Raw genomic sequence first — 461,373 nt, forward strand, 5'->3', positions numbered from 1 at the left:
AAAAGTCTGGAATGTGGAAGAATGGGCTGAAAAGGCGAAATAGAAACATTAGGAACCTGACGGAGTTGGCCCGTCAGGTTTTCTTTTTACTAGAGTGCTAAATGGCTCTGTTAAAAATTTACTTGATATTAACCAATGCTTGGGCACCGAATAATCCTCCCCTCCCATAATATTCATATTAAATTTCTTCAAAATGTATTGAGTTATTCACTTGTTATTGATAAATTTTATAGAGTACATAAAATTTATTTATATGGGTGATAACAAATGAAAAAATGGCGACCATTATTAAGCTTATTGATGATTTTTACCCTTGCGGCTTGTTCTGACAATGGTACAGACGATGGACAAAAGGACACAAAAAAAGAAACGATAAAAATTGGGGCGATTCCTGACCAGAATGCAGCAGACTTGAACAGAAGCATGGAGGATTTTGCGAAGGACTTAGAAGAGAAGACAGGATTAGATGTGGAGTATGTCCCTTCTGTCGATTATTCGGCGCTTGTCACCGCCTTTGAACGCGGCGAAATCCAGCTTGCCTGGTTTGGCGGTCTTACTGGTGTGCAGGCCAGAAACTTAGTACCGGAAGCTGAGGCATTTGCACAAAGACCAATCGATGAAAAGTTTAAATCCGTATTTATTGCCCAAAGTGATGTTAAGATTGATAATCTGAAAGATTTAAAAGGAAAGTCATTTACTTTTGGCAGTGAAAGCTCGACTTCCGGACATTTAATGCCGCGCTACTTTTTGATGGAAGCTGGCATAGACCCAGAACAGGATCTTGATGGAAAGCCTAACTACTCCGGTTCACACGATAAAACATATAAGCTTGTGGAATCAGGTGCGTACCAGACAGGCGCATTAAATATTTCTGTATGGGAAGCAGCGGTGAAAGAAGGCAAAGTAGATGAATCAAAGGTAAACGTATTTTATACAACTCCTGAGTACTATGACTACAACTGGACATTAAATAAGATGGATGCAGATACCAAAGCTAAGCTCAAAGAGGCTATACTTTCAATGACTTCAGAAGATAATGAAATCATGGAATTACTGCAGACTGATAAATTCATAGAAACGAAGAATGAAAATTACGAAGCGATAGAAAAGGTTGCAAAGCAGCTCAAGATCATCAAGTAGGTGGATTTTATGCAAGAAGTCATAAGCCTTAATCAAATATCGAAAATCTATGAACGGAAGACCGCCCTATCTTCCCTCTCGCTTACTGTTAATAAAGGAGAACTAGTTGCCCTTATTGGCCCAAGCGGAGCAGGCAAGACCACATTGCTGAATATGCTGGCAGCAATCCTTTCGCCTAATCAGGGTGAAATCCTGATAGACGGCCGCCCTCTCTCTGATCTATTGGACCAGAAGATGAGAGCACAAAAAATCGGGATCATTCGCCAACAGTTTGACCTTGTTGGAGAGCTTCCGGTCATTCATAATGTGCTTGCTGGAAGGCTGTCTGAATGGGGCATTTTTAAATCGATTCTTTCCATGCTGATCCCCCAGGATAAGGAATATGCTCTCCAGGCTTTGAGCCGGGTAGGATTAACAGATAAATTATATGAAAAAACTTCTTCCCTCTCAGGCGGAGAACAACAACGGGTAGCGCTTGCCAGGCTCCTTGTCCAGAGTCCTGAGATTGTCTTGGCCGATGAGCCGGTTGCTTCACTGGATCCAGCTCGTGCAGAAGACGTGCTGGAGCTATTGGTTAAAATCGCTTTAGAAGAGAACCAAACACTTATCGCCAGCCTCCATTCCGTTGATTACGCAAGGAAATACTTCGATCGATTGGTAGCACTTAAAGATGGTGAACTCTTCTTCGACCTTCCCGCTTCCTCTGTGACTGATGAACATATCAAGAGCCTTTACAGACTAAAGGAGCTGTCTTGATATGGATAAAAGATGGTTGAGTTTTGAGCTCCATAAAAGAAAGATTCTAACACTGATCCTAACTTTAGCATTCATATTGAGCTTATTCTCTGTTGAATGGAATAGCAGCTTGATTCATAGCGGAGGATTCATAACAGCCAAGCAGATTGCGGCAGCTTTTTTCACACCTGATTTATCGGGTGACATCCTTTTATTAGCGCTGGAATCAAGCTGGACTACACTTTCTTATGCAGCTGCAGGTATGAGTCTGGCGATTATCATTGCATTTTTCTTTGGCATTCTCGCCTCGGGGGTTGTCCTATCGGAAGGGAAAGCAAAAAGGTATATCCGGCCTTTTTTTAGAGGGCAGCTCGGTTTCATGAGGGCGATTCATGAACTTGTTTGGGCCTGGTTATTCGTCGCCTCGATCGGACTCTCACCCTTTGCCGCGATTTTTGCACTGGCTATTCCCTACGGCGGCATTCTTGGCAGAATTTTTGCAGACATGCTTGAGGATATATCACAGGAACCGATTAAAGCTTTGGAAGTGGCAGGCGCTTCTAAACTGCAGACTTTATGGTATGGTTACTTGCCCATGGTGAGAGCGAGCATTACGAGTTATGCAATGTACCGATTTGAGTGCGCAGTCCGTTCTTCTGCCATTATGAGCTTCGTCGGTATCGGCGGGCTTGGGTATCAAATTCAGTTGAGCCTCGACGACCTTCATTATGATGAGGTCTGGACCTTCGTGTTCTTTTTAATCATCCTTGTCATCATGATCGATATCTGGAGCAATCAATTGAGAAAGAGGCTGGTCCAATGAAGAAACGGAGAATAAGCTTTGTAACTGTCTCTGTTTATGCTCTGCTGCTCCTGGCGGCGGGATCCTGGATATCCATATTCACTGTTGAAAAGGCAAGCTTGTCTTTACTGTTTTCAGAACAGAATCTTTTTTTATGCGGGCAAGTTCTTTAAAGGCCTATTGGGTATCGGAGAAGAAAGTCCTGCTTTTCTACATGCTGAAAATTGGAAAAACGCACTGAACCTGACGATCGAAACTTTGGTCATGAGTGTGATGGCAACTGGCTTCGCAACAATTACCGCACTCCTGACGGTTGTTCCCGCAGCACGGAATGTTGCCGACGGTTCTCTTACTCTGGCAAAGAAATGGCATGGATGGATTTCATTTGGTACGGTCCGCGCCGGTTATATATTTTCTCGGGCCGTTCCGGAGCTTGTTTGGGCGATGATCATTATTTTTATCTTTAAACCCGGAATATTGCCTGGAGCAATCGCACTCGCTCTTCATAATTACGGAATTCTTGGAAAGCTTTTTGCAGAGGTTATCGAAGATTTAGACTCAAGACCGATTCGAAATCTTTCTTCATCCGGAGCAGGCCGTTTTCAGCTCTTGCTGTATGGTGTGCTGCCAGCTGCTCTTCCTCGATTCTTGACATACATCCTTTACCGCTGGGAGGTCATCATGCGGACGACGATTGTTGTAGGGTTTGTTGGCGCAGGCGGGCTTGGACAGCAATTCAAGCTGAGCATGAGTTTTTTCCATTACACAGACATAACTCTCTTGCTATTTTTCTATCTTGCCCTGGTTTTTGCCGCTGACTACATTTCAGAAAAAGCGAGATTCTTTATAAAATAAATCCGGCCTGGACGAGGCCGGATTTTACATTACAATATATCAATCTTGTCCAGTCCATTTTCCAGGAAGTACTTTTCATAACGAGCTTTCAGCTGGAAAAGCCGATTGATTTTTTGTTCTATAGAAGCATTGATGCTGGTTTCGCGCTTTAAATCAATCGTTGCGAGCTTATGGGTTAGCTGGTCCCAAAATACGTCTTCCTCGTATTCATCTATAATCGCTTCAACTGTATTTTTAAGGTCCTCGGAAAGGTAATAATACTCTTCTTCCTTGTCATAATAAATCCCGTCACCAGCTTCAAAATCCCTTGCGAGCGAAAAAATGTATTGTTCAAGATCCTCCGCTTTACTCACCAGTTCCTTATTTGCTTCCGTCAACCCAAGCGGCCAATTTCCAAGCTGCATTAATTTCACGAGTGTTAAATATTGTTCTTTCGAAAGGTCAATTTTCATAAATAACCCCTCCCCTTTCATATGCTTGTTTCATATATATGAAAGAAAGATGGCTGGCTTTCCTAAATATAATTTCAATTAAGACCTTTTTGTTAACCAACCACTTCTACTATCCAGAACTTATGCTCCCAAAAATAAAAACGGCAAGCCGCTGTTCAAGGGCTTGCCGGAATCTATTTGAACCTAGTTGCTGATATTGATTGCTTCACCTAAAAGCTGAATATCTTTATAAATCTCATTTTTAAGTTCCTTATCCTCGCATTGTGCGTACTCATCAAATAAACGGCCAAGTTCCTTTATAAATAACAGATGTTCTTCGACTGCAACCATACAGAGACCCCTTTACACAGAAGATGACCAGTGGCTAATGCTGCGATTCTATTTCTGTTGACCAGAATATTTACCCTTTAAAACTTATATCAAACTACCAATTTCAATAATTATATGAAGGTACTGTCCACTATATGACAACCAGTTTGTTTAGTGGCCAATCCATTAAGGTATGTATTAAAAAGAGACATAAATATTTAGGGGGTAACCATATGTGGATTCAACGACCTTTTTTTAAATACGCAACAGGAACGATCCTGCTGCTTTTTATCATTTTCCTCTTTGGGAAAATTGACTACTTCGTTTGGCCGCTGCAAAATTTTATTATCGCCATTTTCTTTCCTGTTCTGATTTCAGGCCTTATCTATTATATATTGCGAAAACCAGTTCAATGGTTTAGTAGATACATGCCAAAAATAATCAGCATTCTGATTGTTTTTGCTCTGGTGGCAGTTTTATTTTCTGGTTTTCTTTATTTTGGAGGTTCCCAATTAGGAGAACAAGTCGGTAAAATAAATGAAAATTTCCCTCAAAAAGTAGATGAGATCACGGAAGAGTCGAAAAAAGTCATCAATGACAACCAGCTTGGATTTATTAACGCAGATGAAATCAAGCAAAGGGCATTAAATTATATGAGCAACATCCTACAAGATTTAGGAGAAAATCTTATGACGGTATTTTCGGTGATTACGAGTATCGCGACTGTTCTAGTTGTAGTTCCGTTTCTTGCGTTCTTCTTCTTAAAGGATGATGAAAAATTAAGGCCATATATACTAAAATTGATTCCTGAAGAACATGTGCAGGAAGGCAATAAAATCTTAAAAGATATAGATAAAACACTATTCACCTATGTAACAGGGCAATTCATCATCGCTCTTGTTGACGGGACGCTGATGTATATTGGATATAAAATCATCGGACTTGAATACGCCCTTATCCTTGCGATTTTCACGATGTTTTTAACAGTGGTTCCCTTTCTGGGGCCGATTATTGGTGTCATTCCAGCATTATTCGTTGCCCTCACAAACAGTCCGATGATGATGTTAAAGGTACTAATAGTCCTGGTTATCGTACAGCAGCTTGAAGGGAATCTCGTCACTCCACAGGTAATGGGGAAAAAGCTCAGCATCCACCCTATTACCGTCATCCTTTTGTTAATCGCGGCCGGCTCCTTATATGGTTTCGTAGGGATCCTGATCGCCATCCCCCTTTATTCTGTTGTAAAGATTATTATCAAGGATGTATGGAAATTTTATAAGCTTAGGGGAAAGAGGAACCTGATTACCCCTGATTCATAAACGAATCACAAAAGGCCAGCATCGAAGCTGGCCTTTTTTCTGCTTAATTAGTATTCTGTCCCCCATCCTCCAAGCCTTCCAGGATCAGGGGCCTTACTGTTGAATCAGTCAACAAGCCGCTATGGCTTACACCACTAATTTCAATATTTTCTGCACCCTCTATGATTGAACTTGTATAAGGATTAATGACTGTATCAGCACTGCTGTATATTGATGTGTATTGAATGGCCGCTGACGCGTCACTGCCATTCGGTGTTTCATCAACACTGTTTAATTCGTTCAGGAAAGTACTTCCGGGAACCATTTCTCTTGCACCTTCTGTCCACAACCCAAAATATGAAGAATTCGTTCCATGGTGAGGCGAACCTAATGTGACTACATCATCGACCTTTTGAGCACCCTCCAGGTATTTTACATAGTATCGGGTACTTAGCCCTCCCATACTGTGTGCTACTATATCCACTTTAGAAGCTTTCGTCTTGCGTAAGATGTTTTTTACGAACGATTGCAATTCATACGCATTGTCTACACTGCTTCCTGTAGTATTTGAATATTGAATAGCATAGAGGTAATCAGATGGCCATCCCTGGCTGATAAGCCATTGTTTCATGTTATCAAAACTGGAGGACGAGCCCGTAAAACCGTGGACAAAAACGACTGGATCCTTCTCAGAAGCAACAGGCACTCTTTTAGCCGCTTCAACAGTGGAAAAGAACGAAAGAAGAAAGACAAATGTAACAGCGATACTTATCCAACCCCTGAACTTGTTCATTAAAAACCTCCTAAAATTTTTATCTATTAATCTTATGGGAGCGCTTCCATAAAATTCCTACATCTTTTCAAATATTCACATTGCCACATAATCCAGTACCCACTTACCCAGTACAAATAATAGTTTTTACTCACTTTATTAAGTTGGGAAATTCTGAATAAAACTCCTTCTGTTTGGACATTCTATTTGCGATTCAAAAATGAGGAGGATTTGCCAATGAAACGAATTAGCGTACAGATGCTTATCCTGATTATGACCGTCCTTTTGTTCACTGGGTGCAATACATATACGGATGAGGGAACTTATCAGATAAATAATGATGGTGCACAAATCCAGAAGATCAACCAGGAGTACACCTCCAATTCATATAATCAAACATACAGGATGCATGTGGATGAAAATGCGGAGGAGCAGGTAGAAATGCTCAATGGAGTTCAAAGCGCAACCGTCATCACCGTACAGCGAAAAGCTTATGTGGCTATAGTTCTTGAAAACGGGGATACAAAGGGTATTCCGGGTGATTTAGAGAATAAAATTTCTCAACAAGTTAAAATAACCGATGAGTCAATTGCTGATGTTTATGTATCATCCAATGCGGATTTTGTTGTTGATATGACAGACTATAGGGAGCAGCTTCAGACAGGAAGACCGATCGTAGGGCTTACTGAAGATTTTAATGCTACAATAGAAAGAATTTTCCCTGGCACTCGCTAAACCTAGCTGGGTCCTGAGATTGAATAAGAGCATCGGGATATCCCGATGCTCTTATTGTGTTTAAGAAGGCATTTGTGTTCCTCCCCCGCTCTCACCATTCATAAGCACTTCATCAATCATTTTATCGAGCCTGATAATGCTTTGTTTTGCACGTTCATGTTCTATTTTCTTGTAATGGTGGTTTCCACCTTCTTCTTCGTCTTTTTCATCTGCCCATTTCACTACCTGCTGAAGCGGAGTACGGACAATATCATTTGAAGGCAAAAAGGAGTCTGTATGAAAAAGGATTGCAAGTGAAGTGGCTTTCGCCTGCACGGGGTTTTCACCCAATCGGATCAAGAGTTTATGCGCTCTCTCTGCTCCCTTAATTGGATGGATATCATTTTTACGATAGAGCTCATAGTCCCATTTGCCGTTCCTGTACCAGGTGAAATGGCCGATATCATGCAGGAAACCTGCTTTTGCGGCAATATCAACGTCTACATTATGCTCTCTGGCCAGATGGAATGCGTGGTAAGCAACAGCAATAGCATGGGCCATACCAGATCGCTTCAGATATTTCTGGGCAATCTGGTGTTCAAATACGTTCAAAAGAGTTACATCCCTCATTTCATAACCTCCTTAGCTGAGGTGATACCCTCATTTTTATGAATGTTAACAGAAATCATACAGAAATGCACTTTTTTGCTTTCTAACTTGCTTGAACCATACTTTATTACACAAATCCGTTTAGAAGCAGCAAAAATGATACAAAAGACAAAGCTGGCAAAAGATCAATCCTTTGCCAGCTTTTATCAATTCCAGTTTTTCAATTTCAAGAGCAGGTTATCTTTCAACTTTATAAGGAAGGTTTGCTCCCCCTTGCTTCCTTTTTGTTTATTCCATTCAATGAAGCTGGCAACACTGATCAGGATTGATCCGGCAATCAATAGGTAACCCCACCATGGCAGATTTCCCCAGAATGGTCTCGTTTGCATGACCACATTAAGGAGCAAAACGCCTGCTCCAACGAAGAAATAGGCTTTTACTCTAAGCCACATTCCTGCCAGCATGGAAATAAGCGACAGCGATCCAAGAATCAAGGCATCATAAACCGTATTGCTGTCCAGGCCATCCTGAATGAGCAAGAGCGAGACCATAACCAATACTGCCCATTGGATATAACTGGTGATTTGATTGCTTCTCTCTTTGAAAATAGACCTTGAAAATATTGCAAGAGCCACGAACGGAAGTACATATACCTCCCTTTCCAATAAGGCAGGGATTGTAAGCTGCTTTATGGCTGCATAATAAGGAACCAGCAGGTACGCACCTGCGATAAAGAGAATGACACTCACTCCCCTACCATGAACCCTGTTCCTTTGTATCCATAAACCTGAAGATATAAGGAGTCCATGGACAATTAGAGCCCAGAAGGTTTCGCCATTCATTAGTGCCACGGAAACAATGAACAAGAAGCCAGCTAATGAATAAGCATCCAGGCTTTGCAGTCCAAAAACTCCTCCCTTTTCCCAGAGATTCTTATAAATCCTTCTCCCTGAAAAAATAAGCAAAATACCAGATCCTGAAAGAATAGCCATATCCCAATAAACGTGAAGCTGTGCCAGGAGGATGATTTGGATTGTGCCGTAAAAGATCATCAATAACGGGATCATTGCAGCTAAATCCCATTTCACTCTATGAAGCAAAACCAATATCGCTGCTGCATAACCAATTGTTATTCCGAACAGCAACCAGCTATATGGATATGCTGAAAGGAAGCTTGCTACTCCTAACAGCGAAATCGGAACTAGGTAAAATAAAGTTCTTTGTTTGTAATTTGTGGATGACAATACCCAGAATACAGTCAACAAAATACTTGTCACCAGGAAGGCATAGTGGCCAGAATCCGTTTCTGTAAAATAACTGATACCTGTCTTGATCGCTAAGAATAACGTTGTGAATGCTGCGTATAATAGCGTTTTCACTTTCCATTCCCTTTTTACAAAGAAAATGCTTGCTGCATAGACTCCAGTGGCAATCACATAACTTAAAATCGCTTCCTCGCCATAAAGGATGAATTCAATAGCCATTATCGGAGCGAGGAATACATGGGCTATCCATGAATAAGCGACTGCGAGCCCTCTCTGGTTTTGAAAAAGTAAAGCAGCTGCTCCCAGCAATAACCAACCGCCTCCAGGGATAAGTAAAGACTCTATTGTCGCACTAAAATCCAATATCTCTTCATTAATTGAGTCTATTGAAATCAGGTACCAGACAAGGCTGACTACGCCGGATAGAAATGCGACCATTGAATCTCTTGTCACTTTATAAAGCAAAAGAGACATCAGGATTCCGCCAAACCAAATGAGCGATTCTCCGTAAATATTTGATATCGGAAATACGAATGTATAAAAGAGGCTTGCTGCATAGAAACCATTGCCAATTAAAAAAGCATTCCTCGCAAGAGTGGTTTCCTTAGTTTTGCGAAGGCCAATACTGACAACCAGTAAAAGAATTCCCGCAAGCGCTAAATTTCCTGGGATTCCAAGCAAATCGTTATAAAAGCTGGAATGAATCCGTATCTCCTCACCGGTCGAAGCGGCTGACAAGCCCAGTGCGATAGGCACTGCCCATTGAGCAATCAATGGCAAAAACGGCCTGTTATCGATTTTCATCATGACATACAAAGCATAGCCAGTCAGGGAGAACATCATCGCCAGTTCCCACCAGTCGAACATGGAAAAAGTAACAAGAATCATGAATAGCATGATCAACATTCCGACATCCCGCGAGCTGGTTTTAATAGTTTGCAGATAATTCATCTTGACCAGCCAGCCTGCAAGAATGAAGAGAATGAAACCAATGAAGTAAATAGGCAAAACAAGGTTTTCGAAACCGATATATTTTCCAATCTGCAAGACTGCTTCAAACATGGCGGCTGCAAGAAAAACCGGACTTAAATATTTAAAAATGATATTTTCATTGGTATTCGCAAGATAAATGAAGTTAGCTGAAATGATCAGGTAAGCTGCCATAAGAATAAAGGATGGATTTTCTGTATGAATCATCATCCCTTCGGCTGTGATGAATAGAAAAGCAAGTCCTGATATAACTGCACTAGTAACTTGGAAAGCCCTTTTTAAAGCGTAATTATTATCCAGGATCCTTGGAATAATCAGAAACACAAAACCAAGAAGTGCATAACCTATTGCACTTACCTCTGTAAATCTCCAATTTTCAAGAATTTGATATGCACCATAAATGAACATGGCACTGAAAACAAAATGATACTCTTTATGCCCATTCACGAAAATCATCGACAGATAGACAACAGCAGTCAATATCAAATTGAAGCCATTAAAAACATGATTTTCATAAAAGAAAAGCATTAATAAGGTAGACAGGACTAAGTTTGCCTGTGAATAAAGAGCAAGTTCCTTTGTGAATAACGGCAGCTGACCTTTCTTTTTAAACTGATGATAGGCCGCAATCAGAAGTGTATTGAATATAATCAAACCAAGGTAAAATCCGTCGGTTTCCAAGCCAATCGCCCTCAGCAGGTATGCTGCTGAAATGGATGTAGTAATTAAGGTAAACCACACAAATAACCTTGATGATAGCTTTTGCAAAAACGCATAAATCGGAATCAAAATACAACTGCTAATTGTTCCTAGTATGAACCGCCCTCCACCATAGAACGATAAGTAAGATCCTAGCAATTCAAACCAGCCTAGTGATAGGGTGAAAATCGGCAGGAAAAGACTGCCAAGGACAACGAACGCAAAGGCCGTCTTCTCGATTTTTATTATTTTGTAGCTTATATAGGCAATTCCGTAAAATAAAGCCGAAACAAGTGCTATTAAACCAGCCTTCATCCACGGAGCCATGCTTTCCCAGTTGCTTGTTGCTACGTACAACCCGCCAATCAATAGCATGATAACCCCAATATTCAGCGACCAGGAAATATTCCGTTCACGAATCTCTTCCGCTGTTTTCTTTGGCCTGATCTTTGCTGGGCGTGCTTTGGGTTGTTCCTTCATCGCAATCATTGCTGAAGGCTGGACTTCAAAGGCTGTTGAATCTTCCTTTCTGTTTCTGGTCGCCAACTCTTTTTCCTGCCGTTCTTGTGACAGCAAGTCAAGGAAATATTCATTATGGGCTTCTGACACACTTTTATATTCCTCTGCTGAAACATAGCCTAATTCTTTTAAATTATAGAGCTCATTACGGAAAATCCTGCGTCTTTCTTCTTTAGGAGCATGTTCCATTTTTATCCCCCAATCCCTCATTGATCCAATTTGGTTCGTTTAGTGTAATTTTACACCTTTTATAAATTAATTCAACATTCAAATCAAAAAAACCAAAAGTGATTTTTCGACAATTTCTATTCCAACATTGCGCATGCACCTATATAATAGGATAAGTGTGTTTACAGGCTGTTTGTCTTGGACAACCTGTCTTTCTTTCGCCATTCTGTTTCGTTTTATAAGTTTCAGAATTGAACGATTAAACCACTCTGGTAAAAACTAATTAATAGATTACGAGGTAAGAAGATGTCTGATTTATTATGGTTAATGTATTTAGGGTTTATGGGTACAACGGCAATTTGGTTTTTGATCAAGGGGAATTATAAAAACAATGTCACCAGGCTGGATTTTGTTATATCAATTATCACTTGGCTTGGTTTGTTCGGATATGTGACGGAAACAGAAATGCTAACCCCTTTAGTATGGAAAATCGTCTTCGTTTTTGGTCTCCTTTGGGATGTAATATTCACCATATTCTTTGCAGAGCGGTTTGCAGGGGATTTCGGCCTGGAAGAAGAGGAAGAACCCATGCGGCTTGCAGCTAAGCTGAGTGGATTGGTATTTGTATTGCCTCTATATTATGGGATATTCCAATATGCTTTTTAAAACGGCTTAGGCCGTTTTTTTGTTGCTATTTCAAAGTTATTTTAAAATAATTACCTTGTTTTTTAATATAATAATCGGCAATCCAGAGGGTGGAACAGCATAAAACAGCGGTGTTTCTCTAATTAATTAGTACCAGGTACTATTAGTATTGTTGGTGTATTCCTCAGGAGGACACTTCGTTTTTTAGCTAAAAATAAAAAAGAGGATAAAACCTTTACTGGTTCTATCCTCGGAATAATTATGGATTTGTTGACCACATACCAGCTGTCTTGATGAAGACGCGGCGGTTCAATTTTAATTGTGCTACCATTAACTCAGCCAGATCTTCGGGCTGCATGACTTTATCCGGATTGCCATCTGTTAAATTCGTCTCAATGGCCAGATCAGTCGCTACGGTACTTGGAGTAAGCGCGCTGACACGGATATTATGCTTTCGAACTTCAAGCATTAGCGATTCAGTCAACCCTAGTACTCCGAATTTTGATGCGCTATAGGCACTTGTTACCGGTGCTCCCTTTTGGCCTGCAGTTGACGCAACATTGATTATGTCACCTGTATTCCGCTCAATCATTCCTGGCAGGACTGCACGAGTCACATAGTATGTTCCCATCAAGTTGACCTGGATGATTTTTTCCCACTCCTGTGGCTCCAGATCAAGAAAGCCGCCGAATTTTGCGATTCCAGCATTGTTAATCAGGATATCTACAGGCCCCAGTTCCTCTGTAATATGCTCGACAGCGTGCTGTACAGATTCCATATCAGATACATCCGCTACAGCTCCTGATACATTTACCCCATATTCCTCTATTTCAGAAGTAACCTTCTCCAGATTGGCAAGTGTCAGCCCGATCATGCCAATATTAACACCTTCTTTTGCTAGTGCAATTGCTGCAGCACGGCCGATGCCTCTGCCAGCACCAGTAATTAACGCCGTTTTTCCTTTTAATGATTCCATATGATGACTCCTTTCAATTATGTAGTCAAGGGTTAATTATAGAAAATCTTTTGGGTGAAAACAAATCATGTGACTCTTATTAGCAGGGAAAGCGATTTGGTCAGCCTTGGCGATTAAAATAACTACACAAAAAAACCAACAGTAAAGATTACTGCTGGTCTGCACATTATAATGGCAGCAATGCCACCGTCTCTTTATTTTTAAGCTGTTCTACCATCTTAATCCACTTCTCCGGCTTGTTTTCGAGCACAGAATAATAAGTGGTAAGAAAATCTGTGATCAAGGCTGCAGGAAGCTCATGAGTATTCTCATCTGTTGGCATGAAGCATAAATCAAGTCCCTCTACCGCTTCTCCGTCATTCTCCCAGGAAGGGTGAACGTATTCCATATCAAGTCGCTTATAACCGAGATGAGATAATACTTCGCGTCTCACAAACGGATCCATTGTTTTTACTCCGCCAAAATCATGGTCCATCTTTCGATATGGGTCATAGATTTCGGCAAACATCCCAAATAACTCTACGCCTTTTTCGCCAGCAAGGCTTTGCAGGTCTTCCATTCTTTTATTTGCAAGGAAATGCCCAAGGCTGAGGCCTGGCTTCCCAACAATGGTGAAATCCGTCATTGCGATATTCCAGTCTGGATAGTATCGGTATTCAGTTACACCAACTACCTCATCCTCATGGACAGCAACAAAAACTCTGATGCCAGGATCCTCTAGCGGCTCTTTCCATAAATCGAACTCCAGTACCTCTTCAGGCGGAAAGACTTCCTTCATTAAGTTATGGAGTTTAGTAAAAAGCGGATCCCCGATACTGTTAACGCGAATATAATCCATGAAGATTCTCCTTATCACTTTATATTTTTTCTGTCTGTTCCCAGTCTGGATAAAGATCAGTTCGGCGGTCGCGCCATGTAGTGACTGAACCTCGCTCACGCACTTCGTATAATAGTTCCAAATCAAGGTCGGCGGTTACAATCATGTCATCATTAAGTTCACCTTCGGCCTGAAGGCCTCTCGGAGGGAACGGGATATCATTAGGCGTAATCACAGCTGCCTGGCCAAAGTTAGCGCGCATAAAGTCGACGGTTGGCAATGCGCCTACTGTCCCAGTCAAAACGACATAGACCTGGTTTTCAATCGCTCGTGCATGACTGGTATAGCGGACACGATGGAAACCATGGCGATCATCTGTACAGGATGGAACAAAAATGACGTCGGCACCTTTCGCCTTAGCCATCCTGACGATTTCAGGAAACTCAATATCATAGCAAGTCAGAATTGCGATTCTCCCCTTTTCTGTATCAAATACCCTGAAATCCTCACCTGCACTCATATTCCATTCATTCACCTCAGTTGGTGTGATATGAAGCTTCGCCTGCTCAACGATTCTGCCATCCGGGTAAAACATGTGCGCGACATTATAGAGCTTTCCTTCACGTGCAATGACATGTGTTCCGCCGATAATGTGCATGCCTGTTTCCAGGGCAAAGTTCTGGAACAGGTTTAAGTACTGTTCGGTAAAACCGGGAAGTTCATTGATGGTCAGCCTCGTACCCTGCTCACTGCCTATTGATAATAATTGAGTAGTAAAGAACTCAGGAAACAAAACAAATTCTGATCCATACTCCTGTGCTGTTTTTACATAATGCTCACATTGCAAAGCAAACTCTTCGAACGACCTGATTGTGTGAAGATGATACTGGACTGCTGAAACTCTCATTTTCATCCATCATTCCCCCTGAATCTATAAAAATTACATTTTGACTTCAAAATTTCAGAAATACGAAAATCATTATATAGCATTTTACTTTTTATGAATACATTTTTCATTAAAATTGGGCAAGAAATTTACCATCTGTTAGAAGCTTTCCCAGCCAGCGAAAAAAATAGTTCCTTTCATCATTCGATTAGATTATAATCTAATTAGATTGATATATAATCATTTGATGGAGGACACTATGTTTAAAACATTCAGCCTGGAGAAATCTTACCGGAAACTATTCTTCGCTGGCATCATTAATGGCATTGGTGACCGGTTCAGCCAGGTTGCGCTGCTGGCACTCATTTTGCAAATGACTGGTTCTGGCCTCTCTGTCGGAATCACAATGGCTCTCAGGATGATTCCATTTTTATTCTTCAGCCCTTTGAGCAGCAGCCTTGGAAAAAAATTCGGAAGAAAAACAATCATGATAATTACCGACTTAGCCAGAGCGGTCATAGCATTATCTTTTCTAGCGGTCGATCATCCTGACGATATGTGGATTGTCTATGCGGCCTCTTTCCTGTTGGCCTCTGGAGAAGCCATCTACTCACCCATTAGAAAATCAAGCATCCCTGCCATGGTTTCCTCGAAATCACTAAAAGATATAAATGGCTGGGAACAAGTATTAATTGGATTTGTATTAGTAATTGGAGCATTAAGTGGGGGGATCGTCTCATATTTTCTAGGCCCGAAAGCAGCATTTCTGCTAAATATTATATCCTTCCTTGCCGCTGGCTGGATTTTATCGACACTGCCTTCCCTTGAGGCTACGAAAGAAAACGACTTGATCACTAAACCAAATCTTGAAAAGTATCCTGAATTGCTGCCCGTTATTGCGGCTTCCTCTTTCCTGATGTTGTTAATGATGTTCGAACTTATTATCCCTCTTATTAATGGGATTGAGAACGTGTTAATAAGCGTGTATGCTGTTGAGACGTTTGAAAAAGCTGACTTGGGAGTGGGCATCTTTTACAGTGTTCTGGGACTGGGGTTGATTATCAGCCCATTATTAACAAGGATGATCCACAATAGATTTCTATTATTTTCTTTTATATGTATTATTGGCGAAGGATTGTTCTTGACGACGATAAGTCAGACAAAATCCTTTTGGCTCGCCGCTGCATTATTTGGCTTGACCGCAGTGTTCAGCGGAGTCGGCAACACACTTCTCGACACGGTGACAATGGATACTATCCCTTCAAAATGGCACGGAATGTACTTCGGGATCACCACTATGCTGTCCAATACTTTCATCGGTTTCTCAATGTTCTTTACAGGCTTAGCGCTGGAATGGTTCAACCCAAGATTGGTAGGGATGTTCGGCGGGATCATGTATATTGCTTTCGGAATCTTGTTCTTAATGTGCTCTCTAAAATATAACGTTGATCAGGAGAAAGTAAAATTAGCGCAAAAGTCTCTGTAAAAAAAAGCTCCATCGTTCTGCAGACGATGGAGCCTGTTAATTAGCTTAGAACTGTTTATTCATTGAACTTTCACATACTTCAATTCGATTTCGACCGTTTTGCTTAGCTTTGTAAAGCGCCCGGTCCGCAAATTCGAGTATCTGCTTCATTTCTTCTGGAACCAAAGGCTTGACACATGATACACCAATACTGATTGTCACGATTTCACTTACCTTGGAGTTTGCATGTTCAATCTTCATCTCCCGGATGGTTGACTGGAAACCTTCAGCTAATTGAGATGCTTTCTGTGCATCCGTGTTAGGCAAGACAACCGCGAATTCTTCTCCGCCATATCTTGCTGCAAAATACCCTTTTTCATGAAAGAATTCTTCGAGCTCACGGGCAACTGATTTTAAACATTCATCGCCCTGGATATGTCCATACGTGTCATTATATTTTTTAAAATAGTCGATATCCAGGAGAAGTAAGGATATAGGAGTTCCGCGTTTGCAAGCGAAAGCCCATTCAGTCTTTATGAACTCATCGAATGCCCGGCGGTTATAGATTTCGGTCAATCCATCAAGAGAAGAAAGCTTCCTGAGGAGTGAATTGCTCTCCCTTAATTGATTTTCAATGGTTCTTCTTGCCGTCACGTCCCTTGTGGCAAACATCATACCTGAAGACTTACCTGATTTGTCCTTGACCGGTCTTACTGTAGTCTCAGCCCAAATATAACTTCCATTTTTATGAAGCATTCTGTAGCTTGATGTTATGATGCCATTTAATTCATTAGGGTTCCCATATTGCTCGAGCAGGTTCTGGCGATCTTCAGGGTGGATTTTCCCGTAAAGATTCGTTCCAATCAACTCATCATTTCTATATCCCAAGATTCTCTTGCTCGAAGGAGATATATAAACAATGCTTCCGTCACTCGAAAGTCTTCCGATCATATCTGAAGAATTTTCAGCGATAAAGCGATACTGCTCTTCACTTTCACGCAGAGCTCTTTCCATGCTCTTGCGCTTTGTTATTTCCTTTATAACAGTCAGAACAGCTTTTTCTCCTTGATAGGTAATCAAAGAAGAAGAGACTTCAATATCAATATATGAATCTCCCATTTTCAACTGTTCTTCAAAGCTGATGATTGTCTTTTCATTAAAATTCAATTTAGAAATGATGTTCGGATGTCCATAAAAAAAGGAATGAACAGGCTTGCCGATTATATCTTTTAGGTTTGTGCCAAATAAGGTCTCAGTGTGCGGGTTAGCATAGGCAACCTTATCAAATTGCGCTAAAATGATGGCATTTGGCGAAAGTTCTACAAGCGTCCGGAATTGTTCCTCCCGTTCCTTTAGCTGTTGGGAGAGCTTTTCCACTTCGGAAAGATCCGTATAGACAGCCAGATAATTTACCAGTTCTCTTTTTTTATTCAAAATCGAGAAGATATTCACCTTCATTAAATAGTGGCTGCCATCTTTCCGCTTGTTCCATAACTCGCCTTCCCAGCATCCCTTTGTCAAAATAGAGTCCCACATTCTCTTATAAAAAATCGGCGTGTAGCTGTGTGACTTCCATATCCGTGGATTTTTACCAATGACATTTTCCTTAAGATATCCCGTCAATCGAGTAAAAGATTCACTTACAACCTGAATTTTGCCGTCTGGATTGGTGATGACGATTCCTTTATTTGCGCTAAGGACCAGTGAACCTGCCTCTTCCAGGTTATCGTTATCAGCGATCACTGGTGTGATGAATCGAAGGCAAGTTCTTATTGCGGCTTCCCCGTTAAAAATGGTGTTTTCAGAATGAACCTCAACATCCATCGGTATGCCGTTAATCGAAAAACTCATTATAATACCATCCAGAATTGTTCCTTGTTCTATGGCTGCGACTCTGGCAGTGATTGTTTCTTGGGTAGTATCAGCTAAAAAAGAAAATATCGATTTACCTACTAATTCACGCGGATACTTGTATCCGAGCAACTGAGTGCCACCTTCATCTATGGAAAGAATCAAGGAATTCTTATGTATACAAACAAAATAGGGTGATAGATTATTGGCAGCACCTGCATCAACGATATTCGCCCCAGTTCTGCTTTCTTTTACCGTCATTTCATTTCTCCTTGCAAAAGCAAAATTGATACATAAACATTCTAAATCTCTTAATTTTGATATTCAATAAGGCAATTGGAATAATTACTATCCAAATACCCTGTAAATCAATCAACCAATTCGCTATCTAATTGCTAGCAGTTGATAACTTATTACTATCTAAATCTATCAAATATAGTTGAATGCTGTCGAAATGCCTTTTATAAAGCTGTTTATGTGCTTCCCGACTTGTCGGATTGTCACTTTTCCTGATTCAATATCTGCAAGACGATCAATCAAAACAACAATAACTGCCTGTTTCTCTCCATAGGTTATTATACCGCAATCGTGTTCGACTCTGGGAAGTTCTCCTGTCTTATTTCCGATTTTCAATAGAGAATCATCCATATAAACTGGCAGTTTCTCTTTAAATTGTTGCTGTAGAAGAAGCGAATGGAACATGTTACGGGATTGTATTTTTAGTGAACCTCCAGTAACGGCTTCTTTCAGGCATAATGCGATATCAGCGGCAGATGTAAAATTATCTTTGCCGATCCGAATGGCATTGAAATCCAGCATTTTGCGCTGCAATATAGTATTCTTCATTCCCATCCTGGATATAGACGCGTTAATTGAGTCTTTTCCGAGCAAATCAATCATCAAGTTAGTAGCCGAGTTATCCGACACAATGATCATGAGGGACAATAAATCCAGCACTGGCAGTTGTTCGACCTTCATAGCCTGAAGAACACCGGTGTCACCAATTTTGTCTCCTTCTTCAACCTTCACTTGACTCTCTTTTATCAGCGCGCCTTCATCAATCTGTCTCAAAGCCTCGAATAAAATCGGCAGTTTGATCAGGCTTGCGGACTGGTATACATCATTGCTGTTAATTTCTATTACTTCTTCTTCTATTTCCAAAAACAAACTCGCCCGGCCTATGCACCCAGCGAGTTCCTCTAATAGTTTATCTCTTAATTCATCTATGTTCATGTCATTTCTGTTCCTTATCTGATATTGACCAGCATTTCTTTTTTGGATTTTCCATCTAAATGTTCATCATATAAATGACAGGCGACGTAATGGTCTTTGTCAATCTCCTGCCAGACTGGTTTCTTTTGGGCACAGATATCCATTGCGTGCTGACATCTGGTCCTGAAGACACAACCGCTCGGCGGATCCATCGGGCTTGGCAGTTCTCCTTGCAGGATGATTCGCTCCCGCTGGTCTTCCACATCCGGATCTGGTATCGGTATGGCGGACAGCAAAGCTTGAGTATAAGGATGGAGCGGTTTTTTGTACAACTGGTTACTGGCTGTGAGCTCGACGATATGCCCAAGATACATAACACCAATTCGGTTGCTGATTTGTTTTACCATAGAAAGGTCGTGAGCAATGAAAAGATAAGTCAACCCCTTTTCTTCTTGGAGTCGCTTCAGCAGGTTGACGACCTGCGCTTGGACTGACACATCAAGTGCGGAAATTGGCTCATCTGCTATGATGAAATCAGGATCAAGCGCAAGTGCTCTTGCGATTCCGATTCTCTGCCGCTGCCCGCCGCTGAATTCATGGGGATAACGGTTCGCATGGTCGCGATTTAAACCTACATCCTCCAGGAGCTGATAAATTCTCTCCAAACGTTCTTTTTTGTTTGGAAACAATCCATGGACCTCCATCGGTTCAGATATAATTTCCTTTACCGTAGAACGCGGGTTGAGTGAGGCATAAGGATCTTGGAAGATCATTTGCATCTGCTTATGGAACTGGAACTTCTCTTTCTCTGAAAGCGAATGGACTTCTTTGCCATTGAAAACAACTTCTCCATCTGTACGTTCATAAAGTCCGATCATCGTTCTTCCTGCAGTGGATTTGCCGCAGCCAGATTCACCAACAAGGCCAAAGGTCTCGCCTCTGTATATATCGAATGAAATGCCATCCACTGCTTTAAGGATTTCATTTTTCCCCATATAAAAATGCTTCTTCAAATCTTTAACACTTAATAAAACTTCATTTTCCATGATTATTCCTCCGTATCAATCCAGTAGCGTCTCGCTGCACAGAGTTCTTTTTCGTAAATTGTTCCTTCAAGAGAAATGATTTCAATATTCTTTCCTGTATTCGGTGAATGGAGAAGCTTGCCGTCTCCATAATAAATCCCGACATGATGGATTCTGCCTTTTCCTTCTTCATAGGCGAAGAAAAGCAAGTCTCCTGACCGGATGTCAGTCAGGGGAACGTGTTCGCCCGCAGCCGCTTGTTCATGAGCATCCCGCGGAATGATGTAACCATTAGCCAGGCACATATTATAGCTAAATCCAGAACAGTCGTAGCCATAGCTGCTCATTCCGCCCCAAAGATATGGCAGTCCCAGGAACTGCTCGCCAGCATCCACAATGGCGGCCCCATTTTTCTTAGGAATACCCTTTTCGGCAGGTATTACAGTTACATCCTCTGTTCGCAAAATCCCGATACCTGTTGGTGTCTTAACGCGGATTCGATCGACTATATCCTCCACAATTGGCAAAACCGTCTGGTAGCTTAATTCCATCAGCGTTTCGTTCTTCTCGGAATAAAGCAGGGCTTTTTTAGCTGTTATCACTGCTATTGGTCCTTGCTTGATATACCAATCTGATTGTTGAATCAACTGATCCTTTGGTATCCACCCTGGGTATCCTCGACCATCTTTTCCTGATGGCTGGTCTGGGAGAACAACATTTGCCCAATCGTCAACTTCATCAATGATCAAGACTTCCTGACCGAACAAAACCTGTGATTGAACCAGATTATCATCGCACAATTGGAGCCGCGGCTCATATGTAAGCTTTTCAAGCCATTTCTCTATTTTCGGAGTACCTGAAATAGCATCCGTGTCGATTTCCCTCGCTGAATCATGTGATGTCCACAAAGTCGCAACCGGCACATTGACTAGCCAAATGTTATTGCTTTCCATTGGAATTTCCTCCCTCTAAAAGAACCTTTTCTATTCCAAGACCCGGCTGGTCCGGAAGCGTGATTTTCCTGCCATTATACTGTATTCCGCCCGAGATCGGCTCATTTGCCAGCATTAATGGTGCGTCGAAATCAAAACGAGTGATGTTTTTCTTGCTTGCTGCGAAGTGGGCAGCGGCGGTAATTCCCAGCTTTGTTTCAATCATGCTGCCAACCATGCATTCAATCCCGGCGGTTTCAGCCATTTGGTTAATCATTTGTGCCTGATAAATACCGCCTGACTTCATCAATTTAATGTTAATGAGGTCTGCGCCTCTCCTTCTGATCACTTCAAATGCCTGTTTAGGTGAAAATACACTTTCGTCAGCCATGATTAAGGTATCTACTGAATCAGTTACCTGCTTTAAACCATCCAGGTCTTCTGCTTTAACTGGCTGTTCAACCAGTTCAATATCAAGTCCAAGGTCCTCCATTTTTCGGATTGCCCTGACCGCATCCTTCGGTTTCCATCCCTGGTTCGCATCAAGCCGAATTTTAATTTCATTGCCAACCCTTTGCCTGATTTCCTGGATTCTCGCAATGTCCGTTTCGATTTCACCGATTCCTACCTTTACCTTAAGTACGTTGAATCCATTGCTTACATAATGAATAGCATCTTCGCCCATCTCTTCAGGGCTGTTGACACTTACGGTAAAATCAGTTTCAATTTCGTTTCTGTAGCCTCCAAGGAATTGATAAAGCGGGAGACCGCAGTTTTGAGAGATACAGTCATATAATGCCATATCAACTGCTGCCTTTGCGCTCGTATTGTTAATAAGGATGGTTTTTAGGCCCTGGAAAACAGCTTCATAGTTCAATAGGTTCTTTTTTAATAAAAATGGCTTGATCACTTCATTGATTGCACCCTCGACACTTACGAGGCTGTCCCCGGTAATAACCAAAGTAGGCGGCGCCTCTCCCCAGCCCGTAATACCGTTATCACATGTGATTTTCACAAAAATGGCTTCTGCAACAGTAACTGTGCGGAGTGCGGTTTTAAACGGCTTTTTCAAAGGGACAGCATTGCGGAAGGTCTCGATTTGTTCAATAATCATAACTCTATCTCCTTCGTCCTATTTGATCCCACTCTCGACAAATAGCGTTTTTTCTTGGGTATTCATAGAGGCAGCAGCACCAAGCGGCACACCAATGTGAGGACTGCAATGCCCCATATTCAACCCTTTAAGTGCCGGCCTTCCGGCAAGTTTAATGTAGTGGTCAATTACTTCATCCAGAGATAAAGACAGCTCCCTTTCAGGTACACAGTTATTAAAATCACCAATAAGAATCCCGGCTGCTCCCTGAAGCTTCCCTGCCATATAAAGCTGATTCAACATTCGGTCAACAGCCCGTGGCTCTTCATTTATATCTTCTAACAGAAGAATCTTTCCCTCTGTATCAATTTCAAACGGTGTGCCCATGGAACTTGAAAGAAGTGAGAGGTTACCTCCAACCAATGAGCCTTCGGCGGTTCCAGGCACCAGTTCTTCAATGTGCGAAATCGCATTACTATAATTCAGGTCTGTTGGTGCAAACAATTGCTGGAAGGTATCCTTGGAAATTTGATTGGCCTCTTCTTTGCCTATGTCCGAAGCGAGCATTGGACCGTGAAAGGTTACCATACCTGTCTGCTGCCTGATTGCAGTGTGCAAGAAAGTAATATCGCTGTAACCCCAGAAAATTTTAGGATTATTTTTAATAGTATCATAGTCTATCGCTGAGGCAATTCGCGCTGTGCCATAACCGCCGCCGGCACAGATGATCCCTTTGATTTCATTATCGAGGAACATTTCCTGTAAGTCAGCTAATCTCTCTTCATCATTCCCGGCCAGATAGCCATATTCTGAATACAGCGATTTTCCCAATTTATAATTGAGCCCTAAATCCTCGACGAATTTCAATCCGCGCTTCAAATTTTCTTTATTAGGCGGACTAGCTGGCGCTATCACAGCCACAGTGTCGCCTTTCTTCAATCGCTCAGGTTTGATTGGCACATTAATCAACTCCCTTTCTTGTGGATTATTACCCTATTACTGAATAAATTGGTTCTGCTTTGCCCTAAATTAAGCTCATGGACTCATTTCAGTAAAAGAAACTGCTTTGCTATTACCCAAAATCTGCCCTCAGCCACTTTTTCGGTCAATGAAACCACTTTGCTTTTACCCAAATTCTGTCCTGAGGCTCTTTTGGGTCAATGAAACCACTTTGCTTTTACCCAAATTCTGTCCTGAGCCACTTTTCGGTCAATGAAACCGCTTTGCTTTTACCCAAACTCTGTCCTGAGGCTCTTTTGGTAAATGAAACCACTTTGCTTTTACCCAAATTCTGTCCTGAGGCTCTTTTCGGTCAATGAAACCACTTTGCTTTTACCCAAATTCTGTCCTGAGGCTCTTTTCGGTCAATGAAACCGCTTTGCTTTTACCCAAATTCTGTCCTGAGGCTCTTTTCGGTCAATGAAACTGCTTTGCTATTACCCAAAATCTGCCCTCAGCCACTTTTTCGGTCAATGAAACCACTTTTCTTTTACCCTAAATCTGTCCTCAGCCACTTTTTCGGTCAATGAAACCGCTTTGCTTTTACTCAAATTCTATCCTCAGCCACTAATCGGTCAATGAAATAGCTCGGTTTTGGCCGCAAAATAAAAATCATATGATATAAATAAGATATTATTAAAGAGTATGTATTAGTAAAAAAGAGGTGTTCCAAGATGAACACCTCTTTCTTAGAAAAATTACTGCTTATCTGCCCACTTTAACTCAAGGTATCCAACTGGATGGCGGACAACATCTGTTACTGCTTCATTTTGCAGATATACCTGGTTGTAGAAGTGAACTGTGAAGATTGGTGCTTCTTCAAATAAGATCTTCTCTGCCTGATACATTAACTCAAAACGTTTTGCTTCGTCAGATTCGTTCTTTGCTTGCTGAATCAGCTCATCATACTTAGGGTTACCCCAGCCAGTACGGTTCATGGAGTGACCAGTCTGGAAGTTTTCCAGGAAGTTGATTGGATCAGCATAGTCAGCCAGGAATGAGCTGCGGGAAAGCTGGTGCTTCAGTGCTTTTTGTTCTTCCGCGAATACATTCCATTCCATGTTCGCTAGCTTGACCTCTACACCAAGGTTCTCCTTGAACATTTGCTGCAATGCTTCAGCGATCTTTTTGTGTACATCGCTTGTGCTATATGTCAGAGTAACTTCAGGAAGTTCAGTATAACCTTCTTCTTCCATTCCCTTTTCTAACAATGCTTTTGCTTCTTCTACATCAGTTTTATTGAAATCTCCATTCACTTCACGGAAATCCTTGCCTGATGGATCCTGGAATCCTGGAGATACAAAGCCATAAGCAGCTTTTTCTTTGTTCTTAGTAACAAAGTCAACGATCTTCTGCTGGTCTACTGCAAGTGCGAACGCTTTACGGATATTCACGTTCTGGAATGGTTCCTTCGTAACGTTGAAGCGGTAGAAATAATCTCCAGCCTGATCTTCAACCTGAACCTTTCCTTCTTCGAAAAGCTTATCGCTCAGTTCTGCCGGAACATCTGAAACGTCGAGGTCCCCAGCCTGATACATTTGATACTCAGTGTTTGTGTCATCAACGATTGCCCACTCAACACGGTCAAGATTTACGCTTTCCGCGTCCCAGTACTGGTCGTTCTTTTCCATTACGAATTTTGTGTCATGCTCCCAGCTTGCAAGATTGAAAGGACCGTTCCCTACGAATGAGTCTGCTTCAGAGAACCACTCTGGATTTTCTGTTGCTACTTTTTCATTGATCGGGAAAAATGCCGGATTGGCAATGACACTTAAGAAATATGCCTGCGGGCTTGTTAACGTAACTTCAAAAGTCTTGTCGTCAACTGCTTTTACTTTTACATTGTCAGCAGAACCCTCTCCGCTGTTGAATTCTTCTCCGCCTTCAATGAAATAGCCAAGGAAAGCTGCAGCTGAACCAGTTGCTGGGTCCAAAAGACGCTTCCAGGCAAATTCGAAATCCTTTGCTGTTACATCATCACCATTGGACCATTTTGCATCTTCACGGATGTGGAATGTATATGTCTTTCCATCTTCAGAAACATCCCAATTTTCTGCAGTTGCTGCTTCTGGCTGGTGGTCTTTACCCAGACGTGTAAGACCTTCCATCAGGTTGTTCAAAGCGTTCCATGAAGCTGAGTCGAAACCGATTGGCGGGTCAAAGGAAGTTGGTTCCTGGCCGTTGTTGAGGTAAAGGACCTTTTCTTCCCCTTTTTCACCATTGTCTTTTCCGTCTGTTTCTTTACCCGTGTTTTCATTTGCGGTACATGCAGCCATCGTGAATACAAGCATTGCTGCCATGAGCATGGTTAAAAACTTCTTCACTCTGTTTCCCCCTTATGTTGATCTAAATTTATATCAAAAAGGCATTTGCCTGATTGAACCTTATCTGCTTGCTATCAATTTTTGCGCTCGCTCATCCTGCAGCCAGCAGTCCACACCGTGGCTGTCGGAAAGCTTGGTTGCTACAGGGTAGACTTTGTCACAAACCTGCATTGCATATGGGCAGCGGGCAGTAAAAGGACAGCCCACTGGCGGAGAAAATAAATCTGGCGGTGTCCCGCCAATCGGTACCAGGTCAGCACCGTCAACATCCAAACGAGGAACAGAGTTCAATAACCCTTTCGTATACGGATGCTGTGGGTTATAAAATATTTCCCTCCTGGTCCCTGTTTCAACAATTTTGCCCGCATACATGACGGCGATCCGGTCAGCGACCTGTGCGACAACTCCTAGATCATGAGTAATCAGGATAATCGAGACACCTGTTTTTTTCTGGATATCACGGAACAATTCTAAAATCTGTGCCTGAATTGTCACATCAAGTGCTGTGGTCGGTTCATCCGCAATCAACACCTCCGGCTGGCAAACCAGTGCCATGGCAATGACAATCCTTTGCCTCATGCCGCCGCTGAATTGATGCGGGTATTGTTTCAGTCGAACTTGAGGGCTCGGGATTCCAACCAGGTCCAGCATCTGTATCGCTACTTCTTTTGCCTGCTCCTTTGACAGCTTCATATGCTGGAGAATCCCCTCTGTCAGCTGATCACCGATTGTCAATGTTGGATTCAATGCTGTCATCGGATCCTGGAAAATCATTGATATATCTGATCCGCGAATTTTCCGCATTTCAGGATCTCTCAGTTTCGTCAGATCCTTCCCTTTAAAAAGGATGGATCCGCCATCAAATTTGCCCGGCGGTTCCGGAATCAATCTCATGATACTTTGAGAAGTCACGCTTTTCCCGCAGCCGGACTCACCTACAATTGCTAATGTTTCCCCTTTATGTAAATCAAAAGTGACCCCACGGACAGCTTTTACCTCACCGCCGTATGTTTTGAATGAAACATGAAGGTCTTTTACTTCTAGTACCTTTTCCATGGTGCTTACCTCCTTAGCTTCGGGTCAAGTGCGTCCTGAAGCCCATCACCTAAAACGTTAAACGAAAACATAGTCAAAGAAATGAAGAATGCCGGGAAAAACAGCCTCCACCAGTCACCGGATAAAATAACCGGCAAAGCATCGCTTGCCATCGATCCCCAACTCGCTAACGGTGCCTGGATGCCTAGACCCAGGAAGCTGAGGAATGCCTCTGCAAAGATAGCGGATGGAACGGAAAGTGTTATTTGTACAATGATCGGTCCCATCGTATTAGGCAGCAAATTTTTACGAATGATTCTCGCTGTTTTCGTTCCGAATGTTTTCGATGCTAAAACGTATTCGTAATTCTTGATCTGCAGGACTTGGCCGCGGACAATCCGAGCCATGCCTATCCATCCAGTAATCGTCAGTGCAAATATGATGGTGGCCAGGCTAGGCCCCATAACAACGCTGATTAAAATGACAACTAGCAAATATGGAAGACCGTATAGGACCTCGATGATCCTCATCATGAAATGGTCTGTCCTGCCGCCTTTATATCCTGCAATCCCGCCATAAATGACACCGATAAGAAAGTCAATCAGTGCTGCAGCAATACCAACAAATAGTGATATTCGAGCGCCATACCAAGTCCGGGTGAATACATCGCGCCCAAGCTCGTCAGTTCCAAACCAATGCTCACTTGACGGGGGAAGATTCTGGTTGACCAAATCCTGATGGTCAACTGTGTGAGGCGAGATGATCGGACCAAAAATAGCCATGAATGTCAGAACCGATAAGAAGAATAATCCCAACATGGCCAGTTTATTTTTCAGAAGGCGCCTCCATGCATCCTGCCAGTAAGACAGGCTGGGCCTGACAACAGCTTCTGCTTCTGAGTCACTTTTTTCAATAGGAACAAACCAGTCGTCAGGAATGGACGAGACTGCCGGCGGTTCCTGATGCTTACGCAGAGCCATCATTTCCCCTCCTTTTTATGAAGCTTGATCCTTGGGTCGAGGATGCCATAAGCAAGGTCTACCAGGAAAAGCATGACGATCAATACTGTACTGTAAAAAATCGTTGTTCCCATTATGACTGGATAGTCACGTTGGTTGATGCTTTCGACAAAGTACTTTCCCATCCCCGGAATCGCAAAAATCTTTTCAATTACGAAAGTTCCTGTAAGGATGCTCGCTGCTAATGACCCAAGAATTGTTACAACCGGGAGCAATGCATTTTTCAGAGCATGTTTGAACACGATTTTTACAGGTGAAAGCCCTTTTGCCTTAGCTGTTCGTATGTAGTCTTGCGTCAAAACCTCAAGCATGCTGGATCTCGTCAAGCGGGCGATAATTGCCATTGGCCCGGTTGCAAGAGCCAAAGTTGGCAGAATCATATGCTTTGGACTGGTCCAGGTGGCAACCGGAAGGATCTCCCAGGTTACGGCCAGCTGCTGGATTAACAGAGTCGCCATTACAAAGTTTGGCACTGAAATACCGACTACTGCAACAGTCATAGCAAGGTAATCGATCAAGCCATTGTGTCGGAGTGCTGCAATGATTCCCAGCAGGATGCCAGAAAATATAGCAACAATCAGAGTGATCATTCCAAGCTCGAATGAAACAGGGAATCCTCTTCCAAGCATTTCGTTCACTGTCTGTGAAGACTTTTTAATAGAAGGCCCGAAATCGAATGTCGCGACCGATTTTAAGTAAATGAAGTATTGAACGTATAAAGGCTCATCCAAATGGTAAAAGCTTTCGAGATTTTTTTGGACCGCTTCGCTTGTCGCCCGCTCCTCGTTAAAAGGTGACCCTGGAATGGAATGCATCAAGAAGAAGGTCAGCGTGATAATGACCAGCAGGGTGACTGCCATAGAGCCCAGTCGTTTGAATATGTAATGGAGCATTAACCCACATCCTTATCATGTCTTTATGTCAGTTCTTGGGGTGGAAGGAATCATCCTAAGAAAATGTTGTCCTCATTGCAAGTTCAGTCATCACAAGCATAGCTTGATAGGCTTCGAGAATATCCTTAGCCTGGTACCTTACAATCGTGGTCCCCTCTTCTATTTCTGTACCCGGCATCAAATTCGCCCATTCTGCTTGCCCATAGTTGGCGAATTCAATTCTTAATACAGGGTTCTCAGGGGGAGTAAGCGGTTTCACTTTATCCAAGTTTTTAATAGCCGCTTCTGTTTTTTCAGCAAGAAGTTCACCAGCTTTTGCTGGAGTCAGAGACTTTGCAGCAGACCGCGATATAGACTGTTTAACTACGGCAGTTGTAATGTTAGGAATCAATGCCTCAGCTTCACGTGCAGCACCATCATCCCCGGCTACCATGATGACAGGTACTCCAAAGTGACCTGCTACATAGGCATTGAATCCAAGCTCACCTATTTGGACATCATTTATCCACATATGCCGGACACCGAAAATCATCGAATGTGACATTACGCCACTCATAGAAGCTCTTGCATGATAGCCGACAAAAACGGCTCCTTTAAAGCTCTCATCAAGCCCTTGGACCATTGAGTAAGGTTTTACATCGCCCGTAATCAATTGTGTTTCCGGATGAAGATCCTCTATCAAAAGGTTATTCATTTTCGAGTGACTATCATTGACGATGACTTCCTGGCAGCCAGTTTCAAATGCTTTCTCAATCACAAAGTTTGCTTCCTGGGTCATGATTTTTCGGCCTCGTTCGTAATTGTGTTTCGAAGAGTCCACATGGGTATGGTCAACCAGACCAGTAATCCCTTCCATGTCCACTGATATGTACAATTTCATTTTTTTACCCAACTTTCTATGAATAATTATCTTAATATTATAAAAAATAAAACTACCAACCGCAACCTTTTTTCCTATTAATTTCTGTTATTACAAGGAAATAGGAGATTTGTCACTAGTTACTTAACGCCAATAATACTATTCTCTGAATAATATTTTTAGACTAATTTTTTATAAATTTGCGAAGGAAATGAATTTCCATATCCTTTCCGTACCTGGGGTAGTTTTAACAACAGTTTTTTCAAGATAATGGTTTTTGGGCAAAAAAAAAGCGCACATCTGCGCTCCTATTCACTGAGTTTATGTTGCTCCATCAATTCAATAAAATGGGTCAGCACTCTGGCTGTAAGTCCCCAAATCACCTTGCCTTTTGATCGATAGAAATATTCATCCATTGTTCGTGTTTGCCAATTGTAATTCTCGCCGCCGATGATCAGATCGAAAGGAAAGCCGTCTTCTGGTTCCACTTGAAAATTGATTTTATAACTATCTGGCTGGTTCTTTTTAAAGAATGACAGAGGAACTGTAAATACCTCGCCCACTTCTGCTTCATTTGGAACGATCGAATTTAGATTACTAATTCTTCCAACAAAAGGGTAAATGATGGTGCCGAATGCCGATACCATGTAGTCCAAAGGAAAAACATCGATGATCTCTGTTTCAGGTATGCCAAGTTCTTCCGAGGTTTCCCTGACCGCTGCTTTTTGAGGAGCTTCCCCCTTTTCGATCTTACCTCCCGGGAAGCAAACCTCGCCAGGCTGTCTCCTCATCTTAAGGGATCGCACTTCAAATAAAATATGGACTTCACCATCGACTTCCACTAATGGGAGCAATACTGCGAACTTGATAAATTGTTCATGTCCCAAAATTGAAGGTGTACGCCCCAATAAAGTTTTTGAAATCTGATTTATGTTCATTATTGGACATCCACTCTCCCTGTAAAAGTATGTATTGCCATTGTATTATGAAAGACCGATTAAAATAAAGGAAATGGCTCTTATTAAAAAAGATCACGGTTTGTGACTTAATTTCGTGCGGAATGGGAAAACAGAGCACCACCAATCTTTATTTGGGTTCAAAAGCTCCTTGATTTCGGACAACATGAAATCAAAAGCATGGTTGGTGACCTTATTAAGTCATCAATAAGCCGGATTGGTGACCTGAATTCCCACATTTCTTAAAAACAGGGCACCAATAAGACCGATTGGTGACCTTAAATCAAGGAGTTTTCAAAAACAGGGCACCAATAAGACTCGATTGATGCTCTAAAACCCCATAAATTCCCAAAATAAGAAACCAATAAGACTTATTGGCTTTCTAATATTCCATATATTTACATAACGCAACACCAATACGCCCTATAGGTTAACTATAATCCCTCATTTTTCCATAATAAGTACCAATAAGTCGGATTGGAGACTCAAAAAACCACGTATTACCAATTCCAAGCACCAATACGCCCGCTTGATGTGGCATGCAAATTAAAAAGCAGCGGCGATTTGCCGCTGCCCTTAGACTCCGTATCAACCAGAAGCTCTACCTTTGATCGCCTTGTATGCGATCAAGATTATCCCGATTACCAGGAGGATATGAATGATTCCGCCGGCTATTTCAAAAATCAGTCCGAGCAGCCAGAGCACCAGCAATATTCCTGCTATTGTCCATAACATTTGCACCATCTCCTTCCTTATTGTGTTCTTGATTAAAGTTTACCCTTTTGTTAATTCTATTAAACAAGACACCCTCACCCTTCCAACTGTTCAAATATTTGATAACTTCATGGTCATTGTGTAACACTTATACTATCCTTTTGAAGTCAGGAGAAATTGCCATGGGACATTACAAGATTTTATTTTTGGATATAGACGGAACGATTCTAAGACCTGATGGTACGATCGAGGACTCAACGAAGACAGCCATCAATGAAATGAAGAGACAAAATATTGAAGTGGTTTTGGCTACAGGACGACCGCTCCATGAGATATCAGATCTTGCAGAGGAGCTCCAGATTACTTCTTTTATCGGATATAACGGAGCACTCGGCATTTATGAGGGGGATACGATTTTTGCCGAACCAATGCAACCTGAGGATGTCAAATACATATTGAATGTGGCAGCAGCAAATGGCCATGAAGTGGTTTGTTATACGCATGAAAAAAATTACTTAACCAATCTGGAAACTCCACCGGTACAAGCTTTTCTCAAGCAATTCCATTTGCGGCAGAATGCCATTTTTACTGAGGATGCGATTGATAAAATTCTTGGCATGACAATCATCACTGCTGGAGAAAAAGGAGACTCACTATACGAATTCAAGAACGGAATCCATTTGTCTCAGGTGAATGTGGAGGGTATGCAGCACTGCTACGATGTTATTCGTGATTATGTCAATAAAGGAATTGGTGTCGAATTCCTTATAAATAAACTGGGAATTAAACGCGAAGAGTCGATTGCCTTTGGCGACGGAATGAATGATAGGGAAATGCTGAAAAGCGCAGGTGAAGGATTCGCGATGGGCAATGCCCATCCTGACCTGTTTCAATATGCAAAGCATAAGACAACTGCTGTCACCAATTCCGGGATTTACAATGGGTTGAAATCTCTTGGATTATTATAAAATTTGCACGTGACATAAAAAAATGGAACCTCTGCTTCAGAGGTTCCATTTTTATTTACTTGCTGCCCGTTTTTTTGCGCTCGCCTTTGAAAATTGATCCTCAGGCTGTGCAGCAGACTTTTTGAGGCTGTCTTTATAACTCATCCAATAAATCAAAGCTACGAATACGCCACCGCCAACTGCATTCCCTAAATAAACGGGTACAAAGTTGGCAAAGTATGCACCCCAGGTATAATATCCCGCAAAAATCGCTGCCGGTATAACGAACATATTTGCGACTACGTGCTGGAAACCGATTGCAACAAAGCCCATGATCGGGAACCAGATGGCCAAAACCTTCCCAGTCATGTCGGATGCCCCATATGAGAGCCATACCGCTAAACCAACGAGCCAGTTACAGCCAATACCTGAGAAAAAAGCCGCCCAAAAACCAGCATCAAGTTTTGCGCCTGCTACAGCGACTGTTTTATCAAGATAAGGACCTGTTTCGGTCAAGCCAACAATATGACCAAAAAAATAGGCTACAAATAGCGCACCTACAAAGTTACTAAGAGTAATCCAGAACCAATTTTTCAACAACATCTTTACTGTTACTTTCTTCGCAAGACTGGCCATTGAAATGGCAGTCATATTCCCCGTCAGCAGCTCTCCTCCAGCAAGAAGAATTAGAATCAGGCCAAGAGGAAATACCGCGGCACCGAGGAATGTTCCAAAAGTACCCCACTCGTGGGGCAAATTTGCGATTACCCTGATATCCAACAAATATCCAATTGCAATAAAAGCGCCACCCAGGAATCCCAGTGCCAGCATGTTCTTTACAGGCATAGCAGCCTTGTATGTCCCAGAATCAATGGTCACTTGAGCAATTTCCTGGGGTTTACGAAATGCCAATTCTAATTCCTCCTGTTCTTTAGATGCATTATTTCGTTTGGCTATTGAACATTTCTTTAATGCCTTATTTCCCCTTTGTCCAATAAAAAAACAGCGTTCTAATTCTTTTTGACATTTTTTTAAAAGAAACATATCATATTGATATATCAAAGTGATATATATATAACAAAAGGAGAAATGACCATGTCAATTGAACATTCGATCCTTGCAGTAATCAGCTTCCGTCCGAGCACTGGCTATGACATTAAAGCTGAATTCGAGCATAAAGCCGCAGGTCTTTACTGGGGTATGAGTTACGGCAGTCTCTATCCAAAACTTAAGAAGCTTGAAGAACAGGGCTATATCACCACCATGGAATCAGAAGCAGAAGGCCGCAAGAAAAAGCTTTATGAGCTGACCGGAAAAGGCTGGACAGAATTGGAAAGCTGGCTTGCCAGAAAGCCTGAACCTCCTACCATAAAGGATGAGTTATTCATTAAAATGGCTGCCTGGCATAATGAAATGGATTTGAAGGTTCTTGCAGGTCATTTGAATACAAGAGCGATCGAGTCAAAGGAAATGTTAAGTTACATTAGGGACTGGAAGCAAAATAATACATCATATATAAACAGTGTCGGGATGCTGGCAATTAGATACGCTGAGTTAAAACTCGAAGCGGAGCTTCAATGGATAAAAGAATCACTTACCTTCCTGGAGAATGATGGACTTCCTGAAGGCCAGGACCCGAATAAACTTGGAGAGAAACAAATGGAGCGGAGAAAAGCAGCACTCAAAGAAGACCATTAGGAGGGTACAGTATGGATACCGGCATTTTTAAACCGTTGAAAAACAAGGCTTTTCGTTCTCTTTTTGGAGCACAGGTATTTTCTGATTTGGGAAACTGGCTCGACTTTATTGCGATACAGGTTATAGTTGCCTACCATTGGGGCCTTGGCGAAGGAGCAATCGCTTCTGTCATAATTGTCATGGGAATACCGTGGGTGATCATCGGTCCGCTTGCCAGTGTGTATGTTGACAGACTTCCCCAAAAGATGCTGATGATCTCATGCCTTTGGTTAAGAATTCTGTTTGTTGCTGGTTTATTTTTTGCGCCAAACCTTTATGTATTGCTGCTTTTTGTATTCCTTAAGGCGACTGTAGCCGCATTGTATGATCCCGCTAGGCAAAGCGCAATCAGGCATACTGTTGACGATGATGAACTTCCTGAGGCTGTAACTTTAAGTCAGCTATCAGTCAATACAATGAAAATTATTGGGCCCGCCTTAGGTGGCGGCATCATTGCCCTTTACGGAGTAAAAAGCCCATTTATTTTTGAGGCAGCAGGTTTTTTGATCGCAATTGCGATATTATTCACACTGCCGAAAATTGAAACAGAAGCGGCTGAGCATTCGCAAAATCGAAACTCATATATAGAAGATTTTACAGAAGGAATCCGGCATATTTTCTCTGCCAGGATTCTAAAAGCTGCAATCATCCTCTCCTCCATCGCCTTTTTTATTATTTTTTTATATGACGGTTTGTTTATCTTTGTTGCGCAGAACCTGGGATTCAGCGGGGAAGAGTTCGGCTTGCTTGTCAGTTCTGTTGGATTTGGCAGCGTTATTGGTGCACTTTTCCTCGGCCGGTATACTGCCTGGAAGAATAAGCCGATCCAGCTGATGGCCTCGGCTTCTGTGCTGAGTGGGATCTTGATCCTTATTATCGGCATTGGCGTGCAGGGGATATTTGAACTCCCTAAGCTTTTGTGGATGGCAGGAGCTTTTGTGCTTGGACTTCTAGCTTCTGCAGAAGGTGTTCCATACGGTTATGTTCTGCAATCGGAAACACCCAAGAACATTATGGGAAGAGTATCGTCAGCAGCTGCCTCCCTGCAGACATTCTCCATGCTTGTTGCCCCTGCTGCGGGCGCGTTGCTAGCGAAGTCGATCGGTGTTTCAGGCGTACTGATAGGTGCAGGGATTGCCACCTTTTTTCTCGGGACAATTGCTTTAGCTTTCCATTTACGAAAAAACGAAAAAGTAAAAAGCCTTGAAGCATAAAAAAAAACAGGGGCTGACCCCAGCAACAGAAATCTGCTTCACAGCAGGTATAAAATAAAAGGGGTGTCCCAAAGGTTAAACCTGCCTTTTGGAACACCCTTTTCGTTATTAGTCTTTATTCAGTAATTCTTCCCCTGCTATACCAGGGTTGGTCATTTCATATGGGTTCAGGATCAAATCAAGCTCTTCTTCTGTAAGCACATCATAAGCAAGGCAAAGTTCCCGTACAGATTTTCCTGTCAGGATTGCTTCCCTTGCAATTCTTGATACCGCTTCATAACCAAGGTGCGGATTGACAGCGGTGATTATGCCTACACTTCTTTCCACATCTTTTTCGAGCTTCTCTTTGTTCGCTTCAATCCCTACGAGACAATGGTCAGTAAATACCTTAAACCCATTGTTCATGATACTGATCGATTGGATTAAGTTGAAAATAAGCACTGGTTCCATGACATTCAACTCAAGCTGACCAGCTTCGGAAGCAAGACAAATCGTATGGTCGTTTCCTATAACCTGGAAAGCAACCTGGTTGATAACCTCAGGCATGACCGGGTTCACCTTTCCAGGCATTATGGATGAGCCTGGCTGCCTTGATGGAAGGAAAATCTCGTTAAAGCCCACTCGAGGGCCGGAAGCCATCAATCGTAAGTCATTGGCTATTTTCGACATATTCATCATACAAACCTTCAAAGCAGCAGACACAGTTGTATAAGCATCGGTGTTTTGCGTTGCATCCACTAAATGGTCAGCGTTCCTTAATGGATATCCGCTGATTTCTGAAAGGTGCCGGACAACATTTTTGATATATTTAGGATTGGCATTAAGCCCTGTCCCTACGGCCGTCGCTCCCATATTCACTTCAAACAGGTGGCCGCGGGTATGCTTAATTCTGTCAATATCACGCTCGATTACTCTTGTATATGCCTCAAATTCCTGGCCGAGACGGATTGGCACAGCGTCCTGCAAGTGAGTCCTTCCCATTTTAATGACAGCATCAAATTCCCTTGCTTTCTGGGAAAAAACATCGCGCATGATTTGCATCGTATCCAACAGCTTGTCTAGAAGCGACAAAACAGAGATGTGCATCGCAGTCGGAAAGGCATCATTCGTAGACTGAGCCATATTTACATGGGAATTGGGACTTAATGTGAAATAATCCCCTTTTTTCTCCCCAAGCAATTCCAGCGCTCGGTTGGCAATTACTTCATTCGCGTTCATGTTGATGGAAGTTCCTGCACCTCCCTGAATGGGATCCACGATAAACTGTTCATGCCACTGCCCCTGGATGATTTCATCAGCAGCTTTTACAATGACCTCCCCCAGGCCGCCGTAAAGCCTTCCTGTTTCCATATTGGCAAGTGCCGCTGCTTTTTTCACCATAGCCATTGCCTTTATAAGTTCACTGTGAATTCTGTATCCAGTGATCGGGAAGTTTTCAACCGCCCTTAAAGTTTGAATGCCATAATACGCATCCGCTAATACTTCCTTCGTTCCCAGAAAATCCTTTTCAATTCGGACTTTAACCTCAGACATTTATCTACCCCTCCAAAAACCGTTAAATGTTTGTATTGTTCTAAAGTATGTATTGAGGGCAAGCATTTTCCGACATTTTTTTTGTTACTTTTAATCCCCCTTAGCCCAGAAATTGGCCTACATGACTATTGTAAATCAAAATGAAGAAATCATCACCATAAATGATAATTTCCTGAAGGAATGTTTGCGAACACTGTATGTTTTCAGGTTGTTATGCTGAAACAACACTACTTTTGATAGCTTTTGTCACCATGCAGGAAAACAGGAATGTTCTTGCTGAATTGTAATAGAACATCTAATTTTCATAAACCAAAACAGAAAGGAATGTGCATGATGACTGACACTCAATTCATGAAGGCATATACAATCAAAGAGGTGTCCAAGAAAATTAATGTTCCGTCAGGCACCATTAGACAATGGGAAAAGGATCTTGACGGGCTGCTGGTTATTCCAAGAACGAAACAAGGCGCAAGATTCTATACGGATATCGAAATAGATCAATTGATGAAAATAAAACATATGCGCGACAAAAATCTGAGCAAAGATATGATTCGGGAGCTATTGCAGAGACATATGGGTACTAATTCGTTTTCAGAACAAGCTCAAAATGAAAACAGCCTTACTGTTAAGACAAACATGCCAACCCCTCCCCCTGAAGGCAGTCAAAATGATTATTCCGCATTTATGATGGCAATGGAACACTATAAGAAATCCCTCCTCGAAGAAGTCAAGGCAGAGATCAGGAATGGCATCCGAAAGGAAGTGTTGGAGGAAGTAAAAAAAGAAATTTCCAAAGGTACTCTTACAACAGTAAAAACACTTTCAGATTCTATCTATAAAACAGGTGAAAAAACCAATGAACATATTATGGTGCTATCCGAAACAGTTGTTAAGAATTCGGAAGAAAGTTCCGAACGTCTCGGAACCATTTCATCAGAGCTTACGAATGTTTCGAAGGGCACTTCCGAAATCAGTACAAGTCTAGCTAAGGTTTCAAAAGGCACAGCAGAGATGTTCGGCAAGCTTACAGATCGAGTAACGAAAGCTACGCAGGGCACGACTGAAAAAATAGCCCAACTATCTGAAAATATCCAGAAGAATTCTAAAGGAACGACTGATACAATCACCAAGTTGACCGAGAGTGTTGCAAAGGTTTCAAAAGGTACTTCCGAGAAAATCAATGCCCTGTCTGGAAGTATTTCGAATGTTTCAAAGGGCACTTCCGAACGCATCGCCTCTCTAACTACCAGTTTGACTAAAACATCAAAAGGCACAAATGAAAAAATCAATAAGCTAGAAAGTACCGTGGATAAGCTATCTTCCGGCACAAATAAGGAATTGTCACTCTTGGCAAAACGCTTGAACGAGACCACTGAGACGGTTTCCGAGGAATTTAAAATACTTGCAGATTATGTTTCAAATAGTCGTGAGGCAACAAACCAGGAGCTGTCGAATTTAAATCAGGTCATAAGTCAGGAGCGAGATTTTCTTGTCCGAACTCTCCAGTCTGAACGCGAAGAATTCCGCCGGGAAATCAGGGAGCGGGACGAAACATTTAAAAATATGGTCGATAGCTTCAGGGAAACGGCAGCTTCTAAGCAATCCAAACGCAATTGGTGGAAGGTTTGGAAGTAGTTTTCTTGTTCCTGACATATAACTTGTAAAGATGTAAATAATATTCACACTTAAGCATGCGCTTTTCTTCTCCGTAAAAAGCAATGGAAAACTCTTAGGAGGGACAATTGGAGATGGTCGGATATTTTCGCTGGGTGGCAATTGCATCATTGGTCATCTACTTATCAGGGGCGTCATCAGATTTTGTAACTGCGGAAATGTCATCAGATTACGGGCAAATAAAGGCATTCAATATTTCTCACCGTGGGGCATCAGGCCATGTTCCCGAACATACACTTCTCGCTTATGAACTTGGGAAAATCATGAATGGCGATTACATAGAAATCGACCTTCAAATGACAAAGGATGGAGAATTGATTGCGTTGCATGACGAAACCATTGACCGGACCACGGACAATAAGGGACTAGTCAAAAACCTTACTCTTAAGGAAATAAAAAAACTTGATGCAGGCTCTTGGTTTAATGAAGCGTATCCTGAAAAAAAGAATGCAGAGTATATGGGGCTTCAAATCCCTACACTACGCGAAGTGCTTGATAGGTTCGGTGCAAATTCGAAGTTTTTCATTGAAACCAAATCACCTGAAGTCTATCCAGGAATGGAAGAAAAGCTATTAGGTATTCTGAATGAATATAATCTTGTCGGTACTCAGCCATTTGGAAATGTTATTGTTCAATCATTCAGTGCCGACAGCTTGAGGAAAATACATCAAATGGACGAATCAATTCCGCTGGTCCAGCTGTTGTCCTACTATGCTCCAGCGGTCATTACTGATCGTGAAGTGAATAAAATCAAAGAATACGCGGTTGGAGTCGGATTGCATTATACAGCAGTCAGCCCGGGGTATATTCAAAAAGTCACAGGATCTGATTTAATGATCTTTCCTTATACAGTCAATGAAAAGGAAGATATGTATATGCTTCTGGATTGGGGAGTTACAGGTATGTTCACCAATTACCCTGACCGGTTGGACGAAGTTATACAAGACAGATCACTCAGGAATCCTTAAACGATTGGATAATTGAAAACAAGCTGCCTCTTGGCAGCTTTGTTTTTGACCGAGCTTGTATCGATGTATGTATCAAAAGTGTCGAAAACGGTACCCTTATGCGGGCTGGCTTCGCTCCATAAGGGTATCTTCCTACCATAATGGTACCATTATGGTAAGTAAAATCGACGCATTTGGGAATTGCTCTTTTTCCCTCTTCTGAGACGTTGCGAATTATCAGAACAATCCTATCCAGCTTACCTGGCCGCTCCTCAATAAAGCCTATTCTTATATCCTTCTTCCAATCTCAGCTTTATAGCAGCTTCTGATCCTTCAGGCATTTTAGAGTGTGCTGCCAGTATTTCAGCACCTTTTGGTAATGTGGATGGGTCAGCCCATCTGTCAGGATTCCATAAGCCTGACCGCTTCAATGCCTTTCCGCATTGTATATAGCATTCTTCAACTTCAACTACGATTCCAAGCAAGGGTTCTTTTCCGCCGGCTTTCATTCTGTCCAGAAGCTCTGGTTCTCTTGTCAAGCTGGCCTTTCCGTTTACTCTTAATGTCTCAAGCATCCCCGGAATTAAAAATAATAGTCCTACCCTCTCATTCGATAAGATATTTTTCAATGAATCCATTCTCTTATTGCCGGGTCTCTCAGGAATCACAATCCGGTTTTTGTCCAGAACAAGCACAAAACCAGGCGCATCCCCCCTTGGAGAAGCGTCTGTGCAGCCATTTTCGTCAGAGGTGGATAAAACGAGGAATGGTGATTGGGATATGTAATTGCGGCAATGTTCATCTACCAATGAAATAACCTTCCGTTTGGCCAACTCGCTTGGCTCTCCAAATAATGTTCTTAATTCTTCAAAGCTAGTAATTGCGTGACTCATCCAATCATCTCCCAGAGTAGTTTATAATCTTTATTTTAAAGTAAATAGACCAATCCTGCTTTCAACTGATAAATATTATGTGCTAGGATGGTATTACCACATTTTGGAGCAATCATAATTTAGAAGGTGCAGCATTGAAAAAGAGCTTACATTATAATTCATTTATAACATCATTTTTGATAGCTTTGGCTGGCGGCCTGGTGTTTTCATTCCTATCCATTCCAGTCCCCTGGCTCCTCGGGTCAATGTCGGCAATTTTGATCGCTAATCGCTTTAAGGGAATTTCATTACATTGGCCTCGAGCATTAAGAGATACAGCATTAATTCTGATCGGGTACTCTATCGGCCTTTCGTTTACACGCTCATCTGTTGAGAATATGGCCGAAAACCTTCCGTCAATGCTCTTCATGACAGTGGTTCTCGTGGTGTCTGCTGCTGTGATATCCAAAGTGATTTCACTGATATCTGGAGTAGACTATCCTACTGTATTGACCGGGAGCATTCCAGGTGGATTGTCACAAATGATTATTTTTGCAGAAGAAATGAAGGGAATCAATATTACAACGGTTACCTTCCTTCAGGTCTCCAGATTATTGATGATTGTTTTCGTCGTACCTTTTATCATATTCGGTCCAGTTTTCAAGATTAGTCATACGAACACAGGATTGGCTGGTTCAGCCCAATTCGATATTGAACCAATAATGGCTTTAGTATTTTTGATAGTGTGCATCCTTGGAGTATTGATCGGTAAAAAGCTCCGCCTGCCTACTCCATTTTTACTTGGCCCCATATTAGGCACAGGTTTCTTGACTTATGCTGGCTTTACCGGTCCAACACTGCCATCCTCCGTGATGGATGCATCACAGCTTATGATAGGCGGATATATTGGCATGCTTTTAAAACCGGAGAAATTAGAGAGGAAATCGTTAACGATTACCCTTGCATTGTTTAGCGGGTTCCTGCTTGTCATGGAATCTCTGGTGTTAAGTTTCTTTTTATCAGACGCTTTAAACATCAATATCGTTACAAGTTTTCTCAGTTTGGCTCCGGGTGGAATGGATCAGATGGGTATCATTGCACATGAGGTTAATGCTGATTTATCCATTGTTTCGGGATTTCAGCTTTTCAGGCTATTCTTTATCTATTTTGCAGTACCTCCGATATTAAGATGGTATTTCAAACGAAAAATAAACAGGAATGAGGATTCTCTTTGAGATTCCCGGGTATATTAACTAACATCTGAAAAAATGCTTAGTTGGAGGTATGAAGTTGAACCTATCTTTTAACAACTTGCTAAATAAAGCAAAAACAACTCTTAATCACGCATTTGGCCACGCCAAGGAAACCCTATATTCCATTACAGGTACTTCTTCCGCATCTGTCCAGCAAATAGCTGATTACGTCAGGAATCATCCGGATGCCAAGGTTGTCAGGAAAGAGTACATAGGGGTTACAATATCATTTTACGAACTCAGCCAGGGTGAGATGAGATACTATCTGGAATTAAAAAACGAAAAAGTTCTACAGCTTGATGTGCATTCACATAATCACACTGTTATTGCATACCGTTCCTATCGGGATAGTTCATCGGTAAATACGCCGGTCAAATTTCCTGATTTACAAAATGCAAAATAGTATCCGCCCCGGCCGATAAGTTTATCAAACCAGAAACAGATAGTTGAAACTTGAATATAACCGCTGAAAAAATAAGAGGAAGACCCTGGACCATTAAGGGACTTCCTCTTATTTTAATTCATTCCGGACAGCTGGTCCCGATCGTCAGCCATTGGCGGTTCCTCCAGCCAAGAGTTTTGGATCATGATATTTGCCCCATCCTCTGCATACAGGGCTATCTCAGGAATCAACGAAGCATATTTCATCCCTATATCTTTGCGAGGACTTGCAGCCATGGCTGCTCCATAGTTCCCAATTCCTGCAGCAATCATCGCTGAAATATGAAATATGATAAGTTTATCTGAAAAAACCTGAGTTGTACTATCTGTTACAGCAGCATCCCAAAACATTGGTGCAGGAATATCATTGTTCTTGAGAATGTCACTAAACATGTCGACATGTTTTTGAGCGATTTTCTTCCCTCTCTGCAAATATGCCTTGACCTCTTTGTCCTGCGCCACTTGTAAGAATCCCATGATTAACGCTTTCCCTATTTGGTTGGTTTGTATATTTATAAATAAATGAGTGATTTCAACTGAGGTGAGTGCACGTCTCCTGCTTTTGATTCCGGATAGGAATTTTTGTTTCTCTACAAAGTCAACCTTATCTGGCACTGAAATAAAAGGCGGCCTGATATAAGTCCCTTGTTCCAGCATTAACTCCCTCGTCATATCTTGCAGCCCGACCGCAGACTTCAGTACACTTTTATGTAGGGAAATCACGTCTTGGCGAGTCCCAAGGCCAATTGCTGCACTATTTGCCGCCATTCCGAGTATCGACATATGCCTCAAATACATCATTACAAATGTATCGGAGAAAAGCCGCGGTGCATGTACATTCACATCTTTCTTAGTAAAACCCAAAGGGTACGGAAAATCTTCTCGATCGAAGATTTCTTTCATCATAGAAATGTTTTTTTGTGATGAACCAATAGCAATCTCAACGATTTCTTTAACCTTTTTGTCGTCTACGTTGTTCATAAAATAGCTTAATACACAAACTGAGACTGTATCGTTTATATATTGCGTCCACATACTGGACATTTCTGCCGCAGTCAGTCGGATTTTTGTCTTATCCTCCATCTACACACCTCAATATACTGATGATACATTTATCTTTCCATAACCGGCCAAATTTTATTTAGTCTCTATGTAGACTTTTCCCCTTTTATATTCAATGGCATTAAGAATTTAGTTCCAGCCACAGATAAAAACAGCCTATCAATTTTGCAAAAAAATAGTAAAATGGATATAGGATTCAAATTAGGAGTGAGCAAGCTGGGTGCTATTTTTTTATTAATCATTGCAGCTGTCATCATATCACTGACAGCCAATTTAATCAGATTCCATGTAAGCGCTTTTCTGAATCAATTGATCTTCTCTGTCTCTTCATTGATCCTTATTGAGCTCTCTGTTTACCTTTATGGCAGTAATCATTTATATTGGAGTATCTTATTATTTATCATGACAGCCGGTTATTCCTTTAAATTAGTCGGTGGTATTTTAGCAGCCATTTTCAGCATGCTTCTCGTTTATTTACAAACAGAAGGAGCTGCTTTGGTTCTTCTGCCGGTATATTTGCTAATCGGTACGACCGCCGGTTATATCTCACAGTATTTACTGAATAAGAAAAGAGATCACCATCGCTGGCTAAATATGCTTATGGAGCAATCAAAGCATTTACAAGTCTTTCGTGAAGTGAGTACAACGATGCAGCGCACCCTGCAGCAGGATTTACTTTTAAAAGTAATCCTGACGTCTGTTACCGCCGGACACGGCCTTGGTTTTAACAGAGCGATGATTTTCCTTGCTTCCAATGAGGCCAAGTCGCTTAAAGGAATCGTGGGTGTTGGCCCTATGGATGTGAAGAAAGGCTATGAAGTTTGGGAAAAGATTTCAGAAGACAGGCTAAAACTCAGCGATTTAATTGAGCATAATTTTGACAGCAATTTTACCGATTCGGAATTGAATGCTCTTTTGCATTCTTTGGAAATCCCAATTAATGACCAAAATGTCTTCGGAATAGCGCTATCGAGCCAAAAACCAGTTATAGTAAAAAACATCCAGAAAGAGGACGCATCACAAGTTTTAATTTTTGACTTGTTTCAAACTGAAGAGTTTGCAGTGATTCCGCTGATCAACCAGGGGAAGAATATTGGCATCCTTCTTATTGATAATATTGTAAACAAAAGGCCTATTACATTGATGGATACTGAAAATATCCTTCCTCTTGCGAATCAGGCGGCTATTGCGCTTGATCATGCCAATCTTTATGAGCAGATCGAGGAAATGGCTTTGCGGGACGGGTTGACCGGTCTTCTTAACCAGCGGGCGTTCCAGACAATTCTTAATGAACACTTTCCATTTGAAGGAAAAGGGGTCGCTCCCCTCTCGCTAATCATATTGGATATCGACTTCTTTAAAGTCTTCAATGATAAAAACGGTCACTTGCTTGGAAATGAAGTTTTGATGAAGCTGGCGAGGGTGATTGTAGATTCTTTAAGACCAGGTGATTTTTCCTTCCGTTTTGGCGGAGAGGAATTTGTTGTCCTTCTATCTGGAACCAATTTGATACAAGCTGAAATAATTGCTGAAACAATTCGCATTAATGTTGAAAAGACAACCTTTCCTGGGGAAAAAACTCAGCCCAATGGCACTTTAACTGTGAGTGTTGGAACAGCTTGTACAGACCATCCTGACATTAAAAGTAAAAATGAGTTAATTGAAGCAGCAGATCAGGCCCTTTATAAAGCCAAAAATGCAGGCAAAAATACAGTAGTTTCTTTTAAGGAGTTCGTGAGCATTGAATGAACTGGCATTGATTTTGGCATCCTTATTCTTTTTCTTGGTTTCCGCTTTGACTAGCAGGCCATTGTACAATCTATCGCAGAAGTATTATTCCAAACGGGTAACCGCGCATTATGGATTCAAGGTTTCAGACCTGCATTATTCCTATGATCAGATGATTTACTTTATTTCACTGCCCACTACATTGCCTTATATCAAGGGTGCGCAGAAAGAAGATTTAGTTATTGAACAAGATTATTCATCATATTTTTTTCCTCTTTTAAAAGGAATCAAAATCTCATTAAAGCAACATGGAACGAAGTTGTACATTGCCTATTTGCCAATTGGCAACTTTCGTTTGCCACATCTTGATAAACTGCAGCAGGAAGGCACCATTGATGAACAAATATATTTAAGGATCAGCACCAGTAAGCTGCTCCATCATGACACTTTGCAGGAAGTGCGCGAAGAAGTCTACAAGCAGCTTCAGGTTGGCCGCTACTAGAATTCAAAGAGCCAGCATTTTGTATGAACTCCAAAGGTTAAAAACTAACTATTTGGGGTCCTGTACATTATATGCCGGCTCTTTTGATTTCCTCGATAGTTGCTTTCTCATTTTCCTTTGGAACATCATTATATATCCACCTCTTTAATAGAACAGCCCAAAAAATCATTGAAAAATGGATTGCATTATTGATAACAAAATGGCGGAAATTTTGTTTCGCGATCCCTGTTTTCAAAACCAGCATATCCATAATCTGTGTAAAGCCAAAAGATCTGAATATTCCTTTCCAGCCGCTGTTATCCTTAATGATCAAGGTTGTTGCCGCAGATAGAATAAATGAATAGATTGGTGCTATTTTAAAATGTTCTTCCCAGCTATGCCATTTCTCCAGACCAAATCTGAATTTCCTGAATATCGACAAAGAATACATTAGGTTCAGCCCATTGACCAGCACGCCAAGGAATAGCGAGCTGAAATGGAAAATAGGCGTCCCAAACCTAAGCTGTTGATACCAAAAGTCATTGATGTAAAAGAAAATCGGAATAAGGGTCACTGTATATCTCGTCTTCCACCAATTATTTTTATGGATCCCCATAAACAAGAAAAGCTTTTCGACCAGTCCGAAAAACATAGCGAATAAGAGTTTGCCCTTCCATCCAACTTTAAAAGTTGTAAGGAAAATGGCGGTAAAGGGAACAAATACAGCCTGGGACATAATCGCACCAAAAAAATTATCCAAATCCCTATTCTTAAACAACTTCGGCTTGTAACGATAAGCTTTAAAATGACTTAAAATAAAGTATTCAAAAATAAAACAAAGACCCATACCGGATAAAAGAGTAATGAACAGCAGCTTACGGTCTTTCCTCTTATAAAAAGTATAAATCAATAAAGAAGAGTGGATGAAAAGGAGAACGAAAAACGGCAAATAATGTTTTTTGTTCCTGTTCATATAGAATCTTCCACCTTCCGTAATTGAATATCTCTTTTAAGGTTGACTGATTCGGAATGTATTATGCAAATAAATGTAGTGATAAAAAGCCCAGTCACTTGACTGGGCTGACATGTCACTTTAGGTTTCCAATAAAATTGAGTGTATCTGCATTTGCTATACTCGAAGGATTATCAAGTATTCTTTTAACGTCATTCAAGGTATCCTGGAGCTTCACAACCTCTCCCTTTTTGCCAGTAAAAGCTTCGGCTACAAAGAAAGGCTGAGTAAGATAGGCTTCCAATTTCTCCCCCTGCTGATATATTTGCGACTCTGAGGCTGGCAGGCGTCCAATACCATGAACATTGACAATCGAACGCAATTCTCTATACCTTCGTAAAAGTTTTTGAGCTCTTTGTTGAATGCTGTGATGTACAGGATCTAAATAGGACCCTTCTAAGATGGAGGAAGTTGAGTAGATTGGGTTGACAGCAGGGTATTTATGGCGGGCTGCAAGATCCGCATCAAATTGCCACAAAGTATCAAGTGGTCCGTACGGAAGGTCTTCATCGACAGCCTCACCTTTAAGTCTATCAGGAAAGTTGTCACGCTGCTGACTCCTTTGTCATCAAAGATTTCCTGCAAAGTGAACATTTCGCCTGATATGACATAAGATCTGTCGACTGTAATTGAGTAATCTTTTTCTATACCTTCTCTAAGCATGATCCTATATGTCTCTTCTATATTGTTTGTAACATGATCAACGTCTTCAAGAACATCATCAAGTTCCGGATGATTCCCTGCTGGTTTAATGAGAATCGTCACATAGCCTTCTCTTTTCAATCGATATAACATCTCAGCCAGTACAACTAATTGCCCCATACCCGGCCTGGCAACTAGCCCAACAGTTCCCCCTTTTGAAATTGGAGCAAATAGATCCAAAGTTTTTATCCCTGTTTCAATCATTTCCACACTCTCCCCTCTTAAAATCAGTTCATCCAAACTACAGCCAGCAAGTTCTGCAAGAGCTACTATAGTCCGTACCTCAGCCCTCCCGACCGGTATTTTACCGGTAGATAAATTCGAAACGGTTGCTGGCCTAAGGCCAACTGTCTTAGCTGCTGACGTCAAATTTGGCACCTTTTTTCTAAGTAACGCTACGTTTAGTCTTATATTTTCCATTTATTCCACCTCCTTACTTTAAATAGTAATTTATTTTACTTTAAAAAGCAATATGAATTACTTTTAAAAGTAATTTATATTTCTGTTAAATGAGTGTTTATTGTTTAACGCAGGGTAAACTATTTAAATCAAATGCTGTTTACGCATGTTTGTTGCTTTTCGAAAAATACAGTTATCCGCATTCTTGGAGCTGTCAAACCCTTTTTGATGATATGATGTGCAACAATGTTTACGAAAAATGACAAAAACAAACAAAAGTTTAAAGGAGAGATTCTATGATTCCAATTGGTGTATCAAATCGGCATATTCATTTGAAAAGAGAGGATTTAGATCAGCTTTTTGGTGAGGGATATCAGCTTACAACAGCTAAAGAGCTTTCACAGCCGGGTGAATTTGCAGCCAATGAAACAGTCAAAGTCCTTGGTCCGAAAGGACAGTTTCCAGAGGTCAGGATACTTGGTCCACTAAGAAAGTTTACCCAACTTGAAATTTCCAGGACTGATTCCTATTCGCTTGGTGTAAAAGCACCATTAAGGGCTTCAGGGAATATCGAAGGAACTCCGGGAATAAAACTTGTCGGGCCAAAAGGAGAACTGGAAATACAGGAAGGCGTCATTATTGCGGAACGGCATATACATATGACAACTGGAGACGCTGCCAAGTTTAATGTGAAAGATGGAGAGTATGTAAGTGTTAAATGTAACGGAGAAAGAAGTTTAACCTTCAATCAAGTTCTCATAAGGGTAAAAGATTCCTACGCTCTCGATATGCACATTGATACAGATGAAGCGAATGCAGCAGGTTTGCGAACGGGAGACCATGTTGAAATAGTTAAATAATCGGGGCCCGCAACCCTGCTAAGTATGTCCGCATTTCGTCATGGAGGACCTGTTTTTCTCTCTCCCATCCATTTCTATCCGCCATTATCTTGAGGATAGATAGATTATAGAGTATTTAGATTTAAGCCTCTCCGCCCTGAAAGTTTGCTTTGATCAGTTCAGGGTATAAAAGAATATACTCAAATAAAGGAGGCCATAATCATGAATGACAAACAAACAAAAGGCGCATTTGACCAGGTTAAAGGTGAAGCTAAAAAGCAATTCGGAAAGCTTACCGACAATGAATCGATGGAAGCAGAAGGCCGCCTTGATAAAGGAAAAGGAAAACTAAAAGAAACAGCTGGAGATATGAAAGAAGATGTTTCCCGCGCTTTTAACGACTCGTCAAGAGATTAATAACACCGTATAAAAAAGCCTTTGCTATCCAGCAAAGGCTTTTTGTATGCTAATCAATATTATTTTTATTTTTCCCCTTCACGAAACGATAGGCCAAATACGCAACATATAATGGTGTTGCAATATAGATTAAGTAAGGGAATTGGCTGTAGGTCCCTTTCCAGATAACGAACAGCAAAGAACCAAGGAAAATTGTCACGATTGTTCCATATTTCGGGAGCGGTACTTCTTTAAAGCTTGGAATTCTTATTCTGCTCACCATCAGGAAGCTCAATGCCGTAAAGACGACAGTAGTGACGATATTGGGGATCAAGTCTCCAAATAAAGTAAGGATCGCCATGATTCCGCCCGCAGCAGTTATAGGAACACCAATAAAGTAATTAAGCGATGATTTATCGGTACTGATATTGAACCTCGCCAGGCGATAAGCACCGAATAAAGGGAAAAGCCCTGCTACCAATAAGCCCCACAGTCCAAATTGATAGAAGTATGTATAGTAAACCAGAAACGACGGTGCTACCCCGAATGTAACTATATCCGCAAGTGAGTCTAATTCTTTGCCGAGCTGGCTGTCCGCTTTAAGCATCCTCGCCAGTCTTCCGTCCATGCTGTCAAGCATCATTCCGATCAAAATTAAAATGGCTGCATTATTAAATTGGCCATTTGCCGCAAATCCGATTGATAGAAAACCACAATACAGATTCCCAAGTGTGAACATATTGGGGATCATTTTTGTAAACCGCATCAGTTGTCATCACTCTCCGAACCTTTTTCATATTTTGCTTATGCCTATTTTTACCCCAGCCACCTAATAATCATGTTTATTTTATTAGAGAATCGCCGAAAATATAGTTTAACTATATCATTTTTTCTCCTTCTGGATAGAGGTTAGCAAGAAAAATCCTCTCCAAGAATCGAATATCATACCGCTTTGGAATAAATATGTCAAAAAGGCTATTAAAATGATTCATCAAATTGTATACTAATTTGGGGCTGGTGAATTATGATCAATACAAACTTGCGCAGATTTAAATTCCTTCTTATAAAATTATTCAGAATCAAAGAGAACGCACATAATGTGTCTTTGGGGTTTACCCTGGGATTTTTAATCCACTTTATCCCATCATTCGGAATGGGCCCTATTCTCTCGACCGTTGGTGCCAAACTCTTTAAAGGAAATCCGGTAGCTGGTTTCATTAGCGGTGTCGCACTCATCTGGCTTTTCCCATTTTTATTTTATTTGAATGTCCTTGTTGGTGAGACCCTGTTTCCTTATGGGATCTTCCCCTCAGCCGCGGGTATGCCTACTCATGGTTTAGATGCCGGAATCCATTTAGGGGCCGTCTTTTTCATTGGCATGATCATAAATATCATTCTTTTCGGGATGTTCGTTTACTATATCATTTATACAATCATGAGAAAATATCGTTCAAACTTCCTTGCTTTAGTTAAGAAGTGGGAAATAAAAAAATAAGGAATGGTAGTACATTGTTTTTGTTCCATTCCTTAAGTAGACTTCGATGAGTTCAATCAATTGATCGTCGGGGAAATAGAACTAATTAAAAAGGCTGCAATTTGCAGCCTTTTTTCATTGTTTAATCCTCGATCAGATATACGATTGCTTCATAGGGCCTCAATGATACATCAGAACCGTACGCTTCGCCTGCGTCGTAATTTGAAATCAAGATTTCATTTTTCTTTCCTTGCAGCTCAACAGGAACTGCAAAGCCTTGCTCCTTATCAGTGAAATTCAATAGAACAAGTAATTTTTGAAACTCGAGCGTTCTTGTATAAACATAAATACTCTCATCCTCAGGAACCAGGATGTCGTATCTGCCATGGACAATTATCGGATGCTCTTTCCTTAGCTGGATCAGCTGCCGGTAGTAGTGATAGATGGAATTTTCATCATTAACTGCCTGCCTGGCATTGATCTCGGTATAGTTTGGATTAACCTGTATCCATGGGGTGCCTGCAGTAAATCCTCCATGCTCGCTATTATCCCACTGGAAAGGAGTACGTGCATTGTCTCTTCCTTTTACATAGATCGACTCCATTACTTTCGCTGGATCTTCCCCATTTTGGTTTACTTTTTCATTATACATATTAAGTGTTTCTATATCTTTATAATCATCGATAGAATCAAAACGGACGTTGGTCATCCCGATTTCTTCGCCCTGATAAATGTATGGAGTTCCTTTTAGCATATGGAGGAATGTAGCCAGCATCTTAGCCGATTCAATTCTGTATTGCTGGTCATTACCGAACCTCGAAACCATTCGCGGCTGGTCATGATTGTTCAGGTAAAGACTGTTCCAACCGATTTCCTCGAGACCTGTTTGCCATTTTGTAAAGTTATTCTTCAGGTCAGTAAGCTTAAGCGGCTTAAGGTCCCATTTCCCCCCAGGGCCAGAATCCAGGTCCACGTGCTCGAACTGGAATACCATATTCACTTCATTTCTGGATTCATCTGTGTAAAGCTTGGCTTGCTCAACATTGACACCAGGCATTTCACCAACAGTCATCACATTATAATCAGCAAGAGCTTCTCCGTGCATTTCCTGAAGGTAGTCATGTATTTTCGGTCCGTTCATAAAGTGTCTGCTTCCAGACACATATTTCTTCCCATGAGGATTTGGCGCATCAGGAAGGCCATCTACTTTAGAGATGAAATTGATGACATCCATCCTGAATCCATCAATCCCTTTGTCCAGCCAGAATTTCATCATATCATATACTTCCTGGCGAAGTTTTGGGTTTTCCCAGTTCAAATCAGGCTGCTTTTTACTAAAGATATGCAAGTAATACTCATCAGTATTTTCATCGTACTGCCATGCTGAACCGCTGAAGGTGGATTGCCAGTTATTCGGTTCCTTGCCATCTTTACCAGGTCTCCAAATATAATAATCCCGATAAGGGTTATCTTTCGATTTTCTCGATTCCACAAACCATTGATGTTCATCAGAGCTATGGTTAACGACCAGGTCCATGATCAGCTTCATTCCTCTGTCATGCATCTCTTTTAATAAAAGTTCCCAGTCTGCCATCGTTCCGAAGTCATCCATGATTTCCCGATAATCACTGATATCATATCCATTATCATCATTGGGAGACTTGTATACTGGAGAAAGCCAGATCACATCTACTCCCAGGTCTTTTAAATAGTTAAGTTTTGAAATAATCCCAGGGATATCTCCAATACCATCACCATTGGAATCCATGAAGCTTCGAGGGTATATTTGATAAATGACTGATTCCTTCCACCAATGCTTTTCATGAAAATCACTCCATATTAGTTTCTATTATATAGGCTCTTATCGTAAACTTAGCTGCTATGACGATAATGATTTATTCCCCTATTCTTGACACACTTCATTAGAGTCTCAATGAGAACTAGAAGTATGGAGAAGATAGGATGAGTTTCAAAAGCAACAATTAATGCAGAGTACTAGCTTGGTAAACGTTTACGTATCAGGTGAATTTAATTTCCTTAACACTTTCCCGCTCAACTACTGAGTGAGGCATAATACGGCTTTCAACCCTTTTTCCTTGCTCCATCATCGTAAAAAGCATTTCTGCCGCGACCATTCCCATTTCTTCCAAAGGCTGAGCTACGGTTGTAAGCGGTGGTATCGCCATTTCCGCTATCGGCAAGTTATCGTAGCCAATAATAGAAAGATCGTCTGGTATTTTAACTCCTAGTTTATATGCAGAAGATATAGCACCCAGGGCCAATGCGTCACTGGCGGCAAAAACAGCAGTCAAGTCAGGGGATTGCTCAAGGAGCCTTGGCAAACCAGTAAAACCATCATTAAAGGAAAACCCTTGTGAATGAATTATATTTTTATCCGTTATGTCGAGTCCTTTTAGCGCTAGCGCTTGCTTATAACCATCTATTCGCGGCTGGCCAGCTATGATATCCTCTTTATCCCCGCTGAGCATCCCGATTTTACTATGCCCCATTTTCACAAGATAATCAGTAGCAGTGAAGGCTGCGTGCTTATCATCTACCTTTACGAAAGGCAAAGGATACTGATAAGATTCGGTCGAGATCAGGACGACTGGTATTTGCATTGATTCAAGAGTATTATAATACTCCTCCGTAATGATTTCACTGACAAACAGGATACCGTCCACTCTTTTCTCGCTCAAAAGCTGTAAATATTTCATCGTTCTCTGTCCATGTGATGCCGTATTGCATACAATGACACTTGAACCAAGATGGTGGGCTGCTTCTTCTACACCGCGAAGGATTTTTGAAGAAAATTGGCTCGATACTTCAGGAAATAAAATTCCTACAGTATTGGATTTTTTACTGATTAAACTACGGGCAAATGCATTTGGCTGATATCCAAGCTCTTTAATTGCGTTAAGAACTTTTTCTTCAGTCGCTTTTGAAAATCCGCTCTGCCCATTGAGAACCCTTGATACGGTAGCAATCGAGACATTCGCATGCTTGGCTACGTCTTTTATTGTATAACTCATTAACGATCAAACCCTTTACGTAAACGTTTACGTTTCTTTTTTATAATATTACCCTTTCCGTTGAATATCAAGCCAATTGGGTAAAAAATTCATAGATTGACCTAATATAAAAAACTTGAAGGACAAAGCCTTCAAGCTCATTTTAGTTATTCTGTTGACTTTCTTCCTTTACTTTTGCCGGCATTGGTCTTACATCGGTAGTAATACCGGTTAATACATCTCGGTCAAACTTACCTCGATCTTCACCCATACCTGGCAAAGTGTTAGCCATTGGCAGCTGTTCAAGTTCTTTTCCTCTTGGCAATGTAGACACCTCCTGCTTTTAAAGTTCCTCATTTCGCTCGAACTAACACAGATAATTCAAGAAGGATTTTAGGAACATCTGGTGAAATTAGTAACAATACTATATTGATTAGGATGATAATGATGAAAATAGGGTTGTTACGCCATTTTAAAGTGAGTTTAGGGTATCCAAATAAGCTTGTCACCTCCCGGGAGCTGCTTGTTTGGCAGCAGGAGTATAATCTGTCGCGAATCGAGGAAGTTGAAATCGATCATCAAGAGCATAAATGGGTAAGATGCTATTCAAGTGATCTAGAAAGAGCGAAAATTACTGCAACCAGAGCGTTTAATGGAGAGATCATATTTTTGGAGGACCTGCGGGAGATGTCCCTTTACCCGGTCATCAAAACCGAATTTCGCCTGCCACTCTGGCTTCATGTAGCTTTGATCAGGCTTGCCTGGTATATGGGACACAAATCACAAAAGGAAAATAAAAAAGAAGTAATAACGAGGATTAACAAAGTTTTGGATGAAGCGATTGCTCAGAATGAAGATATTTTAATTGTTGGCCACGGGGGAATCATGATGTTCATGAGGAAGGAGTTATTGAAAAGAGGATTTTCAGGCCCGAAATTCAACAGGCCTGAAAATGCTAAAGTTTACATTTTCAACAAAAGCTAAGGATGCTCAAATTTGAGTGTCTTTCTTTATGATGGAGTACATCTTCACGTCATAATGGGCTCCTTTGACAAATATGAAATTCCTTAGAATGCCTTCGAATTTCATCCCGGCCTTTTCCATTACACGCTCAGAACCAATATTTGCTACAAGGCTTTTCGCCTGAACTCTGACCAGATCCATTTCTTTCACCCCAAATCTGATGAGTTCTTTAGCAGCCTCTGTAGCAATACCTCTTCCCCAGTAGTCAACGGAAAGTGCGTAACCGATCTCTGCAGTCTTATGCTGCGGCTGCCAGGAAACAAAATCCACTGTGCCAATCAGTTTGTTGTCCTCTTTAAAATGAATGCCCCAGGGAGCAATTTTCCCTTGTTCATATAGCCCAAGGACCATCTTTACATATTCCTCAATCGCCGCTCTAGTTTCATGTTCGCTCCAGAACACATACTTTGATACTTCTGGGTTTGAAGCATATGTATGTATATCCTCAATGTCATCATATCTGATCTTTCTTAAAATCAACCGCTCCGTTTCAAGTTGTGGAAGATTTCCATAAATATCTTTTATTTGCAAGACTTTCACTCCTGAACATGTTCATTTACACCTCTTATATTACCCTATCCGCTTACTATTTCATGAATGATTTGATTCGGTATAGGAAAAAGTAACGACGAGCCATTATAACAGGAGGTACAGCTATGGAAAATACCCACGAATTTGTACAGAAGCTCCACGATAAGCAAAAAAAAGACGAACAGAATAGAAAGCGGCAGGGAAAAGAAAATCCTAGTGACAAGCTGCCAAATAAACAACATTAACTTGCCAAACGCCTTGGCCGTGAGTTCTGGCCCACTAAAAAATAGACCGCAGATGCGGTCTATTTTTGATGTCTTCTACCTGCTCCTGCGGTTACTTGAACCGCCTCTCTTGGCTGTTCGCCCTCCAGGAGAGCTGGAATTCCGTCTATCTCTGCCTTGTATTTCCCGGTTTGGTCTTTCACTACTATTTCTTCTTGCTGTTTCTTTGCCTGCACGCGCTGGAGTTTTCTCCATTCTTCTTCCTTCTGAACGAGGAGGATTCGATGGAAGTCCTTCCGTAGAGTTTCTTCCTTCAAGCCTTGTTGATGGCTGATTCCTATCTCTAAAGCCCTTTTCGCCGTAACGAGCTTCACGCCTATCTTCTGTCCGTCTACGGGAAGCTGGGGCTTTATTTATTTTTTCACCACGGTGATCCCTTTCAGGTTTTTGATCGTCCCGTCTTCTCGACCGGGTATTCTTTCCCTTGTATTCACCAGAACTTTGTTTCCTTTTGCTGCCGGCACTGTAATCTTCATTATGAGATTCAGCTATTTTGGCGTTCCCCATGTTTTTCTTCTCAATTTTTATATTGAGTTCTGTTTCAATCTGGTCCAGCAAAGGCCTGTCTTTTGGTGAATAAAATGTTAGAGCCAGCCCTTCACTGCCTGCCCTGCCAGTACGGCCGATTCGATGGATGTAGCTTTCAGTATCCAGCGGGATGTCATAATTAAAAACATGTGTAACACCCTCTACATCAAGCCCTCTTGCGGCTACATCCGTAGCAATTAAATACTGGATCTTTGCCTCACGAAATTTTTTCATCACCTGCTCCCTTTTCGCCTGGGAGAGGTCTCCATGCAGCTCATCACAATTAAAATGGTTGGCTTTCAATGCGTCATTCAACTTGCTGACCCTTCTTTTAGTCCTGCAAAAAATGACTCCTAAAAATGGCTGATACAATCTAAGTGACTCAATTAAATCATTTTGTTTTGCCCTGTCTGTTGTACTAATGGCAATTTGTTTGATGTTTTCCAGCGGGGCCTGGGTTTTCTCGACCTGGATATATTCTGGCTTGTACATATGTTGTTTAGCGAGCCTTTTGATTTCATCTGGCATTGTCGCTGAAAAAAGTAAGGTTTGCCTTGTTTTGGGAGTTTGTTTGATAATTTCTTCAACTTCGTTCAGGAAACCGATGTGAAGCATTTGATCCGCTTCATCCAGTACAAGAAAAGCTGCATTTGAAAAATCAACCGTTTCCCTGCGGATATGGTCAAGCAATCTTCCGGGAGTCCCGATGACAATATGGATGTTTTTCTTTAGCTTTTTTAGCTGCGATTCAACATCCTGACCTCCATATACAGCAAGAACATTTATACCTTCATATCCTTCAATTAATTTTTTGATTTCATGTGTAATCTGCAATGCAAGTTCCCTAGTAGGGGTGACAATCAATGCTTGTATATTTGGTTTCTCGATATCGATTTTCTCCAGGATTGGCAGCACAAAGGCAAATGTTTTACCAGTACCTGTCTGGGATTGTGCAATGACATCCTTACCATCAAGCAATAAAGGTATTGCTTTCTCCTGAATTGTTGTGGGCTCCAAAATCCCCTGTTGGCTGAGCGTTTCTGCGAGTAGTTCTGATATGCCTAAAGATCTAAATTGATTCAAATTCAATCCCTGCTTTCTTTAATAGGCTGGGTTTGACCAACCATCCTTCTCATTATTGCTTTTTGCAAAGGAAAATATCAAGTATAGCTTATTCATATTTAACTTTATACATTTCCACCATACCGAAGTTCTGGCCACAATGTAAAAAAGATAACCATAACTATAACCGAGCCAGCCTTAAGCGGTTTTTCCTGCCGCTTAATGGGTCAGGCTCTTTCAGATTGGGTAAAATAATAATATGTGGATTTTCACTTTTGCCTGTGGTACGATTTACTAATTGAAGAATAGGAAGTGATTAAAAGTGATTAAGATTGAACTGCCAGCACCAGACGTAGTCATTACACGAAGCAAGCAATTAGGAGAAAAAGTTGAAGCGGTCATCAGCAGTGAATATGGTTTTACGGATTACCACCGGATCCCAAGGGATAAAGGCGGAATTATTATGTTCTTCGACGCCGACGATGAATTGATGTTTGTTGGGAAAGCGCGTAAGCTTAGACCTCGCGTAAAAAAACATTTCGAAGACAATGTATCCCCAATTAAGAACCATCGTCACGAAGTCAATAAGATTGCTGTCATTACCGTGGTAGATCCTATAGACAGAGAAATTTATGAAACCTATGCAATCAATGTACTTAAAGCCAAGTATAATATTGATAAGGTATTTTATAAATAAAAGAGCCTGATTTCAGGCTCTTTTATTTACTTAAACCACCCTTTTTCCTTTGATTGGGTGATTGCTTCAATCCTGTTGGTGACTTGAAGCTTATCAAGGATTGTTGAGATATAATTCCTCACTGTGCCGGTCGTTATACTGAGCTGTCCTGCTATTTCCTTTGTATTTTTCCCATCTGCAACAAGCTCAAGCACTTCCATTTCACGTTCAGTCAGTGGATTTTCTTCGCTGTATACATCATCCATAAGTTCTGGTGCATACACACGTCTCCCACCCATCACGCTGCGGATTGAGCTTGCAAGCTCCTCTGAAGGACTATCCTTCAGCAAATAGCCACTCACCCCTGCTTTTAAGGCGCGCTGGAAATATCCTGAACGGGCAAACGTCGTCAGGATGATTACCTTGCATCCCAGCCCTTTCAGTTCTTCCGCTGCTTCTAGTCCAGTTTTTCCAGGCATTTCAATATCCATGACGCATACATCCGGGCTAAGCTCTTTTGCCAGCGCGACAGCTTCCTCTCCATTGCTCGCCTTGCCCACCACTTCCATATCATCCTCAAGACTCAACAGGGAGCCTAATGCCCCCAGCAGCATGCGCTGATCCTCTGCAATGACAATCCGAATCATATCAGGTCCTCCCTGTCAGTTTGTTTTAATACTTTTGGTATCTTAATCAAAAGGGTAGTACCGTCCTTAGTAAATATATCGAGGGTGCCATTCACGAACTCAAGGCGTTCTCTCATGCCATGAAGTCCACTGCCTTTGTACAAGTCCTCATCCGATATATTCCCTACCCCATTATCACTTACTTCAGCAACCAGTTCCTTCTCTGTTTGCTTTATGGAAATGCTGCAGGTTGATGCTTTACTATGCTTGACTACGTTGGTAACTGCTTCCTTCAAACACATGCTCAGGATATTCTCTGACAGCAAGGATACATTGTTGAGATTGAATTCTTCTTCATCCCCGATAAATTTAATCTCAGCAGCCTTTAGCATTTGGCTGACATGTACTAATTCGTCGCGGACCCGGATGCCCCTCATTTCTGCAACCATTTTTCTTACTTCATTAAGCGCAGTTCTCGCCGTCTGCTGGACATCCTTCAATTCTTCTTTGGCCAGTTCGGGATCTTTACTGATTAATTTCCGTGCTAGATCACTTTTTAGCCCTATCAGCGAAAGTTTCTGACCCAGTGTATCATGTAAATCACGGGCGATCCTCTGTCTCTCTTCAATTTTAACCAAATCCGAAATTCGCTTGTTCGCATCCTCTAGCTTCTCTTCTAGTTCTCCTCGTTCATTTCTGTTATGGATACTGAATGGCAGGAGTATGACACCGATCCAAACAATCACGATAATCGGCAGCTGTCTAATGAAGAAGTCCTCCTTGAGGACAATTTCAAAGTTAATGACGATCGATGTCCCTATAAGATGGATGAAATATAGAACAAGGAATGGAATCCGGTCTTTGATATTCCCAATAAAATAAGCGATAAAAAACGCGAAATATATGTAACTGAATAGACTTGCCGATGCTATAGATATTCCGATTAATATACAAGTCCATAGATATACCGTCCAGCCTTTTGAGACAAAGGCCACCCAGTATACGAGAAAGAACAATAAGGTCAGGATGATGCCGACCACTTTACCAATCGTTGTTGGCAGCTGCCATATGAAGTAAAAAGGCAATATACCAAGGATCGTCCAAATATATGGTGATATCCCCGTGCTTCTAAGTGAATTGAAAAACTTTTTTATCATATCAAAACCCCAGCTTCATTCATAACTGCTTTTATTTTAACATAGGCTGTTTTCCGGAAAGAGTATTAATTTAAGAATAATAGTTCAGCTTACAAAAAATTACTCCCCTTATTCCAGGAAAGATAACGTCCTGATTAAGGGGAGTTTAGTTTATAGTTCAGGCTTAGTCTGAGGTGACAATTTGCTGCTTCGCTTATATGCTTTCATTTCCTTGAAGCTGATAAATTGCTTTTTACGCTCATCCCATAAGCGGAATTTCAGTGATGTCAAGCTTGTAGAAAGTGTTATTGTCGGCACATTCTGCAAAGGCTTGGTATTCTTGTGGACTTCTTCAAGTTTATAATTTGGAACCCTCGGGCTTAAGTGGTGAACATGGTGGTAGCCGATGTTCCCAGTAATCCACTGTAGAACTTTAGGCAGCTGATAATACGAGCTTCCTTCGACCGCAGCCCTTACATATTCCCAATCCTTATCAGCTTCGAAATATGAATCTTCAAATGTATGCTGTACATAGAAAAGCCAGATGCCGAACATTCCTGCAATGAAGAAAATCGGACCTTCTACCATGATGAATGCTTTCCAGCCAATTGTCCAGATCAGAAGACCAGCAATTCCAAAAATCAACACATTCGTTAAATATGTGTTCAGGCGCTCTTTCATTCTTGCACCTTTCCTGTTGAAACGGTTCGTGATTAAAACAATATAAATCGGGCCCAATACGAACATTACAAATGGATTGCGGTACAATCTGTATGCAATCTTCTTCAACATCGGGGCAGCCATGTATTCATCAACTGTCAGTACCCATATGTCGCCTGTCCCACGCTTGTCCAAGTTGCTGCTTGTTGCGTGGTGGACAGAATGCTCATGCCCCCACTGGCTATAAGGGAACAAGGTCAAGACTCCAGTCAGCGTACCTACCACTTTATTGGCTGTACGGTTTTTGAAGAATGAGTGGTGAGTACAGTCATGGAAGATGATAAATATCCTGATCATGAAACCAGCGGCGAGAACGGCGATCCCAAGTGTCAGTAAATACGAAATTTCAAGGCTTTGATAGGCCAGAAACCATAATAACAAAAATGGAACGACCGTATTGATTATTTGGATGATACTATCTTTAGTGTTAGAGCTCTCATAAGGGGCGACCTGTTTTCTAAGTTCTTTTGCATTGTGAGTTGCCATCTTGTTAAAAATTCCCCTTTCGGATTTGTTAGTTAACCAAATTATAAATAAGGGAAATGATTCTGTGCAGTAGCAGGTGTCATATATGACACATGATAAATGTCATGTGCCAGTTAAACTCTCCCTCAAAACCTTGATATACCAAGGTTTATTTTTACGACCAGGTAATAATATTTGTTAATATTTTTTTAGTGACGATTAATTAACTTCCTAAATATGAGAGACTTTTTTATAAATTGTTAAAACCTCCTTCAATCATGCAGCATTTTTTCACCTGAAAAATTACCCGCCAATTTCAATTTTAAAACCATTAATTCACTGTGTTTCGCGACAATCACATCATCTTTTAGCACTTTATGGCCTAAATGAATATTCGTCCAACCACTCCAAGTTTGCGCCTTCATTATTTGCATTCTCTAAGAGCTCATTCAATACAGGAGGGTAAGGTTGCTTCCTCATATGCAGAGCAAGGTTCTTTAATAACAGGCTGTAATCCATTGACTCACATTGGACCATCCACCTTAGAACCGTTTCACTTTTCATTGTCACAAGCGGATAAACATTTTCAATCAGATTCAGGATCTTGAGTGTGTCTTCCTTCGTCATATGCATGCTCCTTTTCATGGAAAATCCACAGTATTAGATTTTTTCCATGATCCCAGAAAGATACATTGATTTATGTTCAAAATAATCTTTTACCTGTAAAATGGTAAAAAAGATAAAGAAGTGAGTGATATAAGTGAAGACTGCCATTGTGACAGGCTGTTCGAGCGGTTTTGGAGAACTGATTGCCATCGAATTGGCTAAAAAAGGGTATAACGTGATCGCCACGATGCGGAACCTCAAAAAACAAGACACTTTACTGAAACTTGGCGCTGTTGAAAGCGTGACAGATAAGATTACTGTTTTTCCATTGGATGTAACACAGCAACACTCTATCGAAGAATTAAAAGCTTTTGTGGAATCCCTTGTTTCTGTAGATTTATTAGTAAATAATGCTGGTTATGCACAGGGCGGCTTTTGCGAGGAATTGTCAGTGGAAGAGTATCGTAATCAATTCGAAACAAACTTTTTTGGCGTGATTGCTGTCACCCAGGCTATCCTCCCTTCCATGCGCAAGCAGAGATCAGGAAAGATCATAAATATGAGCAGCATAAGCGGGAGATTTGGATTCCCTGGATTGTCTGCCTACGCTGCATCGAAACATGCTCTTGAAGGATACAGTGAAAGCTTAAGGCTCGAGCTCAAGCCTTTTGGGATTGATGTCGTCCTTATCGAGCCGGGTTCCTACAGGACAAATATTTGGAAAAGTATCGAAAATGTTTCTATACCCATTAATTCGCCATATGAGTTGCTGAAGAATTCTATAATGGATAACTTAACAGCAGGGAAAGATTCTTATGGAGATCCACACGATGTTGCCCGGCTTGCAGCGATGATTGCTTCAAATGAAAGCCAACCAAACCTTAGATACCCTATTGGAAAAGGTGTCAGGACCATGATTCATTTAAAAAATTATCTCCCTTGGAAAACAATCGAAAGAATCGTATTGAAAAAATTAAAGTTATAGTGCATCCAGCGACTTTATTCATATTTTTAATGCTTGAACTCTTCATAAGGCGTGCTTAGATTTTATAAGCATCCTTATGAGGACCAAAGACGCCGCATAAGGGTATGATTCGATCCTAATTGTACCCTTATAGCGTCTGGTTACCCTGCATAAGGGTTCGATTCGACCCTAATTGTACCCTTATAGCGTCTGGTTGCCCTGCATAAGAATACGATTCAAGCCTAATTGTACCCTTATAACGTCTGGTTACCCTGCATAAGGGTTCGATTCAAGCCTAATTGTACCCTTATAACGTCTGGTTACCCTGCATAAGGGTTCGATTCAAGCCTAATTGTACCCTTATAGCCACCGGTTACCCTGCATAAGGAAACGATTTGATCCTAAAATCCCCATACAAGAACCAGCTCCGCTATTCCCCCACTTTCTGACTGCGCTCTTTTCATTGGAAAAGAGTTTTTTTCTGTTTTAATCCCAATACTGATGATCTGCGCATGAGCACAGAAAAAAATAAGGAATAACTTTAAATTGTGTAAGTAAAAATATTTACCTTCTGGAAAAAGGATTTTTTTACCACCAAGGAGAAATTTATTAAGTCTGGAAGGAGAATCGATATGAACAATGGATTTTGGACAATTAAAAAAGTATTTACGAAAGCATTTTACACTCTGGCCTTGATAGGAACATTTTTGCTCGGAATAGCCTTTATGCTTTCCTTCACTTCTATATTTAATTTTAATAGAAAGCCCGGTGAACATTTAGCGATATCTTTTGAAGGATTTCAGCTACGGCTGCAAACAATCTTCACTCAATTAATGGATTTCAGTTTTAAAAGTGTTTTAGATTTTGTCAAAAATCCAAATGTTTTGGATGGTTTTATAAATTCGTATAAGGTTCTTGGCCTGTCATTAGTTGCGATCATCTTGCTGGGAAGCATTATCGGGTTCATCGTGATCTTATTACCTATTAAGTTAAGGAGAAGAATTCATCAATTTCTGGATTACTTTGAAGGACTCCCTGATCTTTTGTTCATTTTCATCATAAATATGCTGAACATCTATTTGTTGAAGGAATTTAACTTTAAGATTTTTCCAATGTATGGATTTGGATCTTTACAGCCTGTCGCTTTTCCTGTCATAGTTACATCTTTTCTGCCTGCAGTTCTTTTTGGTTTATATTTAATCAAATGTATGGAAGAGGAAGAAGTTGCCCATTACGTCCAGTTAGGATATTCCAAAGGCTTATCCAGATTTTATTTATATTCTGTTTACATGCTGCGGAATATCCTGCCTGTTTTATCACTTAAATTCCGGGTCATCCTTTATATGCTGCTCTCCAACCTTATCCTTGTTGAACATATGTACCATTACAAAACTACACTTACAAACCAGATTCTTGACCAGGTATTCAGGGGAGAACATGTATTACCGCTAATCTATGCAATTATAATATTAATTCTCCCGGTAATCATTCTCGAGTTCCTTATCAACTTAATTGTTAAAGAAACTGTGATCAGGAAAAGAGGAGAATTCCAGTTATGAAATTTCAAACATATCGGAAAACCAAATTCAGTCTGGCGGTTTTACTGGCCTTATTGATCGCAAGCATATTCTATGATTATATCGGTCCGGAGGATTATCGTTCGATACTTGACCAGCTATATGATGAAAACGGAAATGTCCTGGAAAATCCGCCGTATCCTCCTAGTAAAGACTATATCCTGGGTACTGACCGTGATGCCCGGGATAATTTGCTGTTAATTCTGGATGGATTAAAATATACCATTGCTGCTGTGTTTATAGTTTCTCTAGCAAGAGTAACAGTTGGTGCCACGATGGGATTAATCATTGAAACCTGGACACCTGCCATTAAAGCCTTTGTTAAGGCATTTTTCCTGCCTTTTCATTACGTCCCTTTACTGCTGGTCGCTATCATATTGATGGATGCTGTCATATTTCCTTTTAACGAAATACCGGTTATGGTGAAAATTGAATACCAGTTGATTGTTTTATTCCTGCTTGGGTTTCCGGCTGTATTTTTCTTCACAACGGATTTAGTCAAGGAGATCAGCGCGAAATCGTATGTGACTAGTTCAGCTTTGTTAGGAGGAAGTAAATTTCATATTCTAAGAGTACAGATCCTGCCACATCTTAAACCGCATTTAATCCTTTTGTTTGTCCAGCAGGTATTACAAACCCTGCAAATATTAATGGGTTTGGCCATATTCCGGCTTTTTCTAGGTGGACGCCATGAGGAAAAAATATATAATACGTCTTATCCAAAGTCCATTACCAATGAACTTGCAGGTCTCACAGGACAAAACTTCTGGACACTCAAAAATGCTCCATGGGTCGCCTTCAGTTCATTGGGATTGCTGCTAATCATTTTCATCCTTGTAATTGTGATTAAAAATGAAATAATCGCCAATATGGAAAGGCACACTGAACAATCAGGCATATCCTTTCCCAAAACTAAACACCAAGATATCAAAGCAGAGGATGATCATATTACTCCGGCAAATTTCATCCCAATCAAACAAAAGGTGCTCGATCGATAGATCAGGCACCTTTTAATCCTAGTTTGACATCGCTTTACTATTAAAAATGTTACTAATCGGGTTAAGCAGCATTGCGCCAATCCCCTGAATGATGGTTTTAACGATTACCTGGCCTAAAATCGCAGCGGGAACTGCTTCCCACGGAAGGAAGTCTGCTCCAATCGGGCTTAAACCAATGATGACGAAGATGACTGAATCAAGCAGTCCCCCAACCAAACCGCTGTAGAATACTCTCCAACTCATTGGGAGCTTAAGTCTTGTGTAAATTTCAGTATCAGTTGTCTCAGCAATAGCAAAGCTCAATGCTGAAGCAAAAACGATCGTAAGTGTATCTCCAAGAATATAAGAAACGATAGCTGACAATACGAGTGCCAATCCGATGAACATATAAGTTTTCGCTCGGCCGTACTTATTCTGCACAAGGTCACGGAAAATGAAGGTGGCCCCTATGAGCAATGTCCCCATCGGAACAATGAACATGCCGAATTGAAGCGGTGCAAGCGCCGCCGTAATCACATTGGCAGTAACAATTGAAATTAAATATAAAAAGATTCTCATGATTTTACCTCCTGGAAGTCTAAACCCCTCTTTTATTTCCCCAAACATAGACATGAAGCTGCGGAAGGACTCTTACACTGTTCATTTCCATGTCACACATGACCTTACTAATCAGCCATTCATACTTATCGACCAACGATGACATTAAGTTTACCTGATCTTCTGTTGTAATGTCGTCATTCCCTACCTGTAAAAAGAACGCTAAGTCCGGATAACGCTGATGTACTAGTTTGGCAAATTCATAGTCAACTGCATCAAAAACAACTATTTTAAGGCTGGCGTTTTTTATAGAGCCATTCTCCTTCAGAGAATCTACAATTTGATCCAGAACTTCAAAATCTGTTTCCATTCCTGAACTCGGCGGTTTTGGGGACAGGGTCAGTGCGTCAATTTTCAAAAACCAATCCTGCCATTTGCTGCCCTGTGTCTCCAAGCAAACGCTGACGTTGTTTTCCTTTAATAGTTCAACCAGTCCAGATAGATTCTTAATGAGAGCAGGATTTCCGCCTGAAATAGTGACATATGAAAAGCCATCTCCACCCAATGCTTTCAATTCACTCCAGACTTCATCAGCATCCATTTGCCTGACCAAGTCCTTTCCAGATCCATCCCATGTAAAGGATGAGTCACACCAGGCACAGGAATAGTCACACCCAGCTGTACGAACGAACATGGTCTTTTGTCCGATGACCATACCCTCTCCCTGAATTGTCGGCCCGAAAACTTCCATCACGGGTATCTTAGTCAAACTCCATCCACTCCCTTCTCGCTTCAGCATAGCTAGTAGGAGTTTCATAGAGTTTCACAAACTCGACCCTTGCATCTTGGTATAAATGCTGTCTATTTGCCAGGGCTTCTGTCATTTTTTCATAAATCCAAACCACCATGTTTTCAGCAGTTGTATTCATCGGCGGCAAAGTTTCATTCAAATATCTATGGTCTAGATATATTTCTATTTCTGATTTCCAAATCTCTTTTATGTCTCCAAAATCAATCATTAATCCGCGGTCATCGACAAAACCACTAAGGCCGAATATGACTTTATAAGTATGGCCGTGGAGATTTTTACATTTCCCCTCATATTCATGAAGATGATGCGCGGCATCAAAAGTGAATTCCTTACTGACGAGCACACGTTTAGAATGGTATTTTAATTGTTCTCTATGGATATCTTTATCTATTTTCTGAAGCTGGTCGACGATCCTGAATTCATACATCAAGAAACAACTCCTTCCAGGTAATCATCCAGCCCGTTTTTCCGCAACTTGCAGGCAGGGCAAATCCCACACCCATCTGCAATGATTCCGTTATAGCAAGTCAAAGTCCTTTTACGGATAAATTCAAAGGCGTCCAGTTCATCAGCAAGCTTCCATGTCTGTGCCTTGTTCAGCCACATTAATGGTGTATGGATGACAAAGTCCTGATTCATCGAAAGGTTAAGTGTTACATTCAATGACTTAATGAATACATCGCGGCAATCAGGATAGCCGCTGAAGTCGGTTTCGCATACACCGGTTACGACGTGCTTCGCGTTCACTTGACTGGCAAGCACACATGCAAAGGATAAGAACAATAAATTTCTCCCTGGCACAAAGGTTGTTGGCAGTTCTCCTTCTTCTCCATCCTTTACCTCGATATCACTCCTGGTAAGTGCATTAGGCGCCAGTTGGTTGAGCAGGCTCATATTGAGAACATGGTGTTTAATCCCAAGTTCATTTGTGATGTCTTTTGCGCATTGTATTTCTGTGCGGTGGCGCTGATTATAATCGAAAGTGACTGCTTCCACTTCTTTGAATTCCTTCATGGCCCAGAACAGGCAAGTCGTACTATCCTGTCCTCCGCTGAACACGACAACGGCTTTTTCATTTTTCATTAGAGAATACTCCTTTACAACAGAAAAAACAGTACCACTAAGACAGCAGTACTGTTTTCCCTTAGTTTTTTTGAGAGGGTAGCTAGAACCTCTTCCGCCAAAACGGAATATGTAATTTTAACTTACTCATTTTATCACATATTTTATAAAAAGAAAGCTTATATTATTCCATCACTTTTTTGATTTCACCAGATTTTGATGCCTGAACCTTAGTCCAGAACATATTTAGTCCCAAACCGACGTTAACTACAGCTTATTTTAAGATATTTTAAATGGTCAAGTTCCCCAACAGGGCATCTTGCTCATTCGAAAATATTTTCAATGAATAAAATGATTACAAGCACTTATTGTTTTCATACTAATAAAGGAGGATACAGATGGATATTGAAGCTTATTTTTCAAGAAGCCGTGATTTTTTCGAACGGCACACTCACGAATTCCAAGATTGCGATTATCCGGAATGCCAATGTCATGATTCAGCTTTTTCCTGTGGCTCATCTGCAGATTTCCCATCATTGGATGAGGAGCTGGAATCAAGCTCGCATCATGGATATTGCCATAGCTACAAAGATGATTGTATCCCGGTTATTTTTGACCGTCGTTATAATTTCGCCGATCGCGAGTTGTGCAGCAGGCATTTCAGCGTCCGCTTGGGCGGGTTGCGGAACAAAATGGCAGCTATACTGAGAAGGTATATCGGCTGCAAAGTGATCATTGGAGTTGATTGTGACAAGGGTAAAAAAATCCACGGCAGGATTTCCTTTGTTGGAACAGATTTCGTTGAGCTAGTCATCTATAAAACAGGCAATGGCAGTAAAAAACACTGTAAGAAGAAATATAGAATGATTCCATTTGACAATATCAATTGGTTTGAGATGGATGAAGGAAACAACGCCTGAGCAATGCTCAGGCGCTTCTATTTGTAAGTCAATTTCAGATAGCAGAAAGATGTTAAAGCTATTTCTTTAACCTGCCCATTTTCACTGACTAGATTAACGTTTCCGTTTTCTAGCCCTGCCAATAACCCAATTACCTTTTCAGAGTCTGTATAAATTGTTACTTTTTCATCTGAATATGTTTTAAGGTACATTGATAACTTAATCCTGAAAAAGATCTGGATCAGCTCTGGGTCATGAGCTACTGTTTCCCCAAAACTAAAGGTAAGATCTCTCCGGAAACATGGATCGATATCTAGTAAAGGCGTTTGGGGTCCAGGTGGGTGGTACGGCTTTTTAGATAAAACCAGACAAATTTTATTGAACGGGATAATGAATGTCTTTCTATTCTTCTGGAGTTGGACAAAATCACTGCCTACTAATTGTACAAATCCTTCCAGGAAATTTTTGCCCAACTTCTTTTTCTTTTTATACCTATGCTTGCGCTTCTTCTTGGAAAGCCGTTTCTTTTTGTAACGCTTTTTCCTCTCTGTTTTCTTGTTTATTACCTCCTCAATTGGGTCTGTTGGACTAGCTTCTGTATTGCTCTCATCATGATTCGAGCAGTTTAACTTAATCTTCACCATTTGCCCTGCCAGGCCATCAAATAATATCCTCCGGCCAAGTTCAGACTGCTCATTTGATAGACCGAGATCCAATAGCATGCGATTGGCTCCATCAATTTTTTCCTCTAGTTCATGCAACCGGCCTTCAGGCATACAAGATGTCGGAGAAGGGATTTTTGGAGTTTCGATGCGATCGGGACAACCGTCCGGGAAGCAAAAATCGTCTTCCGGATTTTTTGCTGAGGAGGAACTGCTTTCCGTCATCTCAAGGCTTGAAGACTCTTCAAGTGGAATTTCAATTTTATGCCTTTTCTTCATTGTCCCACTCCCCTTCAACTTCCTCAAGGCGCGGCAGGTTTTCCTGCGAACCCTTATGAACCCGGAAGATTCCCCACATCCCCAATTCTATGTCCCAGCGGATATTGCCGGATCGGTACAAGTAATCCCCTGGGTAGTTGAATACTCCTCCTGCTCCTCCAATCAAGCGCAAATCATCAGTATGACCCGTAACCATATGGCCTAAAAATGACTGAATCCGCGAATCAAGATCCTTGCTGTCAAATTTCCAATAATGTCCATGCAGGTGGAATGTATGAGCTCTTCGCCTTTCCGCAGGAGTCGTAATCCGAATCACCACAGGTTCACCAGGATAAGCCTCGAATAAAGGTGTAGCTGGGTCTCCAAAAATTTCTGATGAGAAAAGCTCGTGCAGTACCGGATGTTCCTTATAACGATTGATTAATCTTTCGCTCCGGTAGTTAAAACCCCTTGAACCATAATCGTACGTATCGACTTCTTCGAGCTCTTCAGTATCAGGTACGACCCCATCCATCGGGTCAATAATCACTTTTCCATCTTTGTCCTCCAGCCTTACACCATCATGTAAAATGAGGACAAATTCTCTTGTTGCAGGAAGCAAGGGGTGCCGAAGAATCACATTTTCCCTTGTAATGGCTTTTTCCAGGCTGTATGGATCCAGGTAAGTTGTAAACCTGGATTCGGCAACGAATGCACCGAAGGTACCAAATGACCGGTGATTTCTCAGATCGGCCATGTCCCACATCGAACACATGCCGAACTGGCCATCAACAAACCATCTATAAGTAATTGTTTCCCCCGGACCTACTGTCTGGTCAGGGTTATAACCAACTGTATCTCCACTTGATGTTTTAACGTCATAATTCAACAGACTGGTATGAAGAGATATCCTTAATGACGGTGGATAAAAAGATTGTTCTTTTACAGGCGGGTAAGGATGGATTCCATCTTGAAATGGAAAGAGCTCTTTCTTCAGTTCACTTGTCAGGGTGACTTCTACAAGATCCCCGACATTAGCCCTTAAGATTAGTGGCACCGGATTCTTATTGCCAGAGAGAATGTCTTCTACATCTTCCTTTAAAGCGAAAATAATACCATATGGGTCATGATCGCCATATGAGTTATATTGGATTGGTGTCTGGAAGGCGACTACCTCAAACTTCTTGACAGGTGAGCCATGGTAAGCCCCTGGCGGCAGACTGGCAAGAGGATTTGCTTTTTCAGGCGGTTTGCCCGTTGGCTTTGGAGTTTCAGCGGATCCTTCCGGCAGAGCTTCTCGGTCAGCCAAGACAATTAAGTCATCCATTTTTTCCTTATACGCTCGGATCAATCCCCATGTTCCAAGCCAAACATCTTCCTCATCCTCAAAGGCCCAAAGATAATCACCGAATGCATGGATCTCAGTCTCAAAGGTAAACGACTCAGAAATTCCGATATGCTGCTGAGCTTTCATGGATGATCCCAAATCCGGGCGCTCTTCTTTCCACCTAAGCCCATGGATATTGAAACTGTGGGATTCCTCATGCGCTCCCTGCAATAGCCTAATCCTTATTGGATCTCCTTCGTAGGCTTTGAGTATCGGTGTTACAGGGTCACCATGCACATAGGAACTGAAGGAATAGGCAGGATCACAATCCTCGCCAAGCCTGAACTTCAAAGGTTCACATTTATAATTGACTCCAAAAACACCTGGATCGTCCTCCGATCCTGGATACCTTGGCGGCTGGATTGGGCGGCCGTTTTTATCGAATAAAAGGGCAAAGTCATGGACGAAAAGTGTCTGGTCACGATAATCCGGGATTAATGGGTGTTCCACTGAAATCTGGGTACCATGGTCTACCTCGTTACCAGTTCTCGAATCAAGAAATTTTGAAAACCTCGGCTGTATCACGCCTGCACCGAAAACTCCATGCTGCTGGTGAGAGTTTGCAAATAGATGGTCATGGAAGAAAAACGCTTTTAATTCGGTTTCCGCATACCACTCATAGCGAATGGTCTGGCCAGGAAGAACCGCACTATCATAATTCCATCCAACATTTCCTCCATCACAGGCTAGGACATCAAATTTTACAAAGTGAATGTGAAAACCATTTTCATATGTCCTGGTCACCAGCTGGAATGCATCACCATCGAGAATATGGGGCATGCGATTTGTATAGTTCATCCTTATACATGTGCCAGCAGGAACGTGGAAGACTAGCGGCTCAGGCTCTTTTTTTCCAGAAAGGATATCATCCAGATCTTCGTCCATCACATAAAATCTTGCCTTCGGATCATGCCAGCCCTGTTTGTTATAAACGACAGGCATTTCAATAGCAGATACGTTGAATTCGACTACCACTGGGTCTTGGTCTAGGCACGGGTCAACGAAAACGGCTCCGGGCCGGGGATTTGGAATCGCTGCATTCCGTTCCAGCTCAGTCATCTCCCGCCCTCCGACAATGCCTAGTGGCGGCCTGGGTGCTTTATAGCCCACCTTTCCTGGTATGAAATTAGGGAATCCAGGTTTTACAGCAGTAGGCTTTGGTGGTGCCTTACGGTCTGGCAACGGCTTGAGAGCATCAATTCTAACACCATTTGGGTAACATTGGCTTCCATCCTGCAGAGTATCAAAAACTCTGTTGATTCCCCACATTCCTATGCCAAAGTGCGGATACAGATGGCAATGTATAATGGAATCTCCAATGGCACCATGCAGGCTTCCGAGTCCATAGAGCGGCTGAATCGAATAGTGGGTTTGAGGGCTAATAGATTGGGCATCGAGTATTTCAGCATTGATATTGCTGGAATCTCCCAGCCATTGATGGACATGGTAGTGGAAAACATGTGTTTCTTTTACGCCGCCATGAATCAGCCTGATGACCGCCGGGTCCCCCACATACCCCCTTAGTATCGGAGTGGCAGGATCACCAAACACCCATGAGTCATGGTGGACTTCTTCTGCATCACAATCCGGACATACTACTCCCGCCTCTATCAGTCTTTTACGGTTTGTCATAGGTTCATAGCGAAGATTCACTCCATGGAAAGATTCTGCTTCCTGGTTCGTCATGGGGTTGAAAGGCCGGTTCCCCGTTAGATCCTTAATTTCCATTTCATCATTGAAGAACCAGGCGTACTCCCTGAACGATGGCAGAAAAGGATGATGTATGTCAGCATACACACCGCTATTGATTGGCCCTCCCGTAACAGGATCAGTCCAGCTAGAGCCCCTTTTTTGGACAAGCAGCGCCCCGAATAACCCTTGGACACTTGATCCTTGTTCGGTGCTTGAAACATTGCCCAGATCGGTGAAGAAATGGATACCTTCCTGACTGACATTTAGCCTGTAAAGAATTTCTCCGCCAGGTTCTACCGTTGTATCCGGGTTATATCCGACATCCGCTCCATCGGAGGTCAGCACGCTGTAATCCGCTTCCTGGAAGTGCATTCCTGCTGAGAAAGGAAGCTGGTTTTCAAAAAGTATTTCAACTATATCCCCCTCGTTTGCGCGAATAGCCAGCGGTTGAACAAGATCAATTGGCTTATAAGGATTCTTTCGCACGAGGTCTTTAAGCTTTGACTCATTTTCCTTTAAAACATAGATTCTGCCATTAGGATTGTGGTCCCCGAATGTATTAACTACCATTCTCGTTGAAATTCCGACAACATGATATTTTCGTAACATGGATTTCCCCCTTTCATGGGAATCTAATAGTCTTCGAGCTTCGGTATTTTTGGTGCTCCAGGCCTTTCAATATAGAAAACTTCAATATTATGAATGTGAATATACCATTCACGGTTTTCTAATTGAGCAAAGTGTGTGGTTTCAACATCGATTTTAACCGTATCGCCGATCAATTCCTTGATAATGCCAACGAACATATATGGATAGGATGGAGAAATCACAAGCGTTTTGTGGCCAATTCCATTTCTGAAGTGTACCAAAATGGCTGAGTCATGGATTTCATTTACATCTGTCACCTTTGAGTAATCTGTAGACATAAGAAACAACACCTCCATTACTTGTATTTTTAAACTAATGGAATTCTCATCGAACAATCGAAGTCTGATGTGAAATGGGCAATTTTTTCAAAAGGAATGGATAACGGGACTGGGAACTTATGAAAAGGTGCATTCAAGATTTTGATAGTTACAGGAGAAAGTGTTAAATGTCCAGGTTCAACTTCAGCTACCTTTCCGCAAAAAATCGGCCTGAAGGTTTGCCCTAATAAATTTAGTTGTGATGATTCCGTAATAATCAGGATTTGTTTGCCCATTTGCTTGTTAAAAAAATCAAATAATGGGTCATTGACAGTACCGATACTAGAAGCAGCCGATAATGATTTTAATGGCGATTCATGCATGTTTTGTCACCCTTTCTCTTAAATAGAACTTCTGCAATTTATGTCTTACCGTAAAATGCTCTTAATCATGTTCTTCCCCATCAATAGGATCTGGGTAAAAAGGCGTGCAGAACGAATCAGAGTTACACCTGTGAGGGCAATTTCCCTTTCTGAGCCAAAAGATTGTAATACGAGACTATCCTCAGTAACCGAAATGATCTTTCCCATTACTATTTCATCAGGTAAAAGCACCTTAACCCATCCTCCTTTCCATCTATCAAGGTTTCCTTTTAGTGACTCTTCGAAAAATTGCTGAATCAAAACATCTCGATTGGCAACTGTCTCACCAAAATTCGTAGTCAGTTTGCGTTTTAAGTCATTATCATAGATGAAATTTTGATGGGCATTTTCATATGTCGGTACCCCAGATGGAGAATTTGCTGATAATATCGTTTTATACGGGATCCAAATCCGATCCTTTAAGTTCGTCAGTATGACAAAATCTCTTCCGATGGTATTCACCTTACCGGAAATTTCCTGTGTGTTATCTTGATGGTCAATATAGACTATTACTTCCTGATTCCGCTTCATTTTAAAAAACTTCTTTAATATCAATGGTTTTTTAAATTCAGGAACAGCATTCGCCAGTGTGTGAAGATTCTTTTGTTCCAGGTATTCGGCAATGATTTTATTCTCTTCAAGTGGTGTTGCACTTGGTGGAGAAGTGATTTGATTCCCGACTTCGTGAATAGGATCAACCTGCCTGACTTCATTCTTTCTCTCCTCTAACAAATTTTTCAAATAATCCGAATGACGCATACCTGTTCTCAACGAAATGCCCCCTTTCAATGAAAAGCGCAAGTGCCTAGGTCAGCCCCGTCAAGCGATGGAGGGCCTGACAGTGAAGTCGTTCTTTGACTTCATTGGCAGGACTGAAATCGAAATGTGTAGCCGATTGCCCAGAAACGCAGAAACTGGAGACTCCGACAAAGAAGCGCTTTTTGCTTCTGCCGCTGAGTTGAAGTTTCGGAGTTTCTAGGAGGCGAAACGTCTCGAGGAGTTAGGAGCTGGAGCTAGACACTAATTTAAGTGTAAAAAGTTTATACCTTCATATAAAATGACCGAATTTTCCCATTATCATATGAGGCAAATATCATAAACGTCATTGTAATTGACAAAAAATTCAAACACCACAATTTTAATTGTGAATACATTGAACATTAGAGGTGATATGTCATGCCGGAATGGATTGTGGTTTTTTACCCAATTAATTTCTTGTCCGCATACGTTCTATATATCTATCTATACAATCGAAGAAAACAAATCGGTTTTCACTTAGGAATGAATATAACCATGGTGGCTGCTGGAGGTTTGGCTCTCGGGACAGGGATTATTTTTATCAACATCTATCCTTTTTACTTTTTGGAAGCGACCTTGTTTTCAGTAATCATAGGCGGTATTTCAGGAATCTTGTTTGGCAACCTCTTTGACTACCAAACTTTATTGTCTGGTTATATAACTGGGCTAATGATGGGAATCATGGCGCCTATGGTTGGAGCTTCCGTGTATGAAGGTGTAATGTTCCTATTCATGATCGAGATTTTCATCCTCAGCTCTTTTTGCATAGCGGCCTCCTCGGCCTATAAAACCTGATTCCGTAATCTGGAGGGGGTGTCTTATGCAGATATTATTAATCTCCATAACTGTCATCAATTTTTTGATTGGAGCCTGGCTATATTTTGTACTTCGCAAATCGAGATTTCTTTTTAGTGACAGGTTTGGTTATACAGCCTCTTATGTTGCCAGCAGCACACTGGGACTGGTTGCTTCACTAAATTTCATACTGCTTTTCCCTAACCACTTCCAAATTGTTGGGGTGCTTAACATTTTACTTGGTATCACGATGGGTTTTTTATATGGCTCAATGTTGAATGCACAATCATTGATTGCAGGGATTTATAACGGCGGCATAAGCGCAATAATGGGAACGATGCTTGGTTTGGTGGTAAAAAAACCAGCCATTTGCGGTCTTCCTGGCACCATTGCTTCCGAACAAGAAATGATCATCTTCTTTGCCCTTTTCAGTCTGTGTATCCAGGGGATATCTGCAATATTGCTTTTTTTTTCTTTCAAAGCATAAATAGATAATTTAATGTTAACGAACTTAATCTCACCTTAACGGAAGCATTTCTCTATTTATTTGTACATTAATGCTCTCAAAGTGGCCCTTAGCTCAATGGAAACCGCAGTAAAGGACAAAAGCAGCCTCATTCAGGCTGCTTTTGTCTACTTTATTGAAAAGCCGTCAAATAACCTTCCACCGAAGGGTTCTAAGATCTGTTCGGCCAATTGTGCAACCATATTTTTATTACCTGTACTGTAATAATGGGAAAAAGCTTCTACAAATTGTTTAGTGAATACGGGATCATAGTTATTTAATTCTCTCACAACCCATTTTGATTTGCCGACCCACCGCTTGTTTACTCTTAACACAAATTCATGGAGCTGTTCAGCCAGCGTGCCTGCAATGAAGATTTCCTCTGCCTTGTTGTCAGACCCAATGAAATCATCAAGCGTATCTGTAATGAAGTATCGTTTTAACTCGATTTCTTGCTTAGTCCACTTCTCTGGTCCCAGCTCGATGATCCTTTTTGCTTCAACAATTATTTCAGGGAGAAAATCGCTTTCCCTAATGATCATTCCTTCTGAAACCATTCTCGGCAAGCTTGGTCTTGCCCTTTTTATATCACTTTCAAAGAAAAGCTTATAGGACTGTAAATTATGGACGAAAACTTCAATCGGCCACCCATAAGCTATTAATGACTCCCTGCGGGGTGATTCAATATCCCTATCAAATATTACAATATCCAAATCAGAGGTAACAGTTGCTTCTCCCCTGGTCACACTACCGGCCAGCAGTGCAGCGTCACAGTTCGGGAAGCGCTCCTTCACAAACTTTTGCGCTGTTTCAAGTGCTGATAATCTATTATGAATGTTCAAGTGCAAAATCCTCCATTAACTATTTATAAGATTATTATTAGTGACAACACAAAATTTGTCGACAATATTGCGAATGTTTTATAAGACAACTTCAGTGGTATCCTACAGTATAAAAGCAGTTGAATCAGGAGGAAATACTTATGTCATTGTCTTTAAATAAATTGTTTATACCTGCAGGATTGGCAGTTTTGCTCATTAGTGGCTGCAACAGCGATGAGGCTGAGCAAGGCGTGAAAGAGCTAGAAGAGGAAACAAAGAACGCTGCCCAGGAAACCGAGGAAAAATCAAAAGAGGTTGTGGATAAGGTAAAAGAAGAAGCTCCGGGAATTATCCAGAACATGAAGGACACATATAAAGAAAGCGAACAAGAAGTTAAAGACAATACACTTCAGGCTGGAGATAAGGCAACTGTACAAAAAGATGCCTACCTTGCACTTACACCGGAAGCATATGATGAACTCTATCAATTGATTGAAATTAATGATGTAGAAGGTGTTGATAAGATCGTACAGGATAATAAAGTGAAAGAAATCAAGAAAGGCAGTGAAGCTGAAATCTTGGAAAGAGAGATTAGACGAACTAAAGTAAAAATGACAGATTCTGGTGAAGAAGGCTACCTTCCCACTACCATGCTTGAACCGGTCCAATAACCAGCTTAAGACCCTGAATTATGTTCAGGGTCTTATTTTGGTGCTATTATTTTCCCGTAAAAGTATCAGGCATCACAACAGCGATTACTTCCCCTTTAGCACAAAGAGTTTCCCCAGCATACACTTCTGTTTCCACTCGATATTTCTTTGGATGAATTTCATGTACGGTTCCTATTGCTTTTAAGGATGTTCCTTGAGGAGTCGGCTTCATGAAATCGACATGCAAGGATGCTGTGACAAATCTTGGCGGTTCTGCTCCGTCACCTGGTTCATATCCATTTTTACGATGCAGGTAGAGTGCAGCTGAACCTGTACCATGACAATCCACAAAAGAGCCAATCACGCCTCCATAGACAAACCCAGGGAGTGCCATATGTTCTTTTTTGGGATTGTAGATGGATATTGTCTTGTCACCATCCCAGCCTGTCCGAAAATGATGTCCCTGCTCGTTCATCCTCCCGCACCCATAACACCATGCAAAATCCTCCGGGTATTCATCCTGGATGGCTTTCAACACTTTTTCTTCCATTGTGTTTCCCCCTTGTCAATCTGAATCTATAATACTTTCTCGATTGTTGTTTGAATTCCTTTAAAAAATTCGAATTCCTTTCTGGATGTATACAATGAAAGTATTTGTGCAACATAGTTTTGTTCAAAACATTGAAATGATAAGATTGATGTAAATTATTTTAGGGGTGATGGAATGAAGTATAGACGCTTAGGCAATACAAACCTTGATATATCAGTAATAGGAATCGGAACCTGGCAATACGGCGGTGAATGGGGAAAGGATTTCAGACAATATGAGGTTGATGCGATTCTGGATAAAGCAAACGAAAAAGGAATCAACTTCCTCGATACAGCCGAATGCTATGGGGACCATTTTTCCGAGTGCCTTATTGGAGATTACCTTAACCGGAACAAACGCGAGGACTGGATTGTGGCAACAAAATTCGGCCATCATTTCCATGGTAATTTTGAAAGGACACGTCACTGGAGTGCAAATGAGGTATTGAAACAGCTCGATGCCTCACTAAAAGCTCTAAATACAGATTACATAGATTTATATCAGGCCCATTCATGTACGGATGAAGAATTCAACAATGACGAATTGTGGACAATGCTAGATAAGCAAGTGGAAAAAGGAAAAGTCCGCAGCCTCGGAATCTCGCTGCGATCCAATGAAGAAAGTTATCAAACAGATCATGCAACTGACGTAAACGCAGGTGCCATACAGGTTGTATACAATCGCCTTGACAGGAAGCCAGAAGAACACATCTTCCCTTCCAGCCAAAATCAAAATCTCGGGGTACTAGCCAGGGTTCCGCTGGCTAGTGGATATTTAAGCGGTAAATACAAACCAGGTGCGAACTTCAGCGCTGACGATGTTCGCTCAAAACATGACAGTGAAGAAACTTCGCGACTACTCAAGCAGGTGGAAGAGATCCAACAAAACGAAGTACCGGATGGTGTTCCAATGGCAACGTGGGCATTATCCTGGGTCTTGAAACATCCTGCAGTAACTGCTGTCATTCCAGGTTGCAAGACACCAGAACAAGTGGAACTCAATGCAAAAGCAGCACAGCTGGCCGAGGATAACCATCCTCAGAGTATAAAATAATCCCATTTTTGCCCCGGTAATATTCCGGGGCATTTAAATTGAACGATTAAATATCAATTATACAATCTATAAACTAAAAACCTCTCATTAGGGTTATTTTCCGGCAGTTTCATTTCACTCACCAGTTCAAACGGTGTCTGATTCTCCAAATAAAATATATAATCTTCAGATGGATAATATAGAATCAGGTCAATTTCCCTTTGATGTCTTTCAAAAGAAATCATAATGTTCTTTATTACTCTCATTAAGATTTGAACCGTAAAAGGGTTAAAGAAATAGAACTTGTTTTCATTAGGTGAAATATCATATTCCTCTGCCAACACGCAATAAAAGTTGATCCTATCTTCTCTGTTTGAATAATTCTTCAAGTAACTTTGTTTATTTTCTAGAGCTTCCATGTAGAACGTTTCATTCATTTCAACTCCGACTACATTGGTGTTGAAATGGTGGTTAAGAAAAAAATTCATTCTCCCTTTTCCACATCCAAAGTCGACTATATGATCATGATTGCTTATATTGTATTTATTGAAAAATAACTCAAGCGCACTGTATGGAGTGGGCTCATAGCGATGGTAATGCAATGAAGTCATGAACCCTCTTTGTTCACCAGTTGTTTTGATATTCAGCCATTTATCAAATTGTTGTTCATTCATAATGATCGTACTCCATTCATTAACACTTCAAAAAAAATTAAAGCTAAGATGTTTTGGGACTCCTTGTATAACTCCTATTTACCAGCAAAGTCATGAGCCTGTTTTAAAGATCTTTGTTTTTCCGAAGTCTTACCTCTACCATTTTTTCATAAAAGCTATCTTCCAAATCTATGTCAAAATAATTATAGAATTTCAAGAGATATGCAAGGCAGTCAGCAAGTTCCTTGCCTATATCCTGTTTGATTCTCTCTTTAGCGATGGCGAACGCCTCTTCTTCATCCATCCCTTCTTGTACGTTGCTCTGTGTAAGATTAAAAGCCCTCCTCAATTCCTCTGCCACTTCAGCTACTTCTGTTGTCAAAAGTAAGTAATTGTTCAAAAGTGATTCCCTGCTCTTGGCATAGTTATCGGAATTGATTTCCCAGCCCATCTCTTTCTGATAATCCCGTGCATAGGATTGTAACTCTTTCATTTCCCCACCTCTTTAGGTAAAATTACCATGTTGTGCTATCTGCATACATAAGATTATTTTACCTTATAAAATTCAACATAACTATTATTCGAGGGGATCGCAGCTAAGAATGTTTTCTAAAAAAATGAACAGAAATAGAGCAGTGGTAACAGGCGGCAGCATTGCAGGCAAGCTGGCTGCAAGAGTACTTTCTGAGTTTTTCAAGGAAGTAATAGTAATAGAAAAAGACCATAAAAATGATTCTATTATTAATAGAAATGGAGTGCCTCAGGGTGAACAGGGACATGTCTTGCTGAAAAGCGGCGAAGAGATCATCGAGGAGCTGTTCCCAGGAATCCTTCAGGAATTATCTCTTCATGGGGCAAAAAAAACAGACTTCGCAGGAGACCTCCTCTGGTCGCATCACGGTACACAAAAGATCCGGTTTGCTTCCAACGTAATCATAAGCCAGCAAAGCAGACCTTTACTTGAGTGGCAGATTCAGCAGAGGCTGGAAAAAATTCCGAATGTCTATTTCCGATTTGGCTGCAGAGTGCAAAATCTTTTATTCGATAACGATGAGATTAACCGTATTATCTTCAAAGAGGCAGACGGATCTGTTACGGAACTCTTAGCAGATTTAGTAATCGATGCATCAGGCGCTGCCGCACTCCATAACCAATGGCTAAGGGAATCAGGACACGGTATACCACCCAAAACAGAAGTCAAAGTAAATTTATTTTATGCCAGCATGGTATATAAGGAACTCTCTCATTCATCAATGGATTGGCATAGTCTGCTCGCATATCCCAATCCACCAGAAATTGATCGTGGAGGCATGATTTCTCCCATTGAAGGTAATCGTATGTTAGTTACCCTGATTGGCTACGGTTCGAAGGAAGTTCCTAAAGATCTAGACAGTTTTAAGGAATATGCAGAGAAACTTGAACAACCTGAATTTTATAAAGCAATTGAGAATGCATTACCACTCTCCGAGGAAATACAAGTCTACCGGTTTCCTGCCCTGCGCCGGTATCACTTTGAAAAACTGAAAGACACCCCATCTGGATTGCTGGTAATTGGAGATGCTTTTTGCCGGATTGATCCTGTTTTTGCACAGGGGATGAGCCTTGCTGCAATGGAAGCTAAGGCATTAAGAGACCTATTAAGGAAGAGATTAAACAAGAAACAGTTAACAAATAGTTATTATAATAATGTCAGCAGGATTATTGATATTCCCTGGCTAATAGCCTTAACCGAGGACTTTCGTTTTCGCACCACGAGCGGAAGGAAACTAATAGTTCTTCCCATTTTGCAATGGTACGTAAAGAAAGTCGTGGCGGCTTGCTCACATGATGAAAGTGTTTACTCCCAGTTCATTCAGGTCCTTCATCTAAAAGCGCATCCATTGAGCCTAGCCCGTCCAGGTATTCTTGCTAAAGTACTTAAAACTTCCGTATTGACCAAAAGTCAAACCCAAAACAACTAATGTTCGGGGTCTTTTTATATGTCCCTAATACGTTTAATCACTCTCCCGGCAGATACTTGAAGAATTTCCCAAGCTAAAATTGCCCTTTTAAGTCATAATGTATGTTAGGCTCTAGATAGTGGAAACTTAATTTGGGCTATTCGACTTTTCTTAGTCACCCCCTTTTTGAAAGGAGTGCAAGAAATGGAGAAAATCAATGTTTTCCTGGATGATTATCGTAAACCGCCAGAAGGTTATGTTTTGGCAGAAACTATCGATGAATGTCTTTTCTTTCTATATAATTATGATATTGACCATCTTTCACTGGATCATGATCTCACCAGCCATGTAAGAAATGGCTTAATGCTTGTCGAAATAATGATTAATAAACAACTCTATGCCAACCGAATCACGATTCACTCTGCAAATTCTACTGGCGGCAAGGCTATGTATAATTCTTTAAAACAAGCGCAGTCTGACTACCTTATGCCTCAGTCTGTTAATATTTATTTACGTCCTCTGCCCTTACGTCCTTTTACTTCACGAATGTTATCAATTTATAATAAATAAATTGCCCATCTGGATAATTTGGCTTTAAATCACGGGAATCTGGAGTAGATGAGGAAGAGTTCATTTACCGCAATCCAGCGCCTTTTTTACAGCTCCATATGCATGTATTAAAGTGGTGTCAAACAGTGGAATTGCTGTATCCTCTTGCTTTATCAATAGACCGATTTCTGTACAGCCCAGAATGATTCCTTCTGCTCCTTCTGCAGAAAGGCCTTCAATCACCCTTTTAAAGTAGTCCTTTGAAGAAGGCAGAATTGTTCCGAGACATAATTCATGGAAAATTGTTTTATTAATTAGATCTCGATCATTTTCGTCCGGGATCAGCACCTCAATATTTTCTGATGTTATTCTTGATTTATAGAAATCTTGCTCCATCGTATACTTGGTCCCAAGCAAGCCGACTTTTTTAATTCCGAGCTTTTTGATTTGTGCTGCAGTCTCATCTGCTATATGAAGAATTGGCAGGCTTGTCTTCTGGGATATTTGGTCAATCACTTTATGCATCGTATTGGTGCAAATCACGATGAAGTCCGCTCCTGCCTTCTCCAGTGAATAAGCCGCTAGGCCTAATATCACCCCCGCGTCATCCCACCTGCCTTCTGACTGGCATCTTTCTACCTCATCAAAATCAACACTGAAGAGAATAATTTTGGCAGAATGCAATCCTCCAAGCTGCCGCTTTACTTCCTCATTGACCATCCGGTAATACTCAGCCGAGGATTCCCAGCTCATACCGCCAATCATTCCAATTGTCTTCATATTGACCTCTCCTTTTAATTTTATTTTCCCTTATGCTAATAGTTCCATGAACATATGAAAAAGCCTTTATAGATATAATGTTTTTTTAAAGAGACAGAAAAACAAAAGACTGTAAACAAACTCCAATCTGAAGAGTTTGTTTACAGTCTAAAGGGATTTTCGTTTTATGTCTAAAATTAAAATCTGCCTTTATACCAGTCTCTGGCAGCCTCAACCTCACTTAATGTCAATTGATGCCCGCTATTCTCCCAATGCATTTCTACACTGGCATTAGCGGCAGACAAGATTGTACTCAATTCCTCTGACTCCTGAGCGGGACAAATTGGATCATTTTTGCCTGCAGCTAAGAATACCTCAGTTCCAGACAATTCAGGCAGCTCAATCCCTCTCCTGGGCACCATAGGGTGATGGAGGATTGCTCCTTTAAGGGCATTCTTATAATGGAAAAGCAGACTGGCAGCAATATTGGCACCATTTGAGTATCCTACCGCTATTATGTGATCGCGGCTAAAACCGTATTTTTCCGATGCTTCATCCAAGAATTCATGCAATTCCTGCGTGCGGAAGATTAAGTCCTCTTCATCAAAGACACCCTCAGCAAGCCTCCTGAAAAAACGCGGCATCCCATTTTCCAGGATATTTCCTCGAACACTCAACACAGATGCTTCCGGGTCAATCATATTCGCCAAAGGGAGCAGATCATTTTCATTACCACCTGTTCCATGCAGCAATAATAAAGTTGGTTTGGATGTATTACTTCCTTTTTTATAAATATGTTTCATATCAACTCTCCTAACATTTTAAAAAGCTATATATCTAACTCTTTTACTTCAATTGGGTCCAAAGATTTTTCCAGCTCTGTACGATGTTTCTCATACTGTTGCGGGAGCATGAGCCTTTCACCCATCCTATCATGAGGTTCATCAATGGCAAAGCCCGGAGGGTCAGTGGCTATTTCGAAAAGGATTTCGCCGTGCTCCCTAAAATAGATCGCATTGAAATAATTCCTGTCCTGGACCGGTGTCACTCTATAACCATGGGTCTCTAGATGCTCTTTCCAAGCAAGCTGATCTTTATCGTCAGCAGCTCTCCAGGCAATATGGTGTACTGTCCCGATTCCCATCAATCCTCGGACACCCGTACTTGATCTTAAATCAATGATATTCCCAAGTTCTCCTGTAGATTTAAACCTGATGAATTCCCCTTCTTCAACCACCCGTTCAAAGCCCATTATACTCTCCAGCAAAACTGCTGTCGCCTGTGGTTTTGAAGAAAACAATACTGCACCGCCAAATCCCTTAATCGCTTTATTTCTTGATACTCCGTTAAACTCCCAGGAATTCACGTGTCCGGCATCGCGTTCTACAAGCTCCAGCTTAAGGCCGTGCGGATCCTCAAATCGCAAGTATTGTTCACCAAGACGGTCCATTTTTACCCAATCAATACCGAAGGCCGTCAACCTGTTTTCCCAGAAACTAAAGGATCCTTCTGGTATTACATAGGTCGTGATCCCAACCTGGCCATCACCGATTCTCCCTTTATATGAACCTGACCATGGGAAGAAAGTAATGATAGTGCCAGGTGTTCCGTCCTCATTTCCAAAATACAAATGATAGGTCTCAGGGTCATCAAAATTCACTGTTTTCTTCACTAACCGCAGGCCCAGAACACCTGCGTAAAAATCAACATTTTCTTGTGGATTCCCTACGATTGCCGAAATATGATGTATACCAGCTGTGTTTTTCTTCATCCTGTTGTGCACCTGCCTTCTGTATAATCCACTAATCCTTATAAAGATATATCTCGAATTCAAGATAATTGTATAAATTAAACCTGTCCATGTCAAGAATCGGATATTAAGCACGTTTGCCAAATGATACAAATTTCACTTTGCATATCTGTACAATTGAAGCAAATAAAATTAATTCCTCGAATTTCTTATGTAAAAGAGTGGTTTCTATATGCTTCAAATAGTATCAAAAGATAAAATATAGGCGCTTACCGTAACAGCAATTACTATTAGGACAGCAGCAAGCCAAAAATTGACCTCAAAAAATAATATCGTTCCCAATATTGAAATCCACATCATGCTAAGGCTTAACACCTTATTTTTTAAGGTAATTCCGTTTTTCTCACGAAAATCCTTTATATAACTTCCTAGCCATTTATTTCTGATTAGCTTTTGGTAAAGTTCCTCTGACGCCTTTACATAACAGGCTGCACCAAGCAGGATCAGCGGCGTGGTCGGCAAGAGAGGAACCACGCTCCCGATTACTCCCAGGGTTATTGAAAGTGTACCTATGAAGATTAATAAAGCCTTTACTGCGATGTTCACCGTGTGTCCCCCCTAGAGTTCTTTACAAGCATTTTCCAAGATGTTGACTACTCAAACTGGCTGAAAGGAATTCCAGCCTCTATATAACTTCTGATAAGTTTCCAGCCAAAGTCATACGTAAATGTCTGAAAAAAGAGATTACTAGTCTCCATGCTTTTCCCATCGAGGACCAGCCTCGCAAGGATAATTGCCATTACCTCATGCTCCCTTATCTTTATCCTGTCTATGACTGTTAATTCCCAACTTCCCTTATTTCCTTTGACAAAATTAAAACCCTGTTCCCACCCTCTGATCGATTCATCATACCCAAAATCAGATATTTTACCATTTATAATTTCCCTTGCCTGGTATTCACCTGAAATCATCATCTTTAATTCTGGCAAGGAAGAGTTTCTCCAAACAGTTAAATATTCATCAAGAAAACGATTGAATGTCTCTACCATTTCCACACCCCTTTAACAACAATGACAAAATTATCCTATAATATTTTGATGAAAGCAATACCTCTGATTGAACAGAACTAAAAAAGCTGCTCCCAAAGGAACAGCAGAATTATTTAAGAGTGATGGAATGTCTAGTATAGTAATGGCTATACCTATAGAAAAATTCTACAATCGTCTCTATTCCTTCGACGTTAAGGGTATAAATAGTTTTGGTAGACTCCGACTTTTTATCGAAATCTATTCCATGTCCAACGGCATATTCTTCTAAATACGACTCGATTTCTCTCTTCTTAATAGTATTAGGAGTTTCCGAGAGTAATTGTTGCTTATTTTGTATAAATGTATCAATATATGGACCTATTTCATGTTTGCTTATACTCATATTAATGAATGATCATCCCTTTCCAATCAAGTAATCCAATAATTGGCAATAAAAAAAGTCAGAAAAGGATTAAACCACATTAATCCTTTTCTGACTTATGATTTGGTTCTATGCCCATTCATTGCTATCAGATCAATATATTTAGTTATTGATTATAAAGTACGTTCTTGCTGCGTATTAGCAAGGTTAAGAGTTTTAACCTTTACCCTATTGAGTATGATAGCATTTTATCATCAATAAATCAATAGGCTCTTTATTCAGGTTTAAGTATAAACAAAGTGTAGCTTTTGTCTTTATCAAAATTCCAGTCAACAAAGTAATCAGTTATTTTTGCGTTTAGGTACCTTTCATATGAACTTTGATGCTGGGTAATTACTTTCTTTTCGAGCTTCCTTTTTGCAATCTTCAGAGTTTCTTGGAACCCTAATTGAATAAACTCTTTTTCCAGGCTTATTAGTATGCCGTGGCGTACGATAATCAGTGTCCGCTCATTAAGCAGCTTAGAGTGGGTTTCTTCAGGAGCTTTCTGAATTTCCATGCTTAATTCTATTGTTTCTTCCTCAACCAGGTTTTTATTGTCATACACATCAAAAATATATGGCTGGTCTTTTTCAAAAATGAATAATAACATTCCTGATTTTTCATCTAGATTCCAGTCATAGTAAAATTCTTTTATCTTATCCTTTGTATTCAATTCAATATAGGATTTGATTTCTTCTTCAAGGGTTTCCATCATCAAATCTCTTGTCTTTTGCACATATACGCTTTGGTGATTAGTTAGGAGAGTATTCTCCATCGGGGACAAAAAATTGGTAATATAGATGGATACGAAAGGCTTCGAGATGGTACAGAACACATTACTTGGCCCCCGTCCAAAATTCTCTCTTAACATCCTCCCAATATATCCGCTGATTTCTTTTTCAAGCATTGCTACTTCCATATTATACCTCGCTATGTAATTTACTCCTCTTTATTTCTTCCCTAATCCGGTACTGGCAAAACCATGAATTCGTCGTACTTAATTTAGAACTAAACTGCAGATTTATGTATAAATCAATAAAGGTTTCTTACGTTATATTTAAATCTGGCTTCGGGCATATTATTTTTATATAAAGGGGGACATGATCTTGGATAGCACTCATAATTCCATGAAGATGACAGCTGCAGAGATTTCATACCTTTGGACAACCTATCAATCAGATACGATGTCTATTTGCGTTTTAAAGTATTTCCTGCAGCATTTAGACGATTCTGATATAAAAGCCCTGGTAAACCATGCGCTTGATTTGTCGTACCAGCATGTGGAGATTATTAAAGAATTATTTGTTCATGAACGAATAGCGGTTCCTCAGGGATTTACTGATCAGGATGTAAATCTTAAAGCTGAGAGGTTGTTTTCTGATATTCTTTACTTAAAATACATAAAAAACATGGCTGGCGGCGGTCTATCTGGTTACAGCAGGATGCTGCCAAATATATATCGTAAAGACATTAAGAGCTTTTACTCGAAGGCATTGACCTCTTCACCTACATTGATCCTTCTTGAAAAGGGGCTGGCTACACGTCCTCCCTTCATTCCTTATCCGGATAAGGTGGAATTCATCCAAAAACAATCCTTTTTCCTTGAGGGTCTGGGCCGAAGAGGAGCATTAACTGGCACGGAAGTAACTCATCTACACTTTAATATTGAAACAAATCAGTTAGGGGCAGCTTTATCAACAGGTTTCAGTCAAACAGCCCAAAACAAACAAGCACGAAATTATTTTATTAGAGGAAAGGAAATTGCTTTAAAACACACAAAGGTTTTTAGGGATTATTTAGAAAAGCACTCCCTTCCGGCTCCTGCTGGAATTGAACCAGAAGTCACTGAATCAACAGAACCAGTTTTCTCTGATAAATTAATGATGTTTCATTTCAGCGTTATGATTTATGCTGGTATAGGCAATTATGGAATTGCCATTTCAGAGAGTCAAAGAAGCGACCTTGTGATTGATTATTCGCGATTGAATGCAGAGATTCTCAAATATTCCGAAGATGGGATCAATATCTTGGTTGCAAATGAATGGCTTGAACAACCGCCTTTATCAATTGACAGACAAAATCTTTCAAAAAAATAATGCAGAAAAAAAGCACCCAATGGGTGTTTTTTTAGGCTCTTCTTGGAAAGATTGTTGTTAAAACTCAGTTCATTCAAATCCTATTTTGCGGTCAATAGCAAGTGCTTTTTCTTCGTATGTATTGATTAACTTATCAGATTCTTTCCGTTAATAAAGCTCTGAATCAATATTCCATAAATAGCTTTTAAGTGGCAGTGATCTTTCAGTATTGAATTGGATTCCTTCAGATTCCAGCAACAGTTTCTGTGTAATGAACATCTCTTCATCCCGGAAGCCAACTTCTCCTTTTGAATTGATCACCCTATGCCACGGAAGACCATATTTTTTTGACATCGAATGGAGTATTCGGACAACTTGTCTTGCTGATCTTGGGCTTCCAGCAGCTTTTGCTATTTGTCCATATGTCATCACTTTCCCATTTGGTATGCTTTGGATGATTCTAATTACTTTATTTGTAAAATCCGTCATGATTCCACTTCCTTTGCTACAAAGGGTTTTCGTAATCCTAAAGCCCATTTTAACGTAATATATACTCATATTGCAGATCGGTATTATTAGCATGCTCTTTTTCTCATTGTCTTTAATAGCAACAAAGTTTGAGAAAGGAGCCACTAAATACAAATATATCATAAAAATCCCTGACCTTAGGCCAGGGATTTTTATCACTGATAAGAATAAGATTTGAATTTTTTAATGATTGCCCAGCATATTACTCCTATTAACCAGTAAATCGGAAATGAATATATATGTTTCCAGGTAATTTCTTTATAAATCCCCAGGTAGACCATGAACGGTTCTGCAACAAAAGCGAGGAAAAGGGATAATACACCTGTAGCAATAAAAAACTTTTTAAAAGACATACCGAATTTTTGATAGACCATCATAAAAGGGATGATCACGACTCCCACATCATATGGATACAGCTGCGGGTTTAAATATGGTGTGAGCCTGACTGGATATGTCCATACCATAGCGTTGCTGCCGATTGAATCCAGGAAGATGGCTGTTACGCCATAAAATAAACCAAATGCTGTATTTTCGATAAGTTTTGTTTTATCAACCTGAACCCACCAGACAATGGCCGGAACGACGGAGAGAACCACCAGAAACCACCATTTGTAGGTTAGAAAGTTATTTTCATACCAATATGCCCTTAATACTCTATGATATTTCGCTTCAGCATCTAATAGTTCCTGTAGCGAGATGGAGTTTAAAATCATCATATACTCATTCAATTGAGATCCAATTGCACCAAATGTTGAAAAAAGCATAAAATCACACCCTTTGTATATAGGGTGTGATTTTTGCTGCTAAATATGTAAATTCAGCTAATTTTGATGTTTGATTTCTTTATAAATCTCAATAAGCTTATCCGGCTTTGCATCCGTACAGAAGGAATATACTCCTCTTGTTGTATGCAGATAAAGGAAGCCTGTCCTTCCAGACATTTTCTTAAATGTAATATCTAATATGTCACGCAGATGAAAAATGTCAGAAGCTGTGGTTATCCTGTCATGGTACATTTTTATGAATTGCTCATTTTCTTCATAAACTTGTTCATTATCCTCAATCCTTCGATCCACTTTCCAGTAACTATGCGAACAAAGCATTCACAGCTTCCTCCCTTCTAATCAATTTCTTCCCTTTTTTATTTTACTCATGTTGTTTAACAATACCAAATATATTTAACAATAATAACAGGTTTTCAATTGAGGAGGAATTTTTTGAAATGCATCGGTGAACTTTTGGATCAGGAGAAGTACTGTGTCAATGGGAGAATTGCGATTATTGAAAATAAGGAGGCCGTATTAAAGGTATTTGGGTTTAGGAATGAAAAATGGCTTGATTTATGGGATATCGATTCCCGGATTCTGACCCTGTTTTATAAATCTTATGAAGCTGAATTCGATTGGTTCATCGTAGTATATGACTATCCAAACTTCTGCGCCGACAAAGATATTAAAGAAGCGATTATCTGGCATGAACTTGGTCATATTGAATACCCGGTACTTGAACAAGAAATGAGTATTGAAAGTGAAATTCAATGTGACGGGCTTGCTATCAAAAATGGGTACCAGGAAGGCATTCGTAAAATACTGGAACTTACTATGAAAATGGCTAAAACACTTAACCATGAAATTTTAACTCATGTTACTTTCGAGAGGCAAATGAAACTGCCTGGCTGAAAAGTAATCTGAAGACTTAATCAAAATTTATATTATATGCTTGTCCGCCTATAAATTTCTTCATTATTTCTAAGGACAGCCTGATTTTAGCATGACAGCTCTTTCCCTTGGCATTTCATAATTAGTCCAAACCAAGAAAGAAAAAGAAGTCCCAAAAAAATATTTTGGGACATCCTCTTTACATCAACCAGTATTCCTAAGCCCAGCAGCAACGCCGCTAATGGTTAATAAAACCTGAGTCAATAATTCATCATCCGGATCTTCATCCTTGCGAAGCTCTTTTATCAATTCCACTTGAATGAAGTTAAGCGGATCGACATATGGATTCCGTCTATGGACTGAGTCTTTGATATTTGGCGTATGGTCAAGAAGTTCTTCATCCTCCGTAATTTGCAAAAGAACATTCTTTGTCCGTTCATATTCCTCTAAAATGTTGGCAAATATACGGTCAGCAATTGCCTTATCTTCTACTAGTGAAGTGTATTCCTGTGCTGTTGTAATATCCGCTTTCATCAATGCCATTTGCAAATTATCAACAGTACTTCGGAAGAATGGCCATTCTTCATACATTTCCTGTAAGACCTTTAAATGATCAGCACTTTGCTGTGCGAAGCTCTGCAAGCCTGTTCCCGCCGCATACCATGCAGGGAAGAGCTGTCTGCTTTGTGTCCAGGCGAATACCCATGGGATCGCACGAAGGTTCTCGAATTTGGCACTGTTTTTACGGCTCATCGGACGAGAACCGATATTCAATTCAGCAAGTTCTTTCAAAGGTGTAGCCTGGTTGAAATAGGTGATAAAATCAGGATCCTCGAACACCAAAGACTGGTATTTCCTTAAGGAAACCGCAGAAATCTGCTCTATGGCTTCTACCCATCTTTGGTCACGCAAATGGCCTTGCTCAGACTCCTTCAGTACATTCGCCGCTGCCTTCATCATTGTCGATGTTGCCTGTTCGAGACTTCTGTAGGCAATATCCTTCAACAGATAGCGAGAAGATAAAACTTCACCCTGCTCGGTAATTTTCACTCCCTGTCCAAGTGTCTCGACTGGCTGAGAGAGCAGGCTCCTGTTCAAAGGACCGCCTCCACGTCCTAATGAACCCCCTCTGCCATGGAAGAACTTCAGGCCAATTTGATATTTCTTCGCCATTTCATTGATCTCCAACTGAGCTTTGTAAAGCTTCCAGTTAGCTGTCAATGTTCCCCCATCTTTGCTTCCATCTGAGTATCCTAGCATGATTTCCTGCTGATCACCCATTTCTTTCAGATGATTACGGTAAATTGGAAGCTTGAATAATGTTTCCATAATAGTAGGCCCAGCTGTTAAATCGTCGATTGTTTCAAGCAACGGAGCAACGTTAAGGTCTGTCTCGAAGGTCCCATCTGCATGAAGCCTGTAAATTCCAGCCTCCTTGGCAAGGACCAGCACTTCCAGCAAGTCGCTCGCTGACTGAGTCATGCTTACTAGATAAACAGAGATCGAACGCTTCCCGAATTCATTGTGCGCACGTTTGATCATTTCAAAAACTTGAAGCATTTCCTGCGTCTCTTCTGAATAATCCTCATGGAGAAGGAGCAATGAACGCGGGTCTTCAAGAATCTTGACAAGTAATTCCTGTTTTTCATCTTCAGATAGTGATGGGTAATCTTGAGTGATTCCGACCTTTTTCAGTATTTCAGAGATGGCTGCTTCATGCTCACCACTGTGGTTGCGGATATCCAGTGTAGCTAGATGGAATCCGAACAGCTGTACTTGGCGTATCAACTTTTGCAGTGTTTTAAGTTCATGGTGCACTGGATGATGCTGATAGATGCTTCGTTTTATAATTAGAAGGTCTTCAAGCATTTCCTCTGATGATTTATAGCCGATATCTGATTTTCCAGCTTCCTTAAGCCTTTGAATGATCACAGCAAATTTACGGCGATACACCTCGCCTTCAATATTCCACTTTTGATCATCTGTTAAATATTTATCCTCATCTTTAATGACCGATGCCATTAACTCTTCACTGACCGCTGCCCTTGTTGTTGAATGGCTGAAGCGCTTCATTAAATCAACCAAAACAGCTTTATATTTTTTCAACACCAGACGTCTCTGTCTTTGCAATGTCTCCCAAGTAATATCCGGAGTAACATTTGGATTTCCATCCCTATCGCCGCCAATCCATGATCCAAAACGAAGGAAGTGGGGTACTTTCCACTCATGTTCTGGATAATGATCCTTAAGGCTGGTTTCTACCTCTTGATGGATTTCAGGCAGGACATCGAATAGGGTCTGGTCAAAATAATAAAGTCCGTTCCTGACTTCATCAATGACAGTTGGCTTACGGTCTCTTAATTCATCAGTCTGCCACAGGACAGAAACTTCATTAAATAGGCTTTCCTCAATCCTTTCACGTTCTTTCCTGGATAAGATTGGATTGTCCAAACTTTTAAGGATATCTGCAATCCTTTTTTGGATCTCGAGGATTGAACGCTTCGTCGCTTCCGTAGGATGGGCGGTAATAATCAATTCTAAAGAAATGGTATTAAGTACATTTTGGATGATATCAGAGGTTATATAATTGTCTTTTAATGAAAGGATGGCTGCTTCAATAGAGTCTGGCTGTGCGCTGATTTCAGACTTGAGCAGATAGTCGCGGCGCCTGCGGATCCGATGATTTTGTTCTGCTGCGTTGATTAAATGAAAATATACTGAAAAAGCTCTGATGATATTTTTTCTCATTGGAACAGACAAACCTGCGATCTCCTCTTTTAAAGCGGGATATGTATCGCGGTCATGTTCATTTCTGAGCGTTTTGCACATTGCTCGGATTTTTTCTACTTTTTCAAATAACTCCACTCCGCCATGATAGACAAGAATATCTCCAAGGATGTTTCCAAGCATCTTCACATCCCGGCGCAATGGCATACTGCTGTCATTCACTTCGATTCCTGATGTCATTTTGTCACCTTCCTAAAACTTGTAAGAATATTTTAAATATTAATATATCATAAAAGTACCTAGAATGTGAAATAATAAGCATATTGACTGAAGGATTCAGTAATGTTTTCTATGTTAAATAACTTATAATAAACAAGTGTAAGTACTAGTCATTTAATTTTCCACCTAAATGCTCTTAAGCTTATCTTAGAATAAGCTTCCCCCAAAAAACACTCTTCATCAATTCCTGTCGTCATAAAAAAATACTTGGCTTTATATACCGTCATTCAATGCGAAACAGCTTAATTAAATGAACGGAATGACCTTTGCCTGACAGGTCTTTTCGTAAAATTCGATTGGTCCAGCATCATCGATAATGATTTCTTTATAACCCTTTACTTGCATGGCTTCAAGGCAAACATGCAACAGAGATTCTCCTATACCTTCAGCCCGTTTATTCTTTGCAACACCCATCGGCCCAAAAAAACGGGGTTCATGAATATCAAAGGCAGCAAAGCCAACGATATCCCCCTTTTGATCTTCCGCGATAAAAATAGACGGATGGGGCTTCCTAAACTCGTGTTGGATCGACTCAGTCCAGCGGGTACCAAACTCTTCGATTATGAACAGAATCAACCTTTCAGCATCTTCTTTACTTGCCATTCTGATTTCCCTGCTGAGTGTATGGGGCTTTTTGTAGTCTGTTACATCCAGACACATATTCCGGGATACTGTAGCTATATTGAGAAGGGTGTTATTCTGTTCTTGAGTCAACATTTTTTCAGTTTGGCCAGTCTTAATCAAAGCCTTTAGGACATGCCCTTCGTTTAGATAAATTTGATTATAGTTCCTCATATAGAGGATCGCTTGTTCAATCACCAGTTTCGTTGATCGACAAACCGGAAGTTTAAAATATTTCCGGAATTCATTAGAAAAGCCATCAGCACTATGCTCTAATGAATCTCTCAGAGCATCGATATCGATCCCAATTTTTTGTTTCGCCTCCTTGATGGGGAAGGATCCATCATCCAAGCAGCCGATCAAAAGATGTCCAGGCATCAAACATGGTGTTTGCGACACTTTGCATTCCTGTTCTGCAATTCCAAAAACTTTTGCCATCTGTTTCGTAAGTTTTATATTTTCTAACTCCATTGATCTTCTCCCTCCGAAAAACTCAAAAGATAATAATGTGTCAATATTGAGAGATTGTTTCTGCCTCTTCCTTGTCTGATAAGAAAGCTATCAGTTGTACAGAAGATTGTTGCCTTCAGATATGCTGTTAAGATTAAGAATTTCGGAATCCTGACTTATGCACTAATTTTCAATTCTTCTTTTTTGCTCCTGAATGTAGAGTAGCTATGAAGTGCCATGCCAAGCATGACGAGAATAATTCCAACCCAGGATAATAGTGAAGGCAGCGGCAATGACAGGATAAAAAATTCACCTGCCAAGGCAAAAAGCACCTCCATTGATTGTGTTGCTTCTACGGCAGCCAGTTTCTGCATATTACCACTCACTAAATCTGTAGCCTTAAAGAATAGTACAGTCGCAATCACTCCCGAAGTCATGGCCACTAAAAGGGACTGAAAGCTTTGGTTCCCTGTTGGAACTCCCTCTGTCAGAAAACCATATATAGCTAAGAGAATCCAGAATGGCAGACTGGCCAGTGTCATTCCTAGGACTCGTTGATATGCATCTAACTTCCCGCTTGTGACTTCCATCATTTTTCTATTTCCCAATGGATAGGCGAAAGATGCGATTAATACTGGGATGACTCCGAGCATGACCATTTCGATTGGTATATGCTTTGCGTGTTCAAATTGCATCAGCAATATTCCGGCTAAAATGATCACTGACATCCCGAGTCCCTTAAAAGGTATTTTTGCCCTGACAGATACTAGCCCTTGATTAGTCAAAGTTCTTTCATAAAACAAGGGACTGAGCAAAGCGCCAGATATGATTGTAACTTGCCATGTACCTGCAATCAGCCAGCCAGGAGAAAAGGCTGCTGCATATGTAAGTGGTGCGTAAAACAAGACAAAGCCAACGAAACTCCAAAGAAACCATGGTAATGGATTTTGTTTAATATTTATTAATAATGGCTTCAGGTTTCTCCTGGCTGCCACTATAGCTAAAAGGAAGGGAACCATGAATATGTATCTCAGTGACGCACTCCAAATCCAGCTTCCACCAGATAACTCCATTGATTGATTCAAAACAAAGGTGAAAGCAAAAAAGAAGGCCGCTAGTATGCCTAATAATATTGGTCCCATTAACTCACTCCCCCTTAAATGACAGGCCAACCTATATTTATTGCTGCTTCATAAACAATTAACAAAGTCAGTAGGCCGTCGTTTGCAAGTTATTATGCATAAATATAACATAACATTAGAGGAAGAATCACCATGTTTTTCCACAAGAAAAACTCTAGGGAATCATCTCTGACGGTCAGTGACCCTGAAAAGTTTGTTGTCTTAGAGCATAAAAGAAACACCTGGCATGCCAGGTGTCCGAATCTTATTGTTCATACTGTATTTCATTTGGTTTTTCATAAGTTACATACGTGCCTGCAATGAAATCATGGATCGCTCTTTTATCCTGACGGATGCCAACCATGAATGCGCTGACGATTACACCAATCCCTAATGTAAGTACATAAACAAGTCCAGCGACAATTGTCCGCATAAGCATTGTACCAAAGCCAAGTTTTTCTCCATTAACTTTCGCGATCCTCACACCCACAATTTTCTTGCCTACTGTATATCCTGACCAAACAACAGGAACAAGAAGAGTGTAAAGCAGGTTCAGCGAGGAAGTAAAAGCATTTTCTTCCGCACTTCCTGTTACTAAGTAGCTAATGATCGAGAGTGGCACCCCGATAATTAATCCGTCTAAAATTGCTGCACCAAGTCTTACCCAAAAACCAGCTGGTCTGTACATTGATTTTTCCTCCTAGTTGTTCAAATTTATTTTAATAAATCTGCGATTTCCTGCTCACCTGTTTGCAAAGCATGCATCCTCGCAGTCATACCCGAATAATCTTTAATTTCGATGTCTGCACCTAGCTCTATCAGCAATTTGACTTTGTCGATTTCACCACTAAATACTGCATGAGTCATTGCTGTATAACCTGCGCTCATTTCCTGATAATTAGGATCTCCGCCCGCATTATAAAGCATGTTGATCATTGAAGCATTCCCTCTTTCAGCAGCAGTCATGAAAGGGGTCATACCATAATCAGATTCGAAATTCGGGTCGGCATTTAGGTCCAGCAGCAACTGAACCATCTGGGCATTATCATCCATAACAGCCCAGTCCAACGCTGTGTAACCATTGTAGTCTAATTGTCGGATATCTTCTCCACTTTCTATTAAACTTTCAACCTTCTTCGTATTTCCATTGATGACAGCTTCAATTAGCGGAGAAACTTCTATAGCTTCATCATAATATTCCTCTTCTGAATAAAATGCCGTATTCACCTCATTATAGATCGTGAGACCGCCAACCATGGCCAGCCCAGTAAGCATAAATGAAGCAGTTACAAAAGCTATGAGCCCTCTTGTTTTTTTGGAAGGAATAATGACTGAAGTTGTTTCACCAAAAAAGACGCTAATTTCATTTATTCTTTTTGGAAGCGGTGGATGAGTTGATAAGATTTCTGCCAGCCAAACTACAAATCCTTTTTCCTTGTTGATTTGGTCTAGGTATTCTGTTTGGTTCACCCTTCTGAATAAGACTTTCCCAATAGCCAGCATGGTAAGTCCGTTTTTCGCTGCTGTTGGATTACCTGTATAGAAGGCTGCATAGCGGTCACAAGTATATTCGCAAGCGCGCAAGTACATTTCTGCGAGTCCTGGAATCCACATTGATGGAAGGATGAACATCATTTTGCCAAGGTGATTCCGTTTTATATGAGCGAGTTCATGGGCAAGGACAAACTGAACCTCTTCCTCAGCATTTTGTTCAATAAGGTCGAAAATCCCGGAGTAAACTACGACCATATTCCTGCCGAAAAAGCGCGTCGCAAAAGCGTTCATTATTCCGCCAGACTGGAGCACATATATATCCGGTGTCTGTTTTATTTCCATTTTGATGCATAAATCCTCGACGGTTGAATGAATAAGCGGAAATTGATCACCACCTATTTTCACGGCATTGAGCCTGATCTGTCCAATCATCAATGCATGGAGTACCAATGAAATTATCAGGAATGCTGCAATGATAATTACCCCTACAATGGATAAAGCAAAAAGGATGTAAGAAGCAATACTAATACTTAATACAATCCAGAAATATTTATTCTCATTTTTATGTATCAGGTTTTTCTCGTTGAAGTTTTCCTCTGTCATTCCCAATATCTCCTTAATCACAATTAAATAGATTATAGGAGATATTTATTAATTGGAATAGATGTTTTTTATAGGAATAGGAGCCTTATTTTAACTTTAAACTCCGAGATCAAGCTCCATAGCCTTGGAAAGGTTTCATCTACCCAAAACGGCATTAATCCTTTTTAAAAAAGATTGTACTTTTTAAAACTCCTTTTTTGCTGTCTTTTTCAGTATCTGCCTTTCTGTTTTGATATTGATCAATCAATTCATTGAGTCGCTCAAGCTGAAATGCATAATCATAAATCGCAGATCCAATGATTGTGAGACGAAGTCTATCATTCCGTGCAATGGACTTATCCTCGATGACCTTTTCCAGGAATAACCCGCTTTGCTGAAGAATATGTTCCATATCAATTTCCCGGATTTTCCCCGAATATTTCAGGAGAATCATCTCATGGTATTGAATCAGTTCTTCGAATTGATCATCAAATTCATTTGTCTCCTCCGGTTCAGGCCGGCTTTGAAAGAAGTGGTCCTCGACGGTATCCAAAAGTCTCAAGCCTTGATGGAGGCAGGCAAGCATTTGTTTAAATACCACCAGTTCCCTCACATCAAGAGGTTTCACCTTTGATATTTTTTCTCTTTCCTCATCGAGAATTTTATAGAGTTCTTCTAGCTTGGCTACGTCCTTTTTCAGCTGACTCCATTGCCCCTGAAAAGTTTTCTCTGCGAGTTCATTGGATATGGCTGTCCTGATCAGCAATGACATGGTTCTAAAGCTGTTGTCCATTTTTTCGGTAAAATTCTTGTTGAAATTTGGAGGTGAGACTAATAGGTTAACAATGAAAGCAGAACCCATCCCAACTAGGACAATGACAAATTTGTTTGCTGCTGTTAAAATCCCGTTGAATTCATGCGAACTCATCATGATTAAAACAGTAATCAGTGTTAAGGATATTGAACTTTCCATTTTGAGCTTCAAGCTAATGATAATAACAATAACAGTAACTAACCCAATGACAATCGGGTTGTTTCCAAATAGATATATTGCTGCTATTGCGATGATCGCACCAAGAGTATTGGCCTGGAACTGCTCTAATACCTGTTTCCATGATCGATAAATCGATGGCTGCACCGTAAAAGTTGCTGCGATTGCTGCAAAGACTGGAGGCTCCAATCCTAGCCATTTTGTTATGTATAAAGCGAGTGCAACGGCCACTCCTGTCTTTAAAACTCTTGGACCTAAAGTTATCATTTAAATCAATCACTCCCTAATGAGAACGCTTATAATCTAACATAACCTTCTTGATTGGAATAAAACATATTTCAATTATACGTTGATGGATCAGAGATTGGTATTTTTAGAAAACGAAAAGATTATCATTCCCTATAGCGGGAAATAATATTCAAGCAGCTTTTTAAAAAGGTGGGAACAGAATGGTAATGCTGGATAAAAATCATGACCCTAGATTAAATGCCGCACTGATTGCACAACTATCAGGGAAAACTTTAAAAATTGATGAACTGGTTGAGGAGACAAACGAATTATTCGAAGAAGCTAGTGAGCATTACAAGCCTACAAATGTGAAATCATCAGGTATATCTTCTTTTTTCAATAATTTCACTGCTAATATGCGCAGATTCATCCAGACTAAATCTGCTTTCGATAACGCTATCTCGTATGAAACCATTGTTGATAAAAACGGAAATGTCTTTCCTGAATGGATGGAAAGATTGAACGAACAATATCAAACTTTACTGAAGGAAATTGATCGCGAGGTCTATATGGAGGATTTTGGTGCGCTTGGGGATGGGACTACGGATTGCACAGAGGCTTTCAGAATGGCTCTTGGCAAAGGGCGTGTGAAAATATACATTCCCGAGGGTGTTTATATCGTCAGAGAGATGAAACTGCCCTCCTTCACCTATCTGGTCGGCGCCGGTAAAGGGAAAACGGTTATCAAGCTGCATGATTCAGCACCAAAAAGCAGAAGACTTATAACAAATAAAAACCATCGTACTGGGAATCGAAATGTATATGTGAAGGGTTTGACTCTGGATTGGAATGTTGAACGTTTGGGACAGGTCGAAAAAACCAGTACCTGGGGTAACCATTCCAGCTGTCTGCTTTATGCCAATGTAAAATATGGCTGGGTAAAGGATGTAGAAGGCGTTAACCCCGGTCTTCACTGTTTTGATATTTCATCTCCTCTATATAATTATTATGGTGATGGCTATCGGGCCCGTGGAGGAAGTGAGTTTATCTGGCTCGATAACCTCAATGGCTATGGTTTTGGTGATGACGGGATTACGACTCACCATAGTGATAATATCTTCATTTCAAATTGCCATATGAGTGACCCAAGCGGGAAAACACATAAGAAGGGTTTTTCAAATTCGAATGGAATCGAAATAGATGATGGATCGAGAAATGTCTGGCTATTCAACAACTCATCCGCCAGATGCTTTGGCGGTGTTGAAATCAAAGCCCATCATACGTCTTCCGCGGCTAATAATGTTGTCATCTTAGGCCATCTCTCTGTAAATGACAATCGATCTTATAATTTCAGGCATATAGGACACCACAAGGAAAATGATCCCGAATCAAAAACAGCAATCAACATACGAGCAGCAAATATCATATCATATAAGCCGATTCATACCGAGTTATATGCAAACTCCTCACCAAGGGCAATGGTAGTGTCAGCTTATAAAAATGTAGCTGTGAACCATTTTACTGCTATTGGTGACCCTTCCTATGAATATGGCGGTGAACCAGCAATTGCCATTCAGTATCGTTCGAGAAATGTTATTTTAAAAAATGTGGCATTAAGCGGTTTTACAAAAGCAGGCTCCGATATAAAGATATTTGGGGGCAGCAACCACGCAGATAATGTTAGAATTCGAAATGTTCTTTCCACACATTCGGCACCGAAAGCCATTCAGATAGGTAAAGGAGTCGCCATGGCTGAGGTTGAAAAGGTCTTTGCGGAGGCTGTCAATGGACAGACTGTAGTTGAACTTGCTGAAAATGAAAATAAAGCCATGGTAAAGGAAATTGATGCAAAAGGATTTAAAGAGGTTATTTGGGGAGGTTCTACCAGAAATCAGACAACCGTTTAAAATATATATGCAAAAGGAAGCAGTTCAAACTGCTTCCTTTATTATGATAGCACCCATTTTTCGATTGCCTGGGCGACTCCGTTATCCTGATTAGTACCTGTTACATCATCTGCGGCTTCTTTTACTGTTTCCTGGGCATTGCCCATCGCGACTCCAAGACCCGCTTCAGTGATCATTGCAATGTCATTCAGACTGTCTCCCACTGCCATTACATTATCCATTGATATTCCCAGCAGGTCACAAACCTTCTGCAGCCCAACAGCCTTATTGATGCCTAAAGCATTGACTTCGATATTTTTCAGGCTTGAATTGCTGATTTCGAATACATCTTTATCTTGTAATTCTTTGAGCACACTTTCCCTTATTTCATCTTCTTCAATATGGAAGCCAAATTTAATCCATTCTTGGGAAAACAGGTCTTTTGGCATATTATTCCTCCAGACGTTTTCACTGCTTGTCGCCCAAAACCCTGTCTTATGCTTTTGGGACAGTTCAAACATCCATTGGATATGCTCAGTATCCACCTTACTTCTTTGTACCAATTCCCCATTCGGACCCCATATTTCTCCACCATTGACCGTCACAAGATAAGAAGACAGCTCCAGGGATAATACGTAATCCCTTGCTGTTTTGAGACTGCGGCCAGTACTCAGTACAACACGTACCCCTCTTCTTTCGGCTTCTTTAATCGCACGTCTATTCTCTTCTGTCACCTCATGCCTGTCATCTAGAAGTGTTCCATCCATATCCAGTGCAATCAGTTTGATATCCGGCTTTTTATTAATCAAAATGAATCTCCTTTAGTTGTTTATATTTTATTATTGATACTATCAATGGCCTGTTTTACCGTAGCGAAGGTACTGATGTTTGAAAAATCTACTCCACCCTCCACCGCAGCCTGGGCAAGCTCTGGTCTCATTCCAGTAGCAATTGAGTCTACGCCCAACAGCCGTAAAACATTGTGGATATCAATAATGTGCTTGGCAATCGTTGCATCAATTGTAACGATTCCTGAAAAATCAATAATTAGTGACTGTATTTTTTGGTTTGCAACCAAAGGTATTGCCCTTTCCATTATCAGTCTGGCACGGTCATGATCCATTTTCCCTACTAAAGGCAGCACCGCTACATTTTCTTGTACTGGTACGACAGGAGTGGATAGAATATCCACTTCAGCCTGCACTTCTTTCATCAGTTGTGAGGTTTGTCTTTCAAACGCAAATACAGTTTCATTAATGCTAATATCAAGCATATTGTTCACTCTTTTATTGATCCAAATTAAATCTTCCGTGTTAACGCCATGCCTCAAACTAATTTCCGCCATTTTATCTATAAAAACAATCCTCGTGGGAGGATACCTAAAAAGGATGTCAGAAATCCTGCCGCCTTTGGCTGCTTCCCGTTCTCCATTTTGCTTGCTCCATTCAAGAAGTCTCTTAGAAGTTGTTTCATCTTTAGTCATGATCGAGTCACCGAGAAAACTAAGATACTCTGTATAAACAATAATTGCCTGGTCAACTTCCTGCTTTGGTATCTCCACACCAATCAGTTCAAGTATGGAATTCACCATTTCCTTTGCGATAGGTTCGGAATTTTGCTGAAGTTCATTTGCTACTGCTGAGGTTGGATTCACAAAGGTCACTTCCTTTTTTACTTAAGTTATTTCGTAAGTATTGTAGATTTCATAAAAAAAGTTTATGAGTAATCTTGTATTAGCTGTTCAAAATGCCTGGAAAGGCTCGGTTGCAAGTATCTTTTTTGGCACCAATCAATTCGGTAATTGCCTATTTTTTTCATTAATTATAGAATACATCTTTAACAACAATTAATCTTCTTTAAACCTGCTAAAACCTTCTTTAGTTTTGAAAATGATCTGGTTGGCCTAGGTATATAATACTCCTGCTGTATATAGATTCCAAACCGTGATTGTTACGTAACATGCTTCAATATTCCTTAGAGATTCTCGTCAACTCAAAAAACTCTTTCTCTGGCTTCATCCATTTCGCTCCTTTATCAGACACGAAATAAATTCCTTCTTCTAAATCGTAGTATACATCAACTTTTAAGCTGCCAAAATCGATAACGCTATTTCCGGTATAATAAACCTGTTGCCTGTCCGCTTCCAAAGCTCCATTTATCATACTGATTACCTGTCCAATTACTTGCTTATCCTTCATTTTGAAGCACTCGTCGCTACGGTCCGGCTGTTCGTTAATACAAATTTCTGAAACTTCCATCTCGATCCATCTGTCAGCCCTCAGTTCTTCTCTTTTATCAAAAATGACTTCTGTTTGATTCAGGTTCTTATAATAGGACGCACTTATTGATAGTACCCAGGATGTGTTATCTTTTTTCCAAAAAGAAGTAAATCCTGCTCCATCCTCTGTGTTTGTTGCGGAGGATTGTGACATCATTAATCTCCATCCATTATTTGGTAGTTCCTTTTCGTAAAACTGCTTGATTTCTTCCCATTGGTCACCTTCGGCTTTATAAATCGGACTGGCTGGCTTCAATTCACTATAAAGCGGAATATCTTTTGTTCGTTCTGGTATTATGACAAGCCCTTCATATTTCTCTTCTTGTTTAATTTGAAAATAAAAAAGTCCGCCAAGAAATGACAAAATGATTAAAATAAGTACACCCGTTTTCCCAAATTTCAAGTCTATCCCTCTTTGCCTTTATACTGTAGCTATTCTCGAATAATTCACGAAAAGAGCTCTACTTTATAATAATGTAAAAAATGGTAGAATTGAATACTAATGGGTCGCTTTATATTATATATAAGACTATATTTAAAAATAATACTGCGGAGGGTCATGTATGTCCAATAGAAGAGATGGCAAAAACCGAAATGAGATCAAACCCGGCATGAAAGTAAATATTGTCCTAAAGAATGACCAGAAAACCGGTAAGCTCACTCCTGGAATCGTGAAGGATCTGCTCACCAAATCCAGCTCACATCCCCACGGCATTAAGGTCAGGCTGGAGGACGGTCAGGTAGGCCGTGTAAAGGAAATACTGGAGTAGACTCTACCTTGCCAATGCTGACTCACATGGAGTTGCATGGAAGTTCCCATAGACAATAAATAAGCATTAAAGGGCAGTCCCTTTAATGCTTAATTAGTCTTTTCCTTTACTATTTCAACAATCATGTTATTCAATCGCGGTGCCAACTGGAACATGATCGTACCGATGATGGCAATCACCAAAATATAAATGCTGGCAAAGATCTTTAGCTCACCGGTTGCCAGTGCAGCTATGATCACGGAGAATTCTCCTCTTTGTGTCAGTGAGAGCCCCGCTTTCAATGAATCACTTCTTGAAAGACCATACCATTGCCCACCAATATAGCCTACGATTAATTTATGGATCAATGACCACAGAACGAGAACAATCAATAGACCTAAATAAGGAATGTCGCTTGTCATTTCGATATGAAGTCCAAAGTTCAGAAAGAAAAAGGGAAGGAAAATATTCCTTACTGGCAATGCAGCTTTTTCTACCTTGTCCTTAATTGAAAGCTCAGACAGCATCATTCCGGCAAGAAAAGCCCCGATAACCTCTGATAACCCAAGGAGCATCGCAATCCCGCCATATGTTAGCGCAATGCCCGTAATTAACACAATAAAAATATCATCCTGGTCAATCTCTTTTAAAATTGATTCGACCTTTTTGAAGACCACCTTAGCGAAGAAAACGGCAATTCCTGCAAGAAGTACAATTTTTAATAATATTAACAGAAAATCAGTGACCGTAAAACCATCCCCCGTAAGACCAATCAATACAGTTACAAGAATTGGCGCTATTAAATCCTCAAACACCAGGATTAGAAGCATGAATTCTGATTCTTTGTTTTGCGTCCTATTCTTATGTTCAAGCAACTTTGCTGTGATAGAGGAACTAGTAGCGTAGACAATGCCACCGACAATTAAAGAGGAAACCCAGTCTAAACCGAACAACAGGCTGATCACGGCAGTCACGAAAATGCCGAGAAATGCATCCAGGAAGCCTCCTCTCCAGATTTTTGTACTGCTGGTAATAAGTCTTTTTACTGGAAACTTCATCCCTAAGATAAAAAATAGAAGGACTAACCCAATTTCCCCGGCTACTTCGATTACCTTAGATTCCTTAATAACCAGGGATAAAATGAGCCCAAGCAAAATAAATAATAATATATCCGGTATTTTTATTATTTTGATACCGATCATACCTATCAAAAAAAGCACCAATAAAAAGAGTCCAATGACTAAAGTAAGATTCAACCTGCAACAACACCTTTTCAATTTTTAAGAGCAATAACCTTCCTAATTACTACCCACTTTCCTAAAAATCAACACTGGAAATAAAATTATGGAAGGCCTTTCTTTTAGTTTGGCTGAAAAGTTGTGGTAAAATTAGTTATAAAAGTCATATGGAAGAATCTATTAAGGGGGAAGAAATGAACAGCATTCCAGAACGAGCCCTTGTTCAACAGCAGCATAAGGGCATCACGAAGACTAAACTCGCAAAAAGAATTTTTTTCATCATTTTCGGTGCTGTCCTGATGGGCGTAGGAATTGAGGAATTCCTGGTCCCGAACAAAATTCTTGATGGCGGTATTGTCGGCATCTCAATCATCCTCTCACATCTGACGGGCTGGCGCCTCGGCCTCTTTATTTTTATTCTGAACATCCCTTTCTTTTTCATTGGCTATAAGCAAATCGGCAAGACATTTGCGCTATCCACACTATTGGGAATCACTGTTCTATCTTTAACGACCAGCTTCCTTCATGATTGGCCTGTTTTTACAGAAGATTTACTCCTGGCTACTGTTTTTGGAGGAATCGTTCTCGGTGCTGGAGTAGGGATTGTTATTCGGTACGGCGGTTCTTTAGATGGTACGGAAATTCTTGCGATTCTGGCAAACAGAAGACTGCCATTTTCAGTTGGGGAAGTAATCATGTTTTTTAACATCTTCATCTTTGGTACCGCTGGCTTTGTCTTTGGCTGGGACAGGGCAATGTATTCCATCCTTGCCTATTTCATTGCCTTTAAAACGATTGATATCGTCATCGCTGGACTCGATGAATCAAAAGCAGCCTGGATTATAAGTGAACAGCACAAGGAAATCGGTGATGCAATCATGGCTCGTCTTGGCAGGGGAGTCACGTATTTGACTGGCGAGGGTGCATATACAGGTGATGACAAGAAAGTCATTTTTTGTGTGATCACTCGTCTTGAGGAAGCTAAATTGAAATCCATTGTCGAAGAATTGGATGAGTCAGCGTTCCTAGCTGTCGGGAATATTGCAGAAGTGCGTGGCGGCAGGTTTAAAAAACGGAATATACACTAGAATACAGCAAACAAAAAAAGCTCAGAAATCTGAGCTTTTTGTTCTCAAACAGGTCTTTTAAACAAGCTGTTTAACTGTACCAGTCAGTTAAAAGCGTTGCTTTAAAATGATATTTTCCCAGGTTCAATTATCAGCTACCAATGAGTACACATTGGTATCATAGGAAAAACCGTCTTGAATCATATAACTCCTCAGAACCCCTTCTTTTTGAAACCCGAGTTTTAGAAGCAATTCATTCGATTTTTTATTTTCAAGAAATACAACGGCCCCAATCCGTACTAATCCCATTTCTTTCAACCCATACTCTATAGCCATCCTGATTGCTTCCTTCGCCAGGCCTTGACCCCAATATCCCTGGTTAAGCTCATAGCCAATTTCTGCTCTTCTATGTTTTGGTGACACAGCATGAAAGCCAACAGTACCTATGAGGCTTTTTTTGTTTTTTAATTGAATGCCCCATCTTATCCCTTTATTTTCAATAAAGCCTGCCTTGAAGGAATGAACCAGACCTCGTGCTTCTTCAATATTCTCGAAGAGTTCTGATCCATAATGCTTCATAACTTCAGTGTTGGAAAAATTGATAAATAAATCCTCAGCGTCCTCCTCTGTAATTTCCCTAAGAACAAGCCGATCTGTTTCTAAAACTGGAAATTTCATATGTCCCCCATATTAAATAAAATGTTCTTTTTTATTTCTATATTAGATACAAAAATCCCTTCAAAGAAAGCCACCCTAATTGGGCGGCTTTAATTAATCTTCCGCAGGTGCGGCGTCAACAGCAATTTGATAGGCATCCAGCAACTGTGACTTTTCAATGTCGCTATCCAGGCCAACGAGATATTGTTCGCCACCCTGCTCTTCTACTTTCATTAACACTGTTCCTTCTTCATCCCTTAGCATCGCGTAGGATTCTCCGTTCATATCAAATAACGCTTCTACTTCGAATTGTCTCTCCCTGCCCCTATCATCTGTTACAGTCACCAGGTCCCTGATTGAATCATTCTCCAAAACGGCTTCACCTCCAAAAATCATCACTATATCTTTCCCTTCCTTGTACCAAATATGATTCTTACAAAGAAGGGCATCGCAAATCGAAATACTTAATGAATTTTAAATAAACTTTTAAATTCACTTCTTTATTTTCATCTATATAATATTTTTTACACACTGTATTTTGGAGGCGTCGTTTTTGAAGTCAGCAGGAATTATCATTGGCTCAATCATTGTTTCATTTGCATTCAACTTTTTCCTGATCCCCCACGGCATCATGAGCAGCGGGATTAGCGGTCTATCCATCATTTTATCAATGCTCACATCTATTAATACTGGCGTTTACAATTTCCTTTTGAACTTCCCTCTATTAGTTTTAGGATATTTAAAACTGGGACGTAAATTCATCTTTTATACCATTCTTTCCGTCATCACAATTTCTATCGCTCTTTATGTTATACCGGTGTTTAAGCTTGCAGAGGATCCGATATTATCCTCGATATTTGGCGGGGCGATCGTTGGTTTGGGAATAGGGATAATCTTCCGTTCATCAGGATCTTCTGGCGGCTTCGATATTATTGGGATGCTTCTGGCAAGACGCAAAGACTTCCCTATGGGGACACTATTATTCGCGATGAACTCTGTCGTGATTTTATTATCAGGGTTTTTGTTTAGCTGGGATGCAGCCTTGAATACGCTTGTCTCCATTTTTGTCCTTGGCAAAGTGATCGATAAGGTCCATACACATCACGTTAAGCTAACGTTGATGATCATCACTAGAAAAGGAGAGGAAGTAAAGCAGCATCTCCTTGGAAATGTCTATCGTGGCGTAACGGTGATGGACTCTGTAGGAGGTTTTTCGAACGAGAGGAGCAACGTCATCATTACAGTCATTTCTCGTTATGAACTTACAGAAGTTAAAACACTGATAGAAGAAATAGATCCAGAAGCATTTGTCAATATCACTGAAACCCTGGAAGTTATGGGGCTTTTCCATAAAAAACAGCATTAATTTCATTCAAGAAGCTGGAAATACAGCTTCTTGGTGCTTTCTGAATTTTAAAGGAAAAATCATCTTGAATTTTTCACAGATTCATCGTATAATAATTGAGTCGCTGCAATAAGGTGATTACCAATTCAGTTTCATGTCCCAGTAGCTCAGCACGACGAATTGGCATCATTGAATTTGCTTCAGCGTACTCATCGAGCCGCTTCTTGGTTTACTTTCTGAGATGAGGACGGGATATACACTAATCTATTTACTTTCTCAAACTTAAACTTTAATTTTAATCATGTCCCAGTAGCTCAGCAGGATAGAGCAACAGTTTCCTAAACTGTAGGTCGGGAGTTCGAATCTCTTCTGGGACGCTTAAACCCTTGATTTTATATCAAGGGTTTTTTATTTTTCGCTAAAATCTTTCTTTCCCCCTTTTGAGCTCCGTCTTACCGCTGACGACTGCGAAAGGAAGCAGAAAACTACCGCTTATGAACATTATATTCCCTTTAAATAAAAATCACTGCTTCATATTTTTGGTTAAAAAGGCCAAAAAAAAGTTAGTTCAACGGAACTATCTACATCCTTTATGCGTCTATTATATGTGAAGCTCAATTTTTTCCTATTAATATACCAATATTTTGTTTTTGGATTAAATAAGTTTGTTTGTGGTATTTATACTCCATAAGCAACTAAGCAAAAGGGGTAGTAACATGAAAAACAAAATAAAAGATTTGCCATATTTATTGTTATTGCTGATTATGCCAGTACTAGGCTTGATTTATAAGATCTTGAATAACAATCCTCGGGAAGCCGTAATCCTTTCAACTGATCTAGACGATAAGATACCTTTCCTTCCAGTTTTCATTATACCGTATATCATTTGGTACGCTTTTATTTTAGGTTATCTGGTTTATTTCTGGTATAAGGATACACGGGTCTATTTAAAAACATTGACTTTAATTGTTATTGGAGAGTTAGTTTGTTTCGTCATTTACTTCTTCTTCCAGACTACTGTTCCCCGACCAAACCTGGTTGGTAATGGAATCCTTATAGAACTTGTCGGCATGATTTACAGCCACGATCAACCATATAATGCTTTCCCCAGTATTCATGTATTAACTACATTTGCCATTATTCTTGGCAATATCAATATCCGCAACAAACATATCATTCATTCAATCTTCGTTCCGGTTATGGGTTCGCTGATCATTATTTCTACACTGTTTGTTAAACAGCACTTTATACTTGATATGTTCGCGTCCATGTTTTTAACTTCCTTTATTTACGGAATTGTCTTTGAATTAATCGAATTCAAGGTTGCTGAAAAGTCTGATACAGTTTATGTTAAAGATTAAAATATCTGCTACAAACAAAAGAGCTGCGATTGCAGCTCTTTTTAGCGCCTATGGATTCAACTTTATTCTTTGGTATCCTCTTCGCATCTTACATCAGGTTTAACGGGATATAGTTCTTCAGAAGCTTCTGTTTGGTACTGGTAATTCTTATTCCGATATTCCCTCCCGCCATCTTCGAGAACATTCCCAGCCACATACTTATGAAAGAAGTATTCAAACAAGGCGATTCCAGCGGCTGATATTAGGGATGCCAGCAGTAGACTCTCTCCGTAAGTTAAACTTTCTCCCAAAATCCAGATGATCATAAAGGCAAGTCCAAAATCTGCTAATGTTGCGATTGTATTGTTCGTTTTTGGCAAGAGGAACAAGTCTCCAATTACATAAGACGCTAGCCCAAGCACCAGGGAGATCAAAAATACATTGGTAAAAGACATATCATACATCAGGCCAAGAATGACATATAGGAGTACCAGGCTGGCAAGGAATTTTACTGCCAGTGCTCTAAGATGTTTCATTAAAATCTCCTCCATAAACTAATGTTGTTTCCGTTATTTTGCGCTACTTGCTTTATTCCATACTTTTTTCTGTAAAAATAGAGAAATCATCCCTATTAGCAAGACAAGGATTATACTAATGAAGAAACCCATACGAATGCTCTTTTCCATGATCGTTCCGCTAACAGCCGCAAGGATAAGGGCTATCCCAACAAAAGAAATGATTTTCCCCCACACTTTTAATTCAAGCAATTTTAGAGCAGAGATAATGATAAAAGCCCAATTGAATAAAATCAGAATACCAGCGGCTGTGGTAATATACTCATAAATTTTGCCTGGAAGCAGCAAGGCTGTAATGATTGATGCAATTAAACCTACCACTGCCAATCCCAGCGATGGAAGGGGAAGCTCTTTCAATTTTTTGATTTTCTTAGCAAAGACCTTTGGAGCATCTCCATCATCCGCTAACGTAACAAGCAAGGTGGTCACTCCAAACAACGAGGCTGTCATGGTTGAAAAGCCTGCTACGATGATCGCTGCGTTGAACACATGAGGGAAAAAAGCCAAATTATATGGGTCTAGTGCTGTAACAAATGGGCTTTCTTTATGGTGAAAGGCACCGTGAGCGGCCATTATGACTGCAAGCCCCAAAGCAAGTACGTAAATGATCACCAGTAAGATAAGCATGATCACCCCCGCTTTTGGAGCATCTTCTTTATTTTTCAGCCTCGTTGCCATCAAGCCGATTACTTCTATGCCTCCATATGCATAAAATGCGTAAATTAAAGATGACCAGAATCCCTTAAAGCCTTCAGGAAACAGTTTTTGGGCAGAATTAGGCACAATCACCTGTTTTGTCTCAAGGTTAAACAAGCCAAATAGAGCTGCTGCAGCTATTAATATAAACATGATGATTGCAGCAGTTTTGATGATGGCTAATAAATCTTCTACCTTGTCAAATCCCTTATTCCCGGTAAGTACGACACCAATAGATAGGATGGCATAACCGGTAGCAAAAAGCCACAAAGGGACTTTAGGAAACCAGAATTGTGAAAGGATTGAAAGTGCCGTAAGCTGGGAGCCCATAATCAAGATATTTGAACTCCAGTAATTCCATCCACAGCTGAATCCTGCCCATTGACCATAAGCTTTCTTTGCATAATAACAAAACGAGCCTTCCTGGGGATCCTGAGCTGTCATTTTTGCCAATAAATTATAAACGACGTATGTGCCAAAAGCGGCAAGGATGAAAGAAAAGACGATGGATGGCCCAGTAATTTTAATCCCAATAGCGGATCCAAGAAAAAAACCAGTTCCAATTGTACATCCAACACCAATCAGTGACAATTGCCACCATTTCAAATCTCCTTCTTTTGAGCCGCTTCCACTTCCCGACTTTGATGATGGCAGAAAATAATCCATTGCTGTACCCCCTTCCTCAACAAGTATTATCATTCGAGAATCAACTGAAATTTATGTATCAACCATTCAGGGCATGAAAAAAGTCGAGTCCCCAGGGAATCGACTTTGCACTAATTATTTCTTGTCTTTTTCTGATTCGGAGTCACTGCTTAGACCAGTCATTGTGCGATACATCTGAGTGTACATGCTTCCTTGCACGATATTTTCTAAAAAGAACTCACCAATGAGCTTTTTATATTCCTCATCCTCAAACATCTTTTTGTTTTGCAGCTCCATTTCAGCCAGACCTTCATATGTGGATATCAATGCATAAGTATGGTCTTCACCAGAAATCGGAGATAAGAGCTCCACCCTGTGGTCATATTGCTCGTTCCGGAAATTTTGTATTAAACGTAAATTTTTGATGCCATCCGGAAATTTATCCTGTTTCATTTCAAAAGTTTGAATAACAATAACTGACATATCCTATCCCCCTGTGATGTTATCGATAGGATTAGACTTTTCCAAAGTTAAACAATCTATACATATACAATTTCTGCTGCTAACTGAAATTAAATCAAGGTGCGGTACAATATAAAAGCTATATTTGCTTTTCAAATAAAGTATTACGATCATTATATTTTGTCATCATTTTTAATAAGAGAAAATTTAAAATTAAAATGATGACACCTATTAAAGTAAGTAATAAGGGCTTAATGATTAAAAAACCCGTTGCCTGGCCTATAAAGAGAACCATGATCGGAAGAATCAGGATTCCCCCTAGCTGCTGAGCCTCCTGAAATCCTTTTGCCCTGGCAGAGACGAACACATTTACCAGGATAGTGAGGATTGTGATCATTGGAACGACCCATAACATCAGGATGAGCCAATTCGCGTTTGGGAAAATCAAATAACCAAACATATTATAAGTTAAGCTTACAGTGATGACTCCAAACAGTAAGAAACTCACCCAAGTTATAATGATAGATGGAATGAAAGCTGAAAGTACTTTGCCAATAAATAATTCCTTTACAGTAATAGGAGAAAACAACAGTGTTTCCATGGTCCGTTTTTCTTTCTCACCAACAAAGCTATGAAGAGCAATCATCATTGCATTAATGGTCGGAATCAGTAAAAATATCGAACCCAGCAGGTAATTCACAACTACGAAAATAATTTGGTGTTTCAAACTAGGAAGACTGCCTATCATTTCCCCGCTATTTGTACCTTTTAGGCCCTTTAATACATTGTCCACTAAATCAATTAAATCTAGTGACGAAATTGGAACATTCTTAACCAAAAGAATAAAAGCCAGCGGAAAGATCACCGAAAAAATCAGCGGCAACAAGATGAGCCCCAGCCAAACCTGAGTCGAGCTGGTTATTCCCCTGATATCTTTAGCAGCTACAAGCCATATTAACTTTTTATTCATTGACTCCACTCCTGATCTTAAAATATAAGGATTCCAAATCGTTATTTTCAATTTCCACATGGTGTATCCAAAAATCACGGATGATTTTTTGAAGCAACGGAGTTATATGTTCACTTGAAGGCAATAAAAACTGCAAAGTATTTTTATCTTTTTTTGAAACTGGATAACCTCCCCATTGAGGTTCAGTTGGCAATAAATTAGTAATAACTTTCAATTCAATTTGACTGACGTACTTTTTTTGCAGTTCATTTATATTGCCATAATCCGTTATTTTTCCGTCATTCAGAAAAAAGTACTCTTTACATACATGCTCTAATTGGTGCAAGATATGTGAACATAGAAATATGGTCGTTCCTTCCCGCACATTTAAATCCTTGAGGAATTTAAGAACCAATTTTATTCCTTCTGGATCAAGCCCATTCGTAGGTTCATCCAGAAAAAGGAGTCTAGGTTTATGGAGGATTGCCTTGATGATCCCCAACCTACGCTTCATCCCTGTACTAAATGCACCTACTTTTTTATGCATATGCTCGGCAAGATCAAATTCCTCTAAGTAAAGGTGAATTTGCTTTAAATCAAAGTTTCCATATAGCTTGGAAAAAAAGATTAGATTGTCTAATCCAGACATTTCATGATACAGACCCGCATTTTCAGTTAGAATCCCAGTTGCTTTCCTAATCGTATCACCTTCGATTCCCGGGTCCATGCCGAGAATTGACAACTTTCCGTCTGTTGGGTTGATGACACCGTTCATAAGCCGGATCATTGTTGTTTTCCCAGAACCATTCGGGCCAAGAAGGCCTACAATATCTCCTTCCTTCACGCTCATAGACACGTTGCTAAGCACCATTTGGTCACCGAAATGCTTTGAGACTGCATCCAGTTTGATTACACTTTGCGACATACTGCTACCCCCTGTGTTTGCTTACATCTTTATCATAAGACGGCCGATGTACGAAAAACGTTCAATCAAGATTAAGTTTTTTTTGGTTGATGTTTGGTCGTTGTTCACTAGACCAACATTTCATCACATGCTCTTTTAATGAACATAAAAAGGGACCAGAATTCACGACTGGTCCTTAACCTTATTAGCTTTATTGATGATCTACTTTTCCATAATCTTGCTTTTTCGGACTCGAATCGGCTGCATTGGTGACCTTTTTTTCCATAATCTTGCTTTTTCAGACGCCAATCGGTATCTATTAATTACCGAATCCCCTGCTTATCAAAATTTCTTATACTTCCCTTCTCATTGCCTGGAGAACATCAACTTTAGTGGCACGCTGTGCAGGACGCAGACCGGACAGAATCGTGACAAGGTAGCAGATGATAAAGCTGATGATTGGCAAGGTGTATGGGATATGGCTGAAAATCAGCCCTGCCGGAGGTTCTTCACCAAAAGCCTGCTTGATGATCAGCGGCAGTCCAAAATTCACGATGAAACTGATGGCATAAGCAACAAGAGTTCCGACCGCTGCCCCGATCAGTCCGATATAGCTGCTTTCGAGCAAGAAGATTTTTTTGATTGTCTTTGGATTAGCCCCAATTGCCTTCATGATACCAATGTCAGGTGCCCTTTCTGTAACAGCCATAGTCATTGTGTTATAAATTCCAATCGAAGCAATAATGATTGCAATTGTGCCTATAAAAATCAATCCTGCTTTAACAATCGTGAACATGACGTTAACATCCTTGAGCTCATTTATGACCGAATAGGACGGATAATTATTTTTCTCTAATTCAGCTGTGATGTCTTTTACTGCTTCCATATCTTGAGCGTATATATTCACTTGATCATATTGATCAGTAGAGATGTCCGGCAGCTCCATGTCAGGATTGTTTGGATCCTTCATCATTCCGCGTGGAGTACCCGTAAATTCTTCAACCTGCTTAAGAACTCCTTCAGAAACAAATACTACATTGTCATAAATCCATTCCTTTGTTGGTTTCTTGCGGATACCGACTACCTTTACTTCCAAAGGTTTTATTACCTCTTTGCCGTCTTCAAACTTGATAACATCCATGGTGATTTGCTTGCCGACCAACTCGCCTTTATAACGGAATTCTTCTTTTATCTGTCCCTTTTCATTGTAAAGATCTTCAGTTATCTCTTTATTTGGGCGAAGATCCTGGAAGAAATGATACCCAACGACCACCTCATTCTCTGCTTTTGGAAGCCGGCCTTCCGAAAGTTCGAGACCAGCTTTTGTTTCAGACGGCATATGGGCAACCACTGCCTGGGCATTTGTCTGGTGTTCATCCGCTTCAAACCTATAATTCTGCAGGTTTTTCCTTCTAGTCACAGCCTTTACATCATCAATTTCTTCAAAGTAGGAAATATCCTCATCCGTCAGCTGTCTGAAGCCATTATTCGGCTCCTCTTTTCCAGGGACTTCGATTTCTGTCACAATCCTTCTTTCCAGCGTTTCTTTTACGATTGATTTATGGAGACCAAAACCCACTGAAGCTAGCACAATCAGGAATGCTACACTCATAGCCGTGGCCAGTATGGTCATGAACAACCGTGTCCTGTTCTTTTTCATATTTTGCCTAACGAATTGAAATTGATCTTTAAGCCTCATTTGCTAGTACCTCCTCGACAACTTTGCCATCCCTTAACTCAATGGTACGATGGCCAATTTGGGCAACCTTGTCATCATGGGTAATGATTAAAAATGTAATGCCAAGCTCTCTGTTTAATTTAATGATGAATTTGAGTAAATCTTCTTCTGTTTCCGAGTCCAGACTGCCGGTGGGTTCATCAGCAAGAATGATTGGAGGATTGACGATAAGTGCACGGGCGATGCTTACCCTTTGCTGCTGTCCTCCTGAAAGTTCGCCAGGATAATGATCCCTATAGTCAGATAATCCCACCATATCAAGGATTTCATTGGTTCTAAGTTTCCTTTCCTCCTCTTTCACTCCCTTAAAAATAAGAGGAAGCTCAACATTATGATAGGCCGTCATACTTGGGATCAGTTGGAAGCTTTGAAAAATAAACCCAAGATGCTCGATCCGAAAATCGGCAAATTTCGTTTCGTTTAGATTAGATGTTTTAATCCCATTGATTATGATTTCTCCTTCTTTTGGCCTTATAAATCCGCTGACAAGGTTGAGAAGTGTAGATTTACCAGATCCGCTCCTGCCTACAATCGTCATGATTTCTCCTTTGTTCACTTTTAATGAAACATTCTTCAACACAGGAATGACTGTTTTTCTCCCTTTCTTGCCGATTTCAAATTCGTGGCTTAAATTGTTTATTGATATCATTGACGCACCTCTTTTTCTTCAAATTTTTTGAATAAATTGTATTATTTACCACCAATTTAGCAGAAAAAAAAGGCGATTGGTTAATCGCCCATATAGAAATATTAGGCTGGGTACTTCTCTGACATAACTTTTTTCAATTGTTTCCGAGCTCTGTGGAGACGTGTTTTGACTGTACCTGATTTAATATTCAATCTGCAGGCGATTTCATCCTCTTTTAATCCATATTGGAACCTCAATACCAGCACCTGCTGATACTCTCTCGTCAGCAAGTAGAGCATATGCTGGATTTCCTCTTTAAACAGGATGATCTCGACTTCCTTTTCAAGCGATTGATTTGTATCATAATCACTGAAAATTTGCTCCATGATGCTCTGGTCAGATGGAAGCCATTTTCTTCTTTTCTCTGCCCGCAGATAATCAATGGCTGTTCTTGCTGCGATTGCCGCTAGCCAAGAACCGATTTTATGTGTATCAATGATGGTATCTGCTTTTTTATATGCCTTTATGAAAGTCTCCTGGACTACATCTTCTGCAAGATGTTTGTCTTTCGTAATACTGAAAGCAATTTGACAAAGCTTTTTACCGTGAATTCTGTAAAGCTCGTCAAAATCAATCTTAGCCATATCCATCCCCCTTGCCCTGTTACTCATTCTTGCAAGCTTCGCTGCTTACAATTTTTGTCTAGTGGTTTTACTTAAAATGCCCCTTGATGAATGCAGGTACATCTTTATCGCTAAATGTACGAATCTCTTTGTGATTCCCTGTTTTGTATACAAAAATGGCGGTATACGGTTCTTCATTAAACAATCCATAACCTGCGTTCTTAATCGCTGAGAACACCTGATCATAATCACTTATTTTAAGGGCATTTTCATCGTTCATAATACGATTAATTAATTCTTCTTCATGAAATTCTTTGAATTGTTCCTGTTCTATTGAAACATTTGTTACGACAATATGGTCTATATCATCAGGTGTCACAATCGCTTCTTTCAGCATGCCGTTTTCCTCCAGCCATGTGAGGAAGCTTTTATATGAATACTTCAATTCAATATGGTCGTAATTGTTTATACCTGACATAATTTCAATCGATGATGTGTTACCTACTGAATAATAATCAATCGAAAAAGGTTCTTGCTCAATTTCCTTTTTCAAAATTTCGATAGCCTGGTTAATTTTCTCCTCATCGGTTATCGTCAACGGGCTTTCAGTTATGTGTTTATTTATTCTAATGGAGGTAATTTCATCAGTATTCATTTTAAAAATAAGCTGGTGTGCATGCTTATACTCAAGTGACTCATAAATCTCTCTCATTTGGGACTCATAATCAAATCGATCGATGGTGTACTGGCGAACCAGTTTTTCACCATTTTTCAATTCATAGATAAAGAGAGCAAATTCCTGGGACTCCATTGCTAGTTCATTCGTTTTTTCATTCTTGATTATACTTTCGTGGAACTTCCGGACTGCCTCTATATTCTCTCGCTGGGATAGTGGTTTTGGAGCAAATCGATCATCCGGATCCATATAAACTTGATTCGCGTAAGTAACACTTTTGATTTCATCAAGTTCAGGCACCTTTTTTTCATATGGAGCAAACGCTTGAGTGATCAGGACCAAGACCGCCATGGCTACCGCAAAGTATCCAAGACCTCTCACCCTTCCAAAAACCCTCCATGTTTTCTGAAGAAGCATTTCAGCAGCGAAATATCCAATGATTCCACCTGCTGCGTATCCAAATATCAGCCAGGCAAATTTATTCTGCATTGCATCGAAATACATGCCGCCCAGAAGCATCATGCAGAAAGCCACACCATATTTAAAAACAACCTTTAGAGCTCTAAAAGCAATTGCTTCCGAAGCAGCTTCTATATTTCTTTTTTTATAGATTAGCAGGGACAAGACATATGAGATCAACACATACACTGTATACAGGAGAACAGCTTTTGCAGATATTTCCTGGCCCTCTAATATAGTCAAATGAGAGATAGGTGAAAGATATTCTATATTCCTGATCTGAAAATAATCACTTGGAAACCCATACAGCATTAATCCAAGATTATAAATGATCAGCAGAGTGAACCCAGCAGGAAACAGGAGCATGATGTATGTCAGGACACCCTGGACCACAGAGATTCCGGTCACCATCGCTATGAATACTCCTGACAGATAAAGTACAGCGTTAAACAAAATGACGATACCCATCCAACTGAAGATATCCTCAAGCTGAAAATAAAGATCCAAGTCATACGCAGTGTGTATAATGGCAGTGATCATCGCAATCAAAATGACTGGAATAATTTGAAACACAAAGCCTGTCAGTGTATAAAAGTGGAAAATCTGCTGCCGTTTCAGTGGCAAACTATGAATTAAATCAGCTGCCTGCTTGACGTGCAAGAAGCGGTAAAGAAAGATTGCCATAATTACTGGTACTGTAATGAGCATTATGAACTGTATTGGATAATTGAAGTCTAACAACCTTTGCACCGGCATGAACTCACGGTAATTTTCACCGGAATATCTCATCATGATTTCTAATGGAATCGCAAAAAATAAAACCAGAAAGTAAATGACAGATATCCAGCCAACGTTTCTTCCAACCTGGAGGATCATTTCTTTGTTAAACAATGATATTTTTGATTGCATAGCCGATATCCCCCATTTCATATATAAAAATTTCTTCTAATGTCAATGGGAGGATATCAAAAATAACCGGCTCAGTCTGGTTGATAACCTTCTCGATTTCTTCCTCTTTCCCCCTGATGATGCAAACCATGACACTTCCCCTTCTTTCGCAATGGAGCATGGTCAGTTTACTTTCCAAATGTTTTGGCGTTTCCCCTCTATAAGCTACCTGGACCTTATGTATATCAGATTTGAGATCATCAAGGTCTTTTTCCAATAGGAGTGATCCATGATGCAAAATTCCAATATGGTCGCAAATATCTTCAATTTCCCGCAAGTTATGCGAGGATATCAAAATCGTCATCTCCCTATCGGCAACATCCTGTATCAAGAGGTTCTTTACTTTTTTCCTGGCCACGGGATCCAATCCATCCATAGGCTCATCAAGGATCAACAACTCTGGCATTGTAGATAAGGCAAGCCAGAATGCAGCCTGTCTTTGGATGCCTTTTGAAAAAGTTTGCAATTTTTTGTTCATACTGAATTCAAAAATTCCGGCTAATTTCAAGAATCTTTCTTCATTCCAGGATGGGTAAATGCTTTTATAAAACTTCGCCATCTGCTTGACTGTGTACTGCGGAAAGAAATATGGCTGGTCGGATATGTAAAAGATTTTCTCTTTTAAAACCTGGTTTTCAAAAATCTGCGAGCCATCCAAAAGCACCTTTCCAGAATCTTGTTTGTAAATTCCAGCCAGCAATTTAATGATGGTTGTCTTCCCTGCACCATTTGATCCAATCAGCCCATATATTGAGCCTTTATTTATCGACATATTGACGTTTTTTACAGCCTCATGTTTTTCAAATGTTTTATTGATCTCAATCATTTGAATCATCTTGCCAGCTTCCCCCTTTCGAACCATCAATTCTTCTAATCATCTCGTGCAAATCCGCTGCAGGAATGCCAAGATATAATGCCTCCTGCAGGATCTTCTCAAGATCCTGTTTCACTTGAAGAATTTTATCACCATCTTTGCCAGGGTCCATAGGATTGACAAAACTCCCTTTGCCTTTTAAGGAATAAATGAACCCCTGTACCTCAAGCTCTCTGTATGCCTTTTGAATCGTATTTGGGTTTATAGTCAATTGCTGTGCCATTTGCCGCACGGAAGGCAATTGTTCATCAGGTTTGAGCACTTCATTTATGATCAGCTCTTTCATCTTATCTACCAGCTGTTCGTATATCGGTTTTCGGCTCCTCAGGTCAAGCTCAAACATAATGACCCCCTATCTGTACTAAGTGTACTATTATTATTAATACAGTTTAATTATATGTCAGCTTATACCAAAATAATAGGGGGTAATTTCTTAATAATTTCTTAAGATAAATTAAGAAATTGTAGTAGGGAATCTTTTCAAAGGATAATTTATCTATTTAGTGTAATTTTACACAAATTTTAAATAAAATCACAGACTTTTTTAAAAAATCGAATAAAAAAGCACCCCGGCTTTTACCCTAGAGCGCTAAAAACCTTTCCAATAAACACCATCAAACCCAAAATACATTAAACATGACCAGCTTAACCATAATAAAACGGGAGGTGAAGAAGTTGAAATGGTTACTGGCAATTGGACTTATTCTTTCGGGCAGTACAGCAGATAATCATGATGATATAGATTTAGTTTGGAATGGCGAATCAATTGTGGATGTGCAACGTTCAGACTTTTCAATTTCATGGTTTGGATATCCTATTCTTAACCATACGATGCTGGAAACCTTAAATAAACAGCTGTCTCTCCAGGTCAAGAAAGAACCCACAAACGCAGGTTTGGACGATTACGGAAAAATCATACCTGAAGATGTAGGGTATATTCTTGATGAGAAAAAGTTCAAGAAAGAATTCACGGCAAGTTTTTTTGAGCATCACTATTCAAGAATACAAGTTCCTACTTTACCTATTTATCCGAAGGTTGACAGTGAAATCATCGCCAATATTCGAACCAATCTAATTGGCCATTATATAACGTACTTCAATAGCAGAAACAAAGAACGGACGCATAACATCAACCTAGCCGCAGAAGCGATCAACAACCATGTTGTTTTTCCCGGCGAAACCTTCTCCTTCAATAAGGTTGTCGGCAAACGTACCGCCTCAAAAGGTTATCAGCCTGCACCTATCATTGTCAGAGGAGAATTATCAGAGGGAATTGGCGGAGGTATTTGCCAGGTATCATCAACCCTATTTAATGCTGCTGACCGTTCTGGCATGAAAATCCTTGAGCGATACTCCCATAGCAAACAGGTTCCCTACGTTCCTCCAGGCAGGGACGCAACAGTCAGTTGGTATGGGCCAGATTTTACATTTAAAAACAAATACAATCAGCCTATTTTGATCAGGGCAAAAACTTATCCTGGAAAAATGATTGTGATGATTTACTCATCTGATGAAATCAATATAGAAAAACGAAAAATACCAAGTACAGACAGCAGTATAACCATACCCGAAGAAGCATATTGATTTAGAAAGGAATCCTTGCAAACCAAGGATTCCTTTCATTTTATAGGAAAACCTTTACAATGATGTGAACCTTTACGTACACTATTGGTAATAGATGGTTATGATATTTTTATAGGATGTGAGATAACTTGCCTAAAAAAAAGAATCCAACACCAGTCAGGGTTAATATTTTGTTCTTTTCCGTCTTTATTCTCTTTTCTTTGCTGATCCTCCGTCTTGGAATCGTGCAAATCGTCCATGGCGAAGATTATAAACGCGAAATTAACCGGAAGGAAGATGTGACAATCAATAACCCTGTCCCCCGAGGGAAAATGCTGGACAGAAACCATAAGGTGATTGTTGATAATAAGCCGCTGAATGCTATTACATATACGAATGAGGGGGCTTCACAGAAAGAAATGCTCGAGGTTGCCGCAAAGTTGGCCCGAATCATTGACAAAGATACAGATAAAGTCCGGGAGAGAGATATGAAGGATTTCTGGATGATCAAGAATCCAGAAGAAGCAGAAAAACTAATAAAAACAAAGGAATTGGAGCTTTTTAAAAATAAAAAGCTTAAAAATAAAGATTTATATAAACTGCAAATTAAAAGAATTACAGAAAAGCACCTTAGTCAACTAACTAAGCAGGATATAGAAGAATTGGCCATTTTCAGCATCATGAACAGCGGCTATAAATTTGTACCGCAAATCATCAAAAACAAGGACGTCACAAGGAAAGAATTTGCGGTGGTCAATGAAAATCTGGCATTGCTTCCTGGCGTCAACGCTGCCACAGATTGGGACCGGGAATATAAATTTGAGGACACCTTCAAGCCAGTATTAGGCAGGATTACAACCAGCAGTGAAGGTCTTCCGGCTGAAAGGCTCGATTATTTCATGTCACGTGGCTATACAAGAAATGATCGTGTAGGAAAAAGCTATCTCGAACTGGAATATGAGGATGTTCTTCAAGGAAAAAAAGAAAAAGTTGTGAATGTGACTGATAAATCCGGTGAGCTTTTGGAAAAGGAATTAGTATCAGAGGGCCAGCGTGGTAAAGATTTAGTACTTAGCATCGATATGGATCTCCAGCTTGCTGTAGAGGAAATCATTGAAAAGGAACTATGGGCAGCAAAAAATTCTCCGGGGACAGCATTGCTTGACAGTGCTTATGTTGTATTGATGAATCCAAACACTGGTGAAATATTGACAATGGCCGGGAAGAAAATTGTAAAGGATGAAAAGACAAAAGAAGTTTTCCTCGAAGATGATGCATTGGGTAACATTTCCAAAACTTTTAACGTTGGTTCTGTAGTAAAGGGTGCGACTGTTTTGACAGGCTATAAAGAAGGTGCAATCAATTCATCTACAAGGTTTGATGATAGAGCACTTGAAATAAAAGATACTCCGATTAAAAAATCATATTCTTATTTAGGGACCCCTAATGATATTGAGGCATTAAAGTTGTCATCCAATGTCTTTATGTTCCACACAGCCATCCAGATTGGAAAAGGTGTCTATCGTTATCAGCAATCATTGAATCTAGACCCGAAAGTCTGGGATAAGATCCGCAATTCCTTTGCCACTTTCGGCCTTGGCATCCGGACAGGCATTGACCTGCCAAATGAACAAACCGGTGCAAAAGGAGCAAATTATCCAGTTGGTAAAGTACTCGATTTAGTCATCGGTCAATATGATACCTATTCAAATATGCAGCTTGCCCAGTATATCTCTACGATAGCCAATGGGGGCTACCGAATGCAGCCAAGGATCGTAAAAGAAATCCGGGAGCCTTCCAACAATGGCGAAGAGCTCGGTCCAATCTATAAGTCCTTTCCTCCAAATGTACTCAACGATATTGACATAAAGGATCAGTGGCTTGAACGTGTCCATACCGGTTTCAAAAAAGTTATGCAGGAGCCCGGCGGTACGGCATATCGATACTTCAGCACAGCATCGTACTCGCCTGCTGGGAAAACCGGAACAGCAGAGGCTTTCTATGATGGTCAATTCCGTGTAAAAGGTGAGAAGCTGATCCAAACGATGAATCTTAGCCTTGTAGGCTATGCACCACACGACAATCCAGAAATCGCCATGGCAGTAATCGTACCATGGGCCTACCAGGGGAATGTTGACCACGGAGCCAATAAAAAAATCGGCCGTGCTGTAATGGATGCATACTTTAACATGAAAAACGGAACTAAAGAACCTGCTGATGAAACTGCTGAATAATATGTGGTCCTTTCGCAGGACAAAGAAAAGCTGTGCCAATATGGCACAGCTTTTCTGCTTCTATTCCATTCTTTTTGTTTACAATTCTTTCGCAAGAGATGGCTTATTCATATCAAGGCTTTCAAATGCAGCGCCAATCTTTTCCTCACCCTGTGCGAATTTTTCATCGGCAGCATCAAAAGCTGGAGCATCTTTCTTTAGCTCTTCTGCTTTTAACTTGTATGATTCTGCAATATCGGAAAGTGCAGCTTCAATATCCGCTTTTTGATCTTCTAATTCTGCAGGTACTTCCAGGCCTTCAACGTTAGTAGCTACTGCAGCTGCTGATTCACTTGCTGCCGCTTTCAATTCAGCTTGAGCCTTAGGATCTTCTTCTCCTTCATATGCATTAAGTTCAGCATCAGCCTCGTTGATAGAGCTCACAAGGTTCATATAGAATTTGTACATAACACTCTTAGGATTAGCAGCTGGCTTAGCAGCCTCTTCTGTTTCTTTCTTTTCAGGTTGTGCTTCTTCTTTTTCCGCTGAACATGCAGTCAACCCAATTGCGAATGTAATCGCTGACAGTAAGATCAAAAACTTCTTCATACTTATACTCCCCTTCAAGCTATATATATCGCCAAATGTGAAACCAGAATTTCACACAGCTTTTTCATTATAAAAGGATTATTTAACAAACTCAAATGATTTATGGTCAACTTTATGAAAAAGTCCCCACTTGCCAAAACGCAATGACGAATTACTTCTTCACCACTTTAACATGATAATGAATTCATTAATATCCGTTTTGAAGTGATACTTCTCTCTAAAACCCATTTTTTCATAAAGCTTAATTGCCCTTTTATTAAATCCAGCTACTGTTAGCCTGAAAATTGAATGTGAGTCTAATGCAGTCAGCTCATTTAATACAAACGAAAAGAATAAGTAACCATTCCCCTTTCCTGTTAACTCAGGGTGCATTCCTATTCCAATGTCAATTGCCGGCTCAGTATATGCACCCAGCATCCTTCCAGCAGGAACCTGGGCAGATTGGCCACTGCAATAAAACCCTATTAAAGTTCCTGTTTCGTCTTTTACTGCGGTATAACCCTCATTCATTAATTCATATATAGCATCTGCGGTAACCTGATTGTTATATATATCATACGGCGGGTCATAATGCCAGTTTAAAATATCCATTGCAAGCTCTCTCGTCAATTTTCTGCTATATAACTTCACGACTTTTCCTCCAGTTTAACTATTTTGTCATTTTTTCGTAATAATAGGTTTAATAGATTCGTCTGCGGGAATATTTGTAGTAACAAAACAAAAATCAACTAATGACAGGAGCGATTACATAATGATCACTACATTCGCATTACTTGGAGGAGCTTTCGCAATCGCCGCTGGACTAAATTTCTTCGCAGTTAATGAAAATGCATTTATAGATGATGAAGCAACTAACTAAGAGACGCTGATTGCAGCGTCTCTTTTTCTGTGATTTTGAACATTTCTTGTATTTTTAATCTGTCGCAGGAAATACTAGAATGAAAGAGAATTAGTAAAATAAGCGTCTAGCCTCATATCTATTAAGGAGGTACGGTAAATGCAGACACCAGATATATTATCAGGTGAACAGGTCATATTGTGCAAGATTAAAAACCAGGATTTGGACACATGGTGGGGTCTAATCCACAATGGCGAACATCCAGAATGGAAAAAGTGGGATTCACCCTACTATCCTCTTAGGCAGGTAAGCCTTGATAAGTTTAAAGAACAAATGACGAACCTTATTCATCAGGGATATGACAGAAAGTACCTGATTAAAGCAGACGACAAAATTATCGGAATGGTGACATATTATTGGGAACATGAATCTTCACAATGGCTGGAAATTGGAATTGTCATTTATCTTCCAGAATATTGGAATGGCGGCTATGGGACAGATGCCCTAAAATTATGGATTACACACCTTTTTGAAACCTTCCCTATTCCAAGAATCGGATTTACTACATGGTCCGGCAATTCCAGGATGCTTACAGTCGGTAAAAAACTGGGAATGGTTGAAGAGGCTCGGATCAGAAAATGCCGGCTCTATAACGGAAAATACTATGATTCAATAAAAATGGGATTATTAAGAGAAGAGTGGGAAGCTCAGCAACATTCATGAAATGAAGATGTAAGGGACTTCTTTAGAAATACTTAAAGCATTAAAAAAAGGCAAAATAGCTTTGAACTCAAAGCTATTTTGCCTTTTTTTATGTCAACCCAAATACTTTATCAAAGAATTCTTGCCATATAGAACTCATCTTTATATCGGCCATCGACAAGCAATGAATCCTTCTTCACTCCTTCAACCTCAAAACCCATCTTTTTGTATAAAGTTATTCCTGCCCTATTCTCTGACATCACCGTTAATTCAAGCCTGCGAATTCCAGCTTCTTTCCCCCAGCTAAAAAGCTCTTCAAAGAGCCTCGTGCCAATCCCGGTACCGCGGAAATCTTTCTTTATTCCAATAACAAGATAAGCTGTATGCTTATTTCAGTTGGCACTTCCTCCTTTTGCAATTAAATATCCTATTAGTTCATGATCAGATTCAGCCAGAAGTATATTAGAGTTTTTCTCAGCCGTAAATGCCTTTATCATTTCCCTTTGAGCGTCAGGATTGTATTTCCTTTCACCAGGCCCAAAAAGCATGAAATTCGTTGTATTTTCAACCTCTCGAATGAGTGTTGCAAAACTCTCTGTATCTCGTTCTTCCGCTTGCCGTATGATCAATTAGATCTCCTCACTTCACTGAATATCTATACTCTTTTAAAAAAACAGAGGAAAACCCTCTGTTTTAAGAAAATATGCTCTTAATACTATCAATTAATTCTTTGAAGAAGTTAGAGACTAATTCTAGGAACCCTTTGTCTCCCACAGCTTCCTCAATCCTCTTTTGGATATCAGTTGAAAGGTTTTCCAACTGAGTTTTAACATTATCAAAATTGATGTTCAAGTCACGCATCTTATTGAACAAGTCAACTAGAAGCTGTCTGTCTTCAGGGCTAAGCTGTATCTCAAGGGATTTTAGCTTTTCATCAATAATTTTCTCGATTTCTTCTTTTGTTGCCGGGTTTTGAGCAGCAATCTCTTTTTTGATTTCTGTCAGGAGCTCACTCACTTTATCCTGGTCAAGCCCCTCTTTTTTTGCCAGTCTTGTCGCCAGGTTCAGTTCCTGGTTCGCAACTTGGGTTCGATCCTTATCCAGGGCCGTTCCTTCACCCTCATCATATGCCTTATAAATTCCTACTAAAGCCGAGTGGCCAGTAACCTTGACCGGTGAAGCGACATCTACAATAGCGTCCTCAATCCCAGCAGTCAACAACGCGTTGGCATACATCTCGTCAGTAACCTCAGTAATATTGTCAGGAGTGACCTGGTTGATTACCAGTCCCTCTCCAGTATCCTTCCTGGTAATTTTGGCAGATGAATACATATTCGAATGTTCATCTCCGTCAATATAGGTTACAAGATCTTTTCCTGTTACGACGATTTCCTTAACTTTCGAAGAATCTTTGACTCCCAGCAGATTCCTGACTTCAGCTTTTTGCTGATCAGACAGTGCCTCCCCATAAACAATTATTGGAGGTCCGTATTTTTCGTTAATAACATCCTCGTCATTGTCATTGGAAGCTAGCACCGGTAAAGTTGCTCCTCCAATTACAATTGCAATAAGACTAATCAATGCTGTGAATTTCAATATACGCTTTACAATCATGTTTTAGTTTCTCCTTTTCTACAACTGTCTCTTTCAATTGCTTTCAAGGTCAAAAATTCCATTATCCTCTAGTAATCTTAACCTTTTAATAACTAGAACTCTAGCTGTCTTAATATTATGCCTTTACCCTTCAATGATAGAACATATAAATACTTGAATCAATTTTCTTCTACTTTCTAGAGGTTGACCAGCAAATTATCCATAAACCCCCGTCTCTTAAATGTTCTCTATTTATTACGAATTTTTATGGATAATAGTTTCAACATAAAACCTTTATTGGAAATAATCTCATGACGTTTTTTTATTCTGAGGAGCCTGTTTCGTTTAAATAAATTTCATTTTCATTTAAAAATCTAATAGTATCTGTAGATTGACCCCCGCTTCCAAACCCATTATTATCTGGATACGATGGATACTCAATGGTTCCATCGATTGATGTTGACTGCCAGCCAAAATAATATTGAGCTGGCGGAAAAAAATCAGCAAATAAAGAATCATTCATCGCTGCCAGCAGTTTATTATCTGCTTCGATATACTTTTGCCAATCTGAAGGAATTGAAGTATAACCATATGACTTCTCCCCAGCCTCTGCCCTGTAATCCATTTGAATGCCGGGCTCATAGTGCTGTTTTCCCTCAGTGACGGAGAAGCCGCGTTCTTTAATCAAAAAAAACGTCAAATAATCCAGATTATTCTCCGGATGGAAATTCCACATAATATAATGTGATGACGGGTCCTCAGAATCTATCTTCCAGACTTTCGGCATGTTCCCGATAGAAAAGCCTGATAACTGCCACTCATGCTTCTTCCACTCCCATAAACTTATGCCATGGCCTTCATCTTGTGTAATGAAAGGAATATACACATGCTTATCATCAAGAAAAATCATTTCCTGTATTTCCGCTACTTCAACTCTATTATATGGATTACTCAAAATCGCCTCTAGTTTCTCCTGGTCTGGAAAAGTTGCTGGAGGAGCTAGATAATACCAATACAAGATGCCGACAGCAAGTAGAATCAAAATAAATAAAAGAGGCACGAGCACATTTTTGCGCATGAAGTTACTCCCCCTTCTTCAGCAAAGATTTTTCGGCACGAAAATATACTTGCTTTTGTCCTGTAGAGATTAAGATTCCTTTTCCATCTTGTTCAATAAAAATCACAGGATCCATGCCGCTTCCCCATTTTGCTTCAGTTCCAGCAAGCTGATAAGGAAACCGTTCTTCCGCTTTTGAAAGTTCAACCGCAGATTCAGAGGCTTCGTAGTACCATTTTTCACTATAGACAGGCTCTTCTTTAATAGAGTCCGATTGAACAAGAAGAGAATCCCTGTCTAATACCTTACTTCCAGCAGAAGGATGCGTTTGAATGATCTTTGCTTTGTTGATATCCGAAAGATAAGTTGATATTTCATTGGCAGGAAATATGACAGAATGAATTAGTGGATTGATTAGCGAAACTGCCAAAAAGATAAAATTGGCAAGGAAACCCAACCAGGCATATTTCCGATAATTATCCCAGCTTATGCCTTCACTTTTCCGTGAATAGATTCCATATAAAATCCATACACCAAGAGGAAGAATGGCTAGTTTTATCTGCTGGTCCATATACGGAAGGTTAATAGAGAAAGAGAATAAGCCAACAAAAATGACAATTGCCAGCTTCCATATAATTGGTTTTACATCCTGCTTCTTATAAATCCGCCTGGCCAGTATAAAAATTGCAACCCAAGCCAATAAATTCAAAACAACCCCCGGAGCGTTCATATATAACACCTCATTTTTTTTTATTTCTTATTCCCAACCGAATAGACTAATGATAAAATATTTCGTCAGCGCCAGGTATTCTCTTGTATATGATTTAATTACTGCCTGAATTGGCGTCTTTGCAGGTAAACCAGCTAATGTCAATTCTTCATTATCTGCAATCATCTTTGCTCGGTAAATATGGAAATCATTTGTCACTACTAAGCCGACTTCTGCTTCTTCGGGTATGAGTTCTTTTGAAAATCGGATATTTTCATAAGTGTCGGTCGACTTATCTTCCAGCAGGACCCTTGATTCTTCAATTCCATGTCCGATCAGTTCCCTTTTTATTGATTCGGCTTCAGATATATCTTCCCCTGGTCCTTTTCCGCCAGAGGCTATTGCAATAGTCTCAGGATTGTCTTTTAGATAATTTGCTGCATGGTCAATTCTGTATTGCAGTGCCAGTGATGGAACAGTTCCTTTCACACGTGCTCCCAGAATGATCAAATAATCTGCATTCCTTGGCACATCCATTTTAGGGTTTTCAACTATTTTATAATGCAGGAAACCTACATAGAATACTGAAATGAGGAGGCATGCTGCCACAAGCTTTTTTTAGCAATGCTTTTTTTTTCATGATTTTCCCACCTTCGAATTGCTAATCTAATATTACCATCGTTTACCATATAAAGTTTGCAATTTTCTTAAAAAAGGATAAAAAACATCAAATATCGACTGTTATACCTAATAAATTCAGGATCCTTTTCTCTAACAGGATACATGATGCTGTTTCTTCACTTTCTTTGCCGAAAGCCAACTAGTTTTGTCACCAGGAAAGGAAAAGGAATAGAAACAGCGAAATTTTATTACATTGAGGAGGGATTAACATGAATACTAGCGCAGTCGCAAAGCTGCTCGGGGTTTCACCGAGCACAATTCAACGCTGGGTGAAGCAGGCAAACCTTCAAATGGAGAGAACGGAGTTAGGTCATTATCAATTTTCAGAAGAAAGCATCGAGGTCTTAAAAGACATCAAAGAACAGCTTAATAAAGGAGTTCTTTTGCAGGATTTGAAAATAAAAGGGAAAAAGCACAGAAAAGCGGCTATACCAGCTGTGAATCGGGATTACTCAGTGGATAAGCTGCTGAAACGTATGGAGGAATTTGAAAGCAGGCTGGACAGGAAGGCAGATGAAGTAGTATCTTATCAAATTCTTCAGCATCGCAGGGAAATTGAGGAACTGCAAAATGAGGTAGCCAGGCTGAAAGATGTGATTACAGGAATGGAAGAAGCCGCAGCACAGCAGGAACAATTGGCCAAAGAGGAAAATCAACCATCTTTATCATCTATTTCTTCCTTAAAGAAATTCAGAAAGCGAAATATGATCAGTTCCTTTTTTGGGTTTTAATTTGGCACATCAGGGATGTGTTCTTTTTTTTGCTAAAGCTCTTTTGTTGCTTTCAAAATCAAAAGTTATACTTGCTACTGGGTTTTTACGATAATTAATCCAATCTATAACCTGAAGTCACTTCGAAAAGCGCACTGCCGTTGCGAAAGCCAAATAAAAAACAGACCCAGCAAATCTGAGTCTGTTTTAGATATCCTTAGTTAGACTTTCTGTACGTTTGTCGCTTGAGGGCCACGCTGCCCTTGTTCAACATCAAATGTAACTTCTTGTCCTTCATCTAAAGATTTGTAACCTTCGCCCTGGATCGCTGAGAAGTGTACAAATACATCTTCCCCGCCTTCACGTTCGATGAACCCAAAGCCTTTTTCACTGTTAAACCATTTTACCTTACCACGTTCCACAATTGTTGCCTCCTAGCGATTAAAAAAATTGCAATTTAACCTTGCGTGATTATTATATCCTTCCCAAAACATTTTAAACTTAAAAAAGAATATTTTTATCAAAGGTTTAGCTTTCGGCAATTTTTTTATATGTTTTCTCATCGCATATGACGAACATCTGTGTACCTTCGGGAATTTGTTCATTATGTTTCCTGGCAATATCAAGAGCCTCTCCGTCTGAAATGAGTGTGGCACCCATGTCAAAGAGCTCCATGGCTGCTTGTTTGTAGGTAGTCCAATGCGCCTTCTTCTCAATCTTATAGAGGTTTTCCCCTTCCATATTGCTGAGAAGCTGTTTAAACAGTTTGCTCGATCCAGGATAGATTGCCGCCTGAGCCATAAGTTTAGATACCGATTCATTGGATAAAATAAATTCATCAATATTGGCATGCTCGAACAAGGCAATATGCTTTTCCTTCATGATTTCTGCAATCGTATAAATATTTCTATTGGATTGTTTTGAGATATGCTCTACCCTTGATGCAATGAGCAAAGTTTTTCCATCAGCATATTCAGGAAGTTCAATGCGATCATCTGTAAAGACTGCTACAGACTTGGACTCTAATATGTTTGCCTGCATGAGAATTTCTTCTTCTGCAGGATTTCCACTGACAAAATGAACGCGGTCATGCTGCACTGGCGATTCATTGCTATGATCAACGATGACTATGTCACACTCTTCATTGGAGTTCAGGATTTCCTCAACGACATTCTTCAGTTTATCCCTGGAGGAACCGATCAGTATATAGTGGTCCTTTCCTTTATAGGTCAACTTCCCTTCCTCCTTCATTCTTTTATATAAAGTCAAGCTATCAAAGATCTTTCCAATGATAATACCCATTGCCCCAATCCCGACTGTATAAAGCAGGACCATTGTAAAAACCCTGCCTAAGTCACTGCTGGGTGAGTAATCACCGTAACCAACCGTTACAACCGTTGTCATTGTCCACCAAACAGCATCGAGGTATCTTGGAAAAGTGTCGGGTTCTAGTGTTCTAATAATCAAGCTGCTTAATAAAATCACACCAAGTACAATCAAGGTGAGTTTAAAAAGGCTGATTTTCAGCAATTTCGTAAACAACCTTTGTAAAATCCACATGGATGGACCCCCTTTCTCTTAAGCCAATCCCACTGGTAAAAAGCATGAAAGATTGTTTGTAATTTCTCCTCCGACACGGTAACCGAGCGCGGATGGTTTTCCGTAAACAAGAAAGCTTCCGGTCAGTATATGACCCTGTTTCTTCCCTTTTTCTGAAAAATAAGTCGTTGAAGGCAGCTCGATATACTGCTGAAAAACGGATGGGACATCCTGGTAGTTCCTGTGTTCTTCTTCCATTATCAGGTTACCAGTTGAGCTGTAAATTTGTACTGTGTCTCCTTCTCTTCCGAAAATCGGCTTTTTGACATAAGATAATTGTCCTTTGCAAAATGGCTCCGCTTCCAAATATGTAGGCAGGAAATATTCCTCAATCCACTGATGCTCTTCGGCTGTGAAAAAGGGATCCTTATTTTCATGTAATCCCCATATGACTGCCTGTACAGCTTTATTCTGCAATAAGAAGGCAGATGGAGGGTTGATCATCGCCAATTTCTTTGTTTTTACTAGCTCAAGCAGCCATAAACCGATTTTATTACCCGAATTGTCTTCATCCATGATAAGGCTTTCTATCGGGAATGTCTGACGGTATAGGATGTCAATTTTGCGCCCTGTTTCATCAAAGATTCCAGTCTCCCGTATAATTTTTAGTTTATCTAGTGAAATGAACCTCGAAGGCAGACCATATAAATCCTGCAAATATAAGACTGTATTTCGGTCTTCAATATTGTCTTCATGCGCGGTGAAAACCACATATGGCTCTGTCTCCTCCAGCCATTTGGCTGATGAAGCGACAGCAGACCTGACAGCTCTTGCTAGCTGATCTTCCATTCCCTCATTTGGGTTCCCAAGACCAAATTGAGCAGCAACAGAACCATTTACATTAAATAATTCCTTAATGAATGTTGGAGTATCAGAATTTATCTCTATGCACTTGTATGTATTCTCAGTTTTAATCAGATCAAGCCTGGCAATTACGCTTTCAATCTTTAACGTCCTGAGCCTTATAAACTCGAGGGTTTCATCCGGATACCCAAGTTCCCTTAAGGTATCCGTGTTAACATTTCTAAGGAGTTCACTGACTTTGAAAAAAATTTTCCCGACCCTGCTAGTACAGATCCGGATTGCTTCAGCTTCCCGCCGATCAATGGTCGAAATATCATATAATGCATATTCCTCACCATACAAATCAGGCCAGAAATTCTTGATTCCACGATAAAAATGGTCTCTCTTTGTTTTGTAGTTTTCCATGGAATGCCTCCTATTCCATGTCGTTTTCACCAATGGCTTTCACATACAGAACGTAAACTCCCCGATCTTCATCCACTTCGGTAGAGGTGACAGCCATCTGGCCAAAGCCAGGAATATCAACAATATCCTTTAATAAAAAACGGATTACATCAAGGTGAGTCCGGCAAGGAACAGTTGATAGCAACTTATAGTTCTCACTTTCTTTGTACCTGCGGAATTCAACATGGATCCCCATTCCCCGATAACTTTTCTCATCAATGACATAATTGTTCCTGCCCCGGTCTTCAAGAACGAGAATTTCTTCATCCCCAACCATTTCATTGGATATCAGTTCATACTGGGTTCCTTTAATAATGAAATAAGTACAAAGCTGGCGGGCATAAAACTCATCGATCCCTACATTCGGAATCGTATATTCGTATAATGGTTCATAGTTGTCTTTTCCATCATGAATGAAGTAGGTTAGCTTTTCCATGGACCCTTTCCCCTCCTAATAAGACAGACTTTTTGCGACAATCCAGCCTACTGCAAGGGAAAGTGTAAAGAGAATAACACCCACTGAACGGTTATCTTCTTCAATCGCTTTTTGGAGACTATATCTCACCGTGACAACCTCAGCGACAAAGAATACAATGATTTGCGTAAATATCCCAATGGAGCCCCAAATCGCCATATCGAGGAGGGATATCGAATATTCAGCAGCTGCACCAAGCACGATAGCAAGTCCCAGCATTTTCCCTCCAAGTGAAAGAGCAGCTGTTATATTTCTTTTACCGATCAGTTCAAACTCCTTAATTTTCGGAGTAGCCAGCACGAATAAGCCGACACCTGCAGTCAGCAAAAGCAATCCAAGTCCTAAATAAGCGGCAAAATTCAAATATAAATTCATCTTTGTTTCTCTCCCTTAACCGCCAGTAGTGCTTCTTGACCCGCTGCCGAATCCTGAACTGCCCTTTGGCGAAGTATTTTTATAATTACTGTCCAGTCTTGCTCCTTTGAATGAGGAACTGTTCTTGTACTTCATATAGTCATTGCTCTTATAAAGTAATGATCGGTTCGCAAAGAACATGCCAGCGAAAAAGTAATGTCCGAAATATGGAGAGTTGTTATCATCACATTCCCAGACACCATCTTCATTGTCCCATTCCCAGTCTGAACAATCGGTCCCTTCTGGTACGGGAGGAATATCCTGGCCTTGTTCAGAATTCCAATCCTGCCCTTCACCGCCAGATACATCCGGTTCCCAATCCCGGTCCGGAATGGCCTGTGGGTTGTTATTGCAACCAGCGAGCCCCATCATCAAAGCCGTAGCAGATATACTTGCAATAACCTTTTTTGTTTTGCCCATTTATTTCACCTCTTTCTTATTGACTTAAATACTTACGGAAGACCTGGGAAAAAGTTTCAATTTCCTTCTTACTTTCCAGATAACAACCTTCCTTTTATTGTAACACTTTCCTCTCGCAGTGATGCTGAATTCTTATATTAGTAAGGCGCTTCCTCCCTCCGTTGTACTATTAAGTGTAAATGATCTGGTTTCGTTTTTTTCTGTTAACAATCAATCTTTTCCATAAAAAAATTCCTCAAAGTTAAATTCCTTTATTTCCGCGTTTCCTAATGCGATTTTTGCTAAAATAATTTCTAATAGGCATAAACCTGTTAACATAATAATTCCTGCAAGCATAATGACAACTCCTTTGTAATATGTTTGCATCTACAATAATTTGTGGAACGCGTTTCAGGTCAAGAATAATCTTTGCGAGGTTTTTAAATGGCTAATATCAGAGAAATTGCCCGACTGGCAGGAGTGTCGGTATCCACTGTTTCACGCGTGCTGAATAACCATCCATATGTTAGTCCAGATAAACGGGAAGCAGTTTTGAAAACCATAAGAGAACTGAATTACAGTCCAAATATTAATGCTGTCCATCTATCCCGAGGAAAGACAAATATGGTTGGAGTCGTACTGCCAACGATCAATCACCCATATTTTTCTGAACTCCTGGAAGGTATCGCTGAAGAAGCGATTAAGCATAATATCCAGCTGGTTATCTTCCAGACAGGCTATAACCTGGAAAAGGAATTTGAAGCATTAGAGCAACTTCGAGGCCACCTTATTGATGGAGTTATTATTGCCTCACGCGCTATTCCGTTCGACTCACTTTTATAGTATAAAGATGCCGGACCGATTGTGTTATGTGAGGATTCTGATCAAGACGAGTTTCCTTCGATTTCAATCCAGCATGTTGATGCATTCAACCTTGGGTTGGAATATTTACTTTCCAATGGTCATGAGAGGATCGCCATCTGTCTTGGAAGACTTGAAGGAACAAATAGCAAGAAGCGACAGAAGGCATATGAGGAAAAGATGAAGATGATTGGCCAGAAAGTTCATAGAGAATGGATTAATGGTAAGTGTTTACTTATTCAGGATGGAAAAAAAGTGGTGTACCGATTTTTAGAAATGAGAGAAAAGCCAACTGCCTTTCTAGTCGGTAATGATCAAGTTGCAGCTGGAATTATCACGGAAGCCATGAAACAAGGTCTTGATGTACCTGAGGATGTAGCCGTATTGAGCTTTGATAATCACCCAATATCTGAAATTTTGGGAATCACGACAATCGACATACCCACTAAACAATTAGGTACAACTGCCTTTAATGCATTTATCAAGCGATCTGGTAATGATAAATATGCCAAAAAGGTTACCCTGCCATTTAGATTAATTCAGCGACAATCAGTTTAAAACCAAAAAACAAACCTGCCAATTTTGGCAGGTTTGTTGTTATTGTATTCTGGTTTTACGATCGATCAGCTTAATAGTATCATCTGTCATGTAATAATCGTGGGAATCCATTAAAATGGCTTTTAATGAGTCTGGGACCCTATTGGAATCATAACCGCAAACGGAGATTAAATTTGTGGATTTAATCATTGCATCTGCTTCTTTTTCGTAATCCCCCAGATCCTTGAAGATTTGTTCCTGGTCTCTCCATTCCACATGAGCCCATGTCTGTACCGGAATATTTTTTTCCAAAAAAGGCGCAATCATATTGTCTAAATAACTTAAAATCGTTTCCTTATTAAAGTTGCCACGATAGCAATAGAAGTCATAATTATTAATGGTGTGGATCATTTCCTGTTGTTGCTCGTTAAATTCAACATTAATTCTATTCTGCAGTTCAGGCATAATCCTGTCATTTTCTATGATCATGATATGGTTGCCCAGACCGATAGCCGCTGCAGTATAGATTATCAGATTTTCAATATATTTCTCTTCATTTTCAAAAGCATAAAAAATATGTGCTCCATTTCCATTTACTTTTACAGTCGAGATCAGGTCCTCGAAATTTTTGTGCATTGTATCAGTCTCCTCCTGAATTCAAGGGAAACAAACAATGAATTCGTATATTCAAAATATACCCTTTATATTAACATATTTCTTGCCATTAAATTAAACTTGTTTATGATTCAATCTAGTCCAGTTATACAAACGGATTTAAAATCCAATTTTTTTACAAAGACTATGGTTCGGGTTCAGATTTCAAGTTGTGAATGCATGTTCACGAAAAGTGCCTACAAAAAACTCACCGAGCGTTTAATGTACGGTGAGTGAACTTAGTTAGTCCATAACAAAAGTCTTGAGTTTACTGGCTTTAGTGTTCAAATCACTTAAAGCTTCTCTGTATTCAATTTCTAACTGGCTAATAATTTCCGCTGCTGACTGGATTTTCTCAATAGCGCCAACTCCCTGCCCTGCTGACCAAATGTCTTTCCAGGCTTTAGCGTTTGTCTCTCTTTGCATCGTATCAAAATTAACAGTATCCTTTTTCTTGAGAGTTTCTGGATCAAGTCCTGCCCTAACAATACTTGGCTTCAGCATATTCGCTTTGACTCCTGAGAAAGCATCGGTGAGAATAAGGTCCTCTTGTGTTGCATCGACCACCATCTGCCTATATTCATCATTCGCCATACTCTCTTGTGCCACAATGAATCTTGTCCCCATATAAGCTAGGTCTGCTCCTGCTGCCTGGGCAGCAAGTACTGCTCTTCCAGTGGTGATTGAGCCTGCAAGAACAATAATCCCATCCCAGAAAGTTCGTACAGAATCCACAAATGCGAAGCTATTCAGTTCCCCAGCATGGCCACCTGCACCATTCGCGACCAAAATCAGCCCGTCAACTCCTGTCTCCGCAGCTTTTTTTGCGAACTTCACATCACTGACATCAGAGAAAACAAGGCCTCCATATTCATGGACAATGTCTACCACTTTCTTAGGACTGCCAAGTGACGTGATGACCAATTGAGGTTTATGCTTTTTAATCAAATCAAGCTCTTCTTCAAGCCTGCTGTATGTACTATGTACCACCATATTCATAGCCCAGGGTGCCACTTTCCGTTCTGGCTCTTGTTTTTTTGCTTCTGCTAAATCGGCATTTAATCTACCCATCCATTCGTCAAGAACTTCAATTGGTCTGGCATTCGGAGCTGGAAATGACCCAATTACTCCATTTCTGCAGCAGGAACTTACCAAATCAGGACCTGAAACAAGAAACATCGGGGCAGCTATTGCAGGAACAGAGAGTTGGTCCCACCAGTTTTCCGGAATAACTTTACTCATCGTATCATCCCTTCTACATTTCTAAATTTTCTGAATATCTATATCATAGTTTAACTTTCAGCTTTTTTCAATCTTGATGAAGATTTATTATTTTACAAAAAGACTTTTTTCTCGAAGGGATTGTTTCTTTTCGTACACGTACAAACTATTTGAGGAAGCAGTAAAGTTAATGAGAAGAGCTTAAAAAAGAATCCTGCATCAATGCGAAGGATCCTTGCGATATTTCTGCTGGATTTTTTTTAGGCTATTCAGAGTACGGACAAATATCGTATTATTCCTTTCTTTCGGGTTCTTTAAATACCTGCGCCAAATAAATTGGCTTCCTTCTTCTATCAGCAGCAAAACAACGATTGGCAGCAGTAAGAGCCAAAGCCAGTTCCACATATTTCAGGCTCCTTTCAAATGGATACAATATCCTATTCAATTCTTTACCTTAAAATGTGCAAATCCTAAACATTAACTGGTTTTAGTTTGAGTCATGGTATTACCTTCAAATGCATCATTCCTTCCACTGCTTCTATTCTTATAATATATTCAGCAGAAGGATTTGCTTGTCTGCTTTGTGCACCCCTTTTTATTTTTTTTCTCTTTTTTCTAGCCTTTCAGAAATATCTTCACGGTGAATGTATATTATGATCATCACAAGAACACTTGTAATAAGAATGACGAGAGGCTGAATTCCAAGAAAATAAAAACAAAGAGGTATTAAAACAAAGGAGCCGAGTCCTGCAAATGTAAAACTTTTTAAAAAGGGATAAAGCAAAAGAAAACCCGAAATAATGACCAAGGCTGTTAACGGTTCGAACGCGAGCATGCCTCCTATAAATGTTGAGATCCCCATTCCACCTTTAAATTTTAAAGTAATTGGCTTAACATGGCCCAGTATCGCGAATCCCAGTCCAGTTAGGATGAATTCAGGCGGCAGTTTTAAATATTCACCAAGAAGGATTACAATTGCCCCTTTTAGCGCATCACCAAGAAAAGTCAAAACAAATGATACCTTTCCATGTACCCGGCCTGCGTTCCTAGCCCCAACGTTGCCGCTGCCCTCAACTCTTATATCCTTTCTCCCAAGGAACCTAACAACGAAATAGCCGGCCATCAAGCTGCCAACAAGATATGAAAATAAAAAATAATTAAAAATAATCATGGCAACACAACCTGTCCAAATAATATTAGTAAAGTTTATTCGGTTAAAAGCCTTTAAATTCCTTCAACTAAAAATCCAAAAAAACCCGGCCTTAGTTGACCGGGAATGATTTCTATCCTTGTTTTCCTATTTAGTTGCCTGGTCAAACAGAGGGCGGCCCACTTCCCTATCATTTTTCATATAGAAATAGAATAGTATAAATACGGCGCCTGATACCAAACGTAAAGCTGCTGCTAGATTCATGGCCGTATCAATTGAACTTAATTGGAGCAGGTAAACCCCAACCTGCGGTGCGATAAAACCAATTATCGCTAACAAGATATTGTATTGTGCGATAAAACTGCCCCGATTCTCCTCCTTCGTCACTTCTAGCAGCTGATTAAATAACAAAAGCACTGTTCCCGAAACAAACAGACCAGAAGTAAAATTGACAAAGGTCAGGTAATACATATTTGTTGAGAGTATCGTAAGGAATGGTGCCGATGCCATTCCTATGGCTGTAAACGCCAGCATTTTAGCATTGCTGTGCTTGTCAGCCATCCTTCCCCACCACTTAAAGCTGATAATCTGGCCAACTTGATTCGCCACAGTTATGATGCTAATCCAGAACCCAGTCATATGAGCGACTTTGATGTTGTAAATATTAAACAAAGGCCAGGCCAGCTGCCAGGCAAAATTAAAGAACAAACCGCAGATCAGAAAATAAATGAATGGTTTATGTGTATATGCATCCCAGCCAAAATTAAAACGTTTCTTGTCTCTAACGATTTCTTTCTTCTGTTCTATATGTCTATTTAAATATACAACTTCAATAATCCCAAAGAGAAATGCGATAATAAAGAGAATTTGATATGGCAGCGGATCCGACTTATCAAACCATTGCAGCCCTACTCCAATCAACAATGTCGTAAACATGCCAGCAATGGTCAGTATCCTGTTCCTCTCACTAAAAAAACTGCTTCTGCGGCTGTCTGAAATAAGGTCTCCGATAAATGACTGCCAGCTGAGCATTGCGAAGGAACCGGGGAGATTCATAAGGCCGATCAGTAATACAAATGTCCAGGCCCTGTATTCTTCCGGCAGGTAAATGACCAAAAACATTCCTGGCAAAAATAAACGAGTAAACATAATCGAGGTACCAGTAAATCTCTTTTTTTCTTTCAGCCTGCCCATGATCACGGTACCAAGAATCATAGCGAACATGCCAACTATTTGAGGCAGAGAACTGATTAAGCCAACTTGATAATTCGTAGCACCAAGGACACTAATTGCAAATAATGCAAAGTAGTTATTGCTCATACTTGTGACAATTGTTGAAGCGACACCATTTATAATGCTATTCTTTTCATTCCTCTTCGTTATTTGTGAAGGACTTTCCATACATTCCTCTTCTTTCGAATCATTCAAATTATTTTGGATATCGAAATATCCACCTAATTTTACTCCTTCTGGTTTTTCCTGACAATAAGTTTTTTATTTACAAAATAAACAAAGAATCTTCTGTAAATTCATGTTTGCTTTCTAGTCATCTTTTGATTTGTTCACTCTGATTTTTACCCAAAAAAAAAGGAGCACATGGCTCCTTCGCACTCCATTACACATTCTTTAGAACTAAGTTCAATCTATTGTTCCGTTCGCTTCTTTCTTCCTCTGTCGCAAGGTCATACTTCTTAAGCAAATGAAATACCTCATTCAAGATGTCCTGGGTATGTTCTTCCTGAAAAAATTGGTCGAACAATGGCTGCATGTCCTTTGGCAGGAACTCCTTCTGCGATTGGTATTTCTCCTGGACATCCGTTTTGCTGTGGTCAATTTTGCATTCTCCCATAAATGATCCCTCCTAGTTTAGATACCATTAGAATACCAGACTCTCTCCGTTTTACCCAAAACTTTATTTCTGATTCTCTTCTATCTTATGGATAGTTTTATGGCCAAGAATTCAAGGTCTTTTGCTACCCGAAATGTATAGTAAGATAGAGCATTGAAATCAAGCCGATGATAAATGAATACGTTGGAAATTTCACATGGTGATCTTCCTGGCTTTCTGGTATCAGTTCTTTGTATATAACGAAGAGCATAGCCCCCGCGGCAAAACTCAAACCATAGGGTACGAGGCCATCCACTTCAGAAGCGAGGAAATATCCAATAGCTGCTGTCACTATTTCTACAGCCCCTGTAAAAGTTGCAATCATAAGTGCCTTTAATCTGGACATTTTCTGATGAAGTAAATAAAGCCCAACGAGAAATCCTTCGGGGGCGTTTTGCAGTCCGATTGCAAAGGCAATAATTCCACCAAGATTTTCTTCGCCCACTCCATAACTTACCCCTACTGACAACCCTTCAGGCAAATTATGGAGAGTAATTGCTGTAATGATGACTAATGTTTTTCGATCAACGCCCGATAAAAATTTAAAGTCACTTGTGTCCAGATCTTCCGTCTTTGAATGAATGAAATTTAATACAAATGTCCCTAATAACATACCGAAGGATAATACCCAGATATTTGATGCTTTCAAAGATTCTGGTATTAAACTGAAGGTTGTGGCCGCCATCATAATCCCTGAAGCGTAACCAAGAAGTAATGACTTTAACCTTGATGAGACATTATTTAGAAATAAGACAGGAATTGCTCCGAAACCTGTTGCCATTGCAGAGATGACAATTCCTAAAAATGCTTCTGCCATAACTTTTTCCAATGCCTCCTAATTTACAAAAGTAAAATACTTTTCCCCTTAAATCAGGAAGTTACACTTGGAAAAAATTAATCAATGTGATCATGGTGCAACCAGTTCAACCTTCATACGATCAGGACCTTCAAAAAACACTGCATAGTGATCTGCTCCCCCTGCAAAAGGGTGTCTGTCTTGATAGAGAATGTAAAGATTTCTTTCCTTAAGTTTTGCCGTCATTTGATCCACATGTTCCCGTGATTCTGCATAAAAAGCTAGGTGATTCAAACCGGCGCGGGATCGATGATATCCAGCATCAATGAACTTTTCTTCAGTTTGCACAAAAACTATATAGGTCGTTTTAAACTTCCAGCTTATGCCCCTATCCCATTTCTGATAGACTTCATAGTTCAACTCGCTTAAAAACCAGCCCCAAAATTCAATGGCTTTTTTTAAATCGGTTACATTGATTTCAACATGGTGCAGCACCTCTAACATCCTCCTGGCAAAAAACTTGTTTTGTATTTTGGACCCTGCAATTGGAAAGACTAAGACAAAATAAAAAAGGAAGTCATGTTATGTATTTTGCTATTGCCGTGGCGGTTATTCTGATACTCGCTTATTTTTTGGTTGATTGGAAACGATGGAAGAATTTCTACCCAACGATTCAATTTTATATCATATGTAATTTAATGTATAACTTCATATTCTTCAATCATACGTTATGGGCATATAATCCAAAATCACCATGGCTGAATCATACATTCATTGATCTGACTTTTAGTTTGATCATCATTCCCAGCATGTTAATGGTCTATCTTAACTATATCCCAAAAATGTTTAAAAATTATCTATCCTATCTAGCCGCATGGGTAACTGCATTTACTGTTGTTGAATACTTTTTCCAAAGGACTGGAATGTTTATTTATGATAATGGATGGGGAATCATTCATTCGGCTATCTTCAATGTCATTATGTTTTCTGTCCTCGGCATCCACTATAAACGGCCATTATACGGCATCTTGCTTTCTATTCCGATTATAGCAATACTGCTCTATTTCCATCATCCGTCATTCGGTGACTTGAAGTAGTCTCCAGCCTAGGCCAATTAATATGTTTCAGGCTTCTGCTTTGATTCCTGGACAGCATTGCTAATATAATAGAAAGAGGTTATTAACAACATGCAAAATTGCTTGCTTTGATTAATAAGCAATTATAATAAAATGGCCTAGATTACAGTTTTCCGGGAGAAGTTATGATACGAACAATTTCTGTTAGTCCTTTAGGGGATATCCAAACTGGTCTAAGCATCGACGCATTACTTTCAGAAACCAATCATTGGTATTGGATCGATTTCAGTGAACCTACTGATGAAGAAATCCAATTATTGAACTCGCCATTGCAGTTTCACCCCTTATCCATTGAAGATTGTATCCATACACTTCAAAGACCTAAGCTCGATTATTATGATGATTATCATTTTTTTGTTTTTCAGGCATTGAACGGGGAGTCTATGCAAAAAGAAGAGGTTGATTTATTCCTTGGCCAAAACTACATTGTTACATACCATAGCGTCCGCACTAGTGAAGTTGAAGATGTGTGGAAGAGACTAGAGCTTGCAAAGACACCTGGTGAATGGAACCCATCGATTGTTCTCTATCATGTTTTGGATAAGATCGTCGATAATTACTTCCCTCATGTCTATCGAATTGAGGACTTATTGAATGATATTGATGAGAATTCAGCCGACCGGTCAATGGAGGCACTTCTTGAAGATCTATTTGATACTAGACATGAACTGCTCTCATTAAGGCATACCATCACTCCAATGAGGGATCTGGTATACAGGATGATTAATTCTCATCGCCTTTCCGGAATACTAGAACAAAAAGAGTATTTTGCGGACATCCATGACCATTTATTAAGGCTAGCTGAAAAAGTGGAGGCAAGCCGTGAACTAACAACAGATATGCGTGACAGCTACTTGTCGATCAATTCCCATGAAACCAATCGGGTAATGAAAGTACTGACTGTGATCACAACAATTTTCATGCCCCTCACCTTCATTGCGGGAATTTACGGGATGAATTTTGAGAATATGCCAGAACTGTCCTGGCGGTTTGGATACTTTGGAGCATTGTTTGCCATGTTTGTCATAGGAATGACCATGTTCTTCTGGTTCAGGAAAAAGGGCTGGTTTAAATAAAGCAAAAACCATTGAAGCCACAGCACAGGCTTCAATGGTTTTTTTCGTTTTGCTTTTCATCGTCCTGCTTCAGGTTTATAAAATCCTCGATCAAGCATTTACTGCTTATCATAATTCCTGATATGAAAAATGCAATTGTAACTGTGAACGGGAAATAATAAAACGCTAACATCGAAGTGGCGATCGTCCATACAAGCCAGAAATATTTCTCATGCTCATCAGCCATTTACTTCTTCCGCCTTCCAGTAAAGCTGACTGATTGCATCTGCTAAAGCTTCTATTGTATTTTTTAATTCTTTCATATTATTGTCGACACCGCCAACTTCAACTACCACAGTGTTTGCATGCAGATCCTGATTGTATATTCCATCTACGCCGATTCCCTTTTTGGGCAAGACTCCCTTGCTGATCCCTGGATAATTCTTATTAAGGATTTTATGAAGCTCGTTTGCAAACTTCAGGTTCTTCTGGAAGTTCTTATTTTCCTCGCCTATTACAAAAACTAATCTGGCGTAAGGCTCATTATTAATCATAGCTGTTGTTGAATCTTTTCTGACAGAGTCTCGATGAAGATCAATAAAATACTCTAATTTCTGGTTGCCAGCCATTGCCTCTTGGACCAAAGAACGTGATACCTCATATGACCTATGAGTCAGCCACCCTTTTTCATCAAGCTCCTGGCCTATATTGGTCTTATCTACCCTTGCTCCAATTCCTCTTTTCTCTAATTCCTTGCCTAACAATTCACCTACAATAGTGATATTTGTCTTTCCATCAACAGCCTCATTTTCATTCTCTGCTCCTTCCAGTCCAAGCAATGGCAGGTAGGATTCCCAGCTGTGAGTATGATAAATAAATACCGATTTTTCTGGTGGGGATGAACCGGTGTATATTTTCCCGCTGTTCAGCTCCTCCAATTCATTCGCTGCCATATTCCTTTCCTGCAGCAGAACCTCCATTGGAGGAGCAGATTCGATTGGGATATCCGTAAAATCAACGCCTTCATCGGCAATTAGGAAGTTTGAATCAAATGCCATAAACCCTGGGATTCCGGTCCTGACCAGACTCCTAAGGTCATTCATTTCAATGTTTGTAAGCAATTTAAATCCAGTAGAGAATATAGGTAAATCAGTATTGGATCCTGTCAATGCATGTCCAATCAATGGATTCTCATAACTTATGATCCTCAAGAAAACTTCTGCACCAATATCTCCGTTTACTTTGAATTTAAAAATGCTGATGTTCGAAGAAGAAATGAAACCGGCTATTAGAAAAAAACTGAATGTGCAAACAATGATAATTAAAGTCGAAACCATTTTTCTATAAAAATTGACCAATATTCCAGCCATTCAATCACCCTTTTGCATGTGATACCAATTTGTAAGTACACTCTCTGTTAATCCATAAATATGTACAAATGAAGATTTTAGACTAAAAAACGCCTGGACAGATGTCCAGACGCTCAGTTAGAAATATTTCTTTTTCCAAAAAATGAATGCGGTTAATCCCGCCAATAAGACGGCCATACTAATTGCCAGGATAAACGCATACGGACTATGTTGAAATGGAAGATTAACGTTCATGCCATAAAAGCTTGCTACCATCGTCGGAAACGATAGAATGATGGTAATCGATGTAAGAAACTTCATCACCATATTTAGATTATTTGAAATAATAGAAGCAAATGCATCCATCATTCCGCTTAAAATGGAGCTGTATGTCTCAGCCATTTCAATGGCCTGGGTATTTTCAATGATGACATCCTCAAGCAAATCCTTGTCTTCTTCGTACATTTTCAAGTAATTGAAGCGCATGATCTTGGCAAGAACGACTTTATTGGATTTAAGTGATGTCGTAAAGTAAACCAAACTTTTCTCTAATGCGAGAAATGCATACAATTCCTTGTTTTTCATCGACTGGTGGAGCTCACGCTCGATCTCATTTGTCTTTTTATTGATTTGTTTCAGATAACGTAAGTAATATATAGAAATTACATAAAGGATTTGCAAGGCAAATCTCGTTTTCTTAAAAGAATAAAATTCCTTGACTCTATTTGACTTGAATTCATTCAATACAGGCGTCTCTTTGAGTGAAACAGTTATGATACAATTCGGCGTTTGAATGATTCCAACTGGGATGGTTTCATAGATTGGGAAACCTGATTCATCATGTGTGATGTACGGATAGTCAACAATTATATAAACAATTCCGTCTTCCTTTTCAATTCTCGGCCGCTCTTCATCATCAAGTGCATCCTTTATAAAATCAACTGCGACTCCTGTTTCATTCGCCACTCTGATGATTTCATCTTCAGAAGGATGTACCATATTAACCCAACAGCCTTTTATAATTTCATCAACACGTATTAAATGTCTTTCTTCACTGCTTTTAAAAATTTCCAGCATTTGATCAACCTCCTCTTCAATTATTGAGGAAGCCAACTACCTTTTTTAAGAGTTGATAGTCTTGCAGCATTCAATTGTATCAAATCTAATAGATGATCGACTTCCCCGCACCTATCGGGATCAGGTTCTTTTGAATAACCCAAAGATACCAACTCCTTTCTGTTTTCACCTCTTACATCTTACTCCCGACGTGGTCAAACTACAATGGAAACTTGGAATGAAAAATAAGTTTTAATAAAATAATTGACATTATACCCAATAGGGTATATAGTAGAAACTACATTAAATACCCGATAGGGTATAATAAGGAGGAAAATTTAATATGGTAAACAAAATGACAAAAACATTCATTGCTTTTGCAATGGTTCTATCTATACTTGCTGTTGGTATTCCACAGCAAAAAGCTGAAGCTGCTACTACAACAGCAGATGTACTGGTAACAGTAGGACAAATGGGTGCTGATTCTTATTCACAAACATTGGATGGAGTTCTTTACACAGTTAACCAAATTGGCTTCATGGCTGACAGGATCCTTTGGACACAAGAACAAATTGGCTTCATGGCTGACAGAATTGTATATGTAACAGAGTTCTCACAGGATAACTCTATTAAAGTCATCTATATGGCAACAGCTTTATGGCCAACTGGAACAAAGGATGGTGGATACACTTATAAGGTATCCCTTATGCCGGTGGCAATGCTTCCAGCCGGCTGGTAAATAGTAACGTAAAAAGGCGAATCCTCGGTTCGCCTTTTTAATTTCCTCTAAAATTCACCTGCTTCCTAAAAACACATCTTTTGGCACACCAACTATTTTCATTAAAAAAACACATCATTTATCGATACATTCTATCTACCTTTCCGTATACCTGACTTTATATATATAATCCTTTGGTTACACCTCTCCCCTTCTTACTGATTCATATTTCCCATTCTGCTTTATTCAGCAGGTAACCACTCTTTTTCTCACAAGAAGAAATCTTCAAAAAATATACTATAATAAGCTTGAAATCTAGTAATTTGGAGGGAAAATGAACATGAATAGAAACTTCAAAAAGAAATTGATTCCGTTTGCTGTCGTTTCATCTCTCGCTATTGGCGGTCTTTCGGGAGCTTTTACAGCTGACGCAAAGGAATCTACTAAACATAATAATGCTAAAATAAAGAACGTCATTTTCTTGATTGGTGATGGTATGGGGGTATCCTATACATCCGCTTACCGTTACTTAAAAGACGACCCAAATACTAAGCTTGCAGAAGGAACAGAATTCGATAAATACCTTGTTGGACAGCAGTCTACTTATGCAGAGGATCCTGAAGAAAACATTACAGATTCAGCTTCATCGGCTACAGCAATGTCAGCAGGTGTTAAAACATATAACGCCGCAATTGGTGTCGATAATGACAAATCCGATGTCAAAACCGTTCTGGAATCGGCCAAGGAACAAGGTAAAGCAACAGGACTCGTTGCTACCTCCGAAATCACCCATGCCACTCCGGCTTCATTCGGTGCGCATGATGAAAGCCGCAGAAATATGAATGCTATTGCAGAAGACTACTACGATGATTTAATCAACGGCGAACACAAGGTCGATGTACTTCTAGGCGGAGGCACTGATCTATTCGATCGCGAAGACCGCAACCTAATTGAAGAATTCCAAAAGGACGGCTACAGTTACGCTTCTACTAAAGAAGAGTTAAAAAGCGATCATAATGATAAAATCCTGGGATTGTTCGCCCCTCGAGGCCTTCCTAAAATGATTGACCGTACAGAAGACGTCCCATCTCTTGAAGAAATGACTACTTCAGCAATTGAAAGATTGAATAAAGATAAAGACGGCTTCTTCTTGATGGTAGAGGGCAGCCAAATCGACTGGGCAGGACACGATAATGATATCGTTGGTGCTATGAGTGAGATGGAAGACTTCGAAAAAGCGTTCAAAGCAGCGATTGATTTTGCGAAAAAGGATAAGCATACTCTTGTAATAGCTACAGCTGATCACTCAACAGGCGGCTATTCAATTGGTGCTGACGGAATTTATAACTGGTTCCCTGAACCAATTAAAGCAGCTAAACGCACACCGGACTTCATGGCAGCTGAAATTGCCAATGGTGCGAATGTCGAAGAAACACTCTCCAAATATATTGACTTAGAATTGACTTCTGAAGAAATAGATTCAGTCAAAACTGCTGCTGAAGGAGAACTGGCAGAAATCGATCATGCGATTGAAGAAATCTTCAACCACCGTTCGCATACAGGCTGGACAACTAGCGGACACACCGGTGAAGATGTAAACGTCTATGCATTTGGACCAACAAGAGAAGCTCTGGCTGGAAAAATTGAAAACACTGACCTTGCGAAACATGTTTTCAGCATCCTGCAAAACGGTAATAAAGAAATTGAAATTGAAGATAAATAAATCAAAAGACCCCTCCCGCTGTCTTTCAGGCAGCGGGAAGTCTGTTTATCAACTGCTGGAAGGTGCTAAATGAGAAATTTTATTGTATGGATAGTGCTAATGTCTTTCCTTGTCGGCTGCAGCCTCGAAGGAAATTCCAATTCGCCAGAACAAATAGAAAAAGAGGAATCGGTCCAGAAAGAACAAAATGAAGATACTCCCCCTCCCCGTAAATCTATGAATGACTATGTACCGAACCCCCAGGTTACAGATGATCGAACTTTACTGAGTGTCGGTGAAACTGTTCGAGATGAGAAAGGTTACGCCAAGTTAATCAGCTACAAAAAAATGGATCAAAGGATTGAAACAGGGCCAATTGAAATGGTTGTTAAAGAAGCCAAAATAATCGAATACCATCCCGACTATAGTTTAATAGACTTTTTTCACAGCTATACAGATGAAGAGCGATTTACTTTTATGAAAATCTTTGTAGAGATCGAAAACAAGTCAGAAGAAGTGTTGAATTTCGCTCCCGTTGCCATCATTGAATCTGACACAGGAGAAAAGAAAACTTGGGAAGATGATATTTATTTGGAAGAACTAAATGGTGTAATCCGCCCCGGTGAAAAGAAAGCCGGGAATATTGGAGTCATCGTTGAGAACCCTGATATAAAATCCACCCAGATTACGACCAGTAAAGTTTTAAGTAAAAGTGAAGATGATATCTCCAAGGAACAAACAATTTCAATCCAATTTTAGAATCCAAAAGGCGCGGATCCATATCCACGCCCTTTATTAATTAATAAGTATTTAAACGGAATCTCTTCTACCCTTTTCTCTTCTCTTACCATGGTATTCAAGACATTTTCCCATCAATGATAAATAGGCGGTATATTCAAAGCTGTTTGTTTTCTTAAGGTGATATGAAGGGACCTTCCCTCGGTGATTGAAGCGAAAAAGACATCCTTTAAATTATATACTGACTCCTCAGCCAATCTATCCATGAGCCATTTCTCGTCCAGGTTTAGCTGAACAAGAACCTTCCTGTAGAGCTTTCCGTCAATGATAAGAGGCAATGCCAAATCATCACTTGTTCTGCTGATATTCATGTCTTCCAAAGTTACTGTATTTTTTTCCGCATTTTTCATAACTGTTAAATTTCCGTTAGCCTCCAGTATCCCTACCCTTACATCTCGAACATTAAAAATGTCTTTTTCTCGTAACATTAACAAGATATTGTCGATTGAATATTGGGTTTTACGCAGGTTCTCCACAATTAACTGTCCCTCATGAATCACCGTGATTGGTTCAAATGTAAGTAAGCTCCCCACTTTCCTGCTTTTAATTTTCAGGTAGGCTACCATTTTTTGAAGGAGTGCAATTAAGATAATCGCAACTCCTGTATGTATATGAGGGATATTCGGGTCGGCAATATCTGCGCCAACGACCGCACCAAAAGCCAATAGAATTAAAAAATCAAAGACTGGCAATTCACCAATTGAACGCCTTCCCATAAACAACGCCGCAAACAACATCAATGGGAGGATCGTGACCACCCTGCCTAAGAGAATCAGCATTTCTTCTAAAAGTTTCATTCGTCGCCTCCAATTGATTGATTAGGTTCACTAATTAGTTTTGATGTATTTTTACCATTTATACCTACTCCGCAACGTTTAGAGGCGTACATAACATTTCATCATTTCCTTTCCGCCATGAGTAAAGTAACTGAGTGAATTTCCGCTCACGGACTTATCAGGCAATCCTAACTAATAATTGTCTCCTGCCCCCACCAAATGGCTTCAACTTTCCTGGAATACAGCAAATCATATATAATGGAATTTAAATCAGGAAACAGTCCTGATTCTGTCAACCTGAATATGCACTTAAACCTTCATTTTTAAAAGGAGAAATAATATGCATGTACTGCAACGATTTTGGGATGCTGTTGTTCGATTTTGGAAACGACGGCACCTGACTCAAATTTTGTTATTAGTTTTATTGGTGTTCATCCTGCTGTCCATCCTTTGGTTCGCGTTTATCGCTAGCAGGGCAAATGTCCAGACCCTGAAGGATGGATTGAGCCAGGCAACCACCATCTATGATCGCGACGGAAATGAAGCAAGCAAGCTTGCTACCAACCGTACTGGCGGAGTGTCCATAAAAGTTATGCCAGAACATGTCCCAAATGCCGTCATTGCTATTGAGGATGAACGGTTCTATGAACATAACGGATTCGATATAAAAGGTATCGCCCGTGCTTTCTTCGGAAACCTTTTAGCTGGGGGGATTACCGGCGGTGGCAGTACACTTACCCAGCAACTGACCAAAAATGCTCTGTTATCTTCTGAGCGGACATACAAACGTAAAGTAGAGGAATTATTTTTGGCAGTCGAGCTTGAAAAAGTGTATGAAAAGGATGAAATCATAGAAATGTACCTGAACCAGGTATATTTCGGCAGTGGTGCATTTGGAATTAACAATGCCAGCAAGAAATATTTCGCAAAGGATATTCAGGATGTCACTATAAGCGAGGCTGCATTGCTAGCGGGCTTACTTAAAGCACCTTCTGCCCTGGATCCCTATAACAATTACGACGCTGCCATCAAACGCAGGAATGTTGTTCTTTCTAAAATGAACGAACTTGGTATGATATCAGATGCCGAGTACAAAAAAGCAAAGTCAGAGGAAATTGTATTGGAAGACGGAGGGGGTTCTCTTGCCGACCGAAAATATCCTTCATATGTTGACGCTGTCTTGGATGAAGCAACTAGTAAATACGGTCTCACCCAGGATGAAATCATGACAAGAGGCTATCGAATTCATACAGAATTGGACCAGGACATCCAATCCGGCCTGGAAAAAGTGTACCGACAGGATTATCTATTCCCTGATCGGGCCAGTGATGTTTTAGTTCAAAGTGGATCCGTCCTGCTTGATCCGGAAAATGGGGGCGTCCGTGCATTGGTTGGCGGACGCGGCGAGAAAGTTTTCAGAGGATTTAACCGTGCAACCCACCTGAGGGCTCAGCCTGGTTCGACAATGAAACCTCTGGCGGTTTACACACCGGCATTAGAAGAAGGCTATGAATATGATTCCATGCTGGTTGATGAGAAGATGTCATTTAAAAATTACAGCCCGAAAAACTTTTCCGACACTTATCAGGGAGAGGTTCCGATGTATGAGGCAGTGGAAAAGTCCATTAACATACCCGCAGTCTGGCTATTGAATGAAATAGGCTTGAATAAAGGAATCGACTCTGTTAGAAGATTTGGAATCAAAGTAGAAAAAGAGGACCAGAACCTGGCCCTCGCCCTTGGAGGAATGCACAATGGTGTTTCCCCTCTAAAGATGGCTGAAGCTTATTCGGTCTTTCCAAATGGAGGGAAGCGTCATGATGCCCACCTGATTACCAAAATCGTTGGTCCTACCGGCAAGGTCATCGCAGAACATGATGAATCAACAACCCGCGTTACTTCCAAAGCAGTTGCCAATGAAATGACATCGATGTTATTGAATGTTGTTGAAACAGGTACAGGTAAAGGGACAAATATTGAGGGTGTCGAGATTGCAGGCAAAACTGGCTCCACACAGCTCCCTTATGCAGATATCAACGGAACAAAGGATCAATGGTTTGTTGGCTATACACCGAACATTGTTGGGGCTGTATGGCTGGGATATGATAAAACAGACCGCAAACATTATTTATCCAGCAGCAGCTCAAGAGATGTAGTGCCTCTATTCAGGGCAATCATGGAAGAAACAGTTCCCCACATTGAGCAGGAGGAATTCAGGGTACAATCAATCAACGAACGCAAGTCCGGTGCCGTTATTGATTATGAAGAAACTGAAAAAGCAATTAGGGAAAAAGCAAATGAGCTGGAGCAAGAATTAAAGGAACGCGCTGGAAAGGTTGAAGAAAAACTGAAAGAAGAAGCACCAAAGTGGAAAAAAGTATTTGACCAAATGCAGGAAGATGCCGCTAAAGTCGGAGATAAGGTGTTTGACAAGCTTAGAGAGTGGCAAGGAGAATAAATGGATTTCGAGGGTGTCCCAAAAGTATATAACTTTTGGGCACCCTCTTTATTTTTGAGACTGCTTGTAAAAAGGTCCGTTGATTTCCGTTCCAGGCGCTTCGCTTTCCGCGGGGCTGGCGCTGAGCCTCCTCATCGCTTCGCTCTTGCGGGGTCTCACCTGACCAGCTGAGCCCGCAGGAGTCTTCGCGCCTTCCACTCCAATCAACTCAGGTTTCTAAATTCATTTTTCGCGCAAAAAATACAAGAAAATTCCTCTTTTGTTATAATTAAGTCACCACAACCAACTATACAAAAGGAGAGATTTTCTTGTACAAAAATTATAACACAAACCAGTTGACCCTTCCAATGGACATTCAAGTTTTGATTCCTCAACAACACCTTGTCAGATTAATCGATTTTGCCGTCGATCAGATGAATCCCAATATCTTTCTCTCTCTTTATCCTGGTGGAGGTCGGCCGCCTTACCATCCTCAAATGATGTTAAAAGTCATTCTTTATGCATATGCCAACCGTATTTATTCCTCTCGACAAATCGCGAAACAGCTTACAGAGAACATTATGTTTATGTGGCTTTCCGGCGAACAGAAGCCAGATTTCCGTACCATCAACCGTTTCCGATCCGAACGCATGAAAGATGTCATCTATCAGACGTTCTTTTCCATAGTCGACCTCCTTCGGGAGGAAGGACTTGTGAAGCTGGAAGATTACTTCCTGGATGGGACTAAATTGGAGGCAAACGCCAACAAGTATACCTTTGTATGGAAGAAATCCACTGAAAAGTACGATAAAATGCTGGATGAAAAATTCCGCCAGATTCTCTTTGGGATTGAACAAGTCACCAAAGAAGATGAAGAAGCAGAAAAGGAACAAGATTTTCAGGAAAAGCTCGAAGAGTCACCCATCTCTTCTGCAAAAATCGAAGAAACCATCAAAAAGTTGGAAGAGAGACTGGAACAGGACCCAAAAAACAAACCTTTAAAGAAGGCTAAACGTCAACTGGAAAAGGACCTTCTGCCTCGAAAACAGAAGTATGAACTTCAGAAACAGACTTTTGGGGAGAGAAACAGCTTTTCTAAGACAGATACCGATGCCACTTTTATGCGAATGAAAGAGGACCACATGATGAACGGGTAATTAAAGCCCGGATATAATGTTCAGATTGGTACAGAAAATCAGTTCATCACCAACTTCAGCCTGCATCAACGGGCTGGGGACCCTGGCTGTTTGATTCCCCATCTGGATCTCTTAGAAAAATATAACCGCCCGAAGCCAAAGGCCATTATTGCCGACTCTGGTTATGGTAGCGAAGAAAACTATGCACATTGTGAAGAACAGGAAATAGAAGCGTACATTAAATACAATACCTTTGATAAAGAACAGACAAAAGCGTGGAAGGAACAACTTGGCCGTGTTGAAAATATGGAGTATGACGAAGAGCTAGATGAATGGATTTGCGCAAACGGAAAACGCCTGATTTTCCAGTATGAGAGTCAAAGAAAGTCCGACAACGATTACAATTCCGTGAAGCGCACGTACCGCTGTACCGATTGTATGAACTGTCCATTCCAAACCACCTGTGCCAAAGACAAAGATACAAAGACCGTACAGGTCTCCGTGAAAAATCAACAACAACGAAAAGAAGTTCGTGAACGCTTGGCTACGGAAGAAGGAAGCCAAAGATACAGGCAGCGAAAAATAGATGTAGAGCCGGTATTTGGGCAGATTAAGCACAATCGAGCGTTTAAGAGATTCGGGTTAAGAGGCCTATCCAAGAATACCACGGATTGGGGTCTTATTTGTGCTGCACACAATCTTTTGAAGTGGGCAGCCAACAAGGAATGTGAACAAAAATTAGGGTAATGAAGGGAAGTAATATCCCTCTATCTCTTATAAATCCATCAAATCCAACCCAGAAACTAGATAAAAAGTAAAGAGGCGACTCTCAGGTCGAATTTATTCAACCTTTTGAGTCAGCCTCTATTTTTATTGCTTCCATTGATGTTGTCAATTGGTGTTCTGAAAATCGATTACGCGAAAAATAGAGTCCATTCGTGACCTAATATTCCTTATTTTTGAAAGTCAGGGCACCAATAGCCTTGATTGGTGATCTAAAATTCCTTATTCTTGAAAATCAGGTCACCAATACTCCTGATTGGTGACCTAAAATTCCTTATTCTTGAAAATCAGGTCACCAATAGCCTTGATTGGTGACCTAAATTTCCTTTTTCTTGAAATCAGGCACCAATGACCCCGATTGGTGACCCCAAATTCCTTTTTCTTGAAATCAGGTCACCAATAGCCTTGATTGGTGACCTAAAATTCCTCTTTCTTGAAAATCAGGGCACCAATGACCCCGATTGGTGACCTCAGGAATTGAGTATGATGTAATTATCCTTACCGCTTAATTAGAATACCTTAGAATAAATACAGGTATCCCTGAGATCACCGTCAACGGAAACTGAATCATTCCTTAAGATCCCATCGAGAGCAAAACCTAATTTGTCGGGGATAGCCCTGCTTTTAGTATTCAATACATCACACCGGATTTCAATCCTGCGGGCTTTAAGCTCGCGAACGGCAAAATCAGTGATTCCCTGGACAGCCTCGGTCATGTATCCTCGACCACTGTATCGAGTGTCAATCCAATATCCGATTTCAAATTTTGGGACGTCCCAGTTAATTCTGTGCAGACCTGATGAACCAACAAATTCCCTGGTATCTTTCTTGAATACAAGAAGCCTAAGGTCTGAGCGATTCAAAAAGTTTATATAGCCCTCCCTGATCACGATTTCTGTTTCTTCAACATTCTGTTCTTTTTTGGCAAATGGCATCCAAGGCTGAAGTTCTTTTAAGGATGCATTGATGGATTCACAGGTTACAGCTCCGTCTCCAGGCAGCGGCATCCTGATAAAAAGACGTTCTGTTTCAAATTCGGCTGGGAACTCCAATAAAATAGGATTCACCTTCACCTCTCCCCTTTCAATCTCCATTTAAAAAGAGCGGTCAGATGACCGCTCTTTAGATTATTCTGCTTATATACTGATATCCCTCTTTTGGAAAAAGAAAAAGGTGAGCATCATAAATATCGCGTAATATACCGCCAGTATGGCTAGCGATACCGGCATTGTTATATCCTCAAGAATTCGATCCTGAAGTGCATAGACGGTCAAATCCAGATGAGGGAATATCAAGAATTTTGCCCAAGTATATTTATCAGCAAGCATAAGGATGATACCGCCGATTGTAGAGGAGAAGAACAGCACGAATATCCCGATTCCCACTGCCAGGGCCTGGCTTTTAAATAATGTTGACAGCATAAAGGCAATTGTCATGATGATTAGCAGACTTGGAATGAAGTAAAGCATTTTTAACATGAATTGTGTACCGACTTCGGCTACCTTTCTTCCTTCAAGTGTGATTTCAAACATCTTCATATTGAAATCACCACTGCCAAATAAGATTAATCCTATAATGTATCCTGATACAATTAATGTCAGGACCAATAATAATGCATATATGATGACTGCAATATACTTTGACAACAGGATTCTCCATCGCTGATGCGGACGAATCAGCAGCTGCTTGATGGTTCCATCCGAGAATTCTGCAGCGACATTGGCACTGCCAACCACAACCACGAACAAGGTGACAAGTGAGCTGACACCCACTACTACGTCGTTCATGAAATGCCAGTTTGTCTTTTCATTTGGGTTAATGTCTTGATCAAGAAATTGCTGTGTCTGTTCAATTTGGTTCTGAATCATTTTCTTCTCGTCATCGGAGGCAGATGCCATCTGGTTTTCAAGCATTGCGATCTCTGCCTGGGTGTCCTGACGCCAATTAGGATTTGGATCTGCGCTGAATTTCATATAAATGATGCCGGCAATTAAAACGGCCATCAAGATAATGATCATATAGATCCAGCTTGCCATTTTGCCAAATATCTTCATTAACTCATTTTGGATTAAAGGAATCATATCATCTGCTCCTTCTTGCCTTTATTCGTGATTTCCAGGAAGCGGTCTTCCAGTGTTGCTTTCACGTTTAATATTTCGAAGACATCTATTTGATTTTCAACGAATAGCTTGTTAATCCTCGGGATTTGTTCTTTGCGTACTGATAAAGTTATGCGATTGCCTTTACTGGTGGTTACTTTTACATCTGTCATCTTTTCTTTCAATAGCTTGGAAGCAAGGGCAGGATCCGATAATTCCACCTCTATTGTCTTAACCTCCAGCGCTTCAGACGTTTCATTATCATTATGCATAGAAGAAATATGTATCAATTTCCCCTTTTCAATGATCGCAAATCGGTCACACATTAGCTGCATCTCCGACAATAAATGAGAAGATACTAATACAGAAGTTCCCTGGCTTGCGAGCAAGCGCAAATAATCCCTGAACTCACGAATTCCCTGCGGGTCCAGTCCATTAGTAGGCTCATCCAGTATGAGAATAGACGGTTTATGTAAAATCGCTTGCGCCACCCCGAGGCGTTGGCGCATTCCCAAAGAATAAGTACGGACTTTATCATGGATCGCATTTTCAAGGCCTACAAGCTTGGTTACTTCGTTTAGCCGCTCTTCGGTAATATCACTTAGTGCCATCCGCGCATAATGCCTGAGATTTTTGTATCCACTAAGGTATTTGTAGAATTCTGGATTTTCCACAATAGCACCCAGTTCATTCATTGCTTTTGTAAAAGACTCATCCAAATCGTGGCCGTTTACGAGCACAGTTCCTCCTGTGCGATTAATCAGGCTAACAATCATTCGGATGATTGTTGTTTTTCCGGCACCGTTAGGACCCAACAGTCCAAATATTTCACCTCGTTCCACTTGAAAACTCACATCATCAACGATGGTTTTTTTACCAATCGTCTTAGTCAACTCTTTTACCTCGAGGGCAAATTGCGACATAGAATCTCCTCATTTCATAAATGTTATTTCATGAGCTCACAAAGATTAATACGATGGAAATTGTAAAAAGTTACAAAAAAAGCAAAAAAAGAATATCTTAACATAGCCCTCATTTTTATTTAGTATATTGCCCACCCTTAATACAAACGATATAAATGATATTCGCTAGAATATCGTCTGTTTCAAAAATCCAATCATGAGGTGATTGTATGAGTTATAAAGATCATTTGGATCCACACTCACAACTTTTCCACCACACTTGGACTAGGCGCAAGCATACCAACTCGCAGGTAAACGGGGAAACCCAGGTAACAAAGAACACACTGCTTGCAAGGAGTAACGCTAAAGCGCACCGCATGTTTTGATTTTTTGAAACTAAAAAGGGAAAAGACGCGCTTTGCGCCTTTTCCCTTTTAGCAAAATCCTTGATTAAAGAAAAATAAAATAAATAACTCCCGCCAAAATAATCCGATAGATCGCAAATGGCATTAACTTAATTTTATTGATAAGCTTCAGAAAGAATCTGATGAAAATCAACGCAAACACAAACGCGCTGATAAAGCCTACAGTGAAAAAAGGCAATGCATCTATTGTGAAATACTGCCAGTTTTTCAGCAAAGATATTCCGCTTGCGCCAAGCATGATTGGAACCGCCATGATGAAGGTGAAATCGGAAGCCGCGCGATGGCTCATCCCGAGAAGTACTCCTCCCGCTATTGTGGAACCGGACCTCGAAAAACCTGGCCATAATCCAAGACACTGGAACAAACCTACTCCAAATGCCTGTTTATAGCTGATTTGATCAACATCCTCAGTCTTAAGTATTTTGGGTTGAAAGCGGTCTGCTATTATCAACAGAAATGCTCCAACTACCAATCCGATGATGACAGTTTCTACCGAAAATAGGTGCTCATCAATATAGTCCTCAAATAAAATGCCAGTCACTCCAGCAGGAATCAAACCTGCGATTACCTTAGGCAGACTCAGCCTCCCTTTTGAATCCGCGATTGAAACACCCTTTTCCAAACCTAACAGGTTAATGAATCGGTCTTTGAATACAATGACCACAGCTAATATAGATCCTAATTGAATAACTACTTTAAAAGTATTGGCAACAGGCTCTGTAAACAATTGTTTAGAGTGCAACAGCAAATCATCGACAATAATCATATGGCCAGTGGACGAGACAGGTGCAAATTCAGTTAATCCTTCTACTAAACCGAGTATAAATGCCACAATTAATTCCCAAATGTTCATGAAGTGGTCTTGCTCCTTTAAGAGTTAAATTTAAGTGCTTATCTCACATTCTTTCGGAAAACAACAAACGCAAATGTACTTATTAATTTTTATCTCTAATTGGGCATTTAGTCAATAAAAAAAAGCAGCATCATAAGCTGCTTTTAGTACTTTCCTTAAAAACAAGGAACTTTTGGCCAATATAGTTCGTGAGCGTGTATATGACTGATCCAAGAAGGATGGCAATATTGTCTGAGTCGATATAAAATGGCCCTGCTGTTATTGAATTCATAGTCCCGGTAATCACAGTGCTGATTGAGAAGGAAAGAAAATAACATGCCATCACAACAATAATAAATCTGGCTGCTCCAACATGAATGGGAACCTTGCTTTTAAATGTGTATATTTTATTCAGTAGAAAGCTGACAGCAGCGCCTGCTGTATTTCCAGAGAATGTGGCATACCAAAACGGCCATTCCAGTCCATTTTTCAAAAAAAACATCAGTCCCATTCCAACAACGGTATTGAGTAACCCAACCATCAGAAATTTAATGAATTCCGAAAAGCTTACAGACCCAAGTCTAATCCTTTGCGCCAGCTGGTTAGTTATTCTCAGATAGCTTCCGATTTTCACTGATTGGCTCATAATCTGCTCCTTCCATGTTGATCAGCTTCCTCGAAACAGGCAGATTAAACAGATCCACATCAATAATATATTTCGGACGCCGTTTAGTTTCTTTATAAATTTTACCTATATACTCTCCAACCAAACCAAGCGCAATTAACTGCAGACCTCCAATAAGCCATATAGATGTGATTAAGGAAGTCCATCCGAGTTCTGTATTTCCAAAAAGTTTCAATGTAAGAAAATATAGACCGAATACTAGGCTTACGAAAAAAGAGAGGCATCCTACAATCATCACAAATCTTATCGGTGTCACTGAAAAAGAAGTGATTCCATCAAAGGCAAACCCAAGCATCTTCTTCAATGGGTACTTCGTTTCACCGGCATGACGTTCCTTTCTTTCGTAATAAACACTCGTAGAGTTGAAGCCTATTAATGGAACAATACCGCGGAGAAACATATTGCTTTCTGCAAAATGCTCCAATTCTTCAACGGCCCTCTTGCTCATCAACCGAAAATCGGCATGGTTGAAGACCAGTTTGACCCCAAGCTTGTCCATAAGCTTGTAAAATCCTTCAGCAGTAAAACGTTTGAAGAATGTATCACTCTCCCTGCTGCTTCTCACACCATATACCACTTCGTAACCTTCATTGAACTTTCTTACCATTTCATTAATAGCATGAATGTCATCCTGCAGATCAGCATCAATGGTTACCATGCAATCAGAGGCCTCTTTTGCAGAAAAAAGTCCGGCAAGCAATGCATTTTGATGTCCTGCATTTCTTGAGAGCTTCAGGCCTTTTATCATTTCATTATCTAAACTGGCTTTGTAAATCAAGTGCCAGGTCCTATCCTCGCTCCCATCATCGACGAATAAGACTTTACTTTTTTCTGATACCATATTTTGCTTGATCAATTCACTTAGCTTTGCTGCCAACTGATTAATAGTCTCTTCCAAAACATCTTCTTCATTATAACAAGGCACGATAATTGTGAAGATCGGCGCATTCATTTATAAGCCTCCTTGTTGTTATAAAGCTTCATAGAGGTAAATTTTCCAGGCACTTTCCTTAGAATTAAAGATCTTATCAAGCTTAAGATTATTTTCTGATGCGTTATCGATTGGAACTGAAGAGAAGATAAACTCCCCGCCCATTTCCTTAAACTGCTCTATGTTCACATAAATATTTTCAATTCTTCTCTTTGAGTTTTTTTTAAACATATAATGCTTTCCCAATTCATCGGTAAAAAGATAACAGCGTCCGCCCCACTCATCAAAGTAAACACGGATACGCTTATTCTTTTCAAGCTCATTTTCGATAATCTTCCTAAACTGATATTTATAACTTAGAGGATAAAAATTATTGTAGGTGTCCAGCGTGTAAAATCCATTATATTGCGCGATTGCTGGATGCAAGCCTATACTGGCAACACGATAGCTATGTTGAGGTTTTCCGATGTAATTTTTGATCTCTTCAAATTGTTGCTCTGCATAAAATTCCCTGACACTGGGCTTTTTGTGGTAAACAATTTCTTCATTCGTGAACAGGAGCAAGATAATCTGGGCAGCCACCAACCAGGGAACAGCCTTCCGTAATATTTTTTCATTCCAGAGGATCTTAAGACCAATCGCAAACAGAATATAAAGAATTAACGGGCGCAAAAAATGAAACCTGGCAAAGTTGAATGTATCAAGAAAATGAAATCTTTCAGTCAATGGGAGCCAGCCTTTATAAAACCAGAAAGCATACCAAGCTGATAAAGCAAAATTCAGCCCAAAGAGGAATACAAAGATGCGTTCTTTCTTCCACTTTCTGTGCTTCCAAATCAGAATGATCGCAGCTGCTATGACGGGCAATATAACCAAAGTATGTACAGTCATCACATGTGTGTGTCCTAGCAGGAAATTTTTGAAGGTAAGCCTGACAGAGTGCCAGAACGACAGGCGGGCGTGAAAGTATTCATCCCTGCTATTCGGTTCCCCGTCAAATAAAAAAGAATAGACCAGCCGGTAATCAGTGATTAAGAAAACAGCAGTCATATAAGCGATCGCCAAAAAGAATTTCCAATTCCAGCCCTTACTGCGAATGACATCACTAAGCCAGAATAGACCCATTGCACTGAGGAAGAAGAAAAAACCCAAAACGATACTTGAGTAAAACGGCAAAAGGGTAAGTGCAAGATAATGCGGCCAGGAACCTCTCCCCTTTCTGATATGCAAAAAAGCCCAGAGTGCCAACGGCATACCCAATGTACTAAGCATCCCTGACGGCCAAAAAGGGGTAAGCGCAAATGCAAGAGCTGTCCCGACGCGAATCAGGCTATTATCTTCTCCCTTAGTAAAGTGGTCCTTCAAAACCAAATACATACCGAGGAAGGCTATAAACCTGGTGATACCCTGGCTTATTCCATATGCAACCATTGTCGGGAACAATACATAAAGCCATACAATGAGACTATACTCAGTTCCAAGTGCATTCCTCGGCAGTCCATTGATGATTTGAGGAATCCTGGCATCTAACGAACCGGCAATCTGGCCACTCCCAGCAAGCACCTTGTACCATGCTAAATTTGAGTCTAGATTGTCATGTACCCGAATGTGGGCACCGTCTCCTAAAATAAAATAGGGGGATAGGAAGAGTGAAATCACAATGAGAGAAAATATGATGAGTTTTCGCTCTTTATCCTGTAAGTAAGACAAATCACATTACACCTCAAGTTCCATAGTTGCTTCTATTAAGATTTGCACATTTCTTGAAACTATTCCCTGCAATCTCAATTGGTTTCCTTTTCTACTATGAAATGTATTTTCCACTAAACAAAGGGTTTTATGTATTTAAGGGTCTTGTACTGATGAATCCCAAGCCATATACCACGCAAAAAAAACTGTACTGGTGTGTTATTAACCAGTACAGCTTGATTATCCCTCTTCTGTTAAATTGCTCTCTGTCTCAAGAACGAAAAGATCCTTCTTTGACTGCAGAAATATGATCGATGTCAATGCAACAGCCAACAGCAGTCCCAGTGCAGAGAAAGCGACGGTGACTGTTTGCAGTTTTACCACTTCTGCTAAATAACCCAATAATAATGTTAATACGATTTGAACCATTGCCTGAAAGAAGGCAAACGAACTGCTAAACCTGCCCATCAAGTCAACTGGTACATTGTTTTGGAAAAAAGTTGCGTAACCAGTAAAAGAAAATGGTGAAAAAAAACCAATAATGATAAAACCAGCCACGGCTAGTGGTACCGTTTCTGAAGATGCAAGATAGAACATTAAGTACCCAGTTACTGATAAAAAAGATCCCAGTCCTAACAGCATTTTTATTGATAGACGATTCGCCAGCGCTGACACTGCGAATGAACCAGCCACATACCCAGCTCCTGTGAGGCTGACCAATAATCCATAATTCTTTTCAGATAAGCCGACAACCTGCTGTATGAAGGTTACCTCCTGTGAATCGAGAGCAAAGGATATCAATGTAATGAACTGGAAAATCAGGAAAACCACCATAAATCCTGCTGCCGTTTTCCCAAAACTGATGACTGCTTTCCAATCAGCAGCGATCATTTTTAACGTAATCGGTTCTCTAACACTTTCACTGCTTACCTTTTCATCAACATCAGGAAGGAAGTAAATGGCCAAGGCACATAAAAAGAAAGTTAGAGCATTAATATATATACTTGTATTTATGCTTCCATACATAATCAACACCCCTGACACACTCGGTCCTACCAGCATGGCACCAGATGTCGCGAAGGAAAAAATCGAATTGAAACGTTTTCTTTTTTCAGGCGGTACAAGCTTTGTTATGTAAGTTTCTGATGTGGGACCAAAGAATGCCCCCGCTATATTGGTTAAGAACATTATGATATATATTGGAATTAAAGAAGTGAATAATGGGATGACCGCAATCAGTATCCCGCGAAGGATATCAATGTAAATCATTAACCTTCTCTTATTCACCCGATCAATGACGCTGCCTGCCCATGTATTAGTTAAAAGGATTGCTAAAGGTCTAATGATGAATAACCCTGCTATCGCAGCTGCAGAACCTGTTAATTTTAAAACTAATAAATTAATAGCAACAAAATAAATCCAATTACCAATGTTTGAAACTCCAATTCCCAGAACCAAAAGTATGGGATTCTTCCAGCCTTTCAAACTGACCCCTCCTGCGTGCAGAATATAAATGTAAAAATGCTCTATTTCTCTTTCCATCCTATCTTCAACTTCCAAAAGTTTCAAGAAGCTATTTGAACAAATTCCATTTTTTTACTCAAATCAAGAAATGTCACAATTTGTCCACATAAATTTTCCCAACAAATTATACAGAAACAGGCTCTATACCCGCATTTCCAACTACTTTAAACATCCAGCCTATCAATTTCATTTATTTACCAGTGCTAGTCATACAATTTACCCATTCCTAACATAGGTATATTACTTATAATGGTATATAGAATTGATAAGGAGCTGAAACCATGAATTCAAATCCGAAGTTTGTTTCTAAATTCCTTCCGCTTTTTGCGGTGTTTATGGTTATAGTTACGATAGCAGCGACTTTTGTCGTTCAAAATGCTGATGATAAAGTATCCGTCCCCTTTTCTTCTCTTGTCAAGTCAATAGAAAGCCTTAATGGCAGTGAAGCAACTCTTACCGAAAAAATGGATGGAACTCTAGTACTGAAAACGAAAGATTCAACATTTGTTTCCCAAGTTCCTCCCGGCAGCCAGATGGTCGATAAATTAGTAGAAAAATATAATATAAATTATGAATATATGAATAACAGCAAATATGGCGCCTGGATCCTTGGTGGGGTGTTATTGCTTTTGCTAGGTACTGCGTTTGTAATTCAAAAGAAAACTGGTGGAATAGGCGCAGGCAATAGAATGAAGAACAGTTTATCAAAGCCTAACCCTCTGCCTTCCATTACTTTAGAAGATGTTGGTGGATTGCAGGAAGAAATGAAAGAGGAAATCTTCCAGACTCTATCAATCTTGAAAGACCCAGAAAGATCAGCAAAAATGGGCATTAAGCCGCCTAAGGGCATTTTGTTATATGGACCTCCAGGTACAGGCAAAACCTTACTTGCTCAAGCTATTGCTCGTGAATTGAATGCTAACTTTTTCTCAGCCAGTGGATCTGCATTTAATGAAATGTTCATCGGTGTAGGCGCCTCACGTGTTCGAAGCTTGTTTCAAAGTGCACGCAAGCAAGGTCCAGCCGTTATTTTCATCGATGAAGTCGACGCCCTTGCAGGGAAGCGTAAGCCTCATGGCGGTGAAGAAGGCGAGAAGACTTTAACTGAACTTCTTGTCCAGCTTGATGGAGGACATTCAAATGATGGAATTCTCTTCATTGCAGCTACAAACAGAAAAGACATGCTGGATGATGCATTCCTTCGCCCTGGCCGTATCGATTTCTCATTCAATGTCCCTCTTCCAGATACGAAAGGCAGAAGAGAGATCATTAATATCCATATAAAAGGAAAAAACCTTGCTGAAGATGTTGCAGCATCACTGGACGACCTGGCTGAAAGCACTTCTGGATTCTCGGGCGCAGAACTGCACTCATTGTTTGAAACAGCAAGCAGACGTGCATTAAGGAATGGACAGGATTTCATTTCAAAGAGTGATATTGATTACTCTCTTGATCGGACAATCCTTGGAAGTACTTCTCGCACTCTTCAGGATCCAGATACGAAGCGCAGGGTTGCGATCCACGAGGCAGGACATGCTCTTGTATCTGCAGTAACTAAACCAGGGTCAGTCCGTAAAGCAACGATTATACCTAGAGGACAGGCACTAGGATACGTGGCTCCGATTCCAAAAGAACTTCAATTATCTACACATAGCGACTTAATTGATCGGATTGCCATGATCCTTGCTGGCGGTGTCGCTGAACGGATGATCCTCGGTGAACACAGTATCGGAGTAAGCGGTGATGTCCAGCAGGCTAAACAGATTATAGAGCAAATGGTTGATACTGGCTTGCTGCAGGAAGGTTTCTCCCTAACATTTAGCAAAGGCTTGAAAGAAACAAAGATGCAGGAACTTTTCGATGACGCTCTAGAAAAATCTGAAATGATCATAAATGCTCACAAACAACAATTTGATATACTGGTAGAAGAATTGCTAAAGAAAGAAACACTGGAAGGCTCAGAAGTAGATGAAATAGTCCAAGATAAGACAGGTTTCCGTGAAGATCAATATGTAATGGCGTAAAAACAAAAAGCGCAAGCGTCTCGAGGGGCTAGGCGCTAGAGCGGGATTAATACAACCATATATAGTTATCCACAACCAAGTTAATTTATAATTTCCTAAACAAATAAAAAAGGCTTCCCGCGGAATAACGGGTTCTGTTTTCGAGTACAAAACCGTAAATCACATAGGAAAAAGTATTATAACTCGTTTATGATTTAACAGCCCTAAAAGCATATTAAAATGCAAAAAAGCTCGGAGAGATTCCGAGCTTTTTATAGTTTTTACTTATTCAACATAAGCACCCCGTTACTTGAATATCAGAATATCAAATTCAACCTCATAATTATTCCTATTGCTCTAACCACTGTTTTACTTTTTTATCCATCTCTTTTTGTAAATCCTCTATATTCCCACTATCTTGCTGAGCTAATTTCAAGTATTTTTTGGGAAACATTTTTTCTAAAGATGACTGATAGAAGCTACCGTCTTGTGGTTCTGTGTATTCAATAACAGAATAATTTTCTTCTTTTTTACTTAACCGAATTACGGCAGGTAATGAGTGTCCTGCTTGGTTTGTTATTCCAGTGGATTTATTAAAACCGCCATAATAAGACCACATATAGATGCTTATTACCCCATCTGATTCATTCGTACCATATACTTTGTGGACTTCAAATTGCTTTTCTGTATCATAATATGAGGTTGAGTATTTTTGAATAATATAATTTGAAATGACCTCATCCATTTCTTCGGTTATATGCTCATCCCCATCTTGTAAGTTAGCCTCATTCCCGCTACAACCAGCTAATAATAATGCTCCAAATAATAAAAATAAAATACTTGATTTGAATTTTATCCTCAAATGCACACTCCTCCCAATATAAAACGGTTTTATTATGTATATAGTTGATGTTTTCTTGTACTAAACTGCTCCTTTAGCTCAATAAGCAAAAAGTGCTGCCGCAGCAACACATTGTTTAACTCTAGCACACGTTACCCTAAAGGAACCTTTCACAATCTTTTCGCACTTCCCAATCACTTAACGAATATAGATATCAATAAACTAATTGTAAAGAAGATATATGCTATCTGAATGATTGTATACATTGTAAATTCAAAGGCTGAAAGTTTTCTTTGTTTTTTGATTTTCATCAAATGCCGAAGATAAAAACCAGAACTAATAATAAGTATTACTATTGAAATTATCCGTAAGGTTTCAGCATAAATTATCAAGACTTAACAACTCCTTCTTCTAAACAATCAACAACACGTAGCAGTAGCTCATTATTTATTCACTGTCTCTCTCAGTTAGTTTGAGTGACACAATCCGTCATATCCAAATTATAACATTATTCTTCAACAATCCTGCCCGTTCGTATTATAAGGTCAGCCAGATATGAAATTATTTCTGGTTGACCTTTTTTTATATGGTCTTATTATAACGGTAGCCGGGGTAAAACGTAACTGCCCGTGGGACCTGGATCCCGTCAACAAAACAGTTTGCCCCCTACTTGTAGAAACATGATTGAGGCTGGTTGGGACATAGATCTCGTATAACAAGCGAAGCTGTGACACTGCAAGAAGGACAAGGGGTACCGGCAAAATAAAAGATTAGGAGATGATACAGGATGAATCCAGTCGTTGGTCTGGATATTTCAAAGGGGGAAAGTCAGGTTCAAGCTTTTGTAGATAAAGGCAAACCATTTCGTAAGAGCTTTAAAGTATCTCATACTCTTGAGGGGCTTGGTTTACTTGTGGAGTTTCTAGAGGTAGTACAAAAAGAAACAGGTCTAAAACCGCCGGTTATTCTTGAAGCAACTGGACACTATCAAACAGCAGTAGTCCAATATTTAGAGGAACGTGGGTATTTATTAATCATTATCAACCCTTTAATTTCCTACAAGGCGAAAAGTTCAAGTTTAAGGAAAGTAAAGACAGATGCCATCGATGCTTACCACCTCTGCGAGTTGTTTTACAAAGAGGCGTTAGAGCCGTATAAAAAGCGAGGGGTCCAGCTTTTAAACCTTCGTAACCTTACAAGACAACACGAGAATATTACAGGAGTGATGATTCAGACAAAGCTTCAGTTCCAGGCTATTCTTGATCAAGTATTTCCTGAATATCGTGGAGTGTTCGGTGATTTATATTCTGTGGTATCACTCTTAACGTTAAAGGAGTTTCCGTCATCTGAAGACATCTTAGAAGCTAGTAATGAAATTCTCTCAATGAGGATCAAGGAATTATGTAAAAGTCGCTCAATCAGATGGGCCAATGAAAAAACCTTACAACTAAAAGAGGCTGCGGCTCGCAATCCCTTTGAAAAGACAGTCTATCAGAGTCATATCTTAAGCTTAGGTATGTATATTAATATTATTTTTCAATATAAAGAGCACCTATCCACATTGGAATCGGAGATAGATGCCCTCGCTAAAGAAGTTGAAGAATATAATATTATCAAATCCATCCCTGGTATCGGTGAAAAGATCGCTGCAACGATCATTTCTGAAATTGGGGAGATAGACCGATTTACTGATCCTAAAAAGCTGGTGGCTTTCGCTGGAGTAGACCCTAGTGTTTTCGAATCTGGCAAGTTTACTGCCACCAAAAACCGAATCACAAAAAGAGGATCCAGCAGGCTTCGTCATGCCTTATATATGGCTGTTCGTTGTGCTATACGCGACTGTCGCAAGAGCAAAACAAGCGATGAAATCATTCCTCGAAATAAGAAATTACGACAGTTCTATGATAAGAAACGCGAGGAAGGAAAACCATTTAAAGTAGCAGTAATTGCCTGTGTAAATAAGCTCTTACACTGGATATTTGCCTTATTAAGAAACAGAACAACTTTCCAAGATATAGCATAGAAACAACATCTAACTAAATAACGAAAAACCTTCCAATTCAGAGAATACGAAGGTTATTTGGTATACCCTTTTTTAGTATATCACGATGGATTTTGATATTTTAATGAAAAATATTGACAAACTATTAGCTGGTTTTGTTTAATAAGGAATTCAACAAAAAAGGCCACTTATCCTCCTTGGACCGCAGCCAGTAGCATTAAAGAAAAAGTCACCCTTTTCTTAAAATAGTATTAAACATTTCAGGTCTGTCCTTTTCAAAGGCTTCTATTAGTTCCTTACCGAATATAGTAATTGATCCTTCCCAGGGATGACCTAAAAATCCCCATTGGAAATCTTCTTGAATAAAGAAGTTATAATCACCATCTGGGACAATAGGAATTATCCACTCATTAAATTCGTCTTTTGGGAACTCTAAGAAGGGATTAACCCAATAACCAGGATGCTGCCAATCTAAGGAATAAAAATACTCACCATTGTTAGTTACTTTTTGAAAAGCTGATATTGCTTTTTCTTCAAGATCTTTATAATTGAAATCTAATTCCTCTAAATCAAGTGACCCATTTAAGTATCTTGAAATATCATAAGTGCTAAATGGATTTGGAACATAAAATGACGGAAAAGCAGAGATGCTTGGTTTGAATAGAAACTTTGTATGTACCTGTTTCCATACTTTATCTTCTTCAGATTGTGTAAGTTCAATCCAATTATTTATATAAACTCCCCCAATGTAGTAATGTAAACTACTTCTTATTCAACTATCCTCCCTCAATAAAAGAAGCCAAAACGCCCGATTTCTCTGGTTTTCACAGTATTTCACTAGTAGCCATTTACAGTCATGAATATCGTCATTATGGTTGGATTTATCTTATGAGGATAAATTTGGACTTCATAAGCAAAAAGACCTTATACCCGTTCTGCCACTAACTTACAATAATTGGTGGCTATGGTATTTTATGATCGCACTGGTGGATGTCCACATTTCTCATGGAGGTCAACCCTCCCATGCCTCACAGAGTCTTCGCTCTCAAATTCCTTCGTCCAACCTTTCCATGAGGTGGATGTCAGTCATGCTGCCCCACAGGGTCACTGCCCGAAGTTTAGTTGCTTTGCTGACTAATCCGTGCTTCAAATATATATGACGTACTTCAACCTAAAAACCTACCTGCTACTCTACAGTTGCCACCAAATTAAGCGGCCAATCTAGCTCCAATTTGTTCTCTCATATGAGGTATATCCTTTAACATTCTTTCTTCACTGAACTCAAATTGCTTTTTGCCTATGGCAAAGAAAATACGAATCAATTTATTGCACAAGGCGATTAGGGACTGCATCTTCTTTAACGGATTATCGGGACGCTGGGTATAGTAGGTATGCAAAGCCTTGAATGCTTGGTTCTTGGCGACCATAATCATACACACCCTGAACAGGAGTGCCCTCAGCTTCTTCCTGCCTCTTTTGGTTATCTTGGTTTGTCCCTTATGCTTGCCAGAAGTGTTTTCCTTCAAGCTCAAACCTGCCAGTTTGATGATTTGTCTTGGGTGGGAGTAATCTTGTAGATCTCCCACTTCGGCAAAGAAGCCGGCAACAGTATCTCTTCCTACACCCTTAATCGCCAACATTTGCTGGACACCAGGGATATGTTCAATCAGGTTATCTATCTTTGAATCTAATTCTTCAAATTTCATTTGGATTAAATCATACTTATCTAGCAATGTAGTCAACTCAAGTTTCGCCATAGCTGCGCCTTGGCGAAGCCCGATTGATTCTGTCGCTGCACGCTTCAACTCTTGTATCTTGTTCAGTCCCACACTTCGTGTAACTGCTTTCCTTAGATGAATCAGTAAATCCTGATCAGAATAGCTAATTAGTTCGTGTGGTAAGGCTTCCAGCCTTAAAAATTGCAGGGCTGCTTTCCCTTCCCAGCTTTTAAAAACCGTCAAGAACTCGGGAAAATATCGGTCGATCCAGTTGTGAATCTGCCCCTGCACGGTTTGAAGGTCATCAGTCAGTAGATCACGAATTTTTTTCGCCACCCTGAGTTCTGCAAAAACCCCTTGTGGAATCGTAGGTTCGGCGTATCTACCATCCTTGACAAGCTGTGCAATGACTCTGGCATCTTTCACATCGTTTTTTGTCGGTGAATTGTCGTCGAGTTCCTTGCTTTTCTTTACATGTAACGGATTAACAGCTACAAACTTTATCTTATGTTCTTTCAGAACGTGAGCTAGGTTTAACCAATAATGACCGGTTGGCTCCATGCCTACAATCACTTGTTCCATCTCTTGTTCTTTTTTAAGTTGAAGGATCCAGTCGAGGAAAAGTTGAAATCCTTGCTTGGTATTATCAAAAAAGCAGGGTGACCCAAACTCCATACCTCTATAGTCCTGCGCGCGTGCGACATGTTTGAACTTCGCAATATCAACACCTATAATTAAAGTCTGAGAAGTAATTTGAGCAATTTTATCATTTTGGTTATAATTCATTACACGGCCTCCTGGTATATGAGTTTTGTCCTTTTCGCTGGCCAGCTTCAGGACTCTCTCATTCTACCAAGAGGCTATTTTTTTATACAAACTCCATTTTCTTTCATTACAGGAATGCTGCTTCTTTGCTTCAACAAAAGCAGCTACTGAACCTGCTTGGACGATCAGTAGCTGAATAAACTCTATTCATCATTCCATTTAGTAATTGCATAAAAAATTTCTTTAGGGTTTGGTTTAGGTTTTATAATTATGGAATGTAGAAGCTATTTAATCTCTACATCAAATATAAAAGATGCTTCTCCATCGGACCATTTCCCTACCACTTCGTATATATAGTGACCACTATTAGATGGAACTGTGATCTGTTTTTCTGTTAAAGTTATCTCTTTTGATTTTCCGTCTTCACTATACTGGTAAACAGTTAAGTTCGGGTCATCTTCAATAAGGATTTCAATCTTACTGTTCTTTTCTATTACTAAATCATTAAATCCTTTAGCAATTTCCATTGGTGTGTCAGTAGAACCAACTTGTTCTATCGACATTTTTTCACCCTTCCATTTATAATTTCCTACCCTCATTTCATATTCAGTTGCATCAACAATAATCTTTCCAATTACAGGTATTTGTTCTTCCTTTGAAACGTTTTGCAATCCGCAACCAACAACAAATAAAGATAACGTAATCATAACAAGAATCTTTTTCAAACCTACACCACCTTAAAATTTTATTAGGTTCTAACCTTACATAATTTACCTTTATTTTATATTAACAGAATTTAATTATCTTGTACTAAACTCCCTCAATAAATGAAGCCAAAACGCCGATTTACTCATGTTTTCTTAGAATTTCATAGTCGTTTACCTTCCGGTAACTGGCTTTATAAATGGAGGATCTTCACTTGAAAGGATTTTTTTGGACAGAGTAAGAAAAAAGAGCTACAACCCACTAACCAGTTCCTTACAGAAAATGGTGGATGAGTAAAAATATAACCGCACTGGTGGATGTCCACATTTACTCATGGAGGTCAACCCTCCCATGCCTCACAGAGTCTTCGCTCTCAAATTCCTTCGTCCAACCTTTCCATGAGGTGGATGTCAGCCATGCTGCCCCACAGGGTCTTAGCCCGTAATTTAGTTGCTTTGCCGACTAATCCGTGCTTCAAATGTCTCCAAAATCTATAAAACCAGAACTACTATTCATCTAAACTAAAACAGAGTTACGCTGCCATTTCCGTCTTCTGGGCTAGTGCCAAATGAGGGATGTCCTTTAACATCTTTTCTTCATTAAACTCAAATTGCTTTTTACCAATACTAAAGAGGATCCGGATTAGTTTATTACACAAAGCGATCAGGGACTGCATCTTCTTTAATGGATTATCCGGACGTTGAGTATAGTACGCATGTAACGCCTTAAATGCCGTATTTTTGGCGACAAGAATCATACAAACCCTGAATAACAGGGCCCTTAGCTTCTTACGGCCCCTTTTTGTAATGGTCGTTTTTCCTTTGTGCTTACCCGATGTATTTTCTTTCAAGCTTAAACCGGCCAGCTTGATAATTTGCCTGGGATGATTATATTCGCCTAAATCTCCTACTTCAGCGAAGAAGCCGGCAATTGTATCCCTGCCCACACCTTTTATCGCTAACATTTGTTGTACACCTGGAATATCATTAAGCAGACCGTCAAGTCTTGCATCCAATTCTCCGAATTGTAACTGGATTAATTCATACTTAGCCAGAATGGTTTTTAGCTCAAGCCTGGCCATTTCAGCACCTTGTCGAAGTCCGATGGACTTACTGGCTGCCTGTTTTAACTCGCGAATCTTGTTTAATCCAACACTCCGTGATACGGATTTTCTCAAATGAACGAGTAGTTCTTCTTCGGTGAATACAGCTATTTCATGTGGCAAGGCATAGAGCTTTAAGAATTGTAAAGCAGCCTTACCTTCCCATTTCTTAAATACCTTGAGGAATTCCGGAAAATACCGGTCAATCCAGTTGTGTACCTGTCCTTGGACCGTTTGTAGGTCTTCAGTTAAAAGATCGCGAATTTTCTTTGCCACCCGGAGTTCTGCATAAACACCTTGCGGTATCGTAGGTTCTGCGTATCTTCCGTCCTTGACCAGCTGAGCTATGACCTTGGCATCTTTCACATCATTCTTCGTAGGTGAGTTATCATCCAACTCCTTGCTTTTCTTGACGTGCAAGGGGTTTACAGCGACAAATTTAATCCCGTTATCTTTTAAAATATGGGCCAAGTTAAACCAATAATGGCCTGTCGGCTCCATGCCAACCATCACTTTTTCCATACGCTGTTCTTTTTTAATTTCCGAAATCCATTTAAGAAAATGCTCAATTCCTTCTTTAGTATTTTCAAATTGACATGGAGATCCAAACTCTATTCCCCTAAAATCTTGAGCCCGTGCCACATGCTTGAATTTGGCAATATCGACTCCTATAATAAGAGTCTGAGAAGTTATTTGAGCAATCTTCTTATTCTGGTTATAATTCATTTTAAAGCCTCCTGGTATTTGAGATATCTGTCCTTTTTGCTGGCCAGCGTCAGGACTCTCTCATTCTACCAAGAGGTTATTTTTTTGTTCAAACACCATTTTCCTTCATTACAGGAATGCTGCTCCGTTAGTCTAATAAGGAATTCAATAAAAAGGTGCATTATCCTTCTGGATCAACGCATCCGTTTATGGAGTTAGAAGATTTAACTCTCCTCACTTTTTCTTGTAAAAGAACCCAACTACTGATGTAATAAAGCCTACTGCAAATATTATCTGCACAAGACTTGATGGAGAACTTGGCTCCCATCTAGATAGGTTTTGAATAAATAGACTTACTATCATAATAGATATTCCTAATAGCATAATCCTAATTGGTTCTTTCATAAGTAAACCTCCCTTATTTGGTCACTTCATCTGCAACAAATCATTCCCCAATAGTTATAGAAGAGACAGCCTGGTTCATTATCGCATCCGTTCAATACAGTAATATTAAAAACCTTCAATTATGGTGTGCAGTAACCTTTTTTCCGATAAAGAAAGATATAAAGGCAAAAATAATTAAAAAGAAACTAAGAATGCCATAGGCTACACCTTCAAATCCCCTAATGGAAACAAAACTAATATAAAAGATAATAACAGCAGATATACTTAATAGGGTTCCTGGCAACATTCTGACAAACAACGGATAACCTTTCTTTCCAAACCACCAAGTAACCACCATTAGAATAATACCTGGTATAAGAGCAATTAGGAATGGTCCTAAAATCATCATAAAAACGCCTCCTCCTACCATTTTACAGAATGTTCTAGTTAAACATTACTGCTTCGTTAGTTAAATAAGGCCTACCATAATTTTACCATATTTCTAAGCTGTATTTTTATTTTTCAGAAAAAACCTTATATAGGTCATTTGTTCAACGCTTATAAATGATATCCTCCCATTTATAAACTTTTTCCGCTATGCCAATCCGCTGAGCCGGTGTTTCCTCTTTATCCCCTGATTTAAATGTCTTGCAAAAGTTGTAGTAAGTCCTCAGAATGGTGAGGCTCATTTGTGCGTACTTTGGATTGAAGTTGGAATATATATAGGACTTACCATCACCACGAGAAGTAACTAATGGTCTTTCAAGGACAGAGAGGCAGCGTCTTATCTCTTGTAAAAAAGCATTAATGGAATTGTCATTCACCTTTTCAACAAACATTGCCAATGAGCGAGGGGATAAATGGGTCATATCTGTCACGCAGTCGATCATACGCTTACCCCTGTCCTTAGTGCCTAGTGGATGCTCAATAGGATTCTCTTTATGTGAATGATAAACCTTTCCTTGTTCGCTGTAGTGGACGTTGTGAAATGTATGGCTGTTTAATCTTTCCTCTAAATAGCGATACGCAAGAACTTGTAAATCCTTTTCCTCGAAACCACGATTTTCTCCCCAAGCCTTCAAATCTTGAATCGATTGCCGGTACTCCTGGAATGCTTCTTTCCTAGAAAGTGCTTTGTTTATCTTGGTAGTGAAAAGATATGTATCTTTGTTTTTAATTTCATTTGTAAATACTCTATTGATTGCTGTTTTTAACGAATTGTCTTCGTCTGTAATGAACCTCCACTTCGGCGACTGTACGAGATGTTTAATATGCCAGAGATGGGCTACAGTGGTATACGTTTGGTTGACGTGCAATCCATCCACATAGAAAAACCTTCTGTTAAAGTCATCTAGTTTATACAGGTACTCCTGCATAGTCTCTGTGTCATTGAGAGAAGGCTCCATTGGATGAACTCCGTACTTATTAAATTTGGCGTTTTTGCTCAAAAAGTAATTTAAATGGTCATCTTTGTACATTTCGGTGTCAGAGAAAATTTGCTCCTTCTTTATCTCCCAGTCGTAACACACATCCGCTCTAAACACATACCTCGAATGATAATGGCTGCTTATCACCACTTGTGTGGGGAGTTGTTTTTCCACAGAGGAAGGATTTGATTTTTTAGAATAGCCTTTCTTACGAACGTTATTTAAGACATACATCATCTTGTCTGTGTTAATCCACATTTCATCGAATGTCTTCTTTTGAAAAGCGTTCGTTTCTCGTGTTTCCAAGAATTCCAGACAGCATCTATACAACCATTCGAGCTTAGAGTAATATGTCCCTCGACCTATACCCAATATTTCACAAGTCCGGGATATAGGAGACCGATTGATCAAATGTTTGGCTACTGAATCAAGATATCATTTCTTTGCTGATGATAGCCTGTATTTCGTTTCTTATCAGGCAAGACATTGGTGAACTTTTTACACACTTTACACTGATATCTTTGAGATTTAGCAGTACTTGTTCCTCTTTTGTAGAAATCCTTTGAGCTTGAAAAGGGAGTCGTGGTAATTCTGCAATCATCTTTATGGAAAATATAAGTTTGGTCTAATGGCAAAACAGTATTGATCCTATGTAAGCGTTCAATTTCGGTTGATATCGACCAATTTGACAACGTACTAGTGGTACATCCTAAAGAGGGTATTTCATTAAATCCACCATTACCTTTTCCGCAAATAATCACTTTTTCGTTTTCTTTCCCCGAAAGTCGATACCTCTTAGCCCTCCCATTAAATTTTGTCTGTTCCTTTCCGTAATAACTACAATAAGGGTTTGCACAGTAATTTAGTTGAATGTAGTGGGGTTGTCCATATAATTCAAAATGGACCGGCCGATAGATCTCAACGTTAAATTGAGCCATAAACTGTTTTGGGGTCAATACGTCATAAAGCAGGTTACGTTCCTTAATGCTTTCTTCCGATACTGGAGTATTTATTGGAGTTAAGGAATCATCAACTTCTGCTAACCGCTTCATTTTTGTCATTGCTCAATGCCTAAGTCCCGCTTAAGACGGACATTATTCCTCAATGATTTAATATGTTCAATAAAATTGTCATCTTCTAGGATGTTTGGAATAAACTCCTCTAACACCTGATTTTCTGTAAGACCAGTATAACTAGCGTAAGACTCAATGATTTTCCGTGTCCTTTCAGACAAGTTAAATTCTACAGGTTCTAAATTTACATATTTGGGTTTAATGAAATTCATTTCCTATCAACTCCTTTTTCCTAAAATAACACGTTAGTCAAATGGGGTGAAAAAAAGTAATACTTTTATCAAGGTACAGAAGTTTCTGTAACCTGATATTTAAGGTGCGAATTAGGGTACGAATAATGCCAATTATTTATTGAAAACACTGTTATATCAATAAAAAAAGGGTTACCAAATCTTTGCGATTTGATACCCTTTTTTATATACTTTTTTAAATTTTGTACTTCAAAACAGAACCCGTTACCCGCGGAAAGCCTTTTTTATTTTTGATCAAGAGCCTGAGCCAGACTAGTTCTTATTTCTGTATCTTTGAAAGAAAGTCCGAGCTGAACGGCTGTCTGGGCGATTTCTGGTCTAATGCCGGAAAGTGTAGTCTTTACGCCAATTAATTTTAATGCGTTCAAAAGCTGAAAGATTTGATGGGCAACCATAGTGTCGATCATCGCCACACCTGATAAATCGACAAATAGATGATGAATATCCCTCTTGTTGCATTGCTTAAGAGTATTTTCAAGAATCATTTTCGCCCTTGATGTATCAATATCTCCAATTAGAGGCAGCAAGCCTTGATGGTTGCTTATAGAAATGACAGGAGCACTCAATTCATTGATTGTTGCCTGCTGGGCTTTCAAAATTTTTTGTGAGTATTTGTAAGTAGCCTCGACGAATCGTAAAATGACTTCATCCATCTCCTTAAGGATGACATCATACCAGGCATCAACTTCATCCCTTGTTATTGTCGGATTCATCTCAGCAAATTTACGGACATATTTAAAATACTGATTCCTAACGTTTTTAAATTCCTTGATCACGTATTGAATAGGGGTATTAATATGTTCAATATCACTTGCTATTTCGATGATCCAGGGTTCAAAGTCCTGAAAAAATTCTTGTTCCCCTTTATTGAATAATTCAATAAAGTGCAAATGAAAATCATGATTCTGTTTTTTTAAAGCTTTGATTACCTCAGGGTCATTAGACGCGTAAACACCTGCAGTATTCGACTTATCTATATTTTCATACCATTCTTCAGTTAGATTAAAGCTATTTTCTTTAAGATATTCATATAAGTACTGATTTCTGTGCACCAAGCTTCCCCCCGTCTCGAAATGCACCACATGAACTAGTTAACAAGATGTAATATTATTTATTGCTGTATTATACCAAAATTCCTGCCTTATATAAAAATATAAGGATACTAAGCTAATCTTATAGAGGTTGCCTGCACTTATTTTCTACTCCATCTTATGTTTGTCCCTTAACTCAGGCGGAGCCATTTTTATAATCTGTTGAAAAATGATAAGCAGCACACCTACGTCATCAACAACACCAATCAAGGTTAAGAAGTCGGGAATGATATCGAATGGCAGCAGAAAATAGCCAATGATCAATCCAACTGAAATTAATTTTTGCTTTAATGGCACTAAACCGGAAGTAAAGAACTCTATTAAAAAAGGGATGAATTTTTTCACTTTGAAAACAAGCCTGATTCTTTTCAAAAACTTTTTCATAACAGCTCTCCTTTCAACTCGTACTATCCACATTTACTTTTTATTAATTATTGGCTCTGTTAAACTAGGCTGTTGATTTTCGTTACAGGCGCTTCGCTTTCCGCGGGGCTGGAGCTGAGCGTCCTTTGTCGCTTTGCTCCTGCGGGGTCTCATCTGACCAGCTTAGCCCGCAGGACATTGAATTACTTTCTCGAATTTGCCAGCGCACGATGGAAATGCGCTAGCATTTTCGCAGGAGTCTACGCGCCTTCCACTACAATCAACAGAGCTTAAAACAACAATGGGCTATAACAGAGCCAAATATTAAAACATTGCAAATGAATCGGACAATCATTAATACGTACAAAGAGTAGATTTGTTTCATATATGAAACCAAAAAAACAGCCAAATTTAAATTGGCTGCTTTCCGAATTAAATATAGCCTACATTAACTTACTTTTTTTGCTGATCACAATAGTAATGGATCGCTTCTTTAAAAAATGCTGCTAGCCCCTCCTGGTATTTATCTATATTTTTTGTGAACCGGGGGTCATCCACATATAGATCACCCAGCCCGCGATATATCTCCAGTGTGCAATCATAATAATGGTCAGTGATAAATTGGCGCCAATCCGCTACTGCCTGCTGTACTTCTGAAGCTTCTGGTCCCTGGTCCATTCCGGCAATGAGCCGCTTATAGATATCATCTGTCTTACCCTGGATGTCTGCCCAGTCTTCAGCTGAATATCCAGAAGTCCTCTTCTCTACGTTTTCGACGGTCTCTATTCCATACTTCTTCTTCGCTTCCTCGCTATATTTCTTCTGGTGTTCTTCTATTTCCTTCATGTCAAATCCTTTAAACATATCCTTATCTGCCATTTTATAGCCTCCTTCTATTGAATCGATTGTCTGTTCAACTGTCTGGATCATCTCTTCTAACCGCTTTTTTTTGGCTAATAGCAATTCTTTATGCCTTTTCAAACTTTCTTTGCGGTTAAACTCAGGCCGTTCGATAATTCCCTTAATTTCTTGAAGAGAAAAGTCCATTTCCTTAAAAACCATTATCTGTTGAAGGCGCTCAAGATTCTCTTCAGAGTAAAGGCGATACCCGGAAGTGGATAACGCTTCTGGCTTGAGTAAACCTATACGATCATAATAATGCAAGGTACGTACGCTTACTCCTGTCAACTCTGCAACTTCTTTTACTTTGTACATTTCTCGATCACCTCCACAAACCAATCTTAAACTATGACGCAGCGTCAGGGTCAATGGTTTTATTAATGCTTTTAAAAATTACGCGAAGAAATAATACATACTCTTTAATAGCTTGTCTGGAGTAAAGCCTTATCTATATAATTGGAGATGTTTAAAAAGGAATGACAGAACCAGCCAACTTTTAATGGAATGGGGGATAGGCATGGACAAGCTGGGGAAGTACATCGATAAAATTGCAGATCTTCCTTTAAAAGAGAGTTATTCTCGAGGTGAAATTTTAACATCGGATTTCCTGATGGCCGGTAAAAATAACATCGAGATTTACTATTGTACACATAATGAATATATCAATAAAAAGGCAATGGTGTTTATAGTAGGAATTACACCAGGTTTTCAACAAATGAATAAATCGATTGCAGTTGCCCGTCAATGTCTGCAGGATAACATTTCATTTGATGACATTCCTTATATATGTAAGCGTGAAGCACGGTTTTTTGGGATACTTCGGAAAAATATCACCCAAATGCTAGACGAGTTAGGTTTGAACATATGTCTGGAGTTGGAAAGCTGTGAGCAGCTTTTTGGCGATAAGGATTCTTTGCTCCATACCACTTCTCTAATTCCTTATGCCGTCTTTGTCGATGGCAAGAACTATACTGGACATAGCCCGAAAATCCTGAAAAGTGATTTATTGACGAGTTATCTGGCAAAATACTTTGAACCACAGGCTGCTGAACTCAGGGATTCATTAATTATCCCACTAGGAAAAGGAGTTGAAGAAGTTTTATCTCAATATATACGGGAAGGCAAATTTAGAAAAGAGAACATTTTATTAGGCTTCCCACATCCTTCAGGAGCGAATGGCCATCGCCTGCAGCAATTCGAAAAGAATAAAGAAACAATGAAAAATACTATCAATGATTTTTTCAAGAAAAGATAAATGCTGTTCTCGTAAAGACTGTTGTACGTGATAAAAAGCTATTTTGTTTTTCGGTATGAAGTGTCCAAGCTTTTTTCATATTAAGCTTTAATTTTGTGAAGAAACATAGGTCATTTAATCCTAGTTAGTAGTCAATAGCAACAAAGTTTGAGAAAAGAGCAAAGTTAAAAGACCAAAATCTTGGTCTTTTAAACTTACTCAAACGGAATTTCTTCCTGATACGCCTTTTCGTATTTGGTTAACAGTTCCTCTTTATGTGCTTCACTGTTAATTAAAATGTCTCCATAAACAGGAACTACTGTATGCCAGTCATGTTCTTCGTTATTCCTGGATATGAACAGATAGCTTTCTCCTTCTTTGAGCAGCTGGTCATTTTCCACCAGAATCAGCTTCTTCCCTTCATAGCCACCTTGCTGGTTGACTGTTACCTCACCTTGCAATTCACCCTTGATGGTCTCTGCTACTTCCACTTTGAACTGTGTTTCAAGCATCCCACTTTCTTCAGACGTTCCAGACATCTTTATGACTTTTCCAACGAATACATTGTCAGCCCATCCGACAAGCCTTTGAGGGTCAGTCACATCAAAAGCATGACTGGTTTGTACCGTTTGAATCACGGGATTTTCAGGTGGTTGATTAGAAAGCAATCCAGGACCAGCGATTCCCAGGGCAATGATCGCAGCCAGGCCTGGTGCTGCAAAGGCGAACCATTTCTTATTATTGCTTTTTCCTATCTCAGTTTTTGCCTTGCCAATCCCTATTCTGCTGCGTTCACTCAATTCTTTCGGTATTTCAATTTTATTCATTTCTGTTTGGATTTTATTGCTCATTTGCCTCATCTCCTTCCAAGTCTTTACGAAGCTTGCCCAATCCCCGGTACAAAATTGTCTTTGCTGTACCCAGAGGGATATTCAATGTTTCTGAAACTTCTTTTAGTGTCATTCCCTGATAAAATCTAAGCAGGATAACACTTTTTTCTTCCTCCCGCAGGTCTTCTATCAATCCCTTTAGAGTAATTTCGGATGTTAAATCTTCATCTACTGCTCCGGAAATAAACTCATCAAAATCGGGCTTCAGCGGCACAACTTTTTTCCTTTTTCTAAGTATGTCGAGGGAACAGCTGATGGCTATTCTGATCAGCCATGACTTAAAGTATTTGGGCTCTTTCAGTTCTTTAATGGATTTAAAAGACTTGTACGCAGTTTCCTGTACAACATCCAATGCGTCATTCTGGTTTTTGACATATATAAACGCCATCTTGTATAGATCTTGCTCATATTGCTGGAAAAGCTCGAGAAATGCTTTGTCATTTCCCTTCTGGGCTTTTTTGATCAACTTCAGCAATAGGTGCACCCCCTTGTTACCGTTCTTATTCATTAGACGGAAGATTCGCTGATTTGGCTTTAAATCCTCCTTAAAAATAAAAAATAAAAACATCCTGTACTACTAGCAGGATGTTTCCCTATAAAATCGTATAGCTCTTCCATACATCTGGCAACAGATTCTGATATTTATTCTGTAAATACCGATCATCGATCAATATAATCGTTCCTGTATCTTTTTCTGACCGTATCAGCCTGCCGCCAGCCTGGAGCACTTTGTTCATGCCCGGATATACATAGGCGTAATCAAATCCATTTTTCCCTTCGAACGAAAAATGCTGTTTGATCAAATCCCGCTCAAAGCCGATCTGAGGCAGACCAACACCCACTACCAATACGCCATTCAGTCGATCACCCTTTAAATCCACTCCTTCTGAGAAAATCCCTCCCAGGACAGCGAAACCTGCCAGAGAACCTGATCCGCCTGGTTTGAAGGATTCCAGAAACGCTTCACGTTCGGCATCTCCCATCCCTGTACCCTGAACAATTGTACGTATTCCGTAATTGCCCTGATTCCAGTACTCCAATACCGAATTAAGATAAAGATAGGAAGGAAAGAAGATTAAGTAGTTGCCTGGCTTGCTTTGAATGGTTTCAATGAGTGTTTTGACAATTGGCTCTAACGAGTTTTCTCTATCCTTATATCTTGTTGATAAAGGTTGAATCATTACCTGGTTTTGTTCTTTTGAAAATGGAGAAGGAATTCTGACAACATAATCATCATCGTCTCCACCTAACATATCACGGTAATATCCAATAGGACTCAAAGTGGCCGAAAAGAAAACACGGGACCTAAAGCTTTTACCTGCTTGCTTAATCAGATAAGAAGGATCAAGGCAAAATTGCTTTACTATAACCTCATTCCTTTGAACCTCTGCATATAAAATGAAGCGGTCGTCGAACAGCTTGCTGATTCTTTGCCAATTCTGCGCTGCAAAATAGGTATCAAGCAACTGCTCAGAATTCTCAGATCGATCGCTTAGAAGCTCCTTTTCGGCAAAGTCGATAAATTCCAATACCAACTGATTGAGTTCCTCTAGTGGTTCCTTATACACCATTGTTTTAGAAGGTTCTGCCTGCTTTTTTATTTTGATAAAGCAGTCGTTTATTTGCTTGCAAATCCTATGTAAATTTTCGTTTTTACCTTTAAAGTCCCTTTTTAGCTGTAAGAATGCTGTCTTTTCTAAAGTCGATGAAAACATATCCCTTCCTCTGTCAACCAGGTTGTGAGCTTCATCAACAAGAAGGACAGTTTCTTTCTTTTGGTCATCGAATAAACGTTTCAATGAAACTTTTGGATCAAATATATAATTATAATCACAAATGACTGTGTCAGCCTCATATGCAACGTCCAGAGAAAATTCGAAGGGACAAACCTTATGTTTGAGGGCATATTGTTCAATACATTGTCTATCTAGAGAATTTTCATTTTGTAGGATATCGAGGATCGCGTCATTGATTTTGTCATAATAACCGTCCGCAAACTCACAATGGTCTTTATTGCATATCCCCTGCTCTGTAAAACAGACTTTGTCCTTTGCCGTAATGGTCACTGCTTTCATTTGAAGGCCATGATCAAAAAGTTGGCCAAAAGCTTCCTCTGCTGTTTGCCTGGTAGTGGTCTTGGCAGTCAGATAAAAAATCTTACCCAGATGTTCCTCACCGATTGCTTTAACAGACGGGAAAAGTGTAGAAATAGTCTTTCCGATGCCAGTAGGAGCACTTGCGAAAATAGTCTTCTTTTCCTGTATGGTTTTGTAAACCGATCCAGCAAGCTGCCGTTGCCCTTTACGGTATTGAGCAAAAGGGAATGCTAACGCTTTTATGCTCTGATTCCTATTCAGTTCATGCTTTAACCGCCATTTTGCGTAAGGAGCAAATACAGATACCATGTTCAACATCGCTTCTCTTATTTGATCATATGTCCGAGTCCTAATGAATCTTTTCACTTCACCGGATGATTTCTGTACGTATGTAAGCTGGATATCGATACAATCTAATTCATTGTCCTCCATGTACATGTAAGCATAGCATTCTGCCTGGGCCCAGTGTGCAAGATTACTGTCTTCATTGATCAGTTCAAGACTTAAAGAAGTTGACTTAATTTCATCTATGGTGATACGTCCAGCATTTACAAGAAGCCCGTCACAACGTCCTTCAATAATAAAGTGAAGGTCTTCATATTCTATTTCAGTCTTTAAGTAAACTTCACTTAGATCTTGTTCGTTATATGTCTTCTGAACTTCACGATGGATTCGAGAACCTTCGGTAAAAGATGAAGCAGTCCTGAACCCGGATACGATACTTCCACTTTTGTATACATACTCAGCCAAAGTTCTCACCGATATCTTCATTTCATTTTTCATCCACTCACCTGGCCCAATCTAAAAATCACTACAATTAATTATAGTACATACGTTCTGATATATCCAATCAAAATAAAAAGTCCGTCCCAGTGAATCCTGGAACGGACAAATATTTTACCAATGGCGAGTTATTTCAAGCAAAGTGTCAATCTCAATTGGGTTCAGTGTAAAGCTCAGATCATTTTCAGCAATTTCCGTTGTCTCATCCAACAGCTCGTCAATATCCATGCTAATTGTTCCCATACCGAACCTCCTCATTTTATGCTGGACAGAACCTTTGTCCGGCTTCGTGAAATAGTTCGTTTATTATATGAGGGTTCTGGGGGTAATTTAACATCGAGAAAATTTTCCCAAGTTCGGCAGATCAATGAGAAGCTCATCGGGGTAAACTATAAGTGATCTGTTTTAAAGTAGCCAAGACCGCCTCGTATACATACAGAGAAGGATATTGGTTCAAATAAAAAAAGGCCAAAATTGGCCTTTTTTTCTGCAGCTTAATATGGCGGCAGGATTGGCGGCATGCCGGACACTAGTACTCCCAGTGCCATTGCGCTTGTCATTAGAGCATACATCATTTTTTTCATTTTACATTCCTCCATTACTGATTTTTTCAATATATTTTACTGCTTGATCAAACCTACCTATATTTCGGTAATGGTTTGATAGCATTTTGTAAAAACAAATTAATTCTTCACTTTTCCCATCACTTTCTTCTAAATAAGGTATAACCTTAGATTCGGTGTAGGCAAGAGACTTTTCCGGGGAATCGAGTGCCATAATATAGTAGTTTGAAAGAATCCTATATTTCTTATTATCTAACTGTTTTGATAAAAAGAAAGATTCATCAAAGGCCTCTTTGGCTCTTTCATATTCTTTTAACTCGAAGTTCATCTCACCAATTGTATAATGGTAATTAAATAATTTAAAGTGTTCTTTGGTTGAAGAGATTTGCTTTTTTCTAGATAGTATAAAGCCTCTTTATAGTTATGAACCTTTTTCTGTAAATATCCCATATTGTGATATATTTCTGGTAACATGCTCTCTTCATTTAACATTTCTGCATTCCTTATTAAATGCTTGAAATTTTCTTGGGCTTCATCGTAAATTTTTGTATTAGTATAATTGATCCCAAGCAGCATCATTACGTGCAGAATTTTCTTAAAATTATACTCAAGCATAAATTCCTGAAGAGCAAGCTTTCCAAAATGGATTGCATATCCTGGTTCTTCTAATAAAGTTTTTGCTATTGCTCTGTGATAAAGAATCTCTCCGCTAGCAATCTCGATTTTAGAATCCTTACCAATGGAGTCTAAAAGTTCATCTGCTCTTTTGTATGATCCCTTCTTTAATAACCATACAGCATACAGATAGGAAAATAAAGCCATTTGAGGTTGGGAAAATATTTTCTTCTGCTTATTCAATAGTTCATATTGTATCTGTGCTTCAGGAATCAACCCTTTAAAAATCAAGTATCTAAATTTAGTTAATTCATATGTATGTAGATTCGTAGTAAATGGAATTATCCCTTCAAACTCCTTCAATCTTTCCATCACTTCATCGGCTTCATCGTTTAAAAAATAGTCAATTTTTTCATTCAGCTCCGCCACCAGCTGTTTAATTTGATCCTCATTTTCTGTGATAGAAGCAAGGTTGACGCCAAGCCTTTCGAGCAACAGGCCCATAGTTTCTTCATTGGCTTCCTTTGAATTGCTTTCAATCTTGCTTAAATGGGGAACTGAACATATGCCATTTGCCAGTTCCTTCTGTGTTAGACCTTGCTGAATTCTATAAAATTTTATGAGTGGTCCAAACTGCATACATTCACCTTCCGTTTTCTTTTAATCTACCATCTTTTTAAACTTTTTAAACAGTGCAAAAGTACTATTTTTGAAAAATTCTATATTTTATAAATTGTTTCTTCATATAGTACAACAAATAATGAAATAAAGCCACCCGGGTCAATCAACCCGGATGGCTGGCATGGATGTGAGTTTGAATTATCTTACACGAGGGAAACCAAAACCTGACGCGTAGTCATCGCCAGTAGCTGCTCCTGTTCCACCTTTGATGTCATATAGCTTCGCGCGTCTTTGGATTTCAGAACGAAGCTGAGAGTTGCTCCAAGATTTATTTGCTGACCATAGTTTAGCTGCAAGGCCAGAGATGTGTGGCGTCGCCATTGATGTGCCGCTCATCGTAGCATAGTTTCCATCTACGGCTGTTGAATAAATTCCGCCGCCAGGTGCTGCTACTTCAACGTCCTTTTCCTGGATATAGTAGTCGCCGTCCGTATATGGGTTACCACGAGATGAAAAGTCAGATACTTTATGTGTTCCATTTACGAAAGCATTATCCAGTGAAGCTACTGCAATCGCATTTGTTAAGGCACCAGGATAACCTATCGTGTTCGCGCTTGGTCCACTGTTACCTGCAGCAGCTACTACTAATGCACCCCTGCTGTATGCATAATCAACAGCACTTGCAATCATAGAATCCTTGCCGCTTGAACCTAATGACATCGAGATGACGACTTTTGTTCCTGTACGAACACCTTCATCTGCAGCATGACGGATTGCCCCTGCGATATCATCTGAATACCCAGAACCATTATCGCCTAATACCTTATAGCCCCAAAGTTCAGCTTCCGGCGCTACTCCATACACTCCTGCTCCATCGTATCCGCCATTCGCGACAGCAGTTCCGGCAACATGTGTACCATGGCCCTGACGGTCAGTACATGATCCATTGACCATTGAAGAGTAAGATTGGGTGAAATCTTTACACTGTTCAACATTATCAGTCAGATCAATGTGATTGCGGTTGATCCCTGTGTCAAGAACGGCTACCTTGATTCCATTCCCGCCGCTTGTAGACTGGATATAGTTATCATTATAGATGGCTTGAATTCCCCAAGGAGTCTGGTCAGATGGATAAGACGCCTGCGCAGTGTAGTCGCCCTTGCCTTTACCGTTTCCATTCCCTTCTACCCGGGCATCGATTGTATGGGTGCCAACCTGGGAAACTTCAATATTCTTATTTTTCAATAGAGCCTGATATTGCTTGCTGTTTACTTCTGTTGTGAACCCTTGATTACCAAAATCCCATCGTTTTCCATATTGTTCTTTCGCCTTTGCTTGTTCTGCACTCGGACCTTTAATTAAAACTCGGTAAGTATCCTGGCTTTCTTGCACTCCCGCGCCAAAAGCCCCTGTTGCAAACATCGAAAATCCCATTGCTAAACTAAGTACTGCGGATCCGAGTATTCTCTTCTTTTTCATTCTCTTGCTCCTCTCACCCTTGAAAATTTTACAGCTCGCCGGCTGCAGAAATAAGTATATTTTAAATTTTCAGCTAATATCAACAGATAACCGAGCCGTTTTGATTGGGAAAAATGGTGTATAAAAACGCTGTATTGGCGCTTAATTGGGATAGGTTTACCATTTACATTTCCAATTCAATAACCTTTCCCTGTTGGGAACTTTAACTTTGTAATATTGTTTTCTTCCATATAGGTATCTCTAATTAATACTGAAGAAAGCTGCTGCTGGCAAAATAAAAAATGGGAAATCACCATTCGAAAATATTGGGAAACCAAATGCTTTCACAGATGTATTTTAGGAAAAAGGACAAAACACAGCCTCCTGAAGCAGAAAAAAACACTCCGATAATCATTATCGAAGTGTTCATTCTAAAGAGATTTTTTAAATGCTTTGCTGAGAGAATTTAAAAAAGGCACATCGGGGACAGTTTTTGAATTATTAAGGTAAAAAGCATGATTCGGCTTAATCCCGATAATACATGGCTGAAGCCCCATGACCTGCAGTTCCTTAACAAGTGCAACGAAAGCTTCAACACCTTCGCTTGTTAAATTTCCGACACCATTAAAATCGAACAGTACCTCTTGATAGCCACCAGCCTGGGAATTTTCCAATACCCTCTTTTCATTCTGGCTGATCAATTCACTATCCAGGTTTCCAAAAAGAGGCACCAATGCAGTACTCTTGGTTAACTTAATGAATGGGCAGGAAAGACTTTTAATCTCGAAAAGTGTTTTTTCGACCAGCTCTTTTTTTTCAAGCAGTTCAAGATTTGTGTCTGCCAGCCGTTTACGGTGTTTTTCAACAATACTTTCTAGTTCTTTAAGGCGATTGTCTTTTTCAACACAGATGATATGACCCCGACTGTCATTCCAATTTACACTTAAATCGAACAGGGCATAAAGAGATTCTTTGGTTTTCATGATTAATTCGCCTTCCATCCTGCTTTCCAAATTTCCAAATATGTTTTTTATTTTTCCATGGCTTTCCCAGTCCACAAGGTCAAGAAAATTATCACCTATTGAAAATATTTCTGAGCTTACTTGAGAAAAATCAAGGATATTATAGTCACGGTCTATTAAAAAATACGGTTGCGGCAAATATTTAAGATCCGACATTTGATTTCACTCCATGCTGATGACGGCCAAGCCAATCGTTTACTTCTTCCAGGTTTTTAAGAAAAAGCGTCCGTTCCGAACCATACCGGTCAAATTCATAATGACTTAACAGTCTGCCACCTACAATTACGACAGGGTGGTACGGAAGCTCTTCTAATTCTTTAATATAGGGACGAAGGTGCTCTGCATGGTACAGGATTGAAAAAGACAGGCAAATAGCATCCGGTTTCCACTCCTCAGCTGCTTTCTTAACATACTCCAGTGGAAGGTTTGGACCATGGAATTTTATTTCCCAACCATTTTCACTGAACAGCTGGCTGGTCATCTTCAGCCCAAGGTAATGCTGTTCACTTTCAACACAAAGAAACATCGCTTTTTTTCCAATAGAAGAGAATGGCTGGTCCTTTCCTTTTTGCCAAATGTATCGTGCCAATAAGTAATCACAGGTTGAAGTTGCTAAATGCTCATCCGCAACAGTGATTTTATTGGTCTCCCACAAGTGACCGATATGTCTCATTGCAGCCGTAATGATGTTTTCATAAATATACAGACTATCTTTCGAGCCCTTTCTTTCGTCATCCAGCAGTTCCCATGAGGCATCCTGATCGCCTTCAAGCAATAGCTGCGAAAGCTCTATAGCCTTTTCCATCTCACCTCACCTCATTCATCTATTATTCCTCACCTGATAATGAATCAATTGCGCTTTCAAGCATATTGATAAATACTCTGGAATGTTTATCATCACTCGACTTTTCAAAAGCAATAATCAGTCTTTTAAAATTATCAATAAGATGCTCTGTCTTCATCCCTCTGGAAGTCAGGATTCCATTTAGCCATTGAGCATAATCAATAAAATATTTTTCCTCATCCATGTTAGCAGCTGTTTGAAGATATTTTATATGATGACCATTGTCCTCTTTGCATTTTTGCCTCCCGCTTTCTCCAAATTTTCCAAGCAAGATAGGATTATCCCTGTATATCCCGTCGGTAACTTCTTCTATAATTGAATTGATTAAAGAGGTGTTCATTCAGCTACCACCTTGTATCGCCCGACTTTTGGGCGGATTGACGCTAGTTCCTGATCTGGATAATTCTTCTCAAGTTCATGAACTTTCTTATATGCGTCACTCGTAATGTAATTTACGTAATTTTCCTTTGAATCCCAGCAGATTTGAACGGTCAACTCTGATGGTGTTTGTTCATTTTGCAGCAAATGGAAGGAAATGAATCCTTTATACTCATCTACCAGTCTCGACCTTTTTTGATAGATGCCAATCACTTCATCAACCTTGCCTTCTGGTATGTTCACAGTGGAATGAACGATATACATACTCCATTTCCCCCTATTTCCTTTTAAGACATAGTGCAATTATACATTTCTGGGTGTATGCATTCAAATTAACGACTTCCACAGGAGAAATAGAATTTCCCTATAAAAAAAGACTTGTATTTTTCTTGCATTTAAAATAATATACTTAAAAGCTTTGAAAGGGAGAAAATGGTATGATTAGAAAGCTAAAAGCAAGTGATAACGAAAGGGTTATGGACTTTTTGAAAGATGAAGCTGCCTTGAATCTCTTTATAATTGGTGATATAGAGGCGTTCGGATATGATTCTGATTTCCAGGAGCTATGGGGTTTTTTTGGAGAGGAACATGATTTATCAGCGGTTTTGCTTCGGTTTCACAACTCTTTCATACCTTATTCTAAAACTGGCACAATACCCGTAAAAGAATTTTCGAAGATTATAAAATCATATCCAGATAAGATTTTCTTATCTGGAAAAAGTGACTTGGTTGAAAAATTCGAGAATATACCTGGGATCGAACTTGGCAAAAAGCAAGTGACATATTTCGCTGAATGTAATACTGATGAGTTTTTGGGGCAAACAGAATTTGAGATTAAACAAGCAAATATTGAAGATGTGGATCGAATAATTGAATTAAGAGCTGGGATAGAAGAATTTTATCCTAATCCAGATGCATCCAAAATATTACGGCAATCCATGGAAACAGGTACCGGGAGAACCTATTACCTTGAGCAGGATGGACAGATGGCTGCTTCAGCTTCCACAGCTGCGGAAAATTCAATGTCTGCTATGATCGTTGGGGTATGCACTCACAAAGATTATCGACGAAAAGGACTTGCAACCGCTGTAATGCAAAAACTATTCAAAGACATCATGAATGAAGGAAAGTCATTATGCCTCTTTTATGACAACCCTGAGGCAGGCCGGATATATAAGCGGTTGGGCTTCGTGGATATCGGGATGTGGACCATGTATCGGTGATAACAAATAAAGCTGGATGTTAGCCATCCAGCTTTCGTCTTATTGTCTGGCTGCCTTTATGATCGCTTCAATTGCCGTCTGAATTTGATCTTCATTTACATCGTAATGGGTTACAAATCGTACAAAAGTAGGGCCAAATGTACCGGAAATGACTCCTTCCGAGCGAAGCCTCTCTACAAATATATCAGAAGTGATGTTCAAGCCTGCTACATCTGCGACGACAATATTTGTTTCCGGCTGTCTGGCAAGCTTCATTCCAGGGATCGATTCGATTGCTTCTGCCAGTACCCTTGCATTCCATTGATCTTCTCCAAGTCTATCTTTCATTTTAGTCAGGGCGATCAAACCAGGTGCAGCGATGACACCAGCCTGCCTCATACCGCCGCCGAGACGCTTCCTCCATTTACGGGCTTTTGAGATGAATTCTGCATCACCAGCTATGATTGACCCAACTGGTGCTCCGAGTCCCTTTGAAAGACATATTTGAACTGTATCTGTGTTTTTGGCGAATTCCTTCACACTCACACCTGCAGCCGCTGCAGCATTGAACAATCTGGCACCATCAAGATGAACAGGTACTTTACTGGCTTGGGCAATACTATAGACCGCTTGCATATTTTCAACCGGAATAACTGCTCCCCCTGCCCGGTTGTGGGTATTTTCCAAACAAATCAACCCTGTTTCTGGATAGTGGATATCCTCAGTTCGAATAGAATTTAAAACATCCTGTGGATCCATTGCTCCCCTGTGCCCTGGAATAGTCCTGGTCTGGACTCCGGCAAGGGCAGCTACTGCACCGGATTCATAATAAAAAATATGGGATTCTTCCTCCAACAGCAATTCCTGTCCTGGTCGGCAATGCGTTAGAACAGCAATTTGATTTCCCTGTGTTCCGCTCGTAACAAACAAAGCCGCTTCCTTGCCAAGTATTTCAGCTGCCGCTTCTTCCAGCTCCCTGACTGTTGGATCCTCTTTATAGACATCGTCACCCACCTCTGCTGTGTACATTGCTCTGCGCATTTCTTCAGTAGGTTTTGTGACAGTATCGCTTCTTAAGTCAATCATTATTTCCCCCTCATTTCTATGTAAATTCGTATTTATTCATATTCTACCAACAGAACCTGCAAAAAACTAACAGTTTCTATTGGAAAGCATTCGGGTATCTCTTTTACATACACTAAAAAAGGAGGAATTTAGTATGAATATCGAAAAAGTTATGACCAGAGACGTAGAATATTGCAGTCCTGATACACCCATTCACGAGGTAGCCTCTAAAATGAAGGATCTTGATGTTGGGGTAATGCCTATTTGCGAGAATGACCAGTTGACAGGCCTGGCCACTGACAGGGATATTGTTTTGAAAGCAGTCGCGCAAAACACTTCAATGGATACACCCATATCCGAAGTCATGACAACTGATCCAGTGCGCGGCACCGTTCATATGACGGCTGAGGAGGCTGCAGATTTGATGGCAGATGTACAAATACGAAGACTCCCAATTGTGGAAGACGGTAAAATGATTGGAATTGTATCATTAGGAGACCTGGCCGTGACCGAAAAGCTTGATGATGAAGCAGGACAAGCTCTTGAGGATATTTCAACTCCGGCAGAGCCTGAAAAATAAATTAATTTTAAAATACCCCGCCGGCTGGCGGGGTATTTTATTCTGATCCTTATATTTTTCTGAATTCCAGCCCTTTTTCCTTCATTAAATGCTTTAAGGCTGATTGAAAGGTGGAAAATGATTGTGCTTCTAATTTTATTCCATCAAGGACCATCCGCTTGACCAATTCTGGATTCATTCCGACAAATAACGTTTTGACACCCATCAACGAGATAGAAGAAGCCATTTCATGAAGCTCCCTGCCTATTTCTTCAAGGCATATGTCCTCAATTTTTTCTCCACTGATATCTGTTAAGTCTATAATAGCCGTTTCTATGTCTTTATTATGGATAAAATCAAGAATTTTTCCGCGTATTTTATCAAATCGCTCTGCTCGGATTAACCCTGTAATAGGTACCAGTATTGTCTGAGGTACAATAGAAGGTATGATTGGAGCGGACATTTCAGAGATAATCGTCTCATATTCTTGAATTTTTCTCTCTAGCTCCTTGAGTCTATTTGTATCCAAAATTTCAAACCCCTCCGATGCCGTATTCACCCTGCTTTAACTATGATACCTTTTCAGGAATATTTTGTATAGAAAAAAAGCTGCTTCTATTATCGAAGCAGCAAGTAAAAGGTCATCCTATGACCCTCAATGTATAACATTAATTAAATGCATGATATCTTCATAAATTTGTTCTTGATATTCGTCATCACAGCATCTCTTGTAATCATCAATCAAACGTCCAAGTTCTTTTAGAAAAATTAATTTTTCTTCTTCATTAATCATGGCAGAATTCTCCTTAACAGGATAAAAGTCATGTGTATGTTTAAATTTATCATGATTTTTTCCCTTTAAACAACCATTAATTTTCCTTATCTCATTATTATATTTTGCATATGTGGAGAAACTATTCATAAATACATCAGATGTTACGTGTTTATCTAAGAAAGGAGCAACCATGTTACATAATATATTCAGGCTGGGTATGCTGTTAATATCCTGGGCCACTTTACTCTTATATCCAAAACGTGACTTCAAACGGTTTCTTCCTGTCACAATTTTTGTTACAGGAATGGTATCCATCTTATTGGTAATATCTCATCCATTTAAGCTATGGAAAGTGTCTGGAAGTCTCAAAACCAGGATTTTCAATGACCTCAGTTTCACACTGGGCCCTTTTTTTGTTACAAACCTATGGGTTTTCCGTCTGGCCTATGGCAATCTCTGGCAGTACTTAGGAATAAATCTGGTGATTGACTATTTATTAGCATTTCCCATTACTAAGTTTTTTAAGAAAATAAACATCTATCAATTAGAACGGCTGAAACCAATGTATTTTTTCAGCATCATTTATTCATTTGCTATATTTGCCTACGGTTTTCAGTATTTATTTCAAAGGTCAAACATTAGATGTTTCATGTCTAATCGGTTGAAATTAAATAAAAACCCTTCCGCCAAACTAATGGAAGGGTTTTCGCTTATTCTTCATCTATAGTGATATTTTCCATGACCAGTTCGACGCCTTTGGTGTTCTCAATATAACTGATTACAGGATCAATTTCATTCCTGAGCTTTGGAGTCAACGGCAATTCAATTCTTTCATCATCATAAGTGAAAATCACTTTATCAGGTGTTAAGGTGCCACCCTCTTTTTTGTTGACTTGTTTCATCGCCGTAATTTTATCCCACGGATATACAGTTTGTTCTAATTTCCAAAGCTCGTCATAATATAAGGCATTCTTGTCCATATAATAATAATTGTCAATGCTCAAGTAGCCTCCTGCAGCCATGATGACTAGTGTGAATGCGGAGGCAATAAAAACACTGAAACTTCTCTTTCTCGATTCATCTGTTTTGAAAAGATAGATTGCTATAATGATCAATAATACTGGTATGATCAAAAACACTGCAACCATTGCAACATAGGATGACATCGGACTGTCAAAGAACCAGTGAGACTTGTCAATGTATATCGATTGATGAATGAAAGTAACAATAAAAATACCAATTGGTACAGATGCGAAGAGAAGAATAACGGCGACTGTTATCAGCAAACTCCCCGCTCGGTCAGCATTATGTGCATTCAAAATATTTATCCCCTTTTCTTTTTCTCTATATTCCCATAATATATATTCCACTTAAAGTAAAAAATTCCCTTCCTAAAAGATGCTTTTTTTCATAAATTCTAGCTGAACATCATTAAATTCTGCCTTGAATAATATTATGTTTGAATAAACAAGCTAATTACAGGTTCAATCTCTTGAGTACCCTCATGCGCCCTGTCATCATCCGAACAGCATTTTATAAGTGTCCGAACCAGATTGGTCTGCACAATCAAATGAATTGCGGCTCCACATTTTCTTACCTAGGAATAAAAAACAAGCTGGACAATTGTCCAGCTTGTTTTTTATTTATTTTCTTAGATTTTCCTGGTCCTTTAATCGATTTTGCTGATCGGGAACCCTGCCTTGATCCTTGAACTCATCAATCTTTTTTGCTTCCCCTAATTTTTCACGTTCGTATTCCTCCAAGCTTTGCTGATTATTTTTTGAATCTGCCATGGTAATTCCCTCCTTAGCCTTAGTATTCATGCTATTCCCTAATAGAAAAACAGCCAAACCCAAATGCTGAAGAGCAAATGTATAGTTCCCTGCAGTTATCTAATTTCACAGATGTTCACGACAGACCAAGGCACTTAAAACAAATAAAAGATGAACTTCTGCCAGTCCAAGATGTTTACATAAACTCTATAGATGGTAATTAGATTAACAAGAACGTTCTTAACTGGAAAGGTATCGGAGTTTTAGAAGCTTCCGAAACGGATAAAGAAAACAATCCGTAATACTACACCGGTGTGAAAGCAACAAAGATTACGTAAATGAACCTAACTTACCATGTAAATACAGAAGGAAAGGAAAATGTATAATGAGAGAAATAACAGTAACGGTGGATCTAAAGGGGAAAAATTATTTAACAAATGTCATTGCAGACCGTGAAACATCAGAGGAAGAAATTTTAGAGATGGCACGTAAGCAAGTTCAGGAGCAATGGCTCTTTTAAATAGGGAAAAGGATGTTCAATTTGGCTGAACATCCTTTTTATTTTGGTTTTCATTTTTTAGAATCCTTGTTCCTTTTATCTGGCCCATTTCGTAATCGTAATCTTTGTCCCTGTTCCCGGCATGGAATCGATATCAAAACTGTCCATTAACCTTTTAACCCCCGGAAGTCCTGCACCAAGACCACCTGAGGTAGAAAACCCGTCCTGCAAGACCATCCTTATATCATTTATACCCGGCCCATTATCAGCAGCAGATATCTGAATCCCTCTTCGTCCATTATCTTCTAAGACGTTAATAGTAATCTGGCCGCTTCCCGCATACAAATAAATGTTTCTTGCGAGTTCCGATATTGCTGTCGTTATTCTTGCCTGGTCTACGCCACCAAATTGGAGTTCTTTAGAGATTTCTCTCCCTTTCTGACGGGCAAGCACTATATCAAATTCATTATTAATATTAATAATAATCGGTTCTGTCATCTGGTTAACCCTCTAACAATTGGCTTAATATCGAAATTCCTTGTTCAAGATCCAGTGCAGTATGGACATTTTCCAATGTTATGCCAAGTTCTATCAAAGTAATGGCGACCGCCGGCTGGATACCTGTCAGGACAGCTCTCGTGCCCATCAGGCTTGTCATTACGATTACATCGCCCAATACTTTGGCAATGAACGAATCAATCATATCGACAGAAGTCAAATCGATGACAACACCTTTCGCTCCTGTATCCTTAATTTTATTCAATAAGTCCTCTTGAAAAGTCAGTACCGTTTGGTCGTCTAGTTCTACTTGAATTGAAACTAATAAATAATCCTTTAATTTTAATATAGGAATTCTCATTTTATATGCCTCCAAATCATTAAACTCACCAGAATTCACTATGTACAAATAAATTTCATTCAAGGTGGTCTGCATCCAAACACTTGCACGTTAGCAAATAAGATTTTAATTGGATTATACGCTATATAACAAGTGGTTTACAAATTAAAAGCAGTGTTTAATGTATGATAAGCACATAGGCTAAAAAAAATAAAAAACCTCCAGTCAGGAGGTTTTAAAAGTCAAAGGCCTGGGTAAAGGTTTAAACAACTGTCTAAAATGTAGTTTTTGCTCCCAGGTAACGCGGCTTCCAGTAAGAATTATTCATGTCACTGATTTCTACTCCTCTTGAAGAACCGGCATGAATAAATTTACCATCGCCTAGATAAATACCTGCATGGGACGGACCTGGCTTATATGTCTCAAAAAACACTAGGTCTCCTACACGTGGTGAAGAAACAGGTTTTGTAGCATCCCAAATGGATGCGACTGTTCTCGGGATTGAAATTCCGACTTTGCTATATGCATAGTTTAAGTATCCTGAACAATCAAACCCTGCCGGCGTACTTCCTGCCCAAACATAAGGGACACCGATATACTTTTTGGACTCAGCAATTAATGAGTTTACCTTAGAGGTAGAACCATACGTTGCCATAACAGGAGTGTTTGCTGATGAAACATTAGTAGCAACTGGTGTTGAAGCTGAGCCTGATAGCTTCAATACCTGTCCAGGGAAAATTACATGCGACTTCAAATTGTTAATAGACATCAATTGTGATAGCGATAAATTATGGCGAGCAGCAATCGTTGACAAATTGTCACCGCTACGGACTGTATATGTGCTGGATGAGCTGGCTGGTGCAGTTGAAGCCGTGGTAGCTGCAGTCCCAGATACTTTTAATTTTTGTCCAGGATGAATCACATCAGATTTAAGTCCGTTCAATGATTTAAGTCCGCTAATGGACATTCCATATGATTTTGATATTCCCCATAACGTATCGCCTGTCTTTACGACATACGTAGAACCGGATGTGCCTACGGCAGTACTAGCATCAGTTGAATGACTGTGCGGCGCTAATACTGATAGTTTTTGATTTACATAGATGGTAGAGCTTGATAGATTATTCCACTTTTGAATATCATTTATAGTAACATTATATATATTTGAAAGTTTCCATAAAGAATCTCCAGATTGAACTGTGTGTAATTTATCATGAGCACTTGCAGAACCATTGAATGATGTAAATAAAATCCCGGCTGTTGCAGCCACCGTCAAAAGCTGTTTTTTCATGTTAGAGCAACTCCTTTGATTTCGATTACAAAATTAATAGTAGAGTTTCCCAAACTAGTTTTGAATCTATAAATAATGGTTTGCAAGGAATAGTTTTCCTCTGGTAAAAATATCGTTTACATGACAAAAGTTCGCTTAAATCCCAATTTCGCAGGGATTACAGGCTCTTTTTTCCTTTTATAATTAATTTTGTTACATTATTGAAATATAAGCTTAATCTTGTTGTAATTTTTAGCAACTATGTCTGTTGGCCCCCTTCATAGTTATAACAAGGTCAAAAGGACCTAATAAGTTGAACATGTAATGATTTTTCTAGATAGAAAATCAAAACACCCCCGCTGTCATGACAGCGGGGGTTTATGTTTACATGTTATTAAAGGTTGCGCTTGATTAATTGATTAGCCAAGTGATCCACCTGCTGGCTATTCCCTGTTTCTTTGGCAGCTGATGCAATTTGATTGATCATTTGACTGCTCTCCGGATTTGTAGAGGTTGTTGAATGGAAACCTGTAGTTTTGTTTGTCTTATTCATATCTAAACCAGACGTTATCTCTTTTGCAAATTCTGTTATTCCTGCAGCTACCGGCTTATTAAAGGCTGAGCTTGCATTGGTATTTTGGAAAAGCTGCCTCATTCCATTTCCCATTTGATTTCGAAAAATAAAAGCTGCCGCAGCACTTGCTACAACTCCCATAATCGAATATGTCATGGAGCGATTTCTTTTAGGTCTGTACCCGAACATTTTCATCATGTTTTGAGGTATATTTGATCTCATTAACGCAGAAATCCATGCAGATCTATTCATCCGGCAGCACCCCTTTTTAAATTAGAGGAGTAAACTCCTCCATCAATTAGTATTTGATTTCTGCCGAACGATATTCCGGAAAAAGATTACATAGGAGCTGTTTACTCTTTAAGAAAAGGTTGTACCTTTTGTATAGCTTCTTGTAATTTCTTCGCGTTTTGAATATACATTTCCTTCGTACTCGAAGACTCTGTCGCAAGAGCAAATAATTCAAGATCTGCCTGGCACTTATTAAGCATGGCTAGCAATAATTTTCTCGGCTGAGGTGATGGAACCTGATTTTGGTCGTCGTACGTATCAATGAATAATTTCCCATAAGAATCTACTTGGCCTAAAAAAACATTGTCAAGCGTCACTTTTAAATTAGCTAGCTCAATATCCAGCCATCCTTTGTTTTTACCAGTAGCTGCTAATTGGTCATACAATACATTTCCATCCATTATGACAGTATAGGATTCCTTTTCTGGAGCCACAGGCAAATTTATATCCTTTGGTGTTAGTGGCTGCAAATCTTTTTTTAGCAATACACTTAAATCACCTTTTGGCTCCAGGACAGCAAACTCAACATCTGCTGTTTTAAAAACATTTTTCTGTCTTAATAATGAATTCAATTCATCGATTGTATATTTTTCCTTCTTTAAATTCTCTTCCATTATTTTTCCATCTTTAATGATTACTGTCGCTTTTCCTTCAAATAAATCCCTGAACTTCTTGCTTTTGATTCCGATGAGATCATGTAAATATGTAAAGGATCCAAAAATTATGATGGCCAATACACCGTGAAATATATTCCCATCCAAACCCATTATTACTTCACCAGCGATACTTCCTATAGTAATACCTGAAACATATTCAAAAAAAGACAGCTCCGCCAGTTGCTTCTTCCCGCCCATTTTCGTGATCGCAAATAATGTCACTACAACAATACGGAAGAGATAATAATGTGCATCCAATCATTCATTTTCTCACCTCTAGCTTTTATACTGTGGTTCTTCAATTTCAAGCTGAGTTTTCCTGTTTTGCAGGTCCGTTTTTATTTCGCCTATGATCAGCATGCTTTCGTGAAAAGCTTTGCTTGCTTCAGGAATATTGGTATTCAATGCCATAGAAGATAACTGAGCTTCGATCCCTTTAATCGTTGAAAGGACCTGGTTAACATCTGATGCAATAGTCATATTATTTCACCTCTATATATAGGAAAAGGGCGGGTTCCCCCTGCCCTCCTTCCGTTTTCACTGTTTGTATTGTGGTTCTTCTTGTTCAATTTCCTGCAATCGTGGTTGAATGCTATCTATAACTGCCTGAGTTTGTTGAGCAGCTGTCTGATAAAGTTGCTTAGCTTGTTGGTTATCAGTTCCAAGTGCAAATGTTTCTAAACTTGCCTGAGCACTTTTTAGACCTGCGATTGTTTGCTTTACTTGAGTTCCAACTGTCATCATGGTCCCTTCTTTCCCAAAATTTTTGGTACTGTTTTAGTATGACTAGGCTTAAAAGAAATATGCTAGGCTAAAAATTATTTCAATACAAAAAGCCACCAGTATGCTTTAGGCAAACCAATGGCAGGTTATTTTTAATCTTCGTTCACCATAATTCTTGTGTTATACAATACGTAGCCGTTTTCCCATCTTGCGCGAATTTCCAATGCATAATCACCAGAAGCTACATTCGAATCCTCGAGGTTTATAGGGTATCCTTTTAACCCTTCATATGCGAGCTTTCCCGATTTCATTTCCCATAAATAGCATTTCACAGAATCCGGTGAATGTTCAAATAAAAGCTTAATGTTATCACCAGATTCAACAATGATCGGGTTAGATTCCCTTGCGAGGACAGCTGGATCGATATTATTATCAGCCGCCGAAGTCCGCCCCCATTTACTTAAGGAATATGTTACAGGCTTAACCTCAACAGTATGTTTTGCTACAACCACTTCTAAATCAGGAGGAACGGGTTTATAACGGCTATAAGTGCTCCAGCTGATTACACATAATAAAAACAAGAAAGACAATATTAGCCATGGAACAGATTTCTTCACCGCCATCCCCCATTTCCGGATTGCTTCCCATTAAATAGACGGGGAAATCAGTAAATAAGTTTCAAATTTTCAGTTAACATTTATTCAAATTCAATATTTTACGTTTGGTAAATTTATTATTTTTTTCATATTCCTGATAAAGTTTTTCCTGGCTTAATCCATTTTCGATTTCCTGTAACATTCATTACATGCGTATAACATCTCTTATTTTATAATGAATAAATAATTGATAAAAAGTTGGTGATAAATATGCATGAAGCTCGATTTTCTCATCCTTCGGCTGGACATGCTGCTGTGGTTGATTTTGATGAATATCCTTACATCGTTATCTGGGAAGTGACTAGGGCCTGCCAGCTTAAATGTCTGCATTGCAGAGCAGACGCGCAAAATAAACCGGACCCAAAGGAATTGACGCCTGAAGAAGGTATAACACTAATTGACCAAATTTACGAAATGGGAAATCCCATGCTCGTATTTACAGGTGGAGATTGTATGATGCGAGAGGATCTTTTTGATCTTGCTGATTATGCGATTAAAAAGGGCATGAGAGTCTCCATGACACCAAGCGCCACAGATAATGTGACAATAGAAAAAATGGAAAGGGCCAAGGAAGTCGGACTTTCCAGATGGGCTTTCAGCCTTGATGGTCCCACCCCTGAAATCCATGACCATTTCCGCGGCACTCCTGGTTCGTTCGACCTTACAATCGAAAAAGTGAAATACCTGAATGACTTAAACATGCCTTTGCAGCTTAATACCGTTATTTCCCGCTACAATTACAACCATCTTGAACAAATGGCGGAATTAATGAAAGAACTCAAGGTAGTCATGTGGTACATTTTCTTGCTGGTGCCTACAGGCCGGGGGCAGCTGGATGCCTGCCTGACTCCAGCCGAGCATGAAAAAGTGTTCAGGTGGCTTTATGAATTAAGCAAATCTGCACCATACGATATTAAAACTACTGCGGCTCAGCATTACCGGCGTGTAGTATTTCAACAAAAGGCTCGGGAACACAGGGTCAATAAGGCAGATGGGATCCGGTATGAGGATACCTTGACTAAGGATATGGCCTCTCTGACTGATGGCTTGAAGCGAGCACCAAAAGGAGTAAATGACGGAAACGGATTTTTATTTATTTCCCATACTGGTGATGTCATGCCGTCTGGACTCCTGCCGCTTGTTGGCGGGAATGTCCGTGAAAAGCCTTTGGCTGATATATATCGAAATTCCCCTATTTTCAAAGACTTGCGAAGCCCTGACAAATATAAAGGAAAATGCGGTGTATGCGAATTCCGCTTTGTTTGCGGGGGTTCACGCTCCAGAACGTATGCAGTGACCGGAGACTATATGGACAGTGAACCATTCTGTGTCTACATCCCAGGAGCAATGCGTAAAAAGGAAACTAAATTTTAACATCATCAGCTCCATCTTAGGAGCTGTATTTTTTTATCATTTTTGACACTTTCATGACATCGCCAAAACTGTGACATAAAGCACGGCAGCCAAGACCTTTCAGGTTTTACAATAAAACTAACGAAAGGATGGTGCAAAGATGACAATCAAGATTGATCAAAACGCATACAAATGGTTTGAAAAAGAATTTGATACACCTAAACCGTTTCACATCCGCCTTTACCCTCAATATGCCGGGTTTGGCGACAAGAACAAGGGCTATAGCCTGGCCTTCTCGCTTGAAGCTCCTGCCATTGCCGCCGAACAGCATGAGATTGACGGAATTACCTTTTACGTTGAAGCAAATGATACATGGTTTTTTGATGAAACAGATGTTGAACTTAAGTACAGCGACACCGCTGGTGAAATATTCGCCCATTATATAGAACACAATTAAACTCTATTGAGTCTCTGGTATTTACCTGGGACTCTTTTACATTTCTTTTGGAGCTTTGATCCCCAATATTCTAAGCCCTTCCTCGAGGACAATGCTGACAGCATGGACTAACTGGAGCCGCGCATTCTTTTCCGCATCATCTCCAAGGATCCGCACTTCTCCGTAATATTTATTAAACGCCTGGGACAGATTGAGGACATATTTAGCAACAAGGGATGGATCATTTCTTTCAACCGCTTTCTTGATGGTATCCGGGAACATTTGCAGCTCAGTGATCACTGGCCATTCAGCAACGGCTGCCAGATTGGTGTCCTCGTTAACAGCTTCATCTTGTAATGCCCCCTTTTTCAACAATGATTGTGCCCGGGTATTTGTATACTGAACATAAGGTGCTGTTTCACCTTCTACTTTTAGCATCTCTTCAAGGGAAAACTCTATATCATTCATGCGGAAATTCTTAAGGTCATGAAAAACAACGGCACCGGTACCAATCATTTTGGCAACATCTATTTTATTGACCAAAGATGGATTTTTTTCTTCAATATTTCTTTCCGCCAGCTGAATAGAATCCTCGAGAACATCTTCAAGCAAAACGACCTTGCCTTTTCTAGTGGACATTTTTTTGCCGTCCTTTAACATCATCCCAAATGGAATATGAGTAATACCATCCGCCCATTGAAAACCCATTTTGGCAAGCACTGCTTTTATCTGTTTAAAGTGAAGACTTTGCTCATTTCCAACCACATATAATGATTTCACAAAAAAATACTCTTCGAACCTGTATAAGGCCGCCGCTAAATCCCTTGTAGCATACAAGGTGGCTCCATCTGATTTTTTTATAAGACAAGGCGGAAGTTCTAGGTCATCCAATTTGACTACTTGCGCCCCATCAGATTCATCAAGCAGCCCCTTTTCTCGCAGCATTTCCACGATTGGTTCCATCTTATCATTATAAAAAGCTTCACCAGCATATGAATCAAACTCTATTCCCAAAAGATTGTATATCTTCTTAAACTCCTTCAATGATTCATCCTTGAACCACTTCCAAAGTCTAAGTGCTTCAGGATCGCCATTTTCAAGACGTCTGAACCAATCGCGGCCCTCTTGTTCAAGCTTCGGCTGACTTTCTGCGGCTTCATGAAATTTTATATACAGCGCAAGCAGTTCCTGAATCGGTTCCGCCTTCACCTTTTCTTCATTGCCCCAGAGCTTATATGCCGTGATTAGTTTGCCGAACTGAGTTCCCCAGTCTCCTAAATGATTGATTTTCACTGTTCTGTAACCACATTTTTCATAAATAAGCGAAAGTGAATTCCCTATAACGGTTGATCGCAGATGACCCATGGAAAAAGGCTTAGCAATATTGGGTGATGAAAGGTCAATTGTTACAGCCTGACCTTCACCAATATCAAGATCACCATAATGGTTCTTCTTTTGCCCTATTTCATTTATAAGTTCTCTGGCAACTTTCGTTTTATTTAAAAATGCATTTACATAGCCGCCAACTGCTTCGAAACGATCCAATGATTCACCGACCCCGCTTTGCAAGCGCGAACTTAATTCTCGAGCTATTTCAAAGGGAGGCTTCCTCATCTTTTTCGCCAGTTGGAAACATGGAAATGCTAGGTCTCCCTGATGCAAAAATTTCGGTTTCTCAATTAACACCTCTATTTCATTAGGAGAAAGAAGGCCATCAAGCCGAGCAGCAAGCAATTCTGAATAAAGTTTTAGATAATTCATTAAAAAGCCTCCCTGATAAAAATAAAAAACTCCCGTCTCTTAAATAAGAGACGAGAGTTTTTCCCGCGGTACCACTCAAATTGTTCCATTATAAGGAACCTGCTTTCATTGATAACGGGTATAAATCCCGGCCGGCCCTACTGGTTTTCAGGCAAGCATCTCAAAAGTGCGCTTCATTATTCATTTGCACCAGGCTTCCACCGTCCCTGGCTCGCTAAAGCAAATCTGGAATAATTACTCTCTTTTTCATCGATTTGATATTTTTACCATTATAAACAATCAAAGAACCATTTTGCAATCAATTTTTTACGATCATCAGCGAATCAAACTCTTGGATTGAACGCTTATGTTCATCGAACTTTTCAATATAGTTGCCGCCGGTATAATCGCCAATTACCTTGCGCCAAAAGCTCCTGGCCGGCTCATTTTTCTCGACCTGGGTAATGCTCCAGTTCCCAGGGAATAGATCAAACAGCTTGATGGCCGCTTCCTTTCCAAATCCTTTTCGGTAGAATTTCCTCATGATAAAAAATTCAAGGATGACATTGGGGTCTCCACTTTCAACCATTGCAAAACCTACAAACTCCCCATCATGCAAAATAAAAAAAGCATGTAAATCTGCTTCAGACCAGTATGGATTTAAATCAAATGGAGCAAAGCTGCCATTCACTTCAAGCTTGATATCCTGAAAAACGGTAAATTCGTAAATATAAAATTGGACTAAATTTTGAAGAATTTGTTCCTCTCCTTGTTTCACACGTACTAAATCAATCACATGGATTCCCCTTTTTAAAAGTTATAAATAAGAATTCGTGCATTTAACCTGAAATCCTTTTTATCAAATAGATAAATAATGTATAAATCACCCTGTTAACAAAGTAAAATGAGCCCTCATCTTATTAGATAAGGACTCATTTTACTAGTATTCTTCTATATGCCAAGTATGTTTGAACTGGATACAGCCCTTTAAAGTTTGTGCGACCGGACATCCTTGTTCAAAGACATTCAATGCTCTTTCGGCTGCTTCCCTTTTTCCGGCAGGTACCTTCAATTCATAGTGACAGCTGATTTTCGTGATTTTAAGGACTCCTTCCGGTGCTTCAATAGTTCCTTGGACTTTAGCCATGACTTTATCTGGTGAGGTTGGTATTTTACGCGCCTCCAGCGCGCCAGATAGGGTTCCAACCAGTCAACCGCCTGCTGCAGAAACAATATGGTCAAGTGTTGACGGATATTCTACCTCCGGGTTTACACCATAGAACTGCTTTACACCCCCATGGACGCCAAAAATCAAAGGCTCACTAAAACCATCAATGTATGCCTCCCTGATTTTGTTGGGAGTATCTTTTTGTATCACTGCTATCTTCGTTAGTGCGATTGGCTCAGACAATTATACGATCCCTCCTTAGATTCCTGACTCCAACATATAAGAATTTATGCAATTATTCAAATAAAAACCTATCACTATTAAAAATAGGCAGCCCGACTTTTTTATTCTATGATACAAGCTGATGCTCGTCCGATATTTTTTCATATGATGTTGTTGTAAGGTTCGGATCTTACCTATCTTCTAAACGGAAGGAGGTGGAGAGATGTTAATCACTGCGATTGTTGTTCTTTTGCTGGCACTTGCTTTGGTCGTTGCGATCTTGTTGGGTCAGGATGCTTTAGCTGATGTCCTTTACACTTGCATCGGTGAAGTAATTGCTGTAGAAAATGGTGCAGCTTAATCTCTTCGAGAGATACGAGACCTGAACTTCCTTACAATCTCCCTGGCTAAACCGGTAATGGCCGGGGAGATTTTAATTTTGATAGAAAGGGTGTATATTATGAATGAGAATGATATGAAGCCGCATATTGACAGTTTTAAAAAAGATCCTTCATTAAATGAAATACTTAATTTTACACAGGCGATCCTAAAGAAACTGCCAGAAAACGAGAAAACAAACGATAATAGTCAAGCAAATAATGAAAATAAACCGAATGCAGAAACAATTAATTCTCTGGTGACTACTGCACAAAGTTTTATAAACCCTACTACTTTGTCTTTACTTTCAAGAACTTTAAACCAAACAGAAAATAAAAAAGAAGACTCTAACTCTTCGACCTTAAACCTTAAGGTTGAACAGCTTGCAGCTGAATTGAGTGAAGTAAGAGAGGAATTGAATCAAGCCAAAATCCAGTTATCAGAAAAAGGTCAGCGTCTTGAAGAACTTGAGGCTACAGTCCAATTTCTTAAACGGCGAAGGAGACGATGAATAAAAATAGAGTCCTTCATTCACGATGAAGAGCTCTATTTTTGTGCTCAATGGGCCTAACCCTTAAAAAGCCAGTGCCAAATAGATGGCTGTTCCCCACATAATCATAGCGGATACTTTGTTTAAGATACCGAGAAAACCCGCTGATTTTCCTAACCTCCCTACTTGACGGCCAACAAAAGCAAGGGCGAAAAACCAAATCCAGGAAGTTAAAATACAGGCCAAAGCAAAAGTGAATTTCGCAGGTCCCGAATAAGTCAGTGAACTCGTTCCTATCACTCCGACTGTATCCATGATCGCATGAGGGTTTAGCAAAGAAACCGAAGCAGCAAAGGTTATTTGTTTTTTTGGAGAAAAAGCTTCGTGTTCTGCTGTAACTTCCGATGGCTTACTTCTCCAGGTTAAATAACCCATGTAGATTAAAAATAGTATCCCGGCTGTTAAAAGTAATGTATTTAGCCAGGCAATCTGCAGAACGATTACCGATATTCCCAAAACAGCCAAAGTGATCAAGAGTGTATCACTTATCGAAGCTGTCAGGATAACGGGCAGAACGCTCCTATATTGTTTGTGTATCGATCCCTGGTTGAAGACAAACACGTTTTGGACACCTAACGGAAGGATCAGCCCGAAAGCGAGAATGAAACCATGAATTCCTGCAGCTAGCATATTTTTCTCCTTCTACCACACTCAGATTTAACAATAAAACTAATCCACCAAGCCATACCTCTTATACAGCTGATTTACACAAGAAAAGGACTTAGGCCTAAGTCCTTTTTAATTAATCTTTAAATATTTTCTCTGAGATACTGAACACAGCTAAAGTGATAATAAATGCAAAGATTCCAGAGTAGATTTTATTTTCCCAAGCAATCATTTGATTGGCGAACGTCAGAATTGTTGCAATAAAGAAGCTTGCGAAAAGCACTTGAGGAAAATTTAATTTCTTCTTCATTTTTACTCCTTTTATTTTAATAGACTCACATATTCTAATATTTCCAAATCAACCTGGTCGATATGTAGATTTTCTTCAAGATCCCAGAGTCTTATATCAGACATTTCTTCGTTTTGTCGAAAGGGGCGCAAAGAATTAGTTGTAGAGTAATATAATGGATTGAACTTTTCTGCTCCGTTTAGTAAATTTTTCACCCTCGCCAGGCCAATAAATTTAAGATTAACGACGGTTTGTCCTGTTTCTTCAAGAAGTTCTCTTCGAGCGCAATCCAAAGGTGCTTCGCCTTTCTCCCTCTTTCCTGCCGGCACTTCCCATTGCTGCCTGAAGATGTTGTATCCAATTAAATATTGACCCTTCACCTTAATAATCGCATACGATCCTGCCAGCGGCTGGTATTGCCCCATATCCAATTCTTTGATTTCTAGAATTTCGATCAATTCAAAACCATTATTCTGCTTCGTGACCATCAAGCAACCGTCCTTGCTCGTCACGTACTCTTGCGCCAAAATGGACATGCCAGTGCATATGCTTATTGCTCTGGTATTTTCCAATGTTTGTAGAAATCGTGCATGCGCCATAATCTTTTTCAAGCATAGAAGCAGCCTGCTTCACTACCTGGAGAACATCACTCATAATCTCGGCTTCCTCATTGGATACTGATAAAAAAGATAAAATATGTTTTTTGGGAATGACAATAATATGCACCTCATAATATGACCGAGTGTGGTAAAATGCGAGAGTATGATCCGTTTCAAACACCTTATCTACCATAGTCTTGCCGGATAATACCTCATCACAATAGAAATCTTCCCATCTTTGTTCAGGAATCATTTGAACACCTCTTTTCATTATTTTTCTCCACTCCGTAACAATTGAGCTAATTTTCCTTTTTGAATAATGCAGCTAATAATGCGGATTTTCCGAATTGTTTTGTCTCATTTTCCATATCTCTCATTTTCCTGATTTCAACCGCTGTGAAATCACGAAAAATCCCTTTGAGTTTTTCATCAGTAAAGCCCAAACCGCCTCGCATGCTTCTGCCTCTGTATACCTCCCAATCGAAAATGCCAGCTCCGCCAAGCTCTCCACCCTCTGCAAAGCAGGTTAGCGCAAAGGATCCACCAGGCTTCAAGGCTCTTTTAACGAGGGAGATATAATCCATTCTCCTGTGAGGCGGGATATGGTGGAAGCAGCCAGAATCATAGACGAGATCGTAAGTATCCTCTTCAATATCCAAATCAAATATATTACGCAGAACAAAATTCACTTGTACCTTCTGTTCTTTTGCCCTTTCTATAGCCCAGTCCAATCCTTCTGCCGATTGGTCAACGGCATCAACATGAAAGCCATTTCTGGCCAAATAAATAGCATTCCTTCCAGGTCCACAGCCTAATTCCAGCGCTTTTCCCGCTGTTATCCTGCTCTTTTCCATATAATCCACTAAGTTCTCATCAGGATGGTTTTCAAAAAAAGGAACTTTTCTTTCCCGATCAGAGTAAAACTGATCCCAATTGAACTCACTACTTTCTTTCAGAAGATGATCTAGCATTATTAATAAGTCCTCGTAACTATGTATGGTTTCTTTCATAATACCCTCCAAAATCTCGTGTTTATCCTCTCACCGGTGATATAAGGTGGAGGTGACGTTTGTTGCTGTTTGGTTTTATCAATATCGGCCTCATTGATCCTGAGTAATTCAACGTAACTTCTTCTTCCGTAAAAGCTTTTAACGCCTCGATTAAAAAGATGCTGTTCAACGATAGTGATAATTCCTTTTCACCATATACATCAATGATTTGCTGAGTTTCTTCAATTTTGCCTAAATCCGGGGAATAGGAGGTAATCTTAAGGGTGCTTCCATTTATTAATTCCAATTTCACATTGTTGTTCCTTGATTCCCGATTAAATAAACTGGCGCGGTCGATTCCTTTTAATAACTTGGAGGTTTGAACAGTAATCATTGTCTTTGGATGTGCTGGAATGAGACTGTTAAGATTAGGATAGTTTCCTTCAATTAATCTTGTGTACATTGCAAGGTTAAGAGTTTTGAACACGAGATGATTTCCACAAATATATACAGTTATCAAATCCTTGGAACTGTTGAATAGTCTCATGAATTCTTTAACTGATGCTAGCGGTATTATATAGGATCCTTCGATATCAATTTCAATTTCGCTTTCCCTCATCGCTAATCTGTGAGAATTGGTGGCTGCGCATATGATTTTGTTCTCCTGTAAAGTGACCAGCAATCCGGTCAGAACTGGCCGGTTATCAATTGACGAAGCAGCAAACGCCGTTTGGCTTATCATTTCATTTAAAAGGGGGCCAGGTATTTGCACACCCTTACCAAGATCCAGGACTGGAGTGTTAGGATATGCCTCAACGTCAAAACTGCTCAACACGACAGAGATTTCCTCAGTCTTGATTGATAGTTTATGCTGACCAATTAACTCAACCGTCAGTTCTCCAGGGAGCTTTTTCACCAATTCAACTAAATATTTGGCAGGAACCACAACGCTTCCTGTTTCATAAACAGTCAACTGCCCTTTAGCCTCGAGCGGGATTGTTTTTTCAACAAAAAACAAATGATTGCTGACGATAAGAGTCACCCCTTCAGAATGAGCTGTCATTTTTATCCCGTTCATGATTTGCGGCTCCGCTTTAGCTGATATACTCCTGCTTAATTCGGATAATACTTCATAAAAACTGCTTCTATCAATTTTAAATTTCATGACCTTTTTCCCTTCATTTCACCTATATTAATTAATTCGACAAAATTATGGAAAATCCTTGTAAAAATAGAAAAAAAGCGACCTTCTTTTCCAGAAGAATCGCTTAATATACAAAGCTTTATTTTTCGATTATTGCCTGGATTACATGCCCTACTCCGGTATGCAATTGACCTTCAACTCGTTCCTGTTCTCCGTAAAAGAAATGCATGACTTTAAACCCTTTAACCCATTTTAAAAGGTCTTTTGGATCGTATAGCATATCTAATGTTTTGGGCCCGCCTGTTCCATATTGTATCTGGTCCTCTGAATAAACTTCAAGCATGACTATGCCTCCAGATTTGACAGCCGATACCAATTTGTCGAATACCGATTTTTGGTCCTGCTTGGAAAAATGGCCAAAAACCATGATGGCTGCATCGAATTCCTCAACTGGTACCTCGTCTTGGATTAAATCTTTTTGTTCTGTTTTGATATCTACTCCATAACGATGAGCCAGTGCTTCAGTTTTTTTCAAGCCATTCTGCGCATAATCATATGCTGTTACTTCAAGACCTTGTCTTGCTAGGTAAACAGCATTCCTGCCTTCACCTTCAGCAAAGCATACAACTTTACTTCCCTTCTCCAGCCTATTTGCCTGTGATTTTATAAAAAGGTTCGGCTCTTCCCCATAAACATACTGCTCAGAGCCAAATCGTTCATTCCACGGATTTCCCATACGCTCACTCCTTCCTGATTATTATACCCAATACCCTTTTTTTAGTATGATTAAAGAACATAAGGCTAACCTATTTTTTAATGGGTAAGAAAAGAAAAGGAGGTGGATTATGTTGAAAGAATTAATGTCAATGGACGAAGTTAAAAGCTTGATTAATGATAACGAATTAAGTTTCATTTATGTATTGACCGATAGCTGAAGTGTCTGTCACGGTCTGCTTCCTCAGGTTGAGGAAGTGATGAAAGATTTCCCTAAAATCGAAACCGGTCTGGTCAATGCTGGTAAGGTCGAAGAAATAGCAGGTTTCCTGATGGCCTTTACCGTTCCCGTGCTCGTACTCTATGCAGATGGGCGAGAATATTTAAGGGAAGCCAGATTTGTCCAGGTTGAAAAGCTTAGGGAAGATCTCAACAGAATTTACGATGGTTTTTACGGTGAATGAGGAGGAGCTTGGGCAAAACCAAGCTCTTTTTCATTCTTCCGGGCTTAGGTGATTTTCGTATATTAATGTTCCTTGTGATGAATATGCAGAGATTTTAGTTGCAAGGCTTTGGGCATTTTCAACATCCGATTGGTGGTACCAGTATTTCCTGTTATTGCTTGTTATAATTTCGGCATTATACTTGCCATTGTTAACCTCTAGAATTATCTTCTCAATTTCCGGCTGAAAGATTTCTCCAATAAACACGGTTCTATATGTATTATCCCCATATTGGGAATACACTCCCCGTAACCATGTTGATGCTCCCAAGGAAATAGGATCGGTGGGGCCGGAAGCAGAATGTTCAAAACCTGAAGCTCCCCGGTATTGCCAGCCTTTATCTTCTTTAACATACAGAATGACACCGTACCCATTGATACTTTCGTATATAGAAAAAGCATCTTTATTATTCGTCTTCTCAGAAAAAATAATATTGTCTGTTGCAATTCCACTATCCAAAGCCGCCTGTTCAATCGTCTTCTGATCCTGATCATTAACATCTGCCTGTTCTTTATTACAGCCAGCAATCAAAACACTGGTTGTAAAAATTACTGTCAAAACTGTTTTATTCAAAAGAAATCACCCTTTCACCTATACTGTAACATACGTATTCATCACGAAAGATGGATATAATGCATTAAAATTGACTGAATTTTATACCTTGTATAAATTTCCATTTAGATTAGGGTATGAATACCTTTCCATAAAGCAAAATAATGAAAGGATCGACTTCCTTTCATAAGGAGACAAAACATGAATATAGAAACGATAAGGAGTGCAATCATGGGTATATTAAGCGGGAATCCTAAAGACGAACCAATGCATTATGGTGAGGTATATGGCACGTGGAGCCATTTATCCGTCAATCACGGACTAATTGCAGCTTACCAGACATTTATCAATCATATTGGTGATGAGGATCTGAAAAAGCTTGTTCAAGAAGCCATTGAAGCAATGCAGGAAGAAAACAAGCAGGTTGAAGAATTGCTTAAGTCAAACGGGATTGGTCTTCCTCCCTCACTTCCTGAACGCCCGGTTGCCCACCTGGAAGATATTCCACCGGGAGCAAGATTCAGTGACCCTGAAATTGCCGCTGCAGTTTCGAAGGACGTTGCGGAAGGCTTAGTAGCTGCCAGCACGATGATTGGTCAAGCCATCAGGGAGGACATTGGATTAATGTATGGACAGTTCCATATGGCCAAAGCACAATTCGGAGCTAAGATGCTTAAACTGAATAAAACAAAAGGATGGTTAATTCCTCCTCCATTACAAGTTAAGTCCACGGAGAGTTAAATAATAATATTATGTAAACTTTACAAAAACAGCAGATCCTCCCAGAGGACTGCTGTTTTTGATTGATTATTTATTGTACATGGTGATTTGCCCTGAAAATTGGTTAGGGTCGGACAAAATCTCGCTATTCACCTTCTACCTTAACCCAAGTAGGCCCAGGTTCAGACAACTTTCCGTTGTTTTCCCTCAAAGTTGTCTGAAGTTGACACAAGTTCGGACAACTTTCCGTTGATTTCCCTCAAAGTTGTCTGAAGTTGACCCTAGTTCGGACAACTTTCCGTTGATTTCCTACAAAGTTGTCTGAAGTTGATACTGGTTCAGACATAATCATGCGGATCTCCTTCGATTTTGTCCGAAGTTGACCGCGGTTCAGACATAATCACGAGGATCTCCTTCAATTTTGTCTGAAGTTAATCTGGGTTCGGTTTAATCATTAAATAGCGGGTGGAATAAATATTCCATACCACAATCGATGTGAACTCATCTTTTACTATTTCCGCCAAATCCTCTTGTTCTCCACTCTTCTTGTGTATCCGAGTGCATCAAGTCGCTCAAGGAAAGGAATCATGTATTTCCGCGATAACTCCACTGCTTCTTTAGCCTGGGCTACATCAAACTCATCCCCTGTATGGTTTCTTAGTCTTTCAACCGCATCCGCAAAATGAGCTCCGTACCAGGCATATTGATCATCAATCAAGACAATCTCTCCCTGGTCTTCAAGGAATCGTTTCAACTCAGCCGAAATGGAATCGGGGATGCCGGCATTTTTTATATAATCATTCAAATAAGCAACCTTCAGTCCATCCTTCTTAAGCTCGTTAAGCATATTCTCTGTTCGCTTTACCCAGTTTTTCGGGACATGAGGAGCAAAGCTTGCCAGGTAAATATACTGTTCTTTCCTGAAAAATAAGCCCTTTTTGATGCCATTATCGATAATGAATTCGAGCAAAGTTTTCGAGAAAGTTTTTTGCAGTGACTGAAGCAGTTCAGCTTTGTTCATCCCGGTTCTCATAGGGTTTTCCTGGTGGTAATCTTCCAGCCGGTCCTTGATATCCTCTTCAATGAGTTCGACAACTGAGACAAGGGCATATTCCTTATTCGAAATCCGGACAAACTGTTCATCGTTCAGATTGGCTAAAATCGCTCCTTCATCCAGAGCTGTCCGCTTAATCAGTTCTTCGACAGATAAACTTTTTGCTTCATATAAAGCGGCATTAATTCGTTCAATTGGTGTACCTGCCTTCTTTTTCTCCAGCTCTTCTATTGTCTGCTGTCCAAATCGATATTTATTTCCACGCGGGTCAATTACCCACCCGCCGCCAATCGTTTCCTGAGGACTTGGCCGGCGGACAATGAACCGGTCTCCGCGCTTCGTGACAATTTTTTCATCCAGACGCAGCTGACAAAGGATTTCCCCATTGTCTTCTTTTAATTCATTTCGGTCAAAAAAGACAATCCGACCCATTACTTCGACGGTACCGATATGACACTTAATTGGCGTCCTTTGTTTAACCAAATGCTCGAGGTCCTCGACCACTCTTATAGCGACATCAATTGTATTCGTTACAATAAAATGTTCAGAGGAAACAAGGACTTCCCCGCGTTCTAGATCGTCACGTGAAACCCCCGATAGATTGATGGCTGCCCTCTGGCCGGCGAAAGCTGTTTTTGCTGGCTGATGATGCACCTGTAGCTGACGTGCCCTCACTTCAATTCCAGACGGAAGGACTTTTAGCAGCTGGCCCTCTTCGACTGTCCCTTCGTATACAGTACCTCGGACGACCGTACCTTGTCCCTTAACTGTAAATACCTGGTCAATTGGCAGTCGGAAGGCACCCTTGGCATCACGCATCTCTTGCTCTTTCAGCGTTTCTATAATCAATTCTTTTAATTCATGGATTCCTTTTTTGGATAGACTATCGACCATCATGAAAGGCGCATCCTCAAAGACTGTCCCTTCTAGTTCACCAAGGATATCATCTTTCACAAGTTCCACGAACTCTTCTTCAACCCGGTCAATTTTTGTAATCGCAATAATACCTGAACGGATTCCGAGGAATCCAAGAATATCGAGGTGTTCCCGTGTTTGTGGCATGACACCTTCATCCGCAGCAACTACCAGTACTACAAGGTCAATTCCAGCAACGCCGGCAATCATCTGGCGGATGAAGCGCTCATGTCCCGGCACATCCACAACGGAAATTTGCAGATCCTCATCCTCATATAATGGCGCAAAGCCAAGTTCAATTGAAATTTGACGTTCCTTTTCTTCTTTCAGCCGGTCAGTATCCACGTTCGTTAGCGCCTTGGTCAGCGACGTTTTCCCATGGTCAATATGACCTGCCATCCCAATGGTAAAATACCTCTTGCTCAAATGCTTACACCTTCTTTTGATATGTATAAAATAACTCTAACTTTAAAAGCCAAATAGTTCAAGCAACGAAAATCAGACAGTTATTTTTCTGCCTATTCGTGCTAAAAAATTAAGAACATCTCAATGTCCAAGGTTTCCGCCCTGTCCATATCAAATTTCCATTCATATATTAATAAGACGAAATAATTTTCAGGGAGTGTTTAAATTGAGTGACAATCAACAAAAGCCAAACCCGATTCCAAGTAGTCTTGTTGACCTGTTTGTAACAGACATCCTGCAGAAAAATGGCATTAGCAAGAAGGATATAAAGGATAAGATTACGGATGACAAGAAGATGGCCATCAAAGAATTAGTTGAAGACTTAAGCAAGCAAGTGGAGTCATTCGTCAATGGAAACAGCAAGCCTAATAAAGATTCAGAGAAAAAATAATAGACTAACCCCCAGACACCCTATAAATGGGTGTCTATTTTTTCAAAATGGGACTCTATTTAGGGTATATACACAAGCTATCCGGAGGTTTCATTAATAAGATATTCCATACTAGATTAAAAGGAGTGAAAGCAATGTCAAACTATTATCATGATCACCATAAACCGCACCATTCTGGTAAAAGCTGCAAGAAAAAAGCGGATGTGGAGCAGGAGGCAACCCAGTTGGAGTATACAGAGCAGGACTCTGATGAATTAATTTGGGTTAAAGACTCTTGCAACATCAAGGTTCATACTACCGATACGCAAGCTGCGGTTTCCTTGCAGGTTGCCCTTCAGTTAGCTATCGCATTAGTTATCAGCATCACAATTGGCGATTCTGATCAAGGCCAGTACGTCGCCCAGCAGCTTATTCAGGAAATGGGCACTGAACAGTCTAACACACAAAAAATCATCATCAATAATTCCAAAGATGTCAACGTCACTACAACTGATACAGATGTAGCAGTCAATGTTCAGGCATTACTGCAGGTTCTGGTTGCCCTCGTTGCTGAATTGGACATTCTGTAATCTATTAAATCTTGAAAGAGGTGAAAATGATGAGCAAGGAAAAAAAATGGAGAGCATTGGATCACTGTGATACTGGAAAGGGAAATGAAGCGGATGTGACGCAGGAAGCCGATCAAAAGATGGTCACAAAGCAACAGTCTTTTGAATGGATTATCATCAAAGATTCAGAATGCATTGATGTCCACACAACTGATACTCAGGCTGCTATCTCCCTTCAACTAGGACTCCAGGCTGCAATTGCTGCTGTCATTAGCATTGCGATTGGAGATTCTGAGAAAGGTAAAGCTGTCGTCAATGAAATCAAACAAGTGATCAAAACTAAACAGCGAAATACACAAAAAACCATTATTGAAGGATCAAAACATGTTGAGGTCAAGACAACTGATACCGATATCGCCGTGAATATCCAGGCGCTCCTACAAATTCTGGTTACCCTGGTTGCCAAGCTGGATATTTTATAATATCCGCTCATTTTTAACCAAAAAAAAATCAGCCTGCAGACACTTAAAAAGTCTGCAGGCTGTTTGATTTGTGTGTTAATTGTACATAAAACGCAGCATAGTGGCGGCTGCCAGCCTGCTTGTCATATCCCGGAAGTCTTTCGATGGATCTATTTCTACGATATCCATCGCCTTAACTTTTTCATGGGAAGCGGCAGCGGTGATACTCGCTAGCAATTCCCTGCTGGTTATCCCACCCGGTCCAATTGCCGGGCAACCTGGCGCGAAAGCTTGATCTACGACGTCCATGTCAACAGATAAGTAGATAAAATCTACTAATTCAGATAGTCTTTTAATCTCTTTTTTTATAATTGGGATGATTCCTGTCATCTCAATATCTTCCATTGTATAGACAGAAATCCCTTTATCTTTTGTATAATTATGATATTCCTTCGCGTTCGCATAATCACGTATCCCTATCTGGACAAGATTGCCACCCTTCAGGTGACCACCATCAATAAGACTTCGGAATGGCGTGCCATTTGTCCGACCGCCGTCAACCAGGTTCCTTACATCATGATGTGCATCCCATTGAATAACCCCTACTTCACCGTAATGTTCCTTGAAAGCGCGTATGGAAGGATAACTGACACCGTGGTCACCGCCCAGCATGATATACCTTTGACAGGAGTTCTTTTCAAGCATCTCCCTGACACTGATATGCAGTCTCTCGATGGATTCCTCCATATCAGTTGGATGGGTATGCACATCGCCAAAGTCAATGATTCTAATCCCGGTGTAATCTTTCTCTTTTTCTCCTGAAAAAGTGGAGAATGAACTCATGCTTGCCCTGATTGTTTTCGGCGCATCGGAGGCCTGTGATAAAGAAATGGATGTTTTGGAGAAGGGAAGACCGATTAAGCCGATGTTCCCTTTCTCTCCTTCTGAATAAGGTATAAGACACTCATTTACCTTCGTGACAAATTGATCCTTGAAAACCGCAGGCTTACCGGGCTGAAGATAACTGAATTTCACCATAAGCGGTCCTTTCCCAAAGTTTTTTACCAGAATGGAAAACACTTTGTGCGTGATTCACACCGAAGTGATACGGAATATACTTATAGTTTGGCACATCCCAGATGACAAAATCAGCTGATCGACCTTTCTCTAATGTCCCTGCCTCGAATCCTTTTCCGATTGCATGGGCAGCATTGACTGTGACCGCATTCCAGATTTCTTCCGCTGACATTTTCAGCTTTAATGCAGCCAGAGACATAATCATCTGCAGGTTTTCAGTAACACAGCTTCCCGGATTGAAATCTGTCGCCAAAGCGACTGCCGCACCCTCATCAATCATCTTTCTCGCACGTGCATAATGGTCTTTCCCGAGGTAAAATGTTGTTCCAGGCAATAAAACAGCGACTGTATTCCCTTCGCTGAGCTGTCTGATACCTTCATCGGAGGCCGCAACCAGGTGGTCTGCACTTGCAGCTCCAAGTGACACCGCCAGTTCAGTTCCGCCAAGCGGATCAATTTCATCAGCGTGAATCTTCAAGCCAAATCCCTTTTCTTTTGCCAGTTGTAAAAACTTCCTTGACTGTTCGATGGTAAATACACCTGTCTCGCAAAAAATATCGACGAACTCGGCAAGTTCGGCTTCCTTGATATCATCGAACAGCTTTGCCATATCTTCCAGGAACTCTTCTTCTTTCCCTTTGAACCCTGGCGGAACAGCGTGTGCGCCGAGGAATGTCGATACGACAGAAACGGGGTACTTTTCCTTTAATTTTTGGACCACTCTCAGCTGCTTTATCTCTGTATCTGCATCCAGGCCATACCCACTTTTAGCTTCCAGAGTCGTGACCCCGTAAGAAATCATTCTCTCCAAATGGAAGGAAGCTTTTTCAAACAATTCATCCTCTGTGGCTTTTTTAGTAGACCCTACCGTCGATAAAATTCCGCCTCCCTGAGCGAGGATTTCTAAGTAAGGCACTCCAGCTTGCTTCAAAGATAGTTCATGTTCACGAGATCCCCCAAAAACCAAATGAGTATGAGGATCAACGAGACCAGGGGAAACAACCTTTCCCTTAGCATCGATTTTTTCGGAAGCCTTAAGTGCTCCGGCTTCAGCAGTCGAACCCAGCCAGGCAATTTTCCCATCCAGGATCCCCAATGCCGCGTTCTCACGTATGTTCAGCTCTTTCATTGCATGCCCCTTTAGTGGCTTGTCAGAGCATTTGGGTAAAATAAGCTCGCCGATATTATGAATAATCAAATCGTATGTCAATCTTCTCCACCCTTTCTCTCTAAAATCAGGCTGTTGATTTCAGTTCAATATATTGTTTCAATCATTCCAAACACTGCCTATTTACATTTCAGGTAGCATTGGGATATCGACGCCTTTTTCTTTCGCTGTTTCAATCGCTTTGTCATAACCTGCATCTGCGTGGCGGGCTACACCCATTCCTGGATCTGTAGTCAGTACTCTTCTAAGTCTTTCTTCAGCAAGGTCCGTGCCATCCGCCACTACGACCATTCCTGCGTGAAGGGAATATCCCATCCCTACGCCGCCGCCATGATGGACAGAGATCCAAGAGCCACCAGCTGCGACATTGACCAGTGCATTGAGGATCGCCCAGTCACCGACTGCGTCGCTGCCGTCTTTCATTGCTTCTGTTTCGCGATTTGGAGAGGCAACAGACCCACTATCTAAATGGTCGCGTCCAATTACAATCGGTGCTTTCAATTCACCTTTTCGAACGAGTTCATTGATTGCCAATCCCATTTTCACTCGCTCACCATAGCCAAGCCAGCAAATCCGTGAAGGCAGACCCTGGAATTCCACCTTTTCCTGAGCCATGTCAATCCAGCGCTGAAGGGCTTCATTTTCCGGGAATAGCTCCTTGATCAGTTCATCTGTCCGGTGGATATCAGCCGGGTCTCCTGATAAAGCTGCCCAGCGGAACGGTCCTTTTCCCTCACAGAACAGGGGCCTGATATAAGCTGGAACAAAACCAGGGAAATCGAAAGCATGCTCCTCCCCATGATCCTTGGCAACCTGACGGATGTTATTGCCGTAATCAAATGTCACTGCACCTCTCCGTTGGAATTCAAGCATGGATGCGACGTGCTTAGCCATTGAGAAAGAAGATTGCTTTACATACTCTTCAGGATTATCCACGCGAAGTTTAGCTGCTTCCTCCAAAGTAAGACCAACCGGAATATACCCATTTAGCGGGTCATGTGCAGAAGTCTGGTCTGTTACAATATCAACTATAAAATTCCTGGACAATAATTCAAGATGAACTTCGGCTGCATTTCCGACCAGACCGATTGATAGGGCTTCTCCTTTATGCTTGGCTTCCTTAGCCCACCCAATGGCTTCATCAATTGAATGTGTCACCCGGTCGCAATATCGGGTATCTATCCGCTTTTTGATCCGTTCTGGATCGACCTCAACAGCAATACACACCCCATCGTTCATCGTGACTGCGAGAGGCTGCGCTCCACCCATGCCTCCAAGTCCAGCTGTCAATGTAATAGTATTTTTCAAGGTGCCCCCAAAGTGCTGTCTTGCAACCTCGGCAAATGTTTCATATGTGCCCTGAAGGATTCCCTGTGAACCAATGTAAATCCAGCTTCCTGCAGTCATTTGTCCGTACATCATCAAGCCTTTTTTATCAAGTTCATGAAAATGGTCCCAATTGGCCCATTTAGGAACCAAGACGGAATTGGATATTAAAACTCTTGGTGCTGCCTTGTGTGTTTTGAAAACAGCGACAGGTTTACCGGATTGAACAAGCATCGTCTCATCATTTTCCAGCCTGCGGAGCGTATCAACAATAGCGTCGAATGCCTCCCAGTTCCGTGCTGCTTTGCCAATTCCGCCATATACAACAAGATCCTCCGGCTTTTCAGCGACCTCTGGATCAAGATTGTTATAAAGCATCCTCAATGCAGCTTCTTGCTCCCATCCCTTACATTCTAGTTCAAGACCTTTTTTTGCTTTAATATTGCGTTTTGCTTCGATTGCCATTTTTTCCACTCTCCTTAATTTTTAGATTTCAAACCAGGCTTTCCTGTCTTTTTTTAGCTGTCCACTGGCGTTTATTTTTTTTTAGCCATTCTGCAAGTCTTTCGATATCTTCAGAGAAAATTCTGTCCTCAGTAATGGAGGGAACTATTTTTCTTGCTTCCTCATAGAAGCTTCTTGTTTTAGGTGCCATTTTTTCTACACCACGATATTGGACTGCCTGCAGGGCACAAATACACTCAATTGCCAGAACGCGCCTAACGTTTTGGATGATACTGTGTGCATGCCGGGCTGCAATAGTTCCCATGCTAACATGATCCTCCTGATTGGCAGAGGATGGAATGGAATCCACGCTGGCAGGATGAGCGAGAGTCTTATTTTCAGAAACTAGTGACGCAGCGCTGTACTGCATGATCATCGCACCAGACTGAAGTCCCGGTTGTGGACTTAAGAATGGGGGCAGGTCATTTAGTTGCGGGTTTACCAATCTTTCAATCCTTCTTTCAGAGATACTGGCAAATTCAGCAACAGCTATTTTCATAAAATCCATCGCAATCGCAATTGGCTGCCCGTGAAAATTGCCTCCCGATATGACTGTTTCTCCGCCATCAAAAATCAGGGGATTATCCGTTGCTGCATTCATTTCAATCTCCAGCTTTTCTTTTACATAATCGAGGGCTTGCCATGATGCTCCATGTACCTGAGGAATGCATCTTAGTGAATAGGCGTCCTGGACTCTTTTTTCACCCTGTCGTGTCGTCAGCTTACTGCCAGCCAATAAATCTCTCATGCGCTCCGCTACATCCATTTGCTGCTGGTAGCCCCGCGCTTCATGGATCGCAGGATGGAATGCGTCTATGACACCTTCAAGACCCTCCATTGTTAGGGCAGATATCCACTCTGATTGATGTGCCAGATCATTTGCTTCAATCCAGTTGACAACACCCATTGCCGTCATTGCCTGGGTTCCATTAATCAGTGCAAGGCCTTCTTTTGCCTGCAATACAATTGGCTCAAGACCTTCTTTCTTATAAGCCTCTTCTGTTGCACAAACCCTTCCCTCATAAAACACTTTGCCTTCACCTAACAGTACTAGTGCCAGATGCGATAGCGGCGCTAAATCACCCGAGGCGCCAAGTGAGCCTTGCTGCGGAACAACCGGGTGGATCTGCAGGTTGAGCAATTCCTTCAGCCTCTCAGCGATTACCGGCCTGATCCCGGAAAACCCCTTAATCAAGGCATTGAGCCTGAGTAAGACCATTGCTCGTGAAACGACCTCTGGAAATGGTTCCCCCACTCCGCATGCATGCGACCTGATTAGGTTTAACTGCAGGGCATTGACATCCTGTTCATTAATGATGACATCACTGAATTTGCCGAATCCTGTATTTATTCCATAAATCGTACGCTTATCGGCTACAATTTTCTCTACGGCTTCCCTGCTTTCAGCAACCTTCTTCATACTATCGGGACTGATTGCGACTGCCTCGTCGAGATAGCAAACTTGCCTGATTTGCTCCAAAGTTAACGTTTCCCCTGTTAAAATAACCATTCTCGTAACCTCCTGATTACTGGATAAAATAAAAAGGAGACGACAATGGCATACTTAAACCATCATCGCCTCCTACTGACTAGTGGACTATAGGCAATGCAACTTTATATATGATTGATTCCTAAACCAACCGTTTCGTGTTCAGACCCTTTTACAGGAGCACCGATCGTTCCGTAAAAAGCGACGGCAATCCATTCCCCTTCTTCTTCATCGGTAAAAGGTGTTCCACGGACAACGGCAAAACGAAGGCCGACAGTACGGCTCATTTCACCAATTGAAAGATGCCCCCGCGTGACCCCCTCCATGCCTTCCATAATCGCATGGTATAGTGCATGGGTTTCACGATACAAATTTGGATGTATGAGACCATGGCGCTTGGCAGCGGTTTCCACTGCGGAAATAACTTTTTGCATATTCATCGATCCAACTTTTCCAAGGCAATAGCTTACATCTTTTAAAGAATCCTGAAAAAAAACCATTTCTTCTTCCGTAAAAGATGCCAGCAGGATCGCTGTTTTCCCAATCGCAATTTTGCTCATGACAAACCCCGTTTTCTGAATTTTAACTATTGACTAATAACTTATATTAATTTTATGGTTCCTCAGCGCTAATGTCAACCTATATGGTAAATTTTAGTATTCTAATATAGTAGTATGATACCATGCTAAAGCATTGAAAAAAGCGCCAACAGGCGCTTTTTTTATTTATTTTCTAAAGACTCTGCAAGCCTGAAAAGAAAGCCGTAGACCAGATTATAAGCATCTCTGATCAATAGATCTTCCCTGTAACTCTCCAGCCCATTCAATGCGAAATTCAGGCTCCATACTCCTTCATTGCCATCGAACAACAGATCATACCTAGACCCCTCACCATTAAGGTTCTCCTCCAGGTATTTCTTGATGCCGGATTCATATTTCTTCTGAAGCTTAAGTCCCAGCATTACGTCATATGTTCCGAACACATCATCTTTTTCTAGACTTACGGCATCAACACCGACCAGGTCAAACCATTTGGATTCCAAATACATGAATTCATTTTTCCGCTCTTTAAAATAAGCAATTGGCTGATTCAGGAAACCAAATGATTCTTCACCCAGGAACTCCTCAGTTTCTTTGTCCCCTCTCTCAACATATGCATCCGCAAAACGAGCATCTGACTCTAATCCTTTTACTTCAACTCCATGAAGCAGCCCTTGGCGCTCTGCATATTCTTTTTCTTCATTATGTAATTCAACGCAATCCTTTTGCATTGTAATATATTTCTCGACCTGGTTCTTTAACATATTTATTGCCTCCATATTTATTTAACTGCTATTTATATTGAATGGAAAATGGGCAAATAGCAAATATTCTAGATCAGTTTTCCCAAAAACCAATGGAGAATTTCGTCTGTATGGTCACATCCCCATACAAACCACTGCTATTCCCCATATCCTGTTAGTATATCACCACTCTATAAGAAAGGAGAGGCACGTTCAATGAATTATTATTACAAAGATGATCATCGGCCAGACGATGATTACGATAATAAAAAGGAAAGATCAAGACACCGAGATAGAGAGAAGCATAAAGAATGGGATGACCATATGGACTGGGAAGACCACAGAGATTGGAAGAAACAGAAGGATAAAGACAAACACAAGGATTGGGACGATGATGAATATGATTGCGGCTGTAAAAAAGGCCATCATGATGAGAAACATTCACATCACTGTGTATGTAAAAAAGTAAGGGATATAAATGAAGCACAGCACAAGGTAAAACAAAAAAGCCATGGTTGTGACGTCAGCTGCGAATTATCAATCAGAGAGCTTTTGAATCAATGCAAACAGTCCAACTTTGATACAATCCCGTTCAAATTATTATGCGGATGCAGCAAAGGCGATTCCGAGACTTTCGTAGGTACTGGCGTGGTTAAAATTGATGGCTGCTTTTATGACATCAAGTCTACTTTTTTCCGAGTAGTTGACTTTACGAAGGGATCCAAATGCTGTGCGATCCTCGAGTTGCTCTGTCCGGAACGATGCAAAGGAAAGCACCATGGGATTGAGGGATTCGTTAGAACTGGTGCATGCTTCGAAGTCGATTTAAAAGATTTTGTCGGTATTACCTGCTTCCCGCCTGTAAAAGCGAAGAAAATGGATCCTAAGAAGCTGTTATGCTCTGGACATTGATTTCCTGAATAGATCAAACAATCACCCCACTTTAATATGTGGGGTTCCGTTTTGTGTCTAAAACTCAGCACTTGTCTCGAGTTCTATTAACCTTACTCCCCTGAAATTAAAAATATGTGATTGCCCTCTATCATTCGTCTATTCATTTACAGTTGTACTGGCATATAAAATAGTAAGTCAAAAGAAAGGAGCAGACTTTTACTGTTTCTTACTGCTTTTGATTAAAAAAAAAGGAGTGAAAGATATGAAGAGAAATACAGGTTGCAATTCAAACCATGGCTGTCCGCCACAGCTTTCATGTGATGAAGCTAAAACACTTCGGGTTGATTGCGATAATGATTCTTACTATCCTTATGGCAATTATCTTCAGTACCCAGTCGCTGACATTGATGTTGCATTAGCAGAAGTGGAGCTGCAGGTTGAAGTTGAAAGTGACATTGAACTGCCAACTGCCGCACGTGAGATCAAACACATGCGCAGGAATGTTTCCCTTACACAATGTAAGGCGATCCGTTCAGCAATGGACTATGACAAGGTAAAACTTTATATTTCCGGTGTTGTCCACAAAAATATCCAATATGTTGAGCAATGCAGCGGAGTATTGAGGGACTACAGTGTCGATGTACCATTTACTTGCAGTCAGGCTGTCAAAGTCTACAATTATCCTGACTATGAACATCTAAGCCAAAAGAACACTGTTTATGAAAGAAGGTTCATTGACAAGAAAGGCCATGGTGCCGATAATTGCACATCTGGAGCATACACGTATGAATACTACAATGAGCCAATCGACTGCAAACTGCTAGCATCTTTTGTCAATGACCTGGATCTTTACAAGGATTTTGACAACTGGGGTAGATTCAGCCGAATTACCGAGAAGATGGAAGTCGGCTTATTCTTCAAATTGCTTCAGAAGCAGCAGGTTAACCTGGGCTATTGCTATGGCGGCAAAGAAGAAGAATCCTCCTCTTCTTCATGTGACACAGGCTATAAGATGGAACATCAGCCAAAAAGCATGAAAGACAGGATGAAAGAATTAATGAAACGCCATGAAGGTTAACACATGAGCAAGGGTGTCTCATCTGAGGCACCCTGTTCTTCCTTTATAGAGAAAGCAGCTTTTGCAAGTCAAGACATTGTTTTTGATAGAGACCAATTTTCATTCTTGCCATACCCTGAATCATGACTCTGTCGCTTTGGATGAATTGTTCATTCCATACACAATGCAAACCTGATAGGCTGAAATCCACTTTTTCTACTAATTTCTCGCTATATTCGCGGGTATACCCTTCTTCCATACCAAGATTTGAAGTGAATAGATATTCCTTGCTGTCCTTGAAAGAAAGTTCAGGCTGATGAATCCAGTCTACGGAAATGATTTTCTTCCAGGGGATGTGTATTTTTAGTGAATGCATCGTCCCTGTATCGTCAGTGCTTACATAATCAATGTCTAAGAGAAGGGTTCCTTTGGTGAATAAGCTGGCTGATGGCAGCAATACCTCGGCATCAATGGAGTGAAGTGAACACTCGACATTAGAAACCGTGGAGATTGGCCTGGAGAGGCTGAATGTGTCAAAGATGTCTATCTCGAGATCCACATCTGCCAGCTGTAAAGGAAGCCTCACCTTTGTCATTTCAGTTTTCATATTTTTCCCGCTGTAGGCGGCTGTAGCTAATTTAATTGGTTCCGAGGAAGATTCAGATGATTCATAATGATAATCTTCGGATTCATCAAGTTCTTCATTGTAATAAAATTCATCACCGGACTCTTCAAAAGCCATTAAAAGATTATCACTTTCATCAGGAAGAACGCTGGACTCCTCTAACATTATTTCACTAGAGGATTCCTCATAGTCTTCCTGACCTGCCTCCTCTAGTAGATTTTCTCTGTCACTAATGAATTCTACCAGGTCGCTTGACTCTTCCTCTTCTATTGTAAACTGTCTTTTGGAAGAAGGCTTTTCTTCAACACTTTTAATAACAGGAGGAGCGAGGATCAATGGCTTTCCCGAACTCTTACCCTTAGGTGGTAATCTCGTGTCTTTGAAACTCCCGCTTAGATCATTATCGATTTCTTCAAAAATTTTATCCATTTCTGAATCAACATCTGAACTCCCGCGCCCCAATGAAGTATTTCCCCAATTGCCCTGAAACAGATTCATTTCATGAAACGTTCTATTTCTGTTTTCCATCTTCAATGGAAGGGTCTGCTTTTATTGCAACCTATCCCTACCCTCCTTTCTCTATAGCCGTAAAAACATAAAGGGGCATATACTGTTGGTGTCTAGTATATTCCCCCGCCTTTTATCTAACTATTTATTCTGATTCATCATAGCAATCTGGATCATTTGTCGCTGAAGAAACGCGGATTTGTTGATTTTGAAGAACACGCACAGTGAAATCGATGACCATTTTCTCTTCGATTGTCTGGAAATATCCTTCATCGATTGGTGAAGATGTCGGTAAAGGCTGACGGTCAATCGCTTCATCCCATTCAATGATCTGGCTGGATACTAATTCACAGAAAGGCAATTCATTATAATGTTGTGAGCTTTCCTGATGGAATTGGCTCAAGTCGCTAGTCAGCAATTCATCTTTTTCCGGGAATCCAGTTGACAAAGGTTTAGAAACGAAGAAATCAAATTCCTTTCGGTTGTTCACTTGCGGCATTACCGGATGAGAAAGGAAGTTCTTCACCTCTGTTACTACCTGGAACGGAATATCCACTGTATAAGAGTGCAGGTCAGAAGCTACTGATGAAGATGAGGAAGCTTCAATTTCCTGGCTCGGGCTTGCATATTGGATATTCTTCCTTACAAACCCTTTAATAAATAATTTATTCGTCGGCAACAGCAGTCTGCATTGAGTCAATTTGATTCGTTTTTTAATATCCTTAATCTCAAGCACCGGTTCTGGGAAATTGATCATCGTATCCAGATTCACGTGCAGAGTCAGTTCCGCAAGAACGACTGGAACTTTTGTTACGACCTTTCCAAGACTTACATGTGGATGGTGGTGTCGAGGTGAGCATTCGAAATGATCAGTTGAAGGCTTACACTCGAAATCAGGCTTTTTATTTTTATCTGGTTCAAACATACATGGCTCCTCCTTAAAACTCCTTAGAGTGAAGATGTTTTATCCTATGCACTTCAACTTTTTGGGTCTAGGCGTATGCCCTAATGCAAAGGGAATTTTCAAGGCAGGTGTCCGGTGTAAACCCTTTATTTATTTGTAATGTACTGGCCAAAAACCCACACAAAAATTTTTTTGACACTTTTTTTCTACCATTCTAATAACGAATTGACATGGACTTACATATGTATAATCAATCAAAATAACATATGGCGATGACTGCTGCCATCGCCATTTTGCTTCTTTTGAATCCTTATTCATTTGTCGGGATTAGCCATTGCCATTATCGTCGCCATTGCCATTAAGAGCAATTTGCTGGTTCTGATAAACTCTAACACGGAATTGCAAGAACGTTTTTTCAACTATATTGTGGAATGTTCCTTCTTCGAAAGGTCCATTGTTAGGTAAAGGATAACGATCTGTCGCTTCATCCCATTGAACAATGCTGCTGGATACTAGTTCACAGAACGGAATTTGATTGTAAAATTGTGTGCTTACCTGGTGGAATTGCGATAGATCGCTGGATAGCATCTGATCTTTTTCCGGATAGCCGTGGCCCAAATTTTGTGCTCTAAAGAAGTCAAATTCTTCACGAGTATTGGAAATCGGGAGAATTGGATCGGTCAAGAAATCAGTGACCACAGTTACACACTCAAACGGGACATCAACAGTCAATGAGCGCATTTCTGAAGATACACAGTCGCTTTTAGCGTGCGGACATGGCGTTGCATATTGGATATTCTTGCGGATGAAACCTTTAATAAATAGCGGGATTCCTGTATCAGGATCTGAAGTAGGACCTAAAAGCAATCTGCACTGGACAATTTTCACCCTTTTTTTGATATCCTTGATTTCAAGTACTGGATCTGGGAAATGAATGTCGGCAACTAAATGGTCTGATATTGTAATATCTGCAAGCGTAACAGGAAGGTTAGCTGCTGGGACCAGACCCGGAGTTGGTACGTTCACACATTCATTCCTGGACGCAGACTTATTAACACTTACACATCCACGCTTACCATTATGGTCAGTAGTCATTATATTTCCTCCTTTTAATTTTCTTGTACAATTTATCCTATTCCTGCTAGATTTTTTGGACTAGATGAATGAATCAGCACAAATGCGGATTTTTTTGAATTCCTAAAGTTTATCACGATTGAAATTCTTTACTGCCATTAAAATTAGGTACTTGCACAATTGAACAGGCCATTTGCATAGGATTCAAAAGGAGGAGGATAAAATGAATAATTATAATTATTTCGCAGTCGACATAGGCAACAGCTGGTATAAAGTCCTGGCCTCTGATCATGGAGAGCTCAGGGAATACCAAATGCCAAACGCCATCGCATTGTATGATGATGAGTTTTATGAAAAGCCCTATGACGAGGAAGATATTGAACTCGAGGAAAATCTGATCGCAGAGATAAAAAGCCCGGCGATCACAAACAAAAGAGAAATTTTTTACGCTGGAAAGGCCGCTGCCAAGCAAAGAAATGTCAGCCTGACCGCAAGCAATAACCAAAAAGCTGATGAAGACCGCACATATATCCTTCTGTTCGCCGCTGCTGCCTACCATGCTTCTATCATAAATTCAAATGATATTGAATTGGACTATTGTATTGACCAATTGGCTGTTTCTCTTCCAACAACGCAATATAAGGAGAGAAAAGAACAACTCAAGCAGCGTTTGATTGGCAGCCATACCATTACACTCCATAAGGTCCCGGGAATACCGGAGCCGAAAGAACTGATCGTCAAGCTTGAGATCAAGGATGTGATTGTCGGTGCGGAAGGAGCCTGTGCTTATTTAGGATTAATCCGTGACATTGACACATTAACAATTAAGGACGATAACCTGGTCAAGGATACTAAGAAAGGAATTATCATTGGTGATCTTGGCGGTGATTCAGTAGATTTCGTTGGAATCAAGAACAGCAAGCCTGTAGCCTCAGTTGAAGGTGATCATTTTGGAATCAATTTGTTTTTGGATACAATCATAAAAAAAGTAAGCAAGAACGAATTATACACCTTTGACTCAAGGTCAGAGCTTGAGGAAAAACTTTTTGCCGGCCAATCAGAATGGTATGTCGAACCTTTTGCCGGAGTGAGGAAAGATATCAGTAAGTACGTGATCCCTCAATTGAGGATCATGGCTATAAAATACCTTGAGCACTTTGACCGCGCCAGGAGCAGTTCCAGCGAGATCAAGGGGGCATCCCGCTACATCGCAGTTGGCGGTGCAGCAAAACTTGCCCAGAAGCAAATCCAGGAAGCTGCAGTTAGATGGGCTGATAAGGGGCGCCCGATTGAACTGACTTTTCCAGAGAACCTGGAAAAACTGAACGTCTTCGGACTCATGATTTTAGCCAAAATGAACCAACTTAAAAAACAACATGAGAATACCGAGGAACTAATTTCCATTGAAGGATGATCGGTATGTCAAACACCTATACGGATTATGTAAATAAGATCGCGATAACAGTCCCTGAACGATATATTGATGTCAAAACCGGTGAGTCGTATTCGGTTTCACCGAAAATTGAGGAGCAAATCGAATATCATGCCGAAAATAGTTCACTCGGCCATCTTGTTTTTTCAGCCCTTCATCATTACCTGAATCCCAAGCCGGCATTGAATGGGGGCTCTGCAGAAATTCTCCAGCAGCTCGCTGACATTCGATCGATGCTTGAAAATGGCGCCTATCTAATCCAGCCGCCTGTTAAGGCAAGAACCGTAAAAGAACAAACAAATGCTGCAAAATTACTCAATATGAAGGAAGTTGAAGATATCCTTGAAGCATTCGGGGGCTAATCATTGGACTAAATAAAGGACGGTACTCACATGTACTCGTCCTTCACTTTTGGAAGGGTATGATAATTTCTGGTCTGATAGATCATTCTTTAAGTATGCTAAAGACAATAACTTCCTTAAAACATGCTCATATTATACCTTTCAGACATTCTTTCAAGCAGTTTGATTCCACCGATGCTATTCCCTTTTTCATCCAGGGCCGGCCCTAGAATTCCAATTCCGAACCTGTTTGGAACAGAGCCCATAATACCGCCTGATACACCACTTTTCGCAGGAATCCCCACCCTGACAGCGAACTCTCCCGAGGCATTATACATACCACATGTAACCATGAATGTTTTACACAGGCGAGCGACATGGGCAGGTATCAACCGGCGATTGGTGACCGGCTCCAAACCATCCATTGCGAAAACACATCCAATACGTGCAAGGTCCAGACAGTCCATTTCAATTGCACATTGCTTCGTGTACACCTTTAACAATTCTTCAACATCCTCATCAATCACGCCATGCTGCCTTAAAAAATAGCATAAGGCCCTATTCAGATCAGAAGTTTCATATTCAGACTGAGCAACTTCTTCTGAATAACCAATTGAAGAGTTGCCTGCCAGTTCCTGGATGAACGAAAGGATTCGCTCAAAGCGCTGATCCGCATCATTCCCTTTAATCATATGAGTAACTGCCAATGCGCCTGCGTTGATCATAGGATTCAACGGTTTCGAAGGACTGAATTCCAGCTTGACAATTGAATTGAAAGGATCTCCAGTTGGTTCATAACCCACTTTGTCAAAAACTGCTTCTTCACCGTAATCTATAAGGGCAAGCGCAAGTGTCAATACTTTGGAAACACTTTGCAAAGTCAATTTCTGCTGGATGTCTCCGGCCGAAACACAAGTTCCGTCATCATGAAAAATAGCCACTGACAACTCTTCTGGATTCGCTTTCGCCAACGCAGGAATGTAATCTGCCACCTTCCCGCCGTCAGTATATTTTTTTGCTTCATGTACAAGTTCATTCAATTCATCAGTCGTTCTGCAAGGCATAAATAACTCCCCCGAATCATTAATTTTGAACCATTACCAATTCACATACCTGTTAACCGCCTTTTCCATAGAAAAAGGCAATGGTATGAACATTGCCAAATTTTAAGAATTAAGCATAAGTTAAAAACGTCCTGACTTCAATATAGAATAAATTATCCATAAAAACATCCCGAATGCAATGATAAATCCTACTTCGATTGCCGGTACGCTTGTCAGTATAGTATTATTTCCAAAAGTTGCGCCAACAATCAAACCAAGAACAACAATACTAAAGGCAAGCAGGGTCAAACTGAAAGATACCTGGTTGCTGATCCGGTCAAATTTATGAAGAATCCGATTAATTTCCGATAAGCTGATTTCGAATTTCAAATCCCCTTTGGAAGCCTGATTCAAAACATTTTCGACCTGATTCGGAATATTGGTGAATGTATCAGATAAGTCCTCCGCCTTATTCCAAAACCTTTTGCCCATTTTAATCGGATCGTACCGCTCCCTCATTATCTGTTCCCCATAAGGCCTGGCTAACTCAATCATATCAAGGTTTGGATCGATTTCAGAAATGATGGCTTCAATCGTGATTAAGGCTTTCCCCATCATTGTCATTTCCTTCGGCAGGATAATCCGATGTTCCTGTGCGGCGGCAAAAAGCTCCTTGACCGTCAAACCCAAGCTTAGCCCTTCTTTTGATGACCATTCAACCGTTTTCCTGATTCCATCTACCCGGTCATAAAAATGCTGTTCATCAATATCAGAAGGAACATAAGCCATACTGAAGACAGACCTGACGATCCGGTGGGTATCCTCCTGCATAATTCCCATCATCATTGATGCTGAATCATATCTCAAACTTGCTGAAAGCCGGCCTACTTGTCCAAAATCTATGAATATAAGCTGTTGAGCTTCTTGATTATAAAGGATATTACCAGGGTGTGGATCACCGTGAAAAAAACCTTCCCTTAAAATCTGGGTTATAAATGCACTTACCAATAAATCTGCGATCCTTCGTTTTTCCTCATTTTTAATAAAAATTGTATTCAACTCGTTGAGTTTGATCCCCTCAACCTTTTCCATGGTCAGAATCTGAGGAGTCGAGTATTCATGAAAGATAACTGGGACCTTTATCGAGTCGCAATCTTCAAACTGCATTTGAACCATATCCGTATTCCGGGCTTCTTCCGTATAATCGAGTTCCCTGCGGATTGATTCTGACAGCTCTTCAACCATATCTGTGATATTGTAATATTGAGCCCAGTCATAACGCTGCTCGATAAGCCTCGCAATATCCCTTAAAATTTCAAGATCCGTATGGACGGTCTGCTTGATTCCTGGCCGCTGGATCTTCACCATGACCGATTCCCCTGTTGACAAAACCGCTTCATGGACCTGGCCAATCGACGCTGCCGCTACATAATCTTCGTTAAAATATTGGAATACTTCCTCAACAGGCCTGCCATACTCGTGTTGAAGCTTCTCCTTAATCTCATCTACAGGCACTGGGGGAACCTGGTCCTGAAGCAGCTCCAATTCCTTAACAATCTCTTGAGGAAGCATATCACTTCTGATACTGAGGAGCTGGCCAAGCTTTATAAAGGCGGGCCCCAATTCCTCCAACATACACCTTATACGATTACCGGCTTCCCTGGTGTTCCCGCTTTTCACATCTGCAGCGATCCGGTCCTTCAGTGACAGGATATGAAACAGCCCCACCTCTTCCAGTACATAGCCAAATCCATATTTTACAAACGATGAAGCTATCTCTCTATATCTATTTAATCGTCTCAATCGGTCCGTCAATTCCATCACCTGCTGCTATTCAATGTCTTTTGAAAATCCAGGCGGAATATTTTCCATTCCGTTTTCAACCTGGTCAATATTATTATTTAACCTGCTATTACGAAGCTGCGAAATTTCTTCCTGCAATAATACAAGCTGTGCCTGGACTGTGTCTAATTCTTCCCTTGTTACAAAACCAAGCTCAGTCAGCTGGGTTCTGGCCATCTTCCTGAACTCCTCATTCCATTCACCGCTTTTCGATTCGCCTTTTTTGAAAAAGTCATCAAAAATAGTGTCAGCTTCAGCCTGGGTCATATTTCCCTTCTCTACCAGCTTCATAATGGTTTCATCCACCTTTTCCTTACCGGCAACCGCAGCTCCCAGCCCTAACAAAAAACCGCTCTTCAGAAAATTATTCATTAAAATAACCTCCTCTTTTAGAAATCAATTTACTTATTGATACCCCAAAATGACAAACAATCACCCAAATAAACTAAAAAAGCACCTGTTTATATTTCTGAACAGGTACTTTTGGCATAATGGGTTCATTGGTCCGCTTGGGCTGCATGAATTGTTTATTTCCAGTCAAAGTTTGATAACATCCGCTTTGTCGAGATAAGCCCAGTTTTGGGGAGCCTTCAAACTAAGCTGCCAATATGTTGTTCCATTGAGTTGATATAAATCAATTAATCTGTACTTTTCGATATAGCTGCGAATGTCTTCAAACCAGACGATATGCTCTTCGGTTCCTTTCCAATACCTGAACCATGGTGATCTGGCTGCCGTATCATATTGAATGACCGCACCAGCAGAGATACCAAGGTTCTGTGCATCCAGGACGGAGAGCGCACGAAATTGATTGGTCGAAACCACTTTATCATGACCGTAAAGAGGGAGGCCGATTTGCAATTTTTCACGTGGAATCAAGGTCAATGAATATCTGACAACCAGTGCGATCCACCATAATGGGGAAATTGGATCAGGCGGTCCTCCCGGGTATCCGTAATCAATCGTCATCACGGCCACAATGTCGGCAATCTCCCCAATCGTTTTATAATCATAGGCTCCGATAATTGGATTTGTCGGGATATCTTCAGTCTTCGCATGGACGTTCACATGTAAAATAAGATTGCCCATCGCCGCTTTCAGTTCACGAAGGAAGGAATTGAAATCTTCCCTTTGAGGCGGCGGAATAAATTCAAGGTCGATGCTGATTCCCCCATACCCCCGTTGAGTTGCTAAATTAACAAGACTGGCAACGAGGTTCCTGCGGTATGTTGGCGATGACAATACCCTGCCAGCCAGCTCTTTACTAAAGCCAGCCGCGGTTGTGTTTTGGAGCACTAATAATGGGATGATACCCAATTCTCTGCTTCTGCGGACTATCGAGGCATCATCTCCTAAAACATAGGCATACCCTTCTTCTGTAAAGGAAAATGCCACAACAGCAATATAAGTTAGATGAGGAGCCATTCTCTCCAGGTCGGCCAGGAAAGTTTGAGAGGAGCCAGGTACAATGAATCCAAGTGTAGAAAACTGTGGTTTAACAGGTGAAGGAATATTGATGTTCTGGCCAATGTACAATCTGTTGGGGTCTAGTCCCGAGTTTGCACTGACAATGCTGCTAATACTAGTTTTGAACTGGGAAGAAATTCTCCAAAGTGTATCGCCAGCTTTGATTTTATAATAACGAATTATAGGCTGCTGATCTGGAATATAAAGAGCCAGTCCTGGGATGATTAAGCTGGTGGAAGGAAGTCCATTGACATCGACAATACTTTGGACCGATACACCATAAGTCCTGGCAATTGCCCATAGATTTTCACCCGACCTAACTACGTGGACAGTCATCTGATCACACCTTTTTATTTTTTCCTTTTATAATCATATGGTGTTTAAGATATGATATAGTACTGTCATTTTGAAAAGGTGGCGTTTCTCAAAGCTTTTTCATGGTTGACCCCTTTTCATGTCTCCATAATTATTATGGATGACGCTTTTTTCTTGATCGCCCCCTTTTCATGTCTCCATAAATGATATGGATGACGAGCAATTTTTGGAATCCCACCACAAAACTCCGCTTTTCCAAATGGATGATAAATGCCGGCTTAAATCTTCGGACATAAAAAGACCTTAAAAAAAGAAGCAGGGCTTCCGAATGAAAGCCCCGCTTACACAACTGGTCATCTCCAGCGGTCCCTGTTGTCCGCCCTTTTCCTGTTCCTTGCTGAATAGCAGGAATCACAGATTTGATAAGGGGAATCGACATGGATTCCCTTGCCGCAATGCCTGCATTTCTTTTTATAATTTTTGACTTCTGACTTTAAAAACTCATGAACATCGTCACTTAATTCAGTACGAACCCTTTCCCAATAAACAGCCTCCGTCTTTCTGCCAAGCTTATATAAAAACAGCAAATGGAGACCAATTGCTTTATAAGAAAGCTCCAGTTCCTCCAGGGAAGCAGTTTTGACAGGCGGTTCCGGCAATTCTTCACCAGCTACAATCGCTTTGATTGTTTCAAGCCATTGTTCAATAAGAGCTGGTTCTTTTGATGAAAAAGGGAGATGAAGAAATCCATACAGATCCATCATCGGGAGTCTTGCTTCAATTTCAGTGTCCCTGACGTATTCATAAAGCTCTCTTTCTTCCGACAGCGAAGCTTTGCTGGTCCCTTTAGGGCTCTCGAACTTATTCCATAGTTCAAAGAAAACAGCAAGCGAACGGTGGTATTTCTGAAACCTTTCAAAAATCCCTGCAGTCGGGGCTATTGAAAATGTCTCGACAGGCTTATCCTCTTTTTCAAGAAGCTTTGTCATCAAGCTGATATCCGAAGTAAAAGCTACTCGGCCGACATTGTAAATGCCTTTTCTGCCGGCACGTCCTGCTATTTGCTTTACTTCCTGGGAAGTTAGCCTCCTTCGTCTCGTTCCATCGAATTTTTCATTTTCCAAAAAGACGATTCTCCTGATTGGCAAATTCAGCCCCATGCCTATAGCGTCGGTTGCCACAACTACACTCGTTTCTCCTTTGATGAAACGGTCAATTTGCTTTTTTCTTGTCTCTGGCGGCATGCTGCCATATATCATGCTTACCTGGCGACCGCTGTTTTGCAGTTTTGAAGCATTCTCAAGTACCTGTTTTCTTGAAAAACAAACAAGTGCATCGCCTTTCTTTGTATGCTTTAGGCTGAACTCCTTGTTCTCAACCTGGAGGGGGATATCACGGCTGTATTCGTAAATCTCTGCCACACCATCATCCAGCAGATCCATCATCATGCCCTTGATATTCCTGCTTCCGATGATATGTACCTCCTCTGCATTCGCATTAGTGATGGCTTTAAACCATGAAAACCCTCTATCCTTATCAGCAATCATTTGTGATTCATCAATGACGACCACTTCATAAAAATCCTTTTCGTAAAACATTTCAACTGTACAGGATATATGGTTAGCCCCCTCAACTGGCTTTTCTTCCTCGCCTGTTTTCAGGGAACATGGAACTCCCTCTGTATTGAGTTTCTCATATACCTCAAGAGCAAGCAGACGAAGCGGAGCAAGATACAAACCTGTTTTTGCCTCCTTCATCCTTTCAAGAGCGTGGTGGGTTTTTCCCGTATTAGTTTCACCGATGTGAAGAATATACCTGACATTTCTTCTCAGCGAAGGATTGTATTCACGTCCAAATATGTCCTCCAGCATACGGGCTTCTTCTTCCCTTTTGCGTTCAAGCTCTGCCTGCTCCTCTGCCTTCCTGCGCTCCCTCTCCGCAAGGTCTCTTTCATATATCGCCTGATGTGTACTTTCTTCATACTCAATTTCAGCGAGACGCAATAGATCAGTTACATATTCTTCCTGCAGTTTATAGAGAAAGCCATCTAAATAAACTTCTGCTAAATCGTTAATGATTCTTTTAGTCTCTGCAGCTGAAAGTCTGTCTTCAAACACTTCCTCGTATTCGCGGAATATATCCTGATCAAGATTCCTCAATACTTCTTCAGCAGCTATCTGCGTAAAATATTCCAAGACCTTGTGTTCAAAATGATACTGGTAGGTCTCATATTCAAAATAAAATCGCCCCCAGCTGGCTGTTTGATGAATCTGGCCGGTCAATTCATCAAAAAAGTCAGCCATTGTTCTGTATTCATCTGGATTGAAAGATCCAATCTCGGTTAACCTTTCTTCCAGCATGTATGTGTCGATATCCTCAAACTTTTGATTTTCATTTAAGATTTTCTTTAATTCCTTTGCCATCTCATGTCTTATTTTAAGATAGGCTGACTCTTGAAAGTCACTTAAAACCGTGTGAGAAACCTGATGAATTTTTCCCTTAATGCCTGCCTTTTGCTCAAGCATCCGGTCTTCCTCAGCTTTTTTGAAGAAATTCTTTCTCGCACTGTTATAGTGTGTTTCCCAGCTGAGTTCATCAATAGCGGACATAATCCACTCTTTTGTATTGAAGGGCTTATAGTCTCTCATTTCATTCCTGAAAAGCTTATTGATCAACTTTCTGTCTACACCTTCAACCACATATCCCTGCTCACTTAAAAAGGCCTTCTTATCTCGCTTAGAAAAGTCATTCGTAGACTTTGTCAGCCACACATTGAGCCAGATTTGACTGATATAAGTATTTCTTTTTTCTAAATAACTCTCGAATTCAGGAAGAACTTCCTGTTCACCAAGGAATTTTTCGATATCATCCATTATTTTGTTTTTTGTGTTCTCCACCGCCTGCTGGTGGATTATCTCAATCTGTTTCATATATGAACCCCTTAAAATAGGTAAAGTATAAAAGCATCGTATTCATAGTACTTTTTCCTTTTCATGACGAACCCTGATTTTAATAAACAATGACGATATAAATAAAGGGCCACACAACAAAATGTGCGTGCCCTTCCATTATATGCTACATAAATCAGTGGAACGGCTGACTATGCGTTCTTCACCTTCAACTTTTTCATTACTTTAGTCAGAACCTTTTTATCGTCCTTTGTTACACTTTTTGGTTTAATCGGTGAAACTGGTTTAATTTTATCGGTATTATCGACACTTAGGATTTCAAGGTAAAACGGAGTGGTTTGCCGATTACCCTTCAGGTATCCCTTTAGTATTTTCATTTTGTCTGAGGTCCCTGTCATAGCACCCTGATAATCCCATTCGATTTCATTCTTGTATCTTGAATCCATCTTTTCTTTTAAAGCAAAGGCTTCTGCCAGTGCATCCTCCGGTGTCATGAAATAGGATTGCGTTCTCCTCAATCCCTTCTTTTTGCTGCCATCGCCCGCTTTTGCTTGATATAATTTTACTAACATTTCCCTCATCCTCTCTGGTTTGGTCTCACGCCTTCTCATGGTAAGTGGAAACACCAGAAGACCCGAGGAATTACGTATATATTTAGTATACCCCTTTTTCCATCAGTTACCTATTAATAAGGAAATTAATGATATTAAAAACAAAGGAGCGTGTTTTTCTTACACGCTCCATTTCAAAGTTATTTAGAAATTACTGCCTCTTTTTCGTTGTTTCTCTCATGGCGGATCGTTGCCTGGGCAGCAGCGAGTCTCGCAAGCGGCACACGGTATGGCGAGCAGCTTACATAGTCAAGTCCTGCATTGTAGCAAAACTCAATCGAACTCTTTTCACCGCCGTGCTCCCCGCAAATTCCTGTCTTTAGGCCCGGCTTAGTCTGTCGGCCAAGTTCTACACCAGTCTCAACCAGCTTGCCCACTCCCTCACGATCAAGCACTGCAAACGGGTTTTCGGGCAGGACCTTTTGCTCAATATACGCTTGAAGGAACTTTCCTTCAGCATCATCACGGCTATAACCGAATGTAGTCTGTGTCAGGTCATTCGTTCCAAATGAGAAGAAGTCAGCTTCCTCGGCAATCTGGTCCGCAGTCAATGCTGCACGCGGTATCTCAATCATTGTTCCAACAGTATATTCAAAATCCTTGCCAGTTTCTTCTTTTATGCTTTGCGCAGCTGCATTGACCAGTTCACGCATTTCCTTTAACTCATTAACATGGCCAACCAGCGGAATCATAATTTCAGGCTGGGCATTGATTCCTTTATCCGCTAAGTTTGCTACAGCATAGAAAATGGCTCTTGCCTGCATTTCATAGATTTCCGGGTGAATCATGCCAAGTCGGCAGCCACGGTGGCCAAGCATCGGATTGAATTCGTCCAATTGCCGTACCTTCTTAAGCAACGCTTCCTTTTCCTTAAGTTCTTTTGATTCAGGGTCAAGGATTTGCAGTTTCGTAATCTCGACAATCAGTTCTTCTTTATCTGGCAAGAACTCATGTAAAGGCGGATCCAGCAAACGAATGGTTACTGGCAGTCCCTGCATGACTTCAAGGATTCCTTCAAAATCCCCCTGTTGCATCGGCAATAGTTCATCAAGTGCTGCATTTCGTTCTTCGAATGTTTCTGCAAGAATCATCTTCTGGACGATCGGCACTCTTGCTGCATCCATGAACATATGCTCAGTGCGGCATAGACCAATTCCGCCTGCACCGAATTCCAAAGCCTTGGCAGAATCCTCAGGATTATCTGCGTTAGCGCGAACGCCTATTTTACGCTCTTCGTCAGCCCATGTGAGCAAAAGCTGGAACTCTTCGGACAGCTCAGGTTCGATCATAGGGATTTCACCCAGCATGATTTCACCTGTACCCCCATCAATCGTAATAATTTCACCATGATTAACTACCGTTTCACCAACGCGGAATTGTTTTTCGTGCAGATCGATTTTCATCGCTTCGCACCCACAAATACAAGCTTTGCCCATCCCCCGTGCTACGACAGCTGCATGGCTAGTCATTCCTCCTCGGCTAGTAACGACAGCTTGTGCTGCGATAATGCCATGGATATCATCTGGTGTTGTTTCAGGTCGTACCAGAATGACCTTTACACCTTCGTTAGCAAGCATTTCTGCTTCATCAGCATCAAATACTACTTTTCCCGTTGCTGCGCCAGGTGAAGCAGGAAGGCCTTTGGCCAACTGATTTCGCTCGAAATTCTCATCGATCCTGCGATGCAGGAGCTGGTCAAGCTGTTCCGGGTCAACACGAAGCAATGCAGCCTTTTTATCGATGATTCCTTCTTCGACCAACTCTGTAGCGATACGGATGGCAGCCTGTGCAGTGCGCTTCCCGGTCCGTGTCTGAAGGATGAACAGTTCTCCGCGTTCAACCGTGAATTCGATATCCTGCATATCCTCATAATGCTGTTCGAGACGGTTACAAGTATCAACAAACTGCTGATAAACTGTAGGCATTTCATCCTTTAACGTCTGAATTGGCTGCGGAGTCCGGATGCCTGCGACCACATCCTCTCCCTGTGCATTGATCAGGTACTCACCATAAAGGATGCTTTCTCCAGTAGATGGGTCACGGGTAAATGCTACACCTGTTCCTGAATCATTGCCCATGTTCCCAAAAACCATGCTCTGGATGTTAACAGCAGTCCCCAGGTGTGAGGGAATTTTATTCAAACGGCGGTACACGATTGCCCGCTGGTTGTTCCAGGAATCAAATACAGCGTTTATGGAGAGGAATAGTTGTTCTTTAGGATCCTGAGGGAAAGGCTTTCTTGTATGTTTGGTCACGATATTTTTATAGCCCTGGATGACTTCCTTCCAATCTTCAGCAGTCATTTCAGGATCAGCAGAGTAGCCTTTTCCTTCCCTGGTTTCTTCCAGCAATCGCTCAAAGAAGAATACATCGACATCGAGGACGACATCACTGAACATCTGGATGAAGCGGCGGTAAGAATCATAAGCAAATCTAGGGTTGTTCGTAAGTTTTGCCATACCCTCCACTGTTTCGTCATTCATACCAAGGTTAAGAATCGTATCCATCATCCCCGGCATTGAGAATACAGCCCCGGAGCGAACAGATACAAGCAAAGGGTTCTCTGGATTTCCAAGTTTCTTTCCTGTTTTCTGCTCCAATTCACCCAGCGCTTCTAAAACCTGTGCCTGAACTTCAGCAGGAATAGTCTTTCCAGCATCATAATAAGCGTTGCATGCTTCCGTGGAAATAGTGAACCCGAAAGGTACAGGAAGGCCGATGTTGGTCATTTCTGCCAGGTTGGCACCTTTTCCTCCCAGGATTTCTTTCATTCCGCTATTTCCTTCATTAAAAAGATAAACAAATTTAGACATCAGCCTTAACTCCTCTCACTTTTTAAAATATCGAGTATCAATCCTGCTGTTTCTTCGATTGCCTTATTTGAAACATTGATGACTGGGCAGCCAACACGTTTCATGATTTTTTCTGCATAATCAAGCTCTTCCAGGATTCGTTCATAGCTTGCATAATTTGCCCTGGCACCTAGTCCAAGCGCTTTCAGCCTTTCCGTCCTGATTTCGTTCAGTTTATCAGGCGAGATGATCAGCCCGACACATTTGCTTCTTGGTATCTGGAATAATTCATCTGGCGGCTTTACCTCTGGAACGATTGGTACATTGGCAACTTTGTAACGCTTGTGAGCAAGATACATTGATAAAGGTGTTTTTGAAGTCCGTGAAACGCCGACCAGTACGATATCCGCCCTTAAAATGCCGCGCGGGTCTCTGCCATCGTCGTATTTGACGGCAAATTCAATGGCTTCGATTTTACGGAAGTATTCATCATCAAGCTTACGCATCATTCCCGGTCGATGGTTTGGTTCCTTATTGAACTTCTTTTCAAAGGCATTCATCAGCGGATTTAGCAAATCAACTGCATAGATTCCTTCCTCCTGCGCTCTTTTATCCAGATAAGCCTTGAGCGCTGGAACAACGATTGTATAAGCGATAATCGAACGCCCCTGCTTCGCCACCATGATGACGTCTTCAATGTCTTCCTCGTCCTCAACATATGAATTTCTTCTGATATCAACCTGGCCGCCGTTAAACTGGGTTGCAACAGCCTTAACTACAAATTCTGCCGTTTCCCCGACTGAATCGGATACCACATAGACAACTTCCTTCATATCCAAAATACGCTCACTTCCTAGACAGATTTTTGCTCAGCTATTTCTAGATAAACCTTTGTAATGGTTGTTTTGGTTATTCGTCCTATAACTTCATATGAATCTGGTTTATGTTTGAGTTCCCGGACAACAGGGAGAGAATCAATTCTGTTTGTCACAAGCTTTTTTGCCGCCTGGACGAGTGTTTCTTCTGGCTTCACAGTTATAATGTTTGGCATCCTTGTCATGATGACGCTTACAGGAAGATCCTCGAGGTTCTTGTTTCCAATAGCGGCCCTCAACAGGTCTTTCCTTGAGATGACACCAGCAAGGCATCCTTCAGAATCAACTGCATATAATGTTCCTACATCCTCAAGGAACATCTGGACAATCGCATCATAAACAGAAGATGATTTTTGAACGACAATCGGATGGCCCTTATAATCTTTGACTTTCAGATTCAGAACTTCTGTCGGTTCAAACAGTCTCTCTTTATCCTTATTGAAAAAATAGCCAACTCTCGGCCTTGCCTCAAGACTTCCTGCCATTGTCAGGATTGCCAGGTCTGGCCTAAGAGTAGCTCGGGTAAGCTTAAGCTTCTCAGCTATCTGTTCACCGGTTATCGGACCATCCTCCTTGACAATTTGAACGATTTCTTCCTGCCGTTTTGTTAGTTTAATAGAACTCACCACCAACGTACCCCCAATAATTAATATGTAACATTATCAAGGAATTTTTTAATGTGTTATCCTTATTAATTTATAGTATATAACATTTAACCAAAAAGCAAAAGAAAAGGTTTTGATAATTCTTTGAATATATTAAAAACGTAAGGTTTCTGGCGTTTAACTAGGATAATTGTTTATTTTAAACATTTATAATATGTCATACTGTTTTACACATTGAGGTTATAAATCTTTGAAAAGCTGTCTGAACTTGGAGCTACTTCGGACAGCACTTAAGAAAATCCAGGTAAAGTTGTCCGAACCTGGGTGCTGCTTCGGACAGCATTGTGCTAAAACACGGAAAATAACCTAAAAAAATCCCCTGAGTACCATTCAGGGGATCCATCCACTTTTATATACTTAGCTCAAGCGTGACGGGGCAGTGGTCACTGCCCATGACAAAGCATTCGGCTCCTGCTTCTTTGATTGCTGGTACCAGTTTTTCAGAGACTATGAAATAATCGATACGCCATCCGATGTTCTTTTCTCTTACTTTATTCATGTAAGACCACCAGGTATAGACATCTTTAACTTCAGGATGCAAGTGGCGGAAGGAATCAATGAATCCACTGCTGAGGAGATCCGTCATCTTTCCTCGTTCCTCATCTGTAAAACCGGAATTTCCGCGATTTGGTTTTGGATTTTTCAAATCAATCTCATTGTGGGCGACATTCAAATCGCCGCAAAGGATTACTGGCTTATTGTCCTCCAATTCAAGCAAGTATTCCCTGAGCTTGTCTTCCCAGGACAGGCGGTAGCCGAGGCGAGCAAGATCACGCTGCGAATTTGGCGTGTAGACATTAACGAGATAAAACTCATCTAATTCTAAAGTGATTGCCCTTCCCTCATGGTCGTGTTCAGCCGATCCAATGCCATACTTTACTGATAAAGGCTCTTGTCTCGAAAAGACAGCTGTTCCGGAATAGCCTTTCTTTTCTGCGTAATTCCAGTACTGGTGATATCCTTCCAGATCAAGGCTGATCTGGCCTTCCTGCAGTTTCGTTTCCTGTATACAAAAAAGGTCTGCGTCCGCCTCTTTAAAGAAATCTAAAAATCCCTTACGAGCGCAAGCCCTGATGCCATTCACATTCCATGATACTAGTTTCATAATTCGTTCTTCTCCTTGGTCATACTTAGTTCACTCACATTCTTCTATTCTATCAGTCTTCGATCAGCGATTCTAATATCGCGATTCCCTTTGTTATATCCTCAACCGGTGCATTCGCAAAAGAAAGCCTGAAATGCTGCATTTTCTGGGTTGCATAAATTCTCCCGGGATTGATCAGCACCCCATTCACGAGAGCTTTCCTGTACAAATCAGGCAATGAGATATCATGATTCATTTTTACCCATATAAAAAATCCGCCGGCAGGCTTTTCCCATTCGGCAAAAGTGCTTAAGTGTTTCTCCAGTGCTTCCAGGGCAGCATTTCTTCGTACTCTTAGCTGCTTTCTTACATTTGCCAAATGCTTTTCATACAATCCGCTGGACAGCCATTCTGCGGCAGCTCGCTGCGATAGAGAACTTGAACCGTAGTCTGTCTGCATTTTCAGGTCAGCCAGCCGGTCAATGACCGCTTCCGGACCGGCGATCCATCCGATTCTCAATCCGGGATTCAGGCTCTTTGACAGGCTGCCAAGATATAAAACATTTCCGTGCCGGTCGTCCGATTTAATGGGAGGCGGTGGAGGAGAATCCAGCCACAAATCGCCGTACACATCATCTTCAATTATTGGAAGCTGGGCACTCTCAGCCAGTTTGAGCAGTTCCTGCCTTCTGTTTTCTCCCATAAGAGTACCAGTAGGATTGTGGAAATTCGGGTGGCAGTACAGCACCGATTTCCTGCTGTGATGTGATGCCTTTATCATCCCGGGAATGATGCCATCCTTGTCTATCGGGATTCCCTGGAGTTTCATCCCTGCAGATTGGAAGGTTGATAAAGAGTATAGATAAGATGGATTCTCGAGGAACACTGTTGATTCCCTTTCTAATAATCCTATGGAAATCAGGTGCAATGCCTGTAAAGCACCTGATACCACCAAAATTGATGAAGCATCGACCATGATTCCTTTTTGATTGAGGTGCTTGGCAATAGCTTCACGCAATCGAAGGTTTCCTTTAGGGTCTTCGTAACCAAACGGTTTCAGTTCCTGCCCAACCTTTGTTAAAACAGCTCTCATTTCCACCAGTGGGAATAATTCCTTGGAGAGTTCACCTTTACTCAACTGGATCAAATGCTCATCGGATTCCGCAAGATTTATAGCCTGGACTGTCGACAGGCTTGCCTGATGGGTGCCGAGTGCCACCTGTTCATTCCAATTTACCGGTGGTGCAGACCGCATGAGTGTCCAGGTATTGTTAACTACCACTGTTCCCATACCCATCCGTCCTTCAACAAGTCCTTCAGCAGCTAATTCATCCAGTGCAGTTACGACTGTGCTTCTGTTTACATCGAATTGTTTAGCAATGTCGCGCTGACTCGGGAGCCTGCTGCCAACTGGCCAAATCCCGTTTGTAATCTGCTCTTTTATATAATTGATGATCAATTTGTATTTTGGCGCTTTCATGTCTCCTGCTCCATTCAAAATTGGTTGGTTTTAAAATACCCCAATTGGTTGGATACATTTTACCAAGACCTAGTTATATTTAAAAGATAAAACTAATATGCAACGGAAAATTGGATGGTTTTTAATAGGGGTGGATTACATGGACATAAGAATGGCAGCAGCACACTTACTCGTTATTTTATTATGGGGATCGGCTTTTGCGGGGATCAGGCATGGTCTCGAAGGCTATTCACCTGAGCACTTGTCATTCTTGCGGCTTTTGGTCGGGTCATCAGCACTTCTTTGCTACGCGGTAATAAGCAAAATGAAGCTTCCGGAAATAAAAGATTGGCCTGTTATATTCCTGTTTGGATTTTTGGGATTTGCAGTCTATCAAACGGCGCTGAATTTTGGTGAACAAACTGTCAGCGCAGGTGCCGCAAGTCTGCTTGTTTCTACGTCACCCGTTTTTATAGGATTATTGGGGAAAATGTTCAACCAGGAGCGCACCGGAAAATGGTACTGGTCTGGCGCTTTGATCAGCATGGCAGGAATTGTTCTCATTTCGTTCGGGGCTGGCGGCGGTTTCGAACTGGGCATTGGCGTACTCTTAATATTGATTGCTTCATTATCTGAATCACTTTACTTTGTGTTCCAGAAAAATTACTTAGAAAAGTATGGGGCCCTGCCTTTTACTGCTTATACAATTTGGGCGGCCACCATTTTCATGGGTTTCTTTGCTCCTGGAATTGGATCTCAGATTGCTGAAGCTCCCTTAGGAGCAACGATTAGTGCTATTTACCTCGGACTTTTCCCTACGGTGGTTGCTTACTTTGCTATAGCCTTTATTACAGCTCAGTCTGGAGCCTCTGAAGCAGCAAGTTCATTGTATCTTACTCCGGCTGCTTCTTTCATAATCGCCTGGATATGGCTTGGGGAAGTACCGGCAATCATCACCTTAGCTGGCGGTGTGATTACCCTTATAGGAGTTTCCCTGACTTATCTCAAAGGGAGAAGCGAAATGGCAGGTTCGTCTTTAGAAATCAAAGGATAGCTGCTCCGCTTCTCCTTCCTTTTCTTTTTTCCGGACAGGTTTTCCTTTGTTCTTTATGGCCTGGCAGTGAAGTCTGGCATGTTTATAGGCCTTCTTCACATCTACCATAGGTGCTTCATAGCCAAGTTGATAAAAAGCAGGATAAAGCCACGGTTCATGAATGTATTCCTCCGTGAGCCTGCCTAATTCAGGAATATATCGGCGGATGAACGCACCATCCGGGTCAAGCTGCTTGCCGACTTTTATGGGATCAATAACTTTCATCTTCCCCTTCATTCCAGTTTGCTGCTGGATATAGAAATCATGTACAGCTGGTTCATAATCTAAGAACAACCCCGCCAGGGCAGCGGATACTTTATGCTCATCAAGCAATAAAGTGTTAGCAATAAAAGATGTGACCATAGCTCGCAACGAAAAGTTCATCCATCCCGTTTTATCCAGACTCTTCATGGCTGCATCGATAATCGGAATTCCTGTCCTTCCCTGAAGCCAGCGGCGGAACCAATCCTCATTGTAATCCCTTTTGATTTCATTTACACCTGCCGGCTGCTGATCTTCCATTCTCAAACTGCAAATTTTTGCCCGTGTAGTAAGCTTTGATAAAAACTCTTCTAGCTGGGCCTTGTCTTCCTCCAGCTCACATGCTTGCAATTTCCGGACGGTTTTTTGAAAAATGGTCCTGTCCGAAATATTTCCCCATGTTATATAAGCAGAAAGCCTTGATGATGAAAGCGAGGAAGGAAGGGGTTTTTGGTGATTTTCAATATAGTTTGCGAACCTGCCTTCGAGGAATGATTCCAGTGTTTCAATTGCCTTTAATTCTCCCCCCTGCTGGCCAAAGCGGATGTTATTACCCTTGAATCTCAGTTTCTGAAATCTTTTCAAATCAGGAAACAGAATATCAGGAATATTTGACGTTACCTCAATTTTGTTGGGAACTACAGCTAGCGATTCATTTAAATAAGTGTTCAAACGATTATTAAGCAGTCTCCCCGGGACATTTTCAAGTTCAGGACCATAAGCAAAAAGAAGCTGCTCTTTTTGTTTCGCCCATTCCTTAACTTTATCCATGAAACTACTATTATTGTGTGCATATAAGTTTATAGAATCATAATGCTTCAGCAATTTTTCAAGAACCGTCTCTATCTCATCGTTAGCCAGAAAGAGTTTTCCATCCAGACCCTCAATTCCTTTTGCCAGCTCTTCCAGACTTTCAACTACAAATTGAAAATGGCGCGCGGAAAGCGGCGTATCCTCCCACTGTGAAGGCTCAAATACATACAGCGGCAATACCTCTCCCGCTCTGGCTGCATCAGTCAAAGGCTGATGGTCGGAAATGCGCAAATCTTTATTGAAAAGGACGATGTTCATTCTAATCACTCCGCTATTGACGATTATCACTTGGCTCTTTAGAAATTGCACACCCGAACCAAAAAACTTCATAATTTGCAGGTTTCTAAAAGGAACAATAGTAAAATTAAGCTCCTAATTCACTATTTCTCTTAAAAGGATACCGAACACGATACCTAAGAACATGGACGTCAATGTACCAAGCAGAAAGTATTCAGCCCAGTCACGATCATCCATTTGCTTAAAACGGGCAATTGATTTAGCGGTAACTATGAAGGCGATTGCCGGATAGGAACTGTAGTATGTTAGTAAAATTACCAGCAGTCGCTCGATATAGCCAATCAGTTTCCCGCGTGACATATCGTGCTTGTTGAAAACCATATAGCTGTATTGCTCAGATAAACCCTTTTCACCTTTGCTGGCTGTCTGATATGCCGGCTCCTTCAACTCATTTTTAAATGTATATTTCCCTTCGAACGTCAGCAGCTGTCCGGGCAGAGAGCCGAGAAGGATGCGGATTATATGTCCGCTGACCGTTGTACCCATTATTAAAATAATGGCAATGGCGAGGATTGTACTAGAAGCGTCCAATTGGCGCCCATCTTCAAACAGAAGCTGAATATATCTATTAACATTGGAAACTAGCGTTATTTTATAAAATAACTGCATCGCTAACAAAAGCATGAAAAGGTGCAACAGCTGGTCCAATATAAAAAACCAGAGTTTATTCAAGTTATCGCTTGCCGTAAATTGATCCACAAGCTTGATCTTAACCAGGTCGATCATCAGATGTGTGGCTGTTATGAACAGCACCGGCCATATGACAGTCGTGACGGGATCGCTCTGCTGATAAAAAAAGAGCCAGCCTGCCGCAAGGACAATTGTATTCACGATGAGATGATGGAGTATATGCTTTTTAAGGTTCTTCAGCTTGTCCTGTACCATTTGATCCGTCTGAAGGTAAAAATCGGCTAGTAGATGTGCCATAATCAAACTCAATAAAAGCATGACTGCTCCTTTCACCAGAATCTAGAAGCTGAAAATATCCTGCACCTGGCTTTTAATTTTGGTTTTAATGCTGTCTTCAAGAAGCTTCGTTTGGCTATTTCCTATTTCCGGGTACACCTTTGCCTGATTTGCATCCAAAACGCTGACGATATCTCGGAAGCTCCGAAGAATATGCTCGCAATGCCCCTTTTTAAAATGGCTGTAAACCGTGGGAGCCGAGCGATCGAGAAGCTCCGCTACAGCATTTTGCTTGCCATAAAGAAGATAAAGCGAGCATACAAGCCGTTGCACATCAGTTTGCTCCATTCTCAACACATGCTGCAGCATGAGCATGCCATTAATTAATGTCTGCAGATCCGATTCACCATCCTGTCCTTGAAAAAAGAAAGATTCCCTTTCTTTCTGTTTTTTTAGGTGGTCGTTGGCGTTTCGAGCCTGCTTCGCCAATGGATGGATCCACTTTTCAATATCAATCTCTTCTACTTTCTTATCCAGGCTTCCAAAGGCGAGCCCAAAATACGGCGGGTTATTTTGATATTTCCAGAGCAAGCTGATATAAAAGGCTGTAATGAAAGCAGATGAATAGCCTTCAGCCAGTAGAATAAGTTCATCCCCAGACCTGTGCTTAATTTGTATAGAACCAATTCCGTCATACCAATTATCTATAGATGTCACTAGCTGCCCTAAATAATCACTCAGCTCCTCCCCGTAACCTGCAGAGGAAGACTTTGTTACATCCATTATAAATATTGACACTGGCTGCATTGCCATTCCACCTAACATTTAAAAATAGATTAATTAATCTAATTTTATATAAATTAGATAGTATAGTCAAATTTCATAAAGATTAGACTCTTTAGCTTAACAAATTTATACAAATCACCTTTGAATCATTATAACAAGAGCGTATGTTCGCTTCAATGGGTAAATAAGTACAAAAAAAAAGAGCCCTCAGGCTCTTTTTTAAATAATCCTATTCTTCTGTTACAACGACCTTTTCCATAACATCGCCGTTTCTCATCGCTTTAGCAGCTTCCAAATTGGAAGTAACTTTTCCGAATACAGTGTGCACTCCATTTAAGTGTGGCTGTGATTCATGTACGATGAAGAACTGGCTGCCGCCTGTATCTTTACCTGCGTGTGCCATAGAAAGTGAACCCGGTTCGTGCTTGTGCGGATTGCCTTCTGTTTCACATTTGATTGTGTAACCTGGACCGCCAGTACCTGTCCCTGAAGGGCATCCTCCTTGACTAACAAAACCAGGAATTACTCGGTGGAAGTTCAATCCGTTATAGAATCCTTCGTTTGCAAGCTTTTCAAAGTTCGCAACTGTACCAGGTGCTTCGTTTGGGTATAGTTCGAATTCGATTTTTTCACCATTTTGCATTTGTATGTATCCTTTTTTAGCCATGTAAAATCATCTCCTTGTGTTAAAATCATTGTTATCATATCACTAATACAAATAAAAATAAAAGTATCCACCTTCAAATTGTATTTTTCCAACATGGTTGTGTTAAAATATAACTGCCCCTGCCGAACATTCGCTTGTTGCGGGACACTTAACCACTGTACGGACGGCAGGGGCCCTGCCTTTGCAGGATGACCAAATACATATACATATTCTCAAACCTTGCCATGTGGCAAGGTTTTTATTTTAATTAATGTAAAGGTATTAAATTTCTAATTAAGTTATCGCAGTTTGGGTAATTAATATCTAGTATGTCTTTTTCAAAAATGCCTGTGTATCTTTTAAAATATCATCGTTTGTTTTTATCTTTTACCAATCCTAGGAGAAGTTATGCTAACTCTAATAGATATTAAATACAAGAAATGGATCTCAGCAATATCCTATACTTTATTCATAGCCTACATCATCATTGCCGTGATTTTGTTGTTTCTCAGCCCATATCGGCAGGCTGCCTATGAACTCAATTCTGCAGGCTCCAACCCTTATAACATCATTCCATTTAAAACGATTACAGATTACATAAAAGCTTCTTCGCACATTAATCAAAATATCTGGATGTCCAACTTATTTGGCAATGTTCTTGCCTTTTTCCCGATGGGAGTCTTTCTTCCCTGGCTGTTTAAAAGATTCATAGGATTCTGGAGAACGACCAGTACTGTTTTTCTGGCGACATTAACGGTAGAGATCCTCCAGTTTGCCACAAGGGTTGGCAGTTTTGACATCGATGATATCATACTTAACACATTAGGCGGTGCAATAGGGTATCTCTTAATCAAGATCATTTATCTGCTTTTATTAAAGGAGAGAACATATGAAGATTAGGATGTTAAAAGAAAGCGAACAGCCGCCCAGGAATCTTCTGCTCCTGGCAGACCCTTCTCGAGATTTGGTTTCAGGATATTTAGAGAAAGGTTTGTGCTATGTTATGGAAACAGGAAACGGTGATACCGCCGGGGTAATCGTACTGGTCCCGGTTGGTAGTACCATCGAAATTATGAATCTGGCAGTCGATGAATTCCACCAAGGCAAGGGCTTAGGCACCATCCTGCTAAAGCATGGAATTCAAACTGCAGCCGAAAAGGGATATAAAACGGTTGAAATCGGTACAGGGAATTCAAGTATCAACCAATTGGCTCTTTATCAAAAGGTTGGCTTCAGAATCACTGGAATAGATCATGACTTTTTTATAAGGAATTATGAAGAACCTATTTTCGAAAATGGGATCCAGTGCAGGGATATGATCCGTTTATCGATGCCCTTAGAATAAAGAAAGGACCTCAATCAGGTCCTTTCTTACTTAGATACTAAACGTTCTTTCAATAATGGAAGTTCTTTATAAATCCCCACTACTTCATCCATTCTCATTCTTACGAGTCCGCTCGAGGACGGGGCGACGAAATCGATGGTGCCATCCACAACAGATTCATCCTGCTTGCCCCATGGAATATCTTTTTTGCCGCTATATTGCTGGTAGACACCTTTACCGACAAAACAAACGATTTTCGGACTATATTTTTCAATTTTTTGTCTAAGCTCCTGCTTTCCCTGTTGGTATTCCTCTTTCGTGATCTCATCTGCTGCTTTAGTTGGCCGCGCAACAATGTTCGTCATCCCGTAGCCTAAGTCCAGGAGCTTATAATCCTCCGAAGAGTCATACTTCCTTGGTGTGATGCCAGCTTCAAAAAGGATCTTCCAGAATCTATTGTTTGGGTTAGCATAATGATGACCTGTTTCTGATGACCGAATGCTAGGGTTGAAACCGACAAAAATAACGTCCAGATTCTCCCGTAAATGATCGGTAATCGGCTTCATATTCTCTACTCCTCTCCAATGCTGCCTCTCTCTCTCACCAATCACCAAAATCGGTGAGGCAGCTCATTATTCTTGCTAATATTCTTGAAGATTCTTAAATGGAACAAAAACTCGTCATAAAACATAGTTTCGGCACTTTCAAAAGAATAAGCGTCCGAAAAATGATCCAATAGTTCGACATCAATGTTATCTTCAAGGCCGCTCAGCCACATTTTATAGCCATGCTGCTCATAAACATCAGATAAACCGGCCCATTCGAACATATCCTGCATTTCCTTTTCACCCATTCTATCACTCCTTCAGCTATCACCTCCATTTTTCCATACTTTTACATACCTTATACAGCGTTCATGATCTCTCCCTATAAATGACCGGGAATTCTGAGTTCCTTGCGCCTCGCCCGATTTTTAAAAAAGCCAGGCTTATTCAACCTGGCTTTCCTTGATTCCGTATTTAGCCTCTGCAACCCGTTCCGGGTGTGTGTATACATTAAGTGATCGATTCCTGATAAAGCCAATTGTCGTGATCCCCAGTTCCTCTGCTAGCTTCAAGGCAAGTTCAGTGGGAGCTGATTTGGACAATACAATCGGGCAGCCGATTTTGGCTACCTTTAATAAAATTTCTGAGGAAATTCGTCCACTGAAAACAATTACTTTATCCTGTATCGAAATATCATTTTTCAAGCAATGCCCAAAAATTTTATCCAGGGCATTATGGCGACCGATATCCATCCGCGACACAACTGGACCAAACAAACTGCAAAGGGAGGCGTTATGGACTCCCCCAGTATTTTGAAAAAGGTGAGCGGAATCCTGCATTTCTTCCATGAGCCTGAAGCAATCTTCTACTTCGATTTCCGTCTCTGTTTTGTGCAACTTTTTTGCAGTCAATGCGTCTGTCGCAAATACAAAGCCAGTCCTGCTTGCCCCGCAGCATGAAGTTAAGTAACGCTTTCCCTGTAAGTTCTTATAAACCGGATTCATTTGCGAGGTTTTTACATGAACAAATCCTTCTTTTTCCTGGATCCATATATCTTCTATATCTGAATACTTCCTGATGATGCCTTCTGAAGCGAGGTATCCAATGACCATTTCTTCAATATAATCTGGAGTACATACCATCGTAACAAATTCCTGACCATTCACTTTAATGGTGACAGAATATTCCGTTACGATGCTGTCTTCCAAGCTTTCGGCCCCGCCATCGCCAAAACGAAGGATTTCCCTTTTTACTTCGACTGGTTTCAAAACAGCCATCCTCTCTGGTTGAAGTTTTATGCTTTGGAGTTATCTCCTATTATCCATAAATCTATATTTTGAAACCTGAAAAAGCAGGCGAACAAAGCTGGAATGCTTGCTGCCTGCTCATTGTATTACTTCTCTTCGAGGGTACCTTCCTGGCTCTGGTGGATATCCTGATTTTCCGGAAGCTGAGTGGTTCTTTCCAGTCCCTCGGTATCTTCACCCATCCCTTTCAGGAACTCAAAAAGTAAAGATAGAGCACGATTGATTTCCGGGTCTTTAAAAGAGCGGACAATATCAAAATACCCAAGCTTGTCTTCATCCTCGCTGTCAGTATATTCTGCTACTCTAGCAATGCCAGAATTCAATTTTAAGAGCAAAGGCTCAAGCTGCTGGACATTGATTGTACCAAGGACGCCAATCATCAGCAGCAGATTCTTGATTGTATTGGTAGCTTCAGGCTTGTCTGCTGCTTTCACAAGAACATTCAAGACCTTATCTCCTTCACTGAACAATCCATCTAACAGCGACAGCACCCCGCGCTGATTCATATGCTTGAGTATATCCATCGACTGTAAAATCGCATCCTTGTTATCAAGCAAGGCAGTCTCGATTTCCTCCAGGTCACTCTTGCGTTTTTGCTCCTCAGTCATCTGTACACGATTGATGTTAGTGATTGCTTTAGCCATGCTGGGTACGCTCCTTTTTCACAAGATCTCCTGGAAAGCTGTAATCTGGACGAGCCCACTTCTTTTCGACTTGGACACCGATTTGCGGCTGTGGATTACCGTATCGGAAATTATTCCTCGGCAAAGGATTGATTCCTTCAAATTGGAGGATTTCCATTTTCGCCTTTGTCTCCTTATAAGCTGGAGTATCCGTGTTTTTGTCCCCATAGCTGCTTGTCAGAAGATTGATAGCTGCATCTCCCTGGTCGTTCATAGGCAGATAGACTTCCTTTCCTGCCACTCGATCAGTGACAACACATCTTACCTTCACATTGCCGTATGGAGATGTCAATCTGACAAGTGTTCCATCTTTTATCCCTCTTTCTTCGGCAAGCTCTGGCGACACCTCAAGGAAAGTTTCAGGAGTCTTTGAGGTGATTCCCTCTGACTTATAAGTCAGGTTACCTTCATGGAAATGCTCAAGCAAGCGGCCATTATTGACATGGATATCATATTCTTCTCCATATTGAATCGGGATCGACCATTTTACCGGATAGAGACGTGCTTTCCCATCCGGGAATGGGAAGCCATCCAAATACAATACAGGACTGTCAGTTCCATCCGGCTGCACCGGCCATTGAAGGCTCTTGTACCCTTCAAGGCGTTCATACGTCACCCCAGAGTATATCGGCATAAGATTTGCCGCTTCCGCCATGATTTCAGAAGGATGCTCATATGTCCATCCTGCACCAAGGCGGTTGGCGACTTCAATCAGAATCTGCCAATCAGGTTTCGATTCACCAACTGGCTCGAAAACCTGATACAAACGCTGAATCCTTCGCTCGGTATTCGTAAACGTGCCTTCTTTTTCAAAGCTCGGGCTTGCTGGCAAAACAACGTCTGCAAATTGCGCAGTCCTGGAGAAAAACACATCTTGGACTACAAAGAAGTCAAGCTTCTCATAGCCGGCTTGGACGTGGTTGATATTTGAATCCACAAGGCCCATCTCTTCACCCTTGATGTAAAGGGCTTTAAGTGTTTCATTATGCATACCTTCAACCATGTCATGGTTATTGATCCCTGGCTCAGCAGGCAGCCTGGTTCCCCATGCCTGCTCAAACTTCATGCGGGCTGCTTCATCGGTTACCTTCTGATAACCCGGCAGCGAGTCCGGGCTGCTGCCAAAATCACCTGCGCCCTGGACATTATTATGTCCTCGCAGTGGATATGCACCTGTTCCTGGACGGCCGTAATTTCCAGTAATCAGCAATAGGTTCGAAATCGCTGTACTGGTGTCGCTTCCGCCAATATGCTGTGTAACTCCCATTGCCCATAGAGCACAAACGCTTTTTGCTTTATGAATGCTCTCAGCAATCTCAATCAGCGTATCTTTTGATAGCCCAGTTGTTTTTTCTGCATATTCCAAAGTGAATCCTTTAAGACTGTCGACGTATTCCGAAAGTCCATTGACTTTATTGTTCAGAAATTCTTCATCAGCCCAGCCCTGGTCGATAATGTATTTAGTGACAGCGGAAATCCAGACAAGGTCACTGCCTGCCTTAGGCCTTACGAACATATCAGCACGATCAGCCATTTCATGTTCACGAAGGTCTGCGACAATCACTTTTTGTCCATTCAGTTTTTGGGCGCGTTTCACCCTGGTTGCAAGGACGGGATGTGCTTCTGCTGTATTAGACCCGACGATGATGACCAAATCCGCCATCGCAATATCAGTAATTGATCCAGCATCGCCACCATGTCCAACTGTTCTGAACAAACCTACAGTAGCAGGTGTTTGGCAATATCGGGAGCAATTGTCTACATTATTAGTGCCAATTACAGACCTTGCCAGTTTTTGCATTAGATATGATTCTTCATTCGTACATTTAGACGAAGTTATGAAGCCAAGAGAGTCAGGACCATACTCATTCTTGATTTCTGTAAATTTTCTGGAGATAAGATTCAGCGCCTCATCCCACCCCGCTTCCCTGAAGCTGTCTCCTTCACGAATCAGCGGCTTGGTCAGGCGCTCCTCGCTGTTAACGAAATCCCAACCGAATTTCCCTTTTATACATGTAGAAATTCCGTTGGCTGGAGCTTCAACCTGCGGCTCGACCTTCAGGATTTCTCGTCCCTTCGTCCACACATCAAAACTGCATCCCACTCCGCAGTATGTGCAAACAGTCTTCGTTTTCTTGATTCTGGATTCGCGCATAGCGGCTTCCATATCGGAAATCGCCAGGATGGAACCGTAACCTGTCTCGACATTCTTGGTAATTTCAATCATCGGCCGCAAAGTATCTTTTGCGATTCCTGTTAAAAAGCCGGCTTCGCCTTCCATTCCTTTTTCCATCATTGCATTACATGGACATACCGTTGAACAATGACCACAAGAAACACAGGAGGATTCATTGATTGGTACATCATTATCCCAAATGACACGTGGGCGTTCACGTTCCCAATCGATTCTCAGCGTCTCGGTTACCTGTACATCCTGACAGGCTTCCACACACCTCCCGCACAAAATACATTGGTCAGGATCATAACGATAAAAAGGGTTTGATTCATCTTTTTCATATGGCTTTTGATCAAATGGGATGCTCTGATGATTGATTTTCATTTCTTTTACTGTGTTATGTACCTCGCACATCCCATTATTGTAGTCACAGACTGTACAGTACAATTCATGGTTGAATAGGATCTTGTCCATCGCCATTGTTTGCGCCTTTTTAACATCCGGCGCCACGGTGTCGATTGTATCCCCATCCTTCATGATTGTCGAACAAGACCTGACCATTTCTCCGTTCACTTCTACAATACAAGTGTCACAAGTCTCGATCGGGCCAAGGCTTGGATGATAGCATACACTTGGCACTTCAATCGAGCTATCTGAAAGGTATTGAAGGATTGTTTGATTTTCTTTAGCCGCGACGTCAGCACCGTTGATTGTTACATTTATTTTGCCAGACAAGACCTCATCTTCCTTTCTGTATAGAAATCGCTCTCTTTCTCACTACCCAAACCAAGAATGACTTTAACCACTTTTAATAGAGTTTTTTGAAACTTGCTTTGTAACTGGAACCAAAAAGGAATAAAGATCCATCATTTTAAGATAATTTTTTTACTCCAACAAGAACTTAAGAACAAGTCTGAATTTTTACGTTTTTCACTTATTGTGCCGTGAGTATGCTCGGGTCTAACATATTGGACAAAAATAAAAGCCCTACCTGATTAAGGTAAAGGCTTTGAGTATATTCACTATAAAAAGCGGCAAGCATCATTTCCTGCTTCATCAGAGGAAAGAATATACAGTGTCTTTCCATTGGTTGACTTTTCTTTTATAAAACCAAAATTCTCTAGTTCACCATAATCTCCAACAACAATGATTGCTGAAGCAAAAAGCAATGCCTGCAGATGGAATAAAGAAACATCAATTACTTCTGTTAGTGAATCTCCAGGTTTGGGTGCTTCCAGGATTGCAATTCTGCCACGGATGCCAAGGATTTCAAAAGCATATTCAATACTGTCGGCCATAGTTTCGGAAAGGACCGATGCAGAACTGATGATATCATTCCAATTCTCACCAAAAACATAAGTACGCCAGGAAGATTGTTCACTTCCCAACAGAAAATCAATTTTAAGAAACTGCTGGTCATCATCAAATTGGTAAACAGATTTCACTATATCCACGCTTCCCTCCATTAGTAAAGTAGAGATAGTTTCCCACTGTAAGCGAAAGTTAATGAATCCGTTTTGCATGATTTAAAATCGTTAGTAAATACTTACAACGACGGTACCCGAGGCATGAATCTTTCTGATAAGGGAAGAAGTAATATACACAGTACTAAACAAAGGCAGGAGGATGAGAAAATGGAGCAAAAACAAAATAACCATAAACATTTCAATGAGGAAAATGAACAGCATAGTATGGTTTGCAATGACCAGTTATTTTTTCAGGAATTAAGGATAGCAGCTGAAGAGGCTGAACGAGACAGCATCGATACAGATCAAAATAAAGCAAAATAAAAAGAGAAAGGCAAATCGCCTTTCTCTTCCTATTTAGGGTCAGTAACGCAAACATTTACATAAAGTGCTTTAACTAATGAACCGGTCCCTTTCCGCTGCATCTTCTTCCCGCTGTGCTTCTCTTTCTTCATACCAAAATTTAATATGAGTCAGGATCGAGAAAACGAGGAAAAAGTTCATCGACCAGACACTGACAAACGGGGCCATCCCCCCGAACTCAATCGTCTCATACTGTTTGAATACCATTACAATATATGACTCAATGAACACAAGGACAAAGCCGGCTACACCTGCAATTGCCATTCGCATCATAATCAAAAACCACCTTATCGTATTATCAGATTATTTAAATAATACGACTAATTATTGATTAACGCAACTGTTTTGTTCACTAATTCGCCATATTTGAACCTTGACAATTTGGCATAGTCTAATTTACCCATACATCTTTTTTCATGGACAATTAATATTTGAACTCAGTCCGATTTATCTATTCAACTTCTTTTGCTTTTGCATGATTTCATATGATTTTTCTATTATATCTGTTAATACATCGCCTTTGTATATCCTGCCGATTTTTGTATTCTCTTGATAATATTCGACAATCTCATCTAGTTTATCAGATGTTTCCTTCGATACTCTCACATTCAATTGAATTCTCTGGGCCTCATTCATGGAACAGATTTCCCTCCAAATCCTTTAATTCTATGTAAAAAAATACAATTCATCAATTTGCTAGCAGTTTGATAGTATGTAGATATATGTCGCTAACTAAGCCGCAACGCCCTTTATTTTAACATAATCTATCACCTTACAACACTATGTTGTTTTTCCTATCCTCTTCCAGGGTAATTTATATCAAGATTTGTTTTTAACGAGGGAATTATTTAGGGTTACATGACTGTTTGAGCTTTTCCCAGTTGCCCTATTAAAATTTGAATGACATGGAGATTTTCTATGAAGCTTACAAATTGGTCCTACACAAAGAGATATAATATTAAAGCGCAGTTTGACGTTTTTCCAAACTCGGTCGTTATATTTCGCCAAATCAAAGATTACTATTTCGTTTATACTGTTAAATGGTCTTTAAGTGACCCTGTCGTTTCGAAAAAAGATCTAGGCGAAATGGAACTGTTGCTGAATATGGACCTCGGTACTCTGGGGAGCTATTGCCAAAGAAAAGTTTTTGGAAACCATTCGGAATGATACAAATTTTTAAAATTAGCCATTTACAATACAGCCTATTTACATTAAGATGATTTTGAAAACAACAACTGCATAGGTTTTTGCACTAGGGGAGCTTTTGGCTGAGAAGAACTTTGTTCTGACCCTTATTACCCGATCTGGATAATACCAGCGTGGGGAAGTGCAGGCGAAGCTCTTCGTTATATCTCTTTTTTTATCTGACGATAGAATTCAACTGCATCCACCACGCTGGATGCAGTTTTTTGTTTTTTATCAAGTGAACAAAGGAGATGTAATGGTATGAATGAAATTTTTTGCGGTACAAGTGAGATTACAGGGGCCACGTTTACGATTTCCCCAATGTCAGACAGGTTTGTGGACATTATTCTCTCTGCATTGAAGGAAGTTGATACATCAAAGGTATGGATGAAGACAGATGATGTCAGCACATGTGTCCGGGGACGTTCTGAACATGTTTTTGATGTAGTTAAAGCGATATTCCTGAACGCTTCAATCGGTGGAGGTCATGTGGTCCTGAATGCCACGTTTTCAAATGGATGTCCTGGTGACAGTGCAGGGGATGCTTTTATGGCGGAAGATTCATATTTAATGAATGAGGAGCGTTCTCAAAAAATCAACCAGGAGGTCGCAGCCCAGTTTGCTCTCTATCCTTTGGGAATCCCCGGATATATGAATGTAATCATGGATCAAATAAAAACGGTTGATCAACAAGGAGTCTTTAGCGGAGGAGTTCATTATGCTTCAAGATTGGACGGCGACGCCAATAAGGTTTTTACCGGGATGGAAAACGCTTTTGATGGTGCCAGGAACAGTGATTCTTCACATATTGTTATGACGGTGACCATGTCCGCCAACAGCCCTTCCCGTAAGGAGGGACGATAATGCTCGCAAACTGGAAACTTCGAGAGGTTGTAGTTTTATCCGTATTGGCAGTTGTTTTTGGCGTAATCTACCTCCTGTTCTTACAGCTCGGCAATGTGCTTGTAGGCATGTTCGGACTAATCGGCTATGACTTGATCTTCGGGATCTGGTTCATCGTTTCCATCATAGCTGCCTACATCATCAGGAAGCCTGGAGCAGCGGTGTTATCAGAAACAATCGCAGCAACAATCGAGGTCATGCTTGGAAATGCTATTGGTCCGCGTCTGATCCTGGCCGGTATTATCCAGGGACTGGGTGCAGAAGCCGCATTTGCGGCAACCAAATGGAAGAACTATTCTACATGGGTTCTTGTAGCAGCAGGAATGGGGTCTTCCCTCACCAGCTTCGCATGGGGCTATTTTTTAGGCGGCTTCTCCGCTCTATCACCTGGTTATGTAACAGCCATGTTTGTCGTCAGGCTTATTAGCGGTGCAATCTTAGCGGGTCTTCTAGGTAAATACATAAGCGACAGCCTCGCTAAAACAGGAGCGTTGAATAGCTTCCCGCTTGGAAAGGAAGCCAGAAAGGCAAAGCAGAACAATGATATCTCAGCCTAGTCTTCCATTTCTTGAAGTGTCAAACGTAACGTTCCGATTTGAGGAGGATCAGGATGATATTTTAAAGAATATCACTTTTGATATTAATGAAAATGAGAACATTCTTGTACTGGGTCCAAGCGGTTCAGGTAAGAGCACACTCGCATACTGTATGAATAATCTATATCCAGCGTCTGTTGATGGAATAATGAGCGGCAGCATAAAATTCAGAGGAAAGGAATTATCCTCCTTCGAGTCCGGAAAGATAAATCAAAAAGTCGGGTTGGTCATGCAGGATCCTGATTCTCAGTTTTGCATGCTGACTGTCGAGGAAGAATTAGCTTTTGTTTTAGAGAATATTCAATTTCCTAGATCGGAAATGAAAGAAAGAATAGATTATGCCCTAGACTTAGTAGACATAAGGCACTTTAAACACAGGCTGATCCACTCACTCTCTGGCGGGCAAAAGCAAAAGCTTGCGATTGCATGTGCACTGGCAATGGAACCTGAGTTATTAATACTTGATGAACCTACTGCCAATCTGGACCCCGCCTCAGGGTTCGAATTGGTCCAAACGTTAAAAAGATTAAAGAATGAGCACTCGTTTAGCATCCTAGTTATCGAGCATAACCTGGATCATTGGCTCGAAGTGATGGATCGCTGCATCATATTGAATTCTGCGGGTGAACTGTTTTTTAATGGTCCGCCTGATGTTTGTTTTAATCATTTTGCAAAAGAACTGGCAAGTGAAGGGATTTGGTTACCCCGCTCTATTGACGCAGGGTTGAAGCTTCGGGAGGCTGGATTGCTAATGTCCTCCTTCCTGCCTATGACGATTGATGAACTGATTGAAAATAGTATAGATTTAGGGAAAACAGTGAATTTCTTAAAAACGGATGGCCGCGAGCAAAAACCGAATCCTTCTCCAGCCATTTTCGAAGTGAAGGATGTCAGTTATTCGAAAGAGAATCATGTATTAATCGAGGATATTTCTATATCGATTAATGGTGGTGAAATTATTGCAATAGCCGGTTCAAACGGATCCGGGAAGACTACTTTTTCAAAATGTTTGGCCGGGTTGATTCCATCACGAGGTGACATAAAATTTCAAGGTCACTCTTTAGAAGACTGGCCTGAGGAACAAAAGTGGAGCAGGCTCGGATATGTGTTTCAAAATCCTGAGCATCAATTTATTACTGATTCCGTGATGGAAGAAATAAATTACAGTCTTCAATCGAAAGAGCATACGGCTCAAAGATATAAGAATAGAGATATTTTGAGAACCCTTCGCATGGCTGACCACGTTAACAGTCACCCATTCTCATTGAGCCAGGGACAAAAAAGGCGACTGAGTGTGGCTGTCATGCTGGTGAACGGTCAGGAGGTTCTGATTATGGACGAACCAACTTTTGGACAGGATGCTGTCACGTCAAAGGAAATAATCGATTTTACGGTCAATGCGGTACCTGAGACAGGAAGCATTATTATGATTACACATGATATGGATTTAGTTGATCGTTACGCAGACAAAGTATTAGTAATGGAAAAAGGAAAAATGATATTTTACGGGGCTCCAGGAATGCTGTGGAATCAACCTGGAATTTTGGCAAAAGCAAGTTTAAGACTGCCATTCATCAAAGAATTAGAAATGCAGCTGGAGGGGAAATATGCTGTTAAATGAGATGAACCCTAGCATAAAGGCCCTGAGCATTCTCGTCAGCATCTTGCTGCTTTCGATATTTTTCGATCCAGTCACGCCCTTGTTAAGTCTCGTATTGACCATAGTGATCACATTTAGTTTTGCACAGGTAAGTTTTAAAAAGTGGATCCTGTTATTCTCTCCTTTTCTCTTTATGGCGATTGTCTATGTCTGGTCATCATTATTGTTTCCGAGAGTAGATCCTGGAGACAGTATCATCTGGGAATGGAGGTTCATCACCATTACTGCGGAGGGATTCCAAAGAAGCATATCCCTTGGATTAAGAGTATTGAGTTTCGCTTCCCTTTCACTCTTATTTGCCCTTACGACAAATCCGATTAACTTTTTGCTTAGCTTGATGCAGCAATGCAGGCTTTCTCCCAAGATTGCCTATTCCATCATGGCGGGTTATCAATTTCTCCCCTTAATAAAAGATGAGTTCAGTATTATCAGAAGTGCCCATCGAATTCGAGGAGCAGGCAGAACTATAACTCTCCGGGATAAGCTAAAGCAAATCAAGAGGTATGCAATCCCCCTGCTGGCAAGCGGGATCAGAAAAGCAGAAAGAACAGCTGTTGCAATGGAGTCAAAAGGTTTTACTGGAGATAGAAACCGAGAATTTTATAAAGTAATCTCCATATCTAAAAAGGATTGGTTGTTGTTATGTTTACTGATCAGCGTTGTTGTCGTGAGCGCTTTTACCTCACACCAGCTTGGCTACCTTTCATTGTATAAAGGCGAATTATAAGAAAAGCGCAAGCGCCTTGTTCAGCCCCGACAAGCGCTGGAGGGCCGGCCGGTGAAGTCGATCTTTGACTTCATTGGACGGACCGAAATCTAAATGTGTAGCCGACTGCCCAGAAACGCAGAAACTGGAGACTCCGACAAAGAAGCGCTTTTTGCTTCTGCCGGCGGAGTTGAAGTTTCGGAGTTTCTAGGAGGCGAAACTAGACAAGCGACTCGAGGGGCTAGGCGCTGGAGCTAGACACTAATCTATGTGAAAAACTTTATACTTTCTAATCCTATAATAAAACCCAGCTCCTGCAAATGCAGGTGCTGGGTTTCTGCTAGTCTTAATTTTTTACCGAGAGTACTGCTTCCCAATCAATTGTACCGTTTTTGACTTGCTCACGTTTTTCTTTATCCATGATGTCTGCAGGTCTCCCGCCTTTCGGCCAGTCGCCCTCATGCCCTTCGAATTCTGGTCGATCATGCGACAGGATAAATGCTGCCAAATCAATTGCTTGCTGATCAGTTAAAGTTCCTCCCTGTCCTTTAGGCATGTTCTTCTGAACGTATCCCGCCATTTTGGTCATTCTTGACATACCTGCACCGTCGTTGAAAGAATTTTCTCCCCATACGGCAGGTCCTGTATTTGTTCCAGTACCAGATCCATCAGCAGCATGGCAGCTTGCACAAGATTGTGCGTAAAGCTTTTCTCCGTCCTCAACACTAGGGACTGGATATTGCTTCGGCTCTTTAGGCGCTCTCCAAGGAAGATCTGCTCCAGCAGGGACCCCTTCTGACATGTATTGCAAATAAGCAATCATCGCGCGCATTTCTTTGCTGTCAGTCGGGAACATCTTTCCATTCATGCTTCGAATCATACATCCATTGATACGATCTTCCAGAGTGTAAACCTCACCTTCGCGCGGCCTGTATTCTGGATAGACTGCAGAAAGCCCGACCATCGGGGCTTCTTCTTTCACTGTACCTCCATTTGCGTGGCAGCTTGCACATGAGAGATTATTGCCTACGTACTCATCGGCCACTGTATTCGTTTCCATGACTAGCTCATGTCCATATTTAATACTTTCACCAAGAGGACCATCGGGTACATCCTCCATGCTTGGCGGGTTGAATTCAATTTCTTTGCTTGCACTCTCAGTTTGCGGCTGAGGCGCTGTTGCTGTTTTCAGCCGGCCCCAGGTCCTGGCTAATTTTCCAGCCAACAAATAATGATCCTACGATTAAAAATCCAATAATAATAGCAAGACTGTTTTTCATAATAATTTCCTCCTTATGTAGATTATTCAAGTTGCTATCCAATTTCCCTATACCCATTATAGTATAGATAACACTACTATTTTTATATTAAATATGTAGAAATAGTGAAAACTATAAGAATAGGAAAAAGGAGCTGGGTTTTCTCCAGCTCCTACTTTTCTATTTCTAAATAATATAAAAACCACACGGCGTGGTTCTGCTCATCATAAGCTGCACGCCTGAAAACCTCTTTTACGATCGGGTCTGCCGCTTCATCTGCTACTTCATGATAAAAATCAGTTGTTTTTTGTTCATCTTTAAAGGATGCTTCGATTCCTTCTAGATATGTGTCACTACATTCTTCAGTCATCTGCAGCGGCGGCCGCTTCCCTGTCAGTGTTGTATAAATCTGAGTAAACTGCCGCAAATGCTTTTTTTCATCATTCAGGATTTCATTGATTTGGTCCCTCTGCTCCTCATTCGGCGCCATTTCTGCAAGCTTAGCGTAACATTGTGTTGCACTGTATTCTCCATTTATAGCTTTCAACAGGTCACTGACAAGCTTTTGGTTCTGTCTGTAATGGTCATAATATGGATACATGTCAATCCTCCCCAAATTCTTTGTATCAGTGTATGGAGAGGAGTGAAGGGTGTGCTTTGGTCCATTTATTCCGGATTAAGCCCCTCATACTCAACAAAAATACCCTTTAAATACTTCTTTTCTTTGATCACTTTGATTCCAGATTCCCTCATAAAGCGACCAGTATCACGATTTAAGTGGCAGCCATCACACAGACGTTTCCACGCGGGTGTCAGGACATCCTGTATGGCAGCAAGCGCTTTTGATTCTGTTCTGACATGCTCAAAAAGGACAATTTTCCCGCCTTTTTTACACACTCTACGCACTTCCTGAAAAACCTTTTGAGGCTCACTTACGGAACAAAGAACAAGCGTGGCTACAACAGTGTCAAACTCGCCATCATTGAATGGAAGCGCCTCTGCCATCCCCTGATGGAACTCTACTGGCAATCCTGTTTCCTTTGCCCTAAGAATTGCCTGGTCAAGCATATGAGGATTGGGCTCCAGTGATACCACACTTTCAATATTCTCCCTGGAATAGTAAGGAAAATTCGCTCCTGTACCTGCACCAATTTCAAGGACATTTCCTTCTATACCAGAAATAATTTTTTTCCTGACTCTCGCGATCCATTTCTTCTCAAGTGGTCCCATGAGTTTATCATAAGAAAAAGCAAAAATTTTACCCAAAATTAGTTCTCCTAACTATTACCGTTTTCATCATTATAATCAAAAAGGCCCTGGAATAGCTATTGCTTAATCCAGGACCTTTCTATATAACTTCAAGGTTTAACTTGCTTCTATTGAACTTTGGTTATGCACACCCATGTAACTTAAGGCTTCAAAATTACCTTGATACAGTCGTCTTTTCGATCATTGAACATCTCATACCCTTTTGCCGCATCTTCAAGCGGAATCTTGTGAGTGATGATGTCAGTTGGGTCGAATTCTCCGTTTGAGACCATATCAAATAGTTTTGGCATGTAATGAATAACTGGAGCCTGCCCCATCTTCATCGTAATATTGCGTTCAAAGAAACGGCCAAGCGGGAACATATTGTATCTTAAGCCATAGACACCCGTAATTTGCACAGTTCCGAATTTTCTTACTGCTGTATGGGCGATTTCCAGCGCGGAAAGTGTTCCTCCCTGCAGCTTCAGTTTTTGTTCCACTTTTTCCACGACAGATTTCTTTCCGTCCATTCCCACACAATCAATTACCACGTCCGCTCCGCCATCAGTCAAGTTTTGCAGGAATTTCCCCGGGTCATCTTCCTGTGTAAAATCAAAGATTTCTACATTGTTGGTTTTTTTGGCATGCAGCAGTCTGTAGTCGAGGTGATCGACAGCGATGACACGTTTCGCCCCTTTCATCCAGGCGAATTTCTGCGTCATCAATCCAATCGGCCCGCTGCCAAGTACAATTACTGTATCGCCCTTTTTTACACCAGCATGCTCTACGCTCCACCATGCAGTTGGGATAACATCGGACAGGAATAATAGTGACTCATCCTCTAATTCACATGATTCAGGTACGACAAATGATGTGAAATCAGCATACGGCACCTTTAAGTATTCTGCCTGTCCACCAGGATGGTTGCCGTATTGTTCGGTGTATCCGAAATACGCCCCCGTATCCTTGTACTCATTGGTGTTATCACACTGACTTTCCATCTGATTCTGGCAGTAAAAACACTCACCACATGAAACGTTGAAAGGAATGACCACTCGATCTCCCTTTTTCAGATTTTTCACTCCAGGGCCCACTTCTTCGACGACTCCCATTGGCTCATGTCCGATAATGTAGCCTGGGCGAAGAGGCATATTGCCCTGATAAAGGTGCAGATCTGATCCGCAAATTGCCGTGGAGGTAATTTTCACAATCATATCCTGTTCATGTTCAATTTTTGGAGCTTCTACATTTTTTACTTGTACATCCTTTGAACCTTGGTAAGTCACTGCTTTCATAATTCTCCACCCCATTCCTATTAAGTACATTTTATGTTTCCCTGCAAGTTATCAGAGAAAACACTTATGGAAAGCTTTCCAATAATTAACTTTGTACATAAATTACTCCTCAATAATGCAAGTTATAAAATGGAGGTGTTGAAAAATGGAACCTAAACAGCCCGGAAATAAAAAACTGCCTGATTTTAAGGAAATGACTGACCGAGTTATCGCTGAACCTGCCAAAGGACCACAGCTGGTGATCAAAACAAATCTGGATCCTAGTGATGCAACTGAGGAGAATCCCTATTTCCAAAATGATCAAATGACTGATTCCGAAAAATTCAAAGAGTACTTTAAGGAGTAGACGATGGAAAAAACACAGGCTTATCTACGTGAAATCATATCCAATTACACAGAGACATATCCTCTTAGCAAAAAAATCTATAATCGATTAGAACAGGGCCATTACCCGTCTGAAGGTGAATTTGTCAAAGACCTGACTGCCGAAGAAATAGAGTTTTTGAACAAAATTCTCCCTGAAGCCATTGAGTATGCAAAAAATGAAATGGACGATAAACGCGCACAGCAATTAAATGAAGTATACGAGTTACTCTATTGAACAACAGAATTTTATTGCCGCTTTTTTTCATTTTAAGCTGCAAAAAACAGCAGAAGTTTAATCTGCTGTTTTTTACTATGTTCTTTTTTGTAAATTTACACTTTCTTCAAACTACGAACCCCTTAACTATTTACTGAAGCTGCATGCTCTTCGACTGGCTCTTCACCTGTCTTGTCCCTGTGGTAAATCGCATTGATTTCTCCTCCAAGCACAAGGGCAAGCCCTGTCAGGAACAGCCAGAGCATCAAGACGATTACCCCGCCGATGCTTCCATATGTGGCTGAATAGTTTCCGAAATTGCTAACGTAAAAAGAAAATCCCAATGAAATCAGCTGCCAAACAATTGTCGCGAATATCGCACCTGGAATTACATGCTTGAATGGATAATGTTTATTTGGAGCTACTCGATATAAGCCTGCCAAAACTCCGGCCATAACCACAATCGCGACAACCCATCTTACAATGTTGAACACAATATCTAAAGGCTCTGGGATCTGGACGATCGATTCTACTGTATCCAAAATCACTTTACCGAATACCGGCAAGAGCAGCGCCACTACAAACGCCAGGATCAAACCGAACGTCAGCATAATCGAAACAAGCCTTGCTTTAATGAATGACCTCGTTTCCTTTACATCAAACGCAATATTCATTGCTTTTATGAATGCATTCATGCCGCTCGATGCTGACCATAACGTACCTATGATACCAAAAGTAAGCAGGCCACCGTTTCGTTCGCTTACCAGTTGGACAACATTATCTCTTAATAATTCGGCTGATTGCGAGGGCAATAATGTATTTACAACATTTATAGCTTTCTGGGGATCGATATTCAAGTAAGGAACAATCGCTATCAACAGGATCAGCAATGGGAACAGCGCTAGCATGTAATAATACGCCTGTTGAGCAGCCAAACCCGTTGCCCGGTCTTTTTTCAATTCCCCCAGCAGGCTTTTGCCATAGTGCTTAAGTTTCTCTTTCAATTATGACTCACCTCTCATGGACATTTAATTATGCTTGTCTTTTCCCCCCCAAGAGAGGTTTTAATCATGATAAAAAAATCCTGGAAAGCAACGCAGACAAAAAAGACCATTTCTGGTCTTTTTCATCGAATTACTTATCGTCCTCTACGTATGGGTCGTGTTCGTAAGGGGGAAGGTCGCCAAAGGAGGTCATAATCCCCTCTTCATCCAGCTCATTTTCGTATTTCTCATGCTGTTTATTTGGGTAAACGGTGATTTCCTTGCCGGAGATATCGTTGCCTACAAAATTCTCGAAATCCTCAACATAACCTACATTCTCTTCTGACTCAATATAGACGTCGTTATAATGATTCTGTGGCGTCATAAAATCAGATGGAGTTTCTGAAGTTCCCCAGCTCGAAACCTCTTGCCAAGAATCTTCTGCGTCATAAGAGACATTTTCATCCTTGTTATCCAGATCAAATTTTCCGAAAGGCGGCATCAGCACCCCTTCTTCTATAGGTCGATTATGGGAAACGGTGCGTTCAGGGGTGTGTTCAATACAAAAGGTCGTTTCTGGTACGGCTTGAAGTCGCTCATATGGAATCTCTCGCCCGCAAGCCTCACACTTTCCATAACTTCCTTTCTCAATGGCCTGTATGGCTTTATCTATACTCTGGATTTGATATTCTACATGATCATTCAGTGCAATATCTTTCTCCCGTTCATATAACTCAGTTCCTTCATCCCCTGGATGGTTATCATAGCTCGAAAGCTCTCCTGTAGACTCATGGGCATGTCCACTTCTTAGATCAAAATGGTCATTTGCGTCAAGGTGGGATTCGAGATTTTTTTTTATTTTTGAGAAGCTCTGCCTTGAATGCCGACAGCTGGCCTTTTGTTAGCATATCAGCTGCTCCTTTCTTAGTGCAGTTTTTATTAGCTTGCTGCAATCTGCCCCATTTAATAAAAGGTAATAAGTGTTATCTTCGCCGCAAGTACCATTATTGCGGCACAAGTCATAGTATATATGACAACTTATAATCAGGAGTGATGCCTATGCCTTTATTTGTTAATGGATATGTTTCTCCACAGGTTTATTGCAACATCGATGATCTCAAGGTACAGAGCAACCAGGAGAAATTCCACCTCAATTATTTACAAGAAATCCTTAATGAGCAGCAAAAGCTCAATAAAGATTTGACAGGAAGCGTAACAAAATTCGATCAAACATTGGAGCATAACAGACAAGAACAATTTTCACAATTTCAGGAAGTGGTTTCGTTTCTCACTAAACAGGAAAATATTTCGGAAAAGGTCATGGAAAACTTCTCGGAGCAGAAGGAATCCACAACGGAAATCGATGATAAACTGATTAAACTTGAAGAGATGAACGAACAATTTTCGAAAGCCCTTTTGAACCGAGAGCTGACAAGCGAGGCAATCTTAGATCAGCTGGCCCATCAGCAATCAATGATACAGGATTTGAACCGCAAGCTTCTCGAATACGAAGATGTTACGAAAGCTTTGGTCATTCAGGCTCAAAAACAGGAAGAACTGCAGGATATGCTGGCAAAACATGCCGATTTGCAGGGGATTTTTCATGAAACAATCATGGAACGACTCGGAAAGCAGGATGCCGTTGGTGAAACAATTAATGATCAGCTAGGTGAAATCAAGACGTCTTTATCGACAAAAGCAAACGCAATCATTGAAAAAGTTGAAGAACAATACTCCAAATTCACACAATTTTTCTTAAGTCTTATCATGCCCAATATCACTCAAAAGAAAATTATCAAAGGTAAAACGTTTAAAACAAAAGCAAAACAGGAAAAATAATAAAAGCGTAAGGGCCTTGGTCAGCATCGACAAGCTTGTTATCAAGCAAAAAAAAGCATTGGCAATTTGCCAATGCTTTTCAAAACACGGTTAGTCCAAAATCGTCAATTTCACTTGCTTTCTTCCCCATTGAAGGGCCCCGCTTTGAGTAGGGATAAATACATCAATGCGGTTTCCTTTGATGGCTCCGCCAATATCTTCGGCAGTGGCATAGCCATAGCCTTCAACATATACCTTAGATCCAAGAGGAATAACAGTTGGATCGACAGCAATGACTTTTGCATTTGGATTAGTTTTCAGGTTCACACCTGTCTTTGTAATTCCAGAGCATCCTGTACAATTTGCTGTATAAGCCGTTGCTTCAACGGTAATCTGGTTTGTCGCTGCTGCTGGCTTTGCTGCAGCTGGTTGTGCTGTTACTTGATTAGCAGGCGCTGCTGCTGGTGTTGCTGCTGGAGTTGCTGCTGGTTTTGCAGTTTTCTCCACCTTCATCTCAGCTGGCATATTTGTATAAACTGCCAGGCTCATCCCCGGATGAATAAGGTCTGATGATAATTTATTCCAACCTTTTAGATCATTTACTGTTACACCATAAGCTTTGGCAATACTCCAAAGTGTATCTCCTTTTCTTACTTGTGCATGCTTAATAGGAGAAACTTCTAGCAAGTCATTTGGATGAATGACATTACTCGTTAAGTTATTCCATTTTTTTAGTGAATCTACTGTTACGCCGTATTCCTTCGAAATACCCCAAAGTGTATCCCCCTTATGTACGACGATTTCCTCTGCCTGTGCTTGTGTGCCGGCAGCTCCAGAAATTGCCGCTGCTGCAACCAAAGATAATAATGACTTTTTCATTTGTTTGCCTCCCATCGGCTAATTTTTATCACGTGAATTATCGTAACATAGAATATCGGTACAAAAAGAACAAGCATATTTAAATTGGATTACGAGAATAACAGAATTATAACGAGAACATGTCATATTTACAGAATATTCAGTTAAAATAAAACTTTCGTAGGAATAATTTCTAATTGATTTGAAAATTATTCTATTCTTTTCTTCTGAATCCATATTTTTCTAGATCTCTCAGGCTTACCCTTTTAAAATTTTTCGCTTTTCATGACATTAAACTTTAGCAAATCAAATCACGAACAAGAAATTGATTGTCTTATTTTGACATGCAAAAAAAGCTAAAATCTCCTGAGCGGGATTTTAGCTTTTTTATTCTTCTATGCGATTGTTTCAATTTTCACGGCACAAGCCTTGAATTCTGCTGTCCCTGAAATTGGGTCATATTCATTCAGGGTAAGTACATTTGTCGGAACCTCGGACCAGTGGAAACTCATGAACACGAGTCCAGGAACAACCTGAGCAGTTATTTTTGCTTTTACGTCAAGCGTACCTCGTCGTGAACTCACCCTGACGAGATCTCCATCATTGATATGGAGGCGAAGTGCATCTTCAGGATGAATATCCAGGGTTTCCTCTGTCTGTTTAATTTTCACCCCTGCTGCGTAGTGCCGTGTTTGTGTATGAGTATTGTAGGACTCATACCGTCTGCCCGTTGTCAGGGTAAAAGGAAAGTGCTCATCTGGCTGTTCTAAAGGCGGTGTGAATTCAACTGGTACAAAACTGGATCGTTTTTTATTTTCACTTTCACCATGGAACCTTTCGTGAAGGACTTTCGTGCCTGGATGAGCCTCATCAGGACAAGGGTAGTGGATTCCATACTCTTTTTCAAGACGTTCATATGATATGCCCCCATACATCTCCCAAGCAAGTTCCCTCACTTCATTCCAAATTTCTTCGCTTGATTGATAACTCATCGGGTAACCCATTTTCGTCGAAAGTTCACACAATATCTCCCAGTCTTCTTTCACTCCAGACTGGGCAGTGACCGCAGTGCGTACACGCTGGACTCTCCTGTCTGTATTGGTGTATGTCCCGTCAACTTCGCCCCATGACTTGGCAGGCAGTACGACATCTGCCATCTCGGCCGTTTCTGTCATAAAAATATCCTGGACGATGAGTAAATCGAGTTTTTCCAATAGACTTCTGGTATGGTTCATATGAACGTCTGCGACCAACGGATTTTCTCCTATACAATACAAGGCTTTAATTTCACCTGTATCAATCTTATCGAAGGTCCTCGTCTGGGTGTCACCAACTTTTTTGCTGATTTTAATATTCCATAATTTCTCGAAACGGTCACGATATTCGTCATCCAATAGGCTGACAGCACCAGTAAGCTGGTTCGGCAGGCATCCCATGTCCCCCGCTCCCTGGACATTATTCTGACCCCTTAAAGGCATGATGCCTGAACCTTTTTTGCCAATCTGGCCAGTCAGTAAAGCAAGGTTCGCAATATCAAACACATTATTCACTCCACAGTGATGTTCGGTAATGCCGAGTGTGTATGCAATCATCGACCTGCTGGCCTTTGCATACAGGTGAGCAACCTCAATGATATCTGTTGGCGCTAACCCGGTGATTTCTGCTGAATATTCTGGTGTATAGCGTTCAACCTTTGACAGCAATACATCAAAATCCTCAGTATGCCTGCCAATGAATCCTTGGTCATACAGCTTTTCTTTTATAATAATCCGGATCATCCCGTTGATCAGCGCAATATCTGTTCCAACGTTAATTTGCAGATGTTTATGTGCTGACTTGACCATATCGATTCTTCTTGGGTCAATGACGATGATCTTAAGACCGCCCTTGGCAGCTTTTTTCATTCTATTTCCTATGATCGGATGTGCTTCAGTCGTATTGGAACCCATAAGTAAAAGCACTTCGGCATCATCTATATCTTCCAATGTGTTTGTTGGGAAACCGCTTCCAAAAACAGTCGCCAGACCGGCAACACTAGGAGCGTGTCAGGTTCGGTTACAGCCATCAATATTGTTGCTTCCGATTGCAGTCCTCATAAACTTCTGGGTAACGTAGTTCGATTCATTGGTAGTCCGTGCGCAAGCAAACATCGAAATCGCCTCGGGACCAAAATCCGCCTTAATTCCTGTCAATCGGCCTGCTATGTAATCATACGCTTCCTCCCAGGTAGCCTTTACCAGCTCTCCTGCTTTCCGGATCATAGGTGTATTCAATCTTTTCGGAGCATGTACATATTGATAGGCAAAAGCTCCTTTTATACATGTTTGTCCTTTATTTACAGGTGCGTCTTTATCGCCTCTGATTTTCACTATTTTATTATTTTCTACATCCAATATTAAACCGCATCCTGTTCCACAATAACCACAGACCGTCTTTACCTGGCTAATCAATGACATAGCTTCCCCTCCGGTATTCTATTTAATTTTTCCCTTAGTTTCATAGTAGTCTAAATTCTCGTTGCAATGTGGAAATATTCATCATATTTTTTGTCATATTTCTGACAATTTATCGACAAATTCTGATAGCTAGACGGGATGTTGTTAATCATAAAAAAATAAGGCAGGAGTTAACCCCTGCCTTATTTTTGTAATGTATACTATGCAATTTTTGCCGGAAGCATGATCTTGAATGTTGTTCCTTTGTTTTGTTCGCTCTCGATATAGACTTTGCCGTTGTGGCTTTCAATAATCTTGAAGCTGACCATCAAGCCGAGTCCATTTCCATTTTTCTTGGTTGTATAAAACGGTTCACCAATTTTCTTCAAAGTTTCTGGAGGTATTCCAACACCGGTATCTTTGATGGAAATGACGACATTGTCATCCTGTATTTCGGTTTTTACCTTTAAATCTCCGCCGTCAGGCATTGCTTCGATTCCGTTTTTTATAAAATTCAAGAATACTTGCTTCAATCGGTTTTCATCACATTCAATCTGGATAATTTCCTCAGTGGCATCAAAATCCAGTTTGACATTCCTTTTTCGTGCTTCGAATTTCAGCATAGAAACCACATTTTGGACAATCGGTATGATATTCTGTTCCTCTAGCTCCACAGCCTTAGGTTTTGCAAGTACCATGAACTCTTCAACAATATTATTGACTCTGTCAATTTCATCAAGGATGATTTCAATAAATTCCTGGCGTTGCGGGTCTGTTTCGTCAAGCTGCAGGAATTCTGCATATCCTTTCATCGATGTCAGCGGATTTCTGATTTCATGGGCAACACCAGCCGCCAGCTGGCCAACAGCAGCAAGCTTATCCTGGCGGTGAAGCAATTCCTCTGACTTTTTCTTCTCTGTGATATCATTACGTATTGCAAGATACTGATATGGCTTCCCATTTTCATTCAAGAAAGGGACAATCGTGGTAGCCACCCAATAAAATGAACCATCCTTGCCCTGTTTCGGATATCGCCTTTCCAAACCTGACCTGAACCAATGGTTTTCCACAGGTTTTTAAAGAACTCTTTGGAATGTAATCCAGAATTCAATATGCTGTGGTCATTGCCAATCAATTCTTCCCTACTGTATTTAGAGATCTCACAGAATTTATCGTTCACACTTTTGATAATTCCCTTTTCGTCAGTAAAAGCAACGATAGAGGATTGGTCGAGGGCAAAATTGATATCACTGACCTCTTTCAGTGTTTCTTTCAGGCTCGCCTCTGCCTGCTTTCTTTGAGTTATATCAGAACGAATCGAGACATATTGATATGGCTTGCCTTTGCTATTCAGGAATGGAACAATCGTGGTATCAACCCAATAATAAGAACCATCCTTCTTCTTATTTCGGATTTCACCCTTCCAAACCTCACCGGAACCAATCGTTTTCCACATATTCTTGAAAAATTCTTTAGCATGAAATCCAGAATTCAAGATCGAGTGATTTTGACCTAATAGTTCTCCTTCACTGTAACCTGAAATCTCAATAAACTTTTCATTAACATAGGTGATATTACCTTTAGGGTCAGTAATGGCAACAATCGCCGATGAATTAAGAGCATCTGTAATATCTTTTAAGTTTGTATCTGAAACTGCCAGCCTTTTGCTGATCAACGCACTTGAACCGATTAAACCAGCAAGGATGAGCACAGAGATAAAAACAATTAAATAACTGATTAACGACTCTGGGATTCCAGTCTGTTCTACGACCCCGTCCCTCAAATTAATCGAGGAAGCTCTTGTTAGAAGAAAATGACCTTCAACAATCGCAGCAGTAACGACAAGAGCGCTTAGTGGTTTAATCCATCCATGATCTCCTTGAGTGAAACTTTTCGAAAAGAAAAGCATCCAAAAGGAAAAATAGAATGATCCGAATACAAGGAGGAGGGCAATCACTAAAATGGATGGCTCATAACTGAAATCCAATTTCATTGAGTACATTCCCAGGATATGGACCACCAGGACTGCAAGCATCATGAACAAACTTCCTGCAATCAAATTGCTCTTTTTCACTGTCTTGCCAGTCATTGTATAGAACGCCATTGCAGTGAAAGAAATAACCAAGATTATCGATAAGACCGTTATTGAAATACGGTAAGAGACAGTGCCGTTGAGATTCAGAGCAAGCATTCCAAAGAAATTCATCACCCAAACCCCTATGCCAAGTGAAAAAGTCCCACCTAAAAAAAGAAATCGTTTATTACGATCAGAAGACTTGATAAGACTGAATAAATCAAGTGCTGTATAAGATGACATGACTGTCAATAAGATGGCTACTAGCAGTAGTATTGGATTAAAGGATAATTCCGGATTATCCATTTAGGCATCATTCCCCATTTAAAGTTTCATTTCGATTGTATGTTAAAACGGAAAAGATTAAAAGGGTTTATTAAATAAAATGTAATAATGTTGTCACTTTTATCTATTGACTATTGGTTTTTTTGGTAAAACACCTTTTTGCCATCTGCATGATGGGTACATAAATCCAATTATTTAGAAGTAGATTCCCCTCTTATTAACTAATACCCCAATTTGTTTTTATGAACAAACACCTATTTTTTAATTTTTTATAAAAAAAGCTACACAATTTTTCGAATTATGTTTATACTGTACTATAACAGGTTAAGTAAAATATAAATTGTACTATAAAAGGAGGAGTTTTATATGATGAGTCCGGTTGAATTTTTTCGTAATTTACCAAAAAAGGTGTGCCCTGAATGTGGTGAGGGAATGCATGAACAAGCAGAATCATATCTAATGGAATGCGATCGTTGTTTATCGAAGAAAGAGGAGTAATATGGCTAGGCACCTTTAAGCTGAAAGGTGCCTTTTACATCTAACCAGAAAAACTGCAAAGAAAAAAGAAGCTCATATGCGAGCTTCTTTTTTAACATCTTAGGAGACCCAACCAGCATCAGCCCAAAACATTTTTGGAACTATTGAGTTGTATGATCCTCTTACTATAGCCGATGTGTGCTTGTTCCGCATTAAGGGTGTCTTTTAAAAAAGGTTTCCCTGTTTTTATGACGTCCCTTTTACAAACACATTTTTCGGTATAATCACCGAGAGACTCATTATTCGCTAGTGTGTTTTCGTCTTTTCTCCAATTAGGTCATGCATCCCTACTGACCACTCCATTTGAATGGCAGCTGCTTTGAGGGGAGTATTCTCCTAATGACTGTTTCACCTTGTAATTTGTTAACTTCCCTATTAGCTGGCACATTTCCAAGTATCAAAATTGATACTCTGTTGGTAAAAAGCTTCTTTCCAGCGTACATTTACTAATAGGCAGGAATTCTGCTTTTTCCCTTTTGAATTGAACCATCGGAAGGTCAATAAATTTTTCGGTTAACTCGTGAATAGGTCCTTTCCCATTAGCTGGTGATACTGACTTTTTGAAGATTAGCTTCAAACACTTTAGGAATAACCACTTTTCGTTCACTACGGAACGAACACAATTGGTTGAGCCTCCTAAGATGTTAATCCCTTTCTTTCTACACTTTTATTATACCACCTTATCTGAATGTAAACCCTTTCATTTGTGACAGATTAGTGTCCTTTCCATAATAATCACATAATTAATTTTCCCAGTATATCCACAATCTCAAAACAAAAACTAACCTTATCAGGGGGTGAGAAAATGGACATTCATAAAGATGATTTAAAAAGGGATAAAGATTTACTCAGCTCGACATATACTCCAAATCAGCGCTATGTGCCCGGCGGATCAGTTGACGAGCACAGAGATTTTGAAGCGGGAAATATCATTCTGACGGGCGATGAAATAAAACAGCAAAATGAAAATTTATAAAACCACAAACTTGAATAGGTAAAACATATCCATTTATAGACTCAACGAAAGGGGTATTCAATTGGATGTAATCGATCCGAAAAACTTAAAATTTGGTGATGAAGTTTTCGTTATCTACCGTAACCCGCACGTACCATCTGTATCTAACATTAAAGCAGGTGAAATTGTCCAGCATCCTAAGGATCCTAACGCGTTTGCCCTATTCCTAAATGAAACCCTGCATGTAATTGAAGATGATGATGCTCTCTTTGCTACGCAAGAGGCAGCCGAAAATGCATATCTTAATGCAATGGATCCGTATCAATCTTAGCCATCAGCCTTCTATTTAAGGTTTTAACCGCTTTTCAACGGGTAAATTTAATTACGCAAGCCAATTCCAACTAGGAGGGATGAAGATGAGGGTTTAACAGCATCTTCTAAGCTCGTCATTGGCTCTGCACTCGAAGGAGGATTTGTCTACCTAAAGAAAGGCACCCTTACCCCCAACAAAATGATACGACGCGGAAAGCTTTAAATGAGCAAATCCTCTTTCATTTTAAAGCACATCCATAAAGGGTGTGCTTTTTTTGCAATTTTTAGAAATTTAAAGGATTTTATCTTTCTTAACTCGAATTTAGTAAGCAATAAAAATGTTTGGGGTGACTGTATTGCTTCAATTAGAAATTGAACCTGCATTAAAACTCAATGAAACCCGCTTGCAGCCTTCCTACAGAATGGACCTCAGGGATTTTTCCGAAAGGGAATACAATAAGTTTGTAAAATTGAATACAGTTAATGATTGGAGTCAGCTTCGCTGGAAAGATACAGGAAGACCATACGAGGTAACATCCTTCGCTCAGGAAAAAAAAGAATGGGAGAAAGTCAATCAACAAAGTTTGCCTGCTCACACTTCCTGGCAAATGTTCAACAAATCATTTCACAAGTGGTTTGTGAAGGATGTTCCTGCAGAAATGGACAATTCGAAACAAAATTTCATGGAAAGCTTAAAGAGTTTCAAGCTGACTGAAACAAAGTCTGCATTAGGTGAACTGATTAGAATTCACCTATGGAACTATGCTCACCGGATTGAAGACGGCATCTGGGACCCAAGGGGCAAGCGAGCATTATTCGAAGGACTTGACTTAGTAAAGCCAAGAATCCTCTTCCTGGGAGCCGCTGAAGGTTACGAGGCCATGCAGTTGAGTGCCATGTATCCCGGCGGTGACATTGTGTTTGTAGATTACGACCCTTTCTGCAAGGATACGAGGTTTAGGGAGTTTCCAGACACTTATCCATTTCTCGGAACCAATCCCTCAACAGGAGGAAATAAAGTCTATCATAAGAGTGATTTTGAGACTGAATACATCGTGGAGGATATCCGCAACCTTCCTTTTGGCCATGAATTTGACATTGTCCTCAGTGTGGGGCTGCTTGAGCACTTCCCGGATACTTTAAAAAGCGAAGTGGTGGATTGGCATAAGAAGTTCCTAAAAACAGGCGGTTATATTATCATGACCACACCCAGAGCTCAGTTAAAATCCAAGCTGTATTATGAAATCATGGCCGATGTCATGAACCATACATACAGGGAACTGATGACCGTCGAACAGATGGGGCTTTATTTATACGAAAACGGTTTGGATATCTTAAGGCATGGTTATATCAAAGTCCATAACGGAATCATCGCACGTCCCAGATAAAAACAGGCCCTTTTCAGAAGGGCCTGCACATTTTATAGATCCGACCTCTTGACCGGTTCTTCTTCATTATTTGTCTGATTGCCAGTGCTTGAAGTATATCCTACTCGGTAGGCAAAATCCTTCTTTTGTTTTAACGCATCCGGCATTTTGTATTGATCTCGATTCGATTGAAATTCACCTTTATGCGACACCTGTACCCCTCACTTCCTGCTTTACTGATAGCCTCTGTTATTCAGTTCATCTTCTGCTCCAGAAGAGCGCTCAATCTTTCCGCCTACTTCCCCTTCTACATAGCTGTCACTAGCCTGCTCATGTGTCATGGCAAGCCCTTTCGAAAGCTCGTCATTTTTATGATAATCCGATGTATCATACATCCGCCCTGCAAGCTCATTACTTTTACCTTTATTCTCTTTCATGAAAGTCCCTCCTTTCGTACTTAGATTATTTTTTGATATAAATAGTAAATCCATACTTCTGTTTTCAATACTGCAGAAACTAAAAACAAACCCTGGCCTTACAAGGAAGGACAGGGTTTGTTGAATACTCTATAACCAAATTTTCAGTTTGCAGTAATCTGTTTCGAGTGACTTCTTTTTTCATCCTTCATTAACCAGACTGTCAGCAAAACTCCCATTAAAGTCAATGCAGCAAAAAATAAGTACACTCCATAAATACTGAATTCTTCAAAAATTATGCCGCCGAAGAATGTGAAAAACCAGTTGCCTAAGCCGTTGCCGACTGCCGAGTATATCGTTACGGCTGTTGCTGTAATATGCAGCGGAGTAATATCCCGAATATACTGCAAACCAGCAGGAATGAACAATCCCAGTGAAAAGCCCTGGATCACAGCTGAAGCGTATACAAGAGATAAAGCAGGTTCTGTAAAATAAAAAATCCATCGAATTAATGAAACAATCGCGGCAATAAAAGCGACCTGAAGCAGCCCTAATTTACGGATCCAGCTTCCTGCAGCCCTCATAAATGGAATTTCAGATAACACTGCAATAAGAAATGCGATGCCAATCCCTGTATAAGTGCCGCCCCGGTCCTCCACAAACAGACTAAAGTAAAAGTTATTGGCCAAATTAGGACCGAAAATCATGAATGTTACTCCGAGGAAAATTAAAAATTTTTTCATCTGCATTAAATCCTTCATGCCAGCGAATAGCCCTGCAGGCCGCCCTGAAGGTTCTTTGGGCATTTTCATTGAAAAAGAAGCCGAGATCAATAATGTCAGGAAAAAAGCGTAGAATATCACATGTGGGTTCCACTCAGACAACCGGCCCATAACAAAAACCGCGAGTCCAAATCCCAGTGAACCAAATAATCGGACATTTCCATAATTGACCCCAGCTTTGCTAGTGTACTTCAAGGAAATACTGTCTGATAAAGGAATGATTGCACTCTGAAAAATCGCGAGGAGCGTTGCGATGATCAAGAACGAAATAAATCCATCAAAGAAAACATAACCCAAAGCGGCAACACCTGTTATCAAGGTAGTTAAAGTCAGGAGCATATTATGGGCATTTTTCATGTCAGCAAGCATTCCCCAAAACGGCTGGAAGAAAATCATAATGACTGGACCAATGGACAGGATAATTCCAATCTGATATCCATTTAAATTTTCAACCTCACTTAAGTAAACACTTAATAAAGGAAATAAACTGCCTATGCCAAAAAAAACAAAAAGATAAAAGCCTTGCAAAGTAAAGATATTGCGCTTAACGTGCATGTCCATCTGTATCCTCCGTACTGACAAGTTATAAAGCTATATTTTACCACTATTTTAATATAAGAATAGTTCATTTTGTTTTATGCATTATAAAAGAATAAATAAAGCGTTTTCATTTCATCCAGGTCATGTTAAAATAATGTTGCTATGTGATCAGACGTCTGCTCACTGTAACAATTCATTAACCATCTTGCCAAAAGAGGCGGTGAAAACATGAAAGAAATCATCTTAAGCTTAGTTGCTGGTTTAGTAGTAGGAATCCTTTTTAAATTCCTAAAGCTTCCTCTTCCAGCACCTCCAGTTCTTGCAGGTGTACTCGGAATTGTCGGAGTTTATTTAGGCGGTGTTGTTGGAGAGTGGATTCTGAATTCCTTTAAAGGTTGATCGGCTGCTTATGCATAGACTCTTTCTGTAATCCTCACTTCAGGCAATTCAAAATACTTATCCGAATAGGCACATGCTAAAAGGATTACGACTGCATAGATATGCTCAAATTAAACTGCCAAGGCAGCGAAAAGCAGAAACAAAAATCCACGGAAAGTTCCGCGGATTTTTATTCTTTACAATCGCTTTAAGGCATTTTGTGCATATACTGCCTGGTTTGCAGGTTCGCTTCCCTCTTTCGCTGCCCCTTTCGCATTCAGGTATACATATAGAGTGCCAACAAAAAAGCCTCCGCCTATTATATTTCCCAATGTTACAGGCACAAGGTTGTACAAACTGCCGGCAATACTGACTGTTTCAGGATGCGGTACGAGAAGCGCAATTGAAAAGAGGACCATGTTGGCCACACTGTGCTCGAATCCAGAGACAACAAAAGCAAAGACCAAAAGCATTATGACTCCGATTTTTGCTCCATCTCCTTTTATACTCAATGGAACCCATACAGCAAGGCAAACGAGCCAATTACACAGGATAGCTCGAAAGAACAATTGATAAGCCGGTGTATTCATTTTCATGCTCACAGTTTCCATCATATACTGTGTTTTCTCTGGTGCCAAAAATATTCCTGACAGCATGACAAGAATGGCAAAGAACAATGCTCCAAGTAAATTTCCGGAATAACATGCAATCCAGTTTTCAATGGTATCCTTCCACGTCGTTGCTTTTTTCAAAGAGCTGATTGTCATCATCATTGTGTTGCTTGTGAACAGTTCTCCACCGCCGTACAAAATCAGGATAAGTGCCAATCCGAAAAAGATCGAGCTGGCGATTGGTGTTGCAGCTGAATGAGCATCAAAAAAATATTCACCTAACCTGTAAGAGACCATAATGCCAAAGCCGATATACACGCCAGCAAGCGCTGCACGCAGGATGTACTTACCCTTTGATTCACTAAGATACTCTTTCTTTTTTAATGCAGTGTTGATGGCTAATTCCATTGACTGTTCACTCATTGTTAAGACTCCTCTATTTGTGAATAAAATCACATTTTTGCTGTTAGATTAATCTTAAACCCGAAATCATAGTTTGTTAATAGATAAGACCATGAACTGTTTATGTCCATTTTCGAAGCGTTTTCATTCGCATTGTAGAGAGTATTGATAAGGAATGATCTTTTATACCACTAAATGAATAGGGGAAATCCCTTAGGGTTGGGAGAATTCTTCCTTAACAAGCCTCGCTAATGCTAAAAGAGCCCTTCTGTTAAAAAGGCTCTTATAGCAGGGATCAATTAATAAATTACCTGGTTTGAATCAGGTATCTTCACGTATAATACCTTCTTCGATATGTTTTTTATCCATTCTGTTCAACAGCTTCCTATGCTCTTTGGACTCAAAAATAATATTGAAATCATAGTCTTCCGGATAAAGCTCCGACGCAGGCAAGTTCAGCTTAAGGCGTTTATGATTCACCTCGACTTTTCGCTCCCTGACCTGGACGAGGTAATTCCCCTGATGATCTGGTCCCCTATAAATAACACCCAGTTCCCCGGTGCTTAATACATGAACACTATCTCCCATTTCAAACTTTATCACTGGATTCTTTGAAACCTTAGAAGACTTCTGTCTTTTATGTCGGTTTACTGTGATTTGCCGTTCTCTTGCTTCCAAGGCTGCAGGATCTTCCACAAATAACGAAGTGTAATCATGCTCTGCTTTGTAGGTTATTTCATGAGCCCGTTCAAGCAGCTTTGGATGAATGCCCAGTTTAAGCGCAATCGCAAAAGCCTGGCTTTCCCCTCCCTTTCCGATCCGCAGGCGATAAGTAGGCTTAAGTGTATCAAGATCAAATTCCATCGAACCATTCATGAAATCATCATGATTGTCAGCGAAGTCTTTAATCTCGCTGTAGTGCGTTGTCGCAAATATAGTCGCTCCCTTGTTGTTCAGGTTCTCAAGAATGGCTGTGGCAAGACCCATCCCTTCACCCGGATCAGTCCCTGAGCCCAGCTCATCAAGAAGGACAAGCGTCTTGTCGTTGGCTTCCTTCAGGATCTCTATTATATTGACAATCCTGGAACTGAAGGTGCTCAGATTTTGCTCAATGCTTTGCCCATCTCCTATATCGACAAGGACTTTATGAAAAATTCCCACTGTGCTCCCCTCGTCCACCGGAAGTAGCAGACCGCTTTGGGCCATTAATGAAAGCAGCCCAGCTGTCTTAATGGAAACGGTTTTCCCCCCGGTATTCGGGCCGGTAATGACAAGAGCATGATAATCTGTTCCGATTTCAATATTTAAGGGAACCGCTTTTTCACCAAGCAGCGGATGGCGCGCATCATTGAATAAAATGACAGGTTCGTCAATAATGGCCACTTTTTTTGCGTCAATAGACCTGCAATATTTCGCTTTTGCAAACAGGAAGTCATAGTGAACCATCGTCTCCATGGCCATCCGGATTTCCTTCTCTTTCTCCTCAGCCAGACCAGTCAAGGTAAAAAGCACTTTCTCCACTTCGGTTTGCTCGTCTATATAAAGCCATTCCATCTGGTCCTGGAATGAGCCAATTTCTTCTGGTTCCATAAAAAGAGTTGAGCCTGATGCCGATGTATCAAGGACCGCTCCTCTTATCTTGCTTCGATATTCCTTCTTTACAGGAACCACATACCTGCCGTTTCTTTGGCTGATGACAACTTCTTGAAGATATGGTTTTATTTTTGCAGATTTCAACAACTGGTTAAGCCTTTCTTTTAGACGCTCTTCCTGGATTCCTATTTGTTTCCGGACCCTCAATAGCTCCCTGGATGCGTAATCGTCAATCTGCCCATTTCGTATACATCTTTGTATCTCAGCAGCAAGTTCGGGAAGTTCTTCGATTCCATGGACATATGCAGAAACTCTAGGAGCGGCATACTCCTTATCCTTCATGAAGCGGCGGATCTTATTGCAGGTTTCCAGGAAGGAAAGCAGCAGCACAAGTTGTTCTGTCCGAAGCGGGATTCCTTTGTTAAATCCCTTAAGAACTGTTTCTATCCCTTCAAGACCGTGGATTGGAACACTGGTACTAATCCTGAGAATTTCTATTGCTTCATAAACTTCCTCCTGCCATGATGTCATCTGCTTCAGATTGGTGGAAGGCTGCATTTCCCTTGCTTTTACTCGCCCTGATTCAGTTAAAGCAAATCCGGCGATTTCTTCCTTTATTTTGTCGTAACCAAGAACTGTGAATGTTTGTTCGTTCAAGTTAGTTTCCTCCTTTAAAAATATAAAAAGCCGCAATGGAACAAGTCCATAGCGGCTTCTAAAAATGCCTTGCAGACACGGCTCAGGCACTCTTTTCCAAAAGAAAAAGCTGTGTACAAGTACACAGCTTCTGCTTACGGATATCAAGCATGCTTTACTATGTTCATTGTTCTTAACATTCAATCCAGCGCATAATTAAATAAACCCACTGCAGGCCTATTAAAAAATCCGGATTGACCGTATGAAATTAACGGTTTAGTTAAGAACGGCACCTAACATAAAACATACTCCCTAATGTAAAAAAATTATCTTCTACAATAGAATACTTCCATTTCACCAGGTTAGTCAACCACATTTATCCAATTAAGTTATAAATATAATAACAATAGGTCCAAAAAAGATTGTTCACATTTTCTCTATTGACCTATTGTTTATATTTCATTTTAAATTAGGTTAAACAACGGACGGAAAAGGTGGAGATTGTGTGGCCAGCCAGGAAAACCCAAATAACTTAACGTATGAAATGAGCGAATTAATAAAGGCATCCGAAAAAATCATTAAATTCAAGAAAGGAACTTTTTTATTCCGCGAGGGACAGGAAGCGAAGGAGATGTATGTTATTCTGTCCGGCAAGGTACAAATTTCAAAAATGAACGCCGAAGGAAAAGAATTGTATTTAAGATTATGTAATAAAAACGATATTGTCGGTGAGCTAACTCTTTTTACAGCAGGACCCAGATACTTATTTAATGCACGAGGGGTTGAAGATGGCGAAGCAGCAGTTGTGAATATCGAAAATCTGGAACAAGTATTATTCAATAACAGCCAGCTTGCGTACCAATTCCTTAAGTGGATGAATGACCATATTCGAAGAACGATCACTAAATTCCGCGACCTTGTCTTGAACGGTAAAAAAGGAGCGTTGTATTCAACATTGATCAGGCTAAGCAATAGTTATGGCACTAAACAGGAGGATGGCATCCACATCAATGTACCAATCACGAACCAGGATTTAGCTAATTATTGTGGAACAGCAAGGGAAAGCGTCAGCCGCATGCTCGGTGAACTGCGTGATGAAGGAATCATCTCCATACACAAGAAAAGGATCATCATCCATAACCTGGACTACTTAAAACAACAAATCGACTGTGAAAATTGTCCGATCGAGTATTGCAATATTGAATAAAAGTGAAAAAGGAAACCAGCGGAGGTTTCCTTTTTCATATGGATCCTTACAAAAATACCGGGAGAATTATAGGAAGGAACAACGAAGTTATTATAGCGGCCATTCCCATTGCTGCTCCCGAAACTGCGCCCTGAAGCTCTCCTTCCCTGGCGGCTTCTGCTGTCCCAATTCCGTGAGCAATGGTTCCGATGGCCAATCCTCTCGAAAAAGGGTCATCGATTTTCATGATGTTCATAAGAAACGGGCCTATCATCGCCCCAAGCATGCCTGTAATCATGACGAACGCAGCAACCAAAATCGAGTCTGCCCCGATGATCCTGGCAACCTCTGAAGCTACAGGGATTGTGATTGACTTGATCGTCAAAGAAACTAGGATCAATTCCGATAGATTAAGCATATACGCTATGAACACAGCTGAAAGTATGGTCGAGACGATCCCTGCAATTAGACCGGACAGAGCCGGAACTGCGTATGCAGAAATGATTTTTCTTTGGCGATATAATGGTACGGCTAATGCTACAGTAGCCGGTCCCAAAAAATAGGTCATAATCTCACTTGCTGGTTCATATTCCTTATAAGATATGTTCAGCAATAGCAGCACGGCTATTACAATCACTGTACTCAAAAATACCGGGGAAGTCAGTGGAGATGGATATTTGCCTGCAGCTTTCCTGGCGAGAAGGTATGCAAGCAATGTTATGAGAATACTAAAGATCGTGAGCAGAAGAGTTCCCAGCTTTCTCCCCCCCCTTTCCGCTTTACCAGGACATGTGAAGTGCCTCCCGCAAATACCATTCCAACAATAGCGCTCAAAACTAAAATAACCGCTAGTTGAATCCCATTTTCTGCAATAATTCCCCCTAGAGTCATCAAACCAACTGAAATCGGCACAAAAAAGAAAGATAGATGCCTGACGAGAAAATCCGCTGCGCCTTCAAACCATTCAAGACGGACTACCCTCGTCCATAACAGCACGAACAGTAGGATCATTCCCAAAACATTCCCTGGGATGCGCAGATTGAAAATCTCTACAATATAAAATCCAGCTTTGTTAATCAGGATCAACCCTGCAATTTGCAATATGTATTTTAAAATTTTATCAGCTTTCAAGTTATAGTCCCCTTTGTATTCCCATGGACATTGAAAATGTTTTTTACAATTCATTATAAATCTCATTCATTATATTTCAAGAATATTCACTTATTTACTTTCGAAAGTGCCATATTAAACATAGTTCACACAATGTCCATATGATTTCCTGATATTTTTTATATCTTTATATGGGGGAGGATTGTGTTATGAAAAAAATCTATCTTATCAGTTCATTAATTGTATTAATAGGCATTACATCGGGAATTTCATTCTTTCTAATCAGGGACGCCAATGCACAGATTCCAGAGGACATCACGCTAGTAACCATGGATGAAGAAAACTATACTTTTGGAGAAGAAACAGAGACCATCAAACTTGTGGAATTCATCTATACTCACTGTCCTGATATTTGCCCGACGACCACACAAAAAATGAACCTGCTGCGCAAAGACTTGATCGGAGAAGGAGTATATGGGAAGGAAGTTCAGTTTGTTACTGTTACAATTGATCCGTACCGGGATACCCCTGAAGTTTTAAGAAAATATATGGACAATTTCGGACTTGAAAATGACGGCAATTGGATTTTTTTGACTGGCGATCCAGCCGACATTTTAGAAGAGCAGCAGAAAATCAAACAGGTTGCCGATACATTCCAATTCCAGTATCGTGATCCAGGGAACGGATTCTATGTCCATAGTACATTTACTTACTTGATTGATAAAAACAATAAATTCATAAAAAAATTCCCGATGGGGGAAGATTTCAATAAAGATGAAGTTTTCGAAGAAATAATGGATGAGTTATAGAACAGAAAGCGGAAGCGACTCGTTCAGCCCTGACAAGCGCTGGAGGGCTGACCATGGAAGTCGTTCTTTGACTTCAATGGGCTGACCGAAGCGACTCGAGGGGCTAGGCGCTGGAGCTGGATTAAGAAAACTTAATAAAATTATCCACAACTTAATAACTTTATAAATTCCTTAACCACAAAAAAAGCGGTTGAATGCACCGCTTTTTTTGCTGTTCTATTTTGCTTACATGTTTACTTTTCATTATATCTGTCTTAATATTTCTTGGATGCAGAATCTGTATAATGATAAGCATGTCTATCTCTTAATGTGAATTCACTGTTGTGGGATGTTTCTCTGTTTTTTGCAGGGAGAAAAATTCTGATTTTGGCTTAGTGAAGCTGACTTTTATCCCTGATTCCTTTAGACGGTTAACAAAATCAACCAGCTGCTTTTTAGCCATTTCAAAAACTCCTTTTACCATCTTTATCTAATATTATTTTACATGAAAAATATGAAATATGTGTGAAAATGAGCAAAAAAATTGACAATAGATATTAAAAATTATCGTGAATTTCCCAATAGACACTCCTTAGGCATTGTGATAAATAAGAAACAAATTAACTCATTAGTTGCTACTCTCGCCTTTTCCCATTTTGTTCCCTCTAAAAACACCTTTCAACAAAAAATTGTTCCATTCATTCGCTCATAGCATTTAAACATGATATAATCTTTGGGATATATATTAATGGAGGCTACTAAATAAATGATTACAGTTCAAAATGTTGGCTTGAGATATGGTGACCGCAAGCTCTTTGAAGATGTTAATATTAAATTCACACCAGGTAATTGCTATGGCCTGATTGGTGCTAATGGCGCCGGCAAATCAACTTTCCTTAAAATCTTATCAGGAGAAATTGAAGCGCAAACAGGAAATGTATCCATGACACCTGGTGAGCGTATGGCAGTGTTGAAGCAGAACCACTTTGAGTACGAAGATGTAGAAGTGTTGAAAGTCGTCATCATGGGACATGCCCGTTTATATGAAGTCATGCAGGAAAAAGATGCAATCTATATGAAGGCAGACTTTACAGATGAAGACGGCATGAAAGCCGCCGAGCTCGAAGGTGAGTTTGCTGAGCTTAATGGCTGGGAAGCAGAATCCGAAGCAGCGATTCTTCTTAAAGGCCTAGGAATCGGCGAGGAGCTTCATGATAAAAAAATGGCTGATATCGGCGGCGGAGAAAAAGTAAAGGTCCTTCTTGCACAGGCACTATTCGGCAAGCCGGATGTTCTCCTTCTGGATGAACCTACCAACCACCTTGATATCGCTGCGATCCAATGGCTGGAAGAATTCTTGATCAACTTCGAGAATACTGTTATTGTTGTATCCCATGACCGTCATTTCCTGAATAAAGTTTGTACTCATATCGCCGACCTTGACTTTGGCAAAATCCAGCTTTATGTCGGCAACTATGATTTCTGGTATGAATCAAGCCAGCTGGCTCTGAAAATGCAGTCGGATACAAACCGCAAAAAAGAAGAGAAAATCAAGGAACTGCAAGCGTTTATCGCGCGTTTCAGCGCGAACGCTTCTAAATCCAAGCAGGCTACTTCCCGTAAAAAACTGCTTGATAAGATTTCTCTGGATGATATTAAACCATCATCCCGTAAATATCCATACGTTGGATTTACTCCCGACCGTGAAATAGGCAATGACTTATTAAGAGTTGACGGAATTACCAAGACGATTGACGGAGTAAAGGTTTTGGATAATGTCAGCTTCATTATGAACAAAGATGACAAAATTGCGCTTGTTGGGAAAAACGAAATCGCGATTACGACTTTGTTCAAAATCCTTACCGGTGAAATGGAGCCAGACAGCGGAACTTTCAAATGGGGGGTAACGACATCACAGGCGTATTTCCCTAAAGATAACTCTGAGTTCTTTGAAGGCTGTGATCTGACCCTGGTGGACTGGCTACGCCAATTCTCACCAAAGGATGACAGCGAAAGCTTCCTTCGCGGATTCCTTGGACGTATGCTTTTCTCAGGTGAAGAAGTATTGAAAAAAGCAAGCGTACTTTCCGGCGGCGAAAAAGTCCGCTGCATGCTTTCAAAAATGATGCTATCTGGAGCAAACGTCCTTCTGCTGGATGAGCCTACTAACCACCTGGATCTAGAATCCATCACTGCCTTGAATAATGGCATGATTAATTTTAAAGGTTCAATGATCTTTTCATCCCATGACCACCAGTTCGTTCAAACTGTGGCCAACAGAATTATGGAAATCACTCCTTCAGGGTTGATTGATAAGCAGATGACTTATGATGAATACCTTGAAAATGAAGAGCTGCAAAAGCAAATTGCTGAAATGTACGTATAATAGAAACCCTCGGGAATTTCCCGAGGGTTTCTCTGTTTTAAACCATGACCTTATTAACTTTCCTAATCTTTTTTCTGTTTCTTTCTAGAAGAAGCAGCGGTTCTGCTGCCTGTTTCGCTCACCGTTGTCCCCTGCCCTTCAACCTGGGATGAATTCAACCCTATTGTCGATGGATCCTTTTTTCTTTTATTGCTCATAAATACCCCTCCACATTACAGATAGTCTTCTTTAATATTGTCTTGCGAAAAGAATATTTTATACTGCTGGCGGACAACTTAGATTAGTGAGGAGGTGTTATTGATGGCAAGAGTAGGTGTAGAACAATCTCTAACGAATATTTCTGAAGCCTTGCGTGAAAGAGGCCATGATGTGGTCGAGTTACGCTCAGAAGCTGATGCACAAGGCTGTGACTGCTGTGTTGTAACTGGAATAGACTCTAACGTCATGGGGATGCAGGACGTTTCAACACAAGGTTCAGTCATTGAAGCAAACGGACTTTCCGCAGATGAGGTTTGCAGGCAGATTGATCAAAAAACCGGACAGAATCAATAATACTAATGAAACTGCCGATCAGGCAGTTTTTCTTTTCCCCTATTTTTCTTTTCCTGCCCCTAATTCATGATATTTTCACCAACTTGTGATATTTTCTGTATGTAGGATGAATCTAATTTCGATATAATCAGTTATATCTATTGTATATGTTTAAAAAGGACTGTTTGAAAGGATGTCAGGATTGAGGAAATTACATATTGTTCTTCTCACAGCCCTCTCACTCTTCATTTCAGGATGTGCAGACGACAGGGAATCAAGGAGAACGGAGCTGACTATCTCTGCCGCAGCAAGTCTCCGGGAAGTCATGGAAGAAGCTGGGCAACTATATATGGAACAGAATCCGGGAATTAAGATTGTCTTCAACTTTGGCGGATCTGGTTCCCTGCAACAGCAAATCTCCCAGGGTGCCCCGGTAGACTTATTTATTTCCGCGGCTGAGGATAAATTCGATTCCTTACTTTCCAAAAAGCTCATAGATCAGCAACACAGCGTTAAACTGCTTAAGAACGAACTTGTAATGATCACACAGAAAGAAAACAAGGATATCGACTCAGCTGAATCGCTGACTAGCGTTAATATTGAAAGAATTGCCATGGGCACAGCCGAATCTGTTCCTGCCGGAATGTATACGAAACAAGCATTGATATCGTTGCAATTGTGGGAAAAACTTGAGCAAAAAGTTATTCCTGCCAAGGACGTTCGCCAGGTTCTTTCCTATGTTGAAACAGGTAATGTCGATGCTGGCTTTGTTTATAAAACAGATGCATTGATTTCCGATAAAATCAGGATTATCCCTTTGAATGGAAAAGCACTTCACGATCCTATTGTTTATCCAATTGGTGTAGTGGCAGGGACTGAGCACCCTAATGAGTCCATCGACTTTTTCAATTTCCTAAATGGACAAGAAGCAATGGACATTTTTAAAAAATATGGCTTTAAAGCAGCATTGGAATGATTTTTATGAGCAGTGATTTCTGGAGTCCGATTAAACTATCCCTTGAAGTTGCTTCAGTGTCGGTAGTATTCGTGTTCTTATTTGGCATATTTGCTGCAAGGTTTATGGCAAGAAGGCGTTTCCTTGGCAAAACAGCAGTAGAGACGTTTTTGACATTACCTTTAGTACTGCCTCCTACTGTGGTAGGATTTCTATTGATTGTTGTCTTTGGCATAAATAGTCCAATCGGAAGAATGATTGAACATGTTTTTGGCAGTCCCCTTATCTTTAGCTGGTGGGCAGCTGTTATTGCTGCATCTGTCGTTGCTTTTCCATTGATGTATCAATCAGCCAAGACAGGTTTTCTGTCAATTGACCCTGGAGCGGAGGAAGCAGCAAGAGTAGATGGAGCAAATGAGTGGAAGGTTTTTTTATATGTTACTTTACCCCTATCAGCAAAGACATTAATCACCGGGCTCATTTTAAGCTTTGCCAGGGCTCTTGGGGAATTCGGAGCAACCCTAATGTTTGCCGGCAACCTGCCCGGGAAGACTCAGACCGCTCCAACAGCAATCTATGTAGCGCTTGAGTCTGGAAATATGCAGTCTGCCTGGCTATGGGTAATCGCCATGGTGGGAATATCGTTCCTGATGCTCCTTACGACTTCATTATTAAAACAATCATAACCCGGGATTAACGAATAAATATGCCCTCTAAGTGGAATTTTCCAACCCCATCAAACCGTATAGTAAAAGCCATGGATCTTCCATGGCTTTCTTGCATTCTATTAGACTATAAAGTGTATATTTTAGAAAAAGCCAGGTTATTTCACAAGCTATTAACCTTTTATTCTAATGTTACAACGAGGTTGATGGGTTCCCCGATTTTCTTTTTGTCCTTATCAACCAGGTCACCTGAGAGGATTTCCACTTTCTCAAGGCTTTCAAGCTCCTCCACGATAAACCCGAGATTCCCTTGCTTCTCTTGTCCGGATAAAATCTCTCCATGCAATTCTTCTAGGTAAAAATCGTCTTCCCATGTCTTGTGGATACTGTCATTAATATTCACCATTGCCACAGGCCCAAAATGATAGCTTTCACTGGAATGATTTTTTACTTCTACGCCAATTTTCACAAAATCAAATTCTTCATCATGTGTATATGGATGGAAGAAATCGACCAGGCTGTAGTCAGGAATAAAGTGCAGCAACTTAATATCTTTAACCTTATATTCAATTCCATTGATGTTGAATGTTTTATTGACTTCTTTTACCGCCTTAAGTGTTAATTCTCCTTTATCGTCAATCAAAGAATCCCCTGCTTTATTCAGTTCCCTGTCATCCGTAACTTGCGGGTTCGGTACGTACACTTCTGTATTTTTCTTTATTGGTTTCTCTGCAACAGTTTCAACAGGCTTCGTCTCCTCATTTGAATCTGCCTGTGCGAATGAACAGCCCGTCAGCAGTGAAACAGCCATTATCAACTGCAAATATATTTTAATTTTGAAAACCCCTTTTCATTAAATCTCCCGCATATCCAGGATTCCGTGGGAGATTTTCAAATTCATTACTTTCTTTTGCCATTTGCAAGGATATCAAAAATGTTTTTCGCATTGTCAGTATTGTCGATCTGTCCGTAAAATCGCTCTTTACCAGGACCGAATGCATATACAGGGACGTCTTCACCAGTATGCCCGCCAGTTGTCCACCCAGTGTGGGAACGCTTGTCAAAAATCTTTTCGATAGCGTCGTCAATGTCTCTAGCTTTTTTTGTTGAGGCTACGTCTTTTACGGACTGAATTTCTTCCGCAGTTAACTCAGGAAGACCTACAGACTTAAAGTCAATATATTTCTTTAATATTTGTTCTGCATCAGCACCGTTAGCAATTTCGGCAGCCATGAAATCTGGAGTACGTTTTGCAGCTTTGATTGGCGCACCAAACCAGTTATAGATTCCATCTGCACCAATTGAATATCCTCCAGTCGAGTGGTCAGCAGTCGCAACAACTAATGTATGCTTGTCTTTCTTAGCAAATTCGATAGCTGCTTTGTATGCCTTCTCGAAATCTTCCATTTCGCTCATGGCAGCAACAATATCATTGTCATGTCCAGCCCAGTCGACCTGGCTGCCTTCTACCATCAAGAAGAAACCATCCTTGTCTCTTTTCAAACGCTCTATTGCTGATTTTGTCATATCTTCAAGGGATGGAGTTTCTTCATTGCGATCGATCATCTTGTCCATTCCACCTGACGCAAATAGGCCAAGCACCTTTTCGTTCTTGTTATTTAGCAGGTCTTGCTTGTTCGTTATATAGCTATAGCCATCTTTCTGGAATTCCTCTGCAAGATTCCTGTCATTACGAACAAAGTTACTCACTCCCCCGCCAAGCATTACATCGATTTTATGCTGACCATTAACTAATTCATCATAATAATCATCAGCAATAGCATTCATATTCTTGCGGCTTTCATCATGCGCTCCAAAAGAGGCTGGAGTAGCATGTGTTATTTCAGAAGTAGCAACAAGGCCTGTAGCTTTGCCGTTTTCCTTGGCAGCTTCCAAAACGGTCTTTACTTCTGTTCCGTCATTATCTACTGCAATCGCATTATTATAAGTTTTAATCCCCGCTGACATCGCTGTAGCAGCTGAAGCAGAATCAGTTACGTTTTGTTCAGGGTCTTCTGGATAAGTCATCTGGCTGCCTACTAGATATTTGTCAAATTCAGTCTTCTCAGCTTCTGCAGTTTCAGGATTATCCTTCAAGTAGCGGTATGCTGAAGTATAGGAAACTCCCATCCCATCACCAATCAAAAAAATAACATTCTTGATTTTCGCAGAGTTATCTTTTGCTTCATTTTTCGCTTCTGCGTTGAAAGTACCTGCTAAGCTGCCGAACGCTACTGTTGATAGAACAGCGATCGGGAGAATCTTCTTTTTAAAGTTTGCCTTAATCATTTCAAGACCTCCAGAAAAGTTATTTACTACGCTTTTTAATATACTGGGAATCTATTAATCTCTTATTAATTCAATGTAAAAAACCATTGAGTTTTTGTTAAGCCGTCATAATCCTTCATTTCACTTTTTCGACAAAATAAAAAGCAGGTGATCGCTCACCTGCTTCGAAACCTTCTGCTCTTTTTTTGTTTTCGATTGATCATCCACAGTGCAGCCGCTGCCATTAGCACTACTGCTCCTATTAAAGTATTGACAGATACCAGTCCGCTTTGTTCCGGCTCTGGTGCAGCCTCCTTTTTCACTTCAGGTTTTTTCCCTATCAGGGGTTTAAGTTCGATAGACTGAATTATTTCCCCATCCTTCTTATAAATCTTTAAAATTCCATCTTTGTCCACGACTCTCTTGCCATTTTCAATCGGTTCAGTAAAAAGGAGATTTTGACTTGCTTTGAACTTCAGATTTCCACTTGCGAAGGTTTCCCCTTCTTTGATTTGAGAGGATTTAAAAGCAGCGAAGCCATAATCGAATAGCTTGGCAGTATCCTCATAAATTTTCCGTTTGTATTCTGATTTCAGCAGGATGGCCGTCAATTTCAACTGGCCGTTATCAGCAGTAGTGGCAAGCGTTTGTTTTGATTGGTCTACAAAGCCTGTCTTTCCCCCTGTGATTCCTTCATATGGTATTTCACCTTTTAGCATACGGTGATGAGAGTGAATGGTTGTATCCCAGGACTCTCCATCCCAATCTACTTGCTTAGTCCCAAAAATTTCCCGAAAATCCGGATTGTTCATCGCATAGTTTAAGATCAAGCCAAGGTCCCTGGCTGTTGTATAATGATTCTCATCGAACAAACCATGCGGGTTGACAAAATGAGTATCCTCTACGCCGATATTTGTCTCCAGGAACTGATTAAGCTTTTTTGAATAGCTCTCCATCGAACCATCCAGATGGATGGCAATTGCCAGTGCAGCGTCATTTCCTGAATTAATAAGCATTCCCTGGATCAGCTTTCTCAATGAAACCTGTTCTCCAGGGTTGAGATAAACCCTTGTTCCATCGATATTCTCTATTTCCTCACTTACTATGACTAGCTCATTAAGTTCAGCTGTTTCAATTGCATAGATGGCAGTAGCAATCTTTGTCAAGCTCGCAGGATACATCTTTGTTTCTTCATTTTTCCCGAATAATACCGCACCAGTCTCCGTGTCCATCAAAACAGCAGCTTCTGAAGTTAAAACAGGATCTTCTCCCTCTGCTTTAACTAATCCGGCAGAAAAATACACGCTCATTAATAATAACAACATAAACAGGGCCATAAACTTCCTCATCATACCACTTCCAGTATCCTAATCTCTCCTTTTATTTTAGCAGAATCCTGTCGAAAGATGTTTAGTGTTATTATTTTTTAATTAAACTGGAATAAACTGAAAAGATTGTAAACCTATCACCATGAAGCCAAACAAGCGTTATCTCAAAAAATCAGGTCACCAATGAAATTCATCGGTGACCAAATTGTAACTATAATTTATTGCCATTGACTGAGGTTTTGAGACCCTTTTCCCCTCAATTCCCTCCGTTGAACACGATATTTTCCAGATAGGAAATATAGACGTCATCCCTGGCCAGAGCAGCTCCATACTCCCTTTTTACAAATCGTTCAGCTAATTCAAAACCTTCAAATGGTCCGTGCCGATCCTTACTCTCCTGTTGAACGAAATATCGGGTACCATCTGTATAAATCAGATAAAAGTCACGGTCGCGGTTCTCATATAGACAACCATTTTTGGAGTCCTTTAGATTATAAGTATTTCTAAAGGCGTCCGGCTTAATTGGATCCAGCGGAAAAGCTTGTTCAATATAGCGGTTATAAGCCTCCTTGTTTATGGAGCAACCAGATGCTTTAGCGTGTCCGCCCCCGCCAAATTCGCCAGCGACGGCAGAGACATCCACGTCATCATGGATTGTCCTGAAGCTTATTTTCTTTCCGCCTAAATTTAAAATCGCTATATAATCCAGATGTGGATATTCCTTGCCAAGCTCGTTCCCCAATTCGGAATGATAGGATTCCGCGTGAACGACGCCTCCATATAAACCATCTGTTTCAATTTGGATAATTTCCCGTTTTTTCCTCCTGATGTATCGCTCTATTTTATCCTCTTCCATCTCAAGCAGTTTTTTTTCAAAATCATCATAATCAAAACGATCTCCAGATGTCAGACGAGGTACCATCCGCTCTTCAAATTCTTCTATTGAAACCATAAAAAACAGGTCGTTCAAATTCTTTGCTTTGTAATTCTTAAGGATGTCCCAGTCCCAAGTATCATATTGCCTGACAAGTTCAACAAACTCATCCAGAGATCCATTTTTAACCAGATGATTTTCCTGGACTAAATAGTCATATACAAGTGATGCTGCGCTAGTCAGTGTCCCGGATTCATCCTCCACTATTACGCTGCCCCAGCTGTATTCATTGAAATGCATTGCAGTTTTATGGTGGTCAATCAGCTTTGCCTTTCCCCCTTCATTAACAAACTGATTGATTTTTTCAGTGTTCTCATGGTTAACAGATAAATCGGTTATGTAAAGGTGGTCCTCCTTTTTCATGCGGTCATTCATTCTGTCAAAATATTTCTCCACCTGGAAGTTAAGTCCAGAGACAGAATTATAACGGACATCGGCCTTTTCACCGAACGCAAGCCTGAATAAAATCCCGCAGGCCACTCCATCTAAGTCATTATGCGTAAATAAACGGTACATACTTTCCTCCTTGGTTTGTATCTAATCTATAGTTTGTTGTTGCCCAGTTAATCTATACAGGGAAAATTCAAAAAAAATTAGACAAGTTCAGCCAGGGGACGAGCATAGATATTTAAAGAGGATAGTAAGGAGGTGAAAACATGCATTTCTTTGTGTTTAGAAGAAGAACATTATATTTTTTTGGACTAATCGTATTTATTGCCATCGTCGGTACCCTATGGTTGAGCCTAAAGCCTGATGCCACTCCGGCAATCGGCGGACAGAATGAACAAATCCGAGAAATCCATATGGTGACAGGTGAATTCAAGTCTACTACAGATGATGGCAAGGAAATAGAAGCATACCGATGGGACCCAGGAACAATCTTTATGGAAAAAGGAGAAAAGGTTCATTTAAAGATACTGGGGGTCAACGGAAAAGAACATCCTTTCATCATTGAAGGAACCGATATAAAAGGCGTAGTGAAAAAAGGTGAAGAAACAGTCATCCCTTTACAATTTGATAAAGAGGGTACCTACAGACTGATTTGTCTGACTCATCCTTCAGCTGAGCATAACGGACCCATGATTGCCTATATCGTCGTCGATTAAGCCAAAAGGAGAACAGGATATTGCATCCTGTTTTTTCTTTTGGATACAATTTGAAATTGACACAAAACATACATAACACTATAAACACGGTACTAATTTTCCTGATAGAATTATATACATAAAGAAATTCTTATATAACAGCATCAAAAAACACCCGCACAATTATAGAACAGTTTAAATAATTAAGTTTAATTATAAGAACTGAACACTTATCATTGTTATCTTGTTCATAATTTCACAAATATGTCACACTCAATCTGTTATATCCGTAGTATGATAAAAGTGTGGTAACTGTTATATAAACATCTACTTTAGAGGTGAATTTAAATGGAACAATGGAAAGGCTTTAAAAATGGTGCTTGGCAGGAAGATATCAATGTTAGGGACTTTATTCTAAAAAACTTCTCTGAATATACCGGTGATTCCAGCTTCCTTGAAGGTGCAACTGAGGAAACGCTTCAATTATGGCAGCAGGTAATGGAATTGACAAAGCAGGAACGCGACAACGGCGGTGTTCTAGATATGGATACCAAAGTGGTATCCACCATTACATCCCATGGACCTGGCTATCTTGATCAGAGCAAAGAAAAAGTCGTAGGCTTCCAGACCGATAAGCCATTTAAACGTTCTATGCAGCCTTTTGGCGGCATTCGTATGGCGAAAGCAGCTTGCGAGGCATATGGTTATGAATTGGATAAAGAAGTAGAAAAAATCTTCACTGACTTCCGCAAAACGCATAACCAGGGTGTTTTCGATGTTTATACAAAAGAAATGCTCCAGGCTCGTAAAGCCGGAATCATCACTGGCCTGCCGGATGCTTATGGACGCGGCCGCATCATTGGCGACTACCGCCGTGTAGCTCTTTATGGTGTAGACTTCCTGATGGAGCAAAAGAAGAAAGACCATGGAATGACAAGCAGTGTCATGACTGAGGACACAATGCGCCTAAGGGAAGAAATTTCAGAGCAATACCGTTCATTGAATGAATTGAAGCAGCTTGCCCAGAGCTATGGTTATGATATTTCCAAGCCAGCATCCAATGCTGTTGAAGCCTTCCAGTGGGTCTACTTCGCATACCTTGCAGCAATCAAGGAACAGAATGGTGCAGCAATGAGCCTTGGCCGTGTAGCAACTTTCCTGGATATCTATATTGAAAGAGACTTGCAAAATGGAACACTTACTGAAAAAGAAGCACAGGAGATTGTCGATCATTTCGTCATGAAGCTCCGCCTCGTGAAATTTGCACGTACTCCTGACTACAACGAGTTATTCAGCGGCGATCCAACATGGGTAACTGAATCAATCGGCGGTATGGCACACAACGGGCAATCGCTTGTAACGAAAAACTCTTTCCGCTTCCTTCATACACTTGATAATCTCGGACCGGCTCCAGAGCCAAACCTGACAGTTTTATGGTCCCCAGCCCTGCCTGAGAATTTCAAGAAGTATTGTGCTGAGATGTCTATCAAAACTAGCTCTATCCAGTATGAAAATGACGATTTAATGCGCTGTGAATATGGCGATGACTACGGTATCGCATGCTGCGTATCAGCGATGGAAATCGGAAAGCAAATGCAGTTCTTCGGAGCACGCGCCAACCTGGCGAAAGCATTGCTTTACGCAATCAATGGCGGTGTCGATGAAAAGCTTAAGATTCAAGTTGCTCCGGCTTTGAGCCCGATCACTTCTGATGTGCTTGACTATAAGGAAGTAATGGCCAAATTCGATACTGTAATGGAATGGCTTGCCGGCCTTTACATCAATACTCTTAATGTCATCCACTACATGCATGATAAATACAGCTACGAAAGAATCGAAATGGCGCTACATGATACAGAAGTCCTTCGCACAATGGCAACTGGAATTGCAGGCTTAAGCGTAGTAGCGGATTCATTGAGTGCAATCAAGCATGCAAAGGTAAAAGTAATTCGTGACGAAAACGGCATTGCCGTTGATTTTGAAACAGAAGGCGATTTCCCTAAATACGGCAACAATGATGATCGTGTTGACAGCATCGCAGTTGAACTTGTGAAAAGCTTCATGACTAAGCTGCGCAAACACCCGACATATCGCAACTCAGTCCATACAATGTCAATCCTAACGATTACGTCTAACGTCGTATATGGGAAAAAGACAGGTAATACACCGGATGGAAGACGCGCTGGCGAACCATTCGCTCCAGGTGCTAACCCAATGCATGGACGCGACACTAAAGGAACACTCGCTTCCTTGTCATCTGTAGCAAAGCTTCCATACAGCTATGCACTTGACGGGATTTCAAACACATTCTCCATCGTGCCAAAAGCACTTGGAAAAGAAGAAGACAGCCGTACAAATAACCTTGTTTCCATCCTTGATGGCTATGCGATCAAAGACGGTCACCACCTAAACGTAAACGTGTTTAACCGGGAAACTCTATTAAATGCTATGGAACATCCTGAAGAATATCCGCAGCTGACAATCCGTGTATCTGGATATGCAGTCAACTTCATCAAGCTTACACGTGAACAACAGCTGGATGTCATTAACCGTACATTCCATGAAACAATGTAATTAATTCAATTGTACCGAAACAGGAGTTGCCCCTCCCCATGGCGGGAACTCCTGTTTTAATGAAAGGAGAAATCATCATGATCGGAAACATTCATTCTATTGAAACCTTTGGAACCGTAGACGGACCCGGGATTCGCTATGTCATCTTTACACAGGGGTGCCTGCTGCGGTGCCAATTTTGTCATAATGCAGACACCTGGGAGATTGGCACGGGCAAACAGATGTCTGTTTCCGAAATTATTGATGATTTGAAAGCCTATCTGCCTTTTATTGAAGCTTCTGGCGGCGGCATCACTGTAAGCGGCGGTGAACCGCTTTTACAGATTCCTTTTATTACTGAGCTTTTCAAGGAGTGCAAAAAACTAGGAGTGCATACCACTATCGATTCTTCTGGAGGATGTTATTCAACTGCTCCCCTTTTTCAGCAGCAGCTGGAAGAGCTCTTAAATTACACTGATCTAATTCTATTAGATTTAAAGCATATCAATAGGAAAAAACATATTAAACTGACAGGAATGGCCAATGATCACATCTTGGATTTCGCCCGTTTTTTATCAGACCATCAAGTTCCAATTTGGGTACGCCATGTACTGGTCCCTGGAGTCACAAATGAAATTGAGGACCTAACCAAATTAGGCGAGTTTATTGGCACTCTGGAAAATGTAAAAAAGCTTGAGGTATTGCCGTATCATAAGCTTGGCGTTTATAAATGGGAAGCACTAGGGCTAGAGTATCCACTTAAAGATGTCGAACCTCCATCCGACGAAGAAGTGGAAAATGCCTATAATCTATTAACTGCCCATATAACAGTGAATTAACAGCAGGATTCCTACCTGCTGTTTTTTTCTGCATACTATTTTGATATTTTTTTAGTATCATAGTGGTAATAGTGTTTGTGGAGGTTCTTTATGTATCAACTGTTTACAGAGATCAGCAATTTTTTGAGCGGACCATTTTTCACCCTTGTGAACCAGACTGAACAAATCCCCTTATTGGCCAGCTTCCTCTTAGGACTTGTCGGGGCTCTTGCTCCATGCCAGCTGACAGGAAATCTCGGCGCCATCACCTATTATGGCAACAGGAGTCTGCAGGCAAAAAGCCAGTGGATTGAAATTGCCTTTTTCATACTGGGGAAAATATTAGTCTTTACATTGCTGGGCCTTGCAGTCTGGCTGGTCGGACAAAGCTTCCAGCAAATCTTGCCGGGCTTCTTTTCCTGGTTCCGTAAACTGATGGGCCCCCTATTCATCCTGATCGGTCTGTCACTTATCGGGCTCTTCGCATTTAATTGGATCAATCGTTTCACGTCAGTTTTACCACAATGGACTGGCAGCGGAAAAACAGGATCTTTTTTAATGGGGGTAAGCTTTTCAATCGCATTCTGTCCATCGATGTTTTCTCTGTACTTCTTCACACTTATGCCGATTGTGCTGAATACGTCGTACGGAGCAGTCCTTCCGTCTATTTTTGCCATTGGAACTTCCATCCCGCTGATTATCTTTGCGGTTGTCATTTCATACATTGGGCTGAATGGGGCATTGTTGAAAAAAGGTCGCAAGTTGGGGTCAGTTGTACAGAAAATGGCAGGAGCCATTTTAATTATCGTTGGAATTTTTGATACTGTCACATACTGGGGGTTGTAAATTAATTTATAGTAAAGCTGTTTAAATTTAACGGGGATTTCTTGACAGCTTTGACCCCTTATCCTAAAAGTCTGTCACAATAACAAGCTTTTCTTGACAGCTTTACCGCCTTATCCTAAAAAGCTGTCACAATAGCGGGGGTTTCTTGACAGCTTTGCCCCCTCATCCTGAAAAACTGTCACAATAACAAGCTTTTCTTGACAGCTTTGCCTCCTCATCCCGAAAAGCTGTCACAATTACCAGCTTTTCTTGACAGCTTTGCCTACTTATCCCGAAAAGCTGTCAAGATACATGCAAATTCCTGATATTTACAAAGTTGTTCGGTAGCTGGGTTGCTTCCGCATCTAAGCACTAAGCTAGCAACCTATTTAGTGCAATAACAATAACTTTGTCATAACCAAACAACATGCTTTAAACCAAATAGCCATGAACCTCGAAGTCCATGACTATTCGACTTATGCTATATTCATATTTTCCTTGTATCCCGGCTCACAGTTGATGCAAACTGCTTGGTCGTAATCATCAGTGTTTACGTCCTCTGGGTTATACTCGATCCCACAAAGTGAACATTCTACCATTTCTTCATCATCATATTTCACCACTTCTGGGATAGGGTCATTGACCTTGAGCTCTCCTGCCCAAACGCCGCTTACCGTAGACATTTCATTTTCAATGTATTCCTTCGCTGCTTCTTCTGTTTCCCATACACCATGGTCCCACAGCATTTCGTCAGCGTCACCAGAATTAATCATTAATCCGTAAACTACTCTTTTCAAGATTTCCACCCCTTTTCGGATTGGGAAGTTTGTTTTATATACATAGCCTCTATTCTATTTTTTGAAACCCCCACTATTTGGGAATTGAAACTTTTTCAGTTTAATTCCGTATATATTAAAGTGAGTTGCTCGGAGTCGGTTTTTCAAATATAATTGAGCAATGCTCGAAAAGAGGTGATCGCATGCTTTTGGAAATTTATGCTCAGTCCGTTGATGCAACGGCCGTTTATCCTGTTTATTTAACTCTGCTCATCAGCATGTCGATGTCCGTCTTTTGGATTTTGCGTGACGCCTCTATTATCCGTTCATGTTTATCGAGACTCAGGCTAAAGCCATCCACTTCTGAAACAGCTTTTAAAAATAAAGCTGAGCTTGGAATGAGGTTTCACCTTCAACTCCTTAAACGAATAAAAATAAAAATCGATCCTGGTGATGAAGACAGCCATTTTTCTCCTTTAGTTAAGTACTAAGCTATATTTTTAGGAGGAGAAAAATGAAGAAGCTTTTCACCATGATGTTTGTTCTATTTATACCAGCACTATTAACAGGATGCCAGGCGTTGACAAGTGAAGGATCCCTGTTCCAGACAACTTTCATCAACCCATTCACCTGGCTCATCAAGCTGTTCGCCGGCATTACCGGCGATAGCTACGGTCTGGCGATTATTTTGATCACATTGCTCATCAGGCTGGTGTTAATGCCGTTAATGTTTAAACAATATAAAAATCAGCAGAACATGAAAGAGAAGATGGAAGTCCTCAAGCCTGAAATGGATGAGATTCAGAAGCAGCTGAAAGGAACTAAGGATCCAGCTGAGCAAAGGAAATTGCAGCAGGAAATGATGGGGCTCTATCAGAAGCATGGGGTAAATCCCCTGTCTGTTGGATGCCTGCCGATGCTGGTACAAATGCCGATCTTAATGGGCCTTTATTATGCGATTAGCAGCTCGGCCGACATTGCCAGCCACTCCTTCCTCTGGTTCAATCTGGGCCATCCAGATTTATGGATTACGGCAGCTGCAGGAGTGATCTATTACCTGCAGTTTAAGGTTTCAATGTCTAACGTGACGGAGGAACAGAAAAAGCAAAAGAAGCTGATGGGACTGCTGTCACCAGTTATGATCGTCATGTTTTCATTGAATGCTCCATCCGCCCTCCCCCTATACTGGACAGTTGGCGGGATGTTCTTGATTGTACAGACATTACTGGCTAGAAGAGTCTATGCACAAAAAGAAGTTCCAATTAAAGTTGAAAATCAAGTTTAACCTGGGAATATGCTTCCCAGGTTTTTTCATTGGAATATTATGGTTGACACTAAACTTCTCATCAAGTTATACTGTGAATTAATGATATTTGAAGGGAATGGTAAAGAGCCGATGAAATACTAATCTTATTTTCTGCCCGATTTTTCTAATATGAAAAAACGTGTTGCCCGAAAATAGGATTAGTCTGCTCTTTTAGCCATTCCAAGCCGATTTATAGCCTTTCAACCAAAGCATATGCCCATACGGCGCTATAATGCTTGTTTTGTGGCGTTTGAATCTATTGTGAGTGCCGTTTGCAGAACCTTCCGGGTAACACCTGGGAGGTTTTTTTGATGGACAAAATACTCACCTTCATTCAATAGTTACAAAACGAAAGGTGGAAATTTTTATGACAATCATGAAGATAAGAGGTATTCAGAAGAGCTTTAAAGAAAAACAAATATTACAAAATGCGGAAATTGATATAAAACAAGACAGCCGTATTGGACTGGTCGGCGATAACGGCGCCGGTAAGACTACATTGGCGAATATCATATCAGGAAGTCTCTTACCTGATAAAGGGTTCATTGATACTTTTAACAAAACCTTGAACATCGGTTATCTAAAACAATCAACGGAATACTCCATTGATGAACTGAAGGATATTGACTCTCTGACGGGTAGCGATCTATTTCAGATTTCAAGTCAGTTAGGGCTTAACAAGGATATTGATTGGGCTGATCCGGATTGGAGTAAGTTAAGCGGCGGCGAAAAGTTGAAAATTTCACTTGCAAGTGTATGGGCAAGCAGGCCGGATCTTCTCATACTCGATGAGCCCACAAACCACTTGGATTTGCAGGGTGTAGAGTGGCTGATTGACGAATTGAAGACTTTTACAGGCGCTGTGATCATTATTTCCCATGATCGATATTTCCTCGACCGGACCGTGAAAGAAATTATCGAAATCGAGGATGGCTCAACAAAGTTATTCAAAGGTAACTACACCTCATATCGCAAGGAAAAAGAAAGACTGTATGAAATTCAGCTTCATCATTACGAAATACAACAAAAACATAAACAACAAATTGAACAGCAAATGGCTAATCTTAAAAACTGGTCGGAAAAAGCCCATCGTGATTCGACGAAACAAGGTTCTGCCTCTGAAAGAAGACAAATTGGATTCAAGGAATACCATCGTATGAAGGCAAAGAAGATGGATAATCAAATAAAGTCGAAGATGAAACGACTGAATCAGGAGCTTGAAAAGAATGAGGTTAAAGCGCCAAAGGAGGAAGCTAAGGTCCGTTTCGATTTTCAGGATAGCCGGAAGAAAGGAAAACGGATTATAGAAGCCAGCGATCTTTCAAAATGCTTTGGCAGCCGATTTTTATTTGTTAAGAGCCATTTTTATATGAATCACGGAGACAGAATGGCCCTGTTGGGTAAAAACGGCAGCGGAAAAACAACCCTTGTCAAGATTCTGCTTGGCGAAGAAACAGCTTCATCTGGTGAAGTTTGGGTCAGCGAAACAACAAAGATCGGTTATCTCAGCCAGGATGTATCAGACCTCCCTCTCCATCAAACAGCACTGGAATATACAGGACTTACAGACAGAGAATCTATCGGCAGAGCGAGGACGATTTTTGCCAATATTGGACTCCCTGAAGAAAAGCTTACGGTCCCAATTAACAACCTGAGTCTTGGTGAGAGGACGAGGATTAAACTCGTGATGATGCTCTTGGGTGAACTCGATTTATTGATTCTAGACGAACCTACCAATCATCTCGACTTGGCCAGCAGGGAAAGTCTCGAAAAAACTTTATTGAATTTCCAGGGCTCGCTACTGGTGGTATCTCATGATGTTTATTTTCAAGAGAAAATCAGTGATAAATTATTACTGATTGATGATGGAAAAATTAGCAGGAAAGAATTTGGCATGAAGGAATATAACACCCGGAAACCCTCACCTGATCCAAGCTGTAAGGAAAGAGCCGAGCTATTGATGGTTCTCCAAAATGAAATCAACGCCATTATCGGCAGGCTGTCTTTCATGACAAGGGATGAACCTGGTTATGAGCAGCTCGACAAGGACCTTTCTGGGCTATTGAGAAAGAAAAGAGAGTTAGAAAACCTATGATGCATAGAAAAAACACCAGAATTTTCAACTGGTGTTTTTTCCATTTATAATAATCTGCCAATAAACAATCCAGCCGCTGCACTGAGGAGACCGCCGAAATATGTACTTGCAAGATATACCGCCACGGCTCTCCTTTGTTTGTTGTTAATTAGTTTTACCACGTCAACATTCAGTGTGGAAAAGGTTGTAAATGACCCCATAAAGCCTGTTGCAGCAAAAAGGTATAGATTCCCCTGAATTCCTTGACCGATAATCCATCCGAGCAAAAAAGATCCAAGAAGGTTAACCGTAAGCGTAGCAACTGGCAAAACGGTTTGGGGCACTAACTTTTGGACACCGAATCTTGAGAGGGCGCCGGCCATTCCGCCTAAAGCTACCAATAAGAACCCAATCATTTTCCCGCCTCCCCGTGAGGTCTTCCGCCAAACTTATAGCCTGCACTCGCAAGGAGCAACCCGCCAACAGCACTGAGAAGCACATAGAATATTGCCAGCCCTATACTGCCGTTCTCTACCATTAACAGGGTTTCCATACTGAAGGTTGAAAAAGTCGTAAATGATCCTGTTAGACCAGTACCAATTGTTGCCGACAGTACAGGATTTAAATTACTTCTTGTTATAATTCGGGCCGTGAACCATCCTAAGAACAAGGAGCCTGCTAAATTGGCAATCAATGTGCCCGTGGGAAACCCATTATTTAATAAATTGCTTGTGCCAAGACTGACTAAGTACCGCAGTAGGCTTCCTAACATACCTCCAAGTCCTACGCCTAGATATACCAATGATAAAACCTTCCTTTTTGCACCGCTATACTCGATTCAACTTATCCTGTAAACCTGTTTTAACCATAGGCCATTCTTCTTTAAGAATGCTAAAGACGACTGTATCTCTTACATAGCCGTCGGCGATTATTCGATGTTTCCGCAGCACCCCTTCTCTTTGGGCACCGAGACGGGCGATCGCCGTTTGCGAGCGTACATTCCTGGAATCTGTACAAAATTGCACCCTGTTTACCCTCATACTTTCAAAAGCATATTGGAGCATGAGCAATTTCGTTTCTGTGTTAACACTGGTTCTCCAGTTTTCAGGATTGTACCAGGTCCAGCCTATCTCAAGTGATCGATGTGCTTCTGAAATATCAAGAAATCTTGAACTGCCAACTATTTTACCGGTTTTCTTATCAAGGACGGTAATGGTAATTGCGTTCCTTTCTCTCTCTCAGCCATCGCTGCTTCAATGACCTTTTCCATCTCGTCTTTATTTCTGACCTTTGAAGATGTAAATTCCCAGATTGACTGGTCTTGCCCAGCTCCCCACAAACCATCGAGCTGACAGGATTCCATGGGCACCAGTTTTACTGCATTACCTTCCAGAGTGATTTTTTTATCCATCATTCCAACTCCTATTTGGTCATATATTCCTTTATCATACCACCGGCGAATATAGTCTGGGAATGCCCTATTTAAGGAGGCTGCTTTCTCACATGATTGCTGCTAATCAGGCGTAATCGTGCATACTAGCTAACGTGAAAGAGCCTGGAAAAACAGAATTTTAGTTGGCCACAAGAACAAAAAGCGCAAGCGCCTCGTTCAGCCCCAACAAGCGCTGGAGGGCCGAACATTGAAGTCGTTATTTGACTGCATTGGGCGGACCGAAATCGAAAAGTATAGCCGACTGCCCAGAAACGCAGAAACTGGAGACTCCGACAAAGAAGCGCTTTTTGCTTCTGCCGGCGGAGTTGAAGTTTCGGAGTTTCTAGGAGGCGTTACTAGACACGCGACTCGAGGGGCTAGGCGCTGGAGCTGGATTAAGAATACTATTTGTAGTTATCCACAAATAAATAATTTTATAATTTCCTAAGTAATAAATCGAGTAGGAGGGGGTGATTAACCCCCGACCTCTCACACCACCGTACGTACCGTTCGGTATACGGCGGTTCGAAAGTTTATGTAATAATGTTTGTTAATTGTTTCAACCCTTGCTGAAGCCAGTATTTATTATTCATGGCTTGATCCAAGGCAGGACTCTTTGAATTTCTCCAGTATCCCTTTCGGGAGTTTGCATATTGCCAGGCTTTATATCTTTTAATTCCTAATCTAATCAGATTCCGGAATTTAGTCCTGGTTTTCTTCCATTCTTTCCAGCGACAAGCACGTAGCCTTCTCCTGATATGACCGTCTATCTTTTCTGCATATCTCTTGATATCAGCTACTTTGAAGTAATTTCCCCATCCCTGGATTAGTTGGTTGATTTTAAGGATTCGGTATTCCATGGCAATTCCCCAGTTACGGTTTGTTAACCTTTTAAGCTTTTCCTCGAGTCTCTTTTTCGACTTCTTCGGCACGTATATCCGGGTTTTGTTGCTCGAAGAGTAAAAACTCATCCCTAAGAATATACGTGCCGATGGCTTTCCCACTGCACTTTTCTCCTCGTTGACCTTCAGTTTTAACTTTCTCTCGATAAAATCCGTGATACCCTGTTTAACCCGTTCTCCAGCTTTTAGACTCTTAACGTATATGTTGCAGTCATCGGCATAACGGACAAATTTATGTCCACGTTTTTCAATTTCCTTATCCAGTTCATTTAGCATGATGTTACTAAGGAGAGGGCTTAGCGGACCTCCTTGAGGGGTCCCTTCTTTATTTACTGTAACTAATCCATTCTCCATAATTCCTGCTTGTAAATACCGTCGGATTAACTTCAAAGTGGGTTTGTCCTCTATTGTCTTGGAAATTAGGGACATGAGTTTATCATGATTCACTTTATCGAAGAATTTCTCCAGGTCAATGTCCACCACAAATTGATATCCGTCGTCAATGAATGACCTAGCCTGTTCGATAGCTTGATGTGCGCTCTTGTTCGGTCTAAAACCATAGCTATAATGGCTAAATTGTCTATCAAATATAGGGGTTAGGACTTGAACCATAGCCTGTTGGAAAACACGGTCTGTTACTGTTGGGATTCCTAACTTTCTCTTCCCGCCATCTGGTTTGGGAATTTCGACTCTTCTTACCGGCTGGGGCTTATATTTTCCGTCCTGTATAAGCCTGATGATTTCCTGTCCTTGCTCTTTAAGATGAAGGCGGGTAGCTTCTATATCTTTCGCATCGACACCAGCTGCCCCTTTATTTCTTTTTACCTTCAGAAAGGCTAGGTTTAGGTTTTCTGGACTTATAATTCTTTGAATTAAACTATCATTAGTTTCCATATTGGTCCCATGTCATCAAGTTTGTACAAAGTGGCTCCACGCTTCAAAAGAAGATCTCCTGGATTCCGTCCAATCTTCTTCTCCAAAGCCCTTCTGGTTTACTGTGTCATTGCCTCTTTGTAAATGGCTCTAACATGGTCACTCCTTTCGTTCAGTCCTTCTCAACCAAGAGGTTGATACTATGACTTCTGCTGACTTCTCTTAACTCAGCTATTTATCGCTAAATAGGTTCCCGTCAGGGAGGTTAAGAGATCTCCCAGGGTAAGTTCATTCACTTTCTCCTCATGTATCTGCCACATTTATTTCCATTCCATCCGGGGATATTTTGGACTTCATCTTGTTTTGCAGACTCATCCAGGAATGAAAACCTCAAATGTGATTCGTGTACCTCAGACCGAGGATTTGCCTAGGGCTTCCTTCAGATTCCGCGTCGCCACGGACACCCTTGCCTTCAGCTAATGGTTCGCATATCCCAACGCCCATAGCGGACTTTCACCGCCAAGTTAATGAACATGCCTGGCACACAAAAACAGGCTGCACGGTCTTCCGGGCAGCCTGCGAACTTATTTTACCTCTTCAAAATATTCTTTGTAATAACCGCCAACCTTGCCGGAATTATCAATAATGAAGTAAAATTCATCAGTCTCGTTTTTAACTTCATAAACCTTTCCAGATGTCAGCTTGTTATTTACGATATACTTTTTTGCATCTGTGTGAACGCACTTTAGCGTCTTAATTGTTTCGCGTTCGTTCCAGCTCGTGTGGATCATCTTCTGCACTTCCTTTAAGTAAGTTTCATATACTATAGTATAGTATAAAGAAAAGATGATGTAATAGGCAATAGTTAGCTGGCACTCGCTTCTTCACCTGCTATTTTCAAACCACGTACTTCCGCTTGATTAAATGTCATTGTTTCACCAGTGATTACATTTTTTAAAGTTATATAGCAAATATCACATATTACATCTTTGCGAATATATTGTAAAAAAGAAAAACGTTCATTTTTGTAAATCAATTCATAAAAGCCGTTTTTAGTAAATCCATTCATGTTAACCCCTCTTTCCAGGATGTTTTTCATCTTGGTGTTTGGCTGTGTCTTTCTTTACCACAATCAAGACTTGTATTAAACATCCCGGAACTAAAGGAAATTTTTTCTATAGACTGTTAATCGGAGCAATTAGTTCTTTTCCTTCATTTTTGGCCGAATTTATTGCAGTTGTGACCGGGTATGATTCCATAAAGTCGCCATCATACGGAACAAGCAGTTTTTTTAGTTTTTCAGTTTGGTCTATAGAACGGTCAAGCCACATATCAAGCTTATCCTCCGGTAGAATCACAGGCATTCTGTCATGAATTTTCCCGGTCACTTCATTTGGACTTGTGGTGATAATCGTGCAGGAAGTAATATTCTTCCCACCCTTATTCCAGTGTTCCCAAAGCCCTGCTAACGCGAATGGTTTTTTATTTTTCATACCAAAACGGTATGGCTGTTTTTGCTTGCCGTCTTTTTTCCATTCATAAAAACCATCAGTAAGAATCAGGCAGCGCCTTTGTTTGAGAGCATTCTTAAAGCTCGCTTTTTCATCTACCGTCTCTGCGCGTGCATTAATCATTCTATAGCCAATTTTTTCATCATCCGCCCAAAAGGGAATTAAACCCCACCTCATATTGGCCCCTATCCTGCCTTCTCCATTATCAATTACTGTCAAGATATCCTGCCCGGGTGCGATATTGTACCTGGCGTCCAGGTCATCCGAAAAATCGAACTGAAATTGTTCCTTCAAGGAACCTAGATCCTCAAACAATGAAAACCGTCCGCACATTTTGCTTCCTCCATCAGGTGTTTTTTACTATAATTCCCGTACTATTAAGGAAGTAACATCTTCTCCTGAAAAAAATAAGCCAGGCTTTTTGTTAAGCCAGGCTTGATCTATATCTTTTCTGCATTTAGATTCTTTTTTATTTTTGCCCTGAGAGCAATATTAGCTGCAACCAAAAATGGTATGATTGACGCAATCGTAAAACCCATCGCATACCCCGATATACTTTCATTCAAAACTCTATCGTTTATGCTGAACCCTAGAAACGTAATACCAATGCCATCCCCATCCACATGGTCAATGACCGACCAAAGCTCAATTCCTTTAATAAGGAATAAAACACTTATGATCGACAGCACTAAAACCCATAGCCATTTCATACGACCATCCTCCCATAATCCCCAAACCATAATAAGGTTCGGGTATATACACTATATTATAGGGAGATATGGTATTAATTAATATAATGCTGGTTCAGTTGTAACAAAATGTTCAAAATGACGTTCAAAATTTGTTCAATTCAATGTGTTTTATTTGCTAAATTCAAAACAATCATAATGGAAATTTACTCTTTAGCAAAAGATCCAGCTGTAAAAATGCATTCTTTACCGATTCTTCAGGAACTTCTCCATAACGGTCACCAATACTTACTTCAAAATAACAAGAGTGATCTCCTGTTGACTTCAAGTGATTGATAAATCCTACACCTGTTTTACTTATCACTTCTATTAAAATTGTTTCTATTTCCTCTTTCGGATGAGGAAAATGGACATGAAACATGTTAGAAACCGGAACCTCAGGCAGTGTAGTAACCGAATGGCACGAGTTGTATAATCCAGCCAGTTCCTTTGCATTTTCATAATACTGTCCCATTTTGTGAGATTTCAGATTAAAATAGTGATTTGCTGAAAGAATATATGGATACAGGCTGATCAAATCTCCGCCATACCGCCTTTTCCAGACCTTTGATTTAGATACGAATTCTTCCTCGCCCGCTAGGATTGCACCGGCAATCCCTCCTATTCCCTTGTAAAAAGAGAGATAGACACTGTCAAAAAGCGCGCACACTTCAGAAGCTGTCTTCTCATAATAAGGCAGCACTTCTAAGAGTCTCGCTCCATCTAGGTGCAGCTTAATACCATTCTTTCGGCAATAACTGGATATGTCTTCAAGAGTCTCATAGCTTGGCAGCTGCCCGCCAATCTCCCGTTGGGGCAATTCCAGCAATAGGCAAGCAACAGACTCCTCCATGGATACCACGTCTTCAAGCTCGATTACTCGGGTCTCGTCTGCGATTAAAACCGTTTTGATATTATGTAATTCCTTCAGACCATCTTCCTCATGGATTTCCAAATGGCTTAACGATGGTAAGCTACTTTTGGCAATTCTTTTTCATCACACCAAATCCGCAATGCGATTTGTTGCGCCATCGTTCCGCTCGGAAAGAAAACGGCCTTCTCCTTGCCAAGGAATGCGGCCATTTTATCCTGAAAGTCTTCAATAACTTTTCCAGTTCCATAAATATCACTATCCAGCTGTCCGTCGATCTTTTCAAAAGCGTCCTTTAAGACCTGGACATTCCTTTTGCCGTGGCCGGTCAATTGGTATGTCGATTCATTATTAGCTTCCTGCAATCTATTGATCATGAATCATCCCTCCATTCCGTTATTTAAACGCCCCATCACAACCATATTATAAAAATTGCCATCAGACAGCAGTTTATCATCCTTCAATACACCTTCGACTTCAAATCCAAGCTTTTCATAGAGCCTTCTGGCACTTTCATTAGATTCCATCACATGCAGAGTGATTTTCTTTATTTTGTTTTCATCTGCCCAGGATATCGATTCTTGCAATAAATTTTTGCCGATACCATAGCCCCAAAACTCTTTTAATACGCCCACCCCGAATTCTACTTTATGCCTGAACCTCTTCAAGTCATTTCCTGCACACCTTGAAAACCCGATAAGCCTTCCATTCGATTCTGCGACCAGAAATATGTTTCTAGGACTCTCCGTATCTGCTTTTATTATTGACTTAAATCCTTTCGGGTCAATAAATGCCTCGCCTGGTTCCCGGTCCAGATTTTCAGTTTCTCCGTCAATTTGCAGCCTTAAATTAGACAAAGCCTCCGCATCTGACTCTACTGCCGATCGAATTTTATATTTCAAACCCTTAATATTAAAACCCTTTTCACTTATGAGCATCGAATTTCCTCCCAAATATACCTTAGCTTAAGTTTAGACATTGAGAACCTTTATGTATAGTTCAAATTGTCACAACGTAAAAAGGATGGAATCATGAGATTCCATCCTCTCTTTTATACATTTTTGAGCTCTTCCACAGCTTCCATTGCCTGTTCTCTTAGCTTGAACTTTTGAATTTTTCCTGAAGCGGTCATAGGATAGCTTTCGGTGAATTCTATATATCTAGGAATTTTGTGTCTCGAGATTTTGCCTTTGCAATATTCTTTGATTTCTTCAGCAGTGGCAGATTCTCCATCTTTTAAAATAATCCATGCCATGACTTCCTCGCCATACACACTATCTGGGATTCCTACAACCTGGACATCAAGGACTTTTGGATGTCTGTAAAGGAATTCTTCGATTTCACGAGGGTAGATGTTTTCCCCGCCCCTGATGATCATATCCTTTAGTCTGCCGGTTACGCGACAATAGCCATTTTCATCCATGACAGCCAAATCCCCTGTGTGGAGCCAGCCTTCTGCGTCAATCGCTTCTCTCGTTGCGTCAGGATTTTTGTAATAGCCGTCCATAACATGGTAGCCGCGTGTGCAAAGTTCTCCCTGAACTCCCCTTGGAACTTCCTCCATCGTGCCTGGCTTGACGATTTTTACCTCGACCTCAGGAAGGGCTTTTCCTACAGTTTCCACTCTCAATTCCAGTGGATCATTCGTCCTCGTCTGCGTAATGACTGGAGACGATTCTGTTTGACCATAGGCAATTGTTATTTCCGTAGCTCCCATTTTTTCATTCACGGCTTTCATCACTTCAATCGGACAATTGGATCCAGCCATAATCCCCGTTCTCAAGGATGAAAGGTCATATTTTTCAAATTCAGGATCATTCAGCTCGGCGATGAACATGGTTGGTACACCGTGAAGGGCCGTACACTTTTCTTTTTCGACGGTCTCAAGAACTGCTTTTGGACTGAATTCCTGGACAGGAACCATGGTTGCACCAACAGTGGCACAAGCAAGGGTACCCATTACACAGCCGAAGCAATGGAAAAATGGTACTGGAATACACAGTCTATCTTGATCCGTAAGCTTCATTGCAGATGCAACATTATACGCGTTATTGACAATATTGCTGTGCGTCAACATAACTCCCTTTGGAAATCCAGTCGTACCTGAAGTATACTGCATGTTGATGACTTCACTCTGCTTAAGCGTTGCCATTTGCTCGTCCAATTCTTCCTCTGTCACGCCATCAGCCATATCCAGGATATCCTGCCAGCTGTATGTCCCCGGGAAACGCTTATCTCCCATTACAATCACATTTTTCAAGAATGGAAGGGTGCTGCTTTCGAGCTTGCCTGGCTCACTCGTTTTCAACTCTGGAACAATTTCGTATACCATGTCAATGTAAGAAGCGTCTTTGTATTGTTCCATCAATATGATGGTCGTGGAATCTGACTGTTTTAATAGATACTCCAATTCCGCTGTCCGATAATTTGTGTTGACAGTAACGAGGACTGCCCCCATCTTTCCTGTGGCAAACTGGGAAACAACCCATTCTGGCGTATTAGAAGACCAGGCAGCAATGTGCTCTCCTTTTTTCACTCCCAGCTTCATCAACCCTCTGGCAGCTTTGCGGCATAACATGTTGAACTCTTTATAATTCATCCTCAGGTCACGGTCCGCATAAACAACTGCTTCATGCTCAGGATACTTCTTAGCTTGAACCTCCAGTAATTCACCTACCGTGTATGGCAGCAGATTCTCCATTAAACCAACCTCCTAATTAAGTTAAATTATGTAAGCGTTTACTAATAACTATAACACTCTAGTTTGAATATTCAATATTTTTAAAATACATTCCTCCCTTTTTACTAAAAATAAAAATAAAAAAGCAGGGAAAATTCCCCGCTTGAAAAGTTACTTGTCATGCCACATATAGGACTTGCCAGTTTCTTTTGACACAATCGATATTCCGATCGAAGCGCCATGTCCCGCAGCTATCACGGATTGACTTGAAAGACCCGCTAACAAGCTGGTGATATATAGATTTGGGAGTCTTGTGGTTCCATCGTGCTCAATCCCCAATACTTTTTTTATTTTCCCGCTAGGTACCTTCTCATTTACTGCCAACTCAAATCCTAGGCTTTCAAGCAATGAAGTTTGAAGGTTCGTGGCAATAATCAGGTACTTCGCAGCTCTTTCATTGCCATCAGTCAATTTAACTGAATAGCCGTGATCGTTCCGTGTAACTGTTTCAACCGAACCCTCAAGCCATTCAGCGCCCCCATCAATAGCCTGGTCTTTAATGTTATCCAAAAGTTCTGAACCGGTAATTTCTTTGATTCCCGGATAATTAAAAAGCTTTGAAACTTGTTTGATTTGGGATTTTCCTGAATCGATGACTGCAGTTTTCAATCCGCCCTGGGAAGTATAAATTGCAGCTGATCCACCTGAAATCCCGCCTCCAATCACTAGTACATCCAGCATTCAAATTTTCCCTCCTGAATCTTATGTACCCTCCCCTTTTCTATTGGGAGGTTTTCTTTAGAATAACTTTGAAATCAAATAAATGACTCCTGCCAGGAGCCATACGTACGTGGCTGGTCATATAGGCGGAAAGCCAGAAAACTTCCCTTGCCCTTCATCACCTGTACGCTTTGGTCCGACTCCTCAGGAACCGCCTGCACAATGGTTATTTTTTTTATTTTCTTCCAAATCCTCACCTCACAAGCAATCATTAGACTTAAAAAGAGAGGAAAGCAAAGCTTCCCTCTTTTTGTTTTTTAGTGAGTGTGGTGAACAGCGCAGCGGTTAGGGCCGATTTCCAGCTCCATTGCTTCTTCTGCTGTCACTTCTTTTACACCGCGGTTGATCGCAACAATATCTTCAAAATTTGGCGGTGTCTCACTTGATGCAGATTGAGCTACATGGTCAACAAATTCATCAACTGTTTTACCTGCCATAATTTCATTTTGATTGCGGATCAAACCTAATTGGCTTCCAATGAAACCTTCTTCATTTACTTCGTCATCAAAGGCAGCATAGTGTCCCGGCAATACAATAACGTCATCCGCAATTTGAGATACTTTGCTATAAACGGTCTCATACAGGTCTTTTGCCCACTCAGCAGCTTTTCCGCCAAGGTCTGGGCGTCCAAGGCCATTTACAAAGATAGTATCGCCTGAGAATAGAAGTTTATTATTCACAAAGAACGAAACACTACCAGGGGTATGTCCAGGTGTCTTAACCGCCAAGACTTCAAGTGTGATGTTCTCGAATTCAATTTTATCATGCTGCTCCAGCGCTTCAAAGTCAAATACCGCTCCTTCACTCTTCATCAGGTAATATTTCGCTCCTGTGGCCTCAGCCAGCTCCTTGCCGCCGGATAGGTGGTCAGCATGAAGGTGAGAATCAACGATGTGTGTAATTTTCACATTTTCCTTTTCTGCAACTTCAGTGTAACGGTTAGTGAACCTTGATGGATCCACAACAAGTGCCTCATTTTCAGAAAGAACCATATATGAAAGACAGCCTTTTCCAACACGTATGAATTGAAGGACTTTGACTTTTTCATCCTTATATACTTCAACCGGATATAGGTATTCGCTCCAGGATTTCATCCCGCCAGAAAGATAGGAAACATCAAAACCTGCATCAGAAAGCATTTCAGCAACCATTACTGAAGAACCTTCCTTAGCACAGATCACCACGATGTCTTTATCCTTCGGAAGCTGGTCAACTACGTCATCAACACCATCGATTAAGTCAAAGTAAGGGATATTAAGGTAATCAATTTTTTCACCTTCAACCTTCCAGTCTTCAAAGTCTTTAACATTCCTTACGTCAAAAATAAAAAATTCTTTTTTGTTTACTACCCATTCATTTAATTTTTCAGCAGTGATTGCTTGCATTCCCATTATAATTCCTCCCGTTGTAAAAAATGAATCTGTCGAGCATCAAATCCCCATTTAATACCCTCATGGGTATATGATATATTTTTGGTAAGTAAATTGCAAGCTTTTTTTTGTTTAATAATGTGACTATGGTGTTTTGTCCAGATTCTAAAGCAGTTTCCCATTATAAAACTGGTTTTGACAGCTTATCAAAACATGAAAAAATTTCTAATAAAAATTCTTCATAATGGGTTTTCAAATCCTTAATAAACCTTTACAATGAATGAAACTATATAATATAGTTTGAAAATTCAATCCATTCTTACCGAGGAGGAATGCAAATGAAAATTATGAGCAATGAACAGTTGGTGGTCTCGTATCGTGATGCATTAAAGTCGGAACATGATAAAGAATGGGCAAAAATACTTAAAACAGAAATCTCCAAAAGAGGACTCAAGCCATTTAAAAATCGTTAATCAGAAACAAGAAAACATTTTTCGCCTGATGACAAGAGCCGCTTGCTGCCATATTGGCAGTAGAGCGGTTTTTTTATTACCTTGGAAAGCTAAGGCGCTTGCAGACAGTCGGTTTTTTACTACCCGCTGAAAAGTTAACAAAAAATTCACAAAACTGAATGTGAGTTTAGATTAAAATTAGCTTATAGAAAGGAAGTGGACCATGTTACTAAAAGCACGCACTGAGCCAATGGAATTAATCGCATTAAGGCATTTAAACAGAAGAATGGAATTATCATCACAGGATAAGTTCCAGCTTTGGAAGATGGAAAAGGGTTTTGCAGGAGAAATGATCTTCGACCGGATGACCGAAAACATCACTGAAGAAAGGTATATCATCGACGACCTCCTACTCCAAGTTAATAACTCTTATTTTCAGCTGGATAAAGTAATCATTGCACAGGATGGAGTTTATCTTATCGATATCAAATATCACGAAGGCGATTACTATCTCGATGGAGACCAATTATATTCCGTCCGTACGAATCGAGAATACAAAAACCCCGTCATTCAATTGACTCGTAGTGAGACCCTGTTCCGGCAGCTCCTTCAAAACCTCAAGATGAATCACCTAGTCCGTGCCTCCGTCATCTTCAACAATCCTGAATTCACCCTATACCAGGCTCCGATGGATCAACCGATCATTTTACCAACACAAGTTAATCGATTTCTTAAAGAGTTAAACAGTACCCCCTCAAAATTGGATGATAGCCACAAAAAACTCGCCCAAACATTGCTTTCCCTGCATCAGGTTAAAAACCCTTTCGCAACTCTGCCTGCCTACCAATATGACCAACTGGAAAAAGGAATGTATTGCCGGGAGTGCGGATCCTTGAATACCGAAATCGATCATCATGATCTCGTTTGTGGAAAATGCGGGACCCATGAAAGAATCGAAAAGGCAATCGTCCGGCATATCGAGGAAATCAAAGTGCTGTTTCCTGAAAAGAAGATCACCACGCAACTCGTTTATGAGTGGTGCAATCGGAAGGTTAGCAGGAGGACGTTTTTGAGGGTGTTGAAGAAACATTACGTTTTAGTAGGAAAGACTAGTGATAGTTATTTTAAGTAAGCTGGGCTCTCAAAGTTGCTTTTACATGTCAATTCTGTCTGTCGCTGACTAAGTGTCAGTGTTCAGGCAGGTTTTCTTTTTTACCAGATGTACCTGCATGCAGTTATGCTTTCTTTTGACAGCTTTTCTTCTTCTCACGCCAAACCTGTCTGAAGTTGGGCTTTCTTTTGACAATTTTTCTTCCTTTCACGCCAAACCTGTCTTAAGTTGGGCTACCTTTTGACAGCTTTTCTTATTTTCCCGCCAAAACTGTCTTAAGTTGCTCCTACTTTTGACAGCTTTTCTTGTTCTCACTCCAAAACTGTCTGAAGTTGCTCCTACTTTTGACAGCTTTTCTTGTTCTCACGCCAAAACTGTCTTAAGTTGGGCTTTCTTTTGACAGCTTTTCTTCTTCTCACGCCAAAGCTGTCTGAAGTTGCGCTTTCTTTTGACAGCTTTTCTTCTTTTCCCGCCAAATCTGTCTTAAGTTGCTCCTACTTTTCGACAGCTTTTCTTGTTCTCACGTCAAAACTGTCTTAAGTTGCTCCTACTTTTGACAGTTTTTCTTCTTCTCACGCCAAAGCTGTCTGAAGTTGCGCTTTCTTTTGACAGTTTTTCTTCTTCTCACGCCAAATCTGTCTGAAGTTGCGCTTTCTTTTGACAGTTTTTCTTCTTCTCACGCCAAATCTGTCTGAAGTTGCTCCTACTTTTGACAGTTTTTCTTCTTCTCACGCCAAAACTGTCTTAAGTTAAGCTACCTTTTGACAGCTTTTCTTCTAATCACATCAAACCTGTCTAAAGTTGCGCCTACTAATGGCAGTTATTCTTCTTCTCTACCTTTTGACTTTCCCTAAGCTAACTAACATAGCTCCTCTCCCTTCTATGTTCCCATATGTACCTTCAAACCGTAATAAAAAGCACTGCCAATAAAAACTACCGGCAGTGCTTCCAAAAGTTAACCCTGTAACAACAACGATTCTGGGTCTTCCATTAGTTCTTTAATCCGCTTCAAGAAGGTAACGGCTTCCTTTCCATCGACGATCCTGTGGTCGTAGGATAATGCAATGTACATCATCGGCCTGTTTTCCATGCGGTCCTTATCGATTGCTACGGGACGAAGCTGGATGGTATGCATTCCGAGGATACCTACCTGCGGGCCATTGATGATCGGTGTGGACAGCAATGATCCAAATACGCCTCCGTTTGTAATCGTAAAGCTTCCTCCCTGAAGGTCTTTCAAGGAAAGTTTGTTTGTTCGTGCTTTTTCAGCCAATTCGTTTATATCGTTTTCGATTTCGGCAAAGTTTTTTCGGTCTGCGTCCCTGATGACCGGCACTACAAGTCCTTCATCAGCGGCAACAGCGACGCCAATGTCATAAAACTTTTTGAGGACGATTTCGTCTCCCTGGATTTCAGCATTCAGGTAAGGAGTCTTTTTCAACGCAGCCACTACAGCTTTCGTAAAAAATGACATAAACCCTAAACGAACATCGTTCTCCTCATAGAAGCGATCTTTCCATTTCTTCCTCAATTCCATAACAGCCGTCATATCGACTTCATTGAAGGTCGTAAGCATCGCTGCTGTCTGTTGGACCTCTACAAGCCTGTTCGCAATAGTCTGGCGTCTTCTTGACATCTTGATACGTTCGACCCTGCTGTCATCAGCAGTATTTCCGGCAGGAGAAGCCTTTGGCGCAGCAGCTTTTTCACCCGCTGGCTTTTGTGCAGCACTTTCACCTGTTGACTTTTGCCCCGGATTAAATGACTCCACATCCTGTTTCCTAACTCGGCCAAGCGGATCCTGAGATGTTACCTTGCTCAAATCTATACCCTTTTCCCTGGCCAGCTTTCTTGCAGCAGGTGATGCAATGATGCGCTCCGAGGATGCTTCCTCAGCAGCAGGCTGTCCTCCGGATTGACTCGCTTTAGTGCTTTCCCCTTTCTTAGAAAGGTCAGCACGTTCATCAGGTGACTCAGTCTCCCTTCCTGCTTCTCCAGTATTCTGGTCGTTTCCTGCGCTCCCCTGTTCACCAACAATTGCGATTGCTTCCCCAACCTTCACTGTATCTCCTTCTTCTGCGAGCAGCTCCGTTAATACTCCGTCATAGTCAGAGATAATTTCAACATTAACTTTATCGGTTTCCAGTTCAACGACATATTCACCTTTCTCGACTTGATCACCCTTTTTTTTCAGCCATTGGGCAATCGTTCCCTCGGTGATCGATTCGGCCAATTCAGGAACTTTAATCTCTGCCATTTTAAATTCCTCCTCCATTTGTCCTTGTCAGTGCATCTCTAACAATTCTAGCCTGCTCCAACTTGTGGATGTTCGGATCTCCCTCTGCAGGGCTTGATCGTCTTCTTCTGCCAATATACGAAGCTTCCAGCCCTTTTGGTGCTGCTTCATTGATTCTTGGCTCGACGAAGGTCCATGCCCCCATATTCTTTGGTTCTTCCTGGACCCAGACGATTTCTTTTAAGTTCGGATAACGTCCCATCTTCTCTTTTAAAAGTTCAAGCGGGAAAGGATAGATTTCCTCAATTCTCAATACATGCAGCCATCCATGCTCTTCCAGCTTTATTTTTTCAGCAATATCTATGCTCACTTTTCCAGTGCACAGTACTACGCGCTCCACATTTTCCGGCTGGCCGCCAAGTCCTGGCTGCTCTATGATCGGTTTGAAGCTGCCTTCGGCCAATTGCTGTGGATCCGCTGCAACCGTAGGATTTCTCAGCAGGCTCTTAGGTGTCATCAACACCAGCGGGCGTACAGCCTCCTGCTTTAAAATCGCCGCCTGTCTCCTAAGGATATGGAAATATTGAGCTGCAGAAGACAGGTTTGCAACAGTCCAGTTGTTCTCTGCTGCGAGTGTTAAAAACCTTTCTACTCTGCCGCTTGAATGCTCTGGACCCTGTCCTTCATAACCATGAGGCAGAAGCATGACCAGACCGGATTTCTGTCCCCACTTCGCTCTGCCAGCCGCCACGAACTGATCAAACAACACTTGGGCAGCGTTGGCAAAATCACCATATTGCGCTTCCCAAAGGACTAAAGTTTCCGGGGCGAATACGTTATACCCATATTCAAATCCCACTACAGCCGCTTCAGATAGCGGGCTGTTATGAATCGAGAAGGATGCTTTTGCATCAGGCAATACATGGAGTGGTGAAAATTGCTCTCCTGTTTCACTGTCATGCAAAACCAGATTTCTCTGGGCGAAGGTTCCTCTCTCTGAATCCTGTCCTGTAAGCCTGATTGGTGTGCCGTCTTTAACTATTGAAGCAAACGCCAATGTTTCCGCCAGTCCCCAGTCAATTTTACCGCTCTCAGAAAAGGCCTCTTTCCTTCTCTGAAGAATTTTCTCCAATTTATTAAAAACATTGAACCCTTCAGGCCAGTTAAGCAGATCACTGTTTATTTTTCTTAATGCTTCGATTGGCACCCCAGTTTCAATCTCTGGTATTCCCATTTCCACTACTTCTGGAATATCGGGTTCGTTTGTTACTTCCTTTTCTTTCTTCGGGACTTTTTCATAAGCCTCTGTCAGCCTGTTCGTGACTCTTTGCTCAATCTCGTTTCTTTTCTCATCAGACATGGAGCCCTGATCTACCAGCTTATTGCCATAGAGTTTCTTAACTGTCGGATGTTTGTGGACCAGTACATACATTTCAGGATTTGTAGTCATTGGCTCATCCATTTCGTTATGGCCAAATCGTCGGTACCCAATCAGGTCAATCAAGAAATCCTTCCCGAAAGTTTTTCTGTATTCAAAAGCCAGCCTGGCTGCCATCAAGCAAGCCTCAGGATCATCAGCATTGACGTGAATGATCGGAATTTCATAACCCTTTGCAAGGTCGCTTGCATAACGAGTGGAACGTGAATCCATTGATTCTGTAGTGAAGCCAATGGTGTTATTGGCGATGACGTGAATGGTTCCGCCGGTTTTATATCCGTTCAAACGGCTTAAGTTCAACGTTTCGGCCACAATTCCCTGCCCCGGGAATGCAGCATCTCCATGGATCAGGATTGCCATCGCTTTAACTGGATCATATTTTGCGTATCCAGGTTCGTTCCTGTCATCCTGAGCGGCTCGCGTAAAGCCCTCAACCACAGCACCTGCAAATTCCAGGTGGCTCGGGTTATTGGCCAGAGTCAGTCTTGCATTCGCTGTATTGTCTGACTTTATCTTCCGGTCAAGTCCAAGGTGATACTTAACATCGCCGGTCCAACCGAAATTAATTCCAATAGATCCTTCTGATGGAACCAGCTCTTTATTAGGTGCATGCTGGAATTCTGCAAAAATCATTTCATACGGTTTACCGAGAACATGGGCAAGGACATTGAGTCTCCCCCTGTGTGCCATTCCTATGTTAATTGTTTCAACACCATTATTCACTGCACCAGCGATAACCTCATCAAGAAGAGGAACCATTGAATCAAGGCCTTCGATTGAAAACCTCTTTTGGCCGACGAAAGTCCGGTGCAGATACTTTTCGAAGTTCTCGACCTCAGTAAGACGTTCGTATAAACTGATTTTACTTTCAGTATTCACTTTAGGGATCAATTGGCCAGACTCAACCTTCTGCCTTAGCCATTCCTTTTCAGCCATTTCATTTACATGTTCAAATTCGTACGCAATTGTATCGGAGTAAACCTGCTTAAGGAATTGAAAAGCCTCTTTTCCATTCTTTATAGAAGAAGGGGCACTCGGACATATGAGATCTACTGGAATGTCCGTCAAATCAGCATCAGTCATTCCCCATTTTTCATAGTCATCAAGTTGAGGATCCTTACTGCTAAACTGCAATGGATAAATATTAGCAGATAAATGGCCATAAGAACGGATATAATCAGCATATCTCAATGCAGCTGCGATTTTCGCCGGAGACCCCGCTGCTCTTTCTACAAATGTTTCTTCATTACGCATTTCAGATTCTTTAAATTGAAGATTAGAATGCTGTTCAAAATATTCCTTGATATCAGCTTCAACGGAATCAGGATCTTTAAGGTACATTTCGTATAATTCGTCGACATACCCCTGGTTTGGCCCATGAAATCCCGGCCACATTGCCTTATTCCCTGTTACTGGCTTTTTCACAAAAAAACCCCCTTGCCAATACTATATTCGCTAATTATCTGTTACCCTGTAGTTCTTTATTTCTAACTGTTAATTCAGAGAATAATATTATAATTCAGACATCAACCGTTTACATTAATATATTAACATGATTTTCCCTTTTAACCAAAGGTTTTGACTATGGAGATAGTGTTAATTAAATACATACTTTTATTATTCCGAAAAAACTATTACTGCTAAAAAGGACAATAAAAAAACCGGTTATACCGGTTTTTGAGATTGTTGCCTTATAATCTATAAACTCATCATTGTAGCAAACATGTTTTTGGGTGCAAAAAGATTATTTCTTTTTTCAATCTGACTGGGCTCGATCATTTCACTATGTTCTACAGGCATTTCAATATGCCCGCATGTTATGCACTTCTGAAATCTTGATCCAGCTGAGAAAATGTCTACACCATCATTGGTTGTAAACCCAACATGTTCCTCGTGCAAAGAAAAACGGTGGTGGCAATTTTTCGATTCGCGCATATTCACCCTCCTGTAAATGTTCCTTGTTCAAATTATATATCAAATATTCAGAATTTTGCGTGACAAATATCATAATTAATGTCCAAACTGCAAAATAATTTCACCCTGCAAAAAGACGAGCTTACTTATAGGCCAAAAAGAAAAGGGAAAGCATTTTTAATGCCTTCCCTACTTAATTACCTTATATTCTGTCAGTTTAAACCGCTGTTGAGCCAGAAAGTGTCTTTTGTATTTCTTTTTCTATATTTTGTATGACATCTGGGGCGTCTGCATCAATTTCTACAAAAGGACCATCATACTCTAACAGTGCGTGGTTATACCGGGGATCATAATAATGGACCAGTAAAATCTCAATCAAATCTTTATAACTTTTTTCTTCCAGAGCTAATGCTAAAGAGGGTGATATTTCATGATTGATACGCCTTATCAGCTTTGTTACCTTCTCCGTGACTTCTTCTTCAAACCAGGCCTCTCCGATAAAAGGCTGAACATATTCATCGTATATGCGTTCAACTCTTTTAGGTATAGAGCTTCTGATCAGGAAATGGATTCCATTTTGTTTTTTATAGAGCAATTCTTCCGGCTGGGCAGCCCGCCCGATTCTTTTGCTCTCCGCTTCAATGATAAAGTAGTTGGAACCTGTCAGCTCATTCAGCCTTTCAAACAGTAAAGCGTCAAATGTTTTCTGATTGTGCGCCTCTCCCTTGCCAATCATTCCGAAAATGGATCCCCTATGGTTTGCGATTTTTTCCAGATCGACAACGGGGTATCCCTTTTCCTGGAGAGCCTGTAAGATATCCGTTTTTCCAGTACCTGTCATTCCATGCAAAACGATAGCTTTTTCGGGCAGCAACTGAGGAGTTTTCTCTAAAATATATTCCCTGTACGCCCGATAACCGCCTTCCAGACGCATGGCAGGGATTCCGGCATATTCAAGGAAAGATGCTACAGACCTGCTCCGCATCCCGCCTCTCCAACAATGAATCACAGGTTCAGCACCTGTCTTCTTGAGATCTTTAATCTCGCCGAGCAAGCGTGGAAGCTTAGGTGAAACAATCTCCATAGCCCGCCATTTGGCCGCCTCTTCACCCGACCGCTTATAAAGGGTGCCAATTTCTTGTCTTTCTTCATCTGTGAATAATGGTATATTGACCGACCCTGGTATTGCCGATTCACGATGCTCGATTGGCGCTCTGACATCGACTGGTATATATTCCTTTGAGTTGATTAATTGTTGTACTGATATATCTTTCATTTCTCGATTGACCTCCATGGTCGCATGTTTAAAACTACATCTACTTATTGTACCTAAAACAAGCAGATTTTTCACCATTATTCCCTTAAATCAGCCTAATCCTATCATACTTTGAAAAGAAAAAACCGCAGAAGGTCTGCGGTTAACATGAAAACTTTTTGCCTACGAGTACACTGACTGCCTGGCAAAATTCCCTCCAATGTTCTGGAAAAGAGTCAAGGCCCCTGCTTTCATAGGTCCTGCCTTTTGTTTTTAGTTTGACTGACCAGCTGGTACCATCCACTACAATGCCTTCTGTTTGATAATCTTCTTCCCACTTCCATAACTTCATAGGATACAGCTTCTTTTTAAAATCCTCCACGCTTCCAAAGGTGCCGACTTCAAGCGGCTCGGGAGCTTTAGAATCAAGATGCCATTCAAAGTACGTGAAGATGTTCCTTTTAAAATCTATTCTCACCCTCATTTCAGGTCCAGGATATCCATGCAATACCACTGTCATCAAAAGGGGCTCTTTATCAGGCCTTATTGAAACGATATCATCTTTTAATAGAAATAATTCATTATTGCTGCTAACAAGTGTTTTTATATCAGAAGGTTCTACTAGTTCATTCTCACTTACAACGCTTTGTTCATGCCCACTCATTTCCTGACAAATCACTGGTATCGTCGCATTTCCCTTTTTACCTAAAATATCGAGAATCGCTTCGTACATTTTCATCTCGTTCAACGTCCTTTATTAAAAACTAAATATTTCGTCTCTTATATTTTCAGCCGTGAAAAACTTTAAGTAAAGTATATACAACAAATAATTGAATGTACTGTAACAAATCGCACGCTTTAAGAAAAAATATAAAATTATCAAACCTGACAAATTTAGTCATTTTTTTCGTTTAGCATTCTTTTATTGTTGTATATTGTCCGTTTCTGCGCTTTCCCGAGAAATAATTTTCAGAATTGACTGTCTTTATTTCCGCATTGTATTGCTTTCATCATTTCTCTAGAGGATAAAATGATAGGTATTAAAAGGTTGAGAAGTTTAAAAATAAGCGAGAACTGGTATAAAAGAACAACCAGGAATAATCCGGGTAAAAAAATCAGGAGTGACGAATATGATAGATTCGATGGCAAAGCAGTTTGAGAAGCCAAAAGGCATTCTTGGAAAGCTGGCAGGAACTATAATGTATTTTGAGAATCGCAAAATCAATAGATGGAGTATTAACAAACTTCAAGTGAATAAAAATGATCGCATCTTGGAAGTTGGCTTCGGTCCCGGTTATGGCATAAAGACTTTAATGTCAAATTTTCGCGGAATTGAAGTGGATGGAATTGACTTATCTGCAAAAATGAAGGATGAGGCAGCAAAGAGAAATAAAGAATGGATTGAAACAGGGAAAGTACAACTGACTATAGGTGATGTTGCCGACTTCCAACCCGATCATCGTTACAATAAGATTATCTCGGTAAATAATTACCCTCTTTGGGACCAACCGCAGACTTCCTTAAGGCATTTATTTCGATTGTCGAAAATAGGAGGCAGAATCGTCCTGACTGTCCAGCCTCGAGAAGAAGGATCGACTGCAGAGACAGCCAAGCAATTGGGAGAAACCATGAAAAAAGATTTGATGAATGCCGGATTCAAAAACCCGGAGATATCATATCTGCAGGTAAGACCTGTTTTGACAGTATGTGTAACTGCAGAAAAGAAATAGCCGATGCTTGGAAGGCAGCGGCTATTTCTTTGCCTTTTTTTAGCGATTTATGATTACTTGTAAACTTGTAAACTAACCTCTTCGGCAGTTCGAACGAGCTGTTTTATTCCATCAAGCTCTCTACGTTCAAATAAATCAATAATCTTGCTTCCAACGATTACACCATCGCAATGCATGCATACTTCCCTTACTTGTTCAGCGTTTGAAACTCCGAACCCTGCAAGCACCGGGACGGAACTGACACTTTTAACCGAACTTAGGAAAGCAGCAAGATCCTCGCTGAAATTGTTTCTTGCACCCGTGATACCTGTTACCGTTACGGCATAAATGAAGCCTGTTGCCCTGGAGCCGATTTCCTTTATTCTCTCAACTGGTGTTGTGAGTGTCACTAGCCTGATTAAGGAGATTTCATGCTGCTCGAGCGCCGGAAGAATGAAATCCTCCTCCTCAAGAGGAAGATCGGGGATGATGCACCCAGATATACTGGCGTTTGCAGCATCTTCGGCAAACTTTTTGATCCCGTATGCTACAAGGGGATTCAAATAAGTCATTAGAATTAGAGGAATTGAGATTTCAGTTTTAAAGGTTTGGATCGTCTCCAATACTTTTCTCAAGGTAGTTCCACTGCTAAGCGCCCGGATACCAGCCTCCTGGATTGTGGGCCCATCCGCAACAGGATCTGAAAAGGGGATGCCAAGTTCTACCGCATCGGCACCACACTCCTGTAAAAACAGCAGCTTCTCTTTAAGGGTTTCAAGTCCTCCATCACCAGCCATTATATATGGAACAAAAGCCTTTTTTTCTTTTTCAGTAAGAGCCTTCTGAATTTTATCCATTATTCCAGTCCTCCGATCCTGTCCTTAATTGTCTGAACATCTTTATCACCGCGGCCAGATAAGCAGACAACGATACTCTCATCTTTGCTCATCCCAGCGGCTAGCTTGACTGCGTACGCAATGGCATGTGCACTTTCCAGAGCAGGGATGATTCCCTCTAATTTTGAAATCAGTTGAAATGCTTGAAGTGCTTCGTCATCCGTTACGGATTCATACGTGATTCTATTGATATCATGAAGGTAGCTATGCTCAGGACCAATACCAGGGTAGTCTAGGCCAGCTGAAATCGAGTGCGCTTCCTGAATTTGACCGTCCTCATCCTGCAGAAGATACATCATTGCGCCATGGAGCACTCCTGGTTTGCCCTTGGTCAGTGAAGCGGCGTGCTTGTCGGTTGCCAGTCCCAGACCTGCTGCTTCTACTCCATAAATGGACACACTTTCATCCTCAATGAACGGATAAAATAAACCAATCGAGTTGCTGCCCCCTCCAATACAAGCTACAAGGGCATCGGGCAGCTTTCCTTCTTTCTCGAAAAATTGCTGTTTTGTTTCTTTGCCGATGACGCTCTGAAAGTCACGAACCATTTTTGGAAACGGATGAGGACCCATTACAGACCCAAGTATATAATGAGTATCCCTGACATTTGTAACCCAGTAGCGAAGAGCTTCATTGACCGCATCCTTCAATGTCCCGCTGCCAGCATCTACACTGACCACCTTTGCCCCCAGGAGTTCCATCCTGAAAACATTTAATTGCTGCCGTCTGATATCCTCTTTGCCCATGAAAATCACACATTCCAAATTTAGCAGGGCACAGACTGTCGCAGTAGCAACTCCATGCTGTCCAGCACCTGTTTCAGCTACGATTTTCCGTTTGCCCATCCTGACTGCAAGCAAGGCCTGGCCGACAGTATTGTTGATTTTATGGGCTCCTGTATGGTTAAGGTCCTCCCGTTTCAAATATATTTTTGCCCCGCCGGCATGTTCCGTGAGATTTCCGGCTAGATATAATGGCGTTTCCCTCCCTACGTAATCCTTCATTAATTTTTGCAATTCGCTATGGAACTCCTCGTCTTCTTGTGCCCTCTTGTATTCCTTCTCCAATTCGAGTACAGCCTGCATCAATGTTTCTGGGACGAACCTGCCTCCGTAATTGCCAAAATGCCCCTTTTCGTCTGGTAAATTATAAGTAATTGAACTCATTCTGCATTTCCTCCCCCAATTTTTTTGCGCTATTGATAAATCCCTTTATTTTTACTAGATCCTTTTCTCCGTTTGTTTCGACACCGCTGCTGACATCAACCATCAAGGGGCTGACCTTTGCAATTGCTTTGCTGACGTTTACAGAATCCAAGCCACCTGCCAGGATTACATTGGTGTTTGATTTTTTTAATGCATTTGCCAGGTCCCACTCAAAACTTAACCCGTTTCCTCCCCGATATTCTACTGGAGGACTGTCAAGAAGGATAAAATCCGCTTTTATATCATCAATTTTCTCAAGATCTTCCGGTGACTTAACCGAAACAGCTTTTATTAACGGCAGCCCAACTGATCGATAATCATCAGGATCCTCATCACCATGAAGCTGGATATGTGTAAGGCCGGCAGTTTCTGCGATTTGCTGTATTGTTGCAGCATCCTCATTTACAAAAACTCCTACCTTCCAGACATGTGCCGGTACGTGAGCAATAATCTGTTGTGCCTGCAGAACTGCTATTTGCCTTTTACTTTCGGCAAAGACAAATCCAATAGCGTCTGCACCATTCTCTACAGCATGGCTAGCTGCTTCAACCGTTTTAATGCCGCAAATCTTAACCTTCATGCAAAATCCCTCACAATAGGAACAGTGAAATGAGTGAAAGTTTTTTTGATATCCGTTGAAGTCATAAAAGTTTCTCCAATCAATACGCCGTTTGCACCTGCAGCTGCAGCACGGATTATGTCCTCCCTCGTTTTTATACCGCTTTCGCTGATCAGCAAGGCGCCTGCTTTTTTGACAAGAGGTCCTAGTTTTTCGGTATTCTCCAGGTTGACCTCGAATGTTCTCAAATCGCGATTGTTGATTCCGATGATTTGAGCTTTTATATCGAGTGCCTTTTCCAAATCTGATTCGTCGTGGATTTCAACGAGACACTCAAGTCCCTTTTCAGAAGCATACTCGTATAGATCAGCCAGCTTTTCCTGGGGCAATGCGGATGCGATGAGCAAAATGACATCTGCTCCAGCGGAAAGGGCTATGTCTATTTGGATTGGATCAACGATAAAATCCTTGCAGAGAACCGGAAGCTCCACGGCATTTCTGACTTCTTTCAAATCGTTGAAAGTCCCCTTAAACCCCTTTTCATCCGTTAACACAGATATAGCCGATGCACCAGACAGTGCATAAAGTTTTGCCTGCTTAGCAGGGTCCAAAGAAAGATTGATGTCTCCTTTCGAAGGTGAAGCTCTTTTAAATTCCGATATGATGGCTACATTGTTTGCCTCTCTTAGGGCTTTTAACAGAGATCGTGGGTTCGAAGAGTTTTCAGTTATTTCCTTTGCTGACTTCCTCAGCTCTTCCACCTCAACTTTTTTTCTTTCTATGATTGAATCAAGCATTGTACCCATCTCATCCTACCGCCTTTTTGTTTTGATTACTTATGCTGATTAAATTCTCCAGTTTGGTTAGTGCCCTGCCAGAATCGATGCTTTCCGCAGCCAGATTCACTCCTTGCAGAATCGATTCCGCCTCTCCGGCAGTATAAATTCCCAAACCTGCGTTCAGCAGCACTGTATCCCGGTGAGCTCCTTTTTTGCCTTGAAGGACTTGGAGCAATATGTCAGCATTATCCCGTGCATCCCCGCCCTTGATCCTGCTGTTATCGTATAAGGGCAAGTTGACTTCCTCTGGATTAAGCGTGAATCGCTTGATTTCCCCTTCAGAAACGATGACCATTTCGTTCTCGCCCGCAAGAGAGGCTTCATCCATTCCTCCTGCTCCGTTAATGACGATTGCCCGCTTCCTGTTCAGATTTGCCAGCACATGGGCAAACTTATCGATCATATCCCTGCGGTAAATTCCAAGCAGCTGGTAATCAAGCTGTACAGGATTTGTCAGTGGCCCGATTAAATTAAAGATTGTAGGGATTTTTAGGTCCCTTCTTACCTTCATGATTTGTTTTAGTTTCGGATGAACATGTGGGGCAAACAGGAATGCAATCCCATTCTGTTCAAGGATTTCTTCTGTTGCTTCCGGAGAAAAGTCCAAACTGACACCAAGAGCTTCCAAAACATCCGCGCTTCCGGTCTTGCTCGATACGCTTCTGTTACCATGTTTTGCTACCGTAATTCCGGCACCTGCAATTACAAATGCGGAAGTGGTGCTAATGTTGAAGCTTTTGGATCCATCCCCTCCTGTTCCGCAATTGTCCAGAACATTCGGTATATTTTTTGTAAAATTGAGCGCATGTTTTCTGATTGCCTTTACCAAACCTGATACTTCCTCAGCGCTTTCTCCTTTCAACTTAAGTCCAGTCAAAAATGATGCGATTTCGGCATCTGATGTATCCTGGTTGAAAATTTCCTGGACCGCTTCTTCCATTTCATGCTCCAACAGTGATTTTCCTTCGACTACCATTTCAAGATACTGTTTCATGAGTTAAAGTCCCCTCTCTGATTTCAGTAATAAAATTCGATAAAATCTGCTTTCCGCTCTTCGTTCCAATGGACTCTGGATGAAACTGTAGTCCATATAAAGGATAATGATTATGCTTGATTGCCATGATTTCGCCGTCATCAGCTGCTTCAGCCAAAACCTGGAAATCTTCATTCAGCGACGTCCTGTCGATCACCAAGGAGTGATATCTCATGACTTCAGGATGTTCCTCTAGATGATTCATTAGTGAAGTTCCTGTATGTCTGAGCTTAGATTCCTTGCCATGCCTGATTTTTTTTGCCTTGATGATCGAGCTGCCAAATGCATGGGCTATCGCCTGATGCCCAAGACATATCCCCAGGATCGGGATTGATGGAGCCAATTGTTTAACAGTTTCAATACAGATCCCGGCTTGCTCCGGCCTGCCTGGACCTGGAGAAAGGACGATTGCTTCAGGTTCCAATCTCAAGATTTCCTTAACCGTTATTTTATCGTTCCGGATCGTTATCACTTCAGCCCCAAGTTCGCTTAGATACTGATAAAGGTTATAGGTAAATGAATCGTAATTATCAATGAGTAGAATCATTGGCTGCCTCCATCAATGCTTTTAATTTATGGTTGGTTTCATCGAATTCTTTTGCAGGATCAGAGTCATATACAATACCAGCACCTGCCTGCAGATACCCTTTGCCACCCTTGACAACCAATGTTCTGATTGCGAGGGCAAAATCCATGCTCCCGCAAGCAGAGAAGTAACCGACTGCTCCTGAATAAACACCTCTTTTTTCAGCTTCAAGTTCGTTGATGATTTGCATCGCCCGAATTTTTGGAGCTCCTGACACTGTCCCTGCAGGCAGACATGCCGCCAGTCCATCAACTGGATGAGCTTCTGGCAAGAGCCTCCCGCTCACCTCTGATACGAGATGCATGACAAACTGAAACCTCTCGACAGCCAGGAATTTATCCACCTTAACACTGCCAATCTCACAGATCCTTCCCAAATCATTCCTTGACAGGTCAACAAGCATCTTATGTTCGGCTAATTCCTTTTCATCCTGTTCTAATTCCAATTCCAGTTTTATATCTTCCTCAGCTGTTTTTCCTCTTGGCCTTGTTCCTGCAATTGGATTTGTAATCATCGTTCCATTCCTGTACTTCACAAGGCTTTCAGGGGAGGTACCGGCAACAACATAGCCTTCAAAGTCAATGAAGTACATATAAGGGGAGGGATTATCCACTCTAAGCTTCCGATAAAACGAAAAGGGATCTCCTTTGGCATCCGCTGAAAGCCTTCTTGATAGCACAACCTGAAAGATTTCTCCCTCTTCAATCAGGCTCTTTGCGGTCTTGACAGATTTTTCAAACTCCTCCCTGTTTTGCGATGTACTAAAATCTGATAGTGTAAATCGATTGACAGGTGGTTTATTGACTGACGACTCCAGTTCGTCTTTTCGCTTTTTTAATTTCTTTATAAGCTCGTCATTGCTGTATCCTGGGAAGGGAATGCCGATCAGGTTGATCTTTTGTTTAAGATGATCAAACACGATGACTTCATTGAAGAACATTAAATGCGCTTCTGGCATTTCGAGAGGGTCTTCCTTCAGCGGCCCAATGTCTTCAAAATCGCGAATGAAATCATAGCTGACAAAACCCACGCCTCCTCCTATAAAAGGAATATCAAAATCAGCAGTCAATTTAGGAAGCATTTCCTTCAGCGCTCTGGAAAATGGGCCTTTTACTCGCTCCTTAACCCTTTTCTTTGACAGAAAGGTCTCGCCCTTTTCATTCAAAAGCTCGTAAACCGGATCACAGCCAATAAAAGAAAACCGGCCGGAATCATTATGTTTATGAGAACTTTCCAGAAGGAACTTTTTCTTTCCTGATATCATTTGAAATACAGATATAGGCGTTAATGTATCTCCCTCAATTTCCTCAATAAAAACATCTGGAGCTTCTACATTCATACAAATCCTCCTTAAAATAGACAAGATGAAAAAGCTTTTATCAAATCCTGTTGATTGTAGTGGAAGGCGCGAAGACTCCTGCGGGATGAGCAAGTCATGGGGAGACCCCGCAGGAGCTTGCGACGAGGAGGCTCCCCGACTGCCCGCGGAAAGCGAAGCGCCTGGAACGTAAATCAACAGCCAATAAAAAAGTCCCCTATACATGCACAACAATGATTGTGCTGTATAGAGGACGATTACGATTGGACCGCGGTGCCACCTCAAATTGGAGCTATAAGAGCTCCCTCTTTTCAGGTACAGGAAAACCAAAACAAGCTTTCGATATACCCTATCCTTTTAACGGAGGAGTCCGGGCAGCCCTACTGTTACTTCAGGCTGCCTCTCACAAGGCCATTCGGCAAGTATTCCTGTACCGGTTCACACCAAACCCGGCTCTCTGCAACAGAAATATCCTGCTTACTCTTCTTGTTCAACGAGTTAACATAATAATATTATCGATATTTACCAGCAGACAAAAAGGGCCCCCCATCCTTATTGAATACAATAAGGACGAGAGACCCGTGGTGCCACCTTAATTAGCTGTAAAACAGCTCACTTTAACAGCATCGAGCATTGAATGCTTAATGCCTGCCTTTTATAACGATAAGGCCATTTCGCCAGAGCCTACTGCCATAAGGGTTCGGTCCGGAAGCTCGGAAGTCCATTCGCTGCAACAGTTACACTGATTTCCACCAACCATCAGCTCTCTGGGGTACCTGATCCAGTTACTACTCTTCGTCATCACTCATTAATATATTAATCATTATAATAAAGCGGTGATTAACAAATGTCAAACAAAAAAATGAAATATTTTAATTTTTCTGCAACAAAATCTTCTCAAGGTTTCTCTTCCAGTCTTCTGCCAATCCCTCGATTTCTATAAGTTCTTCAATCGACTGATAGTCCTTCCTCTGGTGAAAATAAATTTCATTTGCCCTTAAAATTGAAAAGTTATTTTGTATCCTCTCCAAAAAAGTAATTTCGGAGTCTTCATAGACCATTCCCTCTTGGAGAACGCGGAAAAAATAGCCTGTATAGCCAGTCTCGACAACCCTTTTCAGCAGCATGTCAATTTGGTTATTCTTTGATATTTTTGAACACGGAATCCTTCCCTGTGTTACCTGAATCACAGATTCTCCAAGCTTGAATGTATCACCAATATAGATATCGGCTTCCAACATGCCTGGGGCTGAAATATTCTCGCCAAAGGTTGGAGGTGCTAATTCCTTTCCAAATTCAACTGACCATTTTGGATAATGCTCTGCGGGATAAAAACAAACAGCTCTGTCAGGCCCTCCATGAAATTCTGTTGCTGCCACGCCATCTCCCTGAAAGGATTCTTTTGTTAGTAATGCTTGTTCCACTCTTTTTTTTCCAATTGCTGATCGTTCTTGTTTGCCGTTCCAGGTCTTAAGCTCCGGCATCCCAACATTCAGATATAATATTTGCGTCATGACTCCACCAACCTTCAAGCCTTTTCCAATTATTTTATCCTTTTCGCTCTAAAAACTCCATAAGGATTGTTCACAGCTAAGATCTTTCCCATAAAAAGACATCTGTTTTTTCTGTAGTTTAAGTCCACACTAAAAATAGTATGAAAAAAGGCAGGTTATAATCATGAATTATATTGAAAACTTGTTTCCAAAATCCGGTGGAGTTTCGGATAAAAAAGATACGAAAAAGGATAATGTCAATAATCAAAAATGGGCAATTGTCTCTCTCGCATCCATTCCACTTGTGATGACACTTGGTAATTCGATGCTGATTCCTGTTTTGCCTGTCATGGAAAAGGAAATGGGCATTTCTGCCTTCCAATCGAGCCTAATCATAACTGTATATTCAATAGTAGCCATATTTTTAATACCGGTAGCCGGGTATCTATCCGATCATATAGGGCGAAAAAAAGTCATCATCCCCAGCCTGATCATCACTGGAATTGGCGGAACTATATCTGGTTGGGCCTCATGGCAAATGAACGATGGATACTGGGTTGTCTTAATCGGCCGAGCCTTGCAGGGTGTGGGAGCAGCCGGAGCTTTTCCAATCGTTTTGCCCCTTGTTGGAGATATGTTTAAAAACGATGATGAGGTGAGCGGTGCCCTTGGAGAAATCGAAACTGCAAACACGCTAGGAAAGGTTCTCAGCCCAGTGTTAGGCTCCTTCCTGGCAGGATTCATCTGGTTTATCCCATTTTTTTCAATACCAGTGTTCTGTGCACTTTCGATCATAATGATGATTTTTCTAGTAAAAAGTCCAAAAAAGAAAGAAAAACCATTACCTTTTAAGGATTTCATTAAAAAAATTAAACTGACTTTTACCGAGAATGGGCGCTGGCTTTATGCCATCTTTTTTATTGGTGCAATAGTCATGTTCGTGTTGTTTGGGGTCTTATTTTACTTGTCAGATATTCTGGAGAACAAGTATGGGATAAAGGATCTGAAAAAAGGACTGTTTCTTGCCCTGCCTTTAGGGGCTCTGTGTCTTTCATCATTTATTACTGGAAAAGTAATTAAGAAGAACATGGTCCTTATGAAATGGATTACGTTCACGAGTTTAGTGTTGCTTGGCATTTCAGTGGCCCTCTTAAGTTTTTCAAGAGAGCTATGGTTTTTGATTTCCATGTTCCTCGTTGCTGGCATTGGTATTGGAGCAAGCCTGCCTCCACTGGATGCATTGATCACTGAGAGTATTGAAAAAGAAGAACGAGGGACCATTACATCCTTATACAGCTCAATGAGATTCATCGGAGTAGCTGCAGGCCCTCCTGTCATCGCTTTAATGATGAAAAATTCTAATAAGCTAATGTTCATTATCTTGACCGTATTAAGTATTGCTGCCGCTCTTGCAACATTTATTGCCATAAAACCGGATAAACATGAGGCGTAAACGCATTGATTCGAACAATGCGTTTTTTTACCGCCTGGCTGATAGCTCTTCCATAAAATTGGCCACTTCATCATTGAACTCCAGCCATTTCTTTACAGGCACCTGATGAGAGACTTTTGGGATGATCGCTGTCCGGAAATCTTTAAGCTCTCTTTCATACGCCCTTAAGTGCTGGTTGATAAAATCCCTCGCCCCATAAATAAGCAATAAAGGGACATTCAAATTTTTCAGCCGTCCGATACAAGAATAATTCAATGACTCATGGTAAAAATGGAACCATGTATTTAAATCTGTCTTCAACATATGTTCAATCAGTTCGGTCCTGTAGTTCTTATCGAAAGTGTGAGCGGTTGCAATCACCTTCGCCAGGGTTTTTGGTGAATTCCTGACGAAATACATCCCCAGCATATGTTCATATTTCAATGAGGGAGATTGCACCTCAGCAAAGCCTCCACATAGGATAATTGATTCTGTTCGTTCCGGGTGGGTAAGGGCGAATTCCTGAGCGATGCTTCCTCCGGAGGAATAGCCGCATAACGTCACTTTTTCATGGCCAATAGCGTCAGCCAGCTCCAACACTTCTTTTGCATACCTTTGGATGGTAACGTTTTTCAATGTAGCAGAAGACTCCCCATGACCGCTTAAGTCGGGGAAAATAAGCTTATATCGTTCGCTCAGCGGCTTCTGAAATTCAAATACCTTCCTCCCCATACCAGGTGGATGCAGAAAGATAATTGGATTTCCCTGCCCAATCTCATCGTAATAGAGATCACCATATTCTAATGTGCATCTAGGCATCCGTCATTCACTCCTATGCATGGATTATACAACTTCATTAGTATAGCCAAATCGGAAAACATCTCATGCATAAAACCTTATAACCGTGACAATGACAGTCTCGTATGGTATTCTTGTATTGTATGAATGTAAAGAATGACTGCCGGTGTTGGCCCACCAGCAGTCTCCGCAATAGCCGTTCCCGCCTGAGGTTCGGCAAGAGAAGCAGATGGACCTCTCACTGTATTATAGTAGGAGGTCTATTTTTTTTGGCTTAACGTTAGGATTGCGAGGATTAGACTGGCAAATGAAAACATAGCCATAAAGGTTTCGAATACCGTCAAAGGCATCACCCCCTTCCTCCGGGGCTTAGCCGAACACCTTGAGATTGACTATTGCTTCTCAAGTATAACATAACCTTGTCCAAAATAAGAACATCTGTTCTGTATTAGAACAAAATTAGGGCTAAGATACTAGACGGAATGAATTCTATCTAGTATCCCCCACCCTTCAGTCTGTCTTCAATCTTGGCTTCCCAGGATCGCATTCCGGCTTATTTATTGAGGCCGCTTCGGCGACTTTGGATAAATAATAGCACTCTTCCCTGAACATATGGTCAGCCATTAGCGGAGCAAAGCTGCCCAGTGCCTGTTCAGTCAACTCGAGTTCCTTTAATTCATCAAGAAACTTCATGAAGAGTTGAATTTCCACTGAGACCTCTTGATTCATCCTTTGCAGAGCTGGGAATGAACTTAAATTCGTTCGCAGATAACCCGTCATCTCGACTGCTTTCAAGTAAAAGTCCTCAAAATGCTTCATGTATTTCTCACTTTTTGCTTTCAAACGTTTTTCAACCTGATCAAGATTGCTTTGGATGGCACCGGCATGACCTGCAGCGTCTAGCAGCCAGACCGTATGATGATGCAATTCGTGGAATACCGGCGGTACCTCTCCTCTTTTTAGATACTCAAGAACTCTGATATATTCCTCAACCTCATTTACCATATGGTTTACAAAGGTTGGGCCGAAATGGATTTTGATATTGCCAGTCAGCATTTTTTCTATCAGATCCAGCTTAAATTGCCGGATTTTCTTTGCTTCTTCATCTGCTCTCATGCTCAAATGAATGAGATCTGTTGTTTCGACCCTTTGCAGCAGTCTGTCAAAGGTATTTATAAAGTACTTCGCCGTTTCTATTTCCTCCTGCTCTACAGGTACAAGCGACTCGTGCAGGAATCTCCCATGGTCACCAAGAACCTGAAGCCAAAAACGGTGTTCATACAAGGCAGCAGCTTTGAAATCCCTTTCCATCCTCTTTCCCTCCTCACAATTCACTTCATAAAAGCTTATAGGCTAAGGGGTGGAAATATTCATATGCAGAACAAAAAGCGCAAGCGACTCGAGCTGCTCAAATCTAACGCTTCTCGCAAGATACTCTAAGGAGCACTCTCTGGGATGAAAACTGGCTAGGCGCTGGAGCTGGATTAAGAATACTACATGTAGTTATCCACAACTAAATAATTTTGTAATTTACTAAGAAACACAAAAAGCCTGCAGACTTTAAGCCTGCAGGCCTTCGGTTTTATTTTGTAACTGGTTTCTTCAATATTCCAAGCACGATTGCTGTGACAACTGAACCGATGAGTATTGCGGCCAGATATAACAGCCACCCTCCCTCGACAAGCGGTACTACGAACAGTCCGCCATGAGGTGCTCTCAGGCCAATGTTGAACATCATAGTCAATCCGCCTGCAACAGCTGACCCAGCCATTACGGACGGGATAACACGGAGTGGGTCGGCGGCTGCAAATGGAATTGCACCTTCAGTGATGAAAGAAAGTCCCATGATGTAATTTGCCTTCCCTGCATCCTGGTCTTCCTTGGAAAACTTATTTTTAAAGAAAGTAGTCGCCAATGCGATGCCAAGCGGAGGAACCATACCAGCTGCCATGATCGCAGCCATTGGCTCATAAACACCGTTTGCAAGCAAGCCTGTTCCGAAAACGTAAGCTGCTTTATTAACTGGACCGCCCATGTCGAATGCCATCATTAAACCGAGGACGATACCAAGCACAACAGCATTGCCTGTTCCTAATCCCGAAAGCCAATCAGTGATTGCCTGATTCAGGGCACCGACTGGTTTGTTTACTAAAAACAGCATAATGAATCCTGTTGAAGCAATACCGAACAACGGATATAAGAGAATGGTCTTAATTCCCTCAAGTGATGCAGGAAGTCCAGCGAACAATTTCTTCAATCCTAACACTAGATAGCCAGCGAGGAATCCGGCAACCAAACCTCCAAGGAAACCGCCGCCTCCAGTTGCTGCGAGCAAACCGCCCACCATACCGGGTGCAAAACCTGGTCTGTCAGCAATACTTAGTGCAATAAAGCCGGCAAGGATAGGCACTAGTAAACCAAAGGCACCGGCGCCTCCGCCAATGTCCATCAATGCCTTGGCAATTGGGTGATAGGAAGGATCATCTGGATTAAACGCGTTATAGCCGAACATGAATGAAATTGCGATTAAAATACCGCCTCCGACTACGAAAGGGAGCATATTTGATACGCCATTCATTAAATGCTTATAGATTCCGCCGCGGCTTTCCTTCTTTTCTGCCGCTGCATTGCCTGATGCCTTATATAGTGGAGCGTCCTTTTTGACAGCTTTTTCAATCAAGTCCTTTGGTTTGCGGATTCCGTCCGCAACAGGAACATCAATTAGAGGCTTGCCAGCAAAGCGATCCATATCCACCTTTGTGTCAGCTGCAATGATGACTGCTTCAGCGTTTTCAATGTCTTCTTTCGTAAGGACATTTTTCGCCCCGCCCGAGCCATTCGTTTCAACCTTGATATCTACGCCCATTTCGGCTGCTTTCGCTTTTAAGGAATCTGCGGCCATATAAGTATGGGCAATTCCCGTAGGGCAAGCAGTAACTGCAACGATGAACTTTTTATTACTCCTCTCGACCTGCTCTTCGCTTTCATCCTTGTCATAGCTGTTAATGATTCCAATGACATCTTCAGCATTCTTTGCTCCTAGAAGCTTTTCACGTGCATCAGCTTTCATCAAAATGGAAGAAAGTCGCGCGAGCGCTTCCAGGTGGGTGTTGTTTGCCCCTTCTGGTGCTGCAATCATAAAGAACAGATGTGCAGGCTGTCCGTCCAATGATTCATAATCAATTCCAGCCTCAGATCTTCCGAATACAATTGCCGCTTCCTTTACGACTGAAGTTTTTGCGTGTGGAATGGCGATTCCATCCCCTACGCCTGTGGTGCTCTGTTGTTCTCGTTTTAGGATTGCTTCTTTAAATGTATTACGGTCTGTGATTTTCCCCGCCCGCTCAAGCATTCCTACAAGCTCATTTACTGCCTCCTGCTTTGATGCAGCACTCATTGATAATAGAATCGTCTCTTTTGTCAGCAGTTCTGTGATTCTCATGTTTTCTCCCCCTTACTAGCTGTTTAGTATTTTTACTTCATGAAGAAGTCTTTCAACTTTTTCAGGTGTACATAATCCGATTGAAAACGCAGTTGCGCTTCCGGAGGCAACACTATAGCGGAATGCTTCCTTACGGTCACCCGTTTTTAGATACTGAGCCAGGAAACCAGCCACCATTGAGTCGCCAGCACCCACTGAGCTTTTGACCTCACCTTGAGGAACATCAGCTTTATAGGCTTTGTTTTCATTGATATAGACGGCACCTTTCTCAGCCAATGAAACGATGACATTTTTAGCACCAGCTTCAACAAGTTTTTTCCCATAAAAAATCGCTTCATCTGCTTCGGTAATTTCCTTATTGAAGAACTGCCCTAATTCATGATGATTCGGCTTGATCAGAAACGGCCCGTGGACCAGGATGTTTTTCAGCAAATCACCTTCTGCATCCACAATCACTTCTGCTCCTGTATCCTTGCAGATTTGCACGATCTCTTCATAAATGGAATCAGGCATACTGGAGGGAATGCTTCCAGCGAGGACCAGGTAATCGCCCTTACCAAGCTGCTTAATTTGTTCTTTCAATGAACTTATTGCTTTTCCCGAAATCTCAGGGCCGCGGGCATTTATTTCCGTCTCTGATCCGGCCTTAAGCTTAATATTGATCCGAGTGTCACCCTCTACATTGACAAAGCTTGTTTGCACATCTTCACTGTTTAGAAACTCCTCGACATACCTGCCGGTGAAGCCTCCAATAAAACCTGTAGCCTTGCTATCAACTCCAAGGGAGCGGAGTACCCTCGAAACATTGATGCCTTTACCGCCAGGAAGTTTTGTTTCATTCGAACTTCTATTCAAACTGCCTAAATGAATTTCATCTGCTTCAACAATGTAATCGACAGATGGATTAAGAGTCAGAGTGTATATCATGATGTCACGACCTTTATTGAAGTTTTACTCGTATATTGTCCTTTATGATCCTCATCAATTGTATTTGTGATGATCGCAGCCTCATGCAAATCGGCAATTTTTGCGAAGGTAATCTCAGAAAACTTTGTGTCATCAGCAAGGACGAATGTCTCTCGTGACAATGTCATCGCTTTTTGCTTAATTAGCGCTTCTTCCTGGTCTGGGGTTGTATACCCAGAGTGAGGATGTATTCCATTAACGCCGAGGAAGCATTTATCGAAGCGGTACTGTTCAAGGCTAGCCAGAGCTCCTCTTCCGATGATCGCATTCGTTTTTGGCTTGGCATATCCGCCGATCACATACGTTTCTATATTTCTTTCAAGCAGCTGCGGTAAGTGCATGAGACCGTTAGTAACCACGACAATATCTTTAACCGGAAGGAAACTGACCATTTCCAAAATAGTCGAACCGGCATCAAGGTAAATGCTGTCACCTTCTTCCACAAGACTTGCAGCATATTGAGCGATTTGTCTCTTTTCCTGAAGGTATTTGGTGGATTTTTCAATCATGCTTGGCTCCTGGAGTTTGCCCCTTAACCTGGCTGCTCCGCCATGCACTCTTTTCAGGAACTTCCCTTCCTCAAGAATGGTCAGGTCCCTGCGGATTGTCGACTCCGAAGCCTCAGTCAGATCAACTAATTCCTGTATCTTCACTATTGGTTTTTCTTTGATTATTTGTAAGATGAGCTGGTGGCGCTCAGGTGTTAACATGAGCCATTCCTCCTATTTGCTTCGTATTATCATCATAATGTAATCGATTTCAGAAATCAATCATTTTCTTTCAAAAACAATCACTTTTGAGCAAATATGAAATTAATTTGAACGTTTTTGATTGTTATCAGAAAATAAAAAAAACCTCCCGAATGGAGGTTTTCTACTAGTATGACTAAAATAATAAAGCCTTGATACCCTGGTAGCCGAAATAAACACCAAAACCAAGCAATGAGAGTCCTGACATTATTGAGATGGCCCTCAAGCTGCCATAATTCAAGAACCTTCTGAAACCTGTTGTAATAGCTGCCACAAAAATATCCCATAATGCCAGTCCGAGAAAAATCATACTGCTATAAATCAGCAAGTCTGTCCGTCCATAGTTGCTGGCTGTTTTTGCAAGCACAGAACCATAGATGCCCAGCCAAAAAAGAATGGATAATGGGCTGCTGATCGACATGATAAATCCAGTAAGGAAACATTTGAGCATCGATTCTTTACCCCTGCTGAAAGCGAGATCAATGGTATTGGCCTTTATAATACATTCTATTCCCGAGTAAATCAGGACGAACCCGCCAAACAACCAAAGAAATATTTGAATAATAGGCATGTCCAAAAAATTCACAAGACCCAAATAGATTAACAGCATAAAAATGGCGTCGGCAATCATTGAGCCTGTCCCTACAATCCAGGCATGCCAGAAACCATTTTTGATCCCCTTATCCAGCCTGGCTGAATTTACCGGACCGATTGGTGCAGCCAGCGTTAACCCAAGGAATATGTAACTGATTAGTAAACTGACATTCAAGGCTTCGTCCCCCAACATACAAAAACTTTGTACATTGTATGTTGGAAAATTCAATCCTACTACTACCTGTCCAATATTTTCAAAATGCAATATGCTCCTATGTTTAAACTGCTTGATCCTTACTGCACAGCACGAAAATTTTTAGATTGTAATCTATAGTTTTTGTGCTATAATTCTATGTAAATACGCGGGTGTGGCGGAATCGGCAGACGCGCTAGATTCAGGTTCTAGTGGTGGCAACACCGTGGAGGTTCAAGTCCTCTCATCCGCATACAGAAAAGGTGCCTATACATTGGGCACTTTTTTTGTGCAAAAAAACAGCCTGGATATCCATCCAGACTGTCTTGACCACCATATTATCCAATTAAATTCTGACTGTGGTTGTTGACCACTTCAAGAACCTTAGTCTCCTGCTCCATATCACTTTGACAAATTGGGCATGCGGGGACATTGCTGCTTTTAAAGTTGTCGCGAACCCAGCAATTGCAATCATCAGAAGTACATACCCATATTTTCGTTTCAGCTGTTACGATCTCTTCAGGCGGTTTTCTTCCAAATGCCATTTCCTCACGCTCCTATAGTTTGATTATGGTCCTTTTCCATTTTGCATGTTTTCAATGTTTCAGTTACTTCTGGATCATTCGAAAATCAGCAAAACACCCAAAAAGACCTTATCATCGTTCGATTGATAAAAAAATTCATTTGTTATAAAAAGCCGGCAAATGAAACTTTTTATAATAAATGAATGATCCGAAAGTTGATATCTATTCCATTTTACCACACTTTCTTATTTTTACCAAAAGTGACACACCAGCAGTTGCCTGCGCAACAGTTACTAGTATATTCTTTTCATTTTAAATTTATTAAGACTGCCATAAAAAAAATTTGTGTTTCTGCAAAAACAGGTTGTACGCCTCCATAAATTTGAATAGAAATAGTACAAGCAAATTACGATTGACTATTGGAGGTATTTTAAAGTGAATGTCTTCTTGGGTTATATTTTCCTTGGATTATCTCTGGCCGCCCCTATTGGCCCTGTTAATGCAGCACAGATGGACAAAGGGATCAAGAGCGGTTTTTTTCAGGCATGGCTTCTTGGCCTGGGCGCACTTACAGCTGATATCATTTATATGCTGACTGTCTATCTTGGTGTAGTTAAATACCTCGAGACTCCATTCATGCAATCCTTTCTCTGGCTGTTCGGATTCTTTGTCTTGATGTATACAGGTATCGAGACAATTATCGGCTCTGGCAAAATTGTCATGAATAATCGAAGTGAAGAATCGGGTTTTAAATCATTCTTATCCGGATTTATCATGTCTATTTCCAACCCGCTGACCATTTTATTTTGGCTGGGTATTTACGGATCAGTCCTTGCCAAGACTGCTTCCTCGTACGGTACTGGCGAACTAGTAATTTACAGCTTTGGGATTATACTCGGCCTTATTCTCTGGGATGTCGTTATGGCCGCAATCTCCAGCAGCTTCCGAAAGCTGCTTACCACAAGGTTGCTTACGGTCATTTCACTATTATCCGGGATTTCGCTTATTGGCTTTGCCCTATTTTTCGGATATCAAGCATTGAAGCTATTCCTTTGAAAAATAGTGCTTCTATTAATTCTGAAAAGCTGTCACAATAACGGATTCTTGACAGCTTTGACTTCGTTTCTTGAAAAGCTGTCACAATAACCGCTGTTTCTTGACAGCTTTGACCGTGTTTCCTGAAAAGCTGTCACAATAACACTAGATTCTTGACAGCTTTGACCGTGTTTCTTAAAAAGCTGTCACAATAACGGCGGATTCTTGACAGCTTTGGCCGTGTTTCAGAAAAGCTGTCACAATAATAACGGATTCTTGACAGCTTTGACCGTGTTTCTTGAAAAGCTGTCACAATAAAGATATCTCTCCGGTCTCTGCCCCAGTACATGCAACGGGGCTAATAAACCCATGTTTTGTTCCAGATTGTGATTCCCACGTAATACTATGTTTTCATTAAGTTTGAAAGCTGCTTTTTATTCGGCAAATCTTCCCCTTGCTTCGAATTCCTTGATTGTTTTTGATGTTTTCGATATATAATAGAGGTGACAAAATTAAAAGGATGAGCATTCATGAATATTACAGGACATACTGTCGAGCTTCTTGAAGATCCATTTGGGCTTCTGTCAGGAAGCAGATATGAATATTTCCTAAATATCGAGGTAGACGAAGAGGACGAGCTCTATACTGAAAAAGGCTTGCTGTTAAAGGTGCTATTTTTGGTGGACGGGGAAGATAGACGGATTATGCAAAGCTATTTCATTGAACAGGAAACAGAAAAGGTTCTGGATTTTGAACTTGAGGAAGATGAAGAGGTACAAGTGAAAAAGTATTGTGAGGAAAACTTGCCTGCTGAGGATGAAAACGAAGAGGAAACAAATTAAAAAAGAGCAGAATCTGCTCTTTTTTAATTTACTTATACTTCTACTGCTTTTCCTTCCTCAACGATGTGATAAAGGAGATGGGCAAGATGCTGAACAGGTCCAAGCTCCCCCTCTTCTTCGTTAAGTTCTTCAGTAAATTCCAGATCATTCAGGTATAATGCTGAAAACTCATAGAAATCCTTCAGTTCGAAGCCGTAGCAATTCGATGGCTCTTCCTTCTGCTCCTCATATTGAAGCATTAAATAATACTCCTTGCCATTTATATCTTCCGCATCAAAAAAGACAAAGAAACCAATATTCGTATCCAGGTCAAACAAGTGTCGTGTTCCGCCCTCAGTAGCCTGCTCATAATCTTCACTGCTTAATTTCTGGACTTTCATCGTTTCGACCTGGTCTTCTGCGTGAAATTTCACTTCAAAGGTTTTCATTGTTGAATACACTCCTGTCTATTTTTCACAAATTGATTAGATTCTTTTTAAAAGAAAATATGCTCTGCGTTAATTCTTTCTCCGACAGTCAGGATACCATAAGAGAATTGCTGCTGTCTCCTTTTGTCAGTCGGTGAACCTGGATTAAAGACCGTTACACCATCGATTTCCTTCAGGACGGGAATATGGGAATGGCCATAGATTATACAATCCACCTCGTCTGCTGTAAATGTTTCAACTGCCCTTTTTTCAGTTGTTTTACCAGTGCCGTGGCCATGGACTATACCAATACGAAAATTGCCTGCCTGGAGGATCTCTTTTGTTTTTAGCAGACTCTTAAGTTCCTGGCCATCCACATTACCGGTCACGCCGATAACCGGGCCAAACTGATTAAGCTCATTATATAGCTCCACGGTCTGCCAATCGCCAGCATGAATAATATAATCGCAATCTTGCAGGTCAATGAGAAGCTTCTCAGGCAGCTGCTTTGCTTTTTTAGGCATATGAGTGTCAGAAATGACCACTATTTTCATGGCTGGACACACACTCCCTTCGCCTGCTAGTCCCTTTTATGTTACCCTGGTGAGAATGGATTAACCTTTCTCAGGATCTTTATATTTAGTGACATTAAAATAATCCTTCGTATCATTATAACTGTTGAACTCGATATCGAGGTCATGAAAATATCGGTGAAGCTGAAGTAAGATTTTCTTATCTCTAGTTCCTTCTTCAACAGTTCTTGAATAATTGGATATCGTATCAAAATCAGCCTGGAGCGCAGTATTGTCTGTTTCGACAGTTGCCAAAACTGAGATGATTTCAGAAGCGATCTCTCTTTGCTCCTCCCAATCAACCGTATCTATCCTGTCCCAACCGAGGGTATCATTATATTTAGTGTGAAATTCACGAATAAAGCCGCCAACTGTTGAGTAGTCTTCATGCTTTGAATCTTCATGAAATAACGCGACAGTCTGGCCTCCGTTTTTAAGGCTGGTTCCATCCCTGGCATCTTGATGACTCCTATTCTCCCACATTGTATAGCCAGCATATAACCCAAAAGCCAGCAAGAACAGACTTGCAGGTAGAACCATAGGTTTCCATTTGTTCTTACTCTTCTTCTCCATCTGCCTGCCCCCTGTTAAAAACTCTTCATTTTTACTCCGCAACTGAACCTATGATTAATATTATTTGACACCCATCCCGAAAAACCTTTTTATGTTCTTCCATTTACGTCCCAGCAATAAATTAACAATGAGGAGGAATGATTATGTACTTGAACTTTGGAAAGGTGCGCCCTTACTTAACAACAAGAAGCCTTAACCCTGAGAATCAGGAAACTCCGATTCACTTTATTTCTTTTCTTCAGCCGGTTGCTGAGCCTCTATTTTACCGCCGTAATCATTTTCCTTATCCGATTTTAACACCAGAGTCATTCACGCTGACAATTTCCGGCTCAGTTGATCACACTTTACAATTCCATTACTCTGAATTTTTGAAGCTGCCATCTAAATCAAACAGGGTGCTCATTGAATGTTCAGGAAATAAAAGGGCCAGCTTCAAAGAAAAAGTCTTTGGTGAGCAGTGGGAAGATGGCGCAATGGGTGAGGGAATTTGGAAGGGAGTTCCTTTGAAAACCTTGCTTGAGTACGCCGGAATTAAAAAAGGTGTATCTGATGTCGTTTTTAGAGGAAGAGACGCAGGCATCAAGAACATTAAGTATATCCACTTTGAAAGAAGTTTGCCAATTGCGAAGGCCCTTAATCCTGAAGTAATGATTGCATATGAGTACAACGGGAAACCGATCCCCCATAAACACGGTTTTCCCTTCCGGCTGATTGTTCCAGGGTGGTACGGGATGGCTTCCGTTAAATGGCTTAATGAAATCATTCTGATTAAAGACAAATTTACAGGGCCTTTTCAGAGTGATGATTATGTTTATTATTATAAAAATGGTACTTCTGAGCCAGTCACCACAAACAGAGTAAATTCAACAATTCAGCAGCCGCTTGATAAACAGTTAGTTAAAAAAGGAACTTACGAAATTAGAGGGATTGCCTGGACAGGGTCAGGGGTTATCTCAAAAGTGGAAATAAGCTTTGATAATGGAGCTAATTGGGAGCCAGCCAGGCTGGATACCCACCCTGTAGAAAATCGAACTGTTTCTTGGAGTTACGTGAAGGAATTTAAACACGGAAATGTATATCATATATCAGTCAGGGCATCTGATAGCGAAGGTAACACGCAGCCTTCAGAAGCTGTCTGGAACGAGAAAGGCTATGGTTACAATGCAGTTATGCAAATTAATGTAAAGGCAGAATGAAGAAACCCAGGTGCAGTGTACCTTTGCACCTGGGTTTATATTAATTCAACTCATTCTGCTGAATATAAAAAATGATCAATTGATCCAATAATTGATTCAATTCGGTAAACTTAAAGCCAAACCCAGAAGCAAGTGAAGTGTCAATCGACCACGAGCCAGGCAATGCATACGGGGAGACCGTGCCGTTTTCGGCGCTATCCTCCACGATCGCTTCTTTATTGGCCCTCAAAGCAATTTTATCAACCAATTCTTTCAAACTAATATCTCCTGCAGACCCAGGATTGATTGGCCCCTCAAAACTTGACCTCCCGATATCCAACAAAAAATCGGCTGCTTCATCTGCGTGGATGAAGCTATAGCGCAAATCAGGTTTCGGTATACCTAATGGTTGTCCTGAAAGTATTTTATCTACATGGAACTTCAGGCGTTCAGTGTAATCGTCTTCTGAAACGACAATCGGAAAACGGACGGAAACGACCTCAAAATATCCAATCTGATGAAATACCGCTTCTGAGGCTCTTTTCGCCTCTCTATAGCCTTCATACCCTGGGTATTCTTTGCGGCTTTTGTATTCTATCGGATATGTATATGCATTAAAATTACTCTCTGCATGAAGCGTGCCAAACTCATATACCGCTTGGGTGGAGGTGAAAATATAGCGGTCCGCTTTCCCCTTTAATGCCTCTGCTGTATCCCTTGCCTCCATTGGCGAAAAACAAGATTGGTCATACACCAGATCCCACTTTTTGCCCTCGAATGCTGCTGTCATCGTCTCTTTATTTTCCCGATCAATCACCATCCGATTTACTTTTTCACCAAAAGGATCACTTTTCGTTCCCCTGGTGGCAATAGTTACCTCATCACCATGATCAATCAGCTTTTGCACCAGCTTTTTTCCAAAATACTGGGTTCCTCCAAGCACAAGAATTTTTCTCATCGAAAATCCCCCTTTTCTATAACTTTATTCTTCCTAAGCTCCAGAATCTCCTTTAAAAATAATCCAAACAAAAACCGGCCACATTATGATGGCCGGCTGTGTAATCTGTGCTTGTTTCTTTAAGCTTGTTTCTTTTCCTTAGCCTTTGGTTTAGCAGCTGTTTTCTTCTTCTTTGCTGACGCTGGAGCTGGCGCTGGCGCTGGCTCTTTCTTTTTCTCAGGCTTGGTACGGTCGATAGAAGCCTGAAGTGCGGCCATAAGATCTGTGACATTGGAGACCGGCTCTTTTTCGGTAGGAGTGACCAGTTCTTTGCCAGTCCTTTTTGCTTCGATTAACTCCAGTAAAGCGGTACGATAATCATCTTTATATTTTTCTGGTTCAAACTCGGTTGTCAGCTGATCAATGAGCATGATGGCAGTGTCCAGTTCCTTTTCCGTCACTTTATCTTCTTCTGGTACATTCGGCACGTCTACTGCGTTTCTGACTTCATCCGGGAAATGAATGGTCTCCATGACGAGCGTATTGTTATAAACGCGCACCACTGCAAGCTGCTCCTTTGCCCGAATAATTATTTTGGCAATTCCCACCTTCTGCGATTCTTCAAGAGCTTTCCTGAGTAAAGAATAGGCCTTACCGCCGCCTTCGTTCGGAGACATGAAATAGCTGCGTTGAAAATAAATCGGATCAATTTCCGTAATTTTTACAAAGTCGATTATTTCCACGGCTTTATCTTCATTTTCTTTCCTTAACGATTCAAGATCCTCATCTTCAAGGACGACAAACTTACCTTTTGTGTATTCATAAGCCTTAACGATGTCTTCATTTTTCACTTCCACATCGCACACTGGGCAAGTTTTCTCATATTTTATTGGCGAGTGGCACTCTTTATGAAGAGTTCTCAGCTTGATGTCCCGATCCTCAGTCGCTGCATGAAGCTTGACCGGGATATTGACGAGCCCGAAGCTGATACTCCCTTTCCAGATTGTATGCATAACGTTCTCCACCTTATCGTTTTAATACTAATTTGCTTAATAATTGGTTTATCATGCGTTAAAACATTTCCCAGTGTACTAGGATGCAGCCAAACAGGAACAATATAAATAGTCACTGGTGTGAAAGGATGGGGAAAATGCTTAAACCAATGCTCCCTACACTGGCATTTGAAGCGCCACAGGGGGAAGAATGGCGTTATGAGATTAAATTTGATGGCTTCCGTGCGTTATTGACATGGGATTCTGAAATTGAACTGACAAGCCGCAATGGTAAACCGCTGCTCCCTTTGTTCCCAGAATTAGAAAACTTCCTTACTGCCAACAAGGAAAAGTTCCAGCCATTTTTGCCTCTGACATTGGACGCTGAGCTGGTTTATTTGGAGAATCCCTACAAAGCCAATTTCGGGGCGATTCAAATCAGAGGAAGAATGAGGTCAAAGGATAAAATTAAATCTGAAGCTGACAGGAATCCATGCAGGCTTATGGTTTTCGACCTTTTGAAGGTAAAAGGAAAAAATATAGCCTCTGAAAGCTACAAAGGCAGGAGGACAAAGCTTCATTCCCTGTTTTCCGAGCTGGATCTGCCACTCTCTCCCAACCACCAAAACCCCGACTTAGTCCAGCTTATCCCGAGTGAAAGGGATTTGAAGAGCTTATGGGAAAAAGTCGTCATTTACGATGGGGAAGGTATCATTGCCAAACAACAGAATAGCAAATGGGAGGAAGGAAAACGGACGGAAGCGTGGATTAAATCGAAAAACTGGAAGTATGTTTCCTGCTTTGTCACGGCTTATGAAAAGTCCAACGGATACTTTTATATCTCAGTTTACAAGGATTCAAAAATACATCAAATTGGGCTGGTAATCTTCGGGTTTAAGCCCGAAGAAAAAAATGCCCTTCATCAAATCATCAAGCAAAATAAAAGTAGTGAAGATGCTCAATTTATTTATGTGGAACCAGGAATCTGTCTTGATGTAAAGTATCTGGAAATATATGAGGATCAGCTTCGCGAGCCTCATTTTCATCAATTCCGTTTCGATTTAAGTCCTGATACCTGTACTTATGAAAAGTTTGTTTTCCAACAAAAGAACCTGCCTCCGGATATTGAAATCACGCACCCCGATAAACCGATTTGGGAAGAACCGCCAATCCAAAAGGTGGATTACATCCATTATTTAAGGGAGATTTCTCCTTATATGCTTCCATTCCTGGAGGACCGGCTGTTAACTGTTATCCGCTATCCTCACGGCATGTTTGGCGAAGCCTTTTACCAAAAAAACGTTCCAGATTACGCACCGGATTTTGTCCAGACCGCAAAATCGGAAGGGATCGAATATATTGTCTGCAATAATATGAAAACGTTGCTTTGGCTCGGGAATCAAATTGCCATTGAGTTTCATATCCCCTTCCAGAAAATCAACAGCAAGGGACCGGATGAAATAGTCTTTGACCTGGACCCGCCATCGAGGGAAGATTTCCATTTAGCGATTAAGGCTGCTGTTTATATCAAAGAGGTGCTGGATGAATTAAAATTGATCAGCTTTATCAAGACTTCTGGGAATAAAGGACTCCAGGTGTACATCCCGCTCCCGGATAACCATTATAGCTACGATGATACAAGATTGTTTACCTCCTTTATCGCGAACTACCTTGTATCAAAGGAACCGGAATCATTTACAATTGAAAGACTGAAGAAAAACAGGGGCAGCCGATTATATGTGGATTACATCCAGCATGCTGAAGGCAAAACGATTGTCAGTCCCTATTCCGCTCGCGGAAAATCACATGCAGGTGTGGCCACTCCGTTATTTTGGGAAGAAGTGAATGAGAATCTAAGAATTGAGGATTTCCATTTAGGAACGATCATCCAGCGCGTGCAAAAGTCAGGCTGTCCGTTCAGGACTTATTTTGCAGCTAAAGCAGAACAGAATTTCAATCCAGTTCTGGAGGTTCTGAAGTCAAAAAAATCCTGAGGAACTTCCTCAGGATTTTCTATGTTTAATACTGGCTTAAATAATTTTTAGCATGCTCCTGCAATTTACCGTACAGGATATCTTCGTTAAAATCTTCCTGTTCGAGGATTTCCTCAAGTAATCCCTCTTTTGAAAAATCAACCTCAATTTGAGCAGAGTATACAAATGTAGCATTGCCGATCAAGTCGATGGTATAAGAATCTTCTTCTTTATGAACAGCGCATTGTACCATACCGCCATTATTGTAGACATTGATTGGCTGGCCAAGTTCATTCTCCCCCAACAGGCATGTGACAAGTGTGGAGGCTGACATCGCTGTTCCACAAGCATTCGTATAGCCAACGCCTCGTTCATAGGTCCTGACAAAGATACTCCCCTTTTCAAGGAGCCTGATGAAACTGACATTGACGCCGTCAGGAAAAAGATCATTTGGATTGTTGACCTTTTCGCTTAATTCTGTCTGGAGATTGGATTCCAATTGCTCTTTGCTGACTACAGCCGTCAGGTGAGGATTTGGCACCGCTAGAGCTGTAAACGTCAATTCCTCAGATAACTGCGGAATCTTCTCCTGAATCAGTTTTTCCTGATCGAGCACTAAAGGCAAATCGTTCAGTTCAAAAGTTACCGGTGATATTTCCACCTGGTATGTTGGGATATCACTGAAAATCTCCTCATGCTTCTTCACCTTGAGGTTGGCTTTCATCGTTTCAATCACAGCTTCATCCACACCAAGCTTCTCGCAGACATATCGTCCTGCACAGCGAAGACCATTGCCGCACATTGATGCTTCTGTACCGTCAGAATTAAAGATACGATACTGAGCGTCTGCAACCTTGCTGGGACGGATGAACAGAATACCGTCCGCACCCAGTGACGATTCCCTGTCACAAAGCGCCAGCGCAAGGTCACGCCTTTTAAAATCATCAAACTTATAATTACGTTCGGTTTCATCTATCAATAAAAAATCATTATTTGATCCATGACATTTAATCAAATCAATCAACATACTTACGCCCCCAAAAACCTTCGTTATATTACAAGATGCCATAAAATGTGGAATTGTTCAATATTGAAGCAATAAGGTTATATTTTTTATTTACCAGTTCTTCTTCTTTTACCATTTTTGTCTTCCTGAGCGATTTTCCGGCAATGCAAGGCTCCTGCTTTTACCGTTTTTCCTTTTCTGAACGATTTTCGGGCAATGAAGGGCTTCTTCTTTTACCGTTTTTCTCTTCTTGGGTGATTTTCGGGCAATGAAGTGCTTCTTCTTTTACCGTTTTTCCCTTCTTGGGTGATTTTCGGTCAATGAAGTGCTTCTGCTTTTACCGTTTTCCCCTTTCAGAACGATTTTCGGGCAATGAAGTACTCCTGCTTTTACCGTTCTTGCCTTCTTGGGCGGTTTTCGAGCAATGAAGTGCTCCTGCTTTTACCGTTTTTCCCTTTCAAAACACTATTCGGGCAATGCAAGTCAAGTACCTCAGTTGTTGTCTACACCTTATCAAACATAAAAAGAACCAGCTGGGGATGCTGGTTCTCCTGGTATTAAGATGCCATCTTTCTACATTCTTCTGCACATTTAAAGCAGGCTTCAGCACATTTTTGACAATGATCATGGTCATGCTTTTTGCATTCATTGCCGCATGCTTCACAAATTTCCGCACACAGCCCGCAAATCTGGTTTACAAAGTGGCTGTTTGTCTGCATTGCCGTTACTGCCATGCCGCAGATTTCAGCACATTCCCTGTCCATTCTGATACACTCTGCCATCATTTTTACATTTTCTTCTTTTAAACAGGAATCAAAACAAACATTACAGGCTTCAATACATTCTATACATGCCTGGATACAATCCTGATATTGTTGATTTACCATGTTCCAGCCTCCTTCTAGTTTCTATCTATTTGTTAACCTTTTTGCTTCCAAGATAAACGAAACTTTCGGAAATGGAACAATTTTCAAACTAATGGTCGTAATACATATAGAGACTGGCAAGAGCAGCAAACACAGCCAGCCGCTCTGCCTGTCCCATCTCATAGTCAAATGTTAATACTGGGATATTGGCTTCTTTAAAAAACCTGCTCCACTCCAATGGCATCCAGCCTTTTTGCAGCCTGGCTGTTGTATTGCCGTCTTCTTGAATAAATTTAAAATCACTGGTCAAACCAGGGGATTTTTCTATTTTCAACTTTCCTCTACCAAACACAGCTGAACCAATAGCCATTTTGGCGTTCTTCTTTGGAAAAAACATACCCATTACATCATCTTGTGCATTAAGCAATTTATAACTATACCGCTCCTGTTTCAGCTTTCCTTGAAGATTTCCTTTGCAGTCATAGATTCCAATTTCTTTCATTATTCTCTTATCTGCAAAATAAGGGATAAACCAACGGTACCTTCTAATAGTAGTTTCTCTTAATTCTCCGGCCATCATTCCGTCGGGAGTAAAAAAGAGCAGCCTTACTGCAGGGGCAGGGGCAAAGGCAATGAGAAGGTGGTTTTGCTCAAATAATTGTTTATCATCGTACCGGTGGAATGCTTCCTCGCTCTCCTCTGATTTGTTTTTATATAAAATAAAGCGGTTGTAGTGGAGGAAAACTAAAATCAAGAACGGTACTGCTACCAGGAACAGAGGTAAATTCCAGGAAAACAGCAGACTTGCCGCCAACATCATCGTTAGAAGACCCGCTGATATAATAGAACCGTTTAAGCTGATATAGGCTGTCTGCTGATAATATTGCCGTATACTCATATCTATTATCTCCTCGAAGAAAATCTATTTCGTCACTCTAAGTCTATTAATTAAAGAGCCCAATCATTCTACCTTTTTTCAACAAGAGCTGTTTTCGCATTGATTGTTGCTTTGTTTATATGTCCTTTCATCACCATTCCAATAGGTATCGGGGCTCTTTTCGAGGTTAGATTGCAGGAGAAACTCGTAAAAGCCCAGTTGCCGTTTTTTACTTTTGGATGAGTATGCAATAACATTCAAGACAAGTAAAAAAACCGGACAGGAATACTCCCATCCGGTTTTGCATCAGATTATTTCAATTTCAGTGCATTTACTGCATTGATCAGACCATGGCCAGTTTGCTCGTCATATCCCGGTTTGAATAGGTCTTCAGCAGAATTTTGGATGATTGCCTTGACTTGAGCTGGAGTAAGCTTATCCTTACCGTGCTTCGCGATTACTACACCTGCAAGAGCAGCAGTTTTCGGTGCTGCCATTGAAGTACCGCCTTTACCGCCGTAACCATGTCCAATGACATTTTTATTAGCATCTAACACAGGTACTGTGCTCCACGCAAGATAGCTATTATCTCTGCCAGTTCCAGTGGAAGGATCATAGTTTGGACCAAGGTCGCCGCCCGGTGCCATTACGTCAATTTTACCTACGCCATAGTTAGAGTAGAATGCAAGATTCTTCAAAGCGCCGCCAGCAGAAACCCTGATCATTGTCTGGCTGCTCGGGCTTCTGTGTGTTGCACCTGTGTCATCACCTGACAATTTTCCAGGACTGCTAAGGTCCACAGCGTTGTTTCCGGCAGAACCAACAACTGTTACACCTTTCTGGATGGCGTACTGGATCGCGCGATTGAATAATTGAACATCCGCAACAATGTCTTTTGTTGCATATGCAGGATCCTGGAACCAGTCGTACCCACCGAGAGACATGTTTACTACGTCAACATTATCATCTGCAGCTGTCATTAGGGCCTCGGCTATATGAGAAGTTGCTGCTCCTCCAGTTGGACCGAATACTCTGTATGATGCTACCTTAAGATCTGGTCCCACACCAAGAGCTTCACCTTTAGCGGCAATTGATCCGGCAACGTGTGTACCATGGCTATTTTGATCGATTGGATCACTATAGCCAGGAACGAATGACTTTCCGCCTGCGTAATTATCCTTCAAATCAGGGTGATTATAGTCAATTCCAGTATCAATGACACCGACAACAATATCTTCACCATCTACAGACAACCCAGTTCCTCCTGGAAGCTTCCAGGACTCACCATCATTAGTTACCTGCTTAATATCCCACATGTATTGATTATAAAAATCAGCACCCTCAGTCAAGTCTTCCACTTCTACTGTCTCTCCTTCAATCGTTTGTTCAGGATAAACAGTATTCTCTACACCAGCTTCCAAGACGAGAGATGACTTCTTTACTTCATTCAAGAAGTTTCCATTTTTAGAGGTAACCTCTACGGCGCCAAGCTTGTCCAATTTATCTTCCACTTGGCCTCCGGCTTTTTTGATTGCATCCGCATAACCTGCTGGAAGGCCCTGCTGATCTTTAAAGATGACCAGGTATGTATTTTCTGTATTTGTTTCTGCTTCCCCTTTTGTTACACCTGCATTAAAAATGGTAGCCGCTCCCAAAAGGACAGCGAGTGTTCCTGCATATAGTTTTTTTCTTGTCGACATATTACCCCTCCTTTTTCTTAATTTTCATTATATTTAAAAATCAAACTTTAGCAATATAATGAATTCGACACATAAATCCAGTATATATCCAGAAAATTAGGTATAATTTATTATTCGTAAGCCTGCCTTTGAAATAATATCCTGTTGAAATATGTTAAAAGAATCATTTTAGCAACATAGTTATCTAAACATTTCGACAAAGTTTTTAGTAAAAACAGTTCTTCCTTCCTAGCAAAAAAATAAGATCTGGTCATTGACCAGATCTCAATCTGCAAGTTCTTTTCTTTTAAAAATATATATTGCCAATACTACAAATAAAATTGTCATTGATAAAGTAACACCTGTCGCTGGCCATACATGCTCAGGCCACTTTTCGGTAATCAACCTCTCAGAAACATAGGTAAGGAGCTGTGTCGGACTCCATTCAAGCAGGTGCTGGAAAGAGCCACCGATTATCGTAATAATAAAGACTGTAACAAGGGCAGCCATACCAGCTGCTACTGGCTGCATGAATACAGCACTGCAAAGGATTACGAAGGACAATACAAGTACGAGCCATAATGCATATAGCCCGAACGATTCCATGAAAGAGCCAAATGGAATAAACTCAAATAGAACGCCAGTATAATACCAGCTTGCCAGCATACCCATGAACAATGATAGGAGGATCAATATAAGTGCCGCTGCCCATTTTGAAGTAATATAAGAGAAATAGGAAACTGGTTTTACGAGAATCAGCTGTGCGACACCGCTCTTTCTCTCACCTGCAATTGTTCCCATCGTGGAAAGGACGATTACCAGTATCCCAATCAACTGATATTCTCCCAAGCTCATGATAAATACCTCCTGAGCGGAAGGTTCGGGCATTTCAAATACTGCCCCTTCCGGTAGACCGCCTACCGAATTAAGAATTTCAGGCAAGTAATAGGTGGTTAGCGGGTCCATCACCCCAAGCAAAATAAAAGTGATTGGCATCCAGATCCATTTGTAGTTCCTTGCCATCTCAAGGAATTCTTTGTTTAGTAAAGTGAACCACTGCTTCATTTTTGCACCACCTTCATGAACACATCTTCCAGACTGATAGAACCAATTTCATATTTCGTGAGAGGCCAGTTCTCTCTGGCTGCCTGGCTCAGTATAACCGCTTTGACTCCATCAAGATCTTCAGTGTAAATACTCGCTTTATTAACTTCAATTTGGATGGAATCAATCTGTGGATGTTCTGAAAGATGTTTTAAAAAGCTAGAGGCATCCTGGCTGAAAACAAGATCGATTTTTGACTGGTGATATTTCTCCCTGAATTCGTCCATTGTTCCAGATTCAATAATTTGACCATTGTGGAGGAACAGTATGCTTTCACACACTTCTTCCGCATCATTAAGAATATGGGTGGAAAATAATACAGTCGCCTCCTTCTTTAGCTTCTCCAGCAGTTCAAGGACCTCTCTTCTTCCGAATGGATCCAGTGCGGAAACTGGCTCATCCAGCATAATAAGCTTCGGCCTGTGAATGATTGCCTGAGCAATCCCCAGCCGCTGCTTCATACCACCAGAAAACTTGCCGATCCTCCTGTTTTTTGCATCCGCAATGCCCACAAGCTCGAGAAGTTCAGCGGACCGTTCCTTCGATTCCTTTGAACTTAACCCTGATAGCTTCCCAACATACTCGAGGAACTCTTTCGCCGTCATCCAGTCATGGAATACAGGATGTTGCGGAAGATAGCCAATCAATCTTCGATGGTCGCCACCCTGCTTTTCTCCTACAAAAGAAATCACCCCTTTGCTTGGCTCAAGAAGCCCGGAGAGCATTTTAAGAGTGGTCGTTTTCCCTGCACCATTTGCTCCGATTAACGCTACACATTTCCCATTTTCGAGCTCGAAATTCAAGCCCTTGATCACCCGCAAGTCTTTAAAACTCTTTTCCAACTTTTCAACTCGGACTAAGGGCATTATTGATTTCTCCTTCCAATCATGAAATAAAGGATAGGCCCAATGATATTAACCACTAATATGACAATAGCCCAAACCCATTTAGGCCCATTTGTTTTTTCTATCTTTATAAGATCAACCAGTGCAACAATCAATAAAATTACCTGAATGATGATTATAGGTGCAAGTAAAGTCCAATTTAAATCAGCGAATAATTCCATTTTGATAACCCCCTCATTTGTTTTACACCTATAAGACGGCTGAAGGGTAAAATCGTTCAAAAATTTTCGGGGAAATTTTTAATTAAACTTTCGGAAACCGAGATCTAATATCTAGCATAAAAAAAATATCCGGCAAATAACTGCCGGACATTTTTTTAAAAAAAGCCTTTTTAAAGAATCCTGAAAATGAATGGAATTCGATATTCCTGTCCTTCATATGCTTTTATCGCACCTACTATGGTGAATACCATGGCTAAAATCCCGATGACCCATAACATGAAGATCCCAATCAACAGGATGACAAGAATTCCGCTGACGATGCCATAAATAGTATAGGAAATAAAGAAGTTCATATATTCCCTTCCATGGTAATCAATATAGCTGGAATCATCCTTTTTAATCAGCCAGATAATCAGCGGCCCAAGAAATGCAGTAAAAAAGCTAATAACATAAATGCCTGCTGCAATAAGTCTTTCATCATTTTTCGGCATTGTCTTACTCCCTCCAATACTCTTATAGTTAAATTTACGGAGAAGGTGTAAAAAAGTTTCATTATTTGCGCACTTTTTCTTTATAATGAAAATTAATGGGTACTTTACAAACCCTTGCTACAAGCCATTGTGTAAAAAAATAAATTCGGGACAGGATGGAAAATGAACAGGATACTACTTAAGAATGCGAATATAATGCCAATCACCTCTGAGCCAAGCTCTAATTGTGATGTTCTTATAGAGGATGGAATAATAAGCAAAATCGATACTGATATTGCGATCGAGCCTGGTGATAAGCTTATTGAATGCGATAATAATTTTTTGCTGCCAGGCTTTATCGATGTCCACACCCATCTCGGCCTCTATGATGAAGGTACAGGCTGGGCCGGAAATGATGCCAACGAAACGATTGAACCGATGAGTCCCCATGTTCGGGCGATTGACGGTGTTTACCCGCTCGACCCTGCATTTGGCGATGCCCTTAAATATGGTATTACCACTGCACATGTTATGCCAGGAAGTGCGAATGTAATCGGCGGAACGACATCTGTTATTAAAACGGCTGGAAAAAACATTAAGAATATGATCATCCAGGAAACAGCAGGACTTAAAATTGCCCTAGGTGAGAATCCAAAACGAATCCATAGTATGGGGAATAAAGATTCCATCACACGTATGGGAATCATGGGGATGCTTAGGGAAGCTTTTTACGACGCGATGAATGCTGATAATCCTGATTCCTTGAGGATTAAGCCGATCATTAAAGCATTGAACAGGGAAATACCTGTCAGGATCCATGCCCATCGAGCAGATGATATCATGTCTGCAATCAGGTTTGCGGATGAATTCAATCTGGATTTGCGAATCGAGCATTGTACGGAAGGCCACTTGATTGCAGAAGAGCTGGCAGGCCTTAATTTGAAGGTTTCGGTAGGGCCAACGCTCACCCGCCGCTCTAAAGTGGAACTTAAGAATAAGAGCTGGAAAACCTATCAGGAATTGACAAACCATGGTGTGGAAGTATCTGTCACGACTGATCACCCTTACACCCCGATCCAGTACTTAAATCTTTGTGCGTCTATTGCGGTAAGGGAAGGTTTATCTGAACAAAAAGCACTCGAGGGAATTACAATTTTGCCAGCAAGGAACCTGCGGGTCGATGACCGTGTCGGCAGTATCGAGCCTGGGAAAGATGCTGATCTGGTCCTTTGGAATCAACATCCATTCCACTTCAGCGCAAAGCCAATATGGACAATGGTCAATGGCAAGATTGTTTATCAAAATTAGTCGAAATTCGGTGTAGATTCTTGCCAAAAAAACACAGAAAAAAAGGGCGAAAAAACTATTTTCTTTTTTGAAAATATCCTGTATTATACTCTTTGGAAATAAAATTTCATAAAGCAAAGTGATTAGGGAAGGCAAATGGTGCGCCACCAGTATCCTGGTTCTAGTGGGTTCGATTCCCACCCCGAAATTTTTTAGCAACTTACAAAAAATTTCGAGGGTGGCCGTGTAGTTACATTCGCACGGGATAGGACTGCCCTGCGTGGAGGGATACAAAATGCTCAAGAAACGCGATCTGCATGATTGCCATGAATTATTTGAGCTGATGGCGCATCCGGAGGTCTTCCCTTTTGTGCGCCAGAAGGCACATTCATATGAAGAATTCGTATTTGTCACGAAGCAGACAATTGAAGCCGAAGAGCAAGGAGAACTGATTTCCCGTACCATCCTTGATGAGTGGGGAGATCCAATCGGCACGATCAACCTTTTTGATATCCAGGAAGGAGCCGGATTCTTAGGCACATGGCTCGGGAAACCTTTTCATGGCAAAGGGTACAATACATTGGCAAAGGATGCTTTCTTCCAGGAATTATTTTATGAACTAGGGATCGAAACGATCTTTATGCGCATCAGGAAAGTGAATATCCGTTCGATTAAAGCCGCAGAGAAATTGCCTTATGTGGTAAAAGCGAACGAAACGCGCAAGCACATTTATGATCAGCTGAATGCTAATGGCGAGATTTATGATTTGTATGAAATCCCAAAAGACCAATATACTCTGTACCTGAAAAGGTCTGGTATCCAGGAAGATGGAGCTGCCCAATTGCTGGAGGCATAATTTAATACCATATAGAAACGCCCTGAAAAATGAACAGGGCGTTTTCTAATTCAGCAGATCCTGCCCTGTTGCTTCTTCCCGTTCCGATAAGGAAGCTTCAGACAGGAATAATTCAAGCTCGGCATCTGTCAATGTTTCATACCGTCCATCCTCAAAGAACACCTGCGTCTGATTTGGGTTGATCCTATTCATATTAAACCCTATTCCCATTTTAACCACCCCCGCTTAATTAAACTAAATACTGAAAATAATTAGATAATTCGATTCAAAAAGATTGCTAATTGCTAGTAGTTTTCCCAACCTGTTTCATGTTATTCAATTAGGTTTTTTCATTAACGTTCAGCATATTACCAGCCTGTTTCAAAAGAAAAATAAAAAAAACGCCATTTGGCGTTTTTGGGGCCCATTCTATAGGTTTTCACGAAAAGCTTTTCCAAGCACATCTTTTCCACCTGTAATAGGGATGATACTGCCGGTTATGAAACTTGAATCATCATTCGCAAGGAAGCTTATAACTCTTGATATATCTCCCCCGGTACCCGGTCTGCCTACCGGTACTGAAGGGTCCTTTGAATCTAAAGATTCGCTGATCGCTCTTTCTTTCCACTCACCTGTTATGTCACCAGGACAGACCATATTGGCTGTGATCCCGTTTTCCGCTTCTTCCATCGCAAGTGTCTTTGTCAAAGAAGCCAATCCTGACTTTGCTGCCGCAAAAGCAGATCTGTAAATCCACCCTGGAGCCGACTCGACTCTGTCGAAACCAACAGTAATAATTCTTCCCCACTTCCGTTCCCTCATAGATGGTATGAGCAAATTAGATAAATAGAAAACCGCATTTAGATTGCCATTGATCAAGTACGTCCATTCATCGATCTGATAGTCAGCCATCTTTTTCCTCTCCGAAATGTATGGTCCGGCATTATGAACGACTATATCAATCGCAGTGAATTCCTTCAGGGCCTGCGAAACAATCTGCTTACAGTTATCATAGTTTGTGATATCCCCCTGAACACAAATATTTTTTGTGTTGAACCGATTCGATAATTCTTCAGCAAGCTGTTCAGCCTCTGTTTTACTGTTACGATAATTAATGATTATGTTTATTCCTTCAGCAGCAAGCTGAAGTGCTGTTCGCCTTCCTAAACCGGTGGCACCTCCGGTAATCAAAGCAGTTTTATTTTCCACAACGGTACCCCTCATCTTCCTAGATTACTTATCCCTATACTAAAAAGAAGCCAGCTGTTTTGCAACTTTTAACCTTTATACCGCAAATGGGCTTTAACCGCTGGGCCGGTGCCTGCATATACTATTCATATCGAAGATGGTCTGCTTGAAAGGCGGGATATAATTGTTTCCTTGGAATCTATTGCCGTTTGACCGAAATACACAGAAAAAGTTTTTGGAAATGAAACCAGATGAAATCGAAAATTATGTCCAGCAAATGATGGGCAAAATGCTTCAGCCAAATATGCAAGGAATGTTAAAGCCTGAAGAATGGCTCAAAGGAATGCAGCAGCAAAATTCAACTGAGCCAGTCAAACCGAACACCGGATTAAAAGCGGATATGTTTGAAACTCATGATTTTGTTTTTGTAAGGATTCCTCTAAAAGATGAAGCTCTACTAAAACAAATGAAACTGTTCTATACCTCGAACCAGGTAATCATCGAACACATTCCTGATCTATCAGATAAACACACACTAGTATTGCCAGCAACCGTCAAGCGTAAGGGAGCAGCAGCAAACTACCGGGAAGGTGTACTGGAACTAAGACTGCAAAAAATAGTTGATATGCAATATGCTGAAATCGATATATCAAAATGAGCTCAAAAAAAAGAACAGCCTGATGGCTGCTCTTTTCATTTATTATTTTCCAATGAACATTTGTGTCCAATAGTTGCCTGTTGCTACATGGCCAACGCCAATGTGTGTATAGCTAGAGTTTAGGATATTCGCACGGTGACCTGAACTGTTCATCCACGCATTTACTACTTCCTCTGGAGTACGCTGACCCATTGCGATATTTTCACCAGCTGAACGGTATGAGATTCCAAACTTCTTCATCATATCGAAAGGTGAACCATAAGTTGGGCTAGTGTGGCTGAAGTAGCCTTTGTTTTGCATATCTCGGGATTTTTCCCTCGCTACTTTGCTTAGCTCAGTATCAAGCGCAAGTGGCTTTAAACCATTCTTGGCTCTCTCTTGATTTGTCAACTCTACCACTTTTTGCTCGTAAGCACTAACTGCTGAAGATACAGGTGCTGCAGCTTGTTCTTGAGCAGGGGCTTTAGCTGGCTCTTGTACTGGTGCTGGAGCTGGAGCTGGTGCCGGTGCTGGAGCTTTTACAGGCTCTTGTACGTTTGTTGGCGCAGGAGTTTTTACAGGCTCCTGGACGGTAGCTTTAGCTTGCTGAGCCTGTTTCCATGAAAATTGATAGTTCTTAAAATACTTTTGTAAAATAGAATTGATTTGTTCATTACTTAAGTTACCACTCTGATAATAGTAAACTTTTGACTGTATAGTAGATGCATCTGCTTTATCCATAGCAGGATTTGCTGCGAATAATGCTGCAGCTGCGAAAGCTGTAAGAATCATTTTCTTTTTCATTCCCGAATTCCTCCCGAAATATTAGTTTGTCTCTCTCTTGCAAACTAATCATATCATGGTTTTTTTGTAATAAACCTGGAATAAAACGGGAAAACTATTATTATATCAATAATATTTCCGCTGGATTTTTCACTCGAGCTCGAAAAACCAGGAATACAAAGGCTTTCAATGATATTATGCATATTTTCTTTTCATTGCAGTATTTTCCTATTTACTTTCATAAATACCATCAGGACCACAAATAGGAAAAATAAAGGGATTGACAGTTTTTGTGATCGTGATGGTTCATGACATTTTTTTCGTTAATATGACAATAATTAAAGTATGTTACACGACATTTTGTCCTGCTAAGTTTTTATCTTTATTAGCATGCGAAGGCAATGGCATGAAAAAAAGCGGCAATCGCCGCTTTCCCTTTAATGCCCACTTTCTTCATGGGCATCTGTATCATCTTCATCCATATCTTTCATTTCAGTGGATTCCGCACTTCCCTCTGGCTCGCTTGGGCTGCCTACCACAAATTCAACCTTTGGCATGTTATGCATGCTCCGCGCTGTTACGTGAGCAATAATATAATAGGTCCCTTCTTCACTGAAGGCTTTCTTCAAGCGATAAATTCCGCTTTCACCGTGTTCCACTACTATCTTTTCATGTTCCTCCGCCTGTGAACGCCATATTTCAAACTTCACCTCGTCGGCATCCTCTACTTCTTCTGTACCATAAGTAACCTTAGCCTCGAAAGTAACTTCTTCATTTAATTGAGCCTTTTCCGGACTTGCTGTAAGCTGAACATCCAGAAATTGCGGTTCATCTTCTACTTCCTGTTGGGCACAAGCTGTCGCTGACAATCCCATCAATACTGTCATTAATATAAGCAAAAATCGTTTCATTCAATAAACCCCTTAAAATAATAATGTTGTATAACCCATAATTTTTAAGTCGAAAGGTGGACTAACTGCATTTACAATCATTTAGAAAACAGAAATGAAGCCTAAAACTTTATAATTCCACGGCGGGAAAATAGAGCCTGATGGTCGTTCCTTCTCCTAGCTCACTTGCTATTTCCATTTTACCATCATGCAGCTTCACTAATTTATCAACAATTGCCAGACCAAGTCCAGTACCACCATCGGCCCTCGATCTAGCCTTATTCACTCTATAAAAGCGTTCAGTTAGCTTGTTGACATCTTCTTCAGGAATTCCAATTCCAGTGTCTTCAATTTCAACTTTACATCCATAGGAATGCTTGGAAAGTATGACAGAAATCCTTCCGCCACTCTTTGTATAGCGAATCGAATTATCGATGATATTCTGGAATATCTGTTCAAGTCTCCCCTCATCTCCGTTAATAATGATATCTGGATCAAGTTCAAGTGTTAAGCTGATATTCTTTTCTTTTAAGGCTGGTCCATATTTGATAATAAAATCCTCAATGAGCTGTGCCAGTGAAAAAGGATTTTTAATTAAACGATATTCATCCGCATCCAGTCTCGATAAATCGAGAAGATCTTCAACAAGCTTTACCATCCTGCGAGATTCCCTGTTAATAAGCCTTAAATATTTATTTTTTTCATCATTTTCTTTTATCATCCCAGTTTCAAGTGCTTCGCTATATCCCTTTATATAGCTGATTGGAGTCCTCAGTTCATGAGATACATCGGCGAGGAATTCCCTCTTTTTCTCATCCTCTTTCTGGACAGACTCAGACATATGATTGAAGGCTTTAGCAAGCTGACCAATTTCATCTTCGGACTTGATGTTTACACGCGCAGAGTAATCGCCTCCAGATACTCTTTCGGCTGCCTCCTTCATAGCAGCAAGAGGCCTGGTAAGCCTGTGAAGCATTTTAAACCCTAGGAATGCTGCAATGATAATGAATAGTACTCCGCCTATCAGCCATAAAAAGGAGAAATCAACGGTTAACTCGGATATTTTAGCAAGGGGAACATATAAGTATATAATTCCTTCGAGTCGGTTATTATCAAGGAGTGGTATTGCCACGGCAAGGATTTTCCTGCCAAACCTCTCCTCAAATCCTGATTTCATGACTGGTTCACCTTTTAAAAGCAGTTCACGGTCTTCCTTCCCAATCAATGTTTCATAATCAATTGAATAAGGTAGGCAGGCGCTCAACTCTTTTGGGTTACTGACAAGAAAAACCTCAGATTCTGATTTTTCATTATACCAATCAACTCGTTCTCTCATTTCATCGGTCAATGGACCCCCTGTATAGTCGCTGGCAAGGCGGTTCCCTTCTTCTATAAGTGACTCCTCAACTATGTCGACATAGAGCTTTTCATAAAATAGATAGGATAAAAAAAAGGAATACAATACGGTCACCAGGATTGTAGCGGTGACCGTCAGCCAGAGTTTTTTAAACAGGCTGTCTGAAAATGAGATCATGTTGCCGGCACCTCGAATTTATACCCTACACCCCAAATGGTTTGAATATAGTCTCCTGTCCCCAATTTCATCCTCAGCGTCTTGATGTGCGTATCGACAGTCCTCAAGCTGCCATGGTAATCCATACCCCACACAAATTCAAGAAGCTGCTCCCTGCTTAAGGCCTGGCCCTGGTGTTGAACCAGAAAAACGAGCAACTCAAACTCTTTGAGGGTGAGCGGGATGATTTCCCCTTCCACACTGACCCTTCTTCCCTTTTTATCGATGTTAATCTTGCCTAAAGTCACTGTGTCTTCATCATTCTTGACAAAAGATGTTCTTCTTAACAATGCATTGATTCTGGCTACAAGTTCTCCCGGGCTGAAAGGCTTGACGATATAATCATCTCCTCCAAGCTGGAGCCCTCTAACTTTATCCCATTCTTCACCTTTAGCTGATAAAAAGATAATCGGTACTTGTGAAAAGGTACGTATCTTTCCACAAACGGCAAAGCCATCTTCAAAAGGCATCATAATATCAAGAATGACGAGGTCAAAATCTTCTTCATCCAGTTTTCTCAACCCTTCTGCTCCATCAGCAGCATGGACGCATCTAAATCCAGAGTTCTCTAAGTACATTTGGACAAGATTGCGCATATCCTCTTCGTCGTCGATGATTAAAATATTTATGGGATTCATCCTGTTATCTCTCCCTCGTCACTATTTGGAATGGCCCGTTGCCAACTTCAAGCGTTTTTTCAATGGACAGGCTGTCTGGGTCGATTATATATACCTCATTGCTGTCATAACCAGCAACAATAAGCTTATCCGCAAAAAAGTCAATTTCAAACGGATTGGCACCTACCTTTATCGAACCCTGCTTTGATCCATCCCCAGCTAATTTATAAAGCATATTCGAACCATGGCTCAGGACAAATATATTATCTTCATCCTTGGTGAAATCCACTGGCATGACAGGTGCAGAAATCTCTTTTATCAAAGTGCCTTTGTTAAGGTCGTAAATGTGTATCCGCTCCTCAACTTCAGTTCCTTTTCCATGTCCGCCAATCCATAGCTCACCTTTTTCCCTGGACATTAATGCACCAGCTGCGGCTGGGTGAATCTCAAACCCTGGAAGCCGCTCTTTATTTTCCAAATCAACTATGCTTAGCATTTCTTGTTTATAACTGATTGCATAAAGTTTTTTCTCGGCCTCAAGAAGTGTCAACGGCTCTTTTTCTACTTTGACTTCATCCACTTCATTACCATCTATATCAAAAAATCGCACACTGTCTCTTTCCTGGTCAGCAAAGGCTATCTCGGTTCCATCTCCGACTAATAGTGCGTTTACGATTCCCTCTCCTGTTTTCCAGGATTCGATCTTCTTCCCTTTGCTTAATGAATATAAGTCTGCGGTATCCACAGCCTTTCCATAAAGCAATATTGTATCCTTATCAGGCAGAATCAGACCTCCAATGTACGGTCGGTCAACATTCCAATCAGGTAACTTTTCATCTTTTTCCATGTCATAGAATGAGATTGTCATTTCCTTGATGTTTATCGTAGAAATAAAAGAAGAATCCTTTGGTATGACCTCAAAAGATTTCAAAGAGCAGGCAGATAAAAGAACAGTGAAAGTCATTGTGGCAATTATAAAAATCTGCTTCATAATTTACTCCTTTTCTGTCACCAGTATCTCACATTATTATATCTCTAATTTGTGATAATTCTATGAAATCGAACTCCCCAGCAAAAAGAAAAAACTTGCCGCCCGAGGGGACAAGTCAATAAATATGTATATTATCATTTTGTCATAATTGCCTTTTTTACGGCTATATCTTTCAGTTCTTCTGCAAGCACTTCCAGTTCCCACGGGCTATCTGATTCAATAAATAGCTCATTATGTTTCAGGCTGATCTTAAAATAAGAATCATGAAAACCACCAGTGAACTCAATTTGACCCAGGGATATTATGCAGCGATGATCATCTTCCTCAACCCAGCATCCCCTAACAAGCAAGTCATGGATACCTTCGACATGAACAGTTTCACTAACAAGTTCTAACTCCACGCGGCTTAAACCAGACATCAGAACTCCTCCTTGTTACTAATTGTCGAAATTTTCTCTTCATTCTTAGTGTACGAATAAAACAACGCACAAGCAAGCATATTTCGACATTTACTGGAAAAATCCTTCTCACGAATTCATTCATTTGGGACCTATATTTCTTTAAAACTTGAGCAAAGGGCTTGCACTTTTAATACCGACCTAAAGAATGGCATTTTATCACGTTAAAATCGATTTCAGGATTTTAACAACAATCTTACGAAAACAGCCTTCAAAATAAAAGAGATGGCAGCCGCCATCTCCCTTTTTGTTTTATTCTGTTGGACCCTGCCAAGCCATCATGCCGCCTTGCATATTGATCACATTATAGCCATAGTAGTCAAGGAATTGTGTAGCTCTTGAGCTGCGGCCGCCTGAGCGGCAGACCATTACATAAGTCTTGTTCTTGTCTAACTCATTCATCCTGAATTCAAGCAGGCCTAATGGAATATGAATTGCACCCGGAATTTTACCTTGTGCTACTTCATTTACTTCACGAACATCTACAACTTCGAATTCGTTGGAGCCCAGCCCATTTTGGACTTCTGTTGGTGTCATCTGACGCATTTCAATTTCCTCCTTATCATTACCAGGCGCTCATGCCGCCCTTTACATTAGTCACACTTTTAAATCCAGCCTTTTTCAACAACTTGCTTGCCTGGCTGCTGCGCATACCGCTCTGGCAAATAACGACTACATCTTTATCTTGGGAAAGTTCTCCCGTGCGGTTACCAAGCTGCTGCAGCGGAATGTTCTTAAATCCTTTGATATGGTTTCCTTTATATTCTCCAGGAGTTCTTACATCCACGTACTGCACTCCAGCCTTCTTGGCTTTCATCATTTCACCTAATTGTGCTGTCGTGATTTGATTTACTCCCTTAGTTGGAGCGAAGCGGCTCCATAAGAAAGCTGCTGCAAGGACTACGATTAATACATTAATTATTACATCCATCCGAATGCACCTCTTTTTTCACATATTTTAGTAAGTCATGATTTAGCAGGGATGCAAGTTTTTACACCCATATACCCATATGGGTATTTTAAGTGACAAAAATCAACTTGTCAAGAACAGAAATTCATTATTTTCTGCTCTTAACAAGCAATTCTACAGCATCATTTACAGCCTGGGACGTTTCTCTGCCTTCTTGTAAATCGCTGATCAGGCATTGTTCAAGATTCTTGCTGACAACCAAAGCAATGGTTCGGTCAACCGCAGAGCGAATTGCTGACAATTGTGTCACGACCGACTTGCATTCTTCCTGTTCTTCCAGCAGCCGGATGCTTCCCCTTACCTGTCCTTCAATTCTTTTCAAGCGATTGACTATCTCTTTATTGTACTCCACCTTGCCACCTCCTATTGTGATGGTCCAGTAATTGTATATCCTTTAACATTGTAACCATATTTTTTAAGCAATCTTGCTCCAAAATTCTTTTCCAATTCATTTGAGGCAATGATGACGATATGCCTGTCTGGAATTTCTCTTATATACCGTTTCAAATATCCACAAGGAATATTAATGGCACCATTTACTGGATTTTTCGCAGAATCCTGATAATCTCTGAGATCGACAAAAACCGCATCCTTTTCATAATCCTTTACCGCAGGGAGATTCCTGACTGGAACGTAACGGTTGAAAACCAAGGTAACTAAAAGGAGACTGATGATTAAAGTTGTGAGCAACTACTCTTCACCTCTTGTTTTAACTTGTTCATTACTGAACTTATAATATAAATATTATACCATATGGGGTATAAAATCAATAGTTGAAGATGATATTTTTTGACATTTTTTTTACCAAGCAAAAAAAAGAAGCAAGGATCCCTTCCCTCTTTAAGCATTCTATATCATTTTGGCATCGTGCACACCATTATTTAAATGCCAATTATCAGTTGCCATGCGGCCCTAGGCTAATTTGTTTTACAGGTAAGTTTTGGTGCTTTTTAAATACTCTGAATCAATACCTTACCTGGTTGAAGTGCTGTCTTACAGATTTATCTTCCCGCTTCTTCTTTAATTGCCTCAGCCAATTCCATATGCAACTGTATTAACATCATTTTACTGTCACTTTCCAAAGATGCTTCCAGAATCCTCTTTGTGGAGAGGTAGTATTTTTCCATTAAAGTCCTCCTTGCTCTCGGATGGGAGTTTTCATCCTTCAATTCTCTATAAATAGCTTCCTTAAGTATGTCTTCTGGTAACTGTTCAGAATGAAGTTTCCTGTTGTTCCATATGGTCCTGTATTCATCTAGTAACTTTTCATAATTCCGTGCTGCCATCATGTAGCCTCCTGATATACATAACATAGTCAAACCCTCACTAGTATATTTACATAATTCAGGCTGACAATGCAAAAAATAAGTTAAATTACTTTAAAGGAGAATAACTATGAGCAAACCGTATCGATGCCCTAACTGCAAGACGAACAGGACTAGATTCAATATGATTTCCCAAGTTCCCCAGCCTGTAAAACTGAATCCTCAATCAGGTGAAATTGTGGAGCAATATTCAAATGACCAGCTTGAGCCTTTTCATCTTCCATACAAAGGTCCAGAACTGAAAATCCAGTGTGCTGCCTGTGGACTTGTTGAGGATGAAAAGACGTTTGCCAAGTTTGGAGAAAGCTAACGATACCAAACCGACCACAGATCTTATTGCAGAAGATAAAAAGCTTGAGATTTTTCTCAAGCTTTTTCAATTGCTTACCTTTATTCCGGCTTCCTCAAAAAACTTTATTGAGTCCACTCTCCATTGTTCATTAGGCATGAACCTCACCAGGAGGACTTTACCCGTAAAGCTCTTGCCGCCGATCCCTTTCAGCTGCAAATTTATCTCGACAGGAACAGTAAGGCTCATCTGATCTCCCACATCTTCAGCGGGCAGTACTTCCATCCGTGAAATCCTGATATTCTCGATTTTGTACAGAACCTTTCCCCACTCAAGGTTTTGCAGTGAGACTAAAGAGACGATATCATGGTCCTGCTGTTTTAATCCGGCGATATACGCATTTACCAAATCATAAGGATCAGTTTGTTCCAAATATTTTTCAAGCTTTCCTGCTGATTTCAGAATCATAAGTTTATGGGATAGATCCATGAAATTTGTCCGGTGTGTCGTGCTTCCAAAAAAATGGATGCAAAAATGACCTGGAAAGTTATTCTTCAAGGCTCCTCCGCCATGTGGCATTCCATGCATTGAGGCTGCGATTTTCCCATCTTCCGAGATGACGATAATCGCTCTCCGCTTCCAGCTCCACTTTCCATTATAAATCTTTTTCATGATTGCCGTATCTTTTGGTGTTAATGGCTGGACATCTGCATGGTTGCTTCCTGCCCTTCTTTGGACTCGGAATTGCATGCCTGTTTCAAGATCGACAACTGTGAACTTGCTATACCTTGGCAAGATTTTATTTACCTCTTCCCACTGTATCATTTTGATCTGTTTATTTTTGGCAGTCTTTCCGGCTTGTATGCTATACCCGGATGAGGCAAGGAGAACAATTGTCAATATAATTATTTTTATTGTTTGCATTTTGATCATCTCTTTTTCACTAGGCTTTAACCTTCATGAAAGTTTTTGCTTTTTTGCTTGCTACTATTCAGCTAGCCTCCTTTCAAGCAAACAAAAAAACCCAGCAGAGCTGGGCAACTTCAATCATCTTTATGATTTTCTACATATTCCCTTGCTTTGTCGATTGCAATGGGAATTGCTTTTCCATCGTGGTAATGTTCTTCCTGGACAAGCGCATTTGCTATCTCAATTGCCTTCTCACGGACAACAGGGTCCAAGTTTTTCATTGAAGCTGGATAATCATTCTCTGTCCAAGGCAAATTAATCATCCTTTCGTTCAAAGATATACTTCTTTACCCCTTGTCCAATAATTGAAAACGCGACTTACTTTTCCAGATCCTTCAACTGCTGTTCAAGCAGGCTCCAGTCTGTTACCTGACCGATGAATACTAGATTGAGCGGCATTTTCATATATTCCTTCATATACAATGGCATCCCGTATGAGTATTGGAACAGGTCTGGGTACTGGGAATGGTCAAATAAAACATATCCTTTTATCCGGTATATGGAATCCGGCAGCGCCCTCAAAAAATCTTCAAAACCTTTCTGGCTGATCGCTCCGTCAAATCGATGCACAAACGTGCTTAACCTTAAATCAGACTGAACGTGCGCCCCAGAACTTTTAGCTTTTTCAGTATAAGCCAGGCCTTCCAGCAGTTTCATCGGAATTTTCGAATAGGTACTTAAAATACATTTAGCTTGTGGGTTGAGTCCTTGAATGTCCATGTTAACTTTTGCCTTCTCGGCTTCATTGAGCAAGTCTGATTTATTGACGATGATCAGGTCCGCATGCTTCACTTGTTCAAGCAAGAGCTGATGTACCTGGGGGTCTAGCGTTCTCCTATTGAGCCACTGCTGGCCATCAACTGTCGTGATGATCCCCTTGATTGCAAGCTTGTCGGCAAATAATGGGGAAAGGACAGCATCCAACACCTCTACTGGATGTGCGGCACCTGTAGTTTCTATATAAATCGCATCGAGATCATGATCAAATAGCAATCCCTGAATTTGAGATTCGAGTTTATCCTGAATCGTACAGCAGATGCATCCTCCCAAAAGCTCTTTTAAAGGAACATCTGTATCAACAGCATCCGAATCGATCGAAACACTGCCAAGCTCATTCATCATAACGGCAATGGTGCGTCCGTTATCTTTTTCATGCTGTAAAATTTGCTTAAGTAATGTCGTTTTACCGGTACCAAGGAAACCGGACAAAATGTAAACCTCTGTTTTTTTCATTTCACATCCGCCTATCTTTTCTATGTAATATGGAAAATCTCCAGCAAAAGCTGGAGATCCTCTTTATTTATTCATTTCCTGCTTCAACACTTCTATCGCTTTTTGAATTTGCGGGTCATCATTTTTAATCTGTTCGCGTAATGCATTCATTAGTTCGATCGTTGAGCTGCCTTTAAGGATTCCTGTTTCATCCAGTTCTTTTGATTTTTGGAAAGCAATCACAGCTTCCTTTGTTTTTTCATCATAAAAACCGTCTTCGCGGCCTGGATCAAACCCAAGAGCTTTGAGCATTTTTTGTGCAGCCCTGACCTGTTCGGATGCTGTTGATTCCTTCAATTCAGTTTCCGGATCGATAAATGGTAATGATGCATATTCTGGCATGGATACTTCATGGTCCGGCTTAATGCCTTTCTTATGAATCCAATTGCCCTCAGGTGTCAACCATTTTTCTGTGGTAAACTTCATATTCGATCCGTCTGAGAAATCTTCAGCGCGCTGGACCGTGCCTTTGCCAAATGACTTTTCCCCTACAAGAGGCACTCCAGCAGATTCGCTGACTGCTCCTGCCAGGATTTCAGATGCACTCGCACTTCCTTTATCAATGATGACAACTAAAGGAAGGTTATTCTTATTTTCGTTCTCTGATGGATACTTCTCTACATTGCCTTTACGGTCTTCAACCTGGAAAAGGATTTCTCCCTCAGGTACAAAGAGGCTGGATATTTTTATTGCCTGATCCAGCAGTCCGCCTGGATTTTGGCGAAGGTCCAGAACTAAACCTTTCATTCCTTGTTTTTGCAGGTCATTTAAAATATTGACCAGCTCATTTGCCGTGTTTTGCGAGAAGTTGGTAATCTGGACTTTTGCTACTCCGTCGTCCAGCATTTCACCATATACCGTTTCTATTGGTATTGTGTCTCGGGTAATGGTGACGTCAACCGGCTTTTCTGTACCCTGGCGAAGAATGGAAAGCTTAACGTCTGTTCCCTTTTCACCTCTAATAAGAGCGACTGCTTCGGTTGAACTCATACCCTGAAGGCTTTTTCCATCCACGGACATGATTTTATCTTCTGGTTGAAGACCTGCTTTTTCGGCGGGAGACCCTTTTAGTGGACTGACAATGAATATGAATCCATCCCTTTCCTGGATTTCTGCGCCAATTCCCTCAAAGGAAGATGACAGACTCTGATGGAAATTCTTTGCGTCTTCCTGGCTCATATAATCCGAATATGGATCATCCAAAGATTCAAGCATCCCATCTATCGCACCATTTATTAGCTTTTCCTGATCGACTTCCTCGAAATAGTCATTTTTCAAAGTATCATATGCGTCATATAGCTTTGCAAATTCTTCTCTTTCCCTAATTACCTGCACTGCTGGCTTGTCTTCGCCGAAAGCAAGTGCAAAGGTAGTGATACCCGCTGTTAAAAAGACTAGAAAAAACAACAGCATTGCAAAGTGGAACTTTTTTATCCGAAGAAAACTATTCTTAGTCTCTGCTTCTGCAGCCTTTTCTTGACTCTTTAGCTCTTCATTGTTTTCTTCATTCATATTTTGCTGATCCAACCCTTTTCACCACTTTCCAATCAAGCTTAAAATCCTTAATGATTAGGATAACATTTTTACTGTGAAATTAACAGAAAAATAGGTATTGCAAAAAGAGGGGTCCCAAAAATCTTGGGACACCCTCTTTTTTAGGTGGCAGGGAAAAGTTGATTTCCACCCAGCCAATCAAAATATTTCTCTTGCTTTACTCTACATCGTATCCTTGATCTTCAACGGCTTCCTTCATTTTGCTTACTTCTGCCTTTGAAGCATCATATTCGACCTCAGCTTTTCCTTCTGAAAGGGAAACGACGACGCTAGCGACTCCGTCTACACCCATCAAAGCGTTCTTAACTGCTTTTTCGCAGTGTCCGCAAGTCATGCCTGATACATTTAAAGTTGTTTTTTCCATTTAAAATCTTCCTCTCTTTTTTTAATTTATAACTTAATCCGCTTCAAACGAAGGGAGTTAGTCACTACTGAAACTGAACTGAAAGCCATTGCTGCACCTGCCACCCATGGAGCCAGGAGACCCATGGCAGCAATCGGGATTCCTGCCGAGTTGTATGCAAGAGCCCAGAACAAGTTTTGGCGGATGTTTTGCATTGTTTTTTTACTTAAAGAGATTGCCTTAGGAATCAGTGTCAATTCCCCGCCAAGAATAGTGACGTCAGCAGCCTCGATAGCAACATCAGTGCCGGTTCCGATGGCGATGCCGATATCAGCCAACGCAAGAGCTGGTGCATCATTGATGCCGTCTCCTACCATAGCCACCTTCTTACCCTTTAACTGAAGTTCTTTGACATGGTTCGCCTTTTCTTCAGGGAGTACTTCTGCAATTACATTGTCTACTCCAACCTGGGCTGCAATGGCTTTAGCAGTGCGCGTATTGTCACCAGTAAGCATATACACTTCAATACCCATGGATTTGAGCTCTTCAATCGCTGTTTTCGCAGTTTCTTTGACTGTATCGGCAACCGCGACAATTCCTGCCACTTTATTGTTGATTGCTATCATCATCGCAGTCTTGCCTTCTGTCTCGAGTCGCTCAAGCCTTTCTTCATATCGAGCGAATTCGATTCCCTCTTTACCCATCAGCTTTCTGGTTCCAACAAATACTTTCTCTCCGCTGATGGTTGCTACAATTCCGTGGCCTGGTATTGCAGCGAACTCATCCATTGGCAATACTTCTATATTTCTTGTGTTGCCGTATTCCACAATGGCTTCAGCAAGAGGATGCTCAGAAGCCTTTTCGGCAGATATTAAATATTTCAGGACCTTCTCCTCGTCCCCGAAAATTTCTAGATCGGTTACGCTAGGTTTCCCTTTAGTAATTGTTCCCGTTTTATCAAGAACAATAGCATCAATTTTGTGAGTAGCTTCTAAGTGCTCTCCGCCTTTAAAAAGAATACCGTTTTCGGCACCTTTTCCCGTTCCAACCATGATGGAGGTTGGAGTTGCCAGACCAAGTGCACAAGGGCAGGCAATAACGAGCACGGCAATGGCTGTTTCAAGGGCTGACGCAAAGTCGCCAGGTGTGATGACAAAGTACCAGACAAGGAATGTAACAATTGCGATTGCGACAACAATCGGAACGAAAATTCCGGAAATCTGATCTGCCACACGCTGGATAGAAGCTTTGCTTCCCTGCGCGTCCTCGACTACCTTAATGATTCCTGCAAGGGCCGTGTCTTTACCGACCTTTGTTGCAGTCATCGTCAAAGTACCATTTTTATTGATGGTAGCTCCGATCAGTGAATCGCCAGCTGCTTTTTCAACCGGAATTGATTCCCCGGTGATCATCGCTTCATCAACAGCGGACTGACCTGATACAACCTTGCCATCGACAGGAATCTTCTCACCTGGTTTAACGATGATCGTATCATTAACTCTTACTTCTTCAATCGGGATTTTAATCTCCTCGCCATCCCTGATAACAGTCGCTTCTTTAGCTTGCAGGCTTAGAAGCTTGGAGATTGCTTCAGTCGTACGTCCTTTTGCAAGGGCTTCAAACAATTTTCCGACAAGGATCAAAGTAATCAGGACAGCACTTGTTTCAAAATATAAATGCGGCATATATGCTGGATTTCCAATTGTTTTTATAGCTTCTGCAAGACTATAAAAATACGCAGCGGATGTACCTAGTGCAACCAGAACATCCATATTCGCACTCTTGTTCTTAAGTGATTTATAGGCGCCTACATAGAATTGCCCTCCTATCCAGAATTGTACCGGAGTTGCCAATAATAGCTGGAACCATGGATTCATCAACAGATGCGGCATTGGCAGTCCCGTATCCCATGGCGCGTGGCCAATCATTGTATAAAGAAGTGGAAGTGACAAAAGGATGGATATGAATAACTTTCGTTTCTTCGCATTTATTTCATCTTCTTTTTGCTGGGCCTTCGCTTCCCTCTGGACTTTTTCCTTCGCGTCATAGCCCAGATCCTGGATCTTCGCGATAATTTTATCAGCTGACAAAACAGCACCATTAAACTCAACTGAAGCTGATTCGGTTGCAAGGTTAACGGTTGCTGCTTTCATTCCGTCCATCTTGTTGAGTACCTTTTCAATCCTTGTGGAACAGGCTGCACAAGTCATGCCGAAAACATCCAAATCCATCTTTTCGTTTCGGACACCGTACCCCAGGTCGTTGATTTTATTAAATATATCGTCTGGTTTAATTTTTTCAGATTCATATGTGACTGAGGCATTTTCCATCGCCAGATTTACAGTTGCATCGACGCCGTCCATCTTATTAAGGACCTTCTCAATCCTTGTGGAACACGAGGCACATGTCATACCCGTTATGTCGACAGTCATTTGTTCTTTCATCGTCTACACCCCGTTTCATTCGAAATGTTTCTTTCATCTTCACTAATTACTATACCCCTGTATAGTATATTAATCAATAATAAAGTTTGTTTTTTATTATTTTACCCCTAAATGTGTATATAACAGTTAAAAATGTCACATATGCCATAGATTAATATAAGAACTGCAGCGTAAAAACAAAAAACCTGGCCAACAAGCCAGGCTTTTCCTTTATATCTTCCTTACATTTTCAAAATACTCTTCAAGTGTCCAATCATTTTCATACATCTCAGTTGCGGCTTTGATTCCCACATACCTGAAATGCCATGGTTCATACATATAGCCTGTTAAATCTTCTTTACCCCTTGGGTATCTGAGGATAAACCCGTATTCATGGGCGTTGTGGGCAAGCCACACTCCTTCTTTTGTTGTACCGAATTGTTCATTCAGATTAAAATTATTGGTCTTGCTGGAAATATCCATCGTCAATCCTGTCTGGTGTTCGCTGCTTCCGGGTCTCGCAACAGCCTGAAGAGCTTTTTCCTCCCCAACTTTATTGACCTCGGCGTCAAAAAGGTTTTCCTGGCGCCCATATGATCTGTACCCTGAAACTGCAGCAAGTTCAATTCCATCATCCCTTGCACCGGCAAACATTTTTTCCAATGCTGCTGCAGCTTCTTTCCTCATAAGGCTCTTTTCAAGCTTGGCATCACCAAAAGAAAAGGGAACATTCGGTCGAACCAAGTCGGCCGGGATATAATGATCTGGTAATCCAAACATCTTATTGACTAGCGCCAAAGTATTCTGCGGATTCTGAATGACATTCTTTCCGTCCGTATTCTGGACTACATTGAAATACGCAGCTTCGAGTGTCAATTCATCTTCTGCTGGCTTGTCCTCTATAGGAGGTGTATTTTCCGTATTCTGTTCAGGTTCGTTAACCTCAGATGGCTGGTCATCCTGATCGTCTTGTCCAAAAAATTTATCTCCCAAGTAAGGAATTTTTTCAAGATACGGCTCAACCTGTGCGCATCCTGTCAAAAAAATCGGCAATGCGATTATCAGCAATATTTTTTTCATTATGTCCACCAATCTTCAACATTTTAAAGCAATAACACCATTCTAACATTTTTCGGCAAACTTTCGAATGGCCTTTTTTCCCATTAATACCTTTATTCATTATGCCTGCTTCTGGGATTGTGCAAACTACTGTAAGAGGGACATTTTGATCTCGGCTGTCTTTAGAAATGTCCTTTAAACAGGGCTTATTAGCCATTTTTGCTTTATCTGTCATTTGAAATGTCCATTAAATAGGGTTTATTAGACATTTTAGCTTGAAAAATTCTCGGAAATGTCTAATTAAGTCTGGAAAAATAGCTCATAAGAAAACCCTCTCCACAGGGAAAGGGTTTTCATCAATTTTTATTCTTTAATTGCTGCTTCGAGAGCAACTTCGATCATGTCGTTGAATGTTGTTTGGCGCTCTTCTGAAGTAGTCTCTTCACCCGTCAGGATATGGTCGCTGACTGTTAGGATAGAGAGGGCTTTGCGATCATATTTAGCAGCCAGGGTGTAAAGAGCTGTTGTTTCCATTTCAACAGCAAGAATCTGGTACTGTGCCCACTTTTCTAATTCAGCGTTATCATTGTAGAACTGGTCTGCAGTGAAAACGTTGCCGACTTTAAGGTTCAAACCTTTTTCAAGGCCTGTATTATACGCTTTGTACAATAGATCAAAGTTTGCTGTCGGAGCAAAATCCACTCCGCCGAAAGTAAGTCGATTCATTTGTGAATCGGTTGAAGAACTCATAGCCAGAATTACGTCGCGTACTTTGACATCCTTTTGGATCGCTCCGCATGTACCTACGCGAATCAGGTTTTGTACATTATAGCTATTCATCAATTCATTGATATAAATTGAAATGGACGGAACTCCCATACCTGTTCCCTGTACAGAAACTCTTTTACCTTTGTATGTACCTGTGTAGCCAAACATATTTCTGACTTCATTATATAACTTCGCATCTTCAAGGAATGTTTCCGCAATGTATTTCGCCCTTAATGGATCACCAGGCAGCAATACCGTTTCTGCGATTTCATTTTCTTTAGCACCAATATGTACACTCATTCAAAATCCTCCATCCTATAGGTTGCTACCTCAAAACTATACCACAATATAGTTAAGCAGGAAAATCTTCAGTTTCATGACAATTTTATTAACGGGCAAGCTAAAAATAGCTTTACCAAAGCTGAAAGAAAAAATCCTTTTCACCAGTTATATAAAAAACGAAAGAGAAGGTGATGAAGCAATGGGCAAGAAACACCGCAACCGAATCAATTCACCAAAGAAAAACAACCATATACCTCCTGAAGCAATTGTTGCTGAACAGGAAGCTCACGGCAAAGAATTCTCAGCTACCGGAAGAAAGAAACAAGGATAACTCAAAGACGATGAAGCAGTTTGCTTCATCGTCTCTACTTGCTTATTAGCAATAACGCTCGATCGTGTTCTGTAATTTCTGCTTCAAAGACGGAAGGTCGGAAGCATGGATATTCATTCTGACATATGTTTCATCCATCCCCATGGCTTCAGACAAAAAGCCTCCAAGCCCTCTCGCCCTGCGGTCAACTTGCATCATGACCTCAACTTCGTTCTCGCTGACTGGATAGAAAATCACTTCTAATTCATCCAACCTCCCTCTAAATGGGCCTGATGATGGCACAAACTCAAACTCCTGGACAAACGGCAGATTTCTGCGAAGATGTCTTGGCGCTTGTTCACACTCAGCCTCCCTCAAACGGAAGCCAAGGTCGCTAACAGCGTTAAATACGCCATGCATTAACTGATTGGGCACTACCGTAAGAAAATCTTTATCGCTTGGATCCACTGCATTTTTGATATCAAGCCCAGTCGACACCCACACCTTCGTCCTGCCCATTGATAATGGCATTTCTAATGGAAGCCTGAATGAGAATGGGATTTCCTTTGTTTCATTCTCTTTGATTACGAATGACTGCGTCAGCTTGAATCGGTCGATTTGGGCTGTGGCGGTATACTTTTTGTCGTCCGCTTCTTTTATATAGGTAGTATGTAAACTCAAATAGATGTCATCGATGTTCTGCTCTGTGTTGCCACCGCGAATTTCTACAATTCCACGTACTTCTTCCCCAGGCATTACCCGGTCCTTCTCCAGCTTCGTATCGACTTTAGCTGCTCCAATGCCGACGCTGGCAAAAACCTTATTAAAAAATGACATACCCCTTGCCTCCCTGGTTTCACATTTTTCTTTCATATAGATGTATACGATTATAAAGTGAGAGAGTTTCACCGAGATAAAAATTTTTAAATATTCCTTCTATATTTAATTTATATAAGGCTGAAATATGGTCCGTTGATATCCGTTCCAGGCGCTTCGCTTTCCGCGGGGCTGGCGCTGAGCCTCCTCGTCGCCGTCGGCGTCTGCGGGGTCTCACCTGTCCAGCTGAGCCCCAGGAGCCTTCGCGCCTTCCACTCCAATCAACTCAGGTTTCTAAATACATCGTAAATAAAAAAAGCAAGCCTTTATAATTTTAATTAAGTTAGCACACTCGATAAAATAATAAAAGAGGCGACTCTATGGTCTAATTTATTTGACCTGAGAGTCCACCCCATAACCGTATATAAATTACCTAGTCTATATCTTCTTCCTCATCGATGATGCATTTTTCAATCAGATATTCAAATGTGATGTCTGCCATCTCTTCAAGTTCTTCCTCTGTGGGAACGTATCCCCTTTTTACAAGTTCATGAAAGAAAAATTCAGCAATCTCCTCTGTATCGATAATAACCTCAATCTCTTTCACAGATTCGCCCCCCTTTATTCCAAATGTATGTGAAGAACCCATGTTTAATGCCAAGCTCAATCAATTTTCTGAAAATTGTTCTATTGCTTTTGGACAAGCATAGAATGGAATAAATCAAATTAGGAGTGATCTGGTATGGAGAGACTGGGTAATCTTGCGGCAATGTTTGTGGAGGATGTGAACAAAGAAGATAGTATGATTATTGAGTTGTTTGGCACTTTCGTAAATTTCTTGTTTAAAATTCTTTTGTGGACAGGAATTCCTTTTCTTGTTTATGTGCTGCTTGAATTTGCAGGGCTATTTTAAACATGGCTTTTTCCATCATTGTTAACGAGCATTGACAGTTTACGAAGAATGACTCTCATGACATGGGCGTATTCATCATCCTGGAACCACTTATATAAAATCCGGTAATCATTATAAATATCAAGGAGATTATCGATCGTCATCCTCTTTTGATTGGTTTTCCTCAGCTCTTCTTTTTCACCTGCTCGCGGCTGATGAGACTTTTTATCGAGGTTGACTGATGGCTTTACTTCTTTATTGGCAGAAAACAGAAGCCCCAGCTTCTGGATAAACGTATCGGCACTGTCCGAATCCGCAACCAGTGTCAATTCTTCTTCCCCGGCTTCAAGCCATTCACCATCTTTTATCCTGGAAAGTTCATATATGACATCCTCCCAGGCATCTTCTTTATATCTCCAGATTTCAGTTCGAAATCCGACAACCTTAAATAGGTCTGAACCATAACCTTTTACCTGTACCAGGTCCCCAAAAAAATATTTGTACTCGATGTCGATTTGCTCCTTTTCAAGCAGTTTCCCATCGTACTCAGAGAGCATCTGCAAACTTGTTTCCAAATACAAGCCCTCGCTCTTATTTATCTCATATACATGAAGGCCGTCAAGCCATTTTATATTTGTCACTTTCCCCACAGTCCCATAAATAGTGATCACGACTGTATCACCGATGTTAAACTTAGGTTTCTTCCGTTTTTCCATTTCCTCCATCCTCTCAACGATGAGTCGTGAATTGTGATTACAACAGTATATGCATTTTTCTGAAAATCGCTACGCCTAGATGGTGGATGGATGAAGCTTTTATCTTTTGCCGGAATGAAGTAAGAAAACAAAAATAAAGACTCTCGCGGTTTCACCGCAAGAGCCTATTAACTTTCTGCAATTAAATATTCATCCCAGGCTTCATCAAACACGGTCATACTTTCCGGATAATGACCGTTCATTTCCAAATAGGAGCTGATTTCATCATAATCCTCCGAGTTTTTTGGGAACGAGAGATCATCGTACGCGGAATTTGCGAACCTGCTGATCGCATCCTTCGGTTTGGTGGAACGATATTTCATGAGAAAGTGGTAAAAGCTTTTATACATATATGAACGCCTGCCTATTGATAAAATTAGTTTGTCCATACTATAACGGATTTGTTAAGGGCACGTCCACTTTAATGCAAAAAAACAGAGCACCTTCCGATTAGGTAAGGTGCCCTTTTTTCACTGCCATCTTGCTGATTTGGCCATCTCAAGCAATGCCCATATGATATTGAACATTAAAATCGCGACGGTGATTGGCACGGCATGGAGCCAGTTCATCCCAAATTTCTCAATGATCAGCCTTACATAATATCCGCAAAAGAATAAGACAACCATTGCCGCTACCAGCATGATGGATAAAGCGATAGACATTTTCTCTCCCCATTTCCAAATTAAATACTCCCCACTCTATTATAAAGAGGAGGGAGTAACTGGATAAAAAGGAAGTGTGAAACTTTTGTGAACAGCTTCCTAATTTAGGTTATTTTTATCACACTGTGACTTCAAGATGAAAAATCAAAGTAATTTCGCTTCAACAACCTTGGCTGCGCCATCAATTCTTCAAAGGTGACCACCTTGCCGAGTTTTTTCGTATCGATTAAAAATAATTGGTCTTCGATTTCCTTTGTGATCAATTCGGTCTGGTATGTCATTTGGCAGTCAAGACAATGGATGGCGGGCGTTTCATCGATTTGGATCGCTTTTGTACCATCCGGAAGTTCCCAATAGACTTTGTCTGTTACAGCTTTGGTTTTTTCACTGCTGCACCACTCGCATTTTGCCATCAGTCAACCCCCTTAGTCGTAGGAATAGCTCCCTGGCCATCAACCGCTTCAGCTGTCGTTTTTTTCTGCTGTGCCATGAACTTCTTTTCCTTCAGCTCATCACGTTTGTCACGCTTATCCTTCAGGGATGAATGTGCAGGGTCTTCCTCGTACTTTTCCCTGCGGTCAATCCGGCCAAGACCTTCAGGAATCAGGTTGAATTCACTGTCGTTCATAATCGCTGCTATTCCAGTATTCGATTTCTTCTTCTCATAGTCCGGATACACTTGTTTGAAGTAACCCTCCGCTCTGCCTGGAACATAATTTTCAGGCTCAGGATAGGAGGTGATCACACCTTCAAAATTCCGCAGGACAACTTTTTCAGGGCTTTGGGAAATCAGGTAATTTGGCTGCAAGGAGATTTTCCCTCCTCCGCCAGGCGCATCCACCACGAATGTAGGGACGGCGTAGCCGGATGTATGCCCCCTTAAGCCTTCAATAATTTCGAGACCCTTTGTGACCGGGGCACGGAAATGGCCGATGCCTTCAGACAGGTCACATTGGTAAATATAATAAGGGCGTACACGGATTTTAACGAGGTCATGCATAAGCTTTTTCATAATCGGGACACTGTCATTGATTCCTGCAAGTATCACGGATTGGTTTCCAACTGGGACCCCAGCGTTGGCAAGCATTTCACAGGCTCGCTTTGAGTCTTCAGTAATTTCAATTGATGTGTTGAAGTGTGTATTCAGCCAGATTGGATGGTATTTTTTGAGGATTGAACAAAGATTCTCTGTGATTCGCTGCGGGAAAACAACTGGTGCACGAGTTCCAATCCTGATGATTTCAACATGGTCGATTTCTCTCAGGTTCTTTAAAATATATTCAAGAATATTATCATTGATCAGGAGACCATCTCCGCCAGATATCAATACATCCCGGACTTCTGGGGTATTCCTGATGTAGTTTATTGCGGCATCAAGCTGTTTTTTCGCAACCCCCATGCCGATTTGTCCCGAAAATCTTCGCCTTGTGCAATAGCGGCAATACATTGAGCATTGATTGGTCACGAGGAAAAGCACCCTGTCAGGATATCTGTGCGTCAAACCAGGTACAGGTGAATCTTCATCTTCATGAAGTGGATCTTCAAGATCATATTTTGTTTTGTGAATTTCCTTGGAGATTGGCACTGACTGCATCCTGATCGGACAGCGCGGGTCGTCTGGATTCATTAATGAAGCGTAGTAAGGTGTTATATTCAGTGGGATTGTTTTCGTCGAGATCCTGACACCCTCTTCTTCATCGGGTGTGAGATTAATAACCTTCTTTAAATCATCCAGTGTCCTGATTGTATTTGTAAGCTGCCACAGCCAGTCATTCCATTGTTCATCCGTAACATCCTTCCAAAGCTCTATATCCTTCCAGTGTCTTGAAGGCTTATATAAAGTCTGTTTCATCCCAATTCCCCCTAGCTATTTTTATAGCTATTTATAATGCAAGTTCCGTGCCAAAAGTGACGGATTATTCAGAATTCACTAAACCCGCTTTCTGTAGCACTTTGTGACACTTGCCAAGGGGATTTGATCTAAAAAAGAAAATAACCTGCTGAAAATTCGGCAGATTAGAATCTCACAGATTTAATTTTTTCATTTTATATTGCAGTGTCTGTCTTGGAATGTCGAGGAGGACGGCTGCTTTCTGGACATTGCCGTGAGAAGCATCCAGCGCATCATTGATTAATTGAATTTCAAGCTCTTTAAGGTGGTCTCTCAGAACAAATGAAGTACGTGTTTCTTCAGACTGTTCTGGCTGGATGTTTTTCATCATCATTGGCAGATCATGCCCCATCAGCATACTGCCTTCACATACATTCATCATGTATTCAATAGTATGCTTCAGTTCCCTGACATTACCAGGCCATGGATGTTTATAGAAAATGGCTTTTACATGGTCCTCAAGCCCAGAGACATTCTTCCTCAGCTGCTTGTTATATTGACTGATAAAGATATCAGACAAATAAAGAATATCTTCTTTCCTTTGCCTTAAGGGGATCAGTTCAAATGTCAATACATTCAAACGGTAAAACAGATCCGTGCGCAGCTGGTTTTCTTCCATTGCCTGTGCAGGGTAAACGTTCATCGCAGAAATCACCCTGACGTTGACAGAGATGACATGAGTACTTCCGATTCTTCTGACAGCACCATCCTCTAGAACACGAAGAAGCTTGGCCTGCAGGTCGAAGGGCATCGAATTAAGCTCATCAAGAAAAAGTGTTCCACCATTAGCCAACTCGAACAAACCTGGCCTGTCCACTGCTCCAGTATAGCTCCCCTTTGATGTGCCAAACAGGATGCTTTCAAGCAGGTTTTCCGGAATTGCCGCACAGTTTTGCGCTATGAAAGGTCCAGCTGACCGACTGGAGGCGTTATGGATGGATTGGACGAAAAGCTCCTTTCCGGTCCCGCTTTCCCCATACACTAGAATCGGAGAATCAGATTTTGCCAGTTTCTCCGCCTTCTTTTTAATCGTCATAAAATGCTTATTGCTTGTAATCAGGTCGCTGAACGTATAGCCGGCTTGTTGTTTAACGGCTTTCCCGCCACGATGCTTATTATTCTTTTGAATTTCGACCAGGCGCTCAGAAAGCTGCTTGATTTGAGAATAATCCTTTGCAATTTCAACTGCACCGATCAATTCTCCCTGCACAAAGATTGGCAGTGTCGAGTTGACAGTATCAATTTTCCGCCCATGCAAATTGACGAAGGACTGGGTTTCATTATAGATCGGTTTCTTCGTTTCAATTACTTTCAATAGAGTGCTGGATTGATTGTTCAGTGAAGGAAACACACTAAGCAGCGGCTTTCCAATCACCTCACTGATATCCAGTCCATCATGCCTGGCAGCTACTTCATTATAGAAAATGGTAATCCCCTCTGTGTTCACGACATGGATTGCCTCGTCGATGCACTTCAATATTGCGCTCAAGATTTCTTCGGTCACATTGGATACTGAATTCATCTCATCACACTCCCATATTGAGTATATGACAGAGTGCCGAAAAACTGTCTTTTCACTGCCCAAAATTTGGCGGTTTTGCCAAATCTTTTACCCAAACGTTCATGTTTTCAATTTTATCATAGATAAACACATTGTTCACAAGTCTGCCACGGTATGCATAACCCAATTGATGCAAGGCTGCGTTCATTCCGAACGATAATGCCCTGGCGATGGAGTAAGAACAATATATGCCATTTTCAATCAGTTCCTCTTCAAGGCGGGCCAACAGTACCTTCATCAACCCGTGTTTCCTGTGCTCTTTTAATGTGGCACAATCAGTCATCTCTGCATTTTTATAAAAAGAGTCCACTTCTGCTGATGCCGCGCTTACGATCTGACCATCATGGACAAAACCGTAATAAATGGTTCCTTCTCTCATTGTTTTGACGATATACTCTGGATTATTTAAGGGTGTGGGATAAATTTGGAAAACCGCTTTATATAATTCAGACAAGCCTTCTGCATCTCTTTCGTCCATCTTTTTCATAACGTAATCCTTCGGGGGTGTAATGTTCTGTGCTGGCTCTGCCAGATGGTAAACACTTTTAATGATTCCATCCTCTTGAAGCCAATGCGGTGAAGTCCTTCTTTCGTCGCTGAAAAACTTCGAAAAGAACACACAGTCAGAGCCCAGGAAGAACCCGTCAATACTTGCTTCAAAACTGAAACCTCGTTCGATCAGCTGTGTAAAATGCTCCTTCCTTGCCTTGATGATTAATTTGTCTACTTTTTCGCTCTCCACAAGCTTTTCAGCTTGCTCCAAAATATCTGGCAAGCTGCCCAAATAATCTTCCACCCTGACCCGCTTATTCTGTGGATCAAGATAAACGGTTAGATTATAGTTTTTTTCTGATAAGGTCATTGTTTTGCCTAAATGCATGTTCATTCCCCCAATACCTGCTATAAGAATTTAAATCGTATGAAAAGCCTGGCTTTGGGCCAGGCTGACGGTCAATCCAGTTTGATTGAAACAAGCTTCAGTTCGGTCATTTCTTCTAAAGCGTATTTAATCCCTTCTCTGCCGGTTCCACTCATTTTGACGCCGCCATACGGCATATGGTCTACCCGGAATGTTGGTATTTCATTGATCATCACACCGCCGACATGGAGTTTTTTTGCCGCTTGCATCGCTTTTTGGAGATCATTCGTATAGACTCCTGCCTGCAACCCGTACTTTGAATCATTAGCCTTAGCTATCGCATCAGCGAAATGATTAAAAGTATTGATATGGACAACCGGTGCGAATACTTCCTCACAGGAAATTTTATCAGTGAGCTTTGCATTGAGCAGCACAGTTGGCTTCAATATTTGCCTTTCACCATCTCCGCCATATACCAGCTCCGCTCCGTTTTCCACCGCGGCCTGGATCCAGGCTTTTGCCCTGGTCACATCATTTCCGCTAATCATGGCAGCTAAATCTGTTTGCTCATCCAGTGGATCTCCCACCTTCAGTTTACCAGCTTCTTCAATAAACAAAGAAACAAATTCAGCAGCGATCGCTTCGTGTACGAAAATCCTCTGGATAGAGATGCAAACCTGCCCCTGATTAGAAAAGGCTCCAGTAACGATTCTCGGCATTACCTTTTTAAGATCAGTTCCTTCATCGACAATCAAGGCCGAATTAGAACCTAGTTCCAGAGTTACTCGTTTCAACCCGGCATTTTCGCGTATATGCTTCCCAACTTCAGGACTTCCCGTAAAAGTGACCATCTTCACCCGGTCATCAGCAATCAGCACATCACCAACACTTTTCCCGCTGCCAGTCACTACATTCAGCGCACCCGCAGGGAGTCCTGCTTCATGGAAGTAGGAAGCAATTTTATAGGCTGATAATGGGGTCTGGCTGGCTGGCTTAAGGACTACCGTATTCCCGGCAGCGATTGCCGGCCCTACTTTATGGGCAACAAGGTTCATCGGGAAGTTGAAAGGAGTGATCGCAGCTATTACTCCCAGCGGCTCTCTTACCGTATAGGCGACTCTTCCCTCGCCTCCAGGAGCTGCGTCCATCGGGATTGTTTCGCCGTGAAGCCTCCTTGCTTCTTCTGATGCAAACCTATAGGTCATGATGGTACGGTCGACTTCACCACGAGCAGCCTTCAATGGTTTGGAGGATTCCTCCGCGATCAGGCGGGCACACTCGTCCCTGTCCTCCTGGATTAATTCAGCCACTCTCCGAAGGATGTCTGATCGCTTATGTGCATCCATCTCTGCTATCGTCACTGCTGCCCCGGCAGCTGAATCAATCGCCTTTATCACATCTTCTTTGCTTGCCTCTGCTACATCAGCAATTTTTTCTCCATTAAAAGGATTAAAAAGCGGACGATAATTATCACATTCAACACTTTCACCATTAATCCATAAATTCTGTCCCATTGTTTCCCCTCCTACCGCTGGCAGCATTCAGTGATTGCTGATTCTAGTACATCGAATCCTTCCTCCATTTGATCCTCTGTTATGACCAGAGGAGCTAAAAGCCTGATTACATTTCCATAAAGGCCAGCGCTCATTAAAATTAATCCTCGCTGATGAGCTTTTGCAAGTATTTCTCGAACGATTTGTCCGTTTGGCCGCTCATTCTCATCGAAAAATTCGATTGCACACATAGCACCTAAGGAACGGATATCTCCTACTTCTGGAAAGCTGTCGGTCAGCTTTCCGAACCTTTGTAAGAACTTCTCCCCGAACAGGTTCGCTCTATCAAGAAGATTTTCCTTTTCTATCATTTTAACGACTTCTATTGCCGCTACACAACCGAGAGGACTTCCTCCAAAGGTGCCGCCAATTTCCCCAATACCCGCAGAGTCCATAATTTCAGCTCTTCCCGTGACGGCACTGATTGGCAGCCCCGCGGCAATCGATTTTGACATCGTCATCAAATCGGGGACGACACCGTAGTGCTCCATCGCGAACATCTTTCCTGTCCTGCCGAAACCGGTTTGGATTTCATCTGCAATAAAGAGAATCCCATACTGTTCACAAATTCTCTTCACTCCTTGAACAAAGGTTTTGGAAGGAATATTAAATCCGCCTTCACCCTGAATCGGTTCCATTATGACAGCAGCAATTTCGGTGCCAGGAACCTCGCTTAGGAAAAATGTCTCAAATTTTTTCAGCATATAGGCATCGAGTTCTTCAGGTGCCATGCCTTTTTCTTGAGAATACACCGGGTATGGCCATTTATAGGTTTCCGGAGCGAACGGTCCGAACTGATACTTGTATGGTTTGACCTTGCTCGTCAGCGACATTGCCATATAGGTCCTTCCGTGAAAGCCTCGTTCAAAAGAAATGATTCCTTTTCGGCCTGAATATTTCCTTGCTATCTTTATCGCATTTTCTACGGCCTCTGCACCGCTGCTCAGGAAGAATGTTTTTTTATCATGTGTCCCTGGAGTAATATTGTTTAGAATTTCCGCAAGTTCTATATATGGTTCATACATCATCACATGGAAGCAAGGGTGCAGATAACGGTCGATTTGCTCATGAAGTGCTTTTACTACATTACTTGGACAGTGGCCTACATTCAGTGTGCCGATTGCGCCCGCAAAATCGATGAATGTATTCCCATCAACATCCGTCAATAAGGCACCTTCTCCTCTTTCTGCAAACGACTTGATTGTGTTGAACGGTCCCACAGGGATATTTTTCTCTTTCCGCTCTAACAATGCCTGTGCCTTTGGGCCTGGTATAGCTGTGTTAATCTTTATATCTCCCATTTGTTTGATTCCCCCTTTTTTCTCTAATCGCTGACCTCACACCACTTAAGCAAAGCAAGTGCAATGATTTCAGCCGCTTCAAAAACATCTTCAAGCTTTATATATTCATTCGCCTGATGTGCCGTTTCCGTTACCCCGGGTCCAAAAACAACTACAGGCACCCCACCGACCTTGGAGAGGATCCCGCCGTCAGTTGCCCATGGGGATGCCTCAATTAATGGAGACTTTTCCTTAATGTCCATAAAGCTTTCTGAAAGGACATGAATCAACTCATGTTCAGGATCCAGGTCGCCTGGCAGCCAGCTTGCACCGAACCATTCAAGTTCAGGAGCATTTTCTCTCAGCCATGTATCTACGTTACAGACTTCGGCAATGGCTTCAAACATTTCACGCTTTGCCTCATCTTGTGTTTCATTAGGGGCCACCCCCATCCTGCCCTCAATTACAGCTAAATCCGGTACAGATGATGGCCAGTCTCCAGCATGGATCTTTCCAATATTAATAGGAATCGGGATTGGTATGCTTTCAAAAAACGGATCAGTGATTCTTTCATTTCTCTGAGACTCCAAGATTCTCAGTCTATCAATGACCAGCATCGCTTTCTCAATCGCATTGACACCTTCATACCTCGTTCCGCCATGCGCCCCTTTTCCTTTCACTGAAATCCGGAACCACATGGATCCCTGCTGTTTTGGAAACAGCTTCATATTTGTCGGCTCAGGGATGATGGCTGCATCCGCTTTATAACCTCTCAGGACAGTGGCAAGTGTTCCTGCACCACCGCTTTCTTCTTCGATTACACTTTGAAAAATGACATCGCCCTTTAGCTTGATTCCTGAATTTTTTATTGCCTCCATCGCCATTAGCAGTGAAGTTGTGCCGCCCTTCATATCTGTCGAGCCTCTGCCAAATAATTTGCCGCATTCGATATGGCCGCTGAACGGGTCCCTTTCCCAATCTTTTGCATCGCCTGCCGGAACAACATCAATATGTCCATTGAGGATCATCGACTTGCCTCCACCTGTTCCCCTCATGATTCCTACAGCGTTTGGGTTTCCATTGAAGTCTTTTCGATCTGAACAAAAAGCGGGGTGAACAGTCAGTCCGTTATCCCCGATTTCCCAAATATCCATTTCAAGACCCAGCTCGCGGCATTTTTCAATAATGACTGCCTGCGCTCCGCTTTCATCCCCTCTAGTACTCGGTTCCTGAACTAATTTTTGCAAAAGCCGGGTCCCTCTTATTCTGCTTTCTTTAATGTAATTCCTCACCTTTTGCTCAGGCGTTTGCACGTTATCAGCCCCTTTTAATATTCGATAATCCGGATATTTTCGTCGATTGTAAAATCGCATGCGGTCTTTTCGGTAACTTCAGCGATTGTATGTGGCGCAAAAAGTTCAGACAATATCAATGAACCGTCAATTATTTTAAAAACTGCGAGATCGGTGATGACCATGTCAACACATTCAGAAGCGGTTAATGGCAGGGTACACGATTGAACTATTTTAGAAGCTCCGTTTTTATCACTGTGGTTCATCAATACGGCAACTTTCCGGGCTTTTTGTGCCAGCTCCATTGCCCCTCCCATGCCCGGAACCTTTTTGCCAGGTACAATCCAGTTCGCAATGTCCCCTTTTTGGCTAACCTGTAAAGATCCAAGAATAGTAAGATCAACTCTGCCTCTGCGAATCATACCGAAGGCTATAGCACTATCACAATAAGAGGAACCTGCCATGACAGTGACTGGGAATCCACCGGCATTGCACAGGTTTTCATCCTCATAACCTTTTTCCGGCGACTTCCCCATCCCGACAATTCCGTTTTCAGCATGGAACATGACTCTCGTTTTTTCGGGAAGGTGGTTCGGTACAAGAGAGGGAATTCCTATGCCCAGGTTAACAACCATGCCCGGAGAGATTTCTTCGGCGGCTCGTCTGGCCATTCTGTTTCTGACATCTATTCCCATGCCCATTTCCAATTCACCCCTCCAGAAGGAATAACCATATCCACGAATACACCAGGCGTGACGATTTCTTCAGGATCCAGGCTGCCAAGGGGCACAATTTCCTCCGCCTCCGCGATGGTGAATTTTCCGGCCATTGCCACGAGCGGGTTCGTATTCCTGGCACTTTTATCAAAGACAAGATTTCCATATGGATCTGCTTTTTTTGCATAAACGATTGAAACTTCGGCTGTTAACGCCGTTTCAATCAAATAATCTTTGCCGTTCAATGTCATTCTTTGTTTGCCTTTTGCAACAAACTCATGATCCACTCCTACATCTGTCAAAATGGCTCCAAGTCCCATTCCACCAGCGCGAATCCGTTCTGTCAGGGTTCCCTGCGGCGAGAATTCAACCTCTAGCTCTCCCTTGGTCATCAAGGTGCCTGCTACTGGATTGGATCCAATATGGGAGGCGATGACTTTCTTTGCTTTTCCGCGGCTGACAATTTTGCCAATGCCGATCTCGGGAAAACCTGTATCATTCCCAATCAGCACAAGATTTTTTATATCCTTTTCAAGAATACCGTCAATCAGGTCAGGGGGAGAGCCTACTCCGCCAAATCCGCCAAACATCAAAGTCATTCCGTCATAAAAATGCTCCATTGCCTGCTCAAGCGTCGCTATTTTTCCATACGGATTATCCATCTACTTCTCAACTCCATCTTCACAAGGAAATCCCAGTATTCTATACACTTCCATGAATGTTGTCTTCAGCAATGCTATTAATTCATCAATCTCCCGCCTCGTGATCGTCAGCGGAGGCGAGATAATTATTGCATCCCCTGAAAGGCCATCCAGACCGGCGCCTGCAGGATACAGCAATATCCCATGGTCCCTGCCCGCCTTTACCACAATTTCAGTTAGTTTCATGCTTCGTTCAAACGGGAGTTTCGCACCTGGCAATCTGACAAATTCCAGACCGAGAAGCAAGCCCTTTCCCCGGACATCCCCGATAAAATCAAACTGATTTTTCAACTTATCAAGTTTATTTTTCAGGTACACAGACTTTGATTCGACTTCACTTAAAACTTGATTGTTCTCAAGGTATTCCATAACCGCCAGTGCGGCAGCGCAGGATTGTGGATTCGCGCTAAGAGTATGGCCGCTCATGATTGACTTGGAGCCATTCAGAATAGGCTCCATCACATTGTCACTGACAACCGTTGCCGCAATCGGGGCATATCCTGCTCCCATACCTTTACCAAGCGCGACAATATCGGGAATGATGTTCCAGTGTTCTGATGCCAGCATCGTCCCTGTACGGCCAAAACCCGTCATGACCTCATCCGCAATGAATAATATATTGTTTTCATCACAAATCTTTTTAATTGTTTCGTAATAGCCTTCCGGGGGTGAAATCGCCCCTCCAGCCGCACCAATAACCGGTTCCGCAATAAATCCGGCGATATGGTCAGAACCAATCCGCTTTATTGCTCCCTCAAGCTCCATCGCACATAAAAAACCACACTCAGGCGCTGTGCTTTGATATGGACAGCGATAGCAATATGGAGGTGAAATCGATGGGAATTCTTCAAGCAATGGAACAAACCTTGCTCTTCTTCCCGGATGTCCTGACATAGATAGTGCACCCAGAGTGATTCCATGGTAGCTGATCCATCTTGATAAAATTTTTGTTTTTGTCTTAATCCCTTTCTCTTGCCAATACTGAATCGCAATTTTCAGCGCGGTTTCTGTAGCCTCTGAACCACTATTTACAAAGAAACTCCAATTCAAATCTCCCGGCAAAGCATCAGCGAGTTTTTCCGCAAGCTTTTCTGCTGCCTCACTAGTGAATTGGGAGCGATAGACAAAAGACACACGTTTGGACTGTTCATGCATTGCCAGGATAATCTCAGGAACTCCGTGTCCAATATTTGCTGTGACAGCCCCGGATGCAGCATCAAGATATTTCTTGCCATCTTTGTCAAAAAGAAAGACACCTTTACCATAGTCAATCTCTGGATAGCTTTCATCCAAGGCAGGTTTAATCAAGTAGGACGGCTTCATAAATTCACTCCATTCACCGCAATTAAAATTAAATGGACATTCAGTAAATTGTATGAAATGAAAAGGGGAATCTTTCTTGAAGATATAAAAAATAAGTGGTACTAGCCTGGGATTTTCGAAATGGAGGGGATCTGATACATTTTCGTTGTTGATGACTGCCTACACTTTGGACAAAATCTGCTCATCCATCGGCTGTTTTGTCCGAACCAGGGGTGACTTCGGACAATTTCTGCTCTTCCACCAGTTGTTTTGTCCGAACCGGGGGTGACTTCGGACAATCCCGGCTCTTCCACCAGCTGTTTTTTCAACAAATTCCCAACAAAAAAAAGACACCTATAAAAGGTGCCATTAAAGGTGTAGAACCCTATTCTTTTTGTTCAATAAAGATCTCGGTTTGTCCCCCTGCGGCCTTTACCGTTGCAACTGCCCCAATAGGCAGCGTGGCAAGAGGCTGGACATGCCCGAAGTTGACGTTTGCAATGATTGGGATATTCCGGAGCTCTTCCTTACTTGAAATAATCTTCCTTAGAGCTTCTTCCGTAATATTGGAATTCTTTTGGAAACGGCCAATCAACAGAGCTTTTATCGAATCTGCACCTGGAAGATGAAGCAGCGATTGCAGGTCCCTGTCGAAGCTTCTGGAGTGGCTTTCTTCGTCATCCTCAATGAACAGGATGCTATCCATGAGTGAAGGCATAAATTCTGTACCTTGAAGAAGGTTCATCGTACAAAGATTGCCGCCGATCAGCCTTCCTTCCGCTTCGCCATCCTGAAGAATCAAGTAGCCGCTTTGTTCATGAAATGTCCGATTTTCCTGGTCAAGATACCAGGCATCATCAGACCATGTATCTGATGGAACGATCTCGTAAGGCGCATCATTGGTGACTGCCTGCAAAAACGATTCCATCGTATATTCAAGTCCATGCTTTACACCGAAGCTCGAAAAAAGGGGCCCAGAATAAGTAACGATACCTGTTTTTTGATAAATAGCCAGCTGCAGCGCTGTAATGTCACTGTACCCGCAAAAAACCTTCGGATTAGCAGCAATCAGGTCAAAATCTATATATTTTAGCAGCTGATTGGAATTATAGCCTCCAAGTGCAGTAAGGATCCCTTTTACATTTGGATCTGCAAATGCATCATGCAGGTCCTCGATTCTTTCTGCAATAGAAGAGCTGAAAAATTCATCATGCGCATCTGCGTTTTTTCCGAATGTCACATTGAAGCCCAGTTTAGTCAACCTTTCAACAGCCAAATCAACCTGGGCTTCTTTTAAAATGACCATGCTGGTCGCAGGTGCGATTACTCTTATTTCATCCCCTGGCACTAATTTAGGTGCAAACATACTCTCCCCGCCTCTTCTGTATTTAGGTTTATTTTATCAAAGAAGTGGAAGTGTGTATGCATCTTTAAACAAGTGCAGGCTCGGTTTTCCGGCCAACCCTGGACTTTTCGATAATGTCATTGGCAATCCAAACACCGCATGCGCTTGCCTGAGCCAGTCCTCTTGTGATTCCGGCTCCGTCCCCGCCAACATACAGGCCGCTTATTTCTGTTTCAAACCTGTCATTCAACTTCGGTCTTGCGGAATAGAATTTCGCCTCCACTCCGTAAAACAAAGTATGGTCTGAAGCAAGACCAGGCGTTACCTGGTTGAGCGCTTCCGTCATTTCAATCAAACTTTTCAGCGTATTATATGGAAGGACTAGCCCAAGATCCCCGGGAACTGCTTCCTTCAAAGTCGGTTCCAGGAATCCTTCTTTGATCCTTTTTTCAGTGGACCTTCTCCCTTTTAAAATATCACCATACTTTTGTACAATCAGGCCGCCATTTGAAAGACTGTTTGCCAGCCTGGAGATTTCATGGGCAAATTCATTCGGTTTATCGAATGGTTCTGAAAAAGTATGCGATACAAGCAAGGCGAAATTGGTATTGCTGCTTCCAAGATTAGGATCTTTGTAGGCATGGCCATTAGCAAGCATGATTCCAGAATGGTTCTCGACAACAACATGTCCAGAAGGATTGCTGCAGAATGTCCTGACACTGGTCCCTACGGATGTATTGAAGATAAATTTCCCTTCATATAAATGCTCATTAATTTCCTCCATGACAACGTTGGAAGTTTCAACACGGACGCCAATGTCGACCTGGTTATTGATCATCTTAAGCCTTCTTTTTTTCATTAGCTGCGTCAGCCATTTGGAACCGTCGCGGCCAGGGGCAACTACAATTTTATCGGCAAAAATCTGCTGGCCATTCCTAAGTTCAACACCTGTGACTTTATGGCCTTCAGGCGTTTTTTCAGTAATCAAATCCTCGATTTCAGTCTTGAACGCCATATCGACTTTTTCTTTTAAGTACTCAAATATATTTTTCAAGATTTCAAGATTCTGTTCCGTCCCAAGATGGCGTACCTGTGCCCTTAACAGTTTCAATCCTGCGGCATAGCCTCTTCTCTCAATTTCCCTGACCTTATCTGTCATTGGATCTGTAATGCTTTCTGTAGCTCCATGCTTGAGGTTAATTCCATCCACGTATTTAATAAGCTCGACAACTTTTGAATCAGGAAGATAATCCGTCATCCATCCGCCGAATTCGCTTGTAATATTGAATTTTCCATCAGAATAGGCTCCAGCACCGCCAAATCCGTTCGTTATCGAACATGCAGGAAGGCAGCCGGCAAAATCCTTCTTCCCTGCTGCTGGCGGGCATTTCTCAATCTTCTTCTGTAAGATCGGGCAGTTCCTGCGATAAATATCATGGCCTTTATCAACAAGCAGTACTTTAGCTTCAGGCATTTTCAACGATAATTCATAACAAGTAAATATACCTGCCGGACCTGCTCCAACGACAATCACATCATAGTTTGTATTCATACAGCATCCCCCGCCAATCAGTTTTTTGCTTAACCATTGGTAAATATAACAAACTTAAGCAATGTAGTCAATATTAATCACGAACTATATATCAATTTATATATTATAATGTTCGTATTTATTTGAAACAAAATAAGAGGCTGCCTGCTGTCAGACAACCTCTCTAATTACTTTATCTTAGCTCATTTTTTACCAGTTATAGCTGCAGCATGCGCCAATGATGATTAACAAGATAAACAGAACAACGATCAATGCAAAACCGCCGTATCCGTAACCAGCACCGCCCACTCCTGCATAAGGATAACCTCCGCCACAGAAAGTGCCATGCATTGGTGCTGTTCCAACCGGTGATGTTACAGGCATTGGGGCATTATCATATCCGTACATTAAAAACCACTCCTCGTTTGTTTTTGAATTGCTTTCCCTTTACGGTATGATATGGGTACTTGACCCGTTTGTGCATTAGCCCATTTTTAAAAAAATATCGATTCAATAAAAGAAATGAATTACAGTCTGCGCGCTGAAAAATTTCTTTTCACAGGGACTGTACTAGCAGTTACAATTAGCTTAAAGGCTTACTTTCCGGAGGGATACCAACACGAATGAAATCCAGCGCTAGAAAAGTATTCAGTATAGTTTTTCTTACCGCCGCAGTTATTTCCTTTTTAGCGATACAGTCAGAACATTACCTTTCCGAGGATTTATCAGTATATGAGAAGATCGAAGCAGGTTCATCATTTAATTATTTGGTCATCGGCGACAGCATTGGCCGAGGTGCTGGAGCAGAAAATAAAAATTTGCGCTGGTACAGCCAGCTTGAAGTGCTTTTAAAGGATTTCAGCGGGACCCGGGCACGCAGGAATATGCTCGTCCAAAGCGGAGCAACAGCCTTCGAAGGAATTTACAAACTCCAAAAAGCTCCAAAATTCCGGGATATTGATCTCATCTTTATCGTTTTTGGTGAAAATGATCGAAAATACATGGACTCCGAACAATTCACTTTTTTTTATGAAAAATTAATCCGAGATGCCAAGGAGCGTTACCCAGGATCTGAAATCATTACCATCATTGAAAGTCCTTTGAAACAGGAACAATTTGCTGATGCGATTAAAAGAGTATCCGTCCATTACGGAGCAAAGCCGCTGGACATGCGCATTCCCTTTAAGCAATCAGGAATGCTTACTGAGCAGCTTACGACGGATACTGTACATCCTAACGGCAAGGGATACCAGTTGTATGCAGCTTCAATACTTGAACTGATTAAGAATAATATCGAACTAGATGCCGAGATTGCCAGTCTGCCAAAGCCATTGACCAGGGAGCAGACCTTATCCTTCTATGAAAAAAAGAACTTATCTGGAAGCAAAGGGTTCGTCATCGAAAACGGAATAAATATAAGCAAAAGAACTGGTGATTATCTAGAGTATGAGTTCAAAGGCTCCATCCTTGGGGTAAAAGCTATTCGCAGTCAGGACGGGGGGATGCTGAGGGTATATATTGACGGGGAATATATCAGGACAATTTCCACCTGGTGGCCTTTCACACGTGAAAGGTATCTGTATATCGCAAGCGGCCTGGATGAAGGCCGACACACGGTCCGGTTTGAAACAGTCGAAACAACGTCTTCAAACATTACCAGTGAAAAGCAAATCACCCAGATTTCTTCGATTATCGTTACGAAGGATAAGAAAAAATAATCATAGAAAAACTCTGTAAAAAAGTGTATGATACTTCCATATGTTTGGAATAAGGAGTTTACCATGAAAAGTGTATTGAAGAACTTCATTAACGGGATCCTGACAATAGTCCCAATTATTCTCGTTATCTATGTCATTTATAAAGTATTCATGTTTTTAGACAGCCTTCTTGGAAATGTACTGAAACCATACTTACAAGAAAGGTACATTCCTGGCATTGGCCTTCTGACAACCCTGATCCTGATTACCATTCTGGGATGGCTGTCAACCCGGTTCATCACTGGAAGTATCATTAAGCTAATTGATAAGCTTCTGGAAAAAACTCCTTTTGTAAAAACGGTTTATTCAGTTATAAAGGATACTGTCCATTCCTTCCTTGGTGAGAAAAAGTCATTTTCCAAGGTTGCTCTGGTTACAATACCAGGTACCCATATGAAGAGTCTCGGTTTCATCACAACAGATGACCTGAAGGCATTCCATGAGCCATTGGCAGAGTATGTTGCTGTCTACGTGCCTCAAACGTTTCAGGTAGCAGGTTTCACCTTCCTGATTCCTAAAACTGATGTAGAAATCATTGATGTAAAACCAGAAGATGCAATGAAATTCATCCTATCAGGCGGGATGACCTCTCCTAATGGACAAAAATCCGTCAATGAAAACGGCCGCTGAATCAGCGGCTGTTTTTCATTGACGAACAACTCTTTCGGCTCTTTTCGAGTATACGCACTTACCTATTCAAAAGTCACTTCCAGGATAGGTGTCGTGCCCTTTTCAACATTTCCTTCTGTTAAGACCTTCAATGATGCAGCCTGATCCGTGTTAGTGATAATAATCGGTGTTACTGTACTCTTTGCTTTTTCGCTGATAACGGAAAGGTCAAAGGTTACCAGTTTATCGCCTTCCTTGACTTTGTCGCCTTGTGCTACATGTGTTTCGAACCCTTCTCCCTTGAGAGAAACAGTCTCTAATCCAATATGGATCAATAGCTCTGCTCCGTTTTTCGCTCTTATTCCGACCGCGTGCTTAGTCGGGAAAACCTGAATGATTTCACCTTCGACCGGTGACACGACAACCCCCTCTGAAGGTTCAATCGCTACTCCGTCCCCCATCATTTTTTCTGAAAAGACAGGATCAGGAACTGCACTTAAATTTACTGCATTCCCTGTAATTGGTGCTAGCAGCTGGATTGTTTTTACCTGCTCTTCTTTTTTTCCAAATAATTTTTTAAACAAACGAATCATTCCTTCCATTCATAGAGCTATGATTAATCCTTGTTTAATTATCCTAAGATTAATCCTGGAACAGCTTAAGGTACTCTCCATACCCTTCCTCTTCCATTTTTTCCTTCGGAACAAACCTCAATGCAGCGGAATTAATGCAATATCGCAGGCCATTCTCTCCGGGACCATCATCAAACACATGGCCCAGATGAGAATCTGCTGTTTTACTGCGCACTTCAGTCCTGACCATAAAATGGCTAAGGTCTTGTTTTTCAGTTATTTCTTCCTCCATGATCGGCTTGGTAAAACTTGGCCAGCCGCATCCCGCATCATATTTATCCCGGGAACTAAATAAAGGCTTGCCAGAGACAATATCAACATATATCCCTTCTCGCAGATCATTCCAATACTCATTCCTGAATGGCGGTTCTGTTCCATTATTCTGCGTAACTTCATATTGCATGGGTGTCAATCTTTTCTTTAACTCCTCTGGATCTTTCTTCATCATTCCTTTTCCCCCCAATGATTCCTGATAAAAGCTTTGCGCCCTGAACCGATTTGATAAGCATTGTATCTTTCAGGGTTTTTCTTATAATAATCCTGATGGTATGTCTCTGCAGGATAAAACGTTTTGGCCGGCAAGATCTGGGTAACGATATGTTTCGTGAAAACCCCACTATCTGCAAGCTTTTGTTTTGATTCTTCAGCAAGCTGTCTTTGTTCTTCATTATGATAAAAAATCGCGGTTTGGTATGATTGTCCCCTGTCGTAAAACTGGCCTCCTGGGTCGGTCGGATCTATTTGCTGCCAGTATAACTCGAGCAGCTTCTCATAAGGAAAGATTTCCGGATTGTATGTGATTTGCACGGCTTCATAATGTCCGGTGGTCTCGCTGCAAACCTGCTCATATGTAGGATTTTCAGTCGTGCCTCCAGTATAGCCGGAAACAACGCTGACAATGCCAGGCTGCTCATCAAACGGCTTGACCATGCACCAGAAACACCCTCCGGCAAATGTCGCAAGCTCTTGATTACCTTTTTCCATAGTGACACCTCTTCTTTCAAGCTTTGGATAAATGGATGAAACACTCTACTCAAATACTTATTCCCTATTCTATTACTTTTAAAGCAAAAAACACATTCAGAAGCCTTCAAATGATAAAAGCCCCTCCAGAGAAGGGACTTTTCATTATTTTCGTTTATGCTTTGAATTGTGGCGGACTTCCTTGCTGATGTTTTTCCAGTGCTTCTTTTCCTCAGCTTGCGCCTTTTTATCCAGCTTCCTGTCAATATAGGCCAATTCTTTTTGCAGCTTTTTATAGCTGGCAAGCCTGTTTTCATCCAGAATTCCTTCATAGATGGCTGACCAAACTGCACAGCCTGGTTCATTATTATGACTGCAATCGCGGAATTTACAGGATTCAGCATATTTTTCAATATCAGCGAAACTTTCTGCAATTCCATCCTCACTCGTCCAGAGCTGGATTTCCCTCATACCTGGGGTGTCAATCAGTATCGCTCCTCCAGGAAGGAGAACCATTTCCCGATGGGTCGTAGTATGCTTGCCCTTATCATCGCTTTCCCTGATGTCCTGGACCAGCTGCTTTTCAAAGCCTGTAAAGTAATTGACTAGACTAGACTTGCCTACTCCCGAAGAACCTATCAAGGCTACTGTTTGGCCAGGAGCAAGATATGGTTGCAGTTCCTGTATGCCCGTACCCTCGAGAACACTTACTGCGATTACAGGTACCCCGATCGCCACTGTTGAAACTAGATCCATTTTGGCTTTTAGGTCAGTCACTAAATCTGCTTTGCTTAAAATAATGACAGGATTTGATCCACTTTCCCAGGCGAGCAGCAGGTATCGTTCAATCCTTCTCAGATTCAGATCATCATTCAGTGAATTTACGATGAACACAGTATCAACATTCGCTGCGACTATTTGCTCCTCGGTGATTTGCCCGGCAGCCTTTCTCGAAAACTTGCTTTTACGGGGCAGAATTCCCTTGATTAATCCTCGCATTTCGCCTGGAGAAGTTTGTACGGAAACCCAGTCACCGACTGCCGGGAGGTCTTCCCGGCCGTTTGCATCAAATGTCAATTTACCAGCTAGTGTGCAGAGGTATTCTCCATCTTCCAGCCACACCCGATAACTGTGCTTATGCTCTAACGCTACCCTGCCGAGCTTGATTCCATCAGGATAATTTTCTTTAAAATGGCTGTTCAATTCAGCCGTAATACCGATATTTTCAAAATTCTTCAATTCTCTTATCCTCCAATATGCTTTCCGAAATATAAAAAACCACAGGCACGCACAGCCCGTGGTTCATAAGCATGGAGAAAAAAGACTATCAGTCAGTTGATCCGCTTAGGTTAGGGGCCGTGCAATAAGTAACATCCAACATCAATACATTTAACATCCTGCTCATTACACTCCACCTGCCTCTCGTTTAATTATTTATAGTATATGGAAAAACATTCCTCATGTAAAGACTTATTTCAAATTTTTCATAAACTGCAGACACTGATTCGCACCTATTGCGCCCAATTTGCATATTTTACATTTGAGCATTCAATAAATTTAGGAGTGAGGGGTATGTCCATCAGGAACCAGAATGATTACCTTCATAAAGCGGCCATGTATGATCTTTTGGCTAATTACTATAAATACCTTGATCCAAATCAGCACGTCATGTATTACCACAAGCACCTGCGAAATTTAAATAAAGCTGTCCAGCTAATGCGCTCCCAAACTATTCAGGCAAGTCCATCCAACTCATTGCCATCCATGGTGCGTTTTTTGCATGCTTCCCCCGCGGTAAAGAATGTCGATATTTATGTAAATGGCAGCCGAGTTGTCCGCGACTTCAGCTATAAAAACAGTAGCAGCCATATGCAGCTTCCGCCAGGCAAATATCAAGTCGACATATATCCTGCAGGCGAAAGCGTTTCTACTGTAATCAGCAAAAAGATTATGGTTGAACCAGGGAGCATTTACACAGCTACCATTGCCGGGCCAGCTAATAACCTAAGGCTGCTTACTTTCGAAGACAACCCGCAAACACCTGTGGGAGAAACAAAAGCAAGATTTATCCACCTATCCCCAGACGCGCCGGCTGTTGATATCACAGGGTTAAATGGAGACGTGATATTCCCGAACGTATCCTATAAACAGGCAACAACATATCTGGCCCTGAGTCCAATGACCGTAACATTGGAAGCTAAAGTTGCAGGCACCAAGAACACAGTCGTTACCATCCCTGATGTCAAATTGGAGCCAAACAATGCCTATACGATTGTCGCAGTAGGCACTGCCAAAGGAGAACCCCCAATTGAAGTAATTATATTGCAAGGGTGAAAAGGCCGGGCGACCGGCCTGACTTTTTTCTGCTAACTGGCCATTTTCCGCATCTTTGCCATATAAAGTAAAAAAAGAAGGCACCTAAAAGAGTACCTTCTTAATCTGCTGGAACAAGCAGGGTGAATTTAATGTTGTCCTTTTTCAAATCGAATTCATTTACCCGGACTTTGATATCACTTTTCAGCTTCAGCCTCTGCATAGAGACGTATACTCTCTCTTCCTTTGGCTGGATATTCACGGCATCCGGCATATCGTAGCTGTCCCGGACGAATTTAAGTACAGTTGATACAGGAAGATTGAGTTTCCCTACTGAAATGGATCTCTGTTTTAAAATTAAATCACCATTCTTCAACGCCTGCGGTTCAAAGGTAAGACGCAATTCAAGCTCTTGGCTGAAGAGCGGAAGCGTCCCATATAACTCAACCTCATCTGTCAGCAATACTTGATAATCAATCTGACTATTTTTTGCTTCTTCTTCTAAGTAATGATTGATCACTCTGTTTAAATCACGTTTATTGGTCGATACATTAAGTGCAACATCATCCGATCCAGCTCCACTAGCTCCTGGCTCTGGTTTAGACTCCTCAACTGGTGAAGCAACGAGGACCCAAACCAACAGGATGGCTGCAGCCACGATACCCAATAGAATAAAAAATCCGATTTTCCATTTATTTTTCGTCATAAATCTTTGTAACTCCTCTTCCCAATCTCATTACCTTAGTTAGACATCGAGTCAATGACCTGTTCATCCAGGATTTCATAAATTCTGTCAGCAATTAATTGGTATCCCAGGTCATTTGGGTGAAAATAATCAGTGTATAACAGATTTTCTTCATTGTTAAGAAAAATATCATGAATGTCGACAAAGTAAGCATTCCCATCCTGCGCTACAATTGAAAGACTTTGCCCATTCCATTCATCCACTATCTGATTCATTTCCTTAACATCCGCGAACCAGTTGTAAAAAGGATTATAGAGTCCGACCAAAACGATGGGTGCTTCCTGATTTTGGTTTCTGATGGCCAGGAAGATTTCCTGCAGCTGTTTGGCGAACAACTTTTGTTCTGTCTTGAAATGGTTCAGTTTGAGACTTGAAAAATTCTCTTTGACAACCTTCATCAGATCATTCCCGCCGATTGTTAAGATAACCAGGTCAGCTTCCTTCACAGAAGATTGTATATCTTTGTTTTTTAGCCTTTTCAGAAGCTGATCCGTCCTGTTCCCTCTCACACCGAAATTATCGAAATTCGCATTCTTTATTGTCTTTTCTTTCTCAAGCTGCTCAGCAAGGTATGGGATATATCCACCGGTATTCGTACTGTCTCCTACGCCCTGGGTAAGCGAATCCCCCGCAGCTACAATATGCAAATCCTTCGGGAAGAAGGAAGTCGGCAATGCTTCCTTTATTTCCATTCCCGTTTCCTTGACCTTATTGAAGTTCCCTTTTTGAAAATTTTCAAACTGGCTGCAGGATCCTAATATCATCGCCAGCATTACATAAAGTAAGGTGAATTTCTTCAACAATATTAATCACCTGCCTTTAAAAGTATAATCATTATATCATTTAATACCTTTCCAGTGGGTTAGATGCGCACTCATTTCCACCCATCTTTGTGCTCGTAATGAAACGTTCCAACAGCGCCGAATGTTTCTTTTAATTTGTTCAACCTGGATAGGCTTATTCCCTGACCAAAATAAAACAGGCCACAAACTGCGGCCTATTGGAGTGTTTTAATATCTTCAATTATTTGTTCAAAAGGTACTTCCTTCAGTCCAGTATAATATTTCCTCATGTCCCCGTTTTGATCGACAAGATAAAAATCAGTTCCATGGATTACCTGATCCCCCGTCTCCGGTTTCTTGACAAGAGTCTTGAAGTTTTCAAGCGCAAATTTCTCTATTTCCTCTTGTGAATAACCTGTAAGGAAAGACCAGTTCATGAAATCAACATTGAACTTATCGCCATACTCTTTTAGTACCTCAGGACTGTCGACAGTAGGATCTACACTGAAAGAAACAATTTCGACATCCTCGAGCCCTTCTTCTTTCATCATATCCTGAAGTTTCGCCATATTGGCCGTCATTGGCGGGCACACATCCGCACAGTTTGTGAAAATAAAGCTGGCAACCCAGACTTTGCCTTTCAAATCCGCCTTACTTAATGATTCACCATTTTGATCCGTGAAAGTAAAATCCTCTATAGGATAATTCTTCGCATCTTTTAGACCGCTGTCACCACATCCCGCAGCAAACATGATTACTGCTGCAAACATAAGAAGTGCATAAACCTTTTTCAAAATCATCACCTGCAATCTTTCGAATAATGTCCATAGACAATTCTAGCAGACGCATATGAGAGAAGAAAGAAAAAGGTATGAAAGAAGTGTGAAATCATCATCATTTACCCTGTGCCATTGTGGAAATTCGAGTTTTTCATTGTTGTAAAAAAATCTTTAATGAACTCTGTATAGCTAAAGTTAACAGCTACTTTATGCACTGGATATTCTGCTTTATCAATAGAATTTCTAAAATCCCCAATGCTCTGTCCAAATGCCTCTCCTATGTTCACGACAATTTTAACAGGAATGTCGCGGTACACTACATGATCCTCCTTTACTAAAGCCCATAGTGTAAAAACATCATGAAGGGGAGCTCCCGTCAATTCAGGATTCCTCTGCTTATAAAACTTATAGTAATAATCAAACATTGGCTTCACTAGCTTTCCTACTTCGCTCCCAATAGATTGATAGTACTCATCGAGCTCGTTGATCAAGGCAGGCGTCACAATCGCTCCGCTTGTAACATCAAGCGGTATAATTTTCACAGGTGGGGTGGCCTGGGTTAATACAATATTTGCAGCATATGGATCTCCATAGAAATTAGCTTCAGCCACTGGAGTCACATTTCCTGGTTCGTTGAACGCCCCACCCATAATGTAAAAATCTTTAACTTTTTTCATGGTTTCAGGATAAAGAATGAAAGCTGCTGCTAGTGAAGATAGCCTGCCTACATTCACAATAGTGATCTCATCCGGGTTCTGTTCGATTATTTCCTGAATACCATGGAAGTTTTCCAGAGTGTAGTCCACCTCGATATCAGGGATGATTGGTCCCAGGCCTTCAATGCCATGGACGTCTGGGACAAATTCAGGCGGATCTCCTGTCAACGGCAATTCTGCACCTGCAAATGCCGGAACATCACTTCTCCCAGTCAGCTTCTGTAAATAAGCGGCATTTCGCAGCGCATCTTGTTTTGATACATTACCGTAATCGGCAACGACACCAACCAAATCTATGTCTTTGTTAAAAAACGCATATAATACAGCAATATTGTCATCTATCCCAAAATCACTAAAGAAAAGCATTTTTTCCACCATATTCCGGAAACCTCCTTTATAAATTATATTGAGGGCTTTGAAAATAATGGCAAAATTTTAAAAGCCCTGAATTTTACTCAGGGCTTTCCATTAATAATGGGACCATAATCTCAAAAATGGTACCTTCTCCTTTTTTACTTGAAACCTTGATTTGACCTTTCATCCTTTCAACAATCTGGTAACAAACCATCAACCCCATGCCTGTACCGCGTTCTTTCAACGAGTAAAAAGCCGTACCAAGTCTTGAAAGCTCCTCAGCAGTCATGCCAATGCCTGTATCTTTAATGATAAATACACCGAAATCCCCTTGCTTTTCCAGTGTCATGCTGAGCTTTCCGCCATCCCCCATCGCCTCAATGCCATTTTTCAAGACATTGATGAGCACTTGTTTTAATTCACTTTTATTGCCCCTGATTTTTACGTGATCCTTAATTTCAGTATGCAAGGAAATGTTTTTGGACATCATTGCGTAAGAACTCATCAAATCCATTACCTGCTCCGTCATTTCACTGCCCTCAATGATTTCAAGCTTCCCAACATCGGGTTTTGCCAGACTCAAATAGTCATTTATGATTGTTTCCGCCCTGTTCAATTCGTCAATCATAAGTTTTAAATACATATGGTCTTCCTCAGACATATCTTTTGAAAGGAAGATTTGCAAAAATCCTTTCACGACAGTCATAGGATTCCTGATTTCATGAGCTACAGAAGCAGCCAGTTGGCCGATCGCGTTCATTTTCTCAGCCCGCTGGAGCTCCTGCTGAAGCTTTGTGCGTTCAAATATATCTTCCATTGTGTTAATCGCTTCCTCCAACAAAAGCGATTCCTTATCCTCTAGGGATGTTTGGCCCAATTGCTTTGATGCTGCTGAAACCCTCTCGAATAATTGGGAGAGCTGGGAAGCCATATCATTGAACTTCTCACTTAATAAACTTAACTCTGATTGATCATGAACAGGCAGCTTGACGGTGAAATTGCCGGAACTGATTTCCTTAATGCCAAAGAACAAGTCATCAACTGGTTTCATGACCTTCTTCAGGCCCCAATTCAGGATTACATATACTATTGCCAAAATGACAGCCATCTCCACTAATAACAGCAGAAGGATTTCCAGTTGATTTTCTTTTATAACGGAAGCCTTTGCATCAATTCCAAGAATGGCCACCACATTTCCACGGCTATCAGTGATCGGAGCGAAGGATGAAATCCAGGAGCCGTATTGATCGGTGAAAATATCCGTACTCGATATCTTCTTCTCTTCCCGGGTATTTCGATATGCACTTATAAACTCTTCACCTGCATTATAGAACATAAGAGAATCAAAAGAGTAGGCTTTATAAATATCGGATGCGGACAGGATGTAAACTTTCTGATTTGGATATTCCTCAGGCAGAATAATATAAGCCCCAAGGAATGAAGCACTTTTGTCGCCTACCATCGTCAAGAGTTTTTCCAGCCGCTTGACGGAAGGGTTGGACTCATCACGAAACTCATTTGCCTTTCTAATATCTTCAGGATCCAGCGTAGATGACCAAATTCCTGCGACACCTTCAACCTTGTCAGCCATTTGACTTTTCAATTGTTTTGACTGCAGGTAGAAACTTGTTCCCATTATCGACACTACAACGATTGTGGTGATCATAAATGAAAACATCAATATTTTTTTAAATAATGGCAGGTTCTTAACATTAAGTTTCATAATTTCATTGTCACATTCCGTTCTATCCTAAAGTGAATTGTTGAAGATATTCGACACAACTTAATCATTATCCTGTATATTTGAATAACTTTGGGCAGCTATCATGGTGGATCCAATGAAGTTCAGAGAAAACGGCATAAAAAAGTCCTGAAGTTTTAAACTTCAGGACCTATCACTTCATTCTTTTATTCAAAATAATACATGAACCCAATAGCACCAGGACCCGTATGAGTACTTACAATTGGTGTCGTTTCTTCGATCGAAAAGTCATCATATCCAGAAGTTTCAATAACGGCAGCCTTTATCCTCTCGGCCAGTCCTTCTCCTTCTGCATGAACTAGTCCGACCCCTTTAATGGTTTTCCCCTCTGTATCTGCGGCAAACTGGTTACTAAGGTATTTTACAACTTGCGAATGACTTCTAGCCTTGGAGACCGGGGTATATTCTCCTCCTTCGAGTGAGGCGATGGGCTTAATATTCAATAAAGAGCCGATCATTGCTCTTCCTTTGCCAATTCGCCCTCCCTTGACCAAATTCTCAAGGGTATCAACGACGACAAAAAGCCGGGTCTGTTCTCTAATCTTATTTAGTCTTGCTACTATTTCATCAGCTGTTTTACCTGCAGCCGCCAACTGCGCAGCCTCAAGAACTTGAAAGGCTAACGCTTTCGAAATAAAGCGGGAATCAACCACATTCACCTTTGCTCTGGTCATCTGGGCGGCACTTTCTGCCGAACGTACCGTACCGCTCATACCGCCTGTCATATGTATCGAAATGATTTCAAAACCATCCGCAGCCAGCTCGTCATACACCTTCAAAAACTCACCGGCAGGCGGCTGCGAGCTCTTAGGCAAATCAGGAGTGGCCTTCATCTTTTCCATAAATTCTTTTGGGCTGATATCCACTCTATCTAAATAATTTTCACCATTAATAGAAATTGATAAAGGGACTACAATTATCCCCCACTTTTCGATGAGTTCATTATTTAAGTCACAAGTAGAATCAGTTACAATTTTAATTTTAGACATATATTCACATCCCTATTAAAAGCACTGCACTACGACCATTATACCTATTCTCAGATGTAAAGAAAAATTATTTACATTGAAAAAGCCCTGTAAAAAGAACAAAAGCGCCTTTGTCAAGGCGCTTCAAAAATAAATCTTCAGGCGTTATTTTTCAATTCAGCACTTTGGAATAACTGCTCATAATCCGGCCACTTCATAACTCTTTTTAAATACTCTTTAAAAGAATAAAACTTTCTTGCGTTTCTTTCCTGGTAGATTGCTGTTATAAAAGTTTGCAAACGGACTTGGATCATAAAATAATAGGTGCTCTCTTCTTCCAACACAGGAATATCCACGACTTTAACCTTCTGTCCAACAACATTTTTGAACTCCAGGCTTTTGAATAGCAAAATATCAATCCTCTTTTATACCCGTTTGATAATATTATACCCTAAATGCTGGTCGAAATGTGTCTGTTTACGCGGATAATTAATATTTTTTTTAGGCTTTTTTGTGAACCTGTGAAAATAAAAAACGTGTGGAAAATCCACACGTTTGAATGTTTGTTGATTCTTTTACAAAGATGATTCCTCGTCGCTTTCCTCTTCCAGATCACCATATTGCTCTTGCCACTCTTTTTCCTTTTTAAGCTTCCGTTTGTAAACAAATTTGGACAAGTTTACGCTGATTTCATACAATACTAGGAGCGGAATCGTTACCAGGATATCCGACATGAAATCAGGCGGTGAAATAATGACAGAAATCACAATCAATATGAAATAAGCATATTTTCTGACCTTTACTAAAACGTAAGGATTAATGACTCCCAGGGAAGTCAAGAACATGACGACAACCGGCAATTCGAACAGCACTCCAAATGGGAGGGTCATATTCATAATGAACTTGAAATATTTTTCCGCCGTGAAGTTGGTTACAAGCATATCCCCGCTAAGTTCTACAAGGAAGTTCAATACTGTAGGAAAAATAACAAAGTAGCCAAAAGCAAGGCCAACGATGAATAGCAAGAATAAAGCCGGGATATAAGAAAGTGATATTTTCCGTTCAATCGGCCTGAGCGCTGGTTTGACAAAAAGCCAAATCTGTGTGGCCAATACAGGAATCGTACCAGCTATCGCGATGATGGTGGCAAGCATGAAGTAAATCCATACGATGTCACTTGGACCTAAGACGATTAACTTTACGTCCAAATCGCGGACAAAAAAGTTATATATATCTTTAACATAGAAAAATCCTAAGCCAAAGAAAATAATAAATGCTACTGCAGAAATGATCAGTCTGTTCCGCAGCTCATCGAGATGATCCACCAGATTTAATTCTTTATCTTCCATATAACAATCCCCTGCCAATTCCGTTTGGTGCACTTCTTGAATAAAGCCTGTCATTTACAAACCTTTTTAAGAAAAAAGGCGTAAGACAAAAGCATCTTACACCTTATTTAGTAGCTTTCGTAATTTCTTTCTTTTCTTCTTCAAATTCTTCCATAACGTCACTTGTCAATTCACGAGTTGACTTCTTGAATTCGCGAAGCGTCTGGCCAAATGCACGGCCGATCTCTGGAAGCTTTTTAGGTCCAAAAATAATGAGGGCTAAGACAAGGATTAAGATTAATCCAGGAACTCCGATGTTAGATAACATATCAACATCTCCTTTTTCATATTGTAAATCTACTATGATTATAGTACTTTTACTCCCCAAAGTGGAGGAATGCCGTGAAAGTTCATAAGAAATTCACAAAGGACTCCGTAATCTGACGAAGTGTGACATTTCTTATTTTATAACATCTAACCTTAATTATCTATTATAAATATTATACCAGTAAATTAAACAGCTGATTATCCTTGTTCAATTCCATAAAGGCAAAGCCTTTGTTCTCCATGCTGGCGATCAGTCTTTGATATTCATTCTTATTCTTCAATTCGATTCCGACAAGTGCTGGCCCGCTTTCCTTATTGTTTTTCTTTGTATACTCAAACCTTGTGATGTCATCCCCAGGTCCCAGTACATCATCGAGGAATTCGCGCAGCGCTCCTGCACGCTGTGGAAAATTGACAATAAAGTAATGCAGCAGACCCTCATGGAGAAGAGACCTTTCTTTAATCTCCTGCATCCTGCTGATATCATTGTTTCCTCCGCTTATGACACATACCACTGACTTCCCTTTTATCTCATCCCTTAGAAGATCCAGTGCTGCAATAGGCAAAGCTCCTGCCGGCTCAGTCACAATTGCATGCTCATTATATAGCTCCAGGATAGATGTACATACCTTCCCTTCAGGAACTGCAACAAGTCTATCGACATTTTCTCTGCAGATTTCATATGTCTTGCTGCCTACACATTTTACAGCAGCACCATCTACGAATGTATCGATTTCTTTTAGGGGAATAACACTATTTTCTTCAAAAGCAGCACTCATTGATGCTGCACCGCTTGGCTCGACTCCCACTAGGGTTGTCGTCGGTGATACGCTCTTTATATATGTACTCAACCCTGCCATCAAACCTCCGCCACCAATACTGGCAAAAATAAAATCAACAGACTCCTGACAATCATTCAGAATCTCTACAGCAACAGTTCCCTGTCCAGCGATCACTTTGTCATCATCGAAAGGGTGGATGAATTCCCTTCCTTCTTGTTCTGCACATTCCCGCGCCTCCCGGTAAGAATCATCGAAGGTATCACCGACCAGGATGATGTCGACGTACTCTCGCCCGAACATTTCGACCTGGCTGACTTTTTGGCCAGGCGTTGTCGCCGGCATGAAAATTTTTCCGTTCACCCCAAGCTGCCGGCAAGCATATGCTACACCTTGAGCATGATTGCCGGCACTCGCGCAAACCACACCATTATCAAGCCCTTCTTCCCATAATAACTTCATTGAATAATAAGCGCCCCTCAACTTGAAAGAGCGGACATGCTGCAAATCCTCACGCTTCAAATAAATATCAGCTTCATATTTTTCAGATAATCGCTGGTTCAATTGCAATGGAGTGTGGGCAACAACCTCTTTAAGATGCCGATAAGCAATAAGGATATCCTCTACACTGACCCATTTTTTCTTCACTGTTTCTTGTTCCATTTTGTCACCCTCACTTTGCAAAATATTAATTTTTCCATTATAACATGAAATTTCACTATGTATTGAATTTTTTAAATATTTAAAATTTTAGGCTTTCATGTTGAATAAAATGGTAGTAAAATAACATATAATAACGAAAATACGCTGGAGGGAATGAAATGGAATTTTCATTAAACAGTTATGACGGAGCTTTACCGGTAGAGGTAACACTTGATGAGGACAACGGCCGCTACATGATTCGCAAAAGTGATACAAGCGGAGAGTACTTCAACAGTCCGCCTGAAATGGTAAAGTGGATTCGCGACAACTTTAAACCAGATGATTTCTGCATACCAGCAGAATTCACCCAAATGATGAAAAGCCTGGCACAATTCGAATAAGAACTCCATAACATCATCCAGCCATTTTCAAAAAAAAGAACAGCCCCTGCGAAAAAAGCAGGGGCTGTTGACATGTAAAAACTGATTATGAGGCAATCCGTTTTGCATCACGGGATTGGATGATTATATCCCTTATTTCTTCAGCAAGAGAAACCAGCTCTTTATCCTTATATTGCCGGCTATATACCGGAGGACTTATAATTACTTTTATTTTTGCAGGTTTGACAAGGCGGCCGTTTTTTTCAAATACATCAGCAGTACCCTGGATTGAGATCGGCACGATTGGAACCCCGGAATCTTTGGCGAGACGGAAGCCTCCTGCTCTAAAAAGACCTACAGGGCCACCCTTGCTTCTCGTTCCTTCCGGAAAAATCACCAATGAATTCCCTTTCTTCAACAGCTCCACCCCTGACATTATGGAGCCAGCCGCTTTTTCGCGATTTTTTCTGTCAATAAAGACACATTCAATCGCTTCCATCCAGGAAGATAAAACCGGAACCTTCTTCACTTCAATTTTCGAAATGAAGCCAAAAGGTTTTTCAATGGACCCAATTAGAACGGGTATGTCGAAGTTGCCTTCATGGTTACTGGCAAATAACACTGGACCTTCAGGTATATGATGAAGTCCAATTACCTCCACCTGTGACCCTGTAAGTGCCATGAATGTTTTAGACCACTTTTTTGGCGTCTGATGAATCAGGTGCTTTTTAATTTCTGGTTTCAAATCTTCCGGCAGTCTCTTTAATCGTGAAAGCCTGGGTATGGTGTAAACAAGATAACCACCCATATACAAAAAACACGCAATTAAACGAAGCATTGTTTCCTCCTAAGGTTATTCTGTTGTCATTATACTGGATTTGATATGAAGAGACTATATTTATCGGAAAATTGTATAGAAAAAGCAGTCCTAAAAAGGACTGCACAGACAGTAGCTCAATATCATTTTTTAAATTATTTTTTTAGTTAGTTTTATAAATAAGTCTGTTGATTTCCGTTCCAGGCGCTTCGCTTTCCGCGGGGCTGGCGGTGAGCCTCCTCGCCGCCTGTGTCGTCTGTGGGGTCTCACCTGTCCAGCCTGATCCCGCAGGACATTGATTGAGCTTCCACGAACCTGCCCACGCACGATGGAAATGCGTTAGCATTTTCGGAGGAGTCTTCACGCCTTCCACTCCAATCAACAGGGTTCTGGAGTAAATGTGTAATCTAACAATGAGGGGGGTGAAAGAGTTCATATTAAACTATGCCTCTTCCAACTAATTGAACACCCATTAAAGTGATTCTACTATTACTTCCGCTTATAAATCAAAAACTCATAATCGTAGGGGTTTTTTTCATCTTTCGGTCCGTTTTCCCTTGATTCTAGTTCCCACTTTTCAATGTCAAAAACCGGAAAAAAGGTGTCTCCTTCAAACTGATGATGGATCATGGTTAAGTACAGCTTGTCCGCATCTGGCAAAACTTCCTTAAAAATCTCTGCGCCGCCAATGATGAAAATCTCTTCTTCTTTTCCCTTTGCATAAGCCATGAAATCTTCGATGGAGTTCATGACTGTGCAGCCATCCTTCTGGTAGCTTTCATCACGGGTTATGATGATATTTTCTCTCCCAGGAAGTGGCTTGCCGATCGACTCGAACGTTTTTCTTCCCATCATGATTGGGTGCCCCATCGTTACACGCTTGAAGAACTTCAAGTCTTCCGGGAGCCTCCACGGCAGCTGGTTATGGTAACCGATGACCCGATTTTCATCCATTGCCCAAATTAGCGATATCATACACTGACAACCCCTTTGATATGTGGATGTGCCTCATAATTGACCAGCTCGAAGTCTTCATATTTAAAATCAAATATTGACTTGACTTCAGGGTTGATTTTTATCTGCGGCAACGGCTTGGGATCCCGTGTTAGCTGCAGTTTAACCTGCTCTAAGTGGTTCATGTAAATATGAGTATCCCCAAAAGTATGGACGAACTCGCCAGGCTCAAGGTCACAGACATGAGCGACCATCAATGTCAGCAAGGCATAGGATGCGATGTTGAATGGCACGCCAAGGAATACATCTGCCGACCTCTGGTACAGCTGGCAGGAAAGCTTGCCATCAGCGACGTAAAACTGAAACATGCAATGACAAGGCGGAAGGGCCATATTATCAATTTCCGCCACATTCCAGGCATTGACAATCATCCTTCTCGAATCAGGGTTGGTTTTAATGGTATGGATCAATTCTGAAATTTGATCGACCGTTTTTCCGTCTGCACCTGTCCATGATCGCCACTGGCTGCCATAGACCGGGCCAAGCTCCCCTTTTTCATCCGCCCATTCATTCCATATCCGCACCCCATTTTCCTGAAGGTATTTCACGTTTGTATCTCCATTCAGGAACCATAAAAGTTCGTGGATGATTGATCTCAAGTGGAGTTTTTTTGTGGTCAGCAGCGGAAATCCCTCCTGGAGGTTAAAGCGCATTTGATAACCGAACGTACTGATGGTGCCAGTCCCTGTACGGTCTTCTTTTTCTACCCCAGTCTTCAATACATGTTCGCAAAGTTCTAGATATTGTTTCATGAATCTCCCTGCCCTTCAAAGCGTTCAATTTCTTTTTCTTATTTTAGCAAATTAATCAACAATGGTGGAAGGATATATCCTTATTTTGAATTCTCTTATTACTTTGCTGTGTGATCCCATATTTCCTGCCGAAATGCAATAAAATAGGAAAAGGCCTACTTGAGGCCTTCAATATATTGATAGGTTTGCGGTGCGGCCTCTTTTAGGAGTTTTGCCGGCAATCCGCCAATATAGAACATTGCAAAGCTTTCAGCAAAGTATTCCTCAGGGTAATCAAGGAAATAGGCACGGCCCGGGAAAAGCAGCCGGCTTTCACGCTTCCAGATTTCCTGGAACCTTTGCTCGTGCCTGATTCCGTCATAAACATGCCGGTCAAGTGAATGCGCGAATTCATGCAGTTCAAGATTGACAGAACCGTGGCCCTTTCCCTTTTCACTGCTGCCAATTTTCACAAGCACGGTCCTTGACCCGCCAATCCCCGGTACCTGATCCCATGTCTTTTCAGTTGTATATCCTCGCGGGACAATCCCCTTCAAATGGCTGGCAGTTGGATTATCTGTCAAACTGCCTTCAAATAATTTCACTTTAATATTGGTGTCTACAGCTTTTTGAATCATGCTTTCCGGGAGGGTCGTAAGTCTTTTTATGATCATAGCCGCTTCTACCTGATCAAAGTCCTTTTCCGGTAAAACGATCAATCTGCCAGCAATCCTTGCATCATCAGGATGGAGTGATTCATAGAGCACGGATTGTTTAGGGTATTCATATAGAAAAATGCCGTCCATATTAGCATTGGAGCTGCCGAGCATTGTGAAGGAAAGTATGATAACAACGAATATTTGATAGACCTTTCGCATTTATTATCCCCTTTCCTAAAGTGTTTTTCTGAAGGTGTAAATTGGGTTGAGTAGTTGATTTTTTCGAGGAATTTTACCTATAGTAATCTACTAAAATTATAACATATGATCGCTTGCCTGCTGGCTGAGAATTTCAGGAAGGTACTGTCGATTTTCGTGATGATTAGCAAACAAAAAAAACTCACCCAAAACAATTCGGATGAGTCATTCAGATTATGAAGCAATTACTTCTGCTTACTATTATGAAAGTTTTTCTGCAGCTCTTTTAAACGCTGTTCCCCTTCTTCACGAAGGCGCTTATTTTCTTCTTCGATTATCTTTGCTTCCTGCATTCCCTTTAGGATAATGTTGAAGCATTCCTGTATCGTCTCAATCTTGATCTCAGGGCAACCCGATAAACAGGCAGCCTCAATACTTTGACCCGCCATGTTCCGGACTTTCTGGACCATCAGTTCATTCGTGCGCCGATCGAGCTCTTTCATTGATTCAGCCGCTAGTTTTTGCTTTTTTGCTGCTACCGCCCGAATCAACCCGTTTTTAAAAATTGGAATAGTAGTTATAAATGTCGAATTGATTTTGCCAATGAGCTTTGCATTCCCTCTTTGAAGCAGCCTTATTTGTGGTGCAGTCTGCAAAGCGACGATTTTTGCCATTCCAAGGTCTAATATTCTATGTTCCAGGAGCTCTATCGCATTGCGCAAGTAATCAAGTTCCATCGAATCTATTTGATTACCATTCAAAGCATTTTGTTCAAGCTTTGGAAGCTTGTTTGTTTTCAATTCATTCAGCTTCATCTCTCCAGCCACCACAAATTTTTCAAGCAGCAGGTAATATTGGATGTTCTGTTCATACAACTGTTCTAGCATAGTCGCTGTTTCAGCCATCTCATTTTGATATTCAGAAATTTTCACATATACCTGTTCCATTTCTATCCCTATCGACTGGTATTTGCTATATAGCCTATCAAGCATCTTTTCCCGTTTCTTGAATAGCTTGCTGATCAGTCCTCCAGAGTTTTTTTCAAAATCTTTTTTGTCAAAACGATCCATAACCCTGCCCAGCTGCGTATGTAATTGCCCAAATCCCTTTACATTATACGTCCGCATCACAGCAATGATTTGATCCGAAAGACGGGAAATCTCAACTGCTGGCTCCTTCCCGTATTCAAGAATTCGGATGATATCATGTTCATCAATGCTCCGTGCCAGCTGCTGCACCTCAGGTTCATTTCTCATTGCCAACTGTATATCGTTAACCGCTTCTTCACTCAACATTTCCCTCGAATTGTCCATTAACGGGCTCACATTCCGGTTGTGAATAGGATTCATCAGCTTAATCTCTCCTTAGGATTTTTAAAATGCCTTGAAAGATTACTTTTTTTATAGCGGAAGGTTCCTTTAACTCTAGTTCGAAAACAACATCCTCAAGCCAGTGGGATACAAATACGCTATTGTCGATGTATTTTTCTATATCACTGTGACCAGCCGGGTTATAAACCACTAAATCAATACCAAATTGATTTAATAGCAGCAGGAGCGCAGCATCTGGCCTGGTCAGCGATCCGTTGAGTTGGTTATTGAAAATAATCAGCTTAGGCACATTTTGGGAGTAGTCGTATTTCTGCAGCATTTTCAAAATGAATGGCGGTATCTGCATTGACTGATTAAACAAATAGATCTTGACATCATCCTCTTTCTCACTATTCCGCGGCTTCAGATTAGGCTTTGCACATATATTCCTGATTGCAGAAGCAAGACTTTCTTGAAGACCAGAAGGCAGGTGACTGTACTTCCAGTAACGGGACCCTGTCATCTTTTCCGGATTAAGCAGTCCGTCATTGTCCAGGGATTTATGATAATGGAATCGGAAGTCACTGTTTGCACCCTTTGAAAATGGAAGGCTTTTAACGAGATAGGTATTTTCCTGCAAAATCAACCCATGAAGGTGATTCCAATATTCACGGCGATTACTTGAGACACCATTAATTTTTGCAAACAAGGCAGGAATCTTAACATTTCTGTTCTCCACTTCAAAATATGGCCTAATCATCGCCTTTTCCCTGGCAACTAAAAACAATTCGTCATACGTTGTCTTCAGGGTAACAGCATTTGGTACGTACTCTCTTAACTGCCATGGTTTATAAAAAATCGTTCCATCATAGTTTAGGAGTTTCTCAATATCCTTTGATGCCCGGTATGCTACCGTCGAGGTTTGCTTACCCTTTTTCATTGGCAACGGCTTTGGAATACTTGTCTCCGGGAAAATATGGACAAAGGCTTTCAGCTTATCCGGCCCGGAGATCGCTAATACATCATTTCCAGCCGGTGTGAAAGTAACCAGATCGCACCCAAGTTGTATTAAAAAGTATAACAGGTACTGATGGCTTTTCCTGTAGTTTCCATACCAGAGGAATGCAGGCATATCACCATCAGGATTTGCTTTCTTTAGATGTTGATTCAAATTGTAAAAGAGCCATGCTATGACATCGTTTAGAATTGAAATGAACTCCTGGCTCTCGAGTCCGCCTTTTTCAGTTCTTAAATACAGTTCGGTCATTTTAACAGCAGCATCCCTTATTTGTCTATTGATCAGGAAGTTATCAAAGGATGGCAGTAAATTTTCTTGGTCCATGAGCGCCACAAAGCGTTTTATAGATAGAGTTTGTTCTCCATTAAATTTGCTTATTTTTTCGATTGATTTTAATCGGAAGTGATCCAGTGAATGATTTAGTGATGAGTCGTTTAACAAAATCAGCTTGTTCGAGTGAACATAGTCATACAATTGGTTATAATACTCATCTTCATCATGAGGAATGCCGATGAAATTGGCAGTGACCTGGCCGATATGTGTGAAGGCACCGTCTTTTTTGTAAAATGGCCGCTCACTTGCAGGAGTATTGATCAGGTCCAGCCAGTTGTCATATGTAACAGGCAATGGATGAATTATAATTTGGTTCACATGTGAATACATAGAATCACTTCCCGCTGAAGACGATAGACTAAAATGAACAATTCATATTGGAATATTATAACAGAAATAACAAAACGTCTTTTAAGCTTTTAATAGCAGAATACGGACGAGCTTATCAAAAGTTTCAAGAAAGTTTCTAATTCCTGTATTTCACCTTTATTCCTGTCCACGCATATAGATGAATACTTAGATCTGGAAGGTGAACTCATATGCGCTTTATTTATAAAAGAGAGCCTGTTGAAGATTTACAGCTCGAATTAAGGAAGGTCAGCCAGGCTATGAGCTCAGGTGGTCTCGTTTTGTTCGACTTATTATTTTATTCACTTATTTTCACCCTTTTAATCATGCCAGCAGCCTCCCCCTTACTCCACTTCTCAGGTATCTATTTACTCATATATGTATCATTTTCCTGTATATTCTTATTTGTCAGGAGGACAGCAAAAGAGATTTCTGAGAATCACGAAAAGTAGGCTTCATAGTTCGATTGTTTTCTAATATAAAACGAAAAAAGGAACAGATTTGCATCCGTTCCTTGTTCCATTATTGGACATTCTTTTGCTGTTCATTTACTTCGGCCTTTTTCTTATTCAGGAAGTGGACGACAAATGTTCCTGTAAAAGTGATCAGCAGCAGGATGAAGAAATAGGCATGTTCTATATGGATTCCAAAAACTCCAGCCAGCATTTTTGCTGAAATGATAAAAATCAGGATATAGGCAGTCGTCTCCAGTTCTGGAATCCGCTCAATCAACCTAAGGAATACTCCCGCAACTCCTCTCATCATCAAAACACCCAGCATACCGCCAAGAAGCAATACCCACACTTCCTCACTGATACCCAATGCTGCAAGAACGCTATCCACAGAGAATGCAATATCCATTAATTCCACTGCGGCAACCGTACCCCAAAATGTACCAAACAACCGTATCAGCAAGCCGCTCTGATTGATTCCAGCTACTTCCCCGCTATCCTGATCCACACTTTTTTTCTTCTCAATAAAGTATTTGATTGCCAGCCAGGCCAGATAACCAGCGCCCATAACTTTAACCCACCAGAACTCGATTAGATATACACCTATCCCAATCGCGATGAACCTGAACGCATATGCGCCAAGCAGTCCATAGAATAAAGCTCTTTTTCTCTGTTTCTCTGGCAAGTGTTTCACCATCACAGCCAGCACTAAGGCGTTATCAGCAGATAAAAGCCCTTCAAGGATGACGAGTGTCCCGATCAGCCCCCAGCTGACAGGGTCCGTTAAAACCTCGACCCACATATCCCAATTGAAAAACTGGACATAAGTATCTACAAACCCTTGCAGTATGTCTGCCATTCTAGATGTTCCTCCCATTTTTTGGTTCTTAGGCTGTATAGAAAAACCCAGCATTAGCCGGGCCTCTATAAAAACTTATTTCGTTTTTCTTAATTTCAGTCCTAAATTAGCCAAAATAAATGAGATTTACATTTTTTATTGATCCACACAGATTCTTTCCGGAGATGGAGTCCTTCAATTGTTATCTTCAGCTTTTCCATTTAGGCGGAGTATTTTTTGCCCAAAAGATTTTTCCAAGCTCATAATGGGTCTGGAAGTTATCATGATAAGTATGGTAATGAAAATTAAACCAGAAACCATCCTTCGGCGGCTGGTCTCGCCTTACGTGGAAACGGATAATGTCTTTGCCATTGTCTCCGAGTATATGGAATATTTTTTCCGACTCACCGCCGCCAGGCATCTCCGTGATCCGAAGAGAATTCAGTTTTTCACCAGGATACTGCAAAGCTACCATTTCAATCGCCGTTTCAATGTTTGGCAAAATACTTTGCCTGAATTCATCTTCAATCACTGGACCAATTTTCTTACCGAACTTCTGGAAAGATTGTTGTTCGGCTTCTCTCATTGCTCTGTCAATGAACAAGTCCCTCTCCGCTTCCTCATCTACGGGTACATCGAGCGAGTCAATGAAACTGGTTTCGGCAGAGGTTGATTTTTCTGATCTTTCAGCTGTAGTTGTCAGGAACCCATTCACCTGGGCAGGAGACACCATCCCAAAAGTGACGATGGAGATCATGACAACGAGCGATTTGCGCAGCCATGCGGGCATGTGGATCACATCCTTATGTAAGTAAATAATCATTAACTTTTAAAATAGCAATCTGTTTAAAATAGTTATGAGTAGAAATCACCTGAATTGGTGATAATATAAAAAATTCGCTTAAGAATATTATAACTTGTTTATACGTAAAATTGGGCAAAGGGTTTCAGATTTTTCAAAAATGGTAATAAGGAAATAGTAGAGGCTTCATCATTGAAGTGAAAAGGGAGGTTATAATATGGAGTGGGTCGCTGTTGCAGTCAGTCTAATTACGCTTGCTTATTTTGTCTATTTGGCAATTGCAGATTAAGTCTTAATTGAAATGCGGTGGATGGCATTGCTTTATTTTCCGTCATGAAGAGATATTGGCTTCTGACCATTCAATAATGGGTGGAAGTTCGTTACATACAAAAAGAATGAGGTGTATCCTCATTCTTTTTCTATTACTCCGAAATGGAATTTTGCTGTTTTTCTTCTGTAAACATCAAAGCCAAACTCATCAAATCGCCCGCTTCGGAAATGGTCTTTCAGAACTACTCGCTTCCTGGCAACACGTATCGCATGATCAATGACTTCTTGTGTAAGCCCATCGTAAACAGCGAAATGAGTCAGGCCCCTGATTCCATCTGACTCTAATATCGACTCATCGAACATTGGGTCAAAATATACACAATCTACGCTTTTGTCTTCCTGCAACTTGAGGAACTCCAGTGAATAACCTTGAATGACTGTTATTTTGGCCATCGACTTATTGATGGCTTCATATCCTGATTCCCATGCTTTGAGTCCGGTTTTAACCAAATATGCGAGCTCTTGTCTTGCTTCAATTCCTGTGACAGATCCTGACTCACCTACCACAAAGCTCGCAACGATACTATCGGACCCAAGACCAAGCGAACAGTCAAGAACACTCATCCCTTCCCGCAACTTAGCTGCGTCTATGAGGGGATCACTTTCCCCTTTCATTAATCGTTTGATTCGGAACATAGCGGAATTCGGGTGGAAAAAGAAAGGCTCCGCAGCTCCAAGCGGGAAAAGCTCAAGACGCTCTTTGCCAACTACCAGGCAATCATCCTTCACGATTTCCTGGATACCTGACACTGACCTTTTTCTCCTCGGGATGAAATCCACATTAAGCTCCAGGGCTATAGCTCTTGCTTTCGCGGTCATACTCTCATTTGTCCTGCCTGCTGTTGTCACAAACACGCTCTCCCCCCCCCTTACACCTATTTGCATACAAACAAAAAGGACGTCAATCGACATCCTTTTCGAACTTTTTGAGCAATGAAGTTTTGGTATACTCTCACAGTATTGTCCCTTAAAGATTACTCTTGTTTTTTAAAATAATACAGCCTAGCAATGGGCATCAAAAGCAGAAGTTAAGTTATCCATGATCGCTTCCATCGGCTGACCTTCGATATCATGGCGAGGAATGAAGTGAACAACTTCTTTTCCTTTCAACAATGCCATTGATGGTGAAGATGGCTCTAGGCCTGTGAAATACTCACGCATTTTGGCAGTTGCTTCTTTGTCCTGGCCAGCAAAAACAGTCACAAGATGGTCAGGTTTCTTCTCACTTCGCAAGAGTGCTTGAGTTGCAGACGGACGGGCAAGACCCGCAGCACAACCACAAACGGAATTCACTACGACCAGTGTTGTTCCTTCTGCATTTTCCATGAATTCCTCAACTTCCGCAGCGGTAAGCAGTTCTTTGAAATCCGCACGAGTTAATTCCTCACGCATTGGCTTTACCATTTGTCTCATATATTCTTCATATGCCATTGACATAAATAAATCCCTCCCAAACGATAGTTTGCAGTGTTAGCATACTATATTATTTATACCAAACGCAATAAAAGAACGTCGTCTCACACTAGGAATGTACGGGCTCTTGAGCTGTCTTTCCTTCAAAATGATCCGTTACAGCTCCTTTGGAGGAACAAGATACAAGTCTGGCGTATTTAGCAAGTGCCCCTCTGGAAGGTAGTGATGGCGGTGTCCAGTTTTGCTTGCGGGCAACCAGCTCTTCCTCACTCAAGGCAACTGAAATCAGCCTTTGTTCACTATCAACAGTGATCAAGTCCCCATCTTTTATCAATGCAATCGGACCGCCAACCTGTGCTTCAGGGGCAATGTGGCCAATTACCAGGCCATGACTGCCTCCAGAAAATCTTCCATCTGTCAGCAATGCAACACTTTCTCCAAGGCCTTTGCCTACAAGTATCGCTGATAAACTCAGCATCTCAGGCATGCCCGGGCCTCCTTTTGGTCCCTCATAACGGATGACCAATACGTCACCAGCGACAATTTCATCGGAAATAACGGCTTTGGAAGCAGATTCCTCGTCATCAAAAACCTTGGCAGGACCCGTCATGGCTTTCACCTTCAAACCGGATACTTTCGCTACTGCGCCATCTGGTGCAAGGTTTCCTTTCAAAACAACGAGTGGGCCGTCCTTTCTAAAAGGCTGGGCTGCAGGCCGGATTACTTTTTGGCCAGGTTTTAGGTCAGGAAAGTCCTTTAGATTCTCTTCAAGTGTTTTTCCTGTAACCGTGAGACAATCACCGTGCAGCATTCCTTCTTTTAGAAGGAGTTTCATGACTGCCGGAACCCCGCCAGCTTCAAAAAGGTCCTGCATGACATATTTGCCGCTTGGCTTCAAATCAGCAAGATGGGGGACTCTTGCCTGAATTCTGTTGAAATCATCCAGCGTCAGGTCGACTTCTGCAGCATGTGCTATTGCCATTAAATGAAGAACGGCATTTGTAGATCCCCCTAGCGCCATTACGACAGTAATAGCATTCTCAAATGCTTCCTTCGTTAGTATCTGTCTTGGCCGAATATCCTGCTCAAGCATCTGATAGACTATTTCTCCTGCTTTATAGCAATCTTCACGCTTTTCATCGGTTTCCGCCGGATGTGATGAACTTCCCGGCAGGCTCATCCCTAGGGCCTCGATTGCGCTGGCCATTGTATTCGCTGTGTACATCCCTCCACATGAACCCGAACCCGGGCAAGCATGACATTCAATCTTATGAAGCTGTTCATCACCTATCGCACCCTTGTTATATTGGCCAACACCTTCGAAAGCAGAAACTATGTCAATGTCCCGATCATCAAGCTTGCCTGGCTTGATCGTGCCGCCATAAACAAAAACAGCAGGAAGGTCCATTCTAGCAATAGCCATCATACAGCCAGGCATATTTTTATCACAGCCGCCTATTGCGACAAAACCGTCCAGGCTCTCTCCCTGGACCACTGTTTCGATCGAGTCAGCAATTAAGTCACGACTAGGGAGCGAATAGCGCATGCCGTCTGTACCCATTGAAATTCCATCTGATACAGTGATTGTGTTGAAAATCAACGGCGCTCCACCTGCTGCCCTTGCACCCTCTTTCGCTTTCACAGCAAGCTTATCAATATGTATATTACAAGGAGTAACCTCGCTCCACGTACTCGCTATTCCGATCATCGGCTTCTTGAAATCATCGTCACCGAACCCTACCGCCCGAAGCATGGCCCTGTTCGGCGCCTTTCTGGCATCATCACTAAACACATGGCTCTTAATTCTTAAATCCTTTTCCAAAGAATGTCCCTCCCGATTTTTTATTCACTACGATAACGCTTTTTCGAGTCAATTGCAATAATAATCTAAATATTTTAATTATTAAAAATAAGTAAGCGGATACATTATCTCATTGAAGAGTAATATCATTTTTTTCCTAGAAAAAAGACACCCCGGACGTTAAAACAATCCAGGGTGCCTTGATAATCATTTATTGTTTCCTGGCTTCCGTCATCTGTTTCCAGACTGAGCCTTTTGCTTCCTCGCCAAGCTCGATACGGGCAATTGCCAGTTTCACCTGCATGCTTACTTCGAATTCGGGGTCATCTTCTGCATCTTTTAAAGTTGGCAATGCGCTTTCATCTCCAACTTCATAAAGGAACATCGCTGCACGCCAGCGAACAAGCTTACTTGGGTCCTTAAGTGCTTCCATCATTTCGTCCATCGCTTCCGAGAAACCTAGATCGGATAAGCAGTCACCCGCTGTCCTGCGAACGGTAACGGTTTTGTCGTTTAAGGCTTTGTAAAGCAAAGGCAGCACCTTTTTGTCCTCAATCATTCCTAAATAAACGGTGGCCAACCGGCGTATGGATGCTTTCTCATCCTGTAAAGCTTTTTCAAGCACAGGCAGATCGTTAACAGACGGATCTTCCATTTGCTCAAGAAGCTGGTATCTTACCCGCCAATCCTGATTTTCCAAATCCGCTTCTGTTATCCTGATTTTTTTCTTTGCTGCTTTTAACTGAGCTTCCTGACCAGGATTTTTAGCCAGCTTTACGAGCTCCTCCAGCCTCTCAGGAGGGTATGCCGCTAAAAGTTCTTCCACAACATCATTTCCTACTTGATCGAATTCTCCGTAACGGACTCCGAGTTCTTTCCACCTGCGGACCATAACAACGTTATCTTCTGGAGTCTGTACCTCTCCTACTTTTTTCACGAATGTTTCTGGCAGCCCATACCGCTTCTCTTCAGTGCCGTCAGTAAGCTTCACCTGCATGGGAATCCCCTTATATACTTGTACAAGGACTTTTACTTCCCCAAAATGCTCATTGATTTCAGGTTCAGCGTCCCCTGATTCCTCTGCATCTTCTCCGAACGCTTTTCTGACCTCAGGAAGAATCACCTTCCAGTCAAACTTTGCATTTCTTTCGACTGCGAGGAAATCTGCAACATGATAAACCCCTTTTACCCCTTCAATATCCAGTATGTTCAATACGACTTCCGGTGCCCCGGCCGCTGAATCCTTTTTATAGTTATTGCTCTTGCCCATAGGAAGTTCCTCATCTAGATTGATCTTCATCGTATTCGGACTTGGCGTTGGTTCTATTGATACAATTTTCACATTCCCACCCCTTTATATTTTTCAGGAATGAAGACATTTTAACATAATGAGTGATAGATAGCATTTCGAAGCCCTTCTGGACCTAATCCGTCCTTAGTTCGGACAGTTTATCCGCTTTGCCGGCTGAACCTGTCTGAAGTTGCTCTGACCCCAAACACGTTTAAGACAGAAAAAATAAGACCTGGTTTTCCAGGCCTTATTCGTTTTCAGCGAGCTCGGATAAATAACTCCATCTTTCAATTAGATACTCTAATTGCTCATTCAATTCTTTCTCTTCATTCACCAGGGCCTGGCCTTTTTCAAAATCACTACCGATATTGGCCATTTCTGCCTGGATCTCTTCAAGGCGTGTTTCTGTACCAGTAATCTTATCTTCAATTTCTGCCCATTCTTTTTGCTCTTTGAAGGATAGTTTCTTTTTCTTTGGCTTTTCTGTCTGCTCTACTTTTTCCTTCTTCGGTACCGAAGGAGCTGCTTCAGGTTTCGGTTTCTTTTCAAGGTATTCAGAGTAGTTACCGTAATGCAGGTCTGTCTGCCCGTTTCCTTCCAGGACCAGCAGCAAATCCACGACCTTATCAAGGAAGTAACGATCATGGGATACCGTAATAACGACACCCGGGAATTCTTCCAGATAATCTTCCAGTACTGTCAATGTCTGTGTATCCAAATCATTCGTCGGCTCATCCAGCAGCAGGACATTTGGTTCTTCCATTAACAGTTTTAACAGGTAAAGTCTGCGTTTTTCGCCACCGGAAAGCTTCCTGATAGGAGTTCCGTGTGCATAGGGCGGAAACAGGAATCTCTCTAGCATTTGTGCAGCGGAAATGGTCTTGCCGTCAGTCGTATGGACTATTTCCGCAGTCTCTTTCAAGTACTCAATTACCCGCTTATTTTCGTCCATATCTTCATTCTCTTGGGTATAGTAAGCAATCTTAACGGTTTGTCCGGTAATGATTTCCCCGTCATCGAGCTTGATCCTGCCTGCGAGGATATTCAGCAAAGTTGATTTGCCTGTCCCGTTCCGGCCGATGATTCCCAGTCTGTCTCCAGGTTTCACAAGCAGATTGAAGCGGTCGAGTATTACTTTATCTTCGTATTTTTTGGTTGCATCCTTCAGTTCCAGCACCTGTTTGCCCAGCCTGCTGCCACTTAAAGAGATATCGAGTTTCTCTGAAGACCTAACATTCGAGACTTCATCATCAAGTTTGTCAAAGCGCTGAATGCGGGCCTTCTGTTTAGTTGTCCTTGCCTTAGCTCCGCGCCTGATCCACTCGAGTTCCTGCCTGAACAAGTTCTTCTTCTTTTCAAGTGTTGCCGCTTCGTTTTCCTCGCGGATCGCCTTGGCTTCGAGGAAGCTGGCATAGTTGCCTTTATAGCTGTACAGACTCCCTCCGTCAAGTTCGAAAATCCTATTCGTGACTTTATCAAGGAAATAGCGATCATGGGTGACGAGCAGAAGCGATCCTGAATATCTGGAGAGATAGTCTTCAAGCCATTTTACTGTTTCATAATCAAGATGGTTTGTCGGCTCATCCAGAATCAACAAGTCGGGAGCTTCGATCAACACCTGAGCGAGTGCGACACGCTTCTTCTGACCACCGGATAGCTCTCCCATTTTTTTGGAGAAGTCAGAAATCCCAAGCTGCATGAGAATGGATTTTGCGGCAGTATTGGCATCCCAGCCATCTGAACTATCCATTCTTCGCTGCAACTCATAAAATCTTTCCTGAAGTCCTGAATCATCAGGTTTTCTGCTTAATTCGGACAGTATAATCTCATAATCTCTCATCAGCTTCAGGATTGGCGCTTCCCCGCTAAAAACCTGATCAAGTACTGTTTTATCAGATTCCATTTCAGGCTGTTGGGATAAAAATGAAATTTTATAGTCTTTTGCAAAGATTAAATCTCCAGAATCCGGCTGATCAATCCCAGCCACTATCCGGAGTAGAGAAGACTTTCCTGTTCCATTCACCCCAATCAAGCCTACTCTTTCACGCTCGCCGATCGTAAAAGAAATCCCATTGAAAAGCTCTTTTTCTCCGTATGTTTTCGTCACGTTTTCTATCGTGATCATTTTCATGCCTTACCATTCCATTCATTGTAAAATTGATCAAGGAAAGTTTCCATGAACCTATGTCTTTCCTCAGCTAGAAGTCTCGCTTGCTCAGTATTCATTTTATCCTTAAGTTTCAATAGCTTCTCATAAAAGTGATTGACCGAAGAACTGTCGCCATTCCTGTATTCCTCAAGCGTCATTTCTCCCCTGACATCCAAGTCAGGCTCATAGATTGGGTGGCCTTTTTTACCCCCGAAGGCAAATGTCCTTGCAATCCCGATTGCACCGAGGGCATCGAGGCGGTCGGCATCCTGGACAATTTCTGCTTCAATACTTTCAAGCGCGACCACCCTGCCGCCTTTATAAGAAACTGTTTCAATACAACTCTTTATTTTTGATGAGGTTTCGCTATCTAATTGTATGTTTTGTAAAAATGAATCCAGTTTCACCCATCCGGCTTCTTCTGATTCATTCAATTTATCATCTGGAATGTCGTGGAGCAAGGCGGCCATTTCGATGATGAACCAGTCACCCTGCTGTTCTTTGCTCCATATAAGTCGGGCATTCTTCCTGACCCTGTCAATATGGTGCCAATCATGCCCGGAAGAATCCTTGCCAAGTTCGGTTTTGACAAATTCCTCTGCCATTACTATTTTATCTCTCATATTCCGCACCTACTTTCCTACCGAATCATTTTACCATAGAAATTGGTTTATGGTGGCTGGGTTAATTGGGAATTGAAATATTGAATTCCACCAGTCTTTTTTGGTTGAAATATTGAGTCCTTTTGTTGTCTCCCGTTGCCCACTAGAATCATTCATAGGATATTTTCCCGGCTTCCGCCTTTTGTTTGTTAGATAGTGCTCTCCTATCAGACATTTTTCAAGGTTTCTCCCTTCTGTTTGTCCAATAGAGCTCTTCTATTGGACACTTTTCACGGTTTCCCCCTTCTGTTTATCCAATAGAGCTCTTCTATCGGACACTTTTCACGGTTTCCCCCTTCTGTTTGTCCAATAGAGCTCTTCTATTGGACACTTATCCTTATTTTCGCCATCCATTTGTCCGATAGGGTCCTCCTATCCTGTTTTTGCAGCGGAGTCGTTGTAAAAGAAAAAAAGTGCCAAATTGGCACTTATGCATCTGCATTATTCCAGCTGATTCCTATTGTATGTTCTCCTGCATGGACGCCGATCACAGCTCCAATCGGACAGCTGAGGAAGGTGATATCAGAAAATCTTGCTTCCAGTTCGCTTTGCCATTCATCAGCAACCTCCTTATGAAGGCCATACAGAATGTACACTTCCTTAATTCCGTATTTCTCGTGAGACTGGGCCAAATAGTCAAATATCTTCTCGCGCGCTTTTTTATCGCTGCGGACCTTTTCCTTTGTATTCAATACGCCATCTTCAATACTGATGATTGGTTTGATACTCAGCATGCTTCCAAGATAAAATTGCATTCCCGACATACGGCCGCTTCGGTGCAGCTGCTCAAGGCTCCCAATCATCACATAGGTTTCATTGGACTCGCGGATGGTTTCCAGCTTTTCTTTGATTTCCTCGATTGTTGCCCCTTGTTCAGCCAATGCAATTCCTTTTTTCAATTGGGATGTTAATGGATATGTGAGAATTTTAGAATCAAAGGTTATCACAGGAATATTGACGGCTTGTGCTGCCTGTAAACTTGAGGCGACTGTTCCGCTCAGCTTGGATGAAATCAGGACTGAGAAGACCACATCATAGTCTTTCTCAAGCTTCTCATATAGTTCCATAAAGACTCCAACAGGAGGCTGCGAGGTTTTCGGCGCCGTTTTCACCGTCTTTAATTTTTTATAGAGTTCTTCTGCAGTCAGATCCTTTCCATCAAGGTACTCAACATCATCCAATACAATGGTCATCGGTACTTGATATACATCAGGATGACTTTTCAACTCCTCATCCAGGTAGGCTGTACTGTCAGTAACCCAGGCGATTTTCTTCAAATAGACTCCCCCTATTTCGTTTTTCCGTTTTAATAGTATTATGGTTTGCAGATATCCAACCGTTCCCCTCTATCAATCTACAGAACACCCTATCCTGCTAAGCAGAATTGCTTGTACGAATAATGGGCGCCTTTTACAAAGAGCAGATCTTATAGTGAATCCCTTTGTTAATAGATTATTCTGAAAACAACACAGAAATTCCTGCCTCAAAGACAGGAATTATTATTCAATCAATAATTATTTTTAATTTTTCCAGGGAAGTTATCATATAATCGACCATTTCTGATAAGTCATCGATCTGCTCTTCGTAAACGAGACGATTAAAGGAAACCTTCACCTGGCTTTGAATGAGTGATTTGTTCTCCAATGGGTCGATCATGGCGGACTGCACAATCGCCCGTTCCCTTCCCCATATCTCAACGAGCGCTTTCTGAACTTCCTTAAAAACATTCATTTCGTTTTTATGTATAAGCCCGAAGGAAATACCTACTATACAACCCGCAAGCTGTTTGGCATTCTCATTTTGCAATAATTCAGCAGAGAGGTTCTCCAAACCGGCCTCGAGGGTCATGTTTGCCGACAAAAGCTCCTGTTTAAAACCTTTTTTTGTGAATGAAATTTCGTATTTACGCGACAACTTGGCGGCGTTGATCCAGTCATTTCGGTCGATGACAATAATTTCCCCGCTCAAATCCCTTTCATATATATCGCCTTCAATGACGACTTTGATGTTTTCAAAAGCTGTCGGGTCAAACAAAGCTTCCACTCCTTTTACCAGTCATAATCCTGCCCTTTACCATAATGAAAAATGGTCAGTCCAATGGACAGCACCATGTCAGACGCAAGATCGAAAAACAATCTCACGTCGACACTATGACTGTCAGGACTAACCAAGGTTTTGTTTTACTTAGAACAATCCAACAGCGTTGCCCTCTTCATCGACATCCATATTTAGTGCTGCCGGAAGCTTCGGCAAACCTGGCATTGTCATGACTTCACCTGTCAATGCCACGATGAATCCCGCACCTACTGACGGCTTAAGTTCTCTGACTGTAATAGTGAAGCCTGATGGCCTTCCAAGTTTTTGCGGATCATCCGACAGTGAATATTGTGTTTTTGCCATACAGACTGGCAGCACACCCCAGCCAAATCCTTCAAAGTCAACGAGCTGTTTCTTAGCCTTCGGTGAGAACTCGACTCCATCCGCACCATAAACCTGACGGGCAATCGTCTTGATTTTATCCTCCAGTGAATCGGATAAATCATAAAGGTGCGCAAATGTGTTCTCGCTTTTTTCAATTACATCAAGAAGTTTCTCTGCAAGCTCCACTCCGCCGGCGCCGCCCTTTTCCCAAACTTCCGTCAAGGCAACCGGGATTCCGGCATTCTCACACAGCTCTCTCAATGTATTTGTTTCAAGCTCTGTATCTGTAATGAAACGATTGATCGCAACAACATATGGCAAACCAAAGCTGGAAATCGTTTCAATATGCTTTTTAAGGTTTGTGAAGCCATCCCTTAATGCTTTCACGTCTTCTCTGACCAATTCCGTTTTCTTCATGCCGCCATGCATCTTCAGCGCGCGTATAGTCGCAACAATAACAACAGCTGACGGATCAATTCCTGCTGTTCTTGCTTTAATATTTAAGAACTTCTCTGCTCCAAGATCAGCACCGAATCCTGCTTCCGTAACGACGAAATCAGCAAGCTTGGATGCAGCCTCGGTCGCGATGACACTGTTGCATCCATGTGCAATATTCGCAAAAGGGCCACCATGGATCAATGCTGGAGTATGTTCAATCGTCTGGACAAGATTTGGCTTGACCGCTTCCTTCAATAAAAGCGTCAAAGCCCCTTCCACTCCTAAATCGCCCACAGTAACAGGCTGCTTGTCATAATTATAAGCAACAACCATTTTCGAAAGACGCAGTTTCAAATCCTTAAGGTCACTCGCAAGGCAAAGAACAGCCATAATCTCAGAAGCAACCGTAATATCAAAGCCATCTTCACGAGGAACGCCTTGCATTGGCCCGCCAAGTCCGACGATTACTTTCCTAAGTGAACGGTCATTCAGGTCTAGCGCACGTTTCCAAACAATTCGGCGCTGGTCAATGTTCAGCTTGTTTCCCTGCTGCAGGTGGTTATCAATTAATGCAGCCAATGCATTATTTGCCGTAGTAATTGCATGCAGGTCCCCTGTGAAGTGGAGATTGATATCCTCCATCGGAAGCACCTGAGCGAAACCTCCGCCTGTTGCACCGCCTTTGATCCCCATAGTTGGCCCTAACGAAGGCTCACGCATGGCAATCATTGTTTTTTTACCAAGCTTGTTCAATGCATCCGCAAGCCCAACGGTTACAGTAGACTTTCCTTCCCCTGCAGGAGTAGGATTGATCGCCGTTACAAGTACGACCTTGCCGCTTTCCTTTGTTTTCAATTTAGCCAAAGCTTCCGAAGACAGCTTCGCCTTATACTTTCCAAACAGCTCAATATCATCGGCATCCAGGCCAATATTCGCTGCAATATCAACAATCGGTTTCATTTTACTATCACGAGCAATTTCAATATCTGACTTAACTTGAATATTTGTTCCCATTTCCATTCCCCCCAGATATTCTCTATATGCTTACCAACTTATATTTTACCATCAGAGAAATACTATCAGGCAAAAAATATTTATTTGTCATAAAATTTCCTCTTTAGTCAATTGCTCCACGAAAGAATTCAGACTATAATAAAAATTACTGATTTTATTTTATCAAAGAGGAGGTTATACTTTGCCAATAAAAATCCCGCTGCACTTGCCAGCGAAAGAAATACTGGAAAAAGAAAATATCTTTATCATGGATGACAGCCGTGCTGCAAAACAGGATATCCGTCCATTGAATATATTAATCCTGAATCTTATGCCTGAAAAGGAAAAAACAGAGAGACAGCTGCTGAGGCTGCTCGGCAATACACCACTCCAGGTGAACATAACCTTTTTAAAGACCGCTACATATGATTCGAAAAACACTTCACAATATCATCTGGAAGAGTTTTACCAAACCTTCACTCAAGTAAAAGAAAAGAAGTTTGACGGCATGATCATCACCGGTGCCCCAATTGAACTGATGGAATTTGAGGAAGTACACTACTGGGATGAACTGAAGGAAATCCTCGACTGGACAGAGCAGAACGTCACGTCCACTTTGCATATATGCTGGGGTGCACAGGCTGCTTTATATCATCATTTTGGCATCAAGAAGTATGCCCTGCCGAGGAAATGCTCAGGCGTGTTCAATCACATAGTCCTTGACCATACAGAAAAAATCTTAAGAGGGTTTGACGATGAATTCTCTGCTCCTCATTCGAGGAATACGGACATACCTGAAGAATCGTTGCAAAAACATCCTGATTTAAAGCTGCTGGCTTCATCAGAAGAAGCAGGCCCGTTGATCATTTCCAGCAGGGACAGCAGGAAAATCATGATTACCGGCCACCTTGAATATGAAGCCACTACATTGGCAGAAGAATACTTAAGAGATAAGGAAAAAGGCATTGAAATCGACATGCCAGAAAACTATTTTCCTCAGGACGATCCAGAAAAGAAACCGGTCAACCGCTGGAGGTCACACGCCCATTTGTTCTTTTCCAATTGGCTGAACTATTATGTATACCAGGAAACTCCTTACGAATGGGATTAGAAAAGGCATCGACTATTCGATGCCTTTTTTCTATTAACCTTGCGGAGCATAATAGACTTCTTCGTAAGGCTGGACGACAACAAAGCCTTCTCCGCTGAATTTCATCTGGATTGATTCGCCGCTTCCACGGCCAAGGAATGTTTTGAACGAAATATCTGTTACGAATTCCGGCTGGAGATTTCCTGACCAGGCAACTGTTGCGTTCGGGTCTGTATAAACCGGATTATCAGGGCTGACAAGCAGGGTCAGCGGTTCATAATGGGATGTGATCGCTACCATGCCTGTACCCTCGAGGCGGACATTGAACAATCCGCCGGACAGCATTCCGGCTACCCGGCGCATCAGCTTGATATCCCAGCTGATGGAAGGTTCAAATGCAAGCAGGTCATTGCCGTTTACAAAAATGGCATCATTTTGCAAATGCAAGATGGATATTTTCTTCCCCTGATCAGCGAGATAAAGCTTGCCATTTCCATTTGCCTTCATTAGTGAAGCACCTTCACCTGTTAATGCCTTTTTGAACATCTTGCCGATCCCATGTTCAAGCACTCCCTCGCGTTCAAACTTTATCTGCCCGCGATACGATACCATCGCCCCAGCTTTCGACCAGATCTGGCCATTCAGGTTGATTTCCAGCATTCTCGGTGTTTCCAGCTCAAATAGCCCTTCCCCTTTATCCTGCTGCTTTGTGTTGCTCACAAACTCCTCAATTGAATAACGACTCATCCCATTGCCTCCTTATTTTAAAACCTGGAACATGAATACCCACATAAATGATAGTGCTTGCTGCAGTTCTGCTGGCAATGAGCCGTGCGGCAGCTGCTCTGCCGCTTTTTTAAATACTCCGAACTCACCCGCTTTTCTCCAGCCATTTTCCAGAGCCAGCTTTTCCAGCTCCCATGGCATGATTGTGTTGCAGAGAACCTCTTCTCCATATAACCTTCTGAAGCTGTTCTTCCTGGGCTTTGCAGTTGGTCCGAGGATGCCAATGCAGGCATAACCATCTGGCTTGAGGATCCTGGCCATTTCTTTTAGAGATTCATAGGGATTGTTCGTCCACTCTATTGAATTAATCGCCATTACCGCATCAAAATGATTATCGGGGATTCCGCAATCCGATAGATCCCCCTTAGTGAAAAGACAATGCTCAATCTGCGGGTTCAGCCTGGCTCTCACAAGCATCTCCTCAGATACATCAATTCCCGTAACCAGATATCCTGCCTCTGCCAGCTTTTCCGATCCTGTACCATCTCCGCATCCTAAGTCACAAATCATGGACCCTTCCGCAACATACTGTTTGATGAATGGCACGATATCCTTTCGGCTTCCAGTTTCCCACATGCCTCTGCTTCTCGAATTCCACGAGGCAGCCATACTGTCCCACTGTTTTTCAGATTCCCTTTTCCAATCAAATACAGCCATAAGCTCACCTGCCTAATTTTTAATTCCTATACTATTTATTTCGTTACAGAAAGAGAGATTCCTCTTAAGTTTATTTTTCTTGAAAAAGTGCAAGACTAGGAGGGTGAAAGGAGAGATTAAATTGGAACAGGAACAATTGGTTGCCATACATAAAAATAATGCCGGTGAAATCATAAGTTTTCAGACGTCTAGCGGGAGGATCATATCCTATCGCAAAGCAATAATGGAAGCTAGTACAGGAACAATTTCAGGTGTGAATATCAATGAAGGTGCAGATGGAACTAATTCATTAGTTTCGGCAGATGGATCCGGCTTTGAACAATATCCCGATATTTACTAAGGAACGAATAAAACACCTGACCATGTCAGGTGTTTGGTTTTAGACAAAAGGACGGAAATTAAGCCTTAAAATTATGTAGGACAAAGTAGGCTGCTGCAATCGTACCCTTATGCGAGGATTCCGGCTTCTATAAGGGCACGTTTCGGCTTTTATCGTACCCTTATGCGGGGATTCCGGCTTCCATAAGGGCACATTTCGGCTTTTATCGTACCCTTATGCGGGGATTCCGGCTTCCATAAGGCCACATTTCGGCTTTTATCGTACCCTTATGCGGGGATTCCGGGATTAAGTCCGTATAATTGTGTAAAAAGAAAGAGTCATTTTATTCACTCTTGGCAACACTGTTTTCAACCACGATAAACAAGTGAAAAGAGGAATATAAATGACTCAAGTACAGTTTAACCTGAATGTTGATGTTTTAAAAGAAGCCATTGTAAATTCCAACCTTGATATGGTCATTAAATCAGCCGTTGTGTTGGTATTAAATGAGTTTATGGAAAAGGAAAGAGACGACTATTTAAAGGCTGCCCCTTATGAACGTGCTGTCGAACGCCGTGACTACCGGAACGGTTACTATGAACGAGAACTGTTGATGAGTATCGGAAATATAGCCCTAAAGGTTCCACGGACGCGTAATGGCGAATTCTCAACCACCGTTTTCGAAAAGTATGCCCGGTGTGATCAGGCCCTGGTCCTTTCCATGTTGGAGATGGTTGTCAATGGTGTTTCGACGCGGAAAGTGACCAACATCGTGGAACAACTCTGTGGTAAGAATGTGTCCAAGTCCTTTGTTTCATCCCTTACACAGAAGCTTGATCCTATTGTGAATGAATGGGCTGGACGACCATTAAATACTACCTACTACCCTTACGTTTTCGCAGATGCCATGTATATAAAGGTGCGTGAGCACAATCGAGTCGTATCTAAAGCTGTTTATATTACGACAGCCATTACAGAGAATCATACACGTGAAATCCTTGGCCTAAGTGTTGACCATGCGGAAAGTTTTGAAAGCTGGAGCCGTTTTTTCCAACAGCTTAAATCACGCGGCCTCCAATCACCCAAACTTATAATTTCAGATGCCCACCAAGGACTGCAGAAAGCCATCCAACGTGAATTTATAGGCGCTGCCTGGCAAAGATGCAATGTCCATTTCAAACGAAATATCATTGAAAAGTTGCCCAAAAAGGATTCAGCTGAAATCCGCATGATGATAAAGCGAGTATTTGAAGCAGTTACGATTGATGACGTACGCCGGTTCAAAGATGAATTGATGAACCGTTTTAGTAATGAGGCAAGGTTTGGAAAAGCGCTTGCCATCTTGGATGAAGGTTTCGAAGATACCATACAATATATGAATTTTCCTGAAAACATTCGTATCCATATCCGAAGCACCAACTCATTGGAACGGCTGAACCAGGAGGTTCGCAGGAGGGAAAGAGTGATCCGTATTTTCCCTAATTCCCAATCTGCGTACCGTTTGGTTGGTGCCGTTCTGATGCATTACCATGTGTCAGACTACACAAAGAGGAAATCTTTAATGGGTCGGGTATATTAGCGCATTTTCAGCTCCACTTCCATCATGGATGATTACATCTCCGGGAAGGGATATCAAATTGAAAACCATTTGACATCCCTACCCGGAGATGAAGAAAAGAAACCATGGAAGCTTCGCAAAAAAATGAAAGGGTTTGGTTGAGAACATTTGCCGTTGATTTTACACAATAACCAGGACTTGACTGATTCCGGCTTCCATAAGGCCACATTTCGGCTTTTATCGTATCCTTATGTGGGGATTCCGCCTTCTATAAGGGCACATTTCGGCTTTTATCGTACCCTTATGCGAGGATTCCGCCTTCCATAAGGGCACGTTTCGGCTTTTATCGTACCCTTATGCGGGGATTCCGGCTTCTATAAGGGCACGTTTCGGCTTTTATCGTACCCTTATGCGGGGATTCCGGCTTCTATAAGGGTACATTTCATCGGTCATAATAACATTCAGGATACATCTACTTTCGGCATTAACTCTGCCTAAAAAAGTAGACAAGCTCCGTTTTCAAGAGCTTGTCTACTGTCTCAGCAACTGACACCATGCTCAGCTGCTTAATTTAGTCTTCATCATTCTGCTTTTGGATGGCCCTTAATTCCTGAACACGGGATTGATCTTCTTCAAAGAACTGGACTAGATCACCAATCCTGTCGATTGCATCCCAGCTTAAATGGTGTTCAATGCCTTCTACATCATTATATATATTTTCCTCTTTTACGCCGATTACCTTCAGCAATTGCTCAAGTAATTCATGACGGTCTACCAGCCTTTTGCCGGTTTTGTATCCTTTCGGAGTCAGCACAAGCCCCCGATATTTCTCGTATACCACGAACTGGTCTTTATCAAGTTTCTGAACCATTTTTGTCACTGAGGAGGGATGGACCGATAATGCCTCCGCGATATCCACTACCCGGGCATATCCTTTTTGTTCTATTAAAATAAATATTTGTTCTATATAATCTTCCATACTAGGTGTTGGCATCCCATGACCTCCAATGCTTAAACAATAGCCATATTAAAGTTTACTATAGAAGGACAAGGGTGACAAGGCGCTATCCACCTTGATTGACTGGCTGTGCAGCTATATCGAATTTCAGCTTACTGTCCTCTCCATCCCAATATAGCTTGGCATTGAAGGTTCTATCCTTGCTCTGGAAGCCTTCAATCACATCGGTGCTTCCTTCGGCCAGCAGCTTCTTGATATTCTTCTGGGTTACCGTCTTGCCAAGGATTTGCTTTGAGAGGGTGAAGCTGCATTTTGTTTTCTGATAGTTTGAGCAGCCATAGAACGTCCCTTTGTCCACAACCATGCCATCGCACTTTTTACATTTTCCCAGGCTAGTAGTTCGGCGTGAACGCCCACCCTTCTTGCCAGGGACAAAAGCATTGGTCAGTTCATCGGAAAACGTCCATCCAGAGGATCCTTCAGATGTTTCAGAAACAAGATGTTTAATCATTTTTGATGTCTGCTCAATGAACTGCTTGGGTGAAGCTTCACCCTCCCCGATCTGATGCAGCCTCTGCTCCCATTTCGCTGTCATTTCAGGAGATGCAAGGACTTGTCCACCAACGGCGGCGACGAGGATCTTTGCCTTGGCGGTCGCATAAACGAGATTTTTGCGGACTTCAATATACGCCCTGTCCTTAAGCATCGTAATGATGCCCGCTCTCGTCGCTTCAGTTCCAAGTCCTTCAGCTTTCATTAGAACCTTTTCGAGTTCCTTGTCTTCAATATGTTTTCCTGCCGTTTTCATCAGGGTAATCAGCTGGCCTTCAGTCAGCCTCTTTGGCGGCTGTGTTTTGCTTTCCTTTACCTCTGATTTAATAACGGTTCCTGTTTCGCCTTGCTGAACAGCTGGCAGCTCCGGTTCTTTGTCTGAGTCTTTTTGCGGGAGCACTTTCTTCCAGCCCTCATCCAGCTGGACTTTCCCCTTCGATATAAACTCGGCCCTTCCCTCCACTACGGTCTTGATCGTAGTATATTCGGCAACGTATGGCCCGTAATGGGCTGCAATCAGCGTCCTGGCCAACAAGTCATATAATTTCAGCTCATCCCCTGACAGCCTGCTGAGATTAGGACTTGTTCAGTTGGAATAATGGCATAGTGATCTGTCACTTTTTTTTCATTCACGTACCGTTTGTTATTTTTGATCGATGAATTGGGTAATGGAAAAAGCTGCTGATAATCAGGATTGGCCTGCAATTTATTCAAAATAGCAGAAAAGCCCTCCGCTTCTCCTGGCGTTACATACCTTGAATCAGAACGCGGATAAGATACAATTCCCCGTTGATATAATCCTTGTAAAACGTCCAGCGTCTTTTTGGGCGACATTTTAAAACGGCGATTTGCTTCCGCCTGAATTGCAGATAAATTATAAAATAACGGAGGCAGGAATTCCTTTTTCTCAGAAATAACCTCTGCGGCTTCCGCATTTTTCCCCTCGCAAAAAGCAGAAATTTTCTCGGCCATCTCTTTTGTTTTAATCCGTGAATCACCGTCTTTTTCCCATTTGCCGCTGTACTTCTTGCCATTGATATTGAATTTTGCGAGTACTTCCCAAAAAGGTTCCGATACGAAATTTTCGATTTCGAGCTCTCGTTTCACAATTAAAGCAAGCGTAGGAGTCTGTACCCTGCCAACAGAAAACACATCTGAATAGCCTTTCTTTTGAAGAAGAAGAGTGTACAGCCTGGAGGCGTTCATGCCGACAACCCAGTCAGCACAAGCTCGCGTATATGCTTCAAAATATAAATCCTTAGTATCTGCCTCATTCAAAAGGTTTTGGAAGCCTTCCTTTATTGCTTTCGGAGTCAGCGAGGAGATCCATAATCTTTTCATTGGCTTTATGCAGTTGGCAAGGCGAAGGATATTCCTGATGATCAGTTCACCTTCGCGTCCAGCATCGCCTGCGTGGATGATTTCGGTGACTTGAGGGTCGGTGGCAAGCTTTTTTATGATCTGGAATTGTTTTGCTTTCGATTTGACGACTTCATACTTGAAATTCTCCGGAATGATCGGCAGGGTATCCAGCGACCATTTTTTCCAGGCTGGATTGTATTGCTCGGGTGCGGACAATTCCGTTAAATGGCCGATTGCCCACGAAACGTAAGCACCTTTAGGGAATATTTCATTAGGGAGTATCTCGATGAATCCATCCCTTTTTTTCATTTTAAATACGGAGGCCAGCGTTCTGCCCTGGTCAGGCTTTTCCGCAACAATCAATTTCATAATTTCCTCCTGAAAAACTTTTATATGAGCGCGCTTTTTAATCTTCGAACTCTATTTTATCTTTTTTTCGACAAATGCGTAAAGGACTTTTATTGCGGCTTTTACAACCTGCCTGTATGAAGTCTGTTTTTTAACCTAAAAAAATAAACAGGCAGCTGAATTGATCAGCTGCCTTAAAAATATTATTCCTCAAATGGTTCAACTACGTTGTTGTCATTGATGTACCAACGGTTCCTGTTAACGGCTGCCGATACGGTTAATATCAGCGAAGGAACCTTTTCGGTCCGGACCACGATTGCCCCGACCATCTGCTGAAAAATCACGAATGACTCTCCATGGCTGAATACTGCCCACTGGGGACCCATGATGGCAATGGAACGAATGATTTCTTCCTTTTCTGCTTGCTCAAGTGAAAGATGCTGAGAAAAAATAATGATCCAATCCTCATCACCTATCGAAAAGCGGTACATGCCCTCACCCTTTTAATTCATCATCATTGACTAATAAAAGATATGAAGTGCACCTGAAGATTATACCCCTACGATTGAATCATTTAATACTCTTGATATTCTCAAGCCACGATTAAGACGCAAATCAACAAGTGTATCCCCGGTTTTAATTAATGCCCTTAAAGGCTCGAATGGGTCAACCATCAAGATTGTCCCCTCTTCGCCGTCGCTAAGGAGAACACGCCTTCCGACAAGGCTGTCCATAATCCTGTACAGGAAAACGAGCATGATTTTTGGATTGAACTTACCGAATACATCGTTTTGCATCTGGGAAATAACAATATGGAATGGCTCTGCCTGGTGATAGACCCTTGAGGATGACATGGCATGGTATACGTCTGCAATGGCAACGATTTTGGCTAGCTCGTCTATCTTTTCGCTGCGCAGGCTGAACGGATAGCCTCCGCCGTCCTCACGCTCATGGTGTTGAAGAGCAATCAGCGCCACTCTTTCATTTAGTTCTGGAATATCCTTCAACATCCGGTAGCCATAAGCGGTATGGCGTTTCATTTCAATGTACTCTTCCTGTGTCAGCCTGCCTGGCTTGTTCAGGATGTTGGCTGGGATACGAGCTTTTCCTATATCATGGAGTGTCGCTCCCAAGGTGAGATCGTTCAACTCTGATTGACCCAGATTCAGCCATTTCCCTATCAATGTGGAAATGATGCCAACACAGACTGTGTGCCTGTAGGTATACTCATCCTGCGCCTTCAACTCATAGAACAGATGATAGATATGGGGAATTTCAGCAGCCTGCCTGATCACAGGCAATATGTCATTCTTGATTTCACCAACAGGGACAACTCCTGTTTTTGCAACAATATCGAATATCTCTTCCATTTGCCTGGAAGCATCATCGATTTTCTTTGAAATATCTTCAAGCTTTTTATTTACTGCAATCTGAGGTGTGTGGTCCTGAATGGCATTGCCATTCCTGATTGTATCCAATAATGCATCAATTTGATGATCAGTTAAGGACGTAAACGCGGATGGAGTGGTCTTCTTCATTCGTACCCTCCTCTTAGCTTATAATAGACTTGTAGATTACTCTCTAATTAAGAAAATAATAACAAATATTTCCGGAAATAGGAACTAATGAGGAGTAAATTTCGTTTTATTTTAAATTAACAAAATTTTAAGATTATTTAGTTTGTATTACGCTTACATTCTTGACTGCATCCTTCCCAATATTGTATATTTAAGACATCATTTAATAGAATATATTTGCCATGTCAATAACTGCAGGTGTATCCGTTAGATGATAAATATTCAACTTTGGCACATTTTTGTGTCGCGAAAGACATGGGAGGAAAGTTTAACATGCAAAACGGTAAAGTAAAATGGTTCAACAATGAAAAAGGTTTCGGTTTCATCGAAGTAGAAGGCGGAGACGATGTATTCGTTCACTTCTCAGCAATCCAGGGCGATGGTTATAAGTCACTAGAAGAGGGTCAGGAAGTTTCTTTCGAAATCGTCGAAGGAAATCGCGGACCACAAGCTGCTAACGTAGTAAAACTATAATTCAAAAAGTTGAAGGCTGGCGCCCGAGCCAGCCTTTTTTGATTGTTTGTTTGATTGGTCTGAGCGTTTTATGGACATTTTGACCTCGAACTTCCGCTGAAATGTCCGTTAAAGGTACTTTCTTAGACATTTCGGCTTTGAACTCCCGATGAAATGTCCATTAAATGCACTTTCTTAGACATTTCGGCTTCATCTATCCGCAGAAATGTCCATTAAATGTCTGGGCAGTACATGTCAGCCACTTACTTGCTTTTAAATGTCCCTAAAAAATCAAAACTAAAGTTTTTGTCCGCATTTTTTTATTTTTTCCCCAACGGTGCATTCGTTGATGCAGAACCGGTGGGCATATCTTTTTCCGTTTTCTTGCCGGTGATGCTTTTTCAGGAAGCACCCATTGCAGTATGTATTGAGCAATGTTTCCACCTCGGCAAGGACTTCATTACGCGTCAATCTATTCCCGCCTTTCTCACCTCATTATAATATTTGCATTTTGCTGTTGATCATTTTACCTTGCAATGCCTGTGTCGCCAGTTTGTCAGCCTCTTTATTTTCCTTCCTGCCTACAGGGTTGTATTTCGTATACAATCCAAGCTCCTTGATTTTATTCTCAATCCTGTCGAGCCAGCGGTTCAGGGTTTCCTCATAGCAAGGCCAATCACCCTCAAGCTGCTTGAGTACCACCTGCGAATCCCCTTTAATGTCACAGGTCATGTTCCTTACACCCATTTCCTCAAGGATTGTGAGGGCAAAATATAAAGCAGCATATTCTGCTTCATTATTCGTTTCCAGCTCGTCGAAGACTTCATTGGCTCGCAGTCTGTACTTCTTCTTCCCCTGCTTGAAGTAAATTATGGTGCCGAGACCCGCTTTATGCTTATAATTATCAAAGCCGCCGTCAAAGTAAACAGTGAGGTCATGCGGCTCTTCTTCCACTTCTGCAAGAAGCTTGCGCATTTCCTTAATTGACCAGGAAGTGCCGATTTCATCTATAAAAGAAATTTCTCCAGCTTTGCCCGATTTTTCTAATTCCTCACCGGCCTGCAATGCATGCTCACCATCAAGGAAATCAGAGCTGAACAGGATTGGATCTATTCCTTTTACTTTATATTCCCATTCCAATTTATATTTCAAGAATTCTCCCCCGCTTTCAGATCTATTTTTCGCTCCGCCAAATTGGGTTATTTTTAGTTATCTTACCCATTTTCCGAACACGTTACAATGAAAAAGGTGGATGATGAAACTAAATTGGTGATAGTATAATTTTTATAAATTAATGCTCCTATTATGATACACTAACTATTATCTGTACAAACCAACCGGGAGTGATTTTTGTTGTTAGAGGTTTATATTGATGGCGCAAGTGCTGGCAACCCTGGACCAAGCGGTGCTGGCATTTTTATAAAAGGAGAAGGAGAAGTTTTCAGATACTCCATCCCTCTTGGGGTCATGTCTAACCATGAAGCTGAATATCATGCATTTATAAAAGCATTGGAAATTTGTCTTGAAAAAGGTTTCAGTGTTGTATCATTCAGGACCGATTCTCAGCTCGTAAATGCAGCAGTGGAAAAGGAGTTCGTCAAAAACAAGCTTTATGCCCCCCTGCTGGAAAAAGCATTATTGCTTGCCGGGCAATTTGATTTGTTCTTCATGAAATGGATTCCATCGAGTGAAAATAAAACAGCGGACGATCTGGCACGAAAGGCTGTTAGGGAGAACAACATGAAAGGAACCGAAGATTAATATGAAAGCATCTACTTTCGCGGATTTAAGCTTACTTTTCGTAGCCCTCATATGGGGAGCAACATTTGTGCTTGTGCAAAATGCGATATCTTTTCTCGAGCCACAATCCTTCAATGCAGTCCGATTTACCCTGGCAGCAATCATGTTAGGACTTTGGCTTATGTTTTTTGAAAAAGACCAGCTGAAAAAGCTGGATAGAAAACTGATCTTATCCGGAATCATGCTGGGATTCTGGCTTTTCATAGGCTATGCCTTCCAGACATTAGGCTTGCTGTATACGTCTTCATCCAAGGCTGGCTTTATAACTGGATTGAGTGTTGTCCTGGTACCATTGTTAATGCTTGGGATCTTAAAACAGAGGCCGAGCTTGAACTCAATAGCAGGGGTGTCTGCAGCAACGGCAGGGCTCTATCTTTTAACTATGTCAGATGTGTCCAGCCTCAATATTGGTGACGGCTTCGTCCTAATTTGTGCGGCAGGATTTGCACTGCATATCGTATTCACAGGAAAATTCAGCAGCAGTTATCCGACACTCCTTTTGACGATGGTCCAAATCGCAACTGTAGGGGCTCTTTCAGCAATATCAGCTGTCCTTTTTGAGGATTGGAAAAGAGCATTCAACCCTGAGGTCATCTTTTCAGCGAATGTCCTGATCGCCCTGCTGGTTACATCAATACTGGCGACTGCTCTGGCGTTTTTTATCCAGACGAATTTTCAGAAACACACAACAGCCACTCGCGTTGCCTTGATTTTTGCAATGGAACCTGTTTTTGCAGCAGTTACGGCTTACTTCTGGGCAGATGAGCGCCTAACCTATATTGCCCTTGCCGGCTGTGTATTAATTTTTGCAGGTATGGTGTTCGCAGAATTGCCATCTGGCAAATTCGAAAGTTTCATTCGTAAAATATTCCCTAAAAAAGAGGCTGATTTCAAAGCATAGCGCTTTGGAACCAGCCTCTCTTTATAATCTAGTTGTCAGCTCAAGCGCTTGTCGTGGCTGACCAAGGCGCTCTCGCTTTTCGTCATACGGCCAAAAGCTCGATTTTTTTAACGTACTGCAACGCTGCTTTGCGGGAATGGATTTTATTAGAGGCAAAGGTTTCTAAGAGCGAAATATAAAAGCTTCCGTCAAATCCTTTTTGGGCCTTTAGCGTGATTTCAATGGCTGTATTTGTGAGTTCATCGGTGGAATTTGTATATTGCTGACCGAAATAAATAAAACCGATCGCGTCCTCACGCAACTGGAACCCTTTGCTCTTCAAATGAAGCAGGTAATCTTCAACTGTCCGCACTGACTGAATCAATCCTCTCTTCAAGCCGTTTCTAGTAAAATTTTACCGCAACATTCGAGCTTTTTCTACCGTTTTTTTGTTAAAAGATATCCAGCAAATCCCATCGCCATTCCAAAAAGGGCTCCGCCTAGAACCTCTTTTGGCTGGTGGCCCAGCATTTCCTTCAATGGATCTGGAGACTTTTCTTCAAACTCTACAGGGTCATCTTCATGAATCTTATCAATTAATTCATCAAGATCATTAACTTTTAAAGTCAGTTCTCCTGTTTGTCTCCTTATCCCCTGGGCATCATACATGACAATAATGCCATACACGAGTGACAATGCGAAATCAACCGAGCGTACACCTTTAGTAAGAGCAACATATGTTGTCAAAGATGACACACCAGCTGAATGGGAGCTTGGCATTCCGCCGCTGGCCAAAAATAAATCTGGTTTCCACTCCTGTGTCTTAGCATAATGAAACGGTATTTTTAAAGCCTGAGCAAGGCCAATACTTGAAATTGCAATAACTGCACCTTTATTCATCATCCGTCACCTCCTTGTTATTTTGAAGAAAAATGATTGCTTTTATTCTTGCCCGTTCATAATAAGGATTAAGCTGTAATAAGCAGACAACCTATAAAGGTTAATTCTCATTTCTGAACATTTTTAAACAAAAACTTTTCTGGAGGGATCGCTATTATGAGCAAAAAGGGAAACAGAGGGACAAAGGCACCCGGGGTAAATCCACAAGGCTACGGACAAGATGCAGAATTCGCTGAAGAACCAAAGTCAAAGCTGGAAAATGCCGCTAAGAAAAAGAATACAAAATAACGAGGTAAGCTAACGCTACACATAAAAAAACGGCTGGTTATAATACCAGCCGTTCCCTTTAAGCGTGCATTTCGTATTCGAACAGACGGTGCAGCCCTTTAAGTTCAACTTCATTGAACTTGGAAAGAAGCTTTTCCCGGTCAATTTTGAATCTGGCGTCGTCCATCTTGCATTCGACAGGTACATCACATTTGATTTCAGCTAGCTGTCTGCTTAAATGAAGCATTTCAAGATCTGCCTCAATTTTTGCTCGCTGTGATTTTGTCAATAAATGCAGGTTTGCGATGACACCTTCAACATCCCCATGTTCCTGAAGCAGCTTAATTGCCGTCTTTTCACCAATCCCGCGGACTCCAGGATAGTTATCACTCGGGTCTCCCATGAATGCTTTCAGATCTATCATCTGTTCAGGCCAGATTCCCTTTTCAGCATACAAGGTATTGCGATCGTGGACCTGGTAATTGCCATAGCCCTTCTGCAGCAGGATGACAGAAACCCGGTCATCGATCAGCTGGAGGATATCCTTATCACCTGTCAAAATCGTAACCGAATCCACTTCCTTAACCGTCCTCGCAATCGTTCCTATACAGTCATCAGCTTCATAGCCTCTCAAGCCAATGTTTGGAACATCTAATGATTCGACTACCTCTTTAACAAGGTCAAACTGTGGCAGAAGCTCAACAGGCGCCTCAGGTCTATTTGCTTTATAATTATCGAACATTTCTGTACGGAAGGTTTTGCTGCCCATATCCCAGCAAACAGCAGTATGTGTAGGCTTGAAATTTGCAACAGCAGTCGCAAAGTGTTTGATGAAACCGTGGATCGCATTTGTAGGGACCCCTTTGGAATTTATCATGAATTGTCCGGAAACAGCTGTTGCATAGAATGCTCTGAACAACAAAGCCATCCCGTCAACTAGCATTAGCGAAGTTTTATTATTTTCCAAAATGGCACCTCCAATGAGAAATTTGAGCCAAGGCTCTATTTAAAAGCTTGATGCTTTAATGTAAAAGTCAACTTTGATATTATAACACAATTCTTGGTGTTCCCTTTTATATTCCGAAAATAACCATTCTTCAATCATCTAAGCAATCTGAGTAAATCTCCCCTATACATCATTCACTTTTGGAAACGGGATTTTCCTGATAAGAAACCCAATCGCTATAGCTTCCTGCATAAAGTCTGACATTCTTGAATCCAGCTTCTTTAAAGGCGATATAATTCGGCGTTGCCGTCACTCCTGAGCCGCAATAAACAATGATTGGCTGATCTGGATCGAGGTCTTGAAATCTCTGTTCCTGCTCATCACGAGGCTTAAAGAAACCATTTTCTAAGCCTTCCATCCAAGGTTTATTGATTGCTGTCGGGATATGGCCGGGAATCCGGTCGATTGGCTCCTCGATCCCAAGGTAACGCCTGCTTTCCCGGGAATCAACTAGGACAGCAATCCCTTTTCCCTCAAGTGCAATATCTTTCACCTCTTCATACGAGGCCATCATATCGTTATTTTCATTTATCGTGTAATTTGTTTCTTGATAATGTGGTACAGATTTTTCAATCGGATACCCTGACTTCTGCCATGCCTCGAAGCCTCCGTTCAGGATATAGACTTTCTCATGTCCAACGTATTGAAGAAGCCACCACATCCTTGATGCGAATGCTCCTTCCTTTCCATCGTAGACAACAATTGTTGTTTCATTATCAATACCAGCATTCTGGAGCTTCTCTTTAAATTGGCTTGTCTCAGGGAGAGGATGCCTGCCGCCATGCTCCCCGACCGTACCAGAAAGGTCTTTTTCCAGGTCGAAATAAACAGCCCCTGGAATATGGCTTTGTTCATATTGAATCCTGCCCTCTTCAGGGCTCCCCAGCTTGAATCGACAATCGGCAACTCTTATATTCTTGTCTCCAAGATGTTCATTAAGCCAATGAGTATCAACATGATATTGCAAGGCATTCACTCCTTCGTTTGTCTTTGGTCCATCAATTTTTTTACATGTTCTTTTGGATCCCAGCAGGCGAATTGGTAGTGGCTTTTCGTTTCATAGCCAAGCCTGAGGCAATGGTATTTCATTTTTCCTTCCAGTTTTTCAGCCTGAAAATTAACACAAGTAGCACATGCGTGAAATCGGTTACTGGTCATCCTTGCATTCAACCTTTATTGATAGTTTTTTATATTCAGCAGTGCAGCTTTAACAGTTTCTATAGAGAAATTATCATCAAGGGCAGAGGTGATTCCTTCGAAATACTCAGTGATCTGCTCTGAAAAATCCTTTTGAACTTTCTCAAACTCACGATCTAATTCAGGCAGGTAGTGGTCTTTCAGCCTTGCATTCTCTTTTTCAAGATAATCCCCTGCAGGTCCGTGTAAAAGCTGTTCAAGTTCATCTGCCATTAATTTCTTTTCATTTTTCTCAAAGAAGGATTTAGGGTTCTTGAACATTCCAAGCGTCTTCTTGAATATCGCACGCTCAATGTCCTGGTATGCTGTTTCAAAGTCTATTCCGGTTAATGGACCATTTTCTGTGGCAGAAATGGAGACCGAAGAATTAATTTTCAGCAATTCAGCTGACAAAGCTTCCTGGAACTCTTTCAATATCCGTAAAATAAATGCCTCGGCTCTTAATGAAGTGGCCCTCATTTCCTGGGCCAGGTCATATCCGATGCTCTCAATCAATTCATCAAGCGCTGTTTCAAGAGCCTTCTTCATATTGCGTCCATCGTCCTTCAAAAGCGCTGGGTTGAAGGCCTCCCTGAAAAATTCTCCAAACCGGATGAAGACACGCTGGCGAATATAATAAGTCAATTCATCGCTTTCAAGGACCAGACGTTCCTTAAGTACTGCCGGTTGCTTCTCGGATAAAACACGCAGCATTTCTTCTTTTTGTGATAACAGCTTCCCTCGCCTATCAGCCCTTGCTGCCTTGTCTTCCTCTGCCGACCTGATCATTTCCTCGATCACATTGACAGCCTGACGCCATTTTGCCTCTGCAGACTCAACAGCCATATTCATAAGATCATTGGCGATGAATGAATAAAATGACTTTTCAAATCGATTAAAGAGCTGGTCTTCACCAGTCTCTTGGTCCAGCTTCGCATTTAACCCCTTCAGGCTTGAAACCGGGAATAGATGAGGCTTCCTGATACCGTATTGGACAAGCTGATCTTCAACATATTCTAATACAGCTGACTGCTCTTCCTCCGAATTCGCCAAATCAACGGCATTGACAATGAAGAACATTTTATCAAGCTCAAAGGTATCCTTGACCCTGCCCAGCTGAATCAGGAACTCCCTATCCGCTTTTGAGAATGCATGATTATAGTAGGTTACGAATAAAATAGCGTCCGAATTCTTGATATAATCGAAGGCAACTCCTGTATGGCGGGCATTGATTGAATCGGCACCAGGCGTATCAACTAGGGTTATCCCTTCTCTTGTCAGTTCGCAATCATAATAGACCTCAATCCACTCAACAAAACAGGATTTTTCCTCTTCTGCAACATAGCCTCGGAATGATTCGAGATCAACAGAAAGCTTCTCGCCGAAACTGTTTTTAAAATCACTGAATCCTTTGGCAAAAGCCTGAAGAAAAGAGTAATGTGTTTTCTCTGCGGCACTATAACCGCTATCCTCGGATTTAAGACTCTTGATTTGATCGATCGCTCGTTCGAAATCGGATGTGTTCTTGCCGAATAGTCCCAGAGAGCGTTCCAGTTCTTTCAGCAACTCGTCTGCACTCTTTATTTTGACAATGACCGTTCCGTGAGGATTTTCAGTTGTCACTGGTTTTATTTTATTGATGGCAGCAGTTGTCGGATTTGGTGATACCGGCAAGATCCGCTCTCCCACCAGAGCATTTGCAAAAGAGGACTTCCCAGCGCTAAATGCTCCAAACAAGGCAACAGTAAATTCTCTTTCCTTTAACCGTGTGGCTTTTTCCTTCAATTCACGGGCAATTTTTTTCAAGCCAGGTAGATTCTCAATCTGTTCAGATGTGAAATTCATTTTCCGGACCAACTGCTGTTGGTTTTCATGAAATTGGGCGACCTCAATACTGCCTTGCTCGACAGGAGCTTCCTTTATTGAATCTACCTTTTCAATGGCAGTGTTTGAGGAAGCAATATCATGAGTTAAAATTACCTCTGGTTTCTCTTCGGCAGCCTTAAAAATATGATAGTCTTTCTCTTGATATTCTGCAGGTTCACCATAGAGTATTTCTGATACGAGCCTGCGTTGCTCGGCCAGGTTTTCCCTGATGCCATTCAATTCTGTCCACGCTGAGAAAAGCTTCGTTAGATTTTCTTCTTTCTTGAGAAGTTCATTTATCTCCTCATCATCCTGACCTTTTACATAGCCGATGAACTTACCCTTGATAGGCTCCAGCTTTCTTCTTGCAAGATTCTTCAATGATTCGGCGACGTCGTTAGTATAATTAAGAACATAGTCTCCTGAAAGCCTCGCACCTGGTTTCACGGCATCTGATAGCAACTCGGTTTGGAACTCAATCTTAAAGCTATTAGCTAGTGTCTGCAGCTCAGTTTGTGAAAGATTATGTTTCTTGAACAGCTTAGATAAGAAATCTTTGATATGCCAGTCGAGCTGGGATTGGACTTTATCCTCAAGGTCTCGATAAAAATTGTCGAGTCTGGATAATCGCTCCTGTTCCGTTTTTTGCTTTGAAAATAACAAGCCCACTTTAAAGTCTGGCTGCCTTGACTGCAGGTAAGCCTCCGCCAGCTCCCTGGTCTGGAATGGCATTAGGTAGGCGCTTTTTAGAATATCATTGAGTCCATCCCTGAATTCCCGTTCAGGATCCCGTTCACCCTGGATTTTTTCAATATTCATCCTTAGATTATCCAGTTCATTTGACAGCTGTTTCCTTTCACTGCCCGAAAGTCCTTCCAGGATTGTTTCAAATTGATCGATTTCTTCAGAGACATTCTGATGAAGATTCGCCAAATGATCCTCAGTCAATTTTTCCATCGACTTAAAAATCGAAACTGGCAGTAATTCTTTCCTCTTGCTTTTCCGTTCCATGATAAATGAACGAAGGTCCTGAAATTGGTTATGTGGCGATTCAGGGGCTTTTAGCGATGTGTAAAAAATCCCCGCATGTTTTACTCCCCAGTCAGCAAAAGAAATTTCAACACTCGTCTTAAACTGCTCAAAAGACAATTCTGCATCCTGGTGCTTGTCGACCTGGTTGATAATCAAATAAAGTTCTTTTCCTGCATCTGTTAATTCCTTCGTAAAAAGGAAATTAAGTTCAGATTGGACATGGTTATAATCCATCACATAAAACACGATGTCTGAAAGATGGAGCGCTGATTCAGTGGCAATCCGGTGGGCATCATCAGTTGAATCGATTCCAGGTGTGTCCATGATGACGGCCTGTTCCAGGAACTCTGCACCATTATGGCTGATTTCGATCGCCTGGATTTGTTCGCCATCCTTGCAGTATGTTTTGACAGTATCATAATCATACGGAGCCGGATATAAGCGTGAGCCGCCGTCCTTGAAGATGACCTTTGCATATTCAGAACCTGATTTAATCCTTACAAGGTTCGCACTGGTTGGAATCGGGCTTGACGGCAGGATATTGTCGCCGATCAGCCTGTTGATCATACTCGACTTTCCTGCGGAAAAATGACCGCAAAAAGCGATTGAAAATTCTTCTTCAACTGCTTTCCTTCCCAATTCCTTTACTTTTTCAGCTGTATCTTCATCGTGATTTGTATTCATTAAATTATATAAAGATAAAATCTTTCCAAGAAGCTTATGATCTTGCTGTGCAATAGTCTGGCCCATTCCTCTTACCCCTTGTGACAAAATTGTGAATAACTTTATTTTATATGATTTTTCGGTCTTTTCCTATAATTACATTTACACCATTTAGAAAAAGTAAAGAATAACCGCTTTAATCAAAGAAAAGCACTGACAATGGACCAAAAGAAAAAGCCCGAACCTTGGTCCGGGCTTTCATCCTAGTTGAGAATCTTGTTTATTAATGTGGTTTTAGTACATTGCTCAATACATATTTCATAAGTAAGGAGTAAGCTGCTATGGTCGAAACAACTAACATGGAAACCATTGGTACGACACCATCCTTAAGGACTTTTTTAACTGAGAATAATTTTCATCTTAAGGAAAGTGTAGCACTATTGATTATCATTTTCAATGGAGACAGATTAATTGTCACACTTATTTAACAAATTCGGGACAAACCGACCCTGATTGGAGAATTCAGATTCATACATGGTCAACTCACGCAATGCCTTCTCCTCTGCGGGAATCCTGATTGATAAAATCAGGATGTTAAGCAAGGTGAAGACTGCCATTGTGATATAGGCATTGAACATTAAAGGAATAACAATCAATTCTATTGCCACAATTAAATAGTTTGGATGCTTGATGATTTTATAAGGCCCTCTCTTGACGACATTAGCTCCTGGCAGAATGATGATTTTTGTATTCCAGAATCTTCCCAATGAAGAGAGTGACCAAATTCTCATCACCTGCGTAAAAATAAACATAGCAAGCAAAGCCGGCCAGTATCCTGATAGATTTTTATCAAAGGAAACCACTTCCATGATAAAAAATATGAAAAATGCTGTATGGATTGACACCATTGCGGGATAGTGCCCCTGTCCAAACTCTATTGCGCCCTGGGCTTTCATCCAGGCTTCGTTTTTTCTGGCTATGACTAGTTCTGTCAGCCTCTGAAAGATGATCAATCCGATAAATATAAGGAACACCATGTTATTCCCACCTCATCAATAGCAATTCCGAACTAAATCCGGGTCCCAGGGCTGCCCCCAGTCCAAGATCTCCTTCCTTCGCTGTCTCCATGAACCTTTTTAATACATATAGTATGGTTGCAGAGGACATATTCCCATATTCTTTTAAGACCTCCAGTGATGTCCTGGTCATTGCTTCAGGGAATTTCAGAGCAGAAACATAGGCATCAAGGACCTTCTTTCCTCCTGGGTGCGCTATAAAGTGATCGAGATTCGGAACGTCTAGGTTATTGCTGTTCAAAAACCTTAAAACATTGGGCTGAAGCCAGTTTTCGATGATTGTCGGTATATCCTTGGAAAACACGACATACAGTCCCTCATTTTTCACTTCCCAGCCCATGACATCTTCAGAGTCAGGCATGGTTGTTGACTGAGTGCCGATAATATTAGGTGCTGCATCTTTTTTCATTATATTCTCATAGCCGGAATCATCACCACAAACCAGGGCGCACGCAACACCATCCGCAAACAGTGAAGTTCCGATCAAATTGCTTTTTGAACGGTCATTACGCTGGAATGTTAAGCTGCATAATTCGATTGATAGCACAAGTACTTTTGCCTTCGGGTATGCCAGGCAATATTCATAGGCTCGCGACAGTCCAGCTGCCCCACCAGCACACCCAAGACCCCAGATCGGAATCCTTTTAGTATATTGAGATGATGGCAGGATATTCATTATTCTCGCATCAATGCTTGGGGTCGACACACCCGTGCTGCTAATAGTAAAAATAGCATCGATTTCTTCAAGATGGATTTCATCTTTTAAGAACTCATCATTTTTCAGGCAATTCGAGATTGCCTGTGCCCCTAATTCCACAGCTGCCTCGATATAAGCATTATTCTTCTCTTCAAAAGTATGGTCAATTTCAAACCAATCAAGATTTTTAGCAAAATGGCGTTTCTCGATTTGGCCATTTTGAAAAACAGTTAGCAGCCTATTTATATCTTTAAAGGATTCACTGAAAAGTTTTTCTGCAAAATCCATTACCTTTTCCTGTTCTATAGAAAATGGCGGCACAGCTTCTGCGATAGATATAACTCTTGGCATGTTTATACTCTCCTCACATCTATGTACGGTTACTTTTTCCATTTACCCAGAGAGTATACAATCAAACTATGCTTGGCTTGTAACGAAAAAAAAAGCTTTCCCCACAATAAGGGAAAGCCTAACGTTTTGAAGGAGTTGCTGTGCAAGTTCATTATACAATGGACTCAAGCCTTGTACATTATAAAATCATTACCAGTTGACAATATATTTCTATGCAGACTTTCTGCTTTTACCGATTTTACCCTAATCCCATATTTAGGATTATGGAGAACTTCTATATGGGAAAATTTCACGGCTAATGATACCCTTATGCATGGCTTTTCCCCTCTATAAGGGTACCTTTCAAGCAGAACAGCAAGATCTCCTTTTGCAAGTAAATCCACCCGCTTTAAAGTTTCTACCTTAAATAGCATCTAAAACAGTGCAGTGCTCAACTAATACTCAATACTTGCATGAAGTCAGTCAATCAAAATCCATGAATCGTCATTCCACCGTCGACAAACAGGGTTTGTCCAGTTACATAATCCCCGGCATCCGAGCTTAGGAATACCACTGGCCCTACAAGTTCAGGCAACTCCCCGATCCTCTTTAATGGTGTAACTGCGAGGATGTCCTGCACATACGCTTCGTCGGCCAATAGCTTTTCTGTCAGCGGCGTTTTGAAGTACCATGGACCGATTGAATTCACATTGATACCGTATTCTCCCCATTCCATAGCGAGCACCTTTGTCATCTGCATGAGGGCTGCTTTAGTCGCTGCATATACAACACCAGTCCTAAGGGCTACTTGTCCTGCTACAGATGCAATATTGATGATTTTGCCTCCTGAGCCCTGTTCCTTCATAATTGTTCCTGCTTCCTGGGACATCATGAAAGCGGATTTTAGGTTGGTATCCATGATCGTTTGCCATTCTTCATCCGTTGCTTCCAGAGCCTTTGAACGGATGTTCATACCCGCATTGTTAACTAGTATATCAATCTTATCCCATTCAGAACTTACTGCAGAGATCGAATTATGTACTTGGTCCCTTTTTGTCACATCTGTCGGCAGTACGAGCGTTTTCCTTCCTAACTTCTCAATAATCGAAGAAGTTTCATTAAGATCTTGCTCCGTCCGAGCAAGTAAGGCAACATCTGCTCCAGCTTCAGCCAGACCAATGGCAATTGCCCTTCCAATCCCTCTGCCAGCACCTGACACTACGGCTGTTTTTCCTTTCAAATCAAAAGATGGCAAAAACATTTCACTTCATCCTCCCGCTGTAAATTGACTTCATTTTAACATAGTTCGCAGGAAAATCAGGTTCAATCGCCTGGCATTCAATTAGAATGCTTGACTGACAGGCACAATCAAAAAGAGCTTCACCGAAAGAAAAAGCACCAAAAAAGGTGCTATTTTTCGTTGGACTGCTTTTGTACCTCAATCCAGATTTGTTTTTCCGCTGCTCCCCCACATTTTTTACATAATCTCATTTCATCATATATGAGGCGGCAATGTTCACAGTAAAACTTCTGCATTAAAACCACTTCCTGAAAGATCCATTTTCTATTAGTTTATTAGCTAAACGCGGAATGGTGATTCCTGTTTTTCTCATTGCTTTTTTTAAAAAGTCAAGTCGTTCTGTCACATCCTGTATTTGATAGGCTACTAATTGCTCATATCCTCACATAAATGTATTCACAGATTATTCACATTTACCCCTCGTTACATGTGACTTAAATCACTGTATTGACGCGTTTTCACCATTAACATAGTAAATATGTCAGGTATGAACAATTTGTGAACTGTATGAAACCATATTTACGTTTCCAAATTGTTTTGTATTATGAGAATGTACTCATCATTTATAAACGAACATTTTTTACGAAGGGAGTGGACCGGGATGGCTCAGCCTGGAATCGGGAAAAAAACACATACGAAGGTGGAAGAACAATCTTCCTTGAAAGGAACACTTGCATCCGTTTTCTTGTTAGGATTCTTTTTAATCGCTACATGGGTAGGCGTTTATTTATTGTTTGTAAATCGTTTTTAAGAGAGACCAAAAGGGGAGAAAGAAGTTATGCATATTCATAAATTTGAAAAGATCTGGCTGATATTTGGAATTACGACGTTAATCGTATTCCTGTCCGTTATTGGAGTGAGCGCCTTCTATTTAGGCAACCAGCCTCCAAGCTGTCTGGCAACAATCAATCCTGAAAAGGTAGATACTACAGCACCTTTCGATAAGCCTGGACTGAAGAAGGTTGAAGGGAAAGAATGGGACTACGAACTTGTTTTTGTAGCATCCGCATTTGCCTACAACCCTGGACAGGTTGAAGTCCCACTAGGAGCTAAAGTGAAAGTAATCGCGACGACAAAAGACGTGATTCACGGATTCCAGGTTGCAGGAACTAATATCAATATGATGCTTGAGCCTGGATACATCAGTGAGTTCGTTACAACTTTTGACAAAGCTGGCGATTACCTGATTGTTTGTAATGAATATTGTGGTGTCGGCCACCACATGATGTCGTCTAAAATCGAGGTGGTTGAATAATGAATACAAAATCAATTAATCCAAAGGTTGACCGCCGGGACGGCAAATTGGCAATGGCCCACTTTTATGTAGCTTTCATCGCTCTTGCAATCGGTGGTCTTGCCGGTTTGCTCCAGACACTAGTCCGTTCTGGAAAATTCGAATTACCTTCATGGACTGGGTATTATCAAATCCTGACCATTCATGGTGTCGTACTTGGACTCGTGCTTACAACATTTTTCATTATGGGATTCCAGCTCTCTCTTGTGAGCAAAACATCCGGAACATTAACAAATAAGCAACGCAAGACTGGCTGGATTGGTTTCTGGACGATGACAATCGGTACTGTAATGGCTGCTATCATGATCCTGACAAACCAGGCTTCTGTTCTTTATACATTCTACGCACCATTACAAGCCCACGCACTCTTTTACTTAGGTCTTACGCTTGTGATCGTCGGAAGCTGGATTGACGGCGCTGCAATCATCATGGCTTACTCTTCGTGGAGAAAAGCTAATCCTGGAAAGCCTAGCCCGCTGTTGACTTTCATGTCACTCGTCAACACACTTATGTGGATCGTAGCGACGATTGGTGTTGCTGCAACAGTACTATTCCAATTGCTTCCTTGGTCACTGGGCCTTGTAGAGCGTGTAGATGTATTGGTCAGCCGTACATTGTTCTGGTACTTCGGCCACCCGCTAGTATATTTCTGGCTGCTGCCTGCATACATGGCTTGGTACGCAATCGTTCCAAAAATCATTGGCGGAAAGATTTTCTCTGATTCATTAGCAAGGATGTCATTCATTCTGTTCCTGTTGTTCTCGATTCCTGTTGGTTTCCACCATCAGTTAATGGAACCAGGCATTGACCCAGCATGGAAGTTCCTACAGGTTATCTTGACATTCCTAGTTGTCATCCCATCATTAATGACCGCATTCTCATTGTTTGCGACATTTGAAATGTTTGGCCGTTCTAAAGGATCTACCGGCCTATTCGGCTGGGTGAAAAAGCTTCCTTGGGGAGATGCCCGATTTGCAGTACCTTTCATAGGTATGCTAGCATTCATCCCTGCTGGTGCCGGCGGACTAGTCAACGCTTCCCACCAGCTGAACCAGGTAGTACACAACACAATCTGGGTTACAGGACACTTCCATTTAACACTAGCAACTTCTGTCGTCCTGACTTTCTTTGGTATTTCTTATTGGCTGGTCCCTCACCTGACTGGAAGAGTTTTGACAAAGGCTATGAATAAACTAGCCATTATCCAGGGGATTGTTTGGGCAATCGGTATGACATTCATGTCCGGCGCGATGCACGCAGCCGGCCTGCTAGGCGCTCCACGCCGTTCTTCATTCTCAACATACGGCGGTTCAGAGCAAGCAGCTGAATGGATTCCTTACCAGGTAGCACAGGCAGTTGGCGGATCTATTCTGTTCCTTGGAATCATCCTGATGCTGTACATTTTCATCAATCTTGCTTTCTTCGCACCTAAAGGGGAAGAAGAATTCCCTGTTGGAGAAGTTGCTGACCAAGCAGAAAAAACTCCGATGGTATTTGAAAACTGGAAGCTATGGCTTGGCATCACTGTTCTTTTGATTCTTTTCGCATACACGATACCGTTCATCGATATGATCGAAAATGCACCGATCGGGTCGAAAGGATATAAATTCTTCTAGAAGTTCTCTTCTTGAGTATAGAAGCGAAAAATTAACAGGGTATGAAATTGTAAAAGATTTCACACCCTGTTTTTTTGTTCATAACAGCATTTAATATTAAAAAACAGGATGCATCAGCATCCTGTTTTCGTTTTTTACCTATTTAATTAAAAATCAGCGTTTCCTGGTGTACGCGGGAATGGAATAACATCGCGGATGTTCTTCATCCCGGTTAGGTACATAACAAGTCTCTCGAAACCTATACCATATCCGGAATGCTTAGTGCTTCCGTATTTTCTAAGCTCGAGATACCACCAGTAATCTTCTTCAGACATACCAAGTTCTTTGATTCGATTTGCAAGGATTTCTTCTCTTTCCTCACGCTGGCTGCCGCCGATTAACTCGCCAATACCAGGAACCAAAAGGTCGGTCGCAGCAACTGTCTTGCCATCCTCATTTGCTCGCATATAAAATGCCTTGATTTCTTTCGGATAATCGGTTACGAAGACAGGGCGCTTGTAAATTTCCTCGCTAAGATAACGTTCATGTTCCGTTTGCAAATCCGTACCCCATTCAACAGGGTACTCAAATTCCTTACCTGAGCTCTTTAATAATTCAACCGCTTCAGTATAAGTAACCCTTCCAAAATCGGATTTTAATGCATTTTCCAATCTTTCAATAAGCGTTTTATCAACAAAGCTGTTGAAGAAGGCCATTTCTTCTGGTGCATGCTCAAAAACATAATCAATGACATACTTGACCATTTCTTCTCCCAGGTCCATGATATCCGGCAATTCTGCAAAGGCAACTTCCGGCTCGACCATCCAGAATTCTGCGGCATGTCGTGCGGTATTTGAATTTTCTGCCCTAAATGTCGGGCCAAAGGTATACACATTGCGGAATGCAAGAGCAAAGCTTTCTGCGTTCAATTGACCGCTCACGGTTAAGTTGGTTTCTTTGCCGAAGAAATCTGCACTTTCATCCACTTTTCCTTCTTCGTTTTTTGGAAGCTGGTTCAAATCCATTGATGTTACACGGAACATCTCCCCGGCTCCTTCAGTATCGCTTCCGGTAATAATCGGTGTATGTACATGTACAAAACCTTTGTCTTGGAAGAATTTGTGAAGGGCATAGGATGCAAGAGACCTTACTCTGAAAACGGCTGAGAAGGCGTTCGCTCTAGGACGTAAATGAGCGATTGTTCTCAAATATTCAAGGGTATGTCTCTTTTTTTGTATAGGATAATCTGTATCTGACAATCCCTCAACGATAATTTTTGTCGCTTTAATTTCAAACGGCTGCTTCATTTCAGGAGTTGGGACAAATTCACCTTCTACTAAAACAGAAGAACTGATAGGCAACTTCGTAATTTCTTTGAAGTTATCAAGGGTATCCTCAAAAACAACCTGTACACTCTTAAAGAATGTTCCATCGTTCAACTCCATAAAGCCAATGGTTTTTGAATCACGAAGAGTACGGATCCAGCCTGTAATTTGAACAGTTTTGTCTGTAAAATTTTCTTGATTCCTGTATAAATCTTTTACTACGGTCTTAATCATAATTAGCCTCCCTATGTAATTTTTTGCAATAAAAAAAGCCTTCTATCCCCTAAAAAAGGGACGAAAGGCTGAACTTCCGCGGTACCACCCAAATTGTCATAAAATGACCAACTTTACTACTGCACAACCCAGTCTATAACGTTCTGGAAACGTCTAAGCCTACTCACGATATCCCTTTCGGTTAGAACTCAAAGGTGTTCTTCATCCATGCTTCATCACCAGGCTTCCACCGTCCCCGGCTCGCTATCGAATATAGCAAAAACTACTTTCCTTTTCATCGATTTAAAAATATGCAGTTTTCAAAGGTTTTTTACTGTAATAATTTATCACAAAAGATAATCCTTTGTCTAGTTGCCCCCTGATATATATACATTTTTCGCTAAAAAATCAATGTGTACATCAAAAGCTAAATTGCTGTTATAACTGAATGTTGTGTTTCTTGTTATACTGGTTTAAGTCATTTCGGATAGGAAGCAGCCTCAATGTCTAAGAAAGCAGTTTTAATAGACATTTCAAAGAGGAAGCAGCTCCAAAATGTCTAAGAAAGTGGATTTAAGCCAAATTCACTTAAAGAATACTCAACTATGAAAAATAAACGGAAAAATTCCGCTTAAATTGAAAACGACCCATAATTACTTAAAAATAAGGGGGGTTTTTCCGGTTATTTGACCCAAATCATTTGATTTTGTCATTTTTCTAGCAGTTAATCGGAATACCTCCGCCTATTTCTGCGTTAAAGCTTCTTTTGTATGCAATAGCCGGAAATTCTCCGCTTAAAAATTTTCGTTCGCACTCGAAAATCAGCAATAGCCTTACTAAAAATGCTTTCATTAAAACAGTAAAAAGGAGCTTGGGTTTGAACCAGGCTCCTCTCTGTTAATTGTTTATGTTCCCCACTTCAAAAGAGAATGAATCACAAAGTGAAGTGCTTTTTTTGCTTCCTGATGGGAAATGAGATGTTGATAGATATGACAGATATGATAATCAACGCGGATCCGAGCATCTGAAGACCGCCCAGCCTGTCACCATACACCAATATTCCCAGCATGGTGGCTATGACGGGTTCCAGTGTAGCAACTACTGCAGCAGTACTGCTTTCTGTCCTTTCAAGGCCCCAGGAGTATGCGAAATAGGCAATCACAGTCGGGAAGATCCCTAACCCTATCGCATAAAGCCACGCATTCCCGGTGAAAAGGACAGCAGTCTTGCTGACTATACCAGTTGTCGGAACCAGTGCAGCCGAAGCCACAAGGAAAGTATACAAGGTGACCGTAAAAGGATGGTACCGCCTTAATGCCACCTTGCCAAATATGCTGTAAAGAGCGTAGCCGAACCCTGCCCCTAAGCCAATAAGGATACTGGAGACAGAAAACGACGTTCCCCCTTGCCCTGTGATGCCTGCGGCAAGTGTACAGCCGATGACTGTCATGACAATCGCCAACAACTTCTTCCGGTTAATGCTTTCTTTCAGGAAAAGAAATGATAACACCGCAACAAAAGCAGGAGAAGTATACAGTAAAGCTACAGCAATCGGGATGTTCATCAAGTTGATTGCCGTAAAATAAGACCAGTTAAAAAACACAATGCTTAAAATCCCTGTACCCACAAACAGATACAAGTCTTTCACCCTGATTTTTAGATGACTTCGGTAAAAAGCCATACCCACCAAAACCAATATAATGGCAGCGGTCACCACACGGATGGCCACAATCTCCATGGCACTGAACCCGGCACTATTCAGACCTTTAACAAAAAAACCAATCAGGCCCCACATTGCCGCAGCAAATGCGATCATAAAATAAGGCAATTTCCCGTACATACATTCACCACACTAACAAAAAGCGTAAGCGCCTTGGTCAGCCCCGACATGCGCTGGAGGGCCGACCGGTGAAGTCGTTCTTTGACTTCAGTGGGCGGATCGAAGCGTCTCGAGGGGCTAGGCGCTGGAGCTGGATTTAAAAAACTTATATAGTTATCCACAAGGAATTATTTTATTAATTCCCTTCTGAAAGAAAAGATGGCAGGAAGGCTGCCATCTTATTTTCTAAAAAAGGGTCTTACTAGACCAGCTGGTATACTTTATTGTATTTTTCGTATAAATAATCTACTAAGTACTGAGCATTGAGTCCCTCTCCAGTTACATCAGTCAATATTTCAAGAGGTTTTTTCATCTTTCCATGCTTATGGACTTTCTCAGTCATCCACTCTTTAATGTGCTGAAGGTTTCCTTGTTCGAGGAGTTCCTCATAGTCAGGCAAATCTTTGAGCATGGCATTCTTGAACTGCGCTGCATACATATAGCCTAAAGCATAGGATGGGAAGTAGCCAAAGCTGCCTCCTGCCCAGTGTACATCCTGGAGCACACCCTGTGCATCATTTTCCGGCCTGATGCCGAGATACTGTTCGTATTTATCATTCCAGATCTGCGGAAGGTCCTTTACTTCAATCTCATCATTGAACAAGCCTTTTTCAATTTCATATCGTACCATAACATGCAGTGGATATGTCAGCTCATCTGCCTCGATCCTGATTAAGCTTGGCTTTGACTCATTGACAGCACGATAGAAATCCTCAACGTCCACTCCGGAAAACTGGCCGTCTGAATATTCCTGCAGCAGGCTGTAGTTATGCTTCCAGAAGGAGTAGTTGCGCCCCACAAAGTTCTCATAGAAAAGCGACTGTGATTCATGAATGCCCATTGAAGTGCCAGAACTTAAAGGAGTTCCGATTAGCTCTTCAG

General features: G+C 41.1%; 485 protein-coding genes, 2 tRNA genes, 8 pseudogenes, 2 riboswitches and 4 other annotated features (2 of these 501 running past the window's edge). Of the genes and pseudogenes, 135 read left to right on the forward strand and 360 right to left on the reverse strand.

Annotation, left to right across the window (positions count from 1 at the left end):
* The 5 genes from FOF60_RS13260 to FOF60_RS13280 form a co-directional block, all read left to right on the forward strand.
* Positions 1-43: the final stretch of an ABC-F family ATP-binding cassette domain-containing protein gene (locus tag FOF60_RS13260; RefSeq protein ID WP_192472369.1), read on the forward strand. The gene continues 1,511 nt to the left of window position 1, outside the view; the window shows 43 of its 1,554 coding nt (coding positions 1,512-1,554); its start codon lies off the left edge, out of view; its stop codon occupies positions 41-43.
* Between the two features lie 224 nt (positions 44-267).
* Entirely contained in the window at positions 268-1,140 is an 873-nt protein-coding gene (locus FOF60_RS13265; RefSeq protein ID WP_192472370.1) for a putative selenate ABC transporter substrate-binding protein, read from the forward strand.
* A gap of 9 nt (positions 1,141-1,149) precedes the next feature.
* A complete protein-coding gene (locus tag FOF60_RS13270) occupies positions 1,150-1,896 on the forward strand; it encodes a phosphonate ABC transporter ATP-binding protein (RefSeq protein ID WP_192472371.1) in 747 nt (248 codons plus the stop codon).
* Position 1,897: 1 nt separating this feature from the next.
* A complete protein-coding gene (locus FOF60_RS13275) occupies positions 1,898-2,698 on the forward strand; it encodes a PhnE/PtxC family ABC transporter permease (protein ID WP_192472372.1) in 801 nt (266 codons plus the stop codon).
* A 159-nt stretch (positions 2,699-2,857) separates the two neighbouring features.
* Positions 2,858-3,532: a PhnE/PtxC family ABC transporter permease gene (locus FOF60_RS13280; protein WP_264647556.1), complete on the forward strand. Its 675-nt coding sequence runs from the start codon at positions 2,858-2,860 to the stop codon at positions 3,530-3,532.
* Between the two features lie 29 nt (positions 3,533-3,561).
* Here the strand turns inward: FOF60_RS13280 and FOF60_RS13285 are convergent, their stop codons facing one another.
* On the reverse strand, positions 3,562-3,984 hold the full coding sequence (locus FOF60_RS13285) for a hypothetical protein (RefSeq protein WP_192472374.1): 423 nt from the start codon (positions 3,982-3,984) through the stop codon (positions 3,562-3,564).
* Positions 3,985-4,167: 183 nt separating this feature from the next.
* A complete protein-coding gene (locus FOF60_RS13290; RefSeq protein ID WP_167830874.1) occupies positions 4,168-4,314 on the reverse strand; it encodes a hypothetical protein in 147 nt (48 codons plus the stop codon).
* A gap of 212 nt (positions 4,315-4,526) precedes the next feature.
* On the opposite strand from FOF60_RS13290, the gene FOF60_RS13295 reads away from it, so the two are divergent.
* Positions 4,527-5,612, forward strand: coding sequence for an AI-2E family transporter (locus tag FOF60_RS13295; protein WP_192472375.1), 1,086 nt, complete (start codon positions 4,527-4,529; stop codon positions 5,610-5,612).
* Between the two features lie 43 nt (positions 5,613-5,655).
* Here FOF60_RS13295 and FOF60_RS13300 read toward each other — a convergent pair whose 3' ends face one another.
* Positions 5,656-6,384 (reverse strand): esterase/lipase family protein, encoded by a 729-nt coding sequence (locus FOF60_RS13300; RefSeq protein ID WP_192472376.1) that lies wholly within the window; start codon positions 6,382-6,384, stop codon positions 5,656-5,658.
* Between the two features lie 216 nt (positions 6,385-6,600).
* Here FOF60_RS13300 and FOF60_RS13305 point away from each other — a divergent pair, with 216 nt between their 5' ends.
* The gene (locus FOF60_RS13305; RefSeq protein ID WP_192472377.1) at positions 6,601-7,098 is read left to right on the forward strand and encodes a YhcN/YlaJ family sporulation lipoprotein; all 498 of its coding nucleotides are present in this window, start codon (positions 6,601-6,603) and stop codon (positions 7,096-7,098) included.
* Positions 7,099-7,158: 60 nt separating this feature from the next.
* On the opposite strand, the gene FOF60_RS13310 is transcribed toward FOF60_RS13305, so the two are convergent.
* Together FOF60_RS13310 and FOF60_RS13315 are read right to left on the reverse strand one after the other, a co-directional pair.
* Positions 7,159-7,707, reverse strand: a complete 549-nt coding sequence (locus FOF60_RS13310; RefSeq protein WP_192472378.1) for an HD domain-containing protein — start codon at positions 7,705-7,707, stop codon at positions 7,159-7,161.
* A 185-nt stretch (positions 7,708-7,892) separates the two neighbouring features.
* Positions 7,893-11,348 carry an SCO7613 C-terminal domain-containing membrane protein gene (locus FOF60_RS13315; protein WP_264647557.1) on the reverse strand — a complete coding sequence of 1,152 codons (3,456 nt, stop codon included), beginning with the start codon at positions 11,346-11,348 and terminating at the stop codon, positions 7,893-7,895.
* A gap of 285 nt (positions 11,349-11,633) precedes the next feature.
* Between FOF60_RS13315 and FOF60_RS13320 the strand changes: the two genes are divergently transcribed.
* Positions 11,634-11,993: a hypothetical protein gene (locus FOF60_RS13320; RefSeq protein WP_192472395.1), complete on the forward strand. Its 360-nt coding sequence runs from the start codon at positions 11,634-11,636 to the stop codon at positions 11,991-11,993.
* Between the two features lie 238 nt (positions 11,994-12,231).
* Here FOF60_RS13320 and FOF60_RS13325 read toward each other — a convergent pair whose 3' ends face one another.
* The 3 genes from FOF60_RS13325 to FOF60_RS13335 all read right to left on the reverse strand — a co-directional run bounded on the left by FOF60_RS13325 (position 12,232) and on the right by FOF60_RS13335 (position 14,678).
* Positions 12,232-12,948 (reverse strand): 3-ketoacyl-ACP reductase, encoded by a 717-nt coding sequence (locus tag FOF60_RS13325; RefSeq protein WP_192472380.1) that lies wholly within the window; start codon positions 12,946-12,948, stop codon positions 12,232-12,234.
* Between the two features lie 166 nt (positions 12,949-13,114).
* A complete protein-coding gene (locus tag FOF60_RS13330; RefSeq protein ID WP_192472381.1) occupies positions 13,115-13,786 on the reverse strand; it encodes a GNAT family N-acetyltransferase in 672 nt (223 codons plus the stop codon).
* Positions 13,787-13,805: 19 nt separating this feature from the next.
* Positions 13,806-14,678 carry a carbon-nitrogen hydrolase family protein gene (locus FOF60_RS13335; protein ID WP_192472382.1) on the reverse strand — a complete coding sequence of 291 codons (873 nt, stop codon included), beginning with the start codon at positions 14,676-14,678 and terminating at the stop codon, positions 13,806-13,808.
* A 232-nt stretch (positions 14,679-14,910) separates the two neighbouring features.
* Between FOF60_RS13335 and FOF60_RS13340 the strand changes: the two genes are divergently transcribed.
* Positions 14,911-16,137: an MFS transporter gene (locus FOF60_RS13340; protein ID WP_192472383.1), complete on the forward strand. Its 1,227-nt coding sequence runs from the start codon at positions 14,911-14,913 to the stop codon at positions 16,135-16,137.
* A 45-nt stretch (positions 16,138-16,182) separates the two neighbouring features.
* On the opposite strand, the gene FOF60_RS13345 is transcribed toward FOF60_RS13340, so the two are convergent.
* The 13 genes from FOF60_RS13345 to FOF60_RS13405 all read right to left on the reverse strand — a co-directional run bounded on the left by FOF60_RS13345 (position 16,183) and on the right by FOF60_RS13405 (position 31,049).
* Positions 16,183-18,228 carry a sensor domain-containing diguanylate cyclase gene (locus FOF60_RS13345; RefSeq protein ID WP_192472384.1) on the reverse strand — a complete coding sequence of 682 codons (2,046 nt, stop codon included), beginning with the start codon at positions 18,226-18,228 and terminating at the stop codon, positions 16,183-16,185.
* Between the two features lie 168 nt (positions 18,229-18,396).
* Positions 18,397-19,200: a serine hydrolase gene (locus FOF60_RS13350; RefSeq protein WP_192472385.1), complete on the reverse strand. Its 804-nt coding sequence runs from the start codon at positions 19,198-19,200 to the stop codon at positions 18,397-18,399.
* A 14-nt stretch (positions 19,201-19,214) separates the two neighbouring features.
* Positions 19,215-20,225 carry an ABC transporter ATP-binding protein gene (locus FOF60_RS13355; protein WP_192472386.1) on the reverse strand — a complete coding sequence of 337 codons (1,011 nt, stop codon included), beginning with the start codon at positions 20,223-20,225 and terminating at the stop codon, positions 19,215-19,217.
* Positions 20,226-20,227: 2 nt separating this feature from the next.
* The gene (locus FOF60_RS13360) at positions 20,228-21,157 is read right to left on the reverse strand and encodes a C40 family peptidase (RefSeq protein ID WP_192472387.1); all 930 of its coding nucleotides are present in this window, start codon (positions 21,155-21,157) and stop codon (positions 20,228-20,230) included.
* Entirely contained in the window at positions 21,144-22,250 is a 1,107-nt protein-coding gene (locus FOF60_RS13365) for a mandelate racemase/muconate lactonizing enzyme family protein (protein WP_192472388.1), read from the reverse strand. Before FOF60_RS13365 ends, FOF60_RS13360 begins: the two co-directional genes overlap by 14 nt.
* Before the next feature lie 18 nt (positions 22,251-22,268).
* Complete coding sequence (locus FOF60_RS13370; protein WP_192472389.1) at positions 22,269-23,189, reverse strand: S66 peptidase family protein; 921 nt, start codon at positions 23,187-23,189, stop codon at positions 22,269-22,271.
* A 737-nt stretch (positions 23,190-23,926) separates the two neighbouring features.
* Positions 23,927-25,534 (reverse strand): peptide ABC transporter substrate-binding protein, encoded by a 1,608-nt coding sequence (locus tag FOF60_RS13375; RefSeq protein ID WP_192471675.1) that lies wholly within the window; start codon positions 25,532-25,534, stop codon positions 23,927-23,929.
* Positions 25,535-25,612: 78 nt separating this feature from the next.
* Positions 25,613-26,608 carry an ABC transporter ATP-binding protein gene (locus tag FOF60_RS13380; protein ID WP_192471544.1) on the reverse strand — a complete coding sequence of 332 codons (996 nt, stop codon included), beginning with the start codon at positions 26,606-26,608 and terminating at the stop codon, positions 25,613-25,615.
* A 5-nt stretch (positions 26,609-26,613) separates the two neighbouring features.
* A complete protein-coding gene (locus tag FOF60_RS13385; protein WP_192471545.1) occupies positions 26,614-27,567 on the reverse strand; it encodes an ABC transporter permease in 954 nt (317 codons plus the stop codon).
* Positions 27,567-28,499 carry an ABC transporter permease gene (locus FOF60_RS13390; protein ID WP_192471546.1) on the reverse strand — a complete coding sequence of 311 codons (933 nt, stop codon included), beginning with the start codon at positions 28,497-28,499 and terminating at the stop codon, positions 27,567-27,569. The genes FOF60_RS13385 and FOF60_RS13390 overlap by 1 nt, the downstream gene beginning before the upstream one ends.
* A gap of 55 nt (positions 28,500-28,554) precedes the next feature.
* Positions 28,555-29,379 carry a M55 family metallopeptidase gene (locus FOF60_RS13395; protein ID WP_192471547.1) on the reverse strand — a complete coding sequence of 275 codons (825 nt, stop codon included), beginning with the start codon at positions 29,377-29,379 and terminating at the stop codon, positions 28,555-28,557.
* A 287-nt stretch (positions 29,380-29,666) separates the two neighbouring features.
* A complete protein-coding gene (locus FOF60_RS13400) occupies positions 29,667-30,296 on the reverse strand; it encodes an NUDIX hydrolase (protein ID WP_192471548.1) in 630 nt (209 codons plus the stop codon).
* Between the two features lie 606 nt (positions 30,297-30,902).
* Entirely contained in the window at positions 30,903-31,049 is a 147-nt protein-coding gene (locus FOF60_RS13405) for a lmo0937 family membrane protein (RefSeq protein WP_167830891.1), read from the reverse strand.
* Between the two features lie 161 nt (positions 31,050-31,210).
* Here FOF60_RS13405 and FOF60_RS13410 point away from each other — a divergent pair, with 161 nt between their 5' ends.
* On the forward strand, positions 31,211-31,996 hold the full coding sequence (locus tag FOF60_RS13410) for an HAD family hydrolase (protein ID WP_192471549.1): 786 nt from the start codon (positions 31,211-31,213) through the stop codon (positions 31,994-31,996).
* 51 nt (positions 31,997-32,047) lie between these two features.
* Here the strand turns inward: FOF60_RS13410 and FOF60_RS13415 are convergent, their stop codons facing one another.
* A complete protein-coding gene (locus tag FOF60_RS13415) occupies positions 32,048-32,887 on the reverse strand; it encodes a formate/nitrite transporter family protein (RefSeq protein ID WP_192471550.1) in 840 nt (279 codons plus the stop codon).
* Between the two features lie 183 nt (positions 32,888-33,070).
* Between FOF60_RS13415 and FOF60_RS13420 the strand changes: the two genes are divergently transcribed.
* Entirely contained in the window at positions 33,071-33,673 is a 603-nt protein-coding gene (locus tag FOF60_RS13420) for a PadR family transcriptional regulator (RefSeq protein WP_192471551.1), read from the forward strand.
* Positions 33,674-33,684: 11 nt separating this feature from the next.
* The gene (locus FOF60_RS13425; RefSeq protein ID WP_192471552.1) at positions 33,685-34,926 is read left to right on the forward strand and encodes an MFS transporter; all 1,242 of its coding nucleotides are present in this window, start codon (positions 33,685-33,687) and stop codon (positions 34,924-34,926) included.
* Between the two features lie 108 nt (positions 34,927-35,034).
* Here FOF60_RS13425 and aspA read toward each other — a convergent pair whose 3' ends face one another.
* Positions 35,035-36,459 (reverse strand): aspartate ammonia-lyase, encoded by a 1,425-nt coding sequence (gene aspA, locus FOF60_RS13430; protein WP_192471553.1) that lies wholly within the window; start codon positions 36,457-36,459, stop codon positions 35,035-35,037.
* A gap of 330 nt (positions 36,460-36,789) precedes the next feature.
* Between aspA and FOF60_RS13435 the strand changes: the two genes are divergently transcribed.
* The gene (locus FOF60_RS13435) at positions 36,790-38,094 is read left to right on the forward strand and encodes a MerR family transcriptional regulator (RefSeq protein ID WP_192471554.1); all 1,305 of its coding nucleotides are present in this window, start codon (positions 36,790-36,792) and stop codon (positions 38,092-38,094) included.
* A gap of 113 nt (positions 38,095-38,207) precedes the next feature.
* Positions 38,208-39,101: a glycerophosphodiester phosphodiesterase gene (locus FOF60_RS13440; protein WP_192471555.1), complete on the forward strand. Its 894-nt coding sequence runs from the start codon at positions 38,208-38,210 to the stop codon at positions 39,099-39,101.
* A 251-nt stretch (positions 39,102-39,352) separates the two neighbouring features.
* On the opposite strand, the gene FOF60_RS13445 is transcribed toward FOF60_RS13440, so the two are convergent.
* Positions 39,353-39,973: a pyridoxamine 5'-phosphate oxidase family protein gene (locus FOF60_RS13445; RefSeq protein ID WP_192471556.1), complete on the reverse strand. Its 621-nt coding sequence runs from the start codon at positions 39,971-39,973 to the stop codon at positions 39,353-39,355.
* A gap of 134 nt (positions 39,974-40,107) precedes the next feature.
* Here FOF60_RS13445 and FOF60_RS13450 point away from each other — a divergent pair, with 134 nt between their 5' ends.
* Both FOF60_RS13450 and FOF60_RS13455 read left to right on the forward strand, forming a co-directional pair.
* A complete protein-coding gene (locus FOF60_RS13450) occupies positions 40,108-41,187 on the forward strand; it encodes an AbrB family transcriptional regulator (protein WP_192471557.1) in 1,080 nt (359 codons plus the stop codon).
* A 55-nt stretch (positions 41,188-41,242) separates the two neighbouring features.
* Positions 41,243-41,608, forward strand: coding sequence for a hypothetical protein (locus FOF60_RS13455; RefSeq protein ID WP_192471558.1), 366 nt, complete (start codon positions 41,243-41,245; stop codon positions 41,606-41,608).
* 113 nt (positions 41,609-41,721) lie between these two features.
* Here the strand turns inward: FOF60_RS13455 and FOF60_RS13460 are convergent, their stop codons facing one another.
* Positions 41,722-42,729 carry a DUF3231 family protein gene (locus FOF60_RS13460; protein ID WP_192471559.1) on the reverse strand — a complete coding sequence of 336 codons (1,008 nt, stop codon included), beginning with the start codon at positions 42,727-42,729 and terminating at the stop codon, positions 41,722-41,724.
* Positions 42,730-42,915: 186 nt separating this feature from the next.
* On the opposite strand from FOF60_RS13460, the gene FOF60_RS13465 reads away from it, so the two are divergent.
* Positions 42,916-44,457, forward strand: coding sequence for a sensor domain-containing diguanylate cyclase (locus FOF60_RS13465; RefSeq protein ID WP_192471560.1), 1,542 nt, complete (start codon positions 42,916-42,918; stop codon positions 44,455-44,457).
* Positions 44,450-44,938 carry a hypothetical protein gene (locus FOF60_RS13470; protein ID WP_192471561.1) on the forward strand — a complete coding sequence of 163 codons (489 nt, stop codon included), beginning with the start codon at positions 44,450-44,452 and terminating at the stop codon, positions 44,936-44,938. Before FOF60_RS13465 ends, FOF60_RS13470 begins: the two co-directional genes overlap by 8 nt.
* Before the next feature lie 67 nt (positions 44,939-45,005).
* On the opposite strand, the gene FOF60_RS13475 is transcribed toward FOF60_RS13470, so the two are convergent.
* Entirely contained in the window at positions 45,006-45,890 is an 885-nt protein-coding gene (locus FOF60_RS13475; protein ID WP_192471562.1) for a hypothetical protein, read from the reverse strand.
* 115 nt (positions 45,891-46,005) lie between these two features.
* Positions 46,006-47,051, reverse strand: a pseudogene (locus FOF60_RS13480) (hypothetical protein).
* A gap of 275 nt (positions 47,052-47,326) precedes the next feature.
* Here FOF60_RS13480 and pduL point away from each other — a divergent pair.
* Complete coding sequence (gene pduL, locus FOF60_RS13485; protein ID WP_192471564.1) at positions 47,327-47,890, forward strand: phosphate propanoyltransferase; 564 nt, start codon at positions 47,327-47,329, stop codon at positions 47,888-47,890.
* 201 nt (positions 47,891-48,091) lie between these two features.
* Positions 48,092-48,286 carry a CsbD family protein gene (locus FOF60_RS13490; protein WP_102262928.1) on the forward strand — a complete coding sequence of 65 codons (195 nt, stop codon included), beginning with the start codon at positions 48,092-48,094 and terminating at the stop codon, positions 48,284-48,286.
* A 49-nt stretch (positions 48,287-48,335) separates the two neighbouring features.
* On the opposite strand, the gene pssA is transcribed toward FOF60_RS13490, so the two are convergent.
* Entirely contained in the window at positions 48,336-49,031 is a 696-nt protein-coding gene (pssA, locus tag FOF60_RS13495; protein ID WP_192471565.1) for a CDP-diacylglycerol--serine O-phosphatidyltransferase, read from the reverse strand.
* Between the two features lie 258 nt (positions 49,032-49,289).
* Here pssA and FOF60_RS13500 point away from each other — a divergent pair, with 258 nt between their 5' ends.
* Positions 49,290-49,760 (forward strand): DUF2062 domain-containing protein, encoded by a 471-nt coding sequence (locus tag FOF60_RS13500; protein WP_192471566.1) that lies wholly within the window; start codon positions 49,290-49,292, stop codon positions 49,758-49,760.
* A 121-nt stretch (positions 49,761-49,881) separates the two neighbouring features.
* Here FOF60_RS13500 and FOF60_RS13505 read toward each other — a convergent pair whose 3' ends face one another.
* The 3 genes from FOF60_RS13505 to FOF60_RS13515 form a co-directional block, all read right to left on the reverse strand.
* A complete protein-coding gene (locus FOF60_RS13505; protein WP_264647699.1) occupies positions 49,882-51,579 on the reverse strand; it encodes a glycoside hydrolase family 13 protein in 1,698 nt (565 codons plus the stop codon).
* Between the two features lie 178 nt (positions 51,580-51,757).
* Positions 51,758-52,771: a LacI family DNA-binding transcriptional regulator gene (locus tag FOF60_RS13510; protein WP_192471568.1), complete on the reverse strand. Its 1,014-nt coding sequence runs from the start codon at positions 52,769-52,771 to the stop codon at positions 51,758-51,760.
* Between the two features lie 142 nt (positions 52,772-52,913).
* Positions 52,914-53,075, reverse strand: coding sequence for a hypothetical protein (locus FOF60_RS13515; RefSeq protein WP_192471569.1), 162 nt, complete (start codon positions 53,073-53,075; stop codon positions 52,914-52,916).
* 119 nt (positions 53,076-53,194) lie between these two features.
* On the opposite strand from FOF60_RS13515, the gene FOF60_RS13520 reads away from it, so the two are divergent.
* Positions 53,195-53,734 (forward strand): histidine phosphatase family protein, encoded by a 540-nt coding sequence (locus tag FOF60_RS13520; protein WP_225650092.1) that lies wholly within the window; start codon positions 53,195-53,197, stop codon positions 53,732-53,734.
* 6 nt (positions 53,735-53,740) lie between these two features.
* Here the strand turns inward: FOF60_RS13520 and FOF60_RS13525 are convergent, their stop codons facing one another.
* A complete protein-coding gene (locus FOF60_RS13525; protein ID WP_192471570.1) occupies positions 53,741-54,304 on the reverse strand; it encodes a GNAT family N-acetyltransferase in 564 nt (187 codons plus the stop codon).
* Between the two features lie 125 nt (positions 54,305-54,429).
* On the opposite strand from FOF60_RS13525, the gene FOF60_RS13530 reads away from it, so the two are divergent.
* Positions 54,430-54,549 (forward strand): DUF4023 domain-containing protein, encoded by a 120-nt coding sequence (locus FOF60_RS13530; protein WP_192471571.1) that lies wholly within the window; start codon positions 54,430-54,432, stop codon positions 54,547-54,549.
* A 75-nt stretch (positions 54,550-54,624) separates the two neighbouring features.
* Here the strand turns inward: FOF60_RS13530 and FOF60_RS13535 are convergent, their stop codons facing one another.
* The gene (locus tag FOF60_RS13535) at positions 54,625-56,199 is read right to left on the reverse strand and encodes a DEAD/DEAH box helicase (protein ID WP_192471572.1); all 1,575 of its coding nucleotides are present in this window, start codon (positions 56,197-56,199) and stop codon (positions 54,625-54,627) included.
* Positions 56,200-56,500: 301 nt separating this feature from the next.
* Between FOF60_RS13535 and FOF60_RS13540 the strand changes: the two genes are divergently transcribed.
* The gene (locus tag FOF60_RS13540) at positions 56,501-56,875 is read left to right on the forward strand and encodes a nucleotide excision repair endonuclease (RefSeq protein ID WP_023614140.1); all 375 of its coding nucleotides are present in this window, start codon (positions 56,501-56,503) and stop codon (positions 56,873-56,875) included.
* Between the two features lie 26 nt (positions 56,876-56,901).
* Here FOF60_RS13540 and FOF60_RS13545 read toward each other — a convergent pair whose 3' ends face one another.
* From FOF60_RS13545 to FOF60_RS13560, 4 genes are all read right to left on the reverse strand, one after another.
* Positions 56,902-57,501 (reverse strand): response regulator transcription factor, encoded by a 600-nt coding sequence (locus FOF60_RS13545; protein ID WP_192471573.1) that lies wholly within the window; start codon positions 57,499-57,501, stop codon positions 56,902-56,904.
* Positions 57,498-58,637: a sensor histidine kinase gene (locus FOF60_RS13550; RefSeq protein WP_192471574.1), complete on the reverse strand. Its 1,140-nt coding sequence runs from the start codon at positions 58,635-58,637 to the stop codon at positions 57,498-57,500. Before FOF60_RS13550 ends, FOF60_RS13545 begins: the two co-directional genes overlap by 4 nt.
* A gap of 150 nt (positions 58,638-58,787) precedes the next feature.
* Complete coding sequence (locus tag FOF60_RS13555; RefSeq protein WP_192471575.1) at positions 58,788-59,822, reverse strand: Delta(5) desaturase DesA; 1,035 nt, start codon at positions 59,820-59,822, stop codon at positions 58,788-58,790.
* 354 nt (positions 59,823-60,176) lie between these two features.
* A complete protein-coding gene (locus FOF60_RS13560; RefSeq protein WP_192471576.1) occupies positions 60,177-60,428 on the reverse strand; it encodes a replicative helicase loader/inhibitor in 252 nt (83 codons plus the stop codon).
* Between the two features lie 133 nt (positions 60,429-60,561).
* Here FOF60_RS13560 and FOF60_RS13565 point away from each other — a divergent pair, with 133 nt between their 5' ends.
* From FOF60_RS13565 to FOF60_RS13575, 3 genes are all read left to right on the forward strand, one after another.
* A complete protein-coding gene (locus tag FOF60_RS13565) occupies positions 60,562-61,392 on the forward strand; it encodes an SDR family oxidoreductase (RefSeq protein WP_192471577.1) in 831 nt (276 codons plus the stop codon).
* 611 nt (positions 61,393-62,003) lie between these two features.
* On the forward strand, positions 62,004-62,930 hold the full coding sequence (locus FOF60_RS13570; RefSeq protein ID WP_192471578.1) for an ABC transporter permease subunit: 927 nt from the start codon (positions 62,004-62,006) through the stop codon (positions 62,928-62,930).
* Complete coding sequence (locus FOF60_RS13575; protein ID WP_192471579.1) at positions 62,927-63,946, forward strand: hypothetical protein; 1,020 nt, start codon at positions 62,927-62,929, stop codon at positions 63,944-63,946. Before FOF60_RS13570 ends, FOF60_RS13575 begins: the two co-directional genes overlap by 4 nt.
* Before the next feature lie 18 nt (positions 63,947-63,964).
* On the opposite strand, the gene FOF60_RS13580 is transcribed toward FOF60_RS13575, so the two are convergent.
* Genes FOF60_RS13580 through queC form a run of 4 tightly spaced genes read right to left on the reverse strand, consistent with a single transcriptional unit; the run spans position 63,965 to position 66,377 of the window.
* Positions 63,965-64,504, reverse strand: coding sequence for a VUT family protein (locus tag FOF60_RS13580; RefSeq protein WP_192471580.1), 540 nt, complete (start codon positions 64,502-64,504; stop codon positions 63,965-63,967).
* Between the two features lie 19 nt (positions 64,505-64,523).
* A complete protein-coding gene (queE, locus tag FOF60_RS13585; protein ID WP_192471581.1) occupies positions 64,524-65,252 on the reverse strand; it encodes a 7-carboxy-7-deazaguanine synthase QueE in 729 nt (242 codons plus the stop codon).
* Complete coding sequence (gene queD, locus FOF60_RS13590; RefSeq protein WP_192471582.1) at positions 65,245-65,721, reverse strand: 6-carboxytetrahydropterin synthase QueD; 477 nt, start codon at positions 65,719-65,721, stop codon at positions 65,245-65,247. Before queD ends, queE begins: the two co-directional genes overlap by 8 nt.
* Positions 65,721-66,377, reverse strand: coding sequence for a 7-cyano-7-deazaguanine synthase QueC (queC, locus tag FOF60_RS13595; protein ID WP_192471583.1), 657 nt, complete (start codon positions 66,375-66,377; stop codon positions 65,721-65,723). Before queC ends, queD begins: the two co-directional genes overlap by 1 nt.
* A 55-nt stretch (positions 66,378-66,432) precedes the next feature.
* A riboswitch (PreQ1 riboswitch) is annotated at positions 66,433-66,475 on the reverse strand.
* 279 nt (positions 66,476-66,754) lie between these two features.
* On the opposite strand from queC, the gene FOF60_RS13600 reads away from it, so the two are divergent.
* Positions 66,755-67,276 carry a hypothetical protein gene (locus tag FOF60_RS13600; protein ID WP_192471584.1) on the forward strand — a complete coding sequence of 174 codons (522 nt, stop codon included), beginning with the start codon at positions 66,755-66,757 and terminating at the stop codon, positions 67,274-67,276.
* 17 nt (positions 67,277-67,293) lie between these two features.
* Here the strand turns inward: FOF60_RS13600 and FOF60_RS13605 are convergent, their stop codons facing one another.
* The 5 genes from FOF60_RS13605 to FOF60_RS13625 are packed head-to-tail and all read right to left on the reverse strand — an operon-like array spanning position 67,294 to position 73,352.
* A complete protein-coding gene (locus tag FOF60_RS13605; protein ID WP_192471585.1) occupies positions 67,294-68,196 on the reverse strand; it encodes a hypothetical protein in 903 nt (300 codons plus the stop codon).
* Positions 68,180-71,863, reverse strand: coding sequence for a multicopper oxidase domain-containing protein (locus FOF60_RS13610; protein WP_192471586.1), 3,684 nt, complete (start codon positions 71,861-71,863; stop codon positions 68,180-68,182). Before FOF60_RS13610 ends, FOF60_RS13605 begins: the two co-directional genes overlap by 17 nt.
* Before the next feature lie 23 nt (positions 71,864-71,886).
* On the reverse strand, positions 71,887-72,180 hold the full coding sequence (locus tag FOF60_RS13615) for a hypothetical protein (protein ID WP_192471587.1): 294 nt from the start codon (positions 72,178-72,180) through the stop codon (positions 71,887-71,889).
* A 29-nt stretch (positions 72,181-72,209) separates the two neighbouring features.
* Positions 72,210-72,542, reverse strand: a complete 333-nt coding sequence (locus FOF60_RS13620; protein ID WP_225650093.1) for a hypothetical protein — start codon at positions 72,540-72,542, stop codon at positions 72,210-72,212.
* Positions 72,543-72,587: 45 nt separating this feature from the next.
* On the reverse strand, positions 72,588-73,352 hold the full coding sequence (locus FOF60_RS13625) for a hypothetical protein (RefSeq protein ID WP_192471588.1): 765 nt from the start codon (positions 73,350-73,352) through the stop codon (positions 72,588-72,590).
* Between the two features lie 70 nt (positions 73,353-73,422).
* Here FOF60_RS13625 and FOF60_RS13630 point away from each other — a divergent pair, with 70 nt between their 5' ends.
* The 3 genes from FOF60_RS13630 (at position 73,423) to FOF60_RS13640 (ending at position 74,661) form a co-directional block, all read left to right on the forward strand.
* A complete protein-coding gene (locus tag FOF60_RS13630) occupies positions 73,423-73,560 on the forward strand; it encodes a hypothetical protein (RefSeq protein WP_251617254.1) in 138 nt (45 codons plus the stop codon).
* Between the two features lie 197 nt (positions 73,561-73,757).
* Positions 73,758-74,174 (forward strand): hypothetical protein, encoded by a 417-nt coding sequence (locus FOF60_RS13635; RefSeq protein WP_192471590.1) that lies wholly within the window; start codon positions 73,758-73,760, stop codon positions 74,172-74,174.
* Between the two features lie 25 nt (positions 74,175-74,199).
* The gene (locus FOF60_RS13640) at positions 74,200-74,661 is read left to right on the forward strand and encodes a hypothetical protein (RefSeq protein WP_192471591.1); all 462 of its coding nucleotides are present in this window, start codon (positions 74,200-74,202) and stop codon (positions 74,659-74,661) included.
* A 146-nt stretch (positions 74,662-74,807) separates the two neighbouring features.
* On the opposite strand, the gene FOF60_RS13645 is transcribed toward FOF60_RS13640, so the two are convergent.
* Entirely contained in the window at positions 74,808-75,521 is a 714-nt protein-coding gene (locus FOF60_RS13645) for a nucleotidyltransferase domain-containing protein (protein WP_225650094.1), read from the reverse strand.
* 140 nt (positions 75,522-75,661) lie between these two features.
* Here FOF60_RS13645 and FOF60_RS13650 point away from each other — a divergent pair, with 140 nt between their 5' ends.
* On the forward strand, positions 75,662-76,171 hold the full coding sequence (locus tag FOF60_RS13650) for a hypothetical protein (protein ID WP_192471592.1): 510 nt from the start codon (positions 75,662-75,664) through the stop codon (positions 76,169-76,171).
* A 46-nt stretch (positions 76,172-76,217) separates the two neighbouring features.
* On the opposite strand, the gene FOF60_RS13655 is transcribed toward FOF60_RS13650, so the two are convergent.
* The gene (locus tag FOF60_RS13655; RefSeq protein ID WP_192471593.1) at positions 76,218-76,700 is read right to left on the reverse strand and encodes a PaaI family thioesterase; all 483 of its coding nucleotides are present in this window, start codon (positions 76,698-76,700) and stop codon (positions 76,218-76,220) included.
* A 174-nt stretch (positions 76,701-76,874) separates the two neighbouring features.
* Between FOF60_RS13655 and FOF60_RS13660 the strand changes: the two genes are divergently transcribed.
* Complete coding sequence (locus FOF60_RS13660) at positions 76,875-77,792, forward strand: aldo/keto reductase (protein ID WP_192471594.1); 918 nt, start codon at positions 76,875-76,877, stop codon at positions 77,790-77,792.
* A gap of 53 nt (positions 77,793-77,845) precedes the next feature.
* On the opposite strand, the gene FOF60_RS13665 is transcribed toward FOF60_RS13660, so the two are convergent.
* Positions 77,846-78,445 (reverse strand): class I SAM-dependent methyltransferase, encoded by a 600-nt coding sequence (locus FOF60_RS13665; RefSeq protein WP_192471595.1) that lies wholly within the window; start codon positions 78,443-78,445, stop codon positions 77,846-77,848.
* Positions 78,446-78,548: 103 nt separating this feature from the next.
* Complete coding sequence (locus tag FOF60_RS13670) at positions 78,549-78,917, reverse strand: MazG nucleotide pyrophosphohydrolase domain-containing protein (RefSeq protein WP_192471596.1); 369 nt, start codon at positions 78,915-78,917, stop codon at positions 78,549-78,551.
* A 109-nt stretch (positions 78,918-79,026) separates the two neighbouring features.
* Between FOF60_RS13670 and FOF60_RS13675 the strand changes: the two genes are divergently transcribed.
* Positions 79,027-80,385 carry an FAD-dependent oxidoreductase gene (locus FOF60_RS13675; protein WP_192471597.1) on the forward strand — a complete coding sequence of 453 codons (1,359 nt, stop codon included), beginning with the start codon at positions 79,027-79,029 and terminating at the stop codon, positions 80,383-80,385.
* 183 nt (positions 80,386-80,568) lie between these two features.
* A complete protein-coding gene (locus FOF60_RS13680) occupies positions 80,569-80,934 on the forward strand; it encodes a cyclic-phosphate processing receiver domain-containing protein (protein ID WP_192471598.1) in 366 nt (121 codons plus the stop codon).
* Between the two features lie 60 nt (positions 80,935-80,994).
* On the opposite strand, the gene FOF60_RS13685 is transcribed toward FOF60_RS13680, so the two are convergent.
* The 6 genes from FOF60_RS13685 to FOF60_RS13710 all read right to left on the reverse strand — a co-directional run bounded on the left by FOF60_RS13685 (position 80,995) and on the right by FOF60_RS13710 (position 85,793).
* Positions 80,995-81,693 carry an aspartate/glutamate racemase family protein gene (locus FOF60_RS13685; RefSeq protein ID WP_192471599.1) on the reverse strand — a complete coding sequence of 233 codons (699 nt, stop codon included), beginning with the start codon at positions 81,691-81,693 and terminating at the stop codon, positions 80,995-80,997.
* A gap of 176 nt (positions 81,694-81,869) precedes the next feature.
* Positions 81,870-82,475 carry an alpha/beta hydrolase gene (locus FOF60_RS13690; RefSeq protein ID WP_192471600.1) on the reverse strand — a complete coding sequence of 202 codons (606 nt, stop codon included), beginning with the start codon at positions 82,473-82,475 and terminating at the stop codon, positions 81,870-81,872.
* Positions 82,476-82,501: 26 nt separating this feature from the next.
* Positions 82,502-83,443, reverse strand: a complete 942-nt coding sequence (locus tag FOF60_RS13695; protein WP_192471601.1) for a ring-cleaving dioxygenase — start codon at positions 83,441-83,443, stop codon at positions 82,502-82,504.
* 216 nt (positions 83,444-83,659) lie between these two features.
* Positions 83,660-84,028 (reverse strand): YbaN family protein, encoded by a 369-nt coding sequence (locus FOF60_RS13700; protein ID WP_192471602.1) that lies wholly within the window; start codon positions 84,026-84,028, stop codon positions 83,660-83,662.
* A 47-nt stretch (positions 84,029-84,075) separates the two neighbouring features.
* Positions 84,076-84,411 (reverse strand): flavoprotein, encoded by a 336-nt coding sequence (locus FOF60_RS13705; RefSeq protein ID WP_225650096.1) that lies wholly within the window; start codon positions 84,409-84,411, stop codon positions 84,076-84,078.
* Between the two features lie 695 nt (positions 84,412-85,106).
* The gene (locus FOF60_RS13710) at positions 85,107-85,793 is read right to left on the reverse strand and encodes a Na-translocating system protein MpsC family protein (RefSeq protein ID WP_192471604.1); all 687 of its coding nucleotides are present in this window, start codon (positions 85,791-85,793) and stop codon (positions 85,107-85,109) included.
* A 181-nt stretch (positions 85,794-85,974) separates the two neighbouring features.
* Between FOF60_RS13710 and FOF60_RS13715 the strand changes: the two genes are divergently transcribed.
* Entirely contained in the window at positions 85,975-86,970 is a 996-nt protein-coding gene (locus FOF60_RS13715) for a DUF3231 family protein (protein WP_192471605.1), read from the forward strand.
* 147 nt (positions 86,971-87,117) lie between these two features.
* Here FOF60_RS13715 and FOF60_RS13720 read toward each other — a convergent pair whose 3' ends face one another.
* The 3 genes from FOF60_RS13720 to FOF60_RS13730 form a co-directional block, all read right to left on the reverse strand.
* On the reverse strand, positions 87,118-87,438 hold the full coding sequence (locus tag FOF60_RS13720; RefSeq protein WP_192471606.1) for an MGMT family protein: 321 nt from the start codon (positions 87,436-87,438) through the stop codon (positions 87,118-87,120).
* 194 nt (positions 87,439-87,632) lie between these two features.
* On the reverse strand, positions 87,633-88,241 hold the full coding sequence (locus FOF60_RS13725) for a CBO0543 family protein (RefSeq protein ID WP_192471607.1): 609 nt from the start codon (positions 88,239-88,241) through the stop codon (positions 87,633-87,635).
* A gap of 57 nt (positions 88,242-88,298) precedes the next feature.
* Positions 88,299-88,580: a hypothetical protein gene (locus FOF60_RS13730; protein WP_192471608.1), complete on the reverse strand. Its 282-nt coding sequence runs from the start codon at positions 88,578-88,580 to the stop codon at positions 88,299-88,301.
* 114 nt (positions 88,581-88,694) lie between these two features.
* Here FOF60_RS13730 and FOF60_RS13735 point away from each other — a divergent pair, with 114 nt between their 5' ends.
* Entirely contained in the window at positions 88,695-89,156 is a 462-nt protein-coding gene (locus FOF60_RS13735; RefSeq protein ID WP_225650097.1) for a hypothetical protein, read from the forward strand.
* A gap of 183 nt (positions 89,157-89,339) precedes the next feature.
* On the opposite strand, the gene ppc is transcribed toward FOF60_RS13735, so the two are convergent.
* From ppc to FOF60_RS13765, 6 genes are all read right to left on the reverse strand, one after another.
* Entirely contained in the window at positions 89,340-92,102 is a 2,763-nt protein-coding gene (gene ppc, locus FOF60_RS13740) for a phosphoenolpyruvate carboxylase (protein WP_192471609.1), read from the reverse strand.
* A gap of 285 nt (positions 92,103-92,387) precedes the next feature.
* The gene (locus FOF60_RS13745) at positions 92,388-93,233 is read right to left on the reverse strand and encodes a GNAT family N-acetyltransferase (protein ID WP_192471610.1); all 846 of its coding nucleotides are present in this window, start codon (positions 93,231-93,233) and stop codon (positions 92,388-92,390) included.
* Between the two features lie 155 nt (positions 93,234-93,388).
* Positions 93,389-94,354, reverse strand: a complete 966-nt coding sequence (locus FOF60_RS13750) for a DMT family transporter (RefSeq protein WP_192471611.1) — start codon at positions 94,352-94,354, stop codon at positions 93,389-93,391.
* Positions 94,355-94,598: 244 nt separating this feature from the next.
* Positions 94,599-95,021 (reverse strand): RDD family protein, encoded by a 423-nt coding sequence (locus FOF60_RS13755; protein WP_192471612.1) that lies wholly within the window; start codon positions 95,019-95,021, stop codon positions 94,599-94,601.
* Positions 95,022-95,047: 26 nt separating this feature from the next.
* Positions 95,048-96,430: a M48 family metallopeptidase gene (locus FOF60_RS13760; RefSeq protein ID WP_192471613.1), complete on the reverse strand. Its 1,383-nt coding sequence runs from the start codon at positions 96,428-96,430 to the stop codon at positions 95,048-95,050.
* Between the two features lie 154 nt (positions 96,431-96,584).
* Positions 96,585-97,667: an FUSC family protein gene (locus FOF60_RS13765; protein WP_225650100.1), complete on the reverse strand. Its 1,083-nt coding sequence runs from the start codon at positions 97,665-97,667 to the stop codon at positions 96,585-96,587.
* A 182-nt stretch (positions 97,668-97,849) separates the two neighbouring features.
* Here FOF60_RS13765 and FOF60_RS13770 point away from each other — a divergent pair, with 182 nt between their 5' ends.
* Positions 97,850-99,535, forward strand: coding sequence for a glycosyl hydrolase family 28-related protein (locus tag FOF60_RS13770; RefSeq protein WP_192471614.1), 1,686 nt, complete (start codon positions 97,850-97,852; stop codon positions 99,533-99,535).
* Between the two features lie 41 nt (positions 99,536-99,576).
* Here the strand turns inward: FOF60_RS13770 and FOF60_RS13775 are convergent, their stop codons facing one another.
* From FOF60_RS13775 to FOF60_RS13785, 3 genes are all read right to left on the reverse strand, one after another.
* Positions 99,577-100,326, reverse strand: a complete 750-nt coding sequence (locus FOF60_RS13775; RefSeq protein WP_192471681.1) for a Cof-type HAD-IIB family hydrolase — start codon at positions 100,324-100,326, stop codon at positions 99,577-99,579.
* 17 nt (positions 100,327-100,343) lie between these two features.
* Positions 100,344-101,168, reverse strand: a complete 825-nt coding sequence (locus tag FOF60_RS13780) for an STAS domain-containing protein (protein ID WP_192471615.1) — start codon at positions 101,166-101,168, stop codon at positions 100,344-100,346.
* A gap of 310 nt (positions 101,169-101,478) precedes the next feature.
* Complete coding sequence (locus tag FOF60_RS13785; protein WP_192471616.1) at positions 101,479-102,195, reverse strand: hypothetical protein; 717 nt, start codon at positions 102,193-102,195, stop codon at positions 101,479-101,481.
* A gap of 160 nt (positions 102,196-102,355) precedes the next feature.
* Between FOF60_RS13785 and FOF60_RS13790 the strand changes: the two genes are divergently transcribed.
* Positions 102,356-102,562 carry a YwbE family protein gene (locus FOF60_RS13790; RefSeq protein WP_192471617.1) on the forward strand — a complete coding sequence of 69 codons (207 nt, stop codon included), beginning with the start codon at positions 102,356-102,358 and terminating at the stop codon, positions 102,560-102,562.
* 89 nt (positions 102,563-102,651) lie between these two features.
* Here FOF60_RS13790 and FOF60_RS13795 read toward each other — a convergent pair whose 3' ends face one another.
* Complete coding sequence (locus FOF60_RS13795; protein WP_192471618.1) at positions 102,652-103,797, reverse strand: cation:proton antiporter; 1,146 nt, start codon at positions 103,795-103,797, stop codon at positions 102,652-102,654.
* Between the two features lie 176 nt (positions 103,798-103,973).
* On the opposite strand from FOF60_RS13795, the gene FOF60_RS13800 reads away from it, so the two are divergent.
* Positions 103,974-104,867 carry a YitT family protein gene (locus FOF60_RS13800; protein WP_192471619.1) on the forward strand — a complete coding sequence of 298 codons (894 nt, stop codon included), beginning with the start codon at positions 103,974-103,976 and terminating at the stop codon, positions 104,865-104,867.
* Positions 104,868-104,990: 123 nt separating this feature from the next.
* On the opposite strand, the gene FOF60_RS13805 is transcribed toward FOF60_RS13800, so the two are convergent.
* On the reverse strand, positions 104,991-105,524 hold the full coding sequence (locus FOF60_RS13805; RefSeq protein WP_192471620.1) for a GNAT family N-acetyltransferase: 534 nt from the start codon (positions 105,522-105,524) through the stop codon (positions 104,991-104,993).
* Between the two features lie 93 nt (positions 105,525-105,617).
* A complete protein-coding gene (locus tag FOF60_RS13810; protein ID WP_192471682.1) occupies positions 105,618-105,899 on the reverse strand; it encodes a DUF1292 domain-containing protein in 282 nt (93 codons plus the stop codon).
* Between the two features lie 157 nt (positions 105,900-106,056).
* Here FOF60_RS13810 and FOF60_RS13815 point away from each other — a divergent pair, with 157 nt between their 5' ends.
* The 3 genes from FOF60_RS13815 to FOF60_RS13825 all read left to right on the forward strand — a co-directional run bounded on the left by FOF60_RS13815 (position 106,057) and on the right by FOF60_RS13825 (position 108,209).
* The gene (locus FOF60_RS13815; protein WP_192471621.1) at positions 106,057-106,869 is read left to right on the forward strand and encodes a YitT family protein; all 813 of its coding nucleotides are present in this window, start codon (positions 106,057-106,059) and stop codon (positions 106,867-106,869) included.
* 282 nt (positions 106,870-107,151) lie between these two features.
* Positions 107,152-107,225 (forward strand) — tRNA-Arg (locus FOF60_RS13820).
* A gap of 339 nt (positions 107,226-107,564) precedes the next feature.
* On the forward strand, positions 107,565-108,209 hold the full coding sequence (locus FOF60_RS13825; protein WP_192471622.1) for a phosphatase PAP2 family protein: 645 nt from the start codon (positions 107,565-107,567) through the stop codon (positions 108,207-108,209).
* Positions 108,210-108,271: 62 nt separating this feature from the next.
* Here the strand turns inward: FOF60_RS13825 and FOF60_RS13830 are convergent, their stop codons facing one another.
* The 11 genes from FOF60_RS13830 to FOF60_RS13880 form a co-directional block, all read right to left on the reverse strand.
* Positions 108,272-108,724: a YndM family protein gene (locus tag FOF60_RS13830; RefSeq protein ID WP_192471623.1), complete on the reverse strand. Its 453-nt coding sequence runs from the start codon at positions 108,722-108,724 to the stop codon at positions 108,272-108,274.
* 33 nt (positions 108,725-108,757) lie between these two features.
* Positions 108,758-110,125, reverse strand: a complete 1,368-nt coding sequence (locus FOF60_RS13835; RefSeq protein ID WP_192471624.1) for an amino acid permease — start codon at positions 110,123-110,125, stop codon at positions 108,758-108,760.
* A gap of 114 nt (positions 110,126-110,239) precedes the next feature.
* A complete protein-coding gene (locus FOF60_RS13840; RefSeq protein WP_192471625.1) occupies positions 110,240-110,587 on the reverse strand; it encodes a hypothetical protein in 348 nt (115 codons plus the stop codon).
* Between the two features lie 118 nt (positions 110,588-110,705).
* Complete coding sequence (locus FOF60_RS13845; protein ID WP_192471626.1) at positions 110,706-111,536, reverse strand: ABC transporter permease subunit; 831 nt, start codon at positions 111,534-111,536, stop codon at positions 110,706-110,708.
* Complete coding sequence (locus FOF60_RS13850) at positions 111,529-112,440, reverse strand: ABC transporter ATP-binding protein (RefSeq protein ID WP_192471627.1); 912 nt, start codon at positions 112,438-112,440, stop codon at positions 111,529-111,531. Before FOF60_RS13850 ends, FOF60_RS13845 begins: the two co-directional genes overlap by 8 nt.
* Positions 112,441-112,771: 331 nt before the next feature.
* Complete coding sequence (locus tag FOF60_RS13855; RefSeq protein ID WP_192471628.1) at positions 112,772-114,118, reverse strand: ABC transporter permease; 1,347 nt, start codon at positions 114,116-114,118, stop codon at positions 112,772-112,774.
* Complete coding sequence (locus FOF60_RS13860) at positions 114,108-114,806, reverse strand: ABC transporter ATP-binding protein (protein ID WP_192471629.1); 699 nt, start codon at positions 114,804-114,806, stop codon at positions 114,108-114,110. The genes FOF60_RS13855 and FOF60_RS13860 overlap by 11 nt, the downstream gene beginning before the upstream one ends.
* 101 nt (positions 114,807-114,907) lie before the next feature.
* Positions 114,908-115,429 carry an RNA polymerase sigma factor gene (locus FOF60_RS13865; RefSeq protein ID WP_225650103.1) on the reverse strand — a complete coding sequence of 174 codons (522 nt, stop codon included), beginning with the start codon at positions 115,427-115,429 and terminating at the stop codon, positions 114,908-114,910.
* Between the two features lie 67 nt (positions 115,430-115,496).
* Positions 115,497-117,452, reverse strand: a complete 1,956-nt coding sequence (locus FOF60_RS13870) for a DUF6449 domain-containing protein (protein ID WP_192471630.1) — start codon at positions 117,450-117,452, stop codon at positions 115,497-115,499.
* Positions 117,427-118,326 (reverse strand): ABC transporter ATP-binding protein, encoded by a 900-nt coding sequence (locus tag FOF60_RS13875; RefSeq protein WP_192471631.1) that lies wholly within the window; start codon positions 118,324-118,326, stop codon positions 117,427-117,429. Before FOF60_RS13875 ends, FOF60_RS13870 begins: the two co-directional genes overlap by 26 nt.
* Complete coding sequence (locus tag FOF60_RS13880; RefSeq protein WP_192471632.1) at positions 118,310-118,708, reverse strand: GntR family transcriptional regulator; 399 nt, start codon at positions 118,706-118,708, stop codon at positions 118,310-118,312. Before FOF60_RS13880 ends, FOF60_RS13875 begins: the two co-directional genes overlap by 17 nt.
* Before the next feature lie 332 nt (positions 118,709-119,040).
* Here FOF60_RS13880 and FOF60_RS13885 point away from each other — a divergent pair, with 332 nt between their 5' ends.
* Both FOF60_RS13885 and FOF60_RS13890 read left to right on the forward strand, forming a co-directional pair.
* On the forward strand, positions 119,041-119,949 hold the full coding sequence (locus tag FOF60_RS13885) for a VanW family protein (RefSeq protein ID WP_225650105.1): 909 nt from the start codon (positions 119,041-119,043) through the stop codon (positions 119,947-119,949).
* Between the two features lie 128 nt (positions 119,950-120,077).
* On the forward strand, positions 120,078-122,162 hold the full coding sequence (locus tag FOF60_RS13890; RefSeq protein WP_225650107.1) for a peptidoglycan D,D-transpeptidase FtsI family protein: 2,085 nt from the start codon (positions 120,078-120,080) through the stop codon (positions 122,160-122,162).
* A gap of 78 nt (positions 122,163-122,240) precedes the next feature.
* Here FOF60_RS13890 and FOF60_RS13895 read toward each other — a convergent pair whose 3' ends face one another.
* On the reverse strand, positions 122,241-122,750 hold the full coding sequence (locus FOF60_RS13895; protein ID WP_192471634.1) for a hypothetical protein: 510 nt from the start codon (positions 122,748-122,750) through the stop codon (positions 122,241-122,243).
* Positions 122,751-122,909: 159 nt separating this feature from the next.
* Positions 122,910-123,380, reverse strand: coding sequence for a GNAT family N-acetyltransferase (locus FOF60_RS13900; protein ID WP_264647559.1), 471 nt, complete (start codon positions 123,378-123,380; stop codon positions 122,910-122,912).
* A gap of 367 nt (positions 123,381-123,747) precedes the next feature.
* Between FOF60_RS13900 and FOF60_RS13905 the strand changes: the two genes are divergently transcribed.
* A complete protein-coding gene (locus FOF60_RS13905; protein WP_192471635.1) occupies positions 123,748-124,311 on the forward strand; it encodes a GNAT family N-acetyltransferase in 564 nt (187 codons plus the stop codon).
* Positions 124,312-124,421: 110 nt separating this feature from the next.
* On the opposite strand, the pseudogene FOF60_RS24435 reads toward FOF60_RS13905, so the two are convergent.
* The 6 genes and pseudogenes from FOF60_RS24435 to FOF60_RS13930 all read right to left on the reverse strand — a co-directional run.
* Positions 124,422-124,664, reverse strand: a pseudogene (locus FOF60_RS24435) (N-acetyltransferase family protein); the annotation flags it as partial.
* A gap of 18 nt (positions 124,665-124,682) precedes the next feature.
* Positions 124,683-124,919, reverse strand: a complete 237-nt coding sequence (locus tag FOF60_RS24440; protein ID WP_319801530.1) for a hypothetical protein — start codon at positions 124,917-124,919, stop codon at positions 124,683-124,685.
* Positions 124,920-124,983: 64 nt separating this feature from the next.
* Positions 124,984-125,904: a DUF1002 domain-containing protein gene (locus FOF60_RS13915; RefSeq protein ID WP_192471636.1), complete on the reverse strand. Its 921-nt coding sequence runs from the start codon at positions 125,902-125,904 to the stop codon at positions 124,984-124,986.
* A gap of 301 nt (positions 125,905-126,205) precedes the next feature.
* Positions 126,206-126,961: a hypothetical protein gene (locus FOF60_RS13920; RefSeq protein ID WP_192471637.1), complete on the reverse strand. Its 756-nt coding sequence runs from the start codon at positions 126,959-126,961 to the stop codon at positions 126,206-126,208.
* 4 nt (positions 126,962-126,965) lie between these two features.
* A complete protein-coding gene (locus tag FOF60_RS13925) occupies positions 126,966-127,649 on the reverse strand; it encodes a hypothetical protein (protein ID WP_264647560.1) in 684 nt (227 codons plus the stop codon).
* Positions 127,650-127,697: 48 nt separating this feature from the next.
* Positions 127,698-128,186, reverse strand: a complete 489-nt coding sequence (locus FOF60_RS13930; protein WP_319801531.1) for a YdcF family protein — start codon at positions 128,184-128,186, stop codon at positions 127,698-127,700.
* 353 nt (positions 128,187-128,539) lie between these two features.
* On the opposite strand from FOF60_RS13930, the gene FOF60_RS13935 reads away from it, so the two are divergent.
* Positions 128,540-129,061 (forward strand): MerR family transcriptional regulator, encoded by a 522-nt coding sequence (locus FOF60_RS13935; protein ID WP_192471640.1) that lies wholly within the window; start codon positions 128,540-128,542, stop codon positions 129,059-129,061.
* Positions 129,062-129,261: 200 nt separating this feature from the next.
* Here the strand turns inward: FOF60_RS13935 and FOF60_RS13940 are convergent, their stop codons facing one another.
* From FOF60_RS13940 to FOF60_RS13970, 7 genes are all read right to left on the reverse strand, one after another.
* The gene (locus tag FOF60_RS13940; RefSeq protein WP_101641882.1) at positions 129,262-129,462 is read right to left on the reverse strand and encodes a cold-shock protein; all 201 of its coding nucleotides are present in this window, start codon (positions 129,460-129,462) and stop codon (positions 129,262-129,264) included.
* Between the two features lie 106 nt (positions 129,463-129,568).
* The gene (locus FOF60_RS13945) at positions 129,569-130,600 is read right to left on the reverse strand and encodes an ion channel (protein WP_192471641.1); all 1,032 of its coding nucleotides are present in this window, start codon (positions 130,598-130,600) and stop codon (positions 129,569-129,571) included.
* An 18-nt stretch (positions 130,601-130,618) separates the two neighbouring features.
* Positions 130,619-131,848, reverse strand: coding sequence for a glutathionylspermidine synthase family protein (locus tag FOF60_RS13950; protein WP_192471642.1), 1,230 nt, complete (start codon positions 131,846-131,848; stop codon positions 130,619-130,621).
* Positions 131,849-131,858: 10 nt separating this feature from the next.
* Positions 131,859-132,323 carry an RNA helicase gene (locus FOF60_RS13955; protein WP_192471643.1) on the reverse strand — a complete coding sequence of 155 codons (465 nt, stop codon included), beginning with the start codon at positions 132,321-132,323 and terminating at the stop codon, positions 131,859-131,861.
* Between the two features lie 15 nt (positions 132,324-132,338).
* Entirely contained in the window at positions 132,339-132,737 is a 399-nt protein-coding gene (locus FOF60_RS13960) for a DUF350 domain-containing protein (RefSeq protein WP_192471644.1), read from the reverse strand.
* 15 nt (positions 132,738-132,752) lie between these two features.
* A complete protein-coding gene (locus FOF60_RS13965) occupies positions 132,753-133,196 on the reverse strand; it encodes an aminotransferase yhxA (RefSeq protein WP_192471645.1) in 444 nt (147 codons plus the stop codon).
* A gap of 210 nt (positions 133,197-133,406) precedes the next feature.
* Positions 133,407-133,532, reverse strand: coding sequence for a hypothetical protein (locus FOF60_RS13970; RefSeq protein ID WP_264647562.1), 126 nt, complete (start codon positions 133,530-133,532; stop codon positions 133,407-133,409).
* A gap of 87 nt (positions 133,533-133,619) precedes the next feature.
* Here FOF60_RS13970 and FOF60_RS13975 point away from each other — a divergent pair.
* Positions 133,620-134,594, forward strand: a pseudogene (locus FOF60_RS13975) (LacI family DNA-binding transcriptional regulator).
* 39 nt (positions 134,595-134,633) lie between these two features.
* Here the strand turns inward: FOF60_RS13975 and FOF60_RS13980 are convergent.
* The 8 genes from FOF60_RS13980 to FOF60_RS14015 all read right to left on the reverse strand — a co-directional run bounded on the left by FOF60_RS13980 (position 134,634) and on the right by FOF60_RS14015 (position 140,786).
* On the reverse strand, positions 134,634-135,209 hold the full coding sequence (locus FOF60_RS13980) for an MEDS domain-containing protein (RefSeq protein ID WP_192471646.1): 576 nt from the start codon (positions 135,207-135,209) through the stop codon (positions 134,634-134,636).
* A 261-nt stretch (positions 135,210-135,470) separates the two neighbouring features.
* On the reverse strand, positions 135,471-136,469 hold the full coding sequence (locus tag FOF60_RS13985; protein WP_192471647.1) for an NAD(P)H-dependent flavin oxidoreductase: 999 nt from the start codon (positions 136,467-136,469) through the stop codon (positions 135,471-135,473).
* A 198-nt stretch (positions 136,470-136,667) separates the two neighbouring features.
* A complete protein-coding gene (locus tag FOF60_RS13990; protein WP_192471648.1) occupies positions 136,668-136,853 on the reverse strand; it encodes a hypothetical protein in 186 nt (61 codons plus the stop codon).
* Between the two features lie 190 nt (positions 136,854-137,043).
* Positions 137,044-137,619: a glycerol-3-phosphate acyltransferase gene (locus FOF60_RS13995; protein WP_225650109.1), complete on the reverse strand. Its 576-nt coding sequence runs from the start codon at positions 137,617-137,619 to the stop codon at positions 137,044-137,046.
* A gap of 126 nt (positions 137,620-137,745) precedes the next feature.
* Positions 137,746-138,999, reverse strand: coding sequence for an MFS transporter (locus tag FOF60_RS14000; RefSeq protein WP_192471650.1), 1,254 nt, complete (start codon positions 138,997-138,999; stop codon positions 137,746-137,748).
* Positions 139,000-139,213: 214 nt separating this feature from the next.
* Positions 139,214-139,447 carry a group-specific protein gene (locus FOF60_RS14005; protein WP_192471651.1) on the reverse strand — a complete coding sequence of 78 codons (234 nt, stop codon included), beginning with the start codon at positions 139,445-139,447 and terminating at the stop codon, positions 139,214-139,216.
* Positions 139,448-139,571: 124 nt separating this feature from the next.
* Positions 139,572-140,303, reverse strand: coding sequence for a ZIP family metal transporter (locus FOF60_RS14010; protein WP_192471686.1), 732 nt, complete (start codon positions 140,301-140,303; stop codon positions 139,572-139,574).
* A 90-nt stretch (positions 140,304-140,393) separates the two neighbouring features.
* On the reverse strand, positions 140,394-140,786 hold the full coding sequence (locus FOF60_RS14015; RefSeq protein ID WP_192471652.1) for a VOC family protein: 393 nt from the start codon (positions 140,784-140,786) through the stop codon (positions 140,394-140,396).
* An 80-nt stretch (positions 140,787-140,866) separates the two neighbouring features.
* On the opposite strand from FOF60_RS14015, the gene FOF60_RS14020 reads away from it, so the two are divergent.
* Entirely contained in the window at positions 140,867-141,379 is a 513-nt protein-coding gene (locus FOF60_RS14020; RefSeq protein WP_192471653.1) for a CBO0543 family protein, read from the forward strand.
* Positions 141,380-141,543: 164 nt separating this feature from the next.
* A complete protein-coding gene (corA, locus tag FOF60_RS14025; protein ID WP_192471654.1) occupies positions 141,544-142,494 on the forward strand; it encodes a magnesium/cobalt transporter CorA in 951 nt (316 codons plus the stop codon).
* A 31-nt stretch (positions 142,495-142,525) separates the two neighbouring features.
* On the opposite strand, the gene FOF60_RS14030 is transcribed toward corA, so the two are convergent.
* The 3 genes from FOF60_RS14030 to FOF60_RS14040 form a co-directional block, all read right to left on the reverse strand.
* Entirely contained in the window at positions 142,526-142,720 is a 195-nt protein-coding gene (locus FOF60_RS14030; protein ID WP_192471655.1) for a hypothetical protein, read from the reverse strand.
* Positions 142,713-143,843, reverse strand: coding sequence for a stage II sporulation protein P (gene spoIIP, locus FOF60_RS14035; protein ID WP_192471656.1), 1,131 nt, complete (start codon positions 143,841-143,843; stop codon positions 142,713-142,715). The genes FOF60_RS14030 and spoIIP overlap by 8 nt, the downstream gene beginning before the upstream one ends.
* 117 nt (positions 143,844-143,960) lie before the next feature.
* Positions 143,961-144,899 carry a magnesium transporter CorA family protein gene (locus tag FOF60_RS14040; RefSeq protein WP_192471657.1) on the reverse strand — a complete coding sequence of 313 codons (939 nt, stop codon included), beginning with the start codon at positions 144,897-144,899 and terminating at the stop codon, positions 143,961-143,963.
* Positions 144,900-145,221: 322 nt separating this feature from the next.
* Between FOF60_RS14040 and FOF60_RS14045 the strand changes: the two genes are divergently transcribed.
* From FOF60_RS14045 to FOF60_RS14055, 3 genes are all read left to right on the forward strand, one after another.
* A complete protein-coding gene (locus FOF60_RS14045) occupies positions 145,222-145,617 on the forward strand; it encodes a hypothetical protein (protein WP_192471658.1) in 396 nt (131 codons plus the stop codon).
* Between the two features lie 319 nt (positions 145,618-145,936).
* Positions 145,937-147,319, forward strand: a complete 1,383-nt coding sequence (locus tag FOF60_RS14050) for an alkaline phosphatase (RefSeq protein ID WP_413632743.1) — start codon at positions 145,937-145,939, stop codon at positions 147,317-147,319.
* Positions 147,320-147,388: 69 nt separating this feature from the next.
* Positions 147,389-148,057: a hypothetical protein gene (locus FOF60_RS14055; RefSeq protein WP_192471660.1), complete on the forward strand. Its 669-nt coding sequence runs from the start codon at positions 147,389-147,391 to the stop codon at positions 148,055-148,057.
* 113 nt (positions 148,058-148,170) lie between these two features.
* Here FOF60_RS14055 and FOF60_RS14060 read toward each other — a convergent pair whose 3' ends face one another.
* Entirely contained in the window at positions 148,171-148,893 is a 723-nt protein-coding gene (locus FOF60_RS14060; RefSeq protein ID WP_192471661.1) for a DUF421 domain-containing protein, read from the reverse strand.
* Positions 148,894-149,212: 319 nt separating this feature from the next.
* On the opposite strand from FOF60_RS14060, the gene FOF60_RS14065 reads away from it, so the two are divergent.
* Positions 149,213-151,330: a PBP1A family penicillin-binding protein gene (locus tag FOF60_RS14065; protein WP_192471662.1), complete on the forward strand. Its 2,118-nt coding sequence runs from the start codon at positions 149,213-149,215 to the stop codon at positions 151,328-151,330.
* Positions 151,331-151,638: 308 nt separating this feature from the next.
* Positions 151,639-153,192 (forward strand): annotated as a pseudogene (locus FOF60_RS14070) (IS1182 family transposase).
* Between the two features lie 545 nt (positions 153,193-153,737).
* Here FOF60_RS14070 and FOF60_RS14075 read toward each other — a convergent pair.
* Genes FOF60_RS14075 through FOF60_RS14085 form a run of 3 tightly spaced genes read right to left on the reverse strand, consistent with a single transcriptional unit; the run spans position 153,738 to position 156,250 of the window.
* Entirely contained in the window at positions 153,738-154,322 is a 585-nt protein-coding gene (locus tag FOF60_RS14075) for a GNAT family N-acetyltransferase (protein WP_192471663.1), read from the reverse strand.
* A gap of 42 nt (positions 154,323-154,364) precedes the next feature.
* Positions 154,365-155,309, reverse strand: a complete 945-nt coding sequence (locus tag FOF60_RS14080; RefSeq protein ID WP_192471664.1) for an ABC transporter permease — start codon at positions 155,307-155,309, stop codon at positions 154,365-154,367.
* Positions 155,306-156,250, reverse strand: a complete 945-nt coding sequence (locus FOF60_RS14085) for an ABC transporter ATP-binding protein (protein ID WP_192471665.1) — start codon at positions 156,248-156,250, stop codon at positions 155,306-155,308. Before FOF60_RS14085 ends, FOF60_RS14080 begins: the two co-directional genes overlap by 4 nt.
* 209 nt (positions 156,251-156,459) lie before the next feature.
* On the opposite strand from FOF60_RS14085, the gene FOF60_RS14090 reads away from it, so the two are divergent.
* Positions 156,460-156,615, forward strand: a complete 156-nt coding sequence (locus tag FOF60_RS14090; RefSeq protein ID WP_192471666.1) for a YpzG family protein — start codon at positions 156,460-156,462, stop codon at positions 156,613-156,615.
* 64 nt (positions 156,616-156,679) lie between these two features.
* Here the strand turns inward: FOF60_RS14090 and FOF60_RS14095 are convergent, their stop codons facing one another.
* From FOF60_RS14095 to FOF60_RS14115, 5 genes are all read right to left on the reverse strand, one after another.
* Positions 156,680-157,507: an undecaprenyl-diphosphate phosphatase gene (locus FOF60_RS14095; RefSeq protein ID WP_192471667.1), complete on the reverse strand. Its 828-nt coding sequence runs from the start codon at positions 157,505-157,507 to the stop codon at positions 156,680-156,682.
* A gap of 130 nt (positions 157,508-157,637) precedes the next feature.
* On the reverse strand, positions 157,638-158,132 hold the full coding sequence (locus tag FOF60_RS14100) for a GtrA family protein (RefSeq protein ID WP_192471668.1): 495 nt from the start codon (positions 158,130-158,132) through the stop codon (positions 157,638-157,640).
* On the reverse strand, positions 158,089-159,123 hold the full coding sequence (locus FOF60_RS14105) for a glycosyltransferase family 2 protein (protein WP_192471669.1): 1,035 nt from the start codon (positions 159,121-159,123) through the stop codon (positions 158,089-158,091). The genes FOF60_RS14100 and FOF60_RS14105 overlap by 44 nt, the downstream gene beginning before the upstream one ends.
* An 18-nt stretch (positions 159,124-159,141) precedes the next feature.
* Positions 159,142-160,812 carry a DUF6044 family protein gene (locus FOF60_RS14110; RefSeq protein ID WP_192471670.1) on the reverse strand — a complete coding sequence of 557 codons (1,671 nt, stop codon included), beginning with the start codon at positions 160,810-160,812 and terminating at the stop codon, positions 159,142-159,144.
* A gap of 219 nt (positions 160,813-161,031) precedes the next feature.
* Positions 161,032-162,276 (reverse strand): MFS transporter, encoded by a 1,245-nt coding sequence (locus FOF60_RS14115; protein WP_192471671.1) that lies wholly within the window; start codon positions 162,274-162,276, stop codon positions 161,032-161,034.
* Between the two features lie 320 nt (positions 162,277-162,596).
* Here FOF60_RS14115 and FOF60_RS14120 point away from each other — a divergent pair, with 320 nt between their 5' ends.
* The gene (locus FOF60_RS14120) at positions 162,597-164,339 is read left to right on the forward strand and encodes an AAA family ATPase (RefSeq protein WP_192471672.1); all 1,743 of its coding nucleotides are present in this window, start codon (positions 162,597-162,599) and stop codon (positions 164,337-164,339) included.
* 328 nt (positions 164,340-164,667) lie between these two features.
* Here the strand turns inward: FOF60_RS14120 and FOF60_RS14125 are convergent, their stop codons facing one another.
* Positions 164,668-165,180 (reverse strand): hypothetical protein, encoded by a 513-nt coding sequence (locus tag FOF60_RS14125; protein WP_192471673.1) that lies wholly within the window; start codon positions 165,178-165,180, stop codon positions 164,668-164,670.
* Between the two features lie 766 nt (positions 165,181-165,946).
* On the opposite strand from FOF60_RS14125, the gene FOF60_RS14135 reads away from it, so the two are divergent.
* Positions 165,947-167,182 carry an IS110 family RNA-guided transposase gene (locus tag FOF60_RS14135; protein WP_264647563.1) on the forward strand — a complete coding sequence of 412 codons (1,236 nt, stop codon included), beginning with the start codon at positions 165,947-165,949 and terminating at the stop codon, positions 167,180-167,182.
* Positions 167,183-167,390: 208 nt separating this feature from the next.
* On the opposite strand, the gene FOF60_RS14140 is transcribed toward FOF60_RS14135, so the two are convergent.
* The 11 genes from FOF60_RS14140 to FOF60_RS14190 form a co-directional block, all read right to left on the reverse strand.
* Positions 167,391-167,894 carry a DUF2716 domain-containing protein gene (locus FOF60_RS14140; protein WP_192473810.1) on the reverse strand — a complete coding sequence of 168 codons (504 nt, stop codon included), beginning with the start codon at positions 167,892-167,894 and terminating at the stop codon, positions 167,391-167,393.
* Positions 167,895-168,369: 475 nt separating this feature from the next.
* The gene (locus tag FOF60_RS14145; RefSeq protein ID WP_192473808.1) at positions 168,370-169,665 is read right to left on the reverse strand and encodes an IS110 family RNA-guided transposase; all 1,296 of its coding nucleotides are present in this window, start codon (positions 169,663-169,665) and stop codon (positions 168,370-168,372) included.
* Between the two features lie 263 nt (positions 169,666-169,928).
* On the reverse strand, positions 169,929-170,369 hold the full coding sequence (locus tag FOF60_RS14150) for a hypothetical protein (protein ID WP_192473809.1): 441 nt from the start codon (positions 170,367-170,369) through the stop codon (positions 169,929-169,931).
* A gap of 512 nt (positions 170,370-170,881) precedes the next feature.
* The gene (locus FOF60_RS14155; RefSeq protein WP_192473839.1) at positions 170,882-172,177 is read right to left on the reverse strand and encodes an IS110 family RNA-guided transposase; all 1,296 of its coding nucleotides are present in this window, start codon (positions 172,175-172,177) and stop codon (positions 170,882-170,884) included.
* Between the two features lie 499 nt (positions 172,178-172,676).
* Entirely contained in the window at positions 172,677-172,949 is a 273-nt protein-coding gene (locus FOF60_RS14160; protein WP_192471815.1) for a YesK family protein, read from the reverse strand.
* A 142-nt stretch (positions 172,950-173,091) separates the two neighbouring features.
* Positions 173,092-174,225: a hypothetical protein gene (locus FOF60_RS14165; protein WP_264647564.1), complete on the reverse strand. Its 1,134-nt coding sequence runs from the start codon at positions 174,223-174,225 to the stop codon at positions 173,092-173,094.
* 161 nt (positions 174,226-174,386) lie between these two features.
* Positions 174,387-175,028 carry a hypothetical protein gene (locus FOF60_RS14170; RefSeq protein WP_225650139.1) on the reverse strand — a complete coding sequence of 214 codons (642 nt, stop codon included), beginning with the start codon at positions 175,026-175,028 and terminating at the stop codon, positions 174,387-174,389.
* Positions 175,025-175,252: a hypothetical protein gene (locus tag FOF60_RS14175; protein WP_192471814.1), complete on the reverse strand. Its 228-nt coding sequence runs from the start codon at positions 175,250-175,252 to the stop codon at positions 175,025-175,027. Before FOF60_RS14175 ends, FOF60_RS14170 begins: the two co-directional genes overlap by 4 nt.
* Before the next feature lie 263 nt (positions 175,253-175,515).
* On the reverse strand, positions 175,516-176,343 hold the full coding sequence (locus FOF60_RS14180; protein ID WP_192471813.1) for an STAS domain-containing protein: 828 nt from the start codon (positions 176,341-176,343) through the stop codon (positions 175,516-175,518).
* A 147-nt stretch (positions 176,344-176,490) separates the two neighbouring features.
* Positions 176,491-176,766 (reverse strand): YkvA family protein, encoded by a 276-nt coding sequence (locus tag FOF60_RS14185; protein WP_192471812.1) that lies wholly within the window; start codon positions 176,764-176,766, stop codon positions 176,491-176,493.
* 432 nt (positions 176,767-177,198) lie between these two features.
* The gene (locus FOF60_RS14190) at positions 177,199-177,960 is read right to left on the reverse strand and encodes a MerR family transcriptional regulator (protein ID WP_192471811.1); all 762 of its coding nucleotides are present in this window, start codon (positions 177,958-177,960) and stop codon (positions 177,199-177,201) included.
* A 202-nt stretch (positions 177,961-178,162) separates the two neighbouring features.
* Between FOF60_RS14190 and FOF60_RS14195 the strand changes: the two genes are divergently transcribed.
* On the forward strand, positions 178,163-178,900 hold the full coding sequence (locus FOF60_RS14195) for a uracil-DNA glycosylase family protein (RefSeq protein ID WP_192471810.1): 738 nt from the start codon (positions 178,163-178,165) through the stop codon (positions 178,898-178,900).
* 194 nt (positions 178,901-179,094) lie between these two features.
* On the opposite strand, the gene FOF60_RS14200 is transcribed toward FOF60_RS14195, so the two are convergent.
* From FOF60_RS14200 to FOF60_RS14250, 11 genes are all read right to left on the reverse strand, one after another.
* Positions 179,095-179,730: a hypothetical protein gene (locus tag FOF60_RS14200; protein ID WP_192471809.1), complete on the reverse strand. Its 636-nt coding sequence runs from the start codon at positions 179,728-179,730 to the stop codon at positions 179,095-179,097.
* Positions 179,720-180,244: a sigma-70 family RNA polymerase sigma factor gene (locus FOF60_RS14205; RefSeq protein ID WP_225650137.1), complete on the reverse strand. Its 525-nt coding sequence runs from the start codon at positions 180,242-180,244 to the stop codon at positions 179,720-179,722. Before FOF60_RS14205 ends, FOF60_RS14200 begins: the two co-directional genes overlap by 11 nt.
* A 118-nt stretch (positions 180,245-180,362) precedes the next feature.
* A complete protein-coding gene (locus FOF60_RS14210; protein ID WP_192471807.1) occupies positions 180,363-182,648 on the reverse strand; it encodes an ATP-dependent DNA helicase in 2,286 nt (761 codons plus the stop codon).
* Between the two features lie 114 nt (positions 182,649-182,762).
* Positions 182,763-182,891 carry a hypothetical protein gene (locus tag FOF60_RS14215; protein WP_264647565.1) on the reverse strand — a complete coding sequence of 43 codons (129 nt, stop codon included), beginning with the start codon at positions 182,889-182,891 and terminating at the stop codon, positions 182,763-182,765.
* 342 nt (positions 182,892-183,233) lie between these two features.
* On the reverse strand, positions 183,234-183,539 hold the full coding sequence (locus FOF60_RS14220) for a hypothetical protein (protein WP_192471806.1): 306 nt from the start codon (positions 183,537-183,539) through the stop codon (positions 183,234-183,236).
* Positions 183,536-184,465: a helix-turn-helix domain-containing protein gene (locus FOF60_RS14225; RefSeq protein ID WP_192471805.1), complete on the reverse strand. Its 930-nt coding sequence runs from the start codon at positions 184,463-184,465 to the stop codon at positions 183,536-183,538. The genes FOF60_RS14220 and FOF60_RS14225 overlap by 4 nt, the downstream gene beginning before the upstream one ends.
* Positions 184,466-184,645: 180 nt before the next feature.
* A complete protein-coding gene (locus tag FOF60_RS14230; protein WP_192471804.1) occupies positions 184,646-185,926 on the reverse strand; it encodes a S8 family peptidase in 1,281 nt (426 codons plus the stop codon).
* Between the two features lie 410 nt (positions 185,927-186,336).
* Positions 186,337-186,888, reverse strand: coding sequence for an STAS domain-containing protein (locus tag FOF60_RS14235; RefSeq protein WP_192471803.1), 552 nt, complete (start codon positions 186,886-186,888; stop codon positions 186,337-186,339).
* A 181-nt stretch (positions 186,889-187,069) separates the two neighbouring features.
* Entirely contained in the window at positions 187,070-187,732 is a 663-nt protein-coding gene (locus FOF60_RS14240; protein ID WP_192471802.1) for a cobalamin B12-binding domain-containing protein, read from the reverse strand.
* Between the two features lie 22 nt (positions 187,733-187,754).
* Entirely contained in the window at positions 187,755-188,111 is a 357-nt protein-coding gene (locus FOF60_RS14245) for a hypothetical protein (protein WP_192471801.1), read from the reverse strand.
* The gene (locus tag FOF60_RS14250; protein WP_192471800.1) at positions 188,108-188,413 is read right to left on the reverse strand and encodes an antibiotic biosynthesis monooxygenase family protein; all 306 of its coding nucleotides are present in this window, start codon (positions 188,411-188,413) and stop codon (positions 188,108-188,110) included. The genes FOF60_RS14245 and FOF60_RS14250 overlap by 4 nt, the downstream gene beginning before the upstream one ends.
* Before the next feature lie 173 nt (positions 188,414-188,586).
* Between FOF60_RS14250 and FOF60_RS14255 the strand changes: the two genes are divergently transcribed.
* Positions 188,587-189,372 carry a GNAT family N-acetyltransferase gene (locus FOF60_RS14255; protein WP_192471799.1) on the forward strand — a complete coding sequence of 262 codons (786 nt, stop codon included), beginning with the start codon at positions 188,587-188,589 and terminating at the stop codon, positions 189,370-189,372.
* A gap of 39 nt (positions 189,373-189,411) precedes the next feature.
* On the opposite strand, the gene ltaE is transcribed toward FOF60_RS14255, so the two are convergent.
* Positions 189,412-190,437 carry a low-specificity L-threonine aldolase gene (gene ltaE, locus FOF60_RS14260; RefSeq protein WP_192471798.1) on the reverse strand — a complete coding sequence of 342 codons (1,026 nt, stop codon included), beginning with the start codon at positions 190,435-190,437 and terminating at the stop codon, positions 189,412-189,414.
* Between the two features lie 133 nt (positions 190,438-190,570).
* Between ltaE and FOF60_RS14265 the strand changes: the two genes are divergently transcribed.
* Positions 190,571-190,996, forward strand: a complete 426-nt coding sequence (locus FOF60_RS14265; protein WP_192471797.1) for a CBS domain-containing protein — start codon at positions 190,571-190,573, stop codon at positions 190,994-190,996.
* A gap of 49 nt (positions 190,997-191,045) precedes the next feature.
* On the opposite strand, the gene FOF60_RS14270 is transcribed toward FOF60_RS14265, so the two are convergent.
* The 4 genes from FOF60_RS14270 to FOF60_RS14285 form a co-directional block, all read right to left on the reverse strand.
* Positions 191,046-191,504 (reverse strand): STAS domain-containing protein, encoded by a 459-nt coding sequence (locus tag FOF60_RS14270; RefSeq protein ID WP_192471796.1) that lies wholly within the window; start codon positions 191,502-191,504, stop codon positions 191,046-191,048.
* Positions 191,505-191,630: 126 nt separating this feature from the next.
* Positions 191,631-192,020: a hypothetical protein gene (locus FOF60_RS14275; RefSeq protein ID WP_264647566.1), complete on the reverse strand. Its 390-nt coding sequence runs from the start codon at positions 192,018-192,020 to the stop codon at positions 191,631-191,633.
* Between the two features lie 440 nt (positions 192,021-192,460).
* Positions 192,461-193,069, reverse strand: coding sequence for a hypothetical protein (locus FOF60_RS14280; protein WP_192471795.1), 609 nt, complete (start codon positions 193,067-193,069; stop codon positions 192,461-192,463).
* A gap of 324 nt (positions 193,070-193,393) precedes the next feature.
* Complete coding sequence (locus tag FOF60_RS14285; protein WP_192471794.1) at positions 193,394-193,543, reverse strand: hypothetical protein; 150 nt, start codon at positions 193,541-193,543, stop codon at positions 193,394-193,396.
* A 364-nt stretch (positions 193,544-193,907) separates the two neighbouring features.
* On the opposite strand from FOF60_RS14285, the gene FOF60_RS14290 reads away from it, so the two are divergent.
* A complete protein-coding gene (locus FOF60_RS14290; RefSeq protein ID WP_158651627.1) occupies positions 193,908-194,042 on the forward strand; it encodes a BA3454 family stress response protein in 135 nt (44 codons plus the stop codon).
* Positions 194,043-194,117: 75 nt separating this feature from the next.
* Here the strand turns inward: FOF60_RS14290 and FOF60_RS14295 are convergent, their stop codons facing one another.
* The 8 genes and pseudogenes from FOF60_RS14295 to FOF60_RS14330 all read right to left on the reverse strand — a co-directional run bounded on the left by FOF60_RS14295 (position 194,118) and on the right by FOF60_RS14330 (position 198,990).
* Positions 194,118-194,519, reverse strand: a complete 402-nt coding sequence (locus tag FOF60_RS14295) for an anti-sigma regulatory factor (RefSeq protein ID WP_192471793.1) — start codon at positions 194,517-194,519, stop codon at positions 194,118-194,120.
* A 4-nt stretch (positions 194,520-194,523) separates the two neighbouring features.
* On the reverse strand, positions 194,524-194,880 hold the full coding sequence (locus FOF60_RS14300) for an STAS domain-containing protein (protein WP_192471792.1): 357 nt from the start codon (positions 194,878-194,880) through the stop codon (positions 194,524-194,526).
* A gap of 253 nt (positions 194,881-195,133) precedes the next feature.
* Positions 195,134-196,150, reverse strand: coding sequence for a C40 family peptidase (locus FOF60_RS14305; protein ID WP_192471791.1), 1,017 nt, complete (start codon positions 196,148-196,150; stop codon positions 195,134-195,136).
* Between the two features lie 373 nt (positions 196,151-196,523).
* Positions 196,524-196,955: a hypothetical protein gene (locus tag FOF60_RS14310; RefSeq protein ID WP_192471790.1), complete on the reverse strand. Its 432-nt coding sequence runs from the start codon at positions 196,953-196,955 to the stop codon at positions 196,524-196,526.
* A 101-nt stretch (positions 196,956-197,056) separates the two neighbouring features.
* A pseudogene (locus tag FOF60_RS14315) lies at positions 197,057-197,916 on the reverse strand (DUF421 domain-containing protein).
* Positions 197,917-197,926: 10 nt separating this feature from the next.
* Positions 197,927-198,130, reverse strand: coding sequence for a DUF1657 domain-containing protein (locus tag FOF60_RS14320; RefSeq protein WP_192471789.1), 204 nt, complete (start codon positions 198,128-198,130; stop codon positions 197,927-197,929).
* A 57-nt stretch (positions 198,131-198,187) separates the two neighbouring features.
* The gene (locus FOF60_RS14325; protein ID WP_192471824.1) at positions 198,188-198,391 is read right to left on the reverse strand and encodes a DUF1657 domain-containing protein; all 204 of its coding nucleotides are present in this window, start codon (positions 198,389-198,391) and stop codon (positions 198,188-198,190) included.
* 134 nt (positions 198,392-198,525) lie between these two features.
* Complete coding sequence (locus FOF60_RS14330; protein WP_192471788.1) at positions 198,526-198,990, reverse strand: hypothetical protein; 465 nt, start codon at positions 198,988-198,990, stop codon at positions 198,526-198,528.
* 249 nt (positions 198,991-199,239) lie between these two features.
* On the opposite strand from FOF60_RS14330, the gene FOF60_RS14335 reads away from it, so the two are divergent.
* Complete coding sequence (locus FOF60_RS14335) at positions 199,240-200,403, forward strand: TIGR04053 family radical SAM/SPASM domain-containing protein (protein WP_192471787.1); 1,164 nt, start codon at positions 199,240-199,242, stop codon at positions 200,401-200,403.
* Positions 200,404-200,542: 139 nt separating this feature from the next.
* The gene (locus FOF60_RS14340; protein WP_192471786.1) at positions 200,543-200,839 is read left to right on the forward strand and encodes a HesB/YadR/YfhF family protein; all 297 of its coding nucleotides are present in this window, start codon (positions 200,543-200,545) and stop codon (positions 200,837-200,839) included.
* Positions 200,840-200,875: 36 nt separating this feature from the next.
* Here FOF60_RS14340 and argS read toward each other — a convergent pair whose 3' ends face one another.
* The 4 genes from argS to FOF60_RS14360 all read right to left on the reverse strand — a co-directional run bounded on the left by argS (position 200,876) and on the right by FOF60_RS14360 (position 203,969).
* Positions 200,876-202,579 carry an arginine--tRNA ligase gene (argS, locus tag FOF60_RS14345; RefSeq protein WP_192471785.1) on the reverse strand — a complete coding sequence of 568 codons (1,704 nt, stop codon included), beginning with the start codon at positions 202,577-202,579 and terminating at the stop codon, positions 200,876-200,878.
* A 43-nt stretch (positions 202,580-202,622) separates the two neighbouring features.
* Positions 202,623-202,838 (reverse strand) — a binding site (T-box leader).
* Positions 202,839-202,877: 39 nt separating this feature from the next.
* Positions 202,878-203,354, reverse strand: a complete 477-nt coding sequence (locus FOF60_RS14350) for a GNAT family N-acetyltransferase (RefSeq protein ID WP_192471784.1) — start codon at positions 203,352-203,354, stop codon at positions 202,878-202,880.
* 144 nt (positions 203,355-203,498) lie between these two features.
* The gene (locus tag FOF60_RS14355) at positions 203,499-203,768 is read right to left on the reverse strand and encodes an OsmC family protein (protein ID WP_192471823.1); all 270 of its coding nucleotides are present in this window, start codon (positions 203,766-203,768) and stop codon (positions 203,499-203,501) included.
* Positions 203,769-203,969, reverse strand: a complete 201-nt coding sequence (locus FOF60_RS14360; RefSeq protein WP_192471783.1) for a hypothetical protein — start codon at positions 203,967-203,969, stop codon at positions 203,769-203,771. It abuts the gene before it with no gap.
* A 202-nt stretch (positions 203,970-204,171) separates the two neighbouring features.
* Here FOF60_RS14360 and FOF60_RS14365 point away from each other — a divergent pair, with 202 nt between their 5' ends.
* Together FOF60_RS14365 and FOF60_RS14370 are read left to right on the forward strand one after the other, a co-directional pair.
* The gene (locus tag FOF60_RS14365; protein ID WP_023614298.1) at positions 204,172-204,309 is read left to right on the forward strand and encodes a hypothetical protein; all 138 of its coding nucleotides are present in this window, start codon (positions 204,172-204,174) and stop codon (positions 204,307-204,309) included.
* A gap of 99 nt (positions 204,310-204,408) precedes the next feature.
* The gene (locus FOF60_RS14370; RefSeq protein ID WP_192471782.1) at positions 204,409-204,837 is read left to right on the forward strand and encodes a hypothetical protein; all 429 of its coding nucleotides are present in this window, start codon (positions 204,409-204,411) and stop codon (positions 204,835-204,837) included.
* A gap of 63 nt (positions 204,838-204,900) precedes the next feature.
* Here the strand turns inward: FOF60_RS14370 and FOF60_RS14375 are convergent, their stop codons facing one another.
* The 7 genes from FOF60_RS14375 to FOF60_RS14405 form a co-directional block, all read right to left on the reverse strand.
* The gene (locus tag FOF60_RS14375; protein ID WP_192471781.1) at positions 204,901-205,506 is read right to left on the reverse strand and encodes a LysE/ArgO family amino acid transporter; all 606 of its coding nucleotides are present in this window, start codon (positions 205,504-205,506) and stop codon (positions 204,901-204,903) included.
* Between the two features lie 112 nt (positions 205,507-205,618).
* Positions 205,619-205,792 carry a hypothetical protein gene (locus tag FOF60_RS14380; protein WP_192471780.1) on the reverse strand — a complete coding sequence of 58 codons (174 nt, stop codon included), beginning with the start codon at positions 205,790-205,792 and terminating at the stop codon, positions 205,619-205,621.
* Positions 205,793-205,803: 11 nt separating this feature from the next.
* The gene (locus FOF60_RS14385) at positions 205,804-206,259 is read right to left on the reverse strand and encodes an NUDIX domain-containing protein (RefSeq protein WP_192471779.1); all 456 of its coding nucleotides are present in this window, start codon (positions 206,257-206,259) and stop codon (positions 205,804-205,806) included.
* Positions 206,240-206,641, reverse strand: coding sequence for an HIT family protein (locus tag FOF60_RS14390; protein WP_225650136.1), 402 nt, complete (start codon positions 206,639-206,641; stop codon positions 206,240-206,242). The genes FOF60_RS14385 and FOF60_RS14390 overlap by 20 nt, the downstream gene beginning before the upstream one ends.
* 28 nt (positions 206,642-206,669) lie before the next feature.
* Positions 206,670-207,380: a class I SAM-dependent methyltransferase gene (locus FOF60_RS14395; RefSeq protein WP_192471778.1), complete on the reverse strand. Its 711-nt coding sequence runs from the start codon at positions 207,378-207,380 to the stop codon at positions 206,670-206,672.
* 22 nt (positions 207,381-207,402) lie between these two features.
* Entirely contained in the window at positions 207,403-208,524 is a 1,122-nt protein-coding gene (gene dnaN / locus FOF60_RS14400) for a DNA polymerase III subunit beta (protein ID WP_192471777.1), read from the reverse strand.
* 118 nt (positions 208,525-208,642) lie between these two features.
* The gene (locus tag FOF60_RS14405; protein ID WP_192471776.1) at positions 208,643-209,239 is read right to left on the reverse strand and encodes a class I SAM-dependent methyltransferase; all 597 of its coding nucleotides are present in this window, start codon (positions 209,237-209,239) and stop codon (positions 208,643-208,645) included.
* A gap of 238 nt (positions 209,240-209,477) precedes the next feature.
* Here FOF60_RS14405 and FOF60_RS14410 point away from each other — a divergent pair, with 238 nt between their 5' ends.
* The gene (locus tag FOF60_RS14410; RefSeq protein ID WP_225650135.1) at positions 209,478-209,681 is read left to right on the forward strand and encodes a YbbN family protein; all 204 of its coding nucleotides are present in this window, start codon (positions 209,478-209,480) and stop codon (positions 209,679-209,681) included.
* Positions 209,682-209,711: 30 nt separating this feature from the next.
* On the opposite strand, the gene FOF60_RS14415 is transcribed toward FOF60_RS14410, so the two are convergent.
* Complete coding sequence (locus tag FOF60_RS14415) at positions 209,712-210,293, reverse strand: hypothetical protein (protein ID WP_192471775.1); 582 nt, start codon at positions 210,291-210,293, stop codon at positions 209,712-209,714.
* Between the two features lie 180 nt (positions 210,294-210,473).
* Here FOF60_RS14415 and FOF60_RS14420 point away from each other — a divergent pair, with 180 nt between their 5' ends.
* Positions 210,474-211,013, forward strand: a complete 540-nt coding sequence (locus FOF60_RS14420) for a DUF3231 family protein (RefSeq protein ID WP_413632755.1) — start codon at positions 210,474-210,476, stop codon at positions 211,011-211,013.
* 490 nt (positions 211,014-211,503) lie between these two features.
* On the opposite strand, the gene selB is transcribed toward FOF60_RS14420, so the two are convergent.
* On the reverse strand, positions 211,504-213,387 hold the full coding sequence (selB, locus tag FOF60_RS14425) for a selenocysteine-specific translation elongation factor (protein WP_192471774.1): 1,884 nt from the start codon (positions 213,385-213,387) through the stop codon (positions 211,504-211,506).
* 205 nt (positions 213,388-213,592) lie between these two features.
* On the opposite strand from selB, the gene FOF60_RS14430 reads away from it, so the two are divergent.
* The 3 genes from FOF60_RS14430 (at position 213,593) to FOF60_RS14440 (ending at position 214,847) form a co-directional block, all read left to right on the forward strand.
* Positions 213,593-213,817, forward strand: a complete 225-nt coding sequence (locus FOF60_RS14430) for a spore coat protein (protein ID WP_192471773.1) — start codon at positions 213,593-213,595, stop codon at positions 213,815-213,817.
* 134 nt (positions 213,818-213,951) lie between these two features.
* Positions 213,952-214,386: a spore coat protein gene (locus FOF60_RS14435; protein ID WP_192471772.1), complete on the forward strand. Its 435-nt coding sequence runs from the start codon at positions 213,952-213,954 to the stop codon at positions 214,384-214,386.
* Between the two features lie 26 nt (positions 214,387-214,412).
* Complete coding sequence (locus FOF60_RS14440) at positions 214,413-214,847, forward strand: spore coat protein (protein WP_413632757.1); 435 nt, start codon at positions 214,413-214,415, stop codon at positions 214,845-214,847.
* A gap of 75 nt (positions 214,848-214,922) precedes the next feature.
* Here FOF60_RS14440 and hutG read toward each other — a convergent pair whose 3' ends face one another.
* From hutG to FOF60_RS14470, 6 genes are all read right to left on the reverse strand, one after another.
* The gene (gene hutG, locus FOF60_RS14445) at positions 214,923-215,864 is read right to left on the reverse strand and encodes a formimidoylglutamase (protein ID WP_192471771.1); all 942 of its coding nucleotides are present in this window, start codon (positions 215,862-215,864) and stop codon (positions 214,923-214,925) included.
* Complete coding sequence (gene hutI, locus FOF60_RS14450; protein WP_192471770.1) at positions 215,833-217,113, reverse strand: imidazolonepropionase; 1,281 nt, start codon at positions 217,111-217,113, stop codon at positions 215,833-215,835. Before hutI ends, hutG begins: the two co-directional genes overlap by 32 nt.
* An 81-nt stretch (positions 217,114-217,194) precedes the next feature.
* The gene (gene hutU, locus FOF60_RS14455) at positions 217,195-218,862 is read right to left on the reverse strand and encodes a urocanate hydratase (protein ID WP_192471769.1); all 1,668 of its coding nucleotides are present in this window, start codon (positions 218,860-218,862) and stop codon (positions 217,195-217,197) included.
* A gap of 28 nt (positions 218,863-218,890) precedes the next feature.
* Positions 218,891-220,411 (reverse strand): histidine ammonia-lyase, encoded by a 1,521-nt coding sequence (gene hutH / locus FOF60_RS14460; RefSeq protein WP_192471768.1) that lies wholly within the window; start codon positions 220,409-220,411, stop codon positions 218,891-218,893.
* Between the two features lie 104 nt (positions 220,412-220,515).
* On the reverse strand, positions 220,516-220,950 hold the full coding sequence (hutP, locus tag FOF60_RS14465) for a histidine utilization transcription antiterminator HutP (protein ID WP_192471767.1): 435 nt from the start codon (positions 220,948-220,950) through the stop codon (positions 220,516-220,518).
* Between the two features lie 161 nt (positions 220,951-221,111).
* Positions 221,112-221,693, reverse strand: coding sequence for a branched-chain amino acid aminotransferase (locus FOF60_RS14470; RefSeq protein ID WP_192471766.1), 582 nt, complete (start codon positions 221,691-221,693; stop codon positions 221,112-221,114).
* Positions 221,694-221,888: 195 nt separating this feature from the next.
* Here FOF60_RS14470 and FOF60_RS14475 point away from each other — a divergent pair, with 195 nt between their 5' ends.
* Together FOF60_RS14475 and FOF60_RS14480 are read left to right on the forward strand one after the other, a co-directional pair.
* Positions 221,889-222,584 (forward strand): CotY/CotZ family spore coat protein, encoded by a 696-nt coding sequence (locus tag FOF60_RS14475; protein WP_192471765.1) that lies wholly within the window; start codon positions 221,889-221,891, stop codon positions 222,582-222,584.
* 244 nt (positions 222,585-222,828) lie between these two features.
* Positions 222,829-223,644 (forward strand): CsxC family protein, encoded by an 816-nt coding sequence (locus FOF60_RS14480; RefSeq protein WP_192471764.1) that lies wholly within the window; start codon positions 222,829-222,831, stop codon positions 223,642-223,644.
* A 43-nt stretch (positions 223,645-223,687) separates the two neighbouring features.
* Here the strand turns inward: FOF60_RS14480 and FOF60_RS14485 are convergent, their stop codons facing one another.
* The 3 genes from FOF60_RS14485 to FOF60_RS14495 form a co-directional block, all read right to left on the reverse strand.
* Positions 223,688-224,782, reverse strand: a complete 1,095-nt coding sequence (locus tag FOF60_RS14485) for a hypothetical protein (protein ID WP_264647567.1) — start codon at positions 224,780-224,782, stop codon at positions 223,688-223,690.
* A 118-nt stretch (positions 224,783-224,900) separates the two neighbouring features.
* Complete coding sequence (locus FOF60_RS14490; RefSeq protein WP_192471762.1) at positions 224,901-225,680, reverse strand: CsxC family protein; 780 nt, start codon at positions 225,678-225,680, stop codon at positions 224,901-224,903.
* 306 nt (positions 225,681-225,986) lie between these two features.
* The gene (locus tag FOF60_RS14495) at positions 225,987-226,754 is read right to left on the reverse strand and encodes a CsxC family protein (RefSeq protein ID WP_192471761.1); all 768 of its coding nucleotides are present in this window, start codon (positions 226,752-226,754) and stop codon (positions 225,987-225,989) included.
* 202 nt (positions 226,755-226,956) lie between these two features.
* Here FOF60_RS14495 and FOF60_RS14500 point away from each other — a divergent pair, with 202 nt between their 5' ends.
* Together FOF60_RS14500 and FOF60_RS14505 are read left to right on the forward strand one after the other, a co-directional pair.
* Entirely contained in the window at positions 226,957-228,147 is a 1,191-nt protein-coding gene (locus tag FOF60_RS14500) for a ParM/StbA family protein (RefSeq protein ID WP_192471760.1), read from the forward strand.
* Between the two features lie 5 nt (positions 228,148-228,152).
* Positions 228,153-228,527: a hypothetical protein gene (locus tag FOF60_RS14505; RefSeq protein WP_225650134.1), complete on the forward strand. Its 375-nt coding sequence runs from the start codon at positions 228,153-228,155 to the stop codon at positions 228,525-228,527.
* Between the two features lie 116 nt (positions 228,528-228,643).
* Here FOF60_RS14505 and glsA read toward each other — a convergent pair whose 3' ends face one another.
* From glsA to FOF60_RS14560, 11 genes are all read right to left on the reverse strand, one after another.
* Positions 228,644-229,570 (reverse strand): glutaminase A, encoded by a 927-nt coding sequence (glsA, locus tag FOF60_RS14510; protein WP_192471758.1) that lies wholly within the window; start codon positions 229,568-229,570, stop codon positions 228,644-228,646.
* Positions 229,571-229,690: 120 nt separating this feature from the next.
* On the reverse strand, positions 229,691-231,364 hold the full coding sequence (locus FOF60_RS14515; RefSeq protein WP_192471757.1) for an ABC1 kinase family protein: 1,674 nt from the start codon (positions 231,362-231,364) through the stop codon (positions 229,691-229,693).
* Between the two features lie 15 nt (positions 231,365-231,379).
* Positions 231,380-231,763, reverse strand: a complete 384-nt coding sequence (locus FOF60_RS14520; RefSeq protein WP_192471756.1) for a phasin family protein — start codon at positions 231,761-231,763, stop codon at positions 231,380-231,382.
* Between the two features lie 165 nt (positions 231,764-231,928).
* Positions 231,929-233,194: a LysM peptidoglycan-binding domain-containing protein gene (locus tag FOF60_RS14525; protein ID WP_192471755.1), complete on the reverse strand. Its 1,266-nt coding sequence runs from the start codon at positions 233,192-233,194 to the stop codon at positions 231,929-231,931.
* A gap of 332 nt (positions 233,195-233,526) precedes the next feature.
* On the reverse strand, positions 233,527-236,103 hold the full coding sequence (locus FOF60_RS14530) for a DEAD/DEAH box helicase (protein ID WP_192471754.1): 2,577 nt from the start codon (positions 236,101-236,103) through the stop codon (positions 233,527-233,529).
* 170 nt (positions 236,104-236,273) lie between these two features.
* The gene (locus tag FOF60_RS14535; protein WP_192471753.1) at positions 236,274-236,654 is read right to left on the reverse strand and encodes a hypothetical protein; all 381 of its coding nucleotides are present in this window, start codon (positions 236,652-236,654) and stop codon (positions 236,274-236,276) included.
* Positions 236,655-236,833: 179 nt separating this feature from the next.
* Entirely contained in the window at positions 236,834-239,506 is a 2,673-nt protein-coding gene (gene ppdK, locus FOF60_RS14540; protein ID WP_192471752.1) for a pyruvate, phosphate dikinase, read from the reverse strand.
* Between the two features lie 5 nt (positions 239,507-239,511).
* Entirely contained in the window at positions 239,512-240,324 is an 813-nt protein-coding gene (locus tag FOF60_RS14545; RefSeq protein ID WP_192471751.1) for a pyruvate, water dikinase regulatory protein, read from the reverse strand.
* Positions 240,325-240,338: 14 nt separating this feature from the next.
* The gene (locus FOF60_RS14550) at positions 240,339-240,986 is read right to left on the reverse strand and encodes a transcriptional regulator CcpN (protein ID WP_192471750.1); all 648 of its coding nucleotides are present in this window, start codon (positions 240,984-240,986) and stop codon (positions 240,339-240,341) included.
* A gap of 388 nt (positions 240,987-241,374) precedes the next feature.
* Complete coding sequence (locus FOF60_RS14555; RefSeq protein ID WP_192471749.1) at positions 241,375-242,130, reverse strand: exodeoxyribonuclease III; 756 nt, start codon at positions 242,128-242,130, stop codon at positions 241,375-241,377.
* A 52-nt stretch (positions 242,131-242,182) separates the two neighbouring features.
* Complete coding sequence (locus FOF60_RS14560) at positions 242,183-243,589, reverse strand: MocR-like pyridoxine biosynthesis transcription factor PdxR (protein ID WP_192471748.1); 1,407 nt, start codon at positions 243,587-243,589, stop codon at positions 242,183-242,185.
* Positions 243,590-243,728: 139 nt separating this feature from the next.
* On the opposite strand from FOF60_RS14560, the gene FOF60_RS14565 reads away from it, so the two are divergent.
* Positions 243,729-244,622: a DMT family transporter gene (locus FOF60_RS14565; RefSeq protein ID WP_192471747.1), complete on the forward strand. Its 894-nt coding sequence runs from the start codon at positions 243,729-243,731 to the stop codon at positions 244,620-244,622.
* Here FOF60_RS14565 and FOF60_RS14570 read toward each other — a convergent pair.
* The 4 genes from FOF60_RS14570 to FOF60_RS14585 all read right to left on the reverse strand — a co-directional run bounded on the left by FOF60_RS14570 (position 244,605) and on the right by FOF60_RS14585 (position 248,391).
* Positions 244,605-245,993 (reverse strand): FAD-binding domain-containing protein, encoded by a 1,389-nt coding sequence (locus tag FOF60_RS14570; RefSeq protein WP_192471746.1) that lies wholly within the window; start codon positions 245,991-245,993, stop codon positions 244,605-244,607. The genes FOF60_RS14565 and FOF60_RS14570 overlap by 18 nt on opposite strands.
* Positions 245,994-246,107: 114 nt before the next feature.
* Positions 246,108-246,980 carry a DUF3307 domain-containing protein gene (locus tag FOF60_RS14575; protein WP_225650130.1) on the reverse strand — a complete coding sequence of 291 codons (873 nt, stop codon included), beginning with the start codon at positions 246,978-246,980 and terminating at the stop codon, positions 246,108-246,110.
* A gap of 21 nt (positions 246,981-247,001) precedes the next feature.
* Entirely contained in the window at positions 247,002-247,745 is a 744-nt protein-coding gene (locus FOF60_RS14580) for a sigma-70 family RNA polymerase sigma factor (protein WP_192471744.1), read from the reverse strand.
* A 208-nt stretch (positions 247,746-247,953) separates the two neighbouring features.
* Complete coding sequence (locus tag FOF60_RS14585; RefSeq protein ID WP_192471743.1) at positions 247,954-248,391, reverse strand: peptidylprolyl isomerase; 438 nt, start codon at positions 248,389-248,391, stop codon at positions 247,954-247,956.
* A gap of 387 nt (positions 248,392-248,778) precedes the next feature.
* On the opposite strand from FOF60_RS14585, the gene FOF60_RS14590 reads away from it, so the two are divergent.
* Together FOF60_RS14590 and FOF60_RS14595 are read left to right on the forward strand one after the other, a co-directional pair.
* Positions 248,779-249,270: a VanZ family protein gene (locus FOF60_RS14590; RefSeq protein WP_192471742.1), complete on the forward strand. Its 492-nt coding sequence runs from the start codon at positions 248,779-248,781 to the stop codon at positions 249,268-249,270.
* Positions 249,260-249,715, forward strand: a complete 456-nt coding sequence (locus FOF60_RS14595) for a GNAT family N-acetyltransferase (protein ID WP_192471741.1) — start codon at positions 249,260-249,262, stop codon at positions 249,713-249,715. Before FOF60_RS14590 ends, FOF60_RS14595 begins: the two co-directional genes overlap by 11 nt.
* A gap of 26 nt (positions 249,716-249,741) precedes the next feature.
* Here the strand turns inward: FOF60_RS14595 and mug are convergent, their stop codons facing one another.
* The 6 genes from mug to FOF60_RS14625 form a co-directional block, all read right to left on the reverse strand.
* On the reverse strand, positions 249,742-250,260 hold the full coding sequence (mug, locus tag FOF60_RS14600) for a G/U mismatch-specific DNA glycosylase (RefSeq protein WP_192471740.1): 519 nt from the start codon (positions 250,258-250,260) through the stop codon (positions 249,742-249,744).
* 41 nt (positions 250,261-250,301) lie between these two features.
* Positions 250,302-250,547, reverse strand: coding sequence for a hypothetical protein (locus FOF60_RS14605; RefSeq protein WP_192471739.1), 246 nt, complete (start codon positions 250,545-250,547; stop codon positions 250,302-250,304).
* A 135-nt stretch (positions 250,548-250,682) separates the two neighbouring features.
* Positions 250,683-251,507, reverse strand: a complete 825-nt coding sequence (gene fdhD / locus FOF60_RS14610; protein ID WP_192471738.1) for a formate dehydrogenase accessory sulfurtransferase FdhD — start codon at positions 251,505-251,507, stop codon at positions 250,683-250,685.
* 125 nt (positions 251,508-251,632) lie between these two features.
* Positions 251,633-252,190, reverse strand: coding sequence for a helical membrane plugin domain-containing protein (locus tag FOF60_RS14615; RefSeq protein WP_192471737.1), 558 nt, complete (start codon positions 252,188-252,190; stop codon positions 251,633-251,635).
* Positions 252,183-255,140: a formate dehydrogenase subunit alpha gene (fdhF, locus tag FOF60_RS14620; RefSeq protein ID WP_192471736.1), complete on the reverse strand. Its 2,958-nt coding sequence runs from the start codon at positions 255,138-255,140 to the stop codon at positions 252,183-252,185. Before fdhF (FOF60_RS14620) ends, FOF60_RS14615 begins: the two co-directional genes overlap by 8 nt.
* 287 nt (positions 255,141-255,427) lie before the next feature.
* On the reverse strand, positions 255,428-255,859 hold the full coding sequence (locus tag FOF60_RS14625; protein ID WP_192471735.1) for a hypothetical protein: 432 nt from the start codon (positions 255,857-255,859) through the stop codon (positions 255,428-255,430).
* 180 nt (positions 255,860-256,039) lie between these two features.
* Here FOF60_RS14625 and FOF60_RS14630 point away from each other — a divergent pair, with 180 nt between their 5' ends.
* A complete protein-coding gene (locus tag FOF60_RS14630; protein ID WP_192471734.1) occupies positions 256,040-256,195 on the forward strand; it encodes a hypothetical protein in 156 nt (51 codons plus the stop codon).
* Between the two features lie 69 nt (positions 256,196-256,264).
* Here the strand turns inward: FOF60_RS14630 and FOF60_RS14635 are convergent, their stop codons facing one another.
* Together FOF60_RS14635 and FOF60_RS14640 are read right to left on the reverse strand one after the other, a co-directional pair.
* Positions 256,265-256,507, reverse strand: a complete 243-nt coding sequence (locus tag FOF60_RS14635) for a hypothetical protein (protein ID WP_192471733.1) — start codon at positions 256,505-256,507, stop codon at positions 256,265-256,267.
* Between the two features lie 174 nt (positions 256,508-256,681).
* Positions 256,682-256,870 (reverse strand): hypothetical protein, encoded by a 189-nt coding sequence (locus FOF60_RS14640; RefSeq protein WP_192471732.1) that lies wholly within the window; start codon positions 256,868-256,870, stop codon positions 256,682-256,684.
* Between the two features lie 608 nt (positions 256,871-257,478).
* Positions 257,479-257,577, forward strand: a riboswitch (TPP riboswitch).
* A 103-nt stretch (positions 257,578-257,680) separates the two neighbouring features.
* Between FOF60_RS14640 and FOF60_RS14645 the strand changes: the two genes are divergently transcribed.
* Genes FOF60_RS14645 through FOF60_RS14660 form a run of 4 tightly spaced genes read left to right on the forward strand, consistent with a single transcriptional unit; the run spans position 257,681 to position 261,305 of the window.
* Positions 257,681-258,283, forward strand: a complete 603-nt coding sequence (locus FOF60_RS14645; RefSeq protein WP_192471731.1) for a YkoF family thiamine/hydroxymethylpyrimidine-binding protein — start codon at positions 257,681-257,683, stop codon at positions 258,281-258,283.
* A complete protein-coding gene (locus tag FOF60_RS14650) occupies positions 258,283-258,879 on the forward strand; it encodes an ECF transporter S component (RefSeq protein ID WP_192471730.1) in 597 nt (198 codons plus the stop codon). Before FOF60_RS14645 ends, FOF60_RS14650 begins: the two co-directional genes overlap by 1 nt.
* Positions 258,863-260,539 carry an ABC transporter ATP-binding protein gene (locus FOF60_RS14655; protein ID WP_192471729.1) on the forward strand — a complete coding sequence of 559 codons (1,677 nt, stop codon included), beginning with the start codon at positions 258,863-258,865 and terminating at the stop codon, positions 260,537-260,539. Before FOF60_RS14650 ends, FOF60_RS14655 begins: the two co-directional genes overlap by 17 nt.
* Positions 260,526-261,305 carry an energy-coupling factor transporter transmembrane component T family protein gene (locus FOF60_RS14660; RefSeq protein WP_192471728.1) on the forward strand — a complete coding sequence of 260 codons (780 nt, stop codon included), beginning with the start codon at positions 260,526-260,528 and terminating at the stop codon, positions 261,303-261,305. The genes FOF60_RS14655 and FOF60_RS14660 overlap by 14 nt, the downstream gene beginning before the upstream one ends.
* Positions 261,306-261,630: 325 nt before the next feature.
* On the opposite strand, the gene FOF60_RS14665 is transcribed toward FOF60_RS14660, so the two are convergent.
* The 4 genes from FOF60_RS14665 to FOF60_RS14680 form a co-directional block, all read right to left on the reverse strand.
* Positions 261,631-262,509 carry a c-type cytochrome gene (locus tag FOF60_RS14665; RefSeq protein WP_264647568.1) on the reverse strand — a complete coding sequence of 293 codons (879 nt, stop codon included), beginning with the start codon at positions 262,507-262,509 and terminating at the stop codon, positions 261,631-261,633.
* 206 nt (positions 262,510-262,715) lie between these two features.
* Positions 262,716-263,144, reverse strand: coding sequence for a ferritin-like domain-containing protein (locus tag FOF60_RS14670; RefSeq protein ID WP_192471726.1), 429 nt, complete (start codon positions 263,142-263,144; stop codon positions 262,716-262,718).
* A gap of 65 nt (positions 263,145-263,209) precedes the next feature.
* Positions 263,210-263,809, reverse strand: a complete 600-nt coding sequence (locus FOF60_RS14675) for a class I SAM-dependent methyltransferase (protein ID WP_192471725.1) — start codon at positions 263,807-263,809, stop codon at positions 263,210-263,212.
* A gap of 143 nt (positions 263,810-263,952) precedes the next feature.
* Positions 263,953-265,086, reverse strand: coding sequence for a zinc-dependent alcohol dehydrogenase (locus FOF60_RS14680; protein WP_192471724.1), 1,134 nt, complete (start codon positions 265,084-265,086; stop codon positions 263,953-263,955).
* Between the two features lie 145 nt (positions 265,087-265,231).
* Here FOF60_RS14680 and FOF60_RS14685 point away from each other — a divergent pair, with 145 nt between their 5' ends.
* Positions 265,232-265,432, forward strand: a complete 201-nt coding sequence (locus tag FOF60_RS14685) for a hypothetical protein (protein ID WP_192471723.1) — start codon at positions 265,232-265,234, stop codon at positions 265,430-265,432.
* A 3-nt stretch (positions 265,433-265,435) separates the two neighbouring features.
* Complete coding sequence (locus FOF60_RS14690) at positions 265,436-265,687, forward strand: sigma-G-dependent sporulation-specific acid-soluble spore protein CsgA (RefSeq protein WP_192471722.1); 252 nt, start codon at positions 265,436-265,438, stop codon at positions 265,685-265,687.
* A gap of 122 nt (positions 265,688-265,809) precedes the next feature.
* Here FOF60_RS14690 and FOF60_RS14695 read toward each other — a convergent pair whose 3' ends face one another.
* Together FOF60_RS14695 and FOF60_RS14700 are read right to left on the reverse strand one after the other, a co-directional pair.
* On the reverse strand, positions 265,810-266,670 hold the full coding sequence (locus FOF60_RS14695; protein WP_192471721.1) for a YihY/virulence factor BrkB family protein: 861 nt from the start codon (positions 266,668-266,670) through the stop codon (positions 265,810-265,812).
* Between the two features lie 130 nt (positions 266,671-266,800).
* The gene (locus FOF60_RS14700; protein ID WP_319801585.1) at positions 266,801-267,508 is read right to left on the reverse strand and encodes a TraR/DksA C4-type zinc finger protein; all 708 of its coding nucleotides are present in this window, start codon (positions 267,506-267,508) and stop codon (positions 266,801-266,803) included.
* A gap of 200 nt (positions 267,509-267,708) precedes the next feature.
* Here FOF60_RS14700 and FOF60_RS14705 point away from each other — a divergent pair, with 200 nt between their 5' ends.
* Positions 267,709-268,488, forward strand: coding sequence for a hypothetical protein (locus FOF60_RS14705; RefSeq protein ID WP_192471719.1), 780 nt, complete (start codon positions 267,709-267,711; stop codon positions 268,486-268,488).
* Between the two features lie 90 nt (positions 268,489-268,578).
* Here the strand turns inward: FOF60_RS14705 and FOF60_RS14710 are convergent, their stop codons facing one another.
* The 3 genes and pseudogenes from FOF60_RS14710 to FOF60_RS14720 all read right to left on the reverse strand — a co-directional run bounded on the left by FOF60_RS14710 (position 268,579) and on the right by FOF60_RS14720 (position 274,140).
* Complete coding sequence (locus FOF60_RS14710) at positions 268,579-269,346, reverse strand: 3D domain-containing protein (protein ID WP_192471718.1); 768 nt, start codon at positions 269,344-269,346, stop codon at positions 268,579-268,581.
* A gap of 374 nt (positions 269,347-269,720) precedes the next feature.
* Positions 269,721-271,781: a formate dehydrogenase subunit alpha gene (gene fdhF / locus FOF60_RS14715; protein ID WP_264647569.1), complete on the reverse strand. Its 2,061-nt coding sequence runs from the start codon at positions 271,779-271,781 to the stop codon at positions 269,721-269,723.
* A 200-nt stretch (positions 271,782-271,981) separates the two neighbouring features.
* A pseudogene (locus FOF60_RS14720) lies at positions 271,982-274,140 on the reverse strand (PAS domain S-box protein).
* Between the two features lie 345 nt (positions 274,141-274,485).
* On the opposite strand from FOF60_RS14720, the gene yhfH reads away from it, so the two are divergent.
* The 4 genes from yhfH (at position 274,486) to FOF60_RS14740 (ending at position 277,311) form a co-directional block, all read left to right on the forward strand.
* Positions 274,486-274,617 (forward strand): protein YhfH, encoded by a 132-nt coding sequence (yhfH, locus tag FOF60_RS14725; RefSeq protein ID WP_023613959.1) that lies wholly within the window; start codon positions 274,486-274,488, stop codon positions 274,615-274,617.
* Positions 274,618-275,461: 844 nt separating this feature from the next.
* A complete protein-coding gene (locus FOF60_RS14730; RefSeq protein WP_192471715.1) occupies positions 275,462-275,632 on the forward strand; it encodes a hypothetical protein in 171 nt (56 codons plus the stop codon).
* Between the two features lie 61 nt (positions 275,633-275,693).
* Positions 275,694-275,942: a transcriptional regulator SplA domain-containing protein gene (locus FOF60_RS14735; RefSeq protein WP_192471714.1), complete on the forward strand. Its 249-nt coding sequence runs from the start codon at positions 275,694-275,696 to the stop codon at positions 275,940-275,942.
* A 328-nt stretch (positions 275,943-276,270) separates the two neighbouring features.
* Positions 276,271-277,311, forward strand: coding sequence for a class I SAM-dependent methyltransferase (locus FOF60_RS14740; protein WP_413632897.1), 1,041 nt, complete (start codon positions 276,271-276,273; stop codon positions 277,309-277,311).
* Positions 277,312-277,343: 32 nt separating this feature from the next.
* Here FOF60_RS14740 and FOF60_RS14745 read toward each other — a convergent pair whose 3' ends face one another.
* The 3 genes from FOF60_RS14745 to FOF60_RS14755 all read right to left on the reverse strand — a co-directional run bounded on the left by FOF60_RS14745 (position 277,344) and on the right by FOF60_RS14755 (position 279,049).
* On the reverse strand, positions 277,344-277,502 hold the full coding sequence (locus tag FOF60_RS14745) for a hypothetical protein (protein WP_192471826.1): 159 nt from the start codon (positions 277,500-277,502) through the stop codon (positions 277,344-277,346).
* Between the two features lie 21 nt (positions 277,503-277,523).
* The gene (locus FOF60_RS14750; protein ID WP_192471712.1) at positions 277,524-277,727 is read right to left on the reverse strand and encodes a YozQ family protein; all 204 of its coding nucleotides are present in this window, start codon (positions 277,725-277,727) and stop codon (positions 277,524-277,526) included.
* A 143-nt stretch (positions 277,728-277,870) separates the two neighbouring features.
* On the reverse strand, positions 277,871-279,049 hold the full coding sequence (locus FOF60_RS14755) for an MFS transporter (protein ID WP_192471711.1): 1,179 nt from the start codon (positions 279,047-279,049) through the stop codon (positions 277,871-277,873).
* Between the two features lie 207 nt (positions 279,050-279,256).
* Between FOF60_RS14755 and FOF60_RS14760 the strand changes: the two genes are divergently transcribed.
* The gene (locus tag FOF60_RS14760; RefSeq protein ID WP_192471710.1) at positions 279,257-279,427 is read left to right on the forward strand and encodes a XapX domain-containing protein; all 171 of its coding nucleotides are present in this window, start codon (positions 279,257-279,259) and stop codon (positions 279,425-279,427) included.
* Between the two features lie 176 nt (positions 279,428-279,603).
* Here FOF60_RS14760 and FOF60_RS14765 read toward each other — a convergent pair whose 3' ends face one another.
* Together FOF60_RS14765 and FOF60_RS14770 are read right to left on the reverse strand one after the other, a co-directional pair.
* On the reverse strand, positions 279,604-280,440 hold the full coding sequence (locus tag FOF60_RS14765; protein WP_192471709.1) for a formate/nitrite transporter family protein: 837 nt from the start codon (positions 280,438-280,440) through the stop codon (positions 279,604-279,606).
* Between the two features lie 300 nt (positions 280,441-280,740).
* A complete protein-coding gene (locus tag FOF60_RS14770) occupies positions 280,741-282,669 on the reverse strand; it encodes an endonuclease MutS2 (RefSeq protein WP_192471708.1) in 1,929 nt (642 codons plus the stop codon).
* A 523-nt stretch (positions 282,670-283,192) separates the two neighbouring features.
* Between FOF60_RS14770 and FOF60_RS14775 the strand changes: the two genes are divergently transcribed.
* Positions 283,193-283,855, forward strand: coding sequence for a Crp/Fnr family transcriptional regulator (locus FOF60_RS14775; protein ID WP_192471819.1), 663 nt, complete (start codon positions 283,193-283,195; stop codon positions 283,853-283,855).
* A 46-nt stretch (positions 283,856-283,901) separates the two neighbouring features.
* Here the strand turns inward: FOF60_RS14775 and FOF60_RS14780 are convergent, their stop codons facing one another.
* Together FOF60_RS14780 and FOF60_RS14785 are read right to left on the reverse strand one after the other, a co-directional pair.
* Positions 283,902-284,549: an LrgB family protein gene (locus FOF60_RS14780; protein WP_251614954.1), complete on the reverse strand. Its 648-nt coding sequence runs from the start codon at positions 284,547-284,549 to the stop codon at positions 283,902-283,904.
* 2 nt (positions 284,550-284,551) lie between these two features.
* Positions 284,552-284,965, reverse strand: a complete 414-nt coding sequence (locus FOF60_RS14785) for a CidA/LrgA family protein (protein ID WP_225650126.1) — start codon at positions 284,963-284,965, stop codon at positions 284,552-284,554.
* Between the two features lie 188 nt (positions 284,966-285,153).
* Between FOF60_RS14785 and FOF60_RS14790 the strand changes: the two genes are divergently transcribed.
* Positions 285,154-285,753 carry an SCO family protein gene (locus FOF60_RS14790; protein ID WP_192471706.1) on the forward strand — a complete coding sequence of 200 codons (600 nt, stop codon included), beginning with the start codon at positions 285,154-285,156 and terminating at the stop codon, positions 285,751-285,753.
* 304 nt (positions 285,754-286,057) lie between these two features.
* On the opposite strand, the gene FOF60_RS14795 is transcribed toward FOF60_RS14790, so the two are convergent.
* Positions 286,058-286,195: a hypothetical protein gene (locus tag FOF60_RS14795; RefSeq protein WP_023627787.1), complete on the reverse strand. Its 138-nt coding sequence runs from the start codon at positions 286,193-286,195 to the stop codon at positions 286,058-286,060.
* A gap of 303 nt (positions 286,196-286,498) precedes the next feature.
* Here FOF60_RS14795 and FOF60_RS14800 point away from each other — a divergent pair, with 303 nt between their 5' ends.
* On the forward strand, positions 286,499-288,118 hold the full coding sequence (locus FOF60_RS14800; protein WP_192471705.1) for an ABC-F family ATP-binding cassette domain-containing protein: 1,620 nt from the start codon (positions 286,499-286,501) through the stop codon (positions 288,116-288,118).
* A 62-nt stretch (positions 288,119-288,180) separates the two neighbouring features.
* Here FOF60_RS14800 and FOF60_RS14805 read toward each other — a convergent pair whose 3' ends face one another.
* Entirely contained in the window at positions 288,181-288,315 is a 135-nt protein-coding gene (locus tag FOF60_RS14805; RefSeq protein WP_192471704.1) for a YuzL family protein, read from the reverse strand.
* 103 nt (positions 288,316-288,418) lie between these two features.
* On the opposite strand from FOF60_RS14805, the gene FOF60_RS14810 reads away from it, so the two are divergent.
* From FOF60_RS14810 to modB, 3 genes are all read left to right on the forward strand, one after another.
* Positions 288,419-288,670, forward strand: a complete 252-nt coding sequence (locus FOF60_RS14810; RefSeq protein ID WP_192471703.1) for a YkuS family protein — start codon at positions 288,419-288,421, stop codon at positions 288,668-288,670.
* A 181-nt stretch (positions 288,671-288,851) separates the two neighbouring features.
* Positions 288,852-289,625 carry a molybdate ABC transporter substrate-binding protein gene (modA, locus tag FOF60_RS14815; protein WP_225650125.1) on the forward strand — a complete coding sequence of 258 codons (774 nt, stop codon included), beginning with the start codon at positions 288,852-288,854 and terminating at the stop codon, positions 289,623-289,625.
* Between the two features lie 5 nt (positions 289,626-289,630).
* Entirely contained in the window at positions 289,631-290,290 is a 660-nt protein-coding gene (gene modB / locus FOF60_RS14820; RefSeq protein ID WP_192471701.1) for a molybdate ABC transporter permease subunit, read from the forward strand.
* 160 nt (positions 290,291-290,450) lie between these two features.
* Here modB and FOF60_RS14825 read toward each other — a convergent pair whose 3' ends face one another.
* The 4 genes from FOF60_RS14825 to FOF60_RS14840 form a co-directional block, all read right to left on the reverse strand.
* Positions 290,451-291,080 (reverse strand): DUF4352 domain-containing protein, encoded by a 630-nt coding sequence (locus FOF60_RS14825; RefSeq protein WP_192471700.1) that lies wholly within the window; start codon positions 291,078-291,080, stop codon positions 290,451-290,453.
* Between the two features lie 89 nt (positions 291,081-291,169).
* Positions 291,170-292,558, reverse strand: a complete 1,389-nt coding sequence (locus FOF60_RS14830; RefSeq protein WP_192471699.1) for an alkaline phosphatase — start codon at positions 292,556-292,558, stop codon at positions 291,170-291,172.
* Positions 292,559-292,713: 155 nt separating this feature from the next.
* Positions 292,714-293,874, reverse strand: coding sequence for a D-alanyl-D-alanine carboxypeptidase family protein (locus tag FOF60_RS14835; RefSeq protein ID WP_264647570.1), 1,161 nt, complete (start codon positions 293,872-293,874; stop codon positions 292,714-292,716).
* 247 nt (positions 293,875-294,121) lie between these two features.
* On the reverse strand, positions 294,122-295,315 hold the full coding sequence (locus tag FOF60_RS14840) for a DHH family phosphoesterase (RefSeq protein WP_192471696.1): 1,194 nt from the start codon (positions 295,313-295,315) through the stop codon (positions 294,122-294,124).
* Between the two features lie 140 nt (positions 295,316-295,455).
* Here FOF60_RS14840 and FOF60_RS14845 point away from each other — a divergent pair, with 140 nt between their 5' ends.
* The 4 genes from FOF60_RS14845 (at position 295,456) to FOF60_RS14860 (ending at position 300,101) form a co-directional block, all read left to right on the forward strand.
* Positions 295,456-295,905 carry a cupredoxin domain-containing protein gene (locus FOF60_RS14845; protein WP_192471695.1) on the forward strand — a complete coding sequence of 150 codons (450 nt, stop codon included), beginning with the start codon at positions 295,456-295,458 and terminating at the stop codon, positions 295,903-295,905.
* Positions 295,906-296,232: 327 nt separating this feature from the next.
* Complete coding sequence (gene pflB, locus FOF60_RS14850; RefSeq protein WP_192471694.1) at positions 296,233-298,458, forward strand: formate C-acetyltransferase; 2,226 nt, start codon at positions 296,233-296,235, stop codon at positions 298,456-298,458.
* A 77-nt stretch (positions 298,459-298,535) separates the two neighbouring features.
* On the forward strand, positions 298,536-299,276 hold the full coding sequence (gene pflA, locus FOF60_RS14855; protein WP_192471693.1) for a pyruvate formate-lyase-activating protein: 741 nt from the start codon (positions 298,536-298,538) through the stop codon (positions 299,274-299,276).
* Between the two features lie 90 nt (positions 299,277-299,366).
* Positions 299,367-300,101, forward strand: a complete 735-nt coding sequence (locus tag FOF60_RS14860; RefSeq protein WP_192471692.1) for a cytochrome c biogenesis CcdA family protein — start codon at positions 299,367-299,369, stop codon at positions 300,099-300,101.
* 455 nt (positions 300,102-300,556) lie between these two features.
* Here FOF60_RS14860 and FOF60_RS14865 read toward each other — a convergent pair whose 3' ends face one another.
* Positions 300,557-300,877, reverse strand: a complete 321-nt coding sequence (locus FOF60_RS14865; RefSeq protein ID WP_225650124.1) for a hypothetical protein — start codon at positions 300,875-300,877, stop codon at positions 300,557-300,559.
* 182 nt (positions 300,878-301,059) lie between these two features.
* Between FOF60_RS14865 and FOF60_RS14870 the strand changes: the two genes are divergently transcribed.
* The 3 genes from FOF60_RS14870 to abc-f all read left to right on the forward strand — a co-directional run bounded on the left by FOF60_RS14870 (position 301,060) and on the right by abc-f (position 304,257).
* Positions 301,060-301,347: a hypothetical protein gene (locus FOF60_RS14870; protein WP_192471691.1), complete on the forward strand. Its 288-nt coding sequence runs from the start codon at positions 301,060-301,062 to the stop codon at positions 301,345-301,347.
* Positions 301,348-301,370: 23 nt separating this feature from the next.
* Positions 301,371-302,141, forward strand: coding sequence for a membrane protein insertase YidC (yidC, locus tag FOF60_RS14875; RefSeq protein ID WP_192471690.1), 771 nt, complete (start codon positions 301,371-301,373; stop codon positions 302,139-302,141).
* 388 nt (positions 302,142-302,529) lie between these two features.
* The gene (gene abc-f / locus FOF60_RS14880) at positions 302,530-304,257 is read left to right on the forward strand and encodes a ribosomal protection-like ABC-F family protein (protein ID WP_192471689.1); all 1,728 of its coding nucleotides are present in this window, start codon (positions 302,530-302,532) and stop codon (positions 304,255-304,257) included.
* A 44-nt stretch (positions 304,258-304,301) separates the two neighbouring features.
* Here the strand turns inward: abc-f and FOF60_RS14885 are convergent, their stop codons facing one another.
* Genes FOF60_RS14885 through FOF60_RS14900 form a run of 4 tightly spaced genes read right to left on the reverse strand, consistent with a single transcriptional unit; the run spans position 304,302 to position 305,650 of the window.
* Positions 304,302-304,652: a fluoride efflux transporter FluC gene (locus FOF60_RS14885; RefSeq protein WP_192471688.1), complete on the reverse strand. Its 351-nt coding sequence runs from the start codon at positions 304,650-304,652 to the stop codon at positions 304,302-304,304.
* Complete coding sequence (gene crcB / locus FOF60_RS14890) at positions 304,649-305,038, reverse strand: fluoride efflux transporter CrcB (RefSeq protein ID WP_192471687.1); 390 nt, start codon at positions 305,036-305,038, stop codon at positions 304,649-304,651. The genes FOF60_RS14885 and crcB overlap by 4 nt, the downstream gene beginning before the upstream one ends.
* A 25-nt stretch (positions 305,039-305,063) precedes the next feature.
* Positions 305,064-305,456 (reverse strand): GNAT family N-acetyltransferase, encoded by a 393-nt coding sequence (locus FOF60_RS14895; RefSeq protein ID WP_319801586.1) that lies wholly within the window; start codon positions 305,454-305,456, stop codon positions 305,064-305,066.
* Positions 305,417-305,650, reverse strand: a complete 234-nt coding sequence (locus FOF60_RS14900; protein WP_225650123.1) for a hypothetical protein — start codon at positions 305,648-305,650, stop codon at positions 305,417-305,419. The genes FOF60_RS14895 and FOF60_RS14900 overlap by 40 nt, the downstream gene beginning before the upstream one ends.
* Before the next feature lie 226 nt (positions 305,651-305,876).
* Here FOF60_RS14900 and FOF60_RS14905 point away from each other — a divergent pair, with 226 nt between their 5' ends.
* Positions 305,877-306,116, forward strand: coding sequence for a hypothetical protein (locus tag FOF60_RS14905; protein WP_264647571.1), 240 nt, complete (start codon positions 305,877-305,879; stop codon positions 306,114-306,116).
* Between the two features lie 85 nt (positions 306,117-306,201).
* On the opposite strand, the gene ltrA is transcribed toward FOF60_RS14905, so the two are convergent.
* From ltrA to FOF60_RS14955, 10 genes and pseudogenes are all read right to left on the reverse strand, one after another.
* A complete protein-coding gene (gene ltrA, locus FOF60_RS14910; protein WP_192473833.1) occupies positions 306,202-307,464 on the reverse strand; it encodes a group II intron reverse transcriptase/maturase in 1,263 nt (420 codons plus the stop codon).
* Between the two features lie 563 nt (positions 307,465-308,027).
* A complete protein-coding gene (locus FOF60_RS14915) occupies positions 308,028-308,234 on the reverse strand; it encodes a DUF6501 family protein (RefSeq protein WP_192470572.1) in 207 nt (68 codons plus the stop codon).
* Between the two features lie 74 nt (positions 308,235-308,308).
* Positions 308,309-308,512 carry a hypothetical protein gene (locus FOF60_RS14920; RefSeq protein ID WP_192470571.1) on the reverse strand — a complete coding sequence of 68 codons (204 nt, stop codon included), beginning with the start codon at positions 308,510-308,512 and terminating at the stop codon, positions 308,309-308,311.
* 106 nt (positions 308,513-308,618) lie between these two features.
* A complete protein-coding gene (locus tag FOF60_RS14925; protein WP_192470570.1) occupies positions 308,619-309,287 on the reverse strand; it encodes an SOS response-associated peptidase in 669 nt (222 codons plus the stop codon).
* A 107-nt stretch (positions 309,288-309,394) separates the two neighbouring features.
* A complete protein-coding gene (locus FOF60_RS14930; RefSeq protein WP_192470569.1) occupies positions 309,395-309,664 on the reverse strand; it encodes a hypothetical protein in 270 nt (89 codons plus the stop codon).
* Between the two features lie 172 nt (positions 309,665-309,836).
* Positions 309,837-310,930 (reverse strand): annotated as a pseudogene (locus FOF60_RS14935) (threonine aldolase family protein).
* A gap of 3 nt (positions 310,931-310,933) precedes the next feature.
* Complete coding sequence (locus FOF60_RS14940; RefSeq protein WP_192470568.1) at positions 310,934-311,491, reverse strand: GNAT family N-acetyltransferase; 558 nt, start codon at positions 311,489-311,491, stop codon at positions 310,934-310,936.
* A gap of 113 nt (positions 311,492-311,604) precedes the next feature.
* Positions 311,605-313,245, reverse strand: coding sequence for an AMP-binding protein (locus FOF60_RS14945; RefSeq protein ID WP_192470588.1), 1,641 nt, complete (start codon positions 313,243-313,245; stop codon positions 311,605-311,607).
* 159 nt (positions 313,246-313,404) lie between these two features.
* The gene (locus FOF60_RS14950; protein WP_192470567.1) at positions 313,405-313,974 is read right to left on the reverse strand and encodes an FAD-binding protein; all 570 of its coding nucleotides are present in this window, start codon (positions 313,972-313,974) and stop codon (positions 313,405-313,407) included.
* 296 nt (positions 313,975-314,270) lie between these two features.
* Entirely contained in the window at positions 314,271-315,404 is a 1,134-nt protein-coding gene (locus FOF60_RS14955) for an MBL fold metallo-hydrolase (protein WP_192470566.1), read from the reverse strand.
* A gap of 317 nt (positions 315,405-315,721) precedes the next feature.
* Here FOF60_RS14955 and sda point away from each other — a divergent pair, with 317 nt between their 5' ends.
* Both sda and FOF60_RS14965 read left to right on the forward strand, forming a co-directional pair.
* A complete protein-coding gene (gene sda / locus FOF60_RS14960; RefSeq protein WP_192470565.1) occupies positions 315,722-315,856 on the forward strand; it encodes a sporulation histidine kinase inhibitor Sda in 135 nt (44 codons plus the stop codon).
* Between the two features lie 202 nt (positions 315,857-316,058).
* A complete protein-coding gene (locus FOF60_RS14965; RefSeq protein WP_192470564.1) occupies positions 316,059-316,967 on the forward strand; it encodes an NERD domain-containing protein in 909 nt (302 codons plus the stop codon).
* Positions 316,968-317,901: 934 nt separating this feature from the next.
* On the opposite strand, the gene odhB is transcribed toward FOF60_RS14965, so the two are convergent.
* The 5 genes from odhB to FOF60_RS14990 form a co-directional block, all read right to left on the reverse strand.
* Positions 317,902-319,203, reverse strand: a complete 1,302-nt coding sequence (gene odhB / locus FOF60_RS14970) for a 2-oxoglutarate dehydrogenase complex dihydrolipoyllysine-residue succinyltransferase (protein ID WP_192470563.1) — start codon at positions 319,201-319,203, stop codon at positions 317,902-317,904.
* A gap of 1 nt (position 319,204) precedes the next feature.
* Positions 319,205-322,015 carry a 2-oxoglutarate dehydrogenase E1 component gene (gene sucA / locus FOF60_RS14975; protein ID WP_192470587.1) on the reverse strand — a complete coding sequence of 937 codons (2,811 nt, stop codon included), beginning with the start codon at positions 322,013-322,015 and terminating at the stop codon, positions 319,205-319,207.
* A 303-nt stretch (positions 322,016-322,318) separates the two neighbouring features.
* Positions 322,319-322,555 (reverse strand): hypothetical protein, encoded by a 237-nt coding sequence (locus tag FOF60_RS14980; protein WP_192470562.1) that lies wholly within the window; start codon positions 322,553-322,555, stop codon positions 322,319-322,321.
* 196 nt (positions 322,556-322,751) lie between these two features.
* The gene (gene mnmH / locus FOF60_RS14985; RefSeq protein ID WP_192470561.1) at positions 322,752-323,810 is read right to left on the reverse strand and encodes a tRNA 2-selenouridine(34) synthase MnmH; all 1,059 of its coding nucleotides are present in this window, start codon (positions 323,808-323,810) and stop codon (positions 322,752-322,754) included.
* A gap of 142 nt (positions 323,811-323,952) precedes the next feature.
* Complete coding sequence (locus FOF60_RS14990; protein WP_192470560.1) at positions 323,953-324,528, reverse strand: hypothetical protein; 576 nt, start codon at positions 324,526-324,528, stop codon at positions 323,953-323,955.
* 391 nt (positions 324,529-324,919) lie between these two features.
* On the opposite strand from FOF60_RS14990, the gene FOF60_RS14995 reads away from it, so the two are divergent.
* The gene (locus FOF60_RS14995) at positions 324,920-325,519 is read left to right on the forward strand and encodes a class I SAM-dependent methyltransferase (protein WP_192470559.1); all 600 of its coding nucleotides are present in this window, start codon (positions 324,920-324,922) and stop codon (positions 325,517-325,519) included.
* Between the two features lie 53 nt (positions 325,520-325,572).
* On the opposite strand, the gene trpA is transcribed toward FOF60_RS14995, so the two are convergent.
* The 8 genes from trpA to FOF60_RS15035 form a co-directional block, all read right to left on the reverse strand.
* Entirely contained in the window at positions 325,573-326,355 is a 783-nt protein-coding gene (trpA, locus tag FOF60_RS15000) for a tryptophan synthase subunit alpha (protein ID WP_192470558.1), read from the reverse strand.
* On the reverse strand, positions 326,355-327,560 hold the full coding sequence (gene trpB / locus FOF60_RS15005) for a tryptophan synthase subunit beta (RefSeq protein ID WP_192470557.1): 1,206 nt from the start codon (positions 327,558-327,560) through the stop codon (positions 326,355-326,357). The genes trpA and trpB overlap by 1 nt, the downstream gene beginning before the upstream one ends.
* The gene (locus tag FOF60_RS15010; protein ID WP_192470556.1) at positions 327,541-328,179 is read right to left on the reverse strand and encodes a phosphoribosylanthranilate isomerase; all 639 of its coding nucleotides are present in this window, start codon (positions 328,177-328,179) and stop codon (positions 327,541-327,543) included. Before FOF60_RS15010 ends, trpB begins: the two co-directional genes overlap by 20 nt.
* Positions 328,176-328,964, reverse strand: a complete 789-nt coding sequence (gene trpC, locus FOF60_RS15015) for an indole-3-glycerol phosphate synthase TrpC (RefSeq protein WP_192470555.1) — start codon at positions 328,962-328,964, stop codon at positions 328,176-328,178. Before trpC ends, FOF60_RS15010 begins: the two co-directional genes overlap by 4 nt.
* 1 nt (position 328,965) lies before the next feature.
* Entirely contained in the window at positions 328,966-329,991 is a 1,026-nt protein-coding gene (gene trpD / locus FOF60_RS15020; RefSeq protein WP_192470554.1) for an anthranilate phosphoribosyltransferase, read from the reverse strand.
* A complete protein-coding gene (locus FOF60_RS15025; protein ID WP_192470553.1) occupies positions 329,975-330,577 on the reverse strand; it encodes an anthranilate synthase component II in 603 nt (200 codons plus the stop codon). The genes trpD and FOF60_RS15025 overlap by 17 nt, the downstream gene beginning before the upstream one ends.
* Positions 330,561-331,955 (reverse strand): anthranilate synthase component I, encoded by a 1,395-nt coding sequence (gene trpE, locus FOF60_RS15030; protein WP_192470552.1) that lies wholly within the window; start codon positions 331,953-331,955, stop codon positions 330,561-330,563. Before trpE ends, FOF60_RS15025 begins: the two co-directional genes overlap by 17 nt.
* 225 nt (positions 331,956-332,180) lie before the next feature.
* Positions 332,181-332,437: a binding site (T-box leader), on the reverse strand.
* A gap of 60 nt (positions 332,438-332,497) precedes the next feature.
* Positions 332,498-332,745: a binding site (T-box leader), on the reverse strand.
* A 61-nt stretch (positions 332,746-332,806) separates the two neighbouring features.
* Positions 332,807-333,448: an MOSC domain-containing protein gene (locus tag FOF60_RS15035; protein ID WP_192470551.1), complete on the reverse strand. Its 642-nt coding sequence runs from the start codon at positions 333,446-333,448 to the stop codon at positions 332,807-332,809.
* A 163-nt stretch (positions 333,449-333,611) separates the two neighbouring features.
* On the opposite strand from FOF60_RS15035, the gene FOF60_RS15040 reads away from it, so the two are divergent.
* Complete coding sequence (locus FOF60_RS15040; RefSeq protein ID WP_192470550.1) at positions 333,612-334,880, forward strand: bacillibactin exporter BcbE; 1,269 nt, start codon at positions 333,612-333,614, stop codon at positions 334,878-334,880.
* Positions 334,881-334,907: 27 nt separating this feature from the next.
* Here the strand turns inward: FOF60_RS15040 and FOF60_RS15045 are convergent, their stop codons facing one another.
* From FOF60_RS15045 to FOF60_RS15070, 7 genes are all read right to left on the reverse strand, one after another.
* The gene (locus tag FOF60_RS15045) at positions 334,908-335,678 is read right to left on the reverse strand and encodes an alpha/beta fold hydrolase (protein ID WP_192470549.1); all 771 of its coding nucleotides are present in this window, start codon (positions 335,676-335,678) and stop codon (positions 334,908-334,910) included.
* Positions 335,679-335,917: 239 nt separating this feature from the next.
* Complete coding sequence (locus FOF60_RS24580) at positions 335,918-336,007, reverse strand: putative holin-like toxin (protein ID WP_225649917.1); 90 nt, start codon at positions 336,005-336,007, stop codon at positions 335,918-335,920.
* Between the two features lie 160 nt (positions 336,008-336,167).
* Positions 336,168-336,968, reverse strand: a complete 801-nt coding sequence (locus FOF60_RS15050; RefSeq protein ID WP_192470548.1) for a DUF2935 domain-containing protein — start codon at positions 336,966-336,968, stop codon at positions 336,168-336,170.
* Between the two features lie 271 nt (positions 336,969-337,239).
* Entirely contained in the window at positions 337,240-339,099 is a 1,860-nt protein-coding gene (locus FOF60_RS15055) for a PTS fructose transporter subunit IIABC (RefSeq protein ID WP_192470547.1), read from the reverse strand.
* Positions 339,100-339,114: 15 nt separating this feature from the next.
* The gene (gene pfkB, locus FOF60_RS15060) at positions 339,115-340,026 is read right to left on the reverse strand and encodes a 1-phosphofructokinase (RefSeq protein ID WP_192470546.1); all 912 of its coding nucleotides are present in this window, start codon (positions 340,024-340,026) and stop codon (positions 339,115-339,117) included.
* Complete coding sequence (locus FOF60_RS15065) at positions 340,023-340,775, reverse strand: DeoR/GlpR family DNA-binding transcription regulator (protein ID WP_192470545.1); 753 nt, start codon at positions 340,773-340,775, stop codon at positions 340,023-340,025. The genes pfkB and FOF60_RS15065 overlap by 4 nt, the downstream gene beginning before the upstream one ends.
* Positions 340,776-340,950: 175 nt before the next feature.
* The gene (locus tag FOF60_RS15070; RefSeq protein ID WP_192470544.1) at positions 340,951-341,583 is read right to left on the reverse strand and encodes a LysE family transporter; all 633 of its coding nucleotides are present in this window, start codon (positions 341,581-341,583) and stop codon (positions 340,951-340,953) included.
* A gap of 187 nt (positions 341,584-341,770) precedes the next feature.
* Between FOF60_RS15070 and FOF60_RS15075 the strand changes: the two genes are divergently transcribed.
* Positions 341,771-341,854, forward strand: a tRNA-Leu gene (locus FOF60_RS15075).
* A gap of 85 nt (positions 341,855-341,939) precedes the next feature.
* On the opposite strand, the gene FOF60_RS15080 is transcribed toward FOF60_RS15075, so the two are convergent.
* A complete protein-coding gene (locus FOF60_RS15080) occupies positions 341,940-342,146 on the reverse strand; it encodes a cold-shock protein (RefSeq protein ID WP_192470543.1) in 207 nt (68 codons plus the stop codon).
* Between the two features lie 414 nt (positions 342,147-342,560).
* Between FOF60_RS15080 and FOF60_RS15085 the strand changes: the two genes are divergently transcribed.
* Positions 342,561-343,181: a LysE family transporter gene (locus tag FOF60_RS15085; protein WP_192470542.1), complete on the forward strand. Its 621-nt coding sequence runs from the start codon at positions 342,561-342,563 to the stop codon at positions 343,179-343,181.
* A gap of 509 nt (positions 343,182-343,690) precedes the next feature.
* Entirely contained in the window at positions 343,691-344,002 is a 312-nt protein-coding gene (locus FOF60_RS15090) for a DUF6509 family protein (protein WP_192470541.1), read from the forward strand.
* A gap of 32 nt (positions 344,003-344,034) precedes the next feature.
* Here the strand turns inward: FOF60_RS15090 and FOF60_RS15095 are convergent, their stop codons facing one another.
* Genes FOF60_RS15095 through FOF60_RS15105 form a run of 3 tightly spaced genes read right to left on the reverse strand, consistent with a single transcriptional unit; the run spans position 344,035 to position 345,554 of the window.
* A complete protein-coding gene (locus FOF60_RS15095; protein ID WP_192470540.1) occupies positions 344,035-344,430 on the reverse strand; it encodes a cytosolic protein in 396 nt (131 codons plus the stop codon).
* A 47-nt stretch (positions 344,431-344,477) separates the two neighbouring features.
* On the reverse strand, positions 344,478-344,963 hold the full coding sequence (locus FOF60_RS15100) for a metallophosphoesterase family protein (RefSeq protein ID WP_192470539.1): 486 nt from the start codon (positions 344,961-344,963) through the stop codon (positions 344,478-344,480).
* Positions 344,964-345,023: 60 nt separating this feature from the next.
* A complete protein-coding gene (locus tag FOF60_RS15105; protein WP_192470538.1) occupies positions 345,024-345,554 on the reverse strand; it encodes a hypothetical protein in 531 nt (176 codons plus the stop codon).
* A 143-nt stretch (positions 345,555-345,697) separates the two neighbouring features.
* On the opposite strand from FOF60_RS15105, the gene FOF60_RS15110 reads away from it, so the two are divergent.
* Positions 345,698-346,750, forward strand: coding sequence for a sulfite oxidase (locus FOF60_RS15110; RefSeq protein WP_264647572.1), 1,053 nt, complete (start codon positions 345,698-345,700; stop codon positions 346,748-346,750).
* Between the two features lie 40 nt (positions 346,751-346,790).
* Here the strand turns inward: FOF60_RS15110 and FOF60_RS15115 are convergent, their stop codons facing one another.
* Together FOF60_RS15115 and FOF60_RS15120 are read right to left on the reverse strand one after the other, a co-directional pair.
* Positions 346,791-347,687 (reverse strand): NAD-dependent epimerase/dehydratase family protein, encoded by an 897-nt coding sequence (locus FOF60_RS15115; protein ID WP_192470537.1) that lies wholly within the window; start codon positions 347,685-347,687, stop codon positions 346,791-346,793.
* A 119-nt stretch (positions 347,688-347,806) separates the two neighbouring features.
* Complete coding sequence (locus tag FOF60_RS15120) at positions 347,807-348,679, reverse strand: non-homologous end joining protein Ku (protein WP_192470536.1); 873 nt, start codon at positions 348,677-348,679, stop codon at positions 347,807-347,809.
* 137 nt (positions 348,680-348,816) lie between these two features.
* On the opposite strand from FOF60_RS15120, the gene FOF60_RS15125 reads away from it, so the two are divergent.
* On the forward strand, positions 348,817-350,652 hold the full coding sequence (locus FOF60_RS15125; RefSeq protein ID WP_192470535.1) for a DNA ligase D: 1,836 nt from the start codon (positions 348,817-348,819) through the stop codon (positions 350,650-350,652).
* A 25-nt stretch (positions 350,653-350,677) separates the two neighbouring features.
* Here FOF60_RS15125 and dapF read toward each other — a convergent pair whose 3' ends face one another.
* From dapF to FOF60_RS15165, 8 genes are all read right to left on the reverse strand, one after another.
* Positions 350,678-351,658 (reverse strand): diaminopimelate epimerase, encoded by a 981-nt coding sequence (gene dapF / locus FOF60_RS15130; protein ID WP_192470534.1) that lies wholly within the window; start codon positions 351,656-351,658, stop codon positions 350,678-350,680.
* 536 nt (positions 351,659-352,194) lie between these two features.
* Positions 352,195-352,524: a four-helix bundle copper-binding protein gene (locus FOF60_RS15135; protein ID WP_192470533.1), complete on the reverse strand. Its 330-nt coding sequence runs from the start codon at positions 352,522-352,524 to the stop codon at positions 352,195-352,197.
* A gap of 88 nt (positions 352,525-352,612) precedes the next feature.
* Positions 352,613-353,401: a hypothetical protein gene (locus FOF60_RS15140; protein ID WP_192470532.1), complete on the reverse strand. Its 789-nt coding sequence runs from the start codon at positions 353,399-353,401 to the stop codon at positions 352,613-352,615.
* A 290-nt stretch (positions 353,402-353,691) separates the two neighbouring features.
* Positions 353,692-355,080 carry a S8 family peptidase gene (locus FOF60_RS15145; RefSeq protein ID WP_192470531.1) on the reverse strand — a complete coding sequence of 463 codons (1,389 nt, stop codon included), beginning with the start codon at positions 355,078-355,080 and terminating at the stop codon, positions 353,692-353,694.
* 264 nt (positions 355,081-355,344) lie between these two features.
* Positions 355,345-356,124 carry an ABC transporter permease gene (locus FOF60_RS15150; protein ID WP_192470530.1) on the reverse strand — a complete coding sequence of 260 codons (780 nt, stop codon included), beginning with the start codon at positions 356,122-356,124 and terminating at the stop codon, positions 355,345-355,347.
* Positions 356,121-357,029, reverse strand: coding sequence for an ABC transporter ATP-binding protein (locus tag FOF60_RS15155; RefSeq protein WP_192470529.1), 909 nt, complete (start codon positions 357,027-357,029; stop codon positions 356,121-356,123). The genes FOF60_RS15150 and FOF60_RS15155 overlap by 4 nt, the downstream gene beginning before the upstream one ends.
* Positions 357,029-357,229, reverse strand: coding sequence for a PLD nuclease N-terminal domain-containing protein (locus FOF60_RS15160; protein ID WP_192470528.1), 201 nt, complete (start codon positions 357,227-357,229; stop codon positions 357,029-357,031). The genes FOF60_RS15155 and FOF60_RS15160 overlap by 1 nt, the downstream gene beginning before the upstream one ends.
* Before the next feature lie 170 nt (positions 357,230-357,399).
* Complete coding sequence (locus FOF60_RS15165) at positions 357,400-357,720, reverse strand: DUF4870 domain-containing protein (RefSeq protein ID WP_192470527.1); 321 nt, start codon at positions 357,718-357,720, stop codon at positions 357,400-357,402.
* A 162-nt stretch (positions 357,721-357,882) separates the two neighbouring features.
* Between FOF60_RS15165 and FOF60_RS15170 the strand changes: the two genes are divergently transcribed.
* Together FOF60_RS15170 and FOF60_RS15175 are read left to right on the forward strand one after the other, a co-directional pair.
* Positions 357,883-359,007 (forward strand): amidohydrolase, encoded by a 1,125-nt coding sequence (locus tag FOF60_RS15170; RefSeq protein WP_192470526.1) that lies wholly within the window; start codon positions 357,883-357,885, stop codon positions 359,005-359,007.
* 274 nt (positions 359,008-359,281) lie between these two features.
* The gene (locus FOF60_RS15175; RefSeq protein ID WP_192470525.1) at positions 359,282-359,842 is read left to right on the forward strand and encodes a GNAT family N-acetyltransferase; all 561 of its coding nucleotides are present in this window, start codon (positions 359,282-359,284) and stop codon (positions 359,840-359,842) included.
* Between the two features lie 45 nt (positions 359,843-359,887).
* Here FOF60_RS15175 and FOF60_RS15180 read toward each other — a convergent pair whose 3' ends face one another.
* Entirely contained in the window at positions 359,888-360,052 is a 165-nt protein-coding gene (locus FOF60_RS15180; RefSeq protein WP_192470590.1) for a hypothetical protein, read from the reverse strand.
* A gap of 198 nt (positions 360,053-360,250) precedes the next feature.
* The gene (locus tag FOF60_RS15185) at positions 360,251-361,030 is read right to left on the reverse strand and encodes an SDR family oxidoreductase (protein WP_192470524.1); all 780 of its coding nucleotides are present in this window, start codon (positions 361,028-361,030) and stop codon (positions 360,251-360,253) included.
* A 163-nt stretch (positions 361,031-361,193) separates the two neighbouring features.
* Here FOF60_RS15185 and FOF60_RS15190 point away from each other — a divergent pair, with 163 nt between their 5' ends.
* A complete protein-coding gene (locus FOF60_RS15190) occupies positions 361,194-361,667 on the forward strand; it encodes an Hsp20/alpha crystallin family protein (protein WP_192470523.1) in 474 nt (157 codons plus the stop codon).
* A gap of 42 nt (positions 361,668-361,709) precedes the next feature.
* Here FOF60_RS15190 and FOF60_RS15195 read toward each other — a convergent pair whose 3' ends face one another.
* The 11 genes from FOF60_RS15195 to FOF60_RS15245 form a co-directional block, all read right to left on the reverse strand.
* Entirely contained in the window at positions 361,710-362,450 is a 741-nt protein-coding gene (locus FOF60_RS15195) for a CAP domain-containing protein (protein ID WP_192470522.1), read from the reverse strand.
* A gap of 416 nt (positions 362,451-362,866) precedes the next feature.
* A complete protein-coding gene (locus FOF60_RS15200; RefSeq protein ID WP_192470521.1) occupies positions 362,867-363,340 on the reverse strand; it encodes a FixH family protein in 474 nt (157 codons plus the stop codon).
* Between the two features lie 109 nt (positions 363,341-363,449).
* Complete coding sequence (locus FOF60_RS15205; RefSeq protein ID WP_192470520.1) at positions 363,450-364,853, reverse strand: sensor histidine kinase; 1,404 nt, start codon at positions 364,851-364,853, stop codon at positions 363,450-363,452.
* Positions 364,850-365,530: a response regulator transcription factor gene (locus tag FOF60_RS15210; RefSeq protein WP_192470519.1), complete on the reverse strand. Its 681-nt coding sequence runs from the start codon at positions 365,528-365,530 to the stop codon at positions 364,850-364,852. Before FOF60_RS15210 ends, FOF60_RS15205 begins: the two co-directional genes overlap by 4 nt.
* A 4-nt stretch (positions 365,531-365,534) precedes the next feature.
* Positions 365,535-366,500, reverse strand: coding sequence for a YncE family protein (locus tag FOF60_RS15215; protein ID WP_192470518.1), 966 nt, complete (start codon positions 366,498-366,500; stop codon positions 365,535-365,537).
* A 134-nt stretch (positions 366,501-366,634) separates the two neighbouring features.
* Positions 366,635-366,919 (reverse strand): hypothetical protein, encoded by a 285-nt coding sequence (locus FOF60_RS15220; RefSeq protein WP_192470517.1) that lies wholly within the window; start codon positions 366,917-366,919, stop codon positions 366,635-366,637.
* Between the two features lie 291 nt (positions 366,920-367,210).
* On the reverse strand, positions 367,211-367,504 hold the full coding sequence (locus FOF60_RS15225) for a rhodanese-like domain-containing protein (RefSeq protein WP_192470516.1): 294 nt from the start codon (positions 367,502-367,504) through the stop codon (positions 367,211-367,213).
* Positions 367,505-367,523: 19 nt separating this feature from the next.
* Positions 367,524-367,889, reverse strand: a complete 366-nt coding sequence (locus FOF60_RS15230; RefSeq protein ID WP_192470515.1) for a rhodanese-like domain-containing protein — start codon at positions 367,887-367,889, stop codon at positions 367,524-367,526.
* Between the two features lie 127 nt (positions 367,890-368,016).
* Positions 368,017-368,280, reverse strand: coding sequence for a metal-sensitive transcriptional regulator (locus FOF60_RS15235; RefSeq protein ID WP_167833712.1), 264 nt, complete (start codon positions 368,278-368,280; stop codon positions 368,017-368,019).
* Between the two features lie 11 nt (positions 368,281-368,291).
* Positions 368,292-368,618 (reverse strand): rhodanese-like domain-containing protein, encoded by a 327-nt coding sequence (locus tag FOF60_RS15240; protein ID WP_192470514.1) that lies wholly within the window; start codon positions 368,616-368,618, stop codon positions 368,292-368,294.
* 311 nt (positions 368,619-368,929) lie between these two features.
* On the reverse strand, positions 368,930-369,217 hold the full coding sequence (locus FOF60_RS15245) for a hypothetical protein (RefSeq protein ID WP_225649902.1): 288 nt from the start codon (positions 369,215-369,217) through the stop codon (positions 368,930-368,932).
* A gap of 106 nt (positions 369,218-369,323) precedes the next feature.
* On the opposite strand from FOF60_RS15245, the gene FOF60_RS15250 reads away from it, so the two are divergent.
* A complete protein-coding gene (locus FOF60_RS15250) occupies positions 369,324-369,563 on the forward strand; it encodes a hypothetical protein (protein ID WP_023627701.1) in 240 nt (79 codons plus the stop codon).
* Positions 369,564-369,629: 66 nt separating this feature from the next.
* On the opposite strand, the gene FOF60_RS15255 is transcribed toward FOF60_RS15250, so the two are convergent.
* The 9 genes from FOF60_RS15255 to deoD form a co-directional block, all read right to left on the reverse strand.
* Positions 369,630-370,466 (reverse strand): hypothetical protein, encoded by an 837-nt coding sequence (locus FOF60_RS15255; RefSeq protein ID WP_192470513.1) that lies wholly within the window; start codon positions 370,464-370,466, stop codon positions 369,630-369,632.
* Between the two features lie 119 nt (positions 370,467-370,585).
* Positions 370,586-370,774 (reverse strand): DUF2188 domain-containing protein, encoded by a 189-nt coding sequence (locus tag FOF60_RS15260; RefSeq protein WP_319801587.1) that lies wholly within the window; start codon positions 370,772-370,774, stop codon positions 370,586-370,588.
* A gap of 55 nt (positions 370,775-370,829) precedes the next feature.
* On the reverse strand, positions 370,830-371,744 hold the full coding sequence (locus tag FOF60_RS15265) for a CobW family GTP-binding protein (RefSeq protein WP_192470511.1): 915 nt from the start codon (positions 371,742-371,744) through the stop codon (positions 370,830-370,832).
* Positions 371,745-371,807: 63 nt separating this feature from the next.
* Positions 371,808-373,295, reverse strand: coding sequence for a lmo1851 family serine protease (locus FOF60_RS15270; protein WP_192470584.1), 1,488 nt, complete (start codon positions 373,293-373,295; stop codon positions 371,808-371,810).
* 199 nt (positions 373,296-373,494) lie between these two features.
* Entirely contained in the window at positions 373,495-373,701 is a 207-nt protein-coding gene (gene copZ, locus FOF60_RS15275; protein ID WP_102263227.1) for a copper chaperone CopZ, read from the reverse strand.
* 26 nt (positions 373,702-373,727) lie between these two features.
* Positions 373,728-376,124 (reverse strand): heavy metal translocating P-type ATPase, encoded by a 2,397-nt coding sequence (locus tag FOF60_RS15280; RefSeq protein WP_192470510.1) that lies wholly within the window; start codon positions 376,122-376,124, stop codon positions 373,728-373,730.
* 210 nt (positions 376,125-376,334) lie between these two features.
* On the reverse strand, positions 376,335-377,183 hold the full coding sequence (locus FOF60_RS15285; protein ID WP_192470509.1) for a M15 family metallopeptidase: 849 nt from the start codon (positions 377,181-377,183) through the stop codon (positions 376,335-376,337).
* Positions 377,122-377,397: a hypothetical protein gene (locus tag FOF60_RS15290; protein WP_192470508.1), complete on the reverse strand. Its 276-nt coding sequence runs from the start codon at positions 377,395-377,397 to the stop codon at positions 377,122-377,124. Before FOF60_RS15290 ends, FOF60_RS15285 begins: the two co-directional genes overlap by 62 nt.
* A 128-nt stretch (positions 377,398-377,525) precedes the next feature.
* Positions 377,526-378,230, reverse strand: a complete 705-nt coding sequence (gene deoD / locus FOF60_RS15295; RefSeq protein WP_144479849.1) for a purine-nucleoside phosphorylase — start codon at positions 378,228-378,230, stop codon at positions 377,526-377,528.
* A 76-nt stretch (positions 378,231-378,306) separates the two neighbouring features.
* On the opposite strand from deoD, the gene FOF60_RS15300 reads away from it, so the two are divergent.
* Positions 378,307-378,543 carry a hypothetical protein gene (locus FOF60_RS15300; RefSeq protein ID WP_192470589.1) on the forward strand — a complete coding sequence of 79 codons (237 nt, stop codon included), beginning with the start codon at positions 378,307-378,309 and terminating at the stop codon, positions 378,541-378,543.
* A 45-nt stretch (positions 378,544-378,588) separates the two neighbouring features.
* Here the strand turns inward: FOF60_RS15300 and FOF60_RS15305 are convergent, their stop codons facing one another.
* Positions 378,589-379,359, reverse strand: coding sequence for a sporulation protein (locus tag FOF60_RS15305; RefSeq protein ID WP_192470507.1), 771 nt, complete (start codon positions 379,357-379,359; stop codon positions 378,589-378,591).
* Positions 379,360-379,771: 412 nt separating this feature from the next.
* Positions 379,772-379,945, reverse strand: coding sequence for a YozD family protein (locus FOF60_RS15310; RefSeq protein WP_144479852.1), 174 nt, complete (start codon positions 379,943-379,945; stop codon positions 379,772-379,774).
* 135 nt (positions 379,946-380,080) lie between these two features.
* Here FOF60_RS15310 and FOF60_RS15315 point away from each other — a divergent pair, with 135 nt between their 5' ends.
* The gene (locus FOF60_RS15315; protein WP_192470506.1) at positions 380,081-380,251 is read left to right on the forward strand and encodes a hypothetical protein; all 171 of its coding nucleotides are present in this window, start codon (positions 380,081-380,083) and stop codon (positions 380,249-380,251) included.
* Here the strand turns inward: FOF60_RS15315 and FOF60_RS15320 are convergent.
* From FOF60_RS15320 to FOF60_RS15395, 16 genes are all read right to left on the reverse strand, one after another.
* Positions 380,248-380,946, reverse strand: coding sequence for a hypothetical protein (locus FOF60_RS15320; RefSeq protein ID WP_192470505.1), 699 nt, complete (start codon positions 380,944-380,946; stop codon positions 380,248-380,250). The genes FOF60_RS15315 and FOF60_RS15320 overlap by 4 nt on opposite strands.
* 167 nt (positions 380,947-381,113) lie before the next feature.
* Positions 381,114-381,335 (reverse strand): YozE family protein, encoded by a 222-nt coding sequence (locus tag FOF60_RS15325; RefSeq protein ID WP_192470504.1) that lies wholly within the window; start codon positions 381,333-381,335, stop codon positions 381,114-381,116.
* A gap of 120 nt (positions 381,336-381,455) precedes the next feature.
* On the reverse strand, positions 381,456-381,647 hold the full coding sequence (locus FOF60_RS15330) for a hypothetical protein (RefSeq protein WP_023627685.1): 192 nt from the start codon (positions 381,645-381,647) through the stop codon (positions 381,456-381,458).
* A gap of 131 nt (positions 381,648-381,778) precedes the next feature.
* On the reverse strand, positions 381,779-382,060 hold the full coding sequence (locus FOF60_RS15335; RefSeq protein ID WP_192470503.1) for a YokU family protein: 282 nt from the start codon (positions 382,058-382,060) through the stop codon (positions 381,779-381,781).
* A complete protein-coding gene (ablA, locus tag FOF60_RS15340; protein WP_192470502.1) occupies positions 382,060-383,499 on the reverse strand; it encodes a lysine 2,3-aminomutase in 1,440 nt (479 codons plus the stop codon). The genes FOF60_RS15335 and ablA overlap by 1 nt, the downstream gene beginning before the upstream one ends.
* A 172-nt stretch (positions 383,500-383,671) precedes the next feature.
* The gene (locus FOF60_RS15345) at positions 383,672-385,060 is read right to left on the reverse strand and encodes a sigma-54 interaction domain-containing protein (protein ID WP_192470501.1); all 1,389 of its coding nucleotides are present in this window, start codon (positions 385,058-385,060) and stop codon (positions 383,672-383,674) included.
* A 52-nt stretch (positions 385,061-385,112) separates the two neighbouring features.
* Positions 385,113-385,979, reverse strand: a complete 867-nt coding sequence (ablB, locus tag FOF60_RS15350) for a putative beta-lysine N-acetyltransferase (RefSeq protein ID WP_319801534.1) — start codon at positions 385,977-385,979, stop codon at positions 385,113-385,115.
* Positions 385,980-386,050: 71 nt separating this feature from the next.
* Positions 386,051-387,472: an aldehyde dehydrogenase family protein gene (locus tag FOF60_RS15355; protein ID WP_192470499.1), complete on the reverse strand. Its 1,422-nt coding sequence runs from the start codon at positions 387,470-387,472 to the stop codon at positions 386,051-386,053.
* Positions 387,473-387,483: 11 nt separating this feature from the next.
* The gene (gene gabT, locus FOF60_RS15360) at positions 387,484-388,812 is read right to left on the reverse strand and encodes a 4-aminobutyrate--2-oxoglutarate transaminase (protein WP_192470498.1); all 1,329 of its coding nucleotides are present in this window, start codon (positions 388,810-388,812) and stop codon (positions 387,484-387,486) included.
* 23 nt (positions 388,813-388,835) lie between these two features.
* On the reverse strand, positions 388,836-390,104 hold the full coding sequence (locus tag FOF60_RS15365) for a peptidase (RefSeq protein ID WP_264647573.1): 1,269 nt from the start codon (positions 390,102-390,104) through the stop codon (positions 388,836-388,838).
* Positions 390,105-390,118: 14 nt separating this feature from the next.
* On the reverse strand, positions 390,119-390,784 hold the full coding sequence (locus FOF60_RS15370; protein WP_192470496.1) for a 3-oxoacid CoA-transferase subunit B: 666 nt from the start codon (positions 390,782-390,784) through the stop codon (positions 390,119-390,121).
* Positions 390,769-391,461, reverse strand: coding sequence for a CoA transferase subunit A (locus FOF60_RS15375; protein ID WP_192470495.1), 693 nt, complete (start codon positions 391,459-391,461; stop codon positions 390,769-390,771). Before FOF60_RS15375 ends, FOF60_RS15370 begins: the two co-directional genes overlap by 16 nt.
* The gene (locus tag FOF60_RS15380) at positions 391,462-392,823 is read right to left on the reverse strand and encodes an aspartate aminotransferase family protein (RefSeq protein ID WP_192470494.1); all 1,362 of its coding nucleotides are present in this window, start codon (positions 392,821-392,823) and stop codon (positions 391,462-391,464) included.
* Positions 392,824-393,187: 364 nt separating this feature from the next.
* Positions 393,188-394,168, reverse strand: coding sequence for a S66 family peptidase (locus tag FOF60_RS15385; RefSeq protein WP_192470493.1), 981 nt, complete (start codon positions 394,166-394,168; stop codon positions 393,188-393,190).
* A 64-nt stretch (positions 394,169-394,232) separates the two neighbouring features.
* Positions 394,233-395,699 carry an NAD(P)/FAD-dependent oxidoreductase gene (locus FOF60_RS15390; protein WP_192470492.1) on the reverse strand — a complete coding sequence of 489 codons (1,467 nt, stop codon included), beginning with the start codon at positions 395,697-395,699 and terminating at the stop codon, positions 394,233-394,235.
* 189 nt (positions 395,700-395,888) lie between these two features.
* Entirely contained in the window at positions 395,889-396,029 is a 141-nt protein-coding gene (locus FOF60_RS15395) for a YjcZ family sporulation protein (RefSeq protein ID WP_081742121.1), read from the reverse strand.
* A gap of 272 nt (positions 396,030-396,301) precedes the next feature.
* On the opposite strand from FOF60_RS15395, the gene FOF60_RS15400 reads away from it, so the two are divergent.
* Positions 396,302-397,396, forward strand: a complete 1,095-nt coding sequence (locus tag FOF60_RS15400) for an SGNH/GDSL hydrolase family protein (RefSeq protein WP_192470491.1) — start codon at positions 396,302-396,304, stop codon at positions 397,394-397,396.
* A gap of 63 nt (positions 397,397-397,459) precedes the next feature.
* Entirely contained in the window at positions 397,460-398,065 is a 606-nt protein-coding gene (locus FOF60_RS15405) for a DUF502 domain-containing protein (protein WP_192470490.1), read from the forward strand.
* Between the two features lie 62 nt (positions 398,066-398,127).
* Here the strand turns inward: FOF60_RS15405 and FOF60_RS15410 are convergent, their stop codons facing one another.
* The 4 genes from FOF60_RS15410 to rsgA all read right to left on the reverse strand — a co-directional run bounded on the left by FOF60_RS15410 (position 398,128) and on the right by rsgA (position 400,887).
* The gene (locus FOF60_RS15410; protein ID WP_192470489.1) at positions 398,128-398,628 is read right to left on the reverse strand and encodes a PTS sugar transporter subunit IIA; all 501 of its coding nucleotides are present in this window, start codon (positions 398,626-398,628) and stop codon (positions 398,128-398,130) included.
* 58 nt (positions 398,629-398,686) lie between these two features.
* The gene (gene msrB / locus FOF60_RS15415) at positions 398,687-399,121 is read right to left on the reverse strand and encodes a peptide-methionine (R)-S-oxide reductase MsrB (RefSeq protein ID WP_192470583.1); all 435 of its coding nucleotides are present in this window, start codon (positions 399,119-399,121) and stop codon (positions 398,687-398,689) included.
* Positions 399,121-399,660 (reverse strand): peptide-methionine (S)-S-oxide reductase MsrA, encoded by a 540-nt coding sequence (gene msrA / locus FOF60_RS15420; RefSeq protein WP_192470488.1) that lies wholly within the window; start codon positions 399,658-399,660, stop codon positions 399,121-399,123. The genes msrB and msrA overlap by 1 nt, the downstream gene beginning before the upstream one ends.
* A 144-nt stretch (positions 399,661-399,804) precedes the next feature.
* Positions 399,805-400,887, reverse strand: coding sequence for a ribosome small subunit-dependent GTPase A (rsgA, locus tag FOF60_RS15425; protein WP_413632900.1), 1,083 nt, complete (start codon positions 400,885-400,887; stop codon positions 399,805-399,807).
* A gap of 324 nt (positions 400,888-401,211) precedes the next feature.
* Between rsgA and FOF60_RS15430 the strand changes: the two genes are divergently transcribed.
* Entirely contained in the window at positions 401,212-401,973 is a 762-nt protein-coding gene (locus FOF60_RS15430) for a DUF4397 domain-containing protein (RefSeq protein ID WP_192470487.1), read from the forward strand.
* Positions 401,974-402,073: 100 nt separating this feature from the next.
* Here the strand turns inward: FOF60_RS15430 and FOF60_RS15435 are convergent, their stop codons facing one another.
* The 10 genes from FOF60_RS15435 to ilvA all read right to left on the reverse strand — a co-directional run bounded on the left by FOF60_RS15435 (position 402,074) and on the right by ilvA (position 411,155).
* On the reverse strand, positions 402,074-402,658 hold the full coding sequence (locus FOF60_RS15435; RefSeq protein WP_192470486.1) for a YpmS family protein: 585 nt from the start codon (positions 402,656-402,658) through the stop codon (positions 402,074-402,076).
* Between the two features lie 35 nt (positions 402,659-402,693).
* Positions 402,694-403,500, reverse strand: a complete 807-nt coding sequence (locus FOF60_RS15440; RefSeq protein WP_225649899.1) for an SGNH/GDSL hydrolase family protein — start codon at positions 403,498-403,500, stop codon at positions 402,694-402,696.
* 194 nt (positions 403,501-403,694) lie between these two features.
* A complete protein-coding gene (locus tag FOF60_RS15445; protein WP_413632772.1) occupies positions 403,695-404,279 on the reverse strand; it encodes an SCO family protein in 585 nt (194 codons plus the stop codon).
* A 98-nt stretch (positions 404,280-404,377) separates the two neighbouring features.
* Positions 404,378-405,352 (reverse strand): nucleoside hydrolase, encoded by a 975-nt coding sequence (locus FOF60_RS15450; RefSeq protein ID WP_192470484.1) that lies wholly within the window; start codon positions 405,350-405,352, stop codon positions 404,378-404,380.
* A gap of 73 nt (positions 405,353-405,425) precedes the next feature.
* The gene (locus FOF60_RS15455; RefSeq protein WP_264647574.1) at positions 405,426-407,051 is read right to left on the reverse strand and encodes an ATP-binding protein; all 1,626 of its coding nucleotides are present in this window, start codon (positions 407,049-407,051) and stop codon (positions 405,426-405,428) included.
* A 185-nt stretch (positions 407,052-407,236) separates the two neighbouring features.
* Positions 407,237-408,079 carry a DegV family protein gene (locus FOF60_RS15460; protein ID WP_192470483.1) on the reverse strand — a complete coding sequence of 281 codons (843 nt, stop codon included), beginning with the start codon at positions 408,077-408,079 and terminating at the stop codon, positions 407,237-407,239.
* Positions 408,080-408,216: 137 nt separating this feature from the next.
* Positions 408,217-408,468: a DUF2535 family protein gene (locus FOF60_RS15465; RefSeq protein WP_192470482.1), complete on the reverse strand. Its 252-nt coding sequence runs from the start codon at positions 408,466-408,468 to the stop codon at positions 408,217-408,219.
* A 165-nt stretch (positions 408,469-408,633) separates the two neighbouring features.
* Positions 408,634-409,407: a twin-arginine translocase subunit TatC gene (tatC, locus tag FOF60_RS15470; RefSeq protein ID WP_192470481.1), complete on the reverse strand. Its 774-nt coding sequence runs from the start codon at positions 409,405-409,407 to the stop codon at positions 408,634-408,636.
* Positions 409,408-409,510: 103 nt separating this feature from the next.
* The gene (locus tag FOF60_RS15475) at positions 409,511-409,714 is read right to left on the reverse strand and encodes a twin-arginine translocase TatA/TatE family subunit (RefSeq protein WP_192470480.1); all 204 of its coding nucleotides are present in this window, start codon (positions 409,712-409,714) and stop codon (positions 409,511-409,513) included.
* Between the two features lie 172 nt (positions 409,715-409,886).
* Positions 409,887-411,155: a threonine ammonia-lyase IlvA gene (ilvA, locus tag FOF60_RS15480; RefSeq protein ID WP_192470479.1), complete on the reverse strand. Its 1,269-nt coding sequence runs from the start codon at positions 411,153-411,155 to the stop codon at positions 409,887-409,889.
* Positions 411,156-411,313: 158 nt separating this feature from the next.
* Between ilvA and FOF60_RS15485 the strand changes: the two genes are divergently transcribed.
* Positions 411,314-411,535: a hypothetical protein gene (locus tag FOF60_RS15485; RefSeq protein ID WP_192470478.1), complete on the forward strand. Its 222-nt coding sequence runs from the start codon at positions 411,314-411,316 to the stop codon at positions 411,533-411,535.
* A gap of 85 nt (positions 411,536-411,620) precedes the next feature.
* Here FOF60_RS15485 and FOF60_RS15490 read toward each other — a convergent pair whose 3' ends face one another.
* The 17 genes from FOF60_RS15490 to FOF60_RS15570 all read right to left on the reverse strand — a co-directional run bounded on the left by FOF60_RS15490 (position 411,621) and on the right by FOF60_RS15570 (position 431,553).
* A complete protein-coding gene (locus FOF60_RS15490) occupies positions 411,621-412,352 on the reverse strand; it encodes a lysophospholipid acyltransferase family protein (RefSeq protein ID WP_192470477.1) in 732 nt (243 codons plus the stop codon).
* A 468-nt stretch (positions 412,353-412,820) separates the two neighbouring features.
* Entirely contained in the window at positions 412,821-413,306 is a 486-nt protein-coding gene (locus tag FOF60_RS15495) for a dihydrofolate reductase (RefSeq protein ID WP_192470476.1), read from the reverse strand.
* The gene (locus tag FOF60_RS15500) at positions 413,303-414,097 is read right to left on the reverse strand and encodes a thymidylate synthase (RefSeq protein WP_192470475.1); all 795 of its coding nucleotides are present in this window, start codon (positions 414,095-414,097) and stop codon (positions 413,303-413,305) included. The genes FOF60_RS15495 and FOF60_RS15500 overlap by 4 nt, the downstream gene beginning before the upstream one ends.
* A gap of 155 nt (positions 414,098-414,252) precedes the next feature.
* A complete protein-coding gene (locus tag FOF60_RS15505) occupies positions 414,253-414,954 on the reverse strand; it encodes an anthrax toxin lethal factor-related metalloendopeptidase (RefSeq protein WP_192470474.1) in 702 nt (233 codons plus the stop codon).
* Positions 414,955-415,178: 224 nt separating this feature from the next.
* A complete protein-coding gene (locus tag FOF60_RS15510) occupies positions 415,179-416,273 on the reverse strand; it encodes a toxic anion resistance protein (RefSeq protein ID WP_264647701.1) in 1,095 nt (364 codons plus the stop codon).
* Between the two features lie 13 nt (positions 416,274-416,286).
* Entirely contained in the window at positions 416,287-417,924 is a 1,638-nt protein-coding gene (locus tag FOF60_RS15515; RefSeq protein WP_192470472.1) for a YceG family protein, read from the reverse strand.
* A 540-nt stretch (positions 417,925-418,464) separates the two neighbouring features.
* Positions 418,465-419,253 carry a TerC family protein gene (locus tag FOF60_RS15520; RefSeq protein WP_192470471.1) on the reverse strand — a complete coding sequence of 263 codons (789 nt, stop codon included), beginning with the start codon at positions 419,251-419,253 and terminating at the stop codon, positions 418,465-418,467.
* Between the two features lie 187 nt (positions 419,254-419,440).
* Positions 419,441-420,022, reverse strand: a complete 582-nt coding sequence (locus tag FOF60_RS15525; RefSeq protein WP_192470470.1) for a YpjP family protein — start codon at positions 420,020-420,022, stop codon at positions 419,441-419,443.
* A 420-nt stretch (positions 420,023-420,442) separates the two neighbouring features.
* Positions 420,443-421,219: a class I SAM-dependent methyltransferase gene (locus FOF60_RS15530; RefSeq protein ID WP_192470469.1), complete on the reverse strand. Its 777-nt coding sequence runs from the start codon at positions 421,217-421,219 to the stop codon at positions 420,443-420,445.
* Positions 421,220-421,366: 147 nt separating this feature from the next.
* Complete coding sequence (locus FOF60_RS15535) at positions 421,367-421,801, reverse strand: BrxA/BrxB family bacilliredoxin (protein WP_192470468.1); 435 nt, start codon at positions 421,799-421,801, stop codon at positions 421,367-421,369.
* Positions 421,802-421,886: 85 nt separating this feature from the next.
* Positions 421,887-423,599, reverse strand: coding sequence for a dihydroxy-acid dehydratase (gene ilvD, locus FOF60_RS15540; RefSeq protein WP_192470467.1), 1,713 nt, complete (start codon positions 423,597-423,599; stop codon positions 421,887-421,889).
* 190 nt (positions 423,600-423,789) lie between these two features.
* Positions 423,790-424,920, reverse strand: a complete 1,131-nt coding sequence (locus FOF60_RS15545) for a conserved virulence factor C family protein (protein WP_192470466.1) — start codon at positions 424,918-424,920, stop codon at positions 423,790-423,792.
* A gap of 196 nt (positions 424,921-425,116) precedes the next feature.
* Complete coding sequence (locus FOF60_RS15550) at positions 425,117-427,000, reverse strand: ABC-F family ATP-binding cassette domain-containing protein (protein ID WP_192470465.1); 1,884 nt, start codon at positions 426,998-427,000, stop codon at positions 425,117-425,119.
* The gene (locus FOF60_RS15555; protein WP_192470464.1) at positions 426,997-427,641 is read right to left on the reverse strand and encodes an HD domain-containing protein; all 645 of its coding nucleotides are present in this window, start codon (positions 427,639-427,641) and stop codon (positions 426,997-426,999) included. Before FOF60_RS15555 ends, FOF60_RS15550 begins: the two co-directional genes overlap by 4 nt.
* A gap of 467 nt (positions 427,642-428,108) precedes the next feature.
* Positions 428,109-428,957 (reverse strand): DegV family protein, encoded by an 849-nt coding sequence (locus FOF60_RS15560; protein ID WP_192470463.1) that lies wholly within the window; start codon positions 428,955-428,957, stop codon positions 428,109-428,111.
* Between the two features lie 226 nt (positions 428,958-429,183).
* Positions 429,184-429,714, reverse strand: a complete 531-nt coding sequence (locus FOF60_RS15565; RefSeq protein ID WP_192470462.1) for a hypothetical protein — start codon at positions 429,712-429,714, stop codon at positions 429,184-429,186.
* A gap of 150 nt (positions 429,715-429,864) precedes the next feature.
* Positions 429,865-431,553, reverse strand: coding sequence for a formate--tetrahydrofolate ligase (locus FOF60_RS15570; RefSeq protein ID WP_192470461.1), 1,689 nt, complete (start codon positions 431,551-431,553; stop codon positions 429,865-429,867).
* Positions 431,554-431,734: 181 nt separating this feature from the next.
* On the opposite strand from FOF60_RS15570, the gene metA reads away from it, so the two are divergent.
* The gene (metA, locus tag FOF60_RS15575) at positions 431,735-432,643 is read left to right on the forward strand and encodes a homoserine O-acetyltransferase MetA (protein ID WP_192470460.1); all 909 of its coding nucleotides are present in this window, start codon (positions 431,735-431,737) and stop codon (positions 432,641-432,643) included.
* 33 nt (positions 432,644-432,676) lie between these two features.
* Here metA and FOF60_RS15580 read toward each other — a convergent pair whose 3' ends face one another.
* Both FOF60_RS15580 and FOF60_RS15585 read right to left on the reverse strand, forming a co-directional pair.
* Entirely contained in the window at positions 432,677-433,369 is a 693-nt protein-coding gene (locus tag FOF60_RS15580; RefSeq protein ID WP_192470459.1) for an AIM24 family protein, read from the reverse strand.
* A gap of 12 nt (positions 433,370-433,381) precedes the next feature.
* On the reverse strand, positions 433,382-434,065 hold the full coding sequence (locus FOF60_RS15585; RefSeq protein ID WP_192470458.1) for a class I SAM-dependent methyltransferase: 684 nt from the start codon (positions 434,063-434,065) through the stop codon (positions 433,382-433,384).
* A gap of 121 nt (positions 434,066-434,186) precedes the next feature.
* Here FOF60_RS15585 and FOF60_RS15590 point away from each other — a divergent pair, with 121 nt between their 5' ends.
* Together FOF60_RS15590 and FOF60_RS15595 are read left to right on the forward strand one after the other, a co-directional pair.
* Entirely contained in the window at positions 434,187-434,405 is a 219-nt protein-coding gene (locus FOF60_RS15590) for a DUF3892 domain-containing protein (protein WP_192470457.1), read from the forward strand.
* A gap of 382 nt (positions 434,406-434,787) precedes the next feature.
* Positions 434,788-435,963: an IS256 family transposase gene (locus tag FOF60_RS15595; RefSeq protein ID WP_192469760.1), complete on the forward strand. Its 1,176-nt coding sequence runs from the start codon at positions 434,788-434,790 to the stop codon at positions 435,961-435,963.
* Positions 435,964-436,513: 550 nt separating this feature from the next.
* Here the strand turns inward: FOF60_RS15595 and mntR are convergent.
* The 4 genes and pseudogenes from mntR to FOF60_RS15615 all read right to left on the reverse strand — a co-directional run bounded on the left by mntR (position 436,514) and on the right by FOF60_RS15615 (position 440,700).
* Positions 436,514-436,936, reverse strand: a complete 423-nt coding sequence (mntR, locus tag FOF60_RS15600; RefSeq protein WP_192470456.1) for a transcriptional regulator MntR — start codon at positions 436,934-436,936, stop codon at positions 436,514-436,516.
* 70 nt (positions 436,937-437,006) lie between these two features.
* Positions 437,007-439,183: pseudogene (locus FOF60_RS15605) on the reverse strand (DNA topoisomerase III).
* Positions 439,184-439,365: 182 nt separating this feature from the next.
* Positions 439,366-439,653: a hypothetical protein gene (locus tag FOF60_RS15610; protein WP_192470454.1), complete on the reverse strand. Its 288-nt coding sequence runs from the start codon at positions 439,651-439,653 to the stop codon at positions 439,366-439,368.
* Between the two features lie 60 nt (positions 439,654-439,713).
* On the reverse strand, positions 439,714-440,700 hold the full coding sequence (locus FOF60_RS15615) for an HD-GYP domain-containing protein (protein ID WP_192470453.1): 987 nt from the start codon (positions 440,698-440,700) through the stop codon (positions 439,714-439,716).
* A gap of 312 nt (positions 440,701-441,012) precedes the next feature.
* On the opposite strand from FOF60_RS15615, the gene cspD reads away from it, so the two are divergent.
* Positions 441,013-441,213 carry a cold-shock protein CspD gene (cspD, locus tag FOF60_RS15620; protein WP_023627628.1) on the forward strand — a complete coding sequence of 67 codons (201 nt, stop codon included), beginning with the start codon at positions 441,013-441,015 and terminating at the stop codon, positions 441,211-441,213.
* A gap of 1 nt (position 441,214) precedes the next feature.
* On the opposite strand, the gene FOF60_RS15625 is transcribed toward cspD, so the two are convergent.
* The 3 genes from FOF60_RS15625 to FOF60_RS15635 form a co-directional block, all read right to left on the reverse strand.
* Entirely contained in the window at positions 441,215-441,343 is a 129-nt protein-coding gene (locus FOF60_RS15625) for a hypothetical protein (protein WP_264647575.1), read from the reverse strand.
* Positions 441,344-441,489: 146 nt separating this feature from the next.
* Positions 441,490-441,663, reverse strand: coding sequence for a zinc-finger domain-containing protein (locus FOF60_RS15630; RefSeq protein ID WP_192470452.1), 174 nt, complete (start codon positions 441,661-441,663; stop codon positions 441,490-441,492).
* A gap of 24 nt (positions 441,664-441,687) precedes the next feature.
* Positions 441,688-442,344 carry a reverse transcriptase-like protein gene (locus FOF60_RS15635; protein ID WP_192470451.1) on the reverse strand — a complete coding sequence of 219 codons (657 nt, stop codon included), beginning with the start codon at positions 442,342-442,344 and terminating at the stop codon, positions 441,688-441,690.
* A gap of 201 nt (positions 442,345-442,545) precedes the next feature.
* Between FOF60_RS15635 and FOF60_RS15640 the strand changes: the two genes are divergently transcribed.
* Both FOF60_RS15640 and FOF60_RS15645 read left to right on the forward strand, forming a co-directional pair.
* A complete protein-coding gene (locus tag FOF60_RS15640; protein WP_192470450.1) occupies positions 442,546-442,953 on the forward strand; it encodes a reverse transcriptase-like protein in 408 nt (135 codons plus the stop codon).
* Between the two features lies 1 nt (position 442,954).
* Positions 442,955-443,893: a DMT family transporter gene (locus FOF60_RS15645; protein WP_192470449.1), complete on the forward strand. Its 939-nt coding sequence runs from the start codon at positions 442,955-442,957 to the stop codon at positions 443,891-443,893.
* Between the two features lie 82 nt (positions 443,894-443,975).
* Here the strand turns inward: FOF60_RS15645 and FOF60_RS15650 are convergent, their stop codons facing one another.
* Both FOF60_RS15650 and FOF60_RS15655 read right to left on the reverse strand, forming a co-directional pair.
* Positions 443,976-444,245: a DUF6123 family protein gene (locus FOF60_RS15650; protein WP_102265114.1), complete on the reverse strand. Its 270-nt coding sequence runs from the start codon at positions 444,243-444,245 to the stop codon at positions 443,976-443,978.
* 65 nt (positions 444,246-444,310) lie between these two features.
* A complete protein-coding gene (locus tag FOF60_RS15655) occupies positions 444,311-444,772 on the reverse strand; it encodes a divergent PAP2 family protein (RefSeq protein ID WP_192470580.1) in 462 nt (153 codons plus the stop codon).
* Between the two features lie 156 nt (positions 444,773-444,928).
* Here FOF60_RS15655 and sspL point away from each other — a divergent pair, with 156 nt between their 5' ends.
* Complete coding sequence (gene sspL, locus FOF60_RS15660; RefSeq protein ID WP_023627620.1) at positions 444,929-445,060, forward strand: small, acid-soluble spore protein L; 132 nt, start codon at positions 444,929-444,931, stop codon at positions 445,058-445,060.
* 58 nt (positions 445,061-445,118) lie between these two features.
* Here sspL and FOF60_RS15665 read toward each other — a convergent pair whose 3' ends face one another.
* From FOF60_RS15665 to FOF60_RS15680, 3 genes are all read right to left on the reverse strand, one after another.
* Entirely contained in the window at positions 445,119-445,982 is an 864-nt protein-coding gene (locus FOF60_RS15665) for a 5'-3' exonuclease (RefSeq protein WP_192470579.1), read from the reverse strand.
* Positions 445,983-446,175: 193 nt separating this feature from the next.
* A complete protein-coding gene (locus tag FOF60_RS15670) occupies positions 446,176-447,021 on the reverse strand; it encodes a sulfurtransferase (RefSeq protein WP_413632773.1) in 846 nt (281 codons plus the stop codon).
* Positions 447,022-447,218: 197 nt separating this feature from the next.
* Positions 447,219-450,869: a dynamin family protein gene (locus FOF60_RS15680; protein ID WP_192470447.1), complete on the reverse strand. Its 3,651-nt coding sequence runs from the start codon at positions 450,867-450,869 to the stop codon at positions 447,219-447,221.
* A 254-nt stretch (positions 450,870-451,123) separates the two neighbouring features.
* Here FOF60_RS15680 and FOF60_RS15685 point away from each other — a divergent pair, with 254 nt between their 5' ends.
* Entirely contained in the window at positions 451,124-451,270 is a 147-nt protein-coding gene (locus tag FOF60_RS15685) for a hypothetical protein (protein WP_192470446.1), read from the forward strand.
* Here FOF60_RS15685 and FOF60_RS15690 read toward each other — a convergent pair.
* The 3 genes from FOF60_RS15690 to FOF60_RS15700 form a co-directional block, all read right to left on the reverse strand.
* Positions 451,250-451,819 carry an isoprenylcysteine carboxyl methyltransferase family protein gene (locus FOF60_RS15690; protein WP_192470445.1) on the reverse strand — a complete coding sequence of 190 codons (570 nt, stop codon included), beginning with the start codon at positions 451,817-451,819 and terminating at the stop codon, positions 451,250-451,252. The two genes, FOF60_RS15685 and FOF60_RS15690, sit on opposite strands and share 21 nt — an antisense overlap.
* A gap of 1 nt (position 451,820) precedes the next feature.
* Complete coding sequence (locus FOF60_RS15695; RefSeq protein WP_192470444.1) at positions 451,821-452,906, reverse strand: type III polyketide synthase; 1,086 nt, start codon at positions 452,904-452,906, stop codon at positions 451,821-451,823.
* A gap of 466 nt (positions 452,907-453,372) precedes the next feature.
* On the reverse strand, positions 453,373-454,146 hold the full coding sequence (locus tag FOF60_RS15700; protein WP_192470443.1) for an SDR family NAD(P)-dependent oxidoreductase: 774 nt from the start codon (positions 454,144-454,146) through the stop codon (positions 453,373-453,375).
* Between the two features lie 640 nt (positions 454,147-454,786).
* Here FOF60_RS15700 and FOF60_RS15705 point away from each other — a divergent pair.
* From FOF60_RS15705 to FOF60_RS15715, 3 genes are read left to right on the forward strand one after another with little or no spacing between them, the layout of a single operon-like run.
* Entirely contained in the window at positions 454,787-454,936 is a 150-nt protein-coding gene (locus FOF60_RS15705) for a cytochrome c oxidase subunit 2A (RefSeq protein ID WP_192470442.1), read from the forward strand.
* A gap of 27 nt (positions 454,937-454,963) precedes the next feature.
* Complete coding sequence (locus FOF60_RS15710) at positions 454,964-455,440, forward strand: cytochrome c oxidase subunit II (protein WP_192470441.1); 477 nt, start codon at positions 454,964-454,966, stop codon at positions 455,438-455,440.
* Positions 455,440-457,095 (forward strand): b(o/a)3-type cytochrome-c oxidase subunit 1, encoded by a 1,656-nt coding sequence (locus FOF60_RS15715; protein WP_192470440.1) that lies wholly within the window; start codon positions 455,440-455,442, stop codon positions 457,093-457,095. Before FOF60_RS15710 ends, FOF60_RS15715 begins: the two co-directional genes overlap by 1 nt.
* Before the next feature lie 146 nt (positions 457,096-457,241).
* On the opposite strand, the gene asnS is transcribed toward FOF60_RS15715, so the two are convergent.
* The 3 genes from asnS to FOF60_RS15730 form a co-directional block, all read right to left on the reverse strand.
* Positions 457,242-458,633 carry an asparagine--tRNA ligase gene (gene asnS / locus FOF60_RS15720; protein ID WP_192470439.1) on the reverse strand — a complete coding sequence of 464 codons (1,392 nt, stop codon included), beginning with the start codon at positions 458,631-458,633 and terminating at the stop codon, positions 457,242-457,244.
* A 53-nt stretch (positions 458,634-458,686) separates the two neighbouring features.
* Positions 458,687-458,920: a binding site (T-box leader), on the reverse strand.
* Positions 458,921-459,546: 626 nt separating this feature from the next.
* Positions 459,547-460,452 (reverse strand): EamA family transporter, encoded by a 906-nt coding sequence (locus FOF60_RS15725; protein ID WP_192470438.1) that lies wholly within the window; start codon positions 460,450-460,452, stop codon positions 459,547-459,549.
* A 241-nt stretch (positions 460,453-460,693) separates the two neighbouring features.
* Positions 460,694-461,373, reverse strand: the 3' portion of a protein-coding gene (locus FOF60_RS15730) for a carboxypeptidase M32 (RefSeq protein ID WP_192470437.1). Its footprint extends 829 nt past the window's final position; 680 of the gene's 1,509 nt are visible here — the last part of the coding sequence; its start codon lies off the right edge, out of view — the gene reads right to left on this strand; its stop codon occupies positions 460,694-460,696.

The organism is Mesobacillus jeotgali (genome assembly GCF_014856545.2).
Taxonomy (GTDB): Bacteria; Bacillota; Bacilli; order Bacillales; family Cytobacillaceae; genus Mesobacillus.

Bases quoted from the DNA above. Each gene is read 5' to 3' on its own strand.
- FOF60_RS14475 (WP_192471765.1), top strand. From the start codon at position 221,889: ATGAATTATTATTACAAAGATGATCATCGGCCAGACGATGATTACGAT.
- FOF60_RS15195 (WP_192470522.1), bottom strand. From the start codon at position 362,450: ATGAAAAAGAAAATGATTCTTACAGCTTTCGCAGCTGCAGCATTATTC.
- FOF60_RS15700 (WP_192470443.1), bottom strand. From the start codon at position 454,146: ATGTTTTTGCCATCTTTTGATTTGAAAGGAAAAACAGCCGTAGTGTCA.
- FOF60_RS14505 (WP_225650134.1), top strand. From the start codon at position 228,153: ATGTCAAACACCTATACGGATTATGTAAATAAGATCGCGATAACAGTC.
- pfkB (WP_192470546.1), bottom strand. From the start codon at position 340,026: ATGATATACACTCTGACTCTTAATCCATCTGTCGATTACATTGTTGAA.
- FOF60_RS13435 (WP_192471554.1), top strand. From the start codon at position 36,790: ATGATGACTGACACTCAATTCATGAAGGCATATACAATCAAAGAGGTG.
- FOF60_RS15090 (WP_192470541.1), top strand. From the start codon at position 343,691: ATGAATATTACAGGACATACTGTCGAGCTTCTTGAAGATCCATTTGGG.
- FOF60_RS13560 (WP_192471576.1), bottom strand. From the start codon at position 60,428: ATGACGAAGGAAGACACACTCAAGATCCTGAATCTGATTGAAAATGTT.
- FOF60_RS14955 (WP_192470566.1), bottom strand. From the start codon at position 315,404: ATGGGAATGCAAGCAATCACTGCTGAAAAATTAAATGAATGGGTAGTA.
- FOF60_RS14995 (WP_192470559.1), top strand. From the start codon at position 324,920: ATGATAGATTCGATGGCAAAGCAGTTTGAGAAGCCAAAAGGCATTCTT.
- FOF60_RS15155 (WP_192470529.1), bottom strand. From the start codon at position 357,029: ATGCCCTTAGTCCGAGTTGAAAAGTTGGAAAAGAGTTTTAAAGACTTG.
- FOF60_RS14195 (WP_192471810.1), top strand. From the start codon at position 178,163: ATGGACAAGCTGGGGAAGTACATCGATAAAATTGCAGATCTTCCTTTA.
- argS (WP_192471785.1), bottom strand. From the start codon at position 202,579: ATGAATTATCTAAAACTTTATTCAGAATTGCTTGCTGCTCGGCTTGAT.
- FOF60_RS14310 (WP_192471790.1), bottom strand. From the start codon at position 196,955: ATGAATAGATCTGCATGGATTTCTGCGTTAATGAGATCAAATATACCT.
- FOF60_RS13665 (WP_192471595.1), bottom strand. From the start codon at position 78,445: ATGAATGAACAACAATTTGATAAATGGCTGAATATCAAAACAACTGGT.
- FOF60_RS15400 (WP_192470491.1), top strand. From the start codon at position 396,302: ATGAAATCCAGCGCTAGAAAAGTATTCAGTATAGTTTTTCTTACCGCC.
- FOF60_RS15615 (WP_192470453.1), bottom strand. From the start codon at position 440,700: ATGAAGAAGACCACTCCATCCGCGTTTACGTCCTTAACTGATCATCAA.
- gabT (WP_192470498.1), bottom strand. From the start codon at position 388,812: ATGGGAGATATAAAGATTAACACAGCTATACCAGGCCCAAAGGCACAG.
- FOF60_RS15120 (WP_192470536.1), bottom strand. From the start codon at position 348,679: ATGCATACAATCTGGAAAGGGAGTATCAGCTTCGGGCTCGTCAATATC.
- FOF60_RS15585 (WP_192470458.1), bottom strand. From the start codon at position 434,065: ATGGCTGTATTTGATTGGAAAAGGGAATCTGAAAAACAGTGGGACAGT.
- FOF60_RS14015 (WP_192471652.1), bottom strand. From the start codon at position 140,786: ATGTTAGAGGTGCTGCACCATGTTGAAATCAATGTAACCGATTTAAAA.
- FOF60_RS14250 (WP_192471800.1), bottom strand. From the start codon at position 188,413: ATGTATATCGTTCATTCCACTGTGAACATACCAGAAGGCAAGGTTGAT.
- FOF60_RS14645 (WP_192471731.1), top strand. From the start codon at position 257,681: ATGAATGAAATTTTTTGCGGTACAAGTGAGATTACAGGGGCCACGTTT.
- FOF60_RS13405 (WP_167830891.1), bottom strand. From the start codon at position 31,049: ATGTTATGGACAATAGCAGGAATATTGCTGGTGCTCTGGCTGCTCGGA.
- FOF60_RS15160 (WP_192470528.1), bottom strand. From the start codon at position 357,229: ATGGAATTATTCGCTGATTTAAATTGGACTTTACTTGCACCTATAATC.
- FOF60_RS13730 (WP_192471608.1), bottom strand. From the start codon at position 88,580: ATGCTTTGTTCGCATAGTTACTGGAAAGTGGATCGAAGGATTGAGGAT.
- FOF60_RS14990 (WP_192470560.1), bottom strand. From the start codon at position 324,528: ATGAAAATGTACGAAGCGATTCTCGATATTTTAGGTAAAAAGGGAAAT.
- FOF60_RS14930 (WP_192470569.1), bottom strand. From the start codon at position 309,664: ATGAAATGGCTATGGGTTTTAGTGCTGTCGATCATAAGTGTTTTATTC.
- yidC (WP_192471690.1), top strand. From the start codon at position 301,371: ATGAAGAAGCTTTTCACCATGATGTTTGTTCTATTTATACCAGCACTA.
- FOF60_RS13800 (WP_192471619.1), top strand. From the start codon at position 103,974: ATGAACAGCATTCCAGAACGAGCCCTTGTTCAACAGCAGCATAAGGGC.
- FOF60_RS15690 (WP_192470445.1), bottom strand. From the start codon at position 451,819: ATGGTGTTCCTTATATTTATCGGATTGATCATCTTTCAGAGGCTGACA.
- FOF60_RS14950 (WP_192470567.1), bottom strand. From the start codon at position 313,974: ATGCTGGATGTACTAGTGATTGGAGGCGGGATTTCAGGTGGATCAGCT.
- FOF60_RS14795 (WP_023627787.1), bottom strand. From the start codon at position 286,195: ATGGCTAAAAAGCAGCTGGTTGATTTTGTTAACCGTCTAAAGGAATCA.
- msrB (WP_192470583.1), bottom strand. From the start codon at position 399,121: ATGAAGAAAGATCCAGAGGAGTTAAAGAAAAGATTGACACCCATGCAA.
- FOF60_RS14390 (WP_225650136.1), bottom strand. From the start codon at position 206,641: ATGAAAAGAGGTGTTCAAATGATTCCTGAACAAAGATGGGAAGATTTC.
- FOF60_RS15680 (WP_192470447.1), bottom strand. From the start codon at position 450,869: ATGGGCCAGACTATTGCACAGCAAGATCATAAGCTTCTTGGAAAGATT.
- FOF60_RS13390 (WP_192471546.1), bottom strand. From the start codon at position 28,499: ATGCTCCATTACATATTCAAACGACTGGGCTCTATGGCAGTCACCCTG.
- FOF60_RS13970 (WP_264647562.1), bottom strand. From the start codon at position 133,532: ATGCTTGCAGGAATTATTATGTTAACAGGTTTATGCCTATTAGAAATT.
- ppdK (WP_192471752.1), bottom strand. From the start codon at position 239,506: ATGTCTAAATTTGTTTATCTTTTTAATGAAGGAAATAGCGGAATGAAA.
- FOF60_RS14615 (WP_192471737.1), bottom strand. From the start codon at position 252,190: ATGGCTAAAGCAATCACTAACATCAATCGTGTACAGATGACTGAGGAG.
- FOF60_RS14410 (WP_225650135.1), top strand. From the start codon at position 209,478: ATGAAAGATTTCCCTAAAATCGAAACCGGTCTGGTCAATGCTGGTAAG.
- FOF60_RS14575 (WP_225650130.1), bottom strand. From the start codon at position 246,980: ATGCTTTTATTGAGTTTGATTATGGCACATCTACTAGCCGATTTTTAC.
- FOF60_RS14980 (WP_192470562.1), bottom strand. From the start codon at position 322,555: ATGCGCGAATCGAAAAATTGCCACCACCGTTTTTCTTTGCACGAGGAA.
- sucA (WP_192470587.1), bottom strand. From the start codon at position 322,015: ATGTGGCCGGGATTTCATGGGCCAAACCAGGGGTATGTCGACGAATTA.
- FOF60_RS13300 (WP_192472376.1), bottom strand. From the start codon at position 6,384: ATGAACAAGTTCAGGGGTTGGATAAGTATCGCTGTTACATTTGTCTTT.
- FOF60_RS14325 (WP_192471824.1), bottom strand. From the start codon at position 198,391: ATGACAGTTGGAACTCAAGTAAAGCAAACAATCGCAGGTCTAAAAAGT.
- FOF60_RS13830 (WP_192471623.1), bottom strand. From the start codon at position 108,724: ATGAAACATCTTAGAGCACTGGCAGTAAAATTCCTTGCCAGCCTGGTA.
- FOF60_RS13655 (WP_192471593.1), bottom strand. From the start codon at position 76,700: ATGGAAGAAAAAGTGTTGAAAGCCATCCAGGATGAATACCCGGAGGAT.
- FOF60_RS13950 (WP_192471642.1), bottom strand. From the start codon at position 131,848: ATGGAAAACTACAAAACAAAGAGAGACCATTTTTATCGTGGAATCAAG.
- tatC (WP_192470481.1), bottom strand. From the start codon at position 409,407: ATGGAAGATAAAGAATTAAATCTGGTGGATCATCTCGATGAGCTGCGG.
- FOF60_RS15100 (WP_192470539.1), bottom strand. From the start codon at position 344,963: ATGAAAATAGTGGTCATTTCTGACACTCATATGCCTAAAAAAGCAAAG.
- FOF60_RS15145 (WP_192470531.1), bottom strand. From the start codon at position 355,080: ATGTCGACAAGAAAAAAACTATATGCAGGAACACTCGCTGTCCTTTTG.
- FOF60_RS15170 (WP_192470526.1), top strand. From the start codon at position 357,883: ATGAACAGGATACTACTTAAGAATGCGAATATAATGCCAATCACCTCT.
- hutU (WP_192471769.1), bottom strand. From the start codon at position 218,862: ATGGCAATCGAAGCAAAACGCAATATTAAAGCAAAAAAAGGTCTTGAA.
- ppc (WP_192471609.1), bottom strand. From the start codon at position 92,102: ATGACATCAGGAATCGAAGTGAATGACAGCAGTATGCCATTGCGCCGG.
- FOF60_RS14900 (WP_225650123.1), bottom strand. From the start codon at position 305,650: ATGATGGATAAAAAAATCACTCTGGAAGGTAATGCAGTAAAACTGGTG.
- FOF60_RS14495 (WP_192471761.1), bottom strand. From the start codon at position 226,754: ATGACTACTGACCATAATGGTAAGCGTGGATGTGTAAGTGTTAATAAG.
- FOF60_RS15255 (WP_192470513.1), bottom strand. From the start codon at position 370,466: ATGCAAACAATAAAAATAATTATATTGACAATTGTTCTCCTTGCCTCA.
- FOF60_RS14000 (WP_192471650.1), bottom strand. From the start codon at position 138,999: ATGGAAAGTCCTTCACAAATAACGAAGAGGAATGAAAAGAATAGCATT.
- FOF60_RS14005 (WP_192471651.1), bottom strand. From the start codon at position 139,447: ATGGGAGAATGCAAAATTGACCACAGCAAAACGGATGTCCAGGAGAAA.
- FOF60_RS15375 (WP_192470495.1), bottom strand. From the start codon at position 391,461: ATGGATAATCCGTATGGAAAAATAGCGACGCTTGAGCAGGCAATGGAG.
- FOF60_RS13610 (WP_192471586.1), bottom strand. From the start codon at position 71,863: ATGTTACGAAAATATCATGTTGTCGGAATTTCAACGAGAATGGTAGTT.
- FOF60_RS13675 (WP_192471597.1), top strand. From the start codon at position 79,027: ATGTTTTCTAAAAAAATGAACAGAAATAGAGCAGTGGTAACAGGCGGC.
- FOF60_RS14635 (WP_192471733.1), bottom strand. From the start codon at position 256,507: ATGATGCGAATGGCAATTGCAGGTGTAGCCGGCTTTGTCCTTGTGTTC.
- FOF60_RS15580 (WP_192470459.1), bottom strand. From the start codon at position 433,369: ATGAGTCGTTATTCAATTGAGGAGTTTGTGAGCAACACAAAGCAGCAG.
- FOF60_RS14840 (WP_192471696.1), bottom strand. From the start codon at position 295,315: ATGTACCGTTTATTTACGCATAATGACTTAGATGGAGTGGCCTGCGGG.
- FOF60_RS13765 (WP_225650100.1), bottom strand. From the start codon at position 97,667: ATGATAACTTTAGGTCCAAGAGTTTTAAAGACAGGAGTGGCCGTTGCA.
- trpA (WP_192470558.1), bottom strand. From the start codon at position 326,355: ATGGATAAAATTCAGAAGGCTCTTACTGAAAAAGAAAAAAAGGCTTTT.
- FOF60_RS14295 (WP_192471793.1), bottom strand. From the start codon at position 194,519: ATGACAGAACCGATTATTATTAATATTAATAATGAATTTGATATAGTG.
- FOF60_RS14750 (WP_192471712.1), bottom strand. From the start codon at position 277,727: ATGAAAGAGAATAAAGGTAAAAGTAATGAGCTTGCAGGGCGGATGTAT.
- FOF60_RS15355 (WP_192470499.1), bottom strand. From the start codon at position 387,472: ATGGGACAGAATTTATGGATTAATGGTGAAAGTGTTGAATGTGATAAT.
- FOF60_RS13510 (WP_192471568.1), bottom strand. From the start codon at position 52,771: ATGAGTTATACAATAAAAGACGTAGCCAAGCATGCGAATGTCTCGATT.
- FOF60_RS13695 (WP_192471601.1), bottom strand. From the start codon at position 83,443: ATGAAGAAAAACACAGCTGGTATACATCATATTTCGGCAATCGTAGGG.
- FOF60_RS14365 (WP_023614298.1), top strand. From the start codon at position 204,172: ATGTTAATCACTGCGATTGTTGTTCTTTTGCTGGCACTTGCTTTGGTC.
- FOF60_RS13870 (WP_192471630.1), bottom strand. From the start codon at position 117,452: ATGCAATCAAAAATATCATTGTTTAACAAAGAAATGATCCTCCAGGTT.
- FOF60_RS14380 (WP_192471780.1), bottom strand. From the start codon at position 205,792: ATGAAGAAGAAATTAAATTTTCCTCAAGTGCTTTTCGCAAGCTTCTTT.
- FOF60_RS14160 (WP_192471815.1), bottom strand. From the start codon at position 172,949: ATGATGATTTTAGGACCATTCCTAATTGCTCTTATACCAGGTATTATT.
- FOF60_RS15220 (WP_192470517.1), bottom strand. From the start codon at position 366,919: ATGTCTGGTTTAAGCCGCGTGGAGTTAGAACTTGTTAGTGAAACTGTT.
- FOF60_RS15385 (WP_192470493.1), bottom strand. From the start codon at position 394,168: ATGTTTGCACCTAAATTAGTGCCAGGGGATGAAATAAGAGTAATCGCA.
- FOF60_RS13640 (WP_192471591.1), top strand. From the start codon at position 74,200: ATGCAGATATTATTAATCTCCATAACTGTCATCAATTTTTTGATTGGA.
- FOF60_RS15490 (WP_192470477.1), bottom strand. From the start codon at position 412,352: ATGCTTCGTTTAATTGCGTGTTTTTTGTATATGGGTGGTTATCTTGTT.
- FOF60_RS13920 (WP_192471637.1), bottom strand. From the start codon at position 126,961: ATGCGCAAAAATGTGCTCGTGCCTCTTTTATTTATTTTGATTCTACTT.
- FOF60_RS14965 (WP_192470564.1), top strand. From the start codon at position 316,059: ATGTTACTAAAAGCACGCACTGAGCCAATGGAATTAATCGCATTAAGG.
- FOF60_RS14810 (WP_192471703.1), top strand. From the start codon at position 288,419: ATGGCAAGAGTAGGTGTAGAACAATCTCTAACGAATATTTCTGAAGCC.
- FOF60_RS15405 (WP_192470490.1), top strand. From the start codon at position 397,460: ATGAAAAGTGTATTGAAGAACTTCATTAACGGGATCCTGACAATAGTC.
- FOF60_RS15205 (WP_192470520.1), bottom strand. From the start codon at position 364,853: ATGATCTCATTTTCAGACAGCCTGTTTAAAAAACTCTGGCTGACGGTC.
- FOF60_RS14845 (WP_192471695.1), top strand. From the start codon at position 295,456: ATGCATTTCTTTGTGTTTAGAAGAAGAACATTATATTTTTTTGGACTA.
- FOF60_RS13605 (WP_192471585.1), bottom strand. From the start codon at position 68,196: ATGAAGAAAAGGCATAAAATTGAAATTCCACTTGAAGAGTCTTCAAGC.
- FOF60_RS15265 (WP_192470511.1), bottom strand. From the start codon at position 371,744: ATGAAAAAAACAGAGGTTTACATTTTGTCCGGTTTCCTTGGTACCGGT.
- FOF60_RS13530 (WP_192471571.1), top strand. From the start codon at position 54,430: ATGGAAAATACCCACGAATTTGTACAGAAGCTCCACGATAAGCAAAAA.
- FOF60_RS15520 (WP_192470471.1), bottom strand. From the start codon at position 419,253: ATGGCAGACATACTGCAAGGGTTTGTAGATACTTATGTCCAGTTTTTC.
- FOF60_RS15570 (WP_192470461.1), bottom strand. From the start codon at position 431,553: ATGGGAACAAATATTCAAGTTAAGTCAGATATTGAAATTGCTCGTGAT.
- spoIIP (WP_192471656.1), bottom strand. From the start codon at position 143,843: ATGGCTGGAATATTGGTCAATTTTTATAGAAAAATGGTTTCGACTTTA.
- FOF60_RS14435 (WP_192471772.1), top strand. From the start codon at position 213,952: ATGTCAAACTATTATCATGATCACCATAAACCGCACCATTCTGGTAAA.
- FOF60_RS14885 (WP_192471688.1), bottom strand. From the start codon at position 304,652: ATGATTGGGTTCTTATTGGTAGCTTTAGGCGGAATGGCCGGCGCCCTC.
- FOF60_RS15200 (WP_192470521.1), bottom strand. From the start codon at position 363,340: ATGAAACGATTTTTGCTTATATTAATGACAGTATTGATGGGATTGTCA.
- FOF60_RS15595 (WP_192469760.1), top strand. From the start codon at position 434,788: ATGACTCAAGTACAGTTTAACCTGAATGTTGATGTTTTAAAAGAAGCC.
- FOF60_RS15525 (WP_192470470.1), bottom strand. From the start codon at position 420,022: ATGCCCGCATGGCTGCGCAAATCGCTCGTTGTCATGATCTCCATCGTC.
- FOF60_RS13855 (WP_192471628.1), bottom strand. From the start codon at position 114,118: ATGAGGCTTAAAGATCAATTTCAATTCGTTAGGCAAAATATGAAAAAG.
- FOF60_RS15115 (WP_192470537.1), bottom strand. From the start codon at position 347,687: ATGAGAAAAATTCTTGTGCTTGGAGGAACCCAGTATTTTGGAAAAAAG.
- FOF60_RS15715 (WP_192470440.1), top strand. From the start codon at position 455,440: ATGAATACAAAATCAATTAATCCAAAGGTTGACCGCCGGGACGGCAAA.
- trpE (WP_192470552.1), bottom strand. From the start codon at position 331,955: ATGAATGTAGAAGCTCCAGATGTTTTTATTGAGGAAATTGAGGGAGAT.
- ablA (WP_192470502.1), bottom strand. From the start codon at position 383,499: ATGAAACAGACTTTATATAAGCCTTCAAGACACTGGAAGGATATAGAG.
- FOF60_RS14225 (WP_192471805.1), bottom strand. From the start codon at position 184,465: ATGCAGTTTGGACCACTCATAAAATTTTATAGAATTCAGCAAGGTCTA.
- FOF60_RS14105 (WP_192471669.1), bottom strand. From the start codon at position 159,123: ATGAATGCGCCGATCTTCACAATTATCGTGCCTTGTTATAATGAAGAA.
- FOF60_RS14585 (WP_192471743.1), bottom strand. From the start codon at position 248,391: ATGGCTAAAAAAGGATACATACAAATGCAAAATGGTGAAAAAATCGAA.
- FOF60_RS15665 (WP_192470579.1), bottom strand. From the start codon at position 445,982: ATGCTAGTTGACGGGATGGCTTTGTTGTTCAGAGCATTCTATGCAACA.
- FOF60_RS14045 (WP_192471658.1), top strand. From the start codon at position 145,222: ATGGTAAACAAAATGACAAAAACATTCATTGCTTTTGCAATGGTTCTA.
- FOF60_RS13340 (WP_192472383.1), top strand. From the start codon at position 14,911: ATGTTTAAAACATTCAGCCTGGAGAAATCTTACCGGAAACTATTCTTC.
- FOF60_RS13375 (WP_192471675.1), bottom strand. From the start codon at position 25,534: ATGCTCATGGCAGCAATGCTTGTATTCACGATGGCTGCATGTACCGCA.
- FOF60_RS13550 (WP_192471574.1), bottom strand. From the start codon at position 58,637: ATGATAAAAAAGTTTTTCAATTCACTTAGAAGCACGGGGATATCACCA.
- FOF60_RS14420 (WP_413632755.1), top strand. From the start codon at position 210,474: ATGAATATAGAAACGATAAGGAGTGCAATCATGGGTATATTAAGCGGG.
- FOF60_RS14765 (WP_192471709.1), bottom strand. From the start codon at position 280,440: ATGAGTGAACAGTCAATGGAATTAGCCATCAACACTGCATTAAAAAAG.
- FOF60_RS15080 (WP_192470543.1), bottom strand. From the start codon at position 342,146: ATGGCATTTGGAAGAAAACCGCCTGAAGAGATCGTAACAGCTGAAACG.
- FOF60_RS14050 (WP_413632743.1), top strand. From the start codon at position 145,937: ATGAATAGAAACTTCAAAAAGAAATTGATTCCGTTTGCTGTCGTTTCA.
- ablB (WP_319801534.1), bottom strand. From the start codon at position 385,979: ATGCATTTAGGCAAAACAATGACCTTATCAGAAAAAAACTATAATCTA.
- FOF60_RS13615 (WP_192471587.1), bottom strand. From the start codon at position 72,180: ATGTCTACAGATTACTCAAAGGTGACAGATGTAAATGAAATCCATGAC.
- FOF60_RS14565 (WP_192471747.1), top strand. From the start codon at position 243,729: ATGGACATAAGAATGGCAGCAGCACACTTACTCGTTATTTTATTATGG.
- FOF60_RS14800 (WP_192471705.1), top strand. From the start codon at position 286,499: ATGATTACAGTTCAAAATGTTGGCTTGAGATATGGTGACCGCAAGCTC.
- FOF60_RS13350 (WP_192472385.1), bottom strand. From the start codon at position 19,200: ATGAACATAGATGAATTAAGAGATAAACTATTAGAGGAACTCGCTGGG.
- FOF60_RS13635 (WP_192471590.1), top strand. From the start codon at position 73,758: ATGCCGGAATGGATTGTGGTTTTTTACCCAATTAATTTCTTGTCCGCA.
- FOF60_RS13860 (WP_192471629.1), bottom strand. From the start codon at position 114,806: ATGATATCAATAAACAATTTAAGCCACGAATTTGAAATCGGCAAGAAA.
- FOF60_RS14210 (WP_192471807.1), bottom strand. From the start codon at position 182,648: ATGAAAAATGAAATGAAGATATCGGTGAGAACTTTGGCTGAGTATGTA.
- FOF60_RS13980 (WP_192471646.1), bottom strand. From the start codon at position 135,209: ATGCACAAAAATTTCGAGGACCTGATCTCGACTGTAAAAGTAAATGGA.
- FOF60_RS13325 (WP_192472380.1), bottom strand. From the start codon at position 12,948: ATGGAATCATTAAAAGGAAAAACGGCGTTAATTACTGGTGCTGGCAGA.
- FOF60_RS14090 (WP_192471666.1), top strand. From the start codon at position 156,460: ATGAGTTATAAAGATCATTTGGATCCACACTCACAACTTTTCCACCAC.
- FOF60_RS15050 (WP_192470548.1), bottom strand. From the start codon at position 336,968: ATGGAAAGGGATTTCAAAGCTGCTGCCTTGTATGAACACCGTTTTTGG.
- FOF60_RS13580 (WP_192471580.1), bottom strand. From the start codon at position 64,504: ATGAGAATCTTTTTATATTTAATTTCAATTGTTACTGCCAATGTGATT.
- glsA (WP_192471758.1), bottom strand. From the start codon at position 229,570: ATGCCTTGCAGAACGACTGATGAATTGAATGAACTTGTACATGAAGCA.
- FOF60_RS15250 (WP_023627701.1), top strand. From the start codon at position 369,324: ATGAGCAAACCGTATCGATGCCCTAACTGCAAGACGAACAGGACTAGA.
- ltrA (WP_192473833.1), bottom strand. From the start codon at position 307,464: ATGGAAACTAATGATAGTTTAATTCAAAGAATTATAAGTCCAGAAAAC.
- FOF60_RS13845 (WP_192471626.1), bottom strand. From the start codon at position 111,536: ATGAATAAAAAGTTAATATGGCTTGTAGCTGCTAAAGATATCAGGGGA.
- FOF60_RS13385 (WP_192471545.1), bottom strand. From the start codon at position 27,567: ATGGCTCTGCGTAAGCATCAGGAACCGCCGGCAGTCTCGTCCATTCCT.
- FOF60_RS14075 (WP_192471663.1), bottom strand. From the start codon at position 154,322: ATGGAGATTGAAAGGGGAGAGGTGAAGGTGAATCCTATTTTATTGGAG.
- FOF60_RS14480 (WP_192471764.1), top strand. From the start codon at position 222,829: ATGAAGAGAAATACAGGTTGCAATTCAAACCATGGCTGTCCGCCACAG.
- modB (WP_192471701.1), top strand. From the start codon at position 289,631: ATGAGCAGTGATTTCTGGAGTCCGATTAAACTATCCCTTGAAGTTGCT.
- FOF60_RS15150 (WP_192470530.1), bottom strand. From the start codon at position 356,124: ATGAAGCAGTGGTTCACTTTACTAAACAAAGAATTCCTTGAGATGGCA.
- FOF60_RS13270 (WP_192472371.1), top strand. From the start codon at position 1,150: ATGCAAGAAGTCATAAGCCTTAATCAAATATCGAAAATCTATGAACGG.
- FOF60_RS15380 (WP_192470494.1), bottom strand. From the start codon at position 392,823: ATGAAGCCGTCCTACTTGATTAAACCTGCCTTGGATGAAAGCTATCCA.
- FOF60_RS15320 (WP_192470505.1), bottom strand. From the start codon at position 380,946: ATGGAAAAACGGAAGAAACCTAAGTTTAACATCGGTGATACAGTCGTG.
- FOF60_RS13685 (WP_192471599.1), bottom strand. From the start codon at position 81,693: ATGAAGACAATTGGAATGATTGGCGGTATGAGCTGGGAATCCTCGGCT.
- FOF60_RS14870 (WP_192471691.1), top strand. From the start codon at position 301,060: ATGCTTTTGGAAATTTATGCTCAGTCCGTTGATGCAACGGCCGTTTAT.
- FOF60_RS13690 (WP_192471600.1), bottom strand. From the start codon at position 82,475: ATGAAACATATTTATAAAAAAGGAAGTAATACATCCAAACCAACTTTA.
- dnaN (WP_192471777.1), bottom strand. From the start codon at position 208,524: ATGAAATTTAAAATTGATAGAAGCAGTTTTTATGAAGTATTATCCGAA.
- FOF60_RS14835 (WP_264647570.1), bottom strand. From the start codon at position 293,874: ATGGCCCTGTTTATGTTGTTATTATTAATGAGCGTGTATTTTTCTGCC.
- FOF60_RS15555 (WP_192470464.1), bottom strand. From the start codon at position 427,641: ATGAGAGATAAAATAGTAATGGCAGAGGAATTTGTCAAAACCGAACTT.
- dapF (WP_192470534.1), bottom strand. From the start codon at position 351,658: ATGTTGATTGATTTGATTAAATGTCATGGATCAAATAATGATTTTTTA.
- FOF60_RS15455 (WP_264647574.1), bottom strand. From the start codon at position 407,051: ATGAAACTTAATGTTAAGAACCTGCCATTATTTAAAAAAATATTGATG.
- FOF60_RS14705 (WP_192471719.1), top strand. From the start codon at position 267,709: ATGCCTTTATTTGTTAATGGATATGTTTCTCCACAGGTTTATTGCAAC.
- FOF60_RS15435 (WP_192470486.1), bottom strand. From the start codon at position 402,658: ATGACGAAAAATAAATGGAAAATCGGATTTTTTATTCTATTGGGTATC.
- FOF60_RS13935 (WP_192471640.1), top strand. From the start codon at position 128,540: ATGAATACTAGCGCAGTCGCAAAGCTGCTCGGGGTTTCACCGAGCACA.
- FOF60_RS13880 (WP_192471632.1), bottom strand. From the start codon at position 118,708: ATGTTTGAGCTTGACCTGAGGAGCCGAAAACCGATATACGAACAGCTG.
- asnS (WP_192470439.1), bottom strand. From the start codon at position 458,633: ATGATTAAGACCGTAGTAAAAGATTTATACAGGAATCAAGAAAATTTT.
- FOF60_RS15125 (WP_192470535.1), top strand. From the start codon at position 348,817: ATGCTTAAACCAATGCTCCCTACACTGGCATTTGAAGCGCCACAGGGG.
- FOF60_RS13905 (WP_192471635.1), top strand. From the start codon at position 123,748: ATGCAGACACCAGATATATTATCAGGTGAACAGGTCATATTGTGCAAG.
- FOF60_RS14660 (WP_192471728.1), top strand. From the start codon at position 260,526: ATGCTGTTAAATGAGATGAACCCTAGCATAAAGGCCCTGAGCATTCTC.
- FOF60_RS15225 (WP_192470516.1), bottom strand. From the start codon at position 367,504: ATGCGTCAGATGACACCAACAGAAGTCCAAAATGGGCTGGGCTCCAAC.
- FOF60_RS15395 (WP_081742121.1), bottom strand. From the start codon at position 396,029: ATGCATGGCACTTTCTGTGGCGGAGGTTATCCTTATGCAGGAGTGGGC.
- FOF60_RS13915 (WP_192471636.1), bottom strand. From the start codon at position 125,904: ATGATTGTAAAGCGTATATTGAAATTCACAGCATTGATTAGTCTTATT.
- pflA (WP_192471693.1), top strand. From the start codon at position 298,536: ATGATCGGAAACATTCATTCTATTGAAACCTTTGGAACCGTAGACGGA.
- hutH (WP_192471768.1), bottom strand. From the start codon at position 220,411: ATGGTTATTTTAACAGGGGAAACGTTAACTTTGGAGCAAATCAGGCAA.
- FOF60_RS15345 (WP_192470501.1), bottom strand. From the start codon at position 385,060: ATGAATTCAGTATCCAATGTGACCGAAGAAATCTTGAGCGCAATATTG.
- FOF60_RS14940 (WP_192470568.1), bottom strand. From the start codon at position 311,491: ATGCTCATAAGTGAAAAGGGTTTTAATATTAAGGGTTTGAAATATAAA.
- FOF60_RS13840 (WP_192471625.1), bottom strand. From the start codon at position 110,587: ATGTCAGTTATTGTTATTCAAACTTTTGAAATGAAACAGGATAAATTT.
- FOF60_RS13710 (WP_192471604.1), bottom strand. From the start codon at position 85,793: ATGGAAGTAGCAATGCTTGAAAAAGAAATCAGCGGATATATTGGGAGG.
- FOF60_RS15335 (WP_192470503.1), bottom strand. From the start codon at position 382,060: ATGGCAAAATGCGAGTGGTGCAGCAGTGAAAAAACCAAAGCTGTAACA.
- FOF60_RS14190 (WP_192471811.1), bottom strand. From the start codon at position 177,960: ATGTACAAAGTAAAAGAAGTTGCAGAGTTGACAGGAGTAAGCGTACGT.
- FOF60_RS15725 (WP_192470438.1), bottom strand. From the start codon at position 460,452: ATGTACGGGAAATTGCCTTATTTTATGATCGCATTTGCTGCGGCAATG.
- FOF60_RS13330 (WP_192472381.1), bottom strand. From the start codon at position 13,786: ATGGATTATATTCGCGTTAACAGTATCGGGGATCCGCTTTTTACTAAA.
- FOF60_RS14255 (WP_192471799.1), top strand. From the start codon at position 188,587: ATGATTAGAAAGCTAAAAGCAAGTGATAACGAAAGGGTTATGGACTTT.
- FOF60_RS13315 (WP_264647557.1), bottom strand. From the start codon at position 11,348: ATGGAACATGCTCCTAAAGAAGAAAGACGCAGGATTTTCCGTAATGAG.
- FOF60_RS13875 (WP_192471631.1), bottom strand. From the start codon at position 118,326: ATGATTCAAATGATTGAGATCAATAAAACATTTGAAAAACATGAGGCT.
- FOF60_RS15475 (WP_192470480.1), bottom strand. From the start codon at position 409,714: ATGTTATCTAACATCGGAGTTCCTGGATTAATCTTAATCCTTGTCTTA.
- abc-f (WP_192471689.1), top strand. From the start codon at position 302,530: ATGACAATCATGAAGATAAGAGGTATTCAGAAGAGCTTTAAAGAAAAA.
- FOF60_RS14530 (WP_192471754.1), bottom strand. From the start codon at position 236,103: ATGAAACAGATTGAGATAATCCACCAGCAGGCGGTGGAGAACACAAAA.
- FOF60_RS13825 (WP_192471622.1), top strand. From the start codon at position 107,565: ATGAAAAACAAAATAAAAGATTTGCCATATTTATTGTTATTGCTGATT.
- FOF60_RS15045 (WP_192470549.1), bottom strand. From the start codon at position 335,678: ATGCCTAGATGCACATTAGAATATGGTGATCTCTATTACGATGAGATT.
- FOF60_RS13365 (WP_192472388.1), bottom strand. From the start codon at position 22,250: ATGATTATTGAACAAATCGAGACCTTCCGCAATGCTGTCCCTTTGAAA.
- FOF60_RS14060 (WP_192471661.1), bottom strand. From the start codon at position 148,893: ATGAAACTTTTAGAAGAAATGCTGATTCTCTTAGGCAGGGTGGTCACG.
- FOF60_RS15210 (WP_192470519.1), bottom strand. From the start codon at position 365,530: ATGAATCCCATAAATATTTTAATCATCGACGACGAAGAGGATATGCGC.
- FOF60_RS14805 (WP_192471704.1), bottom strand. From the start codon at position 288,315: ATGAGCAATAAAAGAAAAAAGGATCCATCGACAATAGGGTTGAATTCA.
- FOF60_RS13400 (WP_192471548.1), bottom strand. From the start codon at position 30,296: ATGAACATAAATCAGATTTCAAAAACTTTATTGGGGCGTACACCTTCA.
- odhB (WP_192470563.1), bottom strand. From the start codon at position 319,203: ATGGCAGAGATTAAAGTTCCTGAATTGGCCGAATCGATCACCGAGGGA.
- FOF60_RS15040 (WP_192470550.1), top strand. From the start codon at position 333,612: ATGAATTATATTGAAAACTTGTTTCCAAAATCCGGTGGAGTTTCGGAT.
- corA (WP_192471654.1), top strand. From the start codon at position 141,544: ATGATACGAACAATTTCTGTTAGTCCTTTAGGGGATATCCAAACTGGT.
- FOF60_RS13440 (WP_192471555.1), top strand. From the start codon at position 38,208: ATGGTCGGATATTTTCGCTGGGTGGCAATTGCATCATTGGTCATCTAC.
- FOF60_RS15260 (WP_319801587.1), bottom strand. From the start codon at position 370,774: ATGATTAATTTGCCTTGGACAGAGAATGATTATCCAGCTTCAATGAAA.
- FOF60_RS15135 (WP_192470533.1), bottom strand. From the start codon at position 352,524: ATGGTAAATCAACAATATCAGGATTGTATCCAGGCATGTATAGAATGT.
- FOF60_RS13285 (WP_192472374.1), bottom strand. From the start codon at position 3,984: ATGAAAATTGACCTTTCGAAAGAACAATATTTAACACTCGTGAAATTA.
- FOF60_RS14655 (WP_192471729.1), top strand. From the start codon at position 258,863: ATGATATCTCAGCCTAGTCTTCCATTTCTTGAAGTGTCAAACGTAACG.
- FOF60_RS13395 (WP_192471547.1), bottom strand. From the start codon at position 29,379: ATGAAATTGTACATATCAGTGGACATGGAAGGGATTACTGGTCTGGTT.
- FOF60_RS14730 (WP_192471715.1), top strand. From the start codon at position 275,462: ATGGACATTCATAAAGATGATTTAAAAAGGGATAAAGATTTACTCAGC.
- FOF60_RS14925 (WP_192470570.1), bottom strand. From the start codon at position 309,287: ATGTGCGGACGGTTTTCATTGTTTGAGGATCTAGGTTCCTTGAAGGAA.
- FOF60_RS13835 (WP_192471624.1), bottom strand. From the start codon at position 110,125: ATGGATTATTTTCTGCCATCATCAAAGTCGGGAAGTGGAAGCGGCTCA.
- FOF60_RS15305 (WP_192470507.1), bottom strand. From the start codon at position 379,359: ATGTCATTTTTTAATAAGGTTTTTGCCAGCGTCGGCATTGGAGCAGCT.
- FOF60_RS14220 (WP_192471806.1), bottom strand. From the start codon at position 183,539: ATGAACTTCGAGTTAAAAGAATATGAAAGAGCCAAAGAGGCCTTTGAT.
- FOF60_RS15315 (WP_192470506.1), top strand. From the start codon at position 380,081: ATGGAGAGACTGGGTAATCTTGCGGCAATGTTTGTGGAGGATGTGAAC.
- FOF60_RS13335 (WP_192472382.1), bottom strand. From the start codon at position 14,678: ATGAAAATGAGAGTTTCAGCAGTCCAGTATCATCTTCACACAATCAGG.
- FOF60_RS14100 (WP_192471668.1), bottom strand. From the start codon at position 158,132: ATGAGCCAATCAGTGAAAATCGGAAGCTATCTGAGAATAACTAACCAG.
- FOF60_RS15515 (WP_192470472.1), bottom strand. From the start codon at position 417,924: ATGTATTCACATGTGAACCAAATTATAATTCATCCATTGCCTGTTACA.
- FOF60_RS13575 (WP_192471579.1), top strand. From the start codon at position 62,927: ATGAAATTTCAAACATATCGGAAAACCAAATTCAGTCTGGCGGTTTTA.
- aspA (WP_192471553.1), bottom strand. From the start codon at position 36,459: ATGTCTGAGGTTAAAGTCCGAATTGAAAAGGATTTTCTGGGAACGAAG.
- FOF60_RS13295 (WP_192472375.1), top strand. From the start codon at position 4,527: ATGTGGATTCAACGACCTTTTTTTAAATACGCAACAGGAACGATCCTG.
- FOF60_RS13320 (WP_192472395.1), top strand. From the start codon at position 11,634: ATGTCTGATTTATTATGGTTAATGTATTTAGGGTTTATGGGTACAACG.
- FOF60_RS14535 (WP_192471753.1), bottom strand. From the start codon at position 236,654: ATGTTAGTAAAATTATATCAAGCAAAAGCGGGCGATGGCAGCAAAAAG.
- FOF60_RS14145 (WP_192473808.1), bottom strand. From the start codon at position 169,665: ATGAATTATAACCAAAATGATAAAATTGCTCAAATTACTTCTCAGACT.
- FOF60_RS13955 (WP_192471643.1), bottom strand. From the start codon at position 132,323: ATGGAAAAGCTAACCTACTTCATTCATGATGGAAAAGACAACTATGAA.
- FOF60_RS14055 (WP_192471660.1), top strand. From the start codon at position 147,389: ATGAGAAATTTTATTGTATGGATAGTGCTAATGTCTTTCCTTGTCGGC.
- FOF60_RS14155 (WP_192473839.1), bottom strand. From the start codon at position 172,177: ATGAATTATAACCAGAATAAGAAGATTGCTCAAATAACTTCTCAGACT.
- FOF60_RS15165 (WP_192470527.1), bottom strand. From the start codon at position 357,720: ATGCCGAAAAATGATGAAAGACTTATTGCAGCAGGCATTTATGTTATT.
- FOF60_RS14760 (WP_192471710.1), top strand. From the start codon at position 279,257: ATGAAAGAAATCATCTTAAGCTTAGTTGCTGGTTTAGTAGTAGGAATC.
- FOF60_RS13620 (WP_225650093.1), bottom strand. From the start codon at position 72,542: ATGCATGAATCGCCATTAAAATCATTATCGGCTGCTTCTAGTATCGGT.
- FOF60_RS13275 (WP_192472372.1), top strand. From the start codon at position 1,898: ATGGATAAAAGATGGTTGAGTTTTGAGCTCCATAAAAGAAAGATTCTA.
- FOF60_RS14470 (WP_192471766.1), bottom strand. From the start codon at position 221,693: ATGTTAAAGAACCAGGTCGAGAAATATATTACAATGCAAAAGGATTGC.
- FOF60_RS14915 (WP_192470572.1), bottom strand. From the start codon at position 308,234: ATGATCCACACGAGCTGGAACGAACGCGAAACAATTAAGACGCTAAAG.
- FOF60_RS13850 (WP_192471627.1), bottom strand. From the start codon at position 112,440: ATGTCGCAAAGTGTAATCAAACTGGATGCAGTCTCAAAGCATTTCGGT.
- FOF60_RS14920 (WP_192470571.1), bottom strand. From the start codon at position 308,512: ATGAATGGATTTACTAAAAACGGCTTTTATGAATTGATTTACAAAAAT.
- FOF60_RS14685 (WP_192471723.1), top strand. From the start codon at position 265,232: ATGGAACCTAAACAGCCCGGAAATAAAAAACTGCCTGATTTTAAGGAA.
- FOF60_RS13570 (WP_192471578.1), top strand. From the start codon at position 62,004: ATGAACAATGGATTTTGGACAATTAAAAAAGTATTTACGAAAGCATTT.
- FOF60_RS14860 (WP_192471692.1), top strand. From the start codon at position 299,367: ATGTATCAACTGTTTACAGAGATCAGCAATTTTTTGAGCGGACCATTT.
- FOF60_RS15445 (WP_413632772.1), bottom strand. From the start codon at position 404,279: ATGATTTTGAAAAAGGTTTATGCACTTCTTATGTTTGCAGCAGTAATC.
- FOF60_RS14030 (WP_192471655.1), bottom strand. From the start codon at position 142,720: ATGGCTGATGAGCATGAGAAATATTTCTGGCTTGTATGGACGATCGCC.
- queC (WP_192471583.1), bottom strand. From the start codon at position 66,377: ATGAAAAATGAAAAAGCCGTTGTCGTGTTCAGCGGAGGACAGGATAGT.
- FOF60_RS14790 (WP_192471706.1), top strand. From the start codon at position 285,154: ATGAAAAAAATCTATCTTATCAGTTCATTAATTGTATTAATAGGCATT.
- FOF60_RS14670 (WP_192471726.1), bottom strand. From the start codon at position 263,144: ATGTATCCATATTATGACCATTACAGACAGAACCAAAAGCTTGTCAGT.
- FOF60_RS15505 (WP_192470474.1), bottom strand. From the start codon at position 414,954: ATGCGAAAGGTCTATCAAATATTCGTTGTTATCATACTTTCCTTCACA.
- FOF60_RS24580 (WP_225649917.1), bottom strand. From the start codon at position 336,007: ATGCCTTTGACGGTATTCGAAACCTTTATGGCTATGTTTTCATTTGCC.
- FOF60_RS15695 (WP_192470444.1), bottom strand. From the start codon at position 452,906: ATGCCAAGAGTTATATCTATCGCAGAAGCTGTGCCGCCATTTTCTATA.
- FOF60_RS15175 (WP_192470525.1), top strand. From the start codon at position 359,282: ATGCTCAAGAAACGCGATCTGCATGATTGCCATGAATTATTTGAGCTG.
- FOF60_RS15495 (WP_192470476.1), bottom strand. From the start codon at position 413,306: ATGATATCGCTAATTTGGGCAATGGATGAAAATCGGGTCATCGGTTAC.
- FOF60_RS15325 (WP_192470504.1), bottom strand. From the start codon at position 381,335: ATGTATAAAAGCTTTTACCACTTTCTCATGAAATATCGTTCCACCAAA.
- FOF60_RS15180 (WP_192470590.1), bottom strand. From the start codon at position 360,052: ATGGGAATAGGGTTTAATATGAATAGGATCAACCCAAATCAGACGCAG.
- FOF60_RS14065 (WP_192471662.1), top strand. From the start codon at position 149,213: ATGCATGTACTGCAACGATTTTGGGATGCTGTTGTTCGATTTTGGAAA.
- FOF60_RS15105 (WP_192470538.1), bottom strand. From the start codon at position 345,554: ATGGAGAAGAAGAGTAAGAACAAATGGAAACCTATGGTTCTACCTGCA.
- FOF60_RS13810 (WP_192471682.1), bottom strand. From the start codon at position 105,899: ATGATTTTTGGAGGTGAAGCCGTTTTGGAGAATGATTCAATCAGGGAC.
- FOF60_RS13265 (WP_192472370.1), top strand. From the start codon at position 268: ATGAAAAAATGGCGACCATTATTAAGCTTATTGATGATTTTTACCCTT.
- FOF60_RS14020 (WP_192471653.1), top strand. From the start codon at position 140,867: ATGTATTTTGCTATTGCCGTGGCGGTTATTCTGATACTCGCTTATTTT.
- FOF60_RS14680 (WP_192471724.1), bottom strand. From the start codon at position 265,086: ATGAAAGCAGTGACTTACCAAGGTTCAAAGGATGTACAAGTAAAAAAT.
- FOF60_RS15270 (WP_192470584.1), bottom strand. From the start codon at position 373,295: ATGAATGAAGAAAACAATGAAGAGCTAAAGAGTCAAGAAAAGGCTGCA.
- FOF60_RS13720 (WP_192471606.1), bottom strand. From the start codon at position 87,438: ATGACGGATTTTACAAATAAAGTAATTAGAATCATCCAAAGCATACCA.
- FOF60_RS13895 (WP_192471634.1), bottom strand. From the start codon at position 122,750: ATGAAGAAGTTTTTGATCTTACTGTCAGCGATTACATTCGCAATTGGG.
- FOF60_RS15430 (WP_192470487.1), top strand. From the start codon at position 401,212: ATGTCCATCAGGAACCAGAATGATTACCTTCATAAAGCGGCCATGTAT.
- FOF60_RS14385 (WP_192471779.1), bottom strand. From the start codon at position 206,259: ATGGTCACGAAGCAGAATAATGGTTTTGAATTGATCGAAATTCTAGAA.
- FOF60_RS15285 (WP_192470509.1), bottom strand. From the start codon at position 377,183: ATGAAAAAAATATTGCTGATAATCGCATTGCCGATTTTTTTGACAGGA.
- FOF60_RS14440 (WP_413632757.1), top strand. From the start codon at position 214,413: ATGATGAGCAAGGAAAAAAAATGGAGAGCATTGGATCACTGTGATACT.
- pflB (WP_192471694.1), top strand. From the start codon at position 296,233: ATGGAACAATGGAAAGGCTTTAAAAATGGTGCTTGGCAGGAAGATATC.
- pduL (WP_192471564.1), top strand. From the start codon at position 47,327: ATGATTCCAATTGGTGTATCAAATCGGCATATTCATTTGAAAAGAGAG.
- FOF60_RS15710 (WP_192470441.1), top strand. From the start codon at position 454,964: ATGCATATTCATAAATTTGAAAAGATCTGGCTGATATTTGGAATTACG.
- FOF60_RS13670 (WP_192471596.1), bottom strand. From the start codon at position 78,917: ATGAAAGAGTTACAATCCTATGCACGGGATTATCAGAAAGAGATGGGC.
- FOF60_RS13960 (WP_192471644.1), bottom strand. From the start codon at position 132,737: ATGAATTTATATTTGAATTTTGCCGCTTATTTAGGACTTGGATTGCTT.
- FOF60_RS13345 (WP_192472384.1), bottom strand. From the start codon at position 18,228: ATGACGGTAAAAGAAAGCAGAACTGGGGCGAATATCGTTGATGCAGGT.
- hutG (WP_192471771.1), bottom strand. From the start codon at position 215,864: ATGGTGAAATTCAGTTATCTTCAGCCCGGTAAGCCTGCGGTTTTCAAG.
- FOF60_RS15685 (WP_192470446.1), top strand. From the start codon at position 451,124: ATGGTCGAAACAACTAACATGGAAACCATTGGTACGACACCATCCTTA.
- FOF60_RS14595 (WP_192471741.1), top strand. From the start codon at position 249,260: ATGAAGATTAGGATGTTAAAAGAAAGCGAACAGCCGCCCAGGAATCTT.
- FOF60_RS15655 (WP_192470580.1), bottom strand. From the start codon at position 444,772: ATGAATAAAGGTGCAGTTATTGCAATTTCAAGTATTGGCCTTGCTCAG.
- FOF60_RS14080 (WP_192471664.1), bottom strand. From the start codon at position 155,309: ATGATTCCTTTAATCCAAAATGAGTTAATGAAGATATTTGGCAAAATG.
- FOF60_RS13500 (WP_192471566.1), top strand. From the start codon at position 49,290: ATGATCAATACAAACTTGCGCAGATTTAAATTCCTTCTTATAAAATTA.
- FOF60_RS13460 (WP_192471559.1), bottom strand. From the start codon at position 42,729: ATGGAGGATAAGACAAAAATCCGACTGACTGCGGCAGAAATGTCCAGT.
- FOF60_RS13680 (WP_192471598.1), top strand. From the start codon at position 80,569: ATGGAGAAAATCAATGTTTTCCTGGATGATTATCGTAAACCGCCAGAA.
- mntR (WP_192470456.1), bottom strand. From the start codon at position 436,936: ATGCCAACACCTAGTATGGAAGATTATATAGAACAAATATTTATTTTA.
- FOF60_RS15485 (WP_192470478.1), top strand. From the start codon at position 411,314: ATGGAATTTTCATTAAACAGTTATGACGGAGCTTTACCGGTAGAGGTA.
- FOF60_RS13715 (WP_192471605.1), top strand. From the start codon at position 85,975: ATGATCTTGGATAGCACTCATAATTCCATGAAGATGACAGCTGCAGAG.
- FOF60_RS13355 (WP_192472386.1), bottom strand. From the start codon at position 20,225: ATGGAAAATGAAGTTTTATTAAGTGTTAAAGATTTGAAGAAGCATTTT.
- FOF60_RS15035 (WP_192470551.1), bottom strand. From the start codon at position 333,448: ATGACGCAAATATTATATCTGAATGTTGGGATGCCGGAGCTTAAGACC.
- FOF60_RS15140 (WP_192470532.1), bottom strand. From the start codon at position 353,401: ATGAGTATACGGCAATATTATCAGCAGACAGCCTATATCAGCTTAAAC.
- FOF60_RS14305 (WP_192471791.1), bottom strand. From the start codon at position 196,150: ATGAAAAAACAGCTTTTGACGGTGGCTGCAACAGCCGGGATTTTATTT.
- mug (WP_192471740.1), bottom strand. From the start codon at position 250,260: ATGAAGCCGATTACCGATCATTTACGGGAGAATCTGGACGTTATTTTT.
- FOF60_RS14340 (WP_192471786.1), top strand. From the start codon at position 200,543: ATGACAATCAAGATTGATCAAAACGCATACAAATGGTTTGAAAAAGAA.
- FOF60_RS14335 (WP_192471787.1), top strand. From the start codon at position 199,240: ATGCATGAAGCTCGATTTTCTCATCCTTCGGCTGGACATGCTGCTGTG.
- FOF60_RS13755 (WP_192471612.1), bottom strand. From the start codon at position 95,021: ATGTACAGACCAGCTGGTTTTTGGGTAAGACTTGGTGCAGCAATTTTA.
- FOF60_RS13945 (WP_192471641.1), bottom strand. From the start codon at position 130,600: ATGTGGATTTTACAAAGGTTGTTTACGAAATTGCTGAAAATCAGCCTT.
- FOF60_RS14690 (WP_192471722.1), top strand. From the start codon at position 265,436: ATGGAAAAAACACAGGCTTATCTACGTGAAATCATATCCAATTACACA.
- FOF60_RS14630 (WP_192471734.1), top strand. From the start codon at position 256,040: ATGGAGCAAAAACAAAATAACCATAAACATTTCAATGAGGAAAATGAA.
- FOF60_RS14605 (WP_192471739.1), bottom strand. From the start codon at position 250,547: ATGGGTGAAAAGGAAATGCAGGATATGTTCGAATGGGCCGGTTTATCT.
- FOF60_RS15290 (WP_192470508.1), bottom strand. From the start codon at position 377,397: ATGACAGATAAAGCAAAAATGGCTAATAAGCCCTGTTTAAAGGACATT.
- FOF60_RS14135 (WP_264647563.1), top strand. From the start codon at position 165,947: ATGAATCCAGTCGTTGGTCTGGATATTTCAAAGGGGGAAAGTCAGGTT.
- FOF60_RS14520 (WP_192471756.1), bottom strand. From the start codon at position 231,763: ATGAATAATTTTCTGAAGAGCGGTTTTTTGTTAGGGCTGGGAGCTGCG.
- ltaE (WP_192471798.1), bottom strand. From the start codon at position 190,437: ATGATTGACTTAAGAAGCGATACTGTCACAAAACCTACTGAAGAAATG.
- FOF60_RS14555 (WP_192471749.1), bottom strand. From the start codon at position 242,130: ATGAAACTAGTATCATGGAATGTGAATGGCATCAGGGCTTGCGCTCGT.
- FOF60_RS15055 (WP_192470547.1), bottom strand. From the start codon at position 339,099: ATGAGAATCACAGAACTGCTGACAAAAGAGACGATTCTATTATCAATG.
- FOF60_RS14290 (WP_158651627.1), top strand. From the start codon at position 193,908: ATGAGAGAAATAACAGTAACGGTGGATCTAAAGGGGAAAAATTATTTA.
- FOF60_RS14500 (WP_192471760.1), top strand. From the start codon at position 226,957: ATGAATAATTATAATTATTTCGCAGTCGACATAGGCAACAGCTGGTAT.
- FOF60_RS15645 (WP_192470449.1), top strand. From the start codon at position 442,955: ATGAAAGCATCTACTTTCGCGGATTTAAGCTTACTTTTCGTAGCCCTC.
- FOF60_RS13770 (WP_192471614.1), top strand. From the start codon at position 97,850: ATGGTAATGCTGGATAAAAATCATGACCCTAGATTAAATGCCGCACTG.
- FOF60_RS15450 (WP_192470484.1), bottom strand. From the start codon at position 405,352: ATGGTGGAAAAAATGCTTTTCTTTAGTGATTTTGGGATAGATGACAAT.
- FOF60_RS15095 (WP_192470540.1), bottom strand. From the start codon at position 344,430: ATGAAAACCTTTGAAGTGAAATTTCACGCAGAAGACCAGGTCGAAACG.
- yhfH (WP_023613959.1), top strand. From the start codon at position 274,486: ATGATGAGTCCGGTTGAATTTTTTCGTAATTTACCAAAAAAGGTGTGC.
- FOF60_RS14285 (WP_192471794.1), bottom strand. From the start codon at position 193,543: ATGGCAGATTCAAAAAATAATCAGCAAAGCTTGGAGGAATACGAACGT.
- FOF60_RS14640 (WP_192471732.1), bottom strand. From the start codon at position 256,870: ATGAATGAGGCCCAGAGAATTCAATTGAATGTGAGAGTATCGAAGGAA.
- FOF60_RS15110 (WP_264647572.1), top strand. From the start codon at position 345,698: ATGTACTTGAACTTTGGAAAGGTGCGCCCTTACTTAACAACAAGAAGC.
- pssA (WP_192471565.1), bottom strand. From the start codon at position 49,031: ATGCGGTTTACAAAAATGATCCCCAATATGTTCACACTTGGGAATCTG.
- cspD (WP_023627628.1), top strand. From the start codon at position 441,013: ATGCAAAACGGTAAAGTAAAATGGTTCAACAATGAAAAAGGTTTCGGT.
- FOF60_RS13425 (WP_192471552.1), top strand. From the start codon at position 33,685: ATGGATACCGGCATTTTTAAACCGTTGAAAAACAAGGCTTTTCGTTCT.
- FOF60_RS13930 (WP_319801531.1), bottom strand. From the start codon at position 128,186: ATGGATGTGCCAAGGAATGCAGATTATTTGATCATTCTGGGAGCACGT.
- FOF60_RS14300 (WP_192471792.1), bottom strand. From the start codon at position 194,880: ATGAGAATTCCTATATTAAAATTAAAGGATTATTTATTAGTTTCAATT.
- FOF60_RS14120 (WP_192471672.1), top strand. From the start codon at position 162,597: ATGAATTCAAATCCGAAGTTTGTTTCTAAATTCCTTCCGCTTTTTGCG.
- FOF60_RS15370 (WP_192470496.1), bottom strand. From the start codon at position 390,784: ATGGGCATGGGAATAGATGTCAGAAACAGAATGGCCAGACGAGCCGCC.
- FOF60_RS14710 (WP_192471718.1), bottom strand. From the start codon at position 269,346: ATGAAAAAGTCATTATTATCTTTGGTTGCAGCAGCGGCAATTTCTGGA.
- FOF60_RS13750 (WP_192471611.1), bottom strand. From the start codon at position 94,354: ATGGGACCAATATTATTAGGCATACTAGCGGCCTTCTTTTTTGCTTTC.
- FOF60_RS14265 (WP_192471797.1), top strand. From the start codon at position 190,571: ATGAATATCGAAAAAGTTATGACCAGAGACGTAGAATATTGCAGTCCT.
- queD (WP_192471582.1), bottom strand. From the start codon at position 65,721: ATGTATGAATTCAGGATCGTCGACCAGCTTCAGAAAATAGATAAAGAT.
- FOF60_RS14185 (WP_192471812.1), bottom strand. From the start codon at position 176,766: ATGAAAAAGTTTTTGAAAAGAATCAGGCTTGTTTTCAAAGTGAAAAAA.
- FOF60_RS14560 (WP_192471748.1), bottom strand. From the start codon at position 243,589: ATGAAAGCGCCAAAATACAAATTGATCATCAATTATATAAAAGAGCAG.
- FOF60_RS13805 (WP_192471620.1), bottom strand. From the start codon at position 105,524: ATGAAATTTCCAGTTTTAGAAACAGATCGGCTTGTTCTTAGGGAAATT.
- FOF60_RS15625 (WP_264647575.1), bottom strand. From the start codon at position 441,343: ATGTCTAAGAAAGTACCTTTAACGGACATTTCAGCGGAAGTTCGAGGT.
- FOF60_RS14650 (WP_192471730.1), top strand. From the start codon at position 258,283: ATGCTCGCAAACTGGAAACTTCGAGAGGTTGTAGTTTTATCCGTATTG.
- FOF60_RS13725 (WP_192471607.1), bottom strand. From the start codon at position 88,241: ATGCTTTTTTCAACATTTGGTGCAATTGGATCTCAATTGAATGAGTAT.
- FOF60_RS13310 (WP_192472378.1), bottom strand. From the start codon at position 7,707: ATGAGGGATGTAACTCTTTTGAACGTATTTGAACACCAGATTGCCCAG.
- FOF60_RS13985 (WP_192471647.1), bottom strand. From the start codon at position 136,469: ATGAGTAAAGTTATTCCGGAAAACTGGTGGGACCAACTCTCTGTTCCT.
- FOF60_RS13790 (WP_192471617.1), top strand. From the start codon at position 102,356: ATGTCCAATAGAAGAGATGGCAAAAACCGAAATGAGATCAAACCCGGC.
- FOF60_RS13410 (WP_192471549.1), top strand. From the start codon at position 31,211: ATGGGACATTACAAGATTTTATTTTTGGATATAGACGGAACGATTCTA.
- FOF60_RS13545 (WP_192471573.1), bottom strand. From the start codon at position 57,501: ATGATTCGGATTGTCATTGCAGAGGATCAGCGCATGCTGCTGGGGGCA.
- FOF60_RS15390 (WP_192470492.1), bottom strand. From the start codon at position 395,699: ATGAATACAAACTATGATGTGATTGTCGTTGGAGCAGGTCCGGCAGGT.
- FOF60_RS13555 (WP_192471575.1), bottom strand. From the start codon at position 59,822: ATGGCAACTCACAATGCAAAAGAACTTAGAAAACAGGTCGCCCCTTAT.
- FOF60_RS14755 (WP_192471711.1), bottom strand. From the start codon at position 279,049: ATGGACATGCACGTTAAGCGCAATATCTTTACTTTGCAAGGCTTTTAT.
- FOF60_RS14570 (WP_192471746.1), bottom strand. From the start codon at position 245,993: ATGAACATCGTCCTTTTCAATAAAGATTTGCGCATTTCCGACCATCAG.
- FOF60_RS14095 (WP_192471667.1), bottom strand. From the start codon at position 157,507: ATGAACATTTGGGAATTAATTGTGGCATTTATACTCGGTTTAGTAGAA.
- FOF60_RS14490 (WP_192471762.1), bottom strand. From the start codon at position 225,680: ATGTTTGAACCAGATAAAAATAAAAAGCCTGATTTCGAGTGTAAGCCT.
- FOF60_RS13990 (WP_192471648.1), bottom strand. From the start codon at position 136,853: ATGTGGAACTGGCTTTGGCTCTTACTGCTGCCAATCGTTGTTTTGCTG.
- FOF60_RS15500 (WP_192470475.1), bottom strand. From the start codon at position 414,097: ATGAAACAATATCTAGAACTTTGCGAACATGTATTGAAGACTGGGGTA.
- FOF60_RS14320 (WP_192471789.1), bottom strand. From the start codon at position 198,130: ATGACTATTGCATCAGATGTTAACCAGGTCCTTTCAACGATTAAAGGG.
- FOF60_RS14010 (WP_192471686.1), bottom strand. From the start codon at position 140,303: ATGGCAGAAGCATTTTTAGGAATTGTCATCTCTGCAATGGCAACAGGT.
- FOF60_RS15010 (WP_192470556.1), bottom strand. From the start codon at position 328,179: ATGAAGGTTAAGATTTGCGGCATTAAAACGGTTGAAGCAGCTAGCCAT.
- FOF60_RS14040 (WP_192471657.1), bottom strand. From the start codon at position 144,899: ATGCTGGAAATTTTTAAAAGCAGTGAAGAAAGACATTTAATACGTGTT.
- FOF60_RS14230 (WP_192471804.1), bottom strand. From the start codon at position 185,926: ATGAAAAAGAAGAGAATACTCGGATCCGCAGTACTTAGTTTAGCAATG.
- sspL (WP_023627620.1), top strand. From the start codon at position 444,929: ATGAGCAAAAAGGGAAACAGAGGGACAAAGGCACCCGGGGTAAATCCA.
- FOF60_RS14525 (WP_192471755.1), bottom strand. From the start codon at position 233,194: ATGACTGTCCACGTAGTTAGGTCGGGTGAAAATCTATGGGCAATTGCC.
- FOF60_RS14200 (WP_192471809.1), bottom strand. From the start codon at position 179,730: ATGAGCAATAAAATCCAAACAGAAATGAATAAAATTGAAATACCGAAA.
- FOF60_RS14825 (WP_192471700.1), bottom strand. From the start codon at position 291,080: ATGGCTGTTTCACTGCTGACGGGCTGTTCATTCGCACAGGCAGATTCA.
- FOF60_RS13490 (WP_102262928.1), top strand. From the start codon at position 48,092: ATGAATGACAAACAAACAAAAGGCGCATTTGACCAGGTTAAAGGTGAA.
- FOF60_RS14245 (WP_192471801.1), bottom strand. From the start codon at position 188,111: ATGAACACCTCTTTAATCAATTCAATTATAGAAGAAGTTACCGACGGG.
- hutP (WP_192471767.1), bottom strand. From the start codon at position 220,950: ATGAGCAAAATTGCGATTGGGAAAACAGCGATCCTGCTGGCATCTTTT.
- FOF60_RS13600 (WP_192471584.1), top strand. From the start codon at position 66,755: ATGGATATTGAAGCTTATTTTTCAAGAAGCCGTGATTTTTTCGAACGG.
- FOF60_RS14395 (WP_192471778.1), bottom strand. From the start codon at position 207,380: ATGAAAGAAACCATACATAGTTACGAGGACTTATTAATAATGCTAGAT.
- FOF60_RS14775 (WP_192471819.1), top strand. From the start codon at position 283,193: ATGAGCGAATTAATAAAGGCATCCGAAAAAATCATTAAATTCAAGAAA.
- msrA (WP_192470488.1), bottom strand. From the start codon at position 399,660: ATGGAAAAAGGTAATCAAGAGCTTGCGACATTTGCCGGAGGGTGTTTC.
- FOF60_RS14170 (WP_225650139.1), bottom strand. From the start codon at position 175,028: ATGACAAAAATGAAGCGGTTAGCAGAAGTTGATGATTCCTTAACTCCA.
- FOF60_RS14590 (WP_192471742.1), top strand. From the start codon at position 248,779: ATGCTAACTCTAATAGATATTAAATACAAGAAATGGATCTCAGCAATA.
- FOF60_RS15550 (WP_192470465.1), bottom strand. From the start codon at position 427,000: ATGAAAATGATCACGATAGAAAACGTGACGAAAACATACGGAGAAAAA.
- FOF60_RS14405 (WP_192471776.1), bottom strand. From the start codon at position 209,239: ATGGGAAATCCGTGGAATGAACGATTTGGCTCTGAGCAGTATGTTTAT.
- FOF60_RS15215 (WP_192470518.1), bottom strand. From the start codon at position 366,500: ATGAAGCAGATTTTTATAATTGCCACAATGACTTTCACTGTTCTTTTA.
- FOF60_RS13290 (WP_167830874.1), bottom strand. From the start codon at position 4,314: ATGGTTGCAGTCGAAGAACATCTGTTATTTATAAAGGAACTTGGCCGT.
- FOF60_RS14235 (WP_192471803.1), bottom strand. From the start codon at position 186,888: ATGAAAACCAAAGAATCTCTTTATGCCCTGTTCGATTTAAGTGTAAAT.
- sda (WP_192470565.1), top strand. From the start codon at position 315,722: ATGAAAATTATGAGCAATGAACAGTTGGTGGTCTCGTATCGTGATGCA.
- ilvA (WP_192470479.1), bottom strand. From the start codon at position 411,155: ATGGAACAAGAAACAGTGAAGAAAAAATGGGTCAGTGTAGAGGATATC.
- FOF60_RS14165 (WP_264647564.1), bottom strand. From the start codon at position 174,225: ATGTGGATTAACACAGACAAGATGATGTATGTCTTAAATAACGTTCGT.
- FOF60_RS13865 (WP_225650103.1), bottom strand. From the start codon at position 115,429: ATGGCTAAGATTGATTTTGACGAGCTTTACAGAATTCACGGTAAAAAG.
- FOF60_RS15460 (WP_192470483.1), bottom strand. From the start codon at position 408,079: ATGTCTAAAATTAAAATTGTAACTGATTCTACTTGTGACTTAAATAAT.
- FOF60_RS14085 (WP_192471665.1), bottom strand. From the start codon at position 156,250: ATGTCGCAATTTGCCCTCGAGGTAAAAGAGTTGACTAAGACGATTGGT.
- FOF60_RS13995 (WP_225650109.1), bottom strand. From the start codon at position 137,619: ATGATTATTTTTAATTATTTTTTATTTTCATATCTTGTTGGCAGCTTG.
- FOF60_RS13760 (WP_192471613.1), bottom strand. From the start codon at position 96,430: ATGACAGAGGAAAACTTCAACGAGAAAAACCTGATACATAAAAATGAG.
- FOF60_RS13420 (WP_192471551.1), top strand. From the start codon at position 33,071: ATGTCAATTGAACATTCGATCCTTGCAGTAATCAGCTTCCGTCCGAGC.
- FOF60_RS15300 (WP_192470589.1), top strand. From the start codon at position 378,307: ATGACAATTTTATTAACGGGCAAGCTAAAAATAGCTTTACCAAAGCTG.
- FOF60_RS13445 (WP_192471556.1), bottom strand. From the start codon at position 39,973: ATGAGTCACGCAATTACTAGCTTTGAAGAATTAAGAACATTATTTGGA.
- FOF60_RS14375 (WP_192471781.1), bottom strand. From the start codon at position 205,506: ATGCTAGCTGCAGGAATTCATGGTTTCATTCTCGCTTTCGGGCTGATC.
- FOF60_RS15610 (WP_192470454.1), bottom strand. From the start codon at position 439,653: ATGTACCGCTTTTCGATAGGTGATGAGGATTGGATCATTATTTTTTCT.
- FOF60_RS15245 (WP_225649902.1), bottom strand. From the start codon at position 369,217: ATGATGGCAGCACGGAATTATGAAAAGTTACTAGATGAATACAGGACC.
- deoD (WP_144479849.1), bottom strand. From the start codon at position 378,230: ATGAGTGTACATATTGGTGCTAAAGAAAATGAAATCGCAGAAACGGTA.
- FOF60_RS14580 (WP_192471744.1), bottom strand. From the start codon at position 247,745: ATGCAGCCAGTGTCAATATTTATAATGGATGTAACAAAGTCTTCCTCT.
- FOF60_RS13520 (WP_225650092.1), top strand. From the start codon at position 53,195: ATGATGAAAATAGGGTTGTTACGCCATTTTAAAGTGAGTTTAGGGTAT.
- FOF60_RS14215 (WP_264647565.1), bottom strand. From the start codon at position 182,891: ATGGGAACAATTAGCATGGATATTGACGAGCTGTTGGATGAGACAACG.
- FOF60_RS15065 (WP_192470545.1), bottom strand. From the start codon at position 340,775: ATGTTAACACCTGAGCGCCACCAGCTCATCTTACAAATAATCAAAGAA.
- FOF60_RS13305 (WP_192472377.1), top strand. From the start codon at position 6,601: ATGAAACGAATTAGCGTACAGATGCTTATCCTGATTATGACCGTCCTT.
- FOF60_RS15705 (WP_192470442.1), top strand. From the start codon at position 454,787: ATGGCTCAGCCTGGAATCGGGAAAAAAACACATACGAAGGTGGAAGAA.
- trpC (WP_192470555.1), bottom strand. From the start codon at position 328,964: ATGGGTACAATGCTTGATTCAATCATAGAAAGAAAAAAAGTTGAGGTG.
- FOF60_RS13380 (WP_192471544.1), bottom strand. From the start codon at position 26,608: ATGGAAAAGGTACTAGAAGTAAAAGACCTTCATGTTTCATTCAAAACA.
- FOF60_RS13660 (WP_192471594.1), top strand. From the start codon at position 76,875: ATGAAGTATAGACGCTTAGGCAATACAAACCTTGATATATCAGTAATA.
- FOF60_RS15330 (WP_023627685.1), bottom strand. From the start codon at position 381,647: ATGTCTATCGCTTTATCCATCATGCTGGTAGCGGCAATGGTTGTCTTA.
- FOF60_RS14370 (WP_192471782.1), top strand. From the start codon at position 204,409: ATGAATGAGAATGATATGAAGCCGCATATTGACAGTTTTAAAAAAGAT.
- trpB (WP_192470557.1), bottom strand. From the start codon at position 327,560: ATGAGTTCAATTACTTATAATTTACCAGACGAAAAGGGGCATTTTGGC.
- FOF60_RS13650 (WP_192471592.1), top strand. From the start codon at position 75,662: ATGTCATTGTCTTTAAATAAATTGTTTATACCTGCAGGATTGGCAGTT.
- trpD (WP_192470554.1), bottom strand. From the start codon at position 329,991: ATGAAACAGTATCTTGAAATGGTAGTCGAAGGAAAATCACTGTTGGAG.
- FOF60_RS14240 (WP_192471802.1), bottom strand. From the start codon at position 187,732: ATGGAAAAGGCTATAGAGCTTTCGCAGCTATTGCTTGAAGGCGATCAG.
- FOF60_RS13965 (WP_192471645.1), bottom strand. From the start codon at position 133,196: ATGGGCAAAACAAAAAAGGTTATTGCAAGTATATCTGCTACGGCTTTG.
- FOF60_RS13745 (WP_192471610.1), bottom strand. From the start codon at position 93,233: ATGGAGTTAGAAAATATAAAACTTACGAAACAGATGGCAAAAGTTTTT.
- mnmH (WP_192470561.1), bottom strand. From the start codon at position 323,810: ATGAAAGATATATCAGTACAACAATTAATCAACTCAAAGGAATATATA.
- FOF60_RS14175 (WP_192471814.1), bottom strand. From the start codon at position 175,252: ATGAATTTCATTAAACCCAAATATGTAAATTTAGAACCTGTAGAATTT.
- FOF60_RS15280 (WP_192470510.1), bottom strand. From the start codon at position 376,124: ATGAAAGAACAAATGACTGTCGACATAACGGGTATGACATGTGCCTCG.
- copZ (WP_102263227.1), bottom strand. From the start codon at position 373,701: ATGGAAAAAACAACTTTAAATGTATCAGGCATGACTTGCGGACACTGC.
- FOF60_RS15535 (WP_192470468.1), bottom strand. From the start codon at position 421,801: ATGTCAATGGCATATGAAGAATATATGAGACAAATGGTAAAGCCAATG.
- FOF60_RS15025 (WP_192470553.1), bottom strand. From the start codon at position 330,577: ATGATTCTACTCATTGATAATTACGATTCATTTACCTATAACCTTTAT.
- FOF60_RS13475 (WP_192471562.1), bottom strand. From the start codon at position 45,890: ATGAACAGGAACAAAAAACATTATTTGCCGTTTTTCGTTCTCCTTTTC.
- FOF60_RS14830 (WP_192471699.1), bottom strand. From the start codon at position 292,558: ATGATTAAGGCAAACTTTAAAAAGAAGATTCTCCCGATCGCTGTTCTA.
- FOF60_RS15230 (WP_192470515.1), bottom strand. From the start codon at position 367,889: ATGGATGTAATAATTAATGTATTAATCGTAGTCCTTGCAGCAGCTTTC.
- FOF60_RS13360 (WP_192472387.1), bottom strand. From the start codon at position 21,157: ATGGAAAGCAATAACATTTGGCTAGTCAATGTGCCGGTTGCGACTTTG.